Source organism: Tardiphaga sp. GW821-FHT12E02 (assembly GCF_058807155.1).
Window position 1 is genome coordinate 2,695,885 of record NZ_JBXAQK010000001.1, and the last position, 458,425, is coordinate 3,154,309.

At 60.9% G+C, this 458,425-nt stretch carries 428 protein-coding genes, 2 tRNA genes, 3 pseudogenes, 1 riboswitch and 2 other annotated features (2 of these 436 running past the window's edge); of the genes and pseudogenes, 254 read left to right on the plus strand and 179 right to left on the minus strand.

The genetic code is table 11. The features are described 5' to 3' along the window. From AC1RQ5_RS12700 to AC1RQ5_RS12710, 3 genes are all read left to right on the plus strand, one after another. On the plus strand, position 1 holds a 1-nt sliver of the coding sequence (locus AC1RQ5_RS12700) for an ATP-binding protein (protein ID WP_493199347.1). Its footprint begins 1,388 nt before the window's first position; only 1 of the gene's 1,389 nt is visible here; the start codon falls outside the window, past its left edge; only part of the stop codon is in view: it crosses the left edge, with 1 base visible at position 1. Between the two features lie 96 nt (positions 2–97). After that, positions 98–571 (plus strand): RT0821/Lpp0805 family surface protein, encoded by a 474-nt coding sequence (locus AC1RQ5_RS12705; protein ID WP_493199348.1) that lies wholly within the window; start codon positions 98–100, stop codon positions 569–571. A gap of 98 nt (positions 572–669) precedes the next feature. After that, positions 670–2,049, plus strand: coding sequence for a hypothetical protein (locus AC1RQ5_RS12710; protein ID WP_398479031.1), 1,380 nt, complete (start codon positions 670–672; stop codon positions 2,047–2,049). On the opposite strand, the gene AC1RQ5_RS12715 is transcribed toward AC1RQ5_RS12710, so the two are convergent. Then, positions 2,046–2,408, minus strand: coding sequence for an iron chelate uptake ABC transporter family permease subunit (locus AC1RQ5_RS12715; RefSeq protein ID WP_493203406.1), 363 nt, complete (start codon positions 2,406–2,408; stop codon positions 2,046–2,048). The genes AC1RQ5_RS12710 and AC1RQ5_RS12715 overlap by 4 nt on opposite strands. A gap of 108 nt (positions 2,409–2,516) precedes the next feature. Here AC1RQ5_RS12715 and ccmI point away from each other — a divergent pair, with 108 nt between their 5' ends. The 5 genes from ccmI to AC1RQ5_RS12740 all read left to right on the plus strand — a co-directional run bounded on the left by ccmI (position 2,517) and on the right by AC1RQ5_RS12740 (position 8,081). After that, positions 2,517–3,623, plus strand: a complete 1,107-nt coding sequence (ccmI, locus tag AC1RQ5_RS12720; protein WP_493199350.1) for a c-type cytochrome biogenesis protein CcmI — start codon at positions 2,517–2,519, stop codon at positions 3,621–3,623. Positions 3,624–3,629: 6 nt separating this feature from the next. Then, the gene (gene ccmE / locus AC1RQ5_RS12725; RefSeq protein WP_398479035.1) at positions 3,630–4,139 is read left to right on the plus strand and encodes a cytochrome c maturation protein CcmE; all 510 of its coding nucleotides are present in this window, start codon (positions 3,630–3,632) and stop codon (positions 4,137–4,139) included. Then, positions 4,136–6,118, plus strand: coding sequence for a heme lyase CcmF/NrfE family subunit (locus tag AC1RQ5_RS12730; RefSeq protein WP_493199351.1), 1,983 nt, complete (start codon positions 4,136–4,138; stop codon positions 6,116–6,118). Before ccmE ends, AC1RQ5_RS12730 begins: the two co-directional genes overlap by 4 nt. Positions 6,119–6,121: 3 nt before the next feature. Continuing rightward, positions 6,122–6,604 (plus strand): cytochrome c-type biogenesis protein, encoded by a 483-nt coding sequence (locus AC1RQ5_RS12735; RefSeq protein WP_493199353.1) that lies wholly within the window; start codon positions 6,122–6,124, stop codon positions 6,602–6,604. 133 nt (positions 6,605–6,737) lie between these two features. After that, the gene (locus AC1RQ5_RS12740; protein ID WP_493199354.1) at positions 6,738–8,081 is read left to right on the plus strand and encodes a methyl-accepting chemotaxis protein; all 1,344 of its coding nucleotides are present in this window, start codon (positions 6,738–6,740) and stop codon (positions 8,079–8,081) included. Between the two features lie 10 nt (positions 8,082–8,091). Here AC1RQ5_RS12740 and AC1RQ5_RS12745 read toward each other — a convergent pair whose 3' ends face one another. The 6 genes from AC1RQ5_RS12745 to AC1RQ5_RS12770 form a co-directional block, all read right to left on the minus strand. After that, a complete protein-coding gene (locus AC1RQ5_RS12745; RefSeq protein ID WP_493199355.1) occupies positions 8,092–10,359 on the minus strand; it encodes a molybdopterin cofactor-binding domain-containing protein in 2,268 nt (755 codons plus the stop codon). A 9-nt stretch (positions 10,360–10,368) separates the two neighbouring features. Beyond that, a complete protein-coding gene (locus AC1RQ5_RS12750) occupies positions 10,369–11,349 on the minus strand; it encodes an FAD binding domain-containing protein (protein ID WP_493199357.1) in 981 nt (326 codons plus the stop codon). 2 nt (positions 11,350–11,351) lie between these two features. Further along, complete coding sequence (locus tag AC1RQ5_RS12755; protein ID WP_493199358.1) at positions 11,352–12,002, minus strand: 2Fe-2S iron-sulfur cluster-binding protein; 651 nt, start codon at positions 12,000–12,002, stop codon at positions 11,352–11,354. Between the two features lie 78 nt (positions 12,003–12,080). After that, positions 12,081–12,962 carry a helix-turn-helix domain-containing protein gene (locus AC1RQ5_RS12760; RefSeq protein WP_493199360.1) on the minus strand — a complete coding sequence of 294 codons (882 nt, stop codon included), beginning with the start codon at positions 12,960–12,962 and terminating at the stop codon, positions 12,081–12,083. A gap of 204 nt (positions 12,963–13,166) precedes the next feature. Further along, positions 13,167–13,739, minus strand: coding sequence for a Fic/DOC family protein (locus AC1RQ5_RS12765; RefSeq protein WP_493199361.1), 573 nt, complete (start codon positions 13,737–13,739; stop codon positions 13,167–13,169). An 8-nt stretch (positions 13,740–13,747) separates the two neighbouring features. After that, positions 13,748–13,975: a hypothetical protein gene (locus AC1RQ5_RS12770; RefSeq protein WP_493199363.1), complete on the minus strand. Its 228-nt coding sequence runs from the start codon at positions 13,973–13,975 to the stop codon at positions 13,748–13,750. 182 nt (positions 13,976–14,157) lie between these two features. Between AC1RQ5_RS12770 and AC1RQ5_RS12775 the strand changes: the two genes are divergently transcribed. The 6 genes from AC1RQ5_RS12775 to AC1RQ5_RS12800 all read left to right on the plus strand — a co-directional run bounded on the left by AC1RQ5_RS12775 (position 14,158) and on the right by AC1RQ5_RS12800 (position 24,866). Continuing rightward, positions 14,158–15,741, plus strand: a complete 1,584-nt coding sequence (locus AC1RQ5_RS12775) for a Do family serine endopeptidase (protein ID WP_493199365.1) — start codon at positions 14,158–14,160, stop codon at positions 15,739–15,741. Between the two features lie 216 nt (positions 15,742–15,957). Then, a complete protein-coding gene (locus AC1RQ5_RS12780) occupies positions 15,958–16,698 on the plus strand; it encodes a winged helix-turn-helix domain-containing protein (RefSeq protein WP_398479054.1) in 741 nt (246 codons plus the stop codon). A gap of 116 nt (positions 16,699–16,814) precedes the next feature. Continuing rightward, on the plus strand, positions 16,815–18,254 hold the full coding sequence (locus tag AC1RQ5_RS12785; RefSeq protein ID WP_493199367.1) for a sensor histidine kinase: 1,440 nt from the start codon (positions 16,815–16,817) through the stop codon (positions 18,252–18,254). Beyond that, positions 18,251–21,217, plus strand: coding sequence for a bifunctional [glutamine synthetase] adenylyltransferase/[glutamine synthetase]-adenylyl-L-tyrosine phosphorylase (locus AC1RQ5_RS12790; protein ID WP_493199368.1), 2,967 nt, complete (start codon positions 18,251–18,253; stop codon positions 21,215–21,217). The genes AC1RQ5_RS12785 and AC1RQ5_RS12790 overlap by 4 nt, the downstream gene beginning before the upstream one ends. 192 nt (positions 21,218–21,409) lie before the next feature. After that, positions 21,410–22,420 carry a Vgb family protein gene (locus AC1RQ5_RS12795; protein WP_493199370.1) on the plus strand — a complete coding sequence of 337 codons (1,011 nt, stop codon included), beginning with the start codon at positions 21,410–21,412 and terminating at the stop codon, positions 22,418–22,420. Positions 22,421–22,637: 217 nt separating this feature from the next. Further along, complete coding sequence (locus tag AC1RQ5_RS12800; RefSeq protein WP_493199372.1) at positions 22,638–24,866, plus strand: TonB-dependent receptor; 2,229 nt, start codon at positions 22,638–22,640, stop codon at positions 24,864–24,866. Positions 24,867–24,957: 91 nt separating this feature from the next. On the opposite strand, the gene AC1RQ5_RS12805 is transcribed toward AC1RQ5_RS12800, so the two are convergent. The 4 genes from AC1RQ5_RS12805 to AC1RQ5_RS12820 form a co-directional block, all read right to left on the minus strand. After that, positions 24,958–25,926 carry a Bug family tripartite tricarboxylate transporter substrate binding protein gene (locus tag AC1RQ5_RS12805; RefSeq protein ID WP_493199374.1) on the minus strand — a complete coding sequence of 323 codons (969 nt, stop codon included), beginning with the start codon at positions 25,924–25,926 and terminating at the stop codon, positions 24,958–24,960. A 188-nt stretch (positions 25,927–26,114) separates the two neighbouring features. Beyond that, positions 26,115–28,436, minus strand: coding sequence for a PAS domain-containing sensor histidine kinase (locus AC1RQ5_RS12810; RefSeq protein ID WP_493199375.1), 2,322 nt, complete (start codon positions 28,434–28,436; stop codon positions 26,115–26,117). Positions 28,437–28,675: 239 nt separating this feature from the next. Continuing rightward, complete coding sequence (locus AC1RQ5_RS12815; RefSeq protein WP_493199377.1) at positions 28,676–29,644, minus strand: zinc-binding dehydrogenase; 969 nt, start codon at positions 29,642–29,644, stop codon at positions 28,676–28,678. A gap of 7 nt (positions 29,645–29,651) precedes the next feature. Then, complete coding sequence (locus tag AC1RQ5_RS12820) at positions 29,652–30,647, minus strand: NAD(P)H-dependent flavin oxidoreductase (RefSeq protein ID WP_398478888.1); 996 nt, start codon at positions 30,645–30,647, stop codon at positions 29,652–29,654. Positions 30,648–30,677: 30 nt separating this feature from the next. Between AC1RQ5_RS12820 and AC1RQ5_RS12825 the strand changes: the two genes are divergently transcribed. From AC1RQ5_RS12825 to AC1RQ5_RS12845, 5 genes are all read left to right on the plus strand, one after another. After that, positions 30,678–31,304, plus strand: coding sequence for a MarR family winged helix-turn-helix transcriptional regulator (locus AC1RQ5_RS12825; protein WP_493199379.1), 627 nt, complete (start codon positions 30,678–30,680; stop codon positions 31,302–31,304). Between the two features lie 69 nt (positions 31,305–31,373). Further along, entirely contained in the window at positions 31,374–31,880 is a 507-nt protein-coding gene (locus AC1RQ5_RS12830) for a (2Fe-2S)-binding protein (RefSeq protein ID WP_493199381.1), read from the plus strand. Then, positions 31,877–32,863 carry an FAD binding domain-containing protein gene (locus AC1RQ5_RS12835; protein ID WP_493199382.1) on the plus strand — a complete coding sequence of 329 codons (987 nt, stop codon included), beginning with the start codon at positions 31,877–31,879 and terminating at the stop codon, positions 32,861–32,863. The genes AC1RQ5_RS12830 and AC1RQ5_RS12835 overlap by 4 nt, the downstream gene beginning before the upstream one ends. Positions 32,864–32,904: 41 nt before the next feature. Further along, entirely contained in the window at positions 32,905–35,178 is a 2,274-nt protein-coding gene (locus tag AC1RQ5_RS12840; protein ID WP_493203408.1) for a xanthine dehydrogenase family protein molybdopterin-binding subunit, read from the plus strand. 87 nt (positions 35,179–35,265) lie between these two features. Next, a complete protein-coding gene (locus tag AC1RQ5_RS12845) occupies positions 35,266–35,751 on the plus strand; it encodes a hypothetical protein (RefSeq protein ID WP_493199384.1) in 486 nt (161 codons plus the stop codon). 124 nt (positions 35,752–35,875) lie between these two features. On the opposite strand, the gene AC1RQ5_RS12850 is transcribed toward AC1RQ5_RS12845, so the two are convergent. The 9 genes from AC1RQ5_RS12850 to AC1RQ5_RS12890 form a co-directional block, all read right to left on the minus strand. Beyond that, positions 35,876–36,307 carry a CBS domain-containing protein gene (locus tag AC1RQ5_RS12850; RefSeq protein ID WP_493199385.1) on the minus strand — a complete coding sequence of 144 codons (432 nt, stop codon included), beginning with the start codon at positions 36,305–36,307 and terminating at the stop codon, positions 35,876–35,878. A 325-nt stretch (positions 36,308–36,632) separates the two neighbouring features. Beyond that, positions 36,633–37,919, minus strand: a complete 1,287-nt coding sequence (gene oxlT, locus AC1RQ5_RS12855; RefSeq protein ID WP_493199387.1) for an oxalate/formate MFS antiporter — start codon at positions 37,917–37,919, stop codon at positions 36,633–36,635. Positions 37,920–38,127: 208 nt separating this feature from the next. After that, on the minus strand, positions 38,128–39,633 hold the full coding sequence (locus tag AC1RQ5_RS12860) for a tripartite tricarboxylate transporter permease (protein ID WP_398478902.1): 1,506 nt from the start codon (positions 39,631–39,633) through the stop codon (positions 38,128–38,130). A 149-nt stretch (positions 39,634–39,782) separates the two neighbouring features. Then, positions 39,783–40,280, minus strand: coding sequence for a tripartite tricarboxylate transporter TctB family protein (locus AC1RQ5_RS12865; protein ID WP_493199388.1), 498 nt, complete (start codon positions 40,278–40,280; stop codon positions 39,783–39,785). Positions 40,281–40,375: 95 nt separating this feature from the next. Further along, the gene (locus tag AC1RQ5_RS12870; protein ID WP_493199389.1) at positions 40,376–41,386 is read right to left on the minus strand and encodes a Bug family tripartite tricarboxylate transporter substrate binding protein; all 1,011 of its coding nucleotides are present in this window, start codon (positions 41,384–41,386) and stop codon (positions 40,376–40,378) included. A gap of 475 nt (positions 41,387–41,861) precedes the next feature. Continuing rightward, a complete protein-coding gene (locus AC1RQ5_RS12875; protein ID WP_493199391.1) occupies positions 41,862–41,999 on the minus strand; it encodes a hypothetical protein in 138 nt (45 codons plus the stop codon). 381 nt (positions 42,000–42,380) lie between these two features. Beyond that, positions 42,381–43,658, minus strand: coding sequence for a formyl-CoA transferase (frc, locus tag AC1RQ5_RS12880; RefSeq protein WP_493199392.1), 1,278 nt, complete (start codon positions 43,656–43,658; stop codon positions 42,381–42,383). 80 nt (positions 43,659–43,738) lie between these two features. Further along, positions 43,739–45,469 carry an oxalyl-CoA decarboxylase gene (gene oxc / locus AC1RQ5_RS12885; RefSeq protein ID WP_493199394.1) on the minus strand — a complete coding sequence of 577 codons (1,731 nt, stop codon included), beginning with the start codon at positions 45,467–45,469 and terminating at the stop codon, positions 43,739–43,741. Positions 45,470–45,540: 71 nt separating this feature from the next. After that, a complete protein-coding gene (locus tag AC1RQ5_RS12890; RefSeq protein ID WP_493199395.1) occupies positions 45,541–46,272 on the minus strand; it encodes a GntR family transcriptional regulator in 732 nt (243 codons plus the stop codon). Between the two features lie 189 nt (positions 46,273–46,461). Between AC1RQ5_RS12890 and AC1RQ5_RS12895 the strand changes: the two genes are divergently transcribed. Further along, a complete protein-coding gene (locus AC1RQ5_RS12895; RefSeq protein WP_493199397.1) occupies positions 46,462–48,624 on the plus strand; it encodes an acetate--CoA ligase family protein in 2,163 nt (720 codons plus the stop codon). A gap of 180 nt (positions 48,625–48,804) precedes the next feature. On the opposite strand, the gene pncB is transcribed toward AC1RQ5_RS12895, so the two are convergent. The 4 genes from pncB to AC1RQ5_RS12915 form a co-directional block, all read right to left on the minus strand. Continuing rightward, positions 48,805–50,106 carry a nicotinate phosphoribosyltransferase gene (gene pncB / locus AC1RQ5_RS12900; RefSeq protein ID WP_398478918.1) on the minus strand — a complete coding sequence of 434 codons (1,302 nt, stop codon included), beginning with the start codon at positions 50,104–50,106 and terminating at the stop codon, positions 48,805–48,807. Between the two features lie 247 nt (positions 50,107–50,353). Then, positions 50,354–51,136, minus strand: coding sequence for an ABC transporter ATP-binding protein (locus tag AC1RQ5_RS12905; RefSeq protein ID WP_493199399.1), 783 nt, complete (start codon positions 51,134–51,136; stop codon positions 50,354–50,356). Further along, complete coding sequence (locus tag AC1RQ5_RS12910; protein WP_493199401.1) at positions 51,133–51,933, minus strand: ABC transporter permease; 801 nt, start codon at positions 51,931–51,933, stop codon at positions 51,133–51,135. The genes AC1RQ5_RS12905 and AC1RQ5_RS12910 overlap by 4 nt, the downstream gene beginning before the upstream one ends. After that, the gene (locus tag AC1RQ5_RS12915) at positions 51,923–52,903 is read right to left on the minus strand and encodes an ABC transporter substrate-binding protein (protein WP_493199403.1); all 981 of its coding nucleotides are present in this window, start codon (positions 52,901–52,903) and stop codon (positions 51,923–51,925) included. The genes AC1RQ5_RS12910 and AC1RQ5_RS12915 overlap by 11 nt, the downstream gene beginning before the upstream one ends. A gap of 201 nt (positions 52,904–53,104) precedes the next feature. On the opposite strand from AC1RQ5_RS12915, the gene AC1RQ5_RS12920 reads away from it, so the two are divergent. From AC1RQ5_RS12920 to AC1RQ5_RS12955, 8 genes are all read left to right on the plus strand, one after another. Beyond that, the gene (locus AC1RQ5_RS12920) at positions 53,105–53,965 is read left to right on the plus strand and encodes an alpha/beta fold hydrolase (RefSeq protein ID WP_493199405.1); all 861 of its coding nucleotides are present in this window, start codon (positions 53,105–53,107) and stop codon (positions 53,963–53,965) included. 4 nt (positions 53,966–53,969) lie between these two features. Beyond that, the gene (locus tag AC1RQ5_RS12925) at positions 53,970–54,758 is read left to right on the plus strand and encodes an enoyl-CoA hydratase-related protein (protein WP_493199406.1); all 789 of its coding nucleotides are present in this window, start codon (positions 53,970–53,972) and stop codon (positions 54,756–54,758) included. A 49-nt stretch (positions 54,759–54,807) separates the two neighbouring features. Beyond that, positions 54,808–55,617 carry an SDR family NAD(P)-dependent oxidoreductase gene (locus AC1RQ5_RS12930; protein WP_398478932.1) on the plus strand — a complete coding sequence of 270 codons (810 nt, stop codon included), beginning with the start codon at positions 54,808–54,810 and terminating at the stop codon, positions 55,615–55,617. A gap of 277 nt (positions 55,618–55,894) precedes the next feature. Then, positions 55,895–57,106, plus strand: a complete 1,212-nt coding sequence (locus AC1RQ5_RS12935) for an ABC transporter substrate-binding protein (protein ID WP_398478934.1) — start codon at positions 55,895–55,897, stop codon at positions 57,104–57,106. Positions 57,107–57,287: 181 nt separating this feature from the next. Further along, entirely contained in the window at positions 57,288–59,174 is a 1,887-nt protein-coding gene (locus AC1RQ5_RS12940; RefSeq protein WP_398478936.1) for an ABC transporter permease, read from the plus strand. Then, entirely contained in the window at positions 59,171–59,938 is a 768-nt protein-coding gene (locus AC1RQ5_RS12945; RefSeq protein ID WP_493199409.1) for an ABC transporter ATP-binding protein, read from the plus strand. The genes AC1RQ5_RS12940 and AC1RQ5_RS12945 overlap by 4 nt, the downstream gene beginning before the upstream one ends. Then, complete coding sequence (locus tag AC1RQ5_RS12950) at positions 59,935–60,663, plus strand: ABC transporter ATP-binding protein (protein WP_493199411.1); 729 nt, start codon at positions 59,935–59,937, stop codon at positions 60,661–60,663. Before AC1RQ5_RS12945 ends, AC1RQ5_RS12950 begins: the two co-directional genes overlap by 4 nt. 71 nt (positions 60,664–60,734) lie before the next feature. After that, complete coding sequence (locus AC1RQ5_RS12955) at positions 60,735–61,193, plus strand: MarR family winged helix-turn-helix transcriptional regulator (RefSeq protein WP_493199413.1); 459 nt, start codon at positions 60,735–60,737, stop codon at positions 61,191–61,193. A gap of 56 nt (positions 61,194–61,249) precedes the next feature. Here the strand turns inward: AC1RQ5_RS12955 and AC1RQ5_RS12960 are convergent, their stop codons facing one another. From AC1RQ5_RS12960 to AC1RQ5_RS12980, 5 genes are all read right to left on the minus strand, one after another. After that, entirely contained in the window at positions 61,250–63,580 is a 2,331-nt protein-coding gene (locus tag AC1RQ5_RS12960; RefSeq protein WP_493199415.1) for a xanthine dehydrogenase family protein molybdopterin-binding subunit, read from the minus strand. Continuing rightward, positions 63,577–64,056: a (2Fe-2S)-binding protein gene (locus AC1RQ5_RS12965; RefSeq protein WP_493199416.1), complete on the minus strand. Its 480-nt coding sequence runs from the start codon at positions 64,054–64,056 to the stop codon at positions 63,577–63,579. The genes AC1RQ5_RS12960 and AC1RQ5_RS12965 overlap by 4 nt, the downstream gene beginning before the upstream one ends. Further along, a complete protein-coding gene (locus tag AC1RQ5_RS12970; protein ID WP_493199417.1) occupies positions 64,053–64,316 on the minus strand; it encodes a molybdopterin cofactor-binding domain-containing protein in 264 nt (87 codons plus the stop codon). Before AC1RQ5_RS12970 ends, AC1RQ5_RS12965 begins: the two co-directional genes overlap by 4 nt. Positions 64,317–64,359: 43 nt before the next feature. Beyond that, entirely contained in the window at positions 64,360–65,217 is an 858-nt protein-coding gene (locus AC1RQ5_RS12975) for an FAD binding domain-containing protein (RefSeq protein ID WP_493199419.1), read from the minus strand. Between the two features lie 319 nt (positions 65,218–65,536). Then, positions 65,537–66,778, minus strand: coding sequence for an NAD(P)/FAD-dependent oxidoreductase (locus tag AC1RQ5_RS12980; protein WP_493203410.1), 1,242 nt, complete (start codon positions 66,776–66,778; stop codon positions 65,537–65,539). Between the two features lie 312 nt (positions 66,779–67,090). Here AC1RQ5_RS12980 and serA point away from each other — a divergent pair, with 312 nt between their 5' ends. Then, on the plus strand, positions 67,091–68,344 hold the full coding sequence (gene serA / locus AC1RQ5_RS12985; protein WP_398478969.1) for a phosphoglycerate dehydrogenase: 1,254 nt from the start codon (positions 67,091–67,093) through the stop codon (positions 68,342–68,344). A gap of 11 nt (positions 68,345–68,355) precedes the next feature. Here serA and AC1RQ5_RS12990 read toward each other — a convergent pair whose 3' ends face one another. From AC1RQ5_RS12990 to AC1RQ5_RS13005, 4 genes are all read right to left on the minus strand, one after another. Next, positions 68,356–69,147: a DUF3050 domain-containing protein gene (locus AC1RQ5_RS12990; protein WP_493199421.1), complete on the minus strand. Its 792-nt coding sequence runs from the start codon at positions 69,145–69,147 to the stop codon at positions 68,356–68,358. A gap of 104 nt (positions 69,148–69,251) precedes the next feature. Then, on the minus strand, positions 69,252–69,569 hold the full coding sequence (locus AC1RQ5_RS12995) for a hypothetical protein (protein WP_493199423.1): 318 nt from the start codon (positions 69,567–69,569) through the stop codon (positions 69,252–69,254). Beyond that, positions 69,566–71,545: a linalool dehydratase/isomerase domain-containing protein gene (locus AC1RQ5_RS13000; RefSeq protein WP_493199424.1), complete on the minus strand. Its 1,980-nt coding sequence runs from the start codon at positions 71,543–71,545 to the stop codon at positions 69,566–69,568. Before AC1RQ5_RS13000 ends, AC1RQ5_RS12995 begins: the two co-directional genes overlap by 4 nt. A 60-nt stretch (positions 71,546–71,605) precedes the next feature. Continuing rightward, positions 71,606–72,721, minus strand: a complete 1,116-nt coding sequence (locus AC1RQ5_RS13005) for a UbiA family prenyltransferase (protein WP_493199426.1) — start codon at positions 72,719–72,721, stop codon at positions 71,606–71,608. A 40-nt stretch (positions 72,722–72,761) separates the two neighbouring features. Here AC1RQ5_RS13005 and AC1RQ5_RS13010 point away from each other — a divergent pair, with 40 nt between their 5' ends. Further along, the gene (locus AC1RQ5_RS13010) at positions 72,762–73,718 is read left to right on the plus strand and encodes a hypothetical protein (protein WP_493199428.1); all 957 of its coding nucleotides are present in this window, start codon (positions 72,762–72,764) and stop codon (positions 73,716–73,718) included. 165 nt (positions 73,719–73,883) lie between these two features. Here AC1RQ5_RS13010 and AC1RQ5_RS13015 read toward each other — a convergent pair whose 3' ends face one another. From AC1RQ5_RS13015 to AC1RQ5_RS13055, 9 genes are all read right to left on the minus strand, one after another. Then, positions 73,884–75,449, minus strand: coding sequence for an ABC1 kinase family protein (locus AC1RQ5_RS13015; RefSeq protein WP_493199430.1), 1,566 nt, complete (start codon positions 75,447–75,449; stop codon positions 73,884–73,886). A 93-nt stretch (positions 75,450–75,542) separates the two neighbouring features. Then, positions 75,543–77,084 carry an ABC1 kinase family protein gene (locus tag AC1RQ5_RS13020; protein ID WP_493199431.1) on the minus strand — a complete coding sequence of 514 codons (1,542 nt, stop codon included), beginning with the start codon at positions 77,082–77,084 and terminating at the stop codon, positions 75,543–75,545. A 299-nt stretch (positions 77,085–77,383) separates the two neighbouring features. Next, positions 77,384–78,052, minus strand: a complete 669-nt coding sequence (locus tag AC1RQ5_RS13025) for a hypothetical protein (RefSeq protein WP_493199433.1) — start codon at positions 78,050–78,052, stop codon at positions 77,384–77,386. Positions 78,053–78,169: 117 nt separating this feature from the next. Further along, entirely contained in the window at positions 78,170–78,994 is an 825-nt protein-coding gene (locus AC1RQ5_RS13030; protein ID WP_493199434.1) for an SDR family NAD(P)-dependent oxidoreductase, read from the minus strand. A 46-nt stretch (positions 78,995–79,040) separates the two neighbouring features. After that, positions 79,041–80,165, minus strand: a complete 1,125-nt coding sequence (locus tag AC1RQ5_RS13035; RefSeq protein ID WP_493199436.1) for an acyl-CoA dehydrogenase family protein — start codon at positions 80,163–80,165, stop codon at positions 79,041–79,043. Between the two features lie 16 nt (positions 80,166–80,181). Next, a complete protein-coding gene (locus AC1RQ5_RS13040) occupies positions 80,182–80,625 on the minus strand; it encodes a type II toxin-antitoxin system RatA family toxin (RefSeq protein WP_493199438.1) in 444 nt (147 codons plus the stop codon). Positions 80,626–80,641: 16 nt separating this feature from the next. Next, positions 80,642–81,889, minus strand: coding sequence for an aspartate aminotransferase family protein (locus tag AC1RQ5_RS13045; RefSeq protein WP_493199440.1), 1,248 nt, complete (start codon positions 81,887–81,889; stop codon positions 80,642–80,644). Beyond that, the gene (locus AC1RQ5_RS13050) at positions 81,886–82,884 is read right to left on the minus strand and encodes an SDR family oxidoreductase (protein ID WP_493199442.1); all 999 of its coding nucleotides are present in this window, start codon (positions 82,882–82,884) and stop codon (positions 81,886–81,888) included. The genes AC1RQ5_RS13045 and AC1RQ5_RS13050 overlap by 4 nt, the downstream gene beginning before the upstream one ends. Positions 82,885–82,894: 10 nt before the next feature. Continuing rightward, the gene (locus AC1RQ5_RS13055; RefSeq protein ID WP_493199444.1) at positions 82,895–90,523 is read right to left on the minus strand and encodes an SDR family NAD(P)-dependent oxidoreductase; all 7,629 of its coding nucleotides are present in this window, start codon (positions 90,521–90,523) and stop codon (positions 82,895–82,897) included. Between the two features lie 184 nt (positions 90,524–90,707). On the opposite strand from AC1RQ5_RS13055, the gene AC1RQ5_RS13060 reads away from it, so the two are divergent. Further along, on the plus strand, positions 90,708–91,541 hold the full coding sequence (locus tag AC1RQ5_RS13060; protein ID WP_493199446.1) for a fatty acid desaturase: 834 nt from the start codon (positions 90,708–90,710) through the stop codon (positions 91,539–91,541). 247 nt (positions 91,542–91,788) lie between these two features. Here the strand turns inward: AC1RQ5_RS13060 and metE are convergent, their stop codons facing one another. The 4 genes from metE to AC1RQ5_RS13080 form a co-directional block, all read right to left on the minus strand. Continuing rightward, the gene (metE, locus tag AC1RQ5_RS13065; protein ID WP_493199448.1) at positions 91,789–94,122 is read right to left on the minus strand and encodes a 5-methyltetrahydropteroyltriglutamate--homocysteine S-methyltransferase; all 2,334 of its coding nucleotides are present in this window, start codon (positions 94,120–94,122) and stop codon (positions 91,789–91,791) included. A 103-nt stretch (positions 94,123–94,225) separates the two neighbouring features. After that, positions 94,226–94,449, minus strand: a riboswitch (cobalamin riboswitch). Positions 94,450–94,541: 92 nt separating this feature from the next. Continuing rightward, positions 94,542–95,459: a methylisocitrate lyase gene (gene prpB / locus AC1RQ5_RS13070; protein WP_493199449.1), complete on the minus strand. Its 918-nt coding sequence runs from the start codon at positions 95,457–95,459 to the stop codon at positions 94,542–94,544. A 10-nt stretch (positions 95,460–95,469) separates the two neighbouring features. Beyond that, positions 95,470–96,651 (minus strand): bifunctional 2-methylcitrate synthase/citrate synthase, encoded by a 1,182-nt coding sequence (prpC, locus tag AC1RQ5_RS13075; RefSeq protein ID WP_493199450.1) that lies wholly within the window; start codon positions 96,649–96,651, stop codon positions 95,470–95,472. Between the two features lie 30 nt (positions 96,652–96,681). Beyond that, complete coding sequence (locus AC1RQ5_RS13080) at positions 96,682–98,199, minus strand: MmgE/PrpD family protein (protein ID WP_493199452.1); 1,518 nt, start codon at positions 98,197–98,199, stop codon at positions 96,682–96,684. Between the two features lie 177 nt (positions 98,200–98,376). Between AC1RQ5_RS13080 and AC1RQ5_RS13085 the strand changes: the two genes are divergently transcribed. Further along, positions 98,377–99,822, plus strand: a complete 1,446-nt coding sequence (locus AC1RQ5_RS13085) for a short-chain fatty acyl-CoA regulator family protein (RefSeq protein ID WP_493199454.1) — start codon at positions 98,377–98,379, stop codon at positions 99,820–99,822. Positions 99,823–100,174: 352 nt separating this feature from the next. Then, entirely contained in the window at positions 100,175–100,732 is a 558-nt protein-coding gene (locus tag AC1RQ5_RS13090; protein WP_493199455.1) for an XF1762 family protein, read from the plus strand. Here the strand turns inward: AC1RQ5_RS13090 and AC1RQ5_RS13095 are convergent. Then, complete coding sequence (locus AC1RQ5_RS13095) at positions 100,707–101,282, minus strand: hypothetical protein (protein WP_493199457.1); 576 nt, start codon at positions 101,280–101,282, stop codon at positions 100,707–100,709. The two genes, AC1RQ5_RS13090 and AC1RQ5_RS13095, sit on opposite strands and share 26 nt — an antisense overlap. Before the next feature lie 292 nt (positions 101,283–101,574). On the opposite strand from AC1RQ5_RS13095, the gene dusA reads away from it, so the two are divergent. Next, complete coding sequence (gene dusA, locus AC1RQ5_RS13100; protein ID WP_493199458.1) at positions 101,575–102,582, plus strand: tRNA dihydrouridine(20/20a) synthase DusA; 1,008 nt, start codon at positions 101,575–101,577, stop codon at positions 102,580–102,582. Between the two features lie 127 nt (positions 102,583–102,709). Here the strand turns inward: dusA and AC1RQ5_RS13105 are convergent, their stop codons facing one another. The 4 genes from AC1RQ5_RS13105 to AC1RQ5_RS13120 all read right to left on the minus strand — a co-directional run bounded on the left by AC1RQ5_RS13105 (position 102,710) and on the right by AC1RQ5_RS13120 (position 106,158). Next, positions 102,710–103,222: a TIGR02281 family clan AA aspartic protease gene (locus AC1RQ5_RS13105; RefSeq protein ID WP_398484752.1), complete on the minus strand. Its 513-nt coding sequence runs from the start codon at positions 103,220–103,222 to the stop codon at positions 102,710–102,712. A gap of 25 nt (positions 103,223–103,247) precedes the next feature. After that, a complete protein-coding gene (locus AC1RQ5_RS13110; RefSeq protein WP_398484754.1) occupies positions 103,248–103,466 on the minus strand; it encodes a DUF1289 domain-containing protein in 219 nt (72 codons plus the stop codon). Positions 103,467–103,511: 45 nt separating this feature from the next. Next, the gene (locus AC1RQ5_RS13115) at positions 103,512–105,104 is read right to left on the minus strand and encodes a sensor histidine kinase (protein WP_493199460.1); all 1,593 of its coding nucleotides are present in this window, start codon (positions 105,102–105,104) and stop codon (positions 103,512–103,514) included. 184 nt (positions 105,105–105,288) lie between these two features. Next, on the minus strand, positions 105,289–106,158 hold the full coding sequence (locus AC1RQ5_RS13120) for an NAD(P)-dependent oxidoreductase (protein WP_398481241.1): 870 nt from the start codon (positions 106,156–106,158) through the stop codon (positions 105,289–105,291). Positions 106,159–106,387: 229 nt separating this feature from the next. Between AC1RQ5_RS13120 and AC1RQ5_RS13125 the strand changes: the two genes are divergently transcribed. The 5 genes from AC1RQ5_RS13125 (at position 106,388) to AC1RQ5_RS13145 (ending at position 111,638) form a co-directional block, all read left to right on the plus strand. Beyond that, positions 106,388–106,756, plus strand: coding sequence for a hypothetical protein (locus tag AC1RQ5_RS13125; protein ID WP_493199462.1), 369 nt, complete (start codon positions 106,388–106,390; stop codon positions 106,754–106,756). A 102-nt stretch (positions 106,757–106,858) separates the two neighbouring features. Further along, complete coding sequence (apbC, locus tag AC1RQ5_RS13130; protein ID WP_493199464.1) at positions 106,859–108,007, plus strand: iron-sulfur cluster carrier protein ApbC; 1,149 nt, start codon at positions 106,859–106,861, stop codon at positions 108,005–108,007. A 208-nt stretch (positions 108,008–108,215) separates the two neighbouring features. Continuing rightward, entirely contained in the window at positions 108,216–109,307 is a 1,092-nt protein-coding gene (locus tag AC1RQ5_RS13135; protein ID WP_493199465.1) for a TRAP transporter substrate-binding protein, read from the plus strand. A 283-nt stretch (positions 109,308–109,590) separates the two neighbouring features. Next, positions 109,591–110,685: a TRAP transporter substrate-binding protein gene (locus AC1RQ5_RS13140; RefSeq protein WP_493199466.1), complete on the plus strand. Its 1,095-nt coding sequence runs from the start codon at positions 109,591–109,593 to the stop codon at positions 110,683–110,685. A gap of 209 nt (positions 110,686–110,894) precedes the next feature. Next, a complete protein-coding gene (locus AC1RQ5_RS13145; RefSeq protein ID WP_493199467.1) occupies positions 110,895–111,638 on the plus strand; it encodes a 2-keto-4-pentenoate hydratase in 744 nt (247 codons plus the stop codon). Positions 111,639–111,651: 13 nt separating this feature from the next. Here the strand turns inward: AC1RQ5_RS13145 and AC1RQ5_RS13150 are convergent, their stop codons facing one another. The 5 genes from AC1RQ5_RS13150 to AC1RQ5_RS13170 all read right to left on the minus strand — a co-directional run bounded on the left by AC1RQ5_RS13150 (position 111,652) and on the right by AC1RQ5_RS13170 (position 116,317). After that, the gene (locus AC1RQ5_RS13150; RefSeq protein WP_398481228.1) at positions 111,652–113,061 is read right to left on the minus strand and encodes a TRAP transporter large permease; all 1,410 of its coding nucleotides are present in this window, start codon (positions 113,059–113,061) and stop codon (positions 111,652–111,654) included. A gap of 61 nt (positions 113,062–113,122) precedes the next feature. Continuing rightward, positions 113,123–113,632 carry a TRAP transporter small permease subunit gene (locus AC1RQ5_RS13155; RefSeq protein ID WP_398481245.1) on the minus strand — a complete coding sequence of 170 codons (510 nt, stop codon included), beginning with the start codon at positions 113,630–113,632 and terminating at the stop codon, positions 113,123–113,125. A gap of 216 nt (positions 113,633–113,848) precedes the next feature. Next, the gene (moaA, locus tag AC1RQ5_RS13160) at positions 113,849–114,880 is read right to left on the minus strand and encodes a GTP 3',8-cyclase MoaA (RefSeq protein ID WP_493199469.1); all 1,032 of its coding nucleotides are present in this window, start codon (positions 114,878–114,880) and stop codon (positions 113,849–113,851) included. Positions 114,881–115,041: 161 nt separating this feature from the next. Continuing rightward, a complete protein-coding gene (locus AC1RQ5_RS13165) occupies positions 115,042–115,482 on the minus strand; it encodes a hypothetical protein (protein ID WP_398481224.1) in 441 nt (146 codons plus the stop codon). A 151-nt stretch (positions 115,483–115,633) separates the two neighbouring features. After that, positions 115,634–116,317 carry an HAD family hydrolase gene (locus tag AC1RQ5_RS13170; RefSeq protein WP_493199471.1) on the minus strand — a complete coding sequence of 228 codons (684 nt, stop codon included), beginning with the start codon at positions 116,315–116,317 and terminating at the stop codon, positions 115,634–115,636. A gap of 177 nt (positions 116,318–116,494) precedes the next feature. Here AC1RQ5_RS13170 and rpiA point away from each other — a divergent pair, with 177 nt between their 5' ends. The 3 genes from rpiA (at position 116,495) to gor (ending at position 119,265) form a co-directional block, all read left to right on the plus strand. After that, the gene (gene rpiA, locus AC1RQ5_RS13175) at positions 116,495–117,193 is read left to right on the plus strand and encodes a ribose-5-phosphate isomerase RpiA (protein WP_493199472.1); all 699 of its coding nucleotides are present in this window, start codon (positions 116,495–116,497) and stop codon (positions 117,191–117,193) included. 24 nt (positions 117,194–117,217) lie between these two features. Further along, positions 117,218–117,754, plus strand: a complete 537-nt coding sequence (locus tag AC1RQ5_RS13180) for a DUF2059 domain-containing protein (RefSeq protein WP_398481218.1) — start codon at positions 117,218–117,220, stop codon at positions 117,752–117,754. A gap of 116 nt (positions 117,755–117,870) precedes the next feature. Further along, complete coding sequence (gene gor / locus AC1RQ5_RS13185; RefSeq protein ID WP_398481216.1) at positions 117,871–119,265, plus strand: glutathione-disulfide reductase; 1,395 nt, start codon at positions 117,871–117,873, stop codon at positions 119,263–119,265. Between the two features lie 127 nt (positions 119,266–119,392). Here gor and AC1RQ5_RS13190 read toward each other — a convergent pair whose 3' ends face one another. Both AC1RQ5_RS13190 and AC1RQ5_RS13195 read right to left on the minus strand, forming a co-directional pair. Continuing rightward, positions 119,393–121,759, minus strand: a complete 2,367-nt coding sequence (locus tag AC1RQ5_RS13190) for a TonB-dependent receptor (protein WP_493199474.1) — start codon at positions 121,757–121,759, stop codon at positions 119,393–119,395. A gap of 410 nt (positions 121,760–122,169) precedes the next feature. Next, positions 122,170–123,060, minus strand: coding sequence for an alpha/beta hydrolase family protein (locus AC1RQ5_RS13195; RefSeq protein WP_493199476.1), 891 nt, complete (start codon positions 123,058–123,060; stop codon positions 122,170–122,172). Positions 123,061–123,235: 175 nt separating this feature from the next. Here AC1RQ5_RS13195 and AC1RQ5_RS13200 point away from each other — a divergent pair, with 175 nt between their 5' ends. The 4 genes from AC1RQ5_RS13200 (at position 123,236) to AC1RQ5_RS13215 (ending at position 127,455) form a co-directional block, all read left to right on the plus strand. Beyond that, on the plus strand, positions 123,236–124,624 hold the full coding sequence (locus AC1RQ5_RS13200; protein WP_493199477.1) for a class II 3-deoxy-7-phosphoheptulonate synthase: 1,389 nt from the start codon (positions 123,236–123,238) through the stop codon (positions 124,622–124,624). A 15-nt stretch (positions 124,625–124,639) separates the two neighbouring features. Beyond that, on the plus strand, positions 124,640–124,993 hold the full coding sequence (locus AC1RQ5_RS13205) for a diacylglycerol kinase (RefSeq protein ID WP_493199478.1): 354 nt from the start codon (positions 124,640–124,642) through the stop codon (positions 124,991–124,993). Between the two features lie 202 nt (positions 124,994–125,195). After that, on the plus strand, positions 125,196–126,950 hold the full coding sequence (locus tag AC1RQ5_RS13210) for an NAD+ synthase (protein ID WP_493199480.1): 1,755 nt from the start codon (positions 125,196–125,198) through the stop codon (positions 126,948–126,950). A 124-nt stretch (positions 126,951–127,074) separates the two neighbouring features. Beyond that, a complete protein-coding gene (locus AC1RQ5_RS13215; protein WP_493199481.1) occupies positions 127,075–127,455 on the plus strand; it encodes a VOC family protein in 381 nt (126 codons plus the stop codon). 6 nt (positions 127,456–127,461) lie between these two features. Here the strand turns inward: AC1RQ5_RS13215 and AC1RQ5_RS13220 are convergent, their stop codons facing one another. The 5 genes from AC1RQ5_RS13220 to AC1RQ5_RS13240 form a co-directional block, all read right to left on the minus strand. After that, positions 127,462–129,516 carry a DUF1217 domain-containing protein gene (locus AC1RQ5_RS13220; protein ID WP_493199483.1) on the minus strand — a complete coding sequence of 685 codons (2,055 nt, stop codon included), beginning with the start codon at positions 129,514–129,516 and terminating at the stop codon, positions 127,462–127,464. Between the two features lie 121 nt (positions 129,517–129,637). Next, positions 129,638–130,831, minus strand: a complete 1,194-nt coding sequence (locus tag AC1RQ5_RS13225) for a CaiB/BaiF CoA transferase family protein (protein WP_398481198.1) — start codon at positions 130,829–130,831, stop codon at positions 129,638–129,640. A 152-nt stretch (positions 130,832–130,983) separates the two neighbouring features. Then, the gene (locus AC1RQ5_RS13230) at positions 130,984–132,159 is read right to left on the minus strand and encodes a DUF2865 domain-containing protein (RefSeq protein WP_398481196.1); all 1,176 of its coding nucleotides are present in this window, start codon (positions 132,157–132,159) and stop codon (positions 130,984–130,986) included. A 211-nt stretch (positions 132,160–132,370) separates the two neighbouring features. Next, positions 132,371–132,676, minus strand: coding sequence for a hypothetical protein (locus AC1RQ5_RS13235; RefSeq protein ID WP_398481194.1), 306 nt, complete (start codon positions 132,674–132,676; stop codon positions 132,371–132,373). Between the two features lie 61 nt (positions 132,677–132,737). Beyond that, complete coding sequence (locus tag AC1RQ5_RS13240) at positions 132,738–132,986, minus strand: hypothetical protein (RefSeq protein ID WP_493199485.1); 249 nt, start codon at positions 132,984–132,986, stop codon at positions 132,738–132,740. A 3-nt stretch (positions 132,987–132,989) separates the two neighbouring features. Here AC1RQ5_RS13240 and cysS point away from each other — a divergent pair, with 3 nt between their 5' ends. Together cysS and AC1RQ5_RS13250 are read left to right on the plus strand one after the other, a co-directional pair. Next, positions 132,990–134,384, plus strand: a complete 1,395-nt coding sequence (cysS, locus tag AC1RQ5_RS13245; protein ID WP_493199487.1) for a cysteine--tRNA ligase — start codon at positions 132,990–132,992, stop codon at positions 134,382–134,384. Between the two features lie 115 nt (positions 134,385–134,499). Continuing rightward, a complete protein-coding gene (locus tag AC1RQ5_RS13250) occupies positions 134,500–134,994 on the plus strand; it encodes a GNAT family N-acetyltransferase (RefSeq protein ID WP_398481188.1) in 495 nt (164 codons plus the stop codon). Positions 134,995–135,100: 106 nt separating this feature from the next. Here the strand turns inward: AC1RQ5_RS13250 and AC1RQ5_RS13255 are convergent, their stop codons facing one another. After that, positions 135,101–135,706 carry an LOG family protein gene (locus AC1RQ5_RS13255; RefSeq protein WP_398481186.1) on the minus strand — a complete coding sequence of 202 codons (606 nt, stop codon included), beginning with the start codon at positions 135,704–135,706 and terminating at the stop codon, positions 135,101–135,103. 205 nt (positions 135,707–135,911) lie between these two features. On the opposite strand from AC1RQ5_RS13255, the gene AC1RQ5_RS13260 reads away from it, so the two are divergent. From AC1RQ5_RS13260 to AC1RQ5_RS13310, 11 genes are all read left to right on the plus strand, one after another. Beyond that, positions 135,912–137,876 (plus strand): ABCB family ABC transporter ATP-binding protein/permease, encoded by a 1,965-nt coding sequence (locus AC1RQ5_RS13260; protein WP_493199489.1) that lies wholly within the window; start codon positions 135,912–135,914, stop codon positions 137,874–137,876. A 21-nt stretch (positions 137,877–137,897) separates the two neighbouring features. Then, on the plus strand, positions 137,898–138,626 hold the full coding sequence (locus AC1RQ5_RS13265; protein WP_493203413.1) for a phosphatidylserine decarboxylase: 729 nt from the start codon (positions 137,898–137,900) through the stop codon (positions 138,624–138,626). 80 nt (positions 138,627–138,706) lie between these two features. Next, the gene (pssA, locus tag AC1RQ5_RS13270; protein WP_398477964.1) at positions 138,707–139,558 is read left to right on the plus strand and encodes a CDP-diacylglycerol--serine O-phosphatidyltransferase; all 852 of its coding nucleotides are present in this window, start codon (positions 138,707–138,709) and stop codon (positions 139,556–139,558) included. A 60-nt stretch (positions 139,559–139,618) separates the two neighbouring features. Further along, the gene (locus AC1RQ5_RS13275; RefSeq protein ID WP_398477959.1) at positions 139,619–140,335 is read left to right on the plus strand and encodes an RraA family protein; all 717 of its coding nucleotides are present in this window, start codon (positions 139,619–139,621) and stop codon (positions 140,333–140,335) included. 213 nt (positions 140,336–140,548) lie between these two features. Continuing rightward, positions 140,549–141,322 carry a motility protein A gene (locus AC1RQ5_RS13280; protein ID WP_398477957.1) on the plus strand — a complete coding sequence of 258 codons (774 nt, stop codon included), beginning with the start codon at positions 140,549–140,551 and terminating at the stop codon, positions 141,320–141,322. Positions 141,323–141,351: 29 nt separating this feature from the next. Beyond that, positions 141,352–142,182 (plus strand): OmpA/MotB family protein, encoded by an 831-nt coding sequence (locus tag AC1RQ5_RS13285; RefSeq protein ID WP_398477955.1) that lies wholly within the window; start codon positions 141,352–141,354, stop codon positions 142,180–142,182. A 153-nt stretch (positions 142,183–142,335) separates the two neighbouring features. After that, entirely contained in the window at positions 142,336–144,240 is a 1,905-nt protein-coding gene (locus tag AC1RQ5_RS13290; RefSeq protein ID WP_398477953.1) for a potassium transporter Kup, read from the plus strand. A 126-nt stretch (positions 144,241–144,366) separates the two neighbouring features. Continuing rightward, a complete protein-coding gene (locus tag AC1RQ5_RS13295; RefSeq protein ID WP_493199493.1) occupies positions 144,367–146,301 on the plus strand; it encodes a potassium transporter Kup in 1,935 nt (644 codons plus the stop codon). A gap of 111 nt (positions 146,302–146,412) precedes the next feature. Next, entirely contained in the window at positions 146,413–146,733 is a 321-nt protein-coding gene (locus AC1RQ5_RS13300) for a rhodanese-like domain-containing protein (protein ID WP_493199495.1), read from the plus strand. 7 nt (positions 146,734–146,740) lie between these two features. Next, positions 146,741–147,895: an aminotransferase gene (locus AC1RQ5_RS13305; protein ID WP_493199496.1), complete on the plus strand. Its 1,155-nt coding sequence runs from the start codon at positions 146,741–146,743 to the stop codon at positions 147,893–147,895. 10 nt (positions 147,896–147,905) lie between these two features. Next, positions 147,906–149,000 (plus strand): polyamine ABC transporter substrate-binding protein, encoded by a 1,095-nt coding sequence (locus tag AC1RQ5_RS13310; protein ID WP_493199497.1) that lies wholly within the window; start codon positions 147,906–147,908, stop codon positions 148,998–149,000. A 128-nt stretch (positions 149,001–149,128) separates the two neighbouring features. Here AC1RQ5_RS13310 and AC1RQ5_RS13315 read toward each other — a convergent pair whose 3' ends face one another. The 6 genes from AC1RQ5_RS13315 to AC1RQ5_RS13340 form a co-directional block, all read right to left on the minus strand. Further along, complete coding sequence (locus AC1RQ5_RS13315; protein WP_493199499.1) at positions 149,129–150,073, minus strand: lipid A biosynthesis lauroyl acyltransferase; 945 nt, start codon at positions 150,071–150,073, stop codon at positions 149,129–149,131. Then, entirely contained in the window at positions 150,073–151,095 is a 1,023-nt protein-coding gene (locus tag AC1RQ5_RS13320) for a zinc-binding dehydrogenase (protein ID WP_493199501.1), read from the minus strand. The genes AC1RQ5_RS13315 and AC1RQ5_RS13320 overlap by 1 nt, the downstream gene beginning before the upstream one ends. Before the next feature lie 85 nt (positions 151,096–151,180). Then, positions 151,181–152,461, minus strand: a complete 1,281-nt coding sequence (locus tag AC1RQ5_RS13325; protein ID WP_493199503.1) for a beta-ketoacyl-ACP synthase — start codon at positions 152,459–152,461, stop codon at positions 151,181–151,183. Between the two features lie 24 nt (positions 152,462–152,485). Next, complete coding sequence (locus tag AC1RQ5_RS13330) at positions 152,486–153,691, minus strand: beta-ketoacyl-ACP synthase (protein WP_493199505.1); 1,206 nt, start codon at positions 153,689–153,691, stop codon at positions 152,486–152,488. 155 nt (positions 153,692–153,846) lie between these two features. Further along, positions 153,847–154,128 (minus strand): acyl carrier protein, encoded by a 282-nt coding sequence (locus tag AC1RQ5_RS13335; RefSeq protein ID WP_002711294.1) that lies wholly within the window; start codon positions 154,126–154,128, stop codon positions 153,847–153,849. A 189-nt stretch (positions 154,129–154,317) separates the two neighbouring features. Next, positions 154,318–154,656, minus strand: a complete 339-nt coding sequence (locus AC1RQ5_RS13340) for a hypothetical protein (protein ID WP_398477972.1) — start codon at positions 154,654–154,656, stop codon at positions 154,318–154,320. A 173-nt stretch (positions 154,657–154,829) separates the two neighbouring features. Between AC1RQ5_RS13340 and AC1RQ5_RS13345 the strand changes: the two genes are divergently transcribed. Continuing rightward, positions 154,830–155,456, plus strand: a complete 627-nt coding sequence (locus tag AC1RQ5_RS13345) for a ParB-like protein (RefSeq protein WP_493199506.1) — start codon at positions 154,830–154,832, stop codon at positions 155,454–155,456. Here AC1RQ5_RS13345 and AC1RQ5_RS13350 read toward each other — a convergent pair. From AC1RQ5_RS13350 to AC1RQ5_RS13360, 3 genes are all read right to left on the minus strand, one after another. Continuing rightward, the gene (locus tag AC1RQ5_RS13350; protein ID WP_493199508.1) at positions 155,417–155,926 is read right to left on the minus strand and encodes an MgtC/SapB family protein; all 510 of its coding nucleotides are present in this window, start codon (positions 155,924–155,926) and stop codon (positions 155,417–155,419) included. The genes AC1RQ5_RS13345 and AC1RQ5_RS13350 overlap by 40 nt on opposite strands. Before the next feature lie 22 nt (positions 155,927–155,948). Further along, complete coding sequence (locus AC1RQ5_RS13355; protein WP_493199510.1) at positions 155,949–156,524, minus strand: peroxidase-related enzyme; 576 nt, start codon at positions 156,522–156,524, stop codon at positions 155,949–155,951. A 70-nt stretch (positions 156,525–156,594) separates the two neighbouring features. After that, a complete protein-coding gene (locus tag AC1RQ5_RS13360) occupies positions 156,595–158,358 on the minus strand; it encodes an ATP-binding protein (RefSeq protein ID WP_398477928.1) in 1,764 nt (587 codons plus the stop codon). Between the two features lie 397 nt (positions 158,359–158,755). On the opposite strand from AC1RQ5_RS13360, the gene AC1RQ5_RS13365 reads away from it, so the two are divergent. The 3 genes and pseudogenes from AC1RQ5_RS13365 to AC1RQ5_RS13375 all read left to right on the plus strand — a co-directional run bounded on the left by AC1RQ5_RS13365 (position 158,756) and on the right by AC1RQ5_RS13375 (position 160,764). Next, positions 158,756–158,829: transfer RNA gene (locus AC1RQ5_RS13365), tRNA-Gln, on the plus strand. A 93-nt stretch (positions 158,830–158,922) separates the two neighbouring features. Beyond that, a pseudogene (locus tag AC1RQ5_RS13370) lies at positions 158,923–159,081 on the plus strand (DUF6538 domain-containing protein); the annotation flags it as partial. A gap of 18 nt (positions 159,082–159,099) precedes the next feature. Further along, positions 159,100–160,764, plus strand: coding sequence for a site-specific integrase (locus AC1RQ5_RS13375; RefSeq protein WP_493203601.1), 1,665 nt, complete (start codon positions 159,100–159,102; stop codon positions 160,762–160,764). Positions 160,765–160,826: 62 nt separating this feature from the next. Here AC1RQ5_RS13375 and AC1RQ5_RS13380 read toward each other — a convergent pair whose 3' ends face one another. The 5 genes from AC1RQ5_RS13380 to AC1RQ5_RS13400 all read right to left on the minus strand — a co-directional run bounded on the left by AC1RQ5_RS13380 (position 160,827) and on the right by AC1RQ5_RS13400 (position 166,054). Further along, a complete protein-coding gene (locus AC1RQ5_RS13380; RefSeq protein WP_493199512.1) occupies positions 160,827–161,042 on the minus strand; it encodes a cold-shock protein in 216 nt (71 codons plus the stop codon). A gap of 137 nt (positions 161,043–161,179) precedes the next feature. Beyond that, entirely contained in the window at positions 161,180–162,466 is a 1,287-nt protein-coding gene (locus AC1RQ5_RS13385) for a class I SAM-dependent methyltransferase (protein WP_493199514.1), read from the minus strand. Positions 162,467–162,598: 132 nt separating this feature from the next. Then, positions 162,599–162,655 (minus strand) — a sequence feature (sul1 is cis-regulatory element that is thought to sense ions involved in sulfur or methionine metabolism; They are found in Alphaproteobacteria). Between the two features lie 112 nt (positions 162,656–162,767). After that, entirely contained in the window at positions 162,768–163,649 is an 882-nt protein-coding gene (locus AC1RQ5_RS13390; protein WP_493199515.1) for a 3-hydroxybutyryl-CoA dehydrogenase, read from the minus strand. Between the two features lie 64 nt (positions 163,650–163,713). Beyond that, positions 163,714–164,568, minus strand: a complete 855-nt coding sequence (locus tag AC1RQ5_RS13395) for a universal stress protein (RefSeq protein WP_493199517.1) — start codon at positions 164,566–164,568, stop codon at positions 163,714–163,716. 10 nt (positions 164,569–164,578) lie between these two features. Next, on the minus strand, positions 164,579–166,054 hold the full coding sequence (locus tag AC1RQ5_RS13400) for a SulP family inorganic anion transporter (protein WP_493203415.1): 1,476 nt from the start codon (positions 166,052–166,054) through the stop codon (positions 164,579–164,581). Positions 166,055–166,415: 361 nt separating this feature from the next. Here AC1RQ5_RS13400 and AC1RQ5_RS13405 point away from each other — a divergent pair, with 361 nt between their 5' ends. Further along, a complete protein-coding gene (locus AC1RQ5_RS13405) occupies positions 166,416–167,636 on the plus strand; it encodes an MFS transporter (RefSeq protein WP_493199519.1) in 1,221 nt (406 codons plus the stop codon). Positions 167,637–167,670: 34 nt separating this feature from the next. Here AC1RQ5_RS13405 and AC1RQ5_RS13410 read toward each other — a convergent pair whose 3' ends face one another. After that, positions 167,671–167,934 (minus strand): hypothetical protein, encoded by a 264-nt coding sequence (locus AC1RQ5_RS13410; protein WP_493199521.1) that lies wholly within the window; start codon positions 167,932–167,934, stop codon positions 167,671–167,673. A gap of 270 nt (positions 167,935–168,204) precedes the next feature. On the opposite strand from AC1RQ5_RS13410, the gene AC1RQ5_RS13415 reads away from it, so the two are divergent. The 4 genes from AC1RQ5_RS13415 (at position 168,205) to AC1RQ5_RS13430 (ending at position 170,876) form a co-directional block, all read left to right on the plus strand. Beyond that, positions 168,205–168,558, plus strand: a complete 354-nt coding sequence (locus AC1RQ5_RS13415) for a hypothetical protein (RefSeq protein ID WP_493199523.1) — start codon at positions 168,205–168,207, stop codon at positions 168,556–168,558. Between the two features lie 50 nt (positions 168,559–168,608). Then, entirely contained in the window at positions 168,609–170,225 is a 1,617-nt protein-coding gene (locus AC1RQ5_RS13420) for a peptide chain release factor 3 (RefSeq protein WP_493199524.1), read from the plus strand. A 245-nt stretch (positions 170,226–170,470) separates the two neighbouring features. Next, a complete protein-coding gene (locus AC1RQ5_RS13425; RefSeq protein ID WP_493203417.1) occupies positions 170,471–170,590 on the plus strand; it encodes a TraR/DksA family transcriptional regulator in 120 nt (39 codons plus the stop codon). A 55-nt stretch (positions 170,591–170,645) separates the two neighbouring features. Next, entirely contained in the window at positions 170,646–170,876 is a 231-nt protein-coding gene (locus AC1RQ5_RS13430) for a hypothetical protein (protein ID WP_493199526.1), read from the plus strand. 101 nt (positions 170,877–170,977) lie between these two features. On the opposite strand, the gene AC1RQ5_RS13435 is transcribed toward AC1RQ5_RS13430, so the two are convergent. From AC1RQ5_RS13435 to AC1RQ5_RS13460, 6 genes are all read right to left on the minus strand, one after another. Then, on the minus strand, positions 170,978–171,592 hold the full coding sequence (locus AC1RQ5_RS13435; RefSeq protein ID WP_493199527.1) for a PIN domain-containing protein: 615 nt from the start codon (positions 171,590–171,592) through the stop codon (positions 170,978–170,980). Then, positions 171,567–172,748: an ImmA/IrrE family metallo-endopeptidase gene (locus AC1RQ5_RS13440; RefSeq protein WP_493199529.1), complete on the minus strand. Its 1,182-nt coding sequence runs from the start codon at positions 172,746–172,748 to the stop codon at positions 171,567–171,569. The genes AC1RQ5_RS13435 and AC1RQ5_RS13440 overlap by 26 nt, the downstream gene beginning before the upstream one ends. Then, positions 172,745–174,118 (minus strand): 7-cyano-7-deazaguanine synthase, encoded by a 1,374-nt coding sequence (locus tag AC1RQ5_RS13445; RefSeq protein ID WP_493199530.1) that lies wholly within the window; start codon positions 174,116–174,118, stop codon positions 172,745–172,747. The genes AC1RQ5_RS13440 and AC1RQ5_RS13445 overlap by 4 nt, the downstream gene beginning before the upstream one ends. Continuing rightward, positions 174,115–174,675 (minus strand): hypothetical protein, encoded by a 561-nt coding sequence (locus AC1RQ5_RS13450; RefSeq protein WP_493199532.1) that lies wholly within the window; start codon positions 174,673–174,675, stop codon positions 174,115–174,117. Before AC1RQ5_RS13450 ends, AC1RQ5_RS13445 begins: the two co-directional genes overlap by 4 nt. Before the next feature lie 310 nt (positions 174,676–174,985). After that, positions 174,986–177,841: a MobF family relaxase gene (gene mobF, locus AC1RQ5_RS13455; RefSeq protein WP_493199533.1), complete on the minus strand. Its 2,856-nt coding sequence runs from the start codon at positions 177,839–177,841 to the stop codon at positions 174,986–174,988. 5 nt (positions 177,842–177,846) lie between these two features. Further along, a complete protein-coding gene (locus tag AC1RQ5_RS13460; protein ID WP_493199535.1) occupies positions 177,847–178,104 on the minus strand; it encodes a hypothetical protein in 258 nt (85 codons plus the stop codon). Between the two features lie 211 nt (positions 178,105–178,315). Between AC1RQ5_RS13460 and AC1RQ5_RS13465 the strand changes: the two genes are divergently transcribed. Further along, positions 178,316–178,762 (plus strand): hypothetical protein, encoded by a 447-nt coding sequence (locus AC1RQ5_RS13465; protein ID WP_493199537.1) that lies wholly within the window; start codon positions 178,316–178,318, stop codon positions 178,760–178,762. 4 nt (positions 178,763–178,766) lie between these two features. Continuing rightward, complete coding sequence (locus tag AC1RQ5_RS13470) at positions 178,767–179,486, plus strand: P-loop NTPase family protein (protein ID WP_493199539.1); 720 nt, start codon at positions 178,767–178,769, stop codon at positions 179,484–179,486. A gap of 547 nt (positions 179,487–180,033) precedes the next feature. On the opposite strand, the gene AC1RQ5_RS13475 is transcribed toward AC1RQ5_RS13470, so the two are convergent. From AC1RQ5_RS13475 to AC1RQ5_RS13490, 4 genes are all read right to left on the minus strand, one after another. Next, positions 180,034–181,740, minus strand: coding sequence for a type IV secretory system conjugative DNA transfer family protein (locus tag AC1RQ5_RS13475; protein ID WP_493199541.1), 1,707 nt, complete (start codon positions 181,738–181,740; stop codon positions 180,034–180,036). Positions 181,741–181,899: 159 nt separating this feature from the next. Continuing rightward, positions 181,900–182,604, minus strand: coding sequence for a hypothetical protein (locus AC1RQ5_RS13480; protein WP_493199542.1), 705 nt, complete (start codon positions 182,602–182,604; stop codon positions 181,900–181,902). A gap of 659 nt (positions 182,605–183,263) precedes the next feature. After that, positions 183,264–184,772, minus strand: a complete 1,509-nt coding sequence (locus AC1RQ5_RS13485) for an AlbA family DNA-binding domain-containing protein (protein WP_493199543.1) — start codon at positions 184,770–184,772, stop codon at positions 183,264–183,266. An 827-nt stretch (positions 184,773–185,599) separates the two neighbouring features. Continuing rightward, positions 185,600–186,568, minus strand: coding sequence for a LysR family transcriptional regulator (locus AC1RQ5_RS13490; protein WP_398477925.1), 969 nt, complete (start codon positions 186,566–186,568; stop codon positions 185,600–185,602). A 228-nt stretch (positions 186,569–186,796) separates the two neighbouring features. Here AC1RQ5_RS13490 and purU point away from each other — a divergent pair, with 228 nt between their 5' ends. The 8 genes from purU (at position 186,797) to AC1RQ5_RS13530 (ending at position 194,507) form a co-directional block, all read left to right on the plus strand. Then, positions 186,797–187,669 (plus strand): formyltetrahydrofolate deformylase, encoded by an 873-nt coding sequence (purU, locus tag AC1RQ5_RS13495; RefSeq protein WP_493199545.1) that lies wholly within the window; start codon positions 186,797–186,799, stop codon positions 187,667–187,669. A gap of 18 nt (positions 187,670–187,687) precedes the next feature. Further along, positions 187,688–188,965, plus strand: coding sequence for an aminomethyltransferase family protein (locus AC1RQ5_RS13500; protein WP_493199546.1), 1,278 nt, complete (start codon positions 187,688–187,690; stop codon positions 188,963–188,965). Positions 188,966–188,974: 9 nt separating this feature from the next. Continuing rightward, entirely contained in the window at positions 188,975–189,862 is an 888-nt protein-coding gene (gene folD / locus AC1RQ5_RS13505) for a bifunctional methylenetetrahydrofolate dehydrogenase/methenyltetrahydrofolate cyclohydrolase FolD (RefSeq protein WP_493199547.1), read from the plus strand. Between the two features lie 126 nt (positions 189,863–189,988). After that, positions 189,989–191,167: an ABC transporter substrate-binding protein gene (locus tag AC1RQ5_RS13510; RefSeq protein WP_493199548.1), complete on the plus strand. Its 1,179-nt coding sequence runs from the start codon at positions 189,989–189,991 to the stop codon at positions 191,165–191,167. 30 nt (positions 191,168–191,197) lie between these two features. Continuing rightward, positions 191,198–192,064 carry a branched-chain amino acid ABC transporter permease gene (locus AC1RQ5_RS13515; protein WP_493199550.1) on the plus strand — a complete coding sequence of 289 codons (867 nt, stop codon included), beginning with the start codon at positions 191,198–191,200 and terminating at the stop codon, positions 192,062–192,064. Beyond that, positions 192,064–193,038: a branched-chain amino acid ABC transporter permease gene (locus AC1RQ5_RS13520; protein ID WP_493199552.1), complete on the plus strand. Its 975-nt coding sequence runs from the start codon at positions 192,064–192,066 to the stop codon at positions 193,036–193,038. The genes AC1RQ5_RS13515 and AC1RQ5_RS13520 overlap by 1 nt, the downstream gene beginning before the upstream one ends. After that, positions 193,031–193,789: an ABC transporter ATP-binding protein gene (locus AC1RQ5_RS13525; protein ID WP_493199554.1), complete on the plus strand. Its 759-nt coding sequence runs from the start codon at positions 193,031–193,033 to the stop codon at positions 193,787–193,789. Before AC1RQ5_RS13520 ends, AC1RQ5_RS13525 begins: the two co-directional genes overlap by 8 nt. Next, entirely contained in the window at positions 193,776–194,507 is a 732-nt protein-coding gene (locus AC1RQ5_RS13530; RefSeq protein WP_493199556.1) for an ABC transporter ATP-binding protein, read from the plus strand. Before AC1RQ5_RS13525 ends, AC1RQ5_RS13530 begins: the two co-directional genes overlap by 14 nt. Positions 194,508–194,510: 3 nt before the next feature. Here the strand turns inward: AC1RQ5_RS13530 and AC1RQ5_RS13535 are convergent, their stop codons facing one another. Further along, a complete protein-coding gene (locus AC1RQ5_RS13535) occupies positions 194,511–195,044 on the minus strand; it encodes a MarR family winged helix-turn-helix transcriptional regulator (RefSeq protein ID WP_493199557.1) in 534 nt (177 codons plus the stop codon). Between the two features lie 110 nt (positions 195,045–195,154). On the opposite strand from AC1RQ5_RS13535, the gene AC1RQ5_RS13540 reads away from it, so the two are divergent. From AC1RQ5_RS13540 to AC1RQ5_RS13565, 6 genes are all read left to right on the plus strand, one after another. After that, entirely contained in the window at positions 195,155–196,348 is a 1,194-nt protein-coding gene (locus AC1RQ5_RS13540; protein WP_493203419.1) for an ABC transporter substrate-binding protein, read from the plus strand. A 73-nt stretch (positions 196,349–196,421) separates the two neighbouring features. Next, a complete protein-coding gene (locus AC1RQ5_RS13545) occupies positions 196,422–198,230 on the plus strand; it encodes an AMP-binding protein (RefSeq protein ID WP_493199559.1) in 1,809 nt (602 codons plus the stop codon). 17 nt (positions 198,231–198,247) lie between these two features. Further along, on the plus strand, positions 198,248–199,036 hold the full coding sequence (locus AC1RQ5_RS13550) for a crotonase/enoyl-CoA hydratase family protein (protein ID WP_493199560.1): 789 nt from the start codon (positions 198,248–198,250) through the stop codon (positions 199,034–199,036). 57 nt (positions 199,037–199,093) lie between these two features. Continuing rightward, entirely contained in the window at positions 199,094–199,975 is an 882-nt protein-coding gene (locus AC1RQ5_RS13555; protein ID WP_493199562.1) for an amidohydrolase family protein, read from the plus strand. Between the two features lie 24 nt (positions 199,976–199,999). Further along, a complete protein-coding gene (locus AC1RQ5_RS13560; protein ID WP_493199564.1) occupies positions 200,000–200,758 on the plus strand; it encodes a 3-hydroxyacyl-CoA dehydrogenase in 759 nt (252 codons plus the stop codon). A 78-nt stretch (positions 200,759–200,836) separates the two neighbouring features. Next, positions 200,837–201,964: an epoxide hydrolase family protein gene (locus tag AC1RQ5_RS13565; RefSeq protein WP_493199566.1), complete on the plus strand. Its 1,128-nt coding sequence runs from the start codon at positions 200,837–200,839 to the stop codon at positions 201,962–201,964. A gap of 28 nt (positions 201,965–201,992) precedes the next feature. Here AC1RQ5_RS13565 and AC1RQ5_RS13570 read toward each other — a convergent pair whose 3' ends face one another. Beyond that, positions 201,993–202,775 (minus strand): IclR family transcriptional regulator, encoded by a 783-nt coding sequence (locus tag AC1RQ5_RS13570; protein ID WP_398477894.1) that lies wholly within the window; start codon positions 202,773–202,775, stop codon positions 201,993–201,995. A gap of 261 nt (positions 202,776–203,036) precedes the next feature. Here AC1RQ5_RS13570 and AC1RQ5_RS13575 point away from each other — a divergent pair, with 261 nt between their 5' ends. From AC1RQ5_RS13575 to AC1RQ5_RS13600, 6 genes are all read left to right on the plus strand, one after another. Next, entirely contained in the window at positions 203,037–204,389 is a 1,353-nt protein-coding gene (locus tag AC1RQ5_RS13575) for an MFS transporter (protein ID WP_493199568.1), read from the plus strand. A gap of 91 nt (positions 204,390–204,480) precedes the next feature. Further along, positions 204,481–205,257 (plus strand): HpcH/HpaI aldolase family protein, encoded by a 777-nt coding sequence (locus tag AC1RQ5_RS13580; RefSeq protein WP_493199569.1) that lies wholly within the window; start codon positions 204,481–204,483, stop codon positions 205,255–205,257. A gap of 187 nt (positions 205,258–205,444) precedes the next feature. Next, positions 205,445–205,654 carry a hypothetical protein gene (locus AC1RQ5_RS13585; RefSeq protein WP_493199571.1) on the plus strand — a complete coding sequence of 70 codons (210 nt, stop codon included), beginning with the start codon at positions 205,445–205,447 and terminating at the stop codon, positions 205,652–205,654. Between the two features lie 316 nt (positions 205,655–205,970). After that, positions 205,971–207,662, plus strand: a complete 1,692-nt coding sequence (locus tag AC1RQ5_RS13590; protein ID WP_493199573.1) for a methyl-accepting chemotaxis protein — start codon at positions 205,971–205,973, stop codon at positions 207,660–207,662. Positions 207,663–207,974: 312 nt separating this feature from the next. Beyond that, positions 207,975–209,669: a methyl-accepting chemotaxis protein gene (locus AC1RQ5_RS13595; RefSeq protein ID WP_493199575.1), complete on the plus strand. Its 1,695-nt coding sequence runs from the start codon at positions 207,975–207,977 to the stop codon at positions 209,667–209,669. A gap of 180 nt (positions 209,670–209,849) precedes the next feature. After that, positions 209,850–210,176 carry a PilZ domain-containing protein gene (locus AC1RQ5_RS13600; RefSeq protein WP_398477884.1) on the plus strand — a complete coding sequence of 109 codons (327 nt, stop codon included), beginning with the start codon at positions 209,850–209,852 and terminating at the stop codon, positions 210,174–210,176. Positions 210,177–210,285: 109 nt separating this feature from the next. Here the strand turns inward: AC1RQ5_RS13600 and AC1RQ5_RS13605 are convergent, their stop codons facing one another. Together AC1RQ5_RS13605 and AC1RQ5_RS13610 are read right to left on the minus strand one after the other, a co-directional pair. Next, positions 210,286–213,429 (minus strand): multidrug efflux RND transporter permease subunit, encoded by a 3,144-nt coding sequence (locus tag AC1RQ5_RS13605; RefSeq protein WP_493199577.1) that lies wholly within the window; start codon positions 213,427–213,429, stop codon positions 210,286–210,288. A 3-nt stretch (positions 213,430–213,432) separates the two neighbouring features. After that, complete coding sequence (locus tag AC1RQ5_RS13610; protein WP_493199579.1) at positions 213,433–214,581, minus strand: efflux RND transporter periplasmic adaptor subunit; 1,149 nt, start codon at positions 214,579–214,581, stop codon at positions 213,433–213,435. An 845-nt stretch (positions 214,582–215,426) separates the two neighbouring features. On the opposite strand from AC1RQ5_RS13610, the gene exbB reads away from it, so the two are divergent. Genes exbB through AC1RQ5_RS13625 form a run of 3 tightly spaced genes read left to right on the plus strand, consistent with a single transcriptional unit; the run spans position 215,427 to position 217,589 of the window. Continuing rightward, positions 215,427–216,305 carry a tonB-system energizer ExbB gene (gene exbB / locus AC1RQ5_RS13615; protein WP_493199581.1) on the plus strand — a complete coding sequence of 293 codons (879 nt, stop codon included), beginning with the start codon at positions 215,427–215,429 and terminating at the stop codon, positions 216,303–216,305. A gap of 2 nt (positions 216,306–216,307) precedes the next feature. Further along, entirely contained in the window at positions 216,308–216,790 is a 483-nt protein-coding gene (gene exbD, locus AC1RQ5_RS13620) for a TonB system transport protein ExbD (RefSeq protein WP_493199583.1), read from the plus strand. Positions 216,791–216,803: 13 nt separating this feature from the next. Then, positions 216,804–217,589, plus strand: coding sequence for an energy transducer TonB family protein (locus tag AC1RQ5_RS13625; RefSeq protein WP_398477874.1), 786 nt, complete (start codon positions 216,804–216,806; stop codon positions 217,587–217,589). A 151-nt stretch (positions 217,590–217,740) separates the two neighbouring features. Here AC1RQ5_RS13625 and AC1RQ5_RS13630 read toward each other — a convergent pair whose 3' ends face one another. The 3 genes from AC1RQ5_RS13630 to AC1RQ5_RS13640 all read right to left on the minus strand — a co-directional run bounded on the left by AC1RQ5_RS13630 (position 217,741) and on the right by AC1RQ5_RS13640 (position 221,460). After that, entirely contained in the window at positions 217,741–218,487 is a 747-nt protein-coding gene (locus AC1RQ5_RS13630; protein WP_493199585.1) for an SDR family NAD(P)-dependent oxidoreductase, read from the minus strand. 197 nt (positions 218,488–218,684) lie between these two features. Further along, positions 218,685–219,419, minus strand: coding sequence for an SDR family oxidoreductase (locus AC1RQ5_RS13635; RefSeq protein WP_493199587.1), 735 nt, complete (start codon positions 219,417–219,419; stop codon positions 218,685–218,687). Positions 219,420–219,633: 214 nt separating this feature from the next. Then, entirely contained in the window at positions 219,634–221,460 is a 1,827-nt protein-coding gene (locus tag AC1RQ5_RS13640) for an IlvD/Edd family dehydratase (RefSeq protein ID WP_493199589.1), read from the minus strand. A gap of 231 nt (positions 221,461–221,691) precedes the next feature. Between AC1RQ5_RS13640 and AC1RQ5_RS13645 the strand changes: the two genes are divergently transcribed. From AC1RQ5_RS13645 to AC1RQ5_RS13700, 12 genes are all read left to right on the plus strand, one after another. Then, the gene (locus tag AC1RQ5_RS13645; protein WP_398477866.1) at positions 221,692–222,759 is read left to right on the plus strand and encodes an ABC transporter ATP-binding protein; all 1,068 of its coding nucleotides are present in this window, start codon (positions 221,692–221,694) and stop codon (positions 222,757–222,759) included. Positions 222,760–222,938: 179 nt separating this feature from the next. Continuing rightward, positions 222,939–224,264 carry an ABC transporter substrate-binding protein gene (locus tag AC1RQ5_RS13650; RefSeq protein ID WP_493199591.1) on the plus strand — a complete coding sequence of 442 codons (1,326 nt, stop codon included), beginning with the start codon at positions 222,939–222,941 and terminating at the stop codon, positions 224,262–224,264. A gap of 98 nt (positions 224,265–224,362) precedes the next feature. Beyond that, on the plus strand, positions 224,363–224,776 hold the full coding sequence (locus tag AC1RQ5_RS13655; protein ID WP_493199593.1) for a RidA family protein: 414 nt from the start codon (positions 224,363–224,365) through the stop codon (positions 224,774–224,776). 21 nt (positions 224,777–224,797) lie between these two features. Beyond that, complete coding sequence (locus tag AC1RQ5_RS13660) at positions 224,798–225,754, plus strand: carbohydrate ABC transporter permease (protein ID WP_211912964.1); 957 nt, start codon at positions 224,798–224,800, stop codon at positions 225,752–225,754. After that, a complete protein-coding gene (locus tag AC1RQ5_RS13665; RefSeq protein WP_493199595.1) occupies positions 225,747–226,664 on the plus strand; it encodes a carbohydrate ABC transporter permease in 918 nt (305 codons plus the stop codon). Before AC1RQ5_RS13660 ends, AC1RQ5_RS13665 begins: the two co-directional genes overlap by 8 nt. Before the next feature lie 174 nt (positions 226,665–226,838). Next, positions 226,839–227,822 carry a D-erythronate dehydrogenase gene (denD, locus tag AC1RQ5_RS13670; RefSeq protein WP_398484422.1) on the plus strand — a complete coding sequence of 328 codons (984 nt, stop codon included), beginning with the start codon at positions 226,839–226,841 and terminating at the stop codon, positions 227,820–227,822. A 248-nt stretch (positions 227,823–228,070) separates the two neighbouring features. Then, a complete protein-coding gene (locus AC1RQ5_RS13675) occupies positions 228,071–229,240 on the plus strand; it encodes an acetyl-CoA acetyltransferase (RefSeq protein WP_398484424.1) in 1,170 nt (389 codons plus the stop codon). Positions 229,241–229,246: 6 nt separating this feature from the next. Continuing rightward, positions 229,247–230,779 carry a class I adenylate-forming enzyme family protein gene (locus AC1RQ5_RS13680; RefSeq protein WP_493199596.1) on the plus strand — a complete coding sequence of 511 codons (1,533 nt, stop codon included), beginning with the start codon at positions 229,247–229,249 and terminating at the stop codon, positions 230,777–230,779. A 205-nt stretch (positions 230,780–230,984) separates the two neighbouring features. After that, complete coding sequence (locus AC1RQ5_RS13685; RefSeq protein ID WP_493199597.1) at positions 230,985–232,208, plus strand: CaiB/BaiF CoA transferase family protein; 1,224 nt, start codon at positions 230,985–230,987, stop codon at positions 232,206–232,208. A gap of 3 nt (positions 232,209–232,211) precedes the next feature. Continuing rightward, positions 232,212–233,378, plus strand: coding sequence for an acyl-CoA dehydrogenase family protein (locus AC1RQ5_RS13690; RefSeq protein WP_493199598.1), 1,167 nt, complete (start codon positions 232,212–232,214; stop codon positions 233,376–233,378). A gap of 191 nt (positions 233,379–233,569) precedes the next feature. Continuing rightward, the gene (locus AC1RQ5_RS13695) at positions 233,570–234,706 is read left to right on the plus strand and encodes a thiolase family protein (RefSeq protein ID WP_493199600.1); all 1,137 of its coding nucleotides are present in this window, start codon (positions 233,570–233,572) and stop codon (positions 234,704–234,706) included. Further along, complete coding sequence (locus AC1RQ5_RS13700; protein WP_493199601.1) at positions 234,703–235,068, plus strand: Zn-ribbon domain-containing OB-fold protein; 366 nt, start codon at positions 234,703–234,705, stop codon at positions 235,066–235,068. Before AC1RQ5_RS13695 ends, AC1RQ5_RS13700 begins: the two co-directional genes overlap by 4 nt. A gap of 129 nt (positions 235,069–235,197) precedes the next feature. Here the strand turns inward: AC1RQ5_RS13700 and AC1RQ5_RS13705 are convergent, their stop codons facing one another. Next, positions 235,198–236,061 carry a LysR substrate-binding domain-containing protein gene (locus tag AC1RQ5_RS13705; protein WP_493199603.1) on the minus strand — a complete coding sequence of 288 codons (864 nt, stop codon included), beginning with the start codon at positions 236,059–236,061 and terminating at the stop codon, positions 235,198–235,200. 98 nt (positions 236,062–236,159) lie between these two features. Here AC1RQ5_RS13705 and AC1RQ5_RS13710 point away from each other — a divergent pair, with 98 nt between their 5' ends. Beyond that, a complete protein-coding gene (locus tag AC1RQ5_RS13710) occupies positions 236,160–237,176 on the plus strand; it encodes a bile acid:sodium symporter family protein (protein WP_493199604.1) in 1,017 nt (338 codons plus the stop codon). A gap of 205 nt (positions 237,177–237,381) precedes the next feature. Here AC1RQ5_RS13710 and AC1RQ5_RS13715 read toward each other — a convergent pair whose 3' ends face one another. Beyond that, complete coding sequence (locus tag AC1RQ5_RS13715) at positions 237,382–238,509, minus strand: S-(hydroxymethyl)glutathione dehydrogenase/class III alcohol dehydrogenase (protein WP_493199606.1); 1,128 nt, start codon at positions 238,507–238,509, stop codon at positions 237,382–237,384. A gap of 108 nt (positions 238,510–238,617) precedes the next feature. Here AC1RQ5_RS13715 and AC1RQ5_RS13720 point away from each other — a divergent pair, with 108 nt between their 5' ends. Beyond that, a complete protein-coding gene (locus AC1RQ5_RS13720; RefSeq protein WP_493199608.1) occupies positions 238,618–239,493 on the plus strand; it encodes a DMT family transporter in 876 nt (291 codons plus the stop codon). Positions 239,494–239,709: 216 nt separating this feature from the next. Here AC1RQ5_RS13720 and AC1RQ5_RS13725 read toward each other — a convergent pair whose 3' ends face one another. Then, a complete protein-coding gene (locus AC1RQ5_RS13725; RefSeq protein ID WP_398470780.1) occupies positions 239,710–240,102 on the minus strand; it encodes a hypothetical protein in 393 nt (130 codons plus the stop codon). A gap of 75 nt (positions 240,103–240,177) precedes the next feature. Continuing rightward, complete coding sequence (locus tag AC1RQ5_RS13730) at positions 240,178–241,635, minus strand: cryptochrome/photolyase family protein (protein ID WP_493199611.1); 1,458 nt, start codon at positions 241,633–241,635, stop codon at positions 240,178–240,180. Positions 241,636–241,754: 119 nt separating this feature from the next. Between AC1RQ5_RS13730 and AC1RQ5_RS13735 the strand changes: the two genes are divergently transcribed. Beyond that, positions 241,755–242,156: a DUF2177 family protein gene (locus AC1RQ5_RS13735; protein WP_493199613.1), complete on the plus strand. Its 402-nt coding sequence runs from the start codon at positions 241,755–241,757 to the stop codon at positions 242,154–242,156. A 174-nt stretch (positions 242,157–242,330) separates the two neighbouring features. Here AC1RQ5_RS13735 and AC1RQ5_RS13740 read toward each other — a convergent pair whose 3' ends face one another. Continuing rightward, a complete protein-coding gene (locus tag AC1RQ5_RS13740; protein WP_493199615.1) occupies positions 242,331–242,990 on the minus strand; it encodes a peroxiredoxin in 660 nt (219 codons plus the stop codon). A 390-nt stretch (positions 242,991–243,380) separates the two neighbouring features. Here AC1RQ5_RS13740 and AC1RQ5_RS13745 point away from each other — a divergent pair, with 390 nt between their 5' ends. Further along, positions 243,381–243,953 (plus strand): hypothetical protein, encoded by a 573-nt coding sequence (locus tag AC1RQ5_RS13745; protein ID WP_398475389.1) that lies wholly within the window; start codon positions 243,381–243,383, stop codon positions 243,951–243,953. A gap of 64 nt (positions 243,954–244,017) precedes the next feature. Here AC1RQ5_RS13745 and AC1RQ5_RS13750 read toward each other — a convergent pair whose 3' ends face one another. Beyond that, the gene (locus AC1RQ5_RS13750; protein ID WP_493199617.1) at positions 244,018–245,853 is read right to left on the minus strand and encodes an alkaline phosphatase family protein; all 1,836 of its coding nucleotides are present in this window, start codon (positions 245,851–245,853) and stop codon (positions 244,018–244,020) included. A 156-nt stretch (positions 245,854–246,009) separates the two neighbouring features. Here AC1RQ5_RS13750 and AC1RQ5_RS13755 point away from each other — a divergent pair, with 156 nt between their 5' ends. From AC1RQ5_RS13755 to AC1RQ5_RS13765, 3 genes are read left to right on the plus strand one after another with little or no spacing between them, the layout of a single operon-like run. After that, complete coding sequence (locus AC1RQ5_RS13755; RefSeq protein WP_398475385.1) at positions 246,010–248,028, plus strand: acetyl-CoA carboxylase biotin carboxylase subunit; 2,019 nt, start codon at positions 246,010–246,012, stop codon at positions 248,026–248,028. Beyond that, entirely contained in the window at positions 248,025–248,894 is an 870-nt protein-coding gene (locus AC1RQ5_RS13760; RefSeq protein WP_493199620.1) for an isocitrate lyase/PEP mutase family protein, read from the plus strand. The genes AC1RQ5_RS13755 and AC1RQ5_RS13760 overlap by 4 nt, the downstream gene beginning before the upstream one ends. Continuing rightward, complete coding sequence (locus AC1RQ5_RS13765; RefSeq protein ID WP_493199622.1) at positions 248,894–249,193, plus strand: acylphosphatase; 300 nt, start codon at positions 248,894–248,896, stop codon at positions 249,191–249,193. Before AC1RQ5_RS13760 ends, AC1RQ5_RS13765 begins: the two co-directional genes overlap by 1 nt. 141 nt (positions 249,194–249,334) lie before the next feature. Here AC1RQ5_RS13765 and lipB read toward each other — a convergent pair whose 3' ends face one another. Continuing rightward, entirely contained in the window at positions 249,335–250,063 is a 729-nt protein-coding gene (lipB, locus tag AC1RQ5_RS13770; protein WP_493199624.1) for a lipoyl(octanoyl) transferase LipB, read from the minus strand. An 84-nt stretch (positions 250,064–250,147) separates the two neighbouring features. Between lipB and AC1RQ5_RS13775 the strand changes: the two genes are divergently transcribed. The 3 genes from AC1RQ5_RS13775 (at position 250,148) to AC1RQ5_RS13785 (ending at position 252,082) form a co-directional block, all read left to right on the plus strand. Then, a complete protein-coding gene (locus tag AC1RQ5_RS13775; RefSeq protein WP_233025783.1) occupies positions 250,148–250,390 on the plus strand; it encodes a FliM/FliN family flagellar motor switch protein in 243 nt (80 codons plus the stop codon). A 112-nt stretch (positions 250,391–250,502) separates the two neighbouring features. Then, positions 250,503–250,587: transfer RNA gene (locus tag AC1RQ5_RS13780), tRNA-Leu, on the plus strand. Positions 250,588–250,750: 163 nt separating this feature from the next. Continuing rightward, entirely contained in the window at positions 250,751–252,082 is a 1,332-nt protein-coding gene (locus tag AC1RQ5_RS13785; protein WP_493199626.1) for a leucine-rich repeat-containing protein kinase family protein, read from the plus strand. Positions 252,083–252,127: 45 nt separating this feature from the next. On the opposite strand, the gene AC1RQ5_RS13790 is transcribed toward AC1RQ5_RS13785, so the two are convergent. Further along, positions 252,128–253,312: an MFS transporter gene (locus AC1RQ5_RS13790; protein ID WP_493199628.1), complete on the minus strand. Its 1,185-nt coding sequence runs from the start codon at positions 253,310–253,312 to the stop codon at positions 252,128–252,130. Between the two features lie 239 nt (positions 253,313–253,551). On the opposite strand from AC1RQ5_RS13790, the gene AC1RQ5_RS13795 reads away from it, so the two are divergent. Both AC1RQ5_RS13795 and AC1RQ5_RS13800 read left to right on the plus strand, forming a co-directional pair. Continuing rightward, positions 253,552–254,709 carry a mechanosensitive ion channel family protein gene (locus tag AC1RQ5_RS13795; protein ID WP_493199630.1) on the plus strand — a complete coding sequence of 386 codons (1,158 nt, stop codon included), beginning with the start codon at positions 253,552–253,554 and terminating at the stop codon, positions 254,707–254,709. Positions 254,710–254,854: 145 nt separating this feature from the next. Continuing rightward, complete coding sequence (locus AC1RQ5_RS13800) at positions 254,855–255,229, plus strand: hypothetical protein (protein WP_493199631.1); 375 nt, start codon at positions 254,855–254,857, stop codon at positions 255,227–255,229. 98 nt (positions 255,230–255,327) lie between these two features. Here the strand turns inward: AC1RQ5_RS13800 and AC1RQ5_RS13805 are convergent, their stop codons facing one another. Next, complete coding sequence (locus AC1RQ5_RS13805; protein ID WP_493203421.1) at positions 255,328–256,530, minus strand: polysaccharide deacetylase family protein; 1,203 nt, start codon at positions 256,528–256,530, stop codon at positions 255,328–255,330. Between the two features lie 154 nt (positions 256,531–256,684). Next, complete coding sequence (locus tag AC1RQ5_RS13810; RefSeq protein WP_493199633.1) at positions 256,685–257,461, minus strand: polysaccharide deacetylase family protein; 777 nt, start codon at positions 257,459–257,461, stop codon at positions 256,685–256,687. Between the two features lie 185 nt (positions 257,462–257,646). Between AC1RQ5_RS13810 and mgtE the strand changes: the two genes are divergently transcribed. The 4 genes from mgtE to AC1RQ5_RS13830 all read left to right on the plus strand — a co-directional run bounded on the left by mgtE (position 257,647) and on the right by AC1RQ5_RS13830 (position 261,221). Then, positions 257,647–259,050 (plus strand): magnesium transporter, encoded by a 1,404-nt coding sequence (gene mgtE / locus AC1RQ5_RS13815; protein WP_493203422.1) that lies wholly within the window; start codon positions 257,647–257,649, stop codon positions 259,048–259,050. 58 nt (positions 259,051–259,108) lie between these two features. Further along, positions 259,109–259,423 carry a helix-turn-helix domain-containing protein gene (locus AC1RQ5_RS13820; protein WP_493199634.1) on the plus strand — a complete coding sequence of 105 codons (315 nt, stop codon included), beginning with the start codon at positions 259,109–259,111 and terminating at the stop codon, positions 259,421–259,423. An 84-nt stretch (positions 259,424–259,507) separates the two neighbouring features. Then, positions 259,508–260,326, plus strand: coding sequence for an aldo/keto reductase (locus AC1RQ5_RS13825; protein ID WP_493199636.1), 819 nt, complete (start codon positions 259,508–259,510; stop codon positions 260,324–260,326). Between the two features lie 94 nt (positions 260,327–260,420). Beyond that, positions 260,421–261,221 (plus strand): YdcF family protein, encoded by an 801-nt coding sequence (locus tag AC1RQ5_RS13830; protein WP_493199637.1) that lies wholly within the window; start codon positions 260,421–260,423, stop codon positions 261,219–261,221. Here the strand turns inward: AC1RQ5_RS13830 and AC1RQ5_RS13835 are convergent, their stop codons facing one another. Genes AC1RQ5_RS13835 through AC1RQ5_RS13845 form a run of 3 tightly spaced genes read right to left on the minus strand, consistent with a single transcriptional unit; the run spans position 261,222 to position 262,270 of the window. Next, on the minus strand, positions 261,222–261,563 hold the full coding sequence (locus AC1RQ5_RS13835; RefSeq protein ID WP_398475360.1) for a helix-turn-helix domain-containing protein: 342 nt from the start codon (positions 261,561–261,563) through the stop codon (positions 261,222–261,224). It lies immediately after the preceding gene. Next, complete coding sequence (locus AC1RQ5_RS13840) at positions 261,560–261,889, minus strand: type II toxin-antitoxin system RelE/ParE family toxin (RefSeq protein WP_493199638.1); 330 nt, start codon at positions 261,887–261,889, stop codon at positions 261,560–261,562. The genes AC1RQ5_RS13835 and AC1RQ5_RS13840 overlap by 4 nt, the downstream gene beginning before the upstream one ends. Before the next feature lie 45 nt (positions 261,890–261,934). Continuing rightward, entirely contained in the window at positions 261,935–262,270 is a 336-nt protein-coding gene (locus tag AC1RQ5_RS13845) for a DUF3253 domain-containing protein (RefSeq protein WP_493199639.1), read from the minus strand. Between the two features lie 128 nt (positions 262,271–262,398). Between AC1RQ5_RS13845 and AC1RQ5_RS13850 the strand changes: the two genes are divergently transcribed. Beyond that, positions 262,399–263,361, plus strand: a complete 963-nt coding sequence (locus AC1RQ5_RS13850) for a hypothetical protein (protein WP_493199641.1) — start codon at positions 262,399–262,401, stop codon at positions 263,359–263,361. On the opposite strand, the gene AC1RQ5_RS13855 is transcribed toward AC1RQ5_RS13850, so the two are convergent. Further along, entirely contained in the window at positions 263,336–264,079 is a 744-nt protein-coding gene (locus AC1RQ5_RS13855; RefSeq protein WP_398475352.1) for a DUF599 domain-containing protein, read from the minus strand. The two genes, AC1RQ5_RS13850 and AC1RQ5_RS13855, sit on opposite strands and share 26 nt — an antisense overlap. Before the next feature lie 128 nt (positions 264,080–264,207). Between AC1RQ5_RS13855 and AC1RQ5_RS13860 the strand changes: the two genes are divergently transcribed. The 12 genes from AC1RQ5_RS13860 (at position 264,208) to recO (ending at position 272,134) form a co-directional block, all read left to right on the plus strand. After that, positions 264,208–264,864, plus strand: a complete 657-nt coding sequence (locus AC1RQ5_RS13860) for a glutathione S-transferase family protein (protein ID WP_493199643.1) — start codon at positions 264,208–264,210, stop codon at positions 264,862–264,864. Between the two features lie 122 nt (positions 264,865–264,986). Further along, entirely contained in the window at positions 264,987–265,934 is a 948-nt protein-coding gene (locus tag AC1RQ5_RS13865; protein ID WP_493199645.1) for a hypothetical protein, read from the plus strand. A 50-nt stretch (positions 265,935–265,984) separates the two neighbouring features. Continuing rightward, a complete protein-coding gene (locus tag AC1RQ5_RS13870) occupies positions 265,985–266,422 on the plus strand; it encodes a DUF1489 family protein (RefSeq protein ID WP_493199646.1) in 438 nt (145 codons plus the stop codon). 84 nt (positions 266,423–266,506) lie between these two features. Next, positions 266,507–267,268, plus strand: coding sequence for a pyridoxine 5'-phosphate synthase (locus AC1RQ5_RS13875; RefSeq protein ID WP_493199647.1), 762 nt, complete (start codon positions 266,507–266,509; stop codon positions 267,266–267,268). After that, positions 267,265–267,678 (plus strand): holo-ACP synthase, encoded by a 414-nt coding sequence (acpS, locus tag AC1RQ5_RS13880; protein ID WP_493199649.1) that lies wholly within the window; start codon positions 267,265–267,267, stop codon positions 267,676–267,678. Before AC1RQ5_RS13875 ends, acpS begins: the two co-directional genes overlap by 4 nt. Before the next feature lie 63 nt (positions 267,679–267,741). After that, positions 267,742–267,978, plus strand: coding sequence for a hypothetical protein (locus AC1RQ5_RS13885; RefSeq protein WP_493199650.1), 237 nt, complete (start codon positions 267,742–267,744; stop codon positions 267,976–267,978). Continuing rightward, entirely contained in the window at positions 267,975–268,130 is a 156-nt protein-coding gene (locus AC1RQ5_RS13890; RefSeq protein WP_493199652.1) for a hypothetical protein, read from the plus strand. Before AC1RQ5_RS13885 ends, AC1RQ5_RS13890 begins: the two co-directional genes overlap by 4 nt. A 231-nt stretch (positions 268,131–268,361) precedes the next feature. After that, positions 268,362–269,120, plus strand: coding sequence for a signal peptidase I (gene lepB / locus AC1RQ5_RS13895; RefSeq protein ID WP_398475339.1), 759 nt, complete (start codon positions 268,362–268,364; stop codon positions 269,118–269,120). Continuing rightward, positions 269,117–269,926, plus strand: coding sequence for a ribonuclease III (rnc, locus tag AC1RQ5_RS13900; RefSeq protein WP_493199654.1), 810 nt, complete (start codon positions 269,117–269,119; stop codon positions 269,924–269,926). Before lepB ends, rnc begins: the two co-directional genes overlap by 4 nt. Positions 269,927–269,937: 11 nt before the next feature. Beyond that, positions 269,938–270,873 (plus strand): GTPase Era, encoded by a 936-nt coding sequence (era, locus tag AC1RQ5_RS13905; protein WP_493199656.1) that lies wholly within the window; start codon positions 269,938–269,940, stop codon positions 270,871–270,873. Positions 270,874–270,877: 4 nt separating this feature from the next. Beyond that, positions 270,878–271,282 carry a hypothetical protein gene (locus AC1RQ5_RS13910; protein WP_398475335.1) on the plus strand — a complete coding sequence of 135 codons (405 nt, stop codon included), beginning with the start codon at positions 270,878–270,880 and terminating at the stop codon, positions 271,280–271,282. Positions 271,283–271,387: 105 nt separating this feature from the next. Beyond that, complete coding sequence (recO, locus tag AC1RQ5_RS13915; protein ID WP_493199658.1) at positions 271,388–272,134, plus strand: DNA repair protein RecO; 747 nt, start codon at positions 271,388–271,390, stop codon at positions 272,132–272,134. Between the two features lie 40 nt (positions 272,135–272,174). Here the strand turns inward: recO and AC1RQ5_RS13920 are convergent, their stop codons facing one another. Continuing rightward, on the minus strand, positions 272,175–273,206 hold the full coding sequence (locus AC1RQ5_RS13920) for an aldo/keto reductase (protein WP_493199660.1): 1,032 nt from the start codon (positions 273,204–273,206) through the stop codon (positions 272,175–272,177). A 133-nt stretch (positions 273,207–273,339) separates the two neighbouring features. Here AC1RQ5_RS13920 and AC1RQ5_RS13925 point away from each other — a divergent pair, with 133 nt between their 5' ends. After that, positions 273,340–273,966: a TetR/AcrR family transcriptional regulator gene (locus AC1RQ5_RS13925; protein ID WP_493203423.1), complete on the plus strand. Its 627-nt coding sequence runs from the start codon at positions 273,340–273,342 to the stop codon at positions 273,964–273,966. Positions 273,967–274,045: 79 nt separating this feature from the next. After that, entirely contained in the window at positions 274,046–276,304 is a 2,259-nt protein-coding gene (parC, locus tag AC1RQ5_RS13930; protein ID WP_493199662.1) for a DNA topoisomerase IV subunit A, read from the plus strand. 145 nt (positions 276,305–276,449) lie between these two features. Here the strand turns inward: parC and AC1RQ5_RS13935 are convergent, their stop codons facing one another. Then, positions 276,450–277,751: a hemolysin family protein gene (locus AC1RQ5_RS13935; protein ID WP_493199663.1), complete on the minus strand. Its 1,302-nt coding sequence runs from the start codon at positions 277,749–277,751 to the stop codon at positions 276,450–276,452. A gap of 297 nt (positions 277,752–278,048) precedes the next feature. Here AC1RQ5_RS13935 and AC1RQ5_RS13940 point away from each other — a divergent pair, with 297 nt between their 5' ends. The 5 genes and pseudogenes from AC1RQ5_RS13940 to AC1RQ5_RS13960 all read left to right on the plus strand — a co-directional run bounded on the left by AC1RQ5_RS13940 (position 278,049) and on the right by AC1RQ5_RS13960 (position 286,629). Continuing rightward, complete coding sequence (locus AC1RQ5_RS13940; RefSeq protein WP_493199665.1) at positions 278,049–279,422, plus strand: DUF4403 family protein; 1,374 nt, start codon at positions 278,049–278,051, stop codon at positions 279,420–279,422. A gap of 162 nt (positions 279,423–279,584) precedes the next feature. Continuing rightward, on the plus strand, positions 279,585–280,706 hold the full coding sequence (locus tag AC1RQ5_RS13945) for an alpha/beta fold hydrolase (RefSeq protein ID WP_493199667.1): 1,122 nt from the start codon (positions 279,585–279,587) through the stop codon (positions 280,704–280,706). A 180-nt stretch (positions 280,707–280,886) separates the two neighbouring features. Continuing rightward, on the plus strand, positions 280,887–282,056 hold the full coding sequence (locus AC1RQ5_RS13950) for an efflux RND transporter periplasmic adaptor subunit (RefSeq protein ID WP_493199669.1): 1,170 nt from the start codon (positions 280,887–280,889) through the stop codon (positions 282,054–282,056). Beyond that, positions 282,053–285,220 (plus strand): annotated as a pseudogene (locus AC1RQ5_RS13955) (efflux RND transporter permease subunit). The gene AC1RQ5_RS13950 and the pseudogene AC1RQ5_RS13955 overlap by 4 nt, the downstream one beginning before the upstream one ends. 146 nt (positions 285,221–285,366) lie before the next feature. Beyond that, on the plus strand, positions 285,367–286,629 hold the full coding sequence (locus AC1RQ5_RS13960; protein WP_398475315.1) for an adenylate/guanylate cyclase domain-containing protein: 1,263 nt from the start codon (positions 285,367–285,369) through the stop codon (positions 286,627–286,629). 86 nt (positions 286,630–286,715) lie between these two features. Here the strand turns inward: AC1RQ5_RS13960 and AC1RQ5_RS13965 are convergent, their stop codons facing one another. The 5 genes from AC1RQ5_RS13965 to AC1RQ5_RS13985 all read right to left on the minus strand — a co-directional run bounded on the left by AC1RQ5_RS13965 (position 286,716) and on the right by AC1RQ5_RS13985 (position 293,386). After that, positions 286,716–287,939: a multidrug effflux MFS transporter gene (locus tag AC1RQ5_RS13965; RefSeq protein WP_493199671.1), complete on the minus strand. Its 1,224-nt coding sequence runs from the start codon at positions 287,937–287,939 to the stop codon at positions 286,716–286,718. A gap of 223 nt (positions 287,940–288,162) precedes the next feature. Next, positions 288,163–290,019, minus strand: coding sequence for a TRAP transporter large permease (locus AC1RQ5_RS13970; protein WP_493199672.1), 1,857 nt, complete (start codon positions 290,017–290,019; stop codon positions 288,163–288,165). Next, entirely contained in the window at positions 290,016–290,684 is a 669-nt protein-coding gene (locus AC1RQ5_RS13975) for a TRAP transporter small permease subunit (RefSeq protein ID WP_493199674.1), read from the minus strand. Before AC1RQ5_RS13975 ends, AC1RQ5_RS13970 begins: the two co-directional genes overlap by 4 nt. A gap of 118 nt (positions 290,685–290,802) precedes the next feature. After that, positions 290,803–291,936, minus strand: coding sequence for a TRAP transporter substrate-binding protein (locus AC1RQ5_RS13980; protein WP_493199676.1), 1,134 nt, complete (start codon positions 291,934–291,936; stop codon positions 290,803–290,805). Between the two features lie 190 nt (positions 291,937–292,126). Further along, entirely contained in the window at positions 292,127–293,386 is a 1,260-nt protein-coding gene (locus AC1RQ5_RS13985; protein ID WP_493199678.1) for an MFS transporter, read from the minus strand. A 186-nt stretch (positions 293,387–293,572) separates the two neighbouring features. Between AC1RQ5_RS13985 and AC1RQ5_RS13990 the strand changes: the two genes are divergently transcribed. After that, positions 293,573–293,953: a hypothetical protein gene (locus tag AC1RQ5_RS13990; protein ID WP_398475303.1), complete on the plus strand. Its 381-nt coding sequence runs from the start codon at positions 293,573–293,575 to the stop codon at positions 293,951–293,953. A 154-nt stretch (positions 293,954–294,107) separates the two neighbouring features. Here AC1RQ5_RS13990 and AC1RQ5_RS13995 read toward each other — a convergent pair whose 3' ends face one another. Beyond that, entirely contained in the window at positions 294,108–295,619 is a 1,512-nt protein-coding gene (locus AC1RQ5_RS13995) for a caspase family protein (RefSeq protein WP_493199680.1), read from the minus strand. 243 nt (positions 295,620–295,862) lie between these two features. Between AC1RQ5_RS13995 and AC1RQ5_RS14000 the strand changes: the two genes are divergently transcribed. The 3 genes from AC1RQ5_RS14000 to AC1RQ5_RS14010 all read left to right on the plus strand — a co-directional run bounded on the left by AC1RQ5_RS14000 (position 295,863) and on the right by AC1RQ5_RS14010 (position 298,383). Beyond that, on the plus strand, positions 295,863–296,792 hold the full coding sequence (locus AC1RQ5_RS14000) for an ornithine cyclodeaminase family protein (protein WP_493199682.1): 930 nt from the start codon (positions 295,863–295,865) through the stop codon (positions 296,790–296,792). A gap of 213 nt (positions 296,793–297,005) precedes the next feature. Next, positions 297,006–297,389: a hypothetical protein gene (locus tag AC1RQ5_RS14005; protein WP_493199684.1), complete on the plus strand. Its 384-nt coding sequence runs from the start codon at positions 297,006–297,008 to the stop codon at positions 297,387–297,389. 238 nt (positions 297,390–297,627) lie between these two features. Then, positions 297,628–298,383 (plus strand): DUF262 domain-containing protein, encoded by a 756-nt coding sequence (locus tag AC1RQ5_RS14010; protein ID WP_493199686.1) that lies wholly within the window; start codon positions 297,628–297,630, stop codon positions 298,381–298,383. Between the two features lie 946 nt (positions 298,384–299,329). Here AC1RQ5_RS14010 and AC1RQ5_RS14015 read toward each other — a convergent pair. The 5 genes from AC1RQ5_RS14015 to AC1RQ5_RS14035 all read right to left on the minus strand — a co-directional run bounded on the left by AC1RQ5_RS14015 (position 299,330) and on the right by AC1RQ5_RS14035 (position 304,687). Next, the gene (locus AC1RQ5_RS14015; protein ID WP_493199687.1) at positions 299,330–299,698 is read right to left on the minus strand and encodes a 4-fold beta flower protein; all 369 of its coding nucleotides are present in this window, start codon (positions 299,696–299,698) and stop codon (positions 299,330–299,332) included. A gap of 294 nt (positions 299,699–299,992) precedes the next feature. Beyond that, positions 299,993–300,190 carry a hypothetical protein gene (locus AC1RQ5_RS14020; RefSeq protein WP_493199688.1) on the minus strand — a complete coding sequence of 66 codons (198 nt, stop codon included), beginning with the start codon at positions 300,188–300,190 and terminating at the stop codon, positions 299,993–299,995. A 27-nt stretch (positions 300,191–300,217) separates the two neighbouring features. Next, positions 300,218–301,018, minus strand: a complete 801-nt coding sequence (locus tag AC1RQ5_RS14025; RefSeq protein WP_493199690.1) for a DUF1883 domain-containing protein — start codon at positions 301,016–301,018, stop codon at positions 300,218–300,220. After that, the gene (locus AC1RQ5_RS14030) at positions 301,015–301,308 is read right to left on the minus strand and encodes a hypothetical protein (protein WP_493199692.1); all 294 of its coding nucleotides are present in this window, start codon (positions 301,306–301,308) and stop codon (positions 301,015–301,017) included. The genes AC1RQ5_RS14025 and AC1RQ5_RS14030 overlap by 4 nt, the downstream gene beginning before the upstream one ends. Positions 301,309–301,345: 37 nt before the next feature. Beyond that, on the minus strand, positions 301,346–304,687 hold the full coding sequence (locus tag AC1RQ5_RS14035) for a TM0106 family RecB-like putative nuclease (protein WP_493199694.1): 3,342 nt from the start codon (positions 304,685–304,687) through the stop codon (positions 301,346–301,348). 55 nt (positions 304,688–304,742) lie between these two features. Between AC1RQ5_RS14035 and AC1RQ5_RS14040 the strand changes: the two genes are divergently transcribed. After that, positions 304,743–305,732: a helix-turn-helix transcriptional regulator gene (locus tag AC1RQ5_RS14040; protein WP_493199696.1), complete on the plus strand. Its 990-nt coding sequence runs from the start codon at positions 304,743–304,745 to the stop codon at positions 305,730–305,732. A gap of 43 nt (positions 305,733–305,775) precedes the next feature. Here AC1RQ5_RS14040 and AC1RQ5_RS14045 read toward each other — a convergent pair whose 3' ends face one another. From AC1RQ5_RS14045 to AC1RQ5_RS14090, 10 genes and pseudogenes are all read right to left on the minus strand, one after another. Further along, positions 305,776–306,873, minus strand: a complete 1,098-nt coding sequence (locus AC1RQ5_RS14045) for a hypothetical protein (RefSeq protein WP_493203603.1) — start codon at positions 306,871–306,873, stop codon at positions 305,776–305,778. 66 nt (positions 306,874–306,939) lie between these two features. Beyond that, positions 306,940–307,371 (minus strand): annotated as a pseudogene (locus tag AC1RQ5_RS14050) (TniQ family protein); the annotation flags it as partial. Continuing rightward, positions 307,368–308,450, minus strand: coding sequence for an ATP-binding protein (locus tag AC1RQ5_RS14055; RefSeq protein WP_493199698.1), 1,083 nt, complete (start codon positions 308,448–308,450; stop codon positions 307,368–307,370). The pseudogene AC1RQ5_RS14050 and the gene AC1RQ5_RS14055, both read right to left, overlap by 4 nt. A gap of 5 nt (positions 308,451–308,455) precedes the next feature. Next, the gene (locus AC1RQ5_RS14060) at positions 308,456–310,663 is read right to left on the minus strand and encodes a TnsB C-terminal domain-containing protein (RefSeq protein ID WP_493199699.1); all 2,208 of its coding nucleotides are present in this window, start codon (positions 310,661–310,663) and stop codon (positions 308,456–308,458) included. Then, positions 310,660–311,250 carry a hypothetical protein gene (locus tag AC1RQ5_RS14065; protein WP_493199701.1) on the minus strand — a complete coding sequence of 197 codons (591 nt, stop codon included), beginning with the start codon at positions 311,248–311,250 and terminating at the stop codon, positions 310,660–310,662. The genes AC1RQ5_RS14060 and AC1RQ5_RS14065 overlap by 4 nt, the downstream gene beginning before the upstream one ends. 943 nt (positions 311,251–312,193) lie before the next feature. Beyond that, entirely contained in the window at positions 312,194–312,412 is a 219-nt protein-coding gene (locus AC1RQ5_RS14070) for a hypothetical protein (RefSeq protein ID WP_493199702.1), read from the minus strand. Positions 312,413–312,815: 403 nt separating this feature from the next. Beyond that, a complete protein-coding gene (locus AC1RQ5_RS14075) occupies positions 312,816–313,307 on the minus strand; it encodes a hypothetical protein (RefSeq protein ID WP_493199704.1) in 492 nt (163 codons plus the stop codon). Positions 313,308–313,695: 388 nt separating this feature from the next. Continuing rightward, entirely contained in the window at positions 313,696–315,633 is a 1,938-nt protein-coding gene (locus AC1RQ5_RS14080) for an AAA family ATPase (protein WP_493199706.1), read from the minus strand. A gap of 36 nt (positions 315,634–315,669) precedes the next feature. Further along, a complete protein-coding gene (locus AC1RQ5_RS14085) occupies positions 315,670–316,008 on the minus strand; it encodes a DUF6634 family protein (RefSeq protein WP_493199707.1) in 339 nt (112 codons plus the stop codon). Between the two features lie 68 nt (positions 316,009–316,076). Continuing rightward, on the minus strand, positions 316,077–316,715 hold the full coding sequence (locus AC1RQ5_RS14090) for a hypothetical protein (RefSeq protein WP_493199709.1): 639 nt from the start codon (positions 316,713–316,715) through the stop codon (positions 316,077–316,079). Positions 316,716–317,428: 713 nt separating this feature from the next. Between AC1RQ5_RS14090 and AC1RQ5_RS14095 the strand changes: the two genes are divergently transcribed. After that, entirely contained in the window at positions 317,429–317,998 is a 570-nt protein-coding gene (locus AC1RQ5_RS14095; protein WP_493199711.1) for a PIN domain-containing protein, read from the plus strand. A 93-nt stretch (positions 317,999–318,091) separates the two neighbouring features. Here the strand turns inward: AC1RQ5_RS14095 and AC1RQ5_RS14100 are convergent, their stop codons facing one another. Next, a complete protein-coding gene (locus tag AC1RQ5_RS14100; RefSeq protein WP_493199712.1) occupies positions 318,092–318,901 on the minus strand; it encodes a metallophosphoesterase in 810 nt (269 codons plus the stop codon). A gap of 858 nt (positions 318,902–319,759) precedes the next feature. Between AC1RQ5_RS14100 and AC1RQ5_RS14105 the strand changes: the two genes are divergently transcribed. The 4 genes from AC1RQ5_RS14105 (at position 319,760) to AC1RQ5_RS14120 (ending at position 326,769) form a co-directional block, all read left to right on the plus strand. Continuing rightward, the gene (locus tag AC1RQ5_RS14105) at positions 319,760–320,092 is read left to right on the plus strand and encodes a ribbon-helix-helix domain-containing protein (protein ID WP_493199714.1); all 333 of its coding nucleotides are present in this window, start codon (positions 319,760–319,762) and stop codon (positions 320,090–320,092) included. A gap of 716 nt (positions 320,093–320,808) precedes the next feature. Beyond that, positions 320,809–323,232: a tellurite resistance TerB family protein gene (locus AC1RQ5_RS14110; protein ID WP_493199716.1), complete on the plus strand. Its 2,424-nt coding sequence runs from the start codon at positions 320,809–320,811 to the stop codon at positions 323,230–323,232. After that, the gene (locus tag AC1RQ5_RS14115; protein WP_493199718.1) at positions 323,229–324,554 is read left to right on the plus strand and encodes an ATP-binding protein; all 1,326 of its coding nucleotides are present in this window, start codon (positions 323,229–323,231) and stop codon (positions 324,552–324,554) included. Before AC1RQ5_RS14110 ends, AC1RQ5_RS14115 begins: the two co-directional genes overlap by 4 nt. After that, complete coding sequence (locus AC1RQ5_RS14120; RefSeq protein WP_493199719.1) at positions 324,523–326,769, plus strand: DEAD/DEAH box helicase; 2,247 nt, start codon at positions 324,523–324,525, stop codon at positions 326,767–326,769. The genes AC1RQ5_RS14115 and AC1RQ5_RS14120 overlap by 32 nt, the downstream gene beginning before the upstream one ends. Before the next feature lie 134 nt (positions 326,770–326,903). Here AC1RQ5_RS14120 and AC1RQ5_RS14125 read toward each other — a convergent pair whose 3' ends face one another. Together AC1RQ5_RS14125 and AC1RQ5_RS14130 are read right to left on the minus strand one after the other, a co-directional pair. Continuing rightward, positions 326,904–327,557: a DedA family protein gene (locus tag AC1RQ5_RS14125; protein WP_493199721.1), complete on the minus strand. Its 654-nt coding sequence runs from the start codon at positions 327,555–327,557 to the stop codon at positions 326,904–326,906. A 2-nt stretch (positions 327,558–327,559) separates the two neighbouring features. After that, the gene (locus AC1RQ5_RS14130) at positions 327,560–328,189 is read right to left on the minus strand and encodes a class I SAM-dependent methyltransferase (protein ID WP_493203425.1); all 630 of its coding nucleotides are present in this window, start codon (positions 328,187–328,189) and stop codon (positions 327,560–327,562) included. Between the two features lie 228 nt (positions 328,190–328,417). Between AC1RQ5_RS14130 and AC1RQ5_RS14135 the strand changes: the two genes are divergently transcribed. Together AC1RQ5_RS14135 and AC1RQ5_RS14140 are read left to right on the plus strand one after the other, a co-directional pair. Continuing rightward, entirely contained in the window at positions 328,418–329,092 is a 675-nt protein-coding gene (locus AC1RQ5_RS14135) for a response regulator transcription factor (protein ID WP_493199723.1), read from the plus strand. A 38-nt stretch (positions 329,093–329,130) separates the two neighbouring features. Beyond that, positions 329,131–330,492 carry a sensor histidine kinase gene (locus AC1RQ5_RS14140; protein ID WP_493199725.1) on the plus strand — a complete coding sequence of 454 codons (1,362 nt, stop codon included), beginning with the start codon at positions 329,131–329,133 and terminating at the stop codon, positions 330,490–330,492. A gap of 74 nt (positions 330,493–330,566) precedes the next feature. Here the strand turns inward: AC1RQ5_RS14140 and AC1RQ5_RS14145 are convergent, their stop codons facing one another. Next, positions 330,567–331,631 (minus strand): ATP-binding protein, encoded by a 1,065-nt coding sequence (locus tag AC1RQ5_RS14145; RefSeq protein WP_493199727.1) that lies wholly within the window; start codon positions 331,629–331,631, stop codon positions 330,567–330,569. Beyond that, the gene (locus AC1RQ5_RS14150; protein ID WP_493199729.1) at positions 331,628–332,317 is read right to left on the minus strand and encodes a response regulator; all 690 of its coding nucleotides are present in this window, start codon (positions 332,315–332,317) and stop codon (positions 331,628–331,630) included. Before AC1RQ5_RS14150 ends, AC1RQ5_RS14145 begins: the two co-directional genes overlap by 4 nt. Positions 332,318–332,477: 160 nt before the next feature. Between AC1RQ5_RS14150 and AC1RQ5_RS14155 the strand changes: the two genes are divergently transcribed. The 6 genes from AC1RQ5_RS14155 (at position 332,478) to AC1RQ5_RS14180 (ending at position 339,798) form a co-directional block, all read left to right on the plus strand. Then, positions 332,478–333,632 (plus strand): efflux RND transporter periplasmic adaptor subunit, encoded by a 1,155-nt coding sequence (locus tag AC1RQ5_RS14155; RefSeq protein WP_493199730.1) that lies wholly within the window; start codon positions 332,478–332,480, stop codon positions 333,630–333,632. 18 nt (positions 333,633–333,650) lie between these two features. After that, complete coding sequence (locus AC1RQ5_RS14160; protein ID WP_493199732.1) at positions 333,651–336,791, plus strand: multidrug efflux RND transporter permease subunit; 3,141 nt, start codon at positions 333,651–333,653, stop codon at positions 336,789–336,791. Positions 336,792–336,880: 89 nt separating this feature from the next. After that, positions 336,881–338,311: an efflux transporter outer membrane subunit gene (locus AC1RQ5_RS14165; protein ID WP_493199734.1), complete on the plus strand. Its 1,431-nt coding sequence runs from the start codon at positions 336,881–336,883 to the stop codon at positions 338,309–338,311. A gap of 281 nt (positions 338,312–338,592) precedes the next feature. Beyond that, positions 338,593–338,790, plus strand: a complete 198-nt coding sequence (locus AC1RQ5_RS14170; protein WP_493199736.1) for a hypothetical protein — start codon at positions 338,593–338,595, stop codon at positions 338,788–338,790. 248 nt (positions 338,791–339,038) lie between these two features. After that, positions 339,039–339,263, plus strand: a complete 225-nt coding sequence (locus tag AC1RQ5_RS14175; RefSeq protein ID WP_493199738.1) for a hypothetical protein — start codon at positions 339,039–339,041, stop codon at positions 339,261–339,263. Between the two features lie 151 nt (positions 339,264–339,414). After that, a complete protein-coding gene (locus AC1RQ5_RS14180) occupies positions 339,415–339,798 on the plus strand; it encodes a hypothetical protein (protein WP_493203427.1) in 384 nt (127 codons plus the stop codon). 456 nt (positions 339,799–340,254) lie between these two features. On the opposite strand, the gene AC1RQ5_RS14185 is transcribed toward AC1RQ5_RS14180, so the two are convergent. Then, a complete protein-coding gene (locus tag AC1RQ5_RS14185; RefSeq protein WP_493199740.1) occupies positions 340,255–341,106 on the minus strand; it encodes a transporter family protein in 852 nt (283 codons plus the stop codon). A gap of 562 nt (positions 341,107–341,668) precedes the next feature. Between AC1RQ5_RS14185 and AC1RQ5_RS14190 the strand changes: the two genes are divergently transcribed. The 15 genes from AC1RQ5_RS14190 (at position 341,669) to AC1RQ5_RS14260 (ending at position 361,810) form a co-directional block, all read left to right on the plus strand. Next, positions 341,669–343,051: an aspartate aminotransferase family protein gene (locus tag AC1RQ5_RS14190; protein WP_493199742.1), complete on the plus strand. Its 1,383-nt coding sequence runs from the start codon at positions 341,669–341,671 to the stop codon at positions 343,049–343,051. A 126-nt stretch (positions 343,052–343,177) separates the two neighbouring features. Beyond that, positions 343,178–344,527, plus strand: coding sequence for a purine-cytosine permease family protein (locus tag AC1RQ5_RS14195; protein WP_493199743.1), 1,350 nt, complete (start codon positions 343,178–343,180; stop codon positions 344,525–344,527). 138 nt (positions 344,528–344,665) lie between these two features. After that, positions 344,666–345,853: an acyl-CoA dehydrogenase gene (locus AC1RQ5_RS14200; protein WP_493203429.1), complete on the plus strand. Its 1,188-nt coding sequence runs from the start codon at positions 344,666–344,668 to the stop codon at positions 345,851–345,853. Beyond that, positions 345,853–347,019 (plus strand): CaiB/BaiF CoA transferase family protein, encoded by a 1,167-nt coding sequence (locus AC1RQ5_RS14205; RefSeq protein WP_493199745.1) that lies wholly within the window; start codon positions 345,853–345,855, stop codon positions 347,017–347,019. The genes AC1RQ5_RS14200 and AC1RQ5_RS14205 overlap by 1 nt, the downstream gene beginning before the upstream one ends. A gap of 63 nt (positions 347,020–347,082) precedes the next feature. Beyond that, on the plus strand, positions 347,083–348,540 hold the full coding sequence (locus tag AC1RQ5_RS14210) for an aldehyde dehydrogenase family protein (RefSeq protein WP_493199747.1): 1,458 nt from the start codon (positions 347,083–347,085) through the stop codon (positions 348,538–348,540). Between the two features lie 354 nt (positions 348,541–348,894). Beyond that, complete coding sequence (locus AC1RQ5_RS14215) at positions 348,895–349,848, plus strand: helix-turn-helix domain-containing protein (RefSeq protein ID WP_493199749.1); 954 nt, start codon at positions 348,895–348,897, stop codon at positions 349,846–349,848. 95 nt (positions 349,849–349,943) lie between these two features. Then, positions 349,944–351,971, plus strand: a complete 2,028-nt coding sequence (locus AC1RQ5_RS14220; protein WP_493199751.1) for a hydantoinase/oxoprolinase family protein — start codon at positions 349,944–349,946, stop codon at positions 351,969–351,971. A 3-nt stretch (positions 351,972–351,974) separates the two neighbouring features. Then, on the plus strand, positions 351,975–353,942 hold the full coding sequence (locus AC1RQ5_RS14225; RefSeq protein WP_493199753.1) for a hydantoinase B/oxoprolinase family protein: 1,968 nt from the start codon (positions 351,975–351,977) through the stop codon (positions 353,940–353,942). A 77-nt stretch (positions 353,943–354,019) separates the two neighbouring features. Then, positions 354,020–355,030, plus strand: coding sequence for an XdhC family protein (locus AC1RQ5_RS14230; protein WP_493199755.1), 1,011 nt, complete (start codon positions 354,020–354,022; stop codon positions 355,028–355,030). Continuing rightward, positions 355,017–355,868, plus strand: coding sequence for an FAD binding domain-containing protein (locus AC1RQ5_RS14235; protein ID WP_493199757.1), 852 nt, complete (start codon positions 355,017–355,019; stop codon positions 355,866–355,868). Before AC1RQ5_RS14230 ends, AC1RQ5_RS14235 begins: the two co-directional genes overlap by 14 nt. A 20-nt stretch (positions 355,869–355,888) precedes the next feature. Continuing rightward, positions 355,889–356,350 (plus strand): (2Fe-2S)-binding protein, encoded by a 462-nt coding sequence (locus tag AC1RQ5_RS14240; protein WP_493199759.1) that lies wholly within the window; start codon positions 355,889–355,891, stop codon positions 356,348–356,350. Positions 356,351–356,353: 3 nt separating this feature from the next. After that, complete coding sequence (locus AC1RQ5_RS14245) at positions 356,354–358,702, plus strand: xanthine dehydrogenase family protein molybdopterin-binding subunit (protein WP_493199761.1); 2,349 nt, start codon at positions 356,354–356,356, stop codon at positions 358,700–358,702. Between the two features lie 31 nt (positions 358,703–358,733). Then, positions 358,734–359,222: a hypothetical protein gene (locus tag AC1RQ5_RS14250; RefSeq protein WP_493199763.1), complete on the plus strand. Its 489-nt coding sequence runs from the start codon at positions 358,734–358,736 to the stop codon at positions 359,220–359,222. A 648-nt stretch (positions 359,223–359,870) separates the two neighbouring features. Beyond that, on the plus strand, positions 359,871–361,040 hold the full coding sequence (locus AC1RQ5_RS14255; protein WP_493203431.1) for a methyl-accepting chemotaxis protein: 1,170 nt from the start codon (positions 359,871–359,873) through the stop codon (positions 361,038–361,040). A gap of 353 nt (positions 361,041–361,393) precedes the next feature. Then, on the plus strand, positions 361,394–361,810 hold the full coding sequence (locus AC1RQ5_RS14260; RefSeq protein ID WP_493199765.1) for a hypothetical protein: 417 nt from the start codon (positions 361,394–361,396) through the stop codon (positions 361,808–361,810). Between the two features lie 473 nt (positions 361,811–362,283). Here AC1RQ5_RS14260 and AC1RQ5_RS14265 read toward each other — a convergent pair whose 3' ends face one another. Further along, positions 362,284–363,186, minus strand: coding sequence for an RpnC/YadD family protein (locus AC1RQ5_RS14265; RefSeq protein WP_493199767.1), 903 nt, complete (start codon positions 363,184–363,186; stop codon positions 362,284–362,286). After that, positions 363,179–363,301 carry a hypothetical protein gene (locus tag AC1RQ5_RS14270; protein WP_493199769.1) on the minus strand — a complete coding sequence of 41 codons (123 nt, stop codon included), beginning with the start codon at positions 363,299–363,301 and terminating at the stop codon, positions 363,179–363,181. Before AC1RQ5_RS14270 ends, AC1RQ5_RS14265 begins: the two co-directional genes overlap by 8 nt. 156 nt (positions 363,302–363,457) lie before the next feature. Between AC1RQ5_RS14270 and AC1RQ5_RS14275 the strand changes: the two genes are divergently transcribed. After that, the gene (locus tag AC1RQ5_RS14275; RefSeq protein ID WP_493199771.1) at positions 363,458–363,970 is read left to right on the plus strand and encodes a hypothetical protein; all 513 of its coding nucleotides are present in this window, start codon (positions 363,458–363,460) and stop codon (positions 363,968–363,970) included. 161 nt (positions 363,971–364,131) lie between these two features. Here AC1RQ5_RS14275 and AC1RQ5_RS14280 read toward each other — a convergent pair whose 3' ends face one another. Further along, the gene (locus AC1RQ5_RS14280; protein WP_493199773.1) at positions 364,132–364,551 is read right to left on the minus strand and encodes a hypothetical protein; all 420 of its coding nucleotides are present in this window, start codon (positions 364,549–364,551) and stop codon (positions 364,132–364,134) included. Between the two features lie 160 nt (positions 364,552–364,711). On the opposite strand from AC1RQ5_RS14280, the gene AC1RQ5_RS14285 reads away from it, so the two are divergent. Together AC1RQ5_RS14285 and AC1RQ5_RS14290 are read left to right on the plus strand one after the other, a co-directional pair. Further along, on the plus strand, positions 364,712–365,113 hold the full coding sequence (locus AC1RQ5_RS14285) for a hypothetical protein (RefSeq protein ID WP_493199775.1): 402 nt from the start codon (positions 364,712–364,714) through the stop codon (positions 365,111–365,113). 417 nt (positions 365,114–365,530) lie between these two features. After that, complete coding sequence (locus tag AC1RQ5_RS14290; RefSeq protein ID WP_493199777.1) at positions 365,531–366,916, plus strand: Nramp family divalent metal transporter; 1,386 nt, start codon at positions 365,531–365,533, stop codon at positions 366,914–366,916. A 210-nt stretch (positions 366,917–367,126) separates the two neighbouring features. Here AC1RQ5_RS14290 and AC1RQ5_RS14295 read toward each other — a convergent pair whose 3' ends face one another. The 9 genes from AC1RQ5_RS14295 to hemB all read right to left on the minus strand — a co-directional run bounded on the left by AC1RQ5_RS14295 (position 367,127) and on the right by hemB (position 375,598). Continuing rightward, entirely contained in the window at positions 367,127–367,903 is a 777-nt protein-coding gene (locus AC1RQ5_RS14295) for an arginyltransferase (RefSeq protein ID WP_493199779.1), read from the minus strand. Positions 367,904–368,018: 115 nt separating this feature from the next. After that, complete coding sequence (locus tag AC1RQ5_RS14300) at positions 368,019–368,573, minus strand: RDD family protein (RefSeq protein ID WP_493199781.1); 555 nt, start codon at positions 368,571–368,573, stop codon at positions 368,019–368,021. A 117-nt stretch (positions 368,574–368,690) separates the two neighbouring features. Then, on the minus strand, positions 368,691–369,887 hold the full coding sequence (locus AC1RQ5_RS14305) for a serine hydrolase domain-containing protein (RefSeq protein WP_493199783.1): 1,197 nt from the start codon (positions 369,885–369,887) through the stop codon (positions 368,691–368,693). Between the two features lie 30 nt (positions 369,888–369,917). Further along, positions 369,918–370,793: a PhzF family phenazine biosynthesis protein gene (locus AC1RQ5_RS14310; RefSeq protein ID WP_493199785.1), complete on the minus strand. Its 876-nt coding sequence runs from the start codon at positions 370,791–370,793 to the stop codon at positions 369,918–369,920. Between the two features lie 14 nt (positions 370,794–370,807). After that, on the minus strand, positions 370,808–371,845 hold the full coding sequence (locus AC1RQ5_RS14315; RefSeq protein WP_493199787.1) for an ABC transporter substrate-binding protein: 1,038 nt from the start codon (positions 371,843–371,845) through the stop codon (positions 370,808–370,810). Between the two features lie 47 nt (positions 371,846–371,892). Continuing rightward, on the minus strand, positions 371,893–372,681 hold the full coding sequence (locus AC1RQ5_RS14320) for an ABC transporter permease (protein ID WP_493199789.1): 789 nt from the start codon (positions 372,679–372,681) through the stop codon (positions 371,893–371,895). Between the two features lie 11 nt (positions 372,682–372,692). After that, the gene (locus AC1RQ5_RS14325; RefSeq protein WP_493199791.1) at positions 372,693–373,505 is read right to left on the minus strand and encodes an ABC transporter ATP-binding protein; all 813 of its coding nucleotides are present in this window, start codon (positions 373,503–373,505) and stop codon (positions 372,693–372,695) included. A 72-nt stretch (positions 373,506–373,577) separates the two neighbouring features. After that, complete coding sequence (locus AC1RQ5_RS14330; protein ID WP_493199792.1) at positions 373,578–374,453, minus strand: helix-turn-helix domain-containing protein; 876 nt, start codon at positions 374,451–374,453, stop codon at positions 373,578–373,580. Positions 374,454–374,536: 83 nt separating this feature from the next. After that, positions 374,537–375,598 (minus strand): porphobilinogen synthase, encoded by a 1,062-nt coding sequence (hemB, locus tag AC1RQ5_RS14335; RefSeq protein ID WP_398475279.1) that lies wholly within the window; start codon positions 375,596–375,598, stop codon positions 374,537–374,539. A gap of 216 nt (positions 375,599–375,814) precedes the next feature. On the opposite strand from hemB, the gene AC1RQ5_RS14340 reads away from it, so the two are divergent. The 4 genes from AC1RQ5_RS14340 (at position 375,815) to AC1RQ5_RS14355 (ending at position 380,160) form a co-directional block, all read left to right on the plus strand. Next, positions 375,815–376,276, plus strand: coding sequence for a DUF6163 family protein (locus AC1RQ5_RS14340; protein ID WP_398475277.1), 462 nt, complete (start codon positions 375,815–375,817; stop codon positions 376,274–376,276). A 99-nt stretch (positions 376,277–376,375) separates the two neighbouring features. After that, on the plus strand, positions 376,376–377,941 hold the full coding sequence (locus AC1RQ5_RS14345) for an AMP-binding protein (protein WP_493199795.1): 1,566 nt from the start codon (positions 376,376–376,378) through the stop codon (positions 377,939–377,941). A gap of 499 nt (positions 377,942–378,440) precedes the next feature. Then, entirely contained in the window at positions 378,441–378,953 is a 513-nt protein-coding gene (gene ldtR / locus AC1RQ5_RS14350; RefSeq protein WP_398475272.1) for a transcriptional regulator LdtR, read from the plus strand. 505 nt (positions 378,954–379,458) lie between these two features. Continuing rightward, positions 379,459–380,160, plus strand: a complete 702-nt coding sequence (locus AC1RQ5_RS14355) for a hypothetical protein (protein ID WP_493199797.1) — start codon at positions 379,459–379,461, stop codon at positions 380,158–380,160. On the opposite strand, the gene AC1RQ5_RS14360 is transcribed toward AC1RQ5_RS14355, so the two are convergent. The 3 genes from AC1RQ5_RS14360 to AC1RQ5_RS14370 are packed head-to-tail and all read right to left on the minus strand — an operon-like array spanning position 380,157 to position 383,055. Continuing rightward, entirely contained in the window at positions 380,157–381,215 is a 1,059-nt protein-coding gene (locus tag AC1RQ5_RS14360) for a hypothetical protein (RefSeq protein WP_493199799.1), read from the minus strand. The two genes, AC1RQ5_RS14355 and AC1RQ5_RS14360, sit on opposite strands and share 4 nt — an antisense overlap. A 10-nt stretch (positions 381,216–381,225) precedes the next feature. Beyond that, positions 381,226–382,743: an AAA family ATPase gene (locus AC1RQ5_RS14365; RefSeq protein WP_493199801.1), complete on the minus strand. Its 1,518-nt coding sequence runs from the start codon at positions 382,741–382,743 to the stop codon at positions 381,226–381,228. A 24-nt stretch (positions 382,744–382,767) separates the two neighbouring features. Further along, on the minus strand, positions 382,768–383,055 hold the full coding sequence (locus AC1RQ5_RS14370; RefSeq protein WP_493199803.1) for a hypothetical protein: 288 nt from the start codon (positions 383,053–383,055) through the stop codon (positions 382,768–382,770). Between the two features lie 594 nt (positions 383,056–383,649). On the opposite strand from AC1RQ5_RS14370, the gene AC1RQ5_RS14375 reads away from it, so the two are divergent. Continuing rightward, positions 383,650–383,943 (plus strand): H-NS family nucleoid-associated regulatory protein, encoded by a 294-nt coding sequence (locus tag AC1RQ5_RS14375; RefSeq protein ID WP_493199805.1) that lies wholly within the window; start codon positions 383,650–383,652, stop codon positions 383,941–383,943. On the opposite strand, the gene AC1RQ5_RS14380 is transcribed toward AC1RQ5_RS14375, so the two are convergent. From AC1RQ5_RS14380 to AC1RQ5_RS14395, 4 genes are all read right to left on the minus strand, one after another. Continuing rightward, positions 383,933–384,085, minus strand: coding sequence for a hypothetical protein (locus AC1RQ5_RS14380; RefSeq protein ID WP_493199807.1), 153 nt, complete (start codon positions 384,083–384,085; stop codon positions 383,933–383,935). The genes AC1RQ5_RS14375 and AC1RQ5_RS14380 overlap by 11 nt on opposite strands. 7 nt (positions 384,086–384,092) lie before the next feature. Further along, on the minus strand, positions 384,093–384,452 hold the full coding sequence (locus AC1RQ5_RS14385; RefSeq protein WP_493199809.1) for a hypothetical protein: 360 nt from the start codon (positions 384,450–384,452) through the stop codon (positions 384,093–384,095). 97 nt (positions 384,453–384,549) lie between these two features. Beyond that, positions 384,550–384,873: a hypothetical protein gene (locus AC1RQ5_RS14390; protein ID WP_493199811.1), complete on the minus strand. Its 324-nt coding sequence runs from the start codon at positions 384,871–384,873 to the stop codon at positions 384,550–384,552. Between the two features lie 72 nt (positions 384,874–384,945). Further along, positions 384,946–385,737, minus strand: coding sequence for a hypothetical protein (locus tag AC1RQ5_RS14395; protein WP_493199813.1), 792 nt, complete (start codon positions 385,735–385,737; stop codon positions 384,946–384,948). 133 nt (positions 385,738–385,870) lie between these two features. On the opposite strand from AC1RQ5_RS14395, the gene AC1RQ5_RS14400 reads away from it, so the two are divergent. The 3 genes from AC1RQ5_RS14400 to AC1RQ5_RS14410 all read left to right on the plus strand — a co-directional run bounded on the left by AC1RQ5_RS14400 (position 385,871) and on the right by AC1RQ5_RS14410 (position 387,972). Continuing rightward, entirely contained in the window at positions 385,871–386,632 is a 762-nt protein-coding gene (locus AC1RQ5_RS14400; RefSeq protein ID WP_493199815.1) for an LvrA C-terminal domain-related protein, read from the plus strand. Then, on the plus strand, positions 386,629–386,799 hold the full coding sequence (locus AC1RQ5_RS14405) for a hypothetical protein (RefSeq protein WP_493199817.1): 171 nt from the start codon (positions 386,629–386,631) through the stop codon (positions 386,797–386,799). The genes AC1RQ5_RS14400 and AC1RQ5_RS14405 overlap by 4 nt, the downstream gene beginning before the upstream one ends. A gap of 93 nt (positions 386,800–386,892) precedes the next feature. Next, a complete protein-coding gene (locus AC1RQ5_RS14410) occupies positions 386,893–387,972 on the plus strand; it encodes a TIR domain-containing protein (protein ID WP_493199819.1) in 1,080 nt (359 codons plus the stop codon). 10 nt (positions 387,973–387,982) lie between these two features. Here AC1RQ5_RS14410 and AC1RQ5_RS14415 read toward each other — a convergent pair whose 3' ends face one another. Further along, positions 387,983–388,252: a hypothetical protein gene (locus AC1RQ5_RS14415; protein ID WP_493199821.1), complete on the minus strand. Its 270-nt coding sequence runs from the start codon at positions 388,250–388,252 to the stop codon at positions 387,983–387,985. Positions 388,253–388,278: 26 nt separating this feature from the next. Between AC1RQ5_RS14415 and AC1RQ5_RS14420 the strand changes: the two genes are divergently transcribed. Continuing rightward, positions 388,279–388,509: a hypothetical protein gene (locus AC1RQ5_RS14420; protein WP_493199822.1), complete on the plus strand. Its 231-nt coding sequence runs from the start codon at positions 388,279–388,281 to the stop codon at positions 388,507–388,509. Here AC1RQ5_RS14420 and AC1RQ5_RS14425 read toward each other — a convergent pair. Next, entirely contained in the window at positions 388,503–388,742 is a 240-nt protein-coding gene (locus AC1RQ5_RS14425; RefSeq protein ID WP_493203433.1) for a DUF6894 family protein, read from the minus strand. The two genes, AC1RQ5_RS14420 and AC1RQ5_RS14425, sit on opposite strands and share 7 nt — an antisense overlap. Before the next feature lie 714 nt (positions 388,743–389,456). Here AC1RQ5_RS14425 and AC1RQ5_RS14430 point away from each other — a divergent pair. After that, positions 389,457–389,849 (plus strand): hypothetical protein, encoded by a 393-nt coding sequence (locus AC1RQ5_RS14430; protein ID WP_493199824.1) that lies wholly within the window; start codon positions 389,457–389,459, stop codon positions 389,847–389,849. Here the strand turns inward: AC1RQ5_RS14430 and AC1RQ5_RS14435 are convergent. From AC1RQ5_RS14435 to AC1RQ5_RS14450, 4 genes are read right to left on the minus strand one after another with little or no spacing between them, the layout of a single operon-like run. Beyond that, complete coding sequence (locus tag AC1RQ5_RS14435; protein ID WP_493199825.1) at positions 389,846–390,025, minus strand: hypothetical protein; 180 nt, start codon at positions 390,023–390,025, stop codon at positions 389,846–389,848. The genes AC1RQ5_RS14430 and AC1RQ5_RS14435 overlap by 4 nt on opposite strands. A 35-nt stretch (positions 390,026–390,060) precedes the next feature. Further along, on the minus strand, positions 390,061–390,447 hold the full coding sequence (locus AC1RQ5_RS14440) for a hypothetical protein (protein ID WP_493199827.1): 387 nt from the start codon (positions 390,445–390,447) through the stop codon (positions 390,061–390,063). An 11-nt stretch (positions 390,448–390,458) separates the two neighbouring features. Further along, a complete protein-coding gene (locus tag AC1RQ5_RS14445) occupies positions 390,459–390,893 on the minus strand; it encodes a single-stranded DNA-binding protein (RefSeq protein WP_493199829.1) in 435 nt (144 codons plus the stop codon). A gap of 18 nt (positions 390,894–390,911) precedes the next feature. Further along, on the minus strand, positions 390,912–391,625 hold the full coding sequence (locus AC1RQ5_RS14450) for a Rad52/Rad22 family DNA repair protein (protein WP_493199831.1): 714 nt from the start codon (positions 391,623–391,625) through the stop codon (positions 390,912–390,914). 207 nt (positions 391,626–391,832) lie between these two features. On the opposite strand from AC1RQ5_RS14450, the gene AC1RQ5_RS14455 reads away from it, so the two are divergent. The 7 genes from AC1RQ5_RS14455 to AC1RQ5_RS14485 all read left to right on the plus strand — a co-directional run bounded on the left by AC1RQ5_RS14455 (position 391,833) and on the right by AC1RQ5_RS14485 (position 395,165). Next, the gene (locus AC1RQ5_RS14455; protein WP_493199833.1) at positions 391,833–391,982 is read left to right on the plus strand and encodes a hypothetical protein; all 150 of its coding nucleotides are present in this window, start codon (positions 391,833–391,835) and stop codon (positions 391,980–391,982) included. Between the two features lie 14 nt (positions 391,983–391,996). Continuing rightward, positions 391,997–392,428 carry a hypothetical protein gene (locus AC1RQ5_RS14460; protein WP_493199835.1) on the plus strand — a complete coding sequence of 144 codons (432 nt, stop codon included), beginning with the start codon at positions 391,997–391,999 and terminating at the stop codon, positions 392,426–392,428. Then, a complete protein-coding gene (locus AC1RQ5_RS14465) occupies positions 392,429–392,758 on the plus strand; it encodes a helix-turn-helix domain-containing protein (protein WP_493199837.1) in 330 nt (109 codons plus the stop codon). Between the two features lie 24 nt (positions 392,759–392,782). Beyond that, entirely contained in the window at positions 392,783–393,040 is a 258-nt protein-coding gene (locus AC1RQ5_RS14470) for a hypothetical protein (protein WP_493199838.1), read from the plus strand. Between the two features lie 295 nt (positions 393,041–393,335). Next, complete coding sequence (locus AC1RQ5_RS14475; protein WP_493199840.1) at positions 393,336–393,551, plus strand: con-10 family general stress protein; 216 nt, start codon at positions 393,336–393,338, stop codon at positions 393,549–393,551. 107 nt (positions 393,552–393,658) lie between these two features. After that, positions 393,659–394,276: a hypothetical protein gene (locus AC1RQ5_RS14480; protein WP_493199842.1), complete on the plus strand. Its 618-nt coding sequence runs from the start codon at positions 393,659–393,661 to the stop codon at positions 394,274–394,276. 322 nt (positions 394,277–394,598) lie between these two features. Beyond that, positions 394,599–395,165: a hypothetical protein gene (locus AC1RQ5_RS14485; protein ID WP_493199844.1), complete on the plus strand. Its 567-nt coding sequence runs from the start codon at positions 394,599–394,601 to the stop codon at positions 395,163–395,165. 55 nt (positions 395,166–395,220) lie between these two features. Here the strand turns inward: AC1RQ5_RS14485 and AC1RQ5_RS14490 are convergent, their stop codons facing one another. After that, positions 395,221–395,379, minus strand: coding sequence for a hypothetical protein (locus AC1RQ5_RS14490; RefSeq protein ID WP_493199846.1), 159 nt, complete (start codon positions 395,377–395,379; stop codon positions 395,221–395,223). A gap of 157 nt (positions 395,380–395,536) precedes the next feature. On the opposite strand from AC1RQ5_RS14490, the gene AC1RQ5_RS14495 reads away from it, so the two are divergent. The 27 genes from AC1RQ5_RS14495 to AC1RQ5_RS14625 all read left to right on the plus strand — a co-directional run bounded on the left by AC1RQ5_RS14495 (position 395,537) and on the right by AC1RQ5_RS14625 (position 414,757). Further along, positions 395,537–396,088, plus strand: a complete 552-nt coding sequence (locus AC1RQ5_RS14495) for a terminase small subunit-like protein (RefSeq protein WP_493199848.1) — start codon at positions 395,537–395,539, stop codon at positions 396,086–396,088. A 7-nt stretch (positions 396,089–396,095) separates the two neighbouring features. Further along, positions 396,096–397,313 (plus strand): phage terminase large subunit family protein, encoded by a 1,218-nt coding sequence (locus tag AC1RQ5_RS14500; RefSeq protein ID WP_493199849.1) that lies wholly within the window; start codon positions 396,096–396,098, stop codon positions 397,311–397,313. 1 nt (position 397,314) lies between these two features. Beyond that, positions 397,315–398,673 carry a phage portal protein gene (locus tag AC1RQ5_RS14505; protein ID WP_493199851.1) on the plus strand — a complete coding sequence of 453 codons (1,359 nt, stop codon included), beginning with the start codon at positions 397,315–397,317 and terminating at the stop codon, positions 398,671–398,673. Between the two features lie 50 nt (positions 398,674–398,723). Then, positions 398,724–399,434, plus strand: coding sequence for a putative phage head morphogenesis protein (locus AC1RQ5_RS14510; RefSeq protein WP_493199853.1), 711 nt, complete (start codon positions 398,724–398,726; stop codon positions 399,432–399,434). A 62-nt stretch (positions 399,435–399,496) separates the two neighbouring features. Continuing rightward, positions 399,497–400,174 (plus strand): HK97 family phage prohead protease, encoded by a 678-nt coding sequence (locus tag AC1RQ5_RS14515; protein WP_493199855.1) that lies wholly within the window; start codon positions 399,497–399,499, stop codon positions 400,172–400,174. Further along, positions 400,146–401,393 (plus strand): phage major capsid protein, encoded by a 1,248-nt coding sequence (locus tag AC1RQ5_RS14520; protein WP_493199857.1) that lies wholly within the window; start codon positions 400,146–400,148, stop codon positions 401,391–401,393. Before AC1RQ5_RS14515 ends, AC1RQ5_RS14520 begins: the two co-directional genes overlap by 29 nt. A gap of 29 nt (positions 401,394–401,422) precedes the next feature. Next, positions 401,423–401,824 (plus strand): hypothetical protein, encoded by a 402-nt coding sequence (locus AC1RQ5_RS14525; protein ID WP_493199859.1) that lies wholly within the window; start codon positions 401,423–401,425, stop codon positions 401,822–401,824. A gap of 62 nt (positions 401,825–401,886) precedes the next feature. Continuing rightward, positions 401,887–402,126 carry a hypothetical protein gene (locus AC1RQ5_RS14530; protein ID WP_493199860.1) on the plus strand — a complete coding sequence of 80 codons (240 nt, stop codon included), beginning with the start codon at positions 401,887–401,889 and terminating at the stop codon, positions 402,124–402,126. A gap of 35 nt (positions 402,127–402,161) precedes the next feature. Beyond that, complete coding sequence (locus tag AC1RQ5_RS14535; protein WP_493199862.1) at positions 402,162–402,776, plus strand: head-tail connector protein; 615 nt, start codon at positions 402,162–402,164, stop codon at positions 402,774–402,776. Beyond that, positions 402,773–403,153 carry a phage head closure protein gene (locus tag AC1RQ5_RS14540; protein WP_493199864.1) on the plus strand — a complete coding sequence of 127 codons (381 nt, stop codon included), beginning with the start codon at positions 402,773–402,775 and terminating at the stop codon, positions 403,151–403,153. Before AC1RQ5_RS14535 ends, AC1RQ5_RS14540 begins: the two co-directional genes overlap by 4 nt. After that, entirely contained in the window at positions 403,150–403,599 is a 450-nt protein-coding gene (locus AC1RQ5_RS14545; protein WP_493199866.1) for a hypothetical protein, read from the plus strand. Before AC1RQ5_RS14540 ends, AC1RQ5_RS14545 begins: the two co-directional genes overlap by 4 nt. After that, complete coding sequence (locus AC1RQ5_RS14550) at positions 403,592–403,996, plus strand: DUF3168 domain-containing protein (protein WP_493199868.1); 405 nt, start codon at positions 403,592–403,594, stop codon at positions 403,994–403,996. Before AC1RQ5_RS14545 ends, AC1RQ5_RS14550 begins: the two co-directional genes overlap by 8 nt. Positions 403,997–404,047: 51 nt before the next feature. Next, positions 404,048–404,455, plus strand: coding sequence for a phage major tail protein, TP901-1 family (locus AC1RQ5_RS14555; RefSeq protein ID WP_493199870.1), 408 nt, complete (start codon positions 404,048–404,050; stop codon positions 404,453–404,455). 8 nt (positions 404,456–404,463) lie between these two features. Beyond that, on the plus strand, positions 404,464–404,889 hold the full coding sequence (locus AC1RQ5_RS14560) for a hypothetical protein (RefSeq protein ID WP_493199872.1): 426 nt from the start codon (positions 404,464–404,466) through the stop codon (positions 404,887–404,889). 14 nt (positions 404,890–404,903) lie between these two features. Beyond that, positions 404,904–405,245: a GTA-gp10 family protein gene (locus AC1RQ5_RS14565; protein WP_493199873.1), complete on the plus strand. Its 342-nt coding sequence runs from the start codon at positions 404,904–404,906 to the stop codon at positions 405,243–405,245. Further along, a complete protein-coding gene (locus AC1RQ5_RS14570; RefSeq protein WP_493203435.1) occupies positions 405,245–405,451 on the plus strand; it encodes a phage tail assembly chaperone in 207 nt (68 codons plus the stop codon). The genes AC1RQ5_RS14565 and AC1RQ5_RS14570 overlap by 1 nt, the downstream gene beginning before the upstream one ends. Next, positions 405,448–407,349, plus strand: a complete 1,902-nt coding sequence (locus tag AC1RQ5_RS14575) for a tape measure protein (protein WP_493199875.1) — start codon at positions 405,448–405,450, stop codon at positions 407,347–407,349. Before AC1RQ5_RS14570 ends, AC1RQ5_RS14575 begins: the two co-directional genes overlap by 4 nt. Beyond that, positions 407,346–408,104 carry a hypothetical protein gene (locus AC1RQ5_RS14580; RefSeq protein WP_493199876.1) on the plus strand — a complete coding sequence of 253 codons (759 nt, stop codon included), beginning with the start codon at positions 407,346–407,348 and terminating at the stop codon, positions 408,102–408,104. Before AC1RQ5_RS14575 ends, AC1RQ5_RS14580 begins: the two co-directional genes overlap by 4 nt. Continuing rightward, positions 408,101–409,843 (plus strand): hypothetical protein, encoded by a 1,743-nt coding sequence (locus tag AC1RQ5_RS14585; RefSeq protein ID WP_493199878.1) that lies wholly within the window; start codon positions 408,101–408,103, stop codon positions 409,841–409,843. Before AC1RQ5_RS14580 ends, AC1RQ5_RS14585 begins: the two co-directional genes overlap by 4 nt. A 47-nt stretch (positions 409,844–409,890) precedes the next feature. Further along, positions 409,891–410,574, plus strand: coding sequence for a hypothetical protein (locus tag AC1RQ5_RS14590; protein WP_493199880.1), 684 nt, complete (start codon positions 409,891–409,893; stop codon positions 410,572–410,574). A 51-nt stretch (positions 410,575–410,625) separates the two neighbouring features. Continuing rightward, positions 410,626–410,976 carry a hypothetical protein gene (locus AC1RQ5_RS14595; RefSeq protein WP_493199882.1) on the plus strand — a complete coding sequence of 117 codons (351 nt, stop codon included), beginning with the start codon at positions 410,626–410,628 and terminating at the stop codon, positions 410,974–410,976. Then, positions 410,976–411,806 (plus strand): hypothetical protein, encoded by an 831-nt coding sequence (locus AC1RQ5_RS14600; protein ID WP_493199884.1) that lies wholly within the window; start codon positions 410,976–410,978, stop codon positions 411,804–411,806. Before AC1RQ5_RS14595 ends, AC1RQ5_RS14600 begins: the two co-directional genes overlap by 1 nt. Then, positions 411,803–413,413 carry a LamG-like jellyroll fold domain-containing protein gene (locus tag AC1RQ5_RS14605; protein WP_493199886.1) on the plus strand — a complete coding sequence of 537 codons (1,611 nt, stop codon included), beginning with the start codon at positions 411,803–411,805 and terminating at the stop codon, positions 413,411–413,413. Before AC1RQ5_RS14600 ends, AC1RQ5_RS14605 begins: the two co-directional genes overlap by 4 nt. After that, complete coding sequence (locus tag AC1RQ5_RS14610) at positions 413,413–413,712, plus strand: hypothetical protein (RefSeq protein ID WP_493199888.1); 300 nt, start codon at positions 413,413–413,415, stop codon at positions 413,710–413,712. Before AC1RQ5_RS14605 ends, AC1RQ5_RS14610 begins: the two co-directional genes overlap by 1 nt. A 105-nt stretch (positions 413,713–413,817) precedes the next feature. Further along, a complete protein-coding gene (locus AC1RQ5_RS14615; RefSeq protein WP_493199890.1) occupies positions 413,818–414,180 on the plus strand; it encodes a M15 family metallopeptidase in 363 nt (120 codons plus the stop codon). A gap of 146 nt (positions 414,181–414,326) precedes the next feature. Beyond that, the gene (locus AC1RQ5_RS14620; RefSeq protein ID WP_493199891.1) at positions 414,327–414,524 is read left to right on the plus strand and encodes a hypothetical protein; all 198 of its coding nucleotides are present in this window, start codon (positions 414,327–414,329) and stop codon (positions 414,522–414,524) included. After that, positions 414,524–414,757 (plus strand): hypothetical protein, encoded by a 234-nt coding sequence (locus AC1RQ5_RS14625; protein ID WP_493199893.1) that lies wholly within the window; start codon positions 414,524–414,526, stop codon positions 414,755–414,757. The genes AC1RQ5_RS14620 and AC1RQ5_RS14625 overlap by 1 nt, the downstream gene beginning before the upstream one ends. 249 nt (positions 414,758–415,006) lie before the next feature. Here the strand turns inward: AC1RQ5_RS14625 and AC1RQ5_RS14630 are convergent, their stop codons facing one another. Further along, entirely contained in the window at positions 415,007–415,945 is a 939-nt protein-coding gene (locus AC1RQ5_RS14630) for an ArdC family protein (RefSeq protein ID WP_493199894.1), read from the minus strand. A gap of 80 nt (positions 415,946–416,025) precedes the next feature. Here AC1RQ5_RS14630 and AC1RQ5_RS14635 point away from each other — a divergent pair, with 80 nt between their 5' ends. Further along, complete coding sequence (locus tag AC1RQ5_RS14635) at positions 416,026–417,534, plus strand: type IV secretory system conjugative DNA transfer family protein (protein ID WP_493199896.1); 1,509 nt, start codon at positions 416,026–416,028, stop codon at positions 417,532–417,534. Here AC1RQ5_RS14635 and AC1RQ5_RS14640 read toward each other — a convergent pair. After that, the gene (locus AC1RQ5_RS14640; protein WP_493199897.1) at positions 417,531–419,054 is read right to left on the minus strand and encodes a MobA/MobL family protein; all 1,524 of its coding nucleotides are present in this window, start codon (positions 419,052–419,054) and stop codon (positions 417,531–417,533) included. The genes AC1RQ5_RS14635 and AC1RQ5_RS14640 overlap by 4 nt on opposite strands. Positions 419,055–419,219: 165 nt before the next feature. After that, complete coding sequence (locus AC1RQ5_RS14645; protein WP_493199899.1) at positions 419,220–420,329, minus strand: AAA family ATPase; 1,110 nt, start codon at positions 420,327–420,329, stop codon at positions 419,220–419,222. 274 nt (positions 420,330–420,603) lie between these two features. Between AC1RQ5_RS14645 and AC1RQ5_RS14650 the strand changes: the two genes are divergently transcribed. The 3 genes from AC1RQ5_RS14650 (at position 420,604) to AC1RQ5_RS14660 (ending at position 422,721) form a co-directional block, all read left to right on the plus strand. After that, positions 420,604–421,059, plus strand: coding sequence for a hypothetical protein (locus AC1RQ5_RS14650; RefSeq protein ID WP_493199900.1), 456 nt, complete (start codon positions 420,604–420,606; stop codon positions 421,057–421,059). 295 nt (positions 421,060–421,354) lie between these two features. Next, positions 421,355–421,735, plus strand: a complete 381-nt coding sequence (locus AC1RQ5_RS14655) for a hypothetical protein (RefSeq protein WP_493199902.1) — start codon at positions 421,355–421,357, stop codon at positions 421,733–421,735. Positions 421,736–421,746: 11 nt separating this feature from the next. Continuing rightward, on the plus strand, positions 421,747–422,721 hold the full coding sequence (locus AC1RQ5_RS14660) for a tyrosine-type recombinase/integrase (RefSeq protein ID WP_493199904.1): 975 nt from the start codon (positions 421,747–421,749) through the stop codon (positions 422,719–422,721). 515 nt (positions 422,722–423,236) lie between these two features. On the opposite strand, the gene AC1RQ5_RS14665 is transcribed toward AC1RQ5_RS14660, so the two are convergent. Beyond that, on the minus strand, positions 423,237–424,076 hold the full coding sequence (locus AC1RQ5_RS14665) for a tetratricopeptide repeat protein (protein ID WP_493199906.1): 840 nt from the start codon (positions 424,074–424,076) through the stop codon (positions 423,237–423,239). Between the two features lie 226 nt (positions 424,077–424,302). Between AC1RQ5_RS14665 and AC1RQ5_RS14670 the strand changes: the two genes are divergently transcribed. Both AC1RQ5_RS14670 and AC1RQ5_RS14675 read left to right on the plus strand, forming a co-directional pair. Continuing rightward, a complete protein-coding gene (locus AC1RQ5_RS14670) occupies positions 424,303–424,737 on the plus strand; it encodes a hypothetical protein (RefSeq protein ID WP_493199908.1) in 435 nt (144 codons plus the stop codon). 24 nt (positions 424,738–424,761) lie between these two features. After that, positions 424,762–425,169, plus strand: coding sequence for a hypothetical protein (locus AC1RQ5_RS14675; protein WP_493199910.1), 408 nt, complete (start codon positions 424,762–424,764; stop codon positions 425,167–425,169). Positions 425,170–425,405: 236 nt separating this feature from the next. Here AC1RQ5_RS14675 and AC1RQ5_RS14680 read toward each other — a convergent pair whose 3' ends face one another. Next, positions 425,406–425,681: a hypothetical protein gene (locus AC1RQ5_RS14680; RefSeq protein ID WP_398475264.1), complete on the minus strand. Its 276-nt coding sequence runs from the start codon at positions 425,679–425,681 to the stop codon at positions 425,406–425,408. A 161-nt stretch (positions 425,682–425,842) separates the two neighbouring features. Between AC1RQ5_RS14680 and AC1RQ5_RS14685 the strand changes: the two genes are divergently transcribed. From AC1RQ5_RS14685 to AC1RQ5_RS14700, 4 genes are all read left to right on the plus strand, one after another. After that, positions 425,843–425,986 carry a hypothetical protein gene (locus tag AC1RQ5_RS14685; RefSeq protein ID WP_398475262.1) on the plus strand — a complete coding sequence of 48 codons (144 nt, stop codon included), beginning with the start codon at positions 425,843–425,845 and terminating at the stop codon, positions 425,984–425,986. 168 nt (positions 425,987–426,154) lie between these two features. Next, the gene (locus tag AC1RQ5_RS14690; protein WP_398475260.1) at positions 426,155–426,319 is read left to right on the plus strand and encodes a Flp family type IVb pilin; all 165 of its coding nucleotides are present in this window, start codon (positions 426,155–426,157) and stop codon (positions 426,317–426,319) included. A 316-nt stretch (positions 426,320–426,635) separates the two neighbouring features. Continuing rightward, entirely contained in the window at positions 426,636–426,857 is a 222-nt protein-coding gene (locus AC1RQ5_RS14695) for a hypothetical protein (protein WP_493199912.1), read from the plus strand. Between the two features lie 61 nt (positions 426,858–426,918). Continuing rightward, a complete protein-coding gene (locus AC1RQ5_RS14700) occupies positions 426,919–427,140 on the plus strand; it encodes a hypothetical protein (protein ID WP_398475256.1) in 222 nt (73 codons plus the stop codon). Between the two features lie 863 nt (positions 427,141–428,003). Here AC1RQ5_RS14700 and AC1RQ5_RS14705 read toward each other — a convergent pair. Continuing rightward, a complete protein-coding gene (locus AC1RQ5_RS14705; RefSeq protein ID WP_493199914.1) occupies positions 428,004–430,373 on the minus strand; it encodes a xanthine dehydrogenase family protein molybdopterin-binding subunit in 2,370 nt (789 codons plus the stop codon). Between the two features lie 197 nt (positions 430,374–430,570). On the opposite strand from AC1RQ5_RS14705, the gene AC1RQ5_RS14710 reads away from it, so the two are divergent. Together AC1RQ5_RS14710 and AC1RQ5_RS14715 are read left to right on the plus strand one after the other, a co-directional pair. Next, positions 430,571–431,638: a Ppx/GppA phosphatase family protein gene (locus tag AC1RQ5_RS14710; RefSeq protein ID WP_493199916.1), complete on the plus strand. Its 1,068-nt coding sequence runs from the start codon at positions 430,571–430,573 to the stop codon at positions 431,636–431,638. 66 nt (positions 431,639–431,704) lie between these two features. Further along, the gene (locus AC1RQ5_RS14715; protein WP_398475249.1) at positions 431,705–432,409 is read left to right on the plus strand and encodes an RlmE family RNA methyltransferase; all 705 of its coding nucleotides are present in this window, start codon (positions 431,705–431,707) and stop codon (positions 432,407–432,409) included. On the opposite strand, the gene AC1RQ5_RS14720 is transcribed toward AC1RQ5_RS14715, so the two are convergent. After that, positions 432,406–433,896, minus strand: a complete 1,491-nt coding sequence (locus AC1RQ5_RS14720; protein ID WP_493199918.1) for an MFS transporter — start codon at positions 433,894–433,896, stop codon at positions 432,406–432,408. The two genes, AC1RQ5_RS14715 and AC1RQ5_RS14720, sit on opposite strands and share 4 nt — an antisense overlap. A 336-nt stretch (positions 433,897–434,232) precedes the next feature. On the opposite strand from AC1RQ5_RS14720, the gene guaB reads away from it, so the two are divergent. From guaB to curA, 3 genes are all read left to right on the plus strand, one after another. Continuing rightward, positions 434,233–435,720, plus strand: a complete 1,488-nt coding sequence (gene guaB / locus AC1RQ5_RS14725) for an IMP dehydrogenase (protein ID WP_493199920.1) — start codon at positions 434,233–434,235, stop codon at positions 435,718–435,720. Between the two features lie 266 nt (positions 435,721–435,986). Continuing rightward, on the plus strand, positions 435,987–436,613 hold the full coding sequence (locus AC1RQ5_RS14730; RefSeq protein WP_398475239.1) for a hypothetical protein: 627 nt from the start codon (positions 435,987–435,989) through the stop codon (positions 436,611–436,613). Between the two features lie 97 nt (positions 436,614–436,710). Beyond that, complete coding sequence (gene curA, locus AC1RQ5_RS14735) at positions 436,711–437,736, plus strand: NADPH-dependent curcumin/dihydrocurcumin reductase (protein ID WP_493199922.1); 1,026 nt, start codon at positions 436,711–436,713, stop codon at positions 437,734–437,736. An 84-nt stretch (positions 437,737–437,820) separates the two neighbouring features. Here the strand turns inward: curA and AC1RQ5_RS14740 are convergent, their stop codons facing one another. Then, positions 437,821–438,669 carry a hypothetical protein gene (locus AC1RQ5_RS14740; RefSeq protein ID WP_493199923.1) on the minus strand — a complete coding sequence of 283 codons (849 nt, stop codon included), beginning with the start codon at positions 438,667–438,669 and terminating at the stop codon, positions 437,821–437,823. A gap of 600 nt (positions 438,670–439,269) precedes the next feature. Between AC1RQ5_RS14740 and AC1RQ5_RS14745 the strand changes: the two genes are divergently transcribed. The 4 genes from AC1RQ5_RS14745 to guaA all read left to right on the plus strand — a co-directional run bounded on the left by AC1RQ5_RS14745 (position 439,270) and on the right by guaA (position 444,559). Beyond that, positions 439,270–439,620 (plus strand): hypothetical protein, encoded by a 351-nt coding sequence (locus tag AC1RQ5_RS14745; RefSeq protein ID WP_398475235.1) that lies wholly within the window; start codon positions 439,270–439,272, stop codon positions 439,618–439,620. Between the two features lie 41 nt (positions 439,621–439,661). Continuing rightward, positions 439,662–440,963: an RsmB/NOP family class I SAM-dependent RNA methyltransferase gene (locus AC1RQ5_RS14750; RefSeq protein ID WP_493199925.1), complete on the plus strand. Its 1,302-nt coding sequence runs from the start codon at positions 439,662–439,664 to the stop codon at positions 440,961–440,963. Positions 440,964–441,117: 154 nt separating this feature from the next. Continuing rightward, positions 441,118–441,173: a sequence feature (sul1 is cis-regulatory element that is thought to sense ions involved in sulfur or methionine metabolism; They are found in Alphaproteobacteria), on the plus strand. Between the two features lie 100 nt (positions 441,174–441,273). Next, positions 441,274–442,758, plus strand: a complete 1,485-nt coding sequence (locus AC1RQ5_RS14755) for a SulP family inorganic anion transporter (RefSeq protein WP_493199927.1) — start codon at positions 441,274–441,276, stop codon at positions 442,756–442,758. A gap of 193 nt (positions 442,759–442,951) precedes the next feature. Beyond that, positions 442,952–444,559 carry a glutamine-hydrolyzing GMP synthase gene (guaA, locus tag AC1RQ5_RS14760; RefSeq protein WP_493199929.1) on the plus strand — a complete coding sequence of 536 codons (1,608 nt, stop codon included), beginning with the start codon at positions 442,952–442,954 and terminating at the stop codon, positions 444,557–444,559. A gap of 23 nt (positions 444,560–444,582) precedes the next feature. On the opposite strand, the gene AC1RQ5_RS14765 is transcribed toward guaA, so the two are convergent. The 4 genes from AC1RQ5_RS14765 to AC1RQ5_RS14780 form a co-directional block, all read right to left on the minus strand. Further along, positions 444,583–445,005, minus strand: a complete 423-nt coding sequence (locus AC1RQ5_RS14765; RefSeq protein ID WP_493199931.1) for a type II toxin-antitoxin system VapC family toxin — start codon at positions 445,003–445,005, stop codon at positions 444,583–444,585. Beyond that, positions 445,002–445,256, minus strand: a complete 255-nt coding sequence (locus AC1RQ5_RS14770) for a FitA-like ribbon-helix-helix domain-containing protein (RefSeq protein ID WP_493199933.1) — start codon at positions 445,254–445,256, stop codon at positions 445,002–445,004. The genes AC1RQ5_RS14765 and AC1RQ5_RS14770 overlap by 4 nt, the downstream gene beginning before the upstream one ends. Before the next feature lie 73 nt (positions 445,257–445,329). Then, positions 445,330–445,857 (minus strand): GNAT family N-acetyltransferase, encoded by a 528-nt coding sequence (locus AC1RQ5_RS14775; RefSeq protein ID WP_493199935.1) that lies wholly within the window; start codon positions 445,855–445,857, stop codon positions 445,330–445,332. Further along, positions 445,854–446,132, minus strand: a complete 279-nt coding sequence (locus AC1RQ5_RS14780) for a type II toxin-antitoxin system TacA family antitoxin (RefSeq protein WP_493199936.1) — start codon at positions 446,130–446,132, stop codon at positions 445,854–445,856. Before AC1RQ5_RS14780 ends, AC1RQ5_RS14775 begins: the two co-directional genes overlap by 4 nt. Before the next feature lie 319 nt (positions 446,133–446,451). Here AC1RQ5_RS14780 and AC1RQ5_RS14785 point away from each other — a divergent pair, with 319 nt between their 5' ends. The 14 genes from AC1RQ5_RS14785 to AC1RQ5_RS14850 all read left to right on the plus strand — a co-directional run bounded on the left by AC1RQ5_RS14785 (position 446,452) and on the right by AC1RQ5_RS14850 (position 457,575). After that, positions 446,452–449,238 (plus strand): bifunctional aconitate hydratase 2/2-methylisocitrate dehydratase, encoded by a 2,787-nt coding sequence (locus AC1RQ5_RS14785; RefSeq protein ID WP_493199937.1) that lies wholly within the window; start codon positions 446,452–446,454, stop codon positions 449,236–449,238. 160 nt (positions 449,239–449,398) lie between these two features. Beyond that, positions 449,399–449,674, plus strand: a complete 276-nt coding sequence (locus AC1RQ5_RS14790; RefSeq protein WP_493199939.1) for an AbrB/MazE/SpoVT family DNA-binding domain-containing protein — start codon at positions 449,399–449,401, stop codon at positions 449,672–449,674. Next, positions 449,661–449,873 carry a PIN domain-containing protein gene (locus AC1RQ5_RS14795; protein WP_493199941.1) on the plus strand — a complete coding sequence of 71 codons (213 nt, stop codon included), beginning with the start codon at positions 449,661–449,663 and terminating at the stop codon, positions 449,871–449,873. The genes AC1RQ5_RS14790 and AC1RQ5_RS14795 overlap by 14 nt, the downstream gene beginning before the upstream one ends. Further along, complete coding sequence (locus AC1RQ5_RS14800; RefSeq protein WP_493199942.1) at positions 449,870–450,049, plus strand: PIN domain-containing protein; 180 nt, start codon at positions 449,870–449,872, stop codon at positions 450,047–450,049. The genes AC1RQ5_RS14795 and AC1RQ5_RS14800 overlap by 4 nt, the downstream gene beginning before the upstream one ends. Before the next feature lie 209 nt (positions 450,050–450,258). Continuing rightward, positions 450,259–451,368, plus strand: coding sequence for an aldo/keto reductase (locus AC1RQ5_RS14805; protein ID WP_493199944.1), 1,110 nt, complete (start codon positions 450,259–450,261; stop codon positions 451,366–451,368). A 189-nt stretch (positions 451,369–451,557) separates the two neighbouring features. Beyond that, positions 451,558–452,811 carry a serine hydrolase domain-containing protein gene (locus AC1RQ5_RS14810; protein ID WP_493199945.1) on the plus strand — a complete coding sequence of 418 codons (1,254 nt, stop codon included), beginning with the start codon at positions 451,558–451,560 and terminating at the stop codon, positions 452,809–452,811. Positions 452,812–452,907: 96 nt separating this feature from the next. Continuing rightward, positions 452,908–453,570, plus strand: a complete 663-nt coding sequence (locus AC1RQ5_RS14815) for a phospholipase A2 family protein (RefSeq protein ID WP_493199947.1) — start codon at positions 452,908–452,910, stop codon at positions 453,568–453,570. Positions 453,571–453,666: 96 nt separating this feature from the next. After that, positions 453,667–454,164: a DUF3016 domain-containing protein gene (locus AC1RQ5_RS14820; RefSeq protein WP_493199948.1), complete on the plus strand. Its 498-nt coding sequence runs from the start codon at positions 453,667–453,669 to the stop codon at positions 454,162–454,164. Between the two features lie 15 nt (positions 454,165–454,179). Continuing rightward, positions 454,180–454,524, plus strand: coding sequence for a Lin0512 family protein (locus AC1RQ5_RS14825; protein WP_398484613.1), 345 nt, complete (start codon positions 454,180–454,182; stop codon positions 454,522–454,524). 11 nt (positions 454,525–454,535) lie between these two features. Beyond that, positions 454,536–455,195 carry a TenA family protein gene (locus AC1RQ5_RS14830; protein ID WP_398484617.1) on the plus strand — a complete coding sequence of 220 codons (660 nt, stop codon included), beginning with the start codon at positions 454,536–454,538 and terminating at the stop codon, positions 455,193–455,195. 101 nt (positions 455,196–455,296) lie between these two features. Next, the gene (locus AC1RQ5_RS14835) at positions 455,297–455,887 is read left to right on the plus strand and encodes a cupin (RefSeq protein ID WP_493199950.1); all 591 of its coding nucleotides are present in this window, start codon (positions 455,297–455,299) and stop codon (positions 455,885–455,887) included. A 69-nt stretch (positions 455,888–455,956) separates the two neighbouring features. Continuing rightward, a complete protein-coding gene (locus tag AC1RQ5_RS14840; protein WP_493199952.1) occupies positions 455,957–456,304 on the plus strand; it encodes an ArsR/SmtB family transcription factor in 348 nt (115 codons plus the stop codon). A 13-nt stretch (positions 456,305–456,317) separates the two neighbouring features. Next, complete coding sequence (locus tag AC1RQ5_RS14845) at positions 456,318–456,848, plus strand: SRPBCC family protein (protein ID WP_493199953.1); 531 nt, start codon at positions 456,318–456,320, stop codon at positions 456,846–456,848. A 31-nt stretch (positions 456,849–456,879) separates the two neighbouring features. Beyond that, entirely contained in the window at positions 456,880–457,575 is a 696-nt protein-coding gene (locus tag AC1RQ5_RS14850; protein WP_398484605.1) for a DUF899 domain-containing protein, read from the plus strand. A 40-nt stretch (positions 457,576–457,615) separates the two neighbouring features. Here the strand turns inward: AC1RQ5_RS14850 and ahpD are convergent, their stop codons facing one another. Together ahpD and AC1RQ5_RS14860 are read right to left on the minus strand one after the other, a co-directional pair. Beyond that, positions 457,616–458,134, minus strand: coding sequence for an alkylhydroperoxidase, AhpD family (gene ahpD / locus AC1RQ5_RS14855; RefSeq protein WP_493199955.1), 519 nt, complete (start codon positions 458,132–458,134; stop codon positions 457,616–457,618). A gap of 79 nt (positions 458,135–458,213) precedes the next feature. Further along, on the minus strand, positions 458,214–458,425 hold the final stretch of the coding sequence (locus AC1RQ5_RS14860) for a peroxiredoxin (RefSeq protein WP_493199957.1). It continues 340 nt past the right edge of the window; only the last 212 of its 552 coding nucleotides appear in the window; its start codon lies beyond the right edge, outside the window; its stop codon occupies positions 458,214–458,216.

The window sequence follows — 458,425 nt, forward strand, 5'->3', positions numbered from 1 at the left end:
GGTTCCATATCTGGCGCCCTTATCCCGCCTGAATTATCCCGTTCGTAACCACTTTGGCGTTTGCTGATGGCCAGTTTTGCGTGCGAGGTTCCCGTTCATGGTCAAGTTCAACATGCTCTGTGTTGCCGTGCTCGCGCTGGCGCTGGGTGGTTGTGACATGACGACCTCGGATGGCAGCCTCAGCCTGGGCTCCGAGACGATCGCGCGGGCTTACAGCAGCACCAAGTCGGCCGTTGGCCTATCCGAGGAGAACGCCGCGGCAGCCGTCACCAATGCGGCTTTTGGCGGCCTGATCGGCGCCCGGCTTGGCGCCCAGCTCAATGACGAGGATCGCCGGCTGGCCTATGAGGCCCAGCTCACCGCGCTCGATCGTGGTGCGCCCGGGGCGCCGGTGCCGTGGCGCAACGAGCAGAACGGGCGTTACGGCAATATCGTCGCGGGACCGGTGTACAGCCAGAAGGGGCTGCAATGCCGCGGTTTTTCGCACACGATCACCGTCAATGGCGACATCAAGTCGGCGCGCGGCACGGCCTGCAAGAGCCCCGAAGGCGCGTGGGCGGCGGCTGCTTGAGCCACATCCTCAACGGGTTCTTAACGACACCACTGCTACAAAGTCAGGTGGCCGCTTTCGGTCTTGAACCCGCCGGCGAGTGCTGATTTCTGGGCCTTATGAACAAGACCTCCATCGATCGTCTCCGGGACTATCTTGCGCAGCTGCCGCAGCAGTCGCAGATGCTTCTGCTGCGCGAATATGAGCGCGCGATCGAACGCGGTGAGGACGTCAAGGTCGCGCATTTCGTGCTCGACCAGTTGCGCGGCGTGATGCGCGGACACGAGGATGCCGTGCGGCCCCGCGTCGAGGACCCGACCCGCCTGGTATTCAGGTCGCTGGAGCCGTTCCTGGTCGATGGCGTGGCTGCAATCAGGCCGGGCCAGATCCGCCGCCCGTCGCTGTTGCCGGTCTGGCAATGGCTGGAACGTGATGCGGCCGATGCAGTGCGCGAATTCGAGACGGCGATCGCGGATGCGGGCGACAATGCTGCCGGCGTCGAGCGTGCGGTGAAGAAATTCCAGCAAGCGGCTGCTGCGGCCATCGCCCATGTTCTGTCGGGCAATGGCGGGGGCCGGGCGGCGCGCATCGGGCCGACCCATGCGGTGGAGGATCTGCCTGCCATCGGAGCGGCACTGAAGGCGCGCGAGCAGCTCGATGCGTTTGCCGGCAAGCTGCCCAGCGTGTTGCGCAGCTTTGGCGAGGCCCAGGTGGCATCGGTCAACAGCGCGCTGAACGTGCCGGCGCTGACCACGCCGCAGGTTTTGCCTTTCGCCTTGTCGCTGGTAATGCAGCGACTGGCGGCGCCATGGCAGATCATCCGTATCGCGGTGAAGATCGCTGCCTCCGATGATGAGATCCGCGTGGCGGCGACGCCCTATGGCGTGGCGGTGACGATGGCGCTGGCCGATCTCAACACCGTTGCAGCCATTCTCCGCTCGGAGATTCGGCGCGGCCAGTTCGACAACGCGCCTGAACATCTCAAGATCGCCCATGACGGCGTGCGCGGATTGCGCACCGAACTCGACATGCGCAATGACAGCGCATGGGGCCGCCAGATGGCGGCGATCCGGGTGGAGATTTCCTCGACACTGCAGTCCGAGATCGAGAGCGTGCCGGGCCGCGTGCGCCGCCTGCTGCGCCAGCGCCCGGACAAGGACATTGCCCCCACCGCGACCATCGATCCCTCCGAGGTGGAGGAGGTCGTGGCGATGATCGGTTTCGTCGCGGTCTGCCGCACCTATGCGAGCGAACTGGCGATCAACGAAGTGACGCTGCGGACCTATTCGGACCTGCAGCAATATGTCGAGAAATCCACCGAAGCGCTGGTGCAGTCGCTACGCGCCGGCGATGTGCGCGTGCGCAACTATCGGCAGATGCAGGCGAAGACGGCGATCCGTTTCTGCCATGTGCTGTTCGGCCAGGAATATGCGGCCCTGATGACCCGCGCCGCCGAGCAGGCGATGGTGGTGGTCGAGAAGCCGAAGAAGGCGGGCTAGACCTTCTTGCTCATTGTCAGCAGCCAGAGCAGATAGGCGCCGCCGAGCAGCAGCACGGCCCCCATCAGCGCACCGGAGACCAGCGGAACGCCGGACGATCGCGTCAATCGTCGTGCGAGCTGGGGACCGGCGAGGGCGATGAAGGCGATCGGGCCTGCGGCCGCGGTCGCAATGGCCGCGAGACTGACGGCCGCCATCACCATGATCAGCCGCGTGCGCTCGACGGGACCCCCGAGCTGCCGGGCGGCATCGTCGCCCATTTCGAGCAGGTTGATGCGCTGCGCGTGATAGATCACGACCGGGACAATGGCGATGAAGCCGAGTATCGCCTTCCAGCCCCATTCTTGACCCAGCGCAATCTCCCGCCCGGTGCAATGGCATAAAAGTCAATTGCGCGGGGGTGGTGGCCATGGTGTAACCGGCTCAGCGTCGTTTAGATCGACTCAAGGGTATGCCGGAACCCATTGATGGCCTTATGGTTTGTCTTCGCTTTAATGACCGCCGCGGCGACTTTCGCCGTGCTGCTGCCGCTTGGCCGGAAGGCTGCGGCAACGGGCGGAACCGAGGTCGCGGTCTATAAGGACCAGCTGGCCGAGGTCGGACGCGATGCCGCAGCCGGGCTGATCGGTCCGGTCGAAGCCGAGGCGGCGCGGGTGGAGATCGGCCGCCGGCTGCTCGCCGCTGCGGACGCGGATGGCAAGAGCGTGACGGGCAATGCGCCGGGGATGCGCAAGGCGGTGTCGCTGGTGGCGCTGATCGGGCTGCCGCTGATCGCCGTCGGCGTCTATCTGCCGCTCGGCTCGCCCGCCATGCCGGACATGCCGCTGGCGTCGCGTCAGCAGAACTCAAATCCCAATCAATCGGTCGTGAGCCTGATTGCGCAGGTCGAGGCGCATCTTGAAAAGAACCCCACCGATGCGCGCGGCTGGACCGTGCTGGCGCCGGTGCTGGCGCGGATCGGCCGTTACGACGATGCCGTGCGCGCCTATCGCAACATCATCACCTTCGGCGGCGACAGCGCCGCCAACCGCGCCGATCTCGGCGAGGCGATGACCATGGCCGCCAATGGCGTCATCACTGCCGAGGCCAAAGCGGAATTCGATCGCGCCGTGGCGCAGGATGCCGATGAGGTGAAGGCGGGCTATTTCCTTGGGCTCGCTGCCGAGCAGGATGGCCGCCGCGCGGATGCCGCGACGATCTGGCGCGCGATGCTGGAGAAGGCGCCGGCGGATGCACCGTGGCGCCCGGTGGTGAGCGCAGCGCTGGCGCGTGTCGGTGGCAAGGGACCCGATCTGCCGGCGCTGCCACAGGAGACCGTGGCTGCGGCGCAGGACATGACGACGGATGATCGCAACGCGATGATCCAGGGCATGGTCGATCGGTTGGCGACGCGCCTGAAGCAGGACGGCAGCGATGTCGAGGGTTGGCAGCGTCTCGTGCGCGCTTATCTGGTGCTCGGCGATCGTGACAAGGCCAGGGGCGCGCTGGCTGATGCGCGGCAGGCTGTTGGCAGCGATGCCGAGCGGCTGCGCAAGCTGAATGATGGTCTCAAAGACGCCGGCTTGGATGGATAGTTCGCGATGACACGCAAGCAGCGACGAATGACGATGATTGGCGGTGCGCTCGCGATCCTGGCGATCGCGGCCGGCCTCGTGCTGAATGCACTGCGCGACAGCATCGTGTTCTTCTCGACGCCGACCATGGCCGCGGAAAAGCAGATTCCGGCCGGCAAGCGTTTCCGTCTCGGCGGCATGGTGGAGCAGGGCTCGCTGTCGCGCGGCGACAATCTTGCTGTCAGCTTCAAGGTCTCCGACGGCGGCGCGACGCTGCCCGTGAATTTCAAGGGCATCTTGCCGGATCTGTTCCGCGAAGGGCAGGGCGTCGTCGCCGAAGGTGCGCTCGATGCCAATGGCGTATTCAAGGCTGATACGGTGCTCGCCAAGCATGACGAGACCTATATGCCGAAGGAAGTGGCCGACGCGCTGAAGAAGCAGGGCCGCTGGAAGGAAGGCGAGGGCGGCAAGCCCGTCGTCTCGCAGGACACGACCGGCGCGAATACGACGAGTGCCAAGCCGAGCATGACGCAATGATCGCCGAAGCCGGACATTATGCGCTGATCCTCGCGCTCGCATTGGCGCTGATCCAGTCCACCGTGCCGGTGGCCGGCGCATATTTGCGCGACACCGCGCTGATGAATGTGGCGCGCTCGACCGCGCTGGCGCAGTTCCTGTTCTGCGGTCTGTCGTTTCTCGCGCTGACGACGCTCTATGTCGTGTCGGATTTCTCCGTCGCCAATGTGTTCCAGAATTCGCATTCGGCAAAACCGCTGCTCTACAAGATCACCGGCGTGTGGGGAAACCACGAAGGCTCGATGCTGCTGTGGGTGGCGATCCTGGCTTTCTTCGGCGCGCTGGTGGCGACCTTCGGCAATAACCTGCCGCTGTCGCTGCGCGCCCATGTGCTGGCGGTGCAGGGCTGGATCGCCGCAGCGTTTTATCTGTTCATCCTCGCGACCTCGAACCCGTTTATCCGCATGGCGCAGGCGCCGCTGGAAGGGCGCGACCTCAATCCGGTGCTGCAGGATATCGGTCTGGCCGTGCATCCGCCGATGCTCTATCTCGGCTATGTCGGCTTCTCCATCTCGTTCTCTTTCGCCGTTGCTGCGCTGATGGAAGGCCGTATCGATGCGGCCTGGGCGCGCTGGGTGCGGCCGTGGACGCTGGTGGCGTGGATCTTCCTCACCCTCGGCATCGCGATGGGCTCCTACTGGGCCTATTACGAGCTCGGCTGGGGCGGCTGGTGGTTCTGGGATCCCGTCGAAAACGCCTCGCTGATGCCGTGGCTGTCCGGCACCGCGCTCTTGCACTCCGCAATCGTGATGGAGAAGCGCAATGCGCTGAAGGTCTGGACCGTGCTGTTGGCGATCCTGACATTCTCGCTGTCGCTGCTCGGCACCTTCCTCGTGCGCTCGGGCGTACTCACCTCCGTGCATGCCTTCGCCACCGATCCGTCGCGCGGTGTGTTCATTCTCGTCATTCTCTGCCTGTTCATCGGCGGCAGTCTGACGCTGTATCTGTGGCGGGCATCGTCGCTGAAGCAGGGCGGCCTGTTCGCCCCGATCTCGCGCGAGGGCGCGCTGGTGCTGAACAATCTGTTCCTCACCACCGCCTGCGCCACCGTATTCGTCGGTACACTGTATCCGCTGGCGCTGGAAATGCTCACCGGCGACAAGATCTCGGTGGGTGCACCGTTCTTCAATCTCACCTTTGGCCCGCTCTTCGTGCCGCTGCTGCTGGCAGTGCCGTTCGGCCCGCTGCTGGCCTGGAAGCGCGGCGATCTGCGTGGTGTTGCCCAGCGCCTGCTGGGGGCGGGGATCGCGGCATTGATTGCTATCGCATTGGTCTGGGCCTGGACGACGGGCGGAGCTGCATTGGCGCCGCTGGCGATCGGCCTTGCCGTGTTCGTGATCGCCGGCGTCGTGGTCGATATTTCCGAGCGCATCATGCTGTTCCGGTTGCCGCTGGCGACATCGTTGCGTCGTGCGGTCGGCCTGCCGCGCGCGGCATGGGGCACGGCCTTCGCCCATGCCGGGCTGGGCGTCGCGCTGATCGGCATCGTCTGCGAGAGCACATGGAATACCGAATTCATCGGCACGCTGAAGCCGAATGATGTGGCGAAGCTCGCAGGCTATGAGCTGACGCTGAAGGATATCACCCAGCGCCAGGGGCCGAATTATCGCGAAAGCATCGCGCGTTTCCGTATTACCCGAAATGGTGACGAGATCGGCGAGATGGTGCCCTCGAAGCGCAATTTTGCGGCCCGCCAGACGTCGACCACCGAAGCGGCGTTGCTGTCACGCGGGGCGAGCCAGCTCTATATCTCGCTTGGTGACGACACCACGACGGGCGCCGTCGCCGTGCGGATGTATCACAAGCCGCTGGTGCTGATGATCTGGTGGGGGCCGGTGCTGATGGCGCTGGGCGGTGTGCTGTCGTTGTCCGATCGTCGCTTGCGCGTCGGCGCGCCGAAGCCGGCAAAAGCACCGCGCGCGCTGCAAGCGGCGGAGTAAGCGATGCGACGAATCGCGGCTTGTTTCCTGGCTTTCGCGCTGCTTGCCGGCTCGCCCGCTTACGCGGTGCAGCCCGACGAGATCATGCAGGACCCTGCAAAGGAATCCCGTGCGCGCAATCTGTCGAAAGAGCTGCGCTGCATGGTCTGTCAGAATCAGTCCATCGACGATTCCGATGCGCCGCTGGCGCGCGATCTGCGCTTGCTCGTCCGCGAGCGTATCGCCACCGGCGAGAGCGACAGGCAGGTGATGGATTTCCTCGTCGCGCGGTATGGCGAGTTTGTTCTGCTCAAGCCGCGGCTGGAGCTGCACACGCTGCTGCTTTGGTTGTTGACGCCACTGGTGCTGATTGCGGGCGCTGTGGCGCTGTGGTGGCACAATCGCCGCCGCAACGAGCGCAGCCATGCCGAGGGCATCGCGGCACTCACCCCGGATGAGGAAGCGCGTATCGAACGCCTGCTCGGCGCGCAGGACAAATCAGGCTGAACGCGCGACATTCTGTCGACCAATGCGCTGTGCAATTGACATAAGTCATACGGCCTTTTCACGCATGATTTTATGAGTTCTTGACGTTTCTCTGCGACATTGCGGCCGTTCAATCGTCATCATGGCCGGGCCGATGTTTTCTGATAGCAATCTCACGATCCGCTTCCTCGTCATCTCGGTCGTTGCGGCCTTGCTCGTGCTTCTGGCCTTTGGCGGCGGCACTGGCTTTGTCGCCGTGCTGTATCTCAACAACGAGATCACGCGGCTGTCGTCGCAATTCGGCGCGCTCAGCGGCGAGAGCCGCGATCAGGCGATGCAGATCTATCATCAGGCGCAGGCCGCGTTCTCCTACTTCCTGATGGCCTGCGCCGCGATCGGTGTGCTCGCTTCGATCGTGTGTCTCACGACCTATTTCGTCGTTTGCAACGGCATCATGGCGCCGCTCGCCGCCATCGTGCATGCGATGCGCGAAGTGGCCGACCGGAAATACGATACGTTCATTCCGGGTTCGGGAAAGTCAAACGAGATCGGCCTGCTGGCCGCGGCGCTCGAGATCTTCAAGACCAATGGCATCGAGCGCGAGCGGCTGACGGCACAGGAGCTGCAGGACGCCAAGCACAAGGGCGAGCGCGCGACCTATCTGGACCAGACCATCGAGCGCTTCAATACGCAGGTGACCAATGTCGTGAACACGGTGGCATTATCCGCGACCCACCTGCAGCATAATGCCGAAACCCTGTCGCAGGCCGCGAATGATACGACCTCGAAGGCGAATGCGGTGGCCGATGCCGCCGGACAGGCCAGCAGCAGCGTGCAGACGGTCGCTGGCTCGACCGAGGAAATGACCACGTCCATCGGCACCATCAGCCGCCGCGTGACCGACGCGACACATCGCGCCGAAGGCGTGGCCACACAAGCGCGCAAAAGCCGCGACACCATTCATACGCTGTCCGAAGCGGCCGACAAGATCGGCGCGGTGGTGCAACTGGTTCAGGCGATTGCCTCGCAGACCAATCTGCTGGCGCTGAATGCGACGATCGAGGCCGCGCGGGCCGGCGAGGCCGGCAAGGGTTTTGCGGTGGTCGCATCCGAGGTGAAGAGTCTCGCGGACCAGACACGACGGGCGACCGAGGAAATTTCCCAGCAGGTCGGCAATATCCAGGGCATCACCAATGAGACCCGCGACGCCATCGATGGGATCTCGAACACCATCGCCGAGATCAGCGAGATCATGACCGGCATCGAGATCGACACCGCGCAGCAGCGCAACGCGACGCAAGACATCTCGCGCAGCGTTCAGGATGCGGCGCGCGGCACGCTCGATGTCTCGAACCATATCGTGCAGATCTCGTCCACGTCGTCGGAGACCGGACGACTGGCCGACGACGCCCGCGACTCCGCCGTCGATCTGGCCCGGCAGGCCGAGATACTGAAGCGCGAAGTGGGTGGATTCATTGCGCGCGTCAAGGCGATGTGAGGGCGCGTCCTCACGCCATCCCCGCCAGCACCTTGTCCAGCGTCACCGGCAGTTCACGCACACGGACGCCGCAGGCGTTGTAGACGGCGTTGACGACGGCGGCATTGGCGCCGCAATTGCCGAGTTCGCCGATGCCTTTGATGCCCAGCGGATTGCCCTTGTCGTCGTCCTCATCGAGGAAGATGACATCGATATCAGGAATGTCCGCATGCACCGGCACCTGATATTCGGCGAGATCGTGATTGACGAAGTGGCCGTAACGGGGATCGAGCATCGCGGCTTCCGTCAGCGCCGAGCCGACGCCCCAGATCATGCCGCCGATCATCTGCGAACGCGCGGTCTTCGGATTGAGGATCTTTCCGGCGGCGAAGACGCCGAGCATGCGTCGCAGCCTCACTTCGCCCGTATCGATATCGACGGCAACCTCGGCGAAATGTGCGCCAAAGGCGTGCTGCGAAAAGGTCTTGTAGGTCTCGCCACGCGCCGCCGAGCCGGTGGCATCGAGGCCGTCGGGCGAGGTCTGTGCGATCAGTTCCGCAAGCGGGGCTGACCGATCGCCGAGTGTCAGGCTGGCTTCTTCGAACCTCGCTTGCATCGGATCGGCGCCGCGGAGCGGGGAGGCAGCATGCGAGCGCGCGGCGTCAGCGATCTTCTGGCAGAGGGCGAGACAGGCATTGTGAACCGCCGTACCCGAGCTTGCGGCGCCCCATGAGCCACCCGAGCCGGGGCTGCGCGGCAGGTTGCTGTCGCCGAGCTCGACCGTGATCGCCTGCAGCGGCAGGCCGAGGCGTTCGGCGGCGATCTGGGCGAGGATCGTATAGGTGCCGGTGCCGATATCGGTCATGTCGGTTTGCACCGTCACCTGGCCGCTGCGATCGATGGCCACGCGGGCCTGGGACGGGCCGATATAGTTCGGCCGCATGGCACCGGCCATGCCGATCCCGACCAGCTTGCGGCCCTCGCGGCGGGCGCCGGGCGTGGCTGAACGCTGCGCCCAGCCGAAGCGCTGCGCGCCTTCACGCATGCAGGCGATCAGGTTGCGGCTGGAGAATGGCGCGCCGGTTTCCGGATCGCGCGCTGGCTCGTTGCGGATGCGGAATTCGATCGGATCGAGTGTCAGCCGCTCGGCCATCTCATCCATCGCACATTCCAGCGCGAGCAGGCCGGAGGCTTCGCCGGGCGCGCGCATCCATTCGCCGCGATTGGTGTCGACGCGAACGAGGCGATGCGTCGTGCGTCGCGTGGCGGATGCATAGAACGAGCGTGACACCACGCCGCTTTGTTCGGCGAATTCCTCGAAGCGCGAGGTGGCGGCGATCACGTCATGCACCAGTGCCGTCAGCCTGCCGTCGCCGTCCGCGGCGAGCCGAATGCGCTGCTCCATCGCCGGGCGGTGGCCGGCATTGGCGAACATCTGCTGGCGCGTGAAAGCGACCTTGACGGGACGCTGCATCTCGCGCGCGGCAATAGCGGCGAGGATTGTCTCGGCATGCGGGATCAATTTTGAGCCGAAACCGCCGCCGGCATAGGGGCTGATGACGCGGACATGTTCGCGCGGTATCGCGAGTGAGGCGGCCACGCCGCTCTGGATATTGGCGATGGTCTGCGTGCTCGTATGCAAGGTCAACCGCTCGCCATCCCATTGCGCCAATGTTGCATGCGGCTCCATCGGCGCGTGGATCTCATAGGGCAGGCGATAGGTTTGATCGATGGTGACCGACGCTGCTGCGAGCGTTGCATCGGCATCGCCATGCGCGGTGTCGGGCGCGAAGCCGGCATTGATGCGCGCGGGCTTGTAGCGCTCGGCATGGGCGGCGAGGGGATCGTAGAAGCCGGGCTCCTGCATATAGCGGATATCGATCAGCGCCGCGGCGCCGCGTGCGGCCTCCCATGTGCCCGCGATGACCAATGCGACGGGCTGATCGTAGTGAAGGATCTCGTCGCTGGAGAGCATCGGGCGCGCGCGGGTGAAGACGTCGGGCACGTTCGGCGGCATCGGCGCGCCGAAGGCAGGCTGTGGCGCCATGTTGCGATAGGTGAGGATTTTGAGCACGCCTGGAATCGCTTCCGCACGCGTCGTGTCGAGCGTCGTGATGCGGCCTTTCGGAATGCCGGCGCCGAGAAGCACGCCATAGGCCGGCGTCGTGCCGCGGGCGCGATTGCTGTGCTCGAAGGCATAGCGCGCAGCGCCGGTGACTTTAAGCCGGCCGTCGATGCGATCGACGGGGCGGCCGATGAAGCGGCCCGGTGTCGGAACAGTGGTTGTGTTCGATGTCATGCTGTGCTCCTAGCTGGCCGCGACCGCGAGGGTCTGGCGCAAGGTTCGTTTGGCTAGCTCGCGCTTGAAACCTGCGCTGCCCTCTGTCCGTGCGTCCGCGAGTGCGCGCTCGGCCGCTGCATCGAATGTGGAAGTTTCGGCTTTGCCATTTCGCAAGACCTGCTCGGCCGCATCCGCGCGCCATGGCCGCGGCGCCAGGCCGCCAAAGGCGATGCGGGACGACGCCAGGCGGCCATTGCGGCGCTCGACGATGGCGGCCACCGACACCAGCGCGAAGGCATAGGACGCGCGATCGCGGACCTTGCGATAGATCTGCTGTCCGCGCGGTGGCGTCGGCAGATGAACGGCCACGATCATCTCTCCGGATGCCAGCGAGGTTTCGATCTGCGGTGTGGCGCCGGGCAGGGGATAGAGGTCACCGATCGCGAATTGTCGTGTTTGACCAGAGGCGGTGATGGTTTCGATTTGGGCACCAAGCGCGGTCATCGCCACGGCCATGTCGGACGGATGCACGGCGATGCAGGATTCACTTGCGCCAAGAATGGCATTGGCGCGATTGAAGCCGCCGATGGCGGCGCAGCCGGAGCCGGGCACGCGTTTGTTACAGGGCGTGTGCGTATTGTAGAAATAAGGGCAGCGCGTTCGCTGGAGCAGATTGCCGCCCACCGATGCCTTGTTGCGGAGTTGGCCGGACGCGCCGGCCAGTAGCGCCTGGCTGAGCAGCGGAAAATGCGCGCGCACATGCGGATGCGCGGCAAGATCGCTGTTTGCCACCTGCGCGCCGATGCGGATGCCGCGATCGGGCTGTGTTTCGATCCTGTTGAGCGGCAGGCGGCTGATATCGACGAGATGCGTCGGCCGTTCGATGCCGAGCTTCATCAGGTCGAGCAGATTTGTGCCGCCAGCGATGAATTTGGCGTTCGGATGTTTCGCGACTGATGCGATGGCGCCGGAGACGGTGGTGGCGCGTTCATAGGTGAAGGGCTGCATGACTACGCCTTCTCGGCTGCGTCGCGAATTGCGGCGACGATGTTGGGATAGGCGGAGCAACGGCAGATATTGCCACTCATGCGTTCGCGGATTTCGTCGTCGGTGAGGGCGAACCTGTTTGCCCCGACGTCGCCGCTCACATGGCTTGGCCAACCCAGCCGGGCCTCCTGCAGCATGCCAATGGCGGAGCAGATCTGGCCGGGCGTGCAATAGCCGCATTGGAAGCCATCGCGCTCGATGAAGGCGGCCTGCATCGGATGCAGGTCGTCGTCTTTGGCGAGGCCTTCGATGGTGGTGATGTCATCGGCCTGATGCATCACGGCGAGCGTGAGGCACGCATTGATGCGGCGCCCATTGACGAGCACGGTGCAGGCGCCGCATTGGCCGTGATCGCAGCCCTTCTTGGAGCCGGTGAGGCCGAGATGCTCGCGCAGCGCGTCGAGGAGCGTGGTCCGCGTATCGAGCCGCAGCTGCATGGGTCTGCCGTTGATCGTGAGATCGCAAGCGAGGGGCTCGTGAGTCGCGGCAGACGTGATTTCTGTAGCGGCTGGCGCGGCTTCCGCCAGGCCACTGGAGACCGCCAGCGCCAGGGCCGAACTGCCTTCCAGCACCTGCCGTCGTGTCGGCAGAAAGGGATCGATCGCACCAGTCATCGCGCACTCCATGTCTCGTGGGTGCACGGGATGTGTGTTTTTCAGCCGGGATTGTCTTCCATGATCCCGGGGCGGATATCAGGATTCCGGAACGGCGCGTGCGAAGGCCGCGGGCGTGATGCCGCGCAGGCGCTTGAAGGTGCCGGAAAAGTGGCTCTGGCTGCAGAACCCGGTTCGTGCTGCGACATTGGCAATTGGCATCTCGCCAGCGCGCAGAATGACCTCGGCGTGGCGGACGCGCTGCTCGAGAATGAAGGCATAGGGCGCAAGGCCCGTAGTGGCCTTGAAGCGGCGCGCAAATGTATCGACGGGCAGCCTGGCGATATCGGCAAGTTGTTGCAACGAGATATCCGCGGCGAGATGAGCGGTGATGAAGTCCTCGACCCGGCGCAGGACGGCGCCGCTCAACGGACCATACGTCTTGGGTCTCCGCTTGCAGCTGTCACGTTGAGCAATCCGATGCAGCACGAAGCCGGTGAGATGCTCGACATAGCCGTTCTCGACTTCGACACCTGCGGCGTGATCTTCCTGAAAGGCCTGCAGCGCAGCAGCGATCGCGGCGTCGCGCTGATTGAGCAAAGTGGGCAGTGTCTCGTTGCGAATGCCCAGCCGGGTCGTGAAGTCCGGATCGATCCAGAGCGCGGTGTAGACGAGATCGGCGTCGCGGTAATTGCCATCACGAATGACATTGGCCGGCACGAAGGACAGTGAGCCCGGCCGATCCATGCCGCGATAGCTCGTTTCGCCGGCACAGTTGATGCGCGTCTCGGCTGTGCCGCCCTGGCGCGTCAGGATGAGCACATGCGCTGGTGCCGACCATGTCACGTCGGCTTCCCGGCATGTCCAGCGCCGGTGATCGAGAATCACGCGGTTCTCGAGCCATCCCCGCGACGCCGGTGGATTGGCCATCACGCCTGATGCCTGAATGCGACCTGTGCCGAGCAATGGGTCCAGTGACATGTTGATCCCTGCGTCTTTCCGTGAGCCGACAGCCAAAGGTCCTACGGGACGGGCAGGGCGGCAAGATGACGGTAGGCCGCGGTTGCGTCATCCCGTCACAGCAATCTCGGTCGAAATTACAGGAGCCTATTTGTAAGCGTTTGACGCTGTGCCGTACTGTCTATCGGATGCTCTTCCATTCGTCGCGCCAATGTCTGGTTCCGATCAGCCGAGCAGCGCCGCAATGGCGGCTGCCAATTCGGTTTCGTTGCCCTCGAAACTGCGAATCATTGCATCCAGTATTCTTTCCGGATCCATCCGTTCCAGGTTCAATGGATGTCCTGCGTGGTGGGAAAGCAATGTTAGAAAAGCGAGTTGAGTGCGGCCATTACCTTCTCGGAACGGATGAATGGCATTCAACTCCGCAACGAAATGAGCAGCGCTCTGCGCATATGCCTCTGGTGACGCGTTTCGAAAACACGAGTCCGCTCGCAGTCCATCGAACAGTTTTATAAGCTCGGCATCGATATACTCCGGATAGCAGAATATATTGCCATCCTTTGCGATACGTACGGTGTGGGTATTGCCGGCCCAATCGTAGACGTCCTGAAACAGATGGGCGTGTATGGCGCAATAGTGCGAGGCATCCAGGTGGCCGACTGGCAGCGGTTCGGCTGCGCGCTGGCTGGTGATTTCTTTTTCGAAAGCGTCGAGCTGCTTCTGATCTCGTAGATCGAGCTTGTTGATGAGGACCGTAGTTCCCGGATAGCAATAGGGATCAACGACTGCATCATACATGGCTGCAGCTATGTGCGGCGATGAACGCGAATGATTGCTTCGCGGCGCTCTTCATCGGTAAGTCCGTCACGGTCGGCTTGGCGAACACGATCCGCCATTTCTTGCGACAGCCGAATCCCTTCGACTGCACTGATCTTCGCAAAGCCCTCCCGCCCGATCACAAAATCGGGGGGCGATGTCGCGCCGTTATCAGTTTTTCTGCCCATGGACGGATTATGCCATAAATTCAATGGCATGAATAGCTCGAACAGCCTCACGCCAAGCTGGAGATGCGCGCTTGTGCGCCATCCTGCCGCAGAATTGTTGCCCAAATTACAAAACCTTAATCCCCCTGCCAGCGCGCGGTAAGGTTGGCCCTGCCATCTTCGGATCACACAAGGCGCCTTGCCCCCAGCGCCGTGCTCTGGAGATTTCTTCGATGTCCGACCGTCCCACCGATTTTTCCTCTCTCCCGTCCTACAAGGCGCCGCGCCCTTCGCTGCTGTCCGTGCGCAAATTTGCGCTGATGGCCTCCGTCGTCGCCGGTCTCGGTGTTGCCGCCTATGGCATCTCGCCGTCGAAGGATGGCATCAATTTCACCACCGCCGCGCATGCGCAGGTGGACAAGCAGGTCAAGGCGCAGGCCGCGCAGCCGATGGGCTTTGCCGATATCGTCGAGCGTGTGAAGCCGTCGGTGATCTCGGTAAAGGTCAATATGAAGGAGAAGGTCGCGTCGAAGGACGACGACAACAGCGACTCGCCTTTCCAGCCGGGCTCGCCGATGGAGCGCTTCTTCAAGCGCTTCGGTGAAAACGGCGTGCCCCCCGGCATGCGTGGCAGTCCGCGCGGTGGCCGTGGCGTCGTCAGCGGCCAGGGCTCCGGCTTCTTCATCTCGGCCGACGGCTATGCCGTGACCAATAATCACGTGGTCGATGGCGCCGACAAGGTCGAGGTCAACACCGATGACGGCAAGACCTATTCGGCCAAAGTGATCGGCACCGATCCACGCACCGATCTGGCGCTGATCAAGGTCGATGGCCGCACCGATTTCCCGTTCGCCAAGCTCGCCGACGGCAAGCCGCGTATCGGTGACTGGGTGCTGGCAGTCGGCAATCCGTTCGGCCTCGGCGGCACCGTGACCTCTGGCATCGTCTCGGCCTCGGGTCGCGATATCGGCAACGGTCCGTATGATGATTTCATCCAGATCGACGCAGCCGTGAACAAGGGTAATTCCGGCGGTCCCGCTTTCGATGTGTCGGGTGAAGTGATGGGCGTCAACACCGCGATCTATTCGCCCTCGGGCGGCAGCGTCGGCATCGCGTTCTCGATCCCTGCGTCGACCGTGAAAACGGTTGTCGCACAGCTGAAGGACAAGGGTTCGGTCTCGCGTGGCTGGATCGGCGTCCAGATCCAGCCGGTGACGCAGGATATCGCCGACTCGCTCGGCCTGAAGAAGGCGGAAGGCGCATTGGTCGCCGAGCCGCAGTCGGACGGCCCGGCAGCGAAGGCCGGCGTCAAGTCGGGTGACGTCATCACCCAGGTGAATGGTCAGCCGGTGAAGGATGCCCGCGAACTCGCCCGCACCATCGGCGGCTTTGCACCGGGTAACACCGTGAAGCTCAACGTGATGTCGAAAGGCGAGGACAAGGTTCTGTCCATGACCCTGGGCACCATGCCGAGCGTGCAGGAAGCCAAGGCTGATTTCGGTGGCGACAAGGATACGTCCTCGCGCGGCTCCGATGTGCCGAAGCTCGGCCTCACGGTCTCGCCATCGAGCAGCGTGGCCGGTGCCGGCAAGGAAGGCGTCGTCGTCACCGGCGTCGATCCGAAGAGTGCCGCTGCCGAGCGTGGCTTCAAGGAAGGCGATGTCATTCTCGAAGTCGCCGGCAAGAATGTCACCACACCGGGTGACGTGCGCGAGGCGATCGTCGCCGCGCATGCCGACAAGAAGAACAGCGTGCTGATCCGGGTTCGCTCGGGTGGCTCATCCAAGTTCGTCGCGGTGCCGCTGGCCAAGGGCTGAGCATCGCGCTGAGACGGAGAGTGTCGCCGGCATAGTCGCCCCCGCTGACGGTGCTTTCCAGGGAGCGAGTGAATAGCTCGCTCCCACTCTTCCCTTCCGAAGGATAGTGCCCCCTTCCGTCGGAAGGCGTGTGGGCGGCGAGGTTTCCCCCAGCCTCGCCGTCCATCCATTTCAGGCGGACCATCCGCCGCCTTGCATGAGAGCCGAGTGCACGCCATGGTGACCGAAGTTCAATCGATCCGCGCCGACGCGATCCAGTCCAGAGCCGCTCCCGCAATGCGCCTTCTCATCATCGAAGACGACCGCGAATCCGCCGACTATCTCGTCAAGGCGTTTCGCGAAGTCGGCCACATCGCCGATCATGCCGCCGATGGCGAGGAGGGCTTTGCCCTCGCCGACAGCGGTGATTACGACGTGCTCGTGGTCGATCGAATGCTGCCCAAGCGCGATGGTCTCTCGGTGATCGGCGGGTTGCGCGACAAAGGCAATCGCACGCCGGCTTTGATCCTCTCCGCGCTCGGCCAGGTCGATGACCGCATCAAGGGCCTGCGCGCCGGTGGCGACGACTATCTGCCCAAACCGTATTCATTCGCCGAGCTACTCGCCCGCGTCGAAGTGTTATCGCGCCGCCAGGGAGGGCCTGCCGAAGAGACGAGCTATCGCGTCGGCGATCTCGAACTCGACCGGCTGTCCCACGGCGTCACCCGCGGTGGTCAGGAGCTGATCCTGCAGCCGCGCGAATTTCGCCTGCTCGAATATTTGATGAAACATGCCGGGCAGGTGGTGACGCGCACCATGCTGCTGGAAAATGTCTGGGACTATCACTTTGATCCGCAGACCAATGTGATCGACGTCCACATCTCGCGCCTGCGCTCGAAGATCGACAAGGGTTTTGACCGCCCGCTGCTGCATACGATCCGCGGCGCCGGTTATATGGTGCGCGACGGGGTAAAGTAGGCAAAGCCGGATAGAGCGCAGCGCAGTCCGGGAATGTCGAGACTGTTAAAGCGCAGGGGCCCGGGTTACGCTGTGTTTCACCCGGGCTACAGGTCCGTATCCTCGAGAGACGTTTCGTGACCGCCCTCGGTAAACTCTTCCGCACCACCGCATTCCGGCTGACGCTTGCCTATCTGCTGTTGTTCGCGTTTTTCGCCACAGCTTTGCTCGGCTACTTCGCCTGGAATACGAACCGGCTCATCAACGACCAGATCACCACCACGGTGAACAGCGAGATGAGCGAGCTCAGCGAGCTCTATCAGCGCCGCGGGCTGCGCGGCATCGTCTTTGCCATCGAGAACCGCGCGCTGCGGCCGGGCGCCAATCTCTATCTCATCACCACGCCGGCCGGGCAGTCCGTGGCCGGCAATGTGTCGTCGCTGGCGCCGGGGATTCTGGAGAAGACCGGCTGGTCGGAGACGCCGTATCGCCGGCTCGACGATCCCGATTCGCCGAACCATCGTGCGCTGGTGAAAGTCGAGGCGCTGTCCAGCGGCTTCCGTCTGTTGATCGGTCACGATCTGGAGGAGCGCCGGCGGCTGTTCGACATGGTCGAGGATGCTGCAAAATGGTCGGTGCTGATCGTGGTCGTGCTCGGCCTTGGCGGCGGCATCTTTGTATCGCGCCGCGTGCTGCGCAAGATTGATGCGATCACCGGCACCACCCAGCGTATCATGGCCGGCGATCTGTCGGGCCGATTGCCGGTCGGACGCAGCGGCGACGAGTTGGACCGTCTGGCGGAAAATCTCAACACGATGCTGGAGCGCATCGAGGCGCTGATGAGTGGCCTCAAGGAGGTCTCCGACAATATCGCGCATGATCTGAAGACGCCGCTGACACGGCTGCGCAATCGCGCCGAGGAAGCACTCGCACGCGCCAGCAACGAGACGGAATATCGGGCTGCGCTGGAGCGCACCATCGAGGAATCCGATGGGTTGATCCGAACCTTCAACGCATTGCTGATGATCGCACGTGCCGAGTCCGGCCAGGCCCGCGGCAACATGGACGTGTTCGATGTGGCGGACGTGGCTGCCGGCATCCACGAACTTTATGAACCGCTCGCGGAAGATGCCGATCTCGTTCTCAAGGTCGAAGCGTCCATCGCGCCCGTACATGGCAATCGCGAACTGGTCAGCCAGGCGCTGGCCAATCTCGTCGAGAATGCCATCAAATACGGCAAGCCGGAAACGGGCGAGGGTGCAGCAGCGCCCGAGATTCTGATCGAAGCGCGCCGCGAGGGCGATCAGGTGCTGCTCAGCGTCTCCGATCACGGTGCGGGTATTCCCGAGGCTGATCGCAAACATGCGGTGGAGCGTTTTGTGCGGCTGGAAGCGAGCCGGACATTGCCTGGCTCGGGCCTCGGGCTCAGCCTCGCATCGGCCGTTGCCAAGCTGCATCATGGTGAATTGCGACTCGGCGACAACAATCCCGGCCTGCGTGTGACATTGGTATTACCGGCCGCAACCGGAGAGGCCCTTGCGGGGCAAAGCGCGAATGTGCAACAGAAGTCGGCATGACTTCTGTCAAAAGAGGCGAGGGCCAGCCGATGCTGGCCGCGCAATTCGTGAGCGGACCGGAACTGTTCGATGCCACCGAGGCCGAACGCCGTTTCGCTGATTGGCTCACGGATATTGCGCCTGATCAGGCCAGCGCATTGCAGGCCATTGTCGATCAGTATCCATATGCCCGCGCCATTCTGTTCGGGATTGCGGAAGCTTCTCCGTATCTTTTCGATCTGATCCGCACCGATGCATCGCGCGCGCTGCGCGTGCTGAACGGTGATCCCGACCAGGCGCTGCCCGGTCTGATCGCGCATGCGGTTGAGCTTGTAGGCGAAGCCTCCAGCGAAGCCGATGTGATGATCGCGCTGCGGCGGATGAAATCCGAAGCGGCACTGATGATTGCGCTATGCGATATCGGCGGCGTGTGGCCGGTGATGCGCGTGACGCGCGCACTGACCGATCTCGCGATCACCTCGGTGCAGGCTGCCATCCACTATCTGCTGACGCAGGAAGCCGGCCGCGGTCGTATCCTGCCGCCGGATCCGGCCAAGCCAGAAGAGGGGAGCGGCCTGATCGTCTTCGCCATGGGCAAGATGGGCGCGGGCGAACTGAATTATTCCAGCGACATCGACCTCATTGTCTATTTCGATCTCGAACAGCATACGCTGGCCGAGGATATCGAACCGAACACATTCTTTGTGCGCGTCGCCCAGGGCATGTCGCGCCTGCTGCAGCAGCGCACCGGCGACGGCTATGTGTTCCGTGTCGATCTGCGATTGCGTCCTGATCCGGCCTCGACGCCGGTGGCCGTCTCGACCGCATCCGCGCTGTATTATTACGAGCGCGAGGGCCGCACCTGGGAACGCGCGGCGATGATCAAGGCGCTGCCTTGCGCTGGCGATCCCAAGGCCGGCGAGCGTATGCTGGCCGATATCTCCCCCTTCGTCTGGCGCAAGCATCTGGATTTCGCAGCTTTGGCCGATGTCCATGACATGAAGCGCCAGATGCAGACCTATCGCGGCCAGAGCGAGATTTCGGTCGAGGGCCACAACGTGAAGGTCGGCCGCGGCGGCATTCGCGAGATCGAATTCTTTGCGCAAACGCAGCAATTGATCGCGGGTGGCCGCCATCCGGAGTTGCGTGTTCGGCCGACGCTGGATGCGTTGACTATTCTCGCCGCCAATAACTGGATCACTGATGAGGTGCGCGACGAACTCACGCGCGCCTATGAATTCCTGCGCCGCGTCGAACATCGCCTGCAGATGATCGCCGACGAGCAGACGCATGCGCTGCCGGACGAGGTGGAAGCGGTCGAGCGCTTCGCACGCTTCTTCGGCTATGCCAGCCGCGAAGCTTTCGTGCGCGATCTCCTGATGCACCTCAATTGCGTGCAGGGGCACTATGGTCGCCTGTTCGAAGGCGATGCCACCGACGACAATCATCTCCCGGCGGTCGATTACAAGGCGGGCGCCTCCGATCAACGCCTGCTCGAACATCTCAACAAGCTCGGCTTCCGTAAGCCGGCGATGGTGGCGCAGACGGTGCAGCACTGGATGCTGGACGACGACTATCGCGCGCTGCGGGTCGAAGCCACGCGGCAGGCCTTTCTCGATTTCGTCCCGACGCTGATTGTCGGTCTCGCCGATGCCGAGGAGCCAGACAGCGCGGTGATCGCCTTCGATCGGTTCCTGCAGGCGCTTCAGCGCGGTGGGCGATTGATCTCGCTGCTCAGCCAGAATCGCGATCTCGTGGCACTTGTCGCACTCGTGCTGGGTGCGGCGCCACGGCTTGCGGATATGCTGGCGCGGCAGCCGCAGCTCGTCGATGGCCTGATCGATCCGCGCTTCTTTGGCGCGATGCCGGATCGCCGCGAGCTGTCGCTGCGCCTGGCGGCGACACTCGAAGACGCCAACTCCTATGAGGAATTCCTCGATCGCCTGCGCCTGTTCGGGCAGGAGAGCCTGTTCCTGATCGGCACCCGCATCCTGTCCGGCACGGTGACGGCGCCGCAGGCGAGCACAGCGTTTGCCGATGTCGCCGAAGGCATCGCACAGACGCTGCACGGCCTCGTGCTCGACCAGTTCATCGCGCAACATGGCCGCATCGAGGGGCAGGAAACGGCGATCATCGCCATGGGCCGGCTCGGCAGCCGCGAGATGACGGCGTCGTCCGATCTCGATCTGATCCTGATCTACGACTTCGATCATGACGCGCCGGATTCCGATGGCCCGCGCTCGCTGCATGGCGCGCAATATTTTGCGCGGCTGACCCAGCGCCTGATCAGCGCCTTCACCACGCGCACCAATTACGGTGTGTTGTATGAAGTCGATATGCGGCTGCGGCCGTCGGGGCGCTCGGGTCCGCTGGCGTCGCGCATCGATTCGTTCTCCGAATATCAGCAGACCGAAGCCTGGACCTGGGAGCATATGGCGCTGACGCGCGCGCGCGTCATCTCGGCATCGCCGGCGTTTCGCGACAAGGTCGAAGCCGCCATTCGCGAGGTGCTGGTCCGTCCCCGCGAGCATGGCATCATTGCCAATGATGTCGCCGAGATGCGCCAGGCCATCGCCGAGGAAAAGGGCGAGGACGATATCTGGGATATCAAATATGCCGCCGGCGGCATGGTCGATATCGAATTCATCGCGCAATATCTGCAGCTCATCCATGCGGCGGAAAAGCCTGCGATCCTGAGCGTGAATACGCACCAGGTGCTGGAAAATGCCGCTAAGCTCGGCGTGCTGAAGACAGAGCATTTCGATGTGCTGCGGCGGGCGATGCGGCTGTTCAGCGACCTCACGCAAATCCTGCGGCTATGTGTCAGCGATGGCTTCAAGTCCGAGACCGCAGGCGCCGATCTTCTTCGCCTGCTTGCGCGCGTCAGCAACGAGCCGGATTTCTCCTCGCTGGAAGCGCGTGTGCGCGAGATCCAGCACGATGTGCGCGACGTGTTTCGCCAGATCGTGGATGTGCAGGGCTGAAGCGGACGGATTGTCGCACCCGGGCGGTTGTGCGGAGCGTCGGCGAATGCAAGCACGCGAATGGCTGGATCAATTCCAGACACGTGCCATTGTGTCAGCTGTATCGTCTCCTCTACGCAAGCAATGTTGTCGCGCGCTGCAGCCCGATGGCCGCACGCGCTGACGCGTTCATTGCTTGATCGAGGAACCGATATGCCATTTCGACGCGCTCACGCCGCCATCGTTGTTTTGGCCCTGGCCGGAGTCATTGCCCCCACGTATGCGAAAGCCGAGAGCATTTCTCTCGTCGAGACCTCGCTGCCGGGCGAAGGACAGCGTCCGCAAGGCGTCGTCCTCGGTCCCGACGGCAATATGTGGGTCACCGAAGTCATCAAGCATCAGATTTTTCGCGTGACGCCGGAGGGCACGGCCACGGCATTCCGTGTGCCCGGCGACAAGGTTGGCGTTCTGCAGGGCATCACTGCAGGGCCTGACGGCAATCTGTGGTTCACGTCGCGCGAAGAGAACGCGATCCGGCGGATCTCGCCGAAGGGCGAATTCAACGGCATGTTCGTCATTCCGTCGCAGGCGACGACGCCGACCAAGTTCAACACCGGCTCATGGCCGCGCGGGATCACAGTTGGGCCTGATGGCCAGATCTGGTTTGCCGAGATGGCGGCAAACAAGATCGGGCGCATCACGCTGACGGGCGAATTCAAGGAGTTCGACATTCCCACAGAAAATGCGCAGGCCTATGGCGTGGTCTCGGCACCGGACGGAAATCTGTGGTTCACGGAAAGCAACGCGGGAAAGATCGGCCGCCTCGAGATCAGGACCGGGAAGATCACGGAATTTGCGCTGAGCAATCCGCAATCGCGACCGCGCGACATCACCGTCGGGCCCGATGGTCATCTCTGGTTTTCGCTGAACGGCTCGGATCAGATCGGCCGCATTTCGATGAGCGGTGAGATCAAGGAATTTCCGCTGCCGGCGGACACCAAGCCGATCGGAATCGCGAGCGGCGGCGATGGCAATGTGTGGTTCACGGCATTCAAGCCGCACAAGATCGGTCGCATCACGCCGGCTGGTGTCGTCTCATTCTTCGACCTGAAGACAGAGAATGCGCAGCCATTCGGAATGACAACAGGTCCGAACGGCACGATCTGGTTCACGTCGCAGGCGAACCAGGTCGGGCGTGTCGAGCAGTCTGCTCAGCGCAAATAACGACGGTGGAAGGTCGGCTGTCGCAATGCCGAAGCGGGTTGCATGCCGCTCGTATCGGCGTGATCGGCGCGAACAGTTAGATAGAATCTAGGCGCACCGCAATTGTGACCGCACGGTGTCATCCTGTAAGGCGCCCCTTGTTGGTTGACAGAAGTCAGCCGGGAATGGGGCAAGAATTCACATGGCGTGCGGGTCCAATCTTCATACAAATTCTCTGATGGCGGCGGTCAGCGTCACGGCGCTGCTGCTCGGTGGCGGGGACGCTGCCGCACAGGCCGCGCGTGAACTTCCTGCCGTCGAAGTGCATGCGCCGAAGCCGCGTGCAACCCGCAGAGCCGTTCCGCGCCCGAGCGTCACGCGCGCGCCGCAGGCAGCGCCGCGCGTGGTTGCGCCACGTCTGCCGACCACACCACCGACCGGCACCATGGGCAATCTGCCCGCCGCCTATGCCGGCGGCCAGGTCGCGTCCGGCAGCCAGGTCGGCCTGCTCGGCAATCGCGGCGTCATGGACACGCCGTTTAACCAGACCAGCTACACTGCTCAGACCATTCAGGATCAGCAGGCGCGCAAGCTCGACGACGTGTTTGCGAATGATCCATCGGTGCGCGTCACCGTCCCGCGTCTCAGCGGCTTCGATCAGGTGAATATCCGCGGCTTCAGCGTGTCCAGTACGGGATACGGGATCAACGGCCTCTACGGCATCGCCTCGGCTTTCTCGACATCGTCGCTGGGGGCATTCGAACGGGTCGAGGTGCTGAAGGGACCGTCGGCCCTGCTCAACGGCATGCCGCCGAGCGGCGGCGGCGTTGGCGGCAGCGTCAATCTGGTGACCAAGCGGGCCGGCGAGGTACCATTCGCTCAGCTCACCAACACCTATTCGTCGCGCTCGCAATTCGGCACCCATCTGGATGTCGGGCAACGGTTCGGCGAGTTCAAGGAATTCGGTGTCCGCTTCAATGGCAGCTACAAGGACGGTAACACCGAACTGGCCAATCAGAGCCAGGAAGTCGGCAACGCCTTCCTCGGTCTCGACTATCGCGGCGAGCGCGTGCGCCTGTCCGCAGACCTCGGCTATGATTACAACAATGCCACCGCGATGACGCGCTTTGTCGATCTCGGCAATCTGACGGCCGTCCCGAAGGCGCCCGATGCGCGCGCGAACTACATGCCGAGTTGGGGCTTCTGGGCGTCGGAATCGCGTTACGCCATTGTGCAGGGTGAGGTGGACATCACCGAGAACCTCACAGCCTATGCGCAAGCTGGACTCAGCAAGAGCAACACGCGCTACCTCTATTCGGATATCCGGCTCACCAATCTCAACGGTGATTTCACCGGCGATCCCCGGCGCAACAACCAGGAGCACGACCGGGTCGCAGCCCAGGCTGGCTTCCGGGCGAATGTCGATACCGGTCCAGTCAACCACGCCATCAATTTCAATGTAGCAGCGTCGGGGGCCGATACCGGCATCTATAACGACACCGGAACGCGTTTTACGTCGAACCTCTACAACCCCCGTCCGTCTCCCGTGCCGAATGTTCCGGTTCGCGCCCCCAACACGACTGGCAAGTTCAATCTGTCCAGCTTTGGTGTCGCCGATACCATGTCGGTCTGGAACGGGCGCATTCAGCTGACCGTCGGCGTGCGGCACCAATATGTGGAATCGGAATCATTCGATATGCGTACCGGAGCGAGGACCGGCGGTTACGATACGTCTGCGACCACTCCAGCCTATGCATTTGTGATCAAGCCGCTCGAGAATGTCTCGATCTATGCCAACTATATCGAGGCGCTGGAAGCGGGCACGATCGTCGGCGATCAGTATGCAAATCGAGGTCAGGTACTGCCGCCTTATCGCACGACGCAGCACGAAATGGGCGTGAAAGTCGATTGGGGGCGGATCACGACCACCGTCAGCGCGTTTGACATTGTGCGGCCGATGCAGCTGGTCGATCGTTCGGTCACGCCGAATATCCTCACGCAGTCCGGCGAGAACCGCAATCGTGGCGTTGAACTCAATGCATTCGGCGAGGTCGCCGACGGTGTCCGCCTCCTGGGTGGCGTGATGTTCCTCGATGCGCGCCAGCAGCGGACCGACAACGGCACCTATGATGGCAATCGCACGTTCAACGTTCCCGACACCCAGCTCAATCTCGGCGGCGAGTGGGATGTGCCGTTCATTCCTGGCTTCACGCTGACGGGCCGGGCCATCTATACGGGATCATACTGGACTGACCCTGCCAACAAGGTCTACGGCCCGAGCTGGACCCGCTACGATGCCGGCGCGCGCTACACATTCGTATCGCCCTGGAATGCCAAGCCTATAGTCGTGCGCTTTTCGGTCGAGAACCTGCTCGATACCAATTATTGGCAGGCCTCGACCAATGACGGCTACGTCATCCTCGCTGCGCCGCGAACATATATGGTGTCGACGACGTTTAATTTCTGACATCCGCATTCCCAGCGGAGCGTATCACCGAGCATCAGACCGCCGCGTCATTGTCGCGGCGGTCTTTGCATTGACGAGGCGTGCGTCGAACTTACTGCTCCGGCTTGACCTTGCCGACCTCGACCACCGTCTTCCAGCGATCGAGCTCTTTCTCCAGGAATGTCTGAAACTCCGCGCTCGAATTCGCCACGACCTCGAAGCCGCTGTCATTCAGCTTCTTCTTCAGGTCGGGTGAGGTGAGGGCACCGGTGATGGATGTTTCGAGCTTGGTCTTCGCATCCGCCGGCAATCCCTTTGGTGCAACGAAGGCCTGCCATGAATAGATGTTGAGATCGCTGATGCCGAGCTCCTTCAAGGTCGGCGTGTCCGGGAAGGAGTCGGAGGGCGTGTCGCTGGTCACGGCCAGCAGCTTCACCTTGCCGCCGCGAATATAGTTGGCGACAGCGCCGAGATTCTGGAACGAGACATCCACGTGGCTGCCGATCAGATCCGTATGCGCTTGCGAGCCGCCCTTATAGGGCGTGTGGATGCCCGTGGTGCCGGTCTTCTGCCAGAACAACACGGCGGAGAGATGATCCGATGAGCCGACGCCTGACGACGCGAAGGTGACCTTGTCCGGGTTCTTCTTCAGATAGTCTATGAACTCCTTCACCGTATTGGCCGGGAAGTCCGGCCGGGTGATCAGCACATTTGGATTGCGCACCGCGACGGAGAGCAGGTCGAAATCTTTCAGCGGATGATAGCCGGGATCCTTGTACAGCACCGGATTGATGGCGATGACGCCGATCGAGCCTACCATGAGCGTGTAGCCGTCCGGCTTCGAGCGCGCGAGCTGCGTGGCGCCGATCGATCCATTGGCGCCGGGCTTGTTCTCGATGATGAAGGATTGCCCGAAGCTTTCCTGCATCTTTTGGGTGGTCATGCGCGCGACGTTGTCGCTGGCGCCTCCGGGCGTGAACGGCACGATCACCGTCACGGATTTGGCAGGATAGTCCTGTGCAGGCGCAGCCGACGGCAATGTCAGCACCAACAGCGCGGCTGCGAAATGGCTCAGCTTCATCGCGTTCTCTCCCTGGAATGATGTTGATTGACGGCGACGTCTGCGCGTCGCTCGTGGTCGCATATGCACAGGCCATCGTTCTCCAGAATGAGGAGACGATCGCTGTTCACAATCTAGAGTATAATGATGGGAGCCGCATCCAAGCGGCTATTCGACGCGCCGTCGTCGAAGGGGGCCTGCGTCGAAGCTCAGGCTGCCCTGGAGATCTGTGCCGCGCACCGGCCTTCCAGTGGCAGCGAGATGCACACCACGGTGCCGACGGCGGGCTTCGAGCGCAGCTTCATGGCGCCGCCATGCAGGCCGGTGAGGGATTTGGCGATGGCAAGGCCGAGACCGGAGCCGTGATAGGTCTTGGTGAGCTGGCTCTCCACCTGCTCGAACGGGCGTCCCAGCCGCTTCAGCGCATGCGGTGCAATGCCGATACCGCTGTCGGCGATGATGAGCGCGACCGAATTCTTCATCACCCGGCTGCGCACGGTGACGCGCCCACCATCGGGCGTAAATTTTACGGCATTGGAAAGAAGATTGACGAGGATCTGCTTGATGGCGCGGCGGTCGGCGGTGACGGCGACGTCGGTGGCGAGATCGGCGCTGAGTGTGAGGCTCTTGGCTTCGGCGCGACCGGAGACGACGCGCAGGGATTCCGACAGGATCTGGCCGAGATCGAGTGGCTCAAGATCCAGCTTCATGCGGCCGGCCTCGATCTTCGACATGTCGAGGATGTCGTTGATCACTTCGAGCAGATAGTGGCCGCTGGTGAGAATGTCGTGGCAGTATTCGCCATATTTATCCGAGCCGAGCTGGCCGAACATGCCGCTGCCCATGATCTCGGAAAAGCCGATGATGGCATTGAGCGGCGTGCGCAGCTCGTGGCTCATATTGGCCAGGAATTTCGACTTCGTGGCATTGGCCTCTTCGGCGCGGTTCTTCTCGTCCGAGTATTTTTGCGCGAGATCGGCGAGTTCGAGCGCCTGTTTCTCGAGTGCCGCCTGCGAATGCTTGAGATCGATGACGGTGGCGCGCAGGCGCAGGTCATTGTCGATCAGCTTCTGCTCGTGCTCCTTGATGCGGGTGATGTCGGTGCCCACCGACACGTAGCCGCCATCCTTGGTGCGGCGCTCGCTGATATGCAGCCAGGTGCCGTTTTCGAGCTGGGCCTCGAAGGTGCGCGCGCCCTGGGCAGCACTGGTGGAATCGGCGAGGCGCGAGCGAACTTCGGGCATACTGCCGACTTCGAGCACCGTCTCATAGGGCGTGCCCGGCTTCACCGCAGAGTCCGGTAGCTTGTGCAGGCGCTGGAAGTGCGAATTGCACAGCACCAGGCGATCCTCGGCATCCCACAGCACGAAGGCTTCCGGAATCGTCTCGATGGCGTCGCGCAGGCGGACATCGGCTTCCACGCTCTTCTGCGCAAGGCTCTTCTGTTCGGTGACGTCGATGGCGATGCCGATCAGGTGCTGGCTGCCATCGGTCTGGCCGCCCACCAGTTCGCAGCGCAGCTGCAGCCAGATCCAGTGACCATCGCTATGCTGCATGCGGAATGTCTGGTCGATATGGTCGAGTTGCTGCGAGACGAGCTGGTCCGCGATCTCGAACAGATTGATGTCTTCCGGCCGCACCAGTGCATTCACTTCGCCGAAGGTGAGGAGGTCACTGCGGCTGTCGAGGCCGAGCATGGTGAACATGGATTGCGACCAGAAGATGCGGCCGCGTGACAGGTCCCAGTCCCACAATCCGCAGCGGCCGCGATTGAGCGCGGTGTCGATGCGGCCGCGCACGGCGTCATTGATGGCGTCGCCTTCGCGGGCGCGGGTGGATTGCCAGTGAAAGGCGAAGCCCAGGATCAGCACCACGAAGCCGGTGGTGGCGGAGAGGGTGATCGACAGCGCCGATTCCGAGCGCCAGACGGAGTCATTGTTCTCCTGCAGCACGATGATCTGGCCGGGCAGCGCGCGAACGATGCGGCGCGTGGCGAGCGCCTGGCTGCCGTCGGCCAGCGTGACGTCGAACACGTCGGTGCGCTGGCTTTGTGCCGACATGTTCTGCACGGCGCTGAGCATGTCGAGCACGCGCTTGCTGTCGCGGTCGGGCACATCCGCCGGCATACGCGCGATGATGCTCTGGTCGGCACCGAGCACGATCACATGACGGCTGGGCGCGATGCCCCAGGCGGGGATCAGGCTCGGCAGCAACGCCTGCAGGCGTTCGATGGCGACCGGGCGATCCTGCCGTACGGCGCCGTTGCGATCGAGACGTTCGGCTGCGAGATCGCCGACGGCGGCGAGGTCGCGCTTCAGCGCAGCCTGCTTCTGGCGGCTGTGATCGACGACCTGCACGAAGGCGCCGAAGAAAATCGTGATGAGAAATGCGATGATCAGCGTCGGGACTGCGCGACGAAGAGCGGGTTCTGCGATGAGCAACCGGTGATAAGCCGGCTTCGCCATCGATTGCGCCAATCCTTTAATCGAATCGGATTGGACGCATGCGTTATCCGCATGCGCACGCGACATACTTGGCCCCCTCGGAAATTTGCAGTGTCGATCGAACCCCAAACGCCCCGCTTCGAATCGACAAGTCCAATATGAATCCACTTTCCCCACAGTGTCGAGAGTCAACGAAACGTTAACGTGAAATAAATGCTATCCAACGGAAACTGAGTGCGTGTTCGGACTCAAAAACGAGTCCGAAACGCGAACGCCGCGCAGATGATGCGCGGCGTTTTTCGTTGCGATGACTCGTTGTGCGCGCGTTACAGCGTCACCACGATCTTGCCGAGATGCTTGTTGGCTTCCATGTGATCGAACGCCGTTCCGATCTCGGCGAACGGATACACCTTGTCGATCGGCAGCTTCAGCTTGCCGGCTTCCACTGCCGGCCAGATGTCGGCGCGCACCGCACTGAAGATATCGCGGATCTCTTGCAGGGACCTGGTGCGGAAGGTGACACCGACATAGCTGATGCGTCGCGCCGCATGCAGGTCGAAATTGAAATCGCCATGGGTGCCGCCGAGACGGCCGACATTGACGATGCGGCCGAGCACCTTTGTCGCCTTCAGATTCTGGTTGGCGACCGGGCCGGAGATCTGGTCGATGATCAGATCGACGCCGTCGCCATTGGTGGCTTTGAGCACCTCATCAACCCAGCCGGCGTCTTTCGAATCGATGGCGAGATCAGCACCGAACTCGCCGAGCCGGCCGCGACGCGCTGCATGGGTCGATGAGCCGATCACCGGCTTCGCGCCCTTGAGCTTGGCGATCTGCAAGGCCATCAGGCCGACGCCGGAGCTGGCGCCCTGGATCAGCACCGATTGTCCCGCCTGCAATCCGCCGACCGTGACAAGCGCATTGTGCATGGTCGAGAGCGCGACGGGCAGGGTGCTCGCGATCTCGAAGCCCATGCCCGTCGGGATATGGAACAGGCGGCCATGATCCGTCACCGTATATTCCGCGAATGCCGCACCGCCCGAGCCCATCACGCGTTCGCCGACCGTGAAGCCTTTTGCATCGGGCCCGAGTCCGGCGATCTCGCCGGCCCATTCCATGCCAAGCACGGTGCCGACACCGCCGGCTGCGCCATGGACATGGCCCTTGGTCATGCCGAGATCGGCGCGGTTGAGGCCGCAGGCCTTCACCTTGACCAGCACCTGCGTGCCCGTCGGCTTTGGCGCGGCGATGTCGGTGATCGCCGGGCCGCTCTCTGTATAGACGTAAGCCTTCATCGCACGATCACTCCGCCGCCTGGCGCTGACCGCCGCCAAGCATCGCTTCCAGTCGCGCGCGAATGATCGTCTCGGCGTCGTGGATGATGCGCGACACCAGTTCCTGGCACGACGGGATGTCGTGGATCAGGCCCTGGACCTGGCCGGCCGACCAGATGCCGTCCTCGCTGTCGCCGGTGGAATAGACCAGCTTGCCGCGCGCGCCGGCGACCAGATCCTTGATCTGCTCGAAGGTCGCGCCTTCTTTCTCCATCGCCACCACCTGCTGGCTCACCGCATTCTTGGCCACCCGCGAGGTATTGCGCATGGTGCGGAAGATCAGGTCGGTGCCGCGCTCGTCATTGGCGACGATGCGCTCCTTCACCAGCTGATGGATCGGGCTCTCCTTGGTGCACATGAAGCGCGTGCCCATATTGATGCCCTCGGCACCGAGTGCGAGCGCCGCCACAAGCCCGCGGCCATCGCCAAAACCGCCGGAGGCGATCATCGGGATCTTGATCTTGTCGGCAGCGGCCGGGATCAGGATCAGGCCGGGCGTGTCGTCCTCGCCGGGATGGCCGGCGCATTCAAAGCCGTCGATGGAGATCGCATCCACGCCCATGCGCTCGGCAGAGAGGCCGTGGCGCACGCTGGTGCATTTGTGGATCACCTTGATGCCGTGCTTCTTGAATTCGTCCACATGCTCCTGCGGCTTGTTGCCGGCGGTCTCCACCACCTTGATCCCGGCCTCGATGATGGCCTGGCGATATTCCGCATAAGGCGGCGGCTTGATGGTCGGCAGGATGGTGAGATTGACGCCGAACGGCTTGTCGGTGAGGTCGCGGGTGCGCGCGATTTCCTTGGTCAGGTCTTCCGGTGTCGGCTGGGTCAGCGCGGTGATGAGCCCGAGCGCGCCGGCATTGGCGACGCCGGCGACGAGCTCGGCGCGGCCGACCCATTGCATGCCGCCCTGGACGATCGGGTGTTCGACGCCGACGAGTTCGGTGAAGCGTGTCTTGATCATAATGGGTCCTCTTGTTTCCCCGGAGGCGCGTTGGGCGCCGATTGGTTCTTGCTTGTTCGGGCGGAGGATGCCGGTGGGGCGCGGCGATGTCTACCGCCACGGAACATGGCCCCATGCGCCGGAGATGCAGGTCTGATGCGTGCGACGCCGCGGTGCCCATCGCTGGAACTCGCGGCGCGAACATGCTTTTCTGCGGCCATGAGCAAGACGACTGCCAAGCCGACCACCGAGCCGTCCCAGGACGAGATTGAGCAGATGACGCGCGTGTTCGAGCGGTTCTCGCGGCGCTTCAAGGTGGCCGAGGCTGCTGCTGCCGCCGACAACGCGCTCAATGCGCTGGATGCGCAGACGCTGGTCTATGTCGATCAGCATCCAGGCTGTCTGATGGGCGACGTCGCGCGCTTCCTCAATGTCGCCATGACCACGATGTCATCTTCCATCGATCGCCTGGTGAAGAAGGCATTCGTCGAGCGGCGCCGGCCCGAAGACAATCGCCGGTCCGTGGCACTGAGCACGACGGATGCCGGACGGGGAGTCGTCGAAGACCATATCGCCGGCTATCGCTCGACCTGCCTGATCATGCTGCGCGCACTCGACCCGATCGAGCGTAAGGAGTTGATCCGGCTGACAGAAAAAATTGCTGACAACGAAACTTGAACATTACGAAGTTCGTATTATCTCGAGCGTGCCGCCGGCCCGTAAGGCTGGCTCCTGACGGAGGCGCTCATGGCCATCGCCATCAATGGTACGGATTATTCGCTACCCGACGACCCCCGGGTCTCGCTCCTCGATCTCCTGCGCGAACAGGCCGGTCTGACCGGCACCAAACTCGGCTGCAACCAGGGTGCCTGCGGGGCCTGCACCGTCATTCTCGACGGCGAGCGCGTGCTGTCCTGCCTGACGCTGGCAGTGCAGGCGGATGGGCGCTCCGTGACCACCATCGAAGGCCTGAGCGAGCCGGGCGTGTTGCATCCCTTGCAGCAGGCCTTCATCGCGCATGACGGCTTCCAGTGCGGCTACTGCACGCCGGGGCAGATCTGCTCGGCGATCGCGATGCTCGGCGAGATGCGCCGCGGTGATCCCAGTTACGTCACATCCGACCTTGCCGCCGGCCAAAGCAGCACCACGCGTGAGGAAATCCGCGAGCGCATGAGCGGCAACCTGTGCCGCTGCGGGGCGCATCACGGCATTGTCGAAGCCATTGAAGAACAGCTGGTGGGAGACGCCGCATGACGCCGTTTCATTACCAGCGCGCGGCGGATGCGGCCGACGCCTTGGCGCTTGCCGGTGCCGGCCAATGCCGTTTCCTCGGCGGCGGCACCAATCTCGTCGATCTGATGCGGCAGAATATCGAGACGCCTGCTGCATTGGTGGATGTGAGCCGCATGCCGGCGTCCATCGAGCAAGAGGGCGATGGTGGTCTGGTTATCGGTGCCGCGGTCCGCAACAGTGTCCTTGCGGCGCATCCCGTGGTGCGGGCGCGCTATCCCATGCTGTCCCGCGCCTTGCTTGCAGGCGCCTCGGCGCAGATACGCAACATGGCGACGGTCGGCGGCAATCTGTTGCAGCGGACGCGCTGCGCCTACTTCTATGACCCCGCCGGCTCCCGCTGCAACAAGCGCGTGCCCGGTGCGGGCTGCGACGCCATCGACGGTTTCAGTCGCAATCATGCGATCCTCGGCACGTCGCCGAACTGTATCGCAACGCATCCGTCCGACATGTGCGTCGCGCTCGCGGCGCTGGATGCGACCGTGCATCTGTGCGGTCCCGACGGCACACGGCACGTTCCGCTGCTGGATTTCCATCAGTTGCCAGCGAATGATCCCCACATCGAGACGGTGCTGCGCCCGGCTGAGCTGATCACCGCCATCTCGATCGCGCCGAATGCGGCGGCTGCGCATTCGCGCTATCGCAAGGTCCGCGATCGTTCGAGCTACGCTTTCGCGCTCGTCTCGGTCGCGGCCGGGCTGGATCTCGCCGATGGCCGGATCAGGGATATCAGGATCGCGTTCGGCGGTGTTGCCGCCAAGCCGTGGCGCGCCTTGCAGGCCGAGAGCATCTTGCGCGGCGAGGCTCCGACCCGGGAAAACTTCCTGCGCGCAGCCGATGCCGAACTCGCCGCAGCAAAACCCACCGAAGCCAATGCCTTCAAGATCGAGCTCGCAAAGCGAACCATGGCCGCCGTCCTTGGCGAACTGACAGGAGCAGGCGCATGAGCAAATTGCAGAATGCGATCATCGGCGGTGTCCGCACGGCGATGGGCTATGTGCCGTCGAACTGGTTGCCGGGCGGCACGCCCGATCCGCTGATCGACAAGCGCGTGGCCCTCGGCACCCAGCAGTCACGAGTCGATGGTCCCGACAAGGTGCGGGGCGCCGCGCGCTTCGCGGCCGAAGTGCCGATGGATCGCCTGACCTATGCGGCTTTCGTGCATTCGACCATCGCACGCGGAAGGATCACGGCGCTCGATCTGGCTGCTGCGGAAGCAGCACCCGGCGTCGTGCTGGTGATGACCCATCGCAATGCACCGAAGATTGCGCTGCCGCCGCCGATCGGCGTGACGAATCTCAAGGCTGCGGGAAACAACATTCTCCCGATCATGCAGGACGCCGAGATCCGCTGGAACGGGCAGACGGTCGCTCTGGTGCTCGCAGAAACCCAGGAGCAGGCGAACCATGCAGCCTCGCTGATTGCGGTTCGTTACGAGCAAAGTGCGTCCCGCACGAATTTCGAGAATGCCAAGGCAGATGCAACGACGCCCGACTCGCTGATGCTCGAACGCAACCGGCTGAAGCGTGGCGATCCGGATGCGGCATTCCGAAATGCCGCGGGCCGCGTCGATGCGGTCTATCGGACACCGTGGCACAATCACAATCCGATCGAGCCCAATGCCGCCACCATCGCCTGGCAAGGCGATCGCCTGATCGTGCACGACGCGACCCAGATGCTGAACGCCACGGCTGGTTCGCTCGCCAAGGTGTTCGGCATCAAGGAGACGCAGGTGTTTGTGAGTTCTCCCTTTGTTGGCGGCGCCTTCGGCGGCAAGGCGCTGTGGGATCACCAGATCCTGGGGGCTGCGGCATCGAAACTCGCGGGTCGGCCGGTGCGGATCGCTCTGTCGCGCGCCAGCATGCACCGGCTGATCGGCGGTCGCAGCCAGACCGAGCAGCGCGTGGCGCTGGCGGCGGATCCGAGCGGCCGACTGACTGTCATGGTGCATCAAGGATATTCCGTAAAGCCACCGCACAGCGTCTGCGAAGAGACCTTCACGCTGTCAGGTCGCTCGCTCTACGACGCGGACAGCTACGATATCGTGCAGCACACGCTCGATCTCGATCTGCTGGCCAATACGTTCATGCGCGCGCCCGGCGAGGCGGTCGGCACCTTCGCCATCGAGAGCGCCATGGACGAACTGGCGCACAAGCTTGGCATCGATCCGATAGCGTTGAGGCTGCGCAATATCGGCGACGCCGATCCGGTCAGCGGCGCGCCGCATTCGCAGAGCGACTTGCCCCTGGCCTATGAGCTCGGCGCGAAAAAGTTCGGCTGGGAGCGCCGCACCGCAATGCCAAGGTCGCAGCAGGACGGCGAATGGCTGGTCGGCATGGGCTGCGCGACCGGTTCATTTCCGTATGTGCGGATGCCCGGAATGTCGGCGCGGATCACCATCGACGGCGAAGGCCGTGCGACGGTGTCGAGCGCGGCGCACGAGATGGGCATGGGCACGGCAACGGTGCAGCGGCAGCACGCGGCGGATCGTCTTGGCCTGCCGCTCGATGATGTCACCGTGCGGATCGGCGACACTGACCTGCCATTCGGCAGCTTTGCCGGCGGCTCCTCGCAGACGGCCTCGCTCGGCGCGGCGATCAACGCCGCCAGCGTGAAACTGGCCGGAGATCTGTTGCGCCTTGCGGGCAACGATACGCCGCTTGCGGGGCTGCGGGCGCACGAGGTCGAATTCGCCAATCACGGGCTGCGCAAGATCGGCGAGCCATCGCGCTACGAGAGCTTCGTATCCATCCTCAAGCGCGCGGCACGCAGCGAGATCAGCGTGATCGGCGAGAGCAGTGCGCCGCTCGAATTGCTGAAATTCTCCATGCATAGCCGGTCCGCCGTCTTCTGTGAGCTCCGCGTCAGCGAGGTGACCGGCGAAGTCCGCGTCACCCGTCTCGTCGGCGCGTTCGATTGCGGCCGTATCCTCAATCCCAAGACCGCGGCCAGCCAGTTTCGTGGCGGCATGATCATGGGCCTCGGCATGGCGCTGACCGAAGAAACCCTGCTCGACAAACGGAGCGGGCGCATCATGAGCGCATCCATGGCGGACTATCACGTCCCCGTGCACCTCGACGTGCCGGAGATCGATGTGTTGTGGACGGACATTCCCGACCCCCGCACCCCGATGGGGGGGCGCGGCATCGGCGAGATCGGCATTGCCGGTGTGGCCGCAGCCATCGCCAATGCGGTGTTCAACGCGACCGGACAACGGGTTCGCGACCTGCCGATCACGCCGGACAAGCTGCTCGGCGACTGACCCATCCTGATTGCCAAATGAACCATCCGGCATGGTGCCGGGACATATGAGGCGACGCGACCGGCGTCGGTCCAAAGGGAGTATCTCATGATCACTTCGCAGAAAGCTTTCGTGGCCATCGCCGGTCTGGCGGTGTGCGTCCTTGCGGCGACACCGGCTTCCGCACAATCGGCGCCGTTCTCGGGAATGCACGGCGCCTGGTCGGGCTCGGGGACAATCGCTCTCTCTGACGGATCGAAGGAACGGCTGCGCTGCCGCGCCAGCTATCGCGTATCGGCGGGCGACAGCACCCTGCAGCAGTCGCTGCGCTGCGCCAGCGACAGCTACAAATTCGAGCTCAGCAGCGATGTGGTGAGCGAGGGAGGCCGGGTGTCAGGCACGTGGAGCGAAACCTCGCGCGGCATCAGCGGCAGCCTGCAGGGCCGCGCCAGTGGTGGCCGGATCGCGGTTGCGGCGGATTCGCCGATGTTCTCGGCCAATATCACGCTGACGACGACCGGCAACAAACAGTCCGTGTCGATCACGTCGCAGGGCGACATTCGCCAGGTATCGATCGCAATGGTGAAGAGCTAGCAGGCCGTAGCCGTCTTTGCGAGGTCGGGGAAAAGCCTGTGGCGTTCCCCTTGACGAAGCGATGAAGCAATCCGGTTTCTGGTTTTCCGGATTGCTCCGCTTCGCTCGCAATGACGAGATAGCGTCAAGCCACCGCGGCATGCAGTTGCGGCGCGTCATCCTGATCGAGCGCGCGGCTGATGTCGCGGATGCTGATCACGCCGACCAGCGTGTAGTCGTCGATCACGGGCACGTGGCGGATGTGATGCCGGTTCATCAGGCGACCCACATGGTCGAGCGTGTCGGTGGATGTGCAGGAAATCAGCTGCTGCACCGAAATCATCTCCGACACTTTGCGATTGACGCCGGCGGCGCCGTGCTCGGCGATGGCGCGCACCACGTCGCGCTCGGAGAACATGCCGACGGCGGTGTTGCCTTCGGTGCGGCACACGTCCTTGACGACGAGCGCGCTGATATTTCCGGTGCGCAGCAGCTGGGCGGCAATGGCGACGGTCTCATTCATCCGGACCGTGGCGATACGGGTGCTCTTACGACGCAGTACGTCTCCGACTTGCATGGCAACCTCCTCGATTTTCCCTTGGCTGATCGGCTTAGGATCGATCTTGCAGGTCCAAGTTTGGTATACGGTATGCCAGTTGTCAACGCGTGATATCAGGACATGCAACCAGAATTTCGAGAAAGGGCAGCAATGCTGCCATTTCTGATGATTTTAGCCCTGCGATTTCGGCATTACGAGATTTCGTAGGGTGTTTTCTGGCATGCCAGTTCACGTTTACGCGCCTCTGTGAGGCCGCCGGCTTGCCGCAAGGATGCCGCAAGAAAAATGCGCTCATCCTTGCGAATGAGCGCATTTCGATGCTGTTGGAAGCGGCTTGTGAAGGTCAGGCCTGTGCCTTGGCCACCACGATCTTGCGCCACGGTTTCAGCACCGCGATGGCAAGAAGCGAGGCAAGGATGTTCGCGCCTGCCGCGATCAGGAACACGCTGTCCCAAGTCCCTGACGACTGCTGCATATAGTTCGCGACCGGCACCAGAAGCGCTGCCGTGCCCTTGGCGGTATAGAGCAGGCCGGCATTGGTGGTTGCGAATTTGGAGCCGAACGTGTCGGTGCAGGTCGACGGGAACAGCGAATAGATCTCACCCCAGGCGAAGAACACGAAGCCCGACAGCAGCACGAACCAGAACGGATCCTGGCCCCACATATACAGTGCCCAGATGCCGAGGCCTTCCATGCCGAAGGCGATGAACATCGTGTTCTCGCGGCCGATCATGTCGGAGATCCAGCCGAAGAAGGGACGTGTCAGGCCGTTCAGCACGCGGTCGATGGTGGCCGCAAAAGTGACGGCCGTCATGGTCATCGCCATCAGCGTCACCGGCACGTTGTCGATCTTCCAGTCCGCTGCGATGGGCTTGAGGTTCGCCGTAACCATCAGGCCACCGGCGCCGACGATGACGAACATGAAATACATCAGCCAGAAGATGGGATGGCGGATGACTTCGGTCGGCGCGTAGTTGCGGCGGGTTTGGATGATGTTCGCATTGGCGACGACCGACGGTACCTGACCGGCTTTCGGCGCGAACAGGAAGAAGGCGAGGATCACGATGATGATGCCCTGGCCGAGACCGAAATACAGGAAGGTGGTCTGGAAGCCGGAATCCTTGATCATCGCCTGGATGGGCGCCACGGTGAGCGCGGAGCCTGCACCGAAGCCGGCAGCCGTGATGCCCGCGGCAAGGCCGCGCTTGTCCGGAAACCATTTCAGCGCATTGCCGACGCAGGTGCCGTAGACGCCGCCGGCGCCGATGCCCGCGATGATCATGCCGAGATAGAACCCGTTCAGCGTCTCCGCCTGCGCATTGATGGCCCAGCCGATGCCGCAGAGAATGCCGCCGACCAGCACCACAAGCTTCGGGCCGTATTTATCGACGAACCATCCTTCCACCGGCACCAGCCAGGTCTCGAACAGCACGAAAAGCGTGAAGGCCCACTGGATCGAGGCGCGGTCCCAGCCGAATTTTTTCTGGATGTCGGGGACGAAGAACGTCCAGCCATATTGGTAGTTGGCGATCATCACCATGGCGCCGACGCCGATGGCCAATTGCGTCCAGCGATAGGCATCGCTGACGCGCGCGGCCGATGGCGCCGCTCCGTGAACTGCATCAGTCATAGTTCCTCCTAATGCGCTGTTCTATTGCGTGTCCGACAGCTGCAACCGGGAGTTTGGTATATGATATGCCAACTCACAAGCAAAATCTTGTCAATTTGTCGCAGCTAGTTTCGCATGACTGAATGCTGTGCTGCGAGACGAATGGACGACAAAAAGCCGGCGGTTGGACCGCCGGCTCTTGTTTTTGAACAGCTATTTTGGAGTGTAGTTAGGCTGTTGCAGTGCGAGCACGCATCCGCGTCAGGCCGTTCGAGATCACCGACCAGAACAAGGCGATCAGGCCGAGGATCATGATCGTGCTCACCAGCGAATTGGAGAAGAAGACACCGAGCGATCCCTGCGAGCCGAGCAGGGATTGTCGGAAGGCTTCTTCGGCCTTGTCGCCGAGCACGATGGCGAGCACCAGCGGCGCGAGCGGATAGTTGCACTTCTTCAGCGCATAGCCGATCACGCCAAACACCAGCATCATCACCACGTCGAAGGTGGAGTTGTGCACGGAATAGGCGCCGATCGCACACAGCACCAGGATCAGCGGCGCGATGATGCTGAAGGGCACGCGCAGGATCGCGGCGAAGATGGGCACGCAGGTCAGCACGATGATCAGGCCGACGAGATTGCCGAGATACATCGAGGCGATCAGGCCCCAGACGAACTCTTTCTGCTCGACGAACAGCATCGGGCCGGGCTGCAGGCCCCAGATCAGAAGGCCACCGAGCAGCACGGCTGCTGTCGGCGAGCCGGGGACACCAAGCGACAGCATCGGCAGCAGCGCCGCGGTGCCGGCGGCATGGGCTGCGGTCTCCGGCGCAATGACGCCTTCGATCTCGCCCTTGCCAAAGTTCTTGCCGTTCTTCGACACGCGCTTGGCGATGCCGTAGCTCATGAAGGACGCCGGCGTCGCGCCTGCCGGTGTCACGCCCATCCAGCAGCCGATGATGCAGGAGCGCAGCGACGTCATCCAGTATTGCGGCAGGCTCATCCAGGTGCGGAGCACGACACGAAGATCGATCTTCGCCTTGCCGCCGCGGAAGTTGAGGCCTTCTTCCATGGTGAGGAAGATCTCGCCGAGGCCGAACAGGCCGATGACCGCGATCAGGAAGTCGAAGCCGTTCAGCAGTTCGGTGGAGCCGAAGGTGAGGCGGAGCTGCCCGGTGATGGAATCGAGACCGACGGCGGCGAGGGCAAAGCCGATCATCATGGCCGCGATGGTCTTGAATGGCGGCTCCTTACTGAGGCCTACGAAACTGCAGAATGCCAGGAAATAGACCGCGAATTTCTCCGCGGGTCCGAATCGTAAGGCGAAGCCGGCAACCAGCGGCGCCACCAGCGTGATCATGATGACGGCGAACAGCGCGCCGACGAAAGAGGAGGTGAAAGCGGCGGTGAGGGATTCCGCGGCCTTGCCCTGCTGGGCCATCGGATAGCCGTCGAAGGTGGTCGCGACCGACCATGGCTCTCCGGGGATGTTGAACAGGATCGAGGTGATCGCACCTCCGAACAATGCGCCCCAATAGATGCAGGACAGCATGATGATCGCCGAGGTCGGCGGCATGCTGAAGGTGAGGGGCAACAGGATCGCGACGCCATTGGCACCGCCGAGTCCCGGCAGCACCCCGATGATCACGCCGAGCACGATGCCGAGCACCATCACCGCAATGTTGAAGGGCTGCAGCGCGACCGCAAAGCCGTGGAATAGATTGACGAGTTCTTCCATGTCGAAAAGTCCTTGAAGACAACTGACAGATACGGGTGTCCAGTTCGTCATTGCGAGGAGCACTTGCGACGAAGCAATCCAGCGTCACGCGAAGAAAGAACTGGATTGCTTCGTCGCTTCGTTCCTCGCAATGACGGAGGAGATGTTCGTTACAGACCAAGCCATTCTTCGATCGGCCCCTTCGGGAGCGGAACGAGGAACCAGCGTTCGAAAATGAGATAGGTGACCACGGGCATGCCCAGGGAAATCGCGGCGATGATCGGCCAGTTGTATTTGCCGAGCCAGCGCATGAACCAGGCGATGAAGATCATCGACGCGAGATAGAGGCCGATGAAGGGAAGCGCGGCCACATAGATCCCCGTGGGGATGATGACGCTGAACACCTGGCGGAGCTGCCCCCATTCGGCGAAGAGCGGGCCGTCTTCCTCGCGCAACGTATTCCATAGATTGATCAGGCTGGAGATGATGATGAACAGGCCGATATAGAACGGGAAGAAGCCGGCCTTCGGGCCCTCGGCGCCCCAATTGATGCCGGCTTTGATGCTGCCATAGACGACGAGGGCGCCGAACAGGCCGATGACGGTGGTGACGCCGGCCTCGACCGCTTTATGAGTCGGACCTGTGGTGTGGGATGATTGCGTGGTCATGAGACGTCCATTTCGAACTTGCGGATCGGGCTGGGAGCCGCCGGCTCAGTGACGTGAGCCGGCGCGACGTGCGCGTCTTCGGTTCAGTCGCGTGGCTAGTTGCTCGCGAGGAAACCGGCTTCCTTCATCAGCGTCTCGTGACGCTTCTCTTCGGTGCCGACCCAGCCGGCATAGTCGCCGCCGGTCATGAAGGTGGTGTTGAAGGCACCGCTCTTCATGAGGTCCTGCCATTCAGGCGTGGCGCGCACCTTCTTGAACAGCTCGACATAATATTCGATCTGATCCTTGGTGGCCTTGGGTGACATGAAGATGCCGCGCAGCATCACATATTCGATGTCGAGGCCCTGGGATTTACAGGTCGGAATATCCTTCCAGGCCTTGCCGTCGGCGACCGGCTCGTCATAGGCCATCGGCTTGCTATCAAAGACGCAAAGCGGGCGCACCTTGCCGCCGCGCCACTGCGCGACCGCTTCGATAGGATTGTTGACGGTGGAGTCGACATGCTGTCCGACGAGCTGCACCGCGACTTCGCCGCCGCCCTTGTAGGGGATGTAGGTGAACTTGCTGCCGATCGCCTTTTCCATGGCGACGGTGATGATCTGGTCTTCCTGCTTGGAGCCGGTGCCACCCATCTTCATCGATCCCGGAGGGGCAGCCTTCACGGCCTCGATATATTCCTTGACGGTCTTGTAGGGTTTGTCTGCATTCACCCACAGCACGAACTCGTCGAGCGCCAGCATCGCGACCGGGGTCATATCCTTCCAGTTGAAGGGGATGCCGGTGGCGAGCGGTGTGGTGAACAGGTTCGACAGCGTGATGATGATCTTGTGCGGATTGTTATTGGCGGTCTTCACATCGAGAAAACCTTCGCCGCCGGCGCCGCCCGACTTGTTGATGACCACGAGGGGCTGCTTCATCAGGCTGTGCTTAGTGATGATGCCCTGAATGGTGCGCGCCATCTGGTCGGCGCCGCCGCCGGTGCCGGCCGGGACGATGAATTCGACAGGCCGCACCGGCTCCCAGGCGCCGGATGCGGGGAGGCTGGTCCCCAAAGCAAGAATGGACGCCGCGGCGGCCAGCGCGAGACATGAAGCAGAACGTTTCATTGTTTCTCTCCCATTCGTTTTGATGCGTCGGTCGTTCGCCGACTTGTCATCGTTCGTGCGTGGTCAATCGTCCTTCGAGTTTCCAACTGGCAGGCCAACATGCTCTTGCGCGCGCCACATGCGCGCGTCAGAGTGTTGAGCCGGAATGGCTCGCCTGTAGCTTGGGTGGGTGGGTTTGGATCGCTGTGTCATAGCGCATACGGCATCGCGCCCCTGCGGGCAGCTCGGCCTTTGTCCTCCCCCGGTATGCTTTCTATTCAAAGCTGAAGCATTACCGTTGACGCAGTTTGGTATGCGATATGCCAGACGGCAAGCGATTAGAGCCGTTTCAAGGTGCGCAGGCCAATATGTCGCAGGGAGCGGGAAGTCTCGCTGCGATGCAACCTTGAAGGCAAAAAAGAGGCCCCGGAAATCCGGGGCCAGTTCGGGAGGAACGCAGAGAACAGTGCGGGCCAAAGCCCGCAAAGCTTGAATTTCAGAGGCCGACGCGCGGCTGGTCGCCATTGCGGATCGCGATGCGGGCGCTGGCCATCAAGGCGCGATCGATCGACGCGAGGAGGCGGCCGAACAGGCTCGAATTGGCGGTCACGCCGAGCGAAGCAGTCTTGGACATCGGTATTCCCTTCCAGATGGCGCGAGGCGCCGTGTTCTGATCTGGAGCTAATTTACGTATACCAGATGCCACCGACCAGTTGTTTGTTTGCATGGCAGCAAGAAATTTTTGCAACGCAAAATTGAACGATTGGATTTTCTTATTGAAGTTCCGCGTTGTTGTGCTGCGAAAGACCCTGGCAAGCCATCATGGTTCGAGACGCACGCAAGCGCGCTCCTCACCATGGGGGTGGAGTTTCTTGGAAAGTGGCCTCAATCTTTTCTGTCCTCATCCTGAGGAGCGGTCGCCTTCGACCGCGTCTCGAAGGATGGCGACGACACGCTGAACGCAAAAAGGCCGCCCATTTGGGCGGCCTTTCGTATGTCTAGATGTTGGTGCCGCTTACTCAGCAGCGACCTTGCGCGGCGGATCCAGCGCGCCCGAGTCGTGGATTTCGGCGACCTGGTGATCGCTGAAGCCGAGCACCTGCTTGAGGATCTCGTCGGTATGCTCGCCGAGCAGCGGCGACCGCTCGACCTTGGTCGGCGAGTCCGACAGCTTGATCGGATTGCCCACCGACAGATACTCGCCGCGCTCGGGGTGATCGACCTTGACCATGGTGCCGGTGGCGTAGAGCGACTCGTCCGCGGCGATTTCCTTCATGGACAGGATCGGACCGCAGGGGATGTCGTCCTGGTTGAGGATTTCCATCGCCTCGAATTTGGTCTTGGTCATCGTCCACTGTTCGATGCGCGCAAAAATCTCGTTCAGGCGCGACAGGCGGACCGCCGGCTTGTTGTAGTTCGGATCGGTCTTCCAGCCGGGCTCGCCGATGACGTCGCAGATCTTCTCCCACACCGGCGCCTGGGTGATGAAATAGATATAGGCGTTGCCGTCGGTCTCCCAGCCCTTGCACTTCAGGATGCGGCCCGGCTGACCACCACCGGAGTCGTTGCCGGCACGCGGCACGGCGTCGCCGAACGGAATGCCTTCGCCGAACTGGCTGTATTCCTTGAGCGGGCCATGGGCGAGGCGCTGCTGGTCGCGCAGTTTGACGCGGGAAAGGTTCAACACGCCGTCCTGCATGGCGGCGGTGACCTTCTGGCCCTTGCCGGTCTGGGTGCGCTGATACAGCGCCGTGACGATGCCCAATGCCAGATGCAGGCCGGTGCCGCTGTCGCCGATCTGCGCGCCGGTGACCAGCGGCAGGCCATCGCGGAAGCCGGTGGTGGATGCGGCGCCGCCGGTGCACTGCGCGACGTTCTCATAGACCTTGCAGTCCTCGAAAGGACCGGGACCAAAGCCCTTGATCGAGGCAACGATCATCTTCGGGTTGATCGCCTGGATCTTCTCGAACGAGAAGCCCATGCGGTCGAGCACGCCGGGGCCGAAGTTTTCGACGAGGACGTCGCACTCTTTCATCAGCGCGGTGAGGACTTCCTTGCCCTTCGGGTTCTTGGTGTCGAGGGTGATCGAGCGCTTGTTGTGGTTCAGCATGGTGAAATACAGGCTGTCCACATTCGGGATGTCCTGCAGCTGGCCGCGGGTGATGTCGCCGACGCCGGGGCGCTCGACCTTGATCACGTCGGCGCCGAACCAGGCGAGAAGCTGCGTGCAGGTCGGGCCCGATTGCACATGGGTGAAGTCGAGAATGCGAACGCCTTTGAGCGCCTGTGTCATTGCTATGCTCCCGTACTATTTTTTGCCGGCTCGGCACTTGGAGAAAATGAGCGGGGTCTCACGACCCCGCATGTTCAGAATTACTTCTTCTTGCTGAGAACGCTCTGCGGATTGAGATTGCCGATGCGTCCGCTCTCGCTGCCGGCGGCCGGATCGATCACCGCATTGATGAGCGTCGGCTTGCCGGAATCCATCGCCTCGTTGACGGCGCGCTTGAGCTCGTCGGGCGAGGTGGCGTTCACGCCGACGCCGCCGAAGGCTTCCATCATCTTGTCATAGCGTGAGCCCTTGACGAAGACGGTGGGCGCGACATCGCTGCCGCCCGACGGGTTGACGTCGGTGCCGCGATAGATGCCGTCATTGTTGAAGACGACGATGCAGACCGGCAGATTGTAGCGGCAGATGGTCTCGACCTCCATGCCGCTGAAGCCGAAGGCGCTGTCGCCTTCGATGGCCAGCACCGGCTTGCCGGTCTCGACGGCGGCGGCGATGCAATAGCCCATGCCGATGCCCATGATGCCCCAGGTGCCGACATCGATGCGCTTGCGCGGCTTGTACATGTCGACAATGCCGCGGGCGAGATCAAGCGTGTTGGCGCCTTCATTCACCAGCATCGCATCGGGACGTTCGGCAATGATGGTGCGGAGAACACCCAGCGCGCCGTGATAGTCCATCGGCGAGTTGTTGTTGCGCAGCTTCGGCGCCATCTTGGCGATGTTGTCGTCGCGCTTGGTGGTGACGGCTGACATCCAGTCGCTGGATGCCTTCGTCCAGCTCTTGCCCATGCCATCGAGCAGGGCGGTCACGCAGGAGCCGATATCGCCGACCACGGGGGCGACGATCTCGACGTTGGAATCCATTTCCTTCGGCTCGATATCGATCTGGATGAATTTCTTCGGTGCGTCGCCCCAGGCCTTGCCCTTGCCATGCGACAGCAGCCAGTTCAGGCGGGCGCCGATCAGCAGGACGACGTCCGAATCTTTCAGAACCGTGGAGCGTGCAGCGCCGGCGCATTGCGGATGGGTGTCGGGCAGGAGGCCCTTGGCCATGCTCATGGGCAGGAACGGAATGCCCGAGGTCTCGACCAGCGCCTTCACGGCGTCGTCAGCCTGCGCGTAGGCGGCGCCCTTGCCGAGAATGATCAGCGGCTTCTTGGCCGACTTCAGCACATCGAGCGCGCGATTGATGGAGTCCGGAGCCGGGAGCTGCGCCGGGGCCGCGTCGATCACCTTGACCAGCGATTTCTTGCCGGCCTCGGCATTCATCACCTGGCCGAACAGTTTTGCGGGCAGATCGAGATAGACGCCGCCAGGACGGCCCGACACGGCCGCGCGGATGGCGCGGGCGAGGCCGATGCCGATGTCCTGCGCATGCAGCACGCGGAACGCGGCCTTGCACAGTGGCTTGGCGATCGCGAGTTGATCCATTTCTTCATAGTCGCCCTGCTGCAGGTCGACAATCTCGCGCTCGGACGAGCCGGAAATCAGGATCATCGGGAAGCAGTTGGTGGTGGCATGGGCGAGGGCCGTGAGGCCGTTGAGGAAGCCCGGCGCCGAGACGGTGAGACACACGCCCGGCTTCTTGGTGAGATAGCCTGCGATGGACGCCGCATAGCCCGCGGCCTGCTCGTGGCGGAAGGAGAGAACGCGAATGCCTTCAGCCTGCGCCATGCGGCCGAAATCGGTGATCGGAATGCCGGGGACGCCGTAGATCGTGTTCAACCCGTTCAGCTTGAGGGCATCGATGATCAGATGGAAGCCATCTGTCAGATCCTGTTCGGCTGAGGTGTCGATGCTGTGAACTGCGGACATTCCGCTCTCCCTGACGTTTCTGGACGCGTATGGTTGTTGGACTTAGTCGTGCGATGGTCCGCGCGACGGCGTTAGGTGAACAGCTCCTGGCCATGCGCCTCGACATAGGAGGCCAGGCCAAGCGTGTGATTGCGGGCAAGCTTTTCGGCCAGTTCGGTGTCGCGCTCCTCGAGGGCCTCGATGATGGCGAGATGCTCGGGCAGGGAGGTCGCGGTGCGATCGACCCGGCCGATGGTGAGCTGGCGATAGCCGCGCACATGCAGCAGGATGTCGTTGGTCATGTCGATCAGGACGGGGCTTTCGCTGAGCGCGAGAACGGCCTGATGGAACGCGATATTCGCCTTCGAATATTCCTCGACGTGATCCTGCGGCAGGCGGTCCTTGCCAAAATCCTTGAAGAAGTCGCGCAGCGCCGAGATGTCCTTCTTGCGCGCGGTCGTGGTGATCAGCCGTGCCGCCATGCTTTCCAGCGCCGCCCAGGCGCGGATCATGTCGACGATCTCGGTCTTGGTCTTGCGCACCACCACGATGCCGCGGCGTGGCACGGTCTTCACAAAGCCGTCCTGTTCCAGCATCGCGATGGCTTCGCGGATCGGTGTGCGGCTGACGCCAAGGCGTTCGGAGAGGGCGCGCTCGTCGAGCATCACCGGATCCGGCGTCGTGTAGATGTCCATCTTGAGAATGGCTTCTTTCAAGGCTTCATAGGCCTTGGTCTTGAAGCTGGTCTCGGGTGCGATCCGAACGATCGCAAGGTCGGCCTCAGACATAATGGACGGCGCCTTGGTTGGTTTTCGCGTGGGCATGAATCATCTCCGGTCGGAGATGTCGTACCACAGAAACAACGTCCAGAATTTTTGGCATGCCAGATGCCAGCATGTCAAGCTGACCGCGATTTCAGCAATTTTGCGCTGCACCGCGCCTTGACTTTCGATTTTCTGGCATACCAAATGCCATCAATTCGTCCGCGTCAAGAAACGCAATGGGAGAAGGCCATGTCTCAATCGAATCTCGCCATCAAAGAAGCACCCGCCTCGGCGAAAGACGCCGTGCGAAAAGTGCTCGACGCCGTCAAGGCGGACAAGCGCACCAGCCTGACGGCGCCGGAAGGCAAGCTCGTCTGCGACGCCTATGGCATTCCTGTGCCGGGCGAGGGCGTTGCGACCTCCGCGGCCGAGGCGGCGAAGCTGGCCAGCGGCATGGGCTTCCCGGTGGTGATGAAGATCGTTTCGCCGGACATTCTCCACAAGACAGAAGCCGGTGGCGTCATCGTCGGCGTCAAGACCGCCGAAGATGCGCAGAAGGCTTACGACACGATCCTGGCCAATGCCAAGAAGTACAAGGCCGATGCCAAGATAGAAGGTGTCCAGGTTCAGCAGATGCTGATGGGCGGCACCGAAGTGATCATCGGTTCGATCACCGACGGCTCGTTCGGCAAGCTCGTGGCCTTCGGCCTCGGTGGCGTACTCGTGGAAGTGCTCAAGGACGTCACCTTCCGTCTTGCGCCCGCCACCAATGATGACGCGCTGTCGATGCTCGACGGCATCCAGGCCGCCGAGATGCTGCACGGCGTGCGCGGTGGTGATCCCGCCAATCGCGAGGCGCTGGCCGATATCATCGTCAAGGTGTCGCAGCTCGTCTCGGATTTCCCGGAAATGGTCGAGCTCGATCTCAATCCGGTGTTCGCCACCAAGAAGGATGCGATTGCCGCCGACGTCCGCATCGTCGTCGATTTCGATTACAAGCCGCGTCCGGCGCCACGTGCGAAGGAAGAGATCGTTGCGGCGATGAACCGCATCATGATGCCGAAAGCCGTCGCCGTGATCGGTGCCTCTGCCGAAGACGGCAAGATCGGCAATTCGGTGATGAAGAATCTCATCAACGGTGGCTACAAGGGCGAGATCTATCCGATCCATCCGAAGGCCGACGAGATCATGGGCCGCAAGGCCTATAAGAGCGTCAAGGATGTGCCGGGTGTGATCGACACCGCGGTGTTCGCGATCCCCGCGAAATTCGTGGCCGGCGCGCTGACCGAATGCGGTGAGAAGAAGATCCCCGGTGCGGTGCTGATCCCATCGGGATTTGCCGAAGCCAACGAGCCTGCCTTGCAGGAAGAGATCGTCGAGATCGGCAAGAAATACGATGTCCGCCTGATGGGCCCGAACATCTATGGCTTCTATTACACGCCAGCCAATCTCTGCGCGACCTTCTGTACCGCTTACGATGTGAAGGGCTCGGCGGCACTGTCGTCGCAGTCCGGCGGCATCGGCATGGCGATCATCGGCTTCTCGCGCTCGGCCAAGATGGGCGTCTCGGCGATCGTCGGCCTCGGCAACAAGTCGGATATCGACGAGGACGATCTGCTCGCCTTCTTCGAACAGGATCCGAACACCAACATCATCGCGCAGCATTGCGAGGATCTGAAGGACGGCCGCGCCTTTGCGGAAGCCGCCAAGCGCGTCTCCAAGAAGAAGCCTGTCGTCGTGCTGAAGGCAGGCCGCACCTCGGCCGGCGCCAAGGCCGCCTCGTCGCATACCGGCGCGCTGGCCGGCAACGACAAGATCTATGAGGACGTGCTGAAGCAGTCGGGTGTCATCCGCGCCCGCTCACTGCGCCAGCTGCTCGAATTCGCCCGCGGCATTCCCGTGCTGCCGACGCCCAAGGGCGAGAACGTGCTGATCATCACCGGCGCCGGTGGTTCGGGCGTGCTGCTGTCGGACGCGGTGGTCGACAACGGCCTGTCGCTGATGTCGATGCCGCCGGATCTCGACGCGGCCTTCCGCAAGTTCATCCCGCCCTTCGGTGCCGCCGGCAATCCCGTCGATATCACCGGTGGCGAGCCGCCGATCACTTATGTCAACACGGTGAAGCTCGGTCTCGAGGATGAGCGTATCCATTCGCTGATCCTTGGCTACTGGCACACGATCGTGACGCCGCCGATGGTGTTTGCGAAGAACATGGTCGAGATTAAGAATGCGATGAAGGCCAAGGGCATCGACAAGCCGATCGTGGCGTCGCTGGCGGGCGATATCGAGGTCGAGGAGGCCGCGGAATATCTCTACCAGAACGGCATTCCGGCCTATGCCTATTCGACGGAGCTTCCGGTGGAAGTGCTGGGTGCGAAGTACAAGTGGGCGCGCGGGGCGGGGCTGCTGTAAGGCTCGATTTGTAGCAATAAAAAAGAAACGCCGCTCGGGAAACCGGGCGGCGTTTTTGTTTCGACTGCAACTCAGTCTGTCATCACCCGCGAAGGCGGGTGATCCAGTACACACCGCCGCTATTGAGTTTACTGGATCGCCCGGTCAGGCCGGGCGATGACAGCGGAGAAGGGGAGGGAGCTACACAATCACCTTCTGCTCAGCCACGCCCTCGCGGCCAAAGATGCGCAGGTAGCGATCGATCTCTTCCTGGCTGCCGCCGGTCGTCTTCGCCGGATTATCCGATAGCTTCACCGCGGGCCGTCCATTGGCCGCGGTGATCTTGCACACCAGGCTGATCGGATCGAGCGTATCCAGCCCGCGCGGATGTGCGCCGCGGAAATCGTTGGTGGCCATGGTGCCCCAGCCAAAGCTCTCGCGGATACGGCCGCGGAAGCGCTGATGCAGGTCGATCATCAGGTCGACCTCGAGCCCGTCCGAGAACATCGCGCGCTTCTTGCGCGGATCCTCGCCGCGCATGGCGTACCAGGCGATGACTTCCTCGCCGGCAGCAACAGGCTCCTTGCTGTCCATGCGCATGCCCGTCCATTTCGACGCCCAGGCTGGGGCATCGCGCAGGAACTGGGTCATCCCAAAGGTGTCGGGCAGGATGATCAGCAATTCGCCATCATAGACTTCCTGCCATTTCGCCAGGACGTCATATTGGGCAGTCTTCAGCGCCTCGTCGCTGTCGGCGAGGCAGCCGAACACCATGGGCAGTTCGTGCGAATTGGTGCCGATGGCCTCGAACGAATGCTTGAAGGCGAGCAGGGCGTTCGAGGTGCCGACAAAGCTGCGACCGAGCTCGTTGGCCATCGCATCCGTCACCCATTCCTGCCACAGAAAACCGTGGCGGCGGCGGGTGCCGAACTCGGCGAGCCGCATGTCCGGATAGGATTTTAGCTTTTTGATCTTGTTCCAGATCTTGGTCTTGGTCTGGGCGTAGAGAATGTCGAGCTCGAACTTGTCCAGCGACGCCATGGCGATGCGCGAGCGCAGCTCGCTGACAATGGCGAGCGCATAGATCTCCCACATGGTCACCGCAGCCCAATCGCCCTCGAAAGTGAGGACATACTGGCCGTCCACGATTTCGAGGTGATAGTCCGGCAGGCGGAACGTGCGGAGATATTCGATATATTCCGGGCGAAAAATGTCGCGGCGGCCGTAGAAGCGGTTGCCGGCGAGCCAGATCAACTCGTTCTCGCGGAAGGTGAGGGTGCGGGCGTGATCAAGCTGCGCGCGCAGAACGGCCTCAGGAATGATCTCCGCGAGGCGCACGCTCTTGGTGCGGTTGATCAGGCTGAAGGTGACGGGCACCTTCGGAAAGAGCATCCAGACGAACTGGTGCATCAGGAATTTATAGAAATCCGTGTCCAGCAGCGACCGGATGATCGGATCGAGCCGATAATTGTGGTTATGGACCCGGGTGGCGAAATCCATCATGGCAACGCCACTCCCCAAAACATGCCTGTCACGGCATTTATCCTTGCGCGGCCTGGCCGCAGCTTCGACGCAGATGACGTAAATTTGCGTATCTGCGGGTCGAAAGGATGTCAACGGAATGGCTGAATCCGGAATCCGCAAGCAGTGGTTGCGGATGAGGATGTAGGATGGGTTGAGCGGAGCGAAAACCCATCAACACCACGCGCAGGACTTGGTGGGTTTTCGCTCCGCTCAACCCACCCTACGATCAGCGTTTCAATCGCTCGTCCGGGGCATTGCCCTGCAATGTGCTCTGGATCGCGGAACGCAGCAGGACGTGGTCGCTGCGGTCCCAGTCCTTCATCCGGATATCCGCCAGCAGCGCCGCCGACTTGCCGAACACCACGATACGGTCGCCGACCGACATAGCTTCCTCGAGCTGATGCGTGATCAGGATCGCCGTGGAGCGGAATTCGCGGGCGAGATCGACGAAGGTTTGGCGCAGGTCATTGGCCGTCACCTCATCGAGCGCACTGAAGGATTCATCGGCCAGCAGGATTTCCGGCTGGACTGCGAAAGCGCGGGCGATGGCCACGCGCTGCCGCATGCCACCCGAGAGTTCGCGCGGATAGGCATTGGCAAAGTTCTCTAGGCCCAGCCGCTTGAGCCAGAACATCGCGCGCTCCTGCTGCACGTCATCGGCAATGCCGATCAGTTCGAGCGGAAGCTTGACGTTGTCGAGCGCCGAGCGCCACGGAAACAGCCGGTCCTGCTGGAAGATCGTCGCGATCTTGCCGCGAAAGTCGTTGAAGTCGTCATAGGGCGTCTTGCTGCCGATGGTGATGCTGCCGGCGGTGGGATGCTCCAGGCCAATCAGCAGATCGAACAAGGTCGACTTGCCGCAACCGGTCTTGCCGACAATGGCAACGAGTTCACCGGGCGCGATGTGGAGCGTGAGCTGATCGATGGCGACGATGGATTCGCCCGTCGTCGTCTGCCGAAACACCTTTCGCAGTCCTGCGATTTCGATAGGGGCGGATGCGCCGGTCATGCGCGCCACCTCAGCACACGGGTTTCGAGCTGCACGATCAGGGCTTCGAGCAGGAACAGCAGGACGACGAGCACAAACGTCCAGGCGAACACATCGGCCACGGAGAACAGTTCCTGCGCCACCGACAGGCGATGCCCGATCCCGGTCACCGCGCCGACCAGCTCGGCGATGGTGACGACGCGGATGGCGAGGCTGAGTGTGATCTTCCAGCTGGTGAGGATGCCCGGCGTGATCGCCGGCAGCATCAGCTTGGTGAAGAACTGGAATGGGGTGGGGCGGAAGGAGCGGATCATCTGTTTCAGGTCGCGCGAGACCTCGCGCATATTGTCGAGGGCATCCACGGTGAAGACCGGCGCGCAGACGACGACCAGCACGAAGACGATGCGGAATTCGACGCCCTTGAACCAGAGCACGGCGAACAGGATCCAGGACACGACGGGCACCGCCATCAGGATGCGCACCATCGGCCGGAGATAGCGCTCGACGCTGTCGGACAGATACATCAGCATGGCAACGAAGATGCCGATGATGAAGGAGACAAACAGCGCCAGCAGCACGCGGCCCAGCGTCACGGCGACATCGATCGGCGTGATCTTCATGAGGCTTTCGGCGATCCGGCCAAGGCCGGGGATCGCGAAAGCGGGAATGCCGAGCGACGGCGCCAGATAGGACATGATCTGCCAGACCGCCGCGAACAGCACGATCGAGATGATCGTCTCGCGCGGCAGGCTTGGCATCATCGGTGGGCGACGCGGCTCTTCGAACGGCGTTGCGGTGCGTGCCTCGTCAGGGGGCATAGATGATCGCGTCGTCAGGCAGTTTTGGATGGAAGCCTGCGGCGACCGCGCGCTCGAACGTATCCCAAATGCTCTTCTTCTCCGCTGCGTCCCATGCCGGCCGCGCGTCGAAGACCCAACGCTTGGCGTGGACCGCCTCCTTCAAGATGCCTGGCGGAAGTTTTACGGTCTCGACGGCGATCTTGTCGGCGCCATCGGGATCGGTCTGCAGATATTTGGTGACGTCCGCGAGCGCTGCGACGAATTGCTTCGGCGCATTGGCGTTCTTCTTGATGGTGTCCTCGCGCATGGCATAGACGAGCTCCCAGCCCGTCACGCCGGCCATCTCCTTCCACGCGTCATTGGCGTTGAAGATGATCTTCAGGCTTGGATCTTCCTTCATCATCATCGTGGCAATCGGTTCGATGATCATCGCCGCATCGACGCGCGCCGCTGCCAGCTGTGCGCGGGCAACGGCGAAATTCGCGCTGACCAGGGTCATGTCCTTACTGAGGTCGATGCCTTTGGATTTCGCGTAGATCGACAAGATCTGGAATTGTCCGCTGCCCATGTCGGCGGCGAGCTGCTTGCCCTTGAGGTCGGCGATCGACTTGATGGCGGGATCCTTGGCGATGATCACAAGGTCCGCCAGCGTCGCGCCGGTGGCGACGATGCGCAGCGGGACGCCTTCGAGCCGAAGTTTCTGGAAATAGGTGGGGCCGCCGATCAGCGTGTCGATTTCGCCGGTGGCGAGGCCTGCATAGTAAGCGGAGAAGGATGGATAGGTCTGCACCTCGGCTTCAAATCCATGCTTGGTATCGAATTTCTGCGCCTTCATGATGTTGACGATGATCGGCGCAAAGACCGGAAGCGTCAGGCTGCCGACGCGGATTTTTGGAAGTGCCTGCGCCGATGAAATTCTGATCGATGTCGTGCCTAGCAGTGTAGCAGCGGTGCTCAAGGTAAAGGCGCGTCGCGAAAGTCCGGTCATGAACATCTCCCCGAAAACGTGGTGGCAAACGTTGTTGGCGCGTAGCTTTTCGATCTCGTCATGCGGCAGTGCGGCATTCATTTGTAAGCAAACGATATGCCAAAATTACATTCACTAAATCCTCTTGCTCAGTTGGAATAACGCTACTAGCATTTTGTATGTGCGCAAATGAAATCTGCTCTTAGCTTGCAGGAGGCGAACATGCCGCACCTCACGACGCCGGACGGGACGAAGCTCTATTATGAGGAGGTCGGCACCGGGAGTCCTGTGATTTTCGTGCACGAATATGCGGGCGATTACCGCACCTGGGAGCCGCAGCTGCGTTACTTCGCACGCTCCTATCGCTGCGTGACCTATAGTCAGCGCGGCTATCCGCCATCAGATGTGCCGACGGATCCAACAAAATACGGACAGGATATCGCGCGTAACGATGTGATCGCGCTGATGGACGGCCTTGGCATCGAGAAGGCGCATATTGTCGGCCATTCGATGGGTGCATCAACGGCGCTCCACGTCGGTATTAATTATCCCGATCGTTGCCTGTCGGTAACGGCCGCGAGCTGCGGCTATGGTTCAAGCCCCGATCCGGCCTTTGTCGAGCAGGGTCGGGCGGCCTCGCGCGAAACCGCAAAGATGTTCGAGACGGTGGATTGGCCAGAGGCAGCAGCGCGTTACGCCGACGGTGCAACGCGGCAGACCCATAAGAACAAGGACCCGCGCGGTTTTGCGGAATTCGCAAAGATGCTAGCGGATCATTCGCCGGTCGGCCACGCGCTCACCATGCGCGAGTTGCAGGCCAAGCGCCCGATGCTGTGGGAGATGAAGCCGCAGCTGGAGAAATTCACGCCGCCGCTGCTGATCATCGTCGGTGACGAAGACGACTGGTGCCTCGATCCCAGCATCTTCGTGAAGCGGACGGTGCCGACAGCGGGCCTGCTTGTGCTGCCGCGTGCCGGTCACACCATCACAAGCGAGGAGCCAGCCGCCTTTAACGCCGCGCTTGCTGAACTCTTCCCGGCGGCCGAGTCCGGTCGCTGGATGTCGCACCGGCCGGCGGTCTGATCCGATGGCAGCGCCCGGCGATATCACCATCGATATTGCAGACGGCATCGCGGCGCTGCGGCTTGCCAATCCGGCGCGCCGCAATGCGATCTCCACGGTCATGTGGCACAAGATCGGCGCCTTCGCCCAGGAGGCCGCGACGCGCAAGGATGTCCGCGTTGTCATCATCCGCGGCGAGGGTGAGGAGATGTTCTCGGCGGGCGCCGATATCTCCGATTTCGCGACGGCGCGATCAGGGGAAGGCAATGCGCGCGCTTATGACGATCTCGTCGAAAACACCTGCTTGGCCATCGAGGCAATCCCGCAGCCGACCATCGGTGTGATCTTCGGTGGCTGCATGGGTGCCGGCTCGTCGGTTGCCGCAAGCTGCGACATGCGGATCGCTGCGTCGGATGCGTTCTTCGCTGTCCCGGCCGCGAAACTTGGCCTCGGTTATGATCCGCGAGGGATCACAAGATTTATTCGCGTCTTTGGTGCAGGTGCGACGCGTCAGGTGCTGTTCACTGCGGATCGGTTGCCGGCATCGCGGGCCTATGAGCTCGGCGCCGTGCACATCCTGGCCGCGAAGGACGAGGTGTCGGCGCTCGCCGCAGGACTCGCGCAAAAGATTGCCGTTAACGCGCCGCTGACGATCAAGGCCGCCAAGGCCGCGATCCGTGCGTTGACCACCAGCAATGCCGATCTCATGGCTGAGGCCTGGCGCTTCTACGCCGATGCCGATGCCAGCGCCGACTACGTCGAAGGCCGGCTGGCCTTCGCCGAGAAGCGGCTCCCGCGTTTTACCGGGAGCTGACACCACCGACCGCTCGATTTCCTCTCTTCCAACCCAGAAGGACGATCTCATGGACCTCCAACTCAAAGGCAAATGCGCTCTCATCACCGGTGGCAGCGAGGGTATCGGCAAGGGCATCGCCATGACGCTGGCGAAAGAGGGCGTCAATGTCGCCATCTGCGCCCGGCGCATCGAGCCGCTGGAAAAGACCGCCGAGGAAATCCGAAGCGCGACCGGCGTGACGGTCGTCGCGATCGCTGCCGATCTGACCAAGGATGCGGATGCCAAGAATTTCGTCGAGACCGCCCACAAAAAACTCGGCGCCATCGACCTGATGATCAACAATGCCGGCTCGGCGCCGGGCGGCGTCATCGAGACGCTGACCGAGGCCGATTGGGAGCAGGCACTGCAGCTCAAATTCATGGGTTATGTGCGCTGCCTGCGCTACGCGCTGCCGATCATGGTCAAGCAGGGCGGCGGTCGCGTGGTCAATCTGATCGGCAATGACGGCGTCAAGCCATCCTATTGGGAAATCGCGCCGGGTGCGGCCAATGCCGCTGGACAGAACATGACCCTGTCGCTCGCCGGACAATATGGCCGCCACAACATCTCGTTCTGCGCCGTGAATCCCGGCCCGGTGCGCACCGAGCGTTGGGCGGGACTGGTCAATGCGATGTCGCGCGACATGAAGATTTCCTATGAGGAGGCCGACAAGCTGGCGCCGGCCTCGATCCCGCTCGGCCGTATCGCCGAGGTCGAGGAGGTCGCCAATCTCGTGGTGATGCTGGCGTCGCCGCTGGTGCAGATGGCCAATGGCACCATGATCGAGATCGACGGCGGCCAGGACAAGGCGCTGATGGATCGCTTCCGCGACCGCTAGTCGCGGCACACACGCGGCGACGTTGATTTCGCCGCCGCGTGCTGCTTTGTCTACGCCTTCGAGTCACGCGCCGCATGCTGCGCGTGATCAAAACTTCAGCGACATGCACGGCATGTTGCTGTAAGTGCAGCCTTGACAAGAAAATGGGTGCGCCGGACTATTTGCGTACAAACTAATTCGCGCGTCAGTCGACGACACCTCCAACACCTGATCTTCACAGACTTCATCTGTCGCAATCGCTGATCACACATATGTGGATCATAACGGGAGTTCGATCATGATTACGGCTCGTACACTCGGTTCTCTCGCCATTGCCGGCGCCATGGCGCTCGCATGCGGTCGGACTGCCTCGGCGCAGGACACGATCAAGATCGGCGAACTCAACAGCTACAAGACGCAGACCGCTTTCCTTGACCCTTACAAGAAGGGATGGGAGCTCGCGATCGAAGAGATCAATGCGAAGGGCGGCGTGCTTGGCAAGAAGCTGGAAGTCATTTCGCGCGATGACGGTTCTTCGCCCGGCGATGCGGTGCGTGTCGCCGAGGAACTGGTGACGCGCGAAGGGGTCAACATTCTCGCCGGTACCTTCCTGTCGAATACCGGTCTCGCGGTGACGGAATTCGCCGGCAAGAAGAAAGTGTTCTTCCTCGCCGCCGAGCCGCTGACCGACAAGATCACCTGGCAGAACGGCAACCGCTACACGTTCCGCCTGCGCGCCACGACCTATATGCAGGTCGCCATGCTGGTGCCCGAGGCGCTGGCGGCGAAGAAGAAGCGCTGGGCGCTGGTCTATCCGAATTATGAATACGGCCAAGCCGCAGCCGCGACCTTCAAGGAGATGATGAAGGCCAAGCAGCCCGATATCGAATTCGTCAGCGAGCAGGCGCCCCCGCTCGGCAAGGTCGATGCCGGTGCGGTCGTGCAGGCGATCGACGACGCCAAGCCCGATGCGATCTTCAACGTGTTGTTCGGTGCAGACTTTTCCAAGCTGGTGCGCGAAGGTGGCACGCGCGGCGTGTTCAAGGATCGCACGGTCGTGAGCGTGCTGTCCGGCGAGCCTGAATATCTCGATCCGGTGAAGGAGGAAGCGCCGGTCGGCTGGATCGTCACTGGCTATCCCTGGGACAAGATCAAGATCCCTGAGCACGCGACATTCCTGGCCGCCTATCAGAAGAAGTACAACGATTATCCGCGCCTGGGATCGATCGTCGGCTATGCCACCATGAAGTCGCTCGCAGCAGGTATCGCCAAGGCTGGCTCGACGGACACTGAAAAGCTCATCACGGCCTTCCGCGGTCTCGCTGTCGATGGACCGTTCGGTCCGTTCACCTATCGTGCCAGTGATCATCAGGCGACGGCCGGCGCCTTTGTCGGCAAGATCGCGCTGGAGAACGGCAAGGGGACCATGAGCGACATCAAATATGTCGATGGTGCCAGCGTCCTGCCGAGCGACGACGAAGTGAAGAAGCTTCGTCCGGCTGCTGAGTAGGGATCAGCGCAATGGTCAGCTCCCTCGTCGTCCCCGGCCAGCACGCCGAAGGCGTGCGCGGAGCGGGGACCCATAACCTCCGAAGGTGTGGTCTGTGCGAGACTGGAGCAACTCGCGCTATGCCGCTGCGGGCTAACGTGTGTATGGGGGCCCGCCTGCGCGGGGACGACGGCGAATTGCAATGAATCTGAACGCGTTCGTTTTCCAGGCGATCAACGGTCTGTCGGCGGCATCGGGCTTGTTCCTGGTCGCCGTCGGCCTGTCGCTGATTTTTGGTGTCACCCGGATCGTCAATATCGCCCACGGCTCCCTCTATATGCTGGGGACCTATATCGCCTACAGCCTCGCCACCAAGATCGGCGGTGCGCTCGGCTTCTGGGGCGGAATCGTGCTGACCGCTATTCTGGTCGGCATTCTCGGTGCCATCATCGAAGTCCTGCTGCTCCGGCGCATCTATCGCGCGCCCGAGCTGTTCCAGTTGCTCGCGACATTTGCGTTGGTGCTTGTCTTCAATGACGCAGCGCTATGGCTCTGGGGGCCGGAAGATCTGCTCGGCCCGCGCGCGCCGGGGCTGAAGGGATCGATCGAAATCTTGGGGCGACGGCTACCCACTTACGATATCTTCCTGATCGTCGTCGGCCCTGTTGTCCTCTTGCTGCTTCACATGGCCCTGTCGAAGACGCGCTTTGGCCGCTTGATGCGGGCGGCGACGCAGGATCGCGAAATGGTCGGCGCGCTCGGCGTCAATCAGGCGATGTTGTTCACCGGCGTGTTCGCGCTCGGCGCGATGCTCGCCGGCCTCGGTGGCGCGCTGCAGATCGCCCGCGAGCCAGCGACATTGACGACTGACATGAATGTCATCGGCGACGCCTTTGTGGTGGTGGTGGTCGGCGGCATGGGCTCGATCACCGGCGCCTATGTGGCCGCCGTGTTGATCGCCGAAGTGAAGGCGCTGTGCATCGCGCTCGGCATTGTCGATTTTGGCCTGTTCACCGTCAACTTCTCCAAGATGACGCTGGTTGCCGAATTCCTGGTGATGGCCATCGTGCTGATCGCGCGACCTTACGGCTTGCTCGGTCGCGAGCAGGGCGTCGTGCGCAGCGTCGCCGAGCCTGAGGAGCCGATGCGCCCGGCGACGACCGCGGTGAAGATCGGCGGCCTCATTGCGCTGGTCGTGCTGATCTGCATGCCGCTGATCGCCAAGAGCTCGCCTTATACGTTGGTGCTCGGCATCGACGTGTTGATCGCGGTTCTGTTTGCCACCAGCCTGCATTTCATCATGGGGCCGGGCGGCATGCATTCATTCGGCCATGCTGCCTATTTCGGTCTCGGTGCCTATGGTGCGGCTTTGCTGGTAAAGTGGTTCGCGGCGCCTATGGGGCTCGCTTTGTTGTCGGCACCGTTGGTGGCACTTGTCGGTGCGCTGCTGTTCGGCTGGTTTGCCGTGCGCCTGTCTGGCGTCTATCTCGCAATGCTGACGCTGGCTTTTGCGCAGATCGTGTGGGCGGCCGTGTTCCAGTGGGAAACGCTCACCGGCGGCTCCAATGGCGTGCTTGGCGTGTGGCCATCGGCGCCATTCGAGAGCCGTCCGATGTTCTATTATCTCACGCTGGCGCTCGCGGTTATCGGCGTGTTCCTGATCCGGCGTTTTCTGTTCTCGCCGTTCGGCTATGCCATGCGGGCAGGGCGTGACTCGCCATTGCGCGCCGAGGCGATCGGGCTCGACGTCAAACGCATCCATTGGCTGGCCTTTGCCATCGCCGGCTGTATCTGCGGCGTTGCCGGTGGACTGTTCGCCTTTGCCAAGGGATCGATCTCGCCAGAGACGATTGCCGTCAGCCGGTCCATTGACGGCTTGGTGATGGTGCTGCTCGGTGGGCTGCAGACATTGACTGGCCCGATCGTCGGCGCCTCGGTCTTTGCCGTGCTTCAGGACAGCGTCATGCGCTCGACCGAATACTGGCGCGCGCTGCTCGGCGGCGTCATTCTTCTGCTTGTGCTGGCATTCCCGGCCGGTATCGTTGGTGGCCTCTCCAAGCTGTTTACGCGTCGGAGGTCTGCGCCATGAGCGATCTCAGCATTCGGCAGCTGTCAAAATCCTTCGGCGGCGTGCGCGCCGTCAACGATGTGTCCTTCGAGATCAAGCGTGGAGAATTCCTCGCGCTGATCGGGCCAAACGGTGCCGGCAAATCCACCTGCTTCAACATGATCAATGGCCAGTTGCCACCGGATTCTGGTGAGATCTGGTTCGAGGGCAACCAACTCAACGGCCGCAAGCCGCGCGACATCTGGCGGCTCGGCATCGGCCGCACATTCCAGGTGGCGGCGACGTTCAACTCCATGACTGTCATCGAAAACGTGCAGATGGCGTTGCTCTCGCATACGAACAAGATCTATCGGCTGTGGCGGCCGGCCGGCGCGCTGCATCGTGAGCGGGCGCTGGAACTGCTGGCCCAGGTCGGCATGCAGGATGCCGCCGATCGCCCGAGCCGCGAACTCGCCTATGGCGACGTCAAACGCGTCGAACTCGCTATTGCGCTCGCCAATGATCCGCGCCTGCTGCTGATGGACGAGCCCACCGCCGGCATGGCCCCGAAGGAGCGCAACGATCTGATTGCGCTGGTGAAGCGGCTGGTGATCGAGCGCGGCATCTCGGTGCTGTTCACCGAACATTCCATGGACGTCGTCTTCGCCTTTGCCGATCGCATCATCGTGCTGGCGCGCGGCAAACTGATTGCCGACGGCGATGCCAGATCGATCCGCGACAATCCGCAGGTGCAGGAAGTCTATTTCGGCACCGGCAAGACCTTCAAGACGGAGGCGCGGGCATGAGCACGCCGATGCTGACAGTCGAGAACCTCCGCGCCTCCTATGGCGCCGCGCAGATCCTCTACGACCTCGGTTTCGAGGTCGGCCGCGGCGAAGTCGTAGCCTTGATGGGCCGCAACGGCGCCGGCAAGACCACCACCATGAAAGCTGTCATGGGCCTGATGGCGCAATCCGCCGGCAAGATCGGGTTCGACGGGCACGACATCTCTGGCCGGCAGCCCTATGAGATCGCGCGACTGGGCCTCGGCTTCGTCCCCGAAGATCGCCGCATCTTTTCGGATCTCACGGTTCTGGAAAATCTCGACATCGGCCGCCAGCCGCCGCGCAAATTCAGCGATGGCGTGGATGCGCCCCTATGGACCGAGCAAAAGCTGCTCGCATTGTTTCCGAATCTCGGCGAGATGCCGAACCGGCCGGGCGGGCGCATGAGCGGCGGCGAGCAGCAGATGCTCACCGTGGCGCGGACGCTGATGGGCAATCCGCTGCTGATCCTGCTTGACGAGCCATCGGAAGGTGTGGCGCCCGTGATCGTCGAGATGATGGCCAACACCATTCTCGAACTGAAAAAGGCCGGCGTTTCGATCCTGCTCTCGGAGCAGAACGTCCATTTCGCCGAACTGGTGTCGGATCGCGCCTATGTGCTCGAAAAAGGTCAAATTCGATGGAATGGGACCATGGTGGAGCTGGCGGAGAACGTTGATATCCAACGCGCTTACTTGACCGTCTAGCGATCAAAACTTGGTCTGTTCCTGCTGACGCGGATCATTCATAGTTGGCGTCTGAGGTCGGGACCGTTGTGATGCAGAAATCGGGCAAAGTGAAGCTGCCAGCCAGCGCCGAGGTCCCGGGCGGCTATGAGCTTGACGCGCAGGTTGGCTTTCTGCTCCGTGTCGCCATGCAGCGCCACACCTCGATCTTTATGTCCAACATGGTGGATGAACTCACGCAGACGCAGTTTGCCGTCATGGCGAAGCTGAATGAAGTCGGGCCGTGCTCGCAAAATCATCTTGGCCGTCTGGTCTATCTCGATGCCGCCACCATCAAGGGCGTGGTGGATCGTCTCGGATTGCGCGATCTCGTTGCCACCGGAGCCGATCCCAATGATCGCCGTCGCCGCGCGGTATCGCTGACGGAGAAGGGCAGCCGTGTGGTGGAAGCCGCGATTGGCGTTGCGGCGGATGTCACCGCCAAGACGCTGCGGCCACTGACGGTCGATGAGCAGCGGACGCTGACAAGGTTGCTGAAGAAGATCACATAGGGCGGATGAGCGCGGCGTAATCCGCCGTTCTTCGCCACACGCACTCGGCCGGCGGATTACAGCTTCGGTTCATTCGCCATACGACTATTGATCAGTTCCTTCACCCGCTGCGGCGACACCGGCAGCTTTGTGATCGCGCCGGGCTGGCCAAGCGCGTCGTCAATAGCTGCAGCGATCGCAGCACCGACCGCATTCGCTCCGCCTTCGCCAGCACCCTTCAACCCCATCGGATTGAGCGGGCTCGGCGCATCTTCGGTGATGATGACCTCGACGTCAGGCACCTCGCGCGCCGTCGGCATGAGATAGTCTGCAAACGTCACCGCGAGCGGTTCGCCGCGGTCGTCATAGCTGAACTCCTCATACAGCGCGCCGCCGAGACCCTGTGCGACACCGCCAACGATCTGGCCTTCCACCAGCATCGGATTGATCGCCTTTCCGATATCATAGGCGACGAGATAACGCTCGACCAGCACGCTCCCGGTGTCGCGGGCCAGCGAGACCACGGCGACGTGGACGCCATAAGGGTAGGTCATGTGCTTCGATTCGAACGATGCTTCGGCGAACAAGCCGGGTACGTTGTCGCCCACGTGATTGCTGCCGGGCGCGAGCGCCTTGGCGATCTCTGCCAGCGACATTGACGGGCCGGTGCTGCCATCGAGACGGATGATCTCGCCATTGACGACGTCGAGCTGATCGGCAGGGAGCTGCATCAGCTCCGCTGCGGCGGCAAGGGCCTTGTCGCGCAGTTTCAGTGCCGCCTGCCGCGTGGCTTCGCCGGTCATGACCGAAACGCGCGAGGCGAAAGCGCCGAGGCCGCGGGCGATGCGATCGGTCTGGCCGTGGATGACACTGACGGTGTCATAGCTGACGCCCAGCTTCTCCGCGCAGATCTGCGCGATGACGGTCTCGACACCCTGGCCAACCGAGGCGGTGCCAGTGACGACCTCCACCTTGCCGTCGATACCGACCGTGATGCACACGTCGTCAAACGGGCCGAGGCCACTTTTCTCCACGAACATGCCGATGCCCGCGCCGACCAGTTCGCCAGCCTTTCGTCGTTCGGCGATCTGCGCCTGCAAGGGGGCCCAGCCAATGCCGTCCAGCGCCGTGTCGAGCAGTTTTGCATAGTCGCCGGAGTCCAGCACGATATCGGTGCCGAGCGTCTCCAGCGCGCGCGTGAACGGCATCTCGCCGGTCGGGATCAGGTTGCGGCGGCGCACCTCGACGCCATCGATACCGACCTTCGCGGCAACGGCATCGAGCAGGCGCTCGCGCACAAAGGTGCTTTCATAGCGGCCGGGGGCGCGATAGGTGCCACCGGGAGTCTTGTTGGTCAGCCGGATATGGCCGCGGGCACGATAGGCGGGAATGCGATAAGGGCCGGGCAGCATCGCTGCGGTAAGGTCCGGTACCGTGGCGGCATGCGTCCGCATATAGCCGCCCTGATCATGGAAGAATTCGTCATCGATGGCGAGGATGTTGCCGTCTCTGTCGATGGCGGCCCGGATGTAATGGGTCTGCTGGCGCGAATGATTGGCGGCGATCAGGTGCTCGCGGCGGTCCTCGATCCATTTCACCGGACGGCCAAGACGAAGTGCGGCGAGGCAGACCAGCACGTCTTCGGGATACATCTCGCCGCGAATGCCAAAACCGCCGCCAACATGGCTTTCGAAGAGATTGGTGTTAGCCGCCGTGCGGCCGAACATCTTTGCGAGCTGGTCGCGATTCCAGTGCGGCACCTTGGCGGCGCCATACATTTCCAGCATGTCGGTCTCGACGATGTAACGCCCGATCGCGCCGCGCGTTTCCATCGGTACGCCGGAATGGCGTCCGATGGACAGCGCGAGCTCGATGACGGCATCGGCACTGGCAAAGGCTGCATCGAGATCGCCGTAGCTCTTCTCGATCAGCGCCGTCTCGGTCGGCAGGCCGTCGCGGAATTCGCCGATGTCGCCATCCGCCTGCAGGATGACCGGCAGTTCCTCGATCTCGAGTGCCACATGCTCGGCAGCATCCTCGGCCAGGTAAGGATCTTCGGCGAACACCACCGCGACGGGATCGCCGACATAGCGGACCTTGTCTTTCGCCAGGATGGTCTGTCGATAGGCGGTGAGTTGTTCGAGACGGGTGAGGCGGAAGTCGATCGGCGGGATGTCGGCGACGTCCTGGAAGCTCCATGCGGCGACAACGCCGGGGATCGCGAGGGCAGGGGCGAGATCGACGGAGACGATGCGGCCATGCGCATAGGTCGAACGGACCACGCGCATATAGAGCTGGTTTGGGAAATTGATGTCGGCGGCGAACCTGCCTTGCCCGCGCAGCAATGGCCCGTCTTCCTTGCGGGTGACGGATCGGCCGATCAGCGCGGACTTGGCTGATGCGCTCACGATTGCCGCATCTCGATGGCTGCAGCGCGCACCGCCTTGATGATATTCTGATAGCCGGTGCAGCGGCAGAGATTGGATGAGAGCACATCGACGAGATCGTGGTCGGAAATATCCGGCTCGCGCTCCAGCACGCCGACAGCGAGCATCAGGAAGCCTGGCGTGCAGAAGCCGCATTGCAGGCCGTGATTGTCCATGAAGGCACGCTGCATCGCATGCATTTCGTCGCCTATGGCGAGTCCTTCCACGGTGCGGATCTGCCGCCCATCCGCCTGTTGCGCGAACATCAGGCAGGAGCGCACCGGCTCGCCATCCACCAGCACCGTGCAGGCGCCACAGACACCGTGCTCGCAGCCGATATGGGTGCCGGTCTGGCCGCACTCCTCGCGGATCGCATCGGCCAGCGTGCGCCGGGCCTCGACGCGGATCGCATGCGCCTTGCCATTGATGGTGAGGGTGATGTCGCTCTTCTCGGTCATGGCAGTTTCCCGCTGTTGCGGACGGATCGGTCGGTACCGATCACATGCGCGGCACCGGCTTCCAGTTTGATATCTCTAGGAGAAGCTTCCAGCAGGTAACTCGCCATCATCAGTTTCGCCCGGATCTTTCGCGCAGCCAGCAGGCTGGCGCCGCCGGACAGAACGAGGGAGTGGCTGCCGAGGGGGCCCCAGCCATAGGGCGGGCGGTCGGTGTCGCCATGCATCACCTTGATAAATCGCGGATCGAGCGCCCGCCCCATGTCGTGCCCGATCCCTTGGTATGGTTGGTCCTTCCGTGCATGGTCATTGCTGCGCGTGTTCGAGAGCACGCCGGGTGACGGCGCGGACGAGGTCGCGGCGATAGTCGGCGGTGGTCTGGATATCCTCCACGGGATCGACGGCCTGCGCGGCCGCTTCGCCAGCTGCGACGAACAGGTCGGGCGAGGGCGCCTGTCCGTTCAACACCTCTTCGGCTTCGGCGATCCGCCGCGCGCGATCTTCGGCGCCGCCGAGGCCGACGCGGGCATCACGGATCTTGCCATCCACTACGCGATAGGTGACCAGCGCCGCCGCCATGGCAAAATCGCCTGCGCGACGGCTGAACTCATAGAAGCCGAATTTTGTATCAGGTGCCAGCAGCGGAAGCCGCGCTTCGGCGAGAAACTCGTCTTCCTGTAGCGCTGTCGTCATGATGCCTTCCAGGAAGTCATCGATTGGCACGATGCGTTCACCACGCACGCTTTTCACCACCAGCTCTGCACCAAGCGTCGCCGAGACCAGGCACCATTCCGATGATGGATCGGCATGGGCCAGGCTGCCGCAAAAGGTGCCGCGCATGCGGATCGGGTAATGCGCGATATGGCGGGCGACATAAGCCAGCAACAGCCCGAGCGGGCCGTCGATCACCGGCTTGTGGAAGGCGCCGTGGCGCACCCGCGCGCCGATCGAGAGATGATCGCCGTCCACAGTGAGACGATCGAGCCCTTCGACTTCATTGATATCGATCAAATGTGCCGGCCGTGCCATGCGAAAGGCCATGATTGGCACAAGGCTCTGCCCGCCGGCGAGAATACGACCGTCCTGCGGTGCATATTCGGCCAGGGCGCTCACGACTTCGTCCACCGTGCGGGGAACGTGGCGAATAAACGACGCCGGTTTCATCCGACCAACCCCATAAGGAGCGTCAAGAGATCACTTGTATGCTAACAATCGTCTCTTCCTTGTCAATCAGCGCGGATGCTGGAAACCGCGGCGATTATCGCCTGCGAATGCGTAGTGCTCAATGATGTCAGCGATGCTGCGCTGCGATTAGAGCTGTTTCGGATTGAGGTAGATCATGGCGGCTCCGGCCGTCATTGCGACGACGCAGTCCAGTTCGTGACTCTGGATTGCCGCGTCGCTTCGCCAAGGGGAAAGCCGAAGCCTTTCCTGACCTCGCAATGACGACTTGTGGGTCTGCTTAGTCCAAAACAGCTCCAGCTCAGGCGGGAACGTCACGGTCGAGGGCAAAATCGTCGAGGAGTTGCGAGCGTTCGCCGGTGATAAGATCGCCGAGCAATTGCGCGGCCATGTAGCTGAAGGTGATGCCGTTGCCGCCATAGCCGTATGCAGCATACAGGTTTTGATGCTTCGGCACTGGGCCGATCAGCGGCAGCCCGTCACGCGTCGTGTCGAATGTGCCGGCCCAGCGATGCGTGACGTTCAGCTCGGCGCGGGGCCAGAGCGCTGCTAGCCGCTGACGTAGTTTATCAGCTTTATCAGCAATCAGCGCATCGCGCGCATCCGGCGCGATGATCTCGTCGCTGTCCTCGCCGCCGATGATGATGCGGCCCGACCGCGTGGTGCGCGCATAGAGATAGTCCTTGCTGTCCTCCCAGATCAGTACGCCGTCGCGCCAGAGCCGGTCCGGTTGTGGCGAAGTCGCAATCGCCCAGCTCGACGAGGGTGATTGCACTTTCGTCTCCACGATGTCGGGCATCACATAGCCGGTAGCGAGGATGACGTGACGAGCCTCGATCACGCGACCGTCGCTTGTCGTGACACCGACACTGTGGGGCGCGGACTCGTAGCGCAACGCCTCCGCTTCATAGAACCGCCCACCACGGCTATGGGCGATATTCAGCAAGCCGATGGCCATCTGCATCGGATCGCAATCAGCGGAGTTCGGCGACACGATCGCTCCGGCGCGCGTGATCTCATAGGCACCGAACAGGGCGCGGTGATCGAGAAACGTGCCGGGCAGCTCCGCACGCGCGCGCAACATCTGCTCGGTGATGAGACTGCTCGCGTCCTCACCGGCGGCAAGATAGAGCGACGACTTTGTCCGCATATCGCAGGGCAGATCGAGATCGCGCATCAGCGATTGCAATCCGCCGACGGCATTGAAACTGGCGCGATAGGCGCGCGCGGCGCGCTCGAAACCATAAAGCTCGGTCAATTCACTCAGCGAGCGATCGATTTCCCACAGCAGCATCGCCGTGCTTGCCGCGGTGCTGCCATAGCCCGGCAATTCGCGGTCCAGCAGAACCACGTCGAGCCCTTGCCGCGTCAGCCGTTCGGCCATCAGCGCGCCGGTGATGCCGCAGCCGACGATCAGTGCGTCGCAGCTTGTGTTTTCGGTGAGAGGATGCCGGGCGGGGCGGGGGAGTTTGGCGAACCAGGGCGAGCGTCCGCCATGCAGGTCGTCCTGGTCGGTGGTATCGGGATCGAGGTCGGAAATGATGGCACCGCGGGTTGGGGTGTGATGGCCAGGGAGAGCGGCTGACAATGCCGGGGAGCGTGTTCCGGTTCCGCCACGGGCCTGCGACTCTCCGGGCGACCACAAGACCTCCGGCATGCCACTGGGCGGCAGTCAAAAATTCTTATTTTTCAATTTGTTGCATGCCCTCTTGGCATGGCGGCGATGGCCGGATTAAAGATGCGGCCAAATCGAACCAGCGTCTGGCGTCCGACCCCGCCGGAGCCCCCAAAGGGCCACCGTTGCTTCGTCGTTTCAACTGCCCTGCAAAGGACACCGCCCGTGTCGAAGACCGCCATGCCCGCCCCGCAGCTTTCGCTTCCGAAGGACAAGATCAAGATCCTTCTGCTCGAGGGCGTCAATGACAGCGCCGTCGAGCTGATCGATGTGGCCGGCTACACCAATGTGACGCGCCTGACCAAGGCGCTGGGCGGCAGCGAGCTGAAGGAAGCCCTCAAGGGCGTGCATCTGCTAGGCATCCGCTCGCGCACCCAGATCACCCAGGATGTGCTGGACGCCGCCGATCGCCTGATCGCCATCGGCTGCTTCAGCGTCGGCACCAATCAGGTCGATATCGATGCGGCCCGCCGCAGCGGCGTGCCCGTCTTCAACGCGCCGTTCTCCAACACCCGCTCGGTGGCCGAACTTGTGGTCGGTGAGATCGTGATGCTGTTCCGCCGCATCGTCGATCGCTCGGTCGCAGCCCATGACGGCAAATGGGACAAGTCAGCCACCAACAGCCACGAAGTCCGCGGCAAGACGCTGGGCATCGTCGGCTACGGCAATATCGGCTCGCAGCTCTCCAACCTTGCCGAGGCCTTCGGCATGAAGGTGATCTATTACGATCACACCGATCGTCTCCGCCACGGCAATACCGAGCCGGTGGCGACGCTGCAGGAGCTGATGGCGCAAAGCGACGTGGTCAGCATGCATGTGCCGGAAACCCCGGCCACTCAGGGCATGATCGGCAAGACCGAATTCTCCTGGATGAAGGATGGCGCGTTTTTCATCAATAACAGCCGCGGCACGGTGGTCGATCTCGACGCGCTGGCCGAAGCGCTCCGCAGCGGCAAGCTACGCGGCGCCGCGGTGGACGTCTTCCCGGTGGAGCCGAGCTCCAACCAGGAGAAATTCGTCACCCCGCTGCAGGGCCTTCCCAATGTGTTGCTGACCCCGCATGTGGGTGGCTCCACGGAAGAAGCACAGGAGCGCATCGGCGCCGAAGTCGCGCGAAAGCTGATCGACTACAGCGACACCGGTTCGACCGTGGGCGCTGTCAACTTCCCGCAGGTCCAGCTCCCGCCGCGCCCACAAGGCACGCGCTTCATCCAGGTCCAGCGCAACGTGCCGGGTATGCTCGGCCGCCTCAACGAAGTGCTGGCCCGCCACTCCGTGAACATTGCCGCGCAATATTACGAGACCAACAATGATGTCGGTTATGTCGTGCTCGATGCGGATGCATCGGCCGCCGACAGCCAGCGCGTGCTGGAAGACATCCGGGGGCTTGACGGCACGATCCGCGCGCGATTGCTCTACGAATACAAGGATTGAATGAGCACCGCTCAGGCTTGTTGAAGACGGGCAAGCGTGCTCGTCCATAAATCGATGCGCTGCTGAATGCATGCAGCGGCGGCTTGATCGGCGCGTTCTGCTTTGTCCGGGGCTCCGCGGTTGATACGTGCCAACAGCGCCTTGCCGAGCGGGCCGTGACTGTCGCCATCGAGTTCGATGTGGCGGCAGGCATAATAGTCGAAATAGGGCGGGATATCCGCCTGGCTGGCCCAGAAGCCGTTCCGGATATTCTGGAACATTTCGGGGATGATGTCCTCGCGGCCATAGAGAAAGCCGCCAAGCACTTCTTCCGTAGTCCCCTCGGAGGCGAGCCGGATCGTGTGTTCGACGAAGGCGCGAACATGAGGTGGCGCGCCGACCGCGATCAGGCTGTGCGAGATAGGCAGGCCGGACTGCACGAGCCGACAGAATTCGCGAAAGCGCGCAGCGTCGGCGCCGACCTCGTCCATGGCCTTCAGGTAGAGTTCGAGATGGCTATACGGCGTCTCGCCATCCGGCCCCACATCGCATTCTTCGCCCATGACGATCTCGTTGATGAGGCGCGCCGCCTGCGCGTCATCGGCCGGAAACCAAGGCACGGCGATGCAGGTGACGTCGCGTTGCAGGCGCTTCAGCAGCGACATGAAATCCCACACGGCGAAGACGTGGTCTTCCATGAACAGTTTGAGCCGGGGGATCGAATTCACTTCTGCATAGATCGGATGATCCAGCAAAGTCTGACGCAATGCGTCGAGGTGATCCGTGGCCGGGTGGATCGATAACAAGGCGGCTTCTTGCAACATCGTCGTCTCCGTGAGGTGGCGAGGGGCTGTGCAGGCGGTGAAATCGAAGTCCTGAATTCTGTTGTCTGGCACAAGTGTGGTCGGTGCATCGCCTGATCGGTTCGTTAGCGATCTCCATCGGTGGTCGCGCAAATGGCATTCATGTCGATGGTCGCGACGGCACCAATTTGATGCGCGACAGACGGCTGCTCATGCTGATGCCCATTCAACTCGTGTGCTGCGACCGTCATGAACAATGTCATCTCTGCAGCAACGCACGCCACGAGCAGCGCAGGGCGCCGGTTGCCAGGCGATGTGCACAACAGGCCAGTCATGCTGCTGCGGACCGAAACAAGCGATAGCCCGATGTGCTTGATGCCATAGAGCCAGCGACTGATGATCAGCGCTCCGAGAATGCAACATCCCATCGCACCCTCCTTCAATCGTTTGCTGCCGCTTGAGGGGTGAGCGTCACCGACTTTCGCCCGTTAAGGGCGACATTCAGCGTGATCGTGCCATCGGTGGAGGCCGTGAAAGACGATGGTGCTGCGCCATCCACGCGATAGGCGCGGCCGGCCTGCAGTCGTTCGATCTGCAACGCGTATTGCCCGGGTTCTCGTCCGTTATAGAGAACGAGATCTAGCGTCGCGCCGTTACTGAAAGCGCGTGCAACCAGCACACCGGGATAGACGCAGCCGGTCAGGATCGGGCCGGTCGATGCACCAGGGAGTGGCGCGCGGTTGATCGTATCGAGCCAATCCTCACGCCGCGCCCAACGCGCCACGGCGAGATTGATATTCGCGGTGTTGGAAATGTCCTGATACGCGAGCACGCCTTTGTCATCGAGCGGCGTCAGCAGTTCGGCAGCTTTGCGCAAGGCTGCTTCAGCGATCACGTCGTCGCCATGCTCGCGCGCGGCCAGTGCGATGGTGCCGAGCGCCATGCCGGGATTTTTCTGATAATTTCCGAAATCCGTGCAGTCGCTCCATGAGCCGTGCGTGAGTTCAAGCCCTTCGGGCGTGAGCTTCAGATATTCGTGCCGTCCGCACACATACCAGAGCTTGGCATAGCCGGGATGGAGTCCATTGAAGACCTGGCTGACGGATAGCAGATTATCCATCTGCATCTGCGTCACGTTCCAGAAAGGGCTTATGCCGATCAGAGCCGATAGTTCGGGCTGCAGGCTGCCGCCGGGTGCCACGAATTCGCTGTCGAGCATGCGCATGAAAGACGGATAGGCATCGGCGGCAAAACGGGTGCCGTTGCTGCGATCGAACGGCTTGACGCCGCACATTGCGTAGGAATTGCAGATCGGAAAGACCCAATGCGGTTCGCATGGGTAGAGAAAATAGATCGAGCGTTTCCAATTCCAGACGATGGAGTCGACAAAGCTGCGCGCGTTTTGTCCGTAGGTCTTGCTGCTGAGCTTACAGGGGCGGAATTGCAGCGCATCTTTTTGTTCGTAGCGTCTGTCTCCGGTATTTTCCGCGTAGCAGCTGAGTGCCGGCAGCGACAGGCCGGTCAGCATCACATCGTCCTTGGTGCTGATCGGATCCGGATTGAGCGACAGGTTGCCCCAGAGATTTTCGTATTTCCAATAACCGCAAACCTCCGGCGAGGTCAGAGATTCGATGGCATAGCGCTGGGCCTGGTTGAGATAGCCGTGAAAGTTCGGCAGGTATTTCCGCTGCAGCATCGACAGGCCATAGCTCATATAATTGAGCTGGTAGCGCAGCCCGGCGAGCTGGAAATTATCGATGCGGGTAAAGCCCTCGAACATGCCGACCGGCTGCAGCGCGCGATCGAGAATGTAGCGGAGGCCGCCGAGTTCATCCGGCGTCAATTCGCGTGTGGGATCAGAGGCATCGGTGACGGGCGATTGCACTCTGTCGAGGTCTGCCAGCCAGCCCGGCAGACCGGCCTCGCGTTTCTTGCCGAGTTGAATGGCCGCTTTGTAATTTCGCTTTAGCAGATAGCGATGCAGGGCGTAGAGCAGGATCACCAGCAAGGGCACAATGATCCATGTTGCAGGCGCAATGCGATCGGTGGTCATCGTCGGCGCCGCGAATGCTGCGATCGTCCAGACCACTGGCGGCGCGATAACCATGCCGCACAGCACCCAGATCCAGAACGCCACAACGAACAGCGCCAGCGCGAGCGGAAATAGCAACGTCGCCCACCCGCCGATGGCCAGGAATCCGGCACCTGGCAACCACAGGCCCCAGCCGAATACGCACCATGCGAGCGGGATGTCGAGATGTGTCGTCGTGGCCAGCAGATTGGGTATGGCCCCGAGGCAGCAAAGCAGCAACCAAAACATCAGCGTACGGCGCTGCAGGCGGCGCGCCACCGGCCCGAACAGAAACTTTTTCTCCGGCAGCGGAGGCGGCGTCCAATCCAGCTCGGCTGTCGATGTCATGCGAGGCCTCGGTCTGTCCGGGAAATATAATACACGTAATGGTTGTGTATTCAAGTCTGCTTAAGCGAGCGATCTCCGCAGCAATTCATCGGGCAGAAGAGAGGCCGAAACGACGAAATAATAGACCCCGCCAAGATGATTGGCGCGGCTCGCGCGGGCACGAAGATCGGCGTCGGCGGTGAGAACGGCGAGGTATTCGCGCAGCATTGCGAGGCCGAGCGCAATGAAGGTGATCGCATAGATCCAGCCAAGTCCGGCGAACCACCACAGGGCCGTGCCGGAGAGAAGTGATAATGCGAAAGCTATTGCGGAAAGCTTGCTTGTCGCATCAGCACCGATTGTGACGGCGAAGGTGCGGACGTTGCAGCGGCGGTCGCCGGCTTCGTCGTGGATGCCGCCGAGGAGATCCTGGGCCATGTCGGCGAAATAGATGAAGCTGGCGATGGTTAGGGCGATATCGATGCGCGGGTTTGGCGCGAGGGCGAAGGCGGTGAGGGGGAACATGGCGCTGATCAGGGGAGCGATCAGTTCGGAAGCGCAGGGAATGGGGGAATGGCGTTTGAGGCTTGTATAATAGATCAGAACGAGCACAACGGTGGCTGTGATGGCGATGAGATAGCGGGTGCCCAGCAGTGCGGCTAGCGCGATGGATAGCGCGAGCAGCGCAACGCCAAAGCCGTAGACATGCCGCCAGTCGGCGGTGCCGCGGGGGATCGGGCGATCGGGATGGACGAGGGCGTCAATGTCGCGATCGGCGGCGTCGTTGATGAGAAAGATCGCCAGTACGAGGCTTGTGGCAGCACAGAGGCTGCTTGCGGCATCACGGAGGCGAAGCGTCAGAAGTAGCGGATCGGCGAGCATGAGCCAGCCGAAATACATGGCGGCAAAGCAGACCAGAACGCCGGCCGCGTCGTAGCGCCAGCCGCGGAAGTAGTTGATCAGGCTTTCGAAAAAGCGTGGTTGCGGATGCGGTGGCTGAGCCTTGAGCGGGGGACGCGATGCGCACATGGGCTGCCTTCTTTTCGCCTCAAGCGCAGCATTTTGCACGGCTGCCAAAATGATGGTTTTGCGGCCGCCGGTCCGGTTCTGCGCGTATCTCTTGCGGCAACAGTGTGGCAACGTTATACACGCATAACGTGTATCTTGTCGATCCGTCCGGACGCGGGAGGCCGCCATTCCCAATCTCGGTTCGCTGGTCCTGATCGCCGAACGGACGATGGTGGACGCTGTCGATGCGCTGCTCGGGGGCTGGCTGGGTGGTGCCAGCCGCGCCAGACCGCAGCGGCAGGCGGCCGCCGCGCGGGTCGCGGCCAAGGCGGATGAGCTGATCGAGGATTTTCGCGATCGCCGCCTCGAAATTGCGCGCGATGCCAAAATTGCCTTTCATCTGCTCGGCGCCATCCCGCAGACGCTGCGCTGGAACGAGGGATTGAAGGACGGCTGGAGCAGTCTGGTGCTCGCCGCCGTGCAGCAGTCCGAACGGTTCGGCACCGGCACCGGCGCGATGAAGCGCAAATTCGCCACCGATCTCGTGGTGCGCGTCCTGGAGCGTTACAATTTCGGTGGTCTGCCGTTTCTGACTTTGCAGAAGACGCTGCTCGCGCCCGTGGTCGGCATCCTGATCGACTGGACGGTGGAGATCCTCAACAGCCGCCCATCGTTGTGGCCGGAGCAACGGCATGTGAAGCTGCCGATGTGGAAGCGCGGCAGTTACGAGGGGCTGCTCAAACTCGCATTGCTGTTCTCGCGCTTTGTCATGTGGATCAACAGCTGGATCCGCGCGCCGTCGCGCTATGAGCGGCAATTGCGTCATGCCCTCGTCAGGATCGCGCCGGAGGCAAATGCGCTGACGGCCGTGCTGCCGCCGACCAGATTAATCGTGGTCATCGAGGAGGTTGCCGATATCGTCGTCAGGCTCGGCCATCTCACGGCGCCGTATGCGGGGCTGGTGCAGCAGGTGCTCAGCCTCGGCACGTCTTTTGTCGGCCTCGACGCGGAGGAGCGGATGGAGGCGGTGTTCCTGATGCTGCGCGAGTTGCTGCTGGATGCCTATGCCAATGATTCCCTGGCGCGTACTTTCATCGAGAGCCCGCTGGGTGATCATCTCCTGCGGGCGATCGTCGGGCATGCCAATTGGGTTCTTGCGGAAAACGGGTTGGTGTCGAAGGCGTAGGGACAATGGCGATGTACGGGACGAATGATCGCTCCCATACACTCCACCTTCATCCTGAGGAGCGCGCATCGCGCGCGTCTCGAAGGACGGCCAAGAACTCCGAGCCTGGCCAGCTCATGGTTCGAGACGGCGCTTCGCGCCTCCTCACCATGAGGGGCAGGGAGGTCACCGCAGCGCCCGGTAGTTCAAGGCGGCGAGCAGGAACAGCAGCAGCAGTGCAGCGAACAGCGTGCCTTGCAGCCAGATGTGATCGGGCCAGCGCAAGCCGGCGACGGCAAGCAGGATGGCGACACTGACGGAGAGGGTGGCGGCAATGCTGCCGCGGCTGCGGCGGTTGCGCTCACGGCGCAGGTCAGGGCTGTCGGCATTGCTGGTCTTCAGCACGAAGCGATCATCGGCAAGATCGGCCAATAGCTGATGCAGCTTGATCGGCGCATCGCGCCAGGCGGCGAGATGGCCGAGCAAGGCCGGCTTCAATCGCTCGGGATCGAGGGACTCGCAGACTTCGTCGCATTGCAGCTGTTCGATGAAGCGCCGGCCGACGGCGCGCAGATCACGCCGGCTGCCGAGCCGATGCGCGACCGTCTCCGCCGTCAGCAGCGCGCGATACATGCCGAGCACGCGGGTCGGCACCTGATAGCCATTGCTGCGCGCAGCGCGGATGACGTCGATCAGATAGATCGCGATCGGCGAGCGCGCCGCACTGATGCCCGGCATCGCTGCGCGGTCCTCGTTGTCGAGTCGGCTGCGGATGGCGCGCAGGAAGTCGCGGCGCAGTCCTTCCGGATCGGCGCGGTCGGTGCCGTCGAGAATGTCGAGCAGCGCGCGATAGACGCGCTCGTTGTCGCCCTGATACAGCGCCGTCAGATATTGCATCTGACGGGCACGCACATCGTCGTCGAGGCGCTCGCACAGGCCGAAATCGACAAAGGCGATGCCGCCACGTGCCGGCACGATCAGATTGCCGGGATGCAGATCGGCGTGGAAGAACCGATAGCGGAAAATTTGCGTCAGGCTGGCCTCGATCAGGTCCTCGGCGAGCTGGTCGCGATCGATGTGCCGATGGCTGCCGTGGTGCGCGGATGGCGCGAAAAGGTCGATCACGCGGGTGCCGCGGACATAATCCATGGTCAGCACATGCGGGCCGCAGAGTTCGGGAAAAGCGCGGGGAATGAACTGGAAGCTGCTGCGCTCCGCGAGTGCACCGAGCCGCTCGATGTTGCCGCGCTCGCGGACGAGATCGAGCTCCTGCATCATCCAGTGCGCGAGTTCATCGACGGTCTCGACGGGATCGACGATGAAACTTGCGCCGCCGAGCGCGAGCAGCCGCGCCAGGCGCCGGAGATGACGGAGATCGCGGGTGACGCGTGCGGTGATGTCCGGTCGCAGGACTTTCACGGCAACAGCGCGGCCATCATGCAGCCGGGCGTAATGCGTCTGCGCAAGCGAGCCCGAGCCGAGCGGCCGCGTGTCGATATGTGCGAACAGCGCGAATGGCTCCGCGCCAAGATCTGCCTTGATGATGCGCCGGATATCGGGCCACGCAACGGGCGTGACACGATCCAGCAGGGACATGAGCTCATCGCAATACTCCGGCGGGATCAGATCCGGCCGCAGCGCCAGGAACTGGCCGATCTTGATGAAAACGGGGCCGCGCTTTTCGAGGAAGCGCCGGAAGGCGCGCGGGCCGCTGCCGCGGTCACGGCGCGAGCGGGCTCCCTCAGTCGTCATTGCGAGGAGCCCTTGCGACGAAGAAATCCAGTTCCTGCCAGCTCTTGCGGGGTTGGGGCTTTCTGGATTGCTTCGCTTCGCGCGCAATGACGATCATGGGGTCGAGGCAATGCTGACCGCGATGACAAGCATGGCGCAGATAGCGAGCTGGGCTATGCGATGCTCGGCGCGGCGTTGTGCGACAGGCATTTGCTCCGCGATGCCGAGCTGCCGTTCCATCGTCGCCAGTGCCGTGAGGGAGGATGTGGCACGCGGCATCATGTCGGCAAGCTGGACGATCGATGCGATGCGGCGTCGATCCGTCATGGCCTTCAGCACGCGTTGCGCGGGCTGCATTTGCGTCGCTGCAAAATACAGGCGCATCTCGCTGGCCAGATCGAATTGCGGGCATAGCGTCAGCGCACTGGAATCCAGCGCGATCACGGCGCGCCAGAACAGCAGCGTCTCCAGATCGATGCGCACGTGATGGCGGCGCATGATATCCGTCATCTGCCCGACCAGTTCGCCGATATGCGGCTGCGCCGCGCCGGGCTCCAGCGAATTGCGATACCAGCGCGTCAGATGCGCCATGGTGGCGCGGCGATAGGCCTGCATGTCGGTGCGATCCGTGGGGGCGGCGAGGCGGGCGAAAGCGCGCCAGGCGCTGTCGATGTCGCCGATGGCGGCACTTTCGGCATAGGTCATCAACAGGTCGCGCTTGTCCCGGCTGATGCTGCCGAAGATGCCGAAATCGATGAAGGCGATGCGATTGTCGGCCATCAGCAGGATGTTGCCGGGGTGCGGATCGGCGTGGAAGAAGCCGGTGCCGAACAGCTGATGCAGCGAGGCCGTCGCGAAATTATGCAATGTGGTATCGAGCGAGAAACCCGGAAGTTGGGTTGCGATCGCATCGTGCCGGCCTGCGGCCTGCAGCTGCGCGGCCTGTGCGATGCTGAGGCCCGGAATGAAGTCCATCGCGAGAATTCTTGAGGTGGTGAGTGGCCAATGGATGCGCGGCACCGTCTCGTTCGGTGCGCGCTGGTTGCGCAGCCGGAGCGCCGTCGATCCCTCGCGCACAAAATCCAGTTCGCGCCGGGTGAAGGCGGCGAATTCTGCGGCCATCTCCTGCAGCGGGACACCTGGCAACAGGCCCAGCCGGTCGATGACGGCGGCGAGGCGGCGGAGCGCGCGCATGTCCGCTTCGAGTTTTGCGGCGATGCCGGGGCGCTGGATCTTGATCGCCAGTTGCGCGCCGCCATGGCTGGTGGCGCGATGGACCTGGGCGATGGAGGCCGAGCCGATTGGTCGCGGATCGAGTTCGGCGAACAGCTCGGCCGGGGAGGCGCCGAGTTCGGTCTCGATCACGGCACATATGGTGGCATAGGGGATCGGCGGCACCTGTTCGAACAGTTTCTGCAATTCATCGCACAGGAGGCGCGGCAGCAGGTCGAAGCGCATGGCCATGAACTGGCCGAGCTTGAGATATGTCGTGCCGAGCCGCTCCAGCGTCAGACGGATTCGGACGGGGTAGGGATCGCGCGCCGGCAGGTGCAGGAGCAGGCGGAGCAATGGTGCGGCGTTGTAGGTGACGGCGATCCACACGATCGCCGTGATCCGGGTGAGGTCGGCCAGCAAGCTCTGCAGGTTTCGGATCACGGCGGGCCTCCGTGTTAATGCCGTTCCTTGCGGAATGTCCGGCCGGCAAAAACCAATCCTGCAGCTTTGAAGAGGAAGCGACGCTCGGACACCTCTCCCCACCGGGGAGAGGTCGATCCGGCGAAGCCGGAGCGGGTGAGGGGGATTGCACCGGCGCTTGAGTTTGCCCCCTCACCCGGATTGCTTCGCAATCCGACCTCTCCCCGGAGGGGAGAGGTGTCGCGCGTCGCTGCGGGCTGGCTGATCGCGGAGACTCCGTCGGCGGATGACGCTTCGCTTATCCGCCCTACGGGCCACGATCACGTTTTGTCATTCTCCGGCGGAGATCCTTCCGGTGGCGCGGCCGGTCGGGTGCGCGGGCGCGGGCGGTCCGGGCGGGCGGCGGCCTCGTCTTCGGCGGCGGCGACGCGGGCATCGATCTCGTCGTCGCGTTCCTGCTCGTCATGGAACACCTGCGAGAATTCGCGCACCGAGTCCGTCCACACATCGGCGGTGTCGCGGATCGCCTGTCGCAGACTGCCGGGCAGGTCGGATGACAGCGAGCGGCCGCCTTCGCCGCGGCCACGGTTGTCATCGCGGTCGGTGCGATCGTAACGATCGGAGCGGTCGTAGCGATCCGCGCGATCATAGCGATCGCGGGGGGCACCATTGCCGACGCGATCGCCATTACGGTAGCGCTCTCGGCCGCCGATGGCCTGTGGTGATGCGTAGATGCTGTCCGCCAGATTGACGACGAAATCGCCGAGGGCGCCGACCGTGCCGAAACAGGCGCGGGCACCGGCGCGGGTCAGCGAGTAAGCGAGGCGATCGACATCGCCCATGACCGACGTCACATTGCTGTAGGACCGGCCGCGCGGTGCATCACGCGCGCTGCTGCGTGGCCCGCGCTCGTAACCATAATTGCGCGAGCGATCACGTGGGCTGTCATAGTCGCGGCGGTTGTCGTCACGTTCGTCATTGATGGCCATGATGTCCTCCCGGTTCGGGGCTGTTGGGCAGTTGAATGAAGTCGTGCCGGTGATGGGGCTTCGCGATAAACAGGGAACGCACGCAACGCGGTGTGGAGCCGGTCATGTTGTGTGCCGTCACGTTTTGGGCTCCAGCGAGATTGTAAGGGCACCGGACCGCACCAGCCGACCGACGCGCCAGCGGATGAAGCCGTCGACGAAACGCGGGACATGACGCGCCGCGGAGAGCGAAACCGAGCCGAGAAATGTGAGGCCGCAATCGCGGCGCAGCCGGCCAAAGCAGATGCGCAGCATCGCGCGCGCGGCGGCATCGAGTGGTTCTTCGAGACTGACCACGGGGCGGCCGCCCAGCATGAAGGTGACGATGCGCGCCACCGACAGGCCCTGGCGGCTGATCTTGTCGTGGATCGGCGTGCGCATGAAGCCGGGATAGACGGTGACCACGCCGATCCGGTCGCCATATTGCATACGCATCACGTCGGAATAGGCGACCATCGCGCGCTTGCTGGCGCAATAGGCCGGGATGAAGACGGCGTTCACGACGGCGAACAGCGAGGCGACATTGACGATGCGGCCGCCGGACTCCAGCAGCGCCGGCAAGGCCGCCGATGTCACGCGCCAGGCACCGAGCAGATTGACGTCGAGATGTTCGGAGGCGTCCACTGATGGCGGGGCGCCGGGGTCCTGCAGATCGAGCACGGCGGCATTGTTGATGAGGATGTCGAGGCCGCCAAGCCGCGTACAGGCCGCGACCACGGCTTCGCGGATCTCGCCGGGGGCGGTGAGATCGGCCACGGTGATGCGGCCGGCATGCAGGCCGGTGCCGGGCTTGCGATCGATGCCGATGACATCGCAGCCGCGGGCAACGAGGGCCGCCATGGTGGCGGCGCCGAGGCCGCTGGCGGCGCCGGTGATCAGAACGCGTTTTCCTTGCAGGTTCATGGACACTTCCTCCGGACGTTTCCAAACGGACGAGACGGGATGGTTGTCAGGGCAGACGGAGCGGTTCTCCCGCGAGCAGTGAGGCCAGGCCAGACGCCATGCTGCTGCGCGAGGGCGGATGAAAAGCGAGGCCGCGCGAGGCAGCGAGGAGATAGCTGACATCGGGCGACTGGATGAAGGCGATGCCGCCGAGCATGGTGACGGCAAGGTCGGTGGCACGTTCGATGGCGCGCTCGGTGGCATAGCGCACCAGCAGCATGCGGCCGAGCAGGTCGGAATCGAGCGGGGCTGAGGCAATGCGCGCGGCAATGCCTTCGAGGGCCGACATGGCGCCTTCCAGCTCGCTGGCGAGATGCGCGCGATCGAGATCGGGGCCGCGCCTGGTGGAGATGGCGCGTTCGGCAAGCGCGCTGGCGATGCCAAGATAGGAGGCGGTGATCAGCAGTTCGAACCAGACGAAGCCGCAGGTCTGGATCGCATCCATCTCGCCATTGCTGGTCTCGAAAGCGAGCTGGTCGGAGACGGTGACATCGGTGAGTACGACCTCGTCGCTTTCGGCTCCGGCGAGGATCGGGTTGTTCCAGAACGGTCGATGGCTGATGCCGTTGGATTTGGCGGGGATCAGGAGGATGGCGAAGACCGGCGTGCTGCCCTCGGGGGCATCAATACTGACGCTGGCGGTGAGCAGGTCCATGGAGCGCGACAGGCTGCACGGTTTCTTGCTGCCATTGACGATGAAGCCGCCATCCGTGCGGCGGGCGCGCATGCCGGCATCGAGGATGCCGGCACCGGCGCGGCCTTCGGCAAAGCCCGAAGCCATCAGCAGGCGCTGCCGCGCGATGGCTTCGAGCAGGAACAGTTCGGGGCCCTTGCGCTGGCGCGACAGCTCCACCAGCGTCATCACCGAGAACTGATGCATGCAGCTGGCAACGGCCAGCGACGGCGCGCGGCTGCCGATGGCGCGCTGGATGCGGATCGCCTGCAAGGCCGTGGCGCCGCCGCCGGCATAATCGCGCGGGATCAGCAGGCCGGGCCCGCCGGCCTCGCGAAACAGCTGGATTGCGGGGCTGCGCGGCGTCTCGCGCTCGCTGAAAGCGATATCGGCGAGCGAGGGATCGAGTCCGGGAATGAACTCGTCGAGGGTTTCGCGTTCGGCCGTGAGAAACGTCACGCTGATCTCCTCCGTGTCACGCGTCCTGTAATTGCACGGCCGGCAACAAGCCGGCGATGATGGAGCGGGCATTGTCGCGCAATGCCTGCTCGGCGATCGGTTCGAGAATGTCGGCGAGGCCGGGAATGCCCATGTCGAAATGGCAGAAGAAGCGGACGCGCGCGCCGTCTTGATATGGGTGAACGGACCATTCGCCGGTGAAGTGATCGATGTCGCCTTCGGTCTGCACGAAGCGCAGCGTGTGATTGGCGGGATCGACAATATCCTCTTCGCTCCAGCACAGGATGCCGTCGCGGAAATTCACTTCCCAGGCGCTGAAGCTGCGGCCGTCCTGCTGCGTGCTGTGCACCGAGCGGACGGCGGGGCTGAACTCCGGATAGGCGCCGAAATCCGACAGCCGCGCAAACACCTCTGCGCAATCCTGGCCGGGGACATGTCCGATCACTTCCACGCTGCGCACGCTGTGCTCCTTCTGGTCATGATGCCCGCGCATGGCGGCGCATGATGGTGTTGGCGGCGGTGCTGACGGCATCGCGCAGCCAGTCGGTCTCGGCGTCATCGAGGATCGCGGGCGGCGTGAAGCGGACCACCCGGGGTGAATTGAGCGAGGTGGAGGTGAGCACGCCGAGGCGGCTGAGTTCGAGGATGAAATCGCCGGCGACGTGTTCGTGGTGGAAGTCGATGCCGATCAGCAGGCCGCGGCCGCGGACCTCGTGGATGAGCGGCGCGCAGCTATTCTGCATGGTGGCGCGGATGTCGGTGAGCAGGCGGGTGCCGATCTCATGGGCGCGGGCGGCGAGGTTTTCGGTGGTGATCACCTCGATCGCCGCACGCGCGGCAACGGCGGCGAGGGGGCTGCCGGCGAATGTGGAGGTGTGCAACACGGGATCGCGGTTGAGCGGCTCGAACACGTGCGGCGTGGCGACCACGGCGGAGACGGGGATGCAGCCGCCGCTGAGGCCCTTGCCGACCAGGAGCACATCGGGCGCTATGCCTTCGCGGTCGCAGCCCCACAGCGTGCCGAGGCGGCCAAGGCCGCTCTGGATCTCGTCGAGCACCAGCAATGCGCCGTGGCGGCGGCAGATGGTGGCGACGTCGCGCAGATAGCCATCGGGCGGAATGATGACGCCGGCCTCGCCCTGCACGGGTTCGAGGATGACGCAGGCCAGCTCGCCATGGGATGCGACGGCGGCATCGAGTGCCTCGGCATCGCCAAAGGGGATCTGCAGCGTGTCCGGCAGCAGCGGCTCGAACGGGGTGCGATAGCGCGGGCGGCCGCTGATGCTGAGCGCGCCCAGCGTCTTGCCGTGGAAGCCGCCCTGCATGGAGATCATCGTGGATTTGCCGGCGAGCCGCGCCAGCTTGATGCCGAGTTCGCTGGCCTCGGCGCCGGAATTGGCGAAGCAGACATAGCTGAGATCGCCGGGTGCAATCGCTGCAAGGGCTGTGGCGGCGTCGGCGACTTCGCGGCTCAGCATGCTGCGCGACGACAAAGGATGCCGCTCCAGTTGCGCGCGTACGGCGCTGACCACGGCGGGATGGCAATGACCGGTGATGAACACGCCATAGCCGCCGCAATCGAGAAAGGCGCGGCCGGCGTCGTCATAGATGAGGCTGCCGGACGAGCGCGCCTCGATATGCATGCCGACGAAACCGGCAAGCCGTGCCATGCCGCTATTGATATGGCGGCGATAGCTGTCGATGACGGTGCTGCGCTCGCTCATGCGGCCCTCGCATGGTGTTGCAGCCAGTGATCGAGATTGCGCATCAGCACCGTGTCCGGCGACGGCAGCACGATGCCGAATTGCGCCTCGAGCGTCGGCATCGAGGAGGGAAACGGCGCGTCGATATTGATGTAACGCGCGACGCTCATGGCGCGCTCGAAACTCTGGCGCATCTGCGGTGGCAGCGCATCGAAGAACACCGGACGGATCAGCCGGTCGAAGGTCTCGTAACTATACATGCGCGGCCTCGCGACGCGCTTGTTGCCGCCTGCATTCGCCGCCGCGACGCAGATCTCGACGATGCGCTCGGGCGTCAGCGCGTGGTTGCCCAGCGTGACCCAGTAGTCGCCGTCGCGATCGCCGCGCGCGATCAGGCCGGCGATGGTGCGGGCGACGATGTCCTGCGGGATGAAATCGACCAGCGAGGTCGGACCGACCGCGCCGATCGGCAGCAATCCGCGCATCCACATGCTGAGAATGAAATGGAAGCCCTGGAAGCGCGCGATGGCGCCGGTGCGGGAATCGCCGACCACGATGGATGGCCGCACGATCACCGCGGGTACGTCGCTGGCGCGCACGACGTCCTCGGCGGCGCGCTTGGAGGTCTCATAGGCATTGGCATCGAAACGATCGATGCTGCTGCGCATCCGGCTGAAGGCGGTGCCGGTATAGATCAGCGGCACGCCGGCGGTGCGGGCGAGCTCGACGATGTGGCGGGTGCCGTCGATATTGGTGGTTGCGATGGTCGCCGCCGGCTGCTCGAAATCGGTGATCGCCGCCGCATGCACGATGAGATCGATACGGCCGGCGACTTCGTTATATTCGCCGCGGGTGAGCCCGAGCCGCGGCCGGGTGATGTCGCCCTGCAGCGCTGTCATCTGCGGTCCGCGCACCGGCGCGCGGTGCACGAGGCAGAGCAGCCGGGTGTCGCGGAGCTCCGCGACCAGGGCCTGGCCGATCACGCCCGACGCTCCGGTGAGCAGGATGGTTTTCATCGCATTCTCCTCACGCCGCCACGGCGTCTGGCGCCGCTGCCGCCGGTATGGCCTCTGCCGGCTCAGGGGTCGCCGGCGCGGAGGGCGTCAGTGCCTCCAGCAGGCGGCGGGCGAGGCCGGCGACCGTCAGTCCGTCATCCAGCAGAAGCCCCGGCGGCAGATCGATGCCCACATCGCTGCGGATTGCGGTTTCGAGTTCGACGGCCATCAGCGAGTCGATGCCGAGATCGGCGATCGGCAGTTCGAAATTGAGTTTGGAGGCAGCCGCACCGGATACGGTGGCGAGGCGCTCGCGCAGGAACGTGTCGAGCAGCGCCAGCCGGGCCTGCGGTGCCGTCTGGGCGAGACGGGTCCGGAACGTGTCCGCGGAGACGGAGGCAGCACTGGTGGTGACCTGCCGCATGGCGGCGAAATGCGGCGATTCCGCTACGGCGGGCATGGCGGCAAAGATCTTCGGCCAGTCGACCTTGGCCACCGTGAGCTGAGCGCGGCCGGATTGCAGCGCGGCCTGCAATGTGGCGATGGCCTCCGCCTGCGGGAACGGGATGACGCCGATCCGCGCCACATGGCGGCCGATTTCGTCGCGCTCGGCCACATAGCCGGCATCGGCGATGGCGCCCCAATTGATCGTGAGTGCGGGCAGGCCGAGGCCACGGCGATAATAAGCGAAGGCATCGAGGAAGCTGTTGGCCGCGACGTAATTGGCCTGGCCGGGATTGCCGACCAGCGATGTCACCGACGAGAACATCACGAAGAAATCCAGCGGCAGGGTGCGGGTCAGCCGATGCAGCGTCCAGGCGCCGCACATCTTCGGGCGAAGGGCTGCCTGCATGCGCGCGGCGCTCTGTTGCAGGATGATGCCGTCGTCGATCTGCATCGCCGCATGCACGACGCCGCGCAGCGGCGGCATGGTGCGCGCGATCTCGTCGAACAGCGCGGCCATCGCCGGCTCGTCGGCCACGTCGATGGCTGCGACGGTGACGCGGCAGCGCTTGCGCAGGGCTTCGATGGCCGCGATGGCTTGCGGTGACGGCCGGCCGCTGCGGCCGGTGAGGACGATCTGCTTCGCGCCCTGATCGGCCAGCCATGCGGCAAGGCCAAGACCGAAGCCGCCATAGCCGCCGGTGATGAGATAGGTGGCATCCGCAGCGATGGTGTCGTGCGCGCCGCGCAGCGGCGCGATGGCGCCGGGTGCCTGTAGATCGGAGATCACGATCTTGCCGATATGTCTGGCCTGCTGCATGTGGCGGAACGCATCGACGATGTCGGTGACGGGATAGACGCGCTTCGGCAACGGCTTCAGCGTGCCGCTTTCGAAATGCCGGATCACGTCGCGGAACATGGCGCCGATGAAAGCGGGCCGGGTCTGGAACGTGCGCGCGAGATCGACGGCAAAGAACGAGATGTTGCGGCGGAACGGACGCAGGCCGAGTTTGGTGTTCTGGTAGATGTCGCGCTTGCCGATCTCGATGAAGCGGCCGCCCTGGCGCAGCACCGACAGGCCCTTGCCGATGGCGTCGCCGGCCAGCGAGTTCAACACGATATCGACGCCTTCGCCCCGGGTCAGCGCCATGATCTCGTCGGCGAAATCGAGGCTGCGTGAATCCATGACGTGCCTGACGCCGAGTGAGGTCACATAAGCGCGCTTCTCCGGCGTGCCGGCGGTGGCATAGACCTCGGCGCCGGCCTGCTGCGCCAGCTGGATCGCCGCGAGGCCAACGCCGCCGGCCGCGGCCTGAATCAGCACGCGCTCCTTCGGCGCGAGATTGGCGAGCTGATGCAGCGCATAGGCGGCGGTGAGGAAAGTGATGGGGATTGTCGCGGCATCCTCGAAACTCATCCAGTCCGGCTTCGGCACCGCGAAGACGGCAGGCGTGGCGACGGTGGCTGCGAAACAGCCGGGCGCAATGCAGATGACCTCATCGCCGATCTTGTAGCTATCGACGCCGGCGCCGACCGCTTCGATCGTTCCCGCGCATTCGTCGCCAAGCCAGAGCGGATCGTCACTATCGGCGGGATAGATACCCAGCGCCTTCATGACATCGCGAAAATTCAGGCCGACGCTATGGACGCGAACGAGGATTTCACCGGCGGCCGGCATGGGCGCATCGATGGCCTGTGCTGTCAGGCTGTCGAGCGCGCCGGGACGCACGGCCTCGATGCGATAGGCCGGGCGTTCGCGCGTGACCGACGCGGCAGGATCGTTTTTGGGCTGCAGATCCTTCGCGGCAAGGCGGGCCAGCCGGCCGGCATAGCGCCAGCCGCCGCGGAACGCGGTTTCGTGCTCGCCGCGATCCGACAGCAATTCGCTGACCAGTTGCCTGGCGTCATCGGCGACGGGCGTGGCATCGAGATCGATGAGGCGGCACTGGATGTCGCGCATCTCGTTGGCGATGACACGGCCGATGCCCCAGAGCGGCGCATGCAGCGGTGCAACCGCGCTGTCCGGCGACACGATCTGCGTGCCGCGGGTGACGATGACGATTTGCGGCGCTTTCCATGTGGAGGTCTGCAGCGCCTGGATCATGGAAATGGCGCTCTCGCAGCCCAGTGCCTGCGCGGCTGCGAGGTCGGACGGGCTCGTATCCTCCGCAAGCATGGAGTCCAGCGTCCACATATGGACGATGCCCTTGCAGTGGGGATGCTGCTTGAGAGTTGACTCAATGAGATCAGTCCATCCCGCGGGATCGGTGGGATCGAGCTGGAATTCGCCATCGCCCGTGTGGAAGGTGGCGTCGCCTGGATAGACCAGAATTGAACTGTCGCCGGCCTGATCGAGCAGGGCGCTGAGCTCGAAGGCAGTGCCGGCCTTGTCGGCGAGGATGATCCAGCAACCGCGATCGATGGACGGCGCGATGGTGGGGTGGGGCGTGGTGAGATCGACCACCGTGTCCGCAGCCCGGCCGATGATGACATGATGCCCGGCGCAGTTGATATCATCGATATCGGCGAGCGCCGTGATGTCGCCGAAGCCGTGGCGTTGCAGCAGACTCTGCCAGCCGGATGCCGACAGCCAGGGATGATGTGGCCGCAGATCGCCATCCTCGAAACGCCACCAGCCCTTGAGCAGGCCGAAAATCAGCTCGCCCCAATGCGGCGTCTGCGTCAGTTCGATCATGACCAGCAGGCCGCCTGGGGCCAGCAGCTTCGCGATATGTGCGGTGGTCTGGTCGAGCGATGCGGTGGCGTGCAGCACGTCGGATGCGACGATGATATCGAAACCATGGGCCGCAAAGCCCTGGGCTTGCGGGTCGGTCTCGATGTCCAGCACCTCGGTGCGTATGAAACCGTGATGGGCGAAACGCGTGGCGGCGTCCACAATGAAGGCCTTCGAGACATCGGTGAAGACATATTCGACGCGGCCGGTCGGCAATGCATCGAGCAGATGCGCGGTGAGGCCACCGGTGCCGCCGCCGATTTCGAGGATGCGGATCGGCTGTGTTGCCGGGAGGGCGTCGATGGCGGCGCGGACTGCGGCGCGGGCGGTGCGGTTATAGACCGCGCAGCTCGGGGCCTCGTTGTAGAGGCGGGCCAGCAGCGTGTTGTCGCCTTGCGGAAACAGCACCTGCAAGGGATCGGAGCTGCCGCGCAACACGTCCGCGAGTTCGGGCCCGCAGCGGCCGAGCAGGTCGAGTTCGACTGCGTAATCGGGGAAACGTTCGCGCAGCTCGTGTTGCTGTTGCGCGCTGTGGGGGCGCTGCACGGCTTGCAGCACGATGGCATCGCCGTCGCGCATGGCAATGCCGTCCTCGACCAGCATATCGAGCAGCCGCGCGAACAGCCGCTGATGTTGCTCGGCGATCTCGGGCCTGGACAGGGCGATCCGTCCGCCGGCCTGCGGATGGAGGCCGAGCGCGGCCAGCGCTTCGATAATATAGGCCTGGGCGAGGCGCTCGAATTGCGGCGCGACGGTCGCATAGTACGTGGGGCGTTCGTGCTCTGCGCCGAGCCGGGCCGCCATCGCACGCAATGCGGCGGCGTCGGGGGCCGGCATCGCCACGGTGCCCGCGGGATGCGTCTCATGACCCGGCAGCGCGCGGGGATGCCAGCGGTCCTCGTAATACATGTCGTCGGCCGCATCCGTGCGCGCGCCCATCATGCGCTGGCAGCGGAAGCCTTTGATCGCGACCAGCGTGCTGCCGTCGTCGTCAAGCAGCGTGATATCGCCTTCGAGCTGGGTGGGGCTGCGGCCTGTGATGGACGCGAGCACGTGGAAGCGCGCGCCCGGTCGCTGCTTGATACGGAGACTGTCGATCCCGACCGGCACATAGAGGCCGGGTAGCTCGCGATTTTGCACGGCATTGGGCACTGCGCCGATCAGGACCTGGAAACTGGCATCGAGCAGAGCGGGGTGGATGTAATAATCGGCGAAGGAATCGTCCGCCGTGACGATCTCCTGCGGCGCCTCGATGCGGCCGAGGGCGTGGCCGTCGCAGATGACGAGGTCTTCGATGCCCTGATGGCAGGGGCCGTAATGCAGGCCCATGCTTTTGAGCAGGCGATAGATGTCCGGCTTCGCCAGATGGTTCGATGCGCCGGCGCGGATGGCAGCGAGATCGATCCGTGCGATCGGATGGCCATTGGCGCTGGGGCGCAAGGTGCCGCCGGCATGCCGTATCCATTCCCCGGTGCCGTGACCGGCGCCGCTATGCACTTCGAAATTGCCGGTGGCGGGATCGTAGACGAATTGCAGCCGGGGCAGCGCGCCATCGGGGAGATAGAGCGCGCGCTCGAACTGGATGTTCTCGCAGCTGACGTCGCGGCCGAACAGATCGCTGCCGGCGGCCAGCGCCATCTCGATATAGCCGGCGCCGGGAAACACCATGCTGCCATGCAGGCGATGATCGGCGAGGAAGGCCTGCCGGGTGGGATCGATAATCGATTGCCATGTGGGCAGCGCGGTCTGCAGCCGGCGCCCCAGCAGCGCATGCGGCGTGCGGCCGAGGCGGCTGCGATTGGCGATCTCGGATTCGGTCCAGTGCCGCTCACGCAGCCATGGCATGATCGGCAGCGCGACGCGGCGGGCATCGGGATAGAGGCGTGTCCAGTCGATGGCGACGTGATCGGCATGGAGCGCGCCGAGCGAGGCCAGCATGGTGATGCGATCGTCGTCGCCCTGGCGCAGCGAGGGCAGGATGGTGCCGCTGCGATTGTCCTGCGCGGCGAGGTTTTCGGAGATGGCGCGCGATAGAACCGGATTGGCGCCGAGCTCGATGAAGGCGCTGCAGCCGGTGGCGATGGCCTGTCCGATCGCAGTCTCGAATTCGACGGGATCGCGCACATTATGCCACCAGTAATGCGCATCGAAAGTGCCGTCTTCGACCGGCTCGCCGGTGGTGGTGGAGATCATGGGGATCTGCGGCGGCAGCGATGCGAGGCCATGCAGCGAGGCGAGCAACTCGTCGCGTAGCGCGTCCATGTAAGGGCTGTGATAGGGCACGGCAACGGTGAGGAAGCGGCAGAAGACGTGTTGCTGCTTCAGCTCCTCCTCGATGGCGGCGAGGCGCGTGGTGCTACCGGAGAGCGTCACTGCGCGGGGGCTGTTGATGGCGGCGATGGAGACGTCATCGATACCATCCAGCAAGTCGCGCGCGCGGGCGGCGGGCAGGCCGACGGCGAGCATGCGGCCCTGGCCGCTGGCGCGATGCTGCAGGCGGCTGCGGTGATAGATCACGCGCACGGCATCGTCGAGGGTGAGCGCGCCGGAAATATGCGCGGCCGCGACTTCGCCGGCGCTGTGGCCGATGATGACGTCAGGCGCGATGCCCCAGGACTGCCAGAGGCGTGCAAGGCCGACCTGCAAGGCAAAACCCGTCGCCTGCGCCACATCGGCGTCGGCCATGCGCGAGTCCTGTTCGGCGGCGCTGAACTGATCGCGCAGCGACCAGCCGGCCAGCGGTGTAAAGATCGCATCGCAATCGGCAATCGCGGCCGCGAAGACGGGCTCCTCGGCCAGCAGCTGCCGGCCCATGCCCCACCATTGCGTGCCCATGCCGGAGAAGACGAAGGCGATGCGGGATTGTTCGCGGGAGATCCGGGCGGCGGGTGTTGCGGTGGGGCGTGCGAGCACGGTGTCGAGCTGTTCGCGCAGATCGTCGTAGGATTGCGCGGCGATGGCGAGACGGAAATCGTGATGCTGGCGGAACAGCGCCGCGCCGGCGCAGAGATCGTGCAGGGACGCGTGGTTGCTCTCGATGAAGTCGCGCATGCTGCGTGCAGTGGCCTTCAGTCCGTCCGGGCTGCGGCCGGACAGCAGCAGCAATTGCGCGCGGGGATCGTCGGAGGTCTTTGGTGCCGGTCCGGGATCGACACCGCGCAGCAGCACATGGGCATTGGCGCCGCCGAAGCCGAATGAATTGACGCCGGCAAGGGGAGCGGCATCTGCCGGCCACGCTTCGTGCTGCTGCTGCACGCGCAGCTTCAGCTGCTCGAACGGGATCTTTGGATTGGCCTGCAGGAAATGCAGGTTCTGCGGGATCTCGCGATGCTGCAGCATCAGGGCGGTCTTGATCAGGCCGGCGATGCCGGAGGCGGATTCGAGATGGCCGATATTGGTCTTCACCGAACCGATGCGGCAGAATCCATTGTCATCGCGGCCTTGCGACAGCACCTTGCCGAGCGCGCCGGCCTCGATGGGGTCGCCGACCGGCGTGCCGGTGCCGTGCGCCTCCACATAAGTGACGTCCGATGGCGCGATGCCGGCCTGGCGATAGGCGCTTGTAAGCAGCGCCGATTGCGCGGCGGGGCTCGGCACCGTCATGCCATGGGAATGGCCGTCCTGATTGGCGGCGGTGCCGATGATGGTGGCGATCACGGTGTCGCCGTCGGCGAGCGCGCGCGACAGCGGCTTCAGCACCACGATGCCGGCGCCTTCGCTGCGCACATAGCCATTGGCGCGGCTATCGAACGCCTTGCAGCGGCCATCGGGCGACAGCATGGAGGCCTTGCTGAAGCCGATGCTGGTGACCGGCTCCAGGATCACATTGACGCCGCCGGCAAGCGCGACCGAGGCGTCGCCGCTCCAGATGCTGCGGCAGGCGAGATGTGTCGCCGTCAACGCCGAGGAGCAGGCGGTATCCACCGCGATGCTCGGGCCCTGGAAGTCGAAGATGTAAGAGAGGCGATTGGCGGCGATGCTGAGCGCGCTGCCGGTCATCAGATAATGATCGTAGTCATTGTTGTCGCGATCACCCATCTGGATGTCGCCATAGTCGTGGCTGGAAATGCCGACGAACACGCCGGTGTCGCTGCCGGCAAGCTTGTCGGCGGGCAGGCCGGCATGTTCGAGCGCTTCCCACGCGACTTCGAGCAGCAGCCGCTGCTGCGGATCCATCATCGCAGCCTCGCGCGGCGAGATGCCGAAGAACAGCGCATCGAATTTGTCGATGCCATCCACGAAGCCGCCCCAGCGCGTGTTCATCTTGCCGGGTTTGCGCGGATCGGGATCGTAATAGCTGCTGATATCCCAGCGATCTCCCGGCACGTCGCCGATCGCATCCACGCCATCGCGCAGCAAGGTCCAGAACGCGTCCGGGCCATCGACGCCGCCGGGAAACCGGCAGCCGATGCCGATGATGGCGATGGGCTCCGGCGGAGCCGAGGATGCGGCGTGAGGGGCGGTCGAAGCGGATGCAAGCACGTGAAGGCTCCCGTCGATGAGGGACCAAGAAGCGCGATGCCGATATGGATGCGCGGCAATGACCGCCGCGCGGACCCCGCTATGGTTTGGGATCGTTCTACGAGTATTAAGGGTGATTAACGTTTAATGCAACTAAAAAGTGTATTATATTTCGTCGCCACGGGATGATTGCGAGGAGACATCGATGGCGCGACCGGAGCTTCGGATCGATCGCAGGCTGATGGAGCTGCCGATGGCTTCCACCGCCAATCCGACGGTGTGGCTGTTCGCAATCGATCTCGTGGCCTATGCGGCGGTCTGCCTGTCGCTGTGGCACGAGCTCATACCGCGTGAACCGGCCGCGCTGCTGGCGCTGCTATGCCTGTATTGTTTCTACACAGTCAGCCATGAAGCCGTGCACGGCAATGCGCATCCCGATCGCCGCATCAATCTGTGGCTCGGCCGTATCGCGGCCGCCATCGAGGGGCTGTCGTTCCCGCTGTTTCGCATCATCCATCTGCAGCATCACGCTTTCACCAATGACAGCGAGCGCGATCCCGATTTCGTCATCGGCCGGCAGCCGCGCTGGCTGCTGCCGCTATGGGCCGTGGTGCGGCTGGTGCATGACAATCACTTCATGCTGCGCAGGAAATTATGGCAGGGAAAGCGCCGGCAACTGATCGAGCATCTCGTGACGGTGGCGCTGCAGGCCGCTGTCGTTGCGGGCTGCGTGGTCGCCGGACATTTGGAGTTTGCCCTCTTTGTCTGGCTCGGCCCGGTGGTGATCTCCGGCGTGCTGCTGGAGCTGACCGGCGCCTGGGCGGTGCATTATCCGCACACATCGACCCATCCGCTGGAAAGCACGCGGATGTTTCGAGGGCGGTTGCTGCAGGTTCTGATGCTGAACCAGAACTATCATCTGGTGCATCACCTGTGGCCGCGCATTCCGTGGTTTCGCTATGGCCAGGCGGCGGCCGCCGCAGAGCAGGCGGTGCAGGCGCATCGGCAGGCCGGTGACGATGAGGCCCGCTCGATGTGACGAGCGATGCGTTAGCTTTTGGGAATGTGACGCCTAGCCGGCAAACCAGGGCATTGCTTCGGCTGTCACGCCGACAACAAGCACGGCTCCGTAGATCACGGCGCAGATGAATTCGAATTGTCTAGCCATGTGGCGCTCCATTCGATGCACCCATCATGCCGATTTATGGTTATCGCGCGGTTAATTGCGGCGGGGCGCAACCAGAGGGATGACAGCGCATCAAGGGATGCGCTGTCATCGGAGTCGGTCAGGAGGCCGTTCGCAGCTCGCGGGCGGCGGCGACCATGTTGACGAGCGCGGGCTTCACCTCATCCCATTTGCGCGTCTTCAAGCCGCAATCCGGATTGATCCAGAGCTGCGCATCGGTGAGCCGCTGGCGTGCGAGCGCCAGAAGCTCGGTCATCTCGGCGATATCCGGCACGCGTGGCGAGTGGATGTCGTAGACGCCGGGTCCGATCTCATTGGGATATTTGTAGCTCTTGAAGGCGTCGAGCAACTCCATCTTGGAGCGCGACGTCTCGATGGAGATGACGTCGGCATCCATGGCGCCGATGGCGTCGATGATATCGTTGAACTCGGAATAGCACATATGGGTGTGGATCTGGGTCTTGTCGTCAACGCCTGATGCGGTGATGCGGAAGCTGCCCACGGCCCAATCGAGATAGGTTGTCCACTGCGACTTGCGCAGCGGCAGGCCCTCCCGCAAGGCGGCTTCGTCGATCTGGATCATCCTGGCGCCGGCCTCTTCGAGATCGATGACCTCGTCGCGGATGGCGAAGGCGATCTGCTGGCAGGCGACGCTGCGCGGGATATCGTCACGGACGAAGGACCAGTTCAGGATCGTGACGGGCCCGGTGAGCATCGCCTTCATCGGCTTTTTGGTCAGTGACTGCGAATAGCGCCACCAGCCCACGGTCATTTCCTTCGGACGCGAGACGTCGCCGAACAGGATCGGCGGGCGTACATAGCGCGAGCCATAGGACTGCACCCAGCCGAATTTGGTAAAGGTGAAGCCGGTGAGCTGCTCGCCAAAGTACTGCACCATGTCGTTGCGCTCGAACTCGCCGTGCACGAGCACGTCGAGACCGATCTCCTCCTGCCAGCGCACCGCCTCGGCCGTCTCTTCGCGGAGGAACTGCTCATACTTGTCGAGCGTGATGTCGCCACGGGTGAAGGACGCGCGGGCATTGCGCACGATGGCCGTTTGCGGGAACGAGCCGATGGTGGTGGTCGGGAAGCGGGGCAGGTCGAAGGCCTTGCGCTGGATATCCGCCCGGTTTGCGAAAGGCGATTTGCGGCTGTGGCTCTGGCCGGTCAGGCCCGCCATGCGCCTGGCGACGGCGTCATTGTGAATCTTCGGCGATGAATCGCGTGCGATCACGGCACTGTCGGAGGCGGCGAGCGCATCGCCGACGCTGGCGCGGCCCTGCGCCAGTGCTCTGCCGAGGGTCGAGAGCTCGCCCATCTTCTGCAGCGAGAAAGCGAGCCAGCTTTTCACATCGGGATCGAGATCGGTTTCGAGCGCGAGATCGATGGGCACATGCAACAGCGAGCAGGATGTTGCGATCTGTACACGCTCCGCGCCGAGCTGCTTCACCACGGGCGTGATGTGATCGAGCGTGCCGGACAGATCCGTGCGCCAGACATTGCGTCCATCGACGACGCCGAGCGACAGCACCTGATCCGGCCGTATGCGCGATGCCACCTGTACGAGCTGATCGGTGCCGCGCTTGAGGTCGATATGAAGGCCGGCCACGGGGAGGGCCAGTGCGGTGTCGAGATTGTCGCCGATCTCGCCGAAATAGGTGGCGAGCATGATCTTCAAGCCCGGCACATTGGCGCAGATGCCTGCATAAGCGTGCTTCAGCGCATCGCGGGTGGGACTGTCGAGATCGAGCACGAGACAGGGCTCGTCGATCTGCACCCAGTCGGCACCGCGTTTCGCCAGCTCACGCAGCAGCTCGACATAGACGGGCAGGAGCCTGTCGAGCAGCGAGAGCGGATTGAAGCCTGCATCGTGGCTCTTGCCGAGCTTCAGGAAGGTGACGGGGCCGACCAGCACGGGGCGCGTGTGATGGCCGAGCGCCTTGGCTTCCTCGAACTCCTCGATCGGCTTGCGCGAGGACAAGGCGAATGTCTGATCGCTGGAGAATTCCGGCACCATGTAGTGATAGTTGGTGTCGAACCACTTCGTCATTTCCTGCGCGACAACGCCGTGGCCGTGATGGGCATGACCACAGCTTGCATCATGCGCATCGCCCTGGGCGCCGCGCGCCATGGCGAAATAGGTGGCGAGCGATACGCTGCCAGATGTCCAGCCATAGGCCCTGGGAATGGCACCGACCATCACACTGGTGTCGAGCACCTGATCATAGAGTGAAAAGTCGTTGGACGGGATGATCGTCACGCCGAGTGATTTCTGTCGCGCCCAATTGGCGGCGCGCAGATCGGCTGCAGTCTTCAGCAGCTCTTGTTCGGTGGATTTCCCGGCCCAGAAACTTTCGAGGGCGAATTTCAATTCGCGCCGCGGACCGATCCGCGGCGTACCGAGCGTTGCAACAGGAAGTGAAGAGATCGACATAGCTTTAACCCCATGATTGGGGGCAAAGGGAAGGCGGACGCGGGCATGATCTGCCGCACATGCGGCAGGCTGCTTAGCGCACCACCGGGACACCCCGCCCGTGGACGTACAGTTTGTCGAGGCAGGTCTCCTGGCTCGCGGGTCGTGGCTGACGTCCGGCCTTCCCGAAGCTTTTGGCTTCAGTGACACTGATGGACGCTCGCTCACCGCTTACAGTTGCGGGGGCAGCGCCGGCCTTGCGACGAACTCATGACGTTCGTCGCGCACCGGCTTCCCTCTTAGCTCCGGATCGAACATGACCCGGAGACCTCGACGCAGAGACTTAAGTAGGCCGGGATCGGTTCGTCAATCCGTGGGCTGCCGTGTGGGCAGGTCGCGCATTGCATGTGCCAATCCCGACAGTGGGCAGAGGCCCGTCGTTATCGCGGCATGGCTTCCGGAACGATGGTCTGGATGATCGACGAATCCAGGGCTTCGTAATCATGCAGGCCGATGGTGTCGTAAAGCTCGGCGCGAGTCTGCATGCGATCGACCATGTTGTGGGTGCCGCCATCACGCGCGATGGCGGCATAGAGATCGGCCTGCGCCTTGTTGGCGACACGCAATGACGAGACCGGCCAGATCACCATCGCATAGCCCATCGCTTCGAATTCCGATGCGGTGAAAAACGGCGTCTTGCCGAACTCCGTCATATTGGCGAGCAGGGGCACGCCGGGCATCCGCTCCGCGAAGGCACGAAACATCTCGGCGGTGTTGAGCGCCTCCGGGAAGATCGCATCGGCGCCCGCGTCCATATAGAGCTTTGCGCGTGCCACCGCGCCGTCGAGGCCTTCGCTGGCGGCGGCATCGGTGCGCGCGATGATCACGAGATCGCGACGCGCTTTGGCGGCGGCCGCGACCTTCGCGGCCATGTCGCGAGCATCGGCGATCTTCTTGTCGTTGAGATGACCGCATTTCTTCGGGAGGATCTGGTCTTCGAGATGCAGCGCGCCAGCACCGGCATCCTCGAAGGTGCGAACAGCATGCATCACATTCAGCGCTTCGCCATAACCGGTATCGGCATCGACCAGCAGCGGCAGTTGTGCCGCGCGGACGATTTGGCGGATGAAGAAAGACACCTCATCGACGGTGATGATCCCGAGATCTGGCAGGCCCATGGAGGCCGTCATCGCTGCGCCGGACAGATAAAGACCTTGAAAGCCAAAGGATTTGGCCTGCAGGGCCGCCATGCCGTTGTGCGCGCCCGGGAGTTGGAGAATGCCGGGTGCTTTCAGCAATTGGCGAAAGCGACGGCCGGCGGTTTCAGTGGGCAGATCCGAGGCGACGAGATAGGGCATTCCATTGTCCTCAAGCTGCGCGTGGCGCGGGCGTGATGCCGCGTTGATCGATCGGCACGAAGGCCAGGTTCTCCGGGCCGACATAATTCGCAGAGGGCCGGATGATCTTGTTGTCAACGCGTTGCTCGATGATGTGGGCAGCCCAGCCGGAGGTGCGGGCGATCACAAAAAGCGGCGTGAACATCGCCGTAGGCACGCCGAGCATGTGATAGGACACGGCGCTGAACCAATCGAGATTGGCGAACATCTTCTTGGAATCCGCCATGGCCGCTTCGATGCGGTCGGCGATCTCGAACATTTTGAGCGATCCAGCGTCCTGCGAGAGACGGCGCGCGACGTCCTTGATCACCTTGTTGCGGGGATCGGCGATCGTATAGACGGGATGTCCAAAGCCGATCACGACTTCCTTATTGGCGACACGACGGCGGATGTCGGCCTCGGCCTCATCGGCATTGACGTAGCGCTTCTGGATTTCGAATGCGACTTCGTTGGCGCCGCCATGCTTGGGCCCGCGCAGCGCGCCAATGGCGCCGGTGACGGCCGAATAGATATCGGCGCCGGTGCCGGCGATGGAGCGCGCGGTGAAGGTCGAGGCATTGAACTCATGCTCGGCATAGAGAATGAGCGAGGTGTGCATCGCGCGCACCTCTGCCGGTTTCGGCGCCTTGCCATGCAAGAGATGCAAGAAGTGGCCGCCGATGGTGTCGTCATCGGTTTCCAACTCGATGCGACGGCCGTTCTGCGAGAAGTGATGCCAGTATAAGAGCATCGAGCCGAGCGAGGCCATCAGCCGGTCGGCGATGTCGCGCGCGCCGGGATGGTTGTGGTCGGACGCTTCCGGCAGCACGCAGCCGAGCGTGGAGACGCCCGATCGCATGACATCCATCGGATGGGCAGCGGCTGGCAGGGTTTCCAGTGCGGTGCGCACGGCGCTTGGCAGGCCGCGCAGGCTTTTCAGTTTTGTCTTGTAGGCGGCGAGCTCGGCCGGCGTCGGCAGCGTGCCGTGGACGAGAAGATAGGCGATCTCCTCGAATTCGCAGCTCTCGGCGACATCGAGGATGTCATAGCCGCGATAATGCAGATCATTGCCGGTGCGGCCCACCGTGCACAGCGCGGTGTTGCCGGCGACGATGCCGGAGAGGGCCACGGATTTCTTCGGAGCCGGGCGGGCCTGCAAAACCTCGTCAACCATGGAAGTCTCCTTGCGTGTTTTCTGAGCGGATCATTTCACCGACCAGTCGAAGATGCCGCGTGCCGTGTTGTCGTTGAGCCTGTCGGGATCGACGAAGAAATTGAGGTGCGCGATATCCTGCGCGGACAATTCGGGCAGGCGCTCGACGAGGCCGAGGAAGCGCTTCTGCTCCGCGGCATGGACGACGCCCTCAGCGAGCTGCTCGAATTTGCGGATATAGTTCGCGCGGACGAAGGGGCGGGCGCCGAGCGGATGTGCATCGGCCAGCGCGAGTTCGTCGCTGATGGTGGAGCCACCTTTCAGCGTGACGACGACGCGGCCGCCGAAGGATTTCTGCCTGGGGTCATGGGTGTGGTAGCGCGCGGTCCAGGCGGGATCTTCGACCGTGGAGATCTTGTGCCAAAGCGCGACGGTCTCGGCGCGACGGGCGCGGGCTGGCGCATAGGAGTGCTGGTGATGCCAGCCACCGTCTTCGAGGGCGACGGCGAAGATATACATGATCGAGTGATCGAGGGTTTCGCGGCTCGCGGTCGGATCCATCTTCTGCGGATCATTGGCGCCGGTGCCGATCACATAATGGGTGTGATGGCTGGTGTGAATCACGATGCTCTCGATCTTCGAGAGATCGCCGATCTTGGGCCCCATGCGGCGGGCGAGATCGATCAAAGCCTGGCTCTGATATTCGGCGGAGTGTTCCTTGGTGTAGGTATCGAGAATGGCGCGCTTCGGCTCGCCGCGCTCTGGCAGCGGCACGGTGTATTCCGCGTTCGGACCGGACAGGAGATAGGCGATAAAACCGTCTTCGCCTTCCCATGCGGGCGAGGGCGCGCCTTCGCCGCGCATCACGCGGTCCACGGCCTCGATCGCCATCTTGCCGGCGAAAGCGGGGGCATAGGCTTTCCAGCTCGATATCTCGCCCTTCCGCGATTGCCGCGTCGTCGTCGTCACATGCAGCGCCTGCTGCACGGCCTGATAGATCGTCTCGGTCGGCAGGCCGAGTGCGGTACCGATGCCTGCCGCAGCCGATGGGCCGAGATGGGCGATGTGGTCGATCTTGTGCTCGTGCAGGCAGATGCCTTTGACGAGATCGACTTGCACTTCATAGCCGGTGGCGAGGCCGCGCAGCAGCGCGGCGCCGTCGAGGCCGCAATGTTGTGCGACGGCAAGGATCGGCGGGATGTTGTCGCCGGGATGCGAGTAATCAGCGGCGAGAAATGTGTCGTGAAAATCCAGTTCGCGCACGGCGACGCCGTTGGCCCATGCAGCCCATTCCGGCGAGACGCGCTGGCGATGCGGCAGGCCGAAAATGGTGGCGCCGGGCGCCAGTGGATGCGCCACGGCCTGCGCACGCGCACTCGCCACCGGGCGGCGCGCGATGGATGCGGCGGCGACGGCGGCATTGTCGATGATGCGGTTGCCGATCATCTCGATCACAGCAGGCTCGACAGCGACCGGATCAGACGCGACTTCGGCAATCTTCCAGGCGAGCTGGTCGTTGCGGGCGAGCTGTTCGGACGATTTGTAGCTACGGACACTGTGGGATTTCACGAGAACCTGCCTGTTAGGGCACGAACCGCACCGGGCTGTCGGGCGAGTGTTCGCGCTTGCATGTGACGGACAAGTTCGCAATATCTGCAAAAGCGTTAGCGCGAACAGAGCTGAAAAAGCGTAGTAAAGCGAAGAAGATCTGGTGAATTTGCAAAGTTTGCAAAGTCGGAGGCGGCGATGAAGAAGGCCTTCATGGGCGTGCGGCTGCGGCGTCTGCGCGAGGAGCGCCGGCTGACACAGCAGGCGGTCGCATCCGCAATCGGCATTTCGCTGAGCTATCTCAACCAGATCGAAAACAACCAGCGCCCGCTGACGGTGGGTGTGTTACTCAAGCTCAACGCGGCCTTCGGCGTCGATGTGCAACTGTTCTCCGAGGATGACGAAGCGCGGCTGATTTCCGATCTGCGCGAGGCGCTGTCCGATCCGCATATCGGCGAGACGATCTCGACGGCGGAGCTGCGCGAACTCGCGCTCAACATGCCGGCTGTTGGCCGTGCGCTGGTCGCTCTCAACCGCAAGCATCGCCAGGCCGTCGAGCAGACCGCAGCACTCGCTGCGCAACTTGGAGAGGACCGGCAGGCCGATACGGCGCTGCTGCCATCGACGCCCTATGAGGAAGTGCGCGACTTTTTCTATGCGCGGCACAACTACATCGCCGAACTCGATGAGGCCGCCGAGGCGCTGGCGCAGAAGCTCGCGCCGAGCGGCGCTGTTACATCGGAGCGGCTGGTCGATTACCTGCGCGAGCGGCACAGGGTCTCGGTATCGATCGAGGACATGCCCAATGAGACTCATCGCCGCTTCGATGCACAGAGCGGGGCACTGCACATGTCGCGCAATCTGGAGCCGGGGCAGCGCGCCTTCCAGATGGCGACGCAGATTGCCATGCTGGAGGAGGGCATATCGATCGCCGGGATCGTCGGCCGCGCGCAGCTTACAAGCAGCGAGTCATCGGCGCTGGCGCGGATCGGGCTCGCCAATTATTTTGCCGGTGCGCTCATTCTGCCCTATGAGCGGTTCCTCGCCGACGCCAAGCGCAAGCGCTACGATATCGATCTGCTGAGCGATGCATTCGGTGTCGGTTTCGAGACGATCTGCCATCGGCTCAGCACGCTGCAGCGGCCGTCATCGCGTGGCGTGCCGTTCTTCTTCATTCGTGTTGATCGTGCCGGCAATATTTCCAAGCGGCAATCGGCGACGGATTTTCACTTCTCGCGCATCGGCGGCACCTGTCCGCTGTGGAATGTCTATGAAGCCTTCGTGCAGCCTGAGCGGATCCTGACCCAGCTGGCACGCATGCCCGATGAGCGCACCTATCTGTGGATCGCGCGCTGCGTTACCAAGCGGCGCGGCGGCTATGGCGCTTTGACCAAGACATTTGCCGTGGCCCTCGGCTGCGATGTTCGGCATGCGTCGGAACTCGTCTATTCGCAAGGGATGAATGTGATCGACGCTGCGGCAGCCACGCCGATCGGCATGGGTTGCAAGGTCTGCGAGCGCCGCAGCTGCCCGCAGCGGGCTTTTCCGCCGCTAGGGCGGCCGCTGGTGATCGATGAGCAGCAGACATTATTTGCGCCCTACGCGGCGGCGGGCCATCGCGGTTCCGGTGAATGGCGGCCGTGAGGAAAGTTGGGCATCGGCGCGATCATTGATATGGTCCCGCCAAACGCTCCGCCGGCACCTGTCCGGCGTGGCCTCTGGTCGAAATAAGTAATTGATATGATGAATAAATTTTCCGTGGCGCCGACGATGGAGTGGATCGACGCTGGCCGTCAGCCCCTGTAAAAATAGGGGCTGACGCGTGCCGAGCAACCGATGTTGTACCCGCGTGTTGTACTGGAAAGGCCATCCGTTTACGTCGGGAATTCGGAGTCTGTCGTTTACGCGGTAAACTATGCGCAGTGCTTCGGCACACACGCCCCGGCAATCGTTTCCGAATTGACCGGGCCTGAATTTCTGAATCAATCTGTTCATTGTGAAAATCATTCCAGTTACATTCCGGCAAGCATGCGCATTCGTCGCCGAACTACACCGGCATAACAAACCTCCTCGTGGCCACAAATTCAGCATAGGGCTTTGCGACCCAGGCCTGCAGTGCTCAGATGGTTCAAAGATCAAAACCGGAAAGCTGGTCGGCGTTGCGATGGCAGGCCGTCCAGTGGCTCGTCACTTCGATGATGGGATGACGCTGGAGGTCAACCGCACATGCACTGATGGCACCCGCAACGCAAACAGCATGCTTTATGGCGCTGTGTGGCGGGCAGCGAAGGCGATGGGGTATTTGCGATGCATCACCTATACGCAACACGATGAAAGCGGCGCCTCTCTGCGCGCCGCCGGATGGGTACGTGTAAGGGAGTTGTCAGCGAGAGGTTCTTGGGCGTCATCCACTACAGACGAAACTCTCAAGGCTATGCGCGAACCTGTTGGGAACGGAGGGGTAGCGCGAGTGCTGTGGGAAATCCGAACGCAGCCAACTGCATCTAATGATAACGACGAGCCGTCGGCTATGCTTCGCGCGACCGGTGAGTGAGCTTGTACTCCGGTGCAGGCAGATCAAGCGGTTTGTAGAAGCAGCCGACCATCAGCACGGGAATTCCTCGGCTTGCGATTTCGATAAGCCTGGCGTGCTCCGGGCTGTCTCTCAAATCCTCAGTGACGTGAGCCAGTTCTTTGTTCGCCACTTGGAAGACTGCGAGCAGGGCGTTCTTCGATTCGTCGCTTGGGCCTGGATAGCGGTTTGCAGCGTCGTCAGGCGTAACCATCTTGAGCGGCGTGCCATCCGGTTTGTTGAAGTGCTCGATGCCGATGTCTGTGCGGCGACGTGCGCGCGTGATGTTGCCTAGCTGTCCATTGTCGCTGCATAGCCCCAGAAACTCCAGCAACGCACGGCAGTGCATTATCCCGGCTTCGATGGCTGGATTGGTGAAGCCAAATAGGTTGCCTTCGACCACCAGCTTGTCGCCAGCGAAGATGTTCATGGGTGCAGCACCCCAGGTGGCGCTGAGATTGATCGCTAAATTGAGCGTGGAAATTGCCTGCATGCGGTACGGCTGCTCAATTAACACCCGGCCGCGATCCATCATTGGTTTCCTGAATACTTTTCACTGAAAGTATTAGCACCCCAACGAATACTTGCCTGCCGAGGTGGTACGATTTTGTTGTATCGACCAGCGGGAATCACGGCAATTGCCGCTGGCTGGACGGACTGGCATTGCCGACGTCGAAAAAGAAAGCGAAACACGGCCAATCTGTTAGCAAGGCGTACAACATTTGCCCATGTTGCACTTCATGTTGTACCGCTAGGCGCTGCCGTTGCTGACACTAAGTAATTTCAATGGCTTAGTAGGCAGATTCACTATCGGAAATCTTTTGATGAGTGCCGTAAGTACTTGTAATTTCTGGCGTTTTTCCGTGGCGCCGATGATGGAATGGACTGACCGGCATAACCGGGTGTTCCATCGTCTGCTGACGCGGCATGCGCTGCTCTATACGGAGATGGTGACGACGCCCGCGGTCATTCACGGCGATCGCCAGCGGCTGCTCGGCTTCGATGCCGTCGAACATCCCGTCGCGCTGCAGCTCGGTGGCTCCGATCCTGACAAGCTGGCCGAAGCGGCGCGGATCGGCGCCGGTTTCGGTTATGACGAAATCAACATCAATGTCGGCTGTCCGTCGGACCGCGTGAAGGAAGGGCGCTTCGGTGCGTGCCTGATGGCGGAGCCCGATCTCGTCGCGCGCTGTGTCGCTGCGATGAAGGCGGCGGTGGATGTGCCCGTGACAGTGAAGTGCCGCATCGGCATCGACGATCAGGATGAGGAAGTGGCACTCGATGTGCTGGCCAAAGCGGTGGTCGCGGCCGGCGCCGATGCGCTGATCGTGCATGCGCGCAAGGCGTGGCTGAATGGTTTGTCGCCGAAGGAGAACCGCACCATCCCGCCGCTGAACTACGATCGCGTCTATCGGCTGAAGGCGGCGATGCCGGATGTGCCGATCGCGATCAATGGCGGCATTCCCGGTATCGCGGAGGCCAAGGAGCATCTCGCGCATGTGGATGGCGCGATGCTCGGCCGCGCGGCGTATCAGGAGCCGTGGCGCCTGCTTGCCGTCGATCCCGAAATTTTTGGCGAACCCGCGCAGCACGCGACGATGAAGGATGTGATGGAGGCGATGATGCCATACATCGCCGATCAGCTTGCGCAGGGCACACGGCTGCATTCGATCACGCGACACTTTGTCGGCGCGTTTCATGCGGTGCGTGGCGCGCGCGCGTTTCGGCGCCATCTGGCTGAATATGGCGTGAAGCACGGCGCCGGGATCGACGTGCTGCGCGATGCGATTGCGCTGGTGGAGGACGAGCCTGCGGTGTCGGAAGCGGCGTGACGCTCGGCCCTCATCCTGAAGAGCGCGCAGTTGCGCGCGTCTCGAAGGATGGTGGCACGCTCCGGCGCCCAGCCAGCTCATGGTTCGTGACGGCGCTGCGCGCCTCCTCACCATGACGGGGAGGAGTTCACGGATAGCCGTGCAGCTTCAGGCCATCGGCGCGGACTTCCCAGCTTTCCAGACGATCGAGAAAGCTCATGCCGAGCAGATTGGTCTTGATCTGCCCGCGCTGCACGACGAGGGCAGGGACCGAGCGCTCCACCAGTTTGCCGACGGCGAGCCGGTCCAGGGTCAGCCGCGCCGCCTTGGTGCGGCCGGCTGCGGTTTCCACATCGACATTGTAGGTCAGCAACTCGATGGGCAGGCCGATGCTCTTGGCGGTCTCCCAGGACAGCACCACCGATGTGGCGCCAGTGTCGATCACCATCGGGGCATTGACGCCGTTGATCATCGCCTGCAGAGCGAATTCGCCGCCATTGCTGCGCGGTACATCAACAGTGCGTCGCGGCGGCGGAACCTGCTTGCGCAGGATTTCGGTGACGAGCGTGCCGGCGCGGGAGATCTGCTGGGGGTCACCATAAGCGAGCGCCGCACCTGCGGTCGCGACGATGACGATGACCAGAAGGACGACGCGCGTCATGCGGCGCCTCCGGTCGTCATCCTGTTCAGGTTGTCGCGGGCCGTGGCTTGCGCGCGTAGGTCGATGGCGGCGCGAAGCCGGCATCCGTCATGCGGGTTTCCAGCGTCGCCATGATGCTGAGGCGTTCCGCGCTCTCCATGCGGCCCCAGCGCGCGATCTCCGGCAGCGTGCGTCCGCATCCCAAGCAGAGCTTGGCTTTGGGATCGATGACGCAGATGGCGACGCACGGTGTTTCTTTGTTCATCCATCGATATTTGAGCGGTTCGGCCCGCTTGCGCAAGCTGTGATCTCACAAGCCGGTTCCCGCATTCATGATGGGCTTGTTGCGGGGACGTCGTTTCTCGTCGGTGATCTCGTAATCTGGCTGCAGCGGCGGCGCGTCGTCGGTGACGGGCGCCAGCGCCGACATCACGCGTTCCGGCGGGAAGGTGATGATCACCTCGGTGCCGATGCGCAGCTTCGATTTCAGCGTGAAGGTGCCGCCATGCATGTCGACCAGGCTCTTGGCGATCGGCAGGCCGAGGCCGGCGCCTTGCTCGGCTGACTTGATCGAGTTCGAGCCCTGGCCGAACGAGGCCAGTACGATGGGGATCTCGTCTTCGGCGATGCCCGAGCCGGTATCCTTGCAGCTGAGATACTGGCCGCCCGACGCGGTCCAGCCGACCTTGAGCCAGATCTCGCCGCCCTGCGGCGTGAACTTGATGGCGTTGGACAGCAGGTTCAGCACGATCTGCCGGCAGGCGCGCTCGTCGCCCCAGACACGCGGCATGCCGTGCTCGAACACTTCATGGATGGTGATGCCGCGGCTGGTGGCGCGCAGCTTCAGGAGATGATGGCAATCGGCGACGACGTGTTCGAGCGAGACGGCTTCCTCGTTCAACTCATAGCGGCCGGCCTCGATGCGCGACAGGTCGAGAATCTCGTTGATGAGATTGAGCAGGTGCACGCCCGAGTTATGGATGTCACCGGAATAGTCCTTGTAGACCGCGACCGCATGCGCGCCGAAAATCTCGCTCTTCATCACTTCCGAAAAGCCGAGAATGGCATTCAGCGGCGTGCGGAGTTCATGGCTCATCTGGGCCAGGAAGCGCGACTTGGCGACGTTCGCAGCTTCGGCGCGGTGGCGCGCTTCGTCCGAGATCGCCTTGGCCTGTTCGAGCTCGCCGATCAGGGCATCTTTCTCGGCGCGCGCTTCGAGGGCGGCAAGCGTCGTCGAATGCAGGCGCTGGGCGAGCAGGATGAAATAGCCCTCGGCGGCGACGGCGAGTGCTGCGAGGACGTAATTGTCGAAATTGCCGCGCACGATGAAGCTCATGGCAACGCCAAACGTCACCGGGGCCGTGGCGGCGATGGCGGCGATGGGCAGGCTCGATGCGAGCATGCTGGAGACGGCCACCACCAGCAGCATCAGGAACATCATCAGCGAATTGGAGACGACGTCGGCGCCGGTCGGATGCACCAGGATGGTGGTCCAGGCGAGGCCGTAGAGCAGATCCAGCGCCATGAAGCGCGTGCGCCACTGTCGCGTCGTGTTCGGGCCCGGCGGTTCGGCGAGATAGCGGTTGCAGGCGCGGAGGATGACGGCATGGATGCACAGCATGCCGCAGGCCCAGGCGGCGGCGGGCAGCGGCTGCAGCCAGACGCCGAACACGATGCCGGTGCCGACCACCAGCAGCGTGACCACCAGCGAGGCGGAGAGGCGGGTCTGGGCGTATTGGCGGAGCAGTTCGCGGTCGAAAGCGGGGCGGGTGCCGGAGGTCGAGGTCAGGCGGTCGCGGGCCTCGCGCACACGCTGCTGGGCCGCCCGCCGGTTGCGCGGCGCAGCGACTGGCTCTTCAGCCGGAAGCTGGACGACCTCGGGCCTGGCGGCGGGCTCACTCATCACGCTTACACAAATCCTGCACGCAACTGCGGGCGGTTTTCACAGATCATTATCTGTGCCGCACAATCCTTAAAGGGCGCCTTAAAGAACGCGCCAATCCGGTTAATTTACTGTGAAAACGAGAGCGGCCGGGGACGCGCGTTGCGCTTCGCCCGGCCGCGGATTCGTTTGTATTATGAGTTGCTTACTTCTCGAAACGAGCGAGCAGGCTGGACGTGTCCCAGCGCTTGCCACCGATCTTTTCCACTTCTGCGTAGAAGTTATCGACCAGCGCCGTGACGGGCAGGCTGGCGCCGTTGCGGCGGGCTTCCGCGAGGCAGATCGACAGGTCCTTGCGCATCCACTCGACGGCAAAGCCGAAGTCGAACTTGCCCTCGTTCATGGTCTTGTGGCGGTTCTCCATCTGCCACGACTGGGCGGCGCCCTTGGAGATCACCTCGACCACCGAATTCACATCCAACCCGGCTTTTTTGGCGAAGTGGATGCCTTCCGACAGCGCCTCGACGAGGCCCGCGATGCAGATCTGGTTGACCATCTTGGTGAGCTGGCCGGAACCGGCTGGGCCGAGCAGCTTCTGCATCTTGGCATAGGCGGCGATGATCGGATCGACCTTGGCATAGACCGAGGCCTCGCCACCGCACATCACGGTCAGCGCGCCGTTCTCGGCACCGGCCTGGCCGCCGGAGACGGGGGCGTCGATGAAGTGGAAGCCGGCCTTGGTGGCGGCGGCATCGAGCTCGCGGGCCACTTCGGCGGAGGCGGTGGTGTGATCGACGAAGATCTTGCCCTTACCCATGCCGCTAAAGGCGCCATCGGCACCGGTGGTCACCGAGCGCAGGTCGTCGTCGTTGCCGACGCAGGCCATGACGAAATCCTGGCCTTCGGCGGCGGCTTTCGGGGTCGGCGCCGACTTGCCGCCGAACTTCTCCGCCCATGCTTTCGACTTGGCTGCATTGCGATTGTAGACGGTGACCTCGTGGCCGCCTTTGGTGGCGAGATGACCGGCCATGGGGAAGCCCATGACGCCGAGACCGATGAAAGCAACTTTGGCCATATCCGAACCCTTATGTGCTGCCGGCTTACGCGCCGGCTATCGACTGTTGGGAGGTGAGTATCCCGTGCGGGCGACGGGAACGCGAAGCGGGCGCAGCATAGTCACTGGATAAGGCGGGGCAAGGGCCACCAGGCCGTCCCTTGATTGCGAAAATGGTGCGTGACCACCTTTGCGATTGTCGTCGTTTCGTCTATCATTCGCTACTTGCATTGAACGAAAGCTGTACCGCATGAGCGAGACCGACAGCGATCAGGGCAATATCACCATCTTTATGATGGCACAGTTGCGTGCAATGAATCGCAAGCTCGATCTGGCGCTCGACACCCAACAGCAACAGGGTGAGCGGTTCGGGCGGATCGAGCGTGATGTGAGCGAGGGCTTCGGGCGGGTCGAGCGCGATACGAGTGAGGGGTTCTCGAATTTGCGTGACGATATTCGCTCCCTCAGGCGCGACATTCACGATGTGAAAAGCGACATCATCCTGCTCGAGAACAAGGTTCTGACGGCTCAATCCGAAGTTCTCGCGATCCTGCATCGCGTGGGCGATGGCGGCCGAAACCTGGACGATCCATCGGCTGATCCCCTGGCCGGACGCTGAGCGGTGCAGCGCACCGATCTGCATTTTCTCAAATTCGTCATGGACACCCGCCCGAATGCGACTATCTCTGCGGTCTGACTTGCGCCGACCGGGAGAGAGCATTTGAGCGTTTCGAAACAACAGGTTCTCGATGGCCTGGCCAAAGTGGCGTCGCCGCGCGGCGTGCCGCTGGCGCATGCCAATGTGTTGTCCGAAATCGCCGTCACGGACGGTCGGGTGATGTTCTCCATCAACGTGGATGCCGCCGAGGCGCGAGCCTGGGAAAGCGTGCGTGCGCAGGCAGAAGCGGCCGTGCGCGCCATTCCGGGCGTCACTGGCGCGATGGTCGCGCTGACCGCAGAGCGGAAGCCCGGCTCGGCGCCATCGGCGCCGGCGCCGCACCGCCACGGTCCTGGCGGCCATTCGCATGGCGTGCAGCCGGTCTCTGCGCATCGGCCGCATCAGCCGCCCGGCGCGCCGTCGGCCATGGGCAAGCAGGCCGAGATTCCCGGCGTGAAAGCGGTGATCGCCGTCGCCTCGGGCAAGGGCGGCGTCGGCAAATCCACGACGTCGCTGAATATGGCGCTGGGCCTGCGCGATCTTGGCCTCAAAGTCGGACTGCTCGATGCGGATATCTACGGCCCCTCGGTGCCGCGCCTGACCGGCATCAACGAAAAGCCGACCCTCGACGACGACAAGAAGATGATTCCGATCGAGCGCTTCGGTCTGTCGATCATGTCGATCGGCTTCCTTGTTGAGGAAGAGACCGCCATGATCTGGCGCGGGCCGATGGTGATGTCGGCCATCACCCAGATGCTGCGCGATGTCGCCTGGGGACAGCTCGACGTCCTTGTCGTCGATATGCCGCCCGGCACCGGCGATGCCCAGCTCACGCTGGCGCAGAACGTGCCGCTGAAGGGCGCGGTGATCGTCTCGACGCCGCAGGACCTGGCGCTGATCGATGCCCGCCGCGGCCTCGCGATGTTCACCAAGGTCAATGTCCCCGTACTCGGCATCATCGAGAATATGAGCTATTTCCTGTGCCCGGAATGCGGCACCCGCTCCGACATTTTTGGCCATGGCGGTGCGCGCCACGAGGCCGAGCGGCTCGGTGTGCCGTTCCTCGGCGAGGTGCCGCTGCACATGTCCATTCGCGCGATGTCGGATGCCGGCACGCCGGTGGTGGTCAGCGAGCCCGATGGGCCTCATGCGGCGATCTATCGAAACATCGGCCAGCAGGTCCGGGACAGTCTGAAAGCCGTCCTGGCCTGATTGCGCTGCGCCTGCGAAGCGGGCGCAGAATGCCGCATAGTACTTTCGTCCAATCGGGCGAACTACGACACTCGTCTCATTTTCCGCCGCTTCATAACCGTGTTACATCAGCGCCGAACCAAGGGTTTTGGCGGCTGAATCGCGATGCGACAGGGCCGCCAAAAGGCCCAAAGGATTTCTGGGGAAACGCTTTAAAAGGAGAGCTTGAATGAAGCGTCGTGAGTTTTTGAAGGTCTCGGCAGCAGGCGTTGCAGCGACCGCCGCTGTTGCGGCACCGGCCATCGCGCAGTCCACGCCGGAAATTAAGTGGCGCCTCGCGTCGTCCTTCCCGAAGTCGCTCGACACCATCTATGGCGGCGCCGAGATGATGGCGAAGCAGGTGTCGGAAATGACCGACGGCAAATTCCAGATCCAGGTGTTCGCGGCCGGCGAACTGGTGCCGGGCCTGCAGGTGCTCGACGCCACCTCGAATGGCACCGTCGAAATGTGCCACACGGTGTCTTACTACTATGTCGGCAAGGATCCGACCTTCGCGATCTACGCGTCGGTGCCGTTTGGCCTCAATGCGCGCCAGCAGAATTCCTGGTGGTATCAGGGCGGCGGTGAGCAGCTCGGCAACGAGTTCTACAAGAAGTTCGGCGTCATCGGTCATCCCTGCGGCAACACCGGCACGCAGATGGGCGGCTGGTTCCGCAAGGAGATCAAGACCGTTGCCGATCTCAACGGCCTGAAGATGCGCATCGGCGGCATTGCCGGCCAGGTGCTGCAGAAGGTCGGCGTGGTGCCGCAGCAGCTCGCGGGCGGCGACATCTATCCGTCGCTCGAAAAGGGCACCATCGACGCCGCCGAGTGGGTCGGTCCCTATGACGACCAGAAGCTCGGCTTCCAGAAGGTCGCCAAGTACTACTACTATCCCGGTTTCTGGGAAGGTGGCCCGACGGTCCACGCCTTCACCAATCTCGACAAGTTCAATGCGCTGCCGAAGAACTACCAGGCGATCCTGGCGAACGCTTGCGCCAACGCGAACACCTGGATGGCGGCACGCTACGACATGCAGAACCCGCAGGCGCTGAAGCAGCTCGTGGCATCGGGCACGCAGCTGCGTCCGTTCACCAACGAAGTGCTCGATGCCTGCCTCAAGGCGACCAACGAGCTCTGGGCCGATATCTCGTCGAAGAATCCCGACTTCAAGAAGTCGATCGATGCGATGCAGGCCTATCGTTCGGACGAATATCTGTGGTGGCAGGTTGCTGAATATACCTTCGACAGCTTCATGATCCGCTCGCGCACGCGCGGCTGATCTGAACTGATCGCCTCATCAGGAAGCCCGGTCTCCGCGAGGAGGCCGGGCTTTTTGCTGACCTCTCCCGTCCCTCATGGTGAGGAGGCGGGTAGCGCCGTCTCGAACCATGAGCTGTGAGGCACCGGCGCGTGCGGCCATCCTTCGAGACACATGCCTTCGGCATGTTCCTCAGGATGAGGGAGGCGTGTGTGGTGTCGTGAATTTTCTTGGCTTCTCGCGCGATTGCTTCATCATCGAGTCATGCCTCCGGCAGAGGGGCGAGCAGGTGAGGGAGAAACACATGAAGCGTCGTCAATTCATTCGCATGGCCGGGCTCGGTGCCGCTGGCGCAACCGCAGCCGTCGCATCACCCGCCATTGCGCAGTCGATGCCGGAAATCAAATGGCGGCTGACATCGAGCTTTCCGAAGTCGCTCGATACAATCTATGGCGCCACGGACCTGTTCGCCAAGGCCGTTGCCGAAGCGACCGACAACAAGTTTCAGATTCAGGTCTTTGCAGCAGGTGAAATCGTGCCGGCCCTGCAGGCACTCGACGCGGCATCCAACGGCACCGTCGAGATGGCGCAGACGGCCGGCTACTACTATGTCGGCAAGGATCCGACTTTTGCGATCGGCACGTCGATGCCGTTCGGCCTGAACAGCCGCATGCAAACGGCGTGGCTGCAATCCGGTGGCGGTGGTGAGCTCTTCAATGAGTTCCTGAAGAATTACAATCTGATCGCGTTTGCGGCTGGCAATACCGGATGTCAGATGGGTGGCTGGTTTCGCAAGGAGATCAAGGAGGTCGCCGATCTCAACGGCCTCAAGATGCGCATCGGCGGCATCGCCGGCAATGTCCTCGCAAAAATCGGCGTCGTGCCGCAGCAAGTCGGTGCCGGCGACATCTATGCGTCGCTCGAAAAGGGAACGGTGGATGCCGCGGAATTCGTCGGACCCTATGACGACGAGAAGCTGGGATTCCAGAAGGTCGCGAAATACTATTATTACCCCGGTTTCTGGGATGGCGGGCCGACCATCCATCACATGGTCAATATCGCGAAATGGGAGCAACTGCCCCCGGCCTACAAGTCGCTGATCAAGACGGCATCGTCGATGGCCAACGAGGCGATGCAGGCGCGCTACGATGCGTATAATCCGCCGGCGATCAAGCGACTGGTCGCAAGCGGGACCCAGTTGCGTGCGTTCTCGCCCGCGATCCTGGATGCGTCGCTCAAGGCGGCGAACGATCTCTATAGCGAGATCGCCGCCAAGAATGCGAATTTCAAGAAGCTGTACGACCACATGGTCGCGTTCCGTGCCGATCAATATGCGTGGTGGCAGGTCGCGGAATTTTCCTACGACAACTACATGATCCGCTCACGCCCGCGGGGGTGATGGACGGCAACTCCCGCCCCTCATCCTGAGGAGCGGCGCTCTTGCGCCGCGTCTCGAAGGATGGCGACATGCTCGGAGCCTGCAGCCATGGTTCGAGACGGCACCTAACAGGCGCCTCCTCACCATGAGGGGCGGAGTTCGGAGCGCGTGTTGCCCGTGGATGAAAACAGCTAGGGTCAGTCTCAACCTGATTCACGGGACCGACCACCATGACCGAAGCCGAGATTGAAGCCGCCGCTGTGTTGCTTGCTGACGCCCGCCGCAGTGGGACGCAGATCGACCGGCTTCCGGTGACGCCATCCTCCGTGGCAGAGGGTCATGAGATCCAGGATCGCGTGGCGGTGCTGGTCGGCGAACCCGTCGGTGCATTCAAGGCAGGTGCACCGCCCGATGCCGAGCCGACCCGCGGTCTGATCGAGGCGCGCATGGTGCGCGCGAGCCCGGCACATATGGCCGTCGCCGAAGCGCCCCATCTCGGCGTCGAGGGCGAGACCGCCTTCAGGTTCACCCGCGACCTACCGGCGCGCAGCGCGCCTTACACGCGCGAGGAGATCGCCAGCGCCGTAACGGTGCTGCCGGTCATCGAGATTGTCTCAAGCCGCTTTCGCGAGCCACTCAGCCGGCCGAAGCTCGAACAACTCGCCGATTGCGGGATCAATGCGGGCCTGGTGATCGGACCGGAGACGGCTGACTGGTCGCATCTCGATCTGGCCAGACTCCACATGACCTTCATCGTCAATGGTGAGGTGCAGATTGATCGCGAGGGCGGCCATCCAACGAACGACCCGATTGCCGGCGCGGTCGCGCTGGCCAACATGATGCCGGGCGGGGTGAAAGCGGGGCACATCGTGACGACGGGAAGCTGGACCGGGCTGCCATTCCTGCAGCCCGGCGATCGTTGCGTCGTTCGCTTTGAAGGATTGGGCGAGGCCGAAGTGGTGTTCGACGGCTAGCCCAATCTCTCGGCTATTTCGGTTGCCCGAAATCCGGCATCGCCGGCATTTCGATCTGCGGGATCTCGATCTTCACGTTGCTCGTATCGATCACCGTGTTGTCGATCCAGTAGGTCACGAGGCCCGGCCACATGATCACGATGATCACCAGCAGGATCTGCATGCCGACCCAAGGGATGGCGCCGAGATAGATGTCGCGGCTCTTCACTTCCGGCGGCGCGATGCCGCGCAGATAGAACAGCGCGAAGCCGAACGGCGGATGCATGAACGAGGTCTGCATGTTCACGCAGAGCAGCACGCCGAACCAGACGAGATCGATGCCGAGCTTGGCCGCCACCGGCGCCAGCAGCGGGATGATGATGAAGGCGATCTCGAAGAAGTCGAGGAAGAACGCCAGGAAGAACACGAAGATGTTCACGAACACCAGGAAGCCGACGGCGCCGCCGGGCAGGCCCGTGAGCAGATGTTCGATCCAGTGCGAGCCGTCCATGCCCTGGAAGACCAGGCTGAAGCAGGTCGAGCCGATCAGGATGAACACCACCATCGAGGTGAGGCGCATGGTCGAGGTCATCGCCTGTTCGACCAGCGGCCAGGTGAGGCGGCGATGGATCGCGGCCAGCACGATGGCGCCGACAGCGCCCATGGCGCCAGCTTCAGTGGGGGTTGCGAGGCCAAGACCGATGGTGCCGAGCACGAGGAAGATCAGCACCAGCGACGGGATCATGCCCCACAGCACGCGGCTGATCAGCTTCCAGCCCATCGGCTCGCGCGCATGTTCCGGAATCGGCGGCATCGAGGTCGGACGCAGGATCGACATAACGACGATAAACAGCAGGAAGATCACGACCTGCAGGATCGAGGGGCCGATGGCGCCGAGATACATGTCGCCGACCGAACGGCCGAGCTGGTCGGCCAGCACGATCAGCACCAGCGATGGCGGGATCAGCTGCGTGATGGTGCCGGATGCCGCGATGACGCCGGTGGCGAGCTTCATGTCATAGCCATAGCGCATCATGATCGGCAGCGAGATCACGCCCATGGCGATCACCGATGCCGCGACAGTGCCGGTGATGGCGCCGAGCACGGCGCCGACCAGGATCACAGCGTAAGCGAGGCCACCGGGAATCTTGCCGAACAGCTGGCCGGTGCCTTCGAGCAGATCTTCAGCGAGGCCGCAGCGCTCGAGAATGGCGCCCATGAAGGTGAAGAACGGGATCGACAGCAGCAGGTCATTCGAGATCGTGCCGTAGAAACGGAACGGCAGTGCCTGCAGGAATGACGGATCGAAATGCCCGGAGAAAATACCGAGAATGCCGAAAAACAGGCCGACAGCGGCGAGCGAGAAGGCGACCGGGAAGCCGAACACCATGAAACAGATCATGGTGCCGAACATCAGCGGAGGAAACACGCCGTAGGAGAACATCGGGTATACCTGACTATCGATTATCGGGTCGAAACGCGAAGAGCTGAAAAAGCAAACGCCGCTATTGCAGCGGCGCTTCGTAATGGGTGTCGATCTTGACGATGCCGGCCAGTGCCGCGATGCGCTTGATCAGTTCGGCGACGCCCTGCAGCACCAGCAGGCCGAAGCCGACCGGCAGCACGAGTTTCACCGGCCACAGGATCAGGCCGCCGGCATTGCTGGAATATTCCTGCGAATTCCATGAATTCAGGAAGAACGGCGTGGTCATGTAGGTGAGATAGATCATCGCCGGCAGCAGGAAGACGCAGATGCCGATGATATCGATCCACAGCCGCACGCGGTCGGAGACGGCTGAGTAGAGCAGATCGACGCGCACATGTTCATTGAGGCGCAATGTCTGCGAGGCACCGAAGAACACGATGCCCGCGAACATGTACCACTGGATCTCGAGCCAGCCATTCGACGAGTAATGGAAGAGATAGCGGATGGTCGCGTTGCCGGCGCTGATCAGGCAGGCGAACAGCACCAGCCATTTGGCGACGAAGCCGAAGGCATCGCTCAGCCGATCGATGGCATTCGTGAATTTAAGTACGTCCACGGTTTCCCCCGAAACTCGCCCGACCTCTCGCGGATCACGTCTTTCTCACTGAGAAAGCGGAGCTTTTTCCGCTGGGCGATCAAAATTTGCGGCACCATTTCAGCGCGTCATGCAATCGTCAATCAGAAATTGACGGTTCAAAACAGGCCATTGGTCGGGGGTCTGTGGAAGGGTACGGCAGTAGGAGGGTCAGCCGCCGGTCACGCTCATATGCCGGCTGACGCTCGGCCGGTTGTGGCGGCGATCGATAATGAAATCGTGGCCTTTCGGCTTCAGACCGATGGCACGGTCGATGGTCGCGTTCAGCAGCTCGTTGTCGGCAGAGGCGCGCAGCGGCTTGCGTAGGTCGGACGCATCCTCGTGGCCCAGGCACGTATGAATCGTGCCGGTGCAGGTGATGCGGACGCGGTTGCAGCTCTCGCAGAAATTATGCGTCATCGGCGTGATGAAGCCGAGCTTGCCGCCGGTCTCGGCGACACGCACATAGCGGGCGGGGCCGCCTGTGTCGTCGGGCAGGTCGGTGAGCGTGTAATTGTTGGCAAGGCGCGAGCGCAGCAGCGACAGCGGCAGATACTGGTCGATGCGGCCTTCGCCGATATCGCCCATCGGCATCACCTCGATCAGCGTCAACGCCATGTCGCGGCCATGCGCCCATTCCATCAGTGCCGGGATCTCGTCCTCGTTGAGGTTCTTCAACGCCACCGCATTGATCTTCACGGCAAGGCCTGCGGCCTGTGCAGCGTCGATGCCCGCCATCACCTTGGCAAGATCGCCCCAGCGCGTGATGGTCTTGAATTTGGCGGCATCCAGCGTGTCGAGCGACACATTGATGCGCTTCACGCCGCAATCGGCGAGCTCATCGGCATATTTCGAGAGCAGGGATCCGTTGGTGGTGAGCGTCAGCTCCTGTAGCGCGCCGGTCTTGAGGTGCCGCGACAGCGAGCGCACAAGGCCCATCACGTTACGGCGTACCAGCGGCTCGCCGCCGGTGAGGCGCAGCTTCGTCACGCCCTTGGCGATGAACGCCGAGCACAGGCGGTCGAGCTCTTCCAGCGTCAGCAGATCGGCTTTCGGCAGGAAGGTCATGTCTTCCGACATGCAATAGAAGCAGCGGAGATCGCAGCGATCCGTCACCGAGACGCGCAGATAGCTGATCCGCCGACCGAATGGATCGGTCATGGCGGAGGAGGACTGGGCGGGGATGAGTTCGGATACCGACATTCAAACGCCTTGCTGCATGCAACTGGCGGCGCGTGGGCCGCTCGTCACAATGTAATCATGCAATGCGCAGGGCACAATTGCGATACGGCAACGTGTAGCGAATGAGATCATTCCGAGAGCTTATCGGCGGATTGCGTTTCGCTATCCGCCGATGCCCGGACTTAGCGCGGATTCGGGAAGGGCGTGCTTGCGGCAGGCGCGGCCTGTTCGGCTGCCGGAGCAGCAGCGCGCTTCTTGGCAGCCTTGCGGGCCTTGCGTGGCGACACTGCCGGCTGCAGCTCGACGGCAACCGGGCTCGGATCGACAACCGTGCGCGCAGGCGAAGCGAATTCGGCCGGAACGCGGGTGACGGTCACCGGCACGGTGGCGGGCTGGAACTTGGGCAGCGTGAAGGTCACGCTGAAATCGCCTTCGGTCACGATCGGCAGCGAGCACGGGGTCGTACAGGCAGGACCGACCGACGTCTTCGCTTCGGCGCCGGGGGGCGTCGATTCGAATTGAACGGTAACCGGCTCCGGTGCCGACTTGAAGGCATCCATGGAGAAGGAGGAGCAGCCAGCGAGGCTCAGGCCTGCTGCCGTCAATAGGAGTACTCGACGCATAGTTGTATCCGTTACTTTCGCGGCTTGCCGCAGTCCCCAGACGCCGACAATAAGAGCGTGGGTCTAATGACGCAACCAGCCGACGCGTGATAGTAAATAAATGGTTAATCCGTTCGTGGAGAAACCAGAAAAGCGTAACAGCCTGAGCAGGCTATGCACACTTGGCTGGAATCAGGCGCGCAACCGTGGCGGGTAGGTCACGGAAGTGCTCGATCACTACGTCAGGCTTTAACTCGGCGATCGGGGTGTCCGTATAGCCGAAAGTGACGCCGATCACCGGTACATTGGCGCGACGGGCAACGCCCACATCCGGACCGGCGTCGCCGACCATGACCACTGCAGACATGGTACCGCCCGCCTGGGCGACGGTCTGTTGCAGGATCACCGGATCGGGCTTCGAGACGCCAAATGTGTCGGCGCCGCAGATGGCGGCGAATCGGGCGGTGAGGCCAAGCTTCTCCAGCAACAGCTTCGACAGCCATTCGAGCTTGTTGGTACAGACCGCGAAACGGTATCCCTTTGCTTCCAGCGTATCCAGTGCCTCGATCAACCCGTCGAACGGGCGCGACTCATCGGCGATGTGTTCGGCATAGAAGTCGATGAAATCTGCGGTCAGGCGGGTCACTTCATCCGGTGTCATCTCGCGGCCTTCGGCCTCGAGCCCGCGCTCGATCAGTTTTCGCGCGCCCTGGCCGATCATTTTGCGCGCTGAGGCCAGCGGCACGGGGGCCAGGCCTTCGCGGGCCAGCACATGGTTGAGGGCGCTGATCAGGTCAGGGGCGGTATCGACGAGGGTGCCGTCGAGGTCGAAAACGACGAGGGGGGCTGTGGTCATGGGCCGATCGCTAGCGGTCCGGGGCCGATCCTGCAAGGGGCTGGATCGCCTGCTGGGGATGCAGACCGGCATCCCCCGGGAATGCACGCCTTGCACCCTGTTCCTCACCCCCAAACGTCGCTAGATATGCCGCGCCTCCCGCTTGCGGGACGATGCCCAACAAGGACCGCCGCTGCGATGAATATGGACGAGCTGAAACGACAGGCTGCCGCCAAGGCGCTGGAACAGGTTCAGGACGGCATGAAGCTCGGGCTCGGCACCGGCTCGACCGCCAAGCATTTCGTCGATCTGCTCGGCGAGCGTGTGAAAGCAGGCCTGAAGGTCATTGGCGTCCCGACTTCGGAAGCGACCCGCATCCAGGCCGAAGCCTGCGGCGTGCCGCTGACCACGCTCGATGCCATCGATCATCTCGACCTCACCGTGGACGGCGCCGACGAGGCCGATCCCGATCTCAACCTCATCAAGGGTGGCGGCGGCGCATTGCTGCGTGAGAAGATTGTCGCAGCCGCCTCCGACCGCATGATCGTCATCGCCGACGAGACAAAGTGGGTGCCGAAGCTCGGCCGTTTCCCGCTGCCCATCGAAGTCATCCCGTTCGGCCTTGGCGCCACCCGCCGCGCCATCGAGAGCGTCTTCGCGCAATGCGGGCTGAGCGGCGAGATGACGATCCGCCAGGGCAAGGACGGCCATGCTTTCGTCACCGATGGCAGCCACTGGATCCTGGACGCCAAGCTCGGAACCATCACCGACGCGCCGCGCCTTGCGGGTCTGCTCGCCGGCATTCCGGGCGTTGTCGAACATGGACTGTTTATTGGCCTGGCGCGCACCATCGTGCTCGCCGGCTCGGATGGAATTCGCGTTGTTGAGCGGCCCTAAGGCTGCGATCTCAAGGAGACTGCCATGAAGATTCTCTCGAAACTGCTGTTGTCCGCCAGCCTCGTGGTCGGCGCTGTGGCCGTGACCTTGCCGGCCTCCGCCCAGCAGGGCGCGCCCGCTGCCGAGCGCCCGATCAAGCCGGCATCGCCGGCTGCCATCGGCTACGCCAAGGAAATCCTGCAGATGAAGAATGCGAGCGCCATGTATGCGAACGCCATTCCGAACATGGTCCAGCGCGTCAAGGACTCGCTGCTGCAGAGCAATCTGAACTATCAGAAAGATCTCGGCGAAGTCGCCGTCGTCGTCGCCCAGGCCAATGCCGGCCGCGACAAGGAGATCGGCGAGCAGATGGCGAAGATTTATGCCAGCGACTTCACCGAAGCCGAGCTGAAGGATCTCGCGGCATTCTACAAGTCGCCGCTCGGCCAGAAGCTGTTGCAGATGGAGCCGCAGTCGATCTCCGCCAGCGTGAACTATATGCAGCAGTGGGCGCAGCAATTTGCCGAGCAGGTGAACGGCCAGTTCCGCGCTGAAATGCGCAAGCGCGGCAAGGAAATCTAAGCCTATCCGTCATTGCGAGCGAAGCGAAGCAATCCAGAAAGCCAAGAGCTGGATTGCTTCGTCGCTTCGCTCCTCGCAATGACGGCTGACATCATCTCGTGGCGGCGGAGTAATTCATGTCCAGCAAGTCTGACTTCGACGTCGATCTGTTCGTCATTGGTGGTGGCTCGGGCGGCGTCCGCGCCGCGCGGATCGCTGCCGGCTACGGCGCCAGCGTCATGGTCGCCGAGGAATATCGCTTCGGCGGCACCTGCGTGATCCGCGGCTGCGTGCCGAAAAAGCTGATGGTCTATGCCTCGCATGTCGCCCGCGAGATCGACGACGCCCGCGGCTTCGGCTGGACCATTCCATCAGCCACCTTCGACTGGCCGACCTTCATCGCCGCGAAGGACAAGGAAATCGCCCGGCTCGAAGGCATCTACACCACCAATGTGGAGAAGCCCGGCGCCAAGGCGATCAAGGCACGCGCGGTGTTCGAGGACCCGCACACGCTGAAACTCAGCACTGGCGAGACGGTTCGCGCCAAGCATATTCTGATCGCCACCGGCGGCACGCCCAGCCATGGGCCTGCGATCCCCGGCATCGAGCACGTCATTTCGTCGAATGAAGTCTTTCATCTGCCCGAGCAGCCGAAGCGCATCGTGATTCAGGGCGGCGGCTATATCGCGCTGGAATTCGCCAGCATTTTTGCCGGCCTCGGCTCCGCGGTCACCGTGGTCTATCGTGGCGACAACATCCTGCGTGGCTTCGACGAAGACGTCCGTGCCCATGTCCGCAAGGAGATGGAGAAGCAGGGCATCACCCTCGTCACCGGCTGCACCATTAAGGCGATCGACAAGCACCGCCACGAGCTCACCGCGCATCTGTCCGGCGGCGCCAGCATTGCCGCGGATCAGGTGCTGTTCGCCATCGGCCGTCACGCCAACACGCATGGTCTCGGCTTGGAGAAGGCCGGCGTCGCCATCAAGCACAGCGATGGCGCGGTGATCGTCAACGAGTTCTCGCAGACCAATGTCCCGCATATCTATGCGGTGGGCGACGTCACCAATCGCGTGAACCTCACGCCGGTGGCGATCCGCGAAGGTCATGCCTTTGCCGACACCGTGTTCGGCGGCAAGACCGTGAAGGTCGATCATGGCAATATCCCGACGGCCGTCTTCACCCAGCCGGAAGTCGGCACCGTCGGCCTGACCGAGGACGAGGCCCGCGCGAAATTCAGCCATGTCGATATCTACAAGACCGATTTCCGCGGCATCAAATCCACGATCTCCGGCAGCGACAGCCGTGTGCTGATGAAGCTGGTCGTCGACGGCTCCACCGATGTGGTGGTCGGCTGTCACATCGTGGGCCCGGAAGCGGCTGAACTGATCCAGATCCTCGGCATCTGCATCAAGCTGAAGGCGACAAAAGCGGATTTCGACGCCACGGTGGCCGTGCACCCAAGTGCTGCCGAAGAGCTGGTGACCATGCGCACGCCAAGCGCACGCTATGTGCGCGAGGCGGCGGAGTAGGCCTCAATTGTCATCGCCCGACTTGATCGGGCGATCCAGTAAACTGAGGCCTCAATGTTAAGCACTCAGTACGGCGTCTACTGGATCACCCGCTTTCGCGGGTGATGACAGTGAGAGACTGCGTTGCTCAGAAATTCCCGATCGCGCTGATCCGGAACGTCCGCGGCTGGCCCGGCGACAGGTTGTTATTGCCGTCGGCCGACGCCCAATAGCCCTTGTTGAAGATGTTCTCGATATTGAGCTGCAGCTTCCAGTTCTGGTTGATCTTCGCATAGAGCGCCGCGTCGAAGCGGACGAAGCCGGGCAGGCGGACGCTGTCGTCCGACGAGGCATACGAGTTCGAGAAGTAGATCATGCCCACGGCGGCGGCCCAGATCGGATCGATCTGCACCTTGTTCCACCAGGAGAACTGATTGTACGGCACCAGCTGCACGCGATTACCGGCGAGGATCGTCGCCGATGTATCGCTGGTCACCCGTGCGTCCGTATAGGCATAGCCCACCGTCGATTGCCAGATATCGGTGACATAGCCGTTCAACGTGGTCTCGAAGCCGCGGATGCGGTTCTTGCCGGACAGGAAGAAGGTGCCATCGCCATTCGGATTGGCCAGCGGCACATTGCTGCGATCGAGCTGATACACGGCCGCGGTGTATTGCAGGCGCGGCAGGATGTTGTATTTCACCCCGACTTCCTTGTTGTCGAACTTCTGCGGATCGAGCAGCACGGTCGACGATGACAGCGCGCTGAACTGGTCGCCCGACGCCGGCAGATACGAGATGCTGTAGCTGCCATAGACCGACAGGTTATCGATCGGCTTCACGATGACCGCTGCGCGCGGCGAGAATTTTGCGTCGGTTCGACTGCGTGTGATGCCGGTGTTCTGGTCGGTCGCCTGCAGATCGAAATTGTCATAGCGGACGCCCGCAATGATCTGCAGCCAGCGCGTGATGTCGATCTGATCCTGCACATAGCCCGACGCGATGTTGAGCCGATACTTGCTGTTGGCATCGGTGGCGATGTGCTGGAACGTGACCGGGCCGAGATAGGCGGAGTCGAAAGGATTGGCGGCGATGGTGTTGCTCAAGCCGCCCGTGCCGTTCGGGAAGAAGCCGGTATTGCGGAAGGAGAGGCCGCTTTGGCGGCCAAACTCTGTGCCGAAAGCGAGGGTATGGAAGACCGGACCGGTCCAGGTCTTGTAGGTGAAATCGGTCTGGTTGAAGATGTTCTCGCGGTCGGTGGTGTTGTTATAGGCCGCGCGGTTGAACGACGTGTCGGTGGTGTTCACGGCACCCGACAGCGTGCCATTGCCGGGATAGATGTTCTGATAGCCGCGCTTGAAGTTCGCATACATGGTGGCGTTGCGCACCGTCAGCCCGTTTTCGAAATCGTGGTCGATCACGCCCGACACGCGATTGAGATCGACATAGGACTGGTTCAGGCCAGGTGCGCCGTAGAATGCGGTGAGGTCGCCGCCGGGCGCGAAGGGCAGGGCCGGGTTGAAGCGTGTCGATGAGGGCGCGGTATTGCTCAGCGCCTGCGAGGGATTGCCGCGATCGGCGGTGCGCTCGTCGTGATAGAGCTCGTAGTCGAGCTTGATCTTGGTGGTATCGTTCGGCGTGAAGGCCACGCTCGGATTGAGGCCGTAGCGCTCCAGCTTGCCGTATTGGCGGAACGTATCCGAGCCTTCATACATAGCATTGAGGCGCACGGCGACGTCTGGATTGACGGCCTGGCCGGCATCCAGCGTGAAGCGGCGATCGCCATAGGAGCCTGACTGCAGCGTGGTCTGATAGACGCGCTGGCCGTCGGCTTCTTTCAGCGTGCGATTGACAAGGCCGCCGCCGGCGCCGCGGCCGAAGATCAGTGCGCTCGGCCCCTTCAGCACTTCGATGCTCTGCGTGTTGTAGAGATCGCGAAAGTACTGCACGTCATCGCGAAAGCCGTTGACGAAGAAATTGGCACTGGAATCGACGCCGCGGATCACCAGCTCGTCGCGATTGCCTTCGCCTTGATGGATGGCGACACCGGGCACATAGCGCGTGACATCGGTCATGCCCTGGAAATTCTGGTCCTGGATGTAGTCCTTGGTCAGCACGCTGATCGACTGCGGGATGTTCAGCAGTGGTGTGTTGGTCTTGGTCGCGGTGGACGTCGAATTGGCATAGATGCCGACGGTGCCGGTGCGGACATCATGCGGTTGGTTGAAAGCCGGCACCGGCTTCGCCGGCGCCTCGGGCTGCCGGGCTGCAGCCGTACGGCGGCGTGCGGCTGGCGTGGCGCGCTGTGTCGCAGCAGTGCGGCGAGAGCGGCGCACGGTATTCGGTGCATCCACGGTCACCGGCGGCAATGGCGAGGCGCCCTGGCGTTGCGCAGCAGCGTTTTGTGCGTGTGCATGCGGTGCGGCCAGCAGCGTCAGCGCGAGCGTGCTCGCGGATAGCAATGTCGCGCGTGCGAACAGCCGGGCTAATGATGGTGTTGAAGGATCCTGGTGCATGCGTCGCTCCCCACGTTGCGCACGATTGATGTCGTTCGCTCATGGGGGAGGCGGCGTTCTGACGCAGCACAACTTAATTTGCTTTTGGGCAGGGGAATAAAACGCGATGTGCGGATTACGGAAAATGCACGCGCCCGCGAAATGAAAATGCCCTGAAAAACAGCTGGTTTTCAATCGGCCCAATCGTCGCAGCGTCCCGTGCGGCGCGGAAATGCTTGGAGATATTCTAACATCAGGAGAAACACGGTGGCGGTTTTCGACAGTCGCGCACTCCTCTGTCCCTCATCCTGAGGAGTGCGCGCAGCGCACGTCTCGAAGGATGGACGCACGCGCGGAGCCTTGCGGCGCATGGTTCGAGACGCGCGCAAAAGCGCGCTCCTCACCATGAGGGCGGAGCGGGCGCAAGCGCCTCAATCTTCCATTTGCAGCCATTCCGCTGCGCCGCGCCACAACGTGTCGCGATGCTCCGGGCGGAAGAAGCCGAAATGTCCGATCTTCTCCGAGCCCGCTTCGATGGGACGGATGCTATCGATATCCGGCTTGATGGACGTAAACCCCGCGCAAAGCATGTCCACCGCCGCGCGCGTCGCCCAGGGATCGTCCGTAAAACTCAGCGCCCGCAGCGCGCCGCGATAGCGGGGAAAGTTCACCAGCGCGCGCAGTTTGCGGTCATCGAAGAAATAGTTGTCGCTGGTGACCCATTTGGCCCATTCGAGAAACACGTTCTTCGGCAGATCGAGGCCGAGTCCGATCTTGCCCGGCGCATAGCCCATCACCTCCGCCAGCGTGGGGCCGATGAATTTCATCAGCGCATAGATGCGGTAGTTCTCCGGCGGCGTCATCAGCCGCCATGTGCCGGCCTGCGCAGCCACCAGCAGCGCGCGCGAGACTTCCGTATTGTTCGGGATCAAGCCCAGCGCCTGGCCGCCGAAGGAATGGCCGACATAGCCGAGTGGCAGCTTGTAGCGCTCGCGCATCCAGTCCACCGCGGCCACCACATCGAGCGCTGCCCAATCAGCCATGGAGGCCCGGAAGCCGCGCAGGGAGCTCGTGCCCTTGGGGCGGGAATCGCCGGTGCCGCGATAATCATAGGTCAGCACCGCACAGCCACGGCTCGCCAGATAGCCGGCGAAGCCCTTGTAGATTTTCCGCGGCACGGCAGTGGCGGAATTGATCAGGACCGCATGGGTCCGGGCGCCGCGCGGCAGATAGAGCGTCGCCCCCAGCGCAAACCCGTCCCCCGCCACGATCGTGATGTCATCGGAAAATGCGTCGTCAGGCGCCGCGTCCGGCAGTCTCATCCTTTAGTTCCCCAGTCAGCAGCTGCAGCAAATGCGAATTCGATTGCCGGTGCAAGGGCTTGGCGCGCATGGCCGGGGCCGGGCCGGTTGGATTTCCAACTGGCGATCCCCATATGGGCCATGTATAACGCGGCCTCCGTCGCCACCTAAGGCGCGGTTTTCAGGAGACAATTTCATGTCCGAGCGGTGGACACCCGAGAGCTGGCGGGGCAAGCCCGTCATGCAGATGCCGGAATATCCGGATGCGAAGGCCCTAGGCGACGTCGAGGCGCAGCTCGCCACGTTTCCGCCGCTGGTTTTTGCGGGTGAGGCCCGTAACCTGAAGAAGCAGCTCGCCCGCGTGGCCAACGGCGAGGCTTTCCTCCTGCAGGGCGGCGATTGCGCCGAGTCCTTCGCCGAGCATGGCGCGAACAACATTCGCGACTTTTTCCGCGCCTTCCTGCAGATGTCGGTCGTGCTCACTTATGCCGGCGCGCTGCCGGTGGTGAAGGTCGGCCGCATCGCCGGCCAGTTCGCCAAGCCGCGGTCGTCGCCGATGGAAAAGGCGGACGGTGTGGAGCTGCCGAGCTATCGCGGCGACATCATCAACGACATCGCCTTCACGGCGGAATCCCGCGTGCCGGATCCGCAGCGCCAGCTGATGGCCTATCGCCAGTCGGCAGCGACGCTGAACCTGCTGCGCGCTTTCGCAACGGGCGGCTTCGCCAATCTCGGCAGCGTGCATCAGTGGATGCTCGGCTTCCTCAAGGATTCGCAGCAGTCGCGCCGTTACAAGGAGCTGGCCGACCGTATCTCCGACGCGCTGAACTTCATGCGCGCCTGCGGCCTCAATCTCGAGAGCCATCCGGAGCTGCGCTCGACCGATTTCTACACCAGCCACGAAGCGCTGCTGCTCGGCTACGAGCAGGCGTTCACCCGCGTCGATTCGACCACGGGCGACTGGTACGCGACCTCCGGCCACATGCTGTGGATCGGCGATCGCACGCGTCAGCTCGATCACGCCCATGTCGAGTACTTCCGCGGCATCAAGAATCCGATCGGCCTCAAATGCGGTCCGTCGCTGAAGGCCGATGAGCTGCTGAAGCTGATCGACATCCTGAACCCGGACAACGAGCCCGGCCGTCTCACCCTGATCAACCGCTTCGGTCACGAGAAGGTCGGCGAGCATCTGCCGGGCTTCGTCCGCGCGGTGCAGAAGGAAGGCCGCAAGGTGGTGTGGTCGTGCGATCCGATGCACGGCAACACGATCACGTCGAATTCGGGCTACAAGACCCGTCCGTTCGACCGCATCCTGTCCGAGGTGAAGTCGTTCTTCCAGATTCATGCGGCCGAAGGGACGCATGCCGGCGGCGTGCATCTGGAAATGACCGGCCAGAACGTCACCGAATGCACCGGCGGCGCCCGCGCGATCTCCGACGAGGACCTCAACGACCGCTATCACACGGTCTGCGATCCCCGCCTGAACGCCGAGCAGTCCATCGACATGGCATTCCTGATCGCCGAACTGCTCAAGACCTCGCGCACGGGCAAGGAGCAGCCGCTCCCGGTTGCTTCGGGTCTGTAAGTGGCAGGCCTTTAGGTGGAACGGCTCTGGCGAGCCACCATCAACTCCTGGAATGGGCTTCGCTCCGGCTTCACGTCGGAGCGGGCCATTCGCGAGGAGGTGGTGGCGCTTTTGCTGTCGTTGCCTTTGGCTGTCCTGATCGGCAGCACCATGGCCCGCCGCATCGAGATGGTCGCGGTGGTGATGCTCGTCCTGACCGTCGAACTCCTCAACACCGCCATCGAGAAACTGGCCGACCGGGTCACGATGGAGCACGATTCACAGATTGGTCGCGTCAAGGATCTAGGCTCGGCGGCAGTCGCCATCGCGCTGCTGATCGCCGGGATGGTGTGGCTGTTTGCGCTCGGCGAGCGGGTGGGCATGTTCTAAACGAAGTTCCGTTCTTCTCCCTCTCCCGCTTGCGGGGGAGGGCCGGGGTGGGGGAAGCCCCGCACGGCGACGTCACGTGGGGCACCCCCACCCTGACCCTCCCCCGCAAGCGGGAGAGGGGACGAGACCGAGACCGTTGCAGCATGTGAGCGATACTTCAGCGGCGGTTGCGAACCATCAGCCTAAAGGCTTCAATATCCCCATGACAAATTCGACCCGCTTCACCATCACGCTGGCCCAGCTCAATCCGACCGTCGGCGACATCACCGGCAATGCCGAGAAGGCGCGAAAAGCCCGCGCCCAGGCGGCCGCCGACGGCGCCGATGTCGTCGTGTTGCCCGAACTCTTCATCGCCGGCTATCCGCCCGAAGACCTCGTGCTCAAGCCGGCCTTCCAGGCCACCTGCCGCGCCGCCGTCGAAGAGCTTGCCCGCGAGACCGCCGATGGCGGCCCGGCGATGCTGGTCGGCTCGCCCTGGGTCGAGGGGGGCAAGCTCTACAATGCCTGCGCGCTGCTTGATGGCGGCCGCATCGCGGCGATCCGCTTCAAGGTCAACCTGCCGAATTACGGCGTGTTCGACGAGAAGCGCGTGTTTTCCCGCGGCTCGGTGTCAGGCCCGGTCACCATCCGCGGCCTGCGCATCGGCGTGCCGATCTGCGAAGATACCTGGATGGAAGAGTCGGCCGACTACGAGGATGTGGTCGAGACGCTGACCGAGACCGGCGCCGAAATCCTGATCGTGCCGAATGGCTCGCCCTATGCCCGCGGCAAGAACGATCTGCGCCTCAATGTGCAGGTTGCCCGCGTCACCGAGAGCCATCTGCCCCTGGTCTATCTCAATCAGGTCGGCGGGCAGGACGAGCTCGTATTCGACGGCGCGAGTTTTGTGCTCAACGGCGATCGCTCGCTCGGCGTGCAGCTGCCGTCTTTCGTGGAAAACATCACCACCATCACGTTCGAGAAGACGGATGGCGCGTGGCGCTGCAACGGGCCGATCGCAAAGCTGCCGGAAGGCGACGAGGGCGACTACGCCGCCTGCGTGCTCGGGTTGCGCGACTATGTGAACAAGAACGGTTTCCCCGGCGTGCTGATGGGCATTTCCGGCGGCATCGATAGCGCACTCTGCGCCGCGATTGCGGTGGACGCGCTCGGCGCCGATCGCGTGCGTGGCATCATGCTGCCATTCCGCTACACCGCGCAGGTCTCGCTCGACGATGCCGACAAGCTCGCGAAAGCGCTCGGCTTTCGTTACGAGATCCTCCCCATCGCGGAGGCCGTGAACGGCTTCGAAAACATTCTGGCCGACACCTTCAAGGGCCTCGAGCGCGATATCACCGAAGAGAACCTGCAGGCGCGCACGCGTGGCACGCTGCTGATGGCGGTCTCCAACAAGACCGGCGCCATGGTCGTCACCACCGGCAACAAGTCGGAAATGTCGGTGGGCTACGCCACGCTCTATGGCGACATGAATGGCGGCTTCAATCCGATCAAGGATCTCTACAAGACCCAGGTGTTCCGCATCTCGACCCTGCGCAATTCATGGAAGCCCGAAGGCGCCATGGGCCCGGACGGCGAGGTGATCCCGAACAACATCATCATCCGTCCGCCCACCGCGGAGCTGCGTGAAAACCAGACCGACCAGGATTCGCTGCCGCCTTACGACATTCTCGATGCAATCCTCGAACGCCTCGTCGAGCGCGAGCAGCCTTTGTCGGAGATCGTCGCCGATGGTTTCGAGAAGGACGTGGTGACGCGCATCGATCGCCTGCTCAACATCGCCGAATACAAGCGCCGCCAGGCAGCCCCCGGCGTGAAGGTGACGCGCAAGAATTTCGGCCGGGATCGCCGCTATCCCATCACCAACCGTTTTCGCGATCTGGCGCAGCCGCTGCCGAAGCCGGATGAGGATCTGGTGACGCGGCCGGGCAAGGGCACCAGCGAAGCGTTCGAGCCGTGATACTCCGCTGGATCGCCCGGCTCGGCCGGGCGATCCAGTAAACACCGGCGTTGATGATCGAACCGCAGGATTCGTGTTGACTGGATCACCCGCTTGCGCGGGTGATGACAAAGCGAGAGGGCCGATGTCCCGTACGGTCACCACTGGCGCCTTTGCCATCGTGCCGAGCAACGACCTGAAAGCTGCCATCGCATTCTGGGAGCGGCTCGGCTTCGCACGCACCGGCGGAGAGGGCGATTACGTCATCATGACCGGCTGGCAGTGCGAAGTGCATGTGACCCAGGCCGGCGACGGTCCCTGGCGCGTGCCCGATGCCAACCCGTTCGGCGTGTTCATTCGCACGCCCGATGTCGATGCCATCGCTGCACGCGTGGATGATCTGATCATCCGTCCCGGCGGCATTTTGCGCCACCGCGAATGGGGTATGTATGAGGTCGGGATCAACGGCCCCGATGGCCTGCTGGTCCGGATTGGCTGGCCATCCCGATTGATGGACAACGACTAACCGCTGCTACGCGCCGCGCGCCATCGCGGCAAAGGTCGTATCGCTCAGCAATCCGCCACCCTGATACAGCGTCACGATCGGGGACGACGCGATGCTGGTGCCGTTCTTGATGTCATATAGCGCCGAGAACCGGTTCAGCAGTTTGGCCAGCTTGGCGGGATCGGCGAGATCGGTCAGGTCGAGATGCCTCTCCACCACCTTCGCCTGCTGGTCGATATCCATCGCACCGACTTCATCGGGCAGGTTGAAGGTGGTGCGGAAGACTTCCGCCAGCGCCTTGTCGGCCAGAAGATCATAGGCCGAGGTGATGGTCTGTGCCTTGCGCTCGAAATAGAGCGCAAGCCGCACACCCGGATTGGTTTCGCCCTGCTGCGTTTCCAGCGTCTGCTGCAGATAGCGGCGCTGGGTTTCCATGAACTGGTCGCGGGTCTGCGGTCCGAATTTCGGCAGCCGCGCCATCTCGCCGTCATCGTCGAAATTGAATGAGGCGACGAGTTCCGCGAAGCGCGGATCGGTCTGCGTGTTGACGAAGCTCTTGGGATCGTTGAGGTCGGACTCGAACATCTGGCGCAGGTCGGCGGTGGTCACCTCGGTTGGGTCGAGGCCCCTGGCAGTCAGCGCGATGTCGAGCAGCTTGCGATCGGCCAGCAGGTCTTTCACGCTCTCGATATTGGCGATCGTGTTCTGATAATAGACCGCGTCCTTGTCGGCAGTTTCGCGCAGCGCTTCCTGCTCCTTGCCTTTGGTGAATCGCGTCTTGCTGATGATGTAGTCCTTCATCACATGCGTTACTTCCGTTGCATCCTGCGCCACCACAGGGGTCGTGATGTTGCCGCCGCTGTCGAAATTGAAGGCGCTGGCGAGCTGGACGAAGCGATCGTCCTTCAGCTTGTTCGCATAGCTGCGGGGATCGTCGAGATCGCTCATCAGCACGTTCTTGATGGTGGTCGGCGAGACCGTCTCGGGATCGATACCAAATGATTTCAGCGCGAAATTGTACACATTCGGCGTCTTCAGGAAGTTGTCGATCGTCTTCACATTGGCGAGGCCGGAGCGATATTGCCGGATCAGCGAGGCCGAATAGGTCTCGTCTGCGGCGAGATAGACGGCGCCCTGGCTGTTGACATATTTGGAGTGGGTGGTGGTCAACTGGGCCGCGGTCTGCGCCGGGGTGCCGCCGGGCAATGTGCCATCTGCCGAGAATTCAAAGGCGCCGGCCAGCGCGACATAGCTGTCGATGGTCTCGAGCGCCTTGCGGTAGCTGACGATGCTGATCTCGTTCATCGACCCGCGCGCGCGTTCCAGCTCGATCTTGCGACGGAGATCCGCCATGTCGGCGCCCGGCTGTTTCAGCTGCGCCGTATAGGCGTCGATCTTGGCGGCCGCGTCCAGCATCGCTGCCTGCGCCTTGCTGACATTGGCGTTGATGTCGGCCTTCTGCGAGACCCAGACGGAATTGACATAGCTGTTCGGATCCGCGGGGTCGCTGCCCAGCACCTTGCTGATCGTGTCGTGAGACCAGAGAGCCTTGTCGATCCCGTAGGCCGAGAAAACATAGTCGCGCAGCTTCTCGTCAGCGAGCAGGCCGTTGACATTGGTGACCTTGCCGATGGTGAGATTGTAGTAGCTCTTGTTGGCATCGAGCGCCTCGACGCCGCTTTTGGCCACCGCCGTATAGAGGCCGATCATGTCGTCGGTCTGGTTAGCGGATTGGGCGGCCTTGGTGTCGGTGCTGGTGGTGCCGAACGCGAAGGCGGCAGCGAAGTCGCGATAGCGTTTGTCGCTCAGCTTGTTGGCAAAGCTGTTGGCGTCGGAGAGGTCGCTTTCCAGTACCTTGCGCAGAAAGGCTTTTGCGTAGGCCATGTCTTCGAGGCCATAGGCCTTGGTCGCGTAGCTATAGAGGCGGAAATCATCCAGGAGATCATCGACGCTGGTCACATTGCCGATGTTCTCCTTGTAGTAGGCGGAGTCCTTTCTCACATCGGCCTGCTGCGAAATCTTCTGCATCGATTTCTGCAGGTCGCGCGACACCAGATTGTAGTTCAGATAGGTGGAGACCATTGGACCAGCCTTTCGGATTCATGCGATGATACCGGCAGGAGGTTATCCGAAGCTTGCGCGGTTCCGGCGCAATTTTAGCGATGCGTAGTCCGCAGGGCGAACGGACCGCGTCGTGACGTGGTCACTCCACGACGCCCGCTTCGCGAAGCCGCGCGATGTCATCGCTGCTGCGTCCGATCCCGGCCAGCACCTCATCCGTATGCGCACCCAGCGCCGGTCCCTGCCATTTCACTTCGCCCGGCGTCTCCGACAATTTCGGCGAGATGCCCGGCATCTTCACCTCGGCGCCGCCCGGCAATGTCGCCGGCAGGATCATGTCGCGGGCAATGAAATGCGGATCGCTGACAATATCGGCGACCGAATAGATCCGGCCCGACGGCACGTCGGCAGCTTCCAGCGCGGCGAGCACATCGTCCATGCCGAGCTTGCCGGTCCAATCGGAGATCGCCTGATCGATCATCGCGGTCTGCGGCACGCGCCCATCATTATGGGCGAGGCTGGGATCGTCGGCGAGATCCGGCCGGCCGATCACATTCATCAACCGCTTGAAGATCGCATTGCTGTTGCCGGCGATGACGGCATATTGGCCGTCCGCCGTCTCATAGGTGTTCGATGGCGTGATGCCCGGTAGCGAGCCGCCGCTGCGCGTGCGGATCTGGCCGTCCAGCGCATACTCCGGCACCGTGCTTTCCATCATGTTGAACACGCTCTCATAGAGCGAGACATCGACGATCTGGCCGCCGCCTTGTCCGGTTTTCACACGCAGCAGCGACATCAGCGCGCCCATCACGCCATGCAGTGATGCGAGGCTGTCGCCGATGGAGACGCCGACGCGGGCAGGGGGCGCATCGGGGCTGCCGGTGGTGTAGCGCAGCCCGCCCATGGCTTCGCCGATGGCGCCGAAGCCGGACTTGTCGCGATAGGGGCCGGTCTGGCCGAAGCCGGAAATCCGCACCAGCGTGAGATTGGGATTGAGCTTCGAGAGCACATCCCAGCCGAGCCCGAGCTTCTCCATGCCGCCCGGCTTGAAGTTCTCGATGACCACATCGGCGGATGCCGCGAGGTCGCGCGCAATGGCCAGGCCTTCGGGCGATTTGAGATCGAGCGCGATCGACTTCTTGTTGCGCGACTGCAGATACCACCAGACGGAGGTGCCTTCGTGCAGCTTGCGCCAGGTGCGCAACGGATCGCCTGATCCCGGCTGTTCGATCTTGATGACCTCGGCACCGAATTCCGCAAACAGCCTTGCTGCAAAAGGTGCCGCGATCAGTGTGCCGAATTCGACGACGCGAATGCCTGCGAGTGGTCCGCTCAACCTGGTGTCCCCCGACGATCTTGTTTTCGCCCGGCGCGACCGGGCGATCCAGTAAACACTGATGTCTGTAATGAAGTCGAGACGCCCCGGTGTACGGACTCACCCGCATTCGCGGGTGACGACAAACGGAGTGCCGCGCAGTGATGCGCGACTTACTGCTTCGTATTGTTCGGCAGGAACTGCGGTCCCACCTGCCTGATCTGCCCGGGCGTGCCCTGCGCAGCTGGTGGCTGCGCCGGTGCGGGCGCTGCTTCCGGCGCCGCGTTCTTCTTCAGCGCGGCGGGCGTGCCCTTCTGCTGCTGTGGCTGCGACATCCGCTTGGCGCGTTCTTCGGTGACGATGATGTCGCCGTTTTGCGCGGCAGCACTGTCGTCGATGGTCTTCAGTGCATCTGCCCAGGTCTGGCCCTGCGCCTTGCACGAGCAGGATGGATTGAACTCGGTGCGATACTTGAACGCATTCGGTGACGACGAATAAGGCTGGCCGGCGATCGACACCGCCGCATTCATGTCCTCGCCGGGATTGCGATAGGTGTAGAGATTGGCGTCGGTCGCCGGGCACTGTGCCTTGCAGGCGCGCTCGTCATCGGCGAAGCGGCCGGGGACGGTGGTAAACGAGATCGGGAAGTAGAAGCCGTCGCAGGTGCGCACGCAGACGGTGCGATAGGTGCCTTGCGGCACGCTCGACATCATGTCGCCGCCGGGCGGGATGTCGCCGGGGCTGGATTCGTTGTTGCCAAACAGATTACTGAGGAAGCCGCCGGGGCCGGAATTCTGCTGCTGGCGCGCGGCGGCCGCATATTGCGGGCCGCACTGGTTCTGCGCCAGTGCCATCAGCACCGAGCGGCGCTGGCTGTCGCGATCCGATGAGCCCGGCGTGCCGACGCGCAGGCGCTCGAGATTGGTGGTCATCTGATCCAGGTTGCCGCGCATCTGCTGGATCTGGTTGTTCACCGGTCCGCATTGCGCCGACTGGCCGGAGAACAGCGAGAAGAAGCCGGACGAGTCGCAGCCCATGCGTTTGGCCTGCTGCGACACGCGATCGAGTTCGTTCTGCTGCTTGCTGACCGCTTCTTCAAAGCGCCGGATCTGTTCGGCGCGCGCGGGATCGAGGCCGTTGCCGCGATCGATGGTGGCGAGCTGCGCTTCGAGGCGGCCGCACATCGGATTGGCCGATTGCTGCTGCTGCGCCTGGCTCGGCGGATAGACCTGCGCGGGATAACCTTGCGCGCGCGCTTCGCCATGGAATGCAGAGACGCCGATCAGCGCGGCGCAGGCGAGGGCCCCGAAGGTCCAACGCGAAAAAGTGGCAGTCACAGGTACAGACATATCCGGCCGATGAACGAGGAACGGGCGGGTGCGCGATCAGACCGCGCGCCCGAGCCGTCATTGCCATATGCACGCGATGAAATTGCGGCGATGAAAGCGTCTCATAGCCGCTTCCGGGGGCGCGGTCACGCCGATTCCGGTGCCTCCGTGTTGCCGCAAGCCAGCCGCCGTGATGCCGCACCGAACCGGGGCTGAAGCTGCGAGAACCGTCTCAGCGATTGCAGGTGATGGCGACGAATTCGTCGCACTTGCCGGACTTGCAGGCGCCGCCGCTGGACGAAATCGAGCCGGTCACTTCATCGGGATCGACCCGGCGATAGGCCACCGCCTGCTTGAATTCCCGCGACTTGCAATAGGATAGCGCCGCCGACGCGCCGCACTTCTCGCTTTTGGCCAGGCACTGGTCGATGCCATAGCCATCCGGCTGGTTGGCGATGATGAAGACACGGGAATCGGCCCACGCGGCCGAGGAAGCGACCGCGAAAACGGCGGTGAGAGCAGCGATAATGATTTTCATGACCCACCAAGCAAATGAGGAACCGGGTTCCACCTCGATAAACCTCAATGGTTAACGATGCTTAACCATGGCGGCCCGGTACGCAGCGATTACGGCCGAAATGTGCCGTGGTTGCGCTCTCCCAGCGGGGGCTTGCGGCAGACTTGCGGCGCTTGACGGTGAAATCGTGCTGCCGCATGGTGCCGGCATGAACGGTTTCCTCGCCATTTGTACGATTTGCCGCGAGATTATGCGCTAGCGATTCGCTGGCTGAGGCCGTCTTTTTCTCACTCGAGATCACCGGACGCCCGGCCGCCCAGCCGACGGACATCCCATGGAACTGCGCCTCTACGACACCCTGACCCGCGAAAAACGGGTCTTTACGCCGATCGATGCCAGCAATGTGCGGATGTATGTCTGTGGCCCCACGGTCTATGATTTCGCCCATATCGGCAATGCGCGGCCCGTGATCGTATTCGACGTGCTGTTCCGCCTGCTGCGGCACATCTATGGCGACAGTCACGTCACCTATGTGCGCAACATCACCGACGTCGATGACAAGATCAACGACCGCGCGCTGCGCGATTATCCCGGCCTGCCGCTCAACGAGGCGATCCGCAAGGTCACCGAGAAGACCGCCGATCAATTCCAGGCGGACGTGAAAGCGCTTGGCTGCCTGCCGCCGACCGTGCAGCCGCGCGCGACCGAATTCGTGCTGCCGCGGTCTGACGGCAAGACCGACATGGTGACGCTGATCAAGGAATTGATCGCGCGCGGCCATGCCTATGAAGCCGAAGGCGAGGTGCTGTTCGACACGCAGTCGATGCCGGACTACGGCGCGCTGTCCGGCCGCAAGCTCGAAGACCAGCAGGCCGGCGCACGCGTGGCCGTCGATGCGCACAAGAAGCATCCGACCGATTTCGTGCTGTGGAAGGAGTCCTCCCCGGAAGAACCCGGCTGGGAGTCGCCATGGGGCAGGGGACGCCCGGGCTGGCACATCGAATGCTCGGCGATGTCGGCGGCCTATCTCGGCACGACCTTCGACATTCACGGCGGCGGTCTCGACCTGATCTTCCCGCATCATGAAAACGAGATCGCGCAATCGCGCTGCGCCCACGGCACGCATGCGATGGCGAATTACTGGATGCATAACGGCTTCCTGCAGGTCGAAGGCGAGAAGATGTCGAAGAGCCTCGGCAACTTCTTCACCATTCGCGAGCTGCTCGATGATTGGCCGGGCGAAGTGCTGCGCCTGAATATGCTCAAGACGCATTACCGTTCGCCGGTCGATTGGACGGTGAAGGGACTTGAGGAGAGCGCCAGGACGCTCGACGACTGGTACTGGGTCGCGGCTGATACGGCCGGCGGCGCGATTTCCGATAAAGTCAGTGAAACGCTGTTTGACGATCTGAACACGCCGCAACTCGTTGCTGCCTTGCACGGCCTGCGCAACAGCGCAGCCGCTGGAAACGAGTCCGATCGGGCAACGTTTGCGGCATCGCTGCGCGTACTTGGCTTCCTGTCCGAGAGTGCAGCCGACTGGAAAAATCGCAAGCAGCAGGCGAGCGGTGTCGATGCCGCGAAGGTCGATGGATTGATCGCCGAACGTACAGCTGCCCGTGCACGAAAAGACTTCAAGGAATCCGACCGCCTCCGCGATGAACTCGCCGCCATGGGCGTCGTGATCAAGGATTCGAAGGAAGGCACCACTTGGGAGATCGCGCGATGAGTCGTCCTGACACGCCGTTTCCAAAACACTGGAAATATTACATCGCCATCAAATGGGCGCTGATCATCGGCGCGATCGCGCTGGCACTGAAACTGGTGGGCTACTGGTAAGCGCGATGGCGAGTTCGAAAGCAAAACCGGGCCTGCGTCCGTTCCTCCCCGAAGACACAGCCATCGCTGCGGCGATCTATGTGGCGTCCATCGCCGATCTCACCGGCGACGATTACAGCGAGGCGCAGCAGGAAGCCTGGGCACAGGCGGGTGATGACGAGGCAACATTCGGCAAGCGCCTCGGCTCGCAGCTCACGCTGATCGCGACGCTCGATAGCATTCCGGTTGGATTTGCGTCACTGAAAGGCGCGGATCACATCGATCTGCTCTACGTGCATCCGAATGCGGTGCTGCAGGGCGTCGCCTCGACGCTGGTCGATGCGCTGGAGAAACTTGCCGGCGCCCGCGGCGCGACAGGGCTCACGGTGGATGCGAGCGATACAGCGCTCGAATTCTTCATGAAGCGCGGCTACATCGCGACCCAGCGCAACAGCGTGCCGCTGCATGACGAGTGGCTGGCGAACACGACGATGAAGAAGGCGCTGGCTGCGAATTCGTAGGATGGGTTGAGCGTCTTCGCGAAAACCCATCGGCGGAGTTTGCGGCAACGACGGAATGATGGGTTATCGCTCCGGCGCTGCGCGCCTTCGCTCAACCCATCCCATATCACAGCCTTGTCGCGACATCCGGCGCGAGCTTCTTGCCCTCGCTTGGCGCTTTCGCAGCCGCAGAACGCAGGCGGGGCAGGATGTCCTCGGTGCGATCGGCGGTCAGCACGTCCAGCGGCAGTGTCGGGCGAATGAAAGCTGTCGTGCGCATATGCGTGAGCAGCGTCAGCAATGGCTCCCAGAACCCATCGATATTCGCCATCAGGATCGGCTTCGAGTGCCGGCCAAGCTGCTGCCAGGTGAGCTGTTCGACCAACTCCTCCAGCGTGCCGATGCCGCCGGGTAGCGCGACGAAGGCGTCGGAGCGCTCGAACATCAACCGTTTGCGCTCATGCATGTCGTGGGTGACGATCAGCTCTTGCGCGCCGACCAGGGCATTTTCGCGCTTGGTCAGGAATTCCGGGATGATGCCGGTGACGTGGCCGCCATGGTCCAGAACCGACTTCGCAACTGCACCCATCAAACCGATGGAGCCGCCGCCATAGACCAGCCCGATACCGTTCTCGGCCATGGCCTTGCCGAGGCCGACTGCCGATTCGATGAATTGGGGATTGGTGCCGGGGCCGGAGCCGCAATAGACGCAGATTGTTTTAAGAGTGCTCATGATTTGGCATGTGGCATCGCCTCGTGACACGGTCAAGACGCGGTTGATCGCATGGCGGGAAATTCATGCCGGGGACAGCTTCCGGACAGTGAAATGTTTCCCCGGAAGGGTGCGACAACCCGTCAAAGCTCCTATATGAGCGTGATGCGAAAGACGTTTCCTGCGCGGCCCGGCGCCGCTGCTTGTTTGCTGCCGGGCGCGATTGATGACTGACACCCATTCCAAGACTCATGAGAACAAGGTTCCGCTGCACGCGCTGGAGCGTGCAACGCTCTTTGGCACGCTCACGCATCTGTGGCCGTATATCTGGCCGAGCGATCGCGCCGACCTGAAGGCCCGCGTCGCCTGGTCGATGGTGCTGTTGCTGATTGCAAAAGTCGCGACCCTGATCGTGCCCTTTACCTTCAAATGGGCGACGGATGCGCTGAGCGGCACCGGCTCGGCGCCCATCGCGCCATCGAACTGGATGTTGTGGGCGATTGCATCGCCGATCGCGATGACGGCGAGTTACGGACTCGTGCGCGTGCTGATGGCGGTATTCACGCAATGGCGCGACGGCATCTTTGCCAGCGTTGCCATGCATGCGGTGCGCAAGCTCGCTTATCTCACTTTCGTGCATATGCACGAGCTGTCGCTGCGCTTCCATCTGGAGCGCAAGACCGGTGGTCTCACGCGCGTGCTCGAGCGCGGGCGCGAGGGCATCGAGGTCATCGTCCGCATGGTGATCCTGCAGGCGATCCCCACCGTGGTCGAACTGGCGCTGGTCATGGCGGTGCTGGTCTGGCAGTTCGACTGGCGCTATGCCGCCGTGGTGGCGCTGACCGTGATCCTCTATTGCTGGTTCACCTATATCGCGACCGAATGGCGGATCGAGATCCGCCGCAAGATGAACGAGTCCGATAGCGACGCCAATACCAAGGCGATCGACTCGCTGCTGAATTACGAGACGGTGAAATATTTCAGCGCCGAGGCCCGCGAGGCCGAGCGCTATGATCGCAGCGTTGCGCGGTTCGAACGCGCCAGCGTTAAAACCTATACGTCGCTGGCAGTGTTGAATGCCGGGCAGGCGGTGATCTTCACCATCGGCCTGACGCTGACCATGATGCTCTGCGTCACCGGCATCCGCAACGGCACGCATACGGTCGGTGATTTCGTCATGGTCAATGCCATGATGATCCAGCTGTATCAGCCGCTCAATCTCGTCGGCATGATGTATCGCGAGATCAAGCAGGCGATCATCGATATCGAAAAACTGTTCGGCGTGTTGAACCGCGATGCCGAGGTGAAGGATCGTCCGGGCGTGCTGCCGCTGGCGGTGAGCGACGGCGCGATCCGCTTTGACGACGTGCGATTCTCGTATGATCCCGAGCGGCCGATCCTGAAAGGGCTGAGTTTTGAAGTGCCGGCCGGCAAGACGGTCGCGGTGGTCGGGCCGTCGGGCGCTGGCAAATCCACGATCTCGCGCTTGCTGTATCGGCTTTACGATGTTTCGGGCGGTCGCATCACCATTGACGGGCAGGATATCCGCGACGTCACGCAATCGTCGCTGCGTGCCTCCATCGGCATGGTGCCGCAGGACACCGTGCTGTTCAACGACACCATCCGTTACAATATCCGGTATGGCCGCTGGGATGCTTCCGATGAGGAGGTGGAAGAGGCGGCCCGGATGGCACAGATCGATCCGTTCATCCGCATGGCGCCGAAGGGCTACGAAACCGAAGTCGGCGAGCGCGGCCTGAAGCTCTCCGGCGGCGAGAAGCAGCGCGTGGCGATCGCGCGCACGGTGCTGAAGGCGCCGCCGATCCTGTTGCTGGACGAGGCGACGTCGGCGCTCGACAGCCATACGGAGCAGGAAATCCAGGAAGCGCTGGAGAAAGTCTCCAAGGGCCGCACCTCGCTGGTGATCGCGCATCGGCTCTCCACCATCGTGGGTGCGGACGAGATCATCGTGCTGGAGCAGGGCCGCATCGCCGAGCGCGGCACGCATGCGCAGCTGCTGGTCGCCGGCGGGCTCTATGCCAGCATGTGGAACAGGCAGCGCGAAGCGGAAGCGGCGCGCGAGAAGCTGGCCCAGATCGGCGAGGATGGCACCAGCGCGCCGAATCGGCGGCCACCGCTGGTCGAAGAGGGCGGCGAAGAGCCAGTGGTGAGACCTGACGCGGCCGAATAAACTCTGCTAAAGCAGGCCCAGATTTCGTCCGAACACAGGTTTCAAGCATCCATGTCCATCGCCAATTCCATCCGTGGCCAGATTCCGCCGATCCACAAGGAAGGCTATCCGTTCATCGGCATCTTCGCGCTGGCGAGCCTGGTTTTGTTCTGGATCTGGACGCCGCTGGGCTGGATCGGTACCGGCCTCACTGTCTGGTGCGCGCTGTTTTTCCGCGATCCGGTCCGCGTCACCCCGACCCGTGAAGGCGTCGTCGTATCGCCCGCCGATGGCAAGGTCTCCATGGTGCAGCCGGTGCTGCCGCCGGCCGAACTCGGCCTCGGTGACCAGCCGCTGCTGCGCATTTCGGTGTTCATGAGCGTGTTCAACGTCCATGTGAACCGCAGCCCGGTGGCCGGGCGGATCGAGCGCATTGCCTATCGTCCGGGCAAGTTCATCAATGCCGAGCTGGACAAGGCCAGCGAGGACAATGAGCGCAATTCGCTGGTCATCTCGACCTCCGGTGGCCGGATCGGCGTGGTGCAGATCGCGGGCCTGGTGGCGCGACGGATCGTCTCGTTCGTGCGCGAGGGCCAGACCCTGGAAGCCGGCGAGCGCTTCGGCCTGATCCGCTTCGGGTCCCGTCTCGACATCTATCTGCCGGAAGGCAGCAAGGCGCTGGTCGCGGTCGGGCAGACGGCCATTGCCGGCGAGACCGTGCTGGCGGATTTCCGCATCGGTGACGGCGGTCGCACCTACCGGGTCGATTAACCGCTTTGGCGGGCCTCTCCAGGCCCGCCGGTACCGTCATGGCGGAGCCAACAGGGGTCTGCTAAGGTCGGTTCATGGAAATGCCAGACACGCCCCAGATCCCCGAAGCCCGTCGCCGCCGGTTCCGCACCATCCCGATCCGGATGCTGGTGCCGAATCTCATCACCTTGCTGGCGATCTGCGCCGGCCTGACCGCGATCCGCCTGTCCACCGAAGGCCGGATGGAACTCGCGGTAGCCGCCATCGTGTTTGCCGCGGTGCTGGACGGCGTCGATGGCCGCATCGCGCGGATGATCAAGGGGCAGTCCAAATTCGGTGCCGAGCTGGATAGTCTGGCCGATTTCGTCAATTTTGGCGTCGCGCCCGGGCTGATCCTGTATTTCTGGCAGCTACACGACCTCAACAATGTCGGCTGGATCGCCTCGATGGTGTTCGCCATTGCGGGTTCGCTCCGTCTGGCGCGTTTCAACGCTACGATGGATGATCCGGACAAGCCGGCTTTCGCGGCTAACTTCTTCACCGGCATGCCGGCGCCGCTGGGCGCCATCACGGTGATGCTGCCGGTCTATCTGTCGTTCCTGGACGTGCCGATGCCGCCGGCCGTGATCACCACGGCCTATGTGCTGGTGATTGCCTTCCTGATGGTGTCGCGCCTGCCGGTGTTCTCAGGCAAGGCCGTGAATATGCGGGTGCCGCGCGAGCTGGTGCTGCTGATCTCGGCCTCGGTGGTGCTCTTCGTGGCGCTGCTGATCGGCTATCCCTGGCATATGCTGTCGCTGATCTCGGTCGGCTATCTGGCCAGCCTGCCATTCGGCTGGCGCTCCTATCGCGATCAGGAACGTGCGCTGGCTGCACAGACTGCTGCCGGCGTGCCGGCGACGGCCACGGAGCCGCCGCCATCATCGGACGATCAGCCAACGTCTTTGCCCTGATCGGCCCGCAACGACATCCGGCAACGACCGGAGCAGAAAATCAAAAAGGGAGAAAACACCGTGACCAAGCCCGATACTTTGCTGCCTGCATCCGTGCTCGACGCGCTGCGCCGCTATGACACGCCGACGATCTGCAACGCGCTCGAACTGGTGGCGCCGGAGCGCCGCCTGATCGGTTACACCACGCGGCCGCTGGTCTGTCCGTTCCCCGATCTCCCGCCGATCGTCGGCTATGCGCGGACAGCTACGATCCGCGCCACGGTGGCATCAGGCCTGCCGCCGGCCGAACAGAAGAAGCGTCGGCTGGACTATTACGAATATGTCGGCAGCGGGCCGGGGCCGCAGATCAGCGTGATCCAGGATATCGATGGTCCCGATGCCGGCTACGGCGCATTCTGGGGCGAAGTGAACAGCGCGATCCACAAGGCGCTGGGCTGCCTTGGCGTCATCACCGACGGCTCGATCCGCGACATCCCGCAATGGGCCGAGGGCTTCCAGGCGCTCGCCGGTTCGCTCGGCCCGTCGCATGCGCATGTCCACGTCACCGACTTCGGCCATGAGGTGCGTGTCGCCGGGATGACGGTGGCCTCCGGCGATCTCATCCACGCCGACAGCCATGGCGCGGTGGTGATCCCGCCGGATGTGGCGGCGAAACTGCCGGAAGCGGCCGAGCTTTGTGCACGCCGCGAGGAGCCGATCCTGGCCGTCGCCCGCGACCCCGCGTTCTCGCTGGCCAAGCTGCGCGATGCGATGGCCAAGGCGTCGGAAATTCACTGACGAGCACTGATATCGACAAGCAAAATGCGGAGGCGGCAACGTCTCCGCATTTTTCGTTCCGAAGCCGATTTGTCGCGTTAATTACTGGTTAATGCGCGGTGAACGGTAACCCGTCCTTAATCGCAGTATCGTTTAGTGGCCCCGTGCGCTGCATTGTGAGCGTACCGCCGTCCAGGACGGGCGTTGATCGATACGCGTTGCGTCGGAGTTGTCATGGATATCACAACACTCATTGGCTTCGTCTGTGGCATTGCGGTGCTGGTGACCCTGATCCTGATGGGTGGCAATTTCGGGATGTTTTACGACGTCCACGCCGTCATCATCATTTTCGGCGGTTCGTTCGCGGCCACGCTGATCCGCTTCCCGCTATCCTCGATTCTTCACGGCCTGCCGCTCGGCGCCAAATTCGCGTTCACGCTGAGCCGTTTGAACGCCCGCGACCTCGTCGACGAACTCGCCCGCATCGCCGAGATCGCGCGCAAGCAGGGGCCCGTCGGTCTTGAAAAGGTCGAGACCAACGATGCGTTCCTCGCCAAGGGCATCCGCTTCGTGGCCGACGGCTATGATCTCGAATTCATCCGCGACAATCTTGAGCGCGATCGCGACAACTTCCTCATGCATCTCGACGAGGGCTCGAAGATCTATCGCGCCATCGGCGATTGCGCTCCGGCTTTCGGCATGATCGGCACGCTGCTCGGCATGGTGCAGATGTTCTCGAACATGTCGGATCCTTCGAAGCTCGGCCCGTTCATGGCCGTCGCACTGCTGGCAACGCTGTATGGCGCTGTCGTCGGTAACCTCGTCTGTCTGCCGATCGCCGACAAGCTGCACGTCAAGGTGCTGGACGAAGAAACCAACCGCACGCTCATCATCGACGGCATCCTGATGATCCGTGACTCGAAGAGCCCGGCACTGGTCCGCGAGATGTTGCTGGCCTATCTGCCCGAGAAACATCGCCACGAAGAAGGTGAGCCGGTCCCGGCCTGATAGCCCAGGGATCTGCGGAGTAGCGGCAGATGGCAAAGAAAAAGCGCGGCGAGGCACATGGCGGTCACGGCTGGTTCGTGACCTTCGCCGACCTCATGGCGCTGCTGCTCAGCTATTTCGTGATGCTCGTGGCATTCTCCAGCCCGGACGGTGCCAAGCTGAAGATCGTCGCCGGCTCGGTGCGCGAAGCCTTCGGCGTGCAGACCGATGCGCGCTATTCCGGCATCATCGAATCCGATGGCCTGCCGACCCGCGGCATGACCAAGAACAAGGATCACGTCTCGCCGCAGGATGCGTCCAACGTGACGAGCCCTGACGAGAAGTCGGCGACCGCGCGGCCGTCGGGCGCCAAGCTGAAGATGGACCGCGAATTCGCATTGGCGTCCGCATCTTTGCGGCAGGCGCTGCAGGACATGCCGGAGATCACCGAGATCTCGAAGAACATCATGTTCGAGGAAACCAAGCAGGGCCTCAATCTCGAAATCATCGATCAGAATGGCCGCTCGATGTTCGCGGAAGGCTCTAAGGTGCCTTATGAGCGCACCCGACAGCTTCTGCAGAAGCTCGCTGCTCCCCTGAAAGCAACGCCGCTCCGCGTCGCGATCGTCGGTCACACGGCCGCGGGCTTCGTGCCGTCACGCAACGACTATGATGCCTTCGACCTGTCGAGTGATCGCGCGAATGTCGTCCGGCAGATCCTCGAACGAGAGGGGCTGCCATCGTCGCATATCTTCTCGGTCTCGGGGAAGGCCGATGCCCAGCCGTTGTTCCCCGACGACCCGACCATGGCCGCCAATCGCCGCGTGACGATCACGCTGATGCGAGAAGACCCGCCATTGCCGCCAAACCTCAAGCCGTGACGTAGTCAATTTCTTTTTTTACTGCTCCACGCCCATTTTACCGGGGGGAGGGAGAGGCATCTGGTCGTGGGATCGGCTAGGCTGCCGGTTGACTGGCATGAGCCGGCGCGCCATAGCGGGCGCCCGCATTGTCCTTAGGCGTCAAGAAGCAGCATGGCTGTCACGGAAACAACAGGCGAGGGGACGACTGAAGCTCCGGTGGCTCATGCCGGGTTCTGGTCCCTTATGGTCGGCAGCATCGGTGTCGTGTTTGGCGACATCGGAACCTCGCCGCTCTATGCATTTCGCGAAGCCGTCCACGGCGCCACCCATGGCGGCCCGCCGACGCCGGTGATCGTGCTCGGCGTGTTGTCGCTGATCCTGTGGGCGCTGTTCATCGTCGTCACACTCAAATACGTGCTGTTCCTGCTGCGCGCCGACAACAATGGCGAGGGCGGAACGCTGTCGTTGATGGCACTCGGCCAGCGCGCGCTTGGTCGCCAGAGCTGGGTGCTGCTCGCACTCGGCGTCCTCGGCGCCTCGATGTTCATCGGCGATTCCATGATCACACCGGCGATCTCGGTGCTGTCCGCGGTCGAAGGCCTCAAGTTGAAGGCGCCGGCGCTGGAGCATTACGTGGTGCCGATCACGATCGCCATTCTCGTTTTGCTGTTTTCGGTGCAGCGCATCGGTACCGGCAAAGTCGCATCGGCCTTTGGTCCCGTGATGATCACCTGGTTCACGGTGCTGGCGCTGATGGGGGCGTCGCATATCTCCGACGATCCGACGGTGCTCTATGCGATCAATCCATATTACGCCGTGCAGTTCATGCTGAGTCACGGCACCATTGGTCTGGTGACGCTTGGTGCGGTGTTCCTTGCCGTGACCGGTGGTGAAGCGCTTTACGCGGATCTCGGCCATTTCGGCCGCAGGCCGATCCAGTATGGATGGTTCTTCTTCGTCCTGCCGGCGCTGATGATCAATTATTTCGGGCAGGGGGCTTTGGTCCTTTCAAACCCCGCTTCCATTGAAAATCCATTCTATCTGATGGCGCCGGAATCGATGCTGGTTCCGCTGATCGTGCTGGCAACCGCCGCCACCGTGATTGCCAGCCAGGCCGTCATCACCGGCGCTTACTCGCTGGTGCGTCAGGCGGTGCAGCTCGGCCTGCTGCCGCGTTTCGAAGTTCGCTTCACCTCAGAGACGCATGCGGGCCAGATCTACCTGCCGCGCGTCAATCGCCTGCTGTTGATCGGCGTCGTGTTGCTTGTGCTGCTGTTCAAGTCGTCCAGCGGTCTGGCGTCGGCCTATGGCATCGCCGTCTCCACCACCATGGTGGTCGATGGCATCATGGGTTTTGTGGTGATCTGGAAGCTGTGGAACTGGAAGGCAGCGACCGCTTTTGCGATCATCGCGCCGCTGGTTTTTGTCGATCTCACCTTCCTCAGCGCCAATCTGCTCAAGCTGTTCGAAGGCGGCTGGGTGCCGTTGCTGTTCGGTCTGCTGATGGCCGGCATGATCTGGACCTGGCGCCGGGGCGCTGCGATCCTCGTTTTGAAGACGCGCCGCACTGAAGTGCCGCTGCGCGATCTCATCAAGAGCCTGGAAAAGCGTCCGCCACATATCGTCAAGGGGACCGCGGTATTCCTCACCAGCGATCCCGAATTCGTGCCCACGGCGCTGCTGCACAATCTCAAGCACAACAAGGTGCTGCACGAGCACAATGTCGTCCTGACCATCGAGACCGCACAGACTCCGAAGGTTGATCCATCCGAACGCGTGCGGATGGAAAATATCAGCGACAAGTTCTCGATGGTGAGGCTGCGATTCGGTTTCATGGAGCAGCCGAACGTGCCGAAAGCTCTCGTCATCGCGCGAAAACTCGGTTGGCAGTTCGACATCATGGCGACGTCGTTCTTCGTGTCGCGGCGCTCGTTGAAGCCATCCGCGCAATCGGGCATGCCGCTGTGGCAGGACCACATCTTCATCGCGCTCAGCCGCTCGGCCAATGATGCCACCGATTATTTCCAGATTCCCACCGGCCGCGTGGTGGAAGTCGGTACTCAGGTGACGATCTGACGCCTAATCCTTTGTCATTTCCGGTTCCCCGATTTGCGCTAAGATGGCTGCGACCATCGGAGCCGGGAACGGCCTCGCTGCCCCGCTGTTCACACCAGTCCCGCGCATGCGCCTGAGGCCAATTCCATGACAAGCGATAATCTCACCCCCGCCGAGGCGCCGGCGGATACGACCCATGCGGAGAAAGGCTCTGGCCACACCACGGCCACGCTCGGTTCCCTGATCGTCGGCAGCATCGGTGTCGTCTATGGCGATATCGGCACCAGCCCGCTCTACGCGTTCCGCGAGGCGCTGGTGGCAGCCGGCGGCCACAAGGCGCCCGGCGTCGGCCATGCGGAGATACTCGGCGTGCTGTCACTGATCGTGTGGGCGCTCATCATCGTCGTGACGATCAAATATGTTGTCATCCTGCTGCGTGCCGACAACAACGGCGAGGGCGGCACGCTGGCCTTGATGGCGCTGGCGCAGCGGGCCGTTGGCTCGAGAGGCAATGTGGTCGTCATGCTCGGCATCATCGGTGCTGCGCTGTTCTATGGCGATGCGGTGATCACGCCTGCGGTTTCCGTGCTATCCGCGATCGAAGGCACCAAGCTCGTCACCAAGGCCTTTGAGCCTTATGTGGTACCGATCACGATCTTGCTTCTGGTGGCGATCTTTGCCGTGCAGTCGCATGGCACGACCAAGGTTGCGAATTTCTTTGGCCCGATCATGTGCCTGTGGTTCTTCGTGATCGCGGTCGCCGCCGTGCCGCAGATCGTCCTGCATCCCGGTGTGCTGGCTGCCTTCAATCCCACCCACGCCGTCTATTTCATGTTCCATCACGGGATCATCGCCTTCGTGACACTGGGCGCGGTGTTCCTCGCCGTGACAGGCGCCGAAGCGCTCTATGCGGACCTCGGTCATTTCGGCAAACGGCCGATCCAGCTTGCGTGGCTGTTCCTTGTGCTGCCGTCGCTCGCGATCAACTATTTCGGGCAGGCAGCGCTGGTGATGCGTGATCCCACCGCACTGGAAAATCCGTTCTATCTGATGTTTCCCGACTGGGCGCTGATCCCGATGGTGGCGCTCGCTGCGGCTGCGACTGTTATCGCCAGCCAGGCCGTGATCACCGGGGCCTATTCGCTGACCCGGCAGGCGATCCAGCTCGGCCTCCTGCCGCGTTTCGAAATCCGCCACACCTCGGAGAGCCATTCCGGCCAGATCTACATCCCGCGCGTCAACACGCTGCTGCTGATTGCCGTGATCGTGCTGGTGCTGATGTTCAAGTCGTCGAGCTCGCTGGCTTCCGCCTATGGCATCTCGGTGACCGGCACGATGGTGGTCACGTCCTTGATGGCCTTCGTGCTGATCTGGAAAGGCTGGAAGTGGTCGCCGATCCTCGCTGGCGCCCTGATCATTCCGTTCCTGCTGATCGATCTCACCTTCCTGACCGCCAACCTGCTGAAGGTGTTCGATGGCGGCTGGGTGCCGCTGGTGGCGGGCGGTGTCATCGTGCTCATGATGTATACGTGGCGGCGCGGCAGCCGGCTGCTGTTCGAGAAGTCGCGCAAACTGGAATTTCCGCTCGCGGATCTCGTCGCCATGCTGGAGAAGCGGCCACCGCAGCGCGTGGCGGGGACGGCCGTGTTTCTCACCAGCGATCCGCAGAGCGCGCCGACGGCGCTCATGCATAGTCTGAAACACTACAAGGTGCTGCACGAGAAGAATGTCATTCTCACCATCGAGACGGCACCGACGCCGAAGGTCGATATTTCCGAGCGCGTGCGCATGGAAGAGATCAGCGCCACCTTCGCCAAGGTGACGCTGCGCTTCGGCTTCATGGAATCGCCGAATGTGCCGAAGGCGCTGGCGATTGCGCGCAAGACCGGCTGGCAGTTCGACATCATGTCGACCTCGTTCTTCCTGTCCCGCCGGGCGCTGAAGCCCGCCGCGCATTCCGGCATGCCGCGCTGGCAGGATCATCTGTTCATCGGCCTCAGCCGCACCGCCAACGACGCCACCGATTACTTCCAGATCCCGACCGGCAGGGTGGTCGAGGTCGGCACGCAGGTGACGATTTAACAGCCTCACAGCGCTTGATTTTCGCGGCGTGAAGCGCGACTTTGGCCCCCGAAAACAGGGGTCGATCCGGCCCCTTCTGATTTGCTCCGGACGCCGGGGCGCAGGAGGTTTGTGGTGGCAGAAGTTCAGGATTTGACTCCGGAGGAGGTCGCGCAGGGCATCACGGACGGCAAGTATCTGCTCGTCGATGTGCGCGAGCCCACCGAGGTCGAAGTCGAGGCCTATCCGGATTCCGTGGTGGTGCCGCTATCGACCTTCGATCCCGCCGAGATCCCCGATCCCGCCGGCAAGGAAGTCGTGTTTGCATGTCGCTCGGGCAAGCGCTCGGTGACGGCGTCGCTCGCTGCGCAGGCCGCAGGTCTTGCCTACGACAAGCACCTGGCCGGTGGCATGCTCGGCTGGAAGGCTGCGGGCCTGCCGACGAAAGCCTGATCGCTCGATGAACAAGATCTTCTCTGAGCTGCCCGTCACCGTGTTCGAGGCGATGTCGCAGCTTTCGCGCGACAACAACGCCATCAATCTCGGACAGGGGTTTCCCGATCATCCCGGTCCTGACGATATTCGTCAGGCCGCGGCTGACGCGGTCATCAACGGGTACAATCAGTATCCGTCGATGATGGGCATCCCGGAGCTGCGCCAGGCCATCGCCACGCACTATCAGCACTGGCACAAGCTCACGCTCGATCCGATGACCGAAGTGATGGTGACCTCGGGCGGCACGGAAGCGCTGACGTCATCGATCATGTCGGTGGTGCAGCCCGGCGATGAAGTGGTGGTGTTTCAGCCGGCCTATGACTCCTATCTGCCGATCATCCGCCAATGTGGTGGTATTCCGCGTCTGGTCAGCCTGAAGCCACCGCATTGGCGCCTGACGGATGAGGACCTGCGCGCTGTCTTCAACAGCAAGACCCGCGCGGTGCTGTTCAATTCGCCGCTCAATCCGGCCGCCGTCGTCTATCCACGCGAGGATCTGGAGCTGCTGGCAAAGTTCTGTCAGGAGTTCGACACCATCGCGATCTGCGACGAGGTGTGGGAGCATGTGACCTTCGACGGCCACGAGCACATCCCGCTGATCACGATTCCCGGCATGCGCGATCGCACCATCAAGGTCGGCTCGGCCGGAAAAATCTTCTCGCTCACCGGCTGGAAGATCGGCTTCGTCTGTGCGGCGCCGCATCTGCTGCGCGTCTGCGCCAAGGTGCATCAGTTCCTGACCTTCACCACCGCACCGAACCTGCAGGTGGCGGTGGCTTATGGCCTCGGCAAGTCGGATGAATACTTCAAATCCATGCGCGCTGATCTCGCACGCAGCCGCGATCGTCTGGCGGCGGGACTTGAGCGGATCGGCTTTCCGGTCATCAAGTCGCAGGGCACATATTTCCTGACAGTCGATCTTGCGCCGCTCGGGCTCAACGAAACCGACGAGGAATTCTGCCGCCGTATCGTCACCGAATACAAGGTGGCGGGCATTCCGGTCTCGGCGTTCTACGAGCAGGACAAGGTGACATCGGTGGTGCGGTTCTGCTTCGCCAAGAACGACGCGACGCTGGATGCCGCACTGGAGCGCCTGTCGGACGCGGTGCATCGACGCTAGGAGAGGGACCATGCGCGGAATGGGACTGGCATTGGCGGCTGCGGCTGCGCTCGTGTTGGCCTCGTCCGCGCAGGCGCAGCAGCGCGTGGTCAACTTCTACAACTGGTCAAACTACATGGCGCCGGGAGTCCTCGAGGACTTCACGAAAGAGACCGGCATCAAGGTTGTTTACGACACGTTCGACGCCAACGAGACGCTGGAGACGCGGCTACTTGCCGGCAAGTCCGGCTATGACGTGGTGGTGCCGACAGCCTATTTCCTGCAGCGCCAGATCAAGGCCAAGGTGTTTCAGCCGCTCGACAAGAGCAAGCTGCCGAACCTTGCCAATGCGTGGCCGGAAGTCACGAAGCGCCTCGCGACCTACGATCCCGACAATCTGCATGCCGCGAACTACATGTGGGGCACCACGGGCATCGGCTACAACGTCAAGCAGGTCGCAAAAATCCTCGGGCCCGATGCGAAGATCGATAGCTGGGACACCGTCTTCAAGCCGGAGATCCTCGCAAAGTTCAAGGATTGCGGCGTCCACATGCTGGACAGCGCCGACGACGTCCTGCCGGCGGCGCTGAACTATCTCGGTCTCGACCCGAATTCGACGAAGGCTGCCGATCTGGAGAAGGCAGCGGACATACTCGCCAAGATCAGGCCGAATATCCGCAAATTCCATTCATCCGAATACCTGAATGGTCTCGCCACCGGCGAGATCTGCCTCGTGGTCGGCTGGTCTGGAGACATCATCCAGGCCCGTGCGCGTGCGGCTGAAGCGAAGAACGGCGTCGAGATCGGCTATGCGATCCCGAAAGAGGGCGCACAGATGTTCTTCGATAATTTCGCCATACCAGCAGATGCGAAGAACGTCGCTGAGGCCTATGAGCTGATCAACTATCTGTACCGGCCGGACGTGGCTGCGAAGAATTCCGATTTCCTTGGTTATGCCAACGGCAATCTGCCCAGCCAGAAACTGATCGATGCGAAGATCATTGGCGACAAGACGATCTATCCGGATGACGCGATGCTGGCGAAGCTGTTCATCATCACAGCGCGCGATCCGCAGACCCAGCGGGTGATCAACCGCTTGTGGACCAAGGTGAAGACGGGGAAGTAACTCCCTGTCGTCCCCGCGCAGGCGGGGACCCATAACCACCATCAATGAAATTGAAACGCTGTCGCTACGGTCAAGCATCAGCCTCAAGCTGCGAGGCTATGGGTCCCCGCCTGCGCGGGGACGACAGGCTACGACAGCGGTCGCCACCGGCGATGCAGCCACAGCCACTGATCCGGATATTCCCGAATCCAGCCTTCCAGCACCGACGTCACCGCCTGCATGGTGCCGGCGATATCCACCTTGCCGTCCGCTGTGCGCACCGGCTTCACTTCCTCGGATAGTTCGATCCGGAAACGATGGTTCGGCAGCCGGATCACGCGCACGCCGTGGATCGGGCAATCGACCTGCCGCAGCAGGCGCGGCAGCATCGGGTTGGCGCGCGTCTTGCGGCCGAAGAAATCCACCTCTGCGCCCTTGGTGAACCACTGGTCCACCAGCATCGCCACATGCTTGCCCTCGTCGAGCGCGTGCGCCAGCTTCACCGGCGCGTCGTGGCTGGCGGCGATCAGATTGCCCATGCTCACCGCACGGATGCTCTTGATGGCGCGGTCGGCCGCGGCAATATTTGGCGGTCGATACAGCACCGCCGTCTCCAGCCCATGCGCCACAGCGGCGAGGGCAGGGATCTCCCAATTGCCGAGATGGCTCGCGAAGATTAGCGCGGGTTTGCCATCATCGCGGAGTGCATCGAAGATCTCACCGGTGCGCTTGGAGAATTCCACATTGCTTGGCTTGCCGGGATTGGTGACGTCGTAATCCCAGATACGATCAAGATGCGCGAATTCCGCGCCCATCCGCCCCATATTGTCCCACACGCCGGTGACGATGCGGTCGATCTCTTCCGGTGACTTCTCGGGAAACGCAGCGGCAAGATTCGCGCGTGCGATCTTGTCCTCGCGCAGCAGCGGTCCGATACGGCGGGTGATCTTGCCGAACAGGTTGGCGGTCTTGACCGGATCGAAATAGCGCGTGGTGCGCAGTAGTCCGATGGTCAGCGCGCCGACGGCAGCTTCGCCTGCGGGCTTCAGGGCGTCGCGGATGCGCGCTTTGGTGCGAAGCAGCAGGCGGAGCATCAGAAGTGGACGATGATCTTGCCGAACACCTGGCGCGTCTCCATCCGCTTCAGCGCGGTGGCGACATCGTCGAACGGCACTTCAGTATCGATCACGGGCAGCATGCCGTCGGCCATCTTGTCGAGGCTCTCGGCGATATTGCGCATCGAGGCGCCGAACGAGCCGAAGATGCGATATTGCTGCTGGAACAGCTGCATCAGATTGATGGTCGTTGACGGCCCCGAGGTCGAGCCGCAGGTGACCAGGCGGCCGCCGCGCTTCATGACGAGCAGCGAGCCGTTGAACGTGTCGGCACCGACATGCTCGAACACGACATCGACGCCCTTCTTCTTCGTGATTTTCCGCGTCTCGCCCTCGAAGCGATCCTTGCGATAGTTGATCACGTAATCGGCGCCGAGCTTCTTCACGCCTTCGAACTTGCTGTCGTCGCCCACGGTGGTGATGACGGTGCAACCGATCTTCTTTGCCATCATGATGGCGACGGTGCCGATGCCAGAGCCGCCGGCATGGACGAGGATCGTCTCGCCCGGCTGCAGTTTTGCGTTATCGAACAGCATGTGCTGCACGGTGGAGAAAGCGATCGGTGCGCAGGCGATGTCGCGGAAGCTGAGGCTGTCGGGCGCAGGGATCACGAGGCGGGCCGGCATGTTCATCAGCTCGCGGGCGAAACCGTCGATGTGGAAGCCATAGAGGCCGCCGACATTCTCGCAGAAATTGTCACGGCCTTCGGTGCAGGCCTTGCAGTGGCCGCAGGTCAGCGCGCCATACATCGCGACCTTCTGGCCCGGCTTGAAATTGGTCACGCCTTCGCCGACGGCTGCGATCTCGCCCGACGCTTCGGCACCGATGGTGATCGGCAGCTTGCGCTTGGCGAATGCCATGCCGCGATAGCCCCAGACGTCGATGTGGTTGAGGCCGACCGCCTTGACGCGGATCTGCACTTCGCCGGCTGCGGGCGGCGGGGGCGGGGGAACGTCGGCGGTAACGAGCTCGCGTTCAGCAGCAAGATTGAGCGCACGCATATGCCGCGTCTCCGGGTCTAAGGTGTTGATTTCTGATGGATTGCGTATCGCCGGTTCACGCTGGCGCGTCAACCGGCGAGCGCAGCTATACCGGCTCGCCGGTGAGGATCAGCGAGGCATTTTGGCCGCCGAATCCGAAGGAATTCGACATCACGGCGGTGACGCGGGCGTCGCGGGCGGTGTTGGGAACCACGTCGAACGGAATCGCGGGATCCGGAACATCGTAATTGATGGTCGGCGGGATGCGCTGGTGTTCCAGGGTCAGCAGCGAGAACACTGCCTCGACGGCACCTGCGGCGGACAGCGTGTGGCCCACCATCGACTTGTTCGACGACACCGGAACGGTCTTGGCGAGCTCACCGAACACGGTGGAGATGCCGAGATACTCCATCTTGTCGTTTTCCGGCGTGCCGGTGCCGTGGGCGTTGATATAATCGATCTGGTCCACGGTCATGCCGGCATCGATCAGGCCATTATTGACGCAGCCGATGATCGGCTTGCCATCCGGGCTGGAGCGGGTGCGGTGGAAGCTGTCTGCGAGTTCGCCGCAGCCCGCTACGATGCCAAGAATCTTGGCGCCGCGCGCCTTGGCCGATTCCAGGCTTTCCAGCACCAGCGCGCCGGCGCCTTCGGCCATCACAAAGCCTTCGCGGTTCTTGGCGAAGGGGCGGGAAGCCTTTGAGGGGGTCTCGTTGTTTGTCGAGAGCGCCGAGAGCAGCGAGAAGCGGATCAGCGCTTCCGGATTGACCGAGCCGTCGGTGCCGACGCAGAGCGCCGCATCGGCCTCGCCGCGGCGGATGGCCTCGACGCCGAGCTGGATCGCGGTCGCGCCCGATGCGCAGGCGGTCGAGAGCGAGATCGGTGAGCCCTTGGTGCCGAATGTATCGGCCAGGCTATCGGCCACCGAGCCGAACAGGAAGCGGCGGTGATACTCGGTGAAGCCGCCGGAGCCTGCAGTACGCAGCAGCGTGTCGTAACTGATATCGGTATTGGCGCCGGCGGCCTTGGCGAGCGCCTGGCGCTGCGGCCATTCCACCTCGACCGGTGCGACAGCCAGAAACAGCGGGCCGGGGAAGTCGCCTTTGGTGCCGATGCCGGCTTGCGCAATGGCTTCTTCCGCCACCAGCTCGCCGAGCTTCTCGCCAAGATCGGTGGAGGAGAACGGATCGACATTCAGGAAATCGACCGTGCCGGCCATCGTCGTCTTCATGCCGTCGATGGGGAAGCGCGTGATGGTGCGGATGCCGGATTCACCAGCGGTCAGCTTCTTCCAGTTGTCGTCTTTGCCAGCGCCGAGCGACGTCGCGACGCCCATGCCGGTGACGACGACGATCGGTCGGCCGAATTTATCGCGGGTTGCTGACATATCTTCTCCGTCGCCCAAACAGGCCTAGATGGCTTCGACCAGCGCCATGCCTTCGCCGCGCCAATGGCCGGTTCCGATCACGACAATCTGGGAGGGCGCCTTCGACATTTCAATCTCGGTGCCGGTGGAATCGTTGGGCGCATAGAGCGCGCCGCGCGACAGCGACAATGCAGCAAGGCCGATGCCGAGCGGAAACTGCGTCTCGACCGCATGGCCGAACGAGGATCCGGTCGCGCGCACCGGCACATCCGCGTGCTTCTTGAGAAAGCTCAATTCTTCTGACGTCGCGGGCTCTGCGCCGGTCGCACCGGTGATGATCGCGGTGTTTTGTTCGCCGGCGCCGACATTGGTCCAGAGCTTGTCGAGCGACGCGGTGACTTCGCCGCCATCCTTGCGACGCGCACGATCGGCGACCACGGTCTTCAGCCGTGCAAACGGTTTTGCCCCGCGCGCTTCCGCATGGGCCTTCGACTCGATGACGAGAAACGCGCCGCCGGAACCGAGTGCAAAGCCGCTCTTGTCCTTGCGATCCCACACTGACGAATATTTTTCGCGCAGGTTGAAGTTGTCGAATTCGTACAGCAGCAGCATGTCCTTGCGCTCGCCATTATGGCCGGCGCCGACAAGGGCGATGTCGCTCTGGCCATCGGCGATCCGCGCCAGCGCGATGCGCACGGCGTCCACGCCGGCGGCTTCCTCGCCCATGAAGGTGCGGGACGAGCCGGTCACGCCATGCACGATGGCGATATTGCCGGCGAGCAGGTTGGAGAGCTGCGCGAGAAAGAGAGTCGGGCGAAGATCGTTGAGCAATTTCTCGTTCAGATAGCCGGGCGTCGCGTCGCCGTGCGCTTCCGAATTGAGGATGCTGGAATCGACCGTGAGATCGCGCTCGCCGCCACCGGCTGCGACGATCATGTCCATCTTCGACAGGATGTCCTTGTTGCCCTTGACGCCCGCGGAATCCAGCGCGAGGCCGGCGGCATAGGTGCCGATGCGCTGCCAGGCTTCCATCTGGCGCTGATCGCCCTTTTTAGGGATCTGGGTGTCGTAACTCACGGGCAGAAGCGGGTGCACCACATAGGGCGCAAATGCCGTCTCATCGACATTGACGCGCTTCTGGTTCAGCGCATCCCAATGGGCATCGGGGCCTTCGCCGAGCGACGACACGATGCCGATGCCGGTGATCCAGGCTTCGACGGGCTCGGATGCGATGGGACGGGTTTCAGCCATGGGGCGGTACCTTAGAGGAGGCCTGGGACGGAGCCCCAAGGCAGGAAGCGCGGGCGCTTCACCATGGTGTCCATATGCCTGCACCGACCTTTTTGAAAGATCGGTGCGGGTTTGAACGCAATCATCGACACGTGAGGAGCGTTACGCACCCGGTCTTACGCACCCTTGGCGGCAACCAGCTCGTCGATGCGGGCGCTGAGGTTCTTCAGCACGAAATACTGCTCGGTGGTCGCCTTGCCGTCATTGACTTCCTGGGTCCACTTTTCCAGCGGCAGCTTGATCCCGAATGCCTTGTCGATCGCGAAAGCGATGTCGAGGAAGTCGAGGCTGTCGATGCCCAGATCGTCGATGGCGTGGCTTTCCGGCGTGATCGTGTCGCGCGGGATGTCGCAGGTTTCCGCGATGATGGTAGCGACCTGATCGAATGTGGAGGACATTACTAAGCCTTTGATATCTCGAATTTAATTTTCATTCTGCGCGCGCAAAGGCCAGGCTTCGCACCGGCAAGGGACCGGTCCGCCGCAGGGAGTCGATTGCCCGTATAACGGAGCGGGCGCGCCAGTTCAATGCAGTTGAGCAGGCGCTCACCAGCGCCCTGTGGGCGGTGGTGACGTTCTGGAAGGGGGTCAGGAGTGCGGGGTGGCGATCCGGGCGCAGTCGCGCCGGCCCATCAAGACGCAATCCTGGGTCTTGCGGAGGTCGGCAATGGTGACGGCCAGCCAGATACCGGCACCGACCAGCAGGGCCGTGAACGCGAAAGCGGCGGCATTCGCCATCATGCGATGGCGGAAGTCGTCGGGCTCGGCATTTTGCTGATAGCGCGACAGATCACCCGCCGGCTTGAGCGGCGTTCCGGAAGCGGGGACCGTTGGATGGTCATTGGGCAATGTAGCCGATGTGCGTGGCACGAAACGGAGCACGCGGTGCTCGTCGTCGTCCCGGATGATCGGCTGCTGGGTTTTCATCATCGGTCGTCTGCGAAATGGGTGCCTCAGGCTAACACGACGATTCCATGCCTGACTCGGCGAAAGTCGCATAACCGCAATGTCGTGATGTCACGCGATGACGTGGAACTGATCGCTGTATGCGCGAACGGCGTGTCATAGTCGCTGCGGCAAATGCATCCACGGAGCCTGATATGTCGAATATCCGCGAACCGATCCTGCAGCCGGTGCCGATCCTGTCGCTGCGCCCGACGCAGATGACGGTGGGCATGCGCGAGGTGAAGGAAAAGCGGAAGCGCTGGCGCGAGCACAAGTCGAAGCGCAAACAGGCGGAACTGCTCGGCAAACACATGATCCCCGTGGTGCTCGGACCAGACCAGAAACATTACGTGGTCGATCATCATCATCTCGCGCGTGCGCTGCACGATGAAGGGGTGAAGGATGTGCTGGTCACCGTGATCGCCGATCTGACGATGGTCGATCAGAAAGCGTTCTGGAGCGTGCTGGATCATCGCCGCTGGGCCTATCCCTATGACGGCAAAGGCGAGCGGCGGCAGTTCAAGGACATTCCGAAATCCATCACCGGATTGAAGGACGATCCTTATCGCAGTCTGGCCGGCGAAATCCGGCGCGCCGGTGGCTATGCCAAGGACATCACGCCGTTCAGCGAGTTCCTGTGGGCCGATCTGTTCAGGCGTCGGCTGGCCCGGAAGGATGTCGAGAATGATTTTGCGTCAGCCGTCGAAAGGGCATTGGCAATCGCCAAGAGCAAGGACGCGATCTATCTGCCGGGCTGGTGCGGCCTGGCATCGGATGGCTGAGATATCGCGTCGGTCTGCGCGGCCGGAGTGTCCTTGCCGCCGAATGCGCGATGCAGCAGACGTTCGACCTTGCCGCCCAGCAGTAGCACCGCAAAGGTGATGGCCAGCGAGACAGTGACCAGCCGCCAGTGCCCGGCGCCGCACATGATGCCAATACAGGCGGTGAGCCACACGCAGGCTGCACTGGTGAGGCCGCGGATGCGGAAATGCCGTTCGGCGTGGAAAATCACGCCCGCGCCGAGAAAGCCGATCCCGGTGACGATGCCTTGCACGATACGGCTGCCGGCGTCGGTGAAGCCGCCCTGGTGCAGCGGATCGGCAAGCGTGGTCAGCATGGCGGTCGCGAGGCTCACCAGAGCGAGGGTACGCACGCCCACTGGCTTGCCATGCAGGTCGCGATTGAGTCCGACGGCGCCGCCGGCAAGGGCGGCGATGCCAAGACGCAAAATGATCTCCGACCAGTCGAGCACGATGGCTTCCCCTTCGCGGCTGTTACTTCGGCAGCCGTCCCATCATGTAGAATTCGTCATTCGGCTTCATGCTGGTGACATTCGCCATACGGTTCGACAGCGCGAAGAAAGCCGAGACCGCTGTGATGTCCCAGATGTCGTCATCGGTGAAGCCGTGGCTGGCGACTTCGGCGAAATCGGCTTCCGAAATCGTTTCAGCCGAACGGCTGACCTTCATGGCGAAGTCCAGCATCGCGCGCTGGCGCGGCGTGATGTCCGCCTTGCGGTAGTTGACCGCGATCTGATCGGCGATGGTCGGGTTCTTCGCGCGGATACGCAAGATCGCGCCATGAGCGATGACGCAGTAATGGCATTGATTGGCAGCCGATGTGGCGACGACGATCATCTCGCGCTCGGCCTTGGTGAGACCCGAGTCCTTCTCCATCAGCGCGTCGTGATAGGCGAAGAAGGCGCGGAATTCGTCAGGGCGCGATGCGAGTGAGAGAAACACGTTCGGCACGAAGCCGGATTTCTCCTGCACGGCCAGAATGCGCGTGCGGATATCGTCCGGCAGCGTATCGATGGCGGGAGCGGGGAAACGTGTCGCGGGCTTGGTCATCGCATCATCCCTTGAAGCGGATTGTTTCAAGGAACCATAGGCGATGATGCTGCCAGCGCAAGGCCGCTGCTTATCGCAGCGGCTTCTTCAGCAGCGAGAAGCGATCGGGATCGAGGCCGAGCGATGGCTGGAGCATCGGTGCGTCCATCATGCGTGGCTGTGGCGGCGCGATCGGGCGTTCGACGAAGCCGGGATCGTTCGGCACATCGCGGCTCGAAGTGGCGCCGCGCCAGCGTTCCAGCACCGCACTGACGAAGTTCATGTCGTGACCGGCAGCGACCGATGGCACCGTCGAAATTGCAGCTTCCGAGCGCGGCAGTTGATGCGGTGGTACTTCCTTGAAGCGCAGGCGCGTCGGCAGCGCGACACCTTCGCCGAAAGCGAGCACTTCGCGGGTGCCGAGCGAAGGCACGAAAGACAGCAGGTTGGCAGCCGCATCCGACACCGCCGAGCGCAGCAGCGCCTGATCGCGATCATTGGCGAGGCGCATGGCGAACAGCGTGTTGCACTGAGAGATAATGGTGGCGTCGAGCTCCGCCGGACGCTGCGTCACGAGGCCGAGATAGACGCCGTATTTGCGGCCTTCCTTGGCGATACGCGATACCGCCTTGCGGGTCGGGCCGAAGCCGATATTGCGATCGGCGGCGGCATAGCGATGCGCTTCCTCACAGACGAACAATAGCGGCGAGGCACCGTCGCTCCACAGGCCGAAATCGAACGCCATGCGGCACAGCACGGAGACCACGCTATCGACGACTTCCGCCGGAAAGCCGGCAAGCTGCATGATGGTCATCGGCTTGCCATTGGCGGGCAGGCGGAACAGATGGCTGATGACTTCGGCCATGGTGTCGCCGCCGACATTGGCATTGTCGAACATGAAGGCGTAGCGCGGATCGTTCTTCACAGCGTCGATGCGCGACAGCAGCTTGTGATACTGGATGCGCGACGAGCGGTTTTCCAGCTTGCCCATGCGTTCGTCGATCAGCGAGATCATGTCGACGAGCCGATAGGGGACCGGTGTGTCCACGGTGTAGCCGATGGTCTTCGGATCGATGCGCTTCAGGCCGATGCGATCGGAATTCTGATATTGGGTGTAGAGGCCCTTGGCGATCGGGATCACTTCCGCGAGGATTTCCAGCTCTTCGGGCACACCGGGGCGTCCAGCGAACAGGACGTCGACGATTTCCTCGAAATTGAACAGCCAGAATGGCAATTTCAGGTTGCGCGGATTCAGCACCAGCGCCTTGTCGCCGAAGCAGCGGCCATATTCGTTATGCACGTCGAGCAGGAACACGCGCAGGTTCGGGCGCACCAGCAGGATTTCGTTGAGCAACAGCGATACGCCCGACGACTTGCCGACGCCGGTGGAGCCGAGCACGGCAAAATGCTTGCTCAGCATTTCCTCGACATCGACATAGGCGGTGACCGAGCGGTCCTGCTGCAGCATGCCGACATTGATCTGGTCGGCACCCGACGGCGCATAGACTGTGCGCAGGTCGGTGTTGCTGATCAGTTCGACGGTGTCGCCGATGGTCGGATAGTCGGTGACACCGCGCTGGAATTTCGGGCGCTCGGGTGTGCCGGTGATCTCGCCCAGCAAATCCACCGAGGCGCTGGCGACATGGACATCGGAGGCTTGCAGGTTTTCCGAGGAAACCTCCGTGATCATGGCGATGATGGTGGAGTTCACGCAGCGGATGCTGACGAACCGGCCGACGGTGCCACGCATCTCTGACGGGGTCATCGGGTTGACGGCGAGGACGCCGACGCGCGCGAGCGATCCGCGCACCGAAATGATGCGCCCGAACGACGCTGCCATGGTCAAGTTATTCATTTTTGAATTCGCGTTCTCAGCCCGATTTTGCCAGTCACTATGCGGGGAAGGGGCTGGAGAAACTGTTAAAGCGGAGCGTGCGGTTTGAGCGGGTGCCATCGCGCTCATGCTGCCAGGTGGAACATTATGCACTGAGAGCGCCAAAATTCGGTTGCGCATTACCGGCAGCGCGCTCCGCATTTGCTCGGCTTTAGGTCGGATTTAACCAAACGAACCTGTTGGCGGTGGTTACGTCCGTCGGTTGCCGGCTGACGAGACGAGCGGGCATCTCGTTGATATCTGCCGGAGGCCCTTGCGCTTTATAAGCGGGACGGGCTAGAAGGCGCTCCGTCGAGATGCGATCTCGACCAACCGATTCCAGACCGTGGCTTCCAGCCCCTCGATCGTCTGAATCCGTTGGGGAATGGTGTAACGGTAGCACAACAGACTCTGACTCTGTTTGTCTAGGTTCGAATCCTAGTTCCCCAGCCAAACTCGAAATTCCCGTTTAAGATCAAAGACTCAGAGCTCGCAGTTTTTCCAAAGTCCGCGGTGGTCCACAACAATGGTCCACACGAGGGTCGAATGGCGTTTGGTCGGTACCTGCGGCGGCGGGGTTCTACATGGTTTTTTCGCTTCAGATGGCCCGCGGCGCTTGCCGCCTGCCATATCTCGGGTGAGCTTAACGTGAGCCTGAAAACCCGTGACTACCGGTGCGCCCTGCACCGAGCCCGCGTTCTTAGGCTGGGCCTGGAGGGCCTCATGACCCGGTTTACCCCGTCCAAGACGAAAAGCGAGGCGGAGGGACTGGTGCGGCAATGGATTGACGCCGCCCTCTGGCGTCAGGAAGCCTGCTTAGCGGAAACTGATGGGTTTGCTTTCCTAGAGCCGGACGAGATCGAAAACATGGGTCTGCAGGACGCCGTCGAGCTCGATGGGCTGATGCGCTTTGGCGAACGCATGTTTGCCGGCGAGCAGAAGGCGAAAATCGCACGCGCGCTCGGTCCTGGCGCCCCTGGTTTCGACGAATTCGAAGGAATCGTGAACGCTGTCGGCGGCGCCATAGGCGTGCCTGTTGATCGCGAAACCGCAGATGGGCGTTTCTTTGCCCGAATGATCCTGCGCGGCCACGCAACTCTGCTCGGCGAAATGCGGGAGACCATCGCCGGCATCCCCAAACAAGTGCAAGGCTCGGTCGAAAAACCAATCCTGCCGACTTTTCCGTTCTTCACGTATTGGGACGAATTCGTCGCTACTAAAAAAAGTGACCGCAAATGGAAGCGAGATACCGCTGGGGGCGCGGAAGCCTCGCCGCGGCTTTTCAAAGCACTCATCGGCGATCTGCCATTTCCACAGATTGATGGCAGCGTTGTCGGCCACTTCCGGCTCGAATATTTAAAGCTTCCCTTCGATCACTTCCACGGCAAGCAGTGGAATAAGTTGACGACCAAACAAGTGCTCGCGGCAGTACAGAAACTCGACGATGTAGCCAAAGCAAAACTTCGGCTGACCAGCACCACGACCGCTAACAAGCACGTCATCAATTTTATTGAGTATTGGGATTACCTGGCGCTGCATGCGAAAATCCCGCGCGGTCTGGACAATCCATTCCGCGGCCACTTCACAGCAAAGCCGCGCGGGCGCGCCGCACGTGACGAGCACCCGATGTGGCCGACGGAGCTTGATAAGCCGTTTTTCACTTCGCATGTCTACGCCGGCTGCAAATCGATTTTCCGACGAGGCTTGCCGGGTGATGAAATCCATCGCGATGCTCTGTTCTGGATTCCCCTCTTCGGCCGCACCATGGGCGTTCGCGAGGATGAAATTTGCGGGCGCTTGGTCGGCGACGTCGAGTGGGTCGATACCGAAATTGGGCGCGTGCCCTATTTGAAAATTCGCAACAGCAAGACGAGTTCTTCAAGTCGAGATGTCCCCCTGCATGAATTGATTCTGCAGTTGGGTTTTCTTGAACATCGCTACTACGGACGCTCGCCGGATGAACCGCTGTTCCCTGAGTTGATTGCTCAGGGCGTCGAACCGCGGCGCAGCGGAGCGTTCAGCGGCCGATTTACCGAATACCGGAAAAAGACAAAGACTTATCGGCCGGGGGTCGATTTTCGTTCCTACCGCGGGGCCGTGGAAACCGCGCTTCGCAATTTTTCAGATGTGAACGCGGGCTGGGTCGACGAACTCATTGGCCACGACTCTCCCATTCGTCGAAGCGAAGGGGCCCGCTACACCAAATCAATTTTCATGGCTAACCTTAAACGAACCATCGATAAAATCACAATCGATGCCGATCTGTCAAAGCTCTACTTCACAGGCCAGTATGGCGTATGTTCACCCGGTAGTGCTGACGAAATAGGACGCTATACCGCCCTTGCAGAGCGCGAGATGAGTAAGAAGGCGCCTCGTCGTCGTAGCTAATTGCTCACAAACCGGGAACTCATTATCCATCGACGACGGCCACAGGCATCAAGTAATTTAGCCTACTCGTCGGGGAGGAGGAAAAGGTTGCCGGCCTTGGTCCTCCCGTCGCCCCCGACTACCAAATCAAACGACCATCGCTGGTGCTTGCGGATTTCGTCGTAGCCGGCCGCAACTACAGCTTCAATGTGCAGAAAAACCTTCGGTTGCTTGTCGTCGCGAGAGATGAATCCGTACTGTCCATTATGGGAAATATATTTGACCGTACCCGTCGGCATTATCTCTCCTCAAATGTTCTGAAGTCACAAACATCCGACGCTCAGCCTGTGGTTGCGAGAGCAATCTGATTTTCACCGGCGAACCCAAACTGCCAGTCAAGTTCTACAGCTCGGCTTAAAGTTTACGTTTGGACAGATTAGTGTTTGTTCATGCTGGCGAAAGAGGAGCATCTAAGGCGATCATTGTCGGTGATGTAGTCTCTGGTCAAAGGCACGGCATCTACGCGCTTGGCGAGCTGGATCTGAAAATTCATGTGCCCTTGATGGCGGAACGCGCTCTCACTAGCCGCGAGATAAAAGTCCCACATTCGGCAAAATCGCTCATCATAGAGCCTCGCTACTTCAGCGCGGTTCGCATTATAGCGAACCGTCCAATCTCGAAGTGTGTTCGCGTAGTGGAGCCGCAGGATCTCGATATCCGTAATCCAGAGACCCGCTCGTTCTATCGCCGGCAGCACCTCAGATAGCGCGGGTATGTAGCCGCCAGGAAAGATATATTTGTTTATCCAAGGATTGGTTATATCCGGCCCGTCCTTACGGCCTATAGAATGAATTACGGCGATGCCGTCACTGGTGAGAAGGTCAGCGATTTTGCGAAAGAAAACGTCGTAGTTCGGCACACCAACGTGCTCAAACATTCCAACTGATATTATGCGATGGAAGGTTCCTTTGACGTCGCGATAGTCGATGAGTTTGAATCGCGCCCGAGAATTCGGCGTTCTCTGGTTGGCTATCTTCAGTTGCTCTGATGAGAGCGTAACACCCAGGACCGAAACATTTGCGGTCTTCGAAATCTCTAGCGCCATGCCGCCCCAACCGCATCCGATATCCAGCACGCGCTGATCGGGCTTAACCAGAAGTTTGCTGATAAGGTGGCGTTTCTTCGCTACCTGCGCCTCTTCAAGCGTAATACTTGGCTCTCTGTAGTAGGCGCAGCTGTATTGCATATCAGGATCGAGAAACAGACGATACAAGTCTGACGAGAGGTCGTAGTGGTGCTCAACGTTCTTACGGGCGCGAAGACGAGAGTTAATCTGTTGAGCGCGGCGCTGTAACCTCAGCGCAATATTGCTCATGTTCGATTGAGTTAATGCGAGCACATCCTTGTTACCGAAAAGAAGGGCTAGAAGTTCTGCGAGAGTACCGCGGTTAAGGACCAGTGTGCCCTCCACGTACGCTTCCCCGACCGCTAATTCGGGATTAGTGGCGATCTTCCTCGCGGCGGAAGCCGTCAATCCAATGATGATCTCAGGGCCGGTGCCGTCACCAAAATATCGAAGCTTGCCCGACGCGCTGTCCAAGAAAGCTAGGTTGCCTGTGATCAAAATTCGCCGAAGCAGGGCCGATAGAGCGCGGCCTGGGTGAACATAATTGACTTTTATGATTGTTCGGTGGCTATCGAGTTGAGTCGCGTAAGATGTCATGGATATATAACCTCAACTTGGCGCATTCGTGTCGCGCAGCATGAACCGCGCGGCCTTATGTCGTGATCAGATTGATCGAGACAACCGTCCGTGCGGCGACCATACGGCCTGCAGGCACTAACGGGGTTGTCGGGTTATCCCGGGGTTGGGCGCCGGGCCAAGCCACCTGGCAGATGAGCCAAGTCCAGTGGGTACCTAAAATTATACTTCAACTACACTGCTCGCAAGATCTAGTTGCCAAGAACAATTGGGCTCAATGTGTATTTGGTGATCGTTCTGCCAACAAAATATCTCATGCGCTCTATCGGGTAGGAATTGGAGTATCCCCCCTATAATCGAAAAATCCGCGTCCTGTCTTGCGGCCCAACCAGCCGGCTTCGACATACTTCGTTAGAAGCGGGCAAGGACGATACTTCGTGTCGGAGAGGCCTTTATGTAGCACCTGCATCAATGAAAGGCAGCGGTCGAGCCCGAGGAAATCTGCCAATTGAAGCGGTCCCATGGGGTGATGCGCGCCAAAGCGCATGCCCGCATCGATTGCCGCGATTGATGCGACGCCTTCATGAAGCGCATAGACAGCTTCGTTAATCATGCACAACAGCACGCGATCCACGATAAAGCCTGGAAAGTCCTCGACAACGGCTGCGGTCTTTCCTAAGCGCTTGATGAATTCCCGAGCAAATTCAAACGTTGCGTCCGAGGTTGCAATGCCTCGAACCAATTCGACCAATTCCATCGACCGAACCGGATACATAAAATGCATCCCGATAAACTGTTCTGGTCGGTCTGTTTCCGCAGCCAATCGGGTTATGGGTAGCGACGATGCATTCGTCGCTATAATTGCACTAGGAGTGAGCTCAGAGCAAAGTTTGCTATAGACCTCCTGCTTGACCTTCTCATCTTCGACTACAGCCTCGATTACCAGTTTGCATTTTTTAAGTGGTTCTCCGTAATGGATGGGCTCGATGTGGGCGACTGCAACATCGTACTCAAGACGAGTGAGCCTTCCGATTTCGTAATCACGGCGGGCCCAACGTTTTAGGGCATCCACGGAAGAGTCCAGTTGCTGTCCTGAGACGTCACTCAGGACTACACGAAACCCGCCCAAAATTGCTTCATACGCAATGCCTGTTCCCATACGACCGGCGCCGACGACGGCTATTGTCTCAATTGCATCGCTCATCGCGGACACTCCTTTCCGAATGCCAATGACTTTCAACGCGTTGGCTCCGGAGGCGGTCAACCCACTAACGGAACAGCATCACGGGAATCTTGCAGGACCGAATCATCTCGGTTGTTGTGCTGCCTATGACTAAGCTCCGGATTCGTGAATGGCCGTATGCGCCCATGACCAGCAAATCGATGCTCTGAGCTTCAACGTATGAAGCAATGGTTGCTTCGGGGTCCCCTGGGGTGATTTCCGCCTCAATGCGGTAACCCGCTTCGCGCAGAGTCTTACTCGCATAAGACAAGGCGTCTCTGGCTTCGCTCGTCTCCGACCCCACCGTCAAAACGTGGCACTCAAGGCCAGGAAAGAGAACGCCATTCGCTATGTGATTGATGGCTTTCAGGCTGCTCGGCCCGCCGTCGAACGCGATTAGAATGCGACTCACAGAATGAAAAGCACGCGACGCGACGATGATCGGCTTTTTGCTGCCGCGAGCTATTCGTTCGAGATTCGAACCGAGGTGTAATTTTGCGAAGTCTGCAGCTTCACCTCTCTTGCCAACGACGATCAGGTCAGTTGTGGCCTCCAACTCAGCGACCGTCTCGACGAGGTCCCCATGCCGAAGTTTGGCTGTCACTTCGGTGACGCCTGCGGCCAGCAACTTTTGCTTTGCATCGTTAAGCATGATCCGTCCCCGCTTCTGGGATAGCGATGCCTTCTGCTCGTCGAGTGCAGCGAGTTCCGCGAGAAGCGTGTCCCGCGCATCAACGCTCAAGCTCCCGCTAAAATCTGAGGCGTCGCCAGAAACGTCTCGGCGACCAAGGACGTGCAGCAGTTCGACAGACGCTGACGCCCGCAGCGCCGCCCATGCTGTCAAGTCACAAACGCTTTGCGAGTAGATAGACCCATCCACAAGTGCCAGAATCTTTGTCATTTTACCTCCCTCAATGCCCCATTATGCGCTCCATGGCGCCGGGCTTATCGTGAATTGCAAGTTTGTCGACGATGGTCTCGCTCGCCTGGTTGAGGCCGATAATTTCCACCTCAGCCCCTTCGCGGCGAAATTTCAACACGACGATATCCAGCGCCGCGACGCTGGAAATGTCCCAGATGTGAGCCCGGCTGACATCGATGATGACCTTTCCGAGGGCTTCCTTAAAATCGAAGGCCGCGTTGAAATCGTCGGCGGACGCGAAGAAGAGTTGGCCCTCGACTGTGTAGGTCCGGGTTGCTCCATCGTCGGCCAGAACCGAACTGACGCCAAAGATCTGTGCAATCTTCCAGGCGAAGAATATCCCAGAGAGGAGAACGCCAACCAAGACGCCAATTGCAAGGTTATGGGTAGTCACGACACTTACCACCGTTGCCAGCATGACGGCGCTGGAACTGCGGGGGTGCGTCCGCAAGTTCTTGATTGATGCCCAACTGAAAGTTCCGATGGACACCATGATCATGATGGCGACCAGCGCTGCCATCGGGATCATCTTCACCCATTTCCCTAGAACTACGATCATGAACAGCAAGGCAACACCCGAGAATAAAGTCGAAAGTCTGCCGCGACCGCCCGATTTTATATTGATCACGGATTGGCCAATCATCGCGCATCCGGCCATTCCGCCGATGAAGCCCGTGAAAAAATTCGCCAGACCCTGGCCGACGCATTCGCGGTTTTTGTCGCTTGGTGTATCCGTCAATTCGTCGACAATTGACGCTGTCATGAGCGATTCAAGAAGTCCAACCGCAGCGACCGCTGCGGAGTATGGAAGGATAATCATGAAGGTCGTGAAGTTGAGCGGGATATCGGGCAGGAGGAATAGCGGGAGCGTGGATGGCAATTCACCCATATCTCCGACGGTCCGGATGTCCAGCTTGAGGACAAAAGCAATGGCAGTGAGGACGATGATACAGATTAGGGGGGACGGTATGATCTTTGTCAGGCGGGGCAGGCCATAGATGATCGCAAGACCAGCTGCGACCATTGCATAGGTCGGCCAGCGGACGCCGGTGAGTTCCGGCAATTGTGCCAAAAAAATTAGAATGGCGAGTGCATTCACGAAACCTGTCATCACGGATCGCGACACGAACCGCATCACATAACCCAATCGGGCAAAGCCTGCGATGATCTGGAGAATTCCGGCCAGTACGGTCGCGGCAAGCAGGTATTGAAGCCCATGGTCTTTGACGAGAGTAATCATCAGCACGGCTGTTGCCGCAGTGGCGGCAGAAATCATGCCGGGCCTTCCACCAGCTAGTGCGCTGATTACTGCAATCGAGAATGACGCGTAAAGACCGACCTTAGGATCGACTCCCGCGATAATAGAAAAGGCAATTGCCTCAGGTATAAGCGCCAGAGCGACGACAATCCCTGCCAGGAGATCGCCGCGGATATTGCCGAACCATTCGGTTCGGAGGCGCGAAATTACAGTGCTATTCAAGGAAATTCTCCGAGCAGGCCCCGCCTTAGGGGGGCGTGGAATGGACGTGCAAAAGGGGGCAGGTATTACGTGGCGGTACTGGAATTAGGGGCAACGCTGCGGGCGAACGAAAACGAAGCGGGAAATTCCACGCTTCGACGTTTCAACCGTATTTGCGTCTGCCTACATCAGTAACAAAGCCTAGTTGGATCGCTGCATACGAAATGTGTTGCAGTCCACTTTGCGATTAAAGGAAGTCCCGCCCGATTGCAAGTAGGCGCGACGAGTTCGGGTAGAGGTTGGACATCGCTTGCACACTTCAGACGATCCAGACAGAACGGTTTGCCTGAGCCGCGAGAGGCAATTGATGCTGCGTTCGTACGTGAACTTTTATCGGAAAGATTGGCGAATTCTGTGGTTTGGTCTCGCCTGCGCTTTTTTGTCGAGCCCCGGCCAGACATTCTTCATATCCATGTTCGTGCGCCCAATCGCCGATAGCCTTGACGTGAGCGCTGGGCGATTGGGCTTGCTCTACCTCATAGCAACACTCGGGGCGGCGAGCCTCCTGCCGCTGACCGGTCACTGGCTGGATCGTATTGATCTGCGCCACTACTTTTTGGGCGTCATTTCAGGACTGGCGCTCGCTTGCTTTGTCATGGCAAGCGCATCGGGCACGTTCAGCATTCTTGCCGGTCTGCTTCTTCTGCGGCTAAGTGGTCAAGGGCTAATGACCCACATCGCCGTGGTTTCGGTTGCACGCTACTTTACTGATTATCGCGGCAGGGCCCTTTCGTTTGTCGCCCTTGGGCTTCCTATTGCCGAGGCCGCGATGCCCCAAGTTGCTCTGACGCTGATTGCCGGGGTCGGCTGGCGCGCTGGTTACGCATTTATCGGCGCTGCTATACTTGCCGTCGTCGCACCTATCTTACTTTGGCTGATTTGGCGATTGGCGAACTTTGCGCAATTCCCCGCACGAGACGCACAGTCGGCAGCGCCAAGAGCGCTTGATGGGATGAGAATTGTAGTCCACACGCGCTTCTTCTGGTTGGCTCTTCCCATCCTTTTGTTTATGCCGTTGGTCTCGACCGCGCTACTCTTCCACATTCGCACGATCTCTATGCTCCAGAGCTGGCCGGATTTTGTCGTCGGATTCGGATTTGTCGGATTCGCCGTAGGTCACGGACTCGGACTTTTCATATCGGGAGAATTCATCGATCGGTTTGGTGCTCGCCTAGTCATGCCCATCATGAACGTCCCTTTCCTAATAGGAATCTGCAGCCTCGGAACGCTGAGACATGAGGGAACGTTGCCGCTTTTTCTCACATTGGCCGGCTTTTCTTCCGGCCTCGTGCAAACGACGGTGATCGCGATCTGGGCAGAGGTCTACGGAGCTGACAAGCTCGCAACTATTCGCAGTTTTGCTGCAATGTTGATGGTCGCAGCAACCGCCGTCGGCCCAGCTTGCGTCGGAGCCATGTTAGACGGAAATCTTTCGACGAGGATCATCTCCGCCATCCTCACTGCTCTGGGCATGGTAGCGACTCTGCTTGCGCTCATCGCTTCCAAACACCTGCCAAGGAACCGATAACGCCAAGTCGCTACCGGCTACGGTTTCTTTCCGCCTAATCGGGTCGCTCCGGGCAATCCGACAGGTCCTTATAACCTTCGTAAAGTTTTGGGAACCTTTTCAGGATGGCATTCAGGTCTGAAATCTCGTCCAATTCAACCTTAAGGTATCTGTACAAATTACCCCAGCGATGATGACCTATCGCTTGGCTGTTCAAAAATTTCTTCAGCGTCTTCAGCGCGCCAGCATCGATCTTATGGCTAAAATAGACGACGGCGACGATTTGACTCAGTTCAGTCTCATATTTGTGATCAAGCATTCCGCCCTCTAAAAGTTGGGACAAAACGCGCGGCAAAAATACCGAAGCGTAAATTTTTGTCGAAGTTCAAATTTGATCTTGGGGCTTCACAGCCCCCGAGAAACGTATATCTTCTTATATGATAACCTATCGCATTTTCGGTAGGGCTGTCCGAAAAAATGATGATCGTTTTTTTGGAATGTTAGCGCATCTGGCGCAGCGCAAGCCGTTATGCAGTTTGCGGGTCAAGTTTATTGAAGTGAAATTCGTCTGGAATTTAGAGAGAATGGATTGGTAGATTTACGTCAAGCAACAACCGAACTATCCACCGTTGCGATGGATCAAGAATTCGCAGATATCATGCGGCTCCTGCGTCTTTTAATTGCGCAGGTTGATTCGAATGCGGATGGGGTCAGATTGACGCGGGACAGCGCGCTCTTTCATGCAGCCTGTGGCCTGCTCGAAGCGTCGCCGGAGCAGCGCGGCGCGACCCGGACCGCGCTTATGGTGTTGCGCGATCTGGTTTGGCGCGTCGACTCTGTGCGGGGCGTGCTCGCGTCTCACGGGGCAGAGCCGGTCGTAGCAGAGGCTCTGGCTCTTCTCGATACGGCCGACATCCACTTGTTTCTCAAGCAGGAACCATAGGCTCTCTGTGTCATTCGGGCTTACCCGCGTCTCACAGATGGATCAGATTCATGTCTCAAGGCTCACGTGCGGATATCGATCTTGGTATCCTTGACGAAACTCCCGCCTCAAAACGAAGAACATTTGCCATCATCTCGCATCCGGATGCAGGCAAGACGACACTCACTGAAAAGCTGCTGCTCTTTGGCGGAGCGATTCAGATGGCCGGCCAGGTCAAGGCACGTGGTGAAAGGCGACGGACCCGCTCTGACTGGCTGGAAATAGAACGGCGTCGAGGCATCTCGGTCAGCAGTTCAGTGATGACGTTCGAGCATGCCGGTCTCGTATTCAACCTCTTGGATACGCCCGGCCATGCCGACTTCAGTGAGGATACGTATCGCACGCTAAGTGCAGTTGATGCTGCTGTCATGGTCATAGACGCGGCGAAAGGTATTGAGAGCCAGACCCGAAAATTGTTCGAAGTCTGCCGCCTTCGCGATATTCCGATCATTACGTTTATCAACAAGATCGATCGGGAAAGTCGCGATCCATTAGATATCCTCGACGAGATTTCTTCTGCATTGGCACTAGATCTCACCTTGATTACTTGGCCGGTCGGGGCGGGCGTTGATTTTCGCGGCTGTCTCGACGTTCACGGACGCCGGCTGTTGCTTCCAAAGCAGATCCGAACCGATCCGTTTGGAAAAGTTGAAGAAGTCGGGGATTGGTCTTCCTTGTTGTCTCATCCAACGATTGAAGACCGCATCGCTGAGCCCGCGCTCGAAGGCCTGGCACTGTGCCTCGAAACACTCCCGGCGTTTCGCCAGCAGGATTTTCTCGAGGGCCATCTATCTCCGGTCTTATTCGGAAGCGCGCTGAAGGACTTTTGCGTCGCCGAGTTGCTCGACTGTCTCGCTAAGTGGGCCCCAGGCGCACTGCCACGTTGCACCACCACTCGGCAGGTCGATGCCGACGAGCGAGATGTGACCGGTTTTGTATTCAAGGTGCAAGCAAACATGGACCCGCATCATCGCGATCGCGTCGCATTTGTCCGTCTTTGTTCTGGAAGGTTTGAGCGCGGAATGAAGCTGCTCAATGTCCGCGAGAATCGCTTCATGACCGTGAGCGCGCCAATCTTCTTTTTTGCGCAGCATCGCGAAACGATCGATGAAGCCTTTCCGGGTGACATTATCGGCATCCCGAATCACGGAGCATTGCGCGTCGGCGATACACTGACAGAAGGCGAGGATCTGAAATTCAGGGGCATTCCGAATTTCGCGCCGGAAGTGCTTAAACGGGTGTTTCTAGAAGATGCCATGCGCGCCAAACAGCTCAATCGCGCCCTTACCGATATGGCTGAAGAAGGTGTGATCCAGGTATTTCGTCCAATATTTGGATCCTGGCCGATACTTGGAGCGGTCGGGTCGCTGCAGATGGATGTGCTGGTCTCCAGACTTGACCAGGAGTACGGCGTACCCATCAGATTGGAGGCGGCACCCTATGAAGCAGCACGCTGGATCGTCAGTGATGACAGAGAGCATCTTCGGTTGTTCTGCGAATCCTACCGTTCGAGTATCGCAGAAGATAAGGATCAATCTCTGGTGTTCCTTGCCAAGAACGCCTGGACGTTGGACAGAGCAAAGAATGAATGGCCGGGTATTAGGTTTGTCACAGTACGCGAGCGGTAGGGATCGATATGCGAGATGTCAACAATACCAAATTCCATCAGTTTCGCGGCCGGTTGGAGCACATGTTAGAAGAACTTCTGCTGCTGCGTGACACAAGCGCGGATGACCGCGCTGTCGTTCAACTTGACCAACAGAGTGTCGGCCGTATTTCACGGATTGAAGCAATGCAGAGCCAGCAGATTGCGCTCGCTGCTGACCGCCAAAGACAACAGAAGATTGCGCGGATCCGACGTGCGCTCAGCTTAATGGATCAGGGCCTTTACGGATGCTGCGCCGCATGCGGTAACGACATTTCCGACGAACGTCTAAATATCGATCCATCGGCACCCCTTTGCATAACATGCGCAAGTATCAGATCCCTATAATGGGTCTCCGTGCTGTGGGGGAGCTGGAAAATCTCGGATAGGAGAGGACAAAATCATGCTGATCGAAAAGGAAAGGGCAGTTGCTCACGTTTCAGCACCTGACGGCATCAAGGCCGCATTCTCTGTTTCTGGCCGGTGCCTGATGTTAATTGACGGCGGCCGTCTAGACGAGGAGATGCGTCTACTTGGCACCGGCGCCCCCCGCCGGCTTGAGCATAATTTCGGAAGATTTCAGCGCCGAGTGGCCTGGTTTTGGGGAGCACTTCAACAACGGGCGAGACTCTAATCGCAAATAAATGAAACGTCAGGGGCAGGTCGGATAACATCTAGTTTGTATTTTCCCTTCAACGGTATTTGCCAAGACTTCCATGTATGATTTCAGAGGAGTTAGAAAGCGACTCTGGCCGCCTTTGGTAGGCTTAGACACGAGGCCGCGTGTCTTTCACCGATGATGTCCAAGACACGGGCGATCTGATCCGGCGGCACGCGCATCCGGGCCTTTTGTAGAGCGCCGACGACGGCGTCAACATGGCCTTGTGACCCAAGAGCTCGGACCACGGGTTCATGCAAAAGCAGGTGGACGGTCGGGACCACGAGAAGTTCAGGGAAGCTATCGGCGCATAGGTTCATAGCCTTTCGCTCGTCTATCAGAGCAATTCCGCCGACTTCACATGCATAGCCTATCGTTGCCGCTTCGCCGTCATCCAGCGTGCACAGGGCAGAGCCGTCGATCAGGGTTTCGTAGACTCTGCCCCCGGTATCCCCAAGACCGACAAGGTCGATCACACCTGCGTCGATCAGCTTTTGAAGGGCGCGTGCATCATCATGGCCATTGCGCATGCCGTCGACCAGTTCGGCCAAAGCGTTCACCGTTACCGCCCACCTGTTTGGGAAGGCCGTGATGATCGCGTGCGCGCATCCGGTCGCGTTGAGGTTGATCACAACGCTGGCATCGGCCACGAGGACGGTGCGTGAATCAGTGAGGAAGTTTGACGAGCTCATTCGCTTCACTTTCCTCCGTTTCCACGCCGTCAAGAACCTCTCTCACGTCATGGCGATCGAGGTGCAGCAGGCGCGCAAGCTGGCCTTCGCTGTAGAAGCCGCGCTTCCACGCTTCGCGCGCCAGCAGGGCAAGACGCGGTGGCACGAAGCCCTGCGCCTCGACGGAGTTGAGGCTGCGATCCGACAATTCGCCCAGCACCTGCCGTGCTTGCTCATTGGTGATACCGCCGTTGTTCTGGAACCAGTCCCAAGTCCCCCGCTTGGCGAGGGACAAATCTTCTAACCGGCGCACGATGGCCTCGCGCGCAAGTCTGAAATCATGGGCGAGAAGGATGATGTGCCGACGCGTCAAGTGCGATTGTCCCGCCGTAAGCTCTGCGAAGCGCTGCCGCACGGCGCGTGCGGGCGCGAGGAATGAAGGCGCGAAGGCAGCGGCATAGCGCTCTTCGCGCGATGAAAACTTCTCATCTTCAGTCAAGGCCTCAGGCTGGCGGCGTGACGAAATGAAATGGGCGAGCTCGTGAATGCCGGTCTGCCGAAATCGTTCGGGGGGGTGGCTGGCATTGAGAAGGATGCAAGCACCGACCGCATCGTCATAGGCAAAAAGACCCGACACTTTTCCATCGAGCCGCCTCACATAGACGCGGATGCCAAGTTGATCGAGGATCGACACGATATCAAGCACCGGCCCAGGGCCCAGGCCGAGCCATTCGCGCAGATCCTGCGCATCCTGTTCGGCCTGCGCGCGCACCTCACCCGGAAGGATGGGGCGCTCCGGGGGATAGTTACGGGCGCGCTTTACGCCGAGCGCGTTTTCAAGCTCGACTTCAGCTCGGACAAGGTCGTTGAGGAGGCGGGCGGCATTCTCGATAGCGTCGCCGCCGATTTGCGGCAGCTTCCGAAAGCGCGGCACCATGTCGAGATGCAGGGCTTCCCGCCGCAGGATGGCATTCGCCGAAGTGCGATATAGGGTCGCGAGCTTCTGGAGTTCGTCCATCCGGACGCGCCGCTGCCCTTTTTCGATGGCAACAATGGTCGTACGTGCGACATCAATGGCTTCCGCCGCCGCCGACTGCGTGAATTTCTCGCTTTCGCGAGCAACCCGCAGCCGCTCGCCAATCTCCAGATCGGACAATTTTTCAGTGTCATCGGTCATTGTTCAGTACGCGCCCATTGTCTGACGAACGAGTGCGCTCCTAGCGAATTCATGTAAGACTTCCATTCTTCTGAATGCGTGTTCAGTAGGGCGATAAGCCGTTCGCCTGACTGCTGCGAGCTCAGCCCAAGAGCGGCCCCCATTGTCGCTGCATGCCGGGTGATTTCAGACCGCTGGTCCGCCGACGCCATATCCGCGAGGTGGTCCATATGTAGGATACCGGCCAGCGCGTATTGGCGGAATGCGCCGCCGGTTTTCGTGAAACCTCGTTCGACAGCCGCTTCCAGCGTCGCTGCGGTCATGTCTGAGCATATGTACGTTTCCGGAGGCTCGGTCAGGCCAGCGGCATGAACGCTGACGCGCCGCAGCATGCAGGCGGCGCAGACACCGCATTGCCGCTTCTTCCCGTTGACCGAACTCCACTGATTGTTACGCCAGCAGGACTTCGTCTTGCGCCACGCGTCGGTGCTATCGATCGCCACATACGCGCGCAGCGTCTCGCCTTTAGTGTTCCAGATGCGGGGGAAGACGTAGCTCACATCTTTGTCGAGCAAGGCCTTCAGGAAACGCTCCATAAGCCGCGTGAAGCGCGGGTGGTTACGGAAGTCCGGATAGGCATGGCCCACCGTCAGCAAGGCGGGACCGATAGCGCCCTGGCCGCTCTCCGGGATCACGATCTCGGCGGCGTCGGTCAGATAAGCGGCAATGCCGCTGATGATTGCGAACTTGAATCCGCGCGTGCGCGCGCTGGTTTCCCGGTTTGGCATGTCAGACGACACATCATATGGTACGGCGGTGAACGGTTCGCGTTTGCCCTTCTCGCGCGGACGGTCCGACGTCTTCGTGCCGACACGGACCCGGACGAGCTTTTCGCCCAGTTTTACGCCGACGAGGCCCGCGACCGCGCGGGAGTCCATCCCGTCGCTGAATGCAAGGATGGCCTGCGTCGGCACCGTCAGGGCAAGCATGCTCAGTGATAGGGCGGGTTCGGACGTCGTGCGTTTTACAAAGTTGATGGACCACGTATCGCCGGTCAGAAATCCGAGCGCATCATGTAAGGTCCGCGAAACGTCCGGCGCGCTCCAGCGTGCAGGGTCGTGGACGGGAATGCGTAGGGTCAGACGACGCCCCCAGCCATGCGGTGCGCGTTTGACGATCTTGTCGGCATATTCAACGGCCGCGGCGACGACCAGCGCATCGTGAGTCACGGGCTCCCACCGCGCGAACGCGAAGGATTCGAGCGCCGCCGTCGAGAAGCTGACATCCCTGCCTAGGTCGAAGGCGATGTGGTCCTTCCGCGCGCGAAGGCCCGGTTCGACGACGTCGATGTCTTTGGCGGGCATGCGCATGAAATACGGTTCGGCGTTCATAAGCTCGGCCCTTCATCAAGGCCGGTGTGGCGGGGCAAGTGCGCCGCGCCGCGCGGCGATTGCACGCCCGACATGAAGCCGGAAGCGACGGTTTTGAAGTTACATTGCTGGCGCGCGGCATCGAGTCGGTCGCGCACATACCGGGCGCTTCGTGCGCTCGCCTCTCGGTGATAATGTTCCTCGACGCTGCGGAACTGGCTGCGCACCTGCGCTTCGCAGGCGTTCTCCAGCGTAGCGCGGTAAGCGGCTTCACCGGTTAGCCCGCCGCTGACGGCTTGGATGGCGCAGTCGATGACAACGTTGCAGGCTGCCGAGCGACTACTTGCCTGACGGACTGATTCAAGCCGTTCGATCTCGTTGTTAGCAAAAAGGGAGCCTTGATCGCCGCTTAGGATGTCCCGGATCGCGGTGAGCGGCGCTTCACGCAAGTCCCTTTGAAGAGCAACTGGCAGAGCCTCACAGACCTCATCCGCAGAGTACGCGGCCTTTGCTGCCCGCTCCGCAAAGTCTTTCCAGTGTCGCCGCATCGGCAGACTTTTATGAGGCCCGTCACTCATGGCGACTCTCCATGTCAGGATCGTAATATACAAATGCTGACAATGTCAAATTTCGCGTCCACTCCTGTTAGTGTCGAGTCGATGGTTTAAAATCCTATACCTTCTTAAGTTGAACTACGCAATTAGGCGGTTTTTCAAACCTCGAGACCTGTTTGAGAGTTTAGCGAATTTGCTTGGTATGACTGAGCGAGCATAGAAAACCCAGCAAATGATCAGCGCCGATATCACCGAAGATCGTGCTTCTTCAGCCGGGCCTGCCTGCGAGGACCGCAGAGGCTATCGTTCATTTCTTGCCGTCGTAGCTGGGCCCTTAGCGACCACGATCTGAACGCTCTACCCCAGTTATGCGGGCCGCCGTACGCTGCTGCCGAAGATTTGAAAGCTCACGTCTGAGGTTAAAGACGTACGCCGATATCTTAGACGAAAGCGCCGTGTACCGCGTTAAACTATCCCCTGGGTTGCGCCGAGTACTGATCGTTGGAGAGTCGTAGGAATCCGATAGCAACGCGTGAGCGATTTGGCGTGCGGCCTCGGCTATCTTCTTGAGGCTCCAAACCGCGGGTGACGAAGCGAGGGTGACAATACCCGAGTTGATGAAAACCGCGCGTGATTGAACAAAGTCAACAACGTTTGACTTCTCTGAATAGCAACGTGCTTCTGCGCAAAGCTGTTCCAGCATCACTGTTGAATCAGCGGCCGCGTTGAGCTGCGAGACGTGTCGACGGCCAGCTGTTACCAGGCGATCTGATTCAACCACGACATATGAATCTTTCTGATGCCTCGTAAGTCCGACGTAGAGCTCGCGTGCATCAGTCGCGGTGTTGACCATGAGCACTGATGCCGAAGAGGTGCGGCCTTGCACAGAATAGGCTGTTCCAGCGTAAGCGAAGCTAATCTTTGGCGGCGATCTTTTTCCGAATCGTTCGCGCGCGAGTAACGACCATGGACCTTCAAAAGATTTTCCACTATCAAGTCGGATAAGAACCACCGGATCGGCTGCTTGCGAAGCAATCATTTCTACGGTGCCCCGCGTGCCATTTCTGATACTCAGGTCCGGGATGTTTTCGCCAAACCGTACGCGATCGCCTGCCGCGATCTCTAAGGTTGTCAGTTTCGAATCGCGGTCAATACAACGGACACTGACAGGTTTTCCAATAAGTTTCCCTTCGTTGAATAGGGTGACACGCGCGGCGTCATTCAAGCGTTTAGCGTCAGCGTTCCTACGTGTGATAAGAAGAACATCTTCGCCGTTTTGCATGCGCAGCTGCGTCCAACATTCAATAGTGCGTTCTAACAATGCTCGCTCGCCTGACGCGAATTCGACTCGCTTGTTTCGCGCATATGCTCGCAAGCCAGATTCAACGTCTCCCTGCGCCATCACGATCGACGCCGCGCGCTGCCACGAGACGTGTTGGCGCCGAACTTGTGTCAACGTCGCCGACTTAAGTGTGATTTCTGAAATTGCTTTGAGTGGATTGCCTCCAGCGACGGCTTCTAGCTGACGTCTATCACCTAAGAAAATAATCTTAGAGTGATGTGATTTTGCCAATCGTAAAACCTCCTCTAAGTCCGCGCTTCCGCACATACTGGCTTCGTCAAGGATCAGGACAGTATCGGGATTAAGTGATGAGCTATCAGAAACGCGGTTGTCGTATCTCCACTTCGCGATGGCGGAAGTTGTGATCCCGGTAGATTTGGACAGTTCGTCGGCTGCGGTCCACGTCGGCGCGAGCCCAAGGACTGAAAGACCCGATCTCCGTGCAGCATCGACGATCACCTGCGCTATCGTAGTTTTTCCCGTACCCGATGCGGCCTCGCAGATGGCAACGCCATCGCGATTGCAAGAGAACCGAACAGCGTCTTTCTGCTCAGTTGAGAGATATGCAGCTTCGTTCAAGGCTTCTGCCAGCGCCTTAGATTGAAACCAGTCTCCTTCTTCCAATCGATCGGCGGCTCGCAGAAGACTCGCTTCGCGGCTGGCGATGATTGGGCTTGTCCAGTGAGACGCAAGTTCACTATCCTGCAGCTTCAGCAATGACCCGTCATTCTCTAACCGTTTCAATTCCGCGAACGTTTCATCGACGTTTTTTGATCGAAAAGGCGCATTTATAAGCGAGGTGCGCAGGAGCTCGTTTCTCGTGAGGACACTCTGGTGCTCAAAAAGTTGAGCTGCTGCAGCTGAGACCGGTCCAGCTATATGGATCGGCGGTTTATCTAGCTGAAATTCGACGATAGGCTCCTGGGAAGGGGCAACCTTGTGGGCCAGTGCATCGTGCCAGGGATCGAATCCAATTTCAGCAAGTTCATTCCGCCATCGCTCTTCCAAAGCATCGCCAACGGGTACGTCACCCTTAGAGCGACGAGTTTTGAGCGTAGCCACTGCTTTTTGCAGTGTGCTCGCCCCACGGCCCACCTCGTCATCAATTTGCTGGGAACGTTTAGAGAATTGATCCAAAAGTTGCGTAGGAAGGCCTGCCACTTCGAATTGCCCGCGGCCGGCTTCGCGCAACTGAAATCCTAACTGGCGCAAACCACTGGCTAACTCCGCCCGATAGGCCGCGCCTAACAATGTGAGGTTTGTAAAGGCGCGCTGTGTTTCTGCCGTGCGCCACTTTTTGTCCGAACAACCAAGAACGTTAAGCAGTACGCAGTGCTCGTGCAGGTTGCAGTCACCCTCTCGTGAAGTGTAGTGCGCAAAACGCCCGACAATGACGTCGACAGGTTGCTCGCGGACGTAGCCGCCTTGCCCCAACCGAGCCTCCAACAGCTGTTCCGATTCAAACAGCTGTAGAGCTCTGCCCACAGCTGCGCGGTGCACGGCGACAATCAGGCTGCGACGCTCCTCATCAGCGGACATCCACAAGATGGATACTGACTTGGGGGCGGAGAAGGTGAAATCCCAACCCGCCCTATGTCCGGGCCCGGCGGCGCGAACTAGGCTTTTCCCATTTCTGGGATCGACCCCGGCGCAGAGGTCTCGGAAGGTCTCGCGGTCGATCGCAGCGCCATTTTGCACCACGGTCTGACCGGTCGACCACCAGACACCGCCGCCGTCCGCGGTGTAATATTCGTCGCGGGCGTTTGGTCGACTTTCTCGTTGAGGGTCGTTCACATAGTACAAACCGGCGTCACGTCCGTTTGCAAGGGCGTGGAGGGACGCTGTCATGGCAACTAGGAGCGATCGTTGGCAGGCTGGCTCTGTGCCGCCTCAGCCGCCACGTCGCCGACGAAGGACGCGATATCGATCAGCCCCTGATCGACTAAATCCATTCGTTCAAGCAAGAAGCGAAATCTGGCAGCTGAATCGAGGTGTATTGAGACGCAGTCGGCAATCAGCGCTTCTGGAGGTCTCTTGGTCGCAGCAGCATGCAGCTTCAGGCGTTCTTCAAGCATTTCGTCAATCGCAACGGTATATGTAATCGCTGGCAAGTGGTGTCTCTCCAAGCAAAAGCAAACTCGCTCGCATCATTCCCATGGCGGCACAAGCCTATGCCCCGAGCTCGCTTCGCAAGGGGTTAAGCAATTTAGTGCGTATGGTGTGAAAACTAGAATAAATGGTAATGAAATGGTACATGCTCTAGTATCTCTAGCACGGTCTAGTACTCGCTAGGTTCGGCAGGAGCGCCTAGAAAGCGCGCCTATGCCATTTGATCCCAAACAGCTTCGTGCCGACGCTAAGCGGCTCCAGAGGGCTCGCGCTCCGACGAGAGTGGGCACGACCGCGGCCGTCCGAGCTGCGCTTCCCGCCATCTACGATTTGCGTAAGGACGGCGTTACATGGGCGGCCATCGCCGAAGCTCTTGCACAGCAAGGCATCGTCCAGGGGAAGGCTTGTGTTCCGATCACAGTTGCCCGCCTGACCGCCTTGGTCAGTCAGATCGAGGGACAAGAGCGACGGAAGTCGCTGAAGCGGGCGACGCCCCGGTCGGACACGCTACCCAGCAAGCGAGACGAGCAGATTCAGCTGGCGCTTTCTGGCAGCGACGTATCGGACCTGCCAAGTAAGCCGGACGAGACAGACGCCGAGCACGAGCTTCGGGCTGCCGCATACCAAAAACTTCAATCGTCACTATTCAAAAAGGAGTAAATCATTGGCCCGCATACTATTCGTGACACAAGAAAAGGGTGGCGTCGGGAAGACGGTGTTTGCTCGCGCGTTGGCTGAAGCGGTCGTAGACGCGCATGTCATCGAGATTGATTCCAGCTCCCGTCTCATCGAGCTCGGCGATCGCGTCCAGTTCTTCAAAATGCGCGCCGACCGGGAGGCTATCGAACGAACTGGCGGCAAGGCTGCGCGGGCCGAATTCGATAACGTGTTGTCAGCTTTGGAACGGGCAAAAACGCCTACAATTATTGACGTCGGCGCCAACACGTCGATCACGTTACTCACAGTGATACAAGAGATCGCGCCCGCGCTGAAAGCCAGCGGATTTGAGTTTGCTGTCTGCGTAGTGGTTACTACTGAACATGCGGCTCTTGCCGCCGCTTCATCCATTCTGACGGCGTCAAAATCTTGGGCGTCGGCGCAATTTATGATCGAGAACCGTCTTCACGAAAACGTCGATCCAGAATGGCTCAAAAAACACAATAAAGCCGTGACGGCTACTTCGTTCGAGCAACAAGTGCTCGAAAAGGGTGCCGACGAAATTCTTCAGACCGGTGGACTGGCGAGCATCGCGCAAATCGATCCTGTATTGCTGCGCGAGAAATACGGCATCGGTCCGGCTTTACGTATCCAGAAAGACCTGGAGCGATTTAGGAAGGAAGCAATGGACGCTGTGCGGCCCGCCGCTGAGTGGTTGGTCGGGTGAGCAAGCGTGCGCTGAGTGTGCGGTACCAGCAAGCCGCGCAGAGGCTTGGCGAGGCCGAAAGAAAAATCATCGAGGTCAGCGCCAAACGATTGGGCGATCTCATGCGATTGCCGCCAACCGAACAATTGCGTGCAATCGATGATCCAGATCTGATCCCATCAGACCGAAAAAAATTGCGGCAAGCTCTGGCATCAAACCTACGCCGATCGAATACCAGCGCTCTAACGTGGCGAGCGGTTAGGAGTTGGCGCGGATTTTCTCACGCCCTAGCTACGCACTCGGTAACTGGGATCATTGGCAGCCTGTTTTTTCTTCCAGTCTGCGCTGCGTTATTCCTCGTTTGGAAAAACACTGCGTCGGTTGTCACCATTCCAACGTCAATAATCGTGGAGTGGCAAACCCCATCTGGAGTAAAAAGCTCTTCAGTACTGCTGGCGGGTCAAAAGATAGGCATCATACATAACCTTGATGGCACTTATCTCGTCCGACACTGGTTGCCGAGCCAGGGCTACGCGACATCGCCGGTGGCCGTGGAATAATTGCAAAATCAGGTCGATTTTCCAACAGGGGCTTGGAAATCAACGAGGTCTCTAAATCTTGCGTCTTTGAATGCCGCAGTTTTCAAGAGTTTAAGCGGATCTGGCGGTTGCGTCCCGCCCGTCAGGAACACCAATTGATGCTTCTGCAGCAATGTCGGCAGATCCGACGCCGGCGCAAGACGTATACTCTCAACGGAACGGGTTTCGACGTCTTTTCCAGTCTTGGGGTCGGGAGATGCACTGACCTTAATTCCGGTATAGTCTCCGATTGCGCCCGACCAGTACTCTTTCTCTTTCGTATCCGCAGACGAGATATTGAAGACATTGACCATCTCGGCGGTATTCATCATTGTAGTTGCACCTTCGTCCCCGTATGTCCCGATCAACTGAGATCGCGTCTGCCAAAACGTCCAGAGCGACAGGCCATAGCCGGGCAGTTCACCAACGCCATCGAGAATGGCATCGAAACGGCCAAGCACGAACGCCTCATCGATGAACGCGATGATGCGTTCAGCCGGTCGATTTTCTCGAACCGAAGAAAATAGATCTGCCAGCAGCCACCGAACATATGGTGCGAGAATCTTCTTTTTACCATCCGCGGGCAAGACGATAAACAAATCAACGTCACCGCTCGCAAGATCGGACATTTCAAACGTGTGATCCGTTACGACCTTCTGCATCCGAAGGTCGCGAAGCCACTGTGTCGCGAGTTGCGCGGTCGAAATAATGTCCTCGCGTGACTTTGGCTCCATTGCCAAAATCTCAGCTGCTGCGAGAGAGGCATGATCAACATGGGTTTCAAGTGCGCTCTGCAGCTTCGATGGCTGCATCAGGAGTTCAGCCGCACCGACTGGATCTGCCCGACCGTTGCGTACCGTGGAGAGTATTGCAGCGACAATGACGTCGTTCGCTCGGCTCTGGAAATAGCTGTTGCTGTCGCCACCTTCTTTCATCGGCGGCAACAATGCGCTGGCCATGCTTTGCAAATAGAGAATATCGTCAGGATTCACCTTTAGTAGCGGATTCCATCGGTCGGTTCCGCCAGCCATGTTCAGCGGATCAATACAGCGAACGACGCGCCCCATCGCCTCCCGTCGGCGCCGTATTGCTCTGTAAACGTCGCCTTTTGGATCCACAACGACAGCGGGACCGGCCCAGGCGTCCGGCTCTGGAAATGCAAGATTTGGGATAATGAAGCCTCCGGTCTTACCGGAGCGCGGAGGCGCGACCGTAAGCAAATTGCCCTCGATCTGAATTCGTGTCGGTCTCAGAGTTGCGGGGTTAATCCCAATCTCGATGCCTTTATCAAGTGCGGATAAGACTTTTGGAGCAGCCCATTTCGCATTCCCGTATTGGCCCAGGCGGACCCGTCGTGATGCAATCTCTCCTCCACCGAGGATCAACGTGCAGGCAACGACCGTGTAGGCGGTAAGCGACGAAGCGGCGATAAATCCTCCACCCGAGAACGCATGCGACTTGTTTAACCACATATCGACATACGTCGATCCAAGAAAAACGATGTCCGGATACTTGTTTGGTATCGAGCCGAAAATTCTGTCGAACCAAATCAGAGGTGTGGGACTAGCATTGTTTGGCCAGGTAAGAGAGTTTGAGCCATGCTGCATCAAGTATAGTATGGGATAGCCGCAAAGAAGTGATGTGCCCGCAAACAGGCAGGAAAGAATGTATCGTGTCCAGGACAGCGGTGTTTTCATCTGATGCTCCGGATGTCCTTCTGAGATTAGTGGGTTGTTCCCTTCGACGGTTTTGAGCAAATAACGTTTTACCGAAAGGGTTACTGTTTCTGTTGAGAGCTTCGAGCGCCTGATGCGAACGAGCTGTTTTCAAAAGTCCGTTTTCGCAATTTAACTCGGTTAAAATTGCGGGTTGTACTCCTTGAATGCAGAGAAATTTCTTGCTCTCCAACGATCATACAGCTGAGTTGCAATTGCGTGATGCCTCATTGAGTGAACGCGAAAATACTGAAACTGGCTCAAGCTAAGGCAATCAAGATGTTGCAAGAATCGCAGTTCATCTTTTCCATCTCGCGATAGATGCAAAGTAGAGTTTAACTTAGTAGCGAGATCTCGCATCTGCTGGTCGGCGGCTGTATCGTTTCGAATATGTTCCAGCACCTTCTTGAGGTCACCGACGCAGCCAGATGTAAAAGCACAGATAGAGTGTGGGTTTGCAAGCGCGTCATTATCGTAAATGTTTAACTCGCCAAAGATGCCACCTAAATAAAATGCGACTTTACGCGCAACATCCATGCTGCGGATTGCCGCTGCCGGATTCACTTGAGGCATTCCGCCCGCTTGAAAGAAGAAATCTTGATAGTTAGGGAGAGAAACAAAATCGATTGGTATGTTGTTTAACTCGGCCATCAGCAAGTGACCAGCTTCATGCAGGCACGCGTTACTCGTCATCGTCGCATAAGCAAGGTCTCTCTTCCGGTCGACGCTGGCCTGGAAGAACTCGTCTATGATGTTGCCGGGCGTTATCGACTGTATTGGCTGCGCTTCAGGCGAGCGTAGAACGGGTTCTCGCGCAGAAAAAAGAAGCTTAATAGAACGCAACAAACTCTTCTCCTTGAAAATTCAGATTACCGTACTGCCTCTGCCGAAATAGTCCGTGAAACAATTCTTTCAAAGCTTAAGTACAGCGCGTCCATTCGTGGGTCGTGCAACTACATCTTATCCGGGCCAGTTGTCGGGAACCTTCAACGCTGGAATTCCGGCCAGTCTCAGCTCCGCGGCGATAAGCATTTGGCATGTGTCGCCGATTCGTTTCGATGTGCAGGGCCGTACCACTGGCTTTAGCAATTCCATTCATCATCATCGTAGGAATCAACCTTCAGAGCCGTTTCGTCATGAAGGACCATTATTCGTCGCCGTAAAATTTCGTGTCGAAGACGGATTTGGCGTGCCCGGAACGGTCGGCTTGGCTGTTTACGTCACAAGAGCCTGGGCTTCTGAGCGGAGCCGCGCCAGAGATGACAAGTTCTTCTTGGCGTGCGCTTTTACTTCCAGACACCTCGTAAGGCGCGGGAACGCAGCCTGCCTTGAAGGTGAGCGCGACACACGATGCCTCCGAGCAAATATCGAGATTGGAGACATTACCCGCAAGGCTATTGAAGATCGAAGAATGTAACCATCCAGATCTTACCTGAAAAATTTGGGCATTCAGTAATACTGTTCGGTCTTCGCGCCAGCGAATTATCGCACTTCGGCCGTTACGCTCATCCGCGCGTCGCATAAAGAAGCTCGTCCAAGCGGCATGCAGCTCGATAAATGGCACCGCGTCGAAGCCCCTTGAGATCGTCCTTGGCCCGGTCCAAGCATCCGATCAATGTCTTTCTAATGGTTAGCAAATCCTTGTTCTTCATCGTATCTGGAAGGCCCTGGACCGCTCCTGCAAATACAACGTCATCTTTCACGCTTTTCGGGGCGTCGATGTCGCCTTTCATCAAGTTCACGAGTAACTCACCCGCTTTGCCTGCAGCAGGGCGGAAGGCATTGTCCTTTCCTAAAAGTCGAGCCACGACAGCATCTCGGGATGACGGATGCGTTGCGATACTGGCTTTGAGATCGGCGGCTATTTCCTGTGCGGGTTTCCCCACCTGCTCTACGTAAAACCAGATGGGCATCCATCGTCGCGGGGTGAACGCCTGAAACTGGATGTAGGAGAGGGGTTCGGCGACCTTCTCGCTTATCAGAAAATTGCGAACAGCGGCGTCAGGAGTGACATTCTCCCTGATAACGTGCGTGCGCTGTTTATCAACATCCGAGATCGGTACGACATCGCCGATGAGCTTAAGGGCGGGGGCGCCTTTTTGTTCGGTGAACTCTCCTTCACGGACAAACTGAATCGTCGAAAGAAGCGAGCTATCGATGACGAACCTGCCGGTTGCGCCGGAAACTTCGCCGCTGTCGAGGTTGATCGTCGCGTCTCTGCCGGTTGCGACACGCCTGACGCGGAAACCAAAATCCGCTATTGCGCGCTGCTCGCGCGTCGCAATGATTTGACGAAGTTCGGCGGGCTTTATGAGGCGTGTCTCGCCGACATATCGAAAATAGATGCCTCCTTCCTTCACTTCTTGTCCGACATTTTTGATCGCCAGAACGGGGGCGTTGTCGTGCTTTTCGACGTACAGCACGCCGATTAGGCTTCCGCCCAGTTCGATTGTCGCCTTGGTGACGTGAGGCACAGGGTCGAGTGCGCCCACAAGGACTCGATTGATCAACGCGACATCGGTGTTGCGGAACGCTTCATCCGACAGGCCGTCCGCCCGGAAGGTGCCGTCGGTTACTCCGAAAAATATGTAACCGCCCTTATTGTTGGCCATTGCTGCGATGGCCCGTACCACTTTGGCAAAATGATCCTCTGGCTTAAGGCGAAAGCCCGCCTTGCATTCGATGCGATCGGTTTCTCCGCCGATAAGCTTCCATCCGCCGCCGGTGCGCGTGAAGAAGGATCGCAGAGCTCGCTGATCAACAGGCGAGGGCGCAGGCGGCCGTTCCGTTTTGCCATCCGCCCACGCCGAAAGGAAGTCATCAAGTTCTTCGGGAAGCGCTTCATCAACGGCGGCGCCGTATTTCCCAGCCTTAATCTGGGCGATGCGTCCCGAACTGATGAGACGGTCCGGGCGATTGAAATAGAAGTGGACGGCGTCATTCCGCCAACCTTTTCGCAGCATGGCTTTCACCAGCGCGATTTCGTCGTCCGACAAAGATCTCGGCTTGGACACCTAAACTTGCCTCCCGCGGATTTCATGCCTTTCTGCACGAAGTTCCTTTTGAATCCCATGGCTTTCCAGGATCTGTTCGGGTCATCCACAGTCCGGAAGCAGGCCGATGCAGCCTCTCCGACCGGTCAAAAACGGTCGTTTTTAGAGAGACTTGCGAAGACCTTGGGTCCGGATGATCCGTTCCCTCAGGCTGTCAGAAGACGCTAGGCGATTCAGGGGGCTTGTCTGCCGACCACAGAGGTATGCCGGCCACCGCAGCCCCCGGAGACGCAATCCCGTATTCCGAGCTTTGCTCAAAGACGGCTTATAATTGTCGGAAGTCGCCCAAGCAGGAACTAGGAGGGACAGCGACTTGAATGGTCCACGGTGATGGTCCACAGTGACGTGACACGACCGCCGCGGTCAATCTGGAGAGTCCTGCAGGACAGTGGTTTTTGATTAGCGACGCGAGTCTGGGCTGGAATCCTAGTTCCCCAGCCAAGTTCGAGAAAACCCGTCGAAAACCAGGCGATTTTCTCGCCGAGCTTATTCTGGCCCACTACGGAGGTTCACCGTGGGGTGTAGATTGCCGGGGAAGTGCGGGCCTCAGAGAATATTCGCCATCGGAATGGAATCTTTGCCTTTCGCCGCAGGGGGTGCCATCTGCAACCTTTGGTACAGCGCCCTGAAATATTGCTCTCCTCGGGACGCTGCCCGCCGCGACAAGCCCGGCTCCATCACGATATTTGCTCTCTGACTGTTGTCTCTTAAGCCGCTTTGGGTTTGGTCCGGATATCGGTTTCCACCTGGCTCGATGGCTTTAAGCCCCGCAGGGCGTCCCGTGCATATCAGCTTCTCGTAACTTTCGCGCGGGGATCCGCGTAGCCCGCCGACAAAGCCAGCACGGGATCTCTGTTACGAAGCTCATCCGAGACGATGCTCTGTAGCCAACGGATAGCCGGTTCGTTCTCCATGCGTCGATGCCAATGCTGCTTGAGCTCGATGAGCGGGATCGAGACCGGCGGCGGTAACAGCTTCAGCCCTGCATCGGCATACCAGGCGCCTAGCGAAAACGGCACGGTTGCGATCAGGTCGCTTCGGGCGATCAATTGCGGGACACTCATGAAATGCGGCAAATGCAGCACGACGCGGCGCTGCAGTTTGAGTTCGCGGATCCGCCGTTCGAAAATTTCCTGGCTGCGGCCTTGCTGGTTGACCACGACATGGTCGGCGGCCAGGAATTCATCAAGCGAGAGCGTATCACCGATCGTCGAGTGATCCCTGCGCACGATGCAGGTGAAAGGATGATCGAACAGGTCTTCCGTACTGACGTTGGGGCCGATCAGGTCCGGAAAATAGCCGATCGCCAGATCGATGTCGCCGCGTTCGAGTGCGCTTTCCAATTGATCATGTGACGATGCCACGCAGCGCAAGCTCACTCTTGGCGCGATCGCTCGGATGCGCTGCAGGATGGGCGGAATGAAGATAAGCACGCCGATATCTGTGGTCGTGACGGTGAAGATACGTTCGCTTTCCTCGGGAATGAAGCGCGGCTTGCGCAGGATGTGCTCATCGACCGTCACCAGCACGGTGCGCACGGCGGGCGAGATGGATTCGGCAAATGGTGTCGGGCGCATCCCCCGACCGGTCGAGATGAAGAGCTGATCGCCAAAAAACTCGCGAAGCTTCCGCAAGCCCGCACTCGCCATGGGCTGGCTCATGCCCAGTTGCCGCGCCACGGCAGACAGATTCGCTTCCCTGAACAGCCCGTCCAACAGCAACAGCAGGTTCAAGTCGAGGCGTCTGATATCCATCATACTGATATCTCATATCAAACAATAACGGATTTTCAATGACGGAGATCTGGCTAGACTTATGTCAACAGCTCGGAAACGGGCGGGCCGGGGGAGGAATGCAGAGACAGAAATAAGCCGACGGTGCTGATGTCCCTGCGTTTTATTCCCTGATTACAACATCTTATTGCGCTTCCCGCGGCCGCAAGGCGTTCGGATTTCTGTTGCGCGTGCTGGTAGGGAGACCGACTTTTGCTAACCGAACCGAAGGTTGCCGAGCGCCATATTCTGACGCTGTCGTGCAAGGACGTGCCTGGAATTGTCGCCGACGTTTCGCGGTGTCTGTTCGAAAGCGGCGGCAATATTGTCGAGGCGGCGCAGGTCGATGACGCCGGCAATGGCCGTTTCTTCATGCGAGTCGGGGTCGCCATCGATGGTGCAGGCGCGGCGGCGGTCAAGGAACGGTTCGGCGCAATCGCGCAAAAATTTGAGATGCAGTGGCGTTTCAGCGCCGAGACCGCGCGTAAGCGCGTGTTGCTGCTGGTCTCCAAATTCGATCACTGCCTCGGCGATCTCCTGTACCGCCACCGGCTCGGTGAACTCGACATGGATATTGTTGGAATCATTTCCAACCATCCGCGCTCGTCACTGACCGTCAGCCTTGTCGGTGACATCCCGTTTCATCACCTGCCGGTCACCAAAGAAACCAAGGCTGAACAGGAAGCGCAGATCAAGGCCATCGTGGAGCAGACGGCTGCCGATCTCGTCGTTCTCGCGCGCTACATGCAAATCCTGTCCGACGACTTCGCCCGCTATCTGTCAGGCCGCTGCATCAACATCCATCACAGCTTTCTGCCGGGCTTCAAAGGGGCAAAACCCTATCATCAGGCGCATGCCCGTGGCGTGAAGCTGATCGGTGCAACGGCGCATTTCGTCACCGGCGATCTCGACGAAGGTCCGATCATCGAGCAGGACGTCGAACGCGTCAGCCATCGCGATACCCCTGAAGACCTCGTTCGCAAGGGCCGCGACATCGAGCGCCGCGTGCTGTCCCGTGCCGTCCACCTGTTCCTGCAGGATCGCCTCATCATCAATGGTGATCGCACCATCGTCTTCGCCGACTAGAAACTGGGAGAAACGAACATGGATACGAAGAATCTGCGCAAGACGCCCGAAGGCTATTTCACCTCGCGCTGGGGCCTTCCCGAATATACCGACTGGATCGACGAGAGCATGTCCTGGAAACAGACCTGCTCGATCGGTGACTGGTCGTTCCTGTGGGAGCGCCGCTTCAAGGGCCCGGACGCGCTGAAACTGTTGTCCGACACGTCGGTGAGCAGCTTCGAGAAGTTCGACATCCTGCAGTCAAAGCATGTGGTCCACACCAACAAGGCCGGCAAGGTCATCGCCGAAGGCATTCTCAGCCGCCTGTCGGAAGACGAATTCATGCTGTTCGGCCGCGGCACGTTCTGGGTCGAATACAACCGCCGCCGCGGCAATTATAACGTCACGTCGCAAGTCGATGACTGGTTCAATTTCCAGGTCGCCGGCCCCACCGCGCTGGCTTTGCTGGAGAAGGTCGCCAAGACATCGCTGCGCGATATCAAGTTCATGCATTCCGGCGAGATCGAGATTGCCGGCTGCAAGATGCTCGCTCTGCGTCAGGGCATGTCGGGTGAAATCGGCTTTGAACTGCAAGGGCCGATCGCCCAGGCTACGCAGGTCTATGATGCCATTGTCGCTGCCGGCCAGGAATTCGGCCTGCGCAAGATCGGCGGCCGCGCCATCTTCATCAACCACCTCGAGGCGTGTTTCCCGACGATCGTCACCGATTACATGCCGGCGATCTTCGACGACGACATGAGCGATTACCGCGACGAATTCCGCAAGGCGATGCCTGGTTTCGCGAACACGTTCAATATCGCAGGCAGCTTTCAGTCAGACGATGTCCGCGATTGGTATCGAAGCCCTGTCGAACTCGGCTGGGGACGCACCGTGAAATTCGACCACGACTTTATCGGGCGTGCCGCGCTCGAAGAGGAAGTGGCCAATCCGCGCCGTGTGATCCGCACGTTGGTCTGGAACGGCGAAGATGTCGCCGATGTCCATGCCTCGCTGTTCCAGAAAGACCAGGAGCCATATCAGTATATGGAGATGCCGCGCGACCAGCGTGGTTTCATGTATGCCGACCGCGTGCTCATCGGCGACAAGGATGTTGGCGTGACCACCTCGCGTGGCTACAGCTATTACTTCCGCGAGATGTTGTCGCTCTGCACCATCGATGTCGCCCATGCCGAAATCGGCACCGACGTCGTGGTCGTCTGGGGCGAGCCCGGCCATCGCCAGAAGATGATCCGCGCCAAGGTTGCCGCTGCCCCCTACAAGAAGGACAATCGGCGCGCCGATCTGTCGAAGGCGTAAGGCGAGGCGATGACCGCGCGCATCATTGACGGAAAAGCGATTGCGGCAGAGGTCCGCGCGGAGGTGGCAGCCGGTGTTGCCGCCTTCGTCGCGGACGGCTCACCGCCGCCCGGCCTGGCAGTCGTTCTCGTGGGCGATGACCCAGCCAGCCACGTCTATGTTGCCAATAAGGTGCGACAGACCGAGGCTGTCGGCATGACGTCCCGGCGCTACATGCTCGGCGCTGAGACGACCGAGCGGCAGCTTTTGGATCTGGTGGAGCGGCTGAATGCCGATCCTCATGTGCACGGCATCCTGGTCCAGTTTCCGCTGCCGCCGGAAATCGACACCGTGAAAGTCGTCAGCACCATCAGCGCTGCAAAGGACGTCGATGGTTTCAATCCGCTCAATGTCGGCCGCACCGCCACCGGCATGAAGGGTGCGCTAACTCCCTGCACGCCGCTCGGCGTGATGCGGCTGATCCATTCCGTCCATGCAGATATTGCCGGTCTCGGCGCGCTCGTGGTGGGAGCGTCCAATGTGGTCGGCCGACCGATGGCGCGCTTGCTGCTGCAGGAGCAATGCACGGTGTCGGTCGCTCATGTGCTGACCACCGATCTCGAACGGCGTTGCCGCGACGCCGATATTCTGGTGGTGGCGACCGGCGTGCCCGGCCTGATCCGGGGTGACTGGATCAAGCCCGGCGCAACGGTGATTGATGTCGGCATCACCCGCATCACCTCGTCATCCGGCACGGAGCGCCTGGTGGGCGATGTCGCTTTCGATGAGGCAATCCATGTGGCAGGTGCGATCACGCCGGTGCCCGGCGGTGTCGGCCCCATGACGATCGCATGCTTGCTGGCAAACACGTTAAGTGCAGCGCAAGCTGCAAGAGAAGAGGCCTGTGCGCCAGCGTAGTGGCGGGCGTGGTATCCTAACGTTCTGGAAGACGAGCCGCCGCGAGGCGGTGATGATTATAAGCAAACGAAACGAGCCCTCATCGATCAATGAGGGCCACACACATCTGGTTGGGAGGGAATTGAAATGTCCAAGCTGAAGAGTCTTGCCTGCGTTTTCGCGATGATGGTTTCCGCATCGGCGGCGTGTGCCGATACGGTCAAGGTCGGTGTGATCGGTCCGTTTTCGGGGCCGTTCGCCTCGGCGTTCGGAACACCGTTCCGCCAGGGGATCGAGACCTATGTCTCACTCAACGGCGATCCCGCGCCGAACACCAAGATCGAATTTGTCTATCGTGACCTCGGCCTCGGCGATCCCGCGCGCGCACGTTCGCTGGCGCAGGAACTGATCACCGGCGAAAAGGTGCAGTATCTCGCAGGATTCGTGTTCACACCGAACGCGCTGGCCGTCGCGCCAATTATCGAGAGCGCCAAGATCCCCACGGTGATCTTCAACGCCTCGACCTCGATCGTCGTGTCGAAATCCAACTATTTTGTAAGGACATCCAACACGCTGCCGCAGGTCACGGTGCCGGTGGCGAAGCGGGCGCTCGAAAAGGGCATCAAGCGGGTCATCACCATTGTCAGCGATTATGGTCCCGGTATCGATGCCGAAGGCGCATTCAAACGCACATTCGAGGAAGGCAAGGGCGAGATTGTGGAGTCGATCCGCATGCCGCTATCGACAACGGATTTCGGACCGTTCCTGCAGAAGATCCGGCTCGCCAAGCCGGATGCGCTGTTTACCTTCCTGCCATTCGGTCCGCCGACCTTTGGTTTCGTGAAGGCTTATAATGAGAACGGCCTGCGTCAGAGCGGCATCCAGTTCCTCGGTACCGCGGAAACCCAGGAAACCGACCTGCAGGCGCTGGGTGAGCCGGCGGTGGGGCTGGAGACCGGCTACTTCTATTCGGGCGTCCATCCGTCGCCTGAGAACAAGGTGTTCGTGGAGCGGCTGGAAAAACTTTTCCCCGGTGCTATCGCCAATCCGGCGACCGTTGCGGCTTTCGACGGCACGCATGCGCTTTACACGATGATCAAGGCCACATCCGGCAAGCCAGATCCGGCGGCTGCAATGGCGGCGATCAAGGGCGCGAAATGGGAGAGCCCGCGCGGCCCGATCTCGATTGATCCGCAGACACGGGACATCGTCCAGAATGTCTACATCCGCAACGTCAAGCGTGATGCGTCCGGCAAACTGGTCAATGAGGAGGTCAAGACCTACGCAAATCAGCCGGACTATGGCGCAGCCGCTGCGGCAAAATAACTGCCGCTTTCGGCGGGCTGGAGGGACGACGTGGAACTTGTTGCGAGCATACTGATCGACAGCACCGCTTACGGTATGACCTTGTTCATGATCGCGGTGGGGCTGTCGGTCACTCTGGGATTGATGCGTGTCGTCAATCTCGCACATGGTCTGTTTGCGGTGCTAGGCGGTTACTTCGCCTGGTGGGCTGCGCAGCAACTGAACCTGACCTATTTCGCGGCAATCAGTTTTGCTGTCCTCGCGGTAGGTGTGGTTGGGCTGCTGCTTGAACGGGTTCTGTACCGCTTCATCTATGCGCGCGGACCGCTTGATCAGGTCCTGCTTTCCATCGGAGTGATCTTCGTTGGCATCGCGGCGAGCGGCGTGCTGTTCGGCGACGGATTGAAGTCGCTGCAACTGCCGCCATCGCTGGCCGGGGCTACCGATCTCGGCTTTCGTCTGATTCCCACCCAGCGCCTTCTGGTCATCATCAGCGGGGTCTGCGTGGTCCTGCTGATCTGGCTCGTGTTCCAGCATACGCGCTTCGGCGTGCGCCTGCGTGCGGCGGTGGACAACACCGCAGCCGCGGAGGCGCTCGGCATCAACAGCCGCATGCTCTATGCGGCAGCCTTCAGCCTCGGGGCGGCGCTCGCTGCCTTCGGCGGCATCCTGGGCGCCGAGATCATGCAGATCGAGCCTTTCTATCCGCTCAAATATCTCGTGATCTTCCTTGCAGTGGTTGCTGTCGGCGGCCTCGGCAATATCTGGGGATCGCTCGGTGCGGCGCTGCTGCTCGGCACCGTCGATACCACGTGCAAATATCTGCTGCCTGCCTACGGCTCGATGCTGACCTATGCGGCGATGCTCGGCGTGCTCAGTATCCGGCCTCTCGGTCTGTTCGGTAAGGAAGAAGCGTGATGCTCCAGTCCAGCAATCGGAGCATCTGGCCCGTCGAGCTCCTGATCATTCCGCTGACCGCATGGGTGCTCGCCTTCCTGTTTCCCAATCAGCTCGGTCTGCTGACGCAGATCGCCACCACGGCGCTGTTCATCCTCGCGCTTGACGTCGTCACCGGCTATGCCGGTATCGTCACGCTGGGCCATGCAGCCTTTTTCGGCCTCGGCGCCTATGCCGCCGGTATTTATGCCACACGCATCGTGGCGGAGCCGCTGAGCGGTCTTGTGGTCGGCGGCGCGATCGGTGCCACGGTCGCCTTGCTGACCGGGGCGATCGTGTTGCGTGCGCGCGGCCTCTCGCTGATCATGATGACGATCGCCGTCGCGCAGATCGTTCTCGAAATCGCCAATAAGGCGCGCGTCCTGACTGGCGGTGATGACGGGCTCTCCGGCATCGAGATGGCGCCGATCTTCGGCATGTTCGAATTCGATTTCACGGGGCGCACCGGGCTCGTCTACAGCGTGGTCGTGCTGACATTGAGCATGTTTGTGCTGCGTCGGATCATGCGCTCCGCATTCGGTCTCACTTGTGTCGGCATCCGTGAGGATCGACAGCGCATGTCGGCCATGGGCTGCAACATCAAGCGCCATCTGCTCGCGGCCTATGGGCTCGGCGGCCTGTTTGCCGGCATCGCCGGTGCGCTGTCGGCGCAGACCGTTCAGGTCGTCGGCCTGCACAGTCTGAGCTTTACCACCTCGGCTGAAGCACTGGTGATGCTGATCCTCGGCGGCACCGGCCGGCTGTGGGGGGCGCTGATCGGCGCTCTCCTTTTCATGACGATCCATCACATTGCCGCCGAACTCGATCCGTTCCGCTGGATGCTGACCATCGGCGGCATTCTGATTGCCGTGGTGCTCGTTGCGCCGGGCGGGGTGGTCAACAGCGTCATTGCGCTTCGCCAGCGGCTGCGCGCGAAGGAGGTCGGCCATGTCTGATGCATTGGCGATCACAGGGCTCTGCAAGAACTTTGGGGCGCTCGCCGTCTCGTCCAACATATCATTGACGCTGAAGGTCGGAGCGCGCACCGCGCTGATCGGTCCGAACGGGGCAGGGAAGACCACCTTGATCAATATGATCACAGGTGCGCTTGATCCCAGCAGCGGCAGCATCGCCTATTTCGGGAAAGACATTACCAAGGTGCCGCAGGCGCAGCGCGCGCGCGAAGGCCTGCTGCGCACGTTCCAGGTCACGCGCGTGTTCAGGCCGCTCACGGTTGCGGACAATATCCGTCTGGCGGTGATCCAGCAGCGTGGCCTCGCGATGCGCTTCTTCCTCGATGTCGCACGTGATCCCGATATCAACCAGCAGGTTGGCGAAGCGCTGGCCATGCTCGAACTGGAGCCATTGGCCGATCGGCGCATCGAGGAGCTTGCCTATGGCGAGCGTCGCCTGGTCGAGCTGGCGCTCGCTTTGGCGGGCAAGCCCAAGGTCCTGCTGCTCGACGAGCCCGCCGCAGGTGTGCCGAAAAGCGAGAGCTCGATCATCATGCGCGCGATTGCGCGTCTCCCCGCGGATCTCGCTATCCTATTCATCGAACACGACATGGACCTGGTCTTCCGCTTCGCGAGCGAGATCGTGGTGCTGGTGGCCGGCGAGATCATGATGGTCGGCACGCCGGCAGAAGTCTCGGCCGACGAGCGGGTCAAGGAAATCTATTTCGGAAAGCGCCACAATGCCATTGCGTGAACTCGTGCTATACAACGTCTCCGCGGGCTATGCGGGAGCCACGGTGCTCGAAGGCGTCTCGCTCAGCGTGAAGCGCGGCGAGCGGGTCGGCATTGTCGGCCGCAATGGCGCCGGCAAGACAACGACGCTGGCCTCCGTGATGGGCTTTGCGGAACTGCGCGGCGGTACCGTCAAGGCCGATGGCAGCGACATGGCCGGCATGAGGCCATATCGCCGTGCGCGCCTTGGCATCGGCTATGTGCCGCAGACCCGCGACATTTTCCCGACCCTGTCGGTGGAGGAGAATCTCGAAGCCGGCCTCAATGGTCGTTCGAAGCAACACCTGGCGGAAGCCTTCGAGCTGTTTCCGCGCCTCGCCGAAAGGCGTCGCAACAGCGGGCGCGATCTCTCGGGCGGCGAGCAGCAGATGCTGTCCATGGCGCGCGCCTTGATGAACGACGTCAGCATCCTGCTGCTCGACGAGCCGCTGGAAGGTCTGGCGCCCATCATTGCCGACGAGCTCATGGAGGCGATCAAGCGCCTGACGCAGGATCGCGGGCTGGGATGCGTCCTGATCGAGCAGCATGTCGATACCGTACTCGACTTCTGCGACCACATTCTTGTCCTCGAGCGCGGGCGCTCGGTGTTCTGGGGCAGCGTTGCGCAGTTGCGCGCGCAGCCCGACATTCTCAACAGCGCCATCGGCCTGCATCGCACGGAAGCGCAATTTGCGTCCTGACCGCTATCCGATCTGCGCCATGTTCAACCGTTGCAGCATGGCCATGAACTGAATCTTTTCGCGTGCGGACAGGGGCGAAAGGCATTCATCGTTGAAAGTGGCTGCCAGCTTCGCAGACTGTTTCGTCGCCGCGGCGCCTGCCGGGGTCAGTTTCAGCTCCACGGAACGCTTGTCGCGCTCGGACCGCGTCCTTGTCAGCAGACCTTCGGTTTCCAGCTTTCCCAGCACCTTCACGAGATTGGGGAGCTGGATCCGCAACACGGCAGCCAGCTCGCTTTGCGTGATCGACGGGTTGTCCCTGATCGTGATCATCGACGAGTGTTCCGCGGGCGAAAAGCCGACTGGTGCGAAGTAATCGAAGAAGCTCTCGAAGATACCGATCTGAAGAATACGGATCATGAAGCCAGGCGTTTGCTGCAGTGCAGACAAGTCCAGCGATGTCTCCGTTCTGACACTCGCAGCCCTTGTGCCCGCGGGCTTGCGCGCCTTTTCGCGGCGTGATGTCGCATTGTTGGCGACTGTCTCATCTTTCGACATTGACTCTCCGAATAATGCTTATAATTTATAATCAATATCTGCAGCGGCAAAGACTGCAGTAGGGTGTGAACCAGGGGGAGGCTCTCGTGAGCAGCTACTATACGCGTCTACTGACGGCAACATTTGCGTTGACCGCAGCGCTGTTGCCGAACACGGTCTTGCATGCTCAGGACAAGGTCAAGATTGGCGTTCTCAACGATCAGACCGGCGTCTTTTCTGTCTATCAGGGCGTCGGCTCAGTAATCGCAGCGCAGTTAGCCGTCGAAGACTATGGCGCCAAGGCTGCCGGAAAGACCGTGGAAGTGGTCGCCGCCGATCATCAGAACAAGCCTGACATCGGCGTCGGCATCGCACGGCGCTGGTACGAGAACGAAAATGTCGATGCGATCATGGATCTGCCCAATTCTGCGATCGCGCTCGCTGTCGCCGGCATATCGGAGCAGAAGAACAAGGTGATGATCGGATCCGGCGCCGGCACGGCCATGCTGACCGGCGAGCGGTGCACGCCGAACACCGTTCATTGGACTTACGATACCTATGCCTATGGCCGCGGCCTTGGCAAAGCGGTGGTCGCCAAGGGCGGGAAGAAGTGGTTCTTTATCACCGCCGATTATGCCTTTGGCCACGATCTGGAAAAACAGGCGGTCGAGGCCGTCAAAGCCGCAGGCGGCGAGATCGTCGGCACCGTACGTCATCCGCTGGGCGCTGCCGATTATGCGTCATTTCTTCTGCAGGCCCAGGCTTCCGGTGCCGACATTGTGGGCATCGCCAATGCAGGCGATGACACCATCACCTTAATGAAGCAGGCGGCCGAATTCGGACTGACAAAGAAGCAACGGCTCGTCGGTCTGATTCTCGCTTTGAACGGGCTGCCGTCTTTGACGCTGCAGGCCGCACAAGGTGCGCAGATCATGAACCCGTTCTATTGGGACTTGAACGAACAGACGCGCGCATTCGCCAAGCGCTTCGCCGATAAGCATCCGCAAAAGAACTATCCGAACGACCAGCAGGCGGGCGTCTATTCGGCTGTGACGCATTACCTCAAGGCCGTGGACAAGGTCGGCTCTGCGTCCGACGGCAAAGCGGTCGTCGCTGCCATGAAGGCGATGCCGACGGATGATCCTCTGTTCGGCAAGGGCTACATCCGCAAGGACGGCCGCAAGATTCATCCGCTCTATCTGCTCGAAGTGAAGAAGCCCGATGAATCGACGTCCAAGTGGGATCTGTTGAAGGTGGTCTCCACGATCGCCGGCGAGGAGGCATTCAGGCCTGAAAAGGATGGCGGCTGCCGCCTGGTGGATTGACGGCGTAGGACGCCGTCGTCCGACGCATGAAGTGACGTTGATCCGCGATCTCACACCGACAGGATATCATCCCATGCTGCAACAGCAGGTGGCGTCGCCGCACGACGCAGTTACGTTCCTACCCGCGCCTGTATCGTCCGTGACGCATTCGGACGGCAGCATAAGGCTGCGTACGGAGCTTTCGTTCGAACCGGATGTCGTGCTCATTCATGAGCATCTGAAGCAGTGGGCATCGATCCGGCCAGACAAGGTCTTTCTTGCCGAGCGGGTCGAAGGCGTTGCCGGATGGCGGACGATCACCTATGCCGCTGCCTTCCAGCAAGCCGCCCGTCTCGCGGCCGCATTGGCGAGCCGTGATCTCGACGAGGATCGGCCGATCCTGATCCTTTCGGGCAATGGGATCGATCATCAGATCATGGCCTTGGCTGCAATGATCGCCGCAGTTCCCTACACGCCGCTGTCGGTTGCTTATTCGACCATGAGCGGGGATTTCGCGAAACTGCGGGATGTACTCAGAACCCTGCAGCCGGGTCTTGTATTCGCGGCCGACGGCACGCCATTCAGCCGCGCGCTCTCGATTCCAGAGATGGCCGGGCGCGACATCGTTGTTGGACGCGACACAGCCGGCATTCCGAATGCGCTGACGCTCGATCAGCTTGCCGAGACAGCTGACGAGCTGCAGGCCACAATACGACCAGCAGCCGGCCCGGACACGGTCGCGAAAATCCTGTTCACCTCGGGATCGACCGGGTCGCCAAAAGGCGTTCCGACGACGCATCGGATGATGTCGACCTCGCTCTGCCAGTTCGAGGCGCTGTGGCCGTTCCTGCTGCACCAGACGCCGACGCTTCTCGACTGGCTGCCTTGGAGCCATGTCTTCGGCGGCTCCTACAGCGTCAACACGGTGCTGCGATATGGGGGCACGCTTTACATCGATGATGGCAAGCCGGTGCCGTCCGAAATCGGCCGCACCGTGCGCAATCTGCAAGAGGTGCGTCCCACGCTTTATTGGAATGTGCCGAAAGGATTCGAGCTGCTGCTCGCGCATCTGCAAAAAGACAGTGTCGCCGCGCATAACTTCTTCGGTGACCTGACCTTGATGCTCTATGCCGGTGCCAGCCTGCCGGCGCCGCTATGGAAGGAACTGGTCGATCTGGGAGAGCGCGCGTGCGGCCGAGTCATTCCCATGACCACGAGTTGGGGGCTTACGGAGACGGCGCCGTCGATCACGCTCGTCAATAACCCGGCGCTGACGCCGGGGGATATCGGCATCCCCATGCCGGGCCTGGAGATCAAGCTCGTCCCGTATCAGGGCAAGATGGAAGCGCGCGTTCGCGGTCCGACGGTGATGACCGCTTACTGGAAAATGCCTGAAGCGACGGCTGCGGCCTTCGACGACGAGGGCTTTTTCAGGACCGGGGATGCCGTTGTCTTTTCCGATCCGAAGGATCCGAGCCTGGGGCTGGTGTTCGATGGACGCACCACGGAGGATTTCAAGCTGCTGACCGGCACCTGGGTCGATACGGCTGCGGTCAAATTGCGGGCCAATATCGCACTGGCCGGCATCGCTGCCGATGTCGTCGTGACCGGCGCCGATCAGAACGAGATCGGACTTCTCGTGATCGCACCGCTCGGCGTCGATCCCGCATCGGCCGAACTGCTCGCCGCGACTCGATCAGCGCTTCGGCGTGTCAATGACGGTGCGACGGGGGCCTCCCAGCGCATCGCACGCGCCATCATTCTACAAGATCGTCCCACATTCGATGCGGGGGAGATCACCGAGAAGGGGTCGCTCAACATGCGGCTGATCCGCGACAGGCGCAGGGACGTCATCGCGAAGCTCTACAGCGGCGCCGATTCCGACGTCATTGTGATCGATTGAAAGTGAGACCATCCGGAATGCGGGATCAACTGTTCACCTATCAGGTCGCGGGGCGCATTGCGCTGATCGGAATCGATCGCGCGCACAAGCGCAATGCCATCAACGATGCCGCGCTGGAAGCCCTCGAAGGCGTGGTTCGGCGTGCCCAGTCCGAGGCCCAAGTGGCGATCATTCACGGCCATGGCGATCATTTTTGCGCCGGGCTCGATCTCGCCGAGCACGCCGGGAAAACGCCGATGCAGAGCGTGAACGGATCGCGGCGCTGGCATGCGGTGTTCGACCAGATCCAGCGCGGCACGATTCCATTCGTCTCCGCGCTGCATGGTGCGGTGATTGGTGGCGGTCTGGAACTCGCAGCATCGACCCATATCAGGGTGGCGGACGAGAGTGCCTTCTTCGCTCTGCCCGAAGGACAGCGCGGCATCTTTGTCGGTGGCGGCGGATCGGTCCGGATCGCGCGCTTGATGAGCGCCGCGCGCATGACCGATCTCATGCTGACGGGCAGGGTGCTCACGGTCGCGGAAGCTGAGCGCTTCAATCTGGTCAATTACGTCGTGCCGGCGGGGGCGGCATTGCAGACCGCGCGCGACCTGGCTGCGAAGATCGCGACCAATGCGCCGTTGTCGAATTTCGCCATCACCAATGCGCTGCCGCGGATTCAGGACATGGCACAGGACGACGGTCTGTTCGTGGAAAGTCTTGTGGCGGCCTTCACCCAGACCAGTCCGGAGGCGTCGCAGCGGCTGAACGACTTCGTCGAGAAGAAAGCCAAGCGGATTGCGCTGCAGTCGGCGACAGGTGCCTAACGCGCCGATGCCGTCAGTTCTTCCGATCCAGCCGTGTCCCATGCGCGAGTGTCCCGAATGACAAAAAGACTTCTCCCTCTCGACGAACTGGTCGCCATTGACATCCACACCCATGCGGAGGAGCCGTGCGGCTGTCATGCCGATGATGGCTACGACGATTTCCAGGCGCGAATGGCGGACTACTTCAAATCGCCCCACAAGCATCCGCCGACCGTCGAGGAGACTGCAGCCTATTTTCGCGCCAAGAAGATTGCGGCCGTCATCTTCCCTGTCGATGCCGAACGCGAGACCGGCTTTCGGCGCTACAACAATTACGAGATGCTCGAGATCGCGAAGGAAAACGCCGATGTCCTGATCCCGTTCGCCTCCATCGATCCGCACAAGGGCAAGCTCGGCGTCCGCGAGGCCCGGAAGCTGATTTCCGAATACGGCGTCAAGGGCTTCAAATTCCACCCGACCATGCAAGGCTTCTACGCCAATGACCGCATGGCCTATCCGCTCTATGAGGCGATCGAGGAGGGCGGCGCCATTGCGCTGTTTCACACCGGCCAAACAGGCGTCGGCTCAGGCATGCCGGGCGGCATGGGGATGCGGCTGAAATATTCCAACCCGATGTATATGGACGATGTCGCGGTGGATTTCCCGGATATGAGGATCATCCTCGCGCACCCCTCTTTCCCCTGGCAGGAAGAGGCGCTGTCGGTCGCGACGCACAAACCGAATGTCTATATCGATCTATCCGGCTGGTCGCCGAAATATTTCCCGCCGATCCTGGTGCGCTACATCAACTCGATCCTGCAGGACAAGATGCTGTTCGGCTCCGATTGGCCGGTGATCATGCCGGACCGCTGGATGGCGGACTTCGCAAAGCTCGACATTCGCGACGAGGTGCGCCCGAAGGTGCTCAAGGACAACGCAGCCAAGCTGCTGGGTTTGTGAAAATCACATCACGAGGAGACCATCATGGATCTGAACAATCTGACTGCCTTCGTGACCGGCGGTGGCTCGGGACTGGGGGCGGCCACCGCGCGCGCTTTGGCGTCCAAGGGCGCCAAAGTCACGGTCTTCGATCTTAACCGTGAAAATGCGGAGAGCGTGGCTCAGGAGATCGGAGGCATCGCGACGTCTGGCGACGTCGCTAACGAGACCCATCTGTCTGCCGCTCTCGATCTAGGCGAGGCCGCACATGGCATTGCGCGCGTGCTGATCAATTGCGCCGGCATTGGTGAAGCCATCAAGACCGTCGGCAAGAATGGCGCTCACCCGCTCGACAAATACAAGCGCGTCATCGAGGTGAATCTGATCGGCACCTTCAATGCGACACGCTTGATGGCGGAGCGCCTGTCGCTTGCCGAGCCGATTGGCGAGGAGCGCGGTGTCATCGTCAATACAGCCAGCGTTGCCGCCTATGACGGCCAGATCGGGCAGGCGGCCTATTCGGCATCAAAGGGCGGCATCGTAGGCATGACACTGCCGATCGCGCGTGATCTGGCGCAGTCCCGCATTCGGGTCTGCACGATCGCGCCGGGCCTGTTCCTGACGCCATTGCTCAAAGGACTGAGCGACGAAGCGCGCGCGAGCATCGGCGCGCAGGTTCCGCATCCGTCGCGGCTCGGCCAGCCGGACGAATATGCGCAACTGGCGCTTCACATCATTGAGAACCCAATGCTCAATGGTGAGACGATCCGCCTCGATGGCGGCATCCGCATGGCGCCGCGATAATCTGTCATCGCGCCGCGTTTGACGTCAGGGGTGGAGTTCGATCTGATATCTCCACCCCGTGGTGACCAGGACGACCCCATGATCGACTCTTTCAAGATTGCCGTGTCCGACGCCCGTCTCGCGGAGATCCGCACGCGGGTCGAGGCATTCGACTGGACCGCCATGCCTGATGCCGGCGGCTGGCAATCGGGCGTTGGCCTGAGCGATCTGCGGCGGCTGACTGAATACTGGCTCACGCAATATGATTGGCGCGTGCATGAGGCTCGTCTGAACGAGCTGCCGCAGTTCAGAACCGATATTTCGGGGCAGCGGATTCACTTCATCCGCAAGCGTGGCGACGGCTCTCGACCGCCGCTGCTCCTTCTTCATGGCTGGCCGGGATCCCTTATCGAGTTCGAGCAACTGATCGGGTCGCTGGTGGCTGACGGGCATGATGTGGTGGTCCCGTCATTGCCGGGCTTCGGTTTCTCTGGTCGCCCCGCTGCGCCAATGGGGCCGCGGAAGATCGCCGAATTGATGCATCGCCTGATGGCCGACACCTGCGGTGCCAGCCGCTATCTCGTTCAGGGAGGCGATTGGGGCGCGTCCATTGGTGCATGGATGGCCTTCGACCATCCCGAGGCCGTGGCTGGTCTTCATATCAACATGGTGCTGGTTCAAGCCGAGGATGCCGCGCCGGAACAGCAGGACGAACTGGCCTGGGCCAAACGCCGCGCCGACCTCGCCAAGGAGGAATCCGGCTATTCCCTGGAGCAGGGCACGCGTCCGCAAACGCTGGGAATAGGCCTGTCCGACAGCCCCGTTGGCGTAGCAGCCTGGATCCTTGAAAAGTTCGGCGCCTGGATCGATGTGCCGCGCGATGCGCAAGGGCATCCCGATCTCTGGAGCAAGTTCGACGAGGATCTGCTGCTGACCAACATCATGCTTTATCTCGTTGAGCGGTCCTTCGTGACCTCGACCTGGATCTATCGCGGCCGGGTGCTCGAAGGATCGGCGCAATTCCCTGCCGGCGCGCGTGTCTCTGTGCCGACCGGTGTCGCGGCATTTCCCGATCCCGTCTTTCCGCCGCCGCCACGCTCGCAAACGGCCAAGACATATCGGATCGAGCATTGGACCGACATGACTGCCGGCGGCCATTTCGCGGCCCTGGAGCAGCCGGACTTGCTACTGGCCGATATGCGCCAGTTCTTCTCTAAACTGGTCTGACCCGCGCTGCATCGCAACGCGGAGCTGTCTATCCCGGCCGCTTTGTCCCGTCATAGCCGAGATCACGGCCGATCGCCGTGGCCAAGGCAAGGACGATCGGCATCAGCTTTCGCATCCGCTCCGCGGGCATGTAATCCACGGTGCTGGTCACGCTGATCGCGGCAACGATCGCCGAGGTGACGTCGCGGATCGGCGCTGCCACACACCGGATCGCCGGTTCGCTCTCGCCAAGATCAAATGCGATCTGCTGCTTGCTGTACTCAGCCATCTGTTTCAGCCAGGCATCGACATCCATGCCGGTCAGTTTTCGGCCGTTTTCGCGTTTGAAGAGTTCGCGCAATTCATCGGTGGGCATATCGATCAAACTAGCCATGCCGACGCCGGTCGCAATTGCCGGCCGCTGACCGCCGATCCAGGACCGGATCTCGACGGGACGCTGGCTTTCGATTTTATCGAGATAGAGCACGTTTGCGCCCCGACGTGTTGCCAGATGGATCGTGTCGGCGGTCTCGCGCGCCAGCTTACGCAGATGCGGCCGCGCGATCGACACCACGTCGAACGATCTTTGCGCTGCGAACCCGATCTGCACCAGCTTGGGTCCAGGGCCGAGCTCGTTATCTGCTGCATGACGCAGATAGCCGCGCTGCAGCAGCACCGATACCAACCGATGCGCCGTGCTGTAGGTGAGCTCGCAGCGGGCTGCGATGTCCGGAATGGTGCGTGCGCCATCAAGGATGGTGTCGATGATCTCCAACCCCCTGACCAGCGTCTGGCTCGCATTCGTCTGTTTCTGCGGTTCGTTCGACTTCACGCGGAGCTCGCAATCATGAATCGGGAAAGGCTCGTTGACGATACTGCATGGTTTCGAAACCGGATGCAGCGACGTGCCGGGCGCGTCAGACCATAGTCTTATTCTCTCATATATTGAAAGATACTTTCGTTATTTGACAAGTGTAATTTTCCCGACATATTTGCCGCGTGATGGCAGCGCGCGACGAGAGCGGCGCATCTGCCGCAACACCAATGTTTTGGCCTGGGCGCATGATCGCCCGGCTCCGGGGAAGGGAAGCACATGCAGAAGGTCAACAACGCCGTCTTGGAATTGGGTGTCGCGGGCAACGCGACAGCGCCAGCGGCAAAATCCGATCTCGTGACTGAAAAGGATCGCCGCCGCGCCCTATGGGGCAGCGCCATCGGCAGCACCATCGAGTGGTATGACTACTTCCTGTACGGGACGATGTCGGCCATCGTGTTCGGCAAATTGTTCTTCCCGACCGCGGATCCGGTGACGAGCCAGCTTCTTGCCCTCGCATCCTTTGCCGCGGCGTTCCTGATCCGGCCGATCGGCGGCATCCTGTTCAGCCATATCGGTGACCGTATCGGTCGCAAAAAGACGCTGTTCGTCACCCTGGCCATGATGGGCCTCTCGACGGTCGCCATGGGCCTGCTGCCGACCTACGCCCAGATCGGTGTATGGGCTCCGATCCTGCTGACGCTGCTGCGGCTATTCCAGGGTCTCGCACTCGGCGGCGAATGGGGCGGCGGATTGCTTCTCGCCGTCGAATATTCGCCGCGCAACAAGCGCGGCTTCTACGGTGCCGTGCCGCAGGTGGGGGCGATGATCGGCCTCGCGCTCGGCAACGTCATCACCGCCGGCTTGAGTACGTCGTTCTCGGAACAGGATTTCCTGTCTTACGGCTGGCGCATTCCGTTCGTGGCTTCCATCGTGTTGTTGTTGGTCGGCCTGTGGATCCGCAACAGCATCGACGAGACGCCGTCCTTCAAGGCGGTGATGGCGCGCGGTAGCAAGAAGAAGGTTCCGCTGTTCGAGACTTTGACCAACCACCGGCGCGCGGTGCTGATCGTCATTGGTGCGAAGTTCATCGAAACCTCGACGTTCTTCTTCTTCGCGACCTTCACGATCTCCTATCTGGTGCAGCTCGGTTATACCCGCGTCAATGCACTCAATATGGTGTTGGTGGCGGCTGTCATCGCCGTGCCCTCGATGCTGTTTTTCGGCAGCCTCTCCGACAAGATCGGGCGCAAGCGCCAGTTCATGATCGGAACGGTCGTCATGGCGCTCTACATCGTTCCGTATTTCTGGATGTTGAGCACGGGCTCCGTGTCGGTCGCGCTGTTCGCGCTGGTGCTCGGCTTCAGCGTCATCTGGGCATCCTACGGCACCGTGCTCGGCACCTTCTTCGCTGAAAGCTTCCCGGCGGATGTCCGCTACACCGGCGTTTCGCTTGGCTATCAGGTCGGCGCTGCACTGGTCGGTGGTCCGCTGCCGCTGATCGCCTCGTCGCTGCTCGTCTATAGCTCCGGCAGCTATTATTCGATCGCAGCATTGATCGTTGCCTGCGCTGCGGTGTCGCTGATTGCCATGGCTTTGACCGAAGACAAGACCGGCCGCGATCTCGACTGAAGGCACACGCACATATGAAGGACGCCCGTCGTCACACGGCGAGCGTCCTTTGCCCAATCCGGGCACGCATGGGAATGATGAAAGATCGACGATGACAAACAAGGTCAAGGAACTCTGGGGATCCGGCAAAGCGGTGATCAATGCCTGGCTTGCGATTCCGTCCGGCTACTCCGCCGAAGTCATGGCGCAATGTGGCTTTGACAGCGTTACGGTCGATCTGCAGCACGGAGTGCAGGACTATCTGTCGATGGTGCAGTGTTTCCAGGCCATCAGTGCACATCCGGTCACGCCGATGGTGCGCGTGCCGTGGAACGAGCCTGGCATCATCGGCAAGGTGCTCGATGCCGGCGCCTATGGCGTCATCTGCCCGATGATCAATACCAAGGCCGAAGCTGAGGCTTTTGTGGCGGCCTGCAAATATCCGCCACGCGGCACGCGCAGCAATGGGCCGATCCGCGCCGGGCTCTATGGCGAAGCCGGCGCCTACCAGCAGACCGCGAATGCCGAAGTGCTTTGCATCCCGATGATCGAAACCCGCACCGCTGTCAGCAATATGGAGGAGATCCTCGACGTGGAGGGGATCGCCGGCGTGTATGTCGGCCCGTCCGATCTCGGCTTCTCCTACGGACTGCCGCCGGTTCTCGACCGCGACGAGCCGGAAATGCTGAAGATTTACGACAAGCTCTTGAAGGAGTGCGGCAAGCGGAAGATTTATCCGGGGATCCACTGCAGCGGTTCTGCCGGGGCGGCGCGCAACATCAAGATGGGATTCAAGCTCGCAACGTTGCCGCATGACAGCGCCCTGATGGCCCAATTCGCAACAATGTCGATCGCGGAGACGCGACGGGAGAGCGGTGATCTCTTGTGAACGCGTTCGGTGGTGGACGGGATAGTGCAATCACTCGCGAATGGCCCGTGCTCTCTTCTAACTCCAAGAGCAAGGGCGCGTAGGTTCAGATGACCTTCGGAATATCTACTCAAACGCGCTACACAACCGTCCCGAAAAGGCGATCTTCAAGCAGGGTGATTGTCGGCTGTAACGCGGAAAGGTTTCGATGATACGTTGCAAAATCCATCGACGCGCCTCGATCTCAGCGTGCCACACCACGACGGTGCTCACCCGAAAGCCAGTGACCGTCCGCGCTATTATCGAGAACGTAACGGGCGCGAATTACTGGCTCACCACGGCCGGCCTGGGTTACGGCACCTTCGTCACGGTCGGCTTGCCGCGCTCCTACATCCTGTCGGCTGCGTTCGATTTCTGACCTGATATGTCTGCTGGCGGAATGAAACACTGTCGTCGACGGTGATCGCTCCGCCAGTACAGGTGGCGCAGTCGGTTGGCTGCACCCCTCGCTTGATCGGCCCTTGTCATGCGACCGATCGGCGGACTTAGTTACTTTTCTGGCCAAATTGTCGCAGTCTTTTACCGGCAGTTTACGATATGTGGCGCAAATTAGTCACGCGGACTTGATGGCGAGAAACGCTGCGGGTCTCGCGTCCGCCGCTCTGCTCACGCACTCAGCTGACAAAATTTATTGCTCAACCAACCGACGGTCGAAGACCGAGGGACCCTTTGCCATGCTTGCTCGTATGTCTATCCGCGCCAAAATTTCCATAGTGGTGACGTTCCTTCTGCTGTCCATGAGCGGGCTGGGTCTGCTCGCGATCATGAAGATGCGGGCGATCAATGCAAATGCGGTCGATATCCAGACCAACTGGCTTCCAAGCATGAAGGCGCTGGGCGAGCTGAAAGCCGGTGTCATCAATTATCGCAACGTGATTCGCGCGCATTTGCTGGCCGATACGCTGGAAGACAAACTGGCAACCGAGAAAATGCTGGAAAGCGTGGTCGATCGCAACAACAAGACCCGCGCACGCTATGAGCCGATGATCGTCTCGCCGGAAGAACGTGCGATCTATCAGGAATGGTCGACCAATTGGGACGAGTACAAGCGTGGCACCCAGCGGGTGATGGAGATGTCACGTGCGAGCGCCGGCAAGAATCCGCGCGAGGCCAGCGATTTCAATAGCAAGACTGTTAATCCGATCGGAGCCAAGTCTGACGCACTGCTCGACAAGGATATCGAGCTGAATGATCGTGGCGCGGCTGCTGCCGGTGCCGAGGCTGTTGCAAATTATGACTTCGCCTTCATGCTGGTTCTCGGCATCCTTGGCGCCTCTGCAATCATCGGCATCGGCGTCAGCATCTATCTGGTGCGTGATGTGTCCACTGGTATCGCTTCGATCGTGAAGCCAATGCAGTCGCTCGGTGCCGGTGATCTCACCGCCCATGTGCCGCATCAGGGCATGAAGACCGAGATGGGAACCATGGGCGACGCGCTGCAGGTATTCAAGCAGGCGCTGATCGACAAGCGCGCGGCCGACGAAGCGGCCGCTCTCGATGCCGAAGCGAAGATCGAACGCGGTCGCCGCGTTGATCAGATCACCCGCGATTTCGAAACCATGATCGGCGAGGTGGTCGAGACCGTGTCGTCGGCATCCACCGAACTGGAAGCTTCGGCCGGCACACTGACGGCGACCGCCGAGCGTTCCCAGGAACTGACCACCTCGGTGGCAGCCGCGTCCGAACAGGCATCCACCAATGTGCAGTCGGTGGCCTCGGCGACCGAAGAAATGGCCTCGTCGGTCAACGAGATCAGCCGCCAGGTGCAGGAATCCGCGAATATCGCCAGCCAGGCGGTGCAGCAGGCACGCCACACCAATGAGCGTGTCAGCCAGCTGGCCAGCGCAGCCGCCCGCATCGGTGATGTTGTCGAACTGATCAACAACATCGCCGGCCAGACCAATCTTCTGGCCCTCAATGCGACCATCGAGGCAGCGCGTGCCGGTGAAGCCGGTCGCGGCTTCGCGGTGGTGGCGTCGGAAGTGAAGGCGCTGGCCGAGCAGACCGCCAAGGCCACCGGTGAAATCTCGACCCAGATTTCCGGCATCCAGGCAGCGACCCAGGAGTCGGTCGGCGCCATCAAGGAAATCGGCGACACCATTGGCCGCATGTCCGAGATCGCCTCGACCATCGCCTCGGCAGTGGAAGAGCAGGGCGCAGCCACGCAGGAGATCTCGCGCAACGTCCAGCAGGCGGCACAAGGGACCATGCAGGTCTCGTCGAACATCACCGACGTGCAGCGTGGCGCCAGCGAGACCGGTTCGGCATCATCGCAGGTGCTCTCGGCTGCGCAGTCGCTGTCGTCGGACTCGACCCGTCTGAAGGTTGAAGTCAGCAACTTCCTGACCGCGGTGCGGGCGGCCTGATCCACGCTCACTCCCAGCTCTTGAAGCCGGCGCGCAGTGCGCCGGCTTTTTTCGTTGGCGCGACCAACTGTCTCACGTTCGCAGTGCGAACTTTTCTGCGTTGGCGGTCTCTGAATACCGCAAGACGGCATTTATTGCACCGCTTCTTAACTTCGTAGCTCTAGGCAGAACGCATGGGTGAAAGGTCTCCGATTCGACGAGGCCGAGGCCCAGTCGGCCACGTCGCCGACGACGCATGATGCGTCTCATTTAAAAAAACAAAATCTCTTCAATCTGACCGCCAACGATCACCGATCGAAGGAATGATGACTCATGTTTTCCAATCTCTCCATTCGCAACAAGATCGCAATTGTCATTTCGCTGCTGCTGTTCGGCATGACCGGCATGGGCATCCTCGCCATTTACAAGATGGGCTACATCAATTCGAAGACTGTCGAGATTCAGCGCAGCTGGCTGCCGAGCGTGCGCGCGCTCGGTGAAATGCGTACGGGCTCAGTGAATTATCGCAGCGTTCTGCGTGGCCACATCTTGTCGGAAACGGCAGAAGCAAAGGCTTCTGCCGAACAGCGCTTGCAGGCGCAGGATGATATCACCACGAAGACCCGGCAGATCTATGAGAAGCTCATCACCTCCGGCGAAGAGCGCGCGATCTATAATCAGTGGGCGCAGGAGTGGGGCGCCTATATGACTGTGGCGAAAGAGGTGCTTGCGCAGTCGCGCGCCACGGCCGCCGGTGTCTTCCCGCGCGAGTCGAACAACCTGAATGACGGCAAGGCCATCCCGCAGGGACAGAAGGCCGATGCGCTGCTGACGCGCCTCGTCAATCTGAACAATGCCGGCGCCGACAAGGCGGGCACGGATGCCGCGGACGATTACAACACGGCTTTCGCGACTATCGCGGCCATCCTCGGCATTTCGGCCATTCTCGGCATCGGCATCGGCATCTATCTGGTGCGCGACGTCTCCGCCGGCATCGCTTCGATCGTGAAGCCGATGCAGGCACTCGGCACCGGCGATCTTACTGCGATCGTTCCGCATCAGGGCATGAAGACCGAGATCGGCACCATGGGTGACGCGCTTCAGGTGTTCAAGCAGGCGCTGATCGACAAGCGTGCAGCGGATCAGGCTGCAGCTGCCGATGCCGAAGCGAAGATCGAGCGTGGTCGCCGTGTCGATGAGATCACGCGCAATTTCGAGACCATGATCGGCGAGATCGTCGAGACCGTGGCCTCGGCCTCGACCGAACTCGAAGCATCGGCTGGCACGCTGACCGCCACCGCCGAGCGCGCCCAGGAACTGACGACGACCGTTGCCGCCGCGTCGGAAGAAGCCTCGACGAATGTACAGTCGGTTGCCTCGGCCACCGAGGAGATGGCATCCTCGGTCAACGAGATCAGCCGTCAGGTGCAGGATTCCGCTGCGATCGCCGGCCAGGCCGTCAATCAGGCGCGCCACACCAATGATCGTGTCGGCCAACTTGCCAGCGCCGCCGCCCGTATCGGCGACGTCGTCGAGCTGATCAACAACATCGCCGGCCAGACCAATCTTCTCGCGCTCAACGCCACTATCGAAGCTGCACGTGCCGGCGATGCCGGCAAGGGCTTTGCGGTGGTCGCGTCCGAGGTGAAGGCGCTGGCTGAACAGACTGCGAAGGCGACCGGCGAAATCTCGACACAGATTGCCGGCATTCAGGCCGCCACGCAGGAATCGGTTAGCGCGATCAAGGAGATCGGCGACACCATCGGCCGCATGTCGGAGATCGCGTCCACCATCGCTTCGGCGGTGGAAGAGCAGGGCGCAGCCACGCAGGAAATCTCGCGCAACGTCCAGCAGGCGGCACAAGGCACCATGCAGGTCTCGTCGAATATCACCGACGTGCAGCGTGGCGCCAGCGAGACAGGCTCGGCCTCGACCCAGGTGCTTTCCGCAGCGCAGTCGCTGTCGTCGGACTCGACCCGCCTGAAGGTCGAAGTGAGCAGCTTCCTCACCGCAGTGCGCGCGGCCTGAGATCCAACGAGTGGAACACCGAAGCCGGCGCATCAGCGCCGGCTTCTATTTTTCAGAGACTCTTAGCAATTTGCTGACAGGGTAGGCTGTACAACTGCAATGCGCAGCCGTTTTTAATGACGACCATTCTCATTTCTTTGTTGCCGCTGGTTTATGCGGACATCCGATTGTCGAGTATTCATGGCGGAAGATATCGCAGGCACCGGTCGGGTCACCTTTGGGCGTGGCTACAATGTCTGGATCATGGGCATCGACGGGACATGGCGGCGCAACTGCGTGCTCACGGCGGTGTCGGCCAATGATGCGGAGCTGACACTGGAGACCTCGATCGAAGGCCTCAATCTGAAAGAGTTCTTCCTGCTGCTGTCTTCGACCGGGCTGGCCTATCGCCGCTGTGAACTCGTCAAGGTCAATGGCGCCCAGATCGATATCCGCTTCATCAGCGCCAAGGCCAATACCAAGAAGAAGTCATCGTCGCGAAACGATAGCGAGATGGCGAGCGCGTGAAGCGTAGGATGGCTTGAGCGCAGGCGCGTTGCGCAGAAGCGCTGCCCATCACTATCAGCACATGAGGTGATGGGTATCGCTTCGCTCAACCCATCCTACGATCATGCGCTTATTCCGCGGCCTGCTTGGCCAGCTCATGCCCGGCCTGCGTTGCGGTCACGGAGCTTTTGGCCCGGCCCCAGCCCGACATCAGGTTCGACAGCCGATCCAGATACACATACACGACGGGCGTGGTGAACAGCGTCAACATCTGGCTGACGATGAGCCCGCCGACCATCGCATAGCCCAGTGGCTGGCGGATTTCCGAGCCCGTTCCCGTCCCGAGCATCAGTGGCACGCCGCCGAGCAATGCCGCCATCGTCGTCATCATGATCGGGCGGAACCGCAGCAGCGCTGCCTTGCGGATCGCGGCTTCGGGCTCGAGATGCTCGTCGCGCTCCGCGGCAATGGCAAAATCCACCAGCATGATGCCGTTCTTCTTCACGATGCCGATCAGCAGGATGATGCCGATCAGCGCGATCAGGCTGAAGTCGAAGCCGAACATCATCAGGATCGCCAGCGCGCCGACGCCCGCCGAGGGCAAAGTGGAAAGGATGGTCAGCGGATGGATATAGCTCTCATAGAGAATGCCGAGGATCAGATAGACCACCACCAGCGCCGCGAGGATCAACAGCGGCACCGTGGAAAGCGATTGCTGGAACGCCTGCGCCGTGCCCTGGAAACTGCCGCGCAAGGTCGCCGGTGCGCCGATCGCCTGCATCGCGTTCTGCACGGCATCCGTCGCCTGGCCGAGCGCTACGCCTTGCGCGAGGTTGAAGCTGATGGTGATCGCCGGGAACTGGCCCTGATGGCTGATCGACAGGGGCCGCACCGGCACTGTGGTCCACTTCGCAAAGGCGGAGAGGGGAACCTGATCGCCGGTGGTCGGTGACTTCAGATAGATCTTGTCCAGCGTATCGAGCTTACCCTGCAGCTCCGGCAGGATTTCCAGGATAACGTGATAGCTGTTCAGCTGCGTGAAGAACTGCGCCACCTGCCGCTGGCCGAAGGCGTCATACAGCGTGTCGTCGATCAGCTGCGGCTGGATGCCGAAGCGCGATGCGGCATCACGATCGATAGCGAGCGTCAGCGTCGTGCCCTTGGTCTGCTGGTCGGTGGCGACGTCGCGCAATTCCGGAAGCGTCTGCATCTTGCTGAGGATCTTCGGCGCCCATTCGTTCAGCTCGGCAAGATTGGCGTCCTGCAGGGTGTATTCGAACTGCGTGCGGGTGGCGCGGCCACCCAGCCGCACATCCTGGGCCGCCTGCATGAACAGACGCGCGCCCTCGACCTTTTCCAGCTGCGGCCGCAGCCGCGCGATGATCTGCTGCGCGCTGGCCGTGCGATCGTCGCGCGGCTTCAGCGTGATGAACATGCGGCCGGCATTGAGCGCGCCGCTATTGCCGCCGATCGACATGGCGACGGTGGCGACGTCGGGATCGGCCTGCACGATCTTGCCGAGCGCCTCCTGATGTTTGCGCATATCGGCAAAGGAAATGTCCTGCGCCGCTTCCGACGTGCCCGTGATCAGGCCTGTGTCCTGCTGCGGGAAGAATCCCTTGGGGATGATGACGAACAGATAGACCGACAGCGCCACCGTGGCGAAGAACACCATCAGCGTGGTCAGGCGCCAGCGCAGCACGAGATCGAGGCCGCGCGCATAGGCGCGCAGCAGGGCATCGAACATGTTCTCGCTGATCTGGTAGAACCGGCCGTGCTTGGCGTGTTTCTCGTCGCGCAGGAAGCGTGAGGCCATCATCGGCGTCAGCGTCAGCGACACCACCAGCGAGACGAAGATCGCCATGGTCAGCGTCACCGCGAACTCGCGGAACAAGCGGCCGATGATGCCGCCCATCATGAGCAGCGGGATCAGCACCGCTACCAGCGAGATCGAGATCGAGACAATGGTGAAGCCTATTTCGCCGGCGCCCTTCATGGCGGCAGCCATCGGCGTCTCGCCTTCCTCGATGTAGCGTGTGATGTTTTCCAGCATCACGATGGCGTCGTCGACCACGAAGCCGACCGAGATGGTCAGCGCCATCAGCGAGAGATTGTCGAGCGTATAGCCGAACACCCACATCAGCGCGCAGGCGCCGAGCAAGGCCAGCGGCACCGTGATGCTGGGAATGATGGTGGCCCAGACATTGCGCAGGAAAACGAAGATCACCATCACCACCAGTGCGATGGTGAGCAACAGTGTGAACTGCACGTCCTGCACGGCGGCGCGGATGGTCTGGGTGCGGTCGCTCAGCACCTTGATCTCGACGGTCGGCGGGATCGCTGCGACGAGCCGCGGCAGCTCGGCCTTGATCTTGTCCACGGTGTCGATGACATTGGCGCCGGGCTGCTTGAAAATAACGAGAAATACGCCGCGCTTGCCATTGGCCCATGCCGCCTGCTTGGCGTCCTCAGGTCCGGTCACTGCATGGCCGATATCGCGCACACGCAGTGGGCCGCCGTTGCGATAGGCGATGATGACGTCGTTCCAGTCCTTCGATTCCGGAAGCTGGTCATTGGCGTAGATCGTGTAGCTGCGCGTCGCGCCGTCGATATTGCCTTTCGGGCTGTCCACCGTCGTCACTGCGAGCTGGGTGCGGATATCTTCGAGCCCGAGGCCCTTGGCGACGAGTTTAGCGGGATCGATCTGCACCCGGATCGCCGGCTTCTGCTGGCCGCCGATGGTCACCTGCGCCACGCCGGTGATCTGGCTGATCTGCTGCGCCAGCTGCGCATCGACGCTGTCGCTGACGGTGGTGATGGGCAGCGTGTCCGATGTGGCCGATAGCAGCATAATCGGCGAGTCTGCCGGGTTCACCTTGCGATAGGTTGGCGGCGAGGGGAGTGTTTTCGGCAATTGCCCGCTGGCGGCGTTGATCGCTGCCTGCACGTCATTGGCGGCGCCGTCGATGGCGCGGTTGAGATCGAACTGGATCGTCACCGCTGCCGTGCCGAGCGAGCTCGACGACGTCATCTGCGCGACGCCGGGGATCTGCGCAAACTGCCGCTCAAGCGGCTGCGCCACCGAGGTCGCCATGGTTTCCGGGCTCGCGCCAGGCAGCGTCGCGGACACCTGGATGGTCGGGAAATCCACCTGCGGCAGCGGTGCCACCGGGAGCAGGGGATAGGCGACGAGGCCAACAAACAGGATGCCGGCCATCAATAGCGAGGTTGCAATGGGATAGCGGATGAACGGTGATGAGATGCCCCCGTTCATGGCTCAGTTTCCTTGCGCTGACGCGACGGCGGATGCCACCACCGAGCCCGGCTGTACTTTGTATTGCCCCGCGACGATCACACGGTCCCCGGGCGTGAGCCCGTCTTCGATCACTGTGCGTCCGTCGATGGAGCGACCGACCTTGATCTTGCGCACTTCGGCCTTGCTATCGGCGCCGACTGCGAAAGCGTAGAGCCCGTCAACACCGTGCTGCACAGCATCATCGGGTACGACGATGGCGTTCTGTAATGTGGTCACGAGCAGCCGTGTCGAGATCGACAGGCCCGGCCACAGCACGTGATCCTTGTTGTCGAACACGGCCTTCAGCCGGATCGTGCCGCTGGTCGTATCGACGGTGTTGTTGACGACCGAGAGCGTGCCCTTCGACAGCAGGCGCTTGCCGTCGCTCGTATAGGCATCGACTTCCAGGGGATTCTTGGCGAGCTGCGCATTGATATCGACGAGATGCTGTTCGGGTGCCGTGAAGATCACCGCGATCGGTTCGAGCTGCGCGATGGTCACGATACCTGTTTGCGTCGAGGCATTGACGATGTTGCCCTGATCGACCTGACGGAAGCCGACCACGCCGGCAATCGGCGCTTTGACGGTGGTGTAGTCGAGCTGCGTCTGCGCATTGGAAATCGCGGCGTCATCGGCGGCGATCAGTGCAGTCACTTGCTGCACCGTTGAACGCTGGGTGTCGGTCTGCTGCCGCGTCGCGAAGTCACCGAGCTTGGTGTAGCGCTGCAGATCGAGATTGGCATTGGCAAGATTGGCTTTGTCCTGTTGCTTCTTCGCCTTCGCCTGATCGAGCGCGGCCTGGAAGGGGCGGGGATCGATCTGCGCGAGCAGGTCGCCTGCCTTGACGATCTGTCCTTCGGTAAAAGCGATGCGATCGATCTGGCCATCGACGCGCGTGCGCACAACGACGGTATTGAAGCCCTGCACGGTGCCGAGGCCGGTGAGATAGACGGGGAAGTCGGACTTCTCGACAGATGCTATCTTCACCGGAACGGGCGCTGGACCGCGTGGCTTGTCCGCCCGCGCCTGTTCCTTGCTGCCGCTGTATTGCCGCAAGGCCGCATATCCGCAGCCGGCCAAAACGGCCAGCAAAATCAAGCTGATCCAGCGAAAACGGGGGCGCGTGGTCATGGCGTGCTCTTTCGGCTTGCGGCAATCTTGCGGCACGGATCATTTTACCCGGCCCAGTTGCAGCTTTGCGGCCAGTTAAAAACCCGGTTCAATTCTGTAAACACACGAGCGCTTGAGAACGTCCATCATTGCAAAAACTTCATCTCTTCAAGTGTTTCTGCATGTTTCCGTGAGGCGCCGAACGCGGTCTTGATTGGCCGTACCAGTGTGAAATGGGGGCTTTCGCCGGTCTTGGACGAAGCAATCCATAGTTGATCAGAACCCCGCAGTTTGCGCGCGGCAGCTCAAAAACGGTGCGGCATCCTTGTGGCGCTCCAGCGGCCGTCTTGCGGCAGCAAAAAATGACACCCTCCAGTTTAGAATGATTTTGATCTGGAGCTATTCAAGCGGAATTGAGTCCATTGAGGTGGGCAAACCACCCGCAATACAGTTAAGGACATGGTGCGTTCGCAGTCGCGATATCGCCTTGAGCGCATCACACACCGTTACTCGATTACGCAGTCGCACGATGAAACCCATCGCCGTCACATATTCAGCTTCATTGCCTTGTGACGGGAGAGCTGCGGGTGAGGGAGATGGGTGCTGCGCTGGTCCAGTTTATTCTGGTTCTAAATTGCAGATCGCAAAACGCATGACAGCAGCCATGCGCGGCGCGACTTTTGCAAAGCGGTGCGGCATGATACGGCATGCGCGCGCGCAACGCTCACTGTTCGATTTCGATGGCGCGCTACACTTTCGTGTCGAGCGCTGCCGAAACGGCGAAGCTGAAACGGCCGCATTGGCCGGTTTGATCGAAATCCTGTCTGCTACTGGGCCGAGGTACAATCTTGTTTAGAAACGTTCTTATGTTGCTGGCTGCGCTGGCGACGGTCTGGTTCGCATCGCCACTCATCGCGCAGCAGGCGACACCGCCTGCGGCTCCGGCAGCTGCTGCACCCGCAGTGCCTGCAGTCACGCAAAATTCTCCGGCTGCACCGGCGCTGGTCAGCCCGGCAGTCGAAGCCGCCGCCAAGGCGCCTGTCGCCACCGGCGAGCATGACCTGTCGCCATGGGCGATGTTTATGGGCGCGGATATCATCGTCAAAGCCGTCATGGTCGGTCTCGCACTCGCATCGGTGCTGACCTGGACCGTGGGCATCTTCAAGTTCATGGAGCTGACCTATTCGACCAACCGCCTGAAGAGCGCGCTCCGCAAGATCGGCGAAGCACGTTCGCTCGCCGAAGCGCAGATCGCGCTCGGCGACAAGAAGACGGTGCTGTCGCGCCTGCTTGCCGCGGCGCTGCGCGAGGGCAAGATGTCCGCCGGCATTTCCAGCGATGAGGGCATCAAGGAGCGCGCGGCATCGAGCTTTGGCGAAATCGTTCGCGCTGAAGGCCGCAAGGTCCGCACCGGCATGGGCGCGCTCGCGACCATCGGCGCGATCTCGCCTTTCGTCGGCCTGTTCGGCACCGTTTGGGGCATCATGAACAGCTTTATCGGCATCTCGAAGTCACAGACGACGAACCTCGCCGTCGTCGCACCAGGCATCGCCGAAGCGCTGCTCGCAACGGCCATCGGCCTCGTTGCGGCTATTCCTGCGGTGATCATCTACAATCACTTCGCCCGCGTGACGAAGAACTACATGGAGATCGTCGGCCGTGCGCAGGGCGCGTCGGGCCGTCTGCTGTCGCGCGATCTCGATCGCACCCATTCCAGCGCCCACATGCGCGCAGCGGCTGAATAATCATGGGTATGTCGCTTTCCGAAGGTTCGGGTGATGACGATTTCGAGGAAAACCACGAAATCAACGTCACTCCCTTCATCGATGTCATTCTGGTGCTGCTGATCATCTTCATGGTGGCGGCACCGCTATCGACCGTCGATCTGCCGATCAACCTCCCGACCTCGACCGTCGCGCCGCAGAAGAAGCCGGACAAGCCGACTTATGTCAGCATCAAGCCGGATCTTGCGGTGGCCATCGGCGAGGATATGGTGAAACGCGTCGATCTGATCAGCCGTCTGGATTCCATGGAGAACGGCAACAAGGATCGCCCGATCTTCTTGCGCGTCGATCGCGCCGTGCCTTACGGCGAGTTCTTCGATGTGATGGAGCGCCTGCGCGCCGGCGGCTACACCAAGACCAAGCTTGTGGCACTCGAAGGCGTGGCCGCAGCAGGTGCCGCACCCGCACCGGGCGCCGTGCCGCCGGCTGCCTCGCAGCAGCCCTGACGTCGGAAGCATTATGTCGGAGCTCGATCGAAACACGTCCTGGCGCATGTGGCTGATCGCGGCGGTTTGCGCCGTGACGCTGCATGTCGGCGGCATCGCTGCGGCCGTCTACGAGATGCAGCAGGAAGAGGACGCCGACGGCCTCGGTGCCAATGCCATCGAAGTCGGCATGGAGATGGTGTCGCCGGACGTCGAGCAGACCGACCTGCCGCAGGGCCCGGACTCCGAAGCCTCGGCCGCGTCGCCGGCCGTGCAGGAGCAGAAGGCGGTCGAGAAGGAAAGCGATCTTCCCAAGGAGACGCCGCACGAGAGTGAAGAGCCGGACATGGCTGTCACCGAGAACAAGGCGAACAAGCCCGAGGAAGAGACGCCCGAGAAAGCCCAGAAGCAGCAGCAGGCCTCGCAGGAATCCGTCGCTTCGGAAGCTGCCGCGCAGCAGAAGCTCGATGAGTCCAAGACCGGCGAGAAGGCGCAAGCCGTGAACACCGGCATGGGCACCGACAAGAAGCGCCTGTCCACCGTCTGGGCCAAGCAGCTCTCGGCCTATCTGGAAAAGAACAAGCGCTATCCCACCGAACGCCAGCAGAAGGCGGCCGAGGTGATGGTGAATTTCGAGATCGACCGCGTCGGCAAGGTGCTGGCCGTGCGCGTCGTGAAGGGCTCCGGCGATGCCGCCTTCGACGAGGCCGCCATCGCCATGGTCCGCCGCTCGGATCCGCTGCCGCCGCCGCCGGCGCTGATCGCCGATGACGGGCTGAGCTTTACGGTGCCTGTGATCTTCCGGGTGAAGAAGGGGTAGCTTCGGGACGGCGTGTCCCGTTGCCGGTTTATCCCATTGTCATCGCCCGGCTTGACCGGGCGATCCAGTAGATGTCGAGATCAGTGATCGTGCCGCAACGCTTGCGTGCACTGGATCCCCGCTTTCGCGGGGATGACAGTCGTCATGCAATTCAGTACGTCGCCCGACCGCCCGAAATATCGAACACGGCACCCGTCGAGAACGCGCAATCCTCCGACGCAAGCCAGGCGGCCATTGCGGCGAGTTCCTGCACCAGCACGAAACGGCCTTTCGGAATTTTCGACAGCATGAAGTTGATGTGCTGCTCGGTCATCTGATCGAAGATCGCGGTCTTCGCGGCGGCCGGCGTGATGGCGTTCACATTGATCTCGGTATTGGCCAGCTCCTTGCCGAGCGATTTTGTCAGGGCGATCAGGGCGGCCTTCGATGCCGAATAATGCGAGGCGTTCGGGTTGCCTTCCTTGCCGGCGACGGAGGCGATGTTGACGATGCGGCCGTAGCCGTTCTTTTGCATCACGGGCACCACGGCCTTGCAGCACAGGAACGGGCCATCGAGATTGATGCGCATCACACGGCGCCAGTCGTCATAGTCGATTTCCCACACCGGCTTGTTGAAGCCGGTGATGCCTGCGTTGTTGACGAGGATGTCGATCTTGCCGAATTCCTGCAACGTCGCATCGCGGCCGGCGTCAATCGAGGCGGCGTCGGTGACGTCCACTTTAAGGGCAATGACGTCGTCGCCGATCTCGCGCGCGGTCTTGACGGCGAGATCGATGTCCTGATCCCAGATCGCGACCTTGGCGCCGGAGGCGACGAAGCGTTCGGTGATGGCGCGGCCAAAGCCCTGGGCGCCGCCAGTGACCACGGCGCTGCGGCCGGAGAGGTCGATCTTGTTCATGATGCGATGTCCTTGTTTGAAGGTGATGAAGCGACGGCCTCTCGCTCCCTCGCCCCGCGTCTTCGCGGGGAGAGGGCGGGGTGAGGGGCTCTTCGATCCGCAAGCTCAATGTTTGCAATGAGCCGCGTGCCTCGCCCCTCACCCGCCGCGAAGACGCGGCGACCTCTCCCCGCGCAAGATGCGGGGAGAGGTTAAGGTCAGAGCGTCCAGCCGCCGTCGATGATGTGGGCGACGCCGGTGGTGAAGCTGCTCTCATCACTGGCAAGATAGACGGCGAGGGCGGCGATCTCATCCGCCGTGCCGAGGCGGCCCATGGGCTGGCGGCTCACGAACATCTCGCGGCCGTTCGGGCCGGCGGCGGCGGCGCGGTCGAGCATCGAGGGTGTCTCGATGGTGCCGGGGCAGATGGCGTTACAGCGGATGCCCTTGGTGATGTAGTCCACCGCGACGGCACGAGTGAGGGCGGCGACGGCCGCTTTGGTGGCGCCATAGACATAGCGGTTCGGCGCGGCCTTGTAGACGCCGGCAGCCGAGGAGATGTTGACGATCGAGCCGTGGCCGCGCGCGAGCATGCCGGGCAGGAAAGACCGGATGGTCCGGTGCATCGACTTGACGTTGAGGTCGAAGGAGAAATCCCAGTCGGCATCGGAGCAGTTCAGCGCGTCGCCGTGATGCACGAAGCCGGCCGCGTTGAGCAGGATGTCGATGTCACCGACTTTTTTCGCCATGGCTTCGACGGCGGCGGTGTCACGCACGTCAAGCTTTGCCGTTTCAACGACGCCGTCCTTGGTGAGAAGGGCGACGCCTTTTTCGTCAAGGTCGGTGGCGATGACGGTCGCGCCTTCGCGGGCGAAGGCCAGCGCGCAAGCACGGCCGATGCCGACTGCGCCCGCAGTGACGAAGGCACGCTTGCCTTTGAGGCGGTTGGACATGGGGAGTCTCCCTGAAGATTGTTGTTTGTTACTTGCTTCGTCGTGTTTCGCGATGGCGGTGCGCTCCCTCGCCCCGCACTTGCGGGGAGAGGGCGGGGTGAGGGGCTCTTGCCGCGGGCTCCGTCGGAGCGTCGCTGAAGCTCCCCCTCACCCGACTTCCGCGCGCTGCGCGCACTCCAGTCGATCTCTCCCCGCAAGCGGGGAGAGGTTAAGATCAGTGATTATGCCGCGCGGTCCCGATGGTCCCGGCGATATCCCGATAGCGGGTTGCCAGTTCGAGGCAGGCGCCGGTGGATTGCTGGCCCACCGTGTTGCGATAGAGCTCCTGCCAGGGGGTCTGGTGCGCGGGATAGGCGAAGCCACCCTTGGCCATCAGCTCCGCGCGGCGACGCTTCAGCTCCTCATCGGAAATCAGGATGTTAGCCGATCCCTTGTTGAGGTCGATGCGCACCATGTCGCCGGTCTGCAGGATGGCGAGACCGCCATTGGCTGCCGCTTCCGGCGAGGCATTCAGGATCGATGGCGAGCCGGACGTGCCCGACTGGCGACCGTCGCCGATACAGGGGAGCGAAAGAATACCGCGTTTGATCAGGGCGGCCGGTGGCTGCATGTTCACGACTTCGGCCCCGCCGGGATAGCCGATCGGGCCGGTGCCGCGCACGAACAGGATGCAGTGCTCGTCGATATTGAGTGCTTCATCGTCGATGCGGTCGTGGTAATCCTCCGGCCCCTCGAACACGATGGCGCGGCCTTCAAAGGCGTTGAGATCCTTCGGATTGATCAGATAGCGATCGCGAAACTCCTTGGAGATCACCGAGGTCTTCATGATCGCGGAATCAAACAGATTTCCGCGCAGCACGAGGAAGCCGGCATCCGCCACCAGTGGCTTGTCATAGGACCAGATCACGTCATTATCCGGCTTCGGCGATGCGGCGCAGTTTTCACCCATCGTCTTGCCGTTCACCGTCACCACATCCTCATGGATGCGCTTGTGCTGCATCAGCTCGCGCACCACCGAAGGCACGCCGCCGGCGCGGTGATATTCCTCGCCGAGATAGAAGCCGGCCGGCTGCATGTTCACCAGCAGCGGCACGTCATGGCCGACAGTCTGCCAGTCGTCGATAGAGAGTTCGACGCCGATATGGCGGGCCAATGCGTTGATGTGGATCGGCGCATTGGTGGAGCCGCCGATGGCCGAATTGACCACGATGCAGTTCTCGAACGCCTTTCGCGTCAGGATGTCGGATGGCTTGAGATCTTCCCACACCATGTCGACGATGCGCATGCCGGTCTCATAGGCAATCTGGCCGCGCTCGCGATAGGGCGCGGGGATCGCAGCACAGCCGGGCAGGGACATGCCCAGGGCTTCCGCCAGCGAATTCATGGTCGAGGCTGTGCCCATGGTGTTGCAATGGCCGACCGACGGCGCCGACGAAGCCACCAGCGTCATGAATTCCTCATAGTCGATCTCGCCGGCGGCGAGGCGCTCGCGCGACTTCCACACCACGGTGCCGGAGCCGGTGCGCTGCCCGTCGTGCCAGCCATTCAGCATCGGTCCGCCGGACAGCACGATGGCGGGCAGGTTGACGGTGGCCGCCGCCATCAGGCAGGCCGGCGTGGTCTTGTCGCAGCCCGTGGTGAGCACGACGCCGTCGAGGGGATAGCCGAACAGGACTTCGACGAGGCCGAGATAAGCGAGGTTGCGATCGAGGGCGGCGGTCGGTCGCTTGCCGGTTTCCTGGATCGGATGCACCGGAAACTCCATCACCAGGCCTCCGGCGGCGGTGATGCCTTCACGCACGCGCTTTGCCAGCTCGATGTGATGGCGATTGCAGGGCGACAGGTCGTTGCCAGTCTGCGCGATGCCGATGATCGGCTTGCCAGATTGTAGTTCGTGGCGCGTCAGGCCGTAATTCAGATAGCGCTCAAGATAGAGAGCGGTCATTCCGGGATTGTGGGGATCGTTGAACCATTCGCTCGAACGAAGTTTACGCTTGGTGGACCCTGGCGTCGGCGAGGGGCTATTCGGCTTGGTCATCATTTCTCCCGCAGCGCACACTTTTGTGATGGTGCGTCGTCTCTTTTGATTGGTGGCGAATGTTTGCACGGCATTGAATGCTTCGCAACGTTTGCATCCGCGAGAATTTTCTACGACTATGATCCAACGACATCCCGCCAGAAAGATGGTAGGATGTCAGACAAGTAAGAACAGGCGGCCCCGCACAAGCGGAGGGCGTTGTCTCGAAAATCGGGACTTTTGGGAGGGAAATGTATGGCGTCCGTGCAGATTCACGACGTGCGTAAGTCTTTTGGCGGCTTTGAAGTTCTTCACGGCGTATCCGTCCCCATCGAGGACGGCGAATTCGTGGTGCTGGTCGGACCAAGCGGCTGCGGTAAATCCACATTGCTGCGCATGCTCGCAGGTCTGGAAAAGATCACCTCCGGGACGATTTCCATCGGCGATCGCGTCGTCAACGATGTGCAGCCGAAAGAGCGCGACATCGCCATGGTGTTCCAGAATTATGCGCTCTATCCGCACATGACGGTGGCCCAGAATATGGGCTTTTCGCTCAAGCTGCGCGGGGCCAAGCAGAGCGAGATAGACGAGAAGGTCAATCGCGCTGCCGATATTCTCGATCTGCGACGGCTGCTCGAGCGTTATCCCCGACAATTGTCGGGCGGTCAGCGCCAGCGCGTCGCCATGGGCCGCGCCATCGTGCGCGATCCCCAGGTGTTTTTGTTCGACGAGCCGCTGTCGAATCTCGATGCCAAGCTGCGCGTCGCCATGCGCGCCGAGATCAAGGAGCTGCATCAGCGGCTCAAGACCACCACCGTCTATGTAACCCATGACCAGATCGAGGCCATGACCATGGCCGACAAGATCGTGGTGATGCAGGACGGAATCGTCGAGCAGATGGGCGCGCCGCTCGAGCTGTATGATCATCCCGAGAACAAGTTCGTGGCCGGATTCATCGGATCGCCGGCGATGAATTTCCTCGAAGGGACGCTGAAGGTGAATGGCGGGCAGCCATGGGTCGAGACGGCGAACGGCGCAAAGCTGCCGATCACGGCGGCACCTGCGGCCGGCAATGACAAGTCCGTGACCTATGGCATCCGGCCGGAGCATCTCGAATTCGCCGACGATGGCATCGAGGCCGAGGTGATCGTCGTGGAGCCGATGGGCTCGGAGACACAGGTTGTTGCGCGTATCGGCACCCAGGACATCATCGCGATCTTCCGTGATCGTCGTCCGGTGGCGCCAGGTGACAAGATCCATCTGAAGCCGCGCGCGAATTCGGCGCATCTGTTCGACAAGGAGACCGGCAAGCGGGTGAACTGAGCTCGGTGTCGTCCCCGCGAAAGCGGGGGCCCATAGCTGCCGTCGTTGTTGCGACGCGCAGCTGTGAGAGGCCGAGCGCAAACTGAGATGTCTGAGGTTATGGGTCCCCGCCTTCGCGGGGACGACAAGTGAAAACATTGGTCGATCAACGAACCAATATAACAGGGAGAGAATGCAAGATGACTGGATTTACCCCGGATCGCCGATCTCTGCTCAAAGGCGGCGCGCTGACGCTCGCGGCGGCAGCGACCATGTCGGCCGATCAGCTGCTCGGCTATGCCAAGGCGTGGGCGCAGGCCTCGCAGTGGAAGCCGGAAGCCGGCGCAAAGATCAATCTGCTGCGCTGGAAGCGCTTCGTCGAGGCCGAAGACGCGGCCTTCATGAAGATCGTCGATGCCTTCTCCAAGGCCACCGGCGTCACCATCACCGTGTCGAACGAATCCTATGACGACATTCAGCCGAAGGCATCCGTCGCGGCGAATACCGGGCAGGGCCTCGACATGGTGTGGGGCCTGTATTCGTTGCCCTTCCTGTTCCCGACCAAGTGCCTCGACGTCACCGACGTCGCCACCTATCTCGGCAACAAGAATGGCGGCTGGGCGGAGTCCGGCAAGCAATACGGCATGTATAACGGCAAGTGGATCGGTCTGCCGGTCGCGGCCACCGGCGGTCTGGTCAATTACCGCGTCGCCGCCGCCGAGAAGGCCGGCCACAAGACCTTCCCGGAAGACCTCGCAGGCTTCCAGGATTTGGTGAAGGGCCTCAACAAGAACGGCACCCCGGCCGGCATGGCGCTCGGCCACGCCTCGGGCGATGCCAACGGCTGGGTGCACTGGGCGCTCTGGGCCCATGGCGGCAAGCTGATCGACAAGAGCAACAAGGTCACGATCAATTCGCCGGAAACCGCGAAGTCGCTGGAATATGTGAAGTCGCTCTATGACAACTTCATTCCCGGCACGGCGTCGTGGAACGACTCGTCGAACAACAAGGCGTTCCTGGCCGGCCAGCTGCATCTGACCACCAACGGCATCTCGGTCTATGTGACGGCGAAGAAGGAAGCCCCGCAGATTGCCGAGGACATGAACCACGCCCATCTGCCGAAGGGCATGGACGGCAAGCGACGCGAGCTGCATCTCGGCTTCCCGGTGCTGATCTTCACCTTCACCAAGTTCCCGAACGCCTGTAAGGCGTTTGCGGCCTTCATGATGGAGCCGGAGCAGTTCAATCCGTGGGTGGAATCGGCACAGGGCTATCTGTCGCCGTTCCTGCTCGCTTTCGAGAAGAACCCGATCTGGACCGCCGATCCGAAGAACACGCCGTATCGCGACGTGGCCTCGACGGCATCGACGCCTGCGGGCGAGGCGCAGATGAGCGAGAACGCGGCGGCGGCAATCGCCGACTTCGTGGTCGTCGACATGTACGCCAATTACTGTACGGGCCGTGAAGACGTGAAGACCGCGATGGCGTCCGCCGAGCGGGCGGCGAAGCGTATCTTCCGCGCATAGGGACGGCAGTTCTTTAGCGGAAGACTTGCCGGCGCGGAGCGACCCGCGCCGGCCACTTTCCAGAGCGGCATCAAGCCGCCTGACTGATGGGAATGGGAATGCCAGAGATCGACACCAAAACAATTCTGCCCGAAGGCTGGAGCCGGCCGCGCGGTTTCGCGCATGCGGTGGTGTCCGGTGGCACGCGTAGCGTCCGCATCTCCGGGCAGCTCGGCAAGAAGGACGGGCAGGGCGACGTCTCCGCGTCCTCGGATTTCGGCACGCAATGGCGCTACGCCATGGAGAATCTTGTCACCGTGCTGAAGGCGGCGGGCGGCGAGCCGAAGCAGATCGTGATGCTGCGCGCCTATGTCACCGACATCACGGAATTCAAGAGCGCCGGCTCCGCCATTGGCGAAGCCTGGGGCGCGACGCTTGGCAAACATTTCCCGGCGATGACGCTGGTGCAGGTCTCGGCCTTGATCGATCCGCAGGCGCGGGTGGAGATCGAGGGCGAGGCGATCCTGCCGTAACCGGACTGGAGTTCTCTTCGAATGACGACGATCCAGACATCGATGCCGGTGGGGAAGGTGATCCCCAAAACCTCTGCCTGGGACCGCTTGCGGGTGAACCGTAACTGGCTGGCGCTGTGGTTCATGCTGCCGGCCGCTGCCTTCCTGCTGCTGTTTCTCGCCTATCCGCTGTTCCTCGGCGTCTGGATGAGTTTCACCGACGACCGCATCGGCCGCGGTGGCGTCTTTGTCGGCCTCGAGAATTACGAGTGGTTGAAGGACGACTCGATCTTCTGGCTCTCGGTGTTCAACACGCTGCTCTATACGATCGTGGCGTCCGCCATCAAATTCGCCGTCGGCCTCTATCTCGCGCTGCTGCTCAACCGCCATATGCCGTTCAAGGCGCTGATCCGCGCCGCAGTGCTGATCCCGTTCATCGTGCCGACGGTCCTGTCCGCCATCGCCTTCTGGTGGATCTACGACTCGCAGTTTTCGATCATCTCGTGGTCGCTGATCAAGATGGGCATCATCGACAGCAACATCAACTTCCTCGGCGACAGCACATGGGCCCGCGCCAGCGTGATCTTCGCCAATATCTGGCGCGGCGTGCCCTTCGTCGCCATCACGCTGCTGGCCGGCCTGCAGACGGTGTCGCCCTCGCTCTATGAAGCGGCGGTGCTGGATGGCGCGACATCCTGGCAGCGCTTCCGCTTCATCACCTATCCGCTGCTGACACCGATCATCGCCGTCGTGATGACGTTCTCGGTGCTGTTCACCTTCACCGACTTCCAGCTGATATGGGCACTGACCCGCGGTGGCCCGGTGAACGCCACCCATCTGATGGCGACGCTGAGCTATCAGCGCGGCATTCTCTCGGGCCGTCTCGGCGAGGGCGCCGCCATCGCCACCGCCATGATCCCGTTCCTTCTGGCAGCCATCGCCATTTCCTGGTTCGGCATGCAACGCCGTAAGTGGCAGCAAGGTACTGACAATGACTGAAGCCGTCGCCGACACCGCGCGCACCGCGCCGCTCAAGCTGGACAAGGACGACTCCACCGAGGGCATGGCCTATCTGGATTCGCTGCCCCAGCGCATCGTCACGCTCTATATCCCGCTGTTCATCATCGTGGTGATCCTGCTGTTCCCGTTCTACTGGATGGCGCTCACCTCGATCAAACCCGACGAGCAGCTGATCGACATGGAGCGGTTCAACCCGTTCTGGGTGATCAAGCCGACCTTTAAACACATCCAGAAACTGCTGTTCGAGACCAACTATCCGCAGTGGCTCTGGAACACGATGTATGTGGCAGCGGCGGCGACGTTCCTGTCCATCGTCGCCAGTGTGCTGGCTGCATACGCTATCGTGCGGCTGCGCTTCCGCGGCGCCGAAACGGTGGGCGCGCTGATCTTCATGGCCTATCTGGTGCCGCCGTCGATCCTGTTCATCCCGTTGGCCTCGGTCATCCAGGCCTATGGCCTGTTCGACTCGCCGCTGTCGCTGATCCTGGTCTATCCGACGCTCTTGATCCCGTTCTCCACCTGGCTCTTGATGGGCTATTTCAAGACCATCCCGTTCGAGCTGGAAGAGTGCGCCCTGATCGATGGCGCCTCGCGCTGGCAGATCCTGATCAAGATCATCATTCCGCTGGCGGTGCCCGGCCTGATCTCGGCTTTCATTTTCTCCTTCACGCTGTGCTGGAACGAGTTCATCTATGCGCTGACGTTTTTGCAGTCGACGCAGAACAAGACCGTGCCGGTGGCCATCGTCAATGAATTCGTCGATGGTGATATCTACAAATGGGGATCGCTGATGGCCGGCGCGCTGGTCGGCTCGCTGCCGCTGGTGATCCTGTATGCATTCTTCGTGGAGCACTATGTGTCGGCGATGACGGGCGCGGTGAAGGAATAACCCGGTGTCGTCCCCGCGAAGGCGGGGACCCATAGCCTCCGTCCTCTCGGCTGAAGCTGGGTAGCAGAGGCCTTTGTATCATTCGCTGGCTCTGAGGGTATGGGTCTCCGCCTTCGCGGGGACGACAGCCGAGAGGCCGTCGGCGCATCATCAATCAAGAAAAGGAAACATCCCTTGCACATCCTCATTCTCGGCGCCGCCGGCATGGTCGGCCGCAAGCTCACCGACAAGCTCGTGGCCGATGGCCGCCTCGGCAACACAGACATCACCCGCCTGACGCTGCAGGACGTGGTCGCGCCGGCCAAGCCCGCGACCGCCATCCCGACCGAAACCGTCACCTCCGATTTCTCCGATCCCAAGAGCGCGCCGGCGCTGGTCGCAGGCAAGCCCGACGTCATCTTCCATCTCGCCGCCATCGTGTCGGGCGAGGCGGAGGCGGATTTCGACAAGGGCTATCGCATCAATCTCGACGGCACGCGCTTTCTCATCGACGCCATCCGCGCCGTCGGTGACGGCTACAAGCCGCGTCTGGTATTCACCTCGTCCATTGCCGTGTTCGGCGCACCGTTCCCCGACAAGATCGGCGACGAATTCATCCATACGCCGCTGACCTCCTACGGCACCCAGAAGTCGATCTGCGAGATGCTGATCGCCGACTACACCCGCAAGGGCCTGCTCAATGGCATCGGCATTCGCCTGCCGACCATCTGCGTGCGTCCGGGCGCGCCCAACAAGGCAGCCTCCGGCTTCTTCTCCAATATCCTGCGCGAACCGCTGGCCGGTAAGGAGGCGATCCTGCCGGTGTCCGAAGACGTTCGCCACTGGGTGGCGTCGCCGCGCTCGGCGACCGGGTTCCTGGTTCATGCCGGTAGCATGGATCTTGAAGCCATGGGCCCGCGGCGCAATCTCTCGATGCCCGGCATGTCCGTCACCGTGGGCGAGCAGATCGCGGCGCTGGATCGCGTGGCAGGCAAGAATGTCGTCGCCCGCATCAAGCGCGAGACTGATCCGGTCATCACCGGCATCGTCTCCGGCTGGCCGCGCGATTTCGATACGGCACGTGCGCTGAAACTCGGCTTCACCACGGCGGAGAAGACGTTCGACGACATCATCCGGATCCATATCGAGGATGAACTCGGCGGGAAGTTTGTGGACTGAGCGGCGCTCTCCTGCAAACGCAGTCCCTCATCCTGAGGAGCCGCGTAGCGGCGTCTCGAAGGATGGCCGCAGGCCCCCAGCCCGGTCATCTCATGGTTCGAGACGGTGCTGCGCGCCTCCTCACCATGAGGGACGGCGTGTGGCGGGCTTCATGCAGGTCCGTCATGTCATCGCACCGGGGTGGATTCCACCTCGCACCGGTCTATATTCTCCCCAACCGCAAATCGGACCACATCGGGAGAACGACCATGACTGCCAGCATCGTTGGATGGGCGCATATGCCCTTCGGAAAGTTCGACGCCGAGACCGTCGAGAGCATGGTGGTCCGCGTCGCCACCGAGGCCATGGCCGATGCCGGCATCAGCGCATCGGATGTCGATGAAATCGTGCTCGGCCATTTCAATGCCGGCTTCTCGCCGCAGGATTTCACGGCCTCGCTGGTGCTGCAGGCCGATCCGGCGTTGCGCTTTAAGCCCGCCACCCGCGTCGAGAATGCCTGTGCCACTGGCTCCGCTGCCGTACATGCGGGGATCAAGTCGATCGCCGCCGGCACGGCGAAGATCGTGCTGGTGGTCGGCGTCGAGCAGATGACCAAAACGCCGGGGCCGGAGATCGGCAAGAACCTGCTGCGCGCCTCCTATCTGCCGGAAGACGGCGAGACCCCCGCGGGCTTTGCCGGCGTGTTCGGCGGCATCGCGCAAAAATACTTCCAGAAATATGGCGACCAGTCCGATGCGCTGGCGCTGATCGCCGCCAAGAACCACGCCAATGGCGTGCACAATCCCTATGCGCAGATGCGCAAGGATTTTGGCTTCGAATTCTGCCGCTCCGAGAGCGAGAAGAACCCGTTCGTCGCAGGACCGCTGAAGCGTACCGATTGCTCGCTGGTGTCGGATGGCGCCGCGGCGCTGGTGCTGACCGACAGCGAGACGGCCAAGACCATGGGCAAGGCTGTGAACATCAAAGCCACCGGCCATGCGCAGGATTTCCTGCCGATGTCCAAGCGCGACATCCTCGAATTCGAGGGCTGCACCGTGGCATGGCAGAAGGCGCTCAAGACCGCAGGCGTCGAGCTCGGCGATCTCTCCTTCGTCGAGACCCATGACTGTTTCACCGTGGCCGAACTGATCGAATATGAAGCGATGGGCCTGACCCCGCGCGGGCAGGGTGCCCGCGCCATCAAGGAAGGCTGGGTGCAGAAGGATGGCAAGCTGCCGGTCAATCCGTCCGGCGGCCTCAAGGCCAAGGGCCATCCGATCGGCGCCACCGGCGTCTCCATGCATGTGCTGAGCGCGATGCAGCTGCTGGGGCAGGCGCCCGAGGGCATGCAGATCAAGAATGCCAAACTCGCCGGCATCTTCAATATGGGTGGCGCGGCGGTGGCGAATTACGTCTCGATCCTGGAGCCGGCGAAGTAAGTCGCCATGAATATCGCCCAATGGCTTGCGGCGTCGGCGCGTCTGCATCCGCAGGCGCCGGCGCTGCTGAGTGGCACCACGGTGCAGGCTGACTACGCGACCTTCGCGCATCGTGCCGCGGCGATCGGTGCAGGGCTGGTGCGTGACTACGGCATCGCGCCCGGCGATCGTGTCGCGTTGTTCGCATCGAACTGCACGCAATATCTCGAATGCCTGTATGCGGTGTGGTGGATTGGCGGCGTCGTCATCCCCATCAATGCCAAGCTGCATGGCCGCGAGGCCGCGTGGATCTGCGACAATGCCGGCGCGCGGCTTGCGCTCGTCGATGGTGACAGCCACGACAGTCTCGTTGCGGTGACAGAGGATCTGCCGACGGCGATGCAGATGCTGTCGATGGAGAGCGAAACCTTTCACGACCTGCAGCACGGGGAGCCCGGCGCGGCCGTGCCGCTCGCGCGCGACGATCATGATCTGGCGTGGCTGTTCTACACCTCCGGAACGACAGGCCGGCCGAAGGGCGTGATGCTCAGCCATGGCAATCTGGTTGCGGCCTCGCTGTGCTATCTCGCCGATGTCGACCAGGTGCATCAGCGCGATGCGATCCTTTATGCCGCGCCGATCTCGCATGGCGCCGGCCTGTATAATTTCATCCATGTCCGCATGGCGGCGCGCCACGTCGTGCCCGAGAGCCAGGGCTTTGACCCTGATGAAGTGCTCGATCTCGGCAAGGTGCTTGGCGATGTCGCGATGTTTGCGGCGCCCACCATGGTGCGCCGTCTCGTCGATGCCGCGAAGAAGCGCGGTGAGGCGGGCGAGGGTATCCGCACCATCGTCTATGGCGGCGGGCCGATGTATCTCGCCGATATCCGCGATGCGATCAGCACCATGGGCCAGCGCTTCGTGCAGATCTATGGCCAGGGTGAATCGCCGATGACGATCACCTCGCTGCCGCGCGCGTTTCATGCGGATGTCGATCACCCGCGCTATCTCGAACGGCTGGCCTCGGTCGGTCCGGCGCAGAGCGTGATGTCGGTGCGGATCACCGATGCCGATGGCAGGCCGCTTCCCACCGGCGAGACCGGTGAGGTCGAGGCCAGGGGGCCGGCGGTCATGCTGGGCTACTGGAACAATGACAAGGCCAACAGCGAGACGCTGAAGGACGGCTGGCTCCGCACCGGCGATGTCGGCCGGCTGGATGCGGATGGTTTCCTCACGCTGTCGGACCGCTCCAAGGATGTCATCATCTCGGGCGGCACGAACATCTATCCGCGCGAGGTGGAGGAGGCGTTGCTGACGCATCCCGCCGTGCGGGAAGTCTCGGCCATCGGCGTCGCCGAACCCGATTGGGGCGAGGTGGTGGTCGCCTGCGTGGTGCTGGAGCCGGGCGTGGCCGCGGATGACGCGGCGCTGGATGCGCATTGTCTCGCCAATATCGCCCGCTTCAAGCGGCCCAAGCGCTATGTCTATCTGGATGCGCTGCCGAAGAACAATTACGGCAAGGTGCTGAAGACCGAGCTGCGGGAGATGATGAAGAAGTAGCTCTCCTTGTCGTCACCCGGCTTGACCGGGTGACCCAGTACACGCCGAAGTTGGTGAGTGTACTGGATCGCCCGGTCAAGCCGGGCGATGACAGTGAGGGGCATCGGCCTCCCGCGCATAAGGCTCCGCGCCCAGCGCCCTTGCGCCTGCAAAGCTGCTGCCGCTAAGACGAAAGCAATCACACGCTTTTCGGGAGCAAACGGCTTTGGCGGGACCACTTCACGGGATCAAGATCATCGACATGACCTCGGTGATGATGGGGCCTTATTGCACCCAGACGCTGGGCGACTATGGCGCCGATGTCATCAAGGTGGAGTCCCCCGATGGTGACGTGGTCCGCGCGATCGGGCCGATGCGCAATCCCGGCATGGGACCGATTTTCCTCAATACCAACCGCAACAAGCGCTGCGTCTGTATCGACCTGAAAAAGGACGAGGGTCGCGAGGCGCTGCTGAAGCTGGTCGCGAGTGCCGATGTGCTGGTCTACAATGTCCGCCCGGCGGCGATGGTCCGGCTCAATCTCGGCTATGACGTGGTGTCGAAGATCAATCCGCGCCTGATCTATGCCGGCGTGTTCGGCTTCAGCCAGGCCGGCCCCTATGCTGCAAAGCCCGCTTATGACGATCTGATCCAGGGCGCCACTGCGCTTGCCGCCTTGAACGCGCGGATCAGCCCGGACGGCGTGCCGCGTTATGTGCCGAATGCGCTGGTCGATCGCATCGTCGGTCTCAATGCGCTCGGCGCGATCCTCGCCAGCGTCATCCATCGCGACAAGACCGGCGAGGGCCAGCGCGTCGATATTCCGATGTTCGAGACCATGGCGGGCTTCATGATGGGCGACCATATGGGCGGCCTCACTTACGATCCGCCGCTCGACAAGGGTGGCTATGGCCGTCACCTGTCGCCGGATCGCCGGCCGTACCAGACCTCAGACGGCTATATCTGCGCCATGGTCTATAACGACAAGCAGTGGAAGAGCTTTCTCAAACATGTGGGCCGCGAGGAGCTGTTCGATGATCCGCGCTTCGCGACCTTCCCGCAGCGCATCCAGCATATCGACACGGTGAATGCCGAACTGTCGCGCATCTTCAAGACGAAGACGACGGCGGAGTGGGCGAAGCTGCTCGACGAGGCCGACGTGCCATCGACGCCGATGCATACGCTGGAAAGCATGATGCAGGATCCGCATATGCTGGCGACGGATTTCTTCCAGCAGGTCGAGCATCCGACCGAAGGCGCGGTGCGCAACATGAAGGTCGCCGCGACCTGGTCGAAGACACCGGTGGACCTGTCGCGCCTCGCCTCGCATCTCGGCGAGCAGAATGCCGAAGTGCTGGCCGAGGTCGGCTATACGCCCGAGCAGATCGAGAAATTGCACAAGGACGGCGTGCTGAAGCAGGCCGCCATGCCCGATACGTCGGAGCTCTGACGCATGGATTTCGCCCTCGACGCCAACCAGGAATCCATCCGCGATACGATCGACAAGATCTGTTCGCGCTTCGACGATGCCTACTGGCTGAAGAAGGACAAGGAGGGCGGTTTTCCGATCGAGTTCCACAAGGCGATTTCCGATGCCGGCTATCTCGGCATCTGCATCCCCGAGGAATATGGCGGCTCCGGTCTCGGCATCACCGATGCCGCGATCATGATGCGGGCGATCTCGGAATCCGGCGCCGGCATGTCGGGCGCATCAGCCGTGCATATGAATGTGTTCGGGCTCAATCCGGTGGTGGTGTTCGGTACGCCGGAACAGTGCCAGCGCATGCTGCCGCCGATCGTCGCCGGCACGGAAAAATCGTGCTTCGCGGTGACCGAGCCGAATACGGGGCTCAATACGACACAGCTCAAGACCCGCGCCGTGCGCAAGGGCGATCGCTACATCGTCAACGGCCAGAAGGTGTGGATCTCCACGGCGCAGGTCGCCGAAAAGATCCTGCTGCTGGCGCGCACCACGCCGCTGGACGAGGTGAAGAGCCCGACCCATGGGCTCAGCCTGTTCTATACGGATTTTGATCGATCGAAGATCACCGTGCATGAGATCGAGAAGCTCGGCCGCAAATGCGTGGACTCGAACGAGCTGTTCTTCGCCGATTTCGAGATCCCTGTGGAGGATCGGATCGGCGAGGAGGGGCGTGGCTTCGAGTATATTCTGCACGGCATGAACCCGGAGCGCATCCTGATCGCGGCGGAAGCGGTCGGGCTCGGCAAGGTCGCGCTGAAGCGGGCGGCGGCCTATGCCAAGGAACGCAACGTCTTCAATCGCCCGATCGGCCAGAACCAGGCGATCCAGCATCCGCTCGCGAAGAACTGGATGGAGCTGGAAGCCGCGTGGCTGATGGTGCTGTCGGCCGGCTGGCAATACGACAACAATATGCCCTGTGGTCCGGCTGCGAATTCCGCAAAATATCTGGCGGGCGAGGCGGGCTATCATGCCTGCGAGCAGGCGGTGATGACCCATGGCGGGTTTGGCTATGCCAAGGAATATCATGTGGAGCGATATTTGCGGGAATCGCTGATCCCGCGGATTGCACCGGTGAGCCGGGAGCTGATTTTGAGCTTCATCGCCGAGAAGGCGCTGGGGCTGCCGAAGTCGTATTGATGAGAAACGAGACCGATGCGATGGCGCTCTGTTCACCTCCCCCACCGGGGAGAGGTCGCCGCGTCTTCGCGGCGGGAGAGGGGGCGCCACAAACTCTTGCAGAGCGTGTGGCTCCCCCTCTCCCTAACCCTCTCCCCGGAGGGGAGAGGGGACTGTTCGGCGTGTGTGGCAAAGACTGGAGCTAACCCAAGATGAGCTACATCACGGGCGTCGGCCTTCTTCCTTACGGCAAGCATGAAGGCTCATCGACCATCGACCTGATGTCCCGCGCCGCCGAGCTCGCGCTCGCTGACGCCGGCCTCAAGCGCGCCGATATCGATGGTTTCCTGTGCGGCTATTCCACGACCATGCCGCATATCATGCTGGCGACCGTGTTCGCCGAACACTTTGGCATTACGCCGTCCTACGCCCATGCGATCCAGGTCGGAGGCGCCACCGGCATGGCGATGGCGATGCTGGCGCATCAGCTTGTCGAGGGCGGTGTCGCCAGGAACGTCCTCGTCGTCGGCGGCGAGAACCGGCTCACGGGCCAGAGTCGCGATGCCTCGATCCAGGCGCTGGCGCAGGTCGGACATCCCGTTTACGAAGTGCCGCTCGGGCCGACCATCCCGGCCTATTACGGCCTCGTCGCCAATCGCTATATGCACGAATATGGCGTGACGCAGGAAGACCTCGCCGAATTCGCGGTGTTGATGCGCAAGCATGCGCTGACCCATCCCGGCGCGCAGTTTCACGATCCCATCACGGTCGCCGATGTGATGGCGTCGAAGACCATCGCGACCCCGCTCAAGCTGCTCGATTGCTGTCCGGTGTCCGATGGCGGCGCGGCTTTCGTGGTCAGCTACGAGCCGACATCCGATCAGAAAATCCGCGTGCGCGGCGCTGCGCAGGCGCATACGCATCAGCACATCACCGCTGCGCCTCCACTCTCCGGCCTCGGCGCCGAGATCGCGATTGCACGCGCGAGGCAGGCAACCGGCATCGCCATCTCCGATGTCCGCTATGCGGCGGTCTATGACAGCTTCACCATCACGCTGGCGATGCTGCTGGAAGATCTCGGCCTTGCCGGCCGCGGCGAGGCTGCCGCAAAGGTCCGCGATGGCCATTTCGGCCAGCACGGCGCGATGCCGCTCAACACCCATGGCGGGTTGCTCTCCTACGGCCATTGCGGCGTCGGTGGTGCCATGGCGCATCTGGTCGAGACGCATCTGCAGATGACCGGCCGGGCCGAGAACCGTCAGGTCAAGGATGCCTCGGTCGCGCTGCTGCACGGCGATGGCGGCGTGTTGTCCTCGCATGTCTCGATGTTCCTGGAGCGCGTGTCATGAGCAGTCTCAAGCCCGCTGCCGACTGGACCATGGGCACGGAAGACATCAGCTTCCAGTCCTGTCGCGCCTGCAATGCGATCCAGTATTTCCGCCGCAGTTTTTGCGCGGCTTGCGGCTCGACCGATCTCGACGACAAGGTGTCATCAGGTGAGGGCACCGTCTATGCGACGTCGCTAGTTCTCCGCGCGGGCACGCCGGAAGCGCGCGAGCATGTGCCCTACAATATCGTTCTCATCGATACCGCGGAGGGCTTTCGCATGATGGCCCACGGCGCCAATGATCTCGTTATCGGCGACAAGGTGAAGGCGCGGTATGCGCAATTCACCGGTCGCATCGTGCCGTTCTTCGAAAAGTCTTCGTAAGCCAAAAGCGCGGGGCCGTAGGATGGGTTGAGCGTAGCGAAAACCCATCATTCCGTCGATTGCCGCAAGCTCCGCCGATGGGTTATCGCTCCGGCGCTGCCGCGCCTTCGCTCAACCCATCCTACGGGCCTAACCTTGGCGATCGCGCGGCCCCGCCCAGTTCATGATCGTCGCAGCGAGTGCTTCGACCGCGGGCGGCGGGTGGTCCGGCGTGATCACTGCGAACTGAATATCGGGCAGTTTTGGCAAGCCTTCGCGCGACGACAGGATCGTCAAACCCGGTGGCATCAAGCGCACGGAATGCGGCAACAGGCCGATACCGGCACGTGCAGCCGCAGTCAGGCCGGACACATTGGCGCTGGTGAAGGCAATGCGCCACCGTCGTCCCGCCGCTTCGAGTGTCTCCAGCACGCCGACGCGCGTGATGCTTGGCGGTGGATAGAGGATTAGCGGCAGGGGAACGTCGGGATCGAGCCTGAATTCGGGATGTGCCATCCATTCGATCGGCTCCTTCCAGGCGATCCTGCCGCGGCTGTCGCCGGCACGCTGCTTCACCAGCGCCAGATCGAGGCGGCCCGCATCGAATGAGGTGCGCAGATCCTCGCTCAAGCCGGAATGCAATTCGATATCGAGTTCGGGATGACGACGCGCGAAAGCCGCGAGCACGTTCGGCAGGGCCGACAACACAAAGTCTTCCGATGCGCCGAAGCGCAGCCGGCCACGCAGTGGTGCCGCCGACAGATGCTGCTCGAGATGGGCATAGCGCTCCAGAATGGAGCGGGCGTGATCGAGCAGAATGTCACCGTCCGGAGTCAGGCCGACCCGGTGGGTGCTGCGGTCGAACAGGCGGCGGCCGGTCTGCTCTTCAAGACGGCGAATGTGCTGGCTGACGGTGGATTGTTGCAGGCCCAGCATCCGGGCCGCACCGGTGAAGCTGCCGGCATCGGTCACCGCTACGAAGGTCTGCAGGAGATCGACGGGTACGTAATCCATGGTCATCACAATACATGATGACTGATATCGTTGTTATGGGGATTTTGCATCAAGGCGGGAGAATCTAGATCTGGGTCATCAGACAAAGGCTCACTGCGATGACTTCCTCTTCACGCCGGCATATCAAACTACCGATCGATGCATTTCTCACGTGGTTGATGGCCACGGTTGCGCTGGCAGCCGTCTTGCCCGCACGCGGCGAGGCCGCTGTTTATGTCGATCACGTCGTCACCGCGGCGGTGGCGCTCCTTTTCTTGCTTTATGGCGCGCGCCTGTCGCCAACCGCGGTGAAGGAAGGGCTGCTGCACTGGCGGTTGCAGTCGATGGTGTTCTCCAGCACCTATCTGCTGTTTCCGCTGGTCGGCGTCGTGGCAAGCCTCGCGCTGCGTCCGTATCTGCCGGCCGATCTCGTGACCGGCATCCTCTTCATGTGCCTGCTGCCATCGACCGTGCAGTCCTCGATCGCCTTCACCTCGATCGCGCGCGGCAATGTGCCGGCGGCGCTGTGCAGCGCATCGGTCTCCAATCTGCTCGGCGTCGCGCTGACGCCGGTGCTGGTGTCGCTCTTGCTGTCCTCGGCCGGCGGAGGTTTCTCGCTGGTCGCCTTCGAAGAGATTGCCGCGCAGATCGTGGCACCTTTCGTTGTCGGTCAGCTGATCCGTCCTTGGGTTGGTGCATGGTTGCTATCGCATTCGCGTTTCACTTCGACCGTCGATCGTGGCTCGGTGCTGCTCATCGTCTACGCTGCCTTCAGCGCGAGCATGGTTGAAGGAGTTTGGAGCCAGCTCTCGGTCGGCAGTCTGGCTGCGGTTCTTGCCGTCGATGTGGCGGTGCTGGCGCTGGTGATCGTCACCACGATGCTCGCCAGCCGCTGGATGGGCTTCTCGACCGAGGACGAGATCGCCATCGTGTTCTGCGGATCGAAGAAGAGCATGGCCAGTGGCATTCCGATGGCAGCGATCCTGTTTCCCGGGCATGCCCTCGGCCTGATCGTGCTGCCGATCATGCTGTTTCACCAGGCGCAACTGTTCGTCTGCGCAATCCTGGCGCGGCGCTATGCGAAGCGTGGGGATGAGGATGGTGTCGCGGGTGAGGGCGCGATGCTGTCGACGTGATGTAGCGTGGAGTTGGACAACAGAACTCCGTTTTCCCTCCCCCTTGTGGGGAGGGTGGCCGCGCGAAGCGCGGACGGGTGGGGGTCCCCACGTGACGTAGAGCTTGTGGGAACACCCCACCCGTCTCGACGGCTGCGCCGTCGATCCACCCTCCCCACGGCGCGGCTGCGCCGCTTGGGGGAGGGATAAGAAAGAGCGCGTCGCTTTAAAACGTCACCACGCCCCGGATCGATTCACCTGATTTCATCAGATCAAATCCCTTATTGATGTCGCTGAGCGGCATCACATGGGTGATCATCGGGTCGATCTGGATCTTGCCCTGCATATACCAGTCGACAATCTTCGGCACATCGGTGCGGCCGCGTGCGCCGCCGAACGCCGTGCCCTTCCATACACGCCCCGTCACCAGCTGGAACGGCCGTGTCGCGATCTCGGCACCCGAGGGCGCCACGCCGATCACGATCGACTGGCCCCAGCCGCGATGACACGACTCCAGCGCCTGCCGCATCACGGTGACATTGCCGGTGCAATCGAATGTGTAATCGGCGCCGCCGATCTGGTCGGCACCCTGCTTGGTCATGTCGATGAGGTGAGGGACGAGGTCCTTGCCGAGCTCCTTCGGATTGACGAAATGCGTCATGCCGAAGCGCTCGCCCCAGGCCTTGCGGTCATTGTTGATGTCGACGCCGATGATCATGTCAGCACCGGCAAGACGCAGGCCCTGCAGCACGTTGAGGCCGATGCCGCCGAGACCGAACACGATCGCCTTGGCGCCTTGCTCCACCTTGGCGGTGTTGAACACGGCACCGACGCCGGTGGTGACGCCGCAGCCGATGTAGCAGACCTTGTCGAAGGGCGCGTCCTCACGGATTTTCGCCACCGCGATCTCCGGCAGCACCGTGTAATTGGCGAAGGTCGAGGTCCCCATATAGTGGTGCACCGGCTTGCCTTCGAGCGAGAAGCGCGATGTGCCATCGGGCATCAGACCCTGACCCTGGGTCGAGCGGATCGCGGTGCAGAGATTGGTCTTGCGCGACAGGCACGACGGACACTGGCGGCACTCCGGTGTGTAGAGCGGAATGACATGATCGCCGGGCTTCACCGAGGTGACGCCGCGGCCGACCTCGCGCACGATGCCCGCGCCTTCATGGCCGAGGATGGCGGGGAAGAGACCTTCGGGATCGGCACCCGACAGCGTGAACTCGTCGGTGTGGCAGATGCCGGTGGCCTTGATCTCCACCAGCACCTCGCCATCGCGCGGGCCATCGAGCTGGACGGTGGTGATCTCAAGCGGCTTGCCGGCGGCAATGGCGACAGCGGCGCGAACATCCATGGCGAATTCCTTATGTGGTCAAACAAGTATCTGTCTTGTGATCGCAGCCGGGCTGGCCCGCGCAATCAGCCATTGCCGCTTAGCACATGATGGGGCACTGAGCAGCCCATGAATAAAGAGACAAATGCCCTCATGGCTGCGGCCACGCCCGTGCTGTTCGTGCTGCTCTGGAGCACCGGCTTCATTGGCACGAAATATGTCCTCAACGGCGCCGAGCCGCTGACCTATCTGACGGTGCGGATGATCGTGGCGGCGTCGATCATGGGCGTCATCGTCCTGCTCACGCGGCCGGCCTGGCCGGATCGCGCCGGCATCGGCCACAATATCGTCGCCGGCCTTCTGGTGCAGGGGCTCTATCTTGCCGGCACGGTGCTGGCGATCGCGCATCAGGTGCCGGTCGGCCTGTCGGCGATCATCCCCGGCCTGCAGCCGATCCTCACCTCGATCCTGGCAAGCCGCTTTCTCGGCGAGCGCGTGACGCCGCTGCAATGGGGCGGGCTCGTGCTGGGTCTCGGCGGCGTGCTGCTGGTGCTGCACGGCCGTCCGATGTCGGGCAATGCCGGCTGGGGCTGGGCGGCATCGGGGCTCTCATTGGTCACCATCACCATCGGTACGCTCTATCAGAAGCGCTTCTGCGGCGGCACCGACTGGCGGGCCGGGAGCTTCATCCAGCAAGTGGCGGCCATGGTGATGCTCGGCATCGGCGCGTTTCTGTTCGAGACGCGGGTGATCCACTGGACCACGGAATTCGTGCTGTCGGTGGCGTGGCTCGCGATCGTGCTGTCGATCGGCACCGTCGGATTGCTGTACTGGCTGCTGCGCCGTCAGGCCTCGAGCCAGGTGGCGAGCCTGTTCTATCTGGTGCCGGCAGTGACGGCGCTGATGGCCTACGTGCTGTTCGGCGAGAAGCTGGATGCGGTGGCGATCGTGGGCATGGTGGCCTGTGGCGCAGCGGTGCTGCTGGTCAATCGCGCGAAGGCCTAGCTGTCGTCCCCGCAAAGGCGGGGACCCATACCCGCTGTCGATCTGATGGAAACGCGATCGCTGCGACTATGTCATTGCGATTTCGCTGTCGGTGTCTATGGGTCCCCGCCTGCGCGGGGACGACCGCTGAGAGGTCGTCGCATCTCGTTCATCCCCAGACATGAAAAAGCCTCCGGACTTGGACCCGGAGGCTTTCACATCTGCGAGGAAGAAGGATTACTTCTTCTTGGCAGCCTTCTTGGCCTTCTTGGCGACCTTCTTGACGGTCTTCTTGGCAGCCTTCTTCACGGTCTTCTTGGCGGCAGCCTTCTTCACGGTCTTCTTGGCGGCGGCCTTCTTGACGGTCTTCTTGGCGGCCTTCTTCACGGTCTTCTTAGCAGCTTTCTTAGCCATTGGTGGTCTCGCTTTCTTGGTTGCCTTCTTTGAAGAGGATTTCTTCGCAGAAGCTTTCTTGGTGGACTTCTTCTTGGCCGGAGTCGCTTTCTTCGCAACTTTCTTCGCGGCCTTGGTAACTGTTTCGACCACCGAGGTGGCCGCTTCTTTGGTCGCACCGGCGGCGCTGCTCAGCGCATCCGTCACTTGTTCGATGATCGGAGTGTCGTCAGTCATAGCATCCCCCAGCGGTTATCGACTTTGCCACGTTAGTCCGATTCGGCGGTGTGTTGAAGTGCATGCGATATGCCGTCAACTACTTCGTATCGTCTTATACGCTTTTAACGCACGATCGCGACCTTCCTTGTGGTCGATGATCGGCATCGGATAGTCGCTGCCGAGTTTGATACCTGCTTCCTTCAGCTCCATCGGTGTTGCCGTCCACGGTTGATGAACGAGTTTTGCTGACAAGTTATTAAGCTCTGGAACCCATTTGCGAACGTAGTCGCCGTCGGGATCGAACTTCTCACCCTGCAGGATCGGATTGAAGACGCGGAAGTAGGGCGCAGCATCGGCGCCGGAGCCCGCGACCCACTGCCAGTTGGCAGGATTGCTGCCGCTGTCCGCGTCCACAAGCGTATCCCAGAACCACGCTTCGCCATGGCGCCAGTCGATCAAGAGATGCTTCACGAGGAAGGATGCGACCACCATCCGCACGCGATTGTGCATCACGCCGGTGTGCCAGAGCTCGCGCATGCCGGCATCGACCACGGGATAGCCGGTCAGGCCACGCTGCCACGCCTTTAATGCCTTGCGATCGGTCTTCCAGGGGAAGTCGTCGAAGGATTCCTGCAGATTGCGGGCGGCAAGATCGGGAATGTCGAACAGCAGATGCCGGCAGAAGTCGCGCCAGCCAAGCTCGCTGAGGAATTTGCCGACGTCGCTTGCGAGCTTCGGATCTTCATCCGCGGTGAATTGCGCGGCGTGCCAGACTTGCCTGGGGCTGATCTCGCCGAAGCGCAGATGTGGAGAGAGGCGCGACGTCCCGTCGCGGTCGGGGCGATCGCGATCGCCTGCATAGCCCCGGATGTCCTTGAGGAAGCGCTTGAGATGTTTGTGCGCCGCAGCTTCACCAGGCGTCCAGCTCTCGCGCAGACCGCCGGCCCAGTCTGGTTTGCTCGGCTCGAGCTTCCAGTCATCGAGCTTGTCGCTCTTCACTTTTGGTGCGGCGATCAGCTTCTTCGGCGCAGGCACGGGCTTTGCCGGGCCACCCATCGCGAGGATGCGCTTGAAGAACGGCGTGAAGACGCGCAGGCCGCGACCTTCCTTCATGCGAATGGTGTTCGGATGCGCCAGCAGGTCGCCCGGAAAGCTCTCGGTGCCGATATCGAGATCGGCAAGCGCTTCTGTGACCTCATCGGCGATGGCGAGATGCGGCGCCTGTGCGATCTCGTTCCAGTAGACGTGGCTCGCATTGATCTCGCGCGCGATGGAAGGGATCACCTTCGCCGCGGCGCCCTGGCGCAGCACCAGCGTGCCGCCAATGGCTTCGATCCTGTCGGAGAGCGCACGCAGCGACTGCGCCAGCCACCAGCGCGTGGCGCCACCCATCGGCCTCGCCTGTGGTGCTTTGATCTGCCTGCTCTGCTCGTCGAGCAAATAGAGACAGAGCACCGGCGCGCCAGACCTCGTTGCAGCATGGAGGGCCGGGTGATCCGAAAGGCGAAGGTCGTCGCGAAACCAGACGATGATGGGGGCTTGATCGGTCATGTCACCGATCTAACACGGATGTGGTGCGATCGATCCAGTCTCTGATACCGCGGCTTGCAACCTTGCGCGAGCTGATGCGTATTTCTTCGTAGTCATGACGCAACCGACCGGAGACTGATGTGAAGCGCAATGTGATTCTCTATCTGGCGACTTTCATCGTCATGCTGCCGCTCGATCTGCTCTTCCTCGGGCTCATCGCCAAAGGTTTCTTCCAGTCGCAGGTTGGCGACATGCTCGGCGATGTTCGCCTGGCGCCGGCCGTCCTGTTCTATTGTCTCTACATCTTCGGCATCCTGATCTTCGTCAGCGCATCGGCGGATGCGACGTGGCGCTCGACGCTGATCTATGGCGCGCTGTTCGGCTTCTTCTGCTACGCGACCTTCGAGCTGACCTCGCTGTCGCTGCTCAAGCACTGGACCTGGCCGGTGGTCGTCGTCGATATCGCCTGGGGGACGTTCGTCACCGCAACGGCGGGGACGCTGGGGCTGATCATCACGAATTGGCTGGCGCCGCGAACGTAGGATGGGTTGAACGGCGGCGCGGAGCGCCGGAGTGATAACCCATCAGCGGAGGCTGCCGCATCGACGGAATGATGGGTTTTCGCTTCGCTCAACCCATCCTACGTCCATCGCAAAACGAAAAGGCGCCGCGATCATCTCGCGGCGCCTTGTCGTTTCTGCAAGTCGTTCGCAGCGTTACTTCGGCTGCGGCACGATGCGGATGTAAGGCTTCGGTTCTTTCCAGCCGGCCGGATAGATCGTCTTCGCCTCGTCATTGGTGACGGAGCCGGCGATGATGACGTCCTGGCCCTGGCTCCAGTCCGCCGGCGTCGCCACGCGATGCTTGGCGGTGAGCTGCAGGCTGTCGATGACGCGCAGGATCTCCTGGAAGTTACGGCCGGTGGTCATGGGATAGACGAGGATCAGCTTGATCTTCTTGTCCGGCCCGATGACGAAGACGTTGCGTACGGTGGCGTTGTCATTGGCGGTGCGGCCATCGGCGCCGCCGGAGGCGTCGGCCGGCAGCATGTTGTAGAGCTTGGACACCTTCAGTTCGGTGTCGCCGATCATCGGGAATTTCGGCTCGGCGCCCTGGGTCTCGTTGATGTCGGCGGCCCACAGCGCATGCTTGTGCACGGGATCGACCGAGAGACCGATCAGCTTCACGTTCCGCTTGTCGAACTCCGGCTGCAGGCGGGCGAGGGCGCCGAGCTCGGTGGTGCAGACCGGGGTGAAATCCTTCGGATGCGAAAACAGCAGCGCCCAGCTGTCGCCGATCCAGTCATGGAATTTGATGGTGCCCTGGGTGGTTTCGGCTTCGAAGTCCGGAGCAACGGAATTGATCTGTAGAGCCATGGATCGACCTCATGTCCTGGGAAGGGATCGCGCGAATGCGTGCGTGGTCTGATTATAGGGAGATGGGGTCACGATTGGAACCGGTACGCAAAAAGGACAAGATCCTTCCTTCATCGGTGCGTCCAGGAGCATCGCGTTTCACGCAAGCCCTCTGCGACACAATGGCGTCGGCAATATCAAGTGATCAGATGCCGCGAAGTTGCCGCTCGCCGGGCGCAATGCCGCCGGAGGTGATCGCCACATCTGGTCGAACCAAGCGACGCCCGACCGCGACTGAACTGCAACGGTTGGGGATAAGAAAAGTGCCTATCCCGTCTCTTAACCGCTCGTTAATTCGCTCGTGGGATTTCCTAGGTATCCCGAAAAGCACTGCAAATAGAAGAGTTTGAAATGTCCACCGCTGCCGTTGCCGAGGTATTCGGCGCCCTCGAAATGTCCATCGCCGACCGCCGCGCCGCGGCCCAGGCTCTCACCGTCGTCCGCGACGGTGTCATCACCGGCGAAGGCCCGACCGCCGGGGGACGCATTCATTTCTCCCGCGCGCTCGACGCGGATGACGCCGCCTGGTGCGCGCGCATTCTTGGTGCATCGGCGCTCACGAGCCAGCCGGTCAGCCGCGACGAAGCCGAGGCGCTGTTTGCGATCAACGAGGCCGCGCGCGAGCGCAGCGATGACGGTCGCTTCGACGACCTGTTCGCTAAGGCCGTGGTGCATCACGCGGCGTCGGCGTCGGGCCTGCCGGTGCCGCCACGCGATGTTGCGCTGTCGCCCGACGTCTCCATCGACAGCTGGGCGCCGACCAAGGCGGTGGGTGTGAATGTCGAAGTGCTGGAATGGATCGCGTCGCAGATGCGCGCCAAGCGCGTCAGCAATGCCACCATCATGACGCTGCTCGCCGCCGTTGTTGGTGCTGCGACGTTGCCGCTCGCGCAGCTGCCGGCCGTGTTCGACATCGGCATGTAAGCCGGATTGCAGTTTCGCATACGAAAACGGCGGGGCATTGCCCCGCCGTTTCTTGTTTGGTGCGTTACTTCTTCGCGTCCAGTCCGACCGTGCGGCCGGGGAACCCAGCGACGTCGAAATAGCGTTGCTCTCCGACCTTCTGCCACACGAGAACGGTACGCAGGCCCTGGTCGTCGGGCTTCGAACGCGTGGTCTCCGAGGTCACCTTCGGTGTCTTGCCGTTCGGCATCGCTTCGGTCATCACGCGGCCGATCAGCTTGCCCCTGGCTTCGCGCTTGAGGCCGAGCAGGTAAGCGGCGGTGATGCCTGTATCGGCATTGCTCACGGGAAGCGGATTGACGAAGCCGGCTTTGAAGTCCGGGCCGATCGCCGCCATGAAGTTGTGCGTGTCACCGCGCCCGAAACTGCCATGCATGCCCTGGCCCTGACGCAGCACGGTGTCCGCGATCTCGACCTGACAGGCCGCGGGTTGATCGCAGCCGGTGGAATAGGAGCGGAACGAGACGGCGATGGCCGGATGCGGCGTGACCGCCTTGCCGGACAGATTGATCGCTGACAGCGGCAACGTGCCCGGGGGCGAGCCCAGTTCATCGGAGACGAAAATGCCGCTGATATAATCCTGCTTCAGCAGCGCTTTCACGGTCTTTGCAGCCAGTGCCTTGTCCTTGGTCGGCAGGTAGATCAGGTCGGAGCCGCCATTGGTGGCCACGATCAGATCCGGTTTGTCTTTATCCTTGCCGATGTAAGCATTACCGGCCTTCGGATAGGCGTTGTCGCCGACGGGGGCGAATTTGTCGTTCGGATCGAACAGCGGCAGGTCGAGCGATTTGGCGAGATCGATGGCCAGGAAGCCGAGCGGCAAAAAGCCTTCCGGTGTGTCGGGATAGGTGCCCTTGATGGTCGCCGAGGTCTTGCTCTCCTTCGAGATCGTCGAGAAGCCGTGATCCGCCGAGATCATGATGTTGGTATTCGCCGCGAGGCCGAGATCGTCGAGCGCCTTGCGCAGCTGCGCGAGATTATCGTCGGCATTCTTGATGGAGGCGAGCGAGGAGGGGCCGTTGATCCCTGGCGTCACCTTGTTGAGGCTGTCGCCCTGATTGTGCTGGGTGCCATCGGGATCGCGCGACCAGAACACCAGCACGAACGGCTTGTTGCGGGCCTTGAACATCGGCAGGACCACTTTGGTCGCGACGTCGGCCATGTAAGCCTGCTGCTTGACGTTGGCTTCGGTGGTGCCAGGCGTCTTGGCATCGCCGGCCTTGCCATTGTCGCCGCGGCCGGGCGTTTCAAGCGCGAAGCCGGCTTTGCCGAGCGCGTCCTTCATCTCGTCCGAGAGCGGAATGCCGAGCAGCTTGCCGGCCTTGTCGACGCCGCCGGTCTGGTCGTCGATGGTGATCGTCTCCTTGCCGGTGCGTTCGGTGTGATCGAACATCAGGGTCGGGCCGACCTTGCCGATGGCGGCCGTCGAGAAGCCCGCCTTGCGCGCGGCCTTCAGCAGCGTTTCCTCGTTCAGATAGTCGCCGTTGAACTGTTCATCGAGATCGCCGAGCACCTGGTCGTGCTCGATGAAGGGGATGGTGCTGCCGTTCTGCACCGGGGTCGGATGCCCCGTATAGATCGAATTGGAGAACACGCCGCTGTCGCCGAGATAGTGCCCGGAGGCCATGCCCGAGGCATTGGCCATGGTGAAGGTCGGAAACAGCGAATGCGAATTCCTGAAATTGACGCCCTTATCCCGCACCGCGGACATGGCAGGTGCCGTTTCTGGCGTCACCTTCAGCGCCCGGAGCCCATCAGGTACGAACAAAATGAGGTTGCGGGGCGGACTGTTTTGGGCGAACACCGTTGTCGCACAGATAAGAGAGACACTCAGGGAGAGGATGGTGGCAGCGCCGCGCATGAAACACCTCGCTTCAGGACATTTCGGTCGATCGCGACCGGGCCTCTTTTTTAGATTTCGTCCGCGACAGAATTGTTACGGATGCGGCGCCATGTCACATTGTGCCGCCGGTTTCATCTTCCCGATCCCGCCTCAAGGTTGCAAGCAAGACAGCTCATGTTCAAAAAGATTCTGATCGCCAATCGCGGCGAGATCGCCTGCCGCGTCATCAAGACCGCCCGCAAGATGGGTATCAAGACGGTCGCCGTTTATTCCGAGGCGGACCGCGATGCGCTCCATGTCGAGATGGCCGATGAGGCCGTCTTCATCGGGCCGCCGGCTGCCGCCGAAAGCTATCTGCTGATCGAGAAGATCGTGGAGGCCTGCAAGGCGACCGGCGCGGAAGCCGTGCATCCCGGCTATGGCTTCCTGTCCGAGCGCGAGGCATTCCCGCGCGCGCTGGAAGCGGCTGGCATTGTTTTCATCGGTCCGAACCCCGGCGCCATCGCAGCCATGGGCGACAAGATCGAATCCAAGAAGGCGGCCGCCGCGGCCAAGGTCTCGACCGTCCCCGGCCATCTCGGTGTCATCGAGGATGACAAGCACGCCGTGAAGATCGCCGACGAGATCGGCTATCCCGTGATGATCAAGGCCTCGGCCGGCGGCGGCGGCAAGGGCATGCGCATCGCGCATTCGACCTCCGAAGTCGCCGAAGGTTTCAACCTCGCCAAGGCGGAAGCGAAAGCCTCGTTCGGCGATGACCGCGTCTTCATCGAAAAGTTCATCGTCGATCCACGCCACATCGAAATCCAGGTGCTCGGCGACAAGCATGGGAATGTGATCTATCTCGGCGAGCGCGAATGTTCGATCCAGCGCCGCAACCAGAAGGTCATCGAGGAGGCGCCGTCGCCGCTGCTCGACGAAGCCACGCGCCGCAAGATGGGCGAGCAGGCCGTGGCGCTTGCCAAGGCCGTGAATTACGACTCGGCCGGCACGGTGGAATTCGTCGCCGGGCAGGACAAGAGCTTCTACTTCCTGGAAATGAACACCCGCCTGCAGGTCGAGCATCCGGTGACCGAACTCGTCACCGGCGTCGATCTCGTCGAGCAGATGATCCGCGTGGCGGCCGGCGAAAAGCTGGCGCTGGCGCAGAAGGATGTCACGCTCACCGGCTGGGCGGTGGAATCCCGTGTCTATGCGGAAGATCCGTTCCGCAACTTCCTGCCATCCATCGGGCGCCTGGTGAAGTATCGCCCGCCGGCCGAGAGCCATATGGAAGGCGGCGTCACCGTGCGTAACGACACCGGTGTGCAGGAGGGCGGCGAAATCTCGATCTATTACGATCCGATGATCGCCAAGCTCGTCACGCATGCACCATCGCGCGCGGCGGCGATCGATGCACAGGCCAATGCGCTCGATGCCTTCTATGTGGACGGCATCCGCCACAACATCCCGTTCCTGTCGGCGCTGATGGTCCATCCGCGCTGGCGCAGCGGCAATATCTCCACCGGCTTCATCGCCGAGGAATTCCCGAACGGTTTTGCCGCCAAGGCGCCGGAAGGTGATGTCGCCCGCCGCATCGCCGCGGTCGCTGCGGCTGTCGATGCCGTTTATGGCGAGCGCAAGCGTCAGATCTCCGGCCAGATGATCGGCCGCCCGGTGGTGCGCGCCGGTCGTCGTGCCGTCTGGCTCGAGCGCGAGGAAGTGCTGCTGGATGTCGCGCGCGACGGCGATGCGACGACGGTGGCCTTCATCAATGCAGATGGCAAAGCCGGCGCGGTGCATCATGTGGTGTCGTCGTGGAAGCCCGGCGTGCCGGTCTGGGATGGCAAGATCGATGGCCATCACGTCGCCATGCAGGTGCGCCCGCAGGCGTCGGGCATTCGCATCGCGCATCAGGGCTATGAGGTCGCGGTGAATGTCTACACCGAGGCCGAAGCCGCTGCCGCGCGCCTGATGCCGATCGGCGTCAAGGCGGATACCGGCAAGAAATTGCTCTGTCCGATGCCGGGCCTCGTGGTCTCGATTGCGGTGACCGAAGGCCAGGAAGTCAAAGCCGGCGAGACCCTTGCCGTGGTGGAGGCGATGAAGATGCAGAACGTGCTGCGTGCCGAACGCGACGGCACCGTCAAGAAGATCCATGCCGCTGCTGGCGCAACGCTGGCGGTGGACGCGCTCATTCTTGAATTCGCGTGACCACGTTCCGGCAACGCCGTTACGGATTGCGGGCCATCCTGGCCGGCGATCGCTGCGTGCGGCCGGGATCGGTCTATGACGCGATCTCGGTGCGTATCGCTGAAGACCTCGGCTTCGAGGTCGGCATGTTCGGGGGCTCGGCAGCGTCGCTTGCCATTCTCGGCGATCCCGACATCGCGCTGATCACACTGAGCGAACTCACCGAGCAAATGCGGCGGATGTCACGCGCCGGCTCACTGCCGGTGCTGGTCGATGCCGATCACGGCTATGGCAATGCGCTCAATGTCCGCCGCACGGTGGAGGAGCTGGAAGCCGCCGGCGCCGGTGGTCTCACCATCGAGGATACGCTGCTGCCCGCCGCCTACGGTGAGGCCAAGGCGCAGGTTATCTCGGCGGACGAGGGGCTTGGCAAGGTCAAGGCTGCGCTCGGCGCGCGGCAGGATCCGGCGCTGGTCATTGTCGGCCGAACTGGTGCCGCCTCGATCACGTCAGTCGATGATGCGATCGCGCGCGCGAGGTCCTATGAGGCTGCCGGCGTTGATGCGATCATGTTCACCGGCCTCAAGAACCGCGCCGAACTGCAGGCCGCCAGTGCTGCAACGAGCTTGCCGATTGTGCTCGGCACGTCCAGCGACGACATGATCGACTGGGATTTCCTCAGCGCCCAGCGCGTCCGCATCTGCATCCAGGGCCATGCGCCGATTTCGGCGGCAATGGCCGCGGTGCATGCGACGCTGAAGGCCGTGCGTGAGGGGGCAGGGCCGAAGGAGCTGAAGAACCTCGCTTCCGCCGAGCTGATGGAAAATGTCACCCGCGGCGCTGTCGTCAAGCAGCGCGGCGTCGATTATCTCGGGCTGAAGAAATAATGGCCATCGTCATCCGCCATGTGATCGTCACGGGGCGGGTGCAGGGCGTTGGCTACCGTGCCTGGACCGGCGATCAGGCCATCATGCTCGGCCTGCACGGTTGGGTGCGCAACCGCCGCGACGGCAGCGTCGAGGCGGTGTTCGCCGGGCCTGCCGAGCTTGTCGCGGAGCTGATCGAGGCCTGTCATCGCGGGCCGCCGCCGGCACGCGTGGACAATGTGGTGGCGAGTGATGCCACGGCCGACATGCTGGCGCTGCGCGATGCCCGCGAGACATTCTCGCAGCTGTCGACGATCTGATTACGAATCCAATAGACTCCACCCTCATCCTGAGGAGCCGCGGAGCGGCGTCTCGAAGGATGGCCGCGAGCGCTGACGTACGCCATTCATGGTTCGAGACGGCGCTATCGCGCCTCCTCACCATGAGGGCGGAGTCGGCTGTCAGGCGATCGCTGCGGTGTCGATGTCGTGCATCTCGCCGAACACCTCGCCAAATGCGGTCCTCAGCGCGACGTCCACATCCGTCATCGTGACAGGCAGGCCGAGATCGACCAAGCTCGTCACACCGTAGCGCGGATCGACCACACCGCAGGGCACGATCGCATCGAAGTGGCCGAGGTCCGGTTCCACATTGATGGCGATGCCGTGGAACGAGACCCAGCGCTTCAATCGCACGCCGATCGCCGCGATCTTGTCTTCAAAACCCGCACCCTTGTCAGGCCGCGCAACCCATACGCCGACGCGATCCTCGCGCCGCTCGCCCTTTACGTTGAACGCGGCGAGGGTGCGGATGATCATGTCCTCCAGCGCTGCCACATAGGCGCGGACATCCGGCCGCCGGGCTTTCAAGTCGAGCATCACATAGGCCACGCGCTGGCCGGGCCCGTGATAGGTGATCTGGCCGCCGCGACCGGTCTCGAAAACCGGGAATCGGGCGTCGAGCAGGTCGTCGTCCTTGCCCGATGTTCCAGACGTATAAAGCGGCGGATGTTCCAGCAGCCAGACCAGCTCCGGCGCCTCGCCATTGGCGATGGCGGCCACCCGCGCTTCCATGGCGGCGACCGCCTCGGGATAGGGAATCGGGGCATCCTCGATCCGCCATTCCACGGGAGGGCCGGCGGCACCGCGGGAAAACGGTGTCAGATCGAGGGCTTGGCGGTCATTAACCATTGGCTAACCATAAGCGTGCTGTTCTCAGGCTCAGTCCTGACGCGCGGGCGCGCAGGGTCCTTTATCTGTGACTGTGGGGCCGACGTGCCAACCCTCGACAATATTTCCGTAGATATCATGGTGGTGCTCGGCACCACCACTATGCCTGTGCATCAGGTGATGCGCCTCAGCCGCGGCGCCATCATCGAGCTCGACGCCACCGAGCAGGACGAGGTGAAGATTCTCGCCAATAACCTGCCAGTTGCCTCCGGTTCGGTCATGGTCGATCGCAACCGCATCGCGGTCGAGGTCAAGCAGATGCTGCCGCGCTCTCCGGAGCGCAGATAATTTTCCCCACAGGGCGATGGGGAACGCGGTTCAGGCCTTGTGCCCCCATCATAGGTTTGTTACATCGGCGCCGGTTGATCCGGCCGGGCGATTTGCCCGCCGGTCTTTTCCAGCGCTCGTGGCGGAATTGGTAGACGCGCTGCCTTGAGGTGGCAGTCCGTAACAGGGTGAAGGTTCGAGTCCTTTCGAGCGCACCAATTCAAAAAACCCTGCAGCTGTGATGGCTTGCGGGGTTTTTTCATAGGTGGGGCAAGCTCTGCGGGCAAGGCGATTGACCGCTCTTGCCAGCGTTTTGGCCGCTCGCCTTGCGGCGCCCGTTCACAGTAAGAGGGCGGATCTGAATAAAGGTGTTAGATTCCAATGATGCACACGATGGAACAGCTGTATTCCGGTGCTTTGTCCGGCATCAAGCACCTCCGGTTGTCTTGCGGGCTGGAGACGTTTCCGGCGGAGATTTTTGATCTCGCCGATAGCCTCGAAATCCTCGATCTGTCTGGAAATGCCCTCTCGGCCTTGCCGAGCGATTTTGGCCGGCTGCGGAAGCTGCAGATCCTGTTCTGTTCCGACAATCACTTTACCGAACTACCGGATGTTCTCGGCGACTGTACCGAATTGAGCATGATCGGATTCAAGGCAAATCAGATCGTTGATGTATCTCCGCGCGCTCTGACGGCCAAGCTGCGCTGGCTCATCCTGACGAACAACAAGGTGAGATCGCTGCCGGCCGAGATTGGCGACTGCAGCCAGCTGCAGAAGCTGATGCTCGCTGGTAACCAACTTGCGAGCCTTCCAGAGACGTTGGCGAGGTGTCGTCGGCTTGAATTGATCCGCCTGTCTGCCAATCGACTGCAGGCGTTTCCTGAATTCCTTCTGGCATTGCCGCGCCTGTCCTGGCTGGCTTATTCAGGCAATCCCTTCACTGCAGGCCTTGAGGCAGCAGCTGTTGCCGGCTCCGTCGTGCGCGATATTCATTGGGCCGATCTGCACATCGATGATGTGTTGGGGCAGGGTGCCTCCGGTGTCATTCACCGGGCGCGTCTTCGCGATGCTGACAAGGTCGACCGGACTGTTGCCGTCAAGTTGTTCAAGGGAACGATGACGAGCGACGGCACGCCAGAGTCCGAACTCGCAGCGTCGATGGCTGCGGGATTGCATCCAAATCTCATTGCGTTGAATGGACGCGTTGCGGGACATCCCGGCGGGACGAGCGGGCTTGTGATGGAACTGATCGGGCCCGAATTCTGCAATCTCGCGGGCCCGCCGAATTTCGAGACCTGCACGCGCGATGTCTATCCCGCGGATACGCGCTTCAGTCTCCCGGCGGTACTGCGAATGGCATCAGGCGTCGCCTCGCTTGCACGCCATCTGCATGAGCAGGGCATCATGCATGGCGACCTGTACGCCCATAACACGCTTCATGACGGCTGCGGGCAGGTCTTGCTCGGCGATTTCGGCGCTGCGTCGTTTTACGAGTGCGGCGGCGCGCATGCGAAAGGCCTCGAACGAATTGAGGTCAGGGCCTTTGGCTGCCTGCTGGAAGAATTGATCGAGCGATTCGTCGATGTCGATGAGAACAGCCATCGGCTTGCGCTGCTGCGAGGTTTGCAGTCAGACTGCCTGTCCGACGCGCCCGCGCAACGCCCATCGTTCAGTGAGATCGATCGGCGATTGGCAGGCGCGAGCGCAAGCTAGCATCGACCGCGACTCCCAGAGGACGTTCCCTGCGGTTTCGAAAACTTAGCTGCGCGCCGCCAGCAGCAGCGCGCCCATCGCTGCCACCGCACCGATCAGAAATGCCGCCCCGTAACCGAACAAGCCAGCCGCATAGCCGACCGCCGGCGCCGTCACGCCGATGGCCAGATCGAAGAACGCGATGAAATTCGCCACCGCCCGGCCGCGCTGTTCGATCGGGACGCGGCGGGTTGCCTCGACGCCCATGGCGGGGAAGATCAGCGAGAAACCGATGCCGGTGACGAGGGCGCCGGCCAGCGCCATCCATGAATCCTGCGCGAGCCAGATCATCACCTGACCGCTGGCCTCGATCACCAGCGACACGACAGCGACGCGCGTCCCTCCGAACCGGTCCGGCCAATGGCTGCCGATCAGCCGCACGGCGATATAGCCGGTGGAGAACACTGCCAGCGCGGTGCCGGCGCCGGACCAGCCGCGGGCCGCATAAGTGAGAGCGAGAAAGCTGGTGAGTCCCGCAAACGGGATCGTGGACAGAAACAGGATCGTGCCCGGACGCCAGATCAGGCCGATCACCTTGTAGAACGGCGTACGCTCGACGCTGCCGCTGACCGGCACATCGGGAATGGTGGCGGCAATGGCGAGTGCGATCAGCGGTGATATCGCTGCGGTGATCGCCACGCCGGCAAAGCCGACGCTGCTGTAGATGGCGAGGCCCAGCGGGGCGCCGAAGCCGATGGCGGCATACATCGCGATGCCCTGCCATGACATCACAAGGCCGGTGCGATGGGGGCCGAGCCGCCCGATGCTCCAGCTCATGGCACCGGTGATGAACAGGCTTTCGCCAAAACCGAGCGCGACGCGGCCGACCAGAAGTATTGCGAGCTTGGCGATCGCAGGCACCGGCAGCAGCGCTGCGGTGAGGTAGATCAGGCCGGCGGCGACTCCGAGCGGAAGGCCGAAGCGGATCACCGAACGCGCGCCGCGATGATCGCACAACGTACCGGCCCGATGCCGCGTGAGCACGGTGACGACGGATTGCAGGCCGATGGCGAAGCCAATGACGCTTGCACCGAAACCGAGCTGATCATGCAGATAGAGCGCAATCGGCGGCAGCGGCAGGCCGACCGAGAGGAAGCCGAAAAACACGATAGCAACATGCCGCAGCAGGCTGTTGCGATCATGGGGCGCCAGCGGCGCAGGCTTGGCGCGGAGAGGGGCGTTCTGGTTCATATCGACGTGCTTCTTTGCAGCGGCCGCGCAATGCGGACCGCATCCGAGCACGTTGATTGACGTTAACGCTTACGACAGGGGCGATCCCCTGTGAGGCCAGCACGTATGTCGGCAGCTGCCTGCGAGTCAAGCGGCGGGTTGTGTGCATTGCATGGAGCGAGATGCTGCACTGCATTTACCGCTGGCACCACCCGGTGCGCCCCGCGTTGCCGCGGACGGGGTTCCAAACCGGAATGCATATGGATCTGATCGACACATTCGAGCGTCTGTTCGGCTGGGTTCCCGCCTGGATGGCAGGGCTCGGGCTGATCATGCTGGCAATCGTCGTGGCGCTGGCGGTCCACAAGACGGCGATGCTGCTGGCGCGCCGAGCTGTGGGCCAACGCTCTTTCGGCGTGACGTTTCTCAACCGCACCACGGGGCCGGCGCGGCTCGCGCTCTGCCTGCTGGCCGTCGCGCTGGTGCTGCCGCTGGCGCCGTTCGATGAGGGGGCGCGGCAGCGGCTCGCGCAGTTCTTCGTGGTCGCGACCATTGCGCTGGTGGGATGGCTGTCGATGCGCGCCGTCGATCTCGCCGCCACCCGCTATCTCGAGCGCCACGAGATCGATATCGACGAGAATTATCGTGCCCGCAAACACGTCACCCAGGTGCGCGTTTTCAAGCGGGTGCTGGATATCCTGATCACCATCATCGCGGTCTCCACCGCGCTGATGACGTTCGAATCCGTCCGCCAATATGGCGTCAGCCTGTTCGCCTCGGCTGGTGCCGCCGGCCTGATCGTTGGTCTTGCTGCGCGTCCATTGCTCAGCAACCTCATCGCCGGCGTCCAGATCGCGATCACCCAGCCGATCCGCATCGAGGATGCGGTCATCATCGAGAACGAGTGGGGCTGGATCGAGGACATCGCCTCGACCTATGTGGTCGTGCGGCTGTGGGACTGGCGGCGCCTGGTCGTGCCGCTGTCCTACTTCATCGAAAAGCCGTTCCAGAACTGGACCCGCGACGCGGCGTCGCTGATCGGCACCATCAAGCTGCATGTGGACTACGGCGCCGATGTGCCGCGCATCCGCAAGCATCTCGAACAGGCGGTCAAGGAAACCGAATTGTGGGATGGCGCGGTGGTCAATCTGCAGGTGGTCGATAGCCATCCGCAGACGATTGAATTGCGCGCGCTGGTGAGTGCCCGCAACGCGCCGCAGTCATGGGACCTGCGCTGCGAGATCCGCGAAAAACTGCTGGCGTTTCTGCAAGAGCAGATGCCGGAAGCGTTGCCGCATCAGCGCGCTTATCTCGAGACGCCTGACCATGATGCCGTGACGCTTGTGCCCGCGCAGGCCGGCAGGCGTGCGGAGGGATCGAACAGGTCGTCGTTCGGACGGCCGGCCGTACCGCGCTGAGGCCATCTCGAAACAACAGCGAAATCGCTTATTCCGTCGCAGTTGTCATTCTGGTTTAGTGCTCCCGTAACGATCTACCGTTAGCAGTGCCGCCGCGACCCCGGCACGCGATGATCGCGCGGCGCATCGGTCGTCCGGAGCCCCCATGAAATATCTGAGCTATATCTATCGCGCCGCTGCCAATTTCGCGTTTCTGGCGCTGGTTTATTTCAGCCTGAATTTCATCGGGACCTATCAGCAGCGCGCCATCATTGCAGGCCTCGTGCTGGCCTATGCGGGCATGCGGGCGATTTCGGCCTTGCGGAGCTTCGTGTTCTTCAAGGCGATCCAGAAGCTCGAGCTGGAAACCCGGCGTCTCGGTGGGCTTGCCGGAGAAGGTCCGGCCGCCGTCGCCAATCGCAAGGCGACCGTCAGCGATGTGGTCAATCAGCGTCAGGCCGGCGAGATGAAGGCCTATATCGACCTGTTCTTCCTCGCCATCATTGCCGTGCTGTGCATCGCCAAGATCGTGACGGACTAAAGCGCGTAGCTTGGATGAAGCGAAGCGCAATCCGGGGACCGGCGTTTCCGTTACACGGCCGGTCCCGGCGTTACGCTGTGCTTCATGCAGGCCACGCGCTAGCGCGGCGCAGCCGCTGCCGTGGGCGAGAGTCCCGGCGGGATCGCGCCTGGAATGGTCTGCTTGGCTGCGTTTGCATCGCGTGAGATCAGCCGCGCGATGCCGTCATTATCCGCGTGATGCGGCAGCCGCACCAGCGCCTTGATGGGCTTGTTGCGCCGCTCGGCGATGTCGAACAGGGATTCTCCCGGTACCGGCAGTGCATCGATCGCCGTCATCGCCGGAATGCTCGCGACGCGTGGCCATGGTGCCTGTGCGGGCAGGGGTGTCGTGCCGCGTGGCCGGCGGATGTGCTCGAAATTCTCCGTAAGCGACAGCATCTGGTCGGAGGTTGTGATCTCCGGTGCCGGCAGCATGTCGAGATGTGCGAAGGCAAAGCGCGGAATCTTGTGCCAATGCCTGATCGCGACGGTCTCGGAAACCGGATGCAACTGCCAGTCCTGCGGCACCGTTGGCGTCTTCGGCTTGTCGGGCGTCGCCGCTTCCACATGCACGATGCGATAGCCGCCGGCCTTGAGGTCGCGGAGAATGCCGGGCAGGGCAGCCACGGTGCGCGGCTGGATGTCGTGCAGCAGCAGGATGCCTTTGCCCTTCGCCTTCAGGCGGGACAGGGCGAGGTTATGCACGGTCTGGGAGGAGACATGGCGCCAGTCGTCGGCCGGGAAATCCGCGCTCCAGGTCTGGATGCCGCGTGAGGCCAGATAGTCCTCAACCACGCTGGCACGCAGCAGGCCGGGAATGCGGAAGAATGGCGAGAGCTGTGTCTCGTCGCCGAGCGCCGCCTTGGTGTTGGCGATGCCTTCCTCGATTTCCTGCTGCGCCTGTTCGATCGGCATCCGGTTCATGCTGAGCGGATGATTTTCGCTGTGGGTGCCGACGCTGTGGCCCTGCCGGATCAGCTTGCGCACGCCATCCGGAAACTCCTTCGCCATCCGGCCGACCACGAAGAAGGTGGCCTTCACGCATTCGGCTGCGAGGATGTCGAGGATCTGGTTCGAATATTTCGGGATCGGGCCGTCGTCGAAGGTCAGCACGACTTCCTTGTCGCGCAGCGGCAGGGTGTTGGCGTATTGCATCGTGCCGATACGCGGATATTCGCGGGGATCGACCACGATGGTACGCGAGGTGCCGAGCGCATCAGGATTGTTGCAGGTATCGGCGAATGCGGGCGCGGCCGACAGCAGCGCCAGACCCATGAGCATGCCGAGATACGGCACCCGTCGTGCCCGCTGTCCAGTGTTCGCTTGATCAATCACGCAATCAATCTTCCGGTCTGTTTCGTCCGGAAGTTACCGGCGCGGCCGTAAAGGCATTGTTAACTATGAGCGGCTGCCGGCCGGATCGTTCGATCTGTGCCTATTGAGAGGCGGGGCGGGGGCCAGCGGTCGGCGGTACGATATGCACGACCTTATAATTGTTGTCCCGGAGATAGCGCAGGAAATCGGGCAGCATCGCGGCGGTCTGGCCTTTGGTATCATGGAACAGGATGATGCCCCTGCCGGCGGCCTTCACCCGGCTGGTGATCAGGTCGAGCTGCTGCTGCGGTGTCATCGGGTTCCAGTCGCTGGCCCAGAAATCCGCCCCGAACACCGCGATCCGGCGTGATTGCAGCATATCCAGCAGCGCTGGTGTCGATTCGAAATAGGGAAAGCGGAAGAATGGCGTCGTCGGCACCGTGGTCGCCTTGCCGTTGAGGGCCATTTCGTCCGCGGAGATGCCGCGGTCGATCTGCTCGACGGCCTTTTCATGGCTGACCTTCTTCAGGTCCGCATGCGCAAAAGTGTGATGAGCGATCGTATGCCCCTCGGCAGCCATCCGCTTCACCAGTTGCGGATGCGCGGCGGCACTCTGGCCGATCATGAAGAAGGTCGCGCGGACGCATTCCTTGGCGAGTGCCGCCAGGATTTTCGAGGTGGTCGGCGGGTTGGGTCCGTCGTCGAAGGTCAGCACGACCTCGCGGTCCTGCAGTGGCAGCGTTTCCGGGAAGCTCTGGGTGCCGACGCGCGGATAGGCTTTTGGATCGACTGTCAGCACACGCGCCGTCCCGAGGGCGTTTGGCGTGGGGCAGTTGTCGGCATGTGCCGCAATCGTCGAGGCAATCAGCGCAGCCAGGGCAAGCTTCAACACGATCAATTCACTTTCCTGCCGACGATTCCGTGGGCCCGATATTTCCGATTGCATCCAGCGCCCGGCACTGGCACTTGCCAGACAAGAACGCATGCTTTCGGTTGGAATAGCGCATTTCCACCGAAACTGCGCCATTCGCATTCCACATGGGTCAGGCGAGGTCCGACATGACTGACGACGTCGAGCTCGCCATGACAGCCGTTTCGGATCCCTCGATCCTCGACCAACTGCCGATGCGCGATGGCGAGGGGAACATCCGTCCTGAATTCGTCGAGGCGATCTCGCGGGCGGTTCAGTCGGCGGACACGGTGTTCCTGTGCGAGATCGTCGGCGAACTGCATGAGGCCGATCTGGGTGACCTCATCGAGGCGCTGGAGCCCGACGAGCGCGTCCGCCTGATCGAACTGACCAAGGCCGATTTCGACTTCTCCGCGCTGAACGAGGTGGATGACTCCGTTCGCGAGGAATTGCTCGAGGAACTGGAGCCGGAGACGGTCGCCGAGGGCGTCCGCGACCTCGATTCCGACGATGCGGTCGAGCTTCTCGAAGGCGTCGATGAGGACGTCCAGGACGAGATCCTCGAAAAGCTGCCGCTGTCCGAACGCGTCGCGATCGAGCGCAGCCTGACCTTTCCGGAAGACTCCGCCGGTCGGCGGATGCAGACCGATTTCATCGCCGTCCCGCCGGACTGGAATGTCGGCCAGGCCATCGACTATATGCGCGAGACACCGGACCTGCCGGAGCGTTTCTACGAGATCTATGCGGTGGACGCCGACCAGCGCTGGCAGGGCGCCGTGTCCCTCGACACGCTGCTGCGTGCCCGCCGTCCCGTGCCGCTAGCCGACCTGATCGACGAGGACCGCCGCCGGGTCTCGGTGCTCGATGACCAGAGCGATGTCGCGCACCTGTTTGGCAAGTACAATCTGGTCTCGGTGCCGGTGGTCGATCCGGAAAACCGTCTCGTCGGCGTTATCACCATCGACGACGTGGTGGACGTGATCGAGGAGGACGCCGACGAGGAGGTCAAGGCGCTGGGTGGCGTGACCTCCGACGAAGAACTGTCGGATAACTTCCTCACCATTGCCCGCGCCCGTTTCATGTGGCTGCTGATCAATCTGGCGACGGCCTTCCTGGCATCGTCGGTGCTTGGCCTGTTCGAGGGCCAGCTCGAGCAGATGGTGGCGCTTGCCGTACTGGCGCCGATCGTGGCGAGCCAGGGCGGCAATGCCGCAACCCAGACCATGACGGTAGCCGTCCGCGCGCTGGCGACGCGTCAGCTCAATCCCAACAATGCCGTCCGCATCATCACGCGTGAGGCGCTGGTCGGCCTGATGAACGGCATCGCCTTCGCGCTGATCACCGGCATTGCCGCCTATCTGTGGTTCAAGACGCCGGGTCTGGGCATCGTCATTGCGCTTGCGATGATCACCAATCTCGTCGCCGGCGCCCTTGGTGGCATCCTGATCCCGATGGCGCTGGACCGCGTGAAGGCCGACCCGGCGGTGGCCTCGGGCACCTTCGTGACGACAGTGACCGACGTGGTCGGCTTCTTCTCGTTTCTCGGTATCGCGACGCTGTGGTTCGGGCTGAAGTAGTCAGCCCTTCATTCCTCCTTAACGGTATTGCCCGACCATCGCCGCAGAGAGGTCGGACATGCGCTTGCGATTGAAGGCTGACGGACGGATCGTGGAATTGCGCGACGGGGACGAGGTCCCCCTGGCGCCGGCGATGCCTGTTGCTGCCGAGCCCGTCGAGACGCGCGCCTGTGACCCGGAAGTCCGCGATCTGCGCCGCCGCGCCCAGCTCACCCAAATCGAATTTGCGGCGCGCCTCGGCGTACCGGTCGAGACCATTCGCAACTGGGAGCAGGGCAAGCGTAGCCCGCGTGGCCCGGCGCGTGCGCTGCTGACTGTCATCGCCCACGCGCCTGATACTGTGTTTGCGGCACTTGCGCCGGCGGACGTCTGAACGCCTGATCCGGATGGGCGTTGGCCTGGACAGCGCCGGACAAGCCCGCGGCGCATAACGTAGCTCCTTCGAAAGGAGGACGACGTGCAGTTCGTGGAAGCAAATGGCGCCCGTATCCCGGCGATCGGGCTTGGCACCTGGGAATTACGCGGCCGCACCTGCGCGCGGGTGATCGAGCAGGCGATCAAGCTCGGCTATCGCCATATCGACACCGCACAGGTCTATGAGAACGAGCGCGATGTCGGCGACGGCATCCGCGCGTCGCATGTCGCCCGCAGCGAGATCTTCGTCACGACCAAGATCTGGACCACGCATTTCGCGCCCCATAATCTCGAGCGCTCGGTGAAGGAGAGCCTGACGCGGCTGCGGATGACCGAGGTCGATCTGCTGCTGCTGCACTGGCCGAGCGCGCATGTACCTCTGGAGGAGACGCTCGGTGCGCTCGCCCACGCCAAGCGCATGGGATTGGCAAAGCACATCGGTGTCTCGAATTTTACGGTCGCTCTCATCGACCAGGCTGTTGCGGCCTGTCCTGAGCCGCTGGTCTGCGACCAGGTAGAGTATCATCCGTATCTCGATCAGGCGAAAGTGCGCGCAGCCTGCAGTGATAACGGCCTCGCGCTGGTTGCCTATAGCCCAATCGCTAAAGGCCATGTCCGCGGCGATGAAACCCTCGCTGCCATCGGAAGGACGCATGGCAAGAGCGCTTCGCAGGTCTGCCTGCGCTGGCTGGTGCAGCAGGGCGTCGTTGCGATTCCGCGCACCTCGAAAGTCGAGCGCCTGTCGGAGAATATCGACATCTTCGACTTTATGCTGTCCGAAGACGAGATGGTGGCCATCTCCGCCCTGAGCCGATCGGATGGCCGCCTGACCGACTACGGTTTCGCACCGAAATGGGACTGACGGTGCGGTGGTGCCGATGAACGTGCATTTGCCTCATTGATCCCGCAGACCGGATCGGCCATTCCAGAGCTTTGCGCTCACCATCGGATTGATGATGTTCTTTTATGCTTCCAAGATTCTCGGCTTCTTCACGCAGCCGTCAAACATCATCGCCGTGCTGTGTGTGATCGGCCTTGCGCTGGTGATGCTGAACCGGCATCGGATGGGCACCTGGTTAGTCAGCTTCGGGGTCTTGCTCTATCTCGTGCTCGGCTACTCGCCGCTGAGCAATGTGATGTTGCTGTCGCTCACGGAGCGCTTCCCGAAATGGCAGGACGACGGTCGTGCTCCGGATGGGATTATCGTGCTCGGCGGCACCATCGATTCCGATTCCACGGTGGCTCGCAAATCGCTGGAACTCAACTCGGCGGGCGAGCGCGTCACGGCGATGCTGGAGCTGGCGCGCCGTTATCCCCAGGCCAGGATCGTCTTCACCGGCGGCGCCAGCAGTCTGCTCGAACAGGGGCTGTCCGAGGCGCCAGCGGCTGGCGACGTGTTGCGGCGGTTTGGCGTCGCGCCGGAGCGGGTCGTGCTCGAAACCGACAGCCGCACCACCGAGGAGAACGCCGCCTTCACCAGGCGTCTCGTCAATCCCAAGCCGGGCGAGCGCTGGCTGCTCGTCACCTCGGCCTGGCACATGCCACGCTCGATCGGCGTGTTTCGCAAGGCCGGATTCGACGTCGAAGCCTATCCGGTTGACTGGCGCACGCGCGGATGGATCGATGCCCTCGAGACCTTCGATGATGCCGCCGATGGCCTTTCTCGCGCTGATAATGCCATGCATGAATGGGTCGGATTGCTGAGCTACCGGCTCGCCGGCCGCACCAGCGAATTGCTGCCGGGGCCGAAAAAGTAACTATGCGGCCGGGATAAGGGTGATCCGTCCGGCTTCGCCGCGCCTGCGACGGGGGCGAATGGTGATCTCGATGTCCTGGTCAAACGCGGTCAGCATCCGCATGAGTTTTTCGACCGACGCCAGCTGAAGCTGGCCGCGCAGCAATTTCGATAGATCGGGCTGCGACATCGCGATCAGTTCGGCTGCGGCTGTCTGTGTCATCTCACGCTCCGCGATGAGACGCTTCAGCTCGAATACAAGCGCGGCCTTCAAATGAAGCTCTTCGGCATCGGGCAGGCCGAGATCGGCGAATACATTGCCGGAGCCTTTCGTAAAAGCGGGCGAAGTTTTTTTGTTAGTCATCCGCGATCCCTGATCAGATCGATATGCCGTTGCGGTGTCGCAATTCCGCTGATCGACTTCTTTTGAAACGCATGAAGCACATACAGAATGCCTTCGAAGCGAACCGTGTAGACTGCGCAATATGTGTCGCCATCATAGCTGTCACGAATTTCCAGAACGCCACTCATGCCTTTAAGTGGTTTGGCATTGTGAGGGTGAACGCCAAGCTTTGCGTCGAAAAGCGCCACACCGACATCTCTGCGGACAGCCGCGGCGAATGCTCGCAGATCCTTCTGGCTCGAGCCAACGAAGACCAAAGGCTTCATCCGAGGTAGCAGATCGATCACAGAATTATGGTAATATAACCATATTTCTGAGTCAATGAATCTGGCTTATGAGTCGGCTTCGTCCTGCGCGTCTTTCGGCAGCCCCAGTCGATACACGCCGCGGAAATCCTCGGGGTCTTCGACCGGCTTGCCCTTGCGATAGATTACCAGTCGGCCGTCCAGCATGAGCTTCACCGCCGCGCGGCGGATGGGGGGCAACTGGGAATGCCAGTCGCCTTCGGGCTCAATGAGATGAGCGATTTCCGGCCCGCTCAGAGAACGAGACGGATCGCGGCCGAGGATAGCCAGGATGCGCTCGTCAAGCGGCTGAGGCTTGGGCTTCGCAGCCTTGGGCGGTGCAGCGGGGGATTTCTTTGGAGCTTTGGATTCTGATTTGGCCATGCCTTGGCATCGCCGATCCCGCATCCGCGCGCAAGCTGTGTCATCGGGGACATGGCGCCCGCAGGTGACCGGAGCTAATATCACACCTCTGGCGTACAGATTGTCTTCAAGTCCAAATCTTCAAGTTCATGGAACCTCGGCACCTCATTCGCGCAGCCATCGCCGCCTCGGTGCTCGGTCATCTGGCCCTGGCCGCGGGGGTGTATTTCGCTGACGCCAAGCCGATGGAGCCGCACGAGGACAATGTCAGCGTCGATCTGGTGACGCCGCAGGAACTCGCTGAGGCCGAGAAAAAGGCTGAGCAGGCGAAACCGGAGCCAGGACCGGAAAAAAAGCCCGAGCCCGCACAGCCCGAATTCCGCCTGCCTGACCTGACCACGCGGCCGACGCTGGAGGAGCAGAAAGAGGCGGCTGCTGCCACGGCCAAACTGCAATCGTCGCAGCAGAAATCCGAGCCGCAAAGCGCCCAGCGACAAAAGCCGGAAGCGCCGCCGCCGCAACAGCCACCCCAGCAGCAACAGTCCCAGCAAGCGCCTCAATCCCCGCCGCCACAACAACAGGCCCAGCCGTCATCTTCAGCTGCAGCGCCGCCCGCGCAGCAACAGTCTGCTCAGCAGCAGCCGGCACCGCAGCAGCAGGCTGCCTTGCAGCCTCAGTCGGCTCCACAATCGCAGCCCCCTCCGGCCGCGCAGGCGCCGCCACAGCCCGATCCGGACATCACCGTCAAATACGGCGTCATGCTCGGATTGCCCGGTTTCGGCGGTGCTCCCGCGAGTGAGCAGGCGGATGTCGCCAAGACCGATATCGCGGCGTTTCATCGCCACCTCAAGACCTGCCTGAAACTGCCCGCCAATGTGGCGCGCAATGACGATGCCATGGTGAAGCTGCGTGCGATGCTGACGCCGGATGGGCGCCTTGTGGCCGAGCCGACGGTGATCGAGGTGCGCCGGCCGGCCAAGGCGGCATTGCTGTTGCAAGCTGCCAAACAGGGGCTGGAAGCCTGCCAGCCTTATTCCATGCTGCCGGCGGACAAATACAATGAGTGGCGCGTGCTCGACCTGCCGTTCACGCCGCAGGATTTTGGGAGTTAGCTTTGCCGTCGGCGAGCGTCTTCTTCGTGGCCTGCAAACCTTCGCCCATGGCGAGCCAGGCACTCGACGCAAACTGACGTCGCCAGGTGACGATGACCACGGCGGCGGTGGAGACGATGAACACCCACGGGCTCACGAACCAGCCGAGATAACCGAGCGCAAAGAAGAACGCGCGCTGGCCGCGGTTGAAATGCCGCGCCGCCGCCCCGAACATTTTTGTCGTGCGCATCACATGCGCTTCGGCCTCCGGCGTGTGGCGATCCACCGCGAATGGCATCGCGCCGACCAGGATCGCCACATAGTTGAACAGCCGATAGGCCCAGGCGAATTTGAAGAACGCATAGACGAAGATCAGGATCAGCCCGAAACACTTGATCTCCCACAGACCGGGCGATGCGTTGAAGCCGATTGGCAGATTGGCCATGATCGGCATGACCTCGTTGGTGGCGCGCAGCAGCGCCAGCGCGCCGCCGATGGCGATCAGCGTGGTGGAGGCAAACCACGCGGTGCCGTTCTGCAGCGATGTCAGGATATGCGTATCGACGATCCGCGCCTCGCGCGCGAGCAGGCGGCGCATCCAGACTTCGCGATAGGCGTGCATGCGCGCCGACAGGCTGTCGCGGCCATATTTGCTGTGCTCGAGCGTGATCGCATAGGCCGCCCATTCCAGAATGAAGAAGCCCAGCGCGAAAGCGTCGATCCAGGTATAGTTCGGCATGCAGCACCCAATGTCTCAGGTGGCGGTTCTGCCACTTCGCTTCGCAGGCGGCAACGGTTGGTCTTGCCCAACTTGATTGCAGCGCAGCCGTCCACATGGCATTTTACCCGCCTTGCAGGGAGTAGGTGATGTCGCTGAAGCTGGTGGTCGGTAACAAGAACTATTCGTCGTGGTCGATGCGCCCGTGGGTTGCCCTGAAAGGCGTCGGCATCCCATTCGAGGAAGTCGTCATTCCGCTCTATACCGGGCCCGCCGACAAGCAACGCATTCTTGACGTGACGCCGTCTGGCAAGGTGCCGGCGCTGGTCGATGGCGACATCACCGTGTGGGATTCGCTTGCCATCATCGAATATGCCGCGGAGCGTTTTCCCGAGGCGAAGCTGTGGCCGCAGGATGTTGCGCAGCGCGCCCATGCGCGCTCGATCTCGGCCGAGATGCATTCCGGCTTCATGCCGCTGCGCAACGAATGCGGCATGAACCTGCATCGCCCGGTCAAGGCGAAGCCGTTGTCCGATGACGCCAAGGCCAATGTCGCGCGCATCGACGAAATCTGGGTGTCGTGCCGTGCGCGCTATGGCGCGGCGGGGCCGTATCTGTTCGGCACCTTCAGCGGCGCTGACGCGATGTATGCACCGGTGGTGCATCGTTTCCGCAGCTACGCCATCGAGGTATCGCCCGCGGCACGCGCGTACATGGACACCATGCAGGCCAACGCAGCGTTCCGGCAGTGGACGGAAGAGGGGCTCGCCGAAACCCTTCTGATCCCGCGCTTCGAGGAAGAGTGATCGCGTACCCTGCGATCCGCTCTTGTTCCGGCCGATATCGTCGCCATAACAACAGCATATTGCGGGTGCATGGCAGCCGTATCTGCTTGACGATGCGATATTAGATTTTTGGGGACTTCTAAATGAATGCGGCCTGGGCGAGCTCGCTCGATCAACTCTGGCGTTCGGCCTCATTGCCCATGTGGCTCGCTCTCGGCGTCGCCGCGTTGTTCGGTCTGATCGTGCTTGTTGCGCTGTTGCGTGCGGAGAAGTCGGTTGCGAATGGCGCGCTGACCATGATCGCGCTGCTGGCAGTCGGCGTCGCTGCGACGGTTGTGTTGCGCGGGGCCGAGCCTGCCCAGAAAGCGGCAGCTCCGACGCCAGTGGCAGCACCGCAGCTCACCACGACGCTGCCCGTGCTGTCCTGTCTCGACGAACTCGCCGGCGAGATGGTGCTCGCGGCTTGCGAGAAATCGCTTTTCGCCTCGCCGGATACGGTTGCTGCTGCTGTCTCGGCGACCGCTGCTCTGGTAGACCGATTGACATCCTATGGCGATGTCGGGAACGCGAACAGACAGGCGCCGCCGGATCTCGCCACACTGCGCAATGCGGTGGAGCGCGATCGCTACGGTTTTGTCGCTTATATTCTGCAGTCGCGCGATCGTTGCAGGCCCGACGCGTGCTTCGCTTTTCCGTCCATTCCCGATTACAAGCAGGTCGCCTCCAATATGGGCGAGCGCTTCTATGAGGGATTGCTGACACGCTATGCGCCGGCATGGAACGCGCCGCCGGCAGCGGTCGCGGCATCAGCGGTTCCAGGCGTCGCATCGCTCTCTGGCCTCCCGCCGTCGTTGCCGACGGGCAAGCCGACCAATGCCGAATTCCCGTCGTCCTCGTCGATACCGCCGATCTCGATCATGACCGATACGCCGGTCAGGGCTCCCGCTGCGGATGCCAAGGCCGCGCCGCGACCGGCGCCAAAGAAGCAGGCCGCGCCGAAAGAGGCGGCTCCGGCAGCGCCCCGTCCACAGGCGGCTGCCCCGGCGGCGCCCGTTCAGCTTGCGCCCGGCGCACCGCAGGCGGATAACTGAGCGGTGGATAACAGCTTGTAAGACCGCGTTCCGGTTCCGATCTCACGCCTATGCCCTTGCACCTCGTCAAACTCGCCGTCGGCTGTGAATCCATCGCGGATTTCAAGAGCTATCTCGCTGAACGCATGCGCGCCGCCAAGGCGCGCGGCGAGAAGCAGCAGCATATCCATGTCACCCGCATGGTGCCGAAGCGCGATGCCGAACTGCTCGACGGCGGATCGCTCTATTGGGTGATCCGTGGCGAGATCGCGCTGCGCGAAAAAATTCTCGCCATCGAGCCGTTTCGTGACGGCGAGGGCATCAATCGCTGCCGGCTGATCATGGAGCCGAAGCCGGTCACGGTGGCACCGCGTCCGCTGCGCCCGTTTCAGGGCTGGCGCTATCTCACGGACAAGGACGCGCCACCTGATCTCGGCAAGGCCGCTGCCAGCATCGAGGCGATGCCCGAGCCGATGCGCCGCGAGCTGCGCGAATTGGGGCTGCTGTAGTCGCGATGCATGGCGGCCACGCCTCGCAATGACGGCGGCGTATTGCTAGAAGGGGCTCTCGACACCCGCTTGCGAAAGCCTGACATGCCGTCCTCGTCTCTCCGCCTTGGCGTCAATATCGATCACGTCGCAACCCTGCGCAACGCACGCGGCGGCAAGCACCCGGATCCCGTGCGTGCGGCCCTCGAAGCCATTGCCGCCGGTGCCGATGGCATCACCGCGCATCTGCGCGAGGACCGCCGCCACATTCGCGATGCCGATATGGAGCGGCTGAAGGCCGAGATCTCCAAGCCGTTGAATTTCGAGATGGCGGCGACGCCGGACATGGTGCGCATCGCGCTTGGCGTGCAGCCGCATGCCGTGTGCCTGGTGCCGGAGCGGCGCGAAGAACTCACCACCGAAGGCGGCCTCGACGTGGTCGGCCAGCGCGACTCGCTGGAGCCGACCATCGCGCGTTTCAACGATGCCGGCGTCCGCGTCTCGCTGTTCATTGCTGCCGATCCGAAGCAGATCGAAATGGCCGCAAAGCTGAAAGCGCCAGTCATCGAACTCCACACCGGCGCCTGGTGCGATGCCATCACCGATGGCGAATTGATCAAGGCGGAGAGCGAATGGCAGCGCATCTCGGCAGGCGCAAAGCTTGCGAAATCCGCTGGCCTCGAAGTTCATGCCGGCCACGGACTCGATTACGCCACCGCCGAAACCATCGCGGCTCTTCCCGAAATCATGGAGTTGAACATCGGCTACTACATGATCGGTGAGTCGCTGTTCGTCGGCCTGTCGGAAACCGTGAAACGGATGCGCGCGGCGATGGACAAGGGCGTCGCCAAGCGAGGTAGCGCATGATCATCGGTATCGGCTCGGACCTCATCGACATCACCCGTGTTGCCAAGGTGATTGAGCGCCATGGGGATCGCTTCCTCGACCGTATCTTCACCGACGCAGAGCGCGCCCGCGCCCAGCGCCGCGCCAAGAGCGAGAAGATGGTGGTCGCCACCTATGCCAAGCGCTTCGCCGCCAAAGAGGCGATGTCAAAGGCGCTGGGCACCGGCATCCGCCAAGGCGTCTGGTGGCGCGACATGGGCGTGATCAACCTGCCGGGCGGCAAGCCGTCGATGAAACTGACCGGCGGCGCATTGGCGCGGCTGGAGAAGCTCACGCCGCCGGGCTACGTCGCTCAAATCGACCTCTCCATCACCGACGACTGGCCTTTGGCGCAGGCCTTTGTGATCATTTCAGCGGTGGCGAAGGTCTAGTAACCGGTATTTACGTCCGCAATCTGGGCGTGCAATCATGGTTCCGGTCTGCCGGGGGAAGCCATGACGAGTAAAGTCGTGCAAAACGAGCGGGCGAAATTGCTCGCGGGTCTCATGAACACGATTGCCGCCGCGTTCTTGTCCGCGGGCTGCATCGGTCCGGCTCTGGCGCTCTTCTACGGTTTAGCGCCGCTTGGGACGGGGATCAGCGCAATCGTAATCGGCGCGGGGATTTGCGTCGCCATGAGCGCAGGCATACATTGTATCGGGCAACTGGTACTCGGAGGGATCCGGGAATGACCGATTTCGAGATATTTGCCTTGGTTATGCCGGTCGTGGGCTTCGTTTTCCTGGCGTGCTTTGCCTTTGTCTTGATGCGTATCGATCGGGCGACTGCAGAGCCCGAACAGGCCAAGACCCCATCGGCTGACCTCAAGCAGGCCGCCGAATAGGCTCCAAGCCTTCACCGCGCCGTGACGGGGCAATTCATTGCACCTCTACTGACAACCGTTTAAACCTGCGGAGAGATCGATCCGCCGCGAATTCTTGCTCTCGCCCTCAAAAAGCCTTGGCAGGACTTTGTTGTAACCAATTGAAATTGATGCATTTTGCTGACCGGGCTGACGCTGCGGCGCGACATGCGAGGGCTAGCTGCGCACCCTTGCGCGGGAATCGGGAAAGCGATGAGCGTGACTTCGGGGACCAAGACTGAAAGCGGCTTCGGCGAGACCGTCCGCGTCGTCATCAATGCGCTCCTCATCGCACTGGTGATCCGGACTTTCCTGTTCCAGCCTTTCAACATCCCCTCAGGCTCGATGAAGGCGACGCTGCTGGTTGGCGATTACCTGTTCGTGTCAAAATATTCCTATGGGTACAGCCATTACTCGATCCCGCTATCGCCGAATATCTTCTCCGGCCGCATCTTCGGCTCCGATCCCGCCCGTGGCGACGTGGTCGTGTTCCGCCTGCCGAAGGACGACACCACCGACTACATCAAGCGCGTGATCGGCATGCCCGGCGACACCGTGCAGATGAAGGAGGGGCTCCTCCACATCAATGGCAAGCCCGTGCAGCGCGAGCGCCTGAGCGATTTCGTCGGCGAGGATCCGTGCGGCTCCGATGCCACCGCGCGGGTGAAGCGCTGGAAGGAAACACTGCCGAACAATGTCAGCTACGAGACGCTCGATTGCGTCGACAACGGCTTCTACGACAACACCATCGAATACAAGGTGCCGGCCGGCCACTTCTTCATGATGGGCGACAACCGTGACAATTCCACCGACAGCCGCGTGCAGTCGGCCGTCGGCTACGTACCGTCCGAGAACCTGATCGGCCGTGCGCAGATGATCTTCTTCTCGATCGCCGAAGGCGAGCAGGCCTGGCAGATCTGGCGCTGGCCGACCGCCGTGCGCTGGAGCCGCATTTTCTCCATCGTGCGATGACGGACGATCACACCAAAAATATCGAGACGGCAGCGCCGGAACCCGACGATCACAGCCCGGCGCCCGAGGCGCCGAAGGAGACCGCGGCCCAGCGCAAGAAGCGCGCGCGCGCCGAGGCCAAGGCTGCAGCCGCCGAGATCGAGACGCGGATCGGTCATGAATTCAAGGATGCGCAGCTCCTTGAGACAGCTTTCACGCATGTCTCGGCGCTGAAGTCGCAACGCAGCCGCAGCGAGAGCTACCAGCGCTTGGAATTCCTCGGCGATCACGTGCTCGGCCTCGTGATCTCCGACATGCTGTATCGCGCCTTCCCGAATGGCGATGAAGGCGAGTTGTCGAAGCGGCTGGCCGATCTCGTGCGCAAGGAAGCTTGCGCCGATGTTGCGCGGATTCTTGGCTTTCAGGACGGGATCAAGCTGGGCTCAGTCGGCGCCGGCGTCGGCCAGCGCTTGCGCAAGTCGGTGCTCGGGGACATCTGTGAAGCCGTGATCGGCGCGATCTTCCTTGACGGCGGTTATCCTGCCGCAGAAGCCTTCGTGCAGCGTAATTGGACGGAGCGCATGCGCAAGCCGGTGCGCCCGCTGCGCGATCCGAAGACGGTATTGCAGGAATGGGCGCAGGGCCGCGGCCTGCCGACGCCGGCCTATCGTGAGGTCAGCCGCTCCGGCCCGCATCACGATCCGCATTTCAGAATTGCGGTGGATGTCAGCGGGCTTGCATCCGCTGAAGGCGAGGGTGGTAGCAAGCGCGCCGCCGAGAAGGCGGCCGCAACGGCCATGTTAGAGCGCGAAGGCGTGAAATCTTGAAGGATGATGACTTGAACGACGACGTTGCCCACGAAACCGAAGGCGCCCCGCAGACCACACGCTGCGGCTTTGTTGCGCTGATCGGTGCGCCCAATGTCGGCAAGTCCACGCTCGTCAATGCGCTGGTCGGCTCCAAGGTCACCATCGTGTCGCGCAAAGTGCAGACCACGCGCGCGCTGATCCGCGGCATCGTCATCGAGGATCATTCGCAGATCATCCTGGTGGATACGCCCGGCATCTTCCTTCCCAAGCGCCGGCTTGATCGTGCGATGGTGAAGACCGCCTGGAGCGGCGCCCATGACGCCGATCTCGTCTGCGTGCTGCTCGATGCCAAGGCCGGGATCAACGAAGAGGCCGAGGCGATCTTCGAACAGCTGTCCAAGGTCAACCATCCGAAGATCCTGGTGATCAACAAGGTTGATATCGTCGCTAAGGAACGGTTGCTGAAGCTTGCGACCGATGCCAATGCGCGCCTGAAATTCGACGAGACTTTCATGATCTCGGCGATGACCGGCGACGGCGTCGATGACCTGCGTCGCCGGCTCGCGGCCGATGTGCCGGAAGGGCCGTATCACTACCCCGAAGACCAGATGTCGGATGCACCGCTGCGGCATCTCGCAGCCGAGATCACCCGCGAAAAGATCTTCCGTCAGCTGCATCAGGAGCTGCCCTATCAGTCGACGGTCGAAACGGACAGCTGGCAGGAGCGCAAGGACAATTCCGTGCGCATCGAGCAGACGATTTTTGTCGAGCGCGAAAGCCAGCGCAAGATCGTGCTCGGCAAGGGCGGGGCGACGATCAAACAGATCGGCGCCGATGCGCGGCGTGAACTGACCGAGATTGTCGGGCACACCGTCCATCTGTTCCTGTTCGTGAAGGTGCGCGAGAATTGGGGCGACGATCCCAATCGCTATCGTGAAATGGGCCTCGAATTTCCGCAGGAATGATCGTGTGAGTGCAGCCGTGACCGTTCCCGCCGAACTGCCGAAGAACGTCTTCTATTTCGAAGTGCTGCTTTATGTGTCGCTGATCCTGGATTGCGTCTCGATCGCGTTTCAGGATCGCACGGCCGATGCCAACCTGTCTGACAGCACGATTGCCGCAGCAACGTTTGTCGCGGCGTGCATGTTGCTGTTCTTCGTCTATCTGGTCTGGCTCGCTGCCTATCGCCGCAAGAGCTGGCCGCGCTGGGTGCTGGTGGTGTCGCTGAGCTTTTCGGTGCTGTCGCTGCTTCAGGTGCTGGGCACCTATGGCCTGCAATTCGACAGCGCGATCGAGATCGTGTCGTGCATTCTGACGGCGATGGGGCTGTATTGCGCGTTCACCGGCGATGCGAAGAGCTGGTTCAACGCATAGGCCGTAGGGCGGATGAGCGAAGCGTCATCCGCCGGCCCAGTGCTGTACCAAAGAACGGCGGATTACGGCTTCGCCTCATCCGCCCTACAATCTATACTCTCTCCCATGGAATGGACCGACGAAGGCATCATCCTCGGCGTGCGGCGTCATGGCGAATCCAGCGCCATCGTCGAACTGATGACGCGCGGCCATGGCCGCCATCTCGGTCTTGTGCGCGGTGGCGCCGGTTCGCGGATGCGCCCCTTGCTGCAGCCCGGCAACAGCGTGCAGGCGATCTGGCGCGCGCGGCTCGACGAGCAGCTCGGCTATTATCTGATCGAGGGCACCAAACTGCGCGCAGCGACGCTGCTTGGCGCGTCGCATGCTGTCTACGGCGTTACACATATCGCCTCGGTGGCGCGGCTGCTGCCCGAGCGCGACCCGCATGAAGATATTTTTGCGATGCTCGAACACATCCTCGATGACTTCGATCATCCGATTGTCGCGGCCATCCACGCCATCCGCTTTGAACTCGCGATGCTTGCCGAGCTCGGCTTTGGCCTCGATCTCGAAAACTGCGCTGCCACCGGCGACACGACCGACCTGATCTATGTCTCGCCGAAATCCGGCAATGCCGTCTCGCGCATGGCCGGCGAGCCGTGGCGCGACAAGCTGATGCCACTGCCGCCATTCATGCGGGGGACCTATGCCGCGGACCATGGCTTGTCTGACCGCGACCTGCGGGATGGCTTCGACATCACCGGCCGTTTTCTGTTGCGCAATGTGCTGGAGCCCCGCGGGCAGCGGCATTCCGATGCCCGCGATGGCTTCGTCAATGCCGTGATCCGGCGGATGACGCAGGAGGGCGCTTAGGGCCAGCCTCGCTGTGGCGATGACCGGCCCTCGCAAAGCATCAGGCGGCTGCTCGCTCGGTGATAGGACGACGGCGCAGGCTCGCCTGCATCACCGCAGGCGGATTGTAGTTGGCTTCGAGCGCACCGATATCGGTGCCGGGCGGCACGATCTGATCGATTTGATCCAGCACCTTGTCGTCGAGCGCGAGCTCGACACCAGCAAGGATGTCGTCGAGCTGCTGCATCGTTCGCGGTCCGAGAATGGCGGATGTCACCGCGGGATGCGCGATGGTGAAAGCCATCGCCATATGCGTCAGCGACAACTGCGCTTGTTCGGCGATGCGGACCAACTGTTCGACGGCGTCGAGGCGCCGCTCGTCCGCCATCTGTTTCGGGAAGTAGTTCACGCGCGCGCTTTCCGGCAGTTGCTGGCCGCGGCGATAGCGGCCGGTCAGCGCACCCATGGCCAGCGGGCTCCACACCAGTGCGCCCATGCCGTAGCGCTCACAGGCCGGCAGCACTTCGCGTTCGATACTGCGGTTCAGGATCGAGTAGGGCGGCTGTTCGCTGCGGAAGCGGGCCAGCGAACGGCGTTCCGCGATCCAGTGCGCCTCCACGATATCGGATGCCGGGAATGTCGATGATCCGATCGCGCGGATCTTGCCGTCACGCATCAGGTCCGTGAGCGTCGACAGTGTCTCTTCGATATCCGTGTCCGGTGACGGACGGTGGATCTGGTAGAGGTCGATATAGTCGGTCTGCAGGCGGCGCAGGGAATCCTCGACGGCGCGGGTCAGCCAGCGCCGTGAGCCGCCTTGCTGGTTCGGATCACTGCCCATCGCGCCCCAGCCCTTGGTGGCGAGCACGACGCTGTCACGCCGTCCCTTCAGTGCCGTGCCGACGATCTCTTCGGATTCGCCGTGGCTGTACATGTCGGCGGTGTCGATGAAGTTGATCCCCGCATCCAGCGCTCTGTGAATGATGCGGATGGAATCGTCGCGGTCCGGGTTGCCCATTGCCCCGAACATCATGGCGCCAAGACAATAGGGGGTAACCTTGAGGCCGGTTCGGCCGAGGGTGCGGTATTGCATGATTGGTCTCCTTGAGACGGTCGGAGGTTGTCAGTACCGCCCGGCTGCATTATCTGGATAAAGCGGAACGGCATTCCGTATTAATACGGAACAACGTTCCGTTTTATCAAATAACAGAATCGTGAGCGACAGGTTGACGAAGCGGGAGCAGAAAGCAGAGGGGGATGATCCTCCGAAGGGCGGCGAGCGGCGTGTCCGCGTCGATGTTCAGCGCAACCTGGATGCGCTGCTGCAGGCCGCCAAGGCGGTGTTCGCCGACGCCGGGGTCAATGCGCCGGTGCGCGACATCGCGGAGAAGGCCGGCGTCGGGGTCGGCACCCTCTATCGCCACTTTCCCCAGCGCGCCGATCTCATCGCAGCGGTTTGCCGTCGCGAGATCGATGCCTGCGCAGATGCCGCGCCGGTTCTGGCCGCCGAATATGCGCCATTCGACGCATTGGCGGAGTGGATGCAGCGCTATGCAGCGTTTATCGCAACCAAACGCGGACTGGCCGCGGCCCTGCATTCTGGTGATCCCGCCTTCGATTCCCTGCCGGCCTATTTCGACAAGCGGCTATATCCGGCTGTGACATCGCTGTTCGAAGCTGCGGCAAAGGCGAGCGCCGTCCGGACCGATGTCGATCCGAAGGATCTGCTGGGGGCCGTCGCCAGCCTGTGCATGAGCGCCCATGACCAGGGGCCTGATCATGCCCAGCGGATGGTCGGGCTCCTTATCGATGGGCTGCGCCACGCTGTGTCCCCCGCAAGAAGCCAAGTCTGACGCCGAATGGGTGGGCGACCGCCGATTGTTTCTTGATTCATTTCTTGCCCGATTCGTCACGGCGCGCTAACTCCCCGCCATGGGAAAAAGACTGATTCCGCCGGAGCCGGCTGAAATTCACGAAGTGCAGCTCCGCGAGGCGCTCGAGGAGCGCTATCTCGCTTATGCGCTCTCCACGATCATGCATCGCGCGCTGCCAGATGCGCGGGACGGCCTGAAGCCGGTTCACCGCCGCATCCTCTATGGCATGCGCCTGCTCCGGCTCGATCCGGGCACGCCGTTCAAGAAATCGGCAAAGATCGTCGGCGACGTGATGGGCTCGTTCCATCCGCATGGCGACCAGGCGATCTATGACGCCATGGTGCGCCTCGCGCAGGATTTCTCCTCGCGTTATCCGTTGGTCGATGGCCAGGGCAACTTTGGCAATATCGACGGCGATAGCGCGGCGGCCTATCGTTATACCGAAGCCCGCATGACCGATGTCGCGCGGCTGCTGCTCGAAGGCATCGATGAGGACGCGGTCGAGTTTCGTCCGAACTATGACGGCCAGTCCAAAGAGCCGTCCGTCATGCCCGGCGGCTTCCCGAACCTGCTCGCCAACGGCGCGCAGGGTATTGCGGTCGGCATGGCGACGTCGATCCCGCCGCACAACGCTGCCGAGCTTTGCGACGCCGCGCTGCATCTGATCGAGAAGCCGGACGCCAAGTCGAAGGCGCTGCTGCGTTTCGTCAAGGGACCGGACTTCCCCACCGGTGGCATCATCATCGACAGCAAGGAATCGATCGCCGAGGCCTATACGACCGGCCGCGGCTCGTTCCGCACCCGCGCCAAGTGGTCGGTGGAAGAGGGCGCGCGTGGCGCCTGGAATATCGTGGTCACGGAAATTCCGTGGCTGGTGCAGAAGTCGCGCCTGATCGAGAAGATCGCCGAACTGCTCAACGACAAGAAGCTGCCGCTGGTCGGCGATATCCGCGACGAATCCGCCGAGGACGTTCGCGTCGTCATCGAGCCGAAGACGCGCAATGTCGACGCCGGCCTGGTCATGGAGTCGCTGTTCAAGCTCACCGAGCTCGAGAGCAAGATCCCGCTGAATCTCAACGTGCTGGTCAAGGGCCGCATTCCAAAAGTGCTGGGCCTGGCCGAGTGCCTGCGCGAATGGCTCGACCATCTGCGCGAAGTGCTGCTGCGCCGTTCGCAGCACCGCAAGGGCCAGATCGAGCATCGGCTCGAAGTGCTCGGCGGTTACCTGATCGCCTATCTGAACATCGACGAGGTCATTCGCATCATCCGCACCGAGGATGAGCCGAAACCGGTCTTGATGAAGGCCTTCAGCCTCACCGAGCTGCAGGCGGAGTCGATCCTGAACATGCGCCTGCGCTCGTTGCGCAAGCTCGAAGAGTTCGAGATCCGGAAGGAAGACAAGGCGCTGCGCGCCGAACTGAAGGGGATCAACGAGATCCTCGGCTCGGAAGCGGTGCAGTGGACCAAGGTCGGCGAGCAGGTGCGCAACGTGCGCGAGATGTTCGGCCCGAAGACGCCGCTCGGCAAGCGCCGCACGGTGTTCGCCGATGCACCGGAGCATGATCTCGCGGCGCTCGAGGAGTCGCTGGTCGAGCGCGAACCCGTCACCGTGGTGATCTCCGACAAGGGCTGGGTGCGTACGCTGAAAGGGCAGGTCGCAGACCTCTCCAACCTGACCTTTAAGCAGGACGACAAGCTCGGCCAGGCCTTCTTCGCCGAGACCACGTCCAAGCTGATGCTGCTCGCCACCAACGGCCGCTTCTACACACTCGACGTCGCGAAGTTGCCCGGAGGTCGCGGTCATGGTGAGCCGATCCGTCTCTTCATCGACATGGAAGGCGATGCCGCCATCGTCTCGGTGTTCGTGCACAAGGGCGGTCGCAAGTTCCTGATCGCCAGCCATGACGGCCAGGGCTTTGTGGTGGGCGAGGACGATTGCGTCAGCGCGACCCGCAAGGGCAAGCAGATCATCAATGTCGAGATGCCCAATGAAGCGCGCGTGTTGACGGTGGTGGAAGAGGGCGCCGATCAGGTCGCCGTCATCGGCACCAACCACAAGATGGTGATCTTCCCGCTTGCCGACGTGCCGGAAATGGCGCGCGGCCGCGGCGTGCGCCTGCAGAAATACACCAGCGCGGGCCTGTCCGACGTGGCGGTGTTCAACGCCAAGGCCGGCCTCACCTGGCGCGACTCTGCGGACCGCGAACGCTCGATGACCTGGAAAGAACTGGCGGAATGGCGCGGCAACCGCGCCGATGCCGGCCGTCAGGCGACGGGCCTGCCGACGTCGAACAAGTTCAACAAGCCGATCGAATGATCGGCTTGCGCCGCGACCACGCCCCCTCATCCTGAGGAGCCGCGCTCTTGCGCGGCGTCTCGAAGGATGGCCGCACACGCCCAGCCTTCCTTCTCATGGTTCGAGACGCGCGCAAGAGCGCGCTCCTCACCATGAGGGGACGGTATTACCCCGTCTCTTCCTCGACCATCCGTGTCGCCAGCACCTTGTCGATGCGGCGGCCGTCGAGATCCATGATCTCGAATGTCCAGCCATGCGAGATGATGGCGTCGCCCACATCGGGGATGCGGCCGAACTCGTAGAGCAGGAAGCCGGCAAAGGTCTGATACGGCCGCGAGCCTTGCGGCGGCTCGATCGACAGCAGCGACATGAATTCCAGCGCCGGCATCCAGCCCGAGATCAGATAGGAGCCGTCGTCGCGCTTGTGGAAGGCGAGTTCGGCCGGGCCTTCCTCGGTGTGAAACGCGCCGACAATGGCTTCGAGAATATCCGCCGATGTGACGACGCCCTGGAAGGTGCCGTATTCGTCATGGACAAGGCCCATATGCACGGCGGACTCGCGCAGGATCCGTACCACGTCGCGCGCATCCAGCGTGTCGGGGATGACAGGTGCTTCACGCACCAATGCCCGGATATCCGGCGAGCCACCGGCGAGAAACGCGCCGAGCAGATCCTTCGCCTGCACGATGCCGATGGCGGAATCCATGTTGCCGTCGAACACCGCGAAGCGCGAATGCGGCGAGCCGCTGATCTCTGCGTGAATGGTCTCGATGGGATCGGCGAGATCGATCATCGCCACTTCATGACGCGGTGTCATCACCGCACCCACGGGGAGATCGCCGAGCCGCATCACGCCGGCGATCATTTCCTTCTCGCCGGGCTCGAGCACGCCTGCGGTTTCCGCTTCCGTCACCAGCGTATGGATTTCGGCTTCGCTCACCTTGTCTTCAGACTCGCCGCGCTGGCCGAGCAGAAACAGAATCGCCTTGCCCGAGCGATCGAGCAGCCACACCAGCGGCAGCGAGATTTTTGCGAGCAGCACCATGGCCGGCGCCACGCGAACCGCGACCGCCTCGGGATCGCGCAAGGCGATCTGCTTCGGTACGAGTTCGCCGATGATCAACGATGCGTAAGTGATGATGGAGACGACGATGCCGACGCCGAGTGTATCGGCAAGGCCTTTCGATACGCCGAGTTCGAGCAGCTCCGCAGTCAAACGCTGACCCAGCGTGGCGCCTGAGAACGCGCCCGACAGCACGCCGATCAGCGTGATGCCAATCTGCACGGTGGAGAGAAACTTGCCGGGATCGGAGGCCAGCGCCAATGCGCGGCGCGCACCTGTGACGCCTTTTTCGACGAGGCCAGCGAGACGGGCAGGGCGGGAGGACACGATCGCGAGTTCAGACATCGCGAGCAGGCCGTTGAGGACGATCAGGACCGCAACGATCCCGAGTTCGAGCGATAACACAATGGTTCCTTCTGGTGGTGAAGCTGCAATTGTAGTCGATCGCGCGCCAAGTCGCCATGGCATGCGCGCAAAACGCGACACAACGGCTCATCCCCTTGAAAAGGTGCGGACAAGCTCCGTTTGGTATCGGCACCCGCAGGATTGCTTGCTGCTTCATCCAGAGGTGGTAAGGTGGCATGGTGCCGTTGACGACATTGCGAGGTCCAGATGACGAAGACGCCAATGTCCGTTGTTCCGCCTCGCCAATTTGAACTAGGCTTGCTGCGATTATCCGCGCTTAGACAGGTGGGCGCCGCGTTGGTCCTCGCTGTCACCGGATCGACAGCGATCCTGGCCGCTGACAAGCCTCCACTCAGTGCGGATCAGGCCACACCGGCCGTTGTCACTTCAAAAATTTCCGCGATCATCGAATTCGGCATCCCTGCGATCAATGATGCGCTCGCGCGCCGCGTGCCAAAAGTGCTGGCGTCGTTCGACGATCGCACCACGAGCTGTTGGCATCGCCAGGTGATGGGCCGCATGGTGAATGTGGATTGCACCTATTCCGGTGAGATCGAGCGCACCGGGCCCGTCTCCATGCGCGCCGAGAATGGACGTCTCGTTGCCTCGACGCCCTTGTTTGGCAGTGTGGAAGCGCAAGGCACCAAAGGCTTTGCGCGGCTTCTGAAAGGCGAGGCCGAGGGCGCGATGACCGTCTATGCCAGCGCGCGTCCGCAGCTGCGCAAGGATTGGTCAGTGACGCTCGACATGAGCGAAGGCTTTCGCTGGCAGGAGCCGCCGGAGCTGCAGATCCTCGGCTTCCGCATCAACATGTCGAAATATGTGGAGCCGAAGATCAGGGCGCAACTCTCGAAGGTCCAGAGCGATGTCACCGCCAATGTCCGCGCGCTGAACATCAAGGCAAAGGCGACGCAGGCCTGGCAGAAGGCGTTTGCCAATGTGCAGATCGTCGAGACGCCGGCGATCTGGGTGCAGACGACGCCGCAAGGCATCGCCTTCTCGGGCGTACGCGCCGCGGGCAATGTGCTCGAAGGCTCCGCCGAACTGACAACGACCACGCAGACATTCCTTGGCACGCAGCCGCCGGCACCCGCGCCGATGCCATTGCCGGCGCTCGGCGACGATGTCAGTGATCCCGGTCGTTTCGAAGTTCTGGTGCCGGTGAGCATCGCTTATGCTGTCATCAAGCAGCAGGTGCAGACGGCGATCGCGGCACTGGCCGCGCAGGGCGGTCCGAGCTTCAGCGATTTCGATATCTATCCCTCGAACGGCAAATTGGTGATCGGCGTGCAACCGTCCTCGCCATCAGGGCCGGGCGCCTGGATCTATCTCTCGGCGACACCGCAGGCCGGCGATGATGGCTCCGTGCAATTCACCGATCTGGCGCTGCAGGCCGATGCCGCGACCATCGCTGCCTCCGATGTGGCGACGCTGCTGAGCAACAGTGATTTTCTGACGCAGCTGAAGCAGAAGATCGCGCTCGACTACAAGGCGGAGCGCGATCGTTTGATATCATCAGCCAATGCAAAATTGAGCCGGCCATTGAGTGACGGCTTCCGCAGCGAGGTCCAGCTTGCCTCCGTCGGCGTGTCGAAGATCGCGCTGCTGCCCGACACGCTGCAAATCCAGTTGCGCGCGGCGGGACGTCTGAAGCTGCTTTATGGGATGTGAGCGATGATCTCGTCTGTCGTCCCCGCGAAGGCGGGGACCCATAAACACCGTCAATCGTTGTTTGAGCTGTGGCTACGGCTGGTGAGCGTCATAAAGCTTGAAGGCTATGGGTCCTCGCTTTCGCGGGGACGACATGTGAGGCAAAGCGTTTTGGCTGCAATCATGGTGTTGGTAGCATCTTCTGCCTTCGCCCAAACGCCATTCTACCAAGCCACCCCGCAAGAAATCGCCGGTCCGCCCGGCACGCTGATCCGCTCCGAGCCGATGCAATTCGCGCCGGCGGGCGCGCAGGCTTGGCGCATTCTCTATCGGTCCAAGGGGTTGAATGACGAGCCCATCGCCGTCTCTGGCGTCGCCATCATTCCGCCGGGGGAGACACCGCCAAACGGCCGCCCCATCGTCGCGTGGGCGCATCCGACCACGGGTGTGGTGCCGCATTGCGCGCCGTCGCTGGCACTGTTCGTGTTTCAGCAGATGATGGGGCTGCGCCCACTCATCGAGCGCGGCGTGGTGGTCGTGGCGACCGACTATCCCGGTCTCGGCACGCCCGGTCCGCATCCCTATCTCGTCGGCCCCAGCGAAGCACGAGCCGTGCTCGACTCCGTTCGTGTCGTGCGCAGCATGCCCAATGCGGGCGGCGGCAAAAGTTTTGCAGTGTGGGGCCATTCGCAGGGCGGCCATGCCGCGCTCTATACCGGGCTCCTCGCCAAGTCCTATGCGCCTGAGCTCAATCTCGTCGGCGTCGCTGCGGCGGCGCCGGCGACAGACCTCGTCACGCTGATGGGCGACGACTTCAAGACCTCCGGCGGCAAGAACCTGACGGCGATGACGCTGTGGTCATGGGCCCGCATCTTCAAGGAGCCGCTCGACAAGGTGGTGGTGCCCGCCGCGATGCCGACGGTCGATCGTCTGGCGAACGAATGCATCGAGAACATTTTTGACATCATCGAGCGGCAGAGCCAGGAAAAGGTCCTTGAGCAGACCTTCCTGTCGGTGCCGAATATCGCCACCGTCGAACCCTACAAATCGCTGGCGGCGCGCAATTCGCCGGGCGCCTTGCCGAACGGCATACCGCTCTTCCTCGCTCAGGGGACAACGGACACTTTGGTGCAGCCTGCGGTCACGCAGGGCTATTTCCAGCGCCAGTGCAAGGCTGGCAGCCGCGTCACCATGCATCTGATGCCGAATGTCGGCCACGGCTTTGCCGCGCGCGATGCCGCAAATGACGCTGTCATCTGGATGGGCGAGCGTTTCGCCGGCAATCCGGCGCCGAGCGACTGCTGAGGCGGGCAGGTGCCGGCCGCATCAAACTTTTGTGCAACGACGATGCCTTGCAGGCGAGCGTGGCGCCGCCCATCTGCGGTCTCCATGCGAGATTGCGCCGGTCGGTTGTAAAAACTTCGACGCGTCGCAATTTTCATGTACGATTGACTTCGGTCAGTCGGCTTGTTGGGGGCATTTGTCTTGAATTGCGTCAGATCGATCTTTCCCGCTGCGTCCGTCATCCTCGCTGTATTCCTTGCCGGTTGCGGCAAGAAGGACGAGGCCGCGGCACCCCCGCCGCCGCCTGTGACGGTTGCCAATCCGCTCAAGAAGCAGACCACGGACTGGGATGAATTCACGGGCCGTTTCGATGCGGTGGATCAGGTCCAGATCCGCGCCCGCGTCACCGGCTTCGTTACCAAGGTGAGTTTTGTGGATGGCGCCGTGGTGAAGGCCGGTGACGTCCTTTACGAGATCGATCCACGCCAGTATGAGGCTACGGCCGAGCAGGCGCAGGGCCAGCTCGACGACGCCAAGGCCAAGGTGGATCTCGCGCAGCGCGAACTCGACCGCGCCACCACGCTGATCAAGACCCAGGCGATCGCCGAAAACATCGTCGATCAGCGCACGCAGGCACTCGCGGCAGCCCAGGCGTCGGTGCTGGTGGCCGAAGGCGCGCTCAAGCTGGCAAAGCTCAATCTCGAATATACGAAAGTCGTCGCGCCCATCGATGGCCGTGTCAGCCGGCACCTGATCAGCGTCGGCAATCTCGTCAATGGCAGCGACAGCGGCGCGACGCTGCTGACATCGATCGTGTCGATGACGCCGATCTATCTGTATTTCGACATGGATGAATCCATCTATCAGCGCAATAGCCGCCTGTGGTTCGAGGGCCGCAGGCCGAGCTCGCGCGATACGCCCAATCCCGTGCAGATCACGCTGACCGGTTATGACAAGCCGACCAAGGAGGGGAAGATGGACTTCCTCGACAATCGGCTTGATATCGGCACCGGCACGCTGCGCGGCCGCGCCATCGTCGATAATCACGATCTGTCGATCCTGCCCGGCCAGTTCGCGCGTTTGCGTGTCATCGCCAGCGGTGCATATGAAGCGCTGCTGATCCCCGATACCGCCGTCGCCACCGATCAATCGCGAAAAATCGTGATGGTGGTGAAGCCTGACGATACGGTCGAGGCAACGCCAGTGACGCTCGGTCCGCTCGATGATGGCCTGCGGGTGATCCGCGAGGGCCTCAAGCAGGATGACCGCATCATCATCGACGGCCTGCAGCGCGCGCGTGTCGGCGCCAAGGTCGCGCCCAAAATGGGCGAGGTGAAGCCCATCGCTCCCGCCGGTGGCGCCAAGCCATGAATCTCGGCAGCCTCTCCATCAATCGTCCGATCCTCGCGATGGTGATGTCCATCGTGCTGATCATCGTCGGCGCGCTCGCTTACACGACGCTGCCGGTCTCCGAATATCCGGAAGTGGCGCCGCCGACGGTGGTGATCACCACGCAATATCCCGGCGCATCCGCGCAGACGGTGTCGGAGACGGTGGCAACGCCGATCGAGCAGGAGATCAACGGCGTCGAGGACATGCTGTATCTCTACAGCCAGGCGACCTCGAACGGCCAGCTCAACATCACCGTCACCTTCAAGCTCGGCACCGATCTCGACAAGGCGCAGGTGCTGGTGCAGAACCGTGTCGCCATCGCGTAGCCGCGGCTGCCCGAGGAAGTGCAGCGTAACGGCGTCGTCACCCGCAAGAACTCCCCCGACCTGATGATGGTCGTGTTCATGCTGTCGCCTGACGACACCTATGACCAGCTTTACATCTCCAACTACGCGCTGCGTAACGTCCGCGACCAGTTGCTGCGCCTTGACGGTGTCGGCGACATCCAGATTTTCGGCGCCCGCGATTATTCGATGCGGCTGTGGCTTGATCCCGACAAGATCGCCAATCTCGGCATGACCGCGGGCGATGTCATCACCGCCATCCGCGCGCAAAACATCCAGATCGCGGGTGGCCAGATCGCCGAGCCGCCGATCTCCGATCGGGCCTTCTCACCGAACCTGACATTCACGGGGCGTCTGAAGGATCAGTCCGAATTCGGCAATATCGTCATCAAGGCCGGCAGTGACGGCCGCACCGTGCGGCTGCGCGATGTGGCGCGGATCGAACTCGGCGCGCTGTCCTACACGACCAACAGTTTTCTTTTGAAGAAACCGGCGGTCGCGCTCGCGGTGTCGCAGCGGCCGGGATCGAACGCGCTGGCGACGGCGGATGCGATCGCCAAGACCATGGCGAAGCTCAAGACCGAATTCCCGAAAGGGCTCGAATACAATATCGGCTACAACCCGACCGAATTCATCGCGCAGTCTGTCAGCGAACTGATCAAGACCATCTATGAAGCCATGGTGCTGGTCGTGATCGTCGTCCTCGTCTTCCTGCAGGGCTGGCGGCCGGCGATCATTCCCATCATCGCCATTCCGGTGTCGCTGGTCGGCACCTTCGCCGTCATGGCCGCGCTCGGATTCTCCATCAACAATCTCACGCTGTTCGGCCTCGTGCTGGCGGTCGGCATCGTGGTCGATGACGCCATTGTGGTGGTCGAGAATGTCGAGCGGCATCTGGCCGAAGGCAAGAGCCGGCGCGAGGCGGCGCTTCTGACCATGACCGAGGTCGGCGGCGCGCTGATCTCCATCGCGCTGGTGCTCTGCGCCGTGTTCGTGCCGACAGCGTTTATCGGCGGCATTTCCGGACAGTTCTTCCAGCAATTCGCCGTCACGATTGCGGTGGCGACGGCGATCTCCTGTTTCTGTTCGCTCACGTTGTCGCCGGCGCTGGCCTCGATGATCCTCGTCCAGCATCACGAGAAGACACCGCCGCCGAGCTGGAACGTCGTTGCCCGCGGCTGGAACGCCTTCACCGGCGTGTTCAATCGCGGCTTCGACAAGCTCTCGCATGCCTATGGCACGGCCGCCGGTTTCGTCATTCATCACCTGGCGCTGATGCTGGTCGTCTATGCCGCACTGATCGGCACCGCCGGCTGGCTGCTTTATGCGACGCCCCAAGGCTTCATCCCGGTGCAGGATCGCGGCTATGTCATCGTCGTCGTGCAATTGCCCGGTGCGGCATCGCTGAGCCGCACGACGGAGATCGTGCGCGAGATCGAGCGGATCGCGCTCGAAGTGCCCGGCGTGGTCCGCGTGCCGTCTTTCGCCGGCTTCAATGGCGCGACGCGCACGCAGGCCTCGAATGCGGCGGCGCTGTTCCCCGTCTTCGCCGATGCCGAGGAGCGCGCCAAGGAGGGCCATACCGCCACGCAGATCACCGCCGAATTGCGCAAGCGGCTCGCGGCGATCCAGGGCGCATTGGTGATCGTGGTGCCGCCGCCGGCCGTGTCCGGCATCGGCACCGGCGGCGGCTTCGCCATGCGCATTCTCGACAATCAGGGCAGGGGTCCCGACCTGCTCGAGAAGGCGACGGATGAACTCGTCAATGCCGCGCGCCGGGCGCCCGGCCTCACATCGGTGTTCTCGCCCTTCACCGCGAACACGCCGCAGGTCTTCGTCGACATCGATCGGCAGAAGGCGCAGATGCTCAATGTGCCGATCTCCAACGTCAATGACGCGATCCAGACCTATTTCGGTTCGGCCTATGTCAACGACTTCAACATTCTCGGCCGCACCTATCACGTCACCGCGCAAGCCGATCTGCCATTCCGCAAGGAACGCTCGGATCTCGCCCGGCTGCAGACCCGCAATGCCGATGGCAATATGGTGCTGCTCGGCAGTGTCGTGAATTTCGAGGATCGCGCCGGGCCGGATCGCGTGCCGCGCTACAATCTCTATCCGGCATCGGAGCTGCAGGGCGACACGCTGCCCGGTGTCAGTTCGGCGACGGCGCTGAACACCATGAAGAAGCTCGCCGATGAAACGCTGCCGAGCGGATTCTCATTCGAATGGACGGACCTGTCCTATCAGCAGGTCACTGCGGGTAATTCCGGGCTCTATGTGTTCCCGATCTGCGTGCTGTTCGTCTATCTCGTGCTGGCCGCGCAATATGGCAGCTGGTCGCTGCCTTTCGCGATCATTTTGATCGTACCCATGTGCCTGTTCGCGGCGACCATCGGCGTGCGCATCATGGGGCAGGACATCAACATCCTCACCCAGATCGGCTTCGTCGTGCTGGTCGGCCTGGCAGCGAAAAACGCGATTCTGATCGTCGAATTCGCGCGCGACATCGAGCAGGAGGGGCGTGATCAGCTGGACGCCATCGTCGAGGCGTGCCGGTTGCGCATCCGTCCCATCCTGATGACGTCCTTCGCCTTCATCCTTGGCGTGCTGCCGCTGGTGATCTCTTCCGGCTCGGGCTCGGAAATGCGTCAGGCCGTCGGTGTTGCCGTGTTCTTCGGCATGATCGGTGTCACGATCTTCGGCCTGATTTTCACGCCGATCTTCTACATCCTGATCCGGCGTCTGTTCCCGGGGTCGGTGGTCGTGGAACCTAAGGAACGGGGCGCGCATTCCTGATTGCGTCATTCTCCAGCCTCATCCTGAGGCGCGCGCCCTTGCGCGCGTCTCGAAGGATGGATTTAAGGTACTGCCTGCCATCTCATGGTTCGAGACGGCGCAAGTGCGCCTCCTCACCAAGAGGTGTAGCGTTTTGGGAATCGTTGATGGACACTGCCCCCCGTATCGAACTGATGAACTGGCTCACCGGCCAGGGCCTCACCGGTTCACCTGAAAGCGATCTGATCCGCGGGTTCTGCGAGCGCTGCCTCGCCATGGGCATTGAGCTCTCGCGCGGACAGGTCTTCCTCGACACCTTGCATCCTCTCTTCGAAGGGCGTGGCTTTCGCTGGAGCGACAGGCCGACCAATGAGAGCGAGATGTTCGAATATGGCTCGACGGCCACCGGCGACGCCGCGGAAAGCTGGCGTCGTTCGGTGTTCTTCCACATGCTGGAAGAGGGGCACAGCGAGATGCGCCTCGACCTGTTCGATCCCGCCGTCAGCGAACGGTTCAACATGATCGACAGCCTGCGCGACAAGGGACATCGCCATGGCGCCGTCTTCGTGCACAGGTTTGGCGAGCAGGGCTCCATGGGCAACATGGACTGCGTCTATTCGCACTGGACGACCCGCCGCGACGCCGGCTTCGACGAAGGCCAGATGACGGCGCTCCGCGAGCTCGTGCCTTTACTCGGCCTTGCGCTGAAATCGGCCGCGCAGATGGAAATCGCGCGCACCCTCGGCCGTGTCTATCTCGGCCGGGACGCTGCTGAACAGGTTTTACGCGGCCGGATCACGCGCGGCGTCACCGAGCGCATCAAGGCGGTGCTGTGGTTCTCCGACCTGCGCAACTCCACGGGCATCAGCGAAGCCATTGGCCCCGATGAGATCATCCCGTTTCTGAACGACTATGCCGAGGCATCCATCAATGCCATCCACGAATCCGGCGGCGATGTGCTGAAGCTGATCGGCGACGGTGTGCTGGCCATGTTTGCGGGTGATGACATCGCCCAGGCCAAACGCAATGCATTGCGCGCCGAGCACTACTTCCGCAAGAACATCGTGGCCTTGAATGCCAAGCGCAGTGCTGCCGGCCAGCCGGTGACGACGGCCTATGTCGGCCTGCATATCGGCCAGGTCTTCTACGGCAATATCGGCAGCGACGACCGGCTCGATTTCACCGTGGTTGGGCCGGCGGTGAATGAAGTCAGCCGCATCGCTTCGATGTGCAGTTCGGTCGATCGCCCGCTGTTGACCTCGTCGGAATTCCAGTCACGGCTCGATAGCGACGGCCGGAAATATCTCGTCTCGACCGGCCGCTTTGCGCTACGTGGCATCGGCCATGCGCAGGATCTCTATACGCTCGATCCGCAGATCGGCACGGATGAAGTGATGCGCGGCACCTATGAGCGGTATCTCGCGCGGTAAGCTCCGTTCGTAGGATGGGTTGAGCGCAGCGATACCCATCACCACATGCGTCCGGCGGTGATGGGTATCGCTGCGCTCAACCCATCCTACACGACGACTGCCTTGGCACGCATCGCATAAAGAAGCATCGCCAGCAGGCACCCGCCGCTCAGAACGATGCCGAGTGCCAGCAACGCATCAGGCACGATCGTGGCGACCAGAAACACGCCAATCGCCGCGCCTGTCATCTGCCAGAATCCGAGCAAGGCCGACGCCGCACCCGCATGGGTGCCGAACGGCGACAGCGTCTGCGCCGTGCCGAGCGGATTGACCACCCCCATGCCGAGCAGGAACACGCAGGTGGCGGCGATGAATGTCGCGACATTGGCGTGCACATAGGCCGTCACGAGAATGGCGAGCCCGCCAATGAAGGCGATCAGCAGTCCGTAACGGATCGCGCGCTCCAGCCCGAAGCGCGGCGCCAGGCGCGCGGCCAGCATGCCGGATCCGAACACGACCATCACCGTGCCGGCGAAGAACAGGCCGAGCGCGATGGGCGTGAAACCATAACCCTCGATCAGGATGCGCGGCGCGGCGGAGAACATCGAGAACAAGCCGCCCATGATCAGGCTGACGGTTGCCGCAGGGATCAGGAAATGCCGGTTGGTGGAGAGCTTGCCATAGGTGGTGCCGATGGCGATGGGATTGAGCGGAATGCGCGTCGCATTGTGGGTCTCGCCAAGCGTGGCAGCAAAGGCGATGGCGGATACCAGTGCGAAGGCGCCGACAAACACGAATTCCGAGCGCCAGCCAAAGAAATGATCCAGCGCGCCACCAAGCAGTGGCGAGAAGCCGGGCGCCGCCGCCTGGGCGATCATCACCATCGTGAGCACGCGGGCAAGTGCCGCGCCGCTGAACAGGTCGCGCGCGATGGCGCGCGACAAGACCGAGGTCGAACAGGCGCCGGCCGCCTGGATGGCACGGCCGATGAGCAGCGAGGGCAGGTCAGTGGCGAGGCCACACCAGATGCTTCCGGCGATGAAGACGGCGAAGCCAGCCAGCACCGGGAGGCGACGACCATAGCGATCGGAGATGGGGCCGACCACGAGCTGGCCCAGCGCGAATACAACGAGGAAGATCGTGATCGATGCGGTCACGGCCGGCGTCGTCACCTGCAGCGCGACCGCCATCTGCGGCAGCGACGGTAGCAAAATATTGGTCGCCAGCGTGCCGACCGAAGCCAGCGCTGCCAGCACGGCGATCTGCCCGGCGGTGGAGGCGGTTTCCTGCGCCGGGTTATTGGCCACGTTCTCAGCGGTGCGGTCGGTCATATGATGAACCTCATTTAAAGAATGATGTACATCATATAACGCGGCCTGCAAAGGGGATGTCGGTCCGGGCGGATTGGTGCTGGTCAAATGGAGAGCGCCGGTGCGTAGGATGGGTAGAGCGAAGCGAAACTCATCGGCGGAGCTTGCCGCATCGGCGGAATGATGGGTTTCGCTCCGGCGCTATCGCGCCTGCGCTCTACCCATCCCACGGCTGCGTCAGCCCTCAGTTCCCGTACAGGTAATTCGGCAGCCAGAGCGTCAGGCCGGGCCAGATATACATCAGCACCATGCAGATGATGACGATCACCATATAGGGCATCATGCCGGCAAAAATCTGGTTCAGCGTGACATGCTTCGGCGCGACACCCTTGAGATAGAAGGCCGACATCGCCACCGGCGGCGACAGGAACGCCGCCTGCAGGTTCACGAACACCAGGACGCCCCACAGGATCGGATCGATGCCGAAATGTTTCAGCATCGGCAGGAAGATCGGCACGAAGATCACGATGATCTCGGTCCATTCCAGCGGCCAGCCGAGAATGAAGATGATCGCCTGCGACAGGATCATGAACTGCAGCGGCGTGAGGTTCAACGACAGCACCCAGCTTTCCAGCAGCGCCTGACCGCCGAGAATGGCGAACACCGCCGAGAACAGCGCCGAGCCCACGAACAGCCAGCACACCATGCTCGTGGTCTTCGCCGTGAGGAAAACGGCTTCCTTGGTGCGTTTCCAGTCCAGCGTCCGCGCCTGAAACGCGAGCAGGAACGCGCCGGCGGCCCCGACCGCAGCCGACTCCGTCGCCGTGGTGATGCCGAGCAGGATCACGGCCAGCACGACGGCGGTGAGGAGACCGAGCGGCATCACGGAGGATGTCAGCAGCCGCAGCACCTCGAACTGTTCGGCGCCCATGGTCCAGTAGTAATAGAACAGCAGCAACAGGATGATGGCCGCGGTAAAGGCAAAGTAGGTGTAGAACTCCGGCGATGGTCCCGTATAGGCGGGCGCGTTGCTGGTCTGCAGTTCGGCATTGCCCATCTGCTGCAGTGTTTCCGGCTCGCTCTCCTGCGAGGAGCTTGACTGCGACGAGCCGAGCTCTTCAAGCTTTTCTTCGGCAGGCTCAGACTTGCTTGCATCGCCGGTCTGCACGCGCTCGGTGATGGCGGCAGGCGCGGGCGTATCGGGCTGCGGATGGATGACCACATACCACCACGCCGCCCATAGTGTGGATAGCGCGAGGATCAGCGGCACCAGCGCGAAGCCGAGATTCTTCAGGATGGTGCCATAGCTGATCCGTGCGCCATCCATGGTCAGCGCCATCGCGCGCGAGGGGGCTACGGCGGCCGTCAGCAAAGCCGGCAGCATCCTGTGCGAATAGGCCTGCTGCAGGTCGGCGATCCATGGCCGCACCGGTACACGCGTTTCACTCTCCGGCAGTTTTGGCGCGATCTTCGGGTTCAGCAGCGCCCAGCCGATGATGTAGACGAGATAGAGGAACGCCAGGAAGAAGCCCGGAAACATCGCGGCGGCGTAGAGCTTCACGACCGATTGCCCGGCCACGGCCGCATAGACGATGATCATCACCGACGGCGGGATCAGGATGCCGAGCGTGCCGCCGGCGGTGATGACGCCGGATGCGAGCTTGACGTCGTAGCCAGCCTCCAGCATCGGGTTGAAGGCGATGACGCCCATCAGCACCACGACGGCGCCGACGAGGCCCGAGGCGATGCCCCAGAATGTGCAGACGATCAGCGTCGCCACGGCGAGCGAGGCCGGCACGCGGCGGAAGGCGAGCTGGATCGAATAGAACATCTTGTCGACCAGCGCGCCGCGCTCCATCACATAGCCCATCAGCACGAAGAGCGGGATGGAGATCAGGACGTCATTGGTCATGGCGCCATAGGTGCGCTGGACCATCAGGTCGAAGATATGATTGTCGGCCCAGGATTCCCCGGCTCGGTAATAGGCGAAGAAGCCGAAGAACATGCCGAGGCCCATCAGCGTGAAGGCTGTGGGAAAGCCCAGCATGATCACGACGACGATGAGGCCGAGCATCAGCAGGCCGAGGGCGGGATCGCTCATTTCGGCGTCTCCCCACCCATGCCGCGCTGGCGGGCGCTTTCCTCGATATCCTGCGCATGCGCGATGGCATTGCGGCGGGTCTCTTCACCGACATGTTCGGAGAGCGCGAGCTGTTCCTCCACCACGTCGATCTCCGAGACGTCCTTGAGCCGGCTCGGCCATGCCCCGGTCTTGAGGCAGATCGCGGCACGCGCGATTTCGGCAATGCCCTGCAACAGCAGCAGCGCACCGGCCAGCGGGATCATCGCCTTGAAGTGATAGACGGGCGGGCCGTCCGCCGTGACATTGGAATGCTCGCGGATGCGCCAGCTGTCGCCGGCATAGTCCCAGCCGGCATAGACCAGCGCCGCGATGCCCGGCAGGAAGAACACGATATAGAGCACCAGATCCAGCGAGGCCTGCGTTCGCGGCTTCATCGACGAATACAGGAAGTCGCCGCGCACATGCCCGTTCTGCGCCAGCGTATAGGCGCCGCACAGCATGAACAGCGTGCCATAGAGCATGTTGGAGGCGTCGAAGATCCAGGCGGTCGGCATGTTCAGCAGATAGCGCTTGAACACTTCGGCGCAGACGAGGCCCATCAATCCCAGAATGAGCCAGGCCGCAGCCTTGCCGGCGAATGTGCTGATGCCATCGATGGAGTGCAGAAAACGCTCGGCGGTCATTGCATGGAAGCCAGTTTACGAGAACATGGGCATGTGAGGGTCGGCGAGTGCAGGCAACAGCAAAGCATCATCCGGGAGGATGGTCCCGGATGATGCGGGGCACGTGCGGCGTCAGCTGTCAGGTCTTCTTCTTCGCGTTCGGTCCGAAGTAGTGGTTATAGGCCATGCGGCGATTGACCACCGTGTCCTGCTCCCACTGGGTGGCGCGCTTGGCGAAGGCCATCTGCGATTCCACGATCTCCTTGAACAGCGGGTTCTCCGCCGACTTCTTGGCGACCACCTCGTCATAGACGTCGAGCTGCTTCTGCAGCACGGAGTCCGGTGTCTTGTAGAACTTCACCTTGTCCTTGGCCTGCAGGTCCGCATAGTCCTGCGAATAGCGGTCGATGGCCTTCCACGACATTTCCTGGCCGGCCGCTTCCGCAGCCCCCGCGATGATGGCGCGCAGCTTCTCGGGCAGGGCGTCGTATTTGGTCTTGTTGAACAGGATCTCGAACTGTTCGGCATTCTGGTGATAGCTCTGCAGCATGCAGATCTTTGAGACGTCGGCGAAACCGAGAATGCGGTCCGACGAGGCATTGTTGAATTCGGCAGCGTCGAGCAGGCCGCGATCCATCGCCGAGACGATTTCGCCGCCGGGCAGCGCATTCACGGCGGCGCCGAGGCCGGTGAACACGTCGATGGAAATGCCGACGGTGCGGAATTTCACGCCCTTGAGATCATCGGCCTTCTGCACCGGCTTCTTGAACCAGCCGAGTGGCTGTGTCGGCATCGGCCCATAGGGCAATGATACGACATTGGCATTGATGGACGCATAGAGTTTTGCCAGCAGCTCCTTGCCGCCGCCGAACTTGTGCCAGGCCAGCAGCATGTTCGCATCCATGGCATAGGCCGGGCCCGAGCCCCACAGCGCCAGCGCGGTCTGCTTGCCATAGTGATAGACCATCACGCCATGGCCGCCATCGAGCGTGCCCTTCGACACCGCATCGAGCAGCCCGAAGGCCGGCACCACGGCGCCCGCCGGCAGCACCTCGATCTTGAGGTCGCCGCCGGTCATGTCATTGACCTTCTTGGCGTAGTCCTGCGCGTATTCGTGGAAGATGTCCTTGGCTGGCCATGTGCTCTGCCAGCGCATATTGATCGGCCCGGTGCTTTGCGCGAGAGCCGGTGCCGCAACAGTTGCGGCAGCGCCGGCCGTGGCGACCTTCAGAAAGCGGCGCCTGGACGGAGTCCTGTCCTTGGTATCGGTCATTGTGTTCTCCCCGAGTGGTCGTCCTTTGCGGACTGACCTTGTTGATTGAGGGCAAGACAACGGCTTGCCCGGTACTTTGGCAAGAACCATCGCTTCGCTGCGACGCTAGGACGCGGACGAACTACACTAACCAAACGTGCTGCAATGCGGAGAGTGCATCAGCGAAGGCGGGTGAACTACACAAAGGTGGTCAAGCTTGTGTCGATGCACATCCGTCCTCATCACCGACCATGTCCGGCTGCCGCGTAAATGCCACGGCCGGCGAGTTCAGGATCACCAGCGCCTGCCAGGCAAAGCCCGCGACGGCGAGATAGAGGCAGGCCTCCGCATGATACAGGCCGCCGATTACGGCGGCGATGCCGGTGCCGATCGGTCGCGCGCCATAGCTCAGGATGTTGATGGCCGAAACCCGCCCGAGCAGGCTCGGTGGCGTTACCGATTGCCGGAGTGTCGCCGTGGAGATGACCCAGAGGATCGGGCCGACGCCGAGCAGGAAGAAGCTCAGTCCGGCCAGTACCGGATAGGGCCACCAGATCGTGAGCGCCATCACGAGGGACGCGACGAAGCCGGTGACGGGGCCAAGCGCGATCACCGTGCCGAATGGCAGCCGCTGCATCACCCGCGTCGCCGCCAGCGCGCCGACCACCATCCCGGCGCCATACATGGCCAGCGTGATGCCGATGCCGGCGGCGCTGAGGCCGAGATGGCGCACGGCATAGGGCACGAAGATCGCGAGGATCATGAAGGCCGCCGCGCCGAAGATGAACTGGGTGACAAAGACCGGCCGCAGATAGGGATGCCGTGCGACGAAGGACAGGCCTTCCGCGATATCCTGCATCGGCTTGCGTCGCTGCACGCTGACACGTGCGGGCTCGGAGAGACCGGCGAGACAGACGACCGCAATGATGGAGAGCGCAGCAGCCGCGCCAAAGGCCGGTGCCGCGCCGACCAGTCCCACCAGCGCACCGCCGATGGCCGGACCGCCTGCAAAGGCCACCGTGCGCGCCAGTTCGATCCGCGCATTGGCGGCGCCCAGTTGGTTCGACGCGACCAGGGAAGGCACCAGTGACGGCGCCGCAACGCTGTAGGCCACCGTGCCGCATACGGCGACAAAACCGAGCAGGGCGAGCAGGGGCAGGGTCAGCATGCCCCACCAGATCAGTGCGAGGGTCAGCAGCAACGACAAGGCGCGCAGCGCTTCGGCGCCTGCCATCAATGCCCGCCGCGACATCCGGTCAGCCAGCAGCCCGGCCGGGATGGCGAACAAAACGAACGGGAGCGTCAGCGCGGTCTGCAGCAATCCGGTCTGGCCTTCGCCGACACCGAGCAGCAGCACCGCCACGATGGGCGCCGCTGCGAGCGCGATCTGCTCGGCCGATTGCGCAGCCAGGTTGGACCAGGCGAGACGGTTGAAGGTGGCGGGCAGGTGGTCGGCAGGCGAGGCGGTCATGGCGTGTCCTGGGTTGCGGGACGACCATTGGCCGGCTGTGGGGCCGGAACCACCCGTTTACCGGCAACCTGCCGTGAAACGCAGGCGATTTCGCCCGGTGCCCCGACGACTCCCGCGTGCAGATTGTGATAAAGCTCACCAGCGGCGCCTCTGGTGGAGACGTCGGAGCTAGTCTACGAGCAGGACATGGATCGGACCGACAAACTTTACGGCCTTTGGCGCGAGCAGGGCGGCGCCTGCTTCTATTGCGACGGCCCCACTTTCGTTCCCGATCGCGAAACCAAGGATGCCGCGCGCCGTCGTCTGCGCATCGAAACGGGCGTCGCAGGCGCTGGCAAGCACCTCAATCAGCATGTCGCCACCATCGACAGCGCAGCCAAGGCGATGGCCTGCAAATTCTGCAATTGCAGCCGGGAGGGCAAAAGCCCCGGAGCCCATCGCAACACGATCCAGGCCATCGTCGCCACCGACCGTCATCCGGTCAATCGCCTGGTCGAGACCTATGACGACGGCCGCCTGTCTTGGGCGCCGATCGCGCTCAGGCCCTCCGGGACGACCCCCGCCTGACTCTCGAGCCATTGATCGCCCAGCGTCTCATCGAGGCGCTTGACGCGCGCGCGGTCCGAACTGGACGCCAGCGCCGGCCCGCCGGGCCCAAGGCCGCATCGGCCCATCCCGTCTCGTTGAATCCCGGTGCGGCAGGGCGGTGGGTCGATGCGCCTCACGGGGCCGCGGCCAGGTAGACCTCTCCCAGCAACGACGAATTCGACCACGGCACCTGCTTGCCTCTGGTCGAGGCGACGACTTCGGATCGCACCCGTGTCAGCATCTGCTGCAGTTCCAGACCGGGCGTCACGATGTGGCGTGCCAGCGCGGTCGTGAAGGGGCTGCTGGCGCCGTCGCCGTCGAAAGCGACCTGTCCCGGTGCCGTTGCAAATGCGATCAGCGTTCCGGCCCCCAGGGTTCCGCCGCTGCTTAGCCCGGCTTGCGGTGCGAGTCCGGAGCGGATCACGATCGATCGGCTGGCAACGGAGTCGCCGGGTGTTCTGGACGCGAATGGATTGTCGCGGCAGGCGTCGAGCACGATCACATTAGTCCGCAGCTTGTCGTCCAGGCCAGCCATGATGAAATCGAGATCAATCATTTCGTCGGGGAGTGTCTTGTCACTGGTCAACTGTGCGTCGATCGGCACGAGATAATTCCTGCCGTCGATCTGCATGCCGTGCCCGGCAAAGAAGATCAACGTGACCTTCGCGCGGGGGGCTTTTGCCAGAAACTCCTTCACCGCGCGGCGCATCGCGTCGCTGGTCATGTCGATTCCTTCGGTCGTATCGAAGCCGATGCTGCGCAGTTCCTGCGCGATCAGCTTTGCATCCCTTGGCGGATTAGGCAGCTTGCTGGCGGTGCCATAGGCGCCGTTGCCGATCACCAATGCGATCTTTTGCATTGGCGCCGAAGAAGCGGCGGACGACGCGATGTCCTGCGGCTCGCTGTTCAATACCGCAAGACGGGCAGCCGCGATTTTCTGCTGCCTTGCTGCATCGATGATGGGGCTCCCGGCCTTGTTGGTGAAGCGGATTGTCTTCGGCTGTTCGAGTGCACGCGTATAGGCCTCGCGGGCCTTGGCAAGGTCATGGTTGCTTTCGGCGAGCTGGCCCTGCGCGACGTAGATTTCAGCGACGCGGTTGTCGAGCGCGAGCGCACGCATCAACTCGGCCTGGGCTTCCTTCGCGCGTCCCAGAATGCGGTACGTGATCGCGCGGCCCGTGAATGCGCTCAGCTCGGTTGGATCGAGTTTCAACGCAGTGTCGTATTCCTTCAACGCGCCTTCGGTGTCTCCCTTGTCGCGCAGGATATCGCCGCGCAGGGTCCGGGCTGGTGCGAAACGTGGTGCAAGCCTGATACAGGCATCGGCGTCCCTGATCGCAAGGTCGAGGGCGCCGAGAACCCGATGCACGCCCGCACGCGATCCGTGCGAGCCGAACTGGCGATCGTCCAGCGCAATCGACAAATCCAGATCGGCCAAGGCTGCCTGATAATCTTGTTTCTGCGTGTGAGCCCAGCCGCGATAAGCGAGATATTTGGCTTTGTCAGGCGCCGAAAGTCGCCGGCCACTCTGCAGGAGGTCCGTGCATGCTTTCATTTTGGCATCCGCATCGTTACTCTGCGTGCAGGCGGCGTCGGCGCTGATGGCAAATGTGGGCGATGGACAGGCGATCGCGAGCAGGCTCATAAGGAGCGGCAGCATGTGCCGGAAACGATGCATGCGTATCCTCGCAGTATCCCAGGTGGAGAAATTCACGCGTTGACGCGATGTCACGCTGATCATCCCGCAGACTCAAAGCACAGATCATCCATTGTTTCCATGAAGTGGATTGATACGAGATATGTCGCAGCCACCGATCATCTGCAGATGGCGCAAAGATGACCCCCGAACCTTGGACAGCGTTCTTACTTCATGACCAGCAAACTCCCCGTGCCGCCGTTCCTCAGCCATGACGCGACGATCGGGCGACTGGACTGGCCCGGCGCTGTGAGCGCGTTGCGTGAAGGCCATCACTTGCCCGTGGCGGAGATCAAGGACGTCTTTCTCGGCCCGCCCACCGGCACGATGATGAGCCGCTCGGCTTACATCGAAGGGCTGGGATATGGCGCCAAGACTTTTACGGTGCTTGACGCCAATGCGGCGCGCGGCATCCCCACCGTGCAGGGCGCCATGCTGGTTTTTGACAAGGACACCGGCAGCGTCCAGGCCGTCGTTGACAGCGCCCTGGTCACGGAATTCAAGACCGCTGCGGATTCGGTGCTGGGTGCCAGCCTTCTGGCGCGTCCCGACAGCAGGCATCTGTTGATCGTCGGCGCGGGGACGGTGGCGACCAGTCTCGTCAAAGCCTATGCGGCTGCACTGCCGGGGATTGAGCGCATCTCGGTGTGGTCGCGCAGGCCGGAACAGGCACAGCAATTGGTCGCGCGGTTCAGTGAGCGCGGCATTGATGTCGCGGCGGTCGCCGATCTGCAGGCTGCGCTCGGGGAGGCGGATATCGTCAGCTCCGCCACGATGGCACGACAGCCGGTGATCCCGGGCGCGTGGGTTCGGCCTGGCACCCATGTCGATCTGATCGGCGCTTTCAAAGCCGACATGCGCGAGGCCGATGATGCGCTGATGAGCAAGGCGGCCGTGTTCGTGGACAGCCGCGTGACTGCGCTCCACATCGGGGAACTGATCGCGCCGATCGCTTCGGGCGCCATTACGGCCAACAGCGTGTTGGGCGATCTCTACGATCTCGTGCGCCCCGACGCGCGCAGGCGCCGGTCGGACGACGACATCACGCTGTTCAAGAACGGCGGCGGCGCGCATCTGGATTTGATGATCGCGTCCTGGATCGCGCAGGTAATGGCGGGCTGAGGGACCGATCTTCGAGCCTCGGATGGTAAGGCCCCCTAACAATGTCCCCAATCGATTCCTAAGCCATTGATTCCATTGCGGTCAAAAACGAGTTCGGCGCGAAAATTTGACCCGGTACCCCTATAACGCTGTCCCCGATACAGGACAGCTTAAAAGTGGTCCATTTCCGCTGCTTTGCGAGGGGGAAGACAGCGAGACTTCGACAGGTAAGACATGGATCGGAACAAGAAACTCTATGGTCTCTGGCGGGAGCAGGGAAGCGCTTGCTTCTATTGCGACGGCCCGACCTTCGTCCTCGATGTCGAACCGAGGGATGTCGCGCGGCGGCGCCTGCACATCGAGCTCGGCGTTGCGGGTGCGGGTAAGCAACTCAATCAGCACGTGGCCACGATCGACAGCGCTACCAAAGCGATGGCCTGCAAGTTCTGCAACTGCAGCCGCGAAGGCAGAACTCCGGCGGCCCACCGAAAGATGATTCAGGCGATCGTCGCCGCGGAGCAGCATCCGGTGAACCGCTTGGTCGAGACCTATGGTGGCGGTCATCTGTCATGGACGGTGATCGGCGCGAAGCGCTTCTTGATCGGACGCGAGGCATGATCCGCGGTCCGTCCTAGATGCATGTCGAGCGGATTTGAGTAAAACGTTTCGGCGAATTGCCAAGACCTAAAAGCCCAATCGCGCGCGTTAGCCGAGCAAGGTCGATCTTCCGGGAATTCGATATTCGGCGGCCTGACTTCCGCCTCGGCCCAGCGACCTTGATCTCGCTGACTTTGAGCCAAGCGCTTGACTCCCTTCCAGGTCCACCTGATCCTTTTTACAGTAGCAAGGAAATCAGATGACCATTCCCAGACGATCAGCGTTTGAAGATAAATACAATTCGACGCTTCCGCTTCTCAAGGACGTTCTCGCCGACATTGATTGCGGGAAGACGGTGGTTCCGCAATTTCATCGAAAGTGGTGCTGGCAGGACAAGCATATTCATCGGCTGATCGCATCAGTGGCAGAGGGGGCTCCCATCGGATCCGCAACTTTCATGGAAGCGCGTCCGATCAGTCATCGAGCATTCGAGGGCGTGCGATTGAAAGATGAGCGCACTCCGCCGGTGCAACTCGTGCTGGACGGCCAGCAGCGGTTGACTGCCCTTTATCTGATTTGCAACGGGCAGGGGCCTGTCCGGATCGCAACCAAGGGCGGGTTCGAGTACCGGAGGTATTTTTTCCAGATGGAAAAAGCGGCTGACGCCAATGCTCCGCTCGAGGACGCGATCCTTTCAATTTCGACCCGAGCGGACGGATCTCCGATCGCCAAGCGCGAAATGCAATACTCGGATGTCTCGGCCCAATACGCACAGGGCGTCTTTCCGACGAACATGCTGTTCGATTTCGTGACGTATGAGCGCAGCTACTGCGATTTCTGGAATGCTTCGGAAAGCCAACGGACCCGACAGGACGCCATCCGCGTCTTGCACGAATTCAGATCGGCGATCATCGACACGTTCGAGAACTACAAGGTCCCAGTGCAGACGCTGAACAAAAACGTGCCGATCGACGAGATCGTTAGAATTTTCGAGAATCTAAATCGAGCGGCGTGAGAGAAGACGAATGGCTTCAGCGAGGTCCAGCGTACGCGCGATTAAGCATTCCGAGGCGCATGGAGACTATCAGACAGTCTCTAAACTTCTCCGATACTACGGAGACAGTATCGAGAACTCGCAAGACACCGAGGCGAAAATCGAATATCGAAACATTGTCGCTCGAATACAACCATTCATTGAGTATGAAAAAGTCTATGGCGTGGGAAGCTTTCTGGAACTAGATCGCCCTCTCACTCGATACAAGATTTCGATCGGTTTGATCACCAACGAGCAAGTGGAATCGGCCCTGCGGCATCGCGCCAGAGGCCTTTTTCGGTCGTCAGCGCTAAGAGGGGGAGTGCTTCCTAAATTAGCAGTGACTGCGATCTCTCTAACGCCGTCAAACGTTGAATGTTTGTCACTCAATATTTCGCCAGCAATGTTGCAAGAAAATGGACAACATCATTGTCATGATTTGACCGGCGGTCTCCTAAAGGCGGGCCGGTTTCCAAGTCGTTGCAGCACATTCGATCGTCTCGACTGCCGAAGCCGGGAGAGGGTAAGTCAGAATCGGAGTGGATGCAGCGTTCGTGAGCGTCGAGGCAAGATCGATCCGCAAAACAATCGATGATTTCTTCATGACAGAGGAATTAGTCCGACACTGTGAAATGCTCGCCGCGTCACAGATTGACGGCAATTTCCGAACGGGATCATCGTCGAATAGGGGCTTCCGTGAAGAAAAGAAATCGCGACGAAAAAATGGATCCGCCAGCATATTAACTTCCCGACTGCCTCACAGAACTCAATCGCATCGAAAAGGGCAGAGCGTCCAGTACTGGGACGGTGCGCTGCCCTCTCAGTCGGTGTTAGTGCAACCGATCTTTGCACTGTTGCTGATCAACGGGGATTGGTGAATAGCCCCGCCTACTTGACCATTGAATAGATGGTTGCCTGCACCAATTGTCTATTGCGCGAGCCAGCCAAGGTGAGACATGACTGACCAACCACCCGCAGGTGTTGCGGGGCGCGCTGGCCGAGCAGGCCGCGCTGGCCTAGCGGGTCTCGCCGGGCGCGCTGCTCGGGCCGCGCGCGCCGGCCGAGCCGGTCGCGCCGAAGAAGCCACGCCATCCCCAGGATGCCATCCGACAGGGCGACCAGCTTGATCGAGAAGCGTCGTGCCTCGCAGCGGCCCGAGCCAATTTCCTGTCTCTGCGGACCACAAATGGCCACCAGAGATATAGGCGAGCCAATTCATATCCGTGTCGAACAGGTGGGACGCACTATTGTCGAGCCATGCGATGAGATTCGCGTCGCGATCGAAAATGCTGATCATGCTAGTTCTCACAGTAAAAGGAACGCTTGCTAAATTGCGTGCCGGAGTAAGGCTCGCCTTATCCAATTTGTTCTGGATGAAACCTGATCAACGGATGCGTCGCACCCGAACGGCCTTCGGCATTCCCTCGACGTGCATCTGCCGACCATCCACGATGACGCGCGGGCGATACTTGTATTGGTAACGATAGTAGTACTGGTCTTGGCGCCACACTGATCCGTTCGCCAACCTGACGATCGTATCCCCGCTCCAACCCGTCCAAGTTCCTTCGATGCGCGACTGCATAGCTATCTTCTAGTCTAGCTTACGAACACGAACAGCGCGACTCATGCCATCGACGTGCATCAAGTTGCCGACAAGTGTGACTTGGGGGCGGTAGGAGTAGTGATACTCGTAGTGATATTCTTCCTGACGCCATACCGAGCCGTCGGTAAGCTTGACGACCGTATCGCCATCCCAGCCATTCCACTCGTCATCGACCTGTTTCTTCATCTCGAATTCTCCCGAAATTATTCCTTTTCACGCGACCTTCGGCAGGCACACCACCTCGGCGATTTCGGTAGCGATTTCTTCGACGGTGTGCGTGCTGGTGCTTCTCGCGAGCCGGTCAGCGAGGGAGGGCGAATACCCAATGACCTCGCTCTTCGATACATTGTGCCAGACGGGTAGGAGAATTTGATCGCCCGACACCGCCCGTGTCACAAGGCCATCCAACTCGTACTCCGGCCATCCCTTACCGAAGAAGGCTTGAGATAGGACGACGACGCCGAAGCGGCTGCTGCCTAGACCTCGATCGATCTTCCGTCGGAGGCTGTCGCCTATGCGGAGCTCGAACTCGTCGTACCAAACGGATAGGCCAGCCTCGCGTAGCGCTCTCGCCAACGGCCGCACCACATCATCCTTGTCTTCCGAGGCGTGAGAAATGAATACATCGAAAACACGACCGTCCGGAGATTCGGGCGCAGGAGCAGTGTCGTAGTCAGCCTCCCGCACAAGGGTGGGGACGCTTCGAAGGGGCGCTTCATTGATCGTCGGCAGCGGCCGGAGCGCCTCCCGCCTAACAACCTGAACGCCAGATCTTACAGTACCGCGCAGGCCCTGCATGTCCACCGCGACGTGCCAGGCGCCGGAATGCGGGACCTGCAGTCTGACAGGAGAACTCCTGGCGAGACCCCCGACATAGCGGTGCTGACGTCCCGATTTGTAGCTGCTCAAGTTCGAGCCATCCATCAAACGGACGTTTGCGGCACTTCCGCTCAAGGTCACGACGACCACGCTTCCCCCATCGATGTGTCCGAGGTTGTAGTGGGTAAAGTTCATGATTCCTCTCCTAACTGGGCTGCTAGACGATCGATCATGCCAGTCTGGAACTGTGCATTTGTCTCAAAGAACAGCACCTTGTCCCGCATCAGGCGGATCGTCTGCCGCGCCTGAAAAAGAGGCGCTCGCCCGCGAAGACCAGCCGGAGCAACTGATAGACCGACCAGTTTGCAATCGCGAGCGGGGGGCGCCGAGTCGATGGGGCCGCGGCGATCGCGAGCAACTACGAGTCCGCGTGGATGATGTTGGCAAAGGCCGCTGTTCCCGAGTGCCATTTTCTTGCGTTTCATGCGTGTTCCGATAACGGCACATTCGCACGCGCGGGTGTCAGAAGCTGTCACCCCCGTATTCGAGTAGCAGGCAGAGCGCGTTTACTAACGCCATCTCCTCGATCGTCCGGCACGGCGTCTCAAGGAGCGCCGGGCTGGCGAAGACCATCGCCGCGACCTGCGCCCGCGACACAGCGACGTTGATACGGTTAAGAGAGAAAAGGAACGCGATGTCCCTCGGCAGTTCCTCCCCGCTCGAGGTCGTCATCGAGACAAGGCACACTGGCGCTTCCTGCCCCTGGAAGCGGTCAACCGTGCCGACACGGACGGCGTCAGGCAGCCGCGCGCGCAACGCGTTCACCTGCGCGTTGTAGGGCGCGACGACGAGGATGTCGGCAGGACCGACGACGTGCTCGCGACGCTCGCGGTCGCAGTAGATCGATCCCTCTACCTCGACGATTCTCGCGGTGATTGCGTCAATTTCCTCGGGGCTGACCTGCGAACGGCCGAAGTGCACTACGGCGCGCATCCCGGCTCCGACTAGATTGGCGCCAGTGCGGGAGATCAGTGTTTGGCCGCCCGCCGCTTCGTCGCTCCCGAGTCTGTCCTCGTAGACCGCAGTCGAGATGAAGCCGCAGACGCGCGGGTGCATGCGTCGGCTTACGGGCATGAACACGCCACGATCGGATGGAACGACACGATGACCATCTATCAGGTATTCAAGGCATGAGCGGCCGCTGTCGCCGGGGTGGCTGCCCTGCAACGGTTGAGGCAACTGCATGGGATCCCCGACGAGCACGATGTTGCGAGCGCAGCGCGCCATGGCGAGGATGTTGGCGATGGAAACCTGCCCGGCCTCATCGACGATCAGGTGGTCGTAAGCCGCGTCCGTATAGCGAGCGAAGTGCCACGCGGTCGCGCCGACGACGTCCGCCGCATCGATCTCAGGGGCGTCGTTATCACTGACGAAGATAATCCCAGGATGCGCATCATCTTCACCGTCGTCGGACGCCTTCTGAACGATGCTGCACGGAATACCTTCGGCGCGGGCCCGGTCGGCCACCGCCTCGAGCAGGTTGCCGATGGCCTTGTGGCTGTTCGACGAGACCGCGATGCGCTTGCCGGCGCGGACAAGGTCCACGATCGAGAGAGCGCTGACGTAGGTCTTACCCGTTCCCGGCGGTCCTTGGATGGCGAGCGTCGTGCCAGCCATCGCCGAAATCGCGTGACTCGTCTCCGTCGGCAGATCGCCATCGGTTGATATGACACCGTTGGGGCGCAGGCCGTCGGCGAACATCGGCGGACACTGCGTCAGGAAGTGTTCTACGGCGGGGAGGCGGCCTGTATTGGCGATGATCTCCTCGGTGACCGCGGCGACCGCGTCCTTTAGGACCTTGTTGCGCAGCGGCTGCGGCGGCAGAAGGTCGAGCCGATCCGGGAGCTCACCCTTCGCCGTCGAGCGCCTTAGCACGAGCGTGTTCGTTTCATGGTCGATCGATCGAAGGTTGACGTCCTCAGGCATCGTCGCCGGCTTCACGCACGGCGCCTTGCCTGCGCGCAACTTCGTCTCCTGAGCCGGGAAGCGGTAGGTCCGCTCGAACGACTTGGCGGTGACCTTCACCGGCTCTCCGACGGCCTCAAGACCCTGGATACACTCGAGGTCGTCGAGCAATTCCTCGCTTTCCTGCGCGAGGCGATCGAAGATCGCCCACCAGGTCGGCTTGTCCTCGCGCTCGTGGAACTGACTGAGGTCGAGCAGCAGGTCCGCAGCCCGCTCTCCGAGACGCTGGCGGAGCGGCTGCAGCCGCGCGCGCAGCGCCGCTACTTCCTCGTCCTCCGTATCCACATTGGACAGAGTCCCTCGCTCGGGCACTGTGCCGAGCACCGGCCACGGCATCGCCGCCGGGCGCACGTCGCGGACTAACCAGTCGCGCAGCAGCTGGGTCGATGCGCAGTCGGTGCGGTTGTAGTCATGGATCTCGTCGAGCAGGTGCTGCTCCTGCGTCTGACGCCACTCCTCGTAGAATACGACGCTGGCGCCGGCGGTAGCGACGCCAGCCGCCCGTTTTTCCATGTAAAAGGCCTCTAGGTCCTTGATCGAGTAGCCTTTCTCTGACGCGATCATCGCACCCGACACGACCTTGAACAGGTCGACGAAGCGTCGCTCGCGCTGGAGCTGGTCCATCGCCGCTTCGCCGGTCCTATGCTGCGCGGTCAGCCGGCGGAGTGCGGCGATCTCGTAGTTCGCATAATGGTAGACGTGTGCATTGGGGAAGCGACGCATGCGGTCGATAAGGAACGCCAGCAGTTCGGCGACGGCGCGGCCCTCCGCCTCGCGGGTGTGCGCCCAGAACGCGCGGAACTCCCACGCGCCGTTCTCATGGAACCATATACCGTGAAGGTATTCTAAGCCGCCCGGGAAGTAGGGATCGCCCTCAATGTCGTAGAAGACATCGCCGTCATCGGGAGCGGGCAGTAGGCCAAAGCCTTTGCCGGGCTCGGCGTCGCGCAGCTCGAACGACGGCGGCCCGCCGGCGCGGCGCGCCGACTGCAGCCGCGCCTGCGCTACCAGTTTGCGCTGGGTCTCGGCTGCCATCTTCGGGACACGATCAGCACGCGCGGCGAGACCTGCCATGGTTTCGATGCCCGCGGCCTCCAACTTCTGGCGCTGCGAACGGCGAATGCCGGCGACGAGTGCGAGGCTGTCCTCGGCCTCCCACCGCTCTTCGCACCGAACGCTCCAGCGGCAGAGCGCGCATGCGGATACGGGTTCGGGACGGGTCTCCGGCCTGTCCCCAAGGAACGCCTCAAGCATCCGACGCGCGTGGCGCGCATAGGACGACACCTGCGACAGCCGCACGGTGAAGCGGCTGCCGTCGCCGAGCTGCAAGTGCGCCGCCTCGGGTGCCACGCCCTGCACCTTCGCAAGCAGGTCACTGTATAGGCAGAGCTGCAAAACGTGCTTGGGGTCGGGCTTGCGCTTCAGCTTGGTGTCGACTACCTCGTAGGACCATGCGCCGAGGTCGGACGGTCGTTCGACGCGCTCGAGGAAGTCGCTGTAGCCGCCCCACGCACCATCGAGCAGTGCACCTTGGAAGATCACGTCCGGCCCGCCCAGCATTGCCTGATGCGTGAGGCGGACGGACTCTTCCAGCGACAGGCCGTTTTTCGGAATCTCGACGATAGAGCGGCCGTCGGCCTTCAGCTGGTTCAGAAAGGCGAATTCATGCTCGTCACCCTGCTGCTGCAGCAGCTTGGCTTCGGCACCGTCCTCGCTCGGCGCCAGGTCGCCGACCTCGATCAGCCGTAGGTCGAGTGTCGTCGCGTGGCGACACCCCTTGAACCGCATCAAATCGGAGGCCGAAAGCCTCATCGTGCCATCGGTTTTGCGCATACGCATTCCCCTTTCTTGCGATATAGCGCATAAGGGTGACAAAAGCTGTCAGAGTGCATCTATGTCGTTCGCGAAGGGTCAGGAACTGCTCAAGCTCGCGATGATGGCCACGGGCCGGAGCGGCGTGTCGCTCGAGGAGATCGTCGACGAGTGGGGCTGCTCGCACCGCACCGCGCAGAGGATGACCGACGCGCTGCAGGCTGCATTCCCGCAGACTGTGGCCGTGGACGGCGACGACCGCAAGCGCCGCTGGCGTATCCAGACCAAGGCAATTGCGCCGTTGTTAACGCCCTCGGCGCAGGAGCTTGCCGCCCTCGCGACCGCGATCACCGAGCTCGAGGCTGGGCAGATGACGGCGGAGGCGGCGACGCTACGCCAGCTCCAGTCCAAGGTCCGCGCGCTCCTCCCACCCGGTGCCGGCACGCGGCTCTCAGTCGACGAGGAGGTGCTCCTCGAGGCACTCGGCCACGCCGCCCGACCCGGTCCAAAGCCCGTCATGAATAGCGATGTCAATGCCGCGATCTCGGAGGCGCTGAAGGGGCCGTTCCTGCTACGGATCACCTACCGCCGACGTACGCAGGATAAGCCAAGCGAACGCATTGTCGCGCCGCACGGGTTGTTGCTCGGCGTCCGGCGCTATCTTGTAGCGCGCGACACGACGAAAAAGGCTGCGCGTCTTCAGCACTATCGCGTCGAGGAGATCTATTCGGCGGAAGTGCTCGGCGAGAGCTTCGATATCGATCCGGGCTTCAGCCTCCGCGCACATGCCGAGAAGGGCTTCGGCTCCTACGAGAGCGAGGCCCAGCACGGCGAGGTGGTGTGGCGCTTCTCCCCTGACGCAGCCGACCACGCCCGCCGGTTCGTGTTTCATCCGACCCAAACAGTCGAAGAGGAGAGAGACGGATCGCTGCTTGTGAAGTTTAGAGCGTCGGGACATCTCGAGATGTGCTGGCACCTCTATACGTGGGGCAAGTCGGTTGAGGTGCTACAGCCTGCCGCGCTGCGTGAGATGATCAATGGCCATCAGCGCGAGTTCGACGCGCTTCCGTAATCTTCGTTTCTGGATTTCATGTCTGCGTCCGTGCTGCGAATCGTCAGTTCCAACCGAAAATCGGCTCTACTGGATTGGATCGGCATTCCTCGTCATCAAGCGTCTGCGATTGTGAGATCAACATCTTTCTCCGCACCTCATCCAAATTCAACCGCAATGCGCCGATGGTCCGATCGTCCACAAAAATGCATTGTTCCAGGACGCCGTCAGCGAGAAGCTTGAAAATATCGATCCAACTACAGCCGAGTTTAGCGGAAGCCTGACCAATGCTGAACGTGTCCTTTGGCCGCTTTTCGACCTCGGTTGCGCGGCGTGTCGCTCGAGTTTGCAAATCCAGTAGCTCATCTCGACGACAAGCGGGTCGGATCGAACCATCTTCGCACATAAGCGGCCTTAGGGTGACAAATCCTGCCTCGAGCAGCCAATCAAAGCCGACGTGAGTAATTCCGAGAAAACTGGCCGCTGCGAACTTCGGCATTGTATCGCGAAGCGTCTGGAAGAATTCTTCGACTGGTTGCGCATCAAACAGAAGGCGCACCTTGCTTCGAGCGATATCATCGACGGTCGTAAAGCCCGCCAGAACTAACAGCTTCTCGACGCGAGTGTGGTGACTGCCGAGTTTGCGCGCGAGACTATGGAAACTGTGTTTTCGACGCTCGGCAACTTCAAAGAAAAACTTGTCTTCGGGGCCGAGCGGAAGATTAGCCATAGCGTGCGACTTCAGAGTGCTGAAGACTGGTTCAAAATCTGGGTCGTCTAGTTTGCGCGTCAGCCAAGTGTAGAATCCGCCGTATACCTTATGGTTGCAAGGGGTCCGTGATGTCCACCGCCCTTCGAAGAGTTTGTCCAGGAAATCGTATAGTGGCTCCCCGTCACGACTGAGTAGTTCAAATCCGTGATCGCGGCATGCTCTGAGTTGTTCTGGAGGGCAAAGATCGCGACGGAAAAACGGATCCGCCAGCATGTTCATCCCACCGACCACCTCACAAAGTTCGATTGCGCCGAAAAAGGGTAGGGCGTCCAGCGTCGGGACGGTGCGCTCTCCTTTCAGTCGTCCGACCTGATATGTGTCTACCGGTGAAGGCAGTGTCGCTTGCCTTTCATCATGGAGATTCGAAATTTCATCCAGGTTTTCTCTCACATACTGCGCGAAATCTCCGCTTGTCGGCCACTCTGCCTCACGAGCCGAGGACACGAGCCGGACGTGATGAACGGGGCATGTCTCGATTGTCCGAACAAGCCACCAAGTCCTTCCGTAAGTCCTTAATTCCGCAGGACCCGTCCCTTTTTTCAAGTCCTCTCTTACGCAACAGGGACAGTGACGGAATCCTTCGTATGCGATGTCCGTCTGTCGCATCTTCTCGTTTGCAATCGATGCCCACCGCTTATCGATCCGGTTTACGGCAGATCCCGTGATTTCCTGAACCGAGATCGTCGTCAATTCGGAAATACGGTCGATGTTTAAGGAGCCAGATGTGTGAATCGAGCGACTCGAATAGGTGATTGCAGTGTTTAGCAAACCCATATGCCCACAGAATGTGTAAAGGTATCGCACACCATTCTGCGCAGCGAGGCTGGAGATAAGGCTGGCGGCAGTTTGATCGGGGCGAAGGGGTGTCCTGAAATTGAGAGCTGTCACTTTCCGGACTTCTCTCGCGTTCGCCCTGTTCTCTGATGAGCGAAAACGTGTTGCATTCGCTTTAGGGCATTTGCTGGATTGATGCTGGTCCAGTTTTTTTCGGTGAAGATGTTCTCGGTCGGCTTGCAGCCGGAGACGGATGAATAGGCCTTTGCAAAATGATGCGGTTCGACTGTCGCCTTGTCACACGAATCCGCGGTGTGACGCAGGACGCGGATGACCGTGGTCCTAGTGAATTCGATGCAGGTACCAAAGGCGCCATCCATCGCGTGGACCAGGCGCGCGACGAATTCCTCCTTAAGAACGTCTTCGTCGGCATTCAGTTTAGCGTCGACCTCGATGATCTGCTTGACGATCCTGGCGATCACTCGAACGCTTGTAACGCGCTCGAATTCCATAATTTTGCTTCGGGTCTTGATTTGCTGATTGTTCTCACGGAACTTCGACAGCGCCGGAACACCGGAAAAGATCACATGCAACGGCCAGTTCGGGATCTGCAATAGACTCTTAATCGTATCCGAGACCTTCTCAATGGTGGCATGATTGTTCGATGCCATTGCGTGCTGCATTTCATCGATATGCAGAAAGAGAACCTTCCGGAATGCGAGTTGCTCTTTGAGAAGCTCCCAGGCCTCACCTTCCTCGAGTTTCTTGATGATCGGATAGCCGATCGCCCTCAAGAGCTCGATTGCCAGCACCTTGAGGGTCATGGAACCGGGAGCTTCGAGTGTCACTAATGGATGAATGATCTTTCCCGCACTGTCTTCGTAGGGAGAGAATTCCTTGTGAGACGCAATTTTGCGCTGGATGGCTGTCGTTTTTCCAGAACCTGACTCCCCAACAACAAACAGCGCTCGACGCTTGTCGGCGACGCCGTTCATCGCGGCCGAGGCATTGTCGATCAGGTCCTGGATGTAGGAGTCCAGCTCGTCGTCGCGGGAAGAGCCGATATACTTACTGTTGAGGATACCCACTTGATCGGAGAGGGACACGCGTTTCGCGGGCATCTGACTGCGTAGGTGCGTCAGAGCTTCGTTCAGGGACTTCGAGTTCTTTCGAGCAAGATCGTTCGGTTGCATGTGTGTCAGTCCTCGAAACGCAAATCATCGACATCGCCCAGCTGGCTGTCGTTGTGAATGACAACATCATCGTCGGGGTCAATTTCACCCATGTCGTCCGTTGGATCCGGTTCGAGCTCTTCGTCGTCCGTTTTAAATACATACGGTACGATCGAGTGGGTGTCAGAAGGAGGTACGTCGGCGACGAAGAGCGGGGCCAAAGTCGGGGGAGCCTTCATGTCGTCGACGAACTGAATGTTCCGAAACAGCCGACGTTCCTCTGCAGCAATTGTCGGACCATCGGGCGGCGGCGTTCCGAATTCGGATCGCGCATAGGCGGCCTCGCCGCTTTCCCGGAGCTCATCAATTACCCTGTACATGACGCTGGTTCCGGGACGCGCATTTTCAGTATGGACAAACGCAAGTCGTTTCGCCGAAGCCATCCATTCCCAGATGCTAACGTCAGGCGCGACTTTTTCGGCGCAATCTACCGTCAGCCAGCCTCCGTCATCGAGAGCGACCGCGATTTTTGAAATATCGAATCGGTTCACGCGAATATTGACAGTCTTGACCGACATGCCAACTCGAAGGTTCTGCAGCGCTGTACTCTGATAGTGAAGGCCAAGGAATAGAATTCCTTTACCACCGATGACGCGATTTAAGTTCACGCCGAACACACGGCGACGCTCCTCTTCGTCAGGGGGGCTTTCAACGCCGAACTTCCTCGATAGGCGAAGCCATGCGTTGTAGGGCGTTTCGTAACCGAGGCCGCCGTGTTGACGCTGATGATAGATGTCGACGACCGCGCGGACGAACAAGCGATTGAGTTCGTCAACGCAGATGCAAGCATTTTCCTCGGCGTCATACTCGCCCTTCTGGATGAAATTCGAGAATGTACGACCTTCGAACCATTGCAGGAATTGCACACTCATCGTCTTGAACACTGTTTCGATGAAAGGACGCAGCGGTGCTTCGCCAGCCGGTGGGTTCCAGTATGCGATCCGAAGGTCGGCTGCGGCGGTACGGAAGGCCAGACTCCGGAACCCGCTTCCGTTATCCGTGACGAGTTCTTCGATAAATCCGCTTCCGACCCAGGGAAGGGCAGCATCCGCCGTCCTAGCGAGCAGATTCTTGTCGATCATCGCCATTTCAAGCGCAGCTAGGGCAGACTGACCGTTCGGGGCCCTATCGCTGAACTTCATGGCAAGAATGACGCGTGAGGCACAGTCAATTGCCACAGTGAGCCAAAGCCTGGAGCGCTTCACGACCGCCTGTTCCTTTCGGGTAAGCTTTTCCCAGACCTGGAGATGCGCGAGGATGGTCTGCAGGTCGATCTTCCACTCATCCATTTCGACGCGCTCCATTGGGCGCTCGACCTCCAATCCCCGGTAGGTGATGCGAAACTTTTCCCGTGCGGCCTCGATACCCTCGCGGCGGCTCACGACAAAGAAGGGATCTAGCCTGTCAATCATCTTTTCGAAGTATTTGCGCTTGGGCACGGTCAGCAGAGGTAGGCCCTCGAGGCTACGTTTCGCATTGCGTTTTTCCAATTGCCCTTTTAGCGAAGCGAGCAGGCCTGCCTTGGTTGGCACCGAACGAGATGCGTACATCGCAGCAAATTCGCTCCAGAATTGGATATCGTGAGGGGCAAACTTGCTGGGTCGCAAGCGGCCGGTCTTCTTTCGGGCAAGAGCGATCGCCCGATATCCATTGTCGATGTACTTCCTAAGCAAGCGCCTGAAAGTGCGTGGCGCAGGCGGGGCGAATTCGTGGAGCGTGGCCCCTGAACGTTTCGGCGTCTGAGCAGACTTAACCCGCTTTCCGATCTCAGGAATAACCCATTCGAGTGACGTCAGAGAGAGAGAAACGCCTTCTTCGCCGTCGGCCTTCATCCGGATGAATTCGTCCAGATAGCTCGCGTAAAATAGCGCCAGACGGGCTTTCTCTTCAGGCAGGTTGCTCAAGGTTGCTTCTGCCCATTCGCCGCGGGTGCGCGCAGCATCGGGGCCGAAATATCCCCTCTCAACCTTGAGCAATTTCTTGCTGTAATATTCGTAAAGAAGCTCGTGCGTGAATGGCTCACATCGCTCAGGTGGCTTCACGGTTACCAGCTCGTGGTGATGCTGATGACTGCTCAACAACTGATAATGCGTGCCGGCGATGGTGATCCGGTCGAGGCGACTGAACTTGAAAATCTGCGGCTCGGCCTTCAGTTGGGGTGCTAGTTCGTTCATGCATATGCCTCGTGCAAAGCAGCGTGGTTGACCCACATTTTGGTTCGATCGTTCACTCGTTCTCGTTCGACCGGGAGCAGGATGCCCAAATCGATCATTCCCCACATCGCCATTCGGCGATAAGCTTCCATCGGAGCCTTGCGGACGAGATCGCCAAAGTAGACGGCGCCCCTGATCGATCTCAGTTCTTTGACTGCGGCGTTCATCTCGTCTTCGTCACGATGAAGCCGAGAGCGGAGGACCTGCTTCGCGTTGACGACGTCGTCGTTGGTGAAGTCGCGTTCCGTGATGATTGCCATGCCATCGGCGAATTCACGGTGAGCGCGCTGTTTGCGGATGAGCGCGATCACATTGGGCAGGTTGCCGAGGCGAGCGTGCGGCCGCGCGTCAATGGCAAAGCGTTTCCCGTCCTTGTGCGTCACATGCCAGTCAAAGGTGTGCGTGTGAACCTCTCCATGCTGATCGACATACTCGACAGCGGGCCACTGATCGCGCAGTTCAACGACGTTGCGATCAGCCTCAAGGCAACATCCAACGCCGCCCTCCAACCAACTCTCATTGACGAGTTCACGATTCTCGTTCGCCAAGTAGCGGACTCCCCGGAACGACGACCGCTTAGAGGCGCGCGGAGGGCGACGGGTACCGGTCGAGGCCTGCGGCGGATACCATTCGCTGGAAGTGTCGCATTTCGGTTTGCCATCGGTATGGAGCATCCCCCGTCGGAGCCTTCGACGAGGCGACCAGAGCGTTGATGCGACGGAGGAAAAAACGTCGTGTGTTCAGGAATGGAGTAGTCGTCCTGGCGTCCCAAGCGCCTATCGATCAAGAAGTCCATAATGATCTTTGCCTTGCGCATATTGCGTCCTTCTCGTTTCAACCGGAAACATCAAAGGACGGACGACAGGTGGCTCATGCCACCGGTCAATCAAACCGATAGCGTAAGTCAGATCTGGCGGCCGTCCGATGCGGCTATGCGGTTCACGAAGGACATTGCGGAGACTTCCCGTTTTAGATTCTTGGTAGCGCGCATCCGTACAACCCAACTCCTTCGGGGCGATGAAGGAGTTGGGTAAATACGTAGTGAAATCACGCTCGCCGTGACGCCTCCCGCGCCGAGTGAGCAAGGGTCATCGCAGAATTATCGGACGTATCCTCGTTGCATGACGAGAAGCGGAGACGCGATTTGAATTTCTCAAGAACGGACGGCGCCTCCATGAGGGCGCGGATGGCCTCAAGCATAGCGAGACGTTGTTCATCAGGGATGTCGCAAGTCCGGTACGTCGAAGGTGCGCGTTGTGCTCCGCTCAAGGACAACTTGCGGAGACGCGCAATGCGTGGACCGGTGTGGGGCAAGGAATCTTTCATTGTGAACTCCACGCGCAGCTTGAGTATCTCGGGAAGCATGTCCCGATACGCACGATTACAAGTTTCGCTCGACCTTGCGATCGAAAGGCCCGTTGAAGATCGCGGATCTGACTGCGACGTCAACGAGCTATGAAGTCGATGTGAGTCATGGGATAGCCGAACACGTCATTTCTCCATTGCCGACCGCTGGATGCGTCGGTTGATGTCGTTCCGGAAGACGATCTTCTGGAACGTGGCGAGTGAACGAGCGCCGCCGTGGCGCCGAACGATCAGGCCGATATCGAGGAGAAAACCTTGAGGGCGAGGGTGTTGTCGGAGGAAGCGAGAGCGATAGTCATCTAAGTCTGCCTCCTCTGTCTCGATCACGGTGGTGATCGGTTGCACTCATGTTCGCGGGAGCGAACGTGGCCGAACAAGTCGTGCGGCAGGTATTTTTGTATTCAACTTGCCCTTCGGAGTCGATCAGTTCGGTCGACGATGGTTAATTTTGATTAGTGCGAGGCGTGGCAACTTGAGGAGAAATTGGACGATGTAGATTGATCCCATTGGCTGCGTCTCCAGCGAGCTTGTCGCCGATGGAAATGTGTCCTTTCATTGAGATACAGAACCAGAAGAGGGCAGTCGGATGTCGGAGCGTAGTGTTAACGGGAATGAATCAAACAAAAGCCGTGCGATGAAGCGTTTTCTCGAAGCAGCCCGTTGCGTGGAAATCCAGGAAGGCAAGCTCGGACCGCAGGCGGCGAGCTTGCTACAGTCACTTGTCGCGGAAAGCCGGAGGCGCGCACATTTAATTCCGGCTTCGGGAAATTCTGTCGAGCCGCACTCGTAACTGCTCGATTAGCATCGAGTAAATGCCAGGACTGCAAAGGAAGACTTGTACTCGGTCGTCCATATCGGCGGTTTGTGTTGTGATCAGCGTTGACGCAGGAATGATCGTATCATCCATGCCGAAGTTGAATTTGTTCTTGAATTCGTGCCTGTCGAACGACCCTAGATCGTTGTCGGAAATGTTCGGCATGAACGCTTCAAAAGCACGAAGCATTTCTCGATGGTCTTCGCCGTCTTGATTGATGTTCCAATTGCTGGGGTCGTCCAATTCGGTCTTCTGCAGGAATAAAGATCCGTCTTTGACGAAATGAATGGCGTTCTCGAATGTTAAAATCAGGCGTTGCGTTATGCCGACATCGTTCGCCAGCTTTATCACGATCAAGCCGCCCAACTCGAGCGTGATGATCATGGAGAAGGAGTGAAAGGGAAAAGCGGGGATAGGCTTCGGCATTTGCTCGGTTTCTCTGCGTTCTGCTGAAGGGAGCGAAATGTATGCTGTTCACATCTCTGTCAATCTGATCGCTTCGACTAAGTTGAGTTGATGAGGAAAATCATAAATCGCTCGTCGTCTGAATACTCGCAAATTTAGCGAATCCCTCGAGAATTAGAGCCTGACAGATATTGCCAGCAGTGTTGAAAGTGAGCATCGAAAAGAGCAGGATCGTTTCAACACGAGCGGCGTCATAAATACGCCCAAGGTCAAAATCTCGCAGGCCGACGTGGAGATGCGCCGGATTTTGCACGCATCGAACGTTTCGCGGTCTTCGAGAAGTCTAGCCAGAACCTCGAGGCCGCGCTTGTTCTGCGTGATCAAGCCTATGGATCTACTTAGAGGCTCGTCACGGCAAGAGCATATCCGCAAGCCCCGCCTTGTTTTCGGTGAGGACGTTTTCGATGTCGGCGGCGTCGAGATGGCGCCTATCTGCGAGCAGCGAAGCCATCGCAAGCAAGCGATCCTTTCTCTCCAGAAGGATTACTTTGGCGCGTTCGAGGCATTCGTGCAGGATGGCATCGACGCGGCGGCTCAATTCGGCATCGCTGCGAAGGTGCCCGAGGATTTGTTCGGGTGTTGCGAAGCCGAGCCAGACGAGACGACCATCGAGACCGTAAGTGACGAGGAGCCCAGCGGCGAGCACGGTGGCGCGGTGGAGATCGCATCCCGCCGATCCTCCGCCGGACGCGCCGTGGGTTCCGAGCAGCACGTTCTCGGCCGCGATTCCCGCCAGTGCCGTTGCGATCGATGCCTCGTAGGTTTGGCGCGTGCGATCCGTTCCGCGCTGATGGTCGAATGTGGTGCTGCCGGATTCGCCTCCTGACGGATCCACGTCGCGGCTTACCTTGACCTCGATGGGCGTGGCGCCAGCCTCGTCGCGCAGCACGAAGCCGACGATGGCGTGTCCGGCCTCGTGAATGCATGTGCGCTTGAATGCGGCATCGTTGAGCCGAACGCGCGGAGGCAGTGAGATTGAAAGGTCTGACGGCTCGATCTCGCGATTTGCGCTGCGTGCGCGGCGGCGGGCATCGCGGACGACCTGTTCGATTACCGCGCCGGAGGCGCCATCGAGGCGGTTTGCGACGCCGGCGAGGTCGAAGCCTGGCATGGCATCGCCGAGGTGGTGACGCAGGATGCCGATCCTGGCCTCGGCGTCGGGAAGTTCGACGCGCAGGTGGCGTCCCATGCGGCCGGGACGAAGCAGGGCTGGGTCGATGCGTTCCGGAAGGTTTGTTGCGCCGATGACGACGACACCGGCGCGTTTGCCGACGCCGTCGAGGCATTCCAGCAGTCCGTTGACGACCTCGGAGCAGTAGTGTTCGTTTTGGGCGCTGAAGCTGCCGCGGCTTCCGAATGAATCAACTTCGTCGAGGAAGAGAATGCAGGGCGCGGCTGCTGCGGCTTTGTCGAAAGCCCTGCGCATTGCGTTGAGGAGGTCTCCGAGGTGTCCCTTGGCCTGCCACTGCATGAGGGAATGGGCGTGGAGGGGCACGTCGCATGATGCGGCGAGCACCTGGGCGAAGAGGGTTTTCCCGGTGCCAGTGGGTCCGCTGATGACAGCGCCGCGATCGACGTCCTGCCATTCGATCTCGCCGTTTTTGTAGGCTTTCAGATCGCCCATGAGGGCCTTGGCCCATACGGCGACTTCTCCGTATCCGGAGAGGTCGTGGATGGTCGGCAAGGTGGGGCCGGGCTTCGTTTTGTTTTGCGGCCGCGTGAGTGTCCGGATCACGTCCTGCAGTCGGCGTTTGCGTTTGATAACGCCGCTGATCATTCCGTTCGGCAGGTGCAAGGCCGCGTCGATGATATCGGGGGGCGCATTGATGTTCATGATGGCACGGAACGCAACCTTGATCGCAGCGGCGTCGAGTTCCTTGAGCGTGACGATGTGATCGGCAAGGGTGCGGAAATCCTCGGGGAAGTGTTTTTCATTGGAAGCGAATCCGAAGAAGAGATCGCTTTTGATGATTTCGGCGGTGCCGCCAGGGGCATTGCCGTCACGACGTCTGCCGATGCTGCCATCGTAGAAGTCGTGATAGGCGTCCCTGCTGGGGGTGAGTTCGCGCAGCAGGTCCATTGCTGCATTGCGAAGCCAGCTTTTGGCGATCGATGGCGGAAAGACGAAGCCGATCGTCGCAGTCGCGCCTTTCAGGACGTGATGCATTCCGGCCCGACGCAGTGCGCGCACGATGGCGCGACGTGCGATGAGGGTGCCCGCGTCGTTTTGGATTGCCTGGCGCTTGGGATATTTGCGCCGCCGCGTTTTCGAATTGGTTCGCATCATGGTGTGATCCGTTCGCAATCTTTTTGGAAGTTGAATTCAGTAGTTGCGGAAGTGCGGGTCTTCGTTGGGGCTTGCGAGCGCGTAGACGCGCGAGAGCGTGCGCGCGTATCCAAATTCGCGTGAGATAAGCCAGAGACCGGACGTGCGGTTGAGCCGACCGTCCGTGATGTCGGGATGTCCGCTGACGGTGCCGTACAGACACATCTCCGGTCGATAGCCGAACTGCCAATCATTGAGTACGGGCGCGTGTTCGAGGATGTGTTCGCTCGGGTGCTTTCCCTCGCTCGCGCGTTCGAGATCGTCGGCGAGGCTGCGGAGGCGATCGATCATGTCCTTGATGTTTCCGGCGGGCGGCGTGCGTTCGAACTGGTACATTGCGTGTCTCATCGTTCGCGTGATCGTTTTCGATCACGGCGTGGTGGAATTAACGAGCGTTGGAGGGATCAGCCGCGGAAGCGGCTGACTATAGTGTCCGGTCCAAGAATAGCTTCGTCGATATCGACTTCGACGAAACGGCGCAGTGCCAGTGCGGCGATGGCGCCAACGGGATCGCGGTTGTTCGGAAAAACGGACATGCACAGCGCGAGCGGTGCCGAGCCGTGCTCGTCGAGGAATGCGAGAAGACGGATGCGATCTCCGAGCGGGACCTGATAGTTTGCGTAGCGAAGCAAGTCGCGCGCATTGAAGAAGCGCACATCATCCTTGAACGATGCCTCCTGCATCGCTTCATAGTCGTGACCAAGCTTGCGCGAGGCATCGGCCGCCCACTTCGGCGGTTGCGGTCCGGTGAAAGGCACGACGTCGATCACGGTCGTTCCGGAACGCCGTTCGATCAGGAAATCGGGGATGTGGATGCGCCTGCTGCGATCGAGGACGATGGGCATACAGGTCCATGCGATGACGGAGGCATCAAGGTCGAACAGGCAGGCGGCGTTGCGTGCGGCTTCGGTGCGAAAGAGGGCATCGCTGCGGCAGCGGACGGTGCCGCGTGGTGCGAACGCATTGAGGAGAGCAGACTGTTTTGCATGCGAGAGCACGCGCGCGTGGATCGTACCGCGATTGGCGGAGACATCGATGAGCATGGGGCGACCTCATACCGACACGGCGTCGGCGCAGGCGTCACAGGAAATGTGGAGTGACTGCTTGGAGGTCAGCGTATTAGGAACTGCGCCCCAGCGCCCTTGGACGCGGCGTTTGGCGCGGAAATGCTGATGTCTGACAGCGTGCTCATGGCGAGAACGAATAGAGAACGACTGGGGCCGAGTCAACAAGAATGTTGATTGCGATTTTAGAGGCTGGAATTTGCGGCAGCCAACTAAATACAGGGACGTCGGGCTTTTCGATCGGCAACGCGCGACCGCGAAGTCTGCCTATCGGAGCTACTCGGATTCTTCGCGAAAGTTGGGTCGCTTGAGCAGGGCGGCCAAGCTTTTCTCAGCATCTTCGTCCGTCTGGTCGAGGGTAAGGACGATGTCGGCCAAATTCGGCATACGTACGCGTTGCGGGCCACTGGACAGGACAGCGGCAAACAAGCCACGCGGATCGGCAGCCGCTTCGGCCTCAGTCCAAACGTTTGACCGATCTTCTCTCAAGCAACGAGCCTCTCGAATCCCTCAAGATTACCGCGCTCAGAGGTGCAGTGGAAGGATTCAATCTATCGGAAATTCCGATGGCAAAGCGGAGTCTCATGGAGGGCGGCTATTTCGCAGTCTGGCTGAACCCGAGAAGGGATTGTTAACCATCCGGTAAGCCGGGGGCGACGATGGTAGTGGGGCACCTGATTCGGCGCCACGCAATGACACTGTATCTCCTCGATACGAATGTGCTGTCCAACCTCTCGAAACCGAGGCCATCGCCTTCGGTGCTGGATTGGTGCAACCGCCTGCAGCCGCGCGCATGGTGTATTGCCCAGTGCACCATCATCGAGATCAGGCGCGGCATCAAGTTCCTCAGAATAAGGGGCGAGCGGCAACGGGCTGATGATCTGCACGAATGGTTCGAGAGCATCCTCGCAATGAGACCACGGATCATAGCGCCCGCTGACAACATCATCGATGTTTACACGGATCTGTCTCTTGTCCCCGAACTACAGCATATATTAGCGCCCAGCCCAGGTAAGTATCCGGCCAAAGTCGGCCGTGATCTCGAGATCGCAGCGACCGCAATATCAATGAATGCTGTGGTGGCGACGATCAATGTTGCTGACTTCATGATGATCAATGCGCACATCCGGCTGCCGGGACTCTTTAACCCGGACACAAAGGAATGGCATGTTCGTCCGAAGCGAAAGGACTTCGAATTGAAGAATGACGAGGGTCATTGGGATCGTCATCGAAGACTGAGCCACAAGACAATCAAAGCTTGATCACGGTTGGGGCCGATCGGTCGCAAGCAACCAACGCGGAAGACTGATCTTTGATGCGTTCTAATGAGTAGGAAATCCAGTATTGATCGATGATTAGCGCAAAGCGGCAAGTTGGGCTGCTGCGGTTCGGGATTGAACAGCTTCATCGACCGCCGTTCCGAAGCCACGATCAAGACGGATCGGCTCAATCGCTGCAACGCTACCATTGGGACCGGTCGAGAAGAATTCGATCTGATTTCTTTCTGTTTCAATAACGGCCATCGAAAGGACGCCCGTGACCCAGGCATCCGTGTCGAGCGAGATGCGGTTCTCGGTGACGACTGGTCGGGGCGGCTCCTGCTTTGAGTGTCCGTGCACCACTACGTGTGATAGCGGTCCAATGAGATCCGTGAACTTTGACCGCACTTGAAGGAGGACGTTCCTTTCCTGTCTGTCGAGCGGAACTTCCGGATCTATCCCCGCATGGACGAAGACGTAGCCGCCAACGGTGAGAATTGTCGGCGCTTCGCGAAGGACGCTCAGCAGTTCCGGAAAACGCTTGCCAATCTCGGCGATCTCTTCAGGCCAGTAGTGGGTGCCTTCGCCCAGATACGAAGTGACGGTCTTCAAGCCCCCGAAGTCCGTGAACCATCTGTCGAGGTATCTCTGGGTGGTCATCGCATCGAGGAAAAGCTGATCGTGATTGCCCAGGAGCAGGCGGCTTTGAGGCCAGCGCCTTAGCGTATCGCATACGATCTCCATCGCTTCGCGGCTGTCAGGCCCTCGATCAACTATGTCACCCAGGAAAAATACACGTGGGTCTATATCTTTTGATTGAGCATGCTTCTCGACGAAGTTGAGAAGCGATTGCAGTAGATCCGCGCGACCGTGGACGTCACCGATCGCGTAAACAATTGATGTCATTCACTCAGCCTTCCTTGATGCGACAAAAGGAAAGGCAGTAGATCCACCACTTCTCGTTCTGACGAGCCGAGAGAGCCAAAGAGATCGGAAGATATCGCTTATGTCTCACGTCGTATTTGAATGAATTCAGAGAAATGATGCGGTTCCGGCGGCAACATTTTCAGTTTGATCGACATGCAGCATGGTCGCGATGGTCAATGACTACGTGGCAGAGATTAGGTGAGCACGGCTTGAGATTGTCGCTTCCTACTGGGGGGCGGATGGGACAACGGTTCCAGAGATCCAAAATCAGGCCGTCAACTTGTTAATAAGGCAAGACTTTTTCGACCGATTTGTCCGTGCCGCAAGGTCGCTGGTCTGCGACGGCAGATCGTGACAGGTCGCCTAGACATTTCGGAAGCGCGGTCGCTTGCACGCGATAATGTCGCGCATGGCCGCGTTGTGGAGCGGAATTTCTTTGATCTCGAACGCCAGGATACTTAATGTCGAGCGAGGGGATTGCTATCGATCTCAATGCGAATTCGGCTAGTGTCATCACGTTCCGAAAACGTGCATTCGCCTGGCTCAGAATCTCGAGTTAGGCAGAACTTTTTGCCCGATGCTGTAGAGCGCCGCCCAGGCTCCCCATCGTGAAGCATCTCAAATTCGCATCATCTGAGATCAAACTGGCCGACAGTGACGTATCCTTGATGCAATGAGTGTCGACATTCACGCAATCTCAACAGTTTCTCCATCGAGAGCTGACGATCGTCGCGTAGTTAGTCCGGCGAATTCGACCAACTATTGTAGCGAGCAGTTGTGCCGTTCCTGAAGGCGCCGATAGAGTCCATAGGCGCGCGAGAGACAGAACACCTAGCAATGGCCGTCGATCATCCCGTTGTTAGGGAAGTGTCTCTGAGGAGAATCAGGGCGATAAGGGTGGATGGTCGGACGATAAGCCTGTCAATTGAGCCGGACTTCTGGCTCGCCCTGGGCGACATTGCTCGGGATATGGGCGTAAGACGACCTAAGCTAGTCCAGCAGATTGCTGTGCAGGATGAGGCAAGTAATTTGTCATCGTTGGTACGTGTCTTCATTGTCGAGTATTACATGAAGCGATTTCATACGGTATGCGAGGCGCATCGCTCATTGGATCCGGGACAATCCCAAGGCGGCGAAGCAATCGAAGATTGCGCCGATGGAGCAAAATGATAGATGGCGAAAGCACCGCCGAAACCGCCGTACACGCTATGGAAGTTCGGCGAGCCGTCGAACAGTTATCCCCCGGTGCGCTTCTGTCATGCGTTGACGGAAGAATGGCTCATCTCAACTGTCAAGATGATTGACGGGTAGATCGACAAGGTTGCGATGGCTGGGCGCCATGAAGGGTGTAGGCCCTAGAGACAGCCGGATCATTGGGGTCGCGCTGCCTGCCGTGCTAGGTCGATGTGTCAGGTAAAGTGTGGCTATCTAAGTATCTGATTTTTATTGATTTTTTGCGTGATGTGGCTGTGCAAGCTCAATTGCGCTAAATCCAGCGGCAGAGCAGCGATACGTTCAGGGCTAACGCCCCAAGCAGCGCGAATGCCAGCGCTATATGCAGTCCGTTGCAGCGGACCTGTTTGCCCATCGTCATCATGGCTCGAAAGATCGAACGATTCTGCCGGTTGAGTCTCGTACGTTATTTCCGGCTGGCTTCAGGAAACTTTTACTTTTTGGCCTGCCAGGGGTGCATCCGGCTTAGGATTCTTTCCTAATCCGGATTTGACTGGAATTCCCATTTCGGACCGAACCTGAGACTAATAGCCCTACGATTGCACTTGCCCCCGACCACCCCCCATGTGACTTTCTCGGGAATAAATTAAGCGGCAACGCGGCCATATACGATCGGCACAGGGATTGTGCGGGAGATCATAGCCGCGGACGAAATGAGACTACGGCTGATGGGGCGGCGAAGGAGTGGATCTGCTGCGGGAACGGCAATCCTGATCGTATTGGGACTGATTTTCGTCGCTCTCAACGCGGCGTATCAATTCGTTCTCGAAAACCTGGCCACGATCAAGGTCTTTTGTACGGTTGTCGGGGCGCTCCTTCTCTTGGCTTATCTGTTCTCGAAGTTAAGCGGCCGAAAGGAGCAGGCGGGCGATTTCAAAACGGCCCGAGCGACGCAACAGGTCAGCGCAGAGATTCCGGCGCAACGACTTGCGAGGGTGACCCGCGGTCATCCCCAACACTCAACTCAAACATACTTGCGTCATCCAACCGCCAGATGGGTCGAGCCCTCGGAAAATGTTGCTGTCCAAGGCATAGCAGTCGCGGGCGGGCTGTTTTACCTCGGCGAGAAGTTGCTTTTCGATGGCGAAGAGATCGACAGTTACGTCGTTAATCCCGAGCTATCCGCGCGGTCCTCGAAGCCGGACGTTATTGGCGCTTCGATGTCCTACTGGCCGTCATACGAGGACATGGATCCCGCGGCTCGGAGGGCGTTCCTCAATTGGATGGCGACAGGCCGCTCGGATTCAGCTTACGGAATAGGTCACGTCTTTCTCTTCTTTTACGGTCTCGAGCACCGCCTCTTCGTCGAGGGTGATAGGGCGAGCGCGCATATCCTGATGGCTGAGGTTGAGCGGCTTCTGTCCGTTTATGGTGCGCAAGATTCCTTTCAGAGGTATGCTCAGTGCTTTCTTGAAACTGCTGCATGTGCGATCGGACAATTTCCCGCCATTCCCGATCTCTCGCCGGAGCGCAATTTTTCACCTGAAATCGGCCTCGCAACGCGCATCCATCTGGGGCGCCGCCTCGCGCAATCCAGTATCTTGTTGTCAGAGGATGCGTTGCTTTGGATACTGTCTCTGCCCGACGTCTATCTTCGGACACCTGCAGTCAGGTGTTTCAACGAATTCGTTTTGCTATGGCATCTCCGCTTCCTCCAGCGTTTCCCGGAGGGACTGAAGGTCGAGACGTCCGGCAATATCGACCTGACTTACAGTGCAGCAAGCGGGGCGTTTGATGTGGAGGTCTCCGGACCTTTCCGAGAGCTTCCTGATATATCGAAGGCCACTATTTCTCTCGAACCATTGAGGCAGCTCGTGCAGGAATGTACTGATGAACTCGATGGCTTCAGTCGACTCGTGGGGCGACGTCCAGAAGCGAAGCTGGCGGCACATGCAGCGCTGTTGCTGCCGGGTGATTTGATCGCAGCGCACGGATTCGAGCCGCTCCAGGTACTCCGTGACAAATTGTTGAGCCTCATGGGGGGCCAAAATCGGGCAAGCACCAAGATGCGTAGCTTGCTCGAGTTCGCAAATTTTGAAATCGACGATTCCGGAAAGGTCGCACCCGGTATCGCAGACCAATTAGGACAACTGCTAGATCGTCTGGATATCGCGGTCGAACCTGATCGCCGCTACGGGGGCGGAGTATCTCAACTCGATGATCAGGTCTTTCTGTTTGCGGCGACGGGAGGTGGTGCCGTCGATCCGGAACGTCCTCCGTATCGGGCGATGAAAGCTCAGGTCGAGGTTGCAGTGCTTGCTGCGGCGGCCGATGGCGAATCATCGAGCGAGGAAATGCAGCGCGTCATCCTCGGAATAAGAGATGGCGCAGATCTGAGCGGAGTGGAGCGAGCTCGTCTCATCGCGTTTGCCGTTATCATCTTCAACAGTCCGCCCAGACAGGCTCGTGTTCTAAAGAGATTGGCCGAGCGAAGTGATGCCGAGCGGGAGGCAATCGCCGACGCCGCGATCGCGGTTGTCGGTAGCGGTGAGGCGGTTCAGCCCGGAGAGGTGAAGTTCCTCGAAAAGCTCCATAAAGCCTTAGGCCTGCCAAGGGAACGCGTGTATTCGGGGCTTCATCGGGCGGCCAGTCAGATCGACGAGCCGGTCTCGATTTCTGCCGAACACCGTGAGACCGGCATCCCAATTCCAAGAGAGGCGGTCGTACCTCTGGAGAGCGGTGGGATCGGGATCAAGATCGATATCGATAAGCTCGCTCGAACTCAGAGGGAAACGGCCGCGGTTTCCGAATTGCTGGCAAACATATTCGAGGAAGAAACGCCTCCTGCACCAATCAATAGTCCTGTCGTATCTGCCGCAGAGAAACCCGCGCTGTTGGGGCTCGATAATTCTCACGCTGAGCTGGTTGAACTTCTGGAGATCAGGGGATGTCTCCCGAGATCGGAATTCGACGAACGCGCGCGTGCCATCAAGCTTCTTCCGGAAGGCGCCTTGGAACGGATAAATGACTGGGCGTTCGATCACTTCGACGAACCGTTGCTGGAAGACGGGGAAGAGATCTCGATAATGCCGCACCTGCGGGGACGGCTCACGGAACTGAGAGAGTTGACGCAATGAGCAAGGCAGCAAAGACCATTAAGCCGAAGGAACGCGATACCATTATCCAGGCCCTGAGCGCTGGCGTCGTTCCGCGTCTCGGTCTCGCCCACATTCAGGTCGGCCGCGCTTCCGAGATTGGCGCTCTATTACGCGATATCGACCGTGTTGCGGAAGGCGGTGCTTCCGTCAAGTTCGTGATCGGTGAATACGGGGCAGGCAAAACGTTCTTTGCAAATCTCGTCCGTCTCATCGCTCTCGAGAGAAAATGCGTAACGGTCCACGCCGATCTGGCGCCTGATCGGCGAATACATGCGAGCGGCGGGCAGGCGAGGGCTCTGTATTCCGAGGCTGTCCGCAATATGTCAACTCGCACGAAACCCGACGGCGGGGCATTGTCGGCTGTCGTCGAGCGGCTGGTGACCGAAACCGTGAAAGAGGCAGGAGCGCGACAGCTCTCGGTCGAAGCCGTTATCGACGAGAAGCTCGCTCCAATTCAGGAATTCGTCGGCGGGTATGACTTCGCCACGGTTCTCAAGGCGTACTGGCGTGGAAGCGAAAATGCGAACGAAGAACTGAAGTCCGCTGCCCTGCGATGGCTACGTGCAGAATACTCCACCAAGACCGAGGCGAGTAAGGCTCTCGGTGTACGCACAATCATCGATGACGGGAATGTCTACGACTCTTTGAAAGCGCTCGCATGCCTCACCAAGGTCGCAGGATATGCAGGTCTTGTCGTGATGTTCGACGAGATGGTCAACATTTACAAGCTCCAAAACTCCCAAGCGCGCAATCAGAACTTCGAGCAAATTCTTCGGATCGTGAACGACGCTTTACAAGGGAATACGTCGCATATCGGCTTCGTCATGTGCGGCACCCCGGATTTTCTGCTGGACACCAGGCGAGGGCTTTTCAGCTACGAGGCTTTGCAGTCCCGGTTAGCGGAGAACCGATTTGCGTCCGGTGGCCTGGTTGATTTCTCGGGACCGGTTCTCAGGTTGCAGAATCTGACACCGGAGGACATGTATGTCCTTCTAACGAACGTGCGGGCTGTATTTGCCAGCGGTGATCCGGCCAACCATCTGGTACCGGATGAGGCGTTGACAGCCTTCATGCAGCATTGCGATCAGCGGATCGGGGAGAGTTATTTCCGGACGCCAAGGAACACGGTAAAGGCCTTTGTTCAGATGCTGTCGGTCATGGAGCAGAATGCCAGGGCCGACTGGCAGCAGATGCTTGGTCAGGTCGAGGTATCGACTGATCCCCATGCAAGTGACGACGACATGACCGCCCCGCAAACCGGAGACGGCGATGACCTCACAAGCCTCCGCATCGGGACTTGAAGGAGCATACGATCGGTTGCACCCGAAGATCCGTCGTTGGATCCGCGATCAAGGTTGGGACGAGCTCCGCGAGATTCAGGCGCGTACCATCTTGTCGGTGCTGGATGGCGACCGAGACATTGTAATCGCGGCCACAACCGCCGCCGGTAAGACAGAAGCGGCGTTTCTTCCAATCCTGACGTCAGTCGCGGACCGGAAGGTGCAGGGTTTCTCAGTCCTCTACATCAGCCCGCTCAAAGCGCTGATCAACGATCAGTTCCGGCGCCTTGAGCAGCTTTGCGAGACCATGAAGATTCCGGTTGTCAAATGGCACGGGGATGCGTCTCAGGCTGACAAAAAGCGCTCGATAGCGAACCCGGAAGGGATTGCGCTGATAACGCCTGAGTCCATCGAGGCAATGTTGGTCCGGCGCCCGGCCGATGCGATGCGTCTGCTCTCCACGGCCTCATTCATCGTAATCGACGAATTGCATGCGTTTCTACAAGGACCAAGGGGGCTGCACGTCGCAAGTCTGCTTGGTCGGATCGACGCTATGGCAGAACGTTCAGCACGCCGTGTAGGCTTGTCCGCTACGATCGGTGACCTTCACCAGGCGGCTGCGTGGTTGCGTCCCGCTAACCCGATTAGCGTCGAAATACTTGAAGCGAAGAGCGACGCTCCGGAATTGCGGCTCCAGGTCAGAGGGTATGTCGAGCCCCCCGATCTTGCTGATCCCGATCACGCGGAAGGCAGCGCGACGGAGAATGAGGAAGTGTCCGGAAGGATTGCGCTCGATGACATCTGCGACCACATGTTCAAAACTCTACGGGGAGAGAACAACCTCGTATTCGGAGGTTCGCGCCGTACTGTGGAATCCGCTGCTGATCGTCTTCGACGGCGTTCGGAGAAGCTGAACGTTCCGAACGAGTTCTATCCCCATCACGGCAGTCTTTCGAAGGTTCTCCGCGAAGACTTGGAACTACGTCTTAAGGACGGCGATCAGCCGACTACTGCTGTATGTACATCGACTCTGGAGCTTGGCGTAGATATCGGGTCAGTGAAATCGGTTGCACAGATCGGCGCTCCGCGTGCTTTGGCTTCGTTGCGCCAACGTCTGGGACGAACGGGGCGGCGTCGCGGTACGCCGTCGGTCTTGCGCATCTATCTGCGAGAGCCCGAAATCACTCAAAAGTCCGGAATACTGGATCGACTGAGACCTAATACGATCCGGTCGGTGGCGGTTGTCCGGTTGTTGCTGCAAGGATTTGTCGAGGAAGCCGGAGCGTCCAGAGAGGTCGCTTCCACTCTGGTTCACCAGATACTGTCCGTGATTGCTGAGAGAGGCGGTATACGACCGAAACCACTGTTCGATCTTCTCTGCGGCCCAGGTCCCTTCTCGACGATCGGCACATCCGACTTCGCCACACTGTTACGGCACCTTGCCGCGAAGGAGGTGATGTTCCTAGAGCAGGCTTCTGACGGGACGCTGATGCTTGCCAGAGAAGGTGAAAAGGTCGTGCAGTCTAGGAATTTCTTTGCTGTTTTTGAATCCGGAGAGGAGTGGCGGTTAACGGTCGGAGGGCGGACGCTCGGCACGCTTCCGATCACACATCCCGTTCATAAGGACGCCCTGGTGGTTTTCGCCGGGCAACGTTGGATCGTTCAGGATGTGGAAGATAAGACCATGACCCTTGTCGTTGCGCCGCATCCGGGCGGCGTCGTGCCGCGTTTCGAGCCATCTGATGGCGAACCAGCCCACGACAGACTGATCTCTGAAATGCGAGCTGTCTATCTTGCCTCGGATGTGCCTCCCTATCTGGACGCCAAGGCGCGTGAGCTTCTTGAAGAAGGCAGGACCATGTTCCGTAAATTGGATCTCGGCGAGCGGGGCTTGCTCGCCGAAGACCGCAATATGCATGTCTTCCTTTGGAGAGGCACCGAAATGTGTGCGGTCCTGAGCGCGGCGCTTGCTATGGCTGGGTTGAAGTCCGGAGTTCATCACCTTGGTGTTTCGGTGTCCGACATCAGGGATGGCGAGCTTCGCCCTATCTTGAGCAAATTATCCCGGATGGACGCAATTGACCCTGCCGACGTTGCTGAATTCGTATCCAACGTGAAATTCGGAAAATTCCGGGAGCAGGTGCCTGATGACCTTGCTCGATCGCTCTGGGCACGGAGGCACACAAAAGCAATAGGTCTCCTGGGGGGCGCGGTGACCGATATCTTCGCGAGCTAGTCAGCGTTCACGCAAGGCGACCTGTTGGATCGAAATCGACAGGAGTTGATGGAGGTATGTCGCGCGCGGAGTGTCGTCATCCTTCATCGAGTCAGGACGGACGACACTTAGATCTTCCATGCGTCTCCCAGCCGCTATCTAGTAGAATTTGTAGGCATCGCCTTCGATATGCTGCTTCTGGATGCCCGGTCTTTCTTTCTCCGGGAGTATTGGCGGGCAATCGCCAGAACCATGAGTTCTGTCGCGATCAGTGCGATTGATATCCTGAAACCGAGCTGGAGCGGGTCGTATGCTGTCTCGTGCAAGGCATACCCAAGGATCAGAAATGGTGCGTTCCAGATCGCGATGCCAATTCCGGCAGCCGTAGCGAACGTGCGAGCCGGAAGCGCAAAAACGCCAGCGGGAAGTGCCAGATAAATTCTGGCAACGGGCACGACTTGGCCGAATAGTGTGACGAAGAAGCGGTTTCGTCTGTAGGCGGCTGCGAGATGATCGTATGTTCCAAGTTTGAAAAGAACATACTTACCAAAGCGCGCGACTGCGCTTCGTACACGTTTCTCGCCGAGCCAGCGACCGATCCCGTACCAACCGAGGGATGCGGTTAAAGAACCGAGGGACGTTATTGCGATAATGAGTAGCAGGTCTCCACTGTTGGATGCCGTCATTCCTATAAGCATAAGCAGTACGTAAGACGGGACGATGGGAATGAATTTTTCAGCGAATGCAACGCAGAAAAGTCCCAGATAGCCAAAGCTTAAGATCGATGTGACGATGTCTGATGCCTCCATGATCAGGTAGCCGTCGAACCGCGCCTGGACAGCTTGTACACGGAAGCAGGTGGGATGTTCTTGATAGTTCTTCCGACATGCCGAGCTTCGAGGTTCAATTCATCAAGGATATCCTGCGGGACCGAACAGCGTGGTCCATACGTAAACAGGTAGAATGCGCCATCGGGACGAATGAAGCGGAACGCACCTCGGATAATTTCCGCGATCTTCTCTTCCTTTATGTTCAGAAGACCAAGTCCGCAGACCACCGCACCGACTGGCGCTCCATCGAATAAAGAGACCCGGCTCAGCCAACCGGCATCCATCCACAGAACGCGGCTGTTGGGAAAGCGGTTCTGAAGCAGCCGAACAAAATCTGAGCCGTATTCAATCAGTGTCAGATCAATTTCTCTAACGCCGCGTCTTAAGAGCGCACGAGTGAATGAGCCCGTTCCTGATCCAAGCTCAATCACCGGGCCGGTTGATGCTGAGATTTCGCTGGTAATAAGGGATGCTAGCGCGCGACCAGAAGGGGCGACTGCGGCAACGCTTCGAGGATTGCGTATCCATTCCCTAATGAAAGATGCCATATCGGTGATGAGCCCGCCGAGCGTGAGCTCTTGCTTCGCCGATGCAGTCTTGGTGGCCGACATATTCTTTATTGACATTCGTGAAATCCTGATCTCTTCCGAAGCGCCGCGCGGGTGCAGGGCGCGCGAGACGCTTCGAAGGATTCTCAGAGTTTGCTGTCGATTGCCTGTCGCTGAGGTCGATACGAGAAAAAACGATGCGGAATGTCTCGTCGCAGTTTTGCAAGGCTGCCGACAGGAATGTGGGGTAAAAATGTTCGAACGATCGTCCAAATGGTTCGGGTCTGATAAATGCGTGTGTTGTTAGTTGAAGACGAGCCGGAAATGGCCTCGGCATTGATCAGCGTTCTTAGACGTCACGATATGATCGTCGACCACGCTGCAAGGGTCTCAGAAGCGGAAGAGATGGCAGCAAGTACGCTGCACGATGTGCTGATCCTGGATCGGCAACTGCCTGACGGCGACGGTATCTCGTTAATTCCATTGCTTCGCGCGAGGGGAAACCTTGTGCCAGTGATCGTCCTTACTGTGAGCGGAGAGGTTTCTGACCGCGTCGTTGGCCTGGATCATGGTGCGGATGATTACCTGACCAAGCCATTTGCAGTGGAGGAGCTTTTGGCGCGGATCCGCGCGCTCATGCGGCGACCGTCTGGCGTGCAGTCGGAAACGGTACGCATCGGTCGGCTATGCTTTGATACGGCAAACAGGGAGGCGAGCATCGGAGATGAGGCACTCGATCTTACTCGCCGCGAAACGCTTGTGCTCGAGGCACTACTTCGGCGTGTCGGGCGAATGGTGCCTCGTGCTGTTCTGATGGAGGCGGTCTTCGGCTTGGACGATGAAGTGCAGCCGAACGCATTGGAAACGCACATATCGCGCCTCCGACGGAAGCTTATTGATGCGAATTCACATGTGAACATCAATGGTGTGCGCGGTGTCGGCTATCTTCTGCGTGGCGAAACATGATGACCGCTAATTCTAAGTCTCTCAAATGGCGCCTTGTCATGAGGATCGCTGCATCGCAAGGCGCGATATTTTTCGCGATCGTCCTTGGCATGATGGCTACGATCGGAACACTTTGGATGCGTGGCTCGATCGATAGCGGAAATTTCCAGATGAGCACGATCCGTGCTTTGACCGAAGCAATGGCGCGCAGTGACGATGGCCGACTGATTGTCAGGAAAACGCCGGAGATCACACGGCTTCGCGCGGAAATCGATAATTTTTGGTTTCTAGTCAGAGATGACAATGGGTACGAAGTTGCTGAAGGAAACGTGCCGGTCGAGTTACGATCTCTGGCGAGAAGTCAGAATCGCGTCCAGAGCGCGCGCATTTTGAGTGGTACTGAAATGAATGGACCTCCTTTGGCCGTCCTGCAGCGCGTAAGTACCAGCGTTGGTGAATTGGAAATGGTGACGAACGGTCAGGGGAGTGTTCGTTTCGTACAGCTTCTTGAGAGCTTTGGTCCGGCACTGGGCCTGACATCGGGTATTGTCGGGTTGATGACGCTCGCGACATTTCTTGTCACGCCTTTCTCGATCCGACGTGCCTTGTCCAGTGTTCAGCAAGTGGCCGACGAGGCAAGAGAAATTGACATAAATCGGAGCGGTGTGAGATTGACGCTGGATGACGTTCCGACCGAAATCGCCCCATTGGTAACAGCCATCAACGATGCTCTTTCACGTATTGATGTTGGCTACGAGAGCCACAAGCGCTTCCTGGCAGATGCGGCGCACGAATTGCGCACACCCGTGGCGATTCTCACGACCCGCATTTCTGATTTGAATCCAGGTCCTGAGCGAACGCGTCTTCTAGAAGACACGATGAGGCTGACGGTGTTGACGGGTCAGCTTCTTGATTTGCAACGCCTGGACCAAAAGCGAACTCGCTTCGTCCCAGTTGATCTGGTGATGATTGCGGAGCGTGTGGTGCTGGATATTGCTCCACTGGCGTTTGCAGCCGGATACGAGGTGGCGTTCGATTCCGAGGCTCCCCACGTGGTTGTTGTCGGAGACGAGATGTCGCTGGAGCGTGTTTTCACCAATCTGATCCAGAATGCCATCGATCACGGGGGGAGGCGCGGTACGATCATGGTACGCGTAGCGACAGCAGGATGGCTGGAGGTTTGCGATGAGGGAGATGGCATTCCGCCAGATCGACGCAAGCAGATATTCGAACCATTTCATCGCCTCAGGCACGGAGGGCCGGGGACTGGCCTTGGCCTGGATCTTGTTCGACGGATTATGCGTATGCATGGTGGTCGCGCCGAAGTAATCTCGGGGCCATCGGACGGTGCTTGCTTCAGACTTGTCTTTCCGACGACAGGATCAGACCTTCACGAGCGGCGCGGCACAGTTTCGGGCTGATTGTAAGAATATCTGTCTTGATGTCGCCGAACCATAGCCGGTCGCCGAGGCTATCAGCGGGTGAACGGCACTAATCAAGCAGCGAGAGGCAGCGAGATCTCGAATACTGCGCCACCCCGCGAGGACGCGCGGTATGTTGCGCGGCCTCCATGGGCTTCTGCGATCGCGCGCACAACGGACAGGCCGAGGCCGGTTCCTCCGTGCTGCCGAGAACGCGAACGCTCGCCCCGTGCAAATGCGTCAAACGCATGGGACGCAAAGTCAGGCGTCAGACCAGGGCCTTCGTCTTCGACCCGAACAATGGCCTGGGAGCCAGACTTCAGCGCAATTATTTCGATCCGCCCCGGCGTCGCGTAACGTTGGGCGTTCTCCAAGAGGGCGAGCAAAGCCTGACGGATGCGCATTCCGTCTCCCAACACTTGCAGGTCGATAAGCGTCAGGTTCAGGGTGAAACCCGCACTTTGAAGCGAGGGCCCTAGTAAATCTGCGATGTGATTGATGTTCGTCGAGAGTGAGGTGCGTTCGACGCGCAATTCCATCCGTCCACTGTCGGCCATCGTGACAGTCCGGAGATCATCTACAAGGCGGCCGAGCCCCTCAGTCTGAAGTAGCAGGTTCCTCATCAGCGCATCGTCAGCTTTAAAGACACCGTCGGCGATACCCTGGAGACGTCCGCGAAGAATGGTTAAAGGTGTTCGCAATTCGTGTGCGATCGCGGCGTTCCATGCGGTTCGCTCATTCTCCATGTCCTCGAGCTTCTGGGCCATAGCGTTGAAGTCTGCGACCAGATGCGCAGTCTCTCCGAGAGAGATATCGCCTGGAACGGCACGCGCAGTTAGGTCGCCACGAGTGATGCGACGAGCGCTTTCGGTAAGCGAGGTGAGGGGGGCAATGATTCTCCCGGCCAGTTTGAATGCCACTGATACCGCGATCATGACGGTGACCAGCATTAAGCCGACCAACATAATGGCGTCCATGAAAGTGAATGATATTCCGGTGGGATCGACGGCTGCCGGGATGAAACGCAAGGCGAGCCAATAAATGCCATAAGCGCCAAAGAAGACTATGAGAACGGTGCTCACGGCCAATGCAGTCATCGACAGCATAATCTGGCGGCTGAGGCCGCTACGCCAACTCATTGGGTTGACGCCAGGCGGTAGCCGACACCACGAACCCCGGACATCATCCCAGATGCTCCGGAGTGTTCGAGCTTCTTGCGCAAATTGCTGACATGACTATCGACCGTTCTGTCGAGCGCATCGCTGCCCGGCAGGCAGGCGTCGATCAGCTCGCTGCGACTGAAGACCTTCATCGGCGTCCGCGCCATGTGTGCGAGGATTCGGAATTCGGTGAGGGTGACGCCGAGGATGGAAGTCGAACTGTCATGCTCAACTTTTGCCAAATGGCTCTCCAGATCGATCACGAGACGATCAACTCGAAGGATGCCACTTGAGCCCGATTGGCCCGCCCGGCGCAACACGGACTTTGCACGAGCGACAACTTCGACCGGATTGAACGGTTTCACTACGTAGTCATCGGCGCCGGCGCGCAGCCCTTGCAGCCGATCAATATCCTGGTCGAGTGCGGTCACCATGATAACTGGTGTTTCGCCCCGACGGCGTATCTCGGCGAGTACTTCCCAGCCATCGAGGCGAGGCATTGTGACGTCTAACAAGATGAGATCGGGCTTCAAGGCCTGATGCAGTTCGACAGTAGTCCTTCCATCGGTTGCACGAACTGTCCGAAATCCCTCGCGCGATAGATATGCATCGAGGATGTCAGCGATCTCAACTTCGTCTTCCGCGATAAGAGCCAAGGCATTCATTGGTCGCATCATCCAGTAATTTCAATGAGATAATGGCATCCATGTCGCGCTGCGTCGATCCGTTACCTCTTGTCTCGATCAAGCCTCAACATAATCTCCACAATTCGTCCACGCAAGGAAGCGAGGTTTATTCAGGGTCATTACGTGATTTGGACGTTGAATGCTTCGATCTCCTGTACTTACCACGCTTGCTTTCGCTCTCCCGGCCTTGGCTCTGGCGGGATGCGGTCAGGGCGGCGCCGAAACCGTTCCGACCGGCCTCGAAGCACCTCCAGCGCTTGTGACTGTTGTCACGACCAAGAAAGAAACGGTCACCATCGCTGATGAACTCCCGGGACGTGTGTCGGCATTCCGCACAGCGGAGATCCGCCCCCAAGTTGGTGGCATCATCGAAAAGCGAATGTTCGAGCAGGGATCGGAGGTTTCGGCCGAGCAACCGCTATTCCAGATCGCTCCAGAACCGTTCCGCGCGGATGTTGATATTGCTGCAGCTGCACTCGAGCGGGCAGAGGCGGGGTTGGTTCGAGCGCAGGGACGGTTCGAGCGTGCCAAGGTCTTGGTAGAAACCAGGGCAATGAGCCGCGAGGCATATGATGACAGCGTTGCGGAGCTTGCCCAAGGCAAAGCAAACGTCGCGGAAGCGAAGGCTGCTCTGCAACGTCGGCGGCTCGATCTGGCGTTTGCGACCGTGAGGACGCCGATCGCCGGACGGATTGGTCCGGCGTTGGTGAGTGAAGGCGCGTTAGCCTCCGTTTCCGGATCGAGCCCGATGGCTGTCGTTCAACAGATCGACCGCGTGTACATTGATGTGCGTCAGCCTGCGTCAGAGATCGATTCTATACGCGAAGCAACCAAGGCTGGTAGTGCGGATATCTCGAACATTCCCGTCACGATTCTGTCGGCAAGCGGAAAGCCGTATCAGCTTAAAGGCAAGGCGCTGTTTTCGGACATCAGCGTCGATCCAGGTACTGGCAACGTAACGGTACGAACGGAAGTCGAGAATCCTGATCGGACGCTACTCCCGGGGATGTACGTTCGCACTCGTATTCCAAGAGCCGTTCGTCATGATGCGGTGCTCGTTCCTCAGCAAGCGATCGTCCGTGATGCGGCAGGCCAGCCGCAGCTTGTCGTCGTTGATGCAGACAAGAAGTCCGCCCGCCGCAAGGTGACCTTGGGTGAGGTCGTTGACGGGCGCACGATCGTGACTTCCGGACTTCAACCGAACGAGGTGGTTGTCGTCATGGGGCAAGACCGTGTGCAAGATGGCGTGATTGTCGAGGCATCGCCGCTCGACGCCCCAGTCGCAAGTAACTAACAGCGGTCGGGCAGAACCATGTCTCAGTTTTTTATCAATCGTCCTGTCTTCGCTTGGGTTGTCGCAATTGTGATCATGCTGGTCGGCATCATAGCTATCCCGCAGCTCCCAGTCTCGCGTTATCCCACGATTGCGCCGCCCGGTGTCAGCATTACCGCGACGTACACCGGCGCAACACCTCGAACGATCAACGACAGTATTGTCGGTCTTATCGAGCGTGAGCTCTCCAGCGTTAAGAACCTGCTATACTTTGAAGCAACGGCCGACACTTCCGGCTCGGCCAATATTACGGCAACGTTCAAACCCGGCACCGATCCGGAGCTCGCGCAGGTCGATGTCCAAAACCGCCTCAAGGCCGCCGAACCGCGGCTGCCGGAAGTTGTTCGTCGCACGGGCGTCTACGTTCAGGCCGCGGATGCGGGGTTTCTTATGATTGTAGCGCTCGGCTCGAAGGACGGCACCTTCGACGAGCTGGCGCTTGGCGATTATTTGAACCGCAACGTCGTCAATGATCTGAAGCGCGTCGAGGGGGTAGGGCGCGTTCAAGCATTCGGTACCGAAAAGGCGATGCGTGTTTGGGTGGACCCTGCCAAGCTTGTATCGTACTCGTTGTCGCTATCCCAGGTCACCGCAGCAATCTCCGGTCAGAATGCACAGATCGCGCCCGGACGTGTGGGTGCAGAGCCGACCGTTCCGGGGCAGAAAGTCAGCATCCCTCTGACAGTCCAAGGGCAGTTGCAAACGCCAGAAGAATTCGCCGCAATCGTATTGCGCGCCGAACCTGACGGATCGAAATTGGTCCTGGGAGACGTCGCGCGTGTTGAACTTGGTGCACAAAGCCTGAACTTCATGACGTTTGGCGACGGCAAGCCTGCTACTGCTGCAGCCATACAGCTTGCCCCGGGCGCGAACGCCGTTCGTACAGCCGATGCCGTGAAGCAGCGGTTAGCTGAACTCGCTCCCGCAATGCCAAAGGGAATGAGCTTCTCCGTACCGTACGACACCGCTCCCTTCGTTAAGGTATCGATCGAGAAGGTCATCCATACACTGTTGGAAGCGATGGTGCTCGTGTTCCTGGTGATGCTGCTGTTCCTGCAGAAAATCCGGTACACGCTGATACCTGCCATTGTCGCCCCGATCGCGCTTCTCGGTACATTCGCCGTCATGCTGGTCGCCGGTTACTCGATCAACGTGTTGACGATGTTCGGCATGGTGCTGGCGATCGGCATTATCGTGGACGATGCCATCGTCGTCGTGGAGAACGTCGAGCGCATCATGGCTACGGAAAGTCTGCCCCCAAAGGAAGCGACACAGAAGGCCATGACGGAGATCACCGGAGCTGTGATCGGTGTCACGGCTGTGCTGGCGGCCGTATTCATTCCGATGGGTCTCAGCAGTGGTTCGGTCGGAGCTATCTATCGTCAGTTTACTCTGTCTATTGCCGTCTCGATCCTCTTCTCCGCATTCTTGGCGCTTACGCTGACTCCTGCACTCTGCGCAAAAATCCTGAAGCCATTGAGCCCGGATCATCACGCCAAGAGAGGCTTCTTTGGTTGGTTCAACCGCACATTTGAAAGCATGACCAACGGCTATGCTGGATGGGTTGGAAGTCTTGTGCGTCGAGCGGGCCGCATGATGGCGCTGTACGCTGTGATCGTGGCAGTCCTCGCTTACGGCTACCTGCGTCTGCCATCTTCCTTCGTACCGGCGGAGGATCAGGGAAACTATTTGACGTTGTTCTCTCTACCGGCCGACGCCACAGCGGAGCGAACACATGACGTCGTAAAGAGATATGACGAATACGTCGCCTCTCGCGATGCGACGGCAAGTAACATCTCGATCGTCGGCTTCGGCATGGCTGGTTCCGGCCCAAATGCGGCCATGTCCTTCACAACGCTGAAAGACTGGGGTGAGCGGACGTCCAGCGTGGATGAGGAGGTGGCTGGAGCAACTGCCGCCATGGCGACATCCAGGGAAGGAACGGTCATGAGCGTCAAGCCGCCTGCGATCGAATCCCTCGGCACGACCTCTGGATTTTCGCTGCGTCTTGAAGACCGGAGTAACCGCGGCGAAGCAGCGCTGCTGGAGGCCCAAAATCAACTCATCGGCCTCGCTTCTCAAAGCAAGCTGGTCACCGGCGTATATCCCGAAGGATTGCCGAACGGTCCGAGTGTGTCGCTCAAGATTGACAGGCAAAAGGCTGAAGCGTTGGGCGTGCCGTTCCCAATGATCAACGACACCCTTACGGCATCGTTGGGGTCGACTTACGTGAACGACTTCGTGAATTCGGGGCGTTTGCAGCAAGTCATCGTACAAGCAGACGCTCCGGCGCGCATGCAGATCGACGACGTGCTCAAGCTCTATGTTCGAAATAACGCGGGTGGAATGGTCGCTCTGTCCGAAGTCGTTACTCATGTATGGGGCGCCAGCCCTCTCCAGCTTGTGCGATACAATGGCTATCCGGCGTCTCGTATCGCAGGTAGTGCGGCGCCGGGCGTTTCCAGCGGCGATGCCATGAAAGAAATGGAACGTCTGGCGGCACAACTGCCTGCGGGATTCATGGTTGAGTGGACCGGGCAATCCTTGCAGGAGAAGCAATCTTCCTCTGAGGCGCCGTTGCTTCTTGGGCTATCGATGCTCGTTGTTTTTCTCGTTCTTGCTGCTCTTTATGAGAGTTGGACGGTGCCGATATCGGTAATGTTGGTAGTGCCGCTCGGCATATTCGGCGCTGTCGTTGCTGTGTCTCTCCGCGGGCTCGATAATGACGTCTTCTTCAAGGTAGGCTTGATTACGACTATCGGCCTGTCGGCGAAGAATGCGATCTTGATCGTCGAGTTCGCCAAGAAGCTTTACGGGGATGGCTACGATCTAAAGCGCGCGGTCGTAGAAGCGGCAAGGCTTCGTCTGCGGCCAATCTTGATGACGTCATTAGCGTTCGCTCTCGGCGTGGTCCCGCTGATGATCGCCAGCGGCGCAAGTGCAGAAACGCAAAGAGCAATTGGCACCGGCGTCTTCGGCGGAATGGTCTCGGCCACCATTCTCGCAGTCTTTTTCGTTCCCATATTCTACTTCATCATTGTCCGTATCTTTGGTGGAAAGGCGCCAGCAACGCGGGCTCTCTCGGACGGCGTCAAATCGGTACCAGAGGTCCGGCCATGAGAGTTCAACGATCTGAAACGGGCCGGCCTCCGTGCCGCGGTGCCGTTCGATGCTTCTGGACACAAGCTATCGTTATTTCGTTTGCGACGATGTTGGGTGGCTGTGCTGTTGGTCCGGATTATATGGTGCCGTCTATGTCGCTCCATCCGAATTGGACAGGGGCTGACAGGAACCAGATCACTGCTGTACCGGATCTCCACCGCTGGTGGTCTCGAATGCACGACCCGGTCCTTAATCGACTCATTGAAGAAGCGGTCGACGGGAACCTGGACGTAGCGACTGCCAAGGCACGGGTGCAAGAGGCGAGGGCGACCTATGATCAAAGCGTAGGAACTCTTTTCCCGACGGTCAGAAACTCGGACTCCGCAGCACGTCAGCGTGTCGTGACGGCAATCCCGGGTACGGCATTCGCTCCACAAGAGTTGAATCAATACCAGGCGGGCTTCGATGCAAGCTGGGAGCTCGACTTTTTCGGCAAGAACCAGCGCGGCATCGAGGCCGCAGGCTATACGCAAGAGGCCGTCGAAGATCAGTTGAGCCAAGCCCTGCTTACACTGGTCGGTGATGTATCGGCAAATTATGTTGCGGCACGAGGATATCAGGCTCGCATTTCTCTAGCCCAGCGTACGAGCATCGCACAGCGAGAGACAGTTCGTCTCACTCAGGAACGTCTGAGTGCAGGGGCGGCATCCGCGGTTGACCTCGCGAATGCGACGGGACAGGCGAATTCAACGGAAGCCGCCATACCAAGCCTGCAGATCTCCTACGCGCAGTACGTCAATCGTCTGAGCGTTCTGCTTGGTCGATCTCCGGGAGACTTGTCGGAGCGAATGAGGCGAGCTGCGCCGATTCCGAAGCCCCGTCTTCCGCTTCCGGTCGGGATACCGTCGGATGTTTTGATTGCGCGTCCTGACGTACGTCAGGCGGAGCGGCTGCTGGCGGCGTCGACTGCACGCATCGGGCAGGCCGAAGCGGCCAGATACCCTACGGTCAGTCTAACTGGAAACATTTCCACGACTGCGCTCAATATCGGTGATGTCGGGAAGAACTCGACGATCGGATGGGCGTTTGGTCCGACTTTGAATGTTCCCATTTTCAATGGCGGGCAGTTGAGGGCCGCGGTGGAAATCGCGCAGGCGCGTCGGGACCAGAATTTCGTTGCTTACCACGGCGCGGTTCTTCGTGCTCTTGAAGAAGTTGAGAACGCACTTGTGTCGCTCTCCCACGAGCGGCAACGGATATCGAAGCTAACGGCTTCCGTTGCCTCTTATAGAGAGGCTGCGACTTTGTCCCGATCGCTCTATCAGAACGGATCCGCCAGCTTCTTGTCCGTGCTCGACGCAGAGCGATCGCTATACGCAGCTGAAGATGCTTTGGTTCAAAGCCGAATTCTTCTCGTGACGAGTTTCGTCGCACTCAACAAGGCACTTGGTGGCGGTTGGAGCGGGGCCGTCGATGTGTCGGTACCGGTGGTTGCGGATGCGAACATGCAACCGCGTCTCAAAGGAGGCCGACGTTGAGGAAGACGACTGTAGCAATTGTCCTCGCAGCAATACGGGCTTTGCTGATCCCGAATGAAAGCATGGCGAGCGGCTACGTCGCCTTTGCCGAAACGAACATGAATGTTTGGGCGGGACCTAGCACAGGTTATCCGACAGTAGGGCTCCTCATGAAGGGGCGAGAAATGAAGGTCCACGGCTGTCTCTGGCGATACACGTGGTGCGACGTAAGCACATCGCGGTTTCGGGGGTGGGTACTGGCACGGAATATCCAAACTCTCAGCGGAACGCGCCGAACACACATGCCTGTCATTGCCGCCGAGATGTCCGTTCCGAAAATCACATACGATCGTCGAGGCTATTGGAGCGAATTCTATCGTGAACGTGAATTCTATTCCAGTTTCGATCGCTGGAACGGCGTGAAGTGGGACGGCGGCGGAGAAGGAAATCACTTTGGATCGTACGATGCAGACGAGCACGTTCGTGGGGCAAACCGGTGAAGCGCCTATGCGAGAGCGCACATATGTCAGGCGACGGGATCAATCTGAATTATCGGAATGCATCACGTTGGGGGATCGCGTTCGGATGAGTGAGTTCGGGCGAGAGAGACATCCTTCGTACGGGATGCGCGAGGGCGTAGTGGTTGGTATGGGATCAATCAACTCTTTGCGCGTGAAGTTCGATGATCGAAACACGATTCAGGCGATCCATCGAAACTATTTGGAGATCGCGCCAGAGATCACAGAGAATGAGTGATGTCGTCCGAAGAATGGGGTGGACGATTGATGAAAGACGGATGTTCTCAAGCGGAGATCGAGTGAGAATAAATCGTGTTGGAGCGGAGCGCAACCCAAGCATGAGCGGTCTTGAGGGAACAGTTTTCGATGTGCGTCCTGGCGACGTCGTGCGCGTCAAGTTCGACGGTCGTGTCTATGTCCAGCCGATTCATCAAGGTCTACTAGAGCGGATTTAGAGATCGAAGAGAAAGAGTGTGAGGGGATGGCAGACCGAACCAGGCGGCATCCGACACAGGCTTCACTGATGATTTCTTCAATTTTGAAGCGGTCGATCATTCTCAAAGGTCGGCGGGCATCCGCGTCTCCGGCAACGTCAATCTGGCTGCGCTGCAGGTGCTGAACGCCACGAATATCCAGGTGCAGGGGACAATGACGGGCATTCCGACCGTGCAGGCGCCAAGCATCAGTGCTGCGCTGTCCACCTCGAATGCCACCGCGGCGACACAGCAGACCGCTACCCCGACGCAATCAGCCAATGCGCAGCCCTCGGTGATCATCGTCGAAGTGCTGGGCTATGGCGGTGGGACAGATCAAAATCAAAATGACGACGAACAACGTCGACATCGGGATCGGCGCAGCAGCGGCTATGACACGAACAATCAGATCCGCGTATTGGGGAATGGTGGTTTTTCAGAGGATGACACGAAGCAGTTGACGGCATCCGAACGTGAGACGCTTGCGACCAGATTTGCAGCACCAGGCCCTCGTTGAATTGAGGGGCTGATCATCCGTGGGCTTTCGACTGCGCGCACGTCGCGCTGGTCCGATAGCCACGGTTCAAGGGCCCCGGTTAAAAGTGATGGGGTTCAGAAGACAGTTTCGGGGCCAGGCAATTTCGGCACGCTCAACGAGGACATCATTCAAGCGAGCATCCTGCGCGCCGCATCTGCGACCGAGATGGATCTCTTTGATGCCTCTCCGATAGTCGAAAGTTGGGCGTTTGATGCGCAGGACCATCCTTGCCGCAGCGACGGACCCGAGACGCGTGATATCTATATCGCGATTTGGATTTTGATCCCTTAAAGCTCAAGCTCCGATGCTTTCGGTGAATGCGCCTTATTTCAGTGCACTTAGCGTCTTTCACGGCGAATTTTAGAGCCAGAGCTAATGTTTGCATCTGAACGACGGTGGAGCAAAAAAGAGCCCCGCTCGGGGGCTCTTCAAATCCTAGTACTTGGTGAACAAGCGCGGCTTTTGCGACGGCTGTTCGGGCGTCCAAAGCGGGAATGACAAATCAGTCCAGACCCGCGTTTCATCTCCACCATAGTTGGTTTGAGCCAAAGTGCGGGTCGCCTTGATCCGCAGAGCAGCAGGTCCGAAATCGTAACCGACAAGGCCGCCTAATGCGACCTGCTTCTGAACGGCATAAGCCGCAAATGGCCGATTAAGATCACTTGAAGCGAATCCAACCAGGCCGACTTCCCATTTGCCGATCTTCTTAGTCGCAGTCAGATCGAAATTCAGGTAGTTGGGCGCGGTGGTAATGCCGGTATTCTGATCGGAGCCTGGCAGACCCCAGATGAAACGGCCGGTCAAATTCCAACCGTCTGCCACATAGCTCAGGCCGAATTTCTGCTCGAACGTGAAAAAGTTTCCAGCGACTGACGATTTGTAGGGGACGTAACCGCCGACGGTATAGCCCGCCTTGAATCCTCCACCGAGATCCCAGCCAAAATGAGCCGCACCAAACGGGTTGAACATTCCGTTCACATAAGAGGTGTTGGTCTGACCGACGTCTACCCAAGCGGGGGCCGCCTCAATAGCGAGACTTGCTCCAAATACCTTCCAGGGCGTTGCCCAAAAGAAATCCGGAATGACCACGCCGACTGACGTATCAGCCCGCGTTCCGTAGTCAGCAATCCCAGTGAAGTATAGACCTTCAGGAACGGGACCTACCGCAAATCCGGTTGTTCGGCCAGGCGCAGTTTGTGATCCTGCATTAGCCGCTCCACAGGACGTAACTAGAGCCATCGTCACTGATGTGAGTAGTTTTCTCGCGAACGAGCTCATAATCTTCATTTCCCCTCCAGGCAAAAATTGGCTTGGTTCAGGGAATATCCGGTGACGAAGGCGTAATCGGATATCAGAAGTATGAATTAAGCTGATCAAGCTGAAGCATGCGGCGCACCGCGAAGCGGATGAGTCACAATGAACCGCAAAGTTCAAAATGAGCTTCGTTCTGGCGGTATTTGAGCCACAATCTATCGCGAGCGCCATCGGTCGATCTGATGCGAGACAACATGTTTGCCGCCGCTGTAGTCCAAGACAGTCAGAAGTCACCTCGTTGCTCATAGATCTGATTCCCCGACGAACAGTCAGGAGAAGTCGACGTCGTAGAGCGGCCGATCAGAATTAATGCGTCACAACTGATTTTCGCCGTGACGCTTTTCATCCAGATTTTAGACGCTTTCCGACGAGCCAAAACAAGAAATCAAAATGTATGAAAGCAGGTGCGGACTTTCGGAATGCCATGTCGCATTCGCCTAAAAGAGACGAACGCCGCGACGATCTGATGTCGGTCAGTTGATCGTCCGAAATCGACCAAAGAGTAGTTAGCAAATAACCGAGATTGGAAGTGGGAATGGAGGCGATATCAAACTCGCTAGCGCACGCGGATATCACGAGTACGCTGCATCCATACACCAACCTGCGCCAGCATGAGGCGAACGGCCCGCTAGTCATTTCGAGGGGGGACGGGATCCGCGTCTACGATGATCAAGGTCGGGAATACATCGAGGGACTAGCGGGCCTCTGGTCCGTAGCTCTCGGATTCTCTGAAAAGCGGCTGGCGGACGCCGCTTATCAGCAGATGCGAAAGCTGCCTTTTTACCACACATTCTCGTCGAAATCCCACGAGCCATCGATCCGGTTGGCGCAGAAGCTGGTGGAGATAACTCCGGATAATTTAACGCGCGCGTTCTTTACCTCGTCAGGTTCTGAAGCGAACGACAGTATCGTCAAGATGATCTGGTACATGAACAACGCGCTGGGACGACCAAAGAAGAAGAAGTTTTTAGCTCGCCAAAAGGGCTACCATGGCGTCACGGTCGCAGCAGGGAGCTTGACTGGGTTGCCGATCAACCATCGTGATTTCGATCTACCGGCAATACCGGTGCGTCACCTGAGTTGCCCTCATTTTTACCGCTACGGTCAAGACGGTGAAAGCGAGCAAGCGTATACAGCGCGACTCCTCGCTGAACTGAATGCGGTTATTGCCGATGAAGGCGCTGACACCATCGCTGCATTTATCGGGGAGCCGCTCATGGCGGCGGGCGGCGTATTACCGCCACCTGCCGGGTATTGGGAAGGCGTGGAGAAAATCTGTCGGGAAAACAAAATTCTCGTTGTTGCGGACGAAGTGATCTGCGGATTTGGGCGTCTCGGCACCGCGTTCGGTTGCCAAAAGTATAATTTCACGCCGGACGTCATGACACTATCGAAGCAGCTGAGCTCTTCATATCTGCCGCTTGGCGCTGTCATGGTGTCGGAGCCAATATACCAGGCTATCGCAGATAATTCAGCGGCAGTCGGTAGCTTTGGGCATGGGTTCACCGCAACCGGGCATCCCGTAGCGGCAGCTGTCGCACTTGAAAATATAGCGATCATCGAAGAGCGCGAATTGATCAATCATGTCGGTCGCGTTGAAGGAGTATTCCAATCGGGCATTCGGGCGTTCGCTGATCACCCTTTGGTGGGAGATGTCCGTGGCACTGGTCTTATTGGCGCGATCGAGATTGTAGCCGATAAATCGAGCAAGCGCTCCTTTGCTCAAGCCGGGCGTGCTGGCGCCATCTCCGTTCGCATTGCGCAAGAAGAAGGGCTCATCTATCGCGCAATAGGCGACCAGATAGCGTTGTGCCCGCCTCTGATCGTTACAGAGAGTGATATTCACGAAATCATGGCACGTATGAAACGCACGCTGGAGCGACTTGAAATCGCGATCGCTGAAGAAGGCATCGTATGACGCCTCAAACAAAGCATCTTCCAAAATAAAAAGCGACATCGACCAAGGCGGAAATATCACCGCTGGCGACGAGTAGCGAAGAAGAAAAGACCATTTCCAAGCAACATCTCAAACGGGGAGAATACCATGGCTGGATCAATTGAAAAACTTGAAGGAGACGATTTCTCGGATCGACCGGTGCCGGTGGACCAACGTATGGCCGCGTTTCCATTAACGATGGCGTGGTGGTCGGTCTGCTCAGCAATGTTCTACCTGGTGGTCGCGGCAACGCTTGCGTTGGCATACGGAGCGCGTAACGCCATCATCGGCATGGTGCTGACGGTAATCGTCTATGGAATTATTGCAGCAATCCTGACGCGCCATGCTGTTCGCACCGGACTCAGTGTTTCGCTATTCTCGCGAATTCTTCTTGGTCGCAGCGGTGCCGCGATCGCAACGCTGATCTATTTTGCTACCGCGACATACTATGCGGTGTTCGAGGGGTCGGTTATCTCCGTCGCACTCTCGAAATATGCGGGAATAAGTCAGACGGTCTCCGCGCTCATCGTTGCGGTATCATCTGTTCTGCTAATTCTCGGCTCGATCCGCAATTGGCTGGACAAGTTTAACGGAGTTCTTTTGCCATTCTACTTGCTGGGCCTAGGCGCTGCAGTGGTCCTTACGATCATGTCGCACGGCTATTCGGACGCATGGCTCAATCTGGGTCCAGAGGGCGGGGCTCCCGCAGGCGGATGGTGGAACTGCTTCGTTGCCTATATGGGCGTGTGGGTGGTGTTGATGTACAACTATGACTACGCACGCTTCGGCAAGGTCGAGGATCGTTCGTATCACAGCTTGTTCAACTTTGGATCTCCGTTCTACGTCGTGACGTTCCTTATCAACGGCCTGATCGGAATCTTTCTTGCCGCGAACCTGCCGACTGAGGGCGCAGTTTCCGAGGTGTCGGTGGTGTTCGCGCTAATCGCCCTCATGGGGTTGGCCGGACTTCTATTTGTGTGGATTTCGCAGGCTCGTATCAACACTGCAAATTATTACCTGGCGGCGGTCAATCTAGAAAGCTTCGCCGAACTTACTATCGGCCTGCGTCTCCCGCGCCTTGTGTGGGCCTGCCTCATCGGTGTCATCAGCTACGTTTTGATGCTCGCGGATGTATTCTCCTACATTCTCCAGGCCCTCGCGTGGCAAGGGATTTTCGTCGTCGCATGGGTCGCGATTGCGGTGGTCCATATACTTGCCAACGACAAGATCGAAAGCGATCCGGAGAAGGCCGGGCGCCTCCTGGCCGGTGCAACACCGATCGATGTTGTCGGTATTAGTTCATGGTGTCTGGGATCAGTGGCAGGCATTGCCCTTCATGTAGCAGGCGGATCACTGGGTACGTTTTCGGCGCCTGTTACCGCTGTGATCGCAGCTGCCTCATACGGGGGTCTGAGGGCGTTGACTCAGAAACGCGTTGTCGCGAGCGGCGTCTCCTGATCGTCAGGACGGATCCCAAGGCTAAACAACAACAACCGGTCGATCGCGGCGATGTCGCTATCGACCGGAAATATGATCCAGGAGGTTAGTTTGAGCCAGAACGTAGAAAAGAATGCAAGCACGCGGCAGGATCGAAACGTGACGACGCGTGGGTCACTCGTCTGGAGCGATCCGTTTCTTCTCGACGATCAATTGACTGAAGACGAGAGACTGATCCGCGACAGCGCGGCTGCTTTCGCAGAATCCGAGCTTCAGCCGCGTATCAATGTGGCATATCTGAACGAGGAATTTGATAAGGGGCTTTTCAAGCTTATGGGCCAGGCCGGGCTTCTCGGTGTCACACTTCCCGAGGAATACGGTGCAGCCGAGGCGTCATACGTCGCTTACGGAGTCATTGCCCGCGAGATCGAGCGTGTAGACTCCGGTTACAGATCGATGATGAGTGTCCAATCTTCGCTCGTGATTTACCCGATTTATGCGTATGGCTCCGCCGAACAACGGAAGAAGTATCTGCCGGGTCTGATTGCGGGGGAACTCATCGGTTGCTTTGGTTTGACAGAACCTGACGCGGGTTCGGATCCGGGTGGGATGAAAACACGGGCCGAAAAGTCAGCAGCGGGTTATCGGCTCTATGGGGCGAAGACGTGGATATCGAACTCTCCGGTCGCTGACGTCTTCGTAGTCTGGGCTAAATCGGAAGCTCACAACGGAGAGATTCGCGGCTTCATCCTGGACCGAGGATTACAGGGACTTTCAACTCCCAAAATCGGCGGTAAGCTATCCTTGCGCGCATCGATCACTGGCGAAATCGTGCTTGATGGAGTTGAGGTTCCCGACGACGCCTTGTTGCCCGGAGCCTCCGGCCTAGCCGGTCCATTCGGATGTTTGAACCGCGCACGCTATGGCATTTCGTGGGGGGTATTAGGTGCCGCGGAAGATTGCTGGTTTCGTGCGCGCCAATATGGGCTCGATCGCAAGCAGTTCAAGAGGCCACTCGCTGCGACGCAACTGTTCCAGAAGAAGCTTGCCGATATGCAAACCGAAATCGCGATCGGTCTGCAGGCTGCATTACGTGTAGGTCGGCTGATGGACGAGAACCGGTTTGCGCCGGAAATGGTTTCGTTGATCAAGCGCAATAACTGCGGCAAGGCGCTCGATATCGCACGCATGTCGCGCGACATGCATGGCGGGAATGGAATCCAGGCGGAGTACCAAGTCATTCGTCATTCGCAGAATCTCGAAACGGTGAATACATACGAGGGGACACATGACGTTCATGCGCTGATCCTGGGTCGTGCGCAAACAGGCCTGCAGGCTTTCACGTAATGGGAGTAGCAGCAGGAAATGCGGCTGCGCCGCTTGCGGGTTTGAAGGTTGTCGAACTCGCGCGCATCCTCGCCGGGCCTTGGATCGGTCAAACTCTAGCCGATCTCGGCGCCGAAGTCATTAAAGTTGAAAGCCCAAGCGGCGACGATACCCGTGTTTGGGGGCCTCCTTTCATCGAGAGGTCAGACCGCTCTGGCAGCACCGAGCGATCCGCTGCCTACTTCCATGCCGCGAATCGCGGCAAGAGTTCGGTGATTTGCGACTTCAACGACGCTGGAGACCTCCGCCGCGTCAAGTCGCTTATTGCTGATGCGGATGTATTGATTGAGAACTTCAAAGTAGACGGGCTGAAAAAGTATGGGCTCGATTACAACAGTGTGTCTGCTGTAAATCCGCGCCTAGTTTACTGCTCGGTGACCGGGTTCGGGCAGAGTGGCCCTCGTGCGCCGCAGCCGGGCTACGATTTTGTCGTTCAAGGTATGTGTGGAATCATGGATCTCACCGGTGATCCGGAAGGAGAGCCGCAAAAGGTTGGTGTTGCGTGCATTGACATCTTTACCGGTCTTTATGGCGTGATCGGAATCCAGGCGGCCTTGGCGGAGCGACAGCGCTCCGGGATGGGGCAGCATGTAGACGTCGCGTTGTTTGATGTTGGCGTAGCGATTTTGGCGAACCAAGCGATGAATTACTTCGCTGATCAACAATCGCCGAGACGGATAGGAAACGCTCACCCGAATGTCGTGCCTTACCAGGTTTTCCCGTGCGCAGATGGTTATCTGATCATTGCTTGCGGAAACGATCGCCAATTCTTGTCGCTCTGCGAAATGCTCGGTCTGCGGAGCATTGCGATAGACCCCAGGTTCGCGGTCAACGAGGCGCGGGTCACGAACCGGAAAGCTCTTACAGATTTGATTGCGGAGCGCACGGCTTTAATCCGGAAGGCCGATCTGATTGCGGGTCTGGAGGCGGCGGGTGTTCCCGGCGGACCTATCAATTCAGTCGCGGAGGCCATCGGTGACGATCAGATCGCGGCTCGGGGGCTTTGCGTTGTTGCGGACGGGGTTCCGGGTCTCAGGACGCCGATAACGCTCTCACGCAGCGTGTCTCATGCCGGGCGGCCAGCACCTCGGCTTGGGGAAGGGACGTGGGAATTTGCGTCGCAGTGACGCTGTGCGCTCAAGTCGGTGCATTCGGGGCAGGATCGCTCTTGGGAGACAGTGGAGGTTTCGGTGAAGAATTTCGTGGGTCTGGGTGATCCCTGCCGCAACTATGTTGGTGGAGAATGGATCGCGGGCAGTGACGTTCGTGCAAACACGAATCCCTCCGACCGCTCCGACACTATCGGTCTTTATTGTTCGGCTGATGCCGCGGATGTTGACGCCGCAGCAGAAGCCGCTGCCGCTGCGCAGAGAGGCTGGGCGCGCGTCTCGCTCCAGACCCGTGTGGATTTGCTATGGCGGATAGCCGCGTTGATCGAGGCGAGATCGACGGAGATAGCCACGATGCTGTCGCGGGAAGAAGGAAAAGTCTTCTTAGAAGCACTCGGTGAGACGCGGCGCGCCGTTCAAATATTTAGGTTCTTCGCGGGTGAGGCGTTACGCATTCCAGGGGAATCGATTGGTTCGATAAGAAGCAACGTCGATGTTGAAATAACCAGGGAGCCACTAGGTGTAGTAGGCATTATAACGCCTTGGAATTTTCCGATCGCGATTCCGGCTTGGAAGATAGCGCCTGCTCTCGCATATGGAAATGGCGTTGTTTTCAAGCCCGCCGAATTAACACCCGGCACGGCTTGGATTTTGGCTCAGATCATTGCTGAGGCTGGCGCGCCAGCGGGGCTCTTTAATTTGGTTATGGGATCCGGGTCGATAATTGGTCCGGCGATGCTAGAACATTCGAAAATTGCGGCCATCTCATTTACGGGCTCTGTTTCGGTCGGTCGGAGTATCGCTGTAGCGGCTGCTGCCCGCATGAAGAAAGTGCAACTTGAGATGGGCGGTCGAAATGCCGTCATCGTCTTGGAGGACGCAGATCTGTCTCTGGCAGTTGATGCGTGTCTTGACGGAGCGTTTTTCTCGACCGGACAGCGTTGTACTGCGTCGTCCCGATTCATTGTCGAAGCGAAAGTACACGATCAGTTTGTTGATGCCCTCCACCAACGGATGAAGTCGCTTCGTGTTGGTCCCGCCCTAGACGCGGCCTCTCAGATCGGTCCCGTGGTGTCTGAAGGTCAGTTAAAAAGTAATCTCGCATACGTCTCGCTCGGGCGCGATGAAGGCTGCGAGGTTGTAGGCGATACACGGGTCGATGCCGCTACGGATGGCTTTTTTCAGCGTCCCACCTTACTTCTAAATGCCCAGCCCCAGATGCGCAGCGCGCGTGAAGAAATCTTTGGCCCGGTTGCAAGCGTCATACGAGTGTCGTCGTTCGAAGAGGCTCTTGCTGTTGCGAATGACACCGAGTTCGGGTTGGCTGCGGGTATTTTTACGCGCGATCTGCGGGCGGCCCGTGAATTTCGCAAGCGGGCTCAGGTGGGCATGGCCATGGTCAATCTGCCGACTGCAGGGGTGGATTATCACGTCCCCTTTGGCGGTCGAAAAGCTAGCTCTTATGGCGCGCGTGAGCAGGGGCGCTATGCTTCAGAGTTCTATACGGTCGTGAAGACGAGCTATCTTTTTGCGGGATAAAGCTGCCAGACGGTGAGCGGGGGTGGGAACAAGAGGAGACACCGCGCCATCGACACCACCGCCACCGAGGCACGCAATCGGCGAAGGTTGGGTATTGAAGGCAAGGGATAGGGACAACCCACACGGCAAGCGCTTACCGCTGCCTTGGCTAGCGTGTTCCAGGTCAAGCGCCCTCCGTGACCGGTTCAACCGACCACGGTTAAATCCAGCGGTAAAAAGATAACGATTTGTCACCAGGGCCGCTGATTTCAGAAGTTTTGTACGTTTTTAAGCAAGAGAAGGTGGCCGCGTCGTGCGACACATATCCGTCATTGATTGTGCACTCGACGAAGATACGCGGCACAGGAGGGAAGCGTGAAGTATGTGATCGAAGCGGCGGACTCCGCTCTCCATAAAGATGCATGGCGCCGGGCAGTGACGGAAACATATTTCCCGTTGGACACCGAGTATCGCTGCAAAGGCGGATTTTCCGGATCCTTGGAAAACTGGTCGCTTGGGATTGTGAATGTCTCGAAGATGCAGTGCGATGGCGTCCTTTATCGACGACATCAGCGTCATTTTCTCAGCGAGCAAGATTCGAGCATACTGATCACGCTGCCTGAATTGAGTGACGTCAATTTCTCTCAGGGGTCTCGTAGTACGAGATGCTCGGTCGGCTCATTCCTCGTAGAACGCGGCGATCAGCCTTACGAGTTTTGGCACGACAATCCAAATTCGCTGTGGGTCTTGAAGGTATCGACATCGAGCATCCGGTCCCGCATCGGCTCGACCGATCGTATCGGCTCTCTGATCTTCGACGCCGAACAAGGCGTAGCGTCATACTTCGTTGGCGCGACCAAAACCGCTATCGCGCACATCGATGTCATGGACGAAACGGCTCGAGAAGCGGCTGGCATGCATATTCTCGAAATGTTGTGCCTGGCAATCAAACGCGATGATCGGGTTCTTGACAGTTCGATCTCGTCGATCCGCGCGGCACATTTGCGTCGCGCCGAACAATGCATTCGCGAAAATCTCAAGGATCTTGATTTGACGTCGCAATCAGTGGCCGATGCGTGTGGAATATCTCTGCGCTATCTGCAGCGACTGTTTGCGGATAGCGATCAATCGATCAACGGGTTTATTCGCGAGAACCGACTAACGCGTTGCGCGGAAGAGCTCGCCCAGACGACAAATATGATCTCCCTCGCGGAAATCGCCTATCGGTGGGGTTTCTCGGATCAGTCGCAGTTCTGCAAGCACTACAAGGCGCGGTTCGGTGTTACGCCCTCCGAGGCTAGACGACGATCGCGGATAACCTCCGACTAGCGCCTAGCGCTCGGTCCCACAAGCCTAACCAATAATTTTAAACGCATCCAAGTGGGATGCGATCGTTCATGCACGCCAAAAATCCAGGAATGATCATGAGTAAAACACGTGTCGCGGTAGATGTTGGAGGAACCTTCACTGACATCTGCATCATGGATGAAGAGACCGGTGGGATCCGGATCGAGAAAACGTCATCGACCCCGCATGATCCCATGTTGGCAATCTTGACTGGTGTCGAGCAAGCGAAGATCGATCTTTCGCAAGTGAGCATGTTCTCGCATGGAACAACGGTTGCAACCAACGCTCTGATCACGCGACGCCTGCCACGCGCGGCGATGGTGTGCACCGAAGGATTTCGCGATGTCGTCGAAATACGCCGCGCTAACAAAGAAGATCTGTGGGATGCCTATAAGGACGTCGCTAAGCCGTATATTCCCCGACGGGACCGTTTGACCGTCAGTGAGCGAATCGACGCGACCGGCGCCGTTCTGCAAGCGTTGGATGAGGAGGGGGCCCGGCATGTCGCCGCGGTTCTGAAGAAGCGCGACGTGAAGTCTATCGCCGTATGTTTCATGAATTCCTACGTCAACGGGGCAAATGAGCGCCGGATGCGTGAGATTCTGAAAGAGGTGCTTCCCGATGTGCCTGTCTCGATTTCTTCGGAGATCATGCCCGAAATTTTCGAGCACGAACGATTCTCGACAACCATGGCCAACGCGGTTTGTGCGCCTGTTGTCGTTGATTACGTCTCGCGGCTCAGCGACAAACTAGCCAGCGCGGGCTACCAACGCGATCTGCTGTTGCTCCATTCGGGTGGCGGGGTCATGACGCCATCCAGCGTGAAGGAGTTTTCCGCCCGTTTGGCCGGATCCGGCATTGCCGCGGGAGCCATTGCGAGCCGGTTCATTGGAAATTTGTGCGGTTTCCCAAACTCGATCGGCTTCGATATGGGCGGCACGAGTACTGACGTCTCGTTGGCTTACGGAGGTGAGTCCCGGGTCACCAAGGATTGGTACATCGAGTATGGTTATCCCATTCGCTTTCCGTCGATCGAAGTCCTGACCATCGGAGCGGGCGGCGGATCGCTTGCTTGGAAAGACGAAGGGGGATCACTCCGCAATGGGCCTCAGTCGGCGGGCGCATATCCTGGTCCGGCCTGCTACAAGAACGGGAACCGGACAGCCACCAATACCGATGCAAACGTGGTCTTAGGACGGCTTGGCAGCAGCCTTGCCGGTGGCAAGATTACCCTTGATGCCGGACTGGCCGCAGATGCGGTGCTCGAAACGGTCGCAGATCCGTTCAACATGAGCTTGCACGCAGCCGCGGAAGCTATCGTATCGGTCGCAAACGCAAATATGGCGAACGCCGTGCGACTGCTCTCGATCAGCCGCGGATACGACCCTCGAGATTTTGCACTCGTTGCCTTCGGTGGGGCTGGGGCTTTGCATGGTGCCGCGGTAGCGAAGGAACTTTCAATTCCGACTGTGATCATTCCACCGAATCCAGGTGTGACCTCGGCGTTGGGATGCTTGTTGGTCGACGTGCAGCACGACTTCTCCGACAGTTATATGGCTGAGGCGGCAGAAGCCTCGGCGAAGGAAATCGAAGCTGCGTTCCGGAACTTGGAGGAGCAGGCTTTCCAGCGACTGGATCATGAAGGCGTCGCTCCCGGTGATATGGCGCTGAACCGCACCGTAGAAATGATGTATCAGGGGCAGTGGCGATCGTTAGCAGTCTCGGCGCCGAGCCCGATAAACAGCATCGATACATTGGTTGATGCATTTCACGCCGAGCATGAGCGTGAATTCAATTTCCGTCGAGACGAGGCTCCGGTTTCAATCTTCCGGATTGCCGTCAAGGCCGTCGGAATCGTCCCGAAGGCGGAGCTACCGAGATACGAAGTACGACCGCACGTTGCTGAGCCGATCGGCACCCGCAGTGTGTGGTTCGACGGAAAGGCGTTCGAGGCGGCAATCTATCAACGCGAGCGGCTCACTGCCGGTGCCGTGCTTCACGGTCCGGCTGTCGTCGAGCAATTCGACTCAACGACGGTGATCCCCCCCGATATGTCGGGCTCTGTCGATGCCTTCATGAACATCCTTATCGAAACGAAGAGCTAATCCATGTTGAAGATCAACGATACGGTTCAGAGCCTCGACCCCGTAACCTTTGAGGTTCTGAAAAATTCATTCATTACCTCAGTTGACCAGATGGCGGAGCAGATGCTTCGCACATGTTACTCCTTCGTCATCTACAACCGTGACTTCTCCAATGGTCTCCACGACGCGGATGGAAACGCAGTTGCGCAGGGGAACTACGACATCGCCGTGCATGTCGGTACGCTTCACAATACGTGCAAGGCTGTCATTCAGGCATTCGACGGACAGATGGAAGCGGGAGACGTCTATGCCATCAACGACCCATATGCTGGTGGCACGCACTTTTCGGATGTGCGCCTGGTGCGACCAATATTCGACGGCGACGAGCTGATCGGCTTTTCGCAGTCAAATGGTCACTGGTCCGATCTTGGCGGATCGGTCCCGGGCTCTTTCGATGTCTCCGCTCGAGATATGTTCCGGGAAGGCATGCGGATCACGCCAGTCCGGTTGTTCCACCGTGGGCGCTTCTGTTCGGACGTTGCGAACTTGATCGCAGCACAAACGCGTGACCCGGCGTCGATTATCGGCGATATCCATTCGCAAGCGCAGGCAACCCTGGTCGCCGAACGTGAGATTCTTAGACTCGTTCAGAAGTATGGCCGCGATCAAGTGACGCGCGGCATGCGAGAGGTGCAAGATTACGTTGAACGTGCTGCTCGTAAGCGTATTTCCGAGCTTCCGGATGGGACTTGGGAGACCGTAGACTATATCGATCGTGATCCCGCAGGGGGGGAAGGTATGATCCCTATCCAGATCAAAATGACGATCGCGGGTGACGAGATACACTATGACTTCACCGGGAGTCATTCGACCATTGCTTCCATGTACAACTCGGCGCCCGGTGCGACTTTCTCTGCGGTCGTTGCGGGGACGAAAACGTTCTTTCCAGATTTGCCGCTGAACAGCGGCTTCTATCGGATGATCAAGGTCACCGCTCCAAAAAACTCGGTGGTGAGCGCGGAATGGCCCGTGGCGGTCACGGGGTTTCTCATGCCGTTCGAGAAGATCATGAACGCGATCTTCGAGATGTGGTCGAAGATCATTCCAGAGAGAGCCATCGCGTGTGCGTTCAACCTTGAATATCTGCTCGCGGGCGGACGCGACGCGCGCAAAGCCGATAAACCGATATTCATGTTCTATGAATGGCTCCCCGGTGGCTGGGGTGGCCGCAACGGAAAAGATGGGGCCGACGTCACTACGGCCTGCTTCGGCACGGGATTGATGTCGCAACCGAACGAAGGTAACGAGCGGGTCAATCCCACTCGCACGCTTGAATTCCAGATCCTTAGAGATTCGGCTGGCCCAGGTAAATGGCGTGGAGGCACGGGGGTACAAAAGACCTCTGTGCTGCTGGAATCGGAGGGGGCAGTGATGTCCTATATCTGTGATCGGGAGCGAGCTGTGGTTTGGGGCGTCGATGGTGGTCTTCCATCGATGCCTCATGGACTGACCATCCAACGTGCAGGTGAAGATAGGGCGAATTGGCTGGGGTCTGTATTCTCTGATTACCCGGTACACACGGGCGATCAATTCGCTCGACCGACCGCGGGCGGAGGTGGATTCGGTGATCCTTTGCAGCGGGATGCGAAGCACGTGCTTGACGACGTCATTGACGATTATGTTTCGATCGAGCGTGCGAAAACTGACTACGGCGTCGTAGTTCGGGAAATCGATCGTGACGTCTGCCTGTTCGAAGTTGACGAGGTCGCCACGGCAGCATGCCGTGCCGAGATTCGCTCCAATCGAAAGGACTGGGCGCGCTGCGATCCAGAGCAGGTGTCGCAGCTTTACAAGGCCGGTGCGATAAACTCGCTCGACGCCGTGCGGCGTTATGCGGTTATTCTGGATTGGGAGACAGGAGACGTTCTTCCCAAGACGACCGATCAGTTTCGCGAAGGTTTCGAGCGCCGTAGCGTCGCGTACTGGTCCTGATCCTCGTCACCCGTCGATAACGGCGGGGGAAATCGCGGGCATTACTAAAACTACGGCCATAGGCGGCGATAACGATCATGAACATGGCGGGTCAACTGGCAGCGTATGTCGATCACGTGCTTGATTTTGCATACGCAAAGCTTGTGGCTGGCGAACGCATTGCGCTGGTAACGGTGGTCATGATCGATGGATCGTCCCCAAGGTCGCTAGGCGATCAAATGGTTGTCGCAGAAAGCGGTGAATGGATCGGATATCTCTCCGGCGGATGCATCGAAAGCGCGATCGTGGCGGAAGCACTGGATGCAATAGAGAAAGGGGAGACACGGTGCATTCGATACGGTCGCGGTTCGAAATACATGGATGTCAGACTGCCCTGTGGAAGCGCAATCGAGTTGAACTTTGATGTCGATGTAACGTCGGGTGAAATAGGTGCGGTGGTTGAACGGCTGAAGAGCCGACGATGCGCAGCCCTCCGCATAAGGCTGAATGGCGCAGCTAATTCGACGGAACTGATGCGCCACTATGTTCCGAGAACCCGGCTCTTCGTCGCTGGCGTGGGCCCTGCAGCTGTGATGCTCTGCCACTACGGTGTCCAGGCGGGTTACGAACTTGTGTTGCACTCGCCCGACAATCAAACTCGGTTGTCCGCCCGAGCGTGCGGCGCAACGGCCGCAGAACTGCGGGGGAGTGGGTGTCAGACTTCGTTCGATGCCGACATCTGGACGGCGATCGTTTTCATGTTTCACGATCACCTATGGGAACAGGAGCTAATCGGATCGGCCCTCGCGACGCCCGCTTTCTATATCGGAGCAATGGGAAGCCGCAAAACGCACCAAGCTAGAACGCTCATGCTTCGCGAGCAGGGCTTCGCGTCCGCGGACATTGACCGGATCAAGGGACCGTGCGGGCTATTCGCTGGTGCAAAGACTGCGCAAAGCATTTCGATTTCCATTCTTGCGGAAATCCTTCAGGTTGAGCATGAGGTGACCAAGCTTACATCTCGGCTCACCGAAACCAACTATCAAAGAGAGTGCGTCGGGATTTATCCGCAGCTGCCAGCCACGAGCAATTCCCTTGCAAACATATAATAACGCAGAGTTCGTAGCAGCACGAACCGTGCGCGATGCGGTATCTGCATTGAGCAGCACGGCGGAAGCCGCGTCTATCTTGGCGGGCGGGACGTGGGTCATGCGCGGGCCCATTCGAGGCGAGGCGCCGCGCTCGCGTTACATAAGCATTTCGAAGATTCCCGAACTGCAAATTCTTAAGCTAAAAGACAATGAACTCCGCATCGGAGCTGCGGTCACCCACGCCAGATGCTTTGAAGCTCTCCGGACCATCGCGGACTATAAAGGCATAGCGACCGCCGCCGTGAGTGCCGCGAACTTATCGATCAGGGAGATGGCAACTCTCGGGGGGAACCTTTCGGCTTGGCAGTTTGCTGCATCCGACTTTACACCCGCTCTACTCTGCTTGGACGCGACGGTCGATATTCAATCGGAATCTGGAAGCGAGCGCATCGGACTTGCTGAGTTTATCGAGAGGCGCCCTTCGCTTTCGCGCTACTTGCTTTTAAATGTCAACGTCCCGCGAAGAAGTTGGCGGACCACACATGTGAGGTTGCCTCTCCGGGTTGCTGGGGATTACCCGGTTGCGATCGTCAGCATGGCTGTGAGCTTGTCGGCCGATCAAAAAGTCGATGATTGTCGAATAGCCGTCGGTTCGGTCGAGCAATCTGCGCGGCGCTGGTTCTCTCTTGAAGAATTATTGATCGGTAAAGCGCTCAATGCGCAGTCCGCATACGAAATGGCGAAGCTGTGCCGATCGCAATTTGTCGGTCGAGACAGCGTCGAAGTTCCTCAATGGTACCGTGTTGAGGTGTTGCCAGCGCTGGTCCGGCGCGCAGTTTCAAACCTGCTTGCGTGAGATGTGTCGAGGGGCGCCGTATGCTGCGAACTGATATTGTGGTCGATGGAGAGCAAAGATCTTCAGCCCAACATCCGATGACGCCACTTGTGGATGTGTTGCGTGATGAATTCGGGTTGACTGGCACTAAAGTCGTCTGTCGCGAAGGAATCTGCGGTGCGTGCACTGTCCATATCAATGGTCGACCAATGGCGTCCTGCCTGATTCCCGTGGGAGCGGTGGCTGACCGTGAAGTGTGCACTATTGAATCGGTCGCCAGCGGTGGAGAGTTATCGCCGCTTCAACGCACGTTCGAAGAACATGATGTTGTCCAATGTGGGATGTGTTTTCCCGGAATGCTGATGATACTCACAAGCTTTCTGGCTGAGAATCCGCTTGCAACGAAGCGCGAGGTGCAGGCGGCACTTACTGGAAATGTATGCCGATGCACCGGGTACGAACGCCTGGTTGATGCGGTAATTGCGCTAGTGAAGCAGCGGTGACAAATGACCGGCCTCGATCCGTCGACTGTGACAATGAATCTTCCTCGGCGTGACGCGCGGGATAAACTGCTCGGCCGAACGCAGTATACCGTTGATCGCAGTTATCCGAGAATGCTCCACGCGGTCGTCCGGCGCGCGGACGTAGCGGCCGCTCGTATCCTCAGGATCGACACGACGCGCGCACGGAAAATGCCAGGCGTCCGAGCAATCGCTACTAGTGAGGATGCTCCTGGGATGCACGGGATAGGAATTGCGGATCATCCGCTCTTCGCGTCCGGCATGATACGCTTTCATGGTGAGCAGATTGCCGCAGTCGCTGCCGATACGTACGAGCAAGCAAAGGCAGCAGCTGCTGCGATCGAGGTTGAGCTGGAGAGAATCGAGCCAGTTCTTACCATGCAAGAGGCATTAGCGCCCGATGCTCCGCTCGTACACCCGAATTACAAGGATTACGAAGTTCTGTTTGAAGGTGGCAACCGTCGGGGAAATATTGCCTGGGAAGCGACTGTCGTTCGCGGTGATACGAACGCCGCATTTGCGCGAGACGATGTTATAATTGTCGAAAGTGAATTCCGAGTAGGGCGTCAGAACCACGTATCGCTCGAAGCGCGAGCAGTCATCGCGAAATTTGAAGATGGCAGGTACCACATCGAAACCTCGACGCAAGTTCCTTGGACGGTCCGGAATATGACAGCCAAGGTGTTGGACATACCGGCATCTCAAGTTCATGTCACTGTGCCGCCGGTGGGCGGTGCGTTTGGTCAAAAGTTCGATTGCACTGTAGAGCCATATGCAGCGATCCTGGCCAGGAAGTCGGGCCGTCCTGTGCGCCTCGTTTATTCCCGACAGGAAGAGATGTGCACCTGCCTCTGTCGCGAGAACGCCGACGTCAAGATCCGCTCTGCCGTCACACGGGACGGTACGATTGTTGGGCGCGAAGCGACGGTGCTTATGGATTGCGGCGCTTACGGAGGCGAGCAGATCTTCCTTACAACCATGACCGCTCATACGCTGATGGGAAACTATCGCTTGGGTTCGGTCAAGCTGGCAAGTCGTGCCGTCTACACGAATACGCCTCCGAACGGCGCATTTCGAGCGTGCAACGGGGTCTACAACACATTTGCCCTGGAGCGCCATACCGATGAAATCTGCGAAGCGATCGCGATGGATAAGATCGAGTTCAGGCGTCGAAATGTTTTAGGCCACGGAGACTTGGGTGCGACCGGGCAAGTCTTCGAAGGCGATGTTCTCGGACCCATGCTGGATCGCATGGAGAGGATGAGAGAGGCATCAGGATCGAAGAAGGATCTTGCTGGCGAACGGTTATACGGACGGGCAACGGTTGTTGGCACTTGGTTTATCTTTGTCGGTCCCTCAACTGCGACTGTGAACTTGAATGCTGACGGCAGTGCGACGCTTATTACGGCGGGCGTCGAGCTGGGGCAGGGCACCATGGTTCAGGCTCTGCCGCAAATCGTAGCGCATGAACTCGGCTTGCATCCGGATCAGGTGATCGTGAAATTCGCGGATACTGATGCGGCTGGCTTCGACTTGGGTGTGGGGGGAGGAAGGACGACGGTCTCGGTGGGTGCAGCAAGCAGGGCGGCAGCGGCTGTCGTGCGTCAAAAGGTGCTGGAAACCGCCAGCGAGCTTCTTCAGTCTTCAACTGAGAACCTTGTTCTGCGGAATGGACGAGTAGAGATTGTTGGAGTTGCTGGATCTGGAATGACTATTGGCCAGGTTGTGCAAAGCGCTTACGCAGTTTCTGGACCTGTCGTCGGCAGCGGCTCGTTCACAAATCCTGGCGTCGCGTCCATGCCGGGCTGCGCGGCGGGCCACTTTATTGATGCTATCGATCTTCCTGTTTTCAATGTCCACGATTGCGAAGTTGCAGTGGATAGTGAGACCGGTCATGTCGAGATACTGAGCTACAAGGTGGTTCAAGATGTCGGAAGAGCCTTAAACCCGCGAGCGATTCATGGGCAAGTTCAAGGCGGAGTGACTCAAGGTATTGGTTACGCATTGCATGAGGAGCATACGATCGATCGTGACGGACGCATCCAGCAAATAAGTCTTGAGACTTATCGTGTGCCACTCGCCTTGGATACAGTGCCGATTGAGATCGATCTCTATGAAGGGGCGCCTTCCATTGGTCCTTTCGGAGTTAAGGGCGCTGGAGAGACCCCCATTCTTTGCCCGCCAGCGGCAATAGCATGCGCGGTTTCAGACGCTATCGGACGCGGGATCCAGCAATTGCCAATGACGCCGCCGCGTATATTGGCGCACATTCTCGATATTGGTCAGGACCTCGATCTGTCTTACGTTGAGGACGTTCATCGCGATAGCAAGTGAAGCGTAACAGTGATGGGAGTGACGGCCATGATTGATCGAACCTGTCGCGGTGCAGAGACGTGCGGACCGGCCGTCGCTCAAGAAGTTTCGGACAATGCGCCAGGGCGTAGATGCGCAAGATGCTGCGAACACGTTCATGTTGCGCGTTGAACGGATAGAGCCGTCATCGGAGATAACGATGGAGTTGCAAGAGCTATCCAAGCGGGCAAATCAGGTGCTGGGCTGCTTCGCGAAGGCGCGATCGAGCCAAGGTCTTTCGCCTGAAGAGATTGCTGTCTTTCTGACGGTCGGCTGCCTTGGCATAGTGTTTTCACATGATCTTGTTGCGTTGAAACCGATCACGTATCAAGAAATTGCGCATTTTCTTTTGGTGCCAAAAGCCACGGTGCGGAGACGAGCGATACGGCTTCAGGATAAGAAGCTCATTGTGCCTACTGGCCGCGGTGTCGTGTTGGGCGATATCAGCGCCTGGTGTTCGCTGATAAGGGAAATGTTTCAATCTGGCGAAGGCCGCGCCTAGTTCGTGAACCCTTCTCGAGGCAGGGGCGCGAGTAGAAATCACCTGCGGACTCAAGCGCCGCGATCGCGGCCTTGTTTCTTTATTTAATCTCGCGACGCTCACGGTTTGCTCCGTTTATCCAAACGACGCCTTTGATGGTCTGCGTCTCGTATTGCGTTGCGTTTCCGCGATACGGCGAGCTTTCGGTATTGATGTCGAAATGCCTATTCGAAGATCCTTGCCGACGCAGTATCAGCGTTCGGAAAGTTCGGAGTGAAGTGAAGACGTGAGCTGCATGTAGATCACAATGAAGAAGCGAGGCGAGAATTTGAAGTAGAGTTAGTCGGATCAATATGAGCCGGAAGGAGCAGGTTAGGCTGTAACTGGTGAGGCCGATGTTCAGGTCGAAACTTCGGGTTAATCACTGCAATCCAATTATTCGTATATGGAGACGTGGTGAAGCGATTTCTCCGTATCGGAATGGAAGCTCCGAAGGGCTTGAGCAGTCGGCAGTTCGGTTGATCTTCCTGGATGGAGCGGCGAGGGAGATTTATGTTCAGAGATATATTTTCGGGCGATGAGTTGCGCCGCAAGGCTGAGTGGATCGATACTCTATCGAGCTATTCCGGCATTGGATTGTGGGACGCTATTCTTTACGAAGGCGACGCAATGCACCCAAAGGCGCGCCTGACTTGGTCTTCCGAATTTCGCCGTCTATGCGGTTTCGTAACGGAAGCGGAGTTCCCGAATGTTATGCAGTCCTGGTCAGATCGTCTCCATCCGGACGATGCGGAGGCGACTTTTGCGGCGTACGCTTTGACGTGTTCGACAGGTGTCGGATACGACGTAAACTACCGCCTGAAGGTCAAAGACGGCAGCTACCGCTGGTTCCGTGCGACCGGCGGCGTTGTTCTGGACGAGAAGGGACGGCCTCGTCGCGCCTGTGGTTCTCTAGTTGATATTGATCAGCTCATGCGATCTGAGGCAGAGAAAAAGGATCTAATCCACAGGCTGGCCGGTGATTTCGAGCGCGCAGTAGGAGAGATAGTCGGAGCCGTTTCAAATGCCTCGGCTAAGTTGGAGATTTCAGCCAATAGCTTGAAAGAAAACGCGGAGCGGTCTGAGGACTTGACACGATCTGTCACTGTGGCATCGGGGGAGGCATCGAATAGTGTGCAATCCGTAGCGTCCGCTGCGAAGCAGCTATCGTCGTCGATCGATGAAATTGGTCACCAAGTACAAGAGTCGGCGCGATTCTCAGGTCGGGCGGTCGAACAGGCGCGAGAGACTGACGATCGTGTAGGCCAACTGTTGCGGGCCGCCGCACGTATCGGTGACGTTGTTGAGCTGATCAACACGATTGCAAGTCAGACCAACTTGCTCGCGCTCAATGCGACGATTGAGGCCGCTCGTGCCGGTGAGGCTGGTCGCGGATTTGCGGTTGTCGCGTCTGAAGTGAAGGCCCTTGCGCAGCAGACGGCTCAAGCAACGAGCGAAATAGCTCAGCTAATCAACAACATTCAAATCGCTACCAGAGAGTCTGTTGGTGCGATCAAGGAGATCAGCAGTACTATTGAAAAGCTAGCAGAGATCGCATCGACGATATCGTCTTCGGTGGAGGAGCAGGGCGCTGCTACTTCGGAGATTTCCCAAAACGTACAGCAGGCGGCACAGGGGACAAAAATGGTGTCATCGAACATTTTGGAGGTGCAGCGTGGTGCAGCGGAAACCGGGTCAGCTTCCTCGGAGGTGTTGTCGTCTGCTCAATCGTTGTCAAAAGAAAGCTGTCGGCTTATGCACGAAGTGGATAGATTCCTCGCTACGGTTCGCGCGTCTTAGTAGCGAAATCATGGAGCGTGATCGTCTCAGATTACGGAGCTGTATGCCGTGCGCGCAACCACTTGCGGCCGACGATTGTTGTCTCGTGTAAGAGTGTCTTGAGAGAGATGCCGAGATGATCATTAATACCATTGTTGGATAAATCTCGGCTAGAAGCTCGTCGCAACGCAGGGGAGGTGCTCAGGAAGGCTTGCTCGACAGCTATGCGCATGAACGGCTCAGCGGCTGGGGTCTACGGCTGGCAAACCGGGTTGTTCAGGTAGGCTGTGGCTAAAGGCCTCAAGAAGGGCTGCATTCGTGCTGGTTTTCCGCTATTTGCCTCTTTCCTTTCGTTCGGAAGGATTTGGGGCTCCATGACCAACTCAATCGATCAGGCCTACGAGCGCTTTTTGCAACTGAAGCCGGCCTTGACGGCGGCAATTGCCGCGAACCCCAACGAAGCCGACACGCGCCTCAAGGCGCTGGATCGCTTCCTATTTGAAGTCTTGGAGTGGCAGCATGAGGCCGTCTTTACCGAGCCTCCGACCGATTCGGGATACATCGACTACCTGTTGACGATTGGTGACCGCCGCGGCGCCATGGTTCTGGAAGCGAAAAAAGTGGGCCTGCTCCAGCCTGCCACGAAATCCAAAGAGACGATGGTTGTCTCGCTGTCAGGCCCGGTCGTCAAACCGTTGATGTCCGGCATCAAGCAGGCCATGGGCTATGCGCTCGAGAACGGCGTGGCTGTTGCCGCGGAGACCGATGGGAATACGTGGCTCTTTTTCTGAGCGTCACGCACGGACGGGCTTAAGCCGCTTCAGGGGAAAGGGATTCGTTTCCCCTGTCTCGATAGTGTGGCCTCGGATTTTGCGAAGTTCGTCGAGCTTCTAAACGTTGCGGCAATCGTGAGGCGCTTGCATCTTGACCACCTTGCAGATGCTGATGGGTTGGCTGTGCCAGAGTCCGAGTTACAGCTCTTTGTACTCGGTCCCAGCGAAGCGACCGAAAATCGCGCCTTGCTTTGATGCGCTCGAATGCAAATCTTAGGGTATCGCTGGAAGATAGAAAAACTTCGCGTTGATCCCACACCAAGCCGACTTATTGCAACGGTTAAGGATCGGCCGCGGCGATGAGTTTCAAGCCATTTCAGCCCACTGCCCATAAACGTGTGAAGCTAGGCAGGGAAGGATTTCGGCAGCCCTTTTGAATTTTTCGTCATTCTTTTGACAGGCGCAAACCTATTTCGTTCACTTTGCTGGCATCATTGGGGAGTCCGCGTCTGCACCTCAATGTTTGCGGAGTCGAGCAAATCTGACGCCGAAGTCGCCGTCGGAGCCGACATGATCAGGCGCTCGAGCTCCATAAGTCCGAGGTCTTCGTTCAAATACGGTTGGATGTCGTTTTCCTCGATACGTTCATTGCGTTTGATCAATCCGTTCAAGACGGACAGCAACTGTCCGGCGAACACTCTGGAATACGCTCGTGCGGTAACGTCGGCACTCATCTCAGAAATTCTCCCCCGATCCATTTCTCGACTGAACATCTCGCTCCACCCCCGAAGAGAGGCTACCTGTTTGCAAGCGACAATGGCGTCTTCGCGCCTCTCTTGAGACGGGATGCCCAATATTTTTCGGACCAGCGTCCGTGCGATCTCTAGGGCTTGTTCTTCATTTCGCGTCAACAGACCCAAAGCAGCCGCAGGAAATCCGGTAGTGGATATTCGCTCTGATGTTGGCGCTCCCGCATCCACAATGACGTATTTGAACTGGAGGTAACCAAGCGAATGTGTCTGCGTGAATACACCGGATGAGAGCTGCTTCGCTCCTTCCCATTTTTTTCGTCCATCTCCAGTATAAAATACAATTTGAATCACTTTTGCTTGCAGCTCACGATCAATGAGAAGCAACGACGAGTACTCCAGCATGCGGATGGAGAGATCCGTGCGGGGCGAGGTCTCTTGTTCGATATGGAGGATCGTGCCGTCCCGACACTGACCGACGACGTCAATAATGAACTTGTCGCGACGGGGGAATAACGTCTGATTGGTCCATGTCTCGACTGCCACATCAATCTTTGACGCCTCCGCAAGGTAGCGCACGCCGCTTTCAGTCCGCAAGATTGGGAAGAGAGCGAACTCGAAGTCACGACGTCTTGCTTCATCCATTTCTACGCCCCATTTCAAAGCCAAGAAGCGGATAGACCGTCGCGCTCGGAATGGCGACGGCAATCAACGCTAACCGATCGTGATCCATGCTGATGGTGAACGCAGAAATATCCATGCGGGTCGGTTCAACTCGCGACCATGCTGATCATCGAGAGGTTTTCGCAGTCAAACCGGCAGCGGACGCTGCAGACGCCGAAATATGGGCACGAAAGTGCGCGGGACGGACATACTAGTTAATGCTCAACAGCAACTCCAGGCTGGCAGACACTTCATGAAGGATCCTGACATCCCACCGAGCAAGTCTGGCACTGTGGACCAGTCCGGCCGGGAATGGCGGTGTGATCCCTCCGATCCTGACGGTTTGACAGGGATGGCTGATGTGAGCGGGAGGGGCGGAAACGTTGCGCCGCCAGTTCTGGAGAAAGGGATATGCATCGTCCGAGCGCGACCTCACCAACTGTATCGCAATCCGCGCCCGCTACTTGGACGCATCATTGAGATGAGGGATATGGGGTGTTATCGCCACGACGACGGCGACTATCGCTGCATTCCATTTCAGGCTCATCTGAAATCTGCCGAATCCAACCGTGTGGTCGTTATGGCGCCGACTATAGCCGGTGAAGGGCTGCAAGACCTGATCGATCAAAACTGTCCGACCATGCGCCGAGGGCTCGAATCCCGCGGTTGCAACTTCAAGATCTCTTTCGAGATGCTCGAGTACGCGACGGACCACACGGAAACGATCCGTTCGATCACGACCTCCGCCATCCGGTTAGTCCCGTAAGCGGGCGAACCCGGAACTGGCGGCCAACTTGAAGCCGATGCGATGACACCACCGCATCGGCCCTACGAGGATCAGTTGCCAGCCGCGACCCCTACCACCCCTGAAGACCGTACTCGCATTCCCACTTTTCGATGTTTGTCTTGGAATAGAGGTCATTCTAGCTATGTCCCCGCGTTTCCGCTGACAGGCGGATCGTGGTCACAAAAATCGAGGTCTTCCGCGCGATTTTCTGCATCCCAACGCTCGATCTGCAGCAATGTGAAACGATCAGGTATCGAAGTCGAAACCAAGCGCAGCAACCTCCAAACAAACTCGGCGGCGGTTTCCGGGAAGAAGTCCCACCCGACGCGTCTGCTGAGACTTTTGACCTCGTGATCGAACCAGAGCTGACTGATCGCCTGATACGGCTTCGTTTGGTCGCTGAGTAGCTCGGGTATCAGCTCTAGGGTCGCTTCCAAGGTTTCAAAGGAAGTCATCCGATAATCGTCATCTGAAGAATAGACGTATCCATCAATTCCCCGCGCCTGGATCTCCAACGTCTTGGCTTCCGCAAATCTCTTTTTCAAAATTTCCAACAGCATCGTCATCTCCAACTTTTTATAATGTTCCTAATTTGTTCCTTTTTGGTCAATGGTGCTCCGGTAAGCTAGTTAACGCCTGCAAATGTAGTTCGGCGCCTTCGATTTAAATTTGTTGGTTGCGTCCGGCTTCCCGATGCTCGGTGGATCAGGGAGAATGGAAATGGGTTATCAGAGTATCCGTATTTCGGGAGACGTGTGCGAAGCGATGAGAGGGCTTCTTGGCCAGACATACGGGAAAGTTCTCGATATCGAGATGTATCCCAGTGAGGGAAGCGACTTGTACGCTGCGATTGCGTATGCAGCCGTTGCCGTCACTGAAGGCGAAGAGTCGAACGTTGAGGCCGTGGTCCTTCTGCTTCGACGTCATGCCAAGCGAGGGGCGGACCAATATCAGATCAAGGACCTTCCAGAGAGCATGGGTCCCGCTGCGAGCTTTTGCCCAGAAAGAATTCTTGATCTGCTGTCGCCTACTGAAAACGAGTACGCGCTGGAGTGGAGGGAGCGTTGCCGAGATGAACTCGTATGGGCTCCCCGCAGCGCTCCGTCCGCAGTCATGAATTAGACGGCGCACGGCGCTCTGGATGATGGCGGGCAGGGGCGATCTAGCTACGCCCTGGTGAGCGCAGCCCCGCTCCCAGCAATTTTAAGAAAATACCAGCAAAGATCATGAAGTCGCGTCCCTTCGGTTTGGCGGAGTAGTTCGCCTGAGGCCGAGGTGGTAGCTGCGCGCTCAATTCACAGTAGGCGGTGGCCTCGGCGGCGCTCCGTGGACCTCGCGTTGCGGACGGCGGCCTACTTATGCGCGACGCTCGAATATCATCGGGGACACGTCTAACGCGCCGATAGATGGTTAATTGGGGCCCAAGGGACATCAATTAGGGGCCTTCCCATCGGAATCGAAATCCGATGTTCGAACAGTTTTTCCAGATGCACTTGCAAGTGAGTTGCAATAAGCCGCGTTTTCGGCCATCCTGCTGAAATGGATGCCAAATCGCCTGCCGTCGCTGCTGAACCATTGAACCCCGCCACCTCCGCGCCGGCCGTCGATCTGCCGGGCTGGCGGACGAGCGGGGGTGATCCGTCGCTGGCGGGCATGTTCGGCTCGGTGCGGACCGTGAAAAACGGCTCGTTCTGGCGCAAGCTGGTGGCGTTTCTCGGCCCCGGCTATCTCGTCGCCGTCGGCTATATGGATCCCGGCAACTGGGCCACCTCGCTCGCCGGTGGCTCCAAGTTCGGCTACACGCTGCTCACCGTGGCGCTGGTCTCCAACCTGATGGCGATCGTGCTGCAGTCGCTGTGTTCGCGGCTTGGTGTCGGCGCGGGCAGGGATCTCGCCCAGGCCTGCCGCGACGCCTATCCGAAGCCTGTGGCCTGGCTGCTGTGGATCTCGGCGGAGATCGCGATCACTGCCACCGATCTCGCCGAAGTCATCGGCACCGCCATCGGCCTCAATCTCCTGTTCGGCATTCCGCTCGAGATCGGCGTCATCATCACCGCAGCCGACGTGTTTCTCATTCTTGCGCTGCAGGCCTATGGTTTCCGCTGGATCGAGGCTTTTGTCGTCACGCTGCTTGGCGTCATCGCCGCCTGTTTCGCCATCCAGATCGCCATGGCCGATCCCGATTGGGGGCAGGTGATCCGCGGCTTCGCGCCGACCACCGAGATCGTCGCCAACAAGGAGATGCTGTTCCTCGCGCTCGGCATTCTGGGCGCGACGGTGATGCCGCATAATCTCTATCTGCATTCCGGCCTCGTACAGACGCGCGGCTATGGCGCAAGCGTCGCGGAGCGCAAGGAAGCGATCAAGCTCTCCACCTGGGACTCGACCATCGCGCTGTGTCTCGCCTTGACCATCAATGCCTCGATCCTGATCCTCGCTGCTGCGACCTTCCACAAATCCGGCAAGACCGATGTGGCCGAACTCGATCAGGCGCACGCCTTCCTGGCGCCGCTGCTCGGCTCGAGCCTCGCGCCGACCTTGTTCGCCATCGCGCTGCTCTGCTGCGGCCTGAACTCGACCATCACGGCGACGCTGTCCGGCCAGATCGTGATGGAGGGCTTTTTGCGGCTGAAGATGCCGCCCTGGCTGCGCCGCATGATCACCCGCATGATCGCCATCGTGCCGGCGGTGGTGGTGACGATCTGGTATGGCGAGAAGGGCACGGGCCAGTTGCTCATTCTCAGCCAGGTGGTGCTGAGTTTGCAGCTGCCATTCGCCGTGGTGCCGCTGGTGCTGTTCACCGCGAGCAAGCGCAAGATGGGCCCGTTCATCGCGCCACGCTGGGTCACGGCGCTGGCGGCGATCACGGCCGTTGTGATCATCGCGCTGAATGTAAAGCTGGTGGTGGATTTCTTCTTTGCGTAACTCCGCCCCTCATGGTGAGGAGCGGCTGTAAGCCGCGTCTCGAACCATGAGATTGCTCGGCTCCGAGCTCGTGGCCATCCTTCGAGACGCCGCTGCGCGGCTCCTCAGGATGAGGGACGGAGAAGCGAGCTGGGATTACTGTCCCGAGCAAGTCCAGCCAAAAATACCCCATCGCTTTATGAGACAGACTTTCAGGATGAGGGCGGAGGACTACTCCTGCGGCTCGCCCACCATCTCGCCATTCTCGTCCACGCGCAGCCAGCCTGACGGCGCCAGCCGTTGCTGCGGCAGGTAGCGGCCCTTGTAGTCCATCTTCTTGGATCCCTCGATCCAGTAGCCGAGATAGACGTAGGGCAGGCCCATCTTCTTCGCGCGTTCGATGTGATCGAGGATCATGAAGGTGCCGAGCGAGCGGGCTTCCTCGCCGGGCTCGAAGAACGAATAGACCATCGACAGCCCGTCGCTGAGCACATCGGTGAGCGCCACCGCCAGCAGGTCTTCGCCGCGGCCGGTGATGCCGCTGTCGGGACCGCGGCGGCGATATTCGATGATGCGGGTTTCCACATGGGAGTCCTCCACCATCATTGCGTAGTCCAGCACCGTCATGTCGGCCATGCCGCCCATGCGGTGGCGCTGGTCGAGATAGGCGCGGAAGACGGAATACTGTTCGGAGGTCGGTACCGCGTTGCGCTGATCGCCGATCACATCGGCATTGCGCGCCTGCACCTTGCGGAAGTTTCGCGACGGCTTGAATTCATCGGCAATCACCCGCACCGAGACGCAGGCGCGGCACTGGTCGCAGGCCGGTCGGTACGCGATCGACTGGCTGCGGCGGAAGCCGCCATGGGTCAGCAGGTCGTTGAGATCGCCGGCCTTCTCGCCCACCAGATGCGTAAAGACCTTGCGCTCCTGTCGGCCGGCCAGATACGGGCAGGGCGACGGCGCCGTCAGGTAGAATTGCGGGGTGTCGCGGGAGTGCTGGGTCACGGGTCGTGTTTCGGCTCCGAAGCAGTTCGACATAACATTGCGCCGACCGGGCTAACGGTCAATGAATTTGCCGAGTCTTTAAAAAATCCCGCCGGCGGATTGATCGATGTCAAATTCAGCCGGCGTAGCCAACCTGCGCCCGCGCCACGGAGGCATTCACCACCACGGTTCCCAGCACAAGGTCATGCAGCAACTGCCGGCGGCCATTGAGCAGGGCCACGATCAGCACCAGCGGCGTCAGCAGCGACACCGAAGCCCAGAACAGCACCGCATGCGCGCAGCCCAGCACGAAATAGCCGGGCGTGCCGGAGAAGGTGCGCATCTGCAGGTCCATCATCCGCATGCCCCAGGTGGCGGAATGCGGTCCGCCCAGCGACATGCCGTAATACACGATGGGCCAGATCACCGTGGCCGGCGAGATCAGCCAAAACAGGCCCCAGCCAAGGCCGAAGGTCACGAGCCCGAACACCGAGATGAAGATTACGGCAAGAATGATCGGGATCGAGATCACCACCACATCGATCAGGAACGCCACCACGCGCCGCGCCAGCACGCCGCGGAACAGGTCGGGCTGCGCATAGGGATCGAACGCATGCGTGCGCGGCGGCGCACCATTGCTGCGCCAGGTGTCACCCTGCTGGCTGCCGTAACGCGGACCGGTGTCGGACATGGATGGCTCCTCCCTCATCACAAGTGATCACGTGGTGATGATCGGGGGAGGGTGCAAGAGTTGCGGAGTCCCGCCCGTCGTTCCGGGTTCGCGCTGTCGCGCGCCCGGAATGACAGGTCAGGCTTGCTTCGCCAGTGCGTCAAACAGCGCCAAATTCAGCCGCTTGAGATCGTTGTTCACCGGCTCGGGCTGCGACGAGAATTTGGCGACCGTCAGTTCCGCAACCGGGTCCACATAGAGCATCTGCCCATGGATGCCGAGCGTGAAGAAGGCGCCATTGGCATTGCCGGTCTGGTACCATTTGTTGCTGTACCGGCCCTCGGGCAGCCATTCCACGCCCGGACCCGCGCGCCAGGCTTCGGGTGAACCATGCGCGATCGTATCCTCCACCCAGTTGTCGGAGAGAATGCGGCGTCCATCCAGCGTGCCGCCCAGCCGCATCAATTCGCCGATCCGGGCGAAGTCGCGCGGGGTCATGCAGAAGCCGCCGCCGGTGCGGGCGAGGCCGGTGGCATCCACCGTGATATAGGCATCCTGCCGTGCGCCGATCGGTTGCCACAGGCGCTCGGCGACAAAGTCGTTGAAGCGCTGGCCGGTGGCGCGTTCGATCACGAGGCCCAGCACATCCGAATTGGGCGAGCAGTAGTGAAACGGCCCGCCGTGATCGCCGGGGCCCTTCTGCAGCGAGGCCAGGAAGGGGATGAGCGAATCCGGTGTGTCACCGGGCACCGCCGGCTCCAGCAGGCCGGCGCGGCGATAGCGCGCAAAATCGCCGCGGGGGTCCTGATAGGTTTCCGAGAAATCGAGACTCACGCGCATGTCGAGGACATCGCGGATGCGGGCATCCGCATAGGCGGATGAGCCGAGTTCGGGAACGTATGTCGGCACGGGCGCATCGAGGTCGATCAGGCCGTCGTTATGCACGATGCCGGCGACGACAGCGGTGACCGATTTGCTGGACGAAAACAGGATATGCCGCGACTGCAGCGTGAAATTCGGTGCGTGATAATCGGCAATCACGCGGCCGGATTTCATCACGACGAGCGCATCAGTAAACGTGCTGTGCAAGCCATCCGCGATCGTCATGTTGTCGCCGCCGACCGGGAGCGGCAGGCGAAGGAGATCGCGGGGATCGACGACGGCATCCTCCGTCAGTCCCGGCGTGGCTGCGATCCGCGCGGTCGGGATGAGTTCGGAGACGTGGCGGAACGCCCACACATTCCATGGCGCCTGTCGCCAGTTGGAGAGGAGGACATCGCTGCGCGCAAATCCATAGGCGGCTTCGAATGCGGATGATGGTGCATTGCCTGACATGATGGCGTCTCGTCTGTTTGGCTTGCGTGGTTAGTGCTGCTTGGGGTCTGCCAGTTGCGTCGTCCCGCCGACGAGGCAACCCACGGGCGCTTTGCCGGCAAAGCCGAGACGCACACCGATCTCGGACAGGGCGCCGAGGGGACGTCCCTGCAGAATGGTGATGCGCGCGCTGTCGGGTGTGACGAGTCCGTTCTTCAGCAGTCCGAAGGCAAGCGCAGCCGCCGCGATGCCTGTTGCGGCATCTTCGGGATAGCCCGACGATTTCGGAAACTGCCGGGCCTCGAACCGGCGCTCGCTCTCGCTGTCGACCGCGTAGGGATACAGGCCGGTCGAGCCGATGCTCTCGCAGCATGCTTCGGTGGTCGGCATGATCGTCTGCAGATCGTTCAGCCGCGCCACGCTCTTCATCGGGATCAGCGTCTTGACGCGCGATGTCACGGCATTCTGCATCGGCAGGTCGAGCAGATCGCTGCGGGTGATCCGCAAGGCCGAAAGCACGGCATCTTCCTGCGCCTGTGTGAGATCGACGACCTTTCCGACCGGCTGGGTGATCTCGACATAGGGATCGGCAGCATTTGCCATATCGACGAATCCGGTGACCGGCCCGCTGCGGGTCTCGATGCGCACTTGATGCGATCGCAACTGCCCCAGCGTCGCCATGGTCCATAACGCACCGATGGTGGCGTGGCCGCACATTTCCATCTCATGGCGTGGCACCCAGAAGCGGAACGTATAATCCGCATCGCCGCTCGCAGCCGGCAATACGAAGCCGGACTCATGGCCGTAGTCAGCCGCGATGCGCTGCATGTCTGACGGGGCGAGGGCGGAGGCATCGACCACGATGGGGCACGGATTGCCGCCCGCGCCCTGATGCGTGAATACGTTGACGAGCTTGACGTCGGTCATAAAAAATATCCTGCTTACTTCATCGACGGCGCGACGGCATCGACGACGGCATTGGTATAGGAGTCTGCGATGGGAACGGTCACGGGTCTCTGCTCCGCCTCGGCGAGGAAGGCATAGTTCTTCTTCATGCCGGCTTCTTCGATCCGCGGATTATCACGGAACGAGGGCAGCGTCAGTTTCCAGGCGAGATCGAATTCAGCCTGCGGCACCTGGGCGAAGAACGGCCGCACCGCCTCGCGCGCCTCGTCGGGATTGGACTTCATGTAGCGAAGGCCCTTCCACAATCCGCGCACGACCTTCTGCGCAAGCTCGGGCTTGCCGGTGATCCAGTCATTGCGGGCGATCAGCGTGTAGAACAGGATATCGGCAAAGGGCGGATATTCGCCACGCGCGAAATCGTACAGCATCGCGCCGCCGAAACGTTCGATGCCCGTCGTCGATGTCGGCGCCGAGAGCGCGTAGCCGTCGATGCGCTTCTGGCCGAATGCTGCGAGCATGCTGCTGCCGCCGCCGATCGGCGTGATCGTCATGTCGCGGTCGGGATTGAGGCCGCCATAGACGGCGATGTGGCGAACCATCAGATCGGTGAGGCTGCCGGGACCTGCCACCGCAATTGTCAGGCCCTTCAGCGCTGCAGCCTTGGCCTTCGGGTCTTTCAGGTTCGCGAGATCGATCTTCTTGGCAGCATCCGCCGACAGCACCAGGTCCGATCCGAACTGCGTCTGCACCGCCGCAAAGGTCTGCACCGGCTGCTTCTTCTCCTGCGCGCGGAGCTGGACGCCGGGGCTGCCGACATAGATCTGCGACTGTCCGCCCAGCACGGCCGCGAGCGCTTCCGCGCCGCCCTTGGAGAAGGTGATGACCTCGGCATCGAGGCCCTCCTGTTCGAAGAAGCCCTTGGTGCGCGCCACATAGATCGGCAGATAGATGAAGCCTTCGCTGGGTTGGCCGAGGATGACCTTCTGCCGGGACTGCGCGATGGCGGGCGAGGCGAGGAAGCCGGTGGCGCCGAGACCTGCGAGCGCGATCGCCTGTCGTCGTGAAAACTGCATGCGTGTCTCCCGATGCGTGAAGTGGACGTTGCTGGATGGACGATGGATCAGACGGTGACTTCGCGATGCTCCTCGGCCGCTTTCCACGGCATCAGCACGCGTTCGAGAATCTTCACCGCAAGATTCAGCAGCATCGTCAGCACGACGATGGCGATCAGCGCAGCGAACACACCGGGCGTATCGAATTTGGAGGCGGCGTTGGAGATGAGGTAACCGAGGCCGCGGTTCGAGGCGATGATCTCGCCGACGATGGCGCCGATCAGTGCATAGGGCACCGACAGCCGTAGCCCGGCAAACACCCAGGTGATGGCGGAGGGCAGCACCAGCTTGGTCATCAACTGATGTTCGGAGGCGCCCATCAGGCGGATGACGGTGAGCTGCTCGCGGCTGACACTGCGCACGCCCGTATAGGTGTTGAGGAACACCAGGAAGAATACGGTGACCGCGGCCAGCACGATCTTCATCTCGATGCCGATGCCGAGCCACAACACGAATAGCGGCGCCAGCGCCACTTTCGGCAGGCTGTAGATGGCGGTGAGAAACGGATCGAGGATATCGGCGAGGATGCGGGATCGCCCGAGCACGAGACCGACCAGCACGCCGGCACTGCCGCCGATCAGGAAACCGCTCAGCGCCTCGATGGTGGTGATCGAGGCGTGGAACAGCAGTTCGCCGCTGCGCAGGATTTGCCAGAAACTCTGCGCGATTTCGGATGGCGTGGAGACATAGAATTCGCTGCCGGACCACACTGATCCGAATTGCCAGATCAGGAGCAGGGCCACCAGCAGCGCGATCCGCGCGAGCATGATCGATCGAAAAGACAGTTGCGTTTCCATCGTCGTGCTCCTTACGCCGATGCCTGAAGTTCGGCCGGCGCGGCCGACAGATCAGGCGTGAGCATCGCCCACAGCTCGTTGGTGAAGGCGTGATGGCGCGGATCGAAGCGCAGGCGCGCAAGATCGCGGTCCTTCGGCAGCGGATTGTCGAACACTTTTGCGATCGTGCCCGGGCGTCCCTGGAACACCGCGCATCGGTCGCCGAGGGCTGCGGCTTCCTCGATGTCGTGGGTCACGAACATCACGGTCAGGTTGAGCTTGCGGCAGATGCGCAGCAGCTCTGCCTGCAGTGTCAGCCGTAATTGCGCATCGAGTGCGCCGAACGGCTCGTCGAGCAGCAGCGTCTCGCGTTCGGCCGCGAGCAGCCGCGCCAGCGCGCAGCGCTTGCGCATGCCGCCCGAGATCTGGTTCGGATAGGATGTGGCAAAATCCTTCAGGCCGACAAGCGCGAGCAATTCTGCGACACGCGCTTCGCGCTGGCGTTTCGGAAGCCCGGCGACTTCGAGTGGGACGGAAACATTGCCGGCGACGGTGCGCCACGGCAGCAGGTGATCCTGCTGCGTCATATAGGCGACCTTGCCGTTCAGCCCGCTGACGTCAATTCCGCCATAGGTGACGCGGCCCTTGCTGGCGCTGATGAGCCCCGCGGTCATGTTCAGCAGCGTGGACTTGCCGCATCCCGACGGCCCGAGCAGCATCGTGATATCGCCACGCTTCATCGACAGCGTAACGTCGCGGATCGCCGTATAGCTCTGCGTGCCGGTCTGGAACGTCTTGGTGACGTCCGAAAACACGATGAAATCGTCGGGCCGAACATCCGCCATCCCGCTCATCCTCTCCTGTCCATCGCTGGAGAGTAGGAGAACGGCCGGTCTGTCTGCGCGACCCGGCGGGCCTTAATGCGTGTCGGATCGGGCCATCTTGCGGGCGTCGGTCGGCGAGACGCCGGCGACGCGCCGCATCAGCCGGGCGAGGGCCGAGCCGGAGTCGAGGCCGACCCGCCAGGCGACTTCGCCGACCGGCAGATCGGTGGTGCCAAGCAGGTCGCGCGCGCGGTCGATGCGTTCGTGATCGTGAAACTCGCCGATGGTCATGCCGGTCTTGTCGCGAAACAAGCGGGTGACATGGCGGCGCGACAAGCCGAAAGCGTCGGCGATCAGGTCGAGCGACAGGTCGCCGGCCAGATTGTTCGCGATGTAGGACTTCACCTCGGAGACCAGCGCATCGCCATGCGTTGCCGGTGTCGAGGCCGAAAGCTGTTCGCCGCGTTCGATCTGGCTGAGGCAGTGGATCAGCAGCGCGGCCACCATATGGGCGCGGACCGATTGCGCGGCGACATCCGCGGGCGTGCAGGCCTGGCACAGGCCGAGCAGGGTGCGCATCTCCGGCGATGTCGCAAAGAAGGTGGGCGTGCCGAGCCGGGCCCGGATGCGGCTCAGGGAGCCCAACCGCGCTTCGATGCCGGCCAGCTGATCGTCGGTGGCATAGATGGCCAGATGATCATGGCCGGTCCGCCGTGCAGCGGTCTGGTGCGACAGCGTCTGCGGCACCACGACGAAGCGGTCTTCGCTGAGCCAGGTGCCGGCCGATCGGGTCTCGTCGCGGAAATCGACGGCGCCGACCCGCGGCAGCAGGATCATCAGGCAGTCATGCCAGTGCCACGGCATGTAATAGTCGTCGCCACCGCCGACCAAAGCGAGCTGGTCGCCGTCCGCCGCAAGAATGCGGGCGTCGGTGGACGTATCGCGAAGTGTCTGGATGGACCGGAGCATCAGTCAGCGTAGCAACTGACGCCCGTTTGGCAAGCAAGCGTATGCGGCAGCTTGTTGCTTACGCATCGGGCAGATACCGGCACTTACCGCCCCGCGCGGATCCGCTCCGCCGCTTCCGGCGCGAAATATGTCAGCACGCCATCGGCGCCGGCGCGCTTGAAGGCCACCAGGCTCTCCATGATCACGCGGTCGCGGTCGAGCCAGCCATTGTTGATGGCGCCCATGATCATCGCATACTCGCCGGACACCTGATAGGCGAAGGTCGGCACCGCAAACGTGTCCTTCACCCGGCGGATGATGTCGAGATAGGGCATGCCCGGCTTCACCATCACCATGTCGGCGCCCTCGGCGAGATCGAGCTCGACCTCGCGGATCGCCTCGTCGGAATTGGCCGAGTCCATCTGATAGGTGCGCTTGTCGCCATTCAGCGTCTTGGCCGAGCCGATGGCGTCGCGGAACGGGCCATAGAAGGCCGACGCGTATTTCGCGGCATAAGCCATGATCTGCACATCGCCGAAACCGGCGTCGTCCAGCGCCTCGCGGATGGCGCCGACGCGGCCGTCCATCATGTCCGACGGCGCGATGACATCGCAGCCGGCTTCCGCCTGCACCAGCGCCTGACGCACCAGCACGGCCACGGTCTCGTCATTGAGGATGCGGCCATTCTGCAGCAGGCCGTCATGGCCATGGCTCGTATAGGGATCGAGCGCGACATCGCAGAGCACGCCGAGATCGGGGAATTCCTTCTTGATGGCGCGCACCGACTGGCAGACGAGGTTGTTGCCGTTCCAGGCCTCGGAGCCGGTTTCGTCGCGCAGCGTCGGATCGGTGTAGGGGAACAGCGCGATGCAGGGGATATCGAGTTTTACGGCGCGCTCGGCGTCGCGGACCACCTGATCCACGGTGAGGCGCTCGACGCCGGGCATCGATGCGATCGGCGTGCGCGCATTGTCGCCCTCGACCACGAATAGCGGCCAGATCAGGTCGTCGGTGGTGACGGTGTTTTCGCGCACCAGCCGGCGCGCCCATTCGCTCTTGCGGTTGCGGCGCAGGCGGGTGGAGAGACCGAGCGAGGGGGCGTCATAGACGGACGAGCGGGGCGCAGCGTCGCGCAATTCGATGGGCCGCCCGAACTTGATCGCCATGATACCGTCTCCTGAACCACCGCTTGATCTGCGGCTCTGCAACCTGGACTTGTTCCAACTCTAGCATTTTCGCATCGCCGCGTCACTGCAGGCCTGTGCATGGGCGAGGCGCCCACGCATTGCTTTCGCCGGCCGGGCAGGCCACAAAAAGCCCCATGAATCGGCCAAACACCTTGTTCCATCTCAACGGCCGGGCCTTGTCGCCCGAGGCAACGCATGTCTGACCCGACACCCCGCGACGCCTCGCGCGATCACGCCATCTCCGTGGCCGCGATCTCGTCCGAGCGCATCGAGAGCGACGAAAACGTCTGGACCCGCCGCCTGGTGCTGTTCCTGCGGGTCATGGCGGTCGTCTCCATGCTGACAGGCCTGTATCACTGGGCCCAGGTCACCGGCTTCATCGGCACCGAGGACGAGGCCTTTGAAGCCCAGTCCATGGCCTGGCAGTCGGCCACCGTCTATTTCGCCGTCATCGAGCTGGTCAGCGCCGTCGGCCTCTGGCTGGCGACGCCCTGGGGCGCCGTGGTCTGGCTCACCACCGTGGTCTCCATGGCGGTGATCGAGCTGATGTTCCCCACCATCTATGGCGGCAATCTCATCGTGGTCGGCGTCCAGGCTGCGTTTCTGGCCGCCTATCTTGCGCTGGCATGGATGGCTGCGCGGGAGCGGCCGCCATAGGATATCGTCATTCCGGGGCGCGCGTCTTCGCGAACCCGGAATGACAGCCAAGCCGAAGCGAAGACCGCAAAGACGGTCTCGCATCAAAGGGAGAAACCAGTGAGCCATCTTCGTTCCGGCGGCACCGTCGGCAACCTTCTCGTCAGCGCCATCGCCCGCTACGCCGACCAGCCCGCCATTGCCGACGGCACCACGCGCTGGACCTATCGCGAATATGGCGATGTGGTCGCGCGCTTTATCGGCCTGTTCCGCAGCCTCGGCCTCACCAAGACCAGCGGCCTGTCGGTGCTCTCCGGCAACCGCGCCGAGACCTGGGCCGCCATCTCTGCCGCCGCCATCATGGGCATCCGCTACACCCCGCTGCATCCCATGGCTGCCGAGGACGACCAGGCGTTCATCGTGGAAGACGCCGAGATCGATGTGCTGATCGTCGAGGGCGGCAAATTCGCCGAGCGCGGCAAGGCGCTGAAGGCGCGCGTGAGCGGCCTCAAGCACCTCTATTCGTTCGGCGCCGTGGAGGGCGTGCGGGATCTCCTCAAAGAGCTGCCCGCCATCAAGCCGGAGCCGCTGGTCGACGAGAGCCATGTGGATGACATCTGCTGGCTCTCTTATACCGGCGGCACCACCGGCCGTTCCAAGGGCGTGATGAACCCGCATCGCGTGGTCGTCGCCATGTGTCTTGCGATCATCGCCGACTGGGACTGGCCGCGCGACATCCGCTATCTCGCCGCAACCCCCATCAGCCACGCCGCCGGGATCACCATCTTCCCGGTGATGCTGCGCGGCGGCTTTACGCGCCTCGTGCAGGGCTTCGATGCCGAGACCTATCTGCGGGTGGTGCATGAGGAAAAGATCACCGCGACTTTCCTGGTCCCGACGCTGATCTATGCGCTGATCGATGCCGAGGAGTTGCGGAAGAAATACGACACGTCATCGCTCGACATGATCGTCTATGGCGCAGCACCGATGTCGCCGGATCGCCTGCGCGAGGGCGTGCGCATCTTCGGCAATGTGTTCGTGCAGCTCTACGGCCAGACCGAAGCGCCGCAGATCATCACCACCATGCGCAAGATCGATCACGACGATTCAAAGCCTGGCCGTCTCGGCTCCTGCGGCCGCGCCAATCCGATGGTGGAAGTGAAATTGCTCGACGCCGATCTCAACGAGGTCGCGACAGGGCAGCCCGGCGAGATCTGCGTGCGCGGTTCGCTGGTGATGGATGGCTACTGGAAGCGGCCGGATGCCACTGAAGAAGTTTTCCGTGGTGGCTGGCTGCACACCGGCGATGTCGCTGTGAAAGACGCCGACGGCTTCTTCTATATCGTCGATCGCACCAAGGACATGATCATCTCCGGCGGTTTCAACATCTATCCCCGCGAAGTCGAAGACGCCTTGATGGCGCATCATGCGGTGGCGTCCGCTGCGGTGATCGGCATTCCCGATGCGAAGTGGGGCGAGGCGGTGAAGGCGTTTGTCGTGCTGAAGAACGGTGCGAATAATTCCATCGAGGAATTGCAGGCGCATGTGAAAGACAAGCGCGGCGCGCCGTGGTCGCCGAAGAGCATCGACTTCGTGGCGGAGATTCCGGTGACAGGCCTCGGCAAGATCGATCGCAAGGCGCTGCGGGCGCCGTATTGGGGCGGGCAGGCGAGGGGCGTGGCGTAGGCACGGGCGCGCCACACACACTCGTCATTCCGGGGCGCGTCGAAGACGCGAACCCGGAATCTCATTATGCTGAAGCTCCGTAGAGCCAAACACTCCCAGATTCCGGGTTCGCGCGTGCCGCGCGCCCCGGAATGACGGGGCGGGGGCGTTCCCGATCGCTAAAAATCGAAGAAATTTATTCCCATTAACCCCGGTAACCCTTGAGTCACCCTAATGGCCCGGTGAGGAATCTTACCCCATTCTTTCGCATTTGAACGATCCTGTCCCGCATCCGGACACACGCGCGAACATGATGGCAACATCGCTCCTTCATCGTGAATCAAAAACTGCAAAAAGCCCTGTTTTTGTAGACTTAATCGACGATTTACCCTCGCAAATTCATGTTCTCTTTATCGTCTTTTTTAGGCGCTTCTTCAAAGCCGCCGCTTAAGTTGGGCCTATCAGACGAGACACAAGTTTCGTCGAATAAGTCGATAAAAACGACAGCAGGGGTAGTGTCATGATCAAGTCCGTTGCGACGGTGGAAAGCGTCGATCTCGTTCCCGGCCAGGCGCCGGTTCAGCCGCTCTATCTGGAAGCGCTCACGCTGGTCGAGCGTCTGCATCGCCGCCTGCTCGACGTCATCAAGGACGAATTCGATCGCCGCGGTCGTGCCGACATCAACTCGGTGCAGGCACTGCTGCTGTACAATATCGGCGACAAGGAATTGACCGCCGGCGAACTGCGCACCCGCGGCTACTATCTCGGCTCCAACGTCTCCTACAATCTGAAGAAGCTGGTCGAGCTCGGCTTCCTCGATCACCAGCGTTCGCGCGTCGATCGTCGCTCGGTCCGCATCCGCCTGACCTCGCAGGGCCAGGAAATCCGCCACATCGTCGAGGCGCTCTATGCCAAGCATGTGAAGACGGTGGAGCAGGTCGGTGGCATCTCGAACGAGGAATTCGCGACCCTCAACAAGTCGCTGCACCGCCTCGAGCGCTTCTGGACCGACCAAATTTTGTATCGCCTATAAGATTGAAACTGTTACGGAAAGCCTGAACACAGGCTTCCGTTACAGGGCACGAAAGTGCAGCAAAATGCACTGCCGGGCATGCCCGCCCGTTTCACTTCCGTTCCAGCCGGTGCCCTCCGGCTTTCCGTAGCGTCCGCAGAGGCGCGCGGTACTGAACCTGCAAACAACCCTCCAAGTTGAAGGCGCCTTCCCAGGGCGCCTTTTTTCTTGCGCACAAGCAAAAGCCCCGCGCTGGGGAGGGCAGGGCCTTTGCCGAGGCTGAGGTTGAGCGGGTTGGGGTCCGCTCGCTGATAGAAGAGAAGCTCGTGTGACTCGTTCCGGGGACAGCGCAGAATCTGGCGCCGGTGTGCATGTTCAGCCCCGTGTCTTGCCGAGAGCGCTCCTAAAGCCCCTCGGGCGGAGCGGGATGGGTAAGGTCCGAAGGACGGGCTTTGATAAACAGATAGTCGCGGCGCGAATCTGCTTCGGATTGTAAGCTTCGTCCACCAGACACAGGAGGAGCGAATTGGCAGTACCGCCATCGGCACCGGAATCAATCACGGCTTGGGCTCTCATCAGCGCGTTCGGCGGCTCGGTTATCGGCGCCGTCCTGGGTGGGACAATCAACTACGTCCTACAGCGCGCCGCGCGTGCCGAAGCGAAACGTCAACGGGATGCGGACCGAAAGGAAGTCCGCACGGCGATGGCGTACTCCTTCCTGTTCAAGATGATCAAGGTGGTCTCCGGGCTCAAGCAACTCGGTTCAACCGTGCGCAGCTCGCTCGATGAAGCCAAGGCCAAGGGCTACACCGGCGCACCCTGGCGGGTCGTTCTGCCGGTCGTCAATCCACCTGAGCCCATCAAGTTCACCGCGGAAGAGATGGGTATGGTTTTGTCGCTGGACGACAAAATCTTCAACTCCGTCGCCGCCTTTGATGAACTGCATAACAGCACCGTGTCCATCTTCGAGGCTTACAGCAAACGCCGCACGGCTATCATGGAGAAGTTCGGCGCAAAAATGGAGGGGAACATGGGCAGCACCGCCATGACCGCCGAGGACCTCCTCTGGCTCGCCCCGCGCGAGGTGGAGCTGAACGGTCTGGTCGGCGCGATGCTGGAGCGGACGGAGCAGGATTACGAAGAAACCGTGGAAGGCCTGAAAGCTATCCACGGTCTGTTCGTCAAAGAGTTCGGCATCAAGAAGACGCTCGAATTCAAAGCCGGTTAAGCGGCCACCCCCATCGCCCGATTCTGCTTCGCCAGCGTCTCCGCTATAATCTTCACAGCATCGCAAAGGGGCGTCTTTGCCTCAAGTGCGATGGTGGCATCCTTTTTGTCGGTCACGTTCCCAATTGCCACCGTGATGGTTGCGCCTAGGGACTTCAGATAGGCAACCCCGGTTCCTCCATCACTGGCTGCTTCGTTGCTGGCGTCGTCGTCATCCTTAGCGCGAGCTTGCTCCTCGGTGCAGTTGTAGCGTTGAGCTACGTTGCCGACAGTGTGGTTGAGGGCGTTGATGGTCGCGCAGCGATAAAGCTCCGGATGAAACAGGACTGCGAAGTCCGAAGTGTCTACGCGCATGCCGGGACTGATAATCGGAGTTACACTCATGTCCTTGTCGCCATATGTTCCGTGGCTCGCATTGTTTCGGGTCAGCGCGACCGTCACTGGGCAATCCACCGCTTCGCATGCCCAAGCCACGCCCATAGCGGTCGCCATGACGCGAGGAATGTAAGTGTCATCCCCCCAAAACTGACGCCATGAACCATCCGCGCAAATACCGACGTGAGGTCGTGAGGGTGCCACCCGCTGCCGAGTCTTAAATGGCTTTGTGTTGTCCACGCTAAAGCGGCCAGCTTGCAAGTCTCGAATCACACGGCCCATGCTCGCGCTATCGAAGCGGCCTTGAGTCTGCTGGCGAAGCATCTTCGGCATACCGCCGGATTGGATGAGGTCGCGCACCAATTCGCGGCTGAGACGCTGCGCTTCCATTTTGATTTCGTCAGGAACTGTGAACGACCGGCAAAACTGCCTCGCATCGTCCATATTTGCGAAACCGCGACTTATCCATTTCGACTTGACGGATTTACGGCTCTCGAAATTGCGCAATGTGTTGGCATTCCACTTCTCAATAGGGGAATCGTAGAATTGCGCCATGGTGTGAATGTCCATCCCAAGCACGCGTGCACCTTTGCTCGCGTACTTGGAATAGTGGGACTTCACCTGCGGGATGAAGTGCTCCGTTGATGTAACAGAGACAGGTGCAAAGTGGGGAGTGCTCATGCTGTCACTCCTACCAGGGTATTTCATCGCTTAAATCGGCATCGACGGCGCGAGGGTTGGCAGCCTTCCACGATGGGTCGATTGTGAAGTCCTCAACTGCACAGACGCGGTAAATAAGCTCTGTGACCGTAACCGGCTCAGCAAGCGCCGCGCGCAACTGCGCCTCGGTGAAGTTCATCTTGCTGTGGCCACGGCGAAGTCTTGCGAGGTAACCTTCGCGCGTTCCGGGGAATATGGCGTATTCGCTCTCCGTGTCGAAGATTGTCAGCAATGTCTCGACTGCATCGTTATCTAGTGCTTCACCGGATTTGACGGCCTTATCGGTCATCGCCACCTTCACAATCTTGAGACCCAGCGCATCGCGGTCCATCGGTTCCAGCCGCTCGGTGAAGTCACGGCTGAAAGCCTCCTCCAGCGAAAGCCCGAGCACGCGGATGGATTCGGAGACGTCCAGCAGGCGGCGGGTTGAAAGCACAATGCGCAGGTTCTTCGCCTCCACATCCCGGCGCACCTTCTTCGCTTTCTCCACCAGCAGGCGGGCCGTGCCTTTGTCTAAGCCGGTGCCGGAGAGGATAAGTTCTTCGCGGCCATATGTGGTGTCGATGATGGTGTCGAAGCGGTCCATCGAAGCGGCGTCCAGCGCATTGCGGCCGACGTAATCGCGGCTTGCCCCGGTCCCCCAGGTATTCATGGTCACGATGATGGGGCAAAGACCTTGGGCGGTTACTCCGCCTTCCTCGTGGTCGGGGCAGCTCACAAAGCGGGTCTTGCCGGGAGCGGCGCGGTGCAGGGCAGATTGCAGAACCATGGCCACGCGCGGGTCCAGCGCGTCGAATTCATCCAGCAGGATGGCACCCTTGGGGTCTTGGAAGGCGCGGGTAATAACCCCATCGCGGAACACCATGTCGATGCCACCGGCGCCGTTGGATTGCGGCACAAGCCCACCCACCAACATCTCGGCGGTCGTACTGTCCGTGCAGTCCAAATGGTAGACGGTGAAGCCCATGGCCTCCAGCGCGGTGCGAACGCCCAAGCTCTTGCCGTTACCGGCGGGGCCGCGCACGGCGATAGTCCGCCCCAGCTTGGCATCGGTCGCAAGGCGGTCGTGCCATTCCATCTTCACCACGCCGGGCGTCGGCTGAACCTTGACGTTGCAGATGCCCTTCTTGAGCGCGCGGATGTCATCGCGATACTTCACGGCGGTCTCTGTGGCGACCGTGGCGGCTTCGTACAGGGCGATGGGGTCGATGGTGAGGGTAAGGCCCAAAAGCTTCGCAATGTCCCGCACGCGCTCCATCTGCGCCATGTCGGGCGCGGCGGCGAGGGCAGGGATTTCATGCTCTTCGATTTCAAGGGCGAGGGCGGCGACCTCCGGGCTGTGCACTTGGGCAACCTTCGGGGTGCGGCTCTTGCGACGACCGGCGGGCACCGGGACTTCGTTGCTGGTTTCTACGGGTGCAACCGCTTCCACTACGGAAGGCGGGACGGCGTGACCGTTTACTTGTTGGGTCTCTTGGGTGTGCTCCACATGTTTAGCTCCTGTTGGTTTTTCTTAATTGAGGTAACGGCCTTGGTCTTCGTCCCACTCGGCGGCGAAAACCACTTCCTCGTTGCCACTGCGGAGGTCGCACTCGACCACCCATAGGTCGCTACCCCACCGGGTCTCGGTATTGCCGATGGCGGCAACGGCTTCGGGAAGTTCGTCAAAGCTTGCAATGTTGAGGGAGTAGTTGGTGCCGTTAAGACGGCGGCAACGGCGATAGACATCGAAGCGCTGTGCGGCCTCGATGTCAGCGGGCGTGGTTACTGCGCCCGGCGCAAGGTGAATGGATTGGTTCATGAGGTGTCCTCCTGTTTGTAGCTGGAGGAATCTTGCGGGAGTATATTCCTACCGTCAAGTTTATTCGCAAAAAAAATGAGCAGCCCTCTCGCTTTGCTACAAACAGGCGGGCCGCTCACAACTTCACGGTCTCACAGCTCTGGAATCTTGGCAAAGCATTTCACTTGCCAGCTCGAAATGCTTGGGAGAAGATTCGATAAATAAGCGGGTCTGGGAAACCAGTTACGATAGAGCCGAGCCGCCCGACTCTCTCGCTGAATAAGTCGGCAAGGTTGTCACCGCAGTCCTCTCGAAGGCGCAGTCAACGGGAATAGCTCTGCTGCCAGCATGTAGCCAGTGACGCGGCTGCTCGGCTGGCGGTCTTTTGTAGCCTTAGCTGTTCTGTCAGTCATAGCTGCTCCCGGTAAAATCGGCAAAACGCGTTTGCCATTGGCTGCCGGAGCTGAAAGTGGTTCGCGCGGCTGAGTATTCGGTACGGACGACACATGCGCCTCGGGTATAGTACCGGGGCTTTTCTTTTGCCCTCCAGTGCCTCCTCATCCTCGTTGAAGGGCGCCTTGCAAAGCCTATGGTTGCCTTCAAGGAGGTGGCGTTATGTCAAAGCTCGTAACCGATTTCAAAGCCTTGCCGCTGCCGCAGCAGCACGAGACATTCCCGCTTATTACCGCCGCCTATAACGCCGCCAAGGAAGCCCGCCGGGCTGAACTGGAGGCGGAGATAAAGCAGCTCGGCTTCCGCCCCGGGGAAGCGAAGAAGCCGACTGCTGCGGTCAAATACAGGAGCAAGTCCAATCCCGCCAACGGCTGGGCGGGCAGGGGCGCGGAGCCAACCTGGCTGAAGCAGGAGATGCAGGCGACCGGGCTCCCGCTCGAAGCGTTCAGGTGTTGAGCAGGGCGTCCAGGATGGTGGCCGTTCCACCTACCACAATGATGAAGAGCATGATTTGCAGCTCCTTCATCCGCAACTCCATCCCGGCTCTGCTGTAACGGCAGGGCCGGGAGAACCTGCGCACAAGGCGGCGCTGCCACATGGGGATTTCACGGGTAAGCAAAGCGGGCCTCCATGGCTTCGTGGAAATCCATGCCGTCGAAGTTCTTCGGCGATTTACCCCATAGGGTGGAGTGCTGCGTGAAATAAACCTCAAGACCGGGATTGTGGTGCATGCCGTAGTCGATCACGCGCTGCATGGTGGCGTACTGGGCTTCCGTGATGTCTATGACTTCACTGTCCGCATGCTCGACCAGTACCGTCACGGAATACTGGAGGAAGTGCTTTTGTAGCGTGGTCTTCCCATCTCGATGGATGATGATGGCAGGCTTGTCGTCAGGATTATCCCACCTAATGAAGAATATGACTTCATTCGGCAGCCATTCGCCTGGCTTGCGGTAACGTCCCATGGGGCACCTCCGCGCCGGATTCTAGCCGCCCTTCGCATAATGAAAAGAGCCGCCCACGCATATGGACGGCTCCTTTTTGTTCCCGATAATCGCACCGTCATGAACATCGCGGCGGGAGTGGCGGCGTTTGCTCAAGCAATGCGTTGGCAGGATGATCGGCGGGGAAGCGGGCCGGGAAGGGTGAAGTACCTTCATCGAAAGTAACGATGACGAGCGGGTTCACACCGACCGCGAGGCAGGCCAGTTCTTCGGCAGCCTCGTACTGCACCTCTTCGGGGAAGTCCTTCTCGCACATGATGCCCACGCGGGCTTCATGCAATGTCTCCAGCGGATATAGGCTGGCGGTGGTACCGTCACGATGGATAAAGTGAGTGTAGCGGCCACGGTTATTCGCAAGCTGGAAGCTGATGCGCTCAAGCATGATGATGTCTCGCTGTGTGAGTGAGACTTCATGCTGAGCCGATAAATCGTATACCGCACGCCAAATCGGTGGCTACATCTTCAGGTGCGCGTCCATCTCGGCCTTTATGAGCGGGTCAGTGAGGCCAAGTAGAGTCGCCACGACCCTCCAGTCGATGCCGCGAAAGTATCGCTCTTTGAAAAAGCTCGTCTGGACGCCGATAACCCTCGGGGGTAGCCAAAGCGCGGATGGACTGGTTGGCGCCTGCCAAAGAGAGCACCCGCTTGCGCCCTTAAGGTTTGGCGCTTCGCGCTCTGTTCCTTCCAGGGTGTCGACTATGCCGCCATACTCGAAAAACAAATCGAGATCGCCAGGAAGGCGGCCGGGCGCGTCGTCCGGTGCGTCTTTAAGTCGGGACGCATAAGCAGAAATCGGATGGTAGGATTTGATTTTCTGGTTTTCGTTGCGAATGGAGGTCGGAAATCCAAAAAGCAGAAACAGACCGTCAGCGCTCGGGACACCGATATTTGATATCGAGAGAAAGTGCCACTCGCTCGCCAGTTCTTTGACTTTATCGCGGTCGATGATTTCAAGGGCACATACGTCGTAATCTAGCTCTTCGTTCGGATAAATGTACTCGTAACGCCCGAGGTCGATAAGGTCGTCCGACTTTGGCTTCTTGGGCACAAGAATGCGATCTACCTGGTAGTCATCAAAAGTGTGCATAGCCGTGATGAGGTAGTGCCGCCCTCGAATTTTGAAGAAGGTTCCTGTTGCGATTGGGCCGTCGATAACATGGCCATGGTCATAAAAAATCGGCGGCGTGCAGGATAAGGTGAACTTCTCGTTGTTTAGCACCGTCTCGCGATCTGGCATCTCAGTCACAGGAAGTCCCTCCGATTTTTGTTGAAGTATACGATATCTCGCCGTCCAATGCGAGCAAGGCCGGTGAGCATGCACCCTCATCGGCCCGACGTTTGACTGCCCGGTGCATCGTCACACAACAGAAAGAAGGTGCATGGATGCCCCCACATTCCAGCTCGAAAAGCCGACTACCGACTACACGATGATTTGTAACGCGCTGCTGCGCGACCGCACCATGAGTCTGCGTGCGAAGGGGCTGTATGGCCTCATGTTCTCAAAACCGAACGGATGGATCTTCCACGAGGGCGCGTTGCTCGCTGAGTCAACGGAAGGGCGTGACGCGCTCCGTTCCGCAATGAAAGAGCTATTGGTCCGCGGTTGGGTCAGGAAGTGCCGTCCGCGCGAGGGTGGAAAATTTATGGGCGTCATCTACCAAATGAAGCTCACCAGTGACTGGAAAACCGGCGATGGTTCAACCGGCGACGGCAAATCCGCTACTAGTAATAAAGATATAAGCAAGACTGAAGAAGTAATCCCCCCATCCCCCAAGGGGGAGCCGGACGGGTTTGCAAAATTCTGGACAGAGTATCCCAACAAGGTCGGCAAGCCGAAGGCGCTCGCTGCATGGAAACGAGTGAAGGCAGACCACGCCGATGTGATGGTCGGACTTCGTAGGTGGAAGGCCTCTGACCAGTGGACCAAGGACAAAGGCCAGTATGTGCCGCATCCCACAACTTGGCTGAACCGGGAAGGCTGGAACGACGCCATTGCTGGTGATGCCAGCACCACCGGGCTGTCGCCGGAGGAAATCGCTGCGAGAATTGCGGAAATCGAAGCGAGGGGGAAGCAACGAGAGGAAGAGCTGAACCGGCGTATCCGCCAGGAGGCGATGGGCCGACTGGGGCTCACGTCATGATGCACGTTGAGCCGATCCAACTGGACCTGTTCGCCCCGGTCATCGAAGAGCGGCCGGACGAGGCGAAAAGAAAAGCGGTGCGCATTATCGTCCCCGCCGCTCTACTTCCGGCGAACAAGGTGCCGGTGGAGAAGGTGCCCTGGCCGCCCCACATGCGGTTCGACTGACTGATTAGCGGGGATACACGTGGGGCGGGTACGTGCCGACACTTGCCCGGTCAGGGAATCGCGCCTATCTCCGATTCGGGTTGAGGAGATAACATGGCCGAAGCTGTTGCATTGCCCATCCGCACGACGATGTCGGATGTCATCTCGATTACGAGTTACCTGGCGTCAAAGCCCATGGGGGCGACGCTGACCGAAGCGAAGGCTGTCTTGGAATCGGGTGTCCTCGATGGCCGGAAAATCAGCGCTTACAGGTTCTGGTTGCTGGTTGAGGAAGCTGAAGGGCGGCTAAAGCTCACTGAGCGGGGAAGGACTGCCGGGAAGAACAAGGGCGCCAACGTCGCCCAGGCGATGCTGGAGGTCATCCGCAACACTCCTGCCTATGCCGCCATTGTGGAGCGGGCGATACACCGTGAGGAATTCACCTTCACGGCGGTCGAAGTGGCCACCCACTGGCACGAGCACTTCAAGCAGGTAGCCTCTACCAATGAGAAGGTGTTGAACGACCAGGCGGTGTGCTTCTTCCAAATCGCACAGGGCGCGGGGCTGGGCGCACTGACGATTGGCCGGAAGGGAGCGCCGACGCGCTTCGAATTCTCTGCCGATGGCCTGCACATGTTTGGGGGAATGGCGCCGTCGGCCTTCAGTAACGTCGCCGCCGAGCTTGAAGATGAGGAGGAAGACGAAGGCGAAGAGGACAACGGCGCTCCTGTTTTCGAGCCGCCGTCTGCGACATCGGCGACCGCCACCTTCAACAACAAGGTCTTCATCACCCACGGTAAGAACAAGAAGGTTCTCGACCAGATAAAGGAAATCGTCTCCTACGGCGCCTATCAGCCGGTCGTGGCGCAGGAAAACGAAACTCTGGCCAAGCCTGTCCCAGAGAAGGTGATGGACGACATGCGCGGCTGCTCGGCCGCCGTCATCCACGTCAGCTCGGAGGGGGTCTACAAAGATCCAGCGGGCAAGGAGAAGGCCAAAATCAACGACAATGTCCTTATCGAGATCGGTGCGGCGATGGCGCTCTACAAGCGCAACTTCATTCTGGTGGTGGAGGACGGCCTGGAGCTGCCGTCGAACCTGCAGGGCCTCTACCAATGCCGGTACACCGGGGACGAGCTGGGCATGGAGGCGACTATGAAGCTCCTCAAAGCTTTCAAAGAGTTCCGCGAATAGGCTCCTTGACTCATTCGTTGCTGTTTTGTTCTATGGCTGCTCTTTCACAGGTGCGGCCATGGGCATTGACGGAATCGAAAGCGAAATCAATCACATGCGGCGGCAAATCGCCCGCCAGCAGAAGGACATCTTGAGCCTTGAGCGTGCGGGCATCGACTGCGCCTCCGCCTTGGTCCTGCTCGGCAGGATGCAGCTCAAGCTCGAAACTCTCCGCGCAGACCACAGGCGGCTGAGTGAGGAGAAGCAGCCCCGGCGGTATGCCTCGGGCAAAGCCATCCATGGCACTCCGTCTTACCGGCGGATGTGATGGACAACCTGCGGCGTTTCCCAGCGCCGTGGCGGATGGAAGAGGGCGAGGATCGATGCTTCCGGGTTTACGACGCCAGCGGGTTCTTCATCCTGGCGGTCGGCCATCGGGAAGACCTCCACGCCCGCGACTATCAATACGCCTTCGAGCATCTAAGCCGGGACGAAGCACGGCGGATTGCCAAAGCAGTCGCCCGCCTGCCAGACCTTCTTAAAAGGCCGCCTTATTGAGGCTCTTTTGGCACCCGCACACGGTGATGCTCTCGGCCATCCTCGTCAAGAACCGCGACATGCCGGTCATGAGTTGGTGGTATGAGCGCCGCAATGCGCATGGCATGGGCCTTCGCGCTTTCCAAATCCGGGAATTCTATCCCTAGCAGGTCATCAAGCTTGGTGCCGTCAACAATCGGAAAGCGAAACAGGGGCATAGTTCGTGAGCAAAACCAGTGAGTTGATCGTTTCATCTCAAGCGGTAAGTCGGTGAAGCGTTCCCAGCGCCGCCCTGGCAGAATTCTCCACAGGATTTCAGGCCCCGCGTCTAAGGTTACCCTCACTGTCAGATTCGAAAAAAATGCGTGGAGTTAGAAGCTTGTAGAACTTCACGTGGAAGCAGTTCGAATCCGGCTCAAATCACCACGGGATGTCGAGGGGAATCTTCGACCCACCCTCTTGCGGCGCCCGAAAAAATCGATCTTATCAATCTTACTTGCTTCCGATGATTCGAAGCTCTCCTGAAATTCAAATGGAGAGCTATGTCATGAAGCGACCGCCTAAATTCCGTATCAAGCTGTTTGGAGTCGATGTTAGCGCCGAAGGGGCGTTGGGCATCGGAGCGGCGTGTTTCCTCGTCGTCTTCCTCTTCGTCGCATGGCGATTGACGCCGATTTGAAACCGGCTCACGATTCCAGCATGCAGACAGAGGAAGACATCAAGCGAGGCGGTCGTCGCACGCGTGCAGGTCGGCCATTTAAATATGGTGAGCCGACTGTATCCACACGCATCCCGCGGAGCCTCGCTGCGCAGGTGTTGGCGTACATCAACTGGCGCAAGACTCGCGCGCTACCCGTCATCGTCGTCGGAAAACCGAGCGAGAAGCGCGCGCAATAGGCCGCAAGTACGTCCTCGGCGTAGACCTCGGCACGAAGGCCGGGTTTGCTCAATGCTTTCTCGATGGCACCGTGTCGGCATACAGCCGCGTTGCCGGAAAAGAGTTTGAAGCCCGATTGGTCGCCGTTGCTTCTGAAATTGAACGGCACAACACCCCGGACTGCGTCGGCGTTTGCATCGAGAAGCCGTTCGGTCGCTTTAACGGCATCGACGTAATGCTCGGCATGTTTGGTGTGGCGGTCTACACCTGCCAGCGGCTGGGGCTGCCCTGGTACCCACTCAACCTGATGACCAGCAAGAAGCACGCGACCGGAAAAGGTAACGCAAAGAAGCCTGACATGCAGGCGGCGGCGAAAGCACGTTGGGGACAGGAGCTGGGTGAGGACGAGGCGGATGCCGCCTGGGCGGGCGCCTTCGCCCTCGACCACAACTTATTTTCGGAAACTGCTCACGAGACCAGCTAACGCAGCCCGGCGAGGGTCTGCTCGATGGCGGTGGCGCGTTCCTTTTCCCGGCGCAGCATCTGCCGCGCGGCAATGTGCAGGATAGTGATTGCACGTTTCTTGCCGGTGAGCTGTTTGAGCTGCGCTATGATGTTGCGCATCTCAGGATAGTCCTTGTCGTAGAAGAAGAAAGCCATCTTCCCGCCTCGGGCGTGTTTCGGGTGCTTGGGCATTAGATGAGCTTTTTCTTGCTGACGGTGAGGGAGAAGGTGGGCTTCACCGCCATGTTCTTGCGCTTGAGCCAGTCGATGAGGGCATCCACGTCCAGGACCACATCGGTTTTCGCTTTGAAGCAGACGGCCGGTAGATCTGATTTCGCGAAGCCGAACTCACGTTCCAGCCATGCCAGCGTGATGGGCTCCTTCTTGAGTTGGGTGTAGTGACCGGCATGCTCGACCGGCGTGATGTCGCCGGTCTCGTTCATGCGGCCCACCAGCCGGTTAAGCAGCTCCTTGCGAGCTACGGTCTCACGGGCTTTGACCTCTCCGACCAGGGCGAGGCATTCGGCGATTTCGCCGACCAGCTCCTCGTCGGAGAATTTTGCGATTTGCTTTTCCATCGACGGCCTCCCTAGAACGGGATTTCGTCGTCGAACGGGAAGTCGCCGTTAGGCTGCTTCGCGGCTGGAGCTGCTTTCGACGTGGCGCGGGCGTGAGCTTCATCATCTCGGCCAGCATCGGCGCCATTGTCTTTCTTCGTGAGGAAGACGAGCTGGCTGGCGACAATTTCAAGGCTCTGGCGCTTCACGCCGTCCTTGTCCTCCCATGGGCGGAGCGACGGCTCACCGATGACCATAACTGCGTCACCCTTCTTCAGGTATTGCTCGGCGACCTTCGCGGTGCCCTTGAAGGTGGTGACGTTCCACCAGGTGGTTCGCTCGTTCTTGTCGCGGCCGGTGGTGATGGCGATGGGGAAGCTGCAAACTTCCGTGCCGGACTGCGTCACGCGCAGCTCGGGGTCTTTGCCCAAGTGCCCCACGAGGGTGGCTTGTGCATGGTTTGGCATAGGTAGGTCTTTCGTTGATTACTGATTGTCAGCCTTGGCGAGGACCAGCAGGCCCGCGTTCTCAAGGATGGTCTTCGCTTCCGGGTACTGCGTGCATCGCTCGATGCGTGCCGCGTTCTCGCGGAGGAATCTCGTAAGCTCGGCCGGGTCGGTCGGCTTGGTATCTACGAAGGTCTTCGCCTGATGGATGGCGGCCTGTTTCTTCTGCTCCGGCGTCAGCTCAGGCTTCGGTTCCGGCTTGGCCGGGCAGGCGTTGCGGAGAAGCTTCTCCAGCTTCGCCTTCTCGCTGTCCTTGATGACGTAGGACTTGCCGAAACCTTCAATATCCACCCACGGGGAGTCGAGGTCGTAGAGGTAGCGGCCGATGCCCCACACCACAGCAGCACGCTTCAGGGCGTCGGACAGGGCGCCTTTTTCGGCCTCATGGTCAGTGTCTCCGGCACCGTTGGCTTTCCACACCCACTCGTCGTTTATCTTGATGCCGATTTCGCAGACCGTCTTTTTGTCGGCATGGGTGTAGCGGCATTGCCACTTGTCGGGACCGACAACGGCATCGAGGCGCTCGTAAACATCGCGCGCGTCGATGTAGGCCAGGGCCATGCCCTTGGTAGCGGGCGCCTCGCTCTTGCCGGTCTTGCGGGCTTCGGACTTCTGATTGGTGCTGCCAACCCGCCAGCTTACGCGAGAAGGGTCGATGGGAGCGCTAAGCGCGGTGAAGATGGAAGGGCTCACTCATCGCACCCTCCATCTTGTTGAGCAGCCTCTTCGGCCATGATGACAGCGAGGTGGTCCTCGTACTGCCGTTTGCTTTTACTCATCGTCATGTCTCCTTGGTTGTGAGTGAATCCTCTCACAAGGAAATATTTCCGTAAAGAGAAAAATATCTTGACGACAACCTTAAGCTGAATCAGCATGACTGTAACAAAGGAGACAAAACCAATGGACTACGTACAGACTTATAAGGACTTGAGTGCGCCGAAGCGCGTGAGCTGGTCGGACCGCTACTATCAAAACCAACACATCATCGACTCCGCGCTTTTCGTCGCGGTGTTCGCCCTCGGCGCCGTGCTGCTGCACGCGATGGCTTAAGGGGAGGCAAGAATGTGGAAAAGATTAAGCTTCAAGCAGGGCGGTTCTATAAAACCGAAGGCGGCGATAAGGTCGTGATGCTCGGTGAGCACCCGAGCGCGGACATAAAAACCTTAGCGGGCTTCATTTGCCAACCTTATCGAGATGTCGCGAAGACGTGGTTCCCCAATGGCCAAATAGCGGGCATTGTTGAACAGTCACTCAACATCGTCGCTGAATGGGTAGAGCCCAAGCGTATCAAAGGGTGGGTAAACGTCTATGACGGTAACCCTCCGTGCCAAGAAGGCTCCGAAAGCGGCGATGTCGCCGGACATCTTGGACACGCGTATATCGAGCGCAGCGATGCTGATGATGCGGCCCGACGACACAAAAAAACGAGCCGCCGGATAGCCTGCATCGAAATCGATGTGTTCGAAGGTCAAGGCTTAGATGGGAGCGCCCGATGAATGGATGCGCTCACCATCCGGCAACAGCAGATCGGCCCGCTCTTTGAAGCAGGGGCTAGCGCCTTCGCTTCGCCCGCCCCGAAAGACCAACCCGCCACCCAACACCAACTCGGCGTGCAAGCTCGTGTCATCGCTCACCTGAAGCAGCACGGCGGCATCGACGCGCTGACCGCGCAGAAGATGGGCACGACCGACGCACGCAAGATGTTCACCCGCCTGCGCGAGCAGGGCTACCTCTACGCGGCGGATGATGCCAGCGGGCACGAAGAGCGCCCGAACCACAGCGGGAAGGGGAAGTACCGCTTCCACCTGTGGACTGGAAAACAATAACCAACAATGAGGGAGAAAACCCCCATGCCTAAAATAACCCCCACTACCACGATGAAAAAATACTTCGTCGGCCGCCTGAGGAAGAACGGCAAGATGGTCGAGCGCGTCATGCGCCGTCTCACCACGGTCGGACGCTTCGGCCTGAGCAAGCATGCCTACGAGATCGCATCCGCAACCTGGTTGCCTGCGCCGGTCGCGTTCGTTCGCGCCACCCGTCTGTTCGACACCCGCAAAGAAGCCCGAGCGGAGCGCGACTATCGAGCAGGTGCCCGCAGCAAGTAGCGGACCATGCGCATCCGCGCATCCACGCGCGAGAACTGGTTGAGGGTCTTCGGGCAGGACATCCGCCCCAAGACCCCCATCCACGTTTTCCCGCTCACCCGCCGGGAGCGAGAGTTCGCCCGGCTGAAACACCAAGAATTACGCAGTGAGGTCTTTGAGCCCAGCTACGTGATTGCACGGCTGCGCGAGACGCTTTCGTCCGTCCCCGTGCATCAACCCAAACCTAAACCCCAGGACCGCCTCGCGGCTGGCCTCCGCAACGTGTTGAGGAAGCCGACGAGGTAGGGCCGGGAGAATGAAAGAAGAGACCATGGAGAAACGTATCCAAAACAAGTCCATGCGCGGCTTTGCCAGCATGGACCCTGAGAAGCAGCGCGAGATCGCCCGCATGGGTGGTCAGAGCGTTAAGCCCGAGAACCGCTCATTCAGCAAGAGCCCCAAGCTTGCGCAGAAGGCCGGTCGCTTGGGCGGCGCCGCCGGGAAAGTCACCGGCAAGGGAAAGAGTCGTTAACGGCAAGCCGATTCAAGTAAGCGCCCTTTGGGCGCTTTTTGATACCACACGCTTGACAGTGCACTCTCCGGCTGTAGCGATGCGCCGGGCTGACTTGGGGGAGAATCATGAAGGCGGTTTGGTATAAGGAGTGGTGGGCGAAGCTGAGTTCTTTGATCGAGGCATACATTGCGCGCCCGTGGACGAGCTTGAGGGGCGTCAGCAACTCAAACGCCGCAAAAACCACCATCCTCATCCCGCTCGTTGGTTATTGGATAGTCTTCAATGACAAGCTCGTCCATATGCTCCAGCTCGCAACAGAGATTGGTGTCACGCAGATAGAAGGGCAAATCCCTCAGCGTCTGCTCTGGCTCTACCTGGGTTTGACAGCCATTGCGCTCGGCACATTCATTTACGGCGTGCGCTGCCCGCCGGAGGTGAAAAAGTATGGAGACGAGAGGGACTATATCAATGGCGACGGCAAAGCCCTGACCAATAACGCTCTGCGGGAAATGCGGCAGGAACTGGAGGATGTGGGAGAGGGCGACAGCCTCTGGCTCGACGCTGCTGAAGACCGGGAAACGATGAACGTATATTTCCGGTATCTCAATTATATCCACCCATTCAGTCGAGCTGCGGTCAGCGTCCTCTTCGCGTTTGGCTTTACGGTGCTGACCATCCTCTCCCTCCGTGTCGTCTGGGGGGTGCTCAAGCTCGTTGCGAAATCGTTCTGGGCAGAACTCTAAGCCTCGCGCATAATCTCAAAGCTCCGCTCACGCACCACAATGCACGGAGAAGACCAAAATCGGGAACGGCCGAAATGTCATGTTACCCGGTCAAGGCTAGCCCGTGCATAGCGAGTGCAGGGGAAACAGGACAAGGCCACCGTGTCCAACAACGGAGCCCGTTGGTCCGACGAGGTAAGGGTGTCAGCTTTCTTTTGGCCGTTGTCCCCGGCGACACCCACCAACAAAAAAGGCCCTTCGGGGCCTTTCCAATGTCGTTCGTCATCATCCTGTGATAGGTCAAAAGTGGGCCAAAACTGTGATGTTCCGCCAGGAGGAATTGATGAGACTGCCTATTGCGTTCGCAATCATATTGCTGGGTTTAGCTCCAGCCAAAGCAACTACACTCGAAGATGTTGCTGTTTTTGCCGAGAAGATTTGCACTGACATTCCTGAGGGCAGCCTGACTCGAACGACCATTTCTGGAAAGATCGGCGCGAACGCCAGCGTCGTCGCGAAACTGGTGAGTGGTGAGGCTGACCTGTCGGTGAAGCGGACCACGGAAATCGTGAAAGGCATTCCGTATCGAAAGCTACCCAAGTCGATACCGACGTTTGCTATGTGCAAGTCGGAAGTAGTCAAATTGCTTGGGCCTGAAATCAAGCTGAATATGACGCTCCCGCCGCCGCCGCCACCCCCGCCGCCCCCAATACAAACGCAATACGACGTCTGTGTCGGTGAACATCAAAGAAACTGCGGACCGCACCAGGTCTACCTTTATTGTGGAGCGAACCTTGAGGCTTGGGCCAACGCTCGATGCACGGCCCACGGTGCAACTCGCTTAGATTCCCGAGGGGGCAACAAATGCGGATACAGCCTCGTCAGGATCTTCTGCACAGGACCAAAGTAACCGAACCAAACGACAAAGGCCCCATCGGGGCCTTTTTCAATCAGCTAGTCGTCGCCTAGTCGATGTAGCTGCCATCCTGATGGATGATGTGCGCCTTGGTCTCAAGGATGTTGTTCGCATCGGGGTTGGCCTTCGCCTGGGTAAAGCCTGCGGTGAGGCCAGTGCCGAAAGCGACGATGGCGAGGATCGGGATCATCATGTGTTTGCATTTCATTGGTTCATATCCGCTGTCTCCAGCGTGCAGGAATCATGCGCCGATAAAGCCAAGCTGACAAGACGGCATAACACTCTGAAAAATAACGGAACGCGCATTTTCTTGACGGGATTCGGACCTTCACTCATCCTTGGGGCATAAGGAAAGCAACAGGTGAGTGGCACTCGCAAAGGGAAGTAAGCAGGAAACGAACGAAGCGCGGCTCGGCCGCCCAACTGCCTGCACTGAACCTGTCGCCGACGAAATCTGCAGAAAGCTTGCTGAGGGATGGAGCCTGGTCGAGATATGCGACCTGGAGCACATGCCCGTGCGCTCTACCGTTTACCGCTGGCTGTTTGAAGCTGACAAGATCATGCATGCGGCCGTCACGGAGGAGGCGAAGACGAAGGCGAGGCTGAATGTGTACGTCATCTTCTCAGACAACTACGTGCGTGCGCGCGAGGCCCAAGCCGACACCTTCATGGACGAAACCATCGCCATCGCCGACGACTCCCGTAACGATTGGGTAGAGCGCGTCAACAAGCGCACCGGCGCGAAAGAGCTGAAGCCGAACGAGGGCCTTGTGCTGCGTGACCGGCTTCGGGTGGAGACGCGGTTGAAGGTCGCCGCGAACCTCGCCCCCCGCAAATACGGGGCGAAGGTCGAAACGACCGTGAAGACGGACAAGGACGCTCCGCCCGTGTTCACGCTGAAAATCGACAATAGCTAATCCGTGAGTGCAACTCACATACGTCCGCCCGAAACTTTACGCGAAGCAGACTGCTGCATTCTTCAACCCGGTCGATGCCAACGGCAACGCGGCCCGTTATTCGTGGATTGAGGGAAGCACCAAAAGCGGCAAGACGGTCTCCTGCATGGCCTGGCTCTTCGAGCAGGCATTGTTTCTCGGCAAGCCTGGTCGGCAGTTCTGGTGGATTGCCCCGGTGTTCGCCCAGGCGAAGATTGCCTATGGCCGGATGAAGCGGGGGCTGCCCGCATCGCTTATCCGCTGGAACGACACCGACCAAACCATCACCATCGTCGCGAACGGCGCGATCATCTCCTTCAAGTCCGGGGAGAAGACCGACAACCTCTATGGTGAGGACGTGTGGGCCGCCGTGCTGGATGAAGCCAGCCGCATGCGTGTGGAGGCGTTCTATGCCGTCCGCTCCACCCTGACCGCCACCCGCGGGCCCGTGCGCATCATCGGGAACGTAAAGGGACGCAAAAACTGGTTCTTCCTCGGCTGCCGTAAGGCGGAGGGCGGGGAGATTGGCCACAGCTACCACAAGATCATCGCAACCGATGCCGTCGCCGCCGGAGTGTTCCCGCAGGAAGAGTTGGACGACGCCCGCCGTGCTCTCCCCGATGCCGTCTTCCGTGAGCTGTACCTGTGCGAGCCGAGCGATGACGGGGGCAACCCCTTCGGCCTCAAGTTCATCCGCGCGAACATCGCGCCGCTCTCCACCGGTGCGCCGGTCGTCAACGGGGCCGACCTTGCTAAGTCCGTTGACTGGACCGTAGTGCACCAGCTCGATGATGATGGCTTCACCTGCGGGCACCACCGCTGGCAGGCTCCATGGGAGACGACCTTCCGCAACCTGCTGCTCATTGCACAGCGCACGCACACCGTGGTGGACAGCACCGGCGTGGGCAACCCCATCGTGGAGCGATTGCAGCGTGAGGGCGGCGAGAACTTCGAGGGGTATGTCTTCACGTCGGCATCGAAGCAAATGCTCATGGAAGGGTTAGCCGTTGCCATCCAGCGGGGCGAAGTGCATTATCCCGATGGTGTCATCGTGAATGAGCTGGAAAGCTTTGAGTACGAATACACCCGCACCGGTGTCCGCTACACCGCGCCCGAAGGCCAGCATGATGACTGCGTGATGGCTCTCGCACTGGCCGTCTATGCGAAGAACAACCGGCGCGCACAGCCACAAGTGATTGCGCTATGACTTGGAAATTCTGAACCGGATTCTTCGCAAGAAATCCCTGCCTGTCCCCGGCACGTCGTCCTTCTTCCTCCTCAATGGCTTCTCGTCTTCCACGCTGAAGAACATCAAGGCCTTTGCGGACGAGGGCTACCAGCAAAACCCCATCGTCCGTGCCTGCATCGCCATGATTGCCCAGGCGTGCTCCTCCGTGAAGCTGGAGGTGCACAGCGCCGACGACGCAGGCAACATGAAGGTGAACACCAAGCACCCCATCCTCCAGCTCCTCGCGAAACCGAACCCCATGCAGTCGTGGGGCGACTTCATCGTGGAGTTGTCGTCCTGGTATTCCATCGCCGGGGAGGCGTTTATCCTGCGCCTCCCGGAGAAGGGCCCGGCGAAGGAGCTGTATCTGCTCGACCCGTCCGCCGTGACCATCGAGAAGGACAAGAGTGGAAGCCTCGTGCCGGCTGCCTATGTCTACGGCACCGACCCCGCCACCGCCCGTCGCTACCCGGTGAACTTCCTGAACGGCGACAGTCAGGTGTTCCAGATCAAGACCTTCAATCCCTTCGACCCATTCCGCGGGCTCGCACCGATGAAGGCCGCCGCCATGGCCATCGACACGCACAACAACGGCGCGAAGTGGAACTCGAACCTGCTGGAGAACAGCGCGCTCCCGTCCGGTGTGGTGACGTTCGAGGGTGCTGCCCCTGACACCAACACGCTCAACCAGATTCGTGAGTATTTCAAAAAGGTCTGGCAGGGCGTGAAGAATGCGGGCTCGGTGCCGCTGCTTGCGGGCGGGGCAAAGTTCGAGCCGCTGTCCCACAGCCCGAAGGACATGGACTTCCAGAACTCCATGGGAGAGGCGGCGAAAGCTATCGCCCTGGTGTTCGGCGTGCCGTTGCCTCTCGTCACCATGGAAGCGGCAACCTTCTCCAATTCCGAACAGGCGGCAGAGCGGTTCTGGCTCGATACGGTGCTGCCCACGCTGAACATCTTCATCGGCGGGCTTTCCAAATTCCTCATGGGCAACATCGGCGCAAAGCCGGGGGAACGCCTGGCCTACAACGCCGACAGCGTGCCTGCGCTCGAAGCACGCCGTGAGCGGCTGTTTAAACGCATGACGCTAGGTGTGGCTGGTTCTCTCCTTAAACCCAACGAAGCCCGCGAGGAGATGGGCTATGAGGCGTCCGACGAGGAGAATGCCGACAAGCTGCTGGTTGCCGGGTCCATGAAGCCGCTTGAGAAGCTGGGGGAGGTGCCACCGGCGCCCGTCATCGAACCGGCACCGGCGGAAGATCTGAAGAAGCACCTGCGCGGCATGGGCTACACGGAAGATGACCTCACCAGCATCTTCGGCACGCAGGAGGCAGCATAAGCCTCAAGGCCGCCCTGGAGAACACATCACCCGCCCGCTGGGATGAGCTGATGCGTTCCGTGGAGGCGCCCTATGCGCTCGCGGTCGCGAGGGAGAAGGACCGCTACATCATCGAATGCGCGCACCTGTTTCCCATGCTCCGTCGCCTTGACGACGTGCAGTGGGACCATCATCGCGCCGCCATGCAAGGTATCGCTGCGCAGTACCAGGGCCTCGCCATTCGTATCGCCATCAAGCAGGCGCTGCCGCAGGTCAAATCCCTCCAGGTAAAGGAAGATTGGGAGAAGCTGTGGCTCTACCTCGTCCGCCTTTGGTCGTCCCAGCACGGCGCACGCATGGCAAAGGAGACGGCGAACACCACACGCGACGACATGCAGGCCATCATCAATGATGCGCTCGCCCATGATGCCGAGTTCAACCCGGTTGCGGTCGCAAATGAGTTGTTGCTCGCGAAGCGCCTGAGCCCATTCCGTGCCGAGACCATCGCCCGCACCGAAGTGCACAACGCCATGATGTTCGCCAGCATGGAAGGAGCGAACAAGGTTGCGCTGGATGAGCAGGTTGTCATGCGCAAGCGCTGGCTGCCGGTCCAGGACGCCCGCACGCGCATCTCTCATGCCTTCATGGCAAGTCAGCCTGCCATCGCGATGGATGCAAAATTTAACGTGGGTGGCGCGCTCATGCTGCGGCCGGGTGACCCTGCTGGTGGCGCGGCGAACTGCATCAACTGCCGCTGCGTGCTCACCTACGAAGTAGTCTAATAAAAATAATCTTGCACGGTGAATCGGTTCGTGACTCTAATGTCTGAAAGAAAGTTCTCTGGTTGAACAAGAAGCGTTGCCTCGATTATCGGTTTGAGCTGAAAGCTACCGATGACGCGTCCGGCAAATTCAGCGGTTACGGCTCCGTCTTCGGCGTCGTCGATTCCTATAACGAAGTGGTCGATAAGGGCGCCTTCGCGGAATCCCTGAAGAAGGACGGCTTGCCTGCATTGCTGTGGCAGCACCGCTCTGACCAGGTCATCGGTATCTACACCAAAGCTGAGGAAGACGAGAACGGTCTGCTCGTCGAAGGGCAGCTCAACCTCGAAACGCAGCAAGGCCGCGAAGCCTACGCGCTGCTCAAGCAAGGCGCGCTGAATGGCCTCTCCATCGGCTTCCGCACCCTTATCGACGAGATGAACCGCGAGAGCGGCGTGGTGCACATCAAGAAGCTGCGCCTCTACGAGGTCTCCATTGTGACATTCCCCGCGAACGAGTCCGCCACCATCGGCGCCGTGAAGAGTGCTCCCGAGAGCATCCGCGAATTTGAAGAATTTCTGCGTGAGGCAGGAAACTACAGCCGAGAGGCGGCGAAGCTCATCGCCTCTAAAGGCTTCCGTGCATTCGAGACCCACCGAGAGGGTGGTGACGCTGCATTGGCTCTGGACGCGCTGCAAGGCGCCGTAGACCAATTAAGAAAGTCACTCCCTAGTGGAAAAGGAACTCAAGCAGCTCAGTGACCTGGGCAAGCAACTGCAGGACGGCTTTGCCGAACTGAAGGCGGCGCAAGAAAAGCTCAAGACGGACACCACCGGTGAAGTCGAGAAGCGTATCAAGCAGCTTCAAGAAGAAGTCGCTACCAATCTCAAGTCCATCCAGGACAAGCAATCCGAAATCGACGCCGCGCTCTCCCGCGTAGGCACCGCAGTCGAAACCGAAGAAGCCAAGAGCAACGCTGAAAAGCTGGCTGCACGTAGCGCCTTCGAGAAATTCCTGCGTGAGAAGGGCAACAAGTCCGCTCTTTCCGACATCGAGAAGAAGACCCTTGCGACCGATAGCCTCGACAACGGCGGCTACATGGTGCCGGTCGAAAACCTCGGCATCATCAAGGCTCGCATCTTCGAGACTTCCCCGATGCGTCAAATCGCGAATGTCATCTCGACTTCCGCGAAGAGCATCGAAGTGGTCATTGATGACGATGAGGCTGGCGCCGCCTGGGTAGGCGAGGGCGATACCGTCAGCGAAACCGGTACCCCGAAAATCGGCCGCAAGGAAATCACTGCCCACAAGGTGGTCGCATATCCGAAGATGACCGAGGAAATGGCCGCCGACGCCGCGTTCGACGTCCAAGCCTGGCTGAACAACAAGGTGTCCGACCGTATCTCCCGGATGGAAAACACCGGCTTCGTGAACGGTGACGGCGTGAGCAAGCCTCGTGGCTTCCTGACCTATCCGACTGCTGCCGCTGGTGCCAACGGTTACGTCTACACCCGCAACCAGCTCGAATACGTCCCGCAAGGCAGCACCTCTGCTCCGACCGAGAACGGCCTCATCCAACTGCAAGGCTCCCTGAAGGAAGCGTATCAAGCCCGCGCCGTGTGGGCCATGAAGCGCGCCACCTTTGTCGCCATCATGCAGCTCGCCGGTAGCTCCAACTACCGCTTCCTGAACCTCCAGCCTGCCGTGTCCCCGACCGGCCAAGTGCTGCCCCCGGTTCTGACGCTGTTCGGCAAGCCTGTCATCCTGATGGACGACATGCCGGTCATCGCGAGCAACGCCTACGCCATCGCCTACGGTGACTTCAGCGAAGGTTATACCGTGGTTGACCGCGTCGGCCTGTCCGTGCGCCCCGACCCGTACACCCTGCCTGGCTTCATCAAGTTCTACGCCACCAAGCGTACCGGCGGCGACGTGACGAACTTCGAGGCCATCAAGGTCGGCAAGATGTCCGTCAGCTAGGTCAACCAGTAACAACGAAAGCACACATCATGCAGTTTGATTCCGCAAACTCGATGAAGCCGGTGGTTGGCCGTAACACGGCCGCCATCACCACCAACACCACGTCCACGGGTATCATCATTGATACCCAAGGGTACGGGGCGTTGACCTTCCTCCAGCAAGTGGGCGCTCGTACCGATGGTACGTTCACCCTGGCGCTGGAACATGGCGACGACCCGGCATTGGCCGACACCTCCGCGCCGGATGCGACCGACCTCGTCGGCACCCTCGCGGGCACCGCGCTCGCCGCCGCGAACTCCATCTCCAAGCTGGGGTACGTCGGTAACAAGCGCTACGTCCGCGCGAACGTGGTCTCCACCGGCATTACCTCCGGCGCGACCGTGGGTGTGGCTGCCGTTCTCGGCCGTCCCACCATGGGCCCGACCACCTAAGCCGCAGGGCTGGGGCGGCTCTCGGGCCGCCCGCTTAACTTCAACAACCGAAAGTCTCCGAAATGACTACCCGTATCAAAATGGTGCGCAACAAGCTCGGCTCTCCCGATGGCGCCGTCGTGAAGCACTATGACCAAGGCGAAGTGTACGACGTGACCGACAGTCTCGCCGAAACCTTCGTTGCGGAAGGTGTGGCTGAGTTGGTCGCCGCAGAGGCCGATGCTGATGCCGATGCCACCAATGGCAAGAGCAAGAAGAAGCCCGCCGATGCTGATGCCGACAAGAAGGACGGCACCAAGTAGTGCGGCCCTGCGTCAATCGTAAGAGCTACACGCTCGTGACTGGACCGGCCGTTGAGCCGGTCAGTCGCGATGACGCTAAGACCTTCCTCCGGGTGGATGGCACCGCGGATGACACCCTGATTTCATCCCTCATTTCCACCGCTCGGCGGGCCGTGGAAAACTACAGTAAACGCTCCCTCATCACACAGACCCGCAAACTGACCATGGACGGGTTTGCCGACTTCGTTGAAGGGAACATCACCTCCAGCTTCCAAATCGCTCCTACGCCCCATCTGGTGGACGGCTCTCAAGCCATCCAGCTCGCATGGGTGCCGCTCCAGTCCATTACATCCATCAAGACGACAGACGGGAGCAACGTGCAAACCACGGTTGCTGCCAATGTGTACACGGTCGATGCTGCCGGGGGCCGGGTGCTGCTGAACAGCGGCCAGTCGTGGCCGTCCGGCCTGCGCGAAGATGCCGCCGTCGAAATCACCTTCAAGGCCGGTTATGGCGATGCAGCCACCGATGTGCCGGAGGACATTCGGCAGGCGATTCTTCAGTACGTTTACACCATGTACAACAACAAGGCCTGTGCCGAGCTGCCCGAAGGGGTGAAGGCGATGCTCGGGCCTTACATGACCGCCGAAGCATTCGGCTTCGCCCTATGATCGCCTGCAAGTGCGACGGGCAGGACTTCGCCTCGCGGGCGAATAACCGAGTGACCATTCAGTCTCCTACGGAGTCGCCCGATACCAGCGGAGGGCAAACGGTCGCCTGGGCAGACAGCTTTTCGGCCTGGGCCATCATCGAGCCGCGCTCTGGCAAAGAAACCTTCATTGCCGGGCAGCTTCAAAGCCGGGTCGATGCGGTCATCACCATCCGCTATCAGGCCAGCATCGCGGACACCAAGACCGGTGCGATGTCTCGTGTCGTGTTCGGCACCCGGCTTTATAACATCCTCGCCATCATGAATGTCTCCGACGACATGAAAACAGAGGGCAAGAGCTTCCAGAAGATCTATTGCACGGAGAACCAGCCCGCATGACAACCGGTGCCGTGCTCAACGTAGACCGCCTTAACCGGCGCCTAAACGACATTCCTTTGAAGGCGCGCGACGGCATAGGAAAGGCGCTTGCCACGTCCGTTGTGGAAATGCACGGGTATGCGGCGCAGAAGATTCAGGGCGGCGGGCGGAGCGGGCGGTCTTACCGACGGCGCACCGTTTCCCACCAGGCATCAGCGCCGGGCGAATTTCCGAAGAGCGACACGGGGCAACTCGTGTCCTCTCTCTTCTTCCGTCTTGCCTCAGACAAGCTCTCTGCCTTCTTTGGCACCGCGCTGGCATACGGCCGATGGCTGGAATACGGCACCGCGCGCATGCTCGCCCGTCCGTGGCTGCGTCCTACCTTCAAAGCGAACATCGACGCTGCCCGCGCGCGCGTGGTGGCTGCAGTGAATGAAGCCATCCTGAAAGCCCGCTCCCTTGGCTGACACCGCGCTCCCCGCCATCCAGGCCGTCATTGCACGACTGAAAGCTACGACTGCTGTCACCGACAAGGTGGGCCAGCGCATCTATAGCGACGTGCCGCAAGGGGCTACGTTTCCATATGTGCAGGTCAGTGTGGGGAGCGACCCTTTCGCGGCGAACGACTTCAGCGGGCAAGTGCACACCATCCGCCTTCAGGTGCGCAGTCAGCAAAAGAGCCTCGAAGAATGCCTTACCGTTCGCGCCGCCGTCCTTGCCGCGCTCGACCGGCAGGAACAGTTCATCACACTTCCATCCGGCACATTGGTGCTCTGTCAGTATTCCGGCGGCAGCGACGCCTTCAAGGAAGACGACGGGCGGACGTGGCAGGCGATGGGTGAAATCGAGATGATAATTGTTTGACACAAGCGGCAGTTTGACTCTCTAATTCAACACAACGAAAGGGTCCGCTAAGTGGCCGCACAAAAGGGGCGAAACGTCCTACTGAAATACAATTCCACGGGTTCGACCTATGTTGCCATCGGGGGCGCTCGTGAAGCTACTCTAACCATCGCGAACGAGCCGGTAGACATTACCAATGCCGACGACGCGGGAATCCGCAAGCTGCTCGAAGGTGCGGGGGTCAACTCCATCAGCGTGAAGCTTCAGGGCGTGTACGTTGAGGACGCCGCTTCTGCTGCCATCCGCACCGATGCGATGACCAACGCGCACCGCAACTACCAAATCGTCATTCCCGGCACAGCCGCGAAGACCTATCAGGGTAGCTTTATGGTTGCTTCTTACGAGGAAGCAGGCTCCTACAAAGATGCTGTGACTTACAACCTGACGCTTGAGAGCGCAGGTACGGTAACGCTGAGCTAGGAGACGACATGAAAAAGCTCCTCCTCGCCACTACCGCTTTGGTCTGGGCTGCTGCGTGCTTTGGTGCTGTTGATGCACATGCGCAACAAGCGTCCTTCGCGACAACGGATCTGAACGCAGCAGGCATCACCACTGGCTTGCTGATGCAAACCAGCTCCAGCCCGACCTATGTCTCCAATGACGGCGAAACATTCGTCGTCATGAAGCAGGCCCCCACCGCTGTCACTGCCACCATCCGCACGCAAGCCACACAGATGAGCCAAGCGGGTTACGGCACCGTGACCCTGAATGACCAGGTTGTTTCCATCCCGTCCGGCACCGGTGTCGTTATCGCTGGCCCGTTCCCGACCGGCCGCTGGAATACCCAGTTCAGCACCGTGAAGATTGACTTCACGGCGCCCGTCAGCATCACCGCATTACGTCTGCCGCAGTAATGCTTCCAGAGAAGATGCGAAACGAGGCAACCATCACTCTCGATGGGACCGATTACACCATGCGCGCGACGTTTAGCGCGATACGAGCCGTTGAACGCGACTTGAAGACCGGCCTTATCCCGCTCATTGAGCGCATCGGGCAGGGCGACGTTGGTCTGGAGATGGTGGCAATCATCGTCTTTCACGGCTTGCGCGGCTACGACGACAAGGCAATGACGCTGGACCAGGTTGGTGAAGCGATCATGCGCAGCGGCCTCACGAAGGTCACGCTGCAAGCTCTCGACTTCCTCTCTTATGCCATGAGCGGCGAAACGCTGGGAAAGCAGGAAGCGCCGGAGGAGAACCCAGCCGGGTAATCCCATGGGCGGATGTGATGTCGTCCGCCCTCGGTGTTTTGCGATGGACACCGAATGTGTTTTGGCAAAGCACGATGTATGAGTACACTGCTGCTATGAAGGGTTATCTCATCTCCAAGGGCGCCAGTGTCGAAGGACCGTTGACGCGCGAGGAGTTTCTTAAGATGAAGCGGGAGGACGAAGCCAACAGAAAGCGAGGTAATTGAGCACAACTCTCGACCAACTCGTCGTCCAGCTTTCCGCAGACATCTCCGGCCTTAAGACCGAGCTTACTAAAGCCACTGGCGAGATCATGAAGTTCAACAGCAATGCGCAGCGGCAGACGAAGCTTACGCAGGAAGCCGTTGACGGGCTTACCCGAAAAGTCCGCGAGTACATCACGGTATGGGCAGCGTACCGCGTCGGACGTGGCATCATCGACGCAGGCGTGCAGCTCCAGTCCCTCCAGAATCGAATGGTGGCCGCGACGGGCGATGCGAAGGTGGCCGCTGACGCGCTCACCTTCCTTCGAGAGGAGTCAGCACGGCTAGGGTTAGACTTCCGCAGCACCGCCGACTCCTTCGGTAATTTCTCAGCGTCGGCCCTGCGTTCGGGGATGACGCTCCAACAGACGAAGGACGTCTTCACCGCTGTCGCGGAAGCCTCGACGGCGCTGCACCTCTCCACCACGCAGACCCAGTCCGCCTTCCTTGCGCTGGAACAGATGGCGAGCAAAGGGACCGTGCAAATGCAGGAGCTGAAGCTCCAGCTCGCACAAGCTATTCCCGGCGCCTTTGAAATCATGGCGAAGGCCATGGGTGTGTCGGTGACAAAATTCAATGAGATGATCTCGAAGGGGGAGGTCCTGGCGACAGACGCGCTCCCACGTCTCGGCGAGGAGCTTCACCGACAATTCGGCGCACGGGCCGTAACGTCAGCCGACAGCGCGCAAGCGGCGTTTAACCGCTTGGGCAATGCGCTCTTTGACCTGCAGAACCAGGTCGCGAATGGCGGCTTCCTCGATGCCATCACAAAGGGCGTGAAAAACCTCACGGATGCACTGAATGACCCTGCCACCAAACAAGGTCTCCAGGACTTCGCGACACTCCTCGGGCAGATTGCGGAGTTCTCGCTGAAGGCCGCTTCCGCCATCGGGTCATTCTTCGCTCAGGCGAACGACCGAAAGGAGGCGGTCGCCGAGCTGGCGAAACTTGGTCGCGCGGCCACCCCGGACAATGTCGCTGACATGGTGAACACCATCCAGTTGCGCCGTCAGGTCATCGGGGCGAGCACGTCGCTCGGAGGGGCTGGCCCGACCGCTTCAACGCTCGGTGGCTACACGCTGGGGACGCCTGCGGTTCCCACAAACACCGCAGCGGCGGAGAAAGCCGCACGCGCCCGCGCCGCGTTGGCACAGAAGGTATCAGGTATCGACATGCGGAATGCGCGCGAGTCGGACCCGCAGAAGGCCGCTGCGCTTGAACTTGAGGAACAGCAGAAGACCTTGAAGAAAGCGCTCGACGCCAAGGCAATCACTGAGCAGCAATATCGCGAGAAAAGCATCCAGGCGGAAATCGCCTATCAGGACCGCCTCACGGAAATTCGCCAGAAGGCGGCGGACATAGAGACCGGCATCCGCGAGGACACTCTCAACAACATCGTGGGCTTCCTGCAAGTGTTCGCCGGAAAGAACAAGGCCATCGCGATGGCGCTGCTTGTCTTTGAGAAAGCCCGGGCAATTGCGCAAGCGATGATGGCGACCCACGTCGCCGCCACCACGGCTCTCATCTACGACCCCACCGGTGTTACGTCGGCGCGCGTGACGGCGATGGGATATGCAAACGTCGCTGCCATTGCTGCGACCGGTATAGCCCAGCTCGCCACTATGGGGGGAGGAGGCGGCGGTAGCGGCGGCGTAGGCAGCGGCGGTGCCGGTGGCATGTCGAGTGGAGATAGCAGTGGTGACCAGGCATCCACAGCGGCGCCATCGCAGAAGTCCGTTTACATCAACCTGACGGGCGATGATGCGGCGCTCTATTCCAAGGTCACCATCCGCAAGATCATCGAAGGCATCAATGACGCCCTGAGCGACGGAACCCGCCTCAATCTGGTGTCCGTATCATGACCACGTCGAACGCCCGCATCGGTTACATCAATCTGCTGGAGAACGGCACGGTCGCGGCGTCCAGCGAAAACGCGAACTTCCCCGTGGCAAATGCCTACGACTGGATTACCGGCGACTGGTTCAAACCTGCGGCTGGCGGGACGGTCAACATCGATCTCACGCTCTCCGTGGCTGCCTCGGCGGATTACTTCGCCTTCTATGGGCAGAACCTTTACAGCTTGGGCGGCTCCATCAAGCTTCAATGGTGGAACGGCACGGCTTATGTGGACTGCTTCGGTGCGATCAGCCCGACCGACAATTCCCCGCGGATGGTGTCATTCACCAGCCAGACCTCGACAAAGTGGCGCGTGGTCATCGTTTGCGCTTCGGTCTTCTCGTTGTCGGCGATCTCGTTCGGGCCGCAGCTCACCCTCCCGTATGGGATGTACCTCGGCTGGACGCCGCCGGTGCTCGCCCGCGAAACCACGCTGGTCACCAGTCGGGCGGACGGCGGCGCCTTCCTCGGCCGGAGCGTAATTGCTCGCGGAGTGTCCACCACCATCGTCCTCCAGGGAGCGCCTGACGATTGGGTGCGGGCGAACTGGCTCCCATTCGTGAAGGTGGCTGAAAAGCGCTCCTTCTTCTTTGTGCCGGACATCGTAGGGCGTCCGGCAGAGGCGGTTTACTGCTGGGTGGAAGACACGGTGCCGCCGCCGACACAGGCTTATTACGGGTACATGGGCGCAACTGTCCCCATCAAGGGCTTGGTTGAGTGACCACGTTCGACAGCCTCCGCATAAAGGTCGGCCGCAAACCGATTACGGTTGTGGAGCTGGTGCTCGATGCCTGTGCCAACGTTTACGGCACGGCACCGTGCGCCGCCGCCGTGGGTCTGACCGGCACGCAAAAGTGCTTCAACACCTATAAGTCCTGCCAAGACACCGGCAATTACGCCAAGACGACCAAGACTTACAAATTCACTGAGGACTCGTCGTTCCTGCCAATCGGCGAGAATGTCTTTCCCTGCATAACGGGGGTCGATGTTGCGCCGACCCAGCTCGACCCCAAAGGCTTTGCGGTCAGCGCGTCGGTCACGGTCGCACTGAAGGACTTTCCCCACCACGACCGGGGCGTTGACCCCTACGCATCGACGCGAGCCTACATCGCGAACGGGCAGGGCTCCTTTTTCGGCAAGCTACGTGCGCGCAACCCGTACCTGGAAAACCGGGTGATGAAGGTGAGCACCGGCTACATCGACGATGACCGGGTCATCTACACGCAGAGCCGCACATACTTCATCGACCACATCGAGGGGCCTACCGCGGACGGTACGGTGCGGATTGTGGGGAAGGACGCGCTGCGCTTCGCGGACGCCGAGAAGGCAAAGGCACCGGCCCAAAGCTCTTCCACCCTGGCTGCGGCTATCAACAACACCGCGACGTCGATGACATTGTCGCCGAGCGGCATCGGCGCGAGTTATCCGGCATCTGGCACGGTCCGCATCGATGATGAGATTATCCGCTACACCAGCGTGTCGGGGGACGCCCTGGGCGGTCTCACGCGGGGAAGTGACGGGACAACGGCAAGTGCACACGACCTGAACGGGAAGGTCCAGCTCTGCCTTCGTTATACGGCTCAGACCGTCCCCTACATCATCAATGACCTGCTCACGAAATACGCCGGTCTCGACCCATCGTTCATCACGCTGGCAGACTGGATGGTGGAGAACGACAACTGGCTCCCAACCTTCACCTCCACGGTGCTCATAACCCAGCCGGAGGGGGTGAAAGACCTCATCGAGGAGATCATCGAGAGCACCGGCTGCATCCTGTGGTGGGACGATATCGGCGCACAGGTACGCTTTAAAGTCATTGCACCGCCACTTCCGACCGCGCCACCCATGCTCATCGACGAAACGAGCAACATTCTCGCGGGCTCCTTCTCGGTCTCTGACCTTCAGAAAGAGCGAGTAAGCAAGGTTATCACCTACTATTTGCTCAAGTCGCCGATTGCGGACCTTCGAGCGGAAAATTTCAAGAGCGTGTCCATCGTTGCCGATGTGACGGGTGAGGGCGTGAACGGATACGGCACAGCGAATGACCGGACCATTTATAATCGCTGGGTGCCGACTGACCAGCTCGCAGCCGAAATCGGCGCACGCATCCTCGGTCGATACAAGGAAACTCCGAGACAGATCACCTTCGACCTGGACGCGAAGGATGCCTTGAAGACGGGCGACCTGGTGGACGTAAAATCGCGTCTTATCCAGGACCAGTATGGCAACCCACTGGTCATCCGCTATCTCGTCACGGAAACCCGCCCCACTGCGATGGGAAGCAAAAACACCTTCGTGGCCTTGCAGGCATCAAACACCGCGGGCAGTGCGGCGCTCTTTGCACCCGATGCGACCCCAGACTGGACGTTGGCCAGCGACACGGAAAAGCGCTCGTACATGTTCATCAGCAATGACGCTGGCTTCATGAGCGACCTGACGATGGGTCCACATATCGTTTGACGCATCTTCTCATTCGCCCGATTATCGAGCGAGAGAAAGCTCGATAATTGACGAACTATACCACGCTGACGGACACCGCTCTTTCGCAAGATAAGCCGGTTACGCAGTCAATCGCTCGGGCGTTTCGCGACAACCCGCTCGCGATTGCGGAAGGTTCGAGTGGGTCGCCGGTCATCGTGGGCCTCAACCCCAGCGCCATCTCCAATGTAACAACGCCAGTCGCCGCACTCACGTTCACCGGACTACCAGCTTCTGACCTCATTGAATTCGAGCTGTTCAATCTACGCCCCTCTACGAACGGCGCGGCATTACAGTGTCAGGTATCGACAAACGGCGGCACCACCTGGGTGAACAGCAGCTACTCCTTCGTTAAATGCATCGCAGAGTATGTCTCAGGCTCGGGCACGGTGGTGGGCGAGGGCGGCTCCAGTCTTGGTGCCTTCAACATCAGCCAGACATCGGGCGGCGTGAACAACGGCAGCAGTAACGGCGTAAGCGGGATACTGTCGCTCTTTAACCCTGGCTCGATCACGCTGCTCAAGGCGGCGACGTGGGCTCTGAACCACTGGAATGGGTCAACATCCGGCATCGTGAACGTCAATGGTAGCGGCACCTTCGGCGGTGTTTCCACGAGTGCGACCATCAACGCTATCAAGTTCTTCTATTCGAGCGGCAACATATCCGCCGGGCAGATCACGGTTCGACCACGTCGGGCGCCTGTCACGAACTAATTGCCAATGGATGCGATTGCCGCTTTAATGAATCAACGAAAGATAAGAGGAATGAAACTTCTTCTCGGCCTAACTCTCGCGCTTCTGCCACTGGCGGCGCATGCGGAGAACGGGGACAACCAAAGCATCTACCAGGTCAGCGAGACCATCACGGTCCCAGTCGGTTCATCCAGTAACCGCTCGCCTCTATTACCAAACAAGACCCGAGCCGTTCGCGTCGTAACAACCAGTAACGCGCACATCAAGTTCGGCGGAAGTTCGGTTACGGCCGTCTCCGGCTCAACCTTTGTCCCGGCGTACACCCCAGAGACGTTTAAAATCCAGCCAACCGACGGCAACTATGTCGCCGTGATCCAGGACAGTGCCGCTGGTACCGCCTACATCGATCTGATGAACCCTTAATGGTTCGCGCAGGCTTCCCCGGACGCTTTGGTCCTATCAAGGCCGCTGTAGCGTCTGGTGGGACTGCTTCGGACGTCGATGCGCAGGCATGGATTAACGCGGGTGCGGTTGCGGACCCGGTACGCGCCGACAACCTTTTTCGCGCGCTTAAAGCCGTTGCTGGACCGACGAGCAATATGTTTGCTGACATCAAAGCGGCAGGAGGGACCATTCAGGTATTCCGTGGCTTGGAGAGCCTGGGGACTTCTGTGCCAGATTTATACGCAGCAAAAACCGCGACTCTGGTCAACGGTCCGACATCTGCGAAGGCAACAGGTGTTACCCTCAACGGGACAAGCCAGTACATCAGCAGCGGTCATACCGTGGTCCAGGCTGCAAATTACTTCTTCATCCTCTTCTGCAACCACATTACCTTCACCAACAATGACGGCTTGATTTCCGATGCGGACGTGACGACCCCGGCTTTCGATATGATTCAGCGCACGGGGCAGATTTTCCGTAACACCGTGACGAAGGTGGGCGGCACGACAGGTCTGCGAGACAGCGCCGCCGCATACACCAACGGCATCGACTATCAGCATGGCTTCCGCATCGCCGCGCAGAGCGGGCAGCCATACTCCAACGTAGCAAGCGCTCAAGCCTTCACGACCGACGGGACCGCGCTTTCCATCGCCGCTGATATGCGCGCGGCTGATGGCCCGCTGAAGCTGGGCCGGTCGGGTGTCAACTACGCCAATATCCAGGTCCATGCCTTCATTGCTGCGCCCTTAGCCGTCAGCGCCGCTCAACAGCAAAACCTTGTCGATGCCGTGGAGGTGTTTTTCTCATGATTCCAACCGATATTTCTAACTGCATCGCCTGGTATGACCCGCAGAAGTATAAGACCCTCGCTACCACGCCGGTCACCAAGACCTTCGACCTCGCCTATGTGCAGGCGGCGAGCGGCCAGCTACGCCTTTGCACGTCCATTCCCGACCAATCCGGGTCCGGTAACACCATCACCGAGTTCACCTCGGGGAACGGCGTGGGGCATGACTGCCGGTGGTCGAACTTCCGGCACTGCTTCTACAACGCCGCCGCGAGCAAGGCGATGGTCTCGACCATCTACAACCGCTTCTCAAGGAACTACACATGGAGCTTCACCTTCCAAACGGGAAGCGTGCTCGGAACTGACGCGCTGTTTGGGGCTCAGGATGGCTCGGGGCGCCGTATGTCAGTTACGCTCGGCAACACCGGGCAAATCACCTTCGGATACGGCAACGCGTCGGAATCGGTCACCGGCCTGCTCGCCGTTAATACCTATTACCACTTGATTGTCTCATGGAGTAACACCACTGGAACCATCACGGCCTATCTCAACGGCGTGCAGGTTACGTTCGCTAGCCCGACCTACACCATTCCTGTTGCTGACTGCACCATTCCTCTGCATTTCTTTGCTCGCAACAACAACGGAACGGTGACCGACTTCACCAACCTGATTGGGGTCGGTGACATCATCGGATATGAGAAAGTCCTCAATGCGACCGAGCGCCTTCAGCTTCAGCGGTACATGGAGCGGCGTTGGAAGAAGGATCTCATTTTCATCACCATCGACAGTGCCGGGCAGTCGCAGGAACAAGGTCGCACGACAGTGGCGGACTGGCCGAACGTGCCAGAATATCAAGGGCCAACCGCGCCCGACGCCCATGACTTCCGCGTGCTGCAATATGGTCGCGGCGGTGATGATGGCCTAATCATCCTCGGGTGCCAGTCGTTTGACCATTGGGACATCACCGCCAATAACGACGTCGGTCCTCACTTGAACGCCTGCAAGACTTATCTGGCTTACATGAATAACCCGCTCTACGAGGACCGGGTTCGCATTGTAATCCAACCTGGAGCCAAGGGGGGCTCCGGCATTTACAACAACGGCGGCGGTCAGTCGGGCACTTCGCGTCAATACTGGGTGGCAGGCGACCCCATCTATGACCAGTTCCCAACGCGCTCCAATGCGATGAAAGCCTTACTGCCGCACTATCAGCAGCTCTTGATAAGCTGGCACCAAGGCTATGCTTCCGGTTCGGATGGCGTCACCAAAGCCCAGCACGTCGCGGCACAAGATGCACTCTTCAATTACTTCCGCAGCGGGGTGATGAACGGTGTGACAGCCTCCACTCCAATCGAAATCGGAAACCTCGGGGGCTTCTTCACCGCGCCGGGAGGCAATCAGGTCAACATCAATGCCGCAATCAACGAGACGCCTCTGCGTATGTCTAACATCGGCGTGACCGACCTGATGGATATGACCGGCTCCGCAGGTCAGCCGGGCGCCGTCATGAGCGACGGGCTCCACTTAGACCCTCCTTACGCACGCATCTTTGGCAACCGGAAGGGGGCCACCTGGATTGCACTGGCGCCTCAACCGATGAACATCACCTATGGGTTGCTTGTGGTTTAATGGCTAGCGACGAACTCATTATCCAGCTCCTGAATAGCCGGTTTGATAATCTCGACCGGCGCCTCGACGTCCTCGATGCGAAGAACGACCAGCGCGACCTGCGCGTCAATACGATGGACGCCGACAACAAAAAGGAAATTGCCGACCTCCGCAAAGAGCTGGGCGACATGAAGGGTGACATTATCGGGTTCAAGGCATCGTGGAAGACCGTCACGGTCATCGCCACACTGCTTGCGACCTTCTTCGGCTGGCTCATCAGCCTTGCTCCCGGCCTTTGGAGAATGCTCCAGCACAGCTAATGGGCTTTCACCTCAGCACCCGGTCTATGCGGAACCTCATCGGGGTCCATCCTGACTTGGTGAGGGTGGTCCGGCGGGCCATCGAGCTGAGCTCAGGACTTCGCCGTGGCAGACGGTCTCCGCACACAAGAAGAGCAGAGAAGGGCGGTCGCGCGCGGTGCCAGCAGAACGACGCTCTCGCGGCACCTCACGGGCCATGCGGTAGACCTTTGGAGCTTTTGTGATGGGAGGGCCGTGCCGGACTGGAAAACCGCTCCGACGATTGCCCTGGCAATGAAACGGGCGTCCCAGGAACTGGGTATTCCGATTGAGTGGGGCGCCGCATGGGACCGCAGATTGACCGAGCTGAGTGACGATATGCTGGCCGAGCGCGATGCGTATATCAAGCGCGCGAAGGCGCGGGGCATTAAGCACCCGCTGTGCGATGGTCCGCATTTTCAGTTGCCACGAAAACAATACCCTGCCTAAAATTCCTCACTTGCTCTTCGGTCCCTACCGGGGAATGAGAACGGGAAGTCGCCATGTCTCCTCCCCCCCCTCGGCGCGGCTTCCCCATTTTTCTTTGACAAGATTCCGCGCGCGGCTCAGGCTTTACCCAATGAAAGGGTAAACCCGTGCAAGCCATCATCGACGCCTTCAAACTCATCACCAAGAGCTGGAAGCTCTACGCCATCTTATTCGGCCTAGGCGGTACCGCCACCGTACTAGGCACTCTCCCGCATACCGAAAACGTGAGCAATATTCTCGGCGAGCAAATCACCGCCGTGAAGCTCAAAATCGGTACTGCCGCCAGCCCCACCATCGTCCAGTAATGCTCACATGGCTCGCCGGTCTGATTGCAGCGTTATGGGAGGCGCTGAAGCCTTTCATGAGCCCGGTGGGTGCGGCGGTGGTTGGTGCCGAGCTGCAGAAGGGTGCTGACGCCTATGAAGCGCTGGACCGCATTGAAAAGGGTGACAAAGCTGCTGCTGCTACTCGCGGCTGGTCTCCTGATGACCGCATGCGGTACCTTGAACAGCGAGGCCGGGTGCGCGACCTATCGTAGGTATGCGCCGTCCGTTTCCACCCACGACACGGCCGCGACTATAGCCGATGTGACTGCTCTTGACGCCGCGATGGAAGCAGCGTGCCCATGAAGCGCCTGTGGTTTTCGCTGCTCGGTGCTTTCGCGATATGGGCGGGATACCATGCCTATCATGACTACCTGACCGTCAGGGCTCTCTTTCAATAAAAAAGCCCCCGTGGTGAGCGGGGGTGTCCAATGAGGGACAAGTTACCCCTGGTGGGGGCCTCGTTAGAACGCGATGGAATCGTCCATTTCGCGTTCTGATTGCTCGCGGGTTCTCATGGGCTGTCGCTCGACGTCAGGGGTGTCTTCCTGGACGGCGTGTGACTGCTCCGCGATATAGTTGGCTGCCTGGCTGGCATAGCTCGCCGCCGTGAAGATCGCCCGGTTGTCATCGCCGAGAATCTTCAGCCAATGGTCGATGTACGAAGCCGAGCGGAAGGTGCCGGGGATGCCGAGCCTGGCGCAGGTGAAAGCACTTCCCAGCTCCGCGACCAGCTCTTCAAACGAGTAGGCTTTGTCGCCGAACCGCTTGCCGAACTGGCGGTCCAGACGCTTCTTCGCGCCGGTCCAGTGAGTGCCTTCGTGCCAGAGCGTGCCCCAATAATCGGTCTCGCTCTTGAAGCTCCCGAACGGGGGCATGCACACCTCGTCGCGGCCGGGATAGTAAGCAGCCCGGTTGCCGCCGTGGATGACCTTCATGCCGCAGTCCTTCATGAGCTGAAGGGCGTTGTCATGGGTGACATCTTCTTCGAGCAGCGGAGGGGCTTCGAGATACTGGGGAGGGACGTTGTCGAGCTGAGCGAGGTTGAAGACCGGATAGGCCTTCATCATCGTGCTCTTCTTCTCTTTCCCTTCCTCCTCGGTAACCATCCGTTTGACGAACACTACCTGCGCCGCCTTCTCGCCCTTACGGACGCTGGCGCCGATGCTGTTTGCCTGCTGGAAGGTCGCCCAGCCGTGGGTGGGATAGCCCTTGTCCAGCGCCGCCGCCCACAGAATGAGGACATTGATGCCACTGTAGGGACGGCCGGAGACGGCATTTCCCGGAGTAAGGTTGACGCCCTTTGGCTGACCGGCCCACGGCTTTACCCATGGTGGTGTTCCTTCCTTCAGCTCGGTTATGATACGTTGGGTGACGTACTCGTAGAGTTCTGATGTTTTCATCGGAGCCTCGAAAATGCAGGCAGCCGCCGTCAGGCAGCGGGGAAGCTGCCTGGTGAAACGATTGAGATTTGCCTGAGTAGTTGAAAGGTACCACGACCGTGCTCGGCGTACTAAAAGGATTTTTCCTTCCTGCTTATTGGGCCGGTCTGGTCGTGGTGGCGCTATGGTCGCTCATCACGAAAAAAGCACCACAGGCATGGCGGTGGATTAGAGGGCAAAAGCCTGCACCCACGCACGGCAATGCAGGTTTCGCCTCGCTGAAAGAGCTGCAGGCGGATGGTCACTTAAAGCCCGGCGGCTTTCTGCTCGGCATACAGGACGGCAAACGCGTATTCGCGAAGGCGGAAGCTTGCGTGCACTTCTTTGCGAAGCGGGGTGAGGGCAAGAGCCAAACCATGGCGGCGAACATCAATTACCTCATGGAGCTGCCGAAGAAGCCGGACTTCATCATCAACGACCCTTCGGGTGAACACTTGAAGGCATTCAAGGACAAGCTCACCGCAGATGGGTGGGAGTTACTCGTACTCGATCTGGATAATCCCGCCGCCACTGCATTTCGGCATGCGAAGTACAATCCGCTCACCGCGCTCACGAACTCCACTCAGTATACATATGGTCGGGACGTGAACGCGCTCGCGTCCCTGCTTGTGCCGGATGCTGGGGAGCACACGAGCAGCCAGCACTTCATTGATGCCGCCCATGGCGTCGTTGCTGCGCTGATTGACTGGGAGTTTCAGAACAAGGGAAGCGCCGCCACTCTGGCCGAACCGGTCCGCCTTCTCACCACGGCGAAAGAGGAAGAGCGGGACAAGGTTATCAAGCTGATTGAAGCTTCGGGCTCCGATACGGCGAAAGCAGGTGTCAACGTCTTCACCCGCGTCGGTGAGCGGGAGAAGGGGAGCTTTAACTCCACCCTCGGGCGTAAGCTGCGGGTCTACAATGACCCGGCGCTTGTGGAGCTGATGACGCCCAACGCCTCTCCATGGACATGGGAGGATGTCTTCTTGCTCGATAAGCCGGTCGGCGTCTTCATTGTAGGCGGCGACGGCGGATTGGTGGCGGGGGCTTTTAACCGGCTAGTCATGGGGCAGTGCATTGAGGCAGTCGAACGCTTCCGCCGGATACACAAGCGGGCGCTGCCAAAAGGCCTGCGGATGTTCGTTGACGAGGCAAATGACCTCGGCGCCTGTATGCCCTTGCAAGATGCCGTGACGCGCCAGCGAAAGGCTGGGGTCAACACCTTCATGTGCTGGCAGTCCATTGCGCAGATAACCTCGAACTACGGCGGTAAGGACAAGGCTCAGCCTCTGATTGATGGATGTGACTGGATCATCACCGGCGGTCTGAAGGATACGAACCTCTACGGTCAGGTTACGACCTTGCTCGGTGACTACACCGCGAACTCCAAATCCGAGAACCAGGCCGACCACGGGAAGAGCCAAAGCCTCAGTGAAACCGCCCGTGCTCTCCGCAAGCGCGACGAGCTAAAGAGTACCCCATGGGGAAAAGCTGTCGTTCTAGCTGACCGGCGGAACGTCCTGCTGGACCTCCCATTCACCATCAAGGATGGCGGTGTGACGTACCGCTAATTCGATAGGCCACGGTCAACCCGCTCGTCTAAGTCTTCTGCCTGCAGCTCCTCCAGCTCCTCAATGAGGTCTTCACGGCCCATAAGCTCAAGAGCATCGCGATACTGCGAGGTAGAGATAAGCTGTGCTTCGTAGAGGTCGGCGAGGTCTTCCACGGTGACGCCATCGAGGTAGGCGTGCGCGGTGTGAGACAGGATGCCCTCGGCGCTTTCGAGGGTGGCATGCTGGCCATACTGGGACAGGGTTTGTTCAACAGCGTTGCGAGTGTTGGCAACAGCATCGGCATGTCGCTCCTTGTCCCGCTCCCAGCGTGCCACCTGTTCGTTCGCCTGGCTTTCTGCGATGGTCGCCCGCTCAAGGGTGGAGAGCAGGGCCTCCGCCGTAGCTAGGGCCTGCTCGCCGCGTTTGCGGGTGGCTGTCTTGAACTCGGCCTTCCATCGGCCGAAACCGATTTTGATGTTCATTCCCTTGAGACTGCCGTCTTCGCGCTGAAAGTCCTCCAGCCGGCTCTTTGCATCAGCGAGTTGCTTCTCGGCGGTGGACTTCCGACCGAATGCCTCGGTGCTTTCACGTTCGGCGGTTGCGAGCTGTGCCTGGGCGGAGTTAAGGGCCGTCTCCTGGCTTTCGAGCTTCGCCCGTAGATCCTTCAGGGCACGCAATTCGGTCAGAAATTCGGAGGCGACGATGACCGCTTCACGGGGCGCCAGCTTCTCAACCATCTCGTCCTCGTCGGGAGGGGTTTCGGAGGACTCAAGGTATTCGTCGTCCTCCAGGGCATCAACGTGCATTGGAGGGCATTCCTGGGCGCGGACATCGGAGCCCACCACCTCGTCTTGGCTGTGCTCCGCCATTTCCGGTGAGTTTTGGGCGGCGGTGCCCACCACCCCCTCGGGGACCATTTCGTGCGTATCCACGGAATGGTCTTGCTTCCATCCCCGGTGTTGCTCGGCCGCAGCCACCAGCCCGCGCTCAAGATTCGTCCGCCGGTCGATGCGAACGTCCAGGCCATGCTCGGCCAGTACCCCATTGCACTCAAGCTCCCAGAGCTGCCGCAGCCATTCCGTGCTGTTGGGCTCCAGCCCTTTCGCGGCACGGTCACCCTTGGATGCAGAGAGGAGTGCGACTGACTTCCCGTTTTCGTCACGGTCGATGAAAACGATATGGACGTGAGGGTTGTCAGTATCGAGGTCGTGGAAGGCAGCGAAGCCGCGACCGCGCCCCTTCATCGTCAGCTCCCACAGGAAGCGACGGGTAGCCTCAATCTGCCCCTTGCGACCCAGCTCACGGGGCAGGGCATGCATGATCTTGTAGACGAGGCGGGCATCCTTCCGGGTGTGCCCTTCTGCCCATTCCTCGTAAGCTTGCAGCTCGCGCTTGATGGCGTGCTTGTTGGTGGGAAAATTCACCCCGATGACATGCTGCCGCGCGCTCTCGCGGAGCACGTAGTTGCCGTGGGCCTGCAACGTGCCTGGCGCGGCGCGCCGGGTGATGTTGCTCACGTCGAGCCAGTACAGTGCCATGTTGCAAGAATAACCCGATTTTCCGCTGGGGTCAGGCACTGACCCGTAGATGCGGACTATACAGGCTATTGCATCGCTTCATCGGCAACTACGCAACACATGCTATCCGGTCACTACAGCTCACCGCAGGGCAATAACGGGCACGGGCTGGGACAACACACGGGGTCACTTCATGCCGCACAAAGCGGCTGCTTCACGAATATCGTCCGCCGTGATTACGGTGATTGGGGAATCATCATTCATCACGCGATTGGCCTGCACGTCCGTCACCCGCTCGAACAGGGTGCGCATGTCTCGTGCATTGCCGAAGTCGTCTCCTCGGTTCGCGTGATGAGCCTTCACTGTCCTCCCGACCACGGGATAGGCGGCATCCTCCAGGGTAAACTTCTTCTCGGTGACCATGTTGTCGAAGATTTCAAGAAGCTCCTCGGGGGAGTAGTCGGGGAAATGAATCGTTCGCGTGAACCGGCTCTTCAAACCCGGATTTGACATAATGGCCTTCTGCATCGGCTCGGTGTAGCCCGCGACGATGACAGAGATGTTGTCGCGGTTATCCTCCATGAACTTCACGAGCACATCGACGACCTGCTTGCCGAAGTCCTTGCCGCCGCCTTCCTCGGTTACGAGGGCATAAAACTCGTCAATGAAAAGGACGCGTCCAAGGGCTTCCTGAAGCTTCGCCTTCACCGCCGCTTCGGAGTGTCCGATGTACTGACCAACGAGGCTGGAGCGGTCCACTTCCACAATGCCCTCGCGGGGGAGGATGCCGTGATGGTTAAGCACCTTTGCGATGATGCGGGCGAACGTGGTCTTGCCCGTGCCGGGGTTTCCGGTGAACGCCATATGGAAGCTGTTGGACAGGGCGGGTAACCCGGCTTCTCGGCGCTTGACCGCCATGGCGGCGAGGTTTGCGAGCCGTTGGACCTCGGCCTTTGGACCGGCCATGCCGATGAGCTTGTCCAAGTCCTGCTGATACGTCGGCGGCTTGGGTTTGCCGGGCTCCGGTTCGAGATAGCGTTTGTCGAGCATTGGGTCATCCGGCGGTAGGGCAAATGGCTTTTTATAATAATCGGGTGTCTGGGCAGGGGTATCCCAGACGGAGACCGAGGGCGACGTCGGTGCTGTCTTGGTTAATTGGCGCGGGGCGGCGGCAAGCTGGAAGCTGTACACCTCCTTATCCTCGCGCTGAAGAACGGCGGTGCGGGACGCTTCAAACCGGGTCAAACTCTCGTACCGTGCGACTGCTGCGTTATATTCCTCGTCGGCCACGCGCACCCATTCTTTCCCCTTCGGGACGGAGCGATTGGGATAGGTCGGTCTGCCCTCCAATGCACCTTGTGGGACGACCACTGGCGGTGCTTGAATGGCCGCAGTAGGGGATGCAACTTTCGGGACCGGGGGAGCTTTCGGTGGCTGCGGGGAGACGGATGCCGGTCTGGTGGGCATTGCCTTGGAGGCCGGGGGGCGTGCCTCTAACAGCCGGGCCAACAACCGCAGAGAAAGCATCAGTATCCCTGTCGAAATGCGCAAAATCAGGCTGAGAAACTGCATGCGTGAAAAACTTGCCGGGGTTGTTTTCCGAAGGCTCAATCGGGGGGCGGGGCGTTACCAGTATTCCGAGGTTAACGCCGCCATTCTAGGGCTCCCCTACGTCGAAAGCCAAGAGGTCCCCAAATACATGCGGCGGCAATCCTACGGGGATGTTGCGCGGCTGGGAGAGACTATCCGGGTGGAGACGCACGCGAAGGAAAGCGTCCAGGCGCTTCTGGAGTCGGGCGACCTGGGCGCAATGCAAAAGCCGGTCATCGTGGAATCGGCCCTTGTACGAAGCATGGAGCGATGGCGGGAATGGAGAGACCTCCATGCCAAGCTGGCAGGCTCTGGACTCGCTCCCACTTTAGTCGTCCGCAACACATCCATCGTCTTCGGCAGCGCCACCTATTTCCCCGCGCACATGAGGCTTGCCGTCCTCGCCGAGGAAGACTTCTTCGAGTTCACGCCATGAGGAGCACTTCCGTCCTGCCTATAGCTGGCGGTGTTCTCGCTTTTCTGTTTGCCGCGAACTATGCCGTCGTCCAGCTCGGATACAAGCCGTACCTCTACTGCGGATTCCATGAGATGGCATGGGCGATGTACTCACCATTGCAGGTCTTGATTTCACTCGTCGGAATCATAGGTCTCCTCGTGTTCGGCCTGCGCGGTCGGTGGGGATATGCTACACTGAGCGCGCTGGTCACAGCTTCCGCCTACATAGGGCCGGAGTGGGCGCGCATCCTCTTCTCGGTAGGAAGGAGCTGCGCATGAACCGTGAGGAGCTTCAGGAGATGCGACACGGTATCTGCGCAGAGTACAAAATCAAATACTTCGCCACCTATGACGAAGAGCAGGTGGCGTCGTTCATGGGCAAAGACCCATCGACCATCAAAAGATGGCGAAACGCTAAGAAGATTTTTCCGATCATCGAACCTGGTGGAAAGGGCATCCGATACATGGGTTGGCAAATTGCCGACATGATTATGGGAAGGCCTCAACCGTGGGACTTTACACAGAACGAGAATTCAGGGTCGGAGATTACTGGCTCTCCCAGCGAGCCGGAAGCCAAGCTTGGTACCGGACATGGTACGACGACAAGGCCGAGCAAACACGCCGCTCTTCGCTCCGCACAGCAGACTTTGAAGTAGCAAAAGAGCGATTGGAAAATTGGTTCGTGGGGGAGCGACTGAAGCTCGCCCGCGACCTTTCTGCGTCTGATGTCACTCTCGCGGAAATCTTCAAGGAATACTTCGACAACCACGCCAGCAAACTGCGCTCCGCGGGCACCATCAAAATCCTGCTCCGGTACTGGCTGCAATTCTGGGAAGCTGGGACTGTCGAAGAGGTTCGCGACGTCCAGAGGCAGGAGGAATTTCGCGCTTTCCTTTTTGCCAAGGGGCTGCGGCATAACTCCGTAAACCGCACCTTGGAGATAGGTCGGGCGGCACTTAACCGCGCCTTCAGACGGCACACGCTGTCGTCTGTGCCCCACGTCGAATGCCTGAAGGTTGAGAACGTGAGGGCCATGGGCCGCCACCTCAACCGGGAGGAGCTGCAACGCCTGTACTGGCTCGGCAGCGAAGAACCGCACTTTCGGCTCTACGTGCTCCTCGCCGTTGCGACGGCGGCGAGACCGGAGGCGCTGTACACGCTGACGTGGGACCAAGTGGACTTTAAAAACAACCTCATCTTTCTCAACCCGGAAGGTCGGGCTCAGACATCGAAGCGGCGCCCGGTGGTGAAGATGGGCAAGGTGCTGAAGGCGGAGCTGAAGAAGCTTCCGCAAGAAACTCCGCGCGTCATCATGTTCAGGGGACGGAAGCTTGGTCGGATGGTCAGCATTTGGGAGAAGGTGAGGCAGCGCGCCAGTCTCAAGGGGCGTGTAAACTCTTACTCACTGCGCCACACCTCGGCATCATGGATGCGGGCCAAGGGTGTCCCGCCTTGGGAAGTTTCGGCTCAGCTCGGGCACAAGCTCGAAGGTCACTCCATGACCGAGCGATACACCCATCTCGACCCGTCGTATCTCAAAGCGGCGTGTGCGGTGCTGGACGGCCTCATGTCTTTTGTTTTGTCTCATCCGTTGCAGTACCGTGCCACTCTCCCCAAAAAACCGCTCAAAAAGGCCGCGTAATCATCTGGAGCATTTGGGGACCGACCAGATCCTGTATCGCCTGTAAGCTTCGTAGGATGGGTTAAGCGTTGGCCGCAGGCCGGCGCGACAACCCATCGGCGGAGCTTGCCGCAATCGACAGACAGCATGGGTTGTCGCTTCGCTCAACCCATTCTACGCCTCTGAGTTTACTTCGACCCTCCAAGTCGACACTGCCGCTAACGGAATTTTGCCCTCCGAAAGCAAAGCCGAAATGCACAGAAGAGGCATACGGCAATGACAACGACAAAAGGCGCCCCGCAACGGGCGCCTTTTTCTTTTGGGAGAAACGCAGATGCAGGATGGGTCGAGCGCAGATAGGTCGATGCTAAGCCGCCTCCGCTCCATTTGCGCATGCCGCGTTCTCCGCGTGATCAGGCACCGATGCCCCAGGCCCGCCACGTGGCAAGTCTCGCGTGAATACGGTGGCAAGACAATTGCCGGAGGCGCGGTCTGATCATGTTCAGCATCCCGGCATCACGCGATGTCAGCGCCCGTCACTTCACTTTCAATTCCGCCGACACGCGCTTCAGCGCACTCTGGCCGCTCGGATCGGACGGCGCAAGTTGCGCGTGGATCCGGAAGTCGGCCAGGGCCGCTTGCAGGCGATGTTTCAGCTCCAGCGCCATGCCGCGATTGTAATAGGCCAGTGCAAGTTTCGGATCGAGGCGGATGGCCTGACCGAAGTCTGCGATGGCGCGGTCGAGATCGCCTTTTTCGCCCCAAGCCGTGCCGCGGTTCACATAAGTGCGCGCGGATTTCGGATCGAGCTGCAGCGATTGGGTGTAGTCCGCGATCGCGCGGTCGTTGTCGTCCTTCTTATTCCAGGCGAGGCCGCGGCCATACCAGGCATCGGCATCTTTCGGATCGATCTGGATCGCGGTGTCGAAATCCGCGATGGCGCGGTCGAAGTCGCCTTTGCCGGCCCAGGCGGCGGCGCGGTTGGCGTAAGCGAGGGCATATTTCGCATTGCGCTGGATCGCCTCATTATAATCCGCGATGGCCCGGTCATGATCGCCCTTGTGATACCAGGCATTGCCGCGATTGTTGTAGGCCGACGAATAGGTGGGGTCGATCCGCATCGCGTCGTTGAATTCCACCATCGCGCGGTCGAAATCGCCTTGCGCCCGATAGGCGTCGCCGCGGCGCGTATGGATCCGCGCGAGGCTGCGCCCCGTATATTGTTGTGACTCGATGGCGCGCGTGCAGCCTGCGATGGCGAGATTGTCGGATAGCTTGACGCAGGAGGCCCATTCGTCGGCGATGGCTGCATGCGGCAAGCCGGCGAACAGAGCGACGGCCATGCCTGCGAGCAGCCGGGATGTGGACAAGCGCATTTGAGTATGTCTCCGCACGTTGATGCGAGCAGCAGGGGATGGCCGGTCGCCATGCGAGCGCTCATGTGTCCTTGGTCTGGGCGCAGATCAAATGGTTCATCAGCAGCGAGGGGAGGCGTGCTCACAGTGCTGCATCAGAGTGCAGAAGTTGAAGACGATAGCGCATGATTTGAACGTCACGCGACGTATCGCGACAAACGCGGCAGCAGATCGCCGAGGCGCCGACATGACTCGCAACCGCATATTCCTTCTGGTCGCGCCAATTCTCAGCTGGCTCTATTGCATCGCCTGCCTCACCATCGTGAACCGTCCGGCACCCGTGTTCGAGGACGATCGCTATTGGCCGGCCTCTTTCATGGTTTGCTTCGTCTTCGCGCTGTTGCCGCTCTGGGCCATAGCGGCCATCGATCGCCGACTGTCGCATCGGCGCTGGCGCGCGCTCGTCTGTTTCCTGGCGGGCTTTGCCATGGCCGCCGGGCTGCTGTTGCTCCTCACCATCGAGAGCGGCGGGCCGGAGCTGATGCAGCGCTACTCCGAGGTGTGGTGGTATGTCGGGCCGGTATGGGGACTGCCCGCGGCCATCTGTTCGTGGCTGGTCGGGTCTGCGCCGCATGGCGGCGACGCCGGGCGCATTGAACCCGGCCATGCCGGGCGCGACTAATCGCTTTACCCAAAGGGTCTTGCCATGAAGATGATTGCACTCGGCGCCGTGGTGGCGATGATTTTGCTGGATCTGCTCGGCACCAGATCGAGCGTCGGCGGCCCGATGGGCATGCTGATGATCTCGTTCGTCATCATCCTCGCTGTCGGCATTTACGAGGCGTGGGCGAACCAGCGCGGCCCACTCGGATGGATCGTCAATCTCGTCACGGCCCTCCTTGGCGGACTTGTCGCGATCATCATCGAGGGCATGCTGATGGAAGCGGCCTTGCCACTCCTTCGCCTCGACGGCTCGCTCGCCTCATCGACCAATCCGGCAAAATATCTGCTCTACGCCGCGATGGCGCTTCTCACGGTGCTCGGACCATGGGCGGCATTGCACATCATCAACCGCTTTCGGCAGGGGCCAACGCATCGCGCGGCGGAAAGCTAGTCAGCGCTCCGGCCCTGCCAGCGGAACTACGCTTTCACCGCCGCGTTCACTCGTGCAAAGGGTGATCGCGTTGAAATTCGACGGCGAAGACGAGAGCAGGGAAAACGAGCTGCTGGCAGCAATCGTCGCCGTGCTGTGCGCGGGCGCGCTGACCTTTTTGATCTGGGCGATCTTCGGCCAGGGATGATTGCATTGGAAAGAGAAGGCCGCACACGTGGTGCGGCCTTCTTTCGTCGTTACTTGTTCATGCCGCCTTTGGTCATCTGGCCGTCGCCATTCTTGTTGGCGCCGCCCATGTTCTTGCTGTTCGACATGCCGCTGGTGCCCATATTGTCCTTGCTCATGGTGCCCTTGTTCTGGTTGGCGGGCGCCATGCCTGCACCGGGCGTCTTGGTCTGGTCTGCGGATTCGCCGGTCATCGCAGCACCACCTTTACCCTGGCTGGACTGTGCGGCTGCGAAAGTGGACGACAGCATGAGGGCGCAGGCTGCGCCGATCAGAAGCTTCTTCATCGGTTATCTCCATCGGTTGAGGATCGCTGCGACAATCCCGCATTGATGGCGACGTTCCTGAACTTAACCAGTCTGCAGCAATTATCTTTTGCAAAGACGCCGCGACGCAAAACGAATTCCCTCGTTGCGCGCGCAGAGCAGCAAGGTGATCGGGTGCCGATGTGTGGCGCGACATTCTCAGATGGATCGGCCCGAAGCCACCCGGACGCGCGGAAGAGGGTGATGGCATGGTGCTCGGCATCATCGCGCTGCTCCTCGTCACCGTGAGCCTTCCTTACCTGCTGGGCATTCTGTTCGGAGGCTGATGGCGGTCCATAGGCTGTTTTCGTCCGATATTTGCGTCTACGGCGCGCGTGATTCCGATTTCTTGGCCAAAAGCCAACGCAATTGGTAAAATTTTAAGGGCTTTTGGGCAGGTTCCTCAAAATGGAACTGGCGGTTCCGGTTTCATTTTCAGCACCTGGGAGAGCACTTTGTTGGTTTCATTTGGACGTTTTCTGAAGGACGAACGTGGCGCCACCGCCATCGAATACGGTCTGATCGCCGCCGGCATCGCACTTGCGATCATTGCCGCCGTGAATGGTCTCGGCAGCACGCTCAACACCAAGTTCACGACGCTCAACACGTCGCTGAAGTAAGATCTGCCCGTGGCTGGGGATGCGAAGGCTCTGCCATATGGAGCCGTCGCGTGGGTCAATTTTTTGGAGTAGCCATAAGGCTGCACTGAACATGAAAGGCGCCTTCTCAGGGCGCCTTTTTGTTTTTGGAATACGAAAGAGAGATGCAGGGAGTAGGCGAAGATTCCAGCGATGAGTTGATGCGCGCGACTGACGATCCGTCGCCTTGTTCTCTTCTCGCCTGCGACTCCCTCCCGCCCCATTTCCGAAATAGATTCCCTGTCATGGAACCAAGTTCCACCAGTCAACTTATCTCCACATCATCGGAGATCGAGCCATGCTGGTCGAACGCGGTCTGAAATTGATGAATGTCGAGGCGGTGGGCGATGCCTATGCGATCGCGGCCAATTTCCTGCGGCGCTCCGGCGCCATCCCGGACACGTATGTCACCAATGACCGGCTGCTCGAAATCATCGTGCAGGCGTTTCATCGCGGCGAGGGCAACAAGCTCCGCCTTGCCAATCGGGCGATAGCCCAATTCCAGGCCGCGCCGCACTAGGCGCGTCCGATGTCTAGCGAAACCAAGTCTGACTAAAACCATGTCTAAGGGGAAAGACGACATGCAAATTGCCATCGACCGTATCATGCAGACCTACAATCTCATGGCCAATCGCGCTGAAGCCGCGAGCGAAGACGCGCGCGTCAAGGTCACTGAATATGTGCAGTCGCTGTTCGATGGCGGCGAGACCGACATGCAGCGCCTCACGGTCTGCGGCCTGACCTATCTGCGCGAGCGCGACGGCAGCAATGATCCGGTCAAGGCGGGCTATACCGGCCTGTAAGCGTTGCGTTGAGTTTTGAAAGCCGGCCGTGCGGACGAACCGCCGGCCGGCTTTTTTGCGAGGAGCCGTAGAACGGATAAGGCGTAGCCGTAATCCGCCATTCTACCTCACATTAGCTCGGCCGGCGGATGACGCTCCGCTCATCCGCCTCAGAGTTGCGAATACGTGTTCGTTCTTTGTTCTTGACAAAATTCCCATCGTCGCCATTATCCCGTTTGTCTTGTTCACGAGGGGCGCTCTCATGAGGCGTCTTTGAGTGGGACAAGATGCGGCGCCTGCGGGCAGGGGAGGACGTACCTCCTGCACTCGGGTGGTCGAGGGTCACCGTCCGGGCCCACTACGGGGCCCTGCCGCTAGCGCGGCTGGACGTGGTGCGGGCGAAGGCGGAGAAATCCGTCGGATGACTCCCAATGGGAGTGCCCAGTACCCGGAAGAACGGTCCTTCGACTAGCAAGACGTCGCGGTGGCGCGCCGTAAGGCGTTGCGCGGCTTGGGCTTGCTGGCGATCCAGCTTGCACGGGCAGCGTCAAGTCCACTCAAGTGCGCCTTGCGGCGTGCCACCTCCCCTCATGTTTCGGGGAGGACTGCTCACACCTCGGACGCGCAAGCGCCGCGAGATTGCGAGAGCGTGGCTGTTTGACAGGTTGATCGGGAAGTCGCGCGCAGGAGCCGATGGTTTCCCTCCCTCAAGCCGCGCAGCGGCGCAGCGGGGAGGGTGGCGCGTAGCGCCGGGTGGGGTCTATCCCCACGACGAACAGAGCGTGGGGATAGACCCCACCCGTCTCGATGCTCGCTGAACGCTCGCATCGATCCCCCCTCCCCACGGCGCGGCTGCACCGCTTGGGGGAGGGAGAAGAAAGGCCTCACGCCACCTCGGCTGTCTTCCCATCCTGGATCGCACGCCAGATGCGTTCCGATGTCAGCGGCATATCGAGATGCGTCACGCCATACGCACTCAACGCATCGACCACCGCGTTGACGACGGTCGCGAGACTTCCGGCGCATCCGGCTTCGCCACAGCCCTTGGTGCCGAGCGGATTGGTCTTGGCGGGCGACGGATGATCGCCGATGGCCATCAGCGGAATGTCGCCGGCGCGTGGCAGCGCATAGTCCATGAAGGAGCCGGTGATCGGCTGACCCGATGAATCGTAGCTGACCTTCTCCATCAGCGCCTGGCCGATGCCCTGCGCGACGCCGCCATGCAATTGGCCGGCAACGATCATCGGATTGACGATGGTGCCGAAATCATTCACCGCGCTGTAGCGCACGATGGTCAGCACGCCGGTGTCCGGATCGATCTCCACTTCCGCCACATGGCAGCCATTGGGGAAGGTCGATGGCGGGCCCTCGCTGGCATGATCCACATCGAGCGTCTCCGGCGCGCCCTCGGGCAGCTTGCCGTCGCGCATCCGCTGCGCCAGCTCCATGATGTCGATGGAACGATCGGTGCCGGCAATGGTGAAGCGGCCATCCTCGAATTCGATATCGGCCTCGGACGCTTCCATCAGATGCGCGGCAGCAACCTTGCCCTTGGCGATGACGAGATCCGACGCCTCGACGATCGCCTGGCCCGATGCGGTGATCGAACGCGAGCCGCCGGTGCCATTGCCCGTGCGCACGAGATCGCTGTCATTCTGCTGCAGCCGGATCGCATCGAAGGGCACGCCGAGTCGCTCCGACAGCACCTGCGCAAACGGCGTCGCATGGCCCTGGCCGTAATCCAGTGTACCCGTGGTGATGGTCACGGTGCCGTCCGGGTCGAACGTCACCTTGCCGAGTTCGGGCGAGGGCGGTGCGGTGACTTCGAGATAGGAGCCGACGGCGATGCCGCGCAGCTTTCCTTGCTTCTTCGCCTCGCGCTTGCGTTTGGCAAAGCCGGCGTGATCGGAGATCGCCAGCGCCTTGTCGAACACGCCCTGGAAATCGCCGCTGTCATAGGTGACGCCCGACGCCGCCGCAAAAGGCAGTTGCGATGGCTTGATGAAATTGCGCTTGCGCAGCGTGAGCCGGTCGATGCCCATCTCGTCCGCCGCGCGGTCGATCAGGCGCTCCATGAAATAGTTCGCTTCAGGCCGTCCGGCGCCGCGATAGGCGCCCATCAGGGTGGTGTTGGTGACCACGCATTTGATGTCGACGCCGACCAGGGGCGTGCGATAGACGCTCGGCAGGTTCTTGCCGACATTGATCGATAGCGGCAATGGCGACACGCCGGTGATATAGGCGCCGAGATTGCCGTAGCCGGACAGGCGTGCGGCGAGAAACTTGCCGTCCTTGTCGAGTGCCAGCTCCGCATGAATCTGTTGCGCTCGGCCCTGACTGTCGGAGAGAAAACTGGATGAGCGTTCATCCAGCCATTTCACCGGCTTGCCCAGCGCCTTTGCCGCATGCAGCAGGCAGATATATTCGGGGTAGCTCACATTCTTCATGCCGAAAGAGCCGCCGACATTGCCGGTGAGGATGCGCATCTTCTCGGCGGGCACATTCATGTGGCGCGCCAGCGTGGCGCGATTGCCGGCGACGCCCTGGGTCGGCACCTGCAGGATGTAGCGCTCGGTCTCCCTGTCGAACGACGCCAGCGCACAGCGTGGCTCCATCGAGACGACGGCCACGCGGGTGTTCTCGATGTCGAGTTTCGTCACATGCGCAGCCGAGGCGAAGGCCGCCTCGATCGCGTCGGTGTCGCCATAGTGATAATCGAGCGCGACATTGTTCGGGATGTGCTCATAGAGCTGCGGTGCGCCGGGCTTGGTCGCGTCCTCGGCAGAGGTCACGGCGGGCAGTGGCTCGATTTCGAGCTCGACGGCTTCGCCCGCATCGCGCGCCTGCGCGAGTGTCTCCGCGACGACGAAGGCGATGGGATCGCCGACATAGCGGACGCGATCGGTCATCAGCGCCTGGCGATTGGTCTGCAGCAGCGGCGAGCCATCGCGGCTTTTCATCGGGAGGCCGACGGTGAAGGGCTTGTAGTCGGCCACAGCAATATCGGCGCCGGTCCAGATGCCGCGCACGCCAGGCATCGCCTTGGCGGCCTCGGTGTCGATCTTGCGGATCACGCCATGGGCATGCGGGCTGCGGACGACCCAGGCATAAAGCTGGCCAGGCAAATGAAGATCGTCGGTATAGCGGCCCTGGCCGCGCACCAGCGTGTCGTCCTCCTTGCGCCGGACGGGCTGACCGACCCCGTATTTCTGCATGGCGATGGAATTGTCGCGGGAGCCGGTAAAATCCTGCATGGGGACGTCCATTTGACTGTCGATACGGCGCCGGACTTGCGGTCCTGGCGATCACCTCAGATAGGACGCCCGCGCGGCGGTCACAACGTCCGATTGGGCATGGCGCGGGTGCGAAGGTTGCGCCAATCCCGTGCCCTGCTAAAGTTTCCGTGAGAATGGTTTCCATGCCGGCCACAAGCCGCGGAAAGACCGATTGAATGGATGACACCACGCGGCTCCGCCCCTCGCTGGAGCCGAATGACGTGCCGGGAACGGAGCAGGGGGCCGTGGTGGCTGCGCGCGTGAGCGATGCAGTCAATCCGGCCGTCTATGCCGCGCTCGATCTCGGCACCAACAATTGCCGTCTGCTGATCGCCGCCCCCACCGGCGACAGCTTTCGCGTGATCGATTCGTTTTCGCGGATCATCCGCCTCGGCGAGGGCGTCTCGACATCGGGTGTCATCTCCGATGCCGCGATCAATCGCGCTGTTGCCGCGCTGTCGATTTGCCGCGACAAGATCCGCGCCCGCAACGCGACGCGGCTGCGTCTGATCGCAACGGAAGCGTGTCGCGCTGCGTCGAATTCCGATGAATTCCTCAGCCGCGTGGCCGAGGCGACAGGCATCACGCTGGAGATCATCGACCGCGAAACCGAAGCCGGTCTCGCCGTGATCGGCTGCTCGCCGCTGATCGATCCGAAAGGCCGCGGCGCGATCCTGTTCGATATCGGCGGCGGCTCGTCCGAACTGGTGCGGATCGAGCGCGATGCCGCCGACCCCAATGGCCGGCCGCTGATCAAGGCATGGATGTCGATCCCGCTCGGCGTGGTCACCCTGGCTGAAAAATTCGGCGGCAAGAATGTCACCCGCGAGTCCTACGATCTCATGATCGCCGAGGTTGCCCAGCACGTCGCGCCCTTTGCCGCCGAGCACGGCGTCGATCTCGATGGCATGCATCTGCTCGGCACCTCCGGCACGGTGACGACGCTGGCCGGCATCCATCAGGGCCTGCTGCGCTACGACCGTCGCCGCATCGACGGCATCTGGCTCGACAATGCCGAACTCGATGCGACCATCGTGAAGCTGATGGGCCTGAGCTATGCCGAACGTGCGGCCAACCAGTGCATCGGCCCCGATCGCGCCGATCTGGTCCTGTGCGGCTGCGCCATCCTCGACGCCATCCGCGCCGTGTTCCCGTTGCCGCGCCTGCGCGTCGCCGATCGCGGGCTCCGCGAGGGGATGCTGGTGGAAATGATGCGCGAGGACGGCGTCATCAAGGCATCGTAACGCAGTTCGGCTTTTGCGGCGGGCCGTGCTAAGAGGGCCGCCAAACCCGAAAGCAAGCAATTACCGATGGCAAAAGACAGTACCGGCCGCATGCGCGTCCAGGTCAAGAGCGCCGGCAGGATGAAACTGTCGTCGAAGCTCTGGCTGGAGCGGCAGCTCAACGATCCCTATGTGCAGCAGGCCAAGAAAGACGGCCTGCGCTCGCGGGCGGCCTACAAGATCATCGAAATGGACGACAAGCACCGCTTCCTGAAGCCGGGCATTTCCGTGGTCGATCTCGGCGCTGCCCCCGGCGGCTGGAGCCAGATCGCCGCCCGCCGGGTCGGCTCGGCCGAAGGCCGCGGGCAGGTGATCGCCATCGATCTTCTGGAAATGCCCGAGATCGTCGGCGTCACCTTCGCGCAGATGGATTTTCTCGATGCCGACGCGCCGGCGAAGCTGAAAGAGATGATGGGCGGCCTTGCCGATGTGGTGATGTCCGATATGGCGGCCAACACGACCGGTCATCGCAAGACCGACCAGCTCCGCATCGTCGGCCTCGTCGAGGACGCCGCAGCGTTCGCTTGCGATGTGCTGAAGCCGGGCGGTACCTTCGTCGCAAAAGTGTTCCAGAGCGGCGCCGATGCGACGCTCATGACACAGCTCAAGCGCGACTTTGCGTCGGTGAAGCACGTGAAGCCGGCCTCGAGCCGAAAGGATTCGTCGGAGCGCTATGTGCTCGCGATGGGCTTTCGCGGCACGCCGGGTGGTGCAGATGAGGCTGAGGACTAGCCCAGCCGCTGATCCCGCGTATCTTCCGTCGTCTCGCTCGCAGCTTTCGCAGCGGCATGCTCTGCACCTTTCTTCTCGCCTTTGCGACTGGCGATCTCGACGGCCTTGCGGCCGGAGATTTCAGCGCCCGCATCGGCGGGCATCTGCCAGAAGAACCAGGCTGAGGTCGCTGAGATCAGCGACACGACGAGAAATGCCGGAGCGAAGTCGCCGGCCGACAACTCTGTCATTCCCCGCCAGACCATGGTGCTTTCCACGCTGAACGCGCCGATGGCGACGCCGGCGGAGATCGATAATTGCTGCGCCACTGCTGTGAGGGTGGTCGCTCGGCTGAGTTGCGCGGGCTCCACCTCGGCAAAGGCCACTGTATTGATCGCGGTGAACTCGAGCGAGCGGAAGAAGCCGCCGACGAGCAGGATCAGCAGGATCAGCGTCAGCGGCGTCGAGATCGTGAACAGTGCGCAGACCGCGAGGAAAACCGAGCTGACAATCGCGTTCACGGTCATCACATTGCGGAAGCCGAACGCGCGGATGATGCGGGTTGCCAGCGTCTTCATGCCCATGGCGCCGACGGCCGAACCGAAGGTGACCATGCCGGACTGGAATGGCGACAGGCCAAAACCGATCTGCATCATCAGCGGCAGCAGGAACGGCAATGCACCGATGCCAAGCCGGAACAGGAAGCCGCCGATAATCGCCGCGCGCAGCGTCGCATAGCGCATCAGCGAGAAATCCAGCACCGGCGATGACGTTCGCCTGGCATGGATGAGATAGAGCGTCATCGATACCGTGCCGATGACCAGCAGCGCGGTGATGACTTCCCATGGCAGCAGATTGAGGCCCGCGACCGAGAGACCGAAGGCGATGCCGGCAAGGCCGACGCCGGCCAGCACGAGGCCGAGCAGGTCGAAGCGTTCGGGATTGTCCGATTTGATCGGATCGATATAGCGCTGCGCCAGATAGATGCCGAGAAAGCCGATCGGGATATTGATCAGGAAGATCCAGTGCCACGATGCATAGGTGGTGATGAAGCCACCGAGCGGCGGCCCGATTACCGGACCGATCAGCGCCGGCACGGACATCCAGGCCATCGCATTGACGAGCCCGGCCTTGTCGATGGAGCGCACCAGGACGAGCCGTCCCACCGGCGTCATCATGGCGCCGCCGAGCCCCTGGATGATGCGCGCGATGACGAAATGCGTGACGGTCTGCGACAGGGCGCAGCCGATTGAGCCGATCATGAACACGCCAATGGCGACCGAGAACACGGTGCGGGCGCCAAAACGGTCGGCGGTCCAGCCGGAGGCGGGAATGAAGACGGCAAGCGAGAGCAGGTAGGACGTAATCGCCAGCTTGAGCGTCAGCGGGCTGGTGCCGATATCGGCGGCGATGGCCGGCAGCGAGGTCGCGATCACCGTGGAGTCCATGTTCTCCATGAACAGGGCGGCGGCGACGATCAGCGGGATCAGGCGTTCCTTGGACATCATGCGGTAGCGGTATCCCGGACAGACAGTGCGGATTCCTGTCGATTCTTCTTGAGCTTTGTCAGCGCGCTTTAACACCATGTCCGGGAGCGGGCCATCGCGTGCGGCGGCCGGCTTGATGACGGTCCTGTGAACTCCGCAGGGCGGGCAGGGCCATGAATACCGCTGCCAAAAATCCCTGTGCATGGCTGCCAAACACTTTGATTCCGCAGGGCAGCATGCTATCGACCACCGCCAATCCTATGTTGAGGGTCACGAGTCGGCGACGGTGATGCACCGCCGCCGCTTTGGTGCATCCTCAGTCCCACGCGCGGCACCGGCCGCTGAACGGAGTTGGCCATGGCAGTCGTCACCAAAATTCGCGAAGCTTTCACCTTCGATGACGTGCTGCTGAAGCCGGGCCTGTCGGACATCCTGCCGTCGGATGCCGATATCCGCTCGCGCGCCACCCGCAGCGTGCTCCTGAACATCCCGATCATGGCCTCGGCCATGGATACGGTCACCGAAGCCAATATGGCGATCGCCATGGCGCAGGCCGGCGGCCTCGGCGTCATCCATCGCAATTTCGACCCGGAAGGGCAGGCCGCGCAGGTCCGCCAGGTGAAGAAGTATGAGAGCGGCATGGTGGTGAATCCGCTCACCATCGGCCCCGATGCGAAGCTGTCCGAAGCTCTCGCGCTGATGAACGAGCACGGTTTCTCGGGCATCCCGGTGGTCACCGGTGCCAGCCCGAACGTCCCCGGCAAGCTGGTCGGCATTCTCACCAATCGCGACGTCCGCTTCGCCACCAATCCGGACCAGAAGATCTCCGAGCTGATGACCCACGAAAATCTCGTGACGGTGCGTCAGGGCGTCAGCCAGGACGAAGCCAAGCGCATGCTGCACAAGCATCGCATCGAGAAGCTTCTCGTCGTCGATGACCAGTATCGCTGCGTCGGCCTGATCACCGTGAAGGACATGGACAAGGCCGTGGCGCATCCGCTGGCCAGCAAGGACGCGCAGGGCCGTCTGCGCGTGGCAGCTGCCACCACTGTCGGTGACGGCGGCTTTGAGCGCACCGAGCGCCTGATCGATGCCGGCGTGGATATCGTCGTGGTCGATACTGCCCACGGCCATTCGACCCGCGTGCTGGAAGCGGTGAACCGCATCAAGCGCATCTCCAATGCCGTGCAGGTGATCGCCGGCAATGTCGCCACGACTGAGGCGACCCAGGCGCTGATCGATGCCGGCGCGGATGCCGTGAAGGTCGGTATCGGCCCGGGCTCGATCTGCACCACGCGCATCGTCGCGGGTGTCGGCGTGCCGCAGCTCACCGCCATCATGGATGCGGTGGAAGCGGCCAAGAAGGCCGACATTCCGGTGATCGCCGATGGCGGCATCAAGTTCTCCGGCGATCTCGCCAAGGCGCTGGCTGCCGGTGCCGATATCGCCATGGTCGGATCGCTGCTAGCCGGCACCGACGAGACGCCCGGCGAAGTGTTCCTGTGGCAGGGCCGGTCCTACAAGGCCTATCGCGGCATGGGCTCGGTGGGCGCCATGGCGCGCGGCTCGGCCGACCGCTACTTCCAGCAGGACATCAAGGACACTCTGAAGCTGGTGCCGGAAGGCATCGAGGGGCAGGTGGCCTATAAGGGACCGGTAGGCAACGTGGTCCACCAGCTGGCCGGCGGTCTCCGCGCCGCCATGGGCTATGTCGGCGCCAAGAACCTGGCCGAATTCTCCGAAAAGGCCGAATTCGTCCGCATCACCAGCGCCGGCCTGCGTGAAAGTCACGTCCATGACGTGACCATCACCCGCGAAAGCCCGAATTACCCCGGCGGCCGCTGATCGCGGGATGCGTAGGGCGGATGAGCCGAAGGCGTCATCCGCCGGCCGATCTTTGGACGCAGATCGGCGGATGACGCTTCGCTCATCCTCCCTACGGAACAAACTAGGCATTCCTGCCTAAATTGGGCCTTACCGATGGTCCAAAACGCACGCGTATTCGCCTCAAACGCGTGCGGGTTCCCGCTTGCGCGTAAAGAGACCTGTTCCGGTACTGCCTGACGCGGTACCGCTCGCCCGCATATTCGCCAAGCACATTGGAGACTTTCATGGCCATCGAATGGACCGAAGAGCGCGTCGCCGCGCTGGAGACCCCGCAGATCAAGAATCTGCGCGAAAACGCCCTGAAGCGCGATGTCGCCGCTCTGGCCGAAATCTGCACGGCCGAACTCGCCAAGCGCAATGCCGACAAGCCGCGCCGCATCGGCCAGCCGCGCTCCGAAGCAAAACAGTTCGAACACGACATGGCCGACCAGATCGCGGCCGTCGGCAAGACGCTGGCCGAGAAATACGACCTGTCGGAAGCCACCGCCAAGGCGAAGTCCGAAGGCGTCAAGGGCTTCAAGGCCCACAAGCTGCTGGACTCGAAGGGCTCGGCCAAACTCGGCGGCATGCAGCGCGATGGCTCGGTGGCCGTTGACCGCTACATCTCCTATCGCCGCGGCAAGGACATCGTCACGCTCAGCGTGTTCCTGCTCAAGGACCAGCCGCTCGAATCCCACGAGTTTCAGGTCATCGCACCGCTCGCGATGCTCGACGGCGGCAAGCCGGTGGCGGAAATCCGCCCGACCGCGACCCCGGCGCAGAAGCAGTCCGCCGACGGCGGTCTCGCCTTCAAGGATCTCGACAGCGCGGCTGCGGCATTTGATGCGGTGCTCGCAAAGATCGCAGCCTGATAGTATCGGGTTTACGAATTGAACGCGGCGCGCGATCATCGCGTGCCGCGTTTTTGCGTCAGCCTCTCATCACAACAAGAAACAGCAGGAGACATCCATGTCCGCATCGGCCAAACGCGTCGTTCTCGCATCGCGCCCCCATGGCGAACCCGGCCCGTCGAATTTCCGCCTCGAGGATTTTGCCGTGCCAAAGCCCGGCGAGGGCGAGGTGCTGCTGCGCACGATCTGGCTGTCGCTCGATCCCTATATGCGCGGGCGCATGAATGACGGCCCCTCCTATGCTGCTCCGGTGCCTGTGGATGGCGTGATGGAAGGTGGCACCGTGTGTGAGGTCGTTGCCTCGAACAATCCTGGCTTTGCGGCCGGCGATATCGTGCTGTCGCATTCGGGCTGGCAGACGCATGCGATCTCCGACGGCAAGGGCCTGCGCAAGATCGACCCGGCCATTGCACCGATCTCCACGGCGGTCGGCATTCTCGGCATGCCCGGCATGACGGCCTATACGGGCCTGCTCGCGATCGGCAATCCGCAGCCGGGCGAGACGGTGGTCGTCGCTGCAGCTTCCGGCGCCGTCGGTTCGGCGGTTGGACAGATCGCCAAGATCAAGGGCGCCAAGGCGATCGGCATTGCCGGCGGTGCGGACAAATGCCGCTATGTGGTGGAAGAGCTCGGCTTCGATGCCTGCATCGATCATCGCGATCCCAATTTTGCAGCGAAGCTGAAAGAGGCCTGCCCGAACGGCATCGATGTGTATTTCGAGAATGTCGGCGGCGAGGTGTTCGAGGCGGTGTTTCCGCTGCTCAACTTCTTCGCGCGCATCCCGGTCTGCGGCCTGATCGCGCAATATAACGATACGGCATCCGTCGCGCCGAAATGGGCCGGCGCGATGATGCGCAATGTGCTCACCAAGCGCCTCAACTTCCGCGGCTTCATCGTCCGCGATTTCGCGTCGATGCATGGCGATTTCCTGCGCGACATGGCGCAGTGGATCGGCGAGGGGAAGGTGAAGTATCGCGAATATGTCACCGAAGGCCTGGACAGCGCGCCGACGGCGTTCATGGGCCTGCTGAAGGGCCAGAATTTTGGCAAGCAGCTGGTGCGCGTGGGGCCGGACAAGGCGTAGATTCTATGGTTGAGTTGACGCAGGCACGATAGCGCCGAAGCAATACTCATCAGCCGAGACCCGCATCGGCGGGCTGCACGCAGTCTATTGAAAGTTCAGCTTGATTTTTTGAAGTTGCTGGATAGAGCTGCCCGTGTGCGGGATTGAAACGAGTTCTTCGATCTCGCCGGTTGGTATATCGAGTTTGCTGACGCGATAATTTCTCTCGAAAAGCTCGTTAAAGATCAGTGTTCTCTCAACGAAGATGCCACGTGACAACCTGATCCCCTCGGGTTCTATCTTTTTGATACTTTCTGCATTCGAATTTGCGAGATGCAGGTTGTACTGATAGTTCGATTTTCCTTTTATGCTCTCTGCCTGCCGAAATGATAAGTACCGGTCATCCAGCGACACCGCCACATCGACGACGATAGATTTTTCTGGAAATGCGATCTCTCGCGGGTGCGTATCACGGGCACCATGAGTGCCGGACTTATCCAGCCGCGATGCGTAAATCCGATACGCGCCATCGTCACCGGAAAATACAATTCGATCCTTTGATGTGCTGGCTGGGCCAAGTGAGTAAAGTTTGAGATTTGTCGCCTTAACAGGCGTGCTGTCTTTCGCTTGTATAAACATATCGTAGCGATTGAAGCGTTTTTTATTGTCGGGTCCAGTGATGAGCGGGCTAGATATGAAGGCGATCTTGTCGCGATCGATTTCGACTGGGGACCGTATTGAGTCTTCGCTTGCGAACAACGTTCGGCAAATCCATTCGCGGATTACGCAGGATATGATCTCTCGGCCGGATGCTCCGGCTCTCACGAAAATGAGTCGTTCGCTGTCGGCGGATAGAGAGGGGGCAAAAAGGGAGAAGCCGGTTTCCTGGATCAGGCGTGCCTGCTGGTTGGCTCGATCATAGACGACCAGGCTCGGGCTGGCGCCTGAAGCCATAGGTGAAGAAAATACGAGATAGCCGGACGATGCCGCAAATTGGGACAGTAGGAGTTGCTTTTCGGAAAGTTCGGTGTTGCTGCTACTCCAGAATATTTTCCAGGAATTATAGCACTCTCTGACGTTGGAGCATGGCTGCCATCGAGATGCGATGAATGAGACAATCGCAACGCATACAGCGAACAGGAGGACAACGCGGCCGCGCCTCACGATTTTGCAACATCGGCCATTTAGGGCGCTCCGGCTATACTTGGGTACCTTAGCTGAGTTTCGTTTGAATGCAATCTAGGGTGGTTTCTTTCTGTGTGCTGGCCGATTGAAAACGGACAGCATGCATGCGGCAGCCGAAGGGCAAGAACTTTGACAGCAGTTGGCGCGGGTCGAGTGGATAAGGCGTGAATGCGTAGGATGGGTTGAGCGCAGGCGCGACAGCGCCGGAGCGATACCCATCACCGCATGCTCCGGCGCTTGTGGTGATGGGTATCGCTTCGCTCAACCCATCCTACAGCCGCGTCGGCAAGTCGATGGAACCCAGACCCGTCCTCGCGGGTTCCAGTTCCCGGAAGCCGGCGTATCGCTGGCGGGCTCAAGGGAATTCCAATGTCTGTCCAAATGGTTCTGCTGCCGGTTTTCGTGCTTGTCGCGATCACGCTCGGCATGTTCTTCGTCACCGGCCTGCGCAGCGGTGGCGTCGGGCGCAATGACGCCCGTGAGTTGCCGAATACCGCGCCGCAGCTCGATCTGTTGTTCTATTCCCTGATTGCCCTCGGCCTGCCGCTGCGGAAGATCGATCTGGCGCTGGTCTGCCTGTCCTGGGTGTTCGTGGTGGCCCGTTTCGTGGGGGCTGGCTTCTTCGCTGCCAACAGGGGATCGCAGGCCTGGATCGCCAGCGCGCTTGTATTGCTGGCCATGTGGTTCTACTTCGCCCTGCGGATGCTGCTCCTGCTGTGAAGCCTGGGGCGGCGCCGATTCTCCGGACTTGAAAGTTTGCCATGACGCCCGCCGCCCGCCTGACTGCTGCCATCGAGGTCATCGACGCCATCGATACCCAGCGGATTCCCGCCGCCAAGGCGCTGAAGGAGTGGGGCACCGCGCATCGTTTCGCGGGCTCCGGCGATCGCGCCGGCATTGCCGGCCTGGTCTGGGACGTGCTGCGCCGGCGCGCCTCGAGCGCGTGGGTGATGGAGGATGATAGCTCGCGTGCGCGCGTGCTCGGCATGCTCAAGCTTGAGCGCGGAATGGATGCCGAGGCGATCGCCGCCCTATGCGACGGCAGCCGTTTTGCGCCGGAGCCGCTCAGCGATGCCGAGCGCAAGGCGCTGGAGACGCGCACGGCCGAAGGCGCGCCTGCGCACGTTGCCGGTGATTATCCGGAATGGCTCGATGCCCAGCTTGCGGGCGTGTTCGGCGATGAGCGCGTGGCCGAAGCCGTCGCGATGGCCAGCCGCGCACCGCTCGACCTGCGCGTCAACACGCTGAAGAGCAATCGCGAGAAGGCGCTCGCTTCCTTGAAGCATCTCGGTGCCACCGCGACGCCGTGGTCGCTGCTCGGCCTGCGCATCGCGCTGGCCGCCGATGCGCGCAATCCCGGCATCAATGCCGAAGAAGATTTCATCAAAGGCGGCATCGAGGTGCAGGACGAGGGCTCGCAGCTCGCGGCTTTGTTCTCCGGCGCCAAGCCCGGCGAGCAGGTGATCGATCTCTGCGCCGGCGCGGGTGGCAAGACACTGGCGCTCGGCGCCATGATGCAGGGCAAGGGCCGCCTCATTGCAACCGATGCCGACAAGCGCCAGCTGGCTCCCATCCATGAGCGACTGTCCCGCGCGGGCATCCACAATGCCGATATCCGCACGCCGAAGGGCGACGAGGATCCGCTCGCCGATATCCGCGCCTCCGCCGATCTCGTGCTGATCGATGCGCCATGCACGGGCACTGGCACCTGGCGCCGCAATCCCGATGCCAAGTGGCGCATGCGGCCGGGTGCACTCGAAGTTCGCATCAAGGACCAGCAGGAGGTGCTCGACCGCGCGGTGCAATTTGTGAAGCCGGGCGGACGGATCGCTTATGTCACTTGTTCAGTGCTGCCGCAGGAAAACCGCGAGCAGGTGAAGGCTTTTCTCGCGCGGCAGTCCGGCTTTGCGGTGGTGCCACCGGAGCAGGTGATCTCGTCACTGTGGGAGCGTGCGGATGATTTCGCGGCCGCGGTCTATCAGTCGCCCGAAGGCTTGCTGATGACGCCGCGGAAGACAGGGACAGACGGATTTTTCGTGTCGGTGCTAAAGCGCTCTGCGTAATTTGTAGGATGGGTTGAGCTTAGGCGCGCAGCGCCTGAGCGATACCCATCACCGCATACTCCGGTGCTTGTGGTGATGGGTATCGCTGCGCTCAACCCATCCTACGCGACTGCATTGCACTGCTGCTTCGTCTCCGTTACTCTCCACCCAATCCACCGGACCCGGTGCAAATCCGGGTGGCTCTTCCGGCCGCCGACCCGCCGGACAACGCAAAATCCTGGCTGCCATAGACGGACCGCATCGCGGCCGTTCGCCCTTTTGCGCGCCTCATACGCTCTCGCGTGTGAGACAAGAAAGTTCAAACATCACCATGGATATGGTTCATCTGCGGAGCGAATGGGCTCCGAATGTCACCCGTGAATTGCTCGCGGGCACCGTCGTGGCCCTCGCACTTATTCCCGAAGCCATCGCGTTCTCGATCATCGCCGGTGTCGATCCCAGGCTCGGCCTCTATGCCTCGTTCTGTATCGCCGTCGTGTCCGCCTTTGCCGGCGGCCGGCCGGCGATGATCTCGGCGGCGACCGGCGCCACGGCGCTGCTGATGGTCGGTCTCGTCAAGGCGCACGGCATCAACTATCTGTTCGCCGCGACCATCCTGACCGGCGTGATCCAGATCATCGCCAGCCTGATGCGGCTCGGCACCTTGATGCGGTTCGTGTCGCGCTCGGTGGTGACTGGCTTCGTCAATGCGCTGGCGATCCTGATTTTCATGGCACAGATGCCCGAGCTTCTTGGCCGCGGCACCACGGTCTACGCAATGACCGCCATCGGCCTCGTGATCATCTATGGTCTGCCTTATATCACCAAAGCCGTGCCATCGCCGCTGGTCACCATCGTGCTGCTCACCGCGGCGTCCATGTATTTCGGCTTCGGCATCCGCACCGTCGGCGACATGGGCGCGCTGCCGAGCGAGCTGCCGTTCTTCGCGCTGCCGCAGGTGTCCTTTACATGGGAGACACTGCGCATCATCTTTCCGACCTCTTTCGCCATCGCCATGGTCGGCCTGCTGGAAAGCCTGATGACCGCGGCCATCATCGACGAGATGACCGACACGACATCCGACAAGAACCGCGAATGCGCCGGGCAGGGCGCGGCCAATATCACCTCGGGCTTCTTAGGCGGCATGGCTGGCTGCGCGATGATCGGCCAGTCGGTGATCAATGTCTCCTCCGGCGGGCGCGGACGGCTTTCGACATTCTGGGCCGGCGCCTTCCTGCTGTTCCTGATCGTTGTGCTCGGGCCCTATGTGGCGCAGATCCCGATGGCGGCGCTGGTCGCTGTCATGATCATGGTGTCGATCAACACGTTCCAGTGGAAGTCGGTCCGCACACTGCTGACCCATCCAAAATCATCCAGCGTGGTAATGCTGGGGACCGTCGTGGTCGTGGTGGCCACCCACGATCTCGCCAAGGGCGTGCTGTTCGGCGTGATCCTCAGTGGGCTTTTCTTTGCGCACAAGGTGACAAAGCTGTTCGGCGTCTCGTCCGGTCGCGCGGAGGAGACGGCGGTTCGGACCTATATCGTCACCGGCCAGATCTTCTTCGCCACATCCGAGGCGTTCCACACCGCCTTCGATTTCCGCGAGGAGGACCTCAAGGGCGTGGTGATCGACCTGTCGGCGGCGCATTTCTGGGACCTCACCAGCGTCAATGCGCTGGACCGGGTGGTCCTCAAGTTCCGCCACCACGGTATCCCGGTCGAGCTCATCGGCATGAACGAGGCGACCCGCACCCTGGTGGACAGACTGGGTACGCATGACAAGGCAGGCGCTGCGGTGGGCGGGACCGGTCATTAGGGGCCGGATTCCCTTTCTTCTCCCTCTCCCGCTTGCGGGGGAGGGCCGGGGTGGGGCAGCCCCAAGCTCCGGAGCCTGCGGAGGCACCCCCACCCTGACCCTCCCCCGCGAGAGCGGGAGAGGGGACACTGCTGCCTGTGCGATGCGGCACGCAACCCTTGCGAACCCGCCGTTCGTCGCGTAATTCCTCGCTATGACAGCCCCCAGCACATCCGCCCTTCCGTCCTCGGCCCACTCCGCCCATGTGGGTGCCGAGCATGACAAGATTCTGATCGTCGATTTCGGCTCCCAGGTGACGCAGCTGATCGCGCGCCGGGTGCGCGAGGACGGCGTCTATTCCGAGATCGTCCCGTTCAACAAGGCGGAAGCCGCCTTTGCCGAGATGAAGCCCAAAGCCGTGATCCTGTCCGGCGGCCCGGCCTCGGTGCTCGACAAGGATGCGCCCGCGGTGCCGCTGTCGATCCTCACCGCCGGCGTGCCGGTGCTCGGCATCTGCTATGGCGAGCAGACCATGGCGCAGCAGCTCGGCGGCACCGTCGAGGGCGGCCATCATCGCGAATTCGGCCGCGCCACCATCGAGATCACCGACGACTGCCCGTTGTTCGAAGGCGTGTGGGAGAAGGGCGGCAAATACGACGTCTGGATGAGCCATGGCGACCGCGTCACCAAACTGCCGGAAGGTTTTCGCGGCGTGGCCAAGGCGCCGGGCTCGCCGATCTCGGTGATCGCCGACGACGTCCGCAAATTCTACGCGATGCAGTTCCATCCGGAAGTCGCGCATACCCCGGACGGCGCCAAGATCATCCGCAATTTCGTGCGCAAGGTGGCCGGCTTCACCGGCGACTGGACCATGCGCGCCTTCCGCGAGGAAGCGATCGAGAAGATCCGCGCCCAGGTCGGCAAGGGCAGGGTGATCTGCGGTCTCTCCGGCGGCGTCGATAGTGCCGTGGCCGCGGTGCTGATCCATGAGGCGATCGGCGACCAGCTCACTTGCGTGTTCGTCGATCACGGCATGCTGCGCAAGGACGAGGGCAAGACCGTCGTCGATCTGTTCCGCGGCCACTACAATATCCCGCTGGTCCATGTGGATGCGTCAAAACAGTTCCTCGGCGAACTCGAAGGCGTCACCGACCCGGAAGTGAAGCGCAAGACCATCGGCCGCCTGTTCATCGACGTGTTCGACGAAGAGGCCAAGAAGATCGGCGGCGCAGATTTCCTCGCGCAGGGCACGCTATATCCCGACGTGATCGAGAGCGTCTCCTTCACCGGCGGTCCGTCGGTGACCATCAAGTCGCATCACAATGTCGGTGGTCTGCCCGCGCGCATGAACATGAAGCTGGTCGAGCCGCTGCGCGAACTCTTCAAGGACGAAGTGCGCGACCTCGGCCGCGAACTCGGTCTGCCCGACATCTTCGTCGGCCGCCACCCGTTCCCGGGTCCCGGCCTCGCCATCCGCTGCCCCGGCGAGATCACCCGTGAGAAGCTGGACATCCTGCGCGAGGCCGATGCGGTGTATATCGACCAGATCCGCAAGGCCGATCTCTACGACACCATCTGGCAAGCCTTTGCCGTGCTGCTGCCGGTGAAGACCGTCGGCGTGATGGGCGACGGCCGCACCTACGAATACGTCGTCGGCCTGCGCGCCGTGACCTCGACGGACGGCATGACGGCTGACTTCTATGCGTTCGACATGAAGTTCCTGGGCGAGACGGCAACGCGCATCATCAACGAGGTGAAGGGCGTGAACCGCGTGGTGTATGACATCACCAGCAAGCCGCCGGGGACGATTGAGTGGGAGTGATTTGATGCGTGTGAAGCGGGGCGTCAACGCTCCGTCTTCCATGGATCGATGACCCTCAGCCCAGCCGCATCGAATGCGCTTGGATCGCGCGTCGCGACGGCAAAGCCGTGCGACGCAGCGATCGACGCGATATAGCCATCGGGTGTCGGAAAACCTTTGCCGACCGCGCGAGCTTTGACAGCGAGCTCGGCGTAGTGTCGTGCAGCTGCGGTGTCGAATGGCAGAATGCGATCTTCGAACAGCTTGATGGTTCCATCCAGAATGGCCGTCAGTTCGTTCTTTCGCTTGCCATTGGGAAGTGCGCCAATTCCGAACATCAATTCGGCGGCAGTGATGCTCGACAGAAAAAGCGTTTCAGCTATCTGTTCATCAAGCCACGCCCGCACGGTCTTGTCGGGTAGTAGCTTCATCACCTCGGACACGACGTTCGTGTCGAGAAGGATCACTCGAAGCTCATCGGTTTGGCTGGCGTTCGGTCGCGGGTCCGACTGAGCGCTTCGGCTTCTGCGTCGGTCAGTCCGTGACGACGGCTGATTTCCGCAATTGCGCTGCCAAGCCGGAGGCGTTCATTCGGACGGACCACAGTCTCAAGGATGTGGCGAATTTCGGCCTCTGTGCTGCGGCCATGCTGCTCGGCCCGCGCTTTGAGCGCGCGGTGCGTGGCGTCGGATAGGTTCCTGATCGTGACGGCCGGCATGATGAGCCTCCATTGCGAGTGATATCACAGTAAGAGAATTGATATCGTTTTTCAATGTTGTCTTAGGCGATGCTCAGAGAAGGCTCTTGCCCTTCAGGTCAGCCGCAAATGTAGCCAGCGGCATCACAAGCGTGAGTGGTCGATCCTTCAGCGGCTCGGCCCCGTAGCTCGCATACCACCGCGCCGCGCGGTCGTCCTTGGCGTCTATGATCAGCAGCACGCCGCCGGCCTCGGCGACAACACGCAGGCAGCGGAGCGCCACGGCGGCGAGAAGCTGCCCGCCCAAGCCTTGGCCCGCCACAGTGATATCCGTTGCAATTCGGGCAAGCTTGAAGCCAGCGACTTCATGTTGCGCCAGTCCCTTCGTCATCGATGCCGGCACGATGTCATGGGCCACGGCGGAGGGGGCGATGGTGTAGAAGCCGAGCACGCGGTTGGGCTGGGACACATCGATCGCGCAAAAGGTCTTGGAGGCGTTCTGCTCGTGGCTCTGGCGCGCGTAGCGTCGGAGGAAGTCGTTCATCGCCGGATCACCGCAGTCGAAAGACCCGCGATCATGCGATTTCGCGATGGCTTCCTCGCGCCAAGCGGGCAGGGTCACAGCGTGTCGGGCAGCGCCGCGATTGCCGCGCGCAGTTTTGCGTTGGGTCTTGGCGGATTTTCCAGCAGGTGGAGAACACGCGCGTGATCGCGCGCGGTCAGGCGAACGACCTCGGCCGCCTCGATCACGGCTACGGCTTCACGCAGGGCGCTCTGGGTCACGAAGCTTGTGAGGTCGGTGTCGCGGAGCGCAGCGGCGCGCACGAGCTTGGCCTTTGTGTCCGGCGAAACCCTCAGATTCATCCGCTTGTTGTCATCGACGGAAGCTCGGGGCATGTCCTCGGTTCTCCAAAATGTACGCCTTTAAAGCGTACGTCGTGTTATCGCGTTTTTCAAGCCGCCTGGGGCCGCTCAAGCTTGCGATTCCGGTCACGGCGCAGTGCTGCCGTTTGGCTTCAACAGCGCCCCCTGCGACACCATCGTCCACACCGTTGAATCCTGAATTTAAAGGACTATTTTTACCGCAATGCAGTATCTTGTCAGTCAGCCCTGATTGACGTACTCGAAGCCGAATTCGCCTTTAGACCGGTTTTAACAAGAACGGCAGGTGGCGCTGCGTTTCCAGCGTCAACCGCCTCATGACGTTGGGATGACGATGAGCCTGTATTCAGATTACCTCGCCGAGATCGAAAGCCGGAAAGCTCAGAACCTCGCTCCCAAGCCGATCGACGACGGCGCGCTCACCAGCGAGATCATCGCCCTCATCAAGGACTCAGGCAGCGAATTCCGCGCCGGCGCCCTGAAATTCTTCATCTACAACACCCTGCCGGGCACCACGAGCGCCGCCGGTGCCAAGGCTGCCTTCCTGAAGCAGATCATCCTCGGCGAAGCCATCGTCCCCGAGATCAGCCCGACCTTCGCGCTCGAACTGCTGTCGCACATGAAGGGCGGACCCTCGATCGGCGTGCTGCTGGACGTGGCGCTCGGTAAGGACGCCACGCTGGCAAAGCAGGCGGGCGACGTGCTGAAGACCCAGGTCTTCCTGTATGACGCCGACATGTTCCGGCTGCGCGACGCCTACAAGGCCGGCAATGCCGTCGCCAGGGACGTGCTGGAAAGCTACGCCAAGGCCGAGTTCTTCACGAAACTTCCCGACGTCGAGGACGAGATCAAGGTCGTCACCTATATCGCCGCCGAAGGCGATATCTCGACCGACCTCTTGTCGCCCGGCAACCAGGCGCATTCGCGCTCGGACCGCGAGCTGCACGGCCAGTGCATGATCACGCCGGAAGCGCAGCAGGAAATCGTCGCGCTGCAGAAGGCGCATCCCGACAAGCGCGTGATGATGATCGCCGAGAAGGGCACCATGGGCGTCGGCTCGTCCCGCATGTCCGGCGTCAACAATGTCGCACTCTGGACCGGCAAGCAGGCCAGCCCCTATGTGCCTTTCGTGAACTTCGCCCCGGTCGTCGCGGGCACCAACGGCATCTCGCCAATCTTCGCGACCACGGTGGACGTGACCGGCGGCATCGGCGTCAACCTGAAGAACTGGGTCAAGAAGCTCGGTGAGGACGGCAAGCCCGTGCTCAACAACGAGGGCAACCCGATCCTCGAGCAGAAATATTCGGTCGAGACCGGCACCGTGCTGAAGCTCGACGCCAAGGCCAAGAAGCTGCGCGACGAGAACGGCAAGGAGCTGGTGGACGTCGCCGCCGCCTTCACGCCGCAGAAGATGGAGTTCATGAAGGCGGGCTCGTCCTACGCCATCGTGTTCGGCAAGAAGCTGCAGACCTTCGCGGCCGAAACGCTCGGCGTCGAAGCCACCCCGGTGTTCGCGCCCAACAAGGAAATCACCGTCGAGGGCCAGGGCCTGACCGCGGTGGAAAAGATCTTCAACCGCAATGCCGTCGGCGTCACGCCGGGCAAGGTGCTGCATGCCGGCTCCGACGTGCGCGTGAAGGTGAACATCGTCGGCTCGCAGGACACCACCGGCCTGATGACCGCGCAGGAGCTGGAAGCGATGGCGGCCACCGTCATCTCGCCGCTCGTGGACGGCGCCTATCAGTCGGGCTGCCACACCGCGTCGGTGTGGGACAAGAAGGCCCAGGTGAACATCCCGAAGCTGATGGGCTTCATGAACAATTTCGGCGTCATCACCGCGCGCGACCCGAAGGGCGTCTATCATGCGATGACGGACGTCATCCACAAGGTGCTGAACGACATCACCGTGGATGACTGGGCGATCATCATCGGCGGCGACAGCCACACCCGCATGTCGAAGGGCGTCGCCTTCGGTGCCGATAGCGGCACCGTGGCGCTCGCGCTGGCGACGGGCGAGGCCACCATGCCGATCCCGCAATCCGTCAAGGTCACCTTCAAGGGCGCGATGAAGCCCTATATGGACTTCCGCGACGTCGTGCATGCGACCCAGGCGCAGATGCTGCAGCAGTGCGGCGACAACGTCTTCCAGGGCCGCATCATCGAAGTCCATATCGGCACGCTGCTGGCCGACCAGGCCTTTACCTTCACCGACTGGACGGCCGAGATGAAGGCCAAGGCGTCGATCTGCATCTCGCAGGACGCGACGCTGATCGAGTCGCTGGAGATCGCCAAGTCGCGCATCCAGATCATGATCGACAAGGGCATGGAAAATGCCGCGGGTACGCTGAAGGGCCTGATCGCCAAGGCGGATGCGCGCATCGCCGAGATCCGTTCGGGCGAGAAGCCCGCGCTGACGCCGGATGCGAATGCAAAGTACTTTGCCGAAGTCGTCGTCGATCTCGACATCATCGACGAGCCGATGATCGCCGATCCCGACGTCAACAATGCCGATGTCTCGCGTCGCTATACGCACGACACGATCCGCCCGATCTCCTATTACGGCGGCACCAAGAAGGTCGATCTCGGCTTCGTGGGCTCGTGCATGGTGCATAAGGGCGACATGAAGATCGTCGCCCAGATGCTGAAGAATATCGAGAAGAGCGAAGGCAAGGTCGCGTTCAACGCGCCGCTGGTCGTCGCGGCTCCCACCTACAACATCATCGACGAGCTGAAGGCCGAAGGCGACTGGGAGATTCTCCAGAAGTATTCGGGCTTCGAATTCGACGACGTGAAGCCGAAGACCGCGAACCGTACGTCCTACGAGAACATCCTGTATCTCGAGCGTCCCGGCTGCAACCTGTGCATGGGCAACCAGGAAAAGGCCGAGAAGGGCGACACCGTCCTCGCCACCTCGACCCGCCTGTTCCAGGGCCGCGTGGTGGAAGACACCGCCGAGAAGAAGGGCGAGTCGCTGCTCGCCTCAACCCCGGTCGTGGTGCTGGCCGCCATCCTCGGCCGCACGCCCAGCGCGGAAGAGTACAAGGCCGCGGTGGAAGGCATCGACCTTACCAAATTCGCACCGCCGAAGTCCGGTGCGATGGGGGCGTCGGTTCATTACTGAGGGCTCTGGAAAGAGCCGCCTGCATCCGCTCTCGCCGCCCTGATTTCAAAGAAGCGCGCCAACTCGTTGGCGCGCTTTTTCCGTTTGAGGGCACGGCAAACGCCCAGGTTGCGGCAGTGGCGATATGGTATCTTACTTGCGTCTTACAGCGAGGCCCCCCATGGCGTCACGACCTGAAAAACTGACGACCCTCGTTTCGACGAAAGGGCAGGTCATCCTGCCGAAAGCCATTCGCGATCAGCGACGATGGTCTGCGGGGACGCGGCTCACCGTCGAGGAGACGCCGGATGGCGTGCTGCTGAAAGCTGCGCCGCTTTTTCCTGCCAAGACGGTCGACGAGGTGGTGGGCATGCTGCGTCACAAAGGCAAGCCCTTGTCCCTCGACGACATGGACGCGGCGGTTGCTGCGGAAGCGAAGCGTCGTGCGCGCGATTGATACAGACATTGTCGTTCGTTTCATTGTCGCCGATGACAAGCTGCAGGCGAAGCGTGCGCGAGCCGTATTCGACGCGGGCGATGTGTTCATATCCTTGACGGTGTTCCTGGAAACCGAGTGGGTCTTGCGAAGCGGCTACGGCTTCGCGCCACAAGAAATTGGTGACGCATTGTCTGCAGTGGCTGGATCCACGGGGTGACGGTGGAGGATCCGGCGCTGCTTTCTCTCGGACTGGACTGGATGGGTGCGGGAATGGATTTCGCAGATGCCATTCATCTCGCGAAAGCGGCGGGGTGTGATGCGTTTTTGAGCTTTGATCGCAAGCTGGCGAAGCTTGCCATTGGTCGCTCCCCGGTGCTGGTCAAGCAGCCCTAGAGCATCATCCGCTATTGTGACCACCCGCACGGAATTCTGTCGGTCGCCGATGCGATCGAACGCGCATGCTTTGCGTCGATCATCATCAGGTTGAGCAACCAACAACTCCGTCACCACCACGCGTCTATTCGCCACGACATCAATTCCGGAACGTCGTTCTGCCGGCCGCATTCACTCAGCATTCCGCCGAATGAAATGAAGGGCCTCTGATGACCGATCGTCGAACTTTCCTCACTGCCGCAACCGGTGCTGCCATTCTCGCCGCAGGCGCCCGTGGTGCTATGGCTGCGCCGACGACGCCGGCAGCGCCGTTGCCGGTCAATGAGAAAGCCGCGCGCTATCGCCCGGCCGGCCGCTTCGGCATCGGCGGCACGCAGGTCGGCAGCAATCATGTGGCGACGCCGGCGGATCAGGCGGCGGCGATGATGCAGGCGGCCTGGGACGAGGGCGTGCGCTATTTCGATACGTCGCCCTGGTATGGCCTCGGCCTGTCCGAACGCCGCTTCGGCACATTCTTCGACGGCAAGACGCGCGACGACTACATCATCTCCACCAAGATCGGCCGCGTGCTGGTGCCCGATGCCAAGGTGGCTGGCAGCAAGGTCGGCAACTGTGCGGTGACGCCGCCGATGCGGCATGAATATGACTACAGCGCCGATGGCGTGAAGCGCTCGGTGGAGCACAGCCTGCAGCGCATGGGGATGGACCGGCTCGACATCGTCTTCGTGCATGACCTGTCGCCAGACAACAGGGACATGGGCGAGACTTGGACCGAGCACTTTGAGAAGGCCAGGACCGGCGCCTTTGTCGAGCTGACGAAGATGCGTGACGCCGGTGTGATCAAGGCCTGGGGGCTCGGCGTCAACACGCTGCCGCCGGCACTGAAGGCCTTTGAAGTTGCCGATCCCGATATCATCCTGTCGGCCACGCAATATTCGCTCGTCAAACATGCGGATGCGCTCAACCAGCTGATCCCGGTGGTGGCGAAGCGCAACGCGTCGATCGTGGTGGGCGCGCCGCTGAATGATGGCTTCCTCGCCGGTGGCGAGCGCTTCAACTACGCCGCCATCCCGGCGGAGATGCGCGCCAAGCGCGCGCGTATCGCCGCACTCGCGCAGGAGCACGGTACCAATCTGCGCACCGCGGCGCTGCATTTCGCCATCGCCAATCCGACGGTGTCAGCGATCATCCCCGGCGCCCGCTCGGCCACGCAGGTGGCGCAGAACGCGGCCTCGATCCGCGCCAAGGTGCCGGCAGAATTCTGGGCCGCGTTGAAGCGTGAGAAACTGATCGAGGATAAGGCGCCGGTGCCGGCGTGATCAGATAGCGGGACATCGCTATTGCCTTGCGAAATCGATGGTCGGGACAACGTCCCGGCCATCACGCAACTGCGTGACATGATTTTTCGCATGGCATGCGGCAGATGAATGCCGCCCGGCTCAAACGCAGGATGTGTGCCGGCGTTTAGGGTGTTACGACAGACGCTCCAGTCCTCCGGAGCCTTCCCCATGTCCGACGCCCCCGCACAGTCTGTCCCCACCGCTGCCGAGACCGATCCGAACACGCTCGGCTGGATGAAGGGCTTTCCGCCGGCGCCGGACAAGACCATCAAGTTTCACGACGACTCGTTCCGTGATTTCCCGCAGCTGCGTTGGGCCTGGAGCAATGTGCGCTCGCTGGTGCCGACGGTGGCCGTCTGGCGCGGGGCGGGCGGTGCATCGGCGTTGCCGCGCGAAGAGCGCGATATCGGCGGCTCGCAATCGACGACCATGGATGGCCGTCCGATGACCTTCGCAAAAATGTTCGACGAGACCTATGCCGATGGCATGGTCGTGCTGCATAAGGGCAAGCTGATCCATGAGCGCTATGCCGGCGCGCTGAAGCCGCACAAGCCGCATATCGCCATGTCCGTCACCAAGTCGTTCACGGGCACGCTGGCCGGCATGCTGATCGCCGAAGGCAAGATCGATCCGCAGGCGCCGGTGACGGACTATGTGCCGGAGCTGAAGGCCAGTGCGTTCGGCGATGCCCGCGTGCATGAGGTCATGGATATGACCACGGGGCTGAAATACACCGAGGTCTATGCCGACCGGAATTCCGACGTCTGGAGCCTGCGCCGCGCCAATGGCATGGCGCCGATCCCGCCGGACTATCAGGGCGCGACCGACATCTTCGCTCTGCTGTGTCAGCAGGAAAAGCAGGGCGAGCATGGCAAGGCCTTTGCGTACAAGACCGTCAATACCGATGTGCTTGCCTTCATCGTTCGTCGCGCGAGCGGTGCGACGCTGAGCGATCTCTTGTCCGAGCGCATCTGGGCGCCGATGGGTGCGGAAGAAGACGCGCATTATCATGTCGACCGCATCGGCACCGAGAGCGGCGGGGGAGGGCTCTCGACTACGGTGCGCGATCTCGCGCGCTTCGGCGAGACCATGCGCAATCACGGCCGCTTCAACGGTCGCCAGATCGTGCCGTCGTCGGTGGTGGAAGACATCGAGCGCGGCGCCGATCCGGAGAAGTTCAAGCCCGCTGGCTATGTCACGCTGCCTGGCGGCTCCTATCGCAATCAATGGTGGGTCACGCATAACGCGCACGGCGCCTATATGGCGCGTGGCGTCTACGGGCAGGGCATCTATATCGATCCCAAGGCCGAGATGGTGATCGCCCGCTATGCCTCGCATCCCGTTGCCGGCAATGCCGCCAATGATGTGGTGACACTGCCAGCCTATATGGCGCTGGCGAAGGATCTGATCGCGGGCCGCTGAGGCCGCGATCGGGAACCCGAAAGGGAACAAAACGGCGCGTTGCGCGTAGTTTTGGCGGCCGATATGTCCGTCGGCCGTTACCCGGATCGCGCAACGATGACCAGGCCCTCGCAATTCGCTTTGTGGCTCCGATATGCCTGCGCCGCGCTGCTGCTGGCGTCAGCCTGCGGTGTCGCGGCTGTGCCCGGCCATGCGCAGGACGTGGTGCGCGAGGCACCGGCCGTGGTGCGCGAGGCGCCCGCCGCAGAGTCCGTTGTCATTGCCCCGCCTGCACGAGTCCAAATCCCGACGCCGCGTGATCCGAAGAACATGGATCCCACCACCAACGGCCTGACCTTGATCCACGGCAATTATTGCGGTGTCGGTCAGCGTCCGGGCGGTCCGATCGATGCACTCGATGTCGCCTGCATGCATCACGATGCCTGCACGCCGACGGGGCGTTTGCCGACCTGCGAATGCAATGCGCGCCTGCGTGATGAAGCTGCGGCGGTGGCCCGCGATCCGCGACAGCCGGTGGAGCTTCAAAGCATGGCATCGATGGTCGCAGCTGCTGCGACCGTGATGCTCTGCAAGCCCTTGACCTCGACGGCATCGGCGCCGCCTCCCGCGGCTCCGCCAGCGTCGATCCCGGCTGCGCGCGAGCCCGCCGAGCCCGTTTCAATCGTCCCGGAGACGGCTGAATCAGACACAGTCGCGCCAGCGCCTGCGAATGGCCCTGCGCCAATGTCCATTGCACCGAAGGTGCAATCGCTGCCTTGAACAATTGCAAAGTGGCAAGGGTCTGCGCGCCAGACTGTGGCCGCATTGATACGTGTGGATGACCGTCGTGAAACGGCACATGCGTGGAGATCAGCCATGGTGAAACGAACGATCCTTGCGGCAGCGCTGATGATCGCAGCCTTCGCGCCAGCGCATGCCCTTGCCGGCGTCAATGTCCGCTTCATCGATCCCGACCGGTTCACCGATGCCGGCTCGAACGGATTTCGCTCGGCCGATGCAGGCGTGCTCGCCGAGATCAAGGCCCATCTGCAACGACTGGGCGGCAGGTTTCTCGCGTCCGGCCAGAACCTGACCATCGACATTCTCGACATCGACCGCGCCGGCATGGACGAGCCATGGCGCGGCGGCAGCATGCGCGATGTCCGCATCATGCGCGGTGTCACCCCGCCACGCATCAAACTGCGTTACGTCCTGGCCGACAAGGGCAGGCGGGCGCGCGGTGGCGAGGAAACGCTGACTGACATCAATTATCAGATGAACCCGTCCGCGCGCTTCGGCGGCGATCGCCTGGTCTACGAGAAGGCATTGCTCGACGACTGGTTCCGGCGCATGTTTCCGCGCGACAGGTTCTGAAAGAGGAAAGACCAGATGGCACGCGTGCGCTGTATCACCGAGATGGGCATGGGCGTTGACGTTCACGGGCGTGACGCCACCAAGGCAGCCAAGCGCGCAGTGTCGGACGCGATCCGGCATTCGAGCGTCGGCTTCTTCCGCATGGTCGGCAAGACGCCGCACGACATGTTCGTCGATGTCACCGTCGCCGTACCAAACCCCGATGATGTCGATACGGACGCCGTCGCCAAGGAACTGCCTTACGGCACGGTGACCGTGAAGGCCGTCAAGGGCGGCCTGGAAATCCCCGCCGAAAGCGGCACGGATGCCATCATCATCGCCAATGCGGCGGTGCTGGTGAGCCTCGAAAACGACGCGTGAGCGTGGGATCGATGGACATCTTCGATCGCCTCAAGGCCGCAGCCATCGATGACTGGTCGTCCTATGTCGATCACGATTTCGTCCGCCAGCTCGGCGCAGGCACGCTGCCCGAGAAGGCCTTCCGCACTTATCTCGTGCAAGACTATCTGTTCCTGATCCAGTTCGCCCGTGCCTATGCACTGGCGACCTACAAGAGCCGCACGCTCGACGACATGAAGATCGCGCAAGGCGGGCTCGCGTCCATTCTGGGCGAGATGGAATTGCACATCAAACTGTGCGGCCGCTGGGGCCTGTCACCCGCCGACATCGAAGCTGCGCCGGAATTGCAGGCGACGGTGGCCTATACGCGCTTCGTGCTCGATTGCGGTGCGGCCGGCGATCTGCTCGATCTCCATGTGGCGCTGGCGCCGTGCGTCATCGGCTATGCGGAGATCGGTCGTAAGCTCGCGCCTGATGGCGCAGATGCGCTCGGCGATCATCCCTACCGCGAATGGATCGGCGAATATGCCGGTCCTGGCTATCAGGAGATTGCTGCGAATGCGCGCCGTCATCTCGACGATCTCGCCGCCCGCGCAATGACCGAGCGCCGCTTCGGCGAACTCGCAAAACTGTTCGGCCAGGCGTCACGGCTCGAAGCCGATTTCTGGCAGATGGGGCTGGATGCGCGCTAGCGCGCGCACCGCGATCGATCGCACATTTGCGTCAGTGGTCATCCATTCGCCATCGCCTGCGTTATCTTGGGCATCGGCAACGCGGCAGCAAGGATGATCTCATGTCGGACATGGACAGGCGCGATTTCGGACTGATGGTCGGCGGGCTCGGCCTGCTCAATGCATTTCCGGCATCCGCAACCGGCGCGCCAGCAGGGCCCGAGGTGTTGCAGCTGAAGCGCAATGGCTGGGTACCCAACAATGAGCGGCTGCCGGTGCTGCATTATCGAAATGTCCTGGGCGACGTTCAGCGTGATCGCGCGAGCGCGCTCGAAGATCTGTTCCGGCGCAACGGTTGGCCGCCGCAGTGGCGCAACGGCGTCTACGACTATCATCACTATCATTCCACGGCGCATGAGGTGCTGGGCTTCGCTGCCGGCACCGCGAAGCTGATGCTGGGTGGCCCCAACGGCACCGAGGTCATCGTGAAGTCCGGTGATGTGGTGGTGCTGCCGGCCGGCACCGGCCACTGCCGCATCGAGGCGAGCCGCGATTTTCTCGTGATCGGCGCCTATCCGCCCGGCCAGCAATGGGACATCCGCCGCGACGCGCCGAGCCCCGAAATGGTTGCCCGCATGGCTGCCGTGCCAGTGCCGTCATCCGATCCGGTGGCAGGTGAGAGCGGGGCGCTGAAAGCGCTATGGCCGGCCTGATTTGACAAAGACTGGGAATCCTCAACCGTTTGGTTGACAATCAGGAGTGGCAGGTTCATATTCAACCGCATGGTTGAATTACTTGCACCCCAGCTCGACACCGTTTTTCACGCCCTCGGCGACGCAACCCGGCGGCAGATGCTGCGCGAACTGGTGCAAGGCGAGCGCACGGTCGGTCAGCTCGCCGAACCGCACAAGATGTCGCTGGCGGCAGCTTCCAAACACATCAAGGCACTCGAGAGTGCGGGCCTGATCCGCCGCGAGGTGCGCGGGCGCACGCATTGGTGCCAGCTCGCGCCGGGGCCGCTGGCCAGCGCGCATGAATGGCTGGGCTTCTACGAGCAGTTCTGGACCGATCGGCTGGATGCGCTCGAACAACTGCTCCATGCCGACGATGCAGCAAAATCAAAACCATGACAGGAGAGAAGCGATGAACGACATCACGCCATCGGCCTATGGCGCGCTCACGGGGCCTGCCGAACTGACCATCCAGCGCCTGCTGCCGGGCCCGATCGAACGGGTCTGGGCCTATCTGACCGACAGCGATCTGCGTAAACAGTGGCTCGCGTCGGGCGACATGCAGATGAGCGTGGGCGCGCCATTCGAATTCGTGTGGCGCAATGACGAACTCTCCAATCCGCCTGCGAAGCGGCCCGAGGGATTCAGCGCGGAGCACCGCATGCAGAGCGAGATCATCGAAGTCGATCCGCCGCGCAAGATCACGTTCACCTGGGCACCGCGTGGCGAGGTGACATTCGAGCTCAATCCGCAAGGCAGCAAGGTGCTGCTTACCGTGATCCATCGCCGCATCAGCGATCGTGCCAATACGCTCAAGGTCAGCGCCGGCTGGCATACGCACCTCGATGTGCTGGTGTCGCGTCTGAATGGCGAGGAGCCAAAACCATATTGGGACGTCTGGCAGCGCCTGCACGAGGAATACGGGGCACGCCTGCCAGATTGAACCTGCGGTCAAACCGACGAGGGAGGTCACGATGCAGAACACCGTCGTTTCGCACGAAGACTGGCTGAAGGCGCGGCTCGACCTGATGGAGGCCGAAAAGGCGTTCACACGCCAGCGTGATGAACTTACACGCCGCCGCATGGCGCTGCCATGGGAACGTGTGTCAAAGCCTTATCGCTTCGACAGTGAAAGCGGCGAGTGCACGCTCGCCGATCTGTTCGGCGATTGCTCGCAGCTCATCGTCTATCACTTCATGTTCGGGCCGGACTGGCAGGAGGGCTGCAAGTCCTGCTCGTTCTGGGCCGATAATTTCAATGGCATTCCGGTCCATCTGAAACACCGCGACGTTGCCTTCACGGCCGTGTCGCGGGCGCCATTGCAGCGATTGCTGGCTTATCGCCAGCGTCTGGGCTGGAGCTTCCCCTGGGTCTCGGACCGCAGCGATTTCAGTATCGATTATTACGGCGCATTCCCGCCGGAGGATCTGGCGAAGGGCGAGACCTACTGGAACTACAAGGTCCAGCCGAACACCACGTCGGAGCAGGTCGGCATCAGCGTGTTCGCGAAGAATGATGCAGGCGAGGTGTTCCACACCTATTCGATCTTCGGCCGCGGCGTCGAGGAAGTAAACGGCGCCTATCATTTCCTCGACATGGTGCCCAAGGGCCGCGACGAAGACGGGCTCGACTTCACCATGTCATGGGTACGGCGGCACGATCAGTATTGAAGAATGGCGATCGGGCGCAGCCCGATCGCCATCGGGGTCGTTACGCAGCTTCCAGCCCGATCGCCACCGACTGGATGATCGAACCGAAGCGCACGGCCGCCTGGATCACCTCGGTGGACACGCCGGCCTTGCGCAGCACGTCTTCATGGGCGTCGATGCACATGCCGCAGCCATTGATGGCGGAGACGGCCAGCGACCACAATTCGAAGTCGATCTTGTCGACGCCGGGATTGGCGATCACATTCATGCGCAGCTTGGCCGGCATGGTCTTGTAGTCCTTGTTCGATGCTAGATGCACGAAGCGGTAATAGATGTTGTTCATGCCCATAATGGTCGCTGCCGCCTTGGCAGCCGTGATCACGCTGGCATCCACCTGGCCTTCGGCTTCGGCGATCAGCGCCTGCTTCACCTCGGCATTGCGCGAGGCGATCGCGCAGGCGACGAACAGGCCGTATTTCTGGTTCTTCGACAGCGTCTCGTCGGACGCCATCGAGGAGAGGTTGAGGCGGGTGTCCTTGGCAAAGTCGGGCAGCTTGGATTTCAGGGCGTCGATCGACATGATGATCCTTCGAAATATGTGAGAACGAAAACGGCGGGCCTTTCGGGCCCGCCGCAAAAGCGATGCAGCAAAAGGCTGCTTAGGCTGCCGCCAGCGTCTCGCCGCCGACTTCGCGGTTGCAGGCGCAGAGCTCGTCGGTCTGCAGCGCGTCGAGCACGCGCAGCGTGTCCTTCGGCGCGCGGCCGACATTGAGATTGGTCGCGTAGATGTGCTGGATCACATTGTCCGGATCGACGATGAAGGTGTAGCGATAGGCGACGCCTTCCGGCGAGCGGATGCCGAGGCCATCGA

Coding starts and splice junctions, on each gene's coding strand:
- AC1RQ5_RS14060 (WP_493199699.1), bottom strand. CDS start 310,663: ATGAACGAACTAGCACCCCAACTGAAGGCCGAGCCGCAGATTTTCAAG.
- AC1RQ5_RS13675 (WP_398484424.1), top strand. CDS start 228,071: ATGACTGCCAGCATCGTTGGATGGGCGCATATGCCCTTCGGAAAGTTC.
- AC1RQ5_RS14485 (WP_493199844.1), top strand. CDS start 394,599: ATGAGACTGCCTATTGCGTTCGCAATCATATTGCTGGGTTTAGCTCCA.
- AC1RQ5_RS13125 (WP_493199462.1), top strand. CDS start 106,388: ATGAGCGAGACCGACAGCGATCAGGGCAATATCACCATCTTTATGATG.
- AC1RQ5_RS13990 (WP_398475303.1), top strand. CDS start 293,573: ATGGATCGGACCGACAAACTTTACGGCCTTTGGCGCGAGCAGGGCGGC.
- AC1RQ5_RS13375 (WP_493203601.1), top strand. CDS start 159,100: ATGACCCGGTTTACCCCGTCCAAGACGAAAAGCGAGGCGGAGGGACTG.
- AC1RQ5_RS13450 (WP_493199532.1), bottom strand. CDS start 174,675: ATGAGTGACGGGCCTCATAAAAGTCTGCCGATGCGGCGACACTGGAAA.
- AC1RQ5_RS12770 (WP_493199363.1), bottom strand. CDS start 13,975: ATGCCATTGAATTTATGGCATAATCCGTCCATGGGCAGAAAAACTGAT.
- AC1RQ5_RS13140 (WP_493199466.1), top strand. CDS start 109,591: ATGAAGCGTCGTCAATTCATTCGCATGGCCGGGCTCGGTGCCGCTGGC.
- AC1RQ5_RS13360 (WP_398477928.1), bottom strand. CDS start 158,358: ATGAATAACTTGACCATGGCAGCGTCGTTCGGGCGCATCATTTCGGTG.
- AC1RQ5_RS12760 (WP_493199360.1), bottom strand. CDS start 12,962: ATGTCACTGGACCCATTGCTCGGCACAGGTCGCATTCAGGCATCAGGC.
- AC1RQ5_RS14100 (WP_493199712.1), bottom strand. CDS start 318,901: ATGACATCAATTGTTTACGCGATCGGTGACGTCCACGGTCGCGCGGAT.
- AC1RQ5_RS12915 (WP_493199403.1), bottom strand. CDS start 52,903: ATGACCGGACTTTCGCGACGCGCCTTTACCTTGAGCACCGCTGCTACA.
- AC1RQ5_RS13085 (WP_493199454.1), top strand. CDS start 98,377: ATGAAGAAGGCCTTCATGGGCGTGCGGCTGCGGCGTCTGCGCGAGGAG.
- AC1RQ5_RS14095 (WP_493199711.1), top strand. CDS start 317,429: ATGACACTGTATCTCCTCGATACGAATGTGCTGTCCAACCTCTCGAAA.
- AC1RQ5_RS13490 (WP_398477925.1), bottom strand. CDS start 186,568: ATGATGGATATCAGACGCCTCGACTTGAACCTGCTGTTGCTGTTGGAC.
- AC1RQ5_RS13520 (WP_493199552.1), top strand. CDS start 192,064: ATGCTCCAGTCCAGCAATCGGAGCATCTGGCCCGTCGAGCTCCTGATC.
- gor (WP_398481216.1), top strand. CDS start 117,871: ATGTCCAGCAAGTCTGACTTCGACGTCGATCTGTTCGTCATTGGTGGT.
- AC1RQ5_RS14780 (WP_493199936.1), bottom strand. CDS start 446,132: ATGCCCCGAGCTTCCGTCGATGACAACAAGCGGATGAATCTGAGGGTT.
- oxc (WP_493199394.1), bottom strand. CDS start 45,469: ATGTCCGCAGTTCACAGCATCGACACCTCAGCCGAACAGGATCTGACA.
- AC1RQ5_RS13010 (WP_493199428.1), top strand. CDS start 72,762: ATGGTGGACGCTGTCGATGCGCTGCTCGGGGGCTGGCTGGGTGGTGCC.
- folD (WP_493199547.1), top strand. CDS start 188,975: ATGACCGCGCGCATCATTGACGGAAAAGCGATTGCGGCAGAGGTCCGC.
- AC1RQ5_RS13095 (WP_493199457.1), bottom strand. CDS start 101,282: ATGGATCGCGGCCGGGTGTTAATTGAGCAGCCGTACCGCATGCAGGCA.
- AC1RQ5_RS12780 (WP_398479054.1), top strand. CDS start 15,958: ATGGTGACCGAAGTTCAATCGATCCGCGCCGACGCGATCCAGTCCAGA.
- AC1RQ5_RS12865 (WP_493199388.1), bottom strand. CDS start 40,280: ATGACCACGCAATCATCCCACACCACAGGTCCGACTCATAAAGCGGTC.
- AC1RQ5_RS13215 (WP_493199481.1), top strand. CDS start 127,075: ATGTCCCGTACGGTCACCACTGGCGCCTTTGCCATCGTGCCGAGCAAC.
- AC1RQ5_RS12820 (WP_398478888.1), bottom strand. CDS start 30,647: ATGATCAAGACACGCTTCACCGAACTCGTCGGCGTCGAACACCCGATC.
- rpiA (WP_493199472.1), top strand. CDS start 116,495: ATGAATATGGACGAGCTGAAACGACAGGCTGCCGCCAAGGCGCTGGAA.
- AC1RQ5_RS12955 (WP_493199413.1), top strand. CDS start 60,735: ATGCAGAAATCGGGCAAAGTGAAGCTGCCAGCCAGCGCCGAGGTCCCG.
- AC1RQ5_RS14840 (WP_493199952.1), top strand. CDS start 455,957: ATGGTTGAATTACTTGCACCCCAGCTCGACACCGTTTTTCACGCCCTC.
- AC1RQ5_RS13790 (WP_493199628.1), bottom strand. CDS start 253,312: ATGAACCAGAACGCCCCTCTCCGCGCCAAGCCTGCGCCGCTGGCGCCC.
- AC1RQ5_RS14405 (WP_493199817.1), top strand. CDS start 386,629: ATGATGCACGTTGAGCCGATCCAACTGGACCTGTTCGCCCCGGTCATC.
- AC1RQ5_RS13630 (WP_493199585.1), bottom strand. CDS start 218,487: ATGAACAAGATCGACCTCTCCGGCCGCAGCGCCGTGGTCACTGGCGGC.
- AC1RQ5_RS12835 (WP_493199382.1), top strand. CDS start 31,877: ATGACGCCGTTTCATTACCAGCGCGCGGCGGATGCGGCCGACGCCTTG.
- AC1RQ5_RS14190 (WP_493199742.1), top strand. CDS start 341,669: ATGGAGGCGATATCAAACTCGCTAGCGCACGCGGATATCACGAGTACG.
- exbB (WP_493199581.1), top strand. CDS start 215,427: ATGTTGCTGGCTGCGCTGGCGACGGTCTGGTTCGCATCGCCACTCATC.
- AC1RQ5_RS13465 (WP_493199537.1), top strand. CDS start 178,316: ATGCCATTTGATCCCAAACAGCTTCGTGCCGACGCTAAGCGGCTCCAG.
- AC1RQ5_RS12945 (WP_493199409.1), top strand. CDS start 59,171: ATGAGCGATCTCAGCATTCGGCAGCTGTCAAAATCCTTCGGCGGCGTG.
- AC1RQ5_RS14110 (WP_493199716.1), top strand. CDS start 320,809: ATGAGACTACGGCTGATGGGGCGGCGAAGGAGTGGATCTGCTGCGGGA.
- AC1RQ5_RS13550 (WP_493199560.1), top strand. CDS start 198,248: ATGCGGGATCAACTGTTCACCTATCAGGTCGCGGGGCGCATTGCGCTG.
- AC1RQ5_RS14540 (WP_493199864.1), top strand. CDS start 402,773: ATGATCGCCTGCAAGTGCGACGGGCAGGACTTCGCCTCGCGGGCGAAT.
- AC1RQ5_RS13145 (WP_493199467.1), top strand. CDS start 110,895: ATGACCGAAGCCGAGATTGAAGCCGCCGCTGTGTTGCTTGCTGACGCC.
- AC1RQ5_RS14360 (WP_493199799.1), bottom strand. CDS start 381,215: ATGAGCACTCCCCACTTTGCACCTGTCTCTGTTACATCAACGGAGCAC.
- AC1RQ5_RS13820 (WP_493199634.1), top strand. CDS start 259,109: ATGCGCTTGCGATTGAAGGCTGACGGACGGATCGTGGAATTGCGCGAC.
- AC1RQ5_RS13555 (WP_493199562.1), top strand. CDS start 199,094: ATGACAAAAAGACTTCTCCCTCTCGACGAACTGGTCGCCATTGACATC.
- AC1RQ5_RS14785 (WP_493199937.1), top strand. CDS start 446,452: ATGAGCCTGTATTCAGATTACCTCGCCGAGATCGAAAGCCGGAAAGCT.
- AC1RQ5_RS13405 (WP_493199519.1), top strand. CDS start 166,416: ATGCTGCGTTCGTACGTGAACTTTTATCGGAAAGATTGGCGAATTCTG.
- AC1RQ5_RS12975 (WP_493199419.1), bottom strand. CDS start 65,217: ATGAAACCGGCGTCGTTTATTCGCCACGTTCCCCGCACGGTGGACGAA.
- AC1RQ5_RS14805 (WP_493199944.1), top strand. CDS start 450,259: ATGACCGATCGTCGAACTTTCCTCACTGCCGCAACCGGTGCTGCCATT.
- AC1RQ5_RS14420 (WP_493199822.1), top strand. CDS start 388,279: ATGGACAACCTGCGGCGTTTCCCAGCGCCGTGGCGGATGGAAGAGGGC.
- AC1RQ5_RS13920 (WP_493199660.1), bottom strand. CDS start 273,206: ATGCAATACCGCACCCTCGGCCGAACCGGCCTCAAGGTTACCCCCTAT.
- AC1RQ5_RS14675 (WP_493199910.1), top strand. CDS start 424,762: ATGAAGATGATTGCACTCGGCGCCGTGGTGGCGATGATTTTGCTGGAT.
- AC1RQ5_RS13800 (WP_493199631.1), top strand. CDS start 254,855: ATGAAATATCTGAGCTATATCTATCGCGCCGCTGCCAATTTCGCGTTT.
- AC1RQ5_RS14455 (WP_493199833.1), top strand. CDS start 391,833: ATGGACTACGTACAGACTTATAAGGACTTGAGTGCGCCGAAGCGCGTG.
- AC1RQ5_RS13295 (WP_493199493.1), top strand. CDS start 144,367: ATGACAAGCGATAATCTCACCCCCGCCGAGGCGCCGGCGGATACGACC.
- AC1RQ5_RS12810 (WP_493199375.1), bottom strand. CDS start 28,436: ATGTCGCGTGCGCATGCGGATAACGCATGCGTCCAATCCGATTCGATT.
- AC1RQ5_RS14475 (WP_493199840.1), top strand. CDS start 393,336: ATGAAAGAAGAGACCATGGAGAAACGTATCCAAAACAAGTCCATGCGC.
- AC1RQ5_RS12790 (WP_493199368.1), top strand. CDS start 18,251: ATGACTTCTGTCAAAAGAGGCGAGGGCCAGCCGATGCTGGCCGCGCAA.
- ldtR (WP_398475272.1), top strand. CDS start 378,441: ATGATCAAGTCCGTTGCGACGGTGGAAAGCGTCGATCTCGTTCCCGGC.
- AC1RQ5_RS12940 (WP_398478936.1), top strand. CDS start 57,288: ATGAATCTGAACGCGTTCGTTTTCCAGGCGATCAACGGTCTGTCGGCG.
- AC1RQ5_RS13525 (WP_493199554.1), top strand. CDS start 193,031: ATGTCTGATGCATTGGCGATCACAGGGCTCTGCAAGAACTTTGGGGCG.
- AC1RQ5_RS14165 (WP_493199734.1), top strand. CDS start 336,881: ATGTTGGGTGGCTGTGCTGTTGGTCCGGATTATATGGTGCCGTCTATG.
- AC1RQ5_RS13585 (WP_493199571.1), top strand. CDS start 205,445: ATGATACGTTGCAAAATCCATCGACGCGCCTCGATCTCAGCGTGCCAC.
- AC1RQ5_RS13420 (WP_493199524.1), top strand. CDS start 168,609: ATGTCTCAAGGCTCACGTGCGGATATCGATCTTGGTATCCTTGACGAA.
- AC1RQ5_RS13260 (WP_493199489.1), top strand. CDS start 135,912: ATGACTGACACCCATTCCAAGACTCATGAGAACAAGGTTCCGCTGCAC.
- AC1RQ5_RS14680 (WP_398475264.1), bottom strand. CDS start 425,681: ATGAAGAAGCTTCTGATCGGCGCAGCCTGCGCCCTCATGCTGTCGTCC.
- AC1RQ5_RS14480 (WP_493199842.1), top strand. CDS start 393,659: ATGAAGGCGGTTTGGTATAAGGAGTGGTGGGCGAAGCTGAGTTCTTTG.
- ahpD (WP_493199955.1), bottom strand. CDS start 458,134: ATGTCGATCGACGCCCTGAAATCCAAGCTGCCCGACTTTGCCAAGGAC.
- AC1RQ5_RS14665 (WP_493199906.1), bottom strand. CDS start 424,076: ATGCGCTTGTCCACATCCCGGCTGCTCGCAGGCATGGCCGTCGCTCTG.
- AC1RQ5_RS14320 (WP_493199789.1), bottom strand. CDS start 372,681: ATGGAAACGCAACTGTCTTTTCGATCGATCATGCTCGCGCGGATCGCG.
- AC1RQ5_RS14720 (WP_493199918.1), bottom strand. CDS start 433,896: ATGATGTCCAAGGAACGCCTGATCCCGCTGATCGTCGCCGCCGCCCTG.
- AC1RQ5_RS14400 (WP_493199815.1), top strand. CDS start 385,871: ATGGATGCCCCCACATTCCAGCTCGAAAAGCCGACTACCGACTACACG.
- AC1RQ5_RS13645 (WP_398477866.1), top strand. CDS start 221,692: ATGGCGTCCGTGCAGATTCACGACGTGCGTAAGTCTTTTGGCGGCTTT.
- AC1RQ5_RS13980 (WP_493199676.1), bottom strand. CDS start 291,936: ATGACCGATACCAAGGACAGGACTCCGTCCAGGCGCCGCTTTCTGAAG.
- AC1RQ5_RS13795 (WP_493199630.1), top strand. CDS start 253,552: ATGGATCTGATCGACACATTCGAGCGTCTGTTCGGCTGGGTTCCCGCC.
- AC1RQ5_RS14830 (WP_398484617.1), top strand. CDS start 454,536: ATGGACATCTTCGATCGCCTCAAGGCCGCAGCCATCGATGACTGGTCG.
- AC1RQ5_RS13425 (WP_493203417.1), top strand. CDS start 170,471: ATGGATCAGGGCCTTTACGGATGCTGCGCCGCATGCGGTAACGACATT.
- AC1RQ5_RS14205 (WP_493199745.1), top strand. CDS start 345,853: ATGGGAGTAGCAGCAGGAAATGCGGCTGCGCCGCTTGCGGGTTTGAAG.
- AC1RQ5_RS13280 (WP_398477957.1), top strand. CDS start 140,549: ATGGATATCACAACACTCATTGGCTTCGTCTGTGGCATTGCGGTGCTG.
- AC1RQ5_RS13180 (WP_398481218.1), top strand. CDS start 117,218: ATGAAGATTCTCTCGAAACTGCTGTTGTCCGCCAGCCTCGTGGTCGGC.
- AC1RQ5_RS13535 (WP_493199557.1), bottom strand. CDS start 195,044: ATGTCGAAAGATGAGACAGTCGCCAACAATGCGACATCACGCCGCGAA.
- AC1RQ5_RS14185 (WP_493199740.1), bottom strand. CDS start 341,106: ATGAAGATTATGAGCTCGTTCGCGAGAAAACTACTCACATCAGTGACG.
- AC1RQ5_RS14315 (WP_493199787.1), bottom strand. CDS start 371,845: ATGCAGTTTTCACGACGACAGGCGATCGCGCTCGCAGGTCTCGGCGCC.
- acpS (WP_493199649.1), top strand. CDS start 267,265: ATGATCATCGGTATCGGCTCGGACCTCATCGACATCACCCGTGTTGCC.
- AC1RQ5_RS13165 (WP_398481224.1), bottom strand. CDS start 115,482: ATGCGTCGAGTACTCCTATTGACGGCAGCAGGCCTGAGCCTCGCTGGC.
- AC1RQ5_RS13105 (WP_398484752.1), bottom strand. CDS start 103,222: ATGACGCGCGTCGTCCTTCTGGTCATCGTCATCGTCGCGACCGCAGGT.
- AC1RQ5_RS12755 (WP_493199358.1), bottom strand. CDS start 12,002: ATGACTGGTGCGATCGATCCCTTTCTGCCGACACGACGGCAGGTGCTG.
- AC1RQ5_RS14650 (WP_493199900.1), top strand. CDS start 420,604: ATGCGTGAAAAACTTGCCGGGGTTGTTTTCCGAAGGCTCAATCGGGGG.
- AC1RQ5_RS14130 (WP_493203425.1), bottom strand. CDS start 328,189: ATGTCGGCCACCAAGACTGCATCGGCGAAGCAAGAGCTCACGCTCGGC.
- AC1RQ5_RS14085 (WP_493199707.1), bottom strand. CDS start 316,008: ATGTACCAGTTCGAACGCACGCCGCCCGCCGGAAACATCAAGGACATG.
- AC1RQ5_RS14280 (WP_493199773.1), bottom strand. CDS start 364,551: ATGCTGTTGGAAATTTTGAAAAAGAGATTTGCGGAAGCCAAGACGTTG.
- AC1RQ5_RS14275 (WP_493199771.1), top strand. CDS start 363,458: ATGAAGGATCCTGACATCCCACCGAGCAAGTCTGGCACTGTGGACCAG.
- AC1RQ5_RS13580 (WP_493199569.1), top strand. CDS start 204,481: ATGACAAACAAGGTCAAGGAACTCTGGGGATCCGGCAAAGCGGTGATC.
- AC1RQ5_RS14465 (WP_493199837.1), top strand. CDS start 392,429: ATGGATGCGCTCACCATCCGGCAACAGCAGATCGGCCCGCTCTTTGAA.
- AC1RQ5_RS13875 (WP_493199647.1), top strand. CDS start 266,507: ATGCCGTCCTCGTCTCTCCGCCTTGGCGTCAATATCGATCACGTCGCA.
- AC1RQ5_RS14040 (WP_493199696.1), top strand. CDS start 304,743: ATGTCGTTCGCGAAGGGTCAGGAACTGCTCAAGCTCGCGATGATGGCC.
- parC (WP_493199662.1), top strand. CDS start 274,046: ATGGGAAAAAGACTGATTCCGCCGGAGCCGGCTGAAATTCACGAAGTG.
- AC1RQ5_RS14630 (WP_493199894.1), bottom strand. CDS start 415,945: ATGAAAACATCAGAACTCTACGAGTACGTCACCCAACGTATCATAACC.
- AC1RQ5_RS13640 (WP_493199589.1), bottom strand. CDS start 221,460: ATGATGACCAAGCCGAATAGCCCCTCGCCGACGCCAGGGTCCACCAAG.
- ccmI (WP_493199350.1), top strand. CDS start 2,517: ATGGCCTTATGGTTTGTCTTCGCTTTAATGACCGCCGCGGCGACTTTC.
- AC1RQ5_RS13200 (WP_493199477.1), top strand. CDS start 123,236: ATGTCCGAGCGGTGGACACCCGAGAGCTGGCGGGGCAAGCCCGTCATG.
- AC1RQ5_RS14600 (WP_493199884.1), top strand. CDS start 410,976: ATGGTTCGCGCAGGCTTCCCCGGACGCTTTGGTCCTATCAAGGCCGCT.
- curA (WP_493199922.1), top strand. CDS start 436,711: ATGTCCGCATCGGCCAAACGCGTCGTTCTCGCATCGCGCCCCCATGGC.
- AC1RQ5_RS13715 (WP_493199606.1), bottom strand. CDS start 238,509: ATGGATGTTCGCGCCGCTGTCGCCATTGCCGCCGGCAAGCCGCTTGAG.
- AC1RQ5_RS14835 (WP_493199950.1), top strand. CDS start 455,297: ATGTCGGACATGGACAGGCGCGATTTCGGACTGATGGTCGGCGGGCTC.
- AC1RQ5_RS14330 (WP_493199792.1), bottom strand. CDS start 374,453: ATGCTCCGGTCCATCCAGACACTTCGCGATACGTCCACCGACGCCCGC.
- AC1RQ5_RS12800 (WP_493199372.1), top strand. CDS start 22,638: ATGGCGGCGGTCAGCGTCACGGCGCTGCTGCTCGGTGGCGGGGACGCT.
- AC1RQ5_RS14530 (WP_493199860.1), top strand. CDS start 401,887: ATGACTACCCGTATCAAAATGGTGCGCAACAAGCTCGGCTCTCCCGAT.
- AC1RQ5_RS13665 (WP_493199595.1), top strand. CDS start 225,747: ATGACTGAAGCCGTCGCCGACACCGCGCGCACCGCGCCGCTCAAGCTG.
- AC1RQ5_RS14390 (WP_493199811.1), bottom strand. CDS start 384,873: ATGCTTGAGCGCATCAGCTTCCAGCTTGCGAATAACCGTGGCCGCTAC.
- AC1RQ5_RS14670 (WP_493199908.1), top strand. CDS start 424,303: ATGACTCGCAACCGCATATTCCTTCTGGTCGCGCCAATTCTCAGCTGG.
- AC1RQ5_RS13210 (WP_493199480.1), top strand. CDS start 125,196: ATGACAAATTCGACCCGCTTCACCATCACGCTGGCCCAGCTCAATCCG.
- AC1RQ5_RS13235 (WP_398481194.1), bottom strand. CDS start 132,676: ATGAAAATCATTATCGCTGCTCTCACCGCCGTTTTCGCGGTCGCTTCC.
- AC1RQ5_RS14810 (WP_493199945.1), top strand. CDS start 451,558: ATGTCCGACGCCCCCGCACAGTCTGTCCCCACCGCTGCCGAGACCGAT.
- AC1RQ5_RS14245 (WP_493199761.1), top strand. CDS start 356,354: ATGACCGGCCTCGATCCGTCGACTGTGACAATGAATCTTCCTCGGCGT.
- AC1RQ5_RS14380 (WP_493199807.1), bottom strand. CDS start 384,085: ATGTGGCAGCGCCGCCTTGTGCGCAGGTTCTCCCGGCCCTGCCGTTAC.
- AC1RQ5_RS13765 (WP_493199622.1), top strand. CDS start 248,894: ATGGCCATCGTCATCCGCCATGTGATCGTCACGGGGCGGGTGCAGGGC.
- AC1RQ5_RS13410 (WP_493199521.1), bottom strand. CDS start 167,934: ATGCTTGATCACAAATATGAGACTGAACTGAGTCAAATCGTCGCCGTC.
- AC1RQ5_RS12735 (WP_493199353.1), top strand. CDS start 6,122: ATGCGACGAATCGCGGCTTGTTTCCTGGCTTTCGCGCTGCTTGCCGGC.
- AC1RQ5_RS13885 (WP_493199650.1), top strand. CDS start 267,742: ATGACGAGTAAAGTCGTGCAAAACGAGCGGGCGAAATTGCTCGCGGGT.
- AC1RQ5_RS14370 (WP_493199803.1), bottom strand. CDS start 383,055: ATGAACCAATCCATTCACCTTGCGCCGGGCGCAGTAACCACGCCCGCT.
- AC1RQ5_RS14435 (WP_493199825.1), bottom strand. CDS start 390,025: ATGGCTTTCTTCTTCTACGACAAGGACTATCCTGAGATGCGCAACATC.
- AC1RQ5_RS14175 (WP_493199738.1), top strand. CDS start 339,039: ATGAGTGATGTCGTCCGAAGAATGGGGTGGACGATTGATGAAAGACGG.
- AC1RQ5_RS14850 (WP_398484605.1), top strand. CDS start 456,880: ATGCAGAACACCGTCGTTTCGCACGAAGACTGGCTGAAGGCGCGGCTC.
- AC1RQ5_RS14700 (WP_398475256.1), top strand. CDS start 426,919: ATGCAAATTGCCATCGACCGTATCATGCAGACCTACAATCTCATGGCC.
- AC1RQ5_RS12795 (WP_493199370.1), top strand. CDS start 21,410: ATGCCATTTCGACGCGCTCACGCCGCCATCGTTGTTTTGGCCCTGGCC.
- AC1RQ5_RS14565 (WP_493199873.1), top strand. CDS start 404,904: ATGCGAAACGAGGCAACCATCACTCTCGATGGGACCGATTACACCATG.
- AC1RQ5_RS14655 (WP_493199902.1), top strand. CDS start 421,355: ATGAACCGTGAGGAGCTTCAGGAGATGCGACACGGTATCTGCGCAGAG.
- AC1RQ5_RS14195 (WP_493199743.1), top strand. CDS start 343,178: ATGGCTGGATCAATTGAAAAACTTGAAGGAGACGATTTCTCGGATCGA.
- prpB (WP_493199449.1), bottom strand. CDS start 95,459: ATGCCCTATCTCGTCGCCTCGGATCTGCCCACTGAAACCGCCGGCCGT.
- AC1RQ5_RS12710 (WP_398479031.1), top strand. CDS start 670: ATGAACAAGACCTCCATCGATCGTCTCCGGGACTATCTTGCGCAGCTG.
- AC1RQ5_RS12990 (WP_493199421.1), bottom strand. CDS start 69,147: ATGTTGCAAGAAGCCGCCTTGTTATCGATCCACCCGGCCACGGATCAC.
- AC1RQ5_RS13850 (WP_493199641.1), top strand. CDS start 262,399: ATGGAACCTCGGCACCTCATTCGCGCAGCCATCGCCGCCTCGGTGCTC.
- guaA (WP_493199929.1), top strand. CDS start 442,952: ATGACAGCCCCCAGCACATCCGCCCTTCCGTCCTCGGCCCACTCCGCC.
- AC1RQ5_RS13830 (WP_493199637.1), top strand. CDS start 260,421: ATGTTCTTTTATGCTTCCAAGATTCTCGGCTTCTTCACGCAGCCGTCA.
- AC1RQ5_RS14545 (WP_493199866.1), top strand. CDS start 403,150: ATGACAACCGGTGCCGTGCTCAACGTAGACCGCCTTAACCGGCGCCTA.
- AC1RQ5_RS14020 (WP_493199688.1), bottom strand. CDS start 300,190: ATGAAGAAACAGGTCGATGACGAGTGGAATGGCTGGGATGGCGATACG.
- AC1RQ5_RS14825 (WP_398484613.1), top strand. CDS start 454,180: ATGGCACGCGTGCGCTGTATCACCGAGATGGGCATGGGCGTTGACGTT.
- pncB (WP_398478918.1), bottom strand. CDS start 50,106: ATGATGGATTTCGCCACCCGGGTCCATAACCACAATTATCGGCTCGAT.
- AC1RQ5_RS14580 (WP_493199876.1), top strand. CDS start 407,346: ATGACCACGTCGAACGCCCGCATCGGTTACATCAATCTGCTGGAGAAC.
- AC1RQ5_RS12805 (WP_493199374.1), bottom strand. CDS start 25,926: ATGAAGCTGAGCCATTTCGCAGCCGCGCTGTTGGTGCTGACATTGCCG.
- guaB (WP_493199920.1), top strand. CDS start 434,233: ATGGCAGTCGTCACCAAAATTCGCGAAGCTTTCACCTTCGATGACGTG.
- AC1RQ5_RS14820 (WP_493199948.1), top strand. CDS start 453,667: ATGGTGAAACGAACGATCCTTGCGGCAGCGCTGATGATCGCAGCCTTC.
- AC1RQ5_RS12965 (WP_493199416.1), bottom strand. CDS start 64,056: ATGACCGAGAAGAGCGACATCACCCTCACCATCAATGGCAAGGCGCAT.
- AC1RQ5_RS13435 (WP_493199527.1), bottom strand. CDS start 171,592: ATGAGCTCGTCAAACTTCCTCACTGATTCACGCACCGTCCTCGTGGCC.
- AC1RQ5_RS13970 (WP_493199672.1), bottom strand. CDS start 290,019: ATGAGCGATCCCGCCCTCGGCCTGCTGATGCTCGGCCTCATCGTCGTC.
- frc (WP_493199392.1), bottom strand. CDS start 43,658: ATGACACAGGCGCTCAAAGGCGTTCGCATTCTCGACTTCACCCATGTG.
- metE (WP_493199448.1), bottom strand. CDS start 94,122: ATGTCGATCTCTTCACTTCCTGTTGCAACGCTCGGTACGCCGCGGATC.
- AC1RQ5_RS14025 (WP_493199690.1), bottom strand. CDS start 301,018: ATGAACTTTACCCACTACAACCTCGGACACATCGATGGGGGAAGCGTG.
- AC1RQ5_RS13250 (WP_398481188.1), top strand. CDS start 134,500: ATGGCGAGTTCGAAAGCAAAACCGGGCCTGCGTCCGTTCCTCCCCGAA.
- mobF (WP_493199533.1), bottom strand. CDS start 177,841: ATGACAGCGTCCCTCCACGCCCTTGCAAACGGACGTGACGCCGGTTTG.
- AC1RQ5_RS12905 (WP_493199399.1), bottom strand. CDS start 51,136: ATGACCGGCGCATCCGCCCCTATCGAAATCGCAGGACTGCGAAAGGTG.
- AC1RQ5_RS13890 (WP_493199652.1), top strand. CDS start 267,975: ATGACCGATTTCGAGATATTTGCCTTGGTTATGCCGGTCGTGGGCTTC.
- AC1RQ5_RS14120 (WP_493199719.1), top strand. CDS start 324,523: ATGACCTCACAAGCCTCCGCATCGGGACTTGAAGGAGCATACGATCGG.
- AC1RQ5_RS13590 (WP_493199573.1), top strand. CDS start 205,971: ATGCTTGCTCGTATGTCTATCCGCGCCAAAATTTCCATAGTGGTGACG.
- exbD (WP_493199583.1), top strand. CDS start 216,308: ATGGGTATGTCGCTTTCCGAAGGTTCGGGTGATGACGATTTCGAGGAA.
- AC1RQ5_RS13575 (WP_493199568.1), top strand. CDS start 203,037: ATGCAGAAGGTCAACAACGCCGTCTTGGAATTGGGTGTCGCGGGCAAC.
- AC1RQ5_RS13725 (WP_398470780.1), bottom strand. CDS start 240,102: ATGACTGACGACACTCCGATCATCGAACAAGTGACGGATGCGCTGAGC.
- AC1RQ5_RS13345 (WP_493199506.1), top strand. CDS start 154,830: ATGTCGAATATCCGCGAACCGATCCTGCAGCCGGTGCCGATCCTGTCG.
- dusA (WP_493199458.1), top strand. CDS start 101,575: ATGAGTGCCGTAAGTACTTGTAATTTCTGGCGTTTTTCCGTGGCGCCG.
- AC1RQ5_RS14080 (WP_493199706.1), bottom strand. CDS start 315,633: ATGATGCGAACCAATTCGAAAACGCGGCGGCGCAAATATCCCAAGCGC.
- AC1RQ5_RS12840 (WP_493203408.1), top strand. CDS start 32,905: ATGGGCTATGTGCCGTCGAACTGGTTGCCGGGCGGCACGCCCGATCCG.
- AC1RQ5_RS14605 (WP_493199886.1), top strand. CDS start 411,803: ATGATTCCAACCGATATTTCTAACTGCATCGCCTGGTATGACCCGCAG.
- AC1RQ5_RS13750 (WP_493199617.1), bottom strand. CDS start 245,853: ATGCGCGGCGCTGCCACCATCCTCTCCCTGAGTGTCTCTCTTATCTGT.
- AC1RQ5_RS13430 (WP_493199526.1), top strand. CDS start 170,646: ATGCTGATCGAAAAGGAAAGGGCAGTTGCTCACGTTTCAGCACCTGAC.
- AC1RQ5_RS14255 (WP_493203431.1), top strand. CDS start 359,871: ATGCACCCAAAGGCGCGCCTGACTTGGTCTTCCGAATTTCGCCGTCTA.
- AC1RQ5_RS14730 (WP_398475239.1), top strand. CDS start 435,987: ATGGCCATCGAATGGACCGAAGAGCGCGTCGCCGCGCTGGAGACCCCG.
- AC1RQ5_RS14470 (WP_493199838.1), top strand. CDS start 392,783: ATGCCTAAAATAACCCCCACTACCACGATGAAAAAATACTTCGTCGGC.
- AC1RQ5_RS12745 (WP_493199355.1), bottom strand. CDS start 10,359: ATGACATCGAACACAACCACTGTTCCGACACCGGGCCGCTTCATCGGC.
- AC1RQ5_RS14170 (WP_493199736.1), top strand. CDS start 338,593: ATGCCTGTCATTGCCGCCGAGATGTCCGTTCCGAAAATCACATACGAT.
- AC1RQ5_RS13305 (WP_493199496.1), top strand. CDS start 146,741: ATGAACAAGATCTTCTCTGAGCTGCCCGTCACCGTGTTCGAGGCGATG.
- AC1RQ5_RS12775 (WP_493199365.1), top strand. CDS start 14,158: ATGTCCGACCGTCCCACCGATTTTTCCTCTCTCCCGTCCTACAAGGCG.
- AC1RQ5_RS13610 (WP_493199579.1), bottom strand. CDS start 214,581: ATGACCACGCGCCCCCGTTTTCGCTGGATCAGCTTGATTTTGCTGGCC.
- AC1RQ5_RS13855 (WP_398475352.1), bottom strand. CDS start 264,079: ATGCCGAACTATACCTGGATCGACGCTTTCGCGCTGGGCTTCTTCATT.
- AC1RQ5_RS14440 (WP_493199827.1), bottom strand. CDS start 390,447: ATGGAAAAGCAAATCGCAAAATTCTCCGACGAGGAGCTGGTCGGCGAA.
- moaA (WP_493199469.1), bottom strand. CDS start 114,880: ATGTCGGTATCCGAACTCATCCCCGCCCAGTCCTCCTCCGCCATGACC.
- AC1RQ5_RS13945 (WP_493199667.1), top strand. CDS start 279,585: ATGGTGTTGGTAGCATCTTCTGCCTTCGCCCAAACGCCATTCTACCAA.
- AC1RQ5_RS12860 (WP_398478902.1), bottom strand. CDS start 39,633: ATGGAAGAACTCGTCAATCTATTCCACGGCTTTGCGGTCGCGCTGCAG.
- AC1RQ5_RS14115 (WP_493199718.1), top strand. CDS start 323,229: ATGAGCAAGGCAGCAAAGACCATTAAGCCGAAGGAACGCGATACCATT.
- AC1RQ5_RS13110 (WP_398484754.1), bottom strand. CDS start 103,466: ATGAACAAAGAAACACCGTGCGTCGCCATCTGCGTCATCGATCCCAAA.
- AC1RQ5_RS14005 (WP_493199684.1), top strand. CDS start 297,006: ATGGATCGGAACAAGAAACTCTATGGTCTCTGGCGGGAGCAGGGAAGC.
- AC1RQ5_RS13545 (WP_493199559.1), top strand. CDS start 196,422: ATGCTGCAACAGCAGGTGGCGTCGCCGCACGACGCAGTTACGTTCCTA.
- AC1RQ5_RS14715 (WP_398475249.1), top strand. CDS start 431,705: ATGGCAAAAGACAGTACCGGCCGCATGCGCGTCCAGGTCAAGAGCGCC.
- AC1RQ5_RS13530 (WP_493199556.1), top strand. CDS start 193,776: ATGCCATTGCGTGAACTCGTGCTATACAACGTCTCCGCGGGCTATGCG.
- AC1RQ5_RS14750 (WP_493199925.1), top strand. CDS start 439,662: ATGACGCCCGCCGCCCGCCTGACTGCTGCCATCGAGGTCATCGACGCC.
- AC1RQ5_RS14740 (WP_493199923.1), bottom strand. CDS start 438,669: ATGGCTTCAGGCGCCAGCCCGAGCCTGGTCGTCTATGATCGAGCCAAC.
- AC1RQ5_RS14610 (WP_493199888.1), top strand. CDS start 413,413: ATGGCTAGCGACGAACTCATTATCCAGCTCCTGAATAGCCGGTTTGAT.
- AC1RQ5_RS12875 (WP_493199391.1), bottom strand. CDS start 41,999: ATGTCCAAGACTGCTTCGCTCGGCGTGACCGCCAATTCGAGCCTGTTC.
- AC1RQ5_RS13310 (WP_493199497.1), top strand. CDS start 147,906: ATGCGCGGAATGGGACTGGCATTGGCGGCTGCGGCTGCGCTCGTGTTG.
- AC1RQ5_RS13135 (WP_493199465.1), top strand. CDS start 108,216: ATGAAGCGTCGTGAGTTTTTGAAGGTCTCGGCAGCAGGCGTTGCAGCG.
- AC1RQ5_RS14375 (WP_493199805.1), top strand. CDS start 383,650: ATGTCAAAGCTCGTAACCGATTTCAAAGCCTTGCCGCTGCCGCAGCAG.
- AC1RQ5_RS13390 (WP_493199515.1), bottom strand. CDS start 163,649: ATGAGCGATGCAATTGAGACAATAGCCGTCGTCGGCGCCGGTCGTATG.
- lipB (WP_493199624.1), bottom strand. CDS start 250,063: ATGGTTAATGACCGCCAAGCCCTCGATCTGACACCGTTTTCCCGCGGT.
- AC1RQ5_RS14415 (WP_493199821.1), bottom strand. CDS start 388,252: ATGGATGGCTTTGCCCGAGGCATACCGCCGGGGCTGCTTCTCCTCACT.
- AC1RQ5_RS13745 (WP_398475389.1), top strand. CDS start 243,381: ATGTCCACCGCTGCCGTTGCCGAGGTATTCGGCGCCCTCGAAATGTCC.
- AC1RQ5_RS14525 (WP_493199859.1), top strand. CDS start 401,423: ATGCAGTTTGATTCCGCAAACTCGATGAAGCCGGTGGTTGGCCGTAAC.
- AC1RQ5_RS13440 (WP_493199529.1), bottom strand. CDS start 172,748: ATGACCGATGACACTGAAAAATTGTCCGATCTGGAGATTGGCGAGCGG.
- AC1RQ5_RS14310 (WP_493199785.1), bottom strand. CDS start 370,793: ATGACCGACGTCAAGCTCGTCAACGTATTCACGCATCAGGGCGCGGGC.
- AC1RQ5_RS12870 (WP_493199389.1), bottom strand. CDS start 41,386: ATGAAACGTTCTGCTTCATGTCTCGCGCTGGCCGCCGCGGCGTCCATT.
- AC1RQ5_RS13595 (WP_493199575.1), top strand. CDS start 207,975: ATGTTTTCCAATCTCTCCATTCGCAACAAGATCGCAATTGTCATTTCG.
- AC1RQ5_RS13680 (WP_493199596.1), top strand. CDS start 229,247: ATGAATATCGCCCAATGGCTTGCGGCGTCGGCGCGTCTGCATCCGCAG.
- AC1RQ5_RS13500 (WP_493199546.1), top strand. CDS start 187,688: ATGGATACGAAGAATCTGCGCAAGACGCCCGAAGGCTATTTCACCTCG.
- AC1RQ5_RS13255 (WP_398481186.1), bottom strand. CDS start 135,706: ATGAGCACTCTTAAAACAATCTGCGTCTATTGCGGCTCCGGCCCCGGC.
- AC1RQ5_RS14325 (WP_493199791.1), bottom strand. CDS start 373,505: ATGGCGGATGTTCGGCCCGACGATTTCATCGTGTTTTCGGACGTCACC.
- AC1RQ5_RS14385 (WP_493199809.1), bottom strand. CDS start 384,452: ATGGGACGTTACCGCAAGCCAGGCGAATGGCTGCCGAATGAAGTCATA.
- AC1RQ5_RS13285 (WP_398477955.1), top strand. CDS start 141,352: ATGGCAAAGAAAAAGCGCGGCGAGGCACATGGCGGTCACGGCTGGTTC.
- AC1RQ5_RS13315 (WP_493199499.1), bottom strand. CDS start 150,073: ATGCTCCGCCTGCTGCTTCGCACCAAAGCGCGCATCCGCGACGCCCTG.
- mgtE (WP_493203422.1), top strand. CDS start 257,647: ATGACAGCCGTTTCGGATCCCTCGATCCTCGACCAACTGCCGATGCGC.
- serA (WP_398478969.1), top strand. CDS start 67,091: ATGCCCGCCCCGCAGCTTTCGCTTCCGAAGGACAAGATCAAGATCCTT.
- AC1RQ5_RS12850 (WP_493199385.1), bottom strand. CDS start 36,307: ATGCAAGTCGGAGACGTACTGCGTCGTAAGAGCACCCGTATCGCCACG.
- AC1RQ5_RS13805 (WP_493203421.1), bottom strand. CDS start 256,530: ATGCTCATGGGTCTGGCGCTGCTGTCGGCCGCGCCCGCATTCGCCGAT.
- AC1RQ5_RS13240 (WP_493199485.1), bottom strand. CDS start 132,986: ATGTCCGTCGGCTGGGCGGCCGGGCGTCCGGTGATCTCGAGTGAGAAA.
- AC1RQ5_RS14595 (WP_493199882.1), top strand. CDS start 410,626: ATGAAACTTCTTCTCGGCCTAACTCTCGCGCTTCTGCCACTGGCGGCG.
- pssA (WP_398477964.1), top strand. CDS start 138,707: ATGCCAGACACGCCCCAGATCCCCGAAGCCCGTCGCCGCCGGTTCCGC.
- AC1RQ5_RS13050 (WP_493199442.1), bottom strand. CDS start 82,884: ATGAAAACCATCCTGCTCACCGGAGCGTCGGGCGTGATCGGCCAGGCC.
- AC1RQ5_RS13650 (WP_493199591.1), top strand. CDS start 222,939: ATGACTGGATTTACCCCGGATCGCCGATCTCTGCTCAAAGGCGGCGCG.
- AC1RQ5_RS13755 (WP_398475385.1), top strand. CDS start 246,010: ATGTTCAAAAAGATTCTGATCGCCAATCGCGGCGAGATCGCCTGCCGC.
- AC1RQ5_RS14075 (WP_493199704.1), bottom strand. CDS start 313,307: ATGCCGAAGCCTATCCCCGCTTTTCCCTTTCACTCCTTCTCCATGATC.
- AC1RQ5_RS14745 (WP_398475235.1), top strand. CDS start 439,270: ATGTCTGTCCAAATGGTTCTGCTGCCGGTTTTCGTGCTTGTCGCGATC.
- AC1RQ5_RS14815 (WP_493199947.1), top strand. CDS start 452,908: ATGACCAGGCCCTCGCAATTCGCTTTGTGGCTCCGATATGCCTGCGCC.
- AC1RQ5_RS13320 (WP_493199501.1), bottom strand. CDS start 151,095: ATGCGTGCGCTCAATCTTGCTGCTGAACGCGAGCTCGTTACCGCCGAC.
- AC1RQ5_RS13635 (WP_493199587.1), bottom strand. CDS start 219,419: ATGTCCAACCGCCTCAAAGGCAAGCGTGCCTTCGTCACTGCGGGCGCA.
- AC1RQ5_RS14105 (WP_493199714.1), top strand. CDS start 319,760: ATGGCCGTCGATCATCCCGTTGTTAGGGAAGTGTCTCTGAGGAGAATC.
- AC1RQ5_RS12730 (WP_493199351.1), top strand. CDS start 4,136: ATGATCGCCGAAGCCGGACATTATGCGCTGATCCTCGCGCTCGCATTG.
- AC1RQ5_RS12970 (WP_493199417.1), bottom strand. CDS start 64,316: ATGGGGCGGGCGCTCGATCCGCGATTTATCAAGGTGATGCATGGCGAC.
- AC1RQ5_RS14790 (WP_493199939.1), top strand. CDS start 449,399: ATGGCGTCACGACCTGAAAAACTGACGACCCTCGTTTCGACGAAAGGG.
- AC1RQ5_RS13625 (WP_398477874.1), top strand. CDS start 216,804: ATGTCGGAGCTCGATCGAAACACGTCCTGGCGCATGTGGCTGATCGCG.
- AC1RQ5_RS14055 (WP_493199698.1), bottom strand. CDS start 308,450: ATGCAACCGAACGATCTTGCTCGAAAGAACTCGAAGTCCCTGAACGAA.
- AC1RQ5_RS13340 (WP_398477972.1), bottom strand. CDS start 154,656: ATGAAAACCCAGCAGCCGATCATCCGGGACGACGACGAGCACCGCGTG.
- AC1RQ5_RS13865 (WP_493199645.1), top strand. CDS start 264,987: ATGAATGCGGCCTGGGCGAGCTCGCTCGATCAACTCTGGCGTTCGGCC.
- AC1RQ5_RS14340 (WP_398475277.1), top strand. CDS start 375,815: ATGTCTGACCCGACACCCCGCGACGCCTCGCGCGATCACGCCATCTCC.
- AC1RQ5_RS12750 (WP_493199357.1), bottom strand. CDS start 11,349: ATGCAGCCCTTCACCTATGAACGCGCCACCACCGTCTCCGGCGCCATC.
- AC1RQ5_RS12830 (WP_493199381.1), top strand. CDS start 31,374: ATGGCCATCGCCATCAATGGTACGGATTATTCGCTACCCGACGACCCC.
- AC1RQ5_RS13965 (WP_493199671.1), bottom strand. CDS start 287,939: ATGACCGACCGCACCGCTGAGAACGTGGCCAATAACCCGGCGCAGGAA.
- AC1RQ5_RS12845 (WP_493199384.1), top strand. CDS start 35,266: ATGATCACTTCGCAGAAAGCTTTCGTGGCCATCGCCGGTCTGGCGGTG.
- AC1RQ5_RS14285 (WP_493199775.1), top strand. CDS start 364,712: ATGGGTTATCAGAGTATCCGTATTTCGGGAGACGTGTGCGAAGCGATG.
- AC1RQ5_RS14260 (WP_493199765.1), top strand. CDS start 361,394: ATGACCAACTCAATCGATCAGGCCTACGAGCGCTTTTTGCAACTGAAG.
- AC1RQ5_RS13195 (WP_493199476.1), bottom strand. CDS start 123,060: ATGAGACTGCCGGACGCGGCGCCTGACGACGCATTTTCCGATGACATC.
- AC1RQ5_RS13290 (WP_398477953.1), top strand. CDS start 142,336: ATGGCTGTCACGGAAACAACAGGCGAGGGGACGACTGAAGCTCCGGTG.
- AC1RQ5_RS12895 (WP_493199397.1), top strand. CDS start 46,462: ATGTCTCAATCGAATCTCGCCATCAAAGAAGCACCCGCCTCGGCGAAA.
- recO (WP_493199658.1), top strand. CDS start 271,388: ATGGAATGGACCGACGAAGGCATCATCCTCGGCGTGCGGCGTCATGGC.
- AC1RQ5_RS13115 (WP_493199460.1), bottom strand. CDS start 105,104: ATGAGTGAGCCCGCCGCCAGGCCCGAGGTCGTCCAGCTTCCGGCTGAA.
- AC1RQ5_RS12930 (WP_398478932.1), top strand. CDS start 54,808: ATGGACCTCCAACTCAAAGGCAAATGCGCTCTCATCACCGGTGGCAGC.
- AC1RQ5_RS13870 (WP_493199646.1), top strand. CDS start 265,985: ATGCCCTTGCACCTCGTCAAACTCGCCGTCGGCTGTGAATCCATCGCG.
- AC1RQ5_RS14770 (WP_493199933.1), bottom strand. CDS start 445,256: ATGCCGGCCGTCACGATCAGGAACCTATCCGACGCCACGCACCGCGCG.
- AC1RQ5_RS14015 (WP_493199687.1), bottom strand. CDS start 299,698: ATGATCAGCATTTTCGATCGCGACGCGAATCTCATCGCATGGCTCGAC.
- AC1RQ5_RS14695 (WP_493199912.1), top strand. CDS start 426,636: ATGCTGGTCGAACGCGGTCTGAAATTGATGAATGTCGAGGCGGTGGGC.
- AC1RQ5_RS13960 (WP_398475315.1), top strand. CDS start 285,367: ATGGACACTGCCCCCCGTATCGAACTGATGAACTGGCTCACCGGCCAG.
- AC1RQ5_RS14140 (WP_493199725.1), top strand. CDS start 329,131: ATGAGGATCGCTGCATCGCAAGGCGCGATATTTTTCGCGATCGTCCTT.
- AC1RQ5_RS14145 (WP_493199727.1), bottom strand. CDS start 331,631: ATGAGTTGGCGTAGCGGCCTCAGCCGCCAGATTATGCTGTCGATGACT.
- AC1RQ5_RS14155 (WP_493199730.1), top strand. CDS start 332,478: ATGCTTCGATCTCCTGTACTTACCACGCTTGCTTTCGCTCTCCCGGCC.
- AC1RQ5_RS13150 (WP_398481228.1), bottom strand. CDS start 113,061: ATGTTCTCCTACGGCGTGTTTCCTCCGCTGATGTTCGGCACCATGATC.
- AC1RQ5_RS13120 (WP_398481241.1), bottom strand. CDS start 106,158: ATGGCCAAAGTTGCTTTCATCGGTCTCGGCGTCATGGGCTTCCCCATG.
- AC1RQ5_RS13335 (WP_002711294.1), bottom strand. CDS start 154,128: ATGTCCTCCACATTCGATCAGGTCGCTACCATCATCGCGGAAACCTGC.
- AC1RQ5_RS14150 (WP_493199729.1), bottom strand. CDS start 332,317: ATGAATGCCTTGGCTCTTATCGCGGAAGACGAAGTTGAGATCGCTGAC.
- AC1RQ5_RS14270 (WP_493199769.1), bottom strand. CDS start 363,301: ATGGATATTTCTGCGTTCACCATCAGCATGGATCACGATCGGTTAGCG.
- AC1RQ5_RS13385 (WP_493199514.1), bottom strand. CDS start 162,466: ATGACATCTTACGCGACTCAACTCGATAGCCACCGAACAATCATAAAA.
- hemB (WP_398475279.1), bottom strand. CDS start 375,598: ATGGCGATCAAGTTCGGGCGGCCCATCGAATTGCGCGACGCTGCGCCC.
- AC1RQ5_RS13975 (WP_493199674.1), bottom strand. CDS start 290,684: ATGACCGCCGAGCGTTTTCTGCACTCCATCGATGGCATCAGCACATTC.
- AC1RQ5_RS13600 (WP_398477884.1), top strand. CDS start 209,850: ATGGCGGAAGATATCGCAGGCACCGGTCGGGTCACCTTTGGGCGTGGC.
- AC1RQ5_RS14625 (WP_493199893.1), top strand. CDS start 414,524: ATGCTCACATGGCTCGCCGGTCTGATTGCAGCGTTATGGGAGGCGCTG.
- AC1RQ5_RS14010 (WP_493199686.1), top strand. CDS start 297,628: ATGACCATTCCCAGACGATCAGCGTTTGAAGATAAATACAATTCGACG.
- oxlT (WP_493199387.1), bottom strand. CDS start 37,919: ATGACTGATGCAGTTCACGGAGCGGCGCCATCGGCCGCGCGCGTCAGC.
- AC1RQ5_RS13565 (WP_493199566.1), top strand. CDS start 200,837: ATGATCGACTCTTTCAAGATTGCCGTGTCCGACGCCCGTCTCGCGGAG.
- AC1RQ5_RS13060 (WP_493199446.1), top strand. CDS start 90,708: ATGGCGCGACCGGAGCTTCGGATCGATCGCAGGCTGATGGAGCTGCCG.
- AC1RQ5_RS14410 (WP_493199819.1), top strand. CDS start 386,893: ATGGCCGAAGCTGTTGCATTGCCCATCCGCACGACGATGTCGGATGTC.
- AC1RQ5_RS14035 (WP_493199694.1), bottom strand. CDS start 304,687: ATGCGTATGCGCAAAACCGATGGCACGATGAGGCTTTCGGCCTCCGAT.
- AC1RQ5_RS14300 (WP_493199781.1), bottom strand. CDS start 368,573: ATGTCCGACACCGGTCCGCGTTACGGCAGCCAGCAGGGTGACACCTGG.
- AC1RQ5_RS13330 (WP_493199505.1), bottom strand. CDS start 153,691: ATGGCTGAAACCCGTCCCATCGCATCCGAGCCCGTCGAAGCCTGGATC.
- AC1RQ5_RS13380 (WP_493199512.1), bottom strand. CDS start 161,042: ATGCCGACGGGTACGGTCAAATATATTTCCCATAATGGACAGTACGGA.
- AC1RQ5_RS13170 (WP_493199471.1), bottom strand. CDS start 116,317: ATGACCACAGCCCCCCTCGTCGTTTTCGACCTCGACGGCACCCTCGTC.
- AC1RQ5_RS13000 (WP_493199424.1), bottom strand. CDS start 71,545: ATGACATCGACAGCCGAGCTGGATTGGACGCCGCCTCCGCTGCCGGAG.
- AC1RQ5_RS13700 (WP_493199601.1), top strand. CDS start 234,703: ATGAGCAGTCTCAAGCCCGCTGCCGACTGGACCATGGGCACGGAAGAC.
- AC1RQ5_RS13710 (WP_493199604.1), top strand. CDS start 236,160: ATGACTTCCTCTTCACGCCGGCATATCAAACTACCGATCGATGCATTT.
- AC1RQ5_RS12890 (WP_493199395.1), bottom strand. CDS start 46,272: ATGCCCACGCGAAAACCAACCAAGGCGCCGTCCATTATGTCTGAGGCC.
- AC1RQ5_RS14160 (WP_493199732.1), top strand. CDS start 333,651: ATGTCTCAGTTTTTTATCAATCGTCCTGTCTTCGCTTGGGTTGTCGCA.
- AC1RQ5_RS14845 (WP_493199953.1), top strand. CDS start 456,318: ATGAACGACATCACGCCATCGGCCTATGGCGCGCTCACGGGGCCTGCC.
- AC1RQ5_RS13030 (WP_493199434.1), bottom strand. CDS start 78,994: ATGAACCTGCAAGGAAAACGCGTTCTGATCACCGGCGCCGCCAGCGGC.
- AC1RQ5_RS13835 (WP_398475360.1), bottom strand. CDS start 261,563: ATGACTAACAAAAAAACTTCGCCCGCTTTTACGAAAGGCTCCGGCAAT.
- AC1RQ5_RS13605 (WP_493199577.1), bottom strand. CDS start 213,429: ATGAACGGGGGCATCTCATCACCGTTCATCCGCTATCCCATTGCAACC.
- AC1RQ5_RS14710 (WP_493199916.1), top strand. CDS start 430,571: ATGGATGACACCACGCGGCTCCGCCCCTCGCTGGAGCCGAATGACGTG.
- AC1RQ5_RS13860 (WP_493199643.1), top strand. CDS start 264,208: ATGTCGCTGAAGCTGGTGGTCGGTAACAAGAACTATTCGTCGTGGTCG.
- AC1RQ5_RS14290 (WP_493199777.1), top strand. CDS start 365,531: ATGGATGCCAAATCGCCTGCCGTCGCTGCTGAACCATTGAACCCCGCC.
- AC1RQ5_RS13190 (WP_493199474.1), bottom strand. CDS start 121,759: ATGCACCAGGATCCTTCAACACCATCATTAGCCCGGCTGTTCGCACGC.
- rnc (WP_493199654.1), top strand. CDS start 269,117: ATGACGGACGATCACACCAAAAATATCGAGACGGCAGCGCCGGAACCC.
- AC1RQ5_RS13475 (WP_493199541.1), bottom strand. CDS start 181,740: ATGAAAACACCGCTGTCCTGGACACGATACATTCTTTCCTGCCTGTTT.
- AC1RQ5_RS12950 (WP_493199411.1), top strand. CDS start 59,935: ATGAGCACGCCGATGCTGACAGTCGAGAACCTCCGCGCCTCCTATGGC.
- AC1RQ5_RS14755 (WP_493199927.1), top strand. CDS start 441,274: ATGGATATGGTTCATCTGCGGAGCGAATGGGCTCCGAATGTCACCCGT.
- AC1RQ5_RS14090 (WP_493199709.1), bottom strand. CDS start 316,715: ATGCTCATCGATGTCTCCGCCAATCGCGGTACGATCCACGCGCGCGTG.
- AC1RQ5_RS13560 (WP_493199564.1), top strand. CDS start 200,000: ATGGATCTGAACAATCTGACTGCCTTCGTGACCGGCGGTGGCTCGGGA.
- AC1RQ5_RS14490 (WP_493199846.1), bottom strand. CDS start 395,379: ATGAAATGCAAACACATGATGATCCCGATCCTCGCCATCGTCGCTTTC.
- AC1RQ5_RS13705 (WP_493199603.1), bottom strand. CDS start 236,061: ATGGATTACGTACCCGTCGATCTCCTGCAGACCTTCGTAGCGGTGACC.
- AC1RQ5_RS14125 (WP_493199721.1), bottom strand. CDS start 327,557: ATGGAGGCATCAGACATCGTCACATCGATCTTAAGCTTTGGCTATCTG.
- AC1RQ5_RS13045 (WP_493199440.1), bottom strand. CDS start 81,889: ATGAGCGAGCGCAGCACCGTCATCGACAGCTATCGCCGCCATATCAAT.
- AC1RQ5_RS13740 (WP_493199615.1), bottom strand. CDS start 242,990: ATGGCTCTACAGATCAATTCCGTTGCTCCGGACTTCGAAGCCGAAACC.
- AC1RQ5_RS12935 (WP_398478934.1), top strand. CDS start 55,895: ATGATTACGGCTCGTACACTCGGTTCTCTCGCCATTGCCGGCGCCATG.
- lepB (WP_398475339.1), top strand. CDS start 268,362: ATGAGCGTGACTTCGGGGACCAAGACTGAAAGCGGCTTCGGCGAGACC.
- AC1RQ5_RS13690 (WP_493199598.1), top strand. CDS start 232,212: ATGGATTTCGCCCTCGACGCCAACCAGGAATCCATCCGCGATACGATC.
- AC1RQ5_RS14560 (WP_493199872.1), top strand. CDS start 404,464: ATGAAAAAGCTCCTCCTCGCCACTACCGCTTTGGTCTGGGCTGCTGCG.
- AC1RQ5_RS13845 (WP_493199639.1), bottom strand. CDS start 262,270: ATGGCCAAATCAGAATCCAAAGCTCCAAAGAAATCCCCCGCTGCACCG.
- AC1RQ5_RS13510 (WP_493199548.1), top strand. CDS start 189,989: ATGTCCAAGCTGAAGAGTCTTGCCTGCGTTTTCGCGATGATGGTTTCC.
- AC1RQ5_RS12920 (WP_493199405.1), top strand. CDS start 53,105: ATGCCGCACCTCACGACGCCGGACGGGACGAAGCTCTATTATGAGGAG.
- AC1RQ5_RS14640 (WP_493199897.1), bottom strand. CDS start 419,054: ATGGCACTGTACTGGCTCGACGTGAGCAACATCACCCGGCGCGCCGCG.
- AC1RQ5_RS13220 (WP_493199483.1), bottom strand. CDS start 129,516: ATGGTCTCCACCTATCTGAACTACAATCTGGTGTCGCGCGACCTGCAG.
- AC1RQ5_RS13655 (WP_493199593.1), top strand. CDS start 224,363: ATGCCAGAGATCGACACCAAAACAATTCTGCCCGAAGGCTGGAGCCGG.
- prpC (WP_493199450.1), bottom strand. CDS start 96,651: ATGGTTGACGAGGTTTTGCAGGCCCGCCCGGCTCCGAAGAAATCCGTG.
- AC1RQ5_RS12815 (WP_493199377.1), bottom strand. CDS start 29,644: ATGAAGGCTTACGTCTATACAGAGAGCGGCCCGGCGATCACCGACATC.
- AC1RQ5_RS13005 (WP_493199426.1), bottom strand. CDS start 72,721: ATGGCGGCCTCCCGCGTCCGGACGGATCGACAAGATACACGTTATGCG.
- AC1RQ5_RS14705 (WP_493199914.1), bottom strand. CDS start 430,373: ATGCAGGATTTTACCGGCTCCCGCGACAATTCCATCGCCATGCAGAAA.
- AC1RQ5_RS13325 (WP_493199503.1), bottom strand. CDS start 152,461: ATGTCAGCAACCCGCGATAAATTCGGCCGACCGATCGTCGTCGTCACC.
- AC1RQ5_RS12925 (WP_493199406.1), top strand. CDS start 53,970: ATGGCAGCGCCCGGCGATATCACCATCGATATTGCAGACGGCATCGCG.
- AC1RQ5_RS13995 (WP_493199680.1), bottom strand. CDS start 295,619: ATGAGCCTGCTCGCGATCGCCTGTCCATCGCCCACATTTGCCATCAGC.
- cysS (WP_493199487.1), top strand. CDS start 132,990: ATGGAACTGCGCCTCTACGACACCCTGACCCGCGAAAAACGGGTCTTT.
- AC1RQ5_RS13660 (WP_211912964.1), top strand. CDS start 224,798: ATGACGACGATCCAGACATCGATGCCGGTGGGGAAGGTGATCCCCAAA.
- AC1RQ5_RS14305 (WP_493199783.1), bottom strand. CDS start 369,887: ATGTCAGGCAATGCACCATCATCCGCATTCGAAGCCGCCTATGGATTT.
- AC1RQ5_RS13730 (WP_493199611.1), bottom strand. CDS start 241,635: ATGACCGATCAAGCCCCCATCATCGTCTGGTTTCGCGACGACCTTCGC.
- AC1RQ5_RS14030 (WP_493199692.1), bottom strand. CDS start 301,308: ATGAAACGCAAGAAAATGGCACTCGGGAACAGCGGCCTTTGCCAACAT.
- AC1RQ5_RS14135 (WP_493199723.1), top strand. CDS start 328,418: ATGCGTGTGTTGTTAGTTGAAGACGAGCCGGAAATGGCCTCGGCATTG.
- AC1RQ5_RS13230 (WP_398481196.1), bottom strand. CDS start 132,159: ATGTCTGTACCTGTGACTGCCACTTTTTCGCGTTGGACCTTCGGGGCC.
- AC1RQ5_RS13025 (WP_493199433.1), bottom strand. CDS start 78,052: ATGGCCATCAATGACGAACGTGACGACAACCGCCGCGACTATGACAGC.
- AC1RQ5_RS13695 (WP_493199600.1), top strand. CDS start 233,570: ATGAGCTACATCACGGGCGTCGGCCTTCTTCCTTACGGCAAGCATGAA.
- AC1RQ5_RS14510 (WP_493199853.1), top strand. CDS start 398,724: ATGCGTTCCGTGGAGGCGCCCTATGCGCTCGCGGTCGCGAGGGAGAAG.
- AC1RQ5_RS14230 (WP_493199755.1), top strand. CDS start 354,020: ATGAACATGGCGGGTCAACTGGCAGCGTATGTCGATCACGTGCTTGAT.
- AC1RQ5_RS14225 (WP_493199753.1), top strand. CDS start 351,975: ATGTTGAAGATCAACGATACGGTTCAGAGCCTCGACCCCGTAACCTTT.
- AC1RQ5_RS13985 (WP_493199678.1), bottom strand. CDS start 293,386: ATGACCGCCTCGCCTGCCGACCACCTGCCCGCCACCTTCAACCGTCTC.
- AC1RQ5_RS13355 (WP_493199510.1), bottom strand. CDS start 156,524: ATGACCAAGCCCGCGACACGTTTCCCCGCTCCCGCCATCGATACGCTG.
- AC1RQ5_RS14220 (WP_493199751.1), top strand. CDS start 349,944: ATGAGTAAAACACGTGTCGCGGTAGATGTTGGAGGAACCTTCACTGAC.
- AC1RQ5_RS12740 (WP_493199354.1), top strand. CDS start 6,738: ATGTTTTCTGATAGCAATCTCACGATCCGCTTCCTCGTCATCTCGGTC.
- AC1RQ5_RS14265 (WP_493199767.1), bottom strand. CDS start 363,186: ATGGATGAAGCAAGACGTCGTGACTTCGAGTTCGCTCTCTTCCCAATC.
- AC1RQ5_RS14240 (WP_493199759.1), top strand. CDS start 355,889: ATGCTGCGAACTGATATTGTGGTCGATGGAGAGCAAAGATCTTCAGCC.
- AC1RQ5_RS14425 (WP_493203433.1), bottom strand. CDS start 388,742: ATGAAACGATCAACTCACTGGTTTTGCTCACGAACTATGCCCCTGTTT.
- AC1RQ5_RS13445 (WP_493199530.1), bottom strand. CDS start 174,118: ATGAACGCCGAACCGTATTTCATGCGCATGCCCGCCAAAGACATCGAC.
- AC1RQ5_RS13015 (WP_493199430.1), bottom strand. CDS start 75,449: ATGACGACTGAGGGAGCCCGCTCGCGCCGTGACCGCGGCAGCGGCCCG.
- AC1RQ5_RS12765 (WP_493199361.1), bottom strand. CDS start 13,739: ATGTATGATGCAGTCGTTGATCCCTATTGCTATCCGGGAACTACGGTC.
- AC1RQ5_RS12910 (WP_493199401.1), bottom strand. CDS start 51,933: ATGCCCCCTGACGAGGCACGCACCGCAACGCCGTTCGAAGAGCCGCGT.
- AC1RQ5_RS13395 (WP_493199517.1), bottom strand. CDS start 164,568: ATGACAAAGATTCTGGCACTTGTGGATGGGTCTATCTACTCGCAAAGC.
- AC1RQ5_RS13785 (WP_493199626.1), top strand. CDS start 250,751: ATGATGCACACGATGGAACAGCTGTATTCCGGTGCTTTGTCCGGCATC.
- AC1RQ5_RS14445 (WP_493199829.1), bottom strand. CDS start 390,893: ATGCCAAACCATGCACAAGCCACCCTCGTGGGGCACTTGGGCAAAGAC.
- AC1RQ5_RS13720 (WP_493199608.1), top strand. CDS start 238,618: ATGAATAAAGAGACAAATGCCCTCATGGCTGCGGCCACGCCCGTGCTG.
- AC1RQ5_RS12705 (WP_493199348.1), top strand. CDS start 98: ATGGTCAAGTTCAACATGCTCTGTGTTGCCGTGCTCGCGCTGGCGCTG.
- ccmE (WP_398479035.1), top strand. CDS start 3,630: ATGACACGCAAGCAGCGACGAATGACGATGATTGGCGGTGCGCTCGCG.